General features: G+C 46.1%; 400 protein-coding genes, 12 tRNA genes, 9 rRNA genes, 1 other RNA gene and 4 riboswitches (2 of these 426 running past the window's edge). Of the genes, 237 read left to right on the top strand and 185 right to left on the bottom strand.

The features are described 5' to 3' along the window. The 3 genes from MHB54_RS14215 to MHB54_RS14205 form a co-directional block, all read left to right on the top strand. Nucleotides 1-1,036, top strand: the 3' end of a protein-coding gene (locus MHB54_RS14215; RefSeq protein ID WP_264454397.1) for a glycoside hydrolase family 52 protein. Its footprint begins 1,163 nt before the window's first position; the window shows 1,036 of its 2,199 coding nt (coding positions 1,164-2,199); its start codon lies beyond the left edge, outside the window; it ends in the stop codon at nt 1,034-1,036. 35 nt (nt 1,037-1,071) lie between these two features. Next, nucleotides 1,072-3,240, top strand: a complete 2,169-nt coding sequence (locus tag MHB54_RS14210) for an alpha-glucuronidase family glycosyl hydrolase (RefSeq protein ID WP_160788457.1) — start codon at nt 1,072-1,074, stop codon at nt 3,238-3,240. 320 nt (nt 3,241-3,560) lie between these two features. After that, the gene (locus MHB54_RS14205; protein ID WP_160788458.1) at nt 3,561-7,154 is read left to right on the top strand and encodes a family 14 glycosylhydrolase; all 3,594 of its coding nucleotides are present in this window, start codon (nt 3,561-3,563) and stop codon (nt 7,152-7,154) included. Nucleotides 7,155-7,323: 169 nt separating this feature from the next. Here MHB54_RS14205 and MHB54_RS14200 read toward each other — a convergent pair whose 3' ends face one another. From MHB54_RS14200 to MHB54_RS14165, 8 genes are all read right to left on the bottom strand, one after another. Next, complete coding sequence (locus tag MHB54_RS14200) at nt 7,324-7,437, bottom strand: putative holin-like toxin (RefSeq protein WP_010347020.1); 114 nt, start codon at nt 7,435-7,437, stop codon at nt 7,324-7,326. 163 nt (nt 7,438-7,600) lie between these two features. Next, entirely contained in the window at nt 7,601-8,338 is a 738-nt protein-coding gene (locus MHB54_RS14195) for an ABC transporter permease (RefSeq protein ID WP_071558059.1), read from the bottom strand. A gap of 28 nt (nt 8,339-8,366) precedes the next feature. After that, entirely contained in the window at nt 8,367-9,086 is a 720-nt protein-coding gene (locus tag MHB54_RS14190; RefSeq protein WP_264454396.1) for an ABC transporter permease, read from the bottom strand. Further along, the gene (locus MHB54_RS14185; protein ID WP_071558057.1) at nt 9,070-9,996 is read right to left on the bottom strand and encodes an ABC transporter ATP-binding protein; all 927 of its coding nucleotides are present in this window, start codon (nt 9,994-9,996) and stop codon (nt 9,070-9,072) included. The genes MHB54_RS14190 and MHB54_RS14185 overlap by 17 nt, the downstream gene beginning before the upstream one ends. A 174-nt stretch (nt 9,997-10,170) precedes the next feature. After that, the gene (locus MHB54_RS14180) at nt 10,171-11,199 is read right to left on the bottom strand and encodes an NADH:flavin oxidoreductase/NADH oxidase (protein ID WP_155613698.1); all 1,029 of its coding nucleotides are present in this window, start codon (nt 11,197-11,199) and stop codon (nt 10,171-10,173) included. 317 nt (nt 11,200-11,516) lie between these two features. After that, nucleotides 11,517-12,821, bottom strand: a complete 1,305-nt coding sequence (locus tag MHB54_RS14175) for an ABC transporter substrate-binding protein (RefSeq protein ID WP_028540854.1) — start codon at nt 12,819-12,821, stop codon at nt 11,517-11,519. A gap of 106 nt (nt 12,822-12,927) precedes the next feature. Beyond that, nucleotides 12,928-14,574: a response regulator transcription factor gene (locus tag MHB54_RS14170; RefSeq protein WP_264454395.1), complete on the bottom strand. Its 1,647-nt coding sequence runs from the start codon at nt 14,572-14,574 to the stop codon at nt 12,928-12,930. Further along, nucleotides 14,567-16,426, bottom strand: a complete 1,860-nt coding sequence (locus MHB54_RS14165; RefSeq protein ID WP_023990949.1) for a cache domain-containing sensor histidine kinase — start codon at nt 16,424-16,426, stop codon at nt 14,567-14,569. Before MHB54_RS14165 ends, MHB54_RS14170 begins: the two co-directional genes overlap by 8 nt. 122 nt (nt 16,427-16,548) lie before the next feature. On the opposite strand from MHB54_RS14165, the gene MHB54_RS14160 reads away from it, so the two are divergent. Beyond that, entirely contained in the window at nt 16,549-17,445 is an 897-nt protein-coding gene (locus MHB54_RS14160) for a carbohydrate ABC transporter permease (RefSeq protein ID WP_264454394.1), read from the top strand. Further along, entirely contained in the window at nt 17,445-18,275 is an 831-nt protein-coding gene (locus MHB54_RS14155; RefSeq protein ID WP_013312583.1) for a carbohydrate ABC transporter permease, read from the top strand. Before MHB54_RS14160 ends, MHB54_RS14155 begins: the two co-directional genes overlap by 1 nt. Nucleotides 18,276-18,379: 104 nt before the next feature. Here MHB54_RS14155 and MHB54_RS14150 read toward each other — a convergent pair whose 3' ends face one another. Continuing rightward, nucleotides 18,380-20,068 (bottom strand): methyl-accepting chemotaxis protein, encoded by a 1,689-nt coding sequence (locus MHB54_RS14150; protein WP_264454393.1) that lies wholly within the window; start codon nt 20,066-20,068, stop codon nt 18,380-18,382. A gap of 326 nt (nt 20,069-20,394) precedes the next feature. Here MHB54_RS14150 and MHB54_RS14145 point away from each other — a divergent pair, with 326 nt between their 5' ends. After that, on the top strand, nt 20,395-21,597 hold the full coding sequence (locus MHB54_RS14145) for a GTP-binding protein (protein ID WP_309137760.1): 1,203 nt from the start codon (nt 20,395-20,397) through the stop codon (nt 21,595-21,597). A 60-nt stretch (nt 21,598-21,657) separates the two neighbouring features. Here MHB54_RS14145 and lepB read toward each other — a convergent pair whose 3' ends face one another. Then, nucleotides 21,658-22,278: a signal peptidase I gene (gene lepB / locus MHB54_RS14140; protein ID WP_068939127.1), complete on the bottom strand. Its 621-nt coding sequence runs from the start codon at nt 22,276-22,278 to the stop codon at nt 21,658-21,660. 331 nt (nt 22,279-22,609) lie between these two features. Between lepB and MHB54_RS14135 the strand changes: the two genes are divergently transcribed. The 3 genes from MHB54_RS14135 to MHB54_RS14125 all read left to right on the top strand — a co-directional run bounded on the left by MHB54_RS14135 (nt 22,610) and on the right by MHB54_RS14125 (nt 26,784). Next, complete coding sequence (locus MHB54_RS14135) at nt 22,610-23,962, top strand: right-handed parallel beta-helix repeat-containing protein (protein ID WP_264454392.1); 1,353 nt, start codon at nt 22,610-22,612, stop codon at nt 23,960-23,962. A gap of 112 nt (nt 23,963-24,074) precedes the next feature. Then, nucleotides 24,075-25,607 (top strand): MFS transporter, encoded by a 1,533-nt coding sequence (locus MHB54_RS14130; RefSeq protein ID WP_013312587.1) that lies wholly within the window; start codon nt 24,075-24,077, stop codon nt 25,605-25,607. 49 nt (nt 25,608-25,656) lie between these two features. Continuing rightward, on the top strand, nt 25,657-26,784 hold the full coding sequence (locus MHB54_RS14125) for a glycoside hydrolase family 88/105 protein (RefSeq protein ID WP_023990952.1): 1,128 nt from the start codon (nt 25,657-25,659) through the stop codon (nt 26,782-26,784). A gap of 77 nt (nt 26,785-26,861) precedes the next feature. Here MHB54_RS14125 and MHB54_RS14120 read toward each other — a convergent pair whose 3' ends face one another. From MHB54_RS14120 to MHB54_RS14105, 4 genes are all read right to left on the bottom strand, one after another. Beyond that, the gene (locus MHB54_RS14120) at nt 26,862-27,818 is read right to left on the bottom strand and encodes a polysaccharide deacetylase family protein (protein ID WP_068939128.1); all 957 of its coding nucleotides are present in this window, start codon (nt 27,816-27,818) and stop codon (nt 26,862-26,864) included. Nucleotides 27,819-28,013: 195 nt separating this feature from the next. Continuing rightward, entirely contained in the window at nt 28,014-29,972 is a 1,959-nt protein-coding gene (locus tag MHB54_RS14115; RefSeq protein ID WP_023990954.1) for an acyltransferase family protein, read from the bottom strand. A 276-nt stretch (nt 29,973-30,248) separates the two neighbouring features. After that, nucleotides 30,249-31,598, bottom strand: a complete 1,350-nt coding sequence (locus MHB54_RS14110) for a sodium-dependent transporter (RefSeq protein ID WP_013312591.1) — start codon at nt 31,596-31,598, stop codon at nt 30,249-30,251. A gap of 162 nt (nt 31,599-31,760) precedes the next feature. Next, the gene (locus MHB54_RS14105; RefSeq protein WP_264454391.1) at nt 31,761-34,313 is read right to left on the bottom strand and encodes a DUF2339 domain-containing protein; all 2,553 of its coding nucleotides are present in this window, start codon (nt 34,311-34,313) and stop codon (nt 31,761-31,763) included. 717 nt (nt 34,314-35,030) lie between these two features. Between MHB54_RS14105 and serS (MHB54_RS14100) the strand changes: the two genes are divergently transcribed. After that, nucleotides 35,031-36,320 (top strand): serine--tRNA ligase, encoded by a 1,290-nt coding sequence (serS, locus tag MHB54_RS14100; RefSeq protein WP_264454797.1) that lies wholly within the window; start codon nt 35,031-35,033, stop codon nt 36,318-36,320. 105 nt (nt 36,321-36,425) lie between these two features. On the opposite strand, the gene hmpA is transcribed toward serS (MHB54_RS14100), so the two are convergent. Beyond that, the gene (gene hmpA / locus MHB54_RS14095; protein ID WP_264454390.1) at nt 36,426-37,655 is read right to left on the bottom strand and encodes an NO-inducible flavohemoprotein; all 1,230 of its coding nucleotides are present in this window, start codon (nt 37,653-37,655) and stop codon (nt 36,426-36,428) included. Nucleotides 37,656-38,057: 402 nt separating this feature from the next. Here hmpA and MHB54_RS14090 point away from each other — a divergent pair, with 402 nt between their 5' ends. After that, entirely contained in the window at nt 38,058-39,599 is a 1,542-nt protein-coding gene (locus tag MHB54_RS14090; protein ID WP_264454389.1) for a family 43 glycosylhydrolase, read from the top strand. Nucleotides 39,600-39,771: 172 nt separating this feature from the next. On the opposite strand, the gene MHB54_RS14085 is transcribed toward MHB54_RS14090, so the two are convergent. Continuing rightward, on the bottom strand, nt 39,772-41,721 hold the full coding sequence (locus tag MHB54_RS14085) for an oxidoreductase (protein ID WP_023990959.1): 1,950 nt from the start codon (nt 41,719-41,721) through the stop codon (nt 39,772-39,774). Between the two features lie 36 nt (nt 41,722-41,757). Further along, nucleotides 41,758-43,029: an L-lactate MFS transporter gene (locus MHB54_RS14080; protein ID WP_023990960.1), complete on the bottom strand. Its 1,272-nt coding sequence runs from the start codon at nt 43,027-43,029 to the stop codon at nt 41,758-41,760. A gap of 212 nt (nt 43,030-43,241) precedes the next feature. Here MHB54_RS14080 and MHB54_RS14075 point away from each other — a divergent pair, with 212 nt between their 5' ends. After that, nucleotides 43,242-43,778: a PadR family transcriptional regulator gene (locus MHB54_RS14075; protein ID WP_023990961.1), complete on the top strand. Its 537-nt coding sequence runs from the start codon at nt 43,242-43,244 to the stop codon at nt 43,776-43,778. A 95-nt stretch (nt 43,779-43,873) separates the two neighbouring features. On the opposite strand, the gene MHB54_RS14070 is transcribed toward MHB54_RS14075, so the two are convergent. The 5 genes from MHB54_RS14070 to MHB54_RS14050 all read right to left on the bottom strand — a co-directional run bounded on the left by MHB54_RS14070 (nt 43,874) and on the right by MHB54_RS14050 (nt 48,325). After that, nucleotides 43,874-44,584, bottom strand: coding sequence for a GntR family transcriptional regulator (locus MHB54_RS14070; RefSeq protein ID WP_023990962.1), 711 nt, complete (start codon nt 44,582-44,584; stop codon nt 43,874-43,876). A gap of 202 nt (nt 44,585-44,786) precedes the next feature. Continuing rightward, nucleotides 44,787-46,196 carry a glycoside hydrolase family 1 protein gene (locus MHB54_RS14065; protein ID WP_034095229.1) on the bottom strand — a complete coding sequence of 470 codons (1,410 nt, stop codon included), beginning with the start codon at nt 46,194-46,196 and terminating at the stop codon, nt 44,787-44,789. A gap of 73 nt (nt 46,197-46,269) precedes the next feature. Continuing rightward, nucleotides 46,270-47,598, bottom strand: coding sequence for a PTS cellobiose transporter subunit IIC (gene celB, locus MHB54_RS14060; protein ID WP_023990964.1), 1,329 nt, complete (start codon nt 47,596-47,598; stop codon nt 46,270-46,272). Nucleotides 47,599-47,682: 84 nt separating this feature from the next. Then, nucleotides 47,683-48,015, bottom strand: coding sequence for a PTS lactose/cellobiose transporter subunit IIA (locus tag MHB54_RS14055; RefSeq protein WP_013312602.1), 333 nt, complete (start codon nt 48,013-48,015; stop codon nt 47,683-47,685). After that, nucleotides 48,008-48,325 (bottom strand): PTS sugar transporter subunit IIB, encoded by a 318-nt coding sequence (locus MHB54_RS14050; RefSeq protein WP_013312603.1) that lies wholly within the window; start codon nt 48,323-48,325, stop codon nt 48,008-48,010. The genes MHB54_RS14055 and MHB54_RS14050 overlap by 8 nt, the downstream gene beginning before the upstream one ends. 510 nt (nt 48,326-48,835) lie before the next feature. Here MHB54_RS14050 and MHB54_RS14045 point away from each other — a divergent pair. Next, nucleotides 48,836-49,951: a WG repeat-containing protein gene (locus MHB54_RS14045; RefSeq protein WP_264454388.1), complete on the top strand. Its 1,116-nt coding sequence runs from the start codon at nt 48,836-48,838 to the stop codon at nt 49,949-49,951. 72 nt (nt 49,952-50,023) lie between these two features. Here MHB54_RS14045 and MHB54_RS14040 read toward each other — a convergent pair whose 3' ends face one another. From MHB54_RS14040 to MHB54_RS14025, 4 genes are all read right to left on the bottom strand, one after another. Continuing rightward, nucleotides 50,024-50,461, bottom strand: a complete 438-nt coding sequence (locus MHB54_RS14040; protein WP_023990966.1) for a hypothetical protein — start codon at nt 50,459-50,461, stop codon at nt 50,024-50,026. A 161-nt stretch (nt 50,462-50,622) separates the two neighbouring features. Beyond that, nucleotides 50,623-50,772, bottom strand: coding sequence for a hypothetical protein (locus tag MHB54_RS14035; protein ID WP_179085434.1), 150 nt, complete (start codon nt 50,770-50,772; stop codon nt 50,623-50,625). Nucleotides 50,773-50,781: 9 nt separating this feature from the next. Further along, a complete protein-coding gene (locus tag MHB54_RS14030; protein WP_264454387.1) occupies nt 50,782-51,348 on the bottom strand; it encodes a hypothetical protein in 567 nt (188 codons plus the stop codon). 13 nt (nt 51,349-51,361) lie between these two features. Further along, nucleotides 51,362-52,948, bottom strand: a complete 1,587-nt coding sequence (locus tag MHB54_RS14025; RefSeq protein ID WP_254348344.1) for a DUF4153 domain-containing protein — start codon at nt 52,946-52,948, stop codon at nt 51,362-51,364. Nucleotides 52,949-53,095: 147 nt separating this feature from the next. Between MHB54_RS14025 and MHB54_RS14020 the strand changes: the two genes are divergently transcribed. Continuing rightward, nucleotides 53,096-54,832, top strand: a complete 1,737-nt coding sequence (locus MHB54_RS14020; protein ID WP_053326412.1) for an ABC transporter substrate-binding protein — start codon at nt 53,096-53,098, stop codon at nt 54,830-54,832. Between the two features lie 212 nt (nt 54,833-55,044). Here the strand turns inward: MHB54_RS14020 and MHB54_RS14015 are convergent, their stop codons facing one another. Then, nucleotides 55,045-56,445: a helix-turn-helix domain-containing protein gene (locus MHB54_RS14015; RefSeq protein WP_302055831.1), complete on the bottom strand. Its 1,401-nt coding sequence runs from the start codon at nt 56,443-56,445 to the stop codon at nt 55,045-55,047. Between the two features lie 213 nt (nt 56,446-56,658). Between MHB54_RS14015 and MHB54_RS14010 the strand changes: the two genes are divergently transcribed. Further along, nucleotides 56,659-56,904 (top strand): DUF6953 family protein, encoded by a 246-nt coding sequence (locus tag MHB54_RS14010; RefSeq protein ID WP_013312611.1) that lies wholly within the window; start codon nt 56,659-56,661, stop codon nt 56,902-56,904. 42 nt (nt 56,905-56,946) lie between these two features. Here MHB54_RS14010 and MHB54_RS14005 read toward each other — a convergent pair whose 3' ends face one another. Next, a complete protein-coding gene (locus MHB54_RS14005; protein ID WP_264454386.1) occupies nt 56,947-57,906 on the bottom strand; it encodes a helix-turn-helix transcriptional regulator in 960 nt (319 codons plus the stop codon). 112 nt (nt 57,907-58,018) lie between these two features. On the opposite strand from MHB54_RS14005, the gene MHB54_RS14000 reads away from it, so the two are divergent. Continuing rightward, on the top strand, nt 58,019-58,966 hold the full coding sequence (locus MHB54_RS14000; protein ID WP_264454385.1) for a Gfo/Idh/MocA family protein: 948 nt from the start codon (nt 58,019-58,021) through the stop codon (nt 58,964-58,966). Between the two features lie 25 nt (nt 58,967-58,991). Here the strand turns inward: MHB54_RS14000 and MHB54_RS13995 are convergent, their stop codons facing one another. The 16 genes from MHB54_RS13995 to MHB54_RS13920 all read right to left on the bottom strand — a co-directional run bounded on the left by MHB54_RS13995 (nt 58,992) and on the right by MHB54_RS13920 (nt 76,069). Further along, the gene (locus MHB54_RS13995; RefSeq protein WP_013312613.1) at nt 58,992-60,008 is read right to left on the bottom strand and encodes an asparaginase; all 1,017 of its coding nucleotides are present in this window, start codon (nt 60,006-60,008) and stop codon (nt 58,992-58,994) included. 232 nt (nt 60,009-60,240) lie between these two features. Further along, the gene (locus tag MHB54_RS13990; RefSeq protein WP_103744489.1) at nt 60,241-61,008 is read right to left on the bottom strand and encodes an amino acid ABC transporter ATP-binding protein; all 768 of its coding nucleotides are present in this window, start codon (nt 61,006-61,008) and stop codon (nt 60,241-60,243) included. Between the two features lie 4 nt (nt 61,009-61,012). Then, nucleotides 61,013-61,729, bottom strand: coding sequence for an amino acid ABC transporter permease (locus MHB54_RS13985; RefSeq protein ID WP_023990975.1), 717 nt, complete (start codon nt 61,727-61,729; stop codon nt 61,013-61,015). 30 nt (nt 61,730-61,759) lie between these two features. Then, nucleotides 61,760-62,569 (bottom strand): transporter substrate-binding domain-containing protein, encoded by an 810-nt coding sequence (locus MHB54_RS13980; RefSeq protein WP_023990976.1) that lies wholly within the window; start codon nt 62,567-62,569, stop codon nt 61,760-61,762. 142 nt (nt 62,570-62,711) lie between these two features. Next, a complete protein-coding gene (gene nikE / locus MHB54_RS13975; protein ID WP_023990977.1) occupies nt 62,712-63,521 on the bottom strand; it encodes a nickel import ATP-binding protein NikE in 810 nt (269 codons plus the stop codon). A gap of 38 nt (nt 63,522-63,559) precedes the next feature. Further along, entirely contained in the window at nt 63,560-64,384 is an 825-nt protein-coding gene (locus MHB54_RS13970) for an ABC transporter ATP-binding protein (protein ID WP_264454384.1), read from the bottom strand. Between the two features lie 20 nt (nt 64,385-64,404). After that, a complete protein-coding gene (gene nikC, locus MHB54_RS13965) occupies nt 64,405-65,235 on the bottom strand; it encodes a nickel ABC transporter permease subunit NikC (protein WP_080682961.1) in 831 nt (276 codons plus the stop codon). Continuing rightward, nucleotides 65,235-66,179, bottom strand: a complete 945-nt coding sequence (gene nikB / locus MHB54_RS13960; RefSeq protein ID WP_068939152.1) for a nickel ABC transporter permease subunit NikB — start codon at nt 66,177-66,179, stop codon at nt 65,235-65,237. The genes nikC (MHB54_RS13965) and nikB (MHB54_RS13960) overlap by 1 nt, the downstream gene beginning before the upstream one ends. A 46-nt stretch (nt 66,180-66,225) precedes the next feature. Beyond that, nucleotides 66,226-67,851 carry a nickel ABC transporter substrate-binding protein gene (gene nikA / locus MHB54_RS13955; RefSeq protein ID WP_264454383.1) on the bottom strand — a complete coding sequence of 542 codons (1,626 nt, stop codon included), beginning with the start codon at nt 67,849-67,851 and terminating at the stop codon, nt 66,226-66,228. Nucleotides 67,852-67,993: 142 nt separating this feature from the next. After that, nucleotides 67,994-68,770 (bottom strand): ABC transporter ATP-binding protein, encoded by a 777-nt coding sequence (locus tag MHB54_RS13950; RefSeq protein WP_023990982.1) that lies wholly within the window; start codon nt 68,768-68,770, stop codon nt 67,994-67,996. After that, entirely contained in the window at nt 68,767-69,684 is a 918-nt protein-coding gene (locus tag MHB54_RS13945) for an ATP-binding cassette domain-containing protein (RefSeq protein ID WP_023990983.1), read from the bottom strand. Before MHB54_RS13945 ends, MHB54_RS13950 begins: the two co-directional genes overlap by 4 nt. Then, nucleotides 69,684-70,499: a nickel transporter permease gene (gene nikC / locus MHB54_RS13940; protein ID WP_023990984.1), complete on the bottom strand. Its 816-nt coding sequence runs from the start codon at nt 70,497-70,499 to the stop codon at nt 69,684-69,686. The genes MHB54_RS13945 and nikC (MHB54_RS13940) overlap by 1 nt, the downstream gene beginning before the upstream one ends. A gap of 14 nt (nt 70,500-70,513) precedes the next feature. After that, nucleotides 70,514-71,443, bottom strand: coding sequence for a nickel ABC transporter permease (nikB, locus tag MHB54_RS13935; protein ID WP_023990985.1), 930 nt, complete (start codon nt 71,441-71,443; stop codon nt 70,514-70,516). Nucleotides 71,444-71,458: 15 nt separating this feature from the next. Further along, entirely contained in the window at nt 71,459-73,039 is a 1,581-nt protein-coding gene (locus tag MHB54_RS13930; protein ID WP_023990986.1) for an ABC transporter substrate-binding protein, read from the bottom strand. A gap of 217 nt (nt 73,040-73,256) precedes the next feature. Continuing rightward, a riboswitch (cobalamin riboswitch) is annotated at nt 73,257-73,460 on the bottom strand. Between the two features lie 690 nt (nt 73,461-74,150). Continuing rightward, nucleotides 74,151-75,458, bottom strand: a complete 1,308-nt coding sequence (locus MHB54_RS13925; protein WP_023990988.1) for a nucleobase:cation symporter-2 family protein — start codon at nt 75,456-75,458, stop codon at nt 74,151-74,153. After that, nucleotides 75,452-76,069 carry a xanthine phosphoribosyltransferase gene (locus tag MHB54_RS13920; RefSeq protein ID WP_023990989.1) on the bottom strand — a complete coding sequence of 206 codons (618 nt, stop codon included), beginning with the start codon at nt 76,067-76,069 and terminating at the stop codon, nt 75,452-75,454. Before MHB54_RS13920 ends, MHB54_RS13925 begins: the two co-directional genes overlap by 7 nt. 158 nt (nt 76,070-76,227) lie before the next feature. After that, nucleotides 76,228-76,331, bottom strand: a riboswitch (purine riboswitch). A gap of 351 nt (nt 76,332-76,682) precedes the next feature. On the opposite strand from MHB54_RS13920, the gene rhaB reads away from it, so the two are divergent. From rhaB to MHB54_RS13895, 5 genes are all read left to right on the top strand, one after another. Next, a complete protein-coding gene (gene rhaB, locus MHB54_RS13915; RefSeq protein WP_023990990.1) occupies nt 76,683-78,164 on the top strand; it encodes a rhamnulokinase in 1,482 nt (493 codons plus the stop codon). Between the two features lie 12 nt (nt 78,165-78,176). After that, nucleotides 78,177-79,433, top strand: coding sequence for an L-rhamnose isomerase (gene rhaA / locus MHB54_RS13910; RefSeq protein ID WP_023990991.1), 1,257 nt, complete (start codon nt 78,177-78,179; stop codon nt 79,431-79,433). Between the two features lie 52 nt (nt 79,434-79,485). Beyond that, nucleotides 79,486-80,331, top strand: coding sequence for a rhamnulose-1-phosphate aldolase (gene rhaD, locus MHB54_RS13905; protein ID WP_023990992.1), 846 nt, complete (start codon nt 79,486-79,488; stop codon nt 80,329-80,331). A gap of 198 nt (nt 80,332-80,529) precedes the next feature. Next, nucleotides 80,530-81,420 carry a helix-turn-helix domain-containing protein gene (locus tag MHB54_RS13900; protein WP_023990993.1) on the top strand — a complete coding sequence of 297 codons (891 nt, stop codon included), beginning with the start codon at nt 80,530-80,532 and terminating at the stop codon, nt 81,418-81,420. 138 nt (nt 81,421-81,558) lie between these two features. Next, complete coding sequence (locus MHB54_RS13895) at nt 81,559-83,829, top strand: GDYXXLXY domain-containing protein (RefSeq protein ID WP_023990994.1); 2,271 nt, start codon at nt 81,559-81,561, stop codon at nt 83,827-83,829. 148 nt (nt 83,830-83,977) lie between these two features. On the opposite strand, the gene mmuM is transcribed toward MHB54_RS13895, so the two are convergent. Continuing rightward, entirely contained in the window at nt 83,978-84,925 is a 948-nt protein-coding gene (mmuM, locus tag MHB54_RS13890; protein WP_023990995.1) for a homocysteine S-methyltransferase, read from the bottom strand. A gap of 334 nt (nt 84,926-85,259) precedes the next feature. Between mmuM and MHB54_RS13885 the strand changes: the two genes are divergently transcribed. Then, the gene (locus tag MHB54_RS13885) at nt 85,260-86,315 is read left to right on the top strand and encodes an AEC family transporter (protein ID WP_340981675.1); all 1,056 of its coding nucleotides are present in this window, start codon (nt 85,260-85,262) and stop codon (nt 86,313-86,315) included. 17 nt (nt 86,316-86,332) lie between these two features. Next, the gene (locus MHB54_RS13880; protein ID WP_023990997.1) at nt 86,333-87,352 is read left to right on the top strand and encodes a 2-hydroxyacid dehydrogenase; all 1,020 of its coding nucleotides are present in this window, start codon (nt 86,333-86,335) and stop codon (nt 87,350-87,352) included. A 50-nt stretch (nt 87,353-87,402) separates the two neighbouring features. Here MHB54_RS13880 and MHB54_RS13875 read toward each other — a convergent pair whose 3' ends face one another. Further along, entirely contained in the window at nt 87,403-88,140 is a 738-nt protein-coding gene (locus MHB54_RS13875) for a response regulator (protein WP_023990998.1), read from the bottom strand. Continuing rightward, nucleotides 88,137-89,786 carry an ATP-binding protein gene (locus MHB54_RS13870; protein ID WP_340981674.1) on the bottom strand — a complete coding sequence of 550 codons (1,650 nt, stop codon included), beginning with the start codon at nt 89,784-89,786 and terminating at the stop codon, nt 88,137-88,139. Before MHB54_RS13870 ends, MHB54_RS13875 begins: the two co-directional genes overlap by 4 nt. A gap of 230 nt (nt 89,787-90,016) precedes the next feature. On the opposite strand from MHB54_RS13870, the gene MHB54_RS13865 reads away from it, so the two are divergent. Next, complete coding sequence (locus MHB54_RS13865) at nt 90,017-90,199, top strand: hypothetical protein (RefSeq protein ID WP_013312637.1); 183 nt, start codon at nt 90,017-90,019, stop codon at nt 90,197-90,199. Nucleotides 90,200-90,297: 98 nt separating this feature from the next. Here MHB54_RS13865 and MHB54_RS13860 read toward each other — a convergent pair whose 3' ends face one another. From MHB54_RS13860 to rlmN, 3 genes are all read right to left on the bottom strand, one after another. Beyond that, on the bottom strand, nt 90,298-91,230 hold the full coding sequence (locus MHB54_RS13860; protein ID WP_340981673.1) for a dihydroorotate dehydrogenase: 933 nt from the start codon (nt 91,228-91,230) through the stop codon (nt 90,298-90,300). Continuing rightward, nucleotides 91,211-91,912: a dihydroorotate dehydrogenase electron transfer subunit gene (locus MHB54_RS13855; RefSeq protein ID WP_023991002.1), complete on the bottom strand. Its 702-nt coding sequence runs from the start codon at nt 91,910-91,912 to the stop codon at nt 91,211-91,213. Before MHB54_RS13855 ends, MHB54_RS13860 begins: the two co-directional genes overlap by 20 nt. Nucleotides 91,913-92,051: 139 nt before the next feature. Then, nucleotides 92,052-93,149: a 23S rRNA (adenine(2503)-C(2))-methyltransferase RlmN gene (gene rlmN / locus MHB54_RS13850; RefSeq protein ID WP_023991003.1), complete on the bottom strand. Its 1,098-nt coding sequence runs from the start codon at nt 93,147-93,149 to the stop codon at nt 92,052-92,054. A 316-nt stretch (nt 93,150-93,465) separates the two neighbouring features. Between rlmN and MHB54_RS13845 the strand changes: the two genes are divergently transcribed. Next, entirely contained in the window at nt 93,466-94,335 is an 870-nt protein-coding gene (locus MHB54_RS13845) for an AraC family transcriptional regulator (RefSeq protein WP_340981672.1), read from the top strand. 90 nt (nt 94,336-94,425) lie between these two features. On the opposite strand, the gene MHB54_RS13840 is transcribed toward MHB54_RS13845, so the two are convergent. Next, complete coding sequence (locus MHB54_RS13840) at nt 94,426-95,331, bottom strand: LysR family transcriptional regulator (protein WP_340981671.1); 906 nt, start codon at nt 95,329-95,331, stop codon at nt 94,426-94,428. Between the two features lie 157 nt (nt 95,332-95,488). Here MHB54_RS13840 and MHB54_RS13835 point away from each other — a divergent pair, with 157 nt between their 5' ends. Then, on the top strand, nt 95,489-96,229 hold the full coding sequence (locus MHB54_RS13835; protein ID WP_340981669.1) for an SDR family NAD(P)-dependent oxidoreductase: 741 nt from the start codon (nt 95,489-95,491) through the stop codon (nt 96,227-96,229). A gap of 89 nt (nt 96,230-96,318) precedes the next feature. Here MHB54_RS13835 and MHB54_RS13830 read toward each other — a convergent pair whose 3' ends face one another. Then, nucleotides 96,319-96,807 carry a hypothetical protein gene (locus MHB54_RS13830; protein ID WP_340981668.1) on the bottom strand — a complete coding sequence of 163 codons (489 nt, stop codon included), beginning with the start codon at nt 96,805-96,807 and terminating at the stop codon, nt 96,319-96,321. Nucleotides 96,808-96,967: 160 nt separating this feature from the next. Next, nucleotides 96,968-97,318: a winged helix-turn-helix transcriptional regulator gene (locus MHB54_RS13825; protein WP_340981667.1), complete on the bottom strand. Its 351-nt coding sequence runs from the start codon at nt 97,316-97,318 to the stop codon at nt 96,968-96,970. A gap of 160 nt (nt 97,319-97,478) precedes the next feature. On the opposite strand from MHB54_RS13825, the gene MHB54_RS13820 reads away from it, so the two are divergent. Beyond that, nucleotides 97,479-98,030: an NAD(P)H-dependent oxidoreductase gene (locus MHB54_RS13820; RefSeq protein ID WP_340981666.1), complete on the top strand. Its 552-nt coding sequence runs from the start codon at nt 97,479-97,481 to the stop codon at nt 98,028-98,030. Nucleotides 98,031-98,062: 32 nt separating this feature from the next. Continuing rightward, on the top strand, nt 98,063-98,773 hold the full coding sequence (locus MHB54_RS13815; RefSeq protein WP_023991009.1) for an SDR family oxidoreductase: 711 nt from the start codon (nt 98,063-98,065) through the stop codon (nt 98,771-98,773). A 114-nt stretch (nt 98,774-98,887) separates the two neighbouring features. On the opposite strand, the gene MHB54_RS13810 is transcribed toward MHB54_RS13815, so the two are convergent. After that, nucleotides 98,888-99,616, bottom strand: coding sequence for a YheC/YheD family protein (locus tag MHB54_RS13810; protein ID WP_023991010.1), 729 nt, complete (start codon nt 99,614-99,616; stop codon nt 98,888-98,890). A gap of 281 nt (nt 99,617-99,897) precedes the next feature. Here MHB54_RS13810 and MHB54_RS13805 point away from each other — a divergent pair, with 281 nt between their 5' ends. From MHB54_RS13805 to MHB54_RS13790, 4 genes are all read left to right on the top strand, one after another. Beyond that, nucleotides 99,898-100,443 carry a glutathione peroxidase gene (locus MHB54_RS13805; protein ID WP_340981665.1) on the top strand — a complete coding sequence of 182 codons (546 nt, stop codon included), beginning with the start codon at nt 99,898-99,900 and terminating at the stop codon, nt 100,441-100,443. A 132-nt stretch (nt 100,444-100,575) separates the two neighbouring features. Next, nucleotides 100,576-101,154: a TetR/AcrR family transcriptional regulator gene (locus MHB54_RS13800; protein ID WP_028540896.1), complete on the top strand. Its 579-nt coding sequence runs from the start codon at nt 100,576-100,578 to the stop codon at nt 101,152-101,154. Between the two features lie 30 nt (nt 101,155-101,184). Continuing rightward, complete coding sequence (locus MHB54_RS13795; RefSeq protein WP_103744506.1) at nt 101,185-101,925, top strand: SDR family oxidoreductase; 741 nt, start codon at nt 101,185-101,187, stop codon at nt 101,923-101,925. Nucleotides 101,926-101,961: 36 nt separating this feature from the next. Beyond that, nucleotides 101,962-102,498 carry a Crp/Fnr family transcriptional regulator gene (locus tag MHB54_RS13790; RefSeq protein WP_076156685.1) on the top strand — a complete coding sequence of 179 codons (537 nt, stop codon included), beginning with the start codon at nt 101,962-101,964 and terminating at the stop codon, nt 102,496-102,498. Here MHB54_RS13790 and MHB54_RS13785 read toward each other — a convergent pair. The 8 genes from MHB54_RS13785 to MHB54_RS13750 all read right to left on the bottom strand — a co-directional run bounded on the left by MHB54_RS13785 (nt 102,431) and on the right by MHB54_RS13750 (nt 109,284). Beyond that, the gene (locus MHB54_RS13785) at nt 102,431-102,952 is read right to left on the bottom strand and encodes a DinB family protein (RefSeq protein WP_023991015.1); all 522 of its coding nucleotides are present in this window, start codon (nt 102,950-102,952) and stop codon (nt 102,431-102,433) included. The genes MHB54_RS13790 and MHB54_RS13785 overlap by 68 nt on opposite strands. A 67-nt stretch (nt 102,953-103,019) precedes the next feature. After that, a complete protein-coding gene (locus tag MHB54_RS13780; protein WP_340981664.1) occupies nt 103,020-103,964 on the bottom strand; it encodes a helix-turn-helix transcriptional regulator in 945 nt (314 codons plus the stop codon). 110 nt (nt 103,965-104,074) lie between these two features. Beyond that, nucleotides 104,075-104,431, bottom strand: coding sequence for a nucleotide excision repair endonuclease (locus MHB54_RS13775; RefSeq protein ID WP_023991017.1), 357 nt, complete (start codon nt 104,429-104,431; stop codon nt 104,075-104,077). Between the two features lie 156 nt (nt 104,432-104,587). After that, nucleotides 104,588-105,328 carry a YheC/YheD family protein gene (locus MHB54_RS13770; RefSeq protein ID WP_160788318.1) on the bottom strand — a complete coding sequence of 247 codons (741 nt, stop codon included), beginning with the start codon at nt 105,326-105,328 and terminating at the stop codon, nt 104,588-104,590. A gap of 16 nt (nt 105,329-105,344) precedes the next feature. Continuing rightward, complete coding sequence (locus tag MHB54_RS13765; protein WP_068939194.1) at nt 105,345-106,457, bottom strand: 2-aminoethylphosphonate aminotransferase; 1,113 nt, start codon at nt 106,455-106,457, stop codon at nt 105,345-105,347. Beyond that, complete coding sequence (gene aepY, locus MHB54_RS13760; RefSeq protein ID WP_340981663.1) at nt 106,454-107,614, bottom strand: phosphonopyruvate decarboxylase; 1,161 nt, start codon at nt 107,612-107,614, stop codon at nt 106,454-106,456. Before aepY ends, MHB54_RS13765 begins: the two co-directional genes overlap by 4 nt. Then, nucleotides 107,614-108,513 carry a phosphoenolpyruvate mutase gene (gene aepX / locus MHB54_RS13755; protein ID WP_023991021.1) on the bottom strand — a complete coding sequence of 300 codons (900 nt, stop codon included), beginning with the start codon at nt 108,511-108,513 and terminating at the stop codon, nt 107,614-107,616. Before aepX ends, aepY begins: the two co-directional genes overlap by 1 nt. A 42-nt stretch (nt 108,514-108,555) precedes the next feature. Further along, the gene (locus MHB54_RS13750) at nt 108,556-109,284 is read right to left on the bottom strand and encodes a YheC/YheD family protein (protein WP_053326440.1); all 729 of its coding nucleotides are present in this window, start codon (nt 109,282-109,284) and stop codon (nt 108,556-108,558) included. 295 nt (nt 109,285-109,579) lie between these two features. Here MHB54_RS13750 and MHB54_RS13745 point away from each other — a divergent pair, with 295 nt between their 5' ends. Continuing rightward, the gene (locus MHB54_RS13745) at nt 109,580-110,779 is read left to right on the top strand and encodes a glycosyl hydrolase family 28-related protein (protein WP_053326441.1); all 1,200 of its coding nucleotides are present in this window, start codon (nt 109,580-109,582) and stop codon (nt 110,777-110,779) included. Nucleotides 110,780-110,897: 118 nt separating this feature from the next. Continuing rightward, nucleotides 110,898-111,521 (top strand): acetate uptake transporter, encoded by a 624-nt coding sequence (locus MHB54_RS13740; protein ID WP_053326442.1) that lies wholly within the window; start codon nt 110,898-110,900, stop codon nt 111,519-111,521. Nucleotides 111,522-111,606: 85 nt separating this feature from the next. On the opposite strand, the gene MHB54_RS13735 is transcribed toward MHB54_RS13740, so the two are convergent. After that, nucleotides 111,607-112,593 carry an aldo/keto reductase gene (locus MHB54_RS13735; RefSeq protein ID WP_340981662.1) on the bottom strand — a complete coding sequence of 329 codons (987 nt, stop codon included), beginning with the start codon at nt 112,591-112,593 and terminating at the stop codon, nt 111,607-111,609. Nucleotides 112,594-112,833: 240 nt separating this feature from the next. Between MHB54_RS13735 and MHB54_RS13730 the strand changes: the two genes are divergently transcribed. Next, complete coding sequence (locus MHB54_RS13730; RefSeq protein ID WP_023991026.1) at nt 112,834-113,541, top strand: phosphodiester glycosidase family protein; 708 nt, start codon at nt 112,834-112,836, stop codon at nt 113,539-113,541. A 53-nt stretch (nt 113,542-113,594) separates the two neighbouring features. Here MHB54_RS13730 and MHB54_RS13725 read toward each other — a convergent pair whose 3' ends face one another. After that, the gene (locus MHB54_RS13725) at nt 113,595-114,086 is read right to left on the bottom strand and encodes a hypothetical protein (RefSeq protein WP_023991027.1); all 492 of its coding nucleotides are present in this window, start codon (nt 114,084-114,086) and stop codon (nt 113,595-113,597) included. Nucleotides 114,087-114,202: 116 nt separating this feature from the next. On the opposite strand from MHB54_RS13725, the gene MHB54_RS13720 reads away from it, so the two are divergent. Beyond that, nucleotides 114,203-115,387: an RCC1 domain-containing protein gene (locus tag MHB54_RS13720; RefSeq protein ID WP_076264587.1), complete on the top strand. Its 1,185-nt coding sequence runs from the start codon at nt 114,203-114,205 to the stop codon at nt 115,385-115,387. A 204-nt stretch (nt 115,388-115,591) separates the two neighbouring features. Here the strand turns inward: MHB54_RS13720 and MHB54_RS13715 are convergent, their stop codons facing one another. Beyond that, a complete protein-coding gene (locus MHB54_RS13715) occupies nt 115,592-116,221 on the bottom strand; it encodes a YfbR-like 5'-deoxynucleotidase (protein WP_023991029.1) in 630 nt (209 codons plus the stop codon). A gap of 187 nt (nt 116,222-116,408) precedes the next feature. Between MHB54_RS13715 and MHB54_RS13710 the strand changes: the two genes are divergently transcribed. The 5 genes from MHB54_RS13710 to MHB54_RS13690 all read left to right on the top strand — a co-directional run bounded on the left by MHB54_RS13710 (nt 116,409) and on the right by MHB54_RS13690 (nt 121,479). Next, nucleotides 116,409-117,104: a response regulator transcription factor gene (locus MHB54_RS13710; protein ID WP_023991030.1), complete on the top strand. Its 696-nt coding sequence runs from the start codon at nt 116,409-116,411 to the stop codon at nt 117,102-117,104. Then, nucleotides 117,097-118,101, top strand: coding sequence for a sensor histidine kinase (locus MHB54_RS13705; RefSeq protein WP_028540912.1), 1,005 nt, complete (start codon nt 117,097-117,099; stop codon nt 118,099-118,101). The genes MHB54_RS13710 and MHB54_RS13705 overlap by 8 nt, the downstream gene beginning before the upstream one ends. Before the next feature lie 102 nt (nt 118,102-118,203). After that, the gene (locus MHB54_RS13700) at nt 118,204-118,965 is read left to right on the top strand and encodes an ABC transporter ATP-binding protein (RefSeq protein ID WP_053326448.1); all 762 of its coding nucleotides are present in this window, start codon (nt 118,204-118,206) and stop codon (nt 118,963-118,965) included. Then, on the top strand, nt 118,955-120,895 hold the full coding sequence (locus MHB54_RS13695) for an ABC transporter permease (protein WP_254348327.1): 1,941 nt from the start codon (nt 118,955-118,957) through the stop codon (nt 120,893-120,895). Before MHB54_RS13700 ends, MHB54_RS13695 begins: the two co-directional genes overlap by 11 nt. A gap of 188 nt (nt 120,896-121,083) precedes the next feature. Continuing rightward, nucleotides 121,084-121,479 carry a hypothetical protein gene (locus MHB54_RS13690; RefSeq protein WP_068939207.1) on the top strand — a complete coding sequence of 132 codons (396 nt, stop codon included), beginning with the start codon at nt 121,084-121,086 and terminating at the stop codon, nt 121,477-121,479. A gap of 80 nt (nt 121,480-121,559) precedes the next feature. Here MHB54_RS13690 and MHB54_RS13685 read toward each other — a convergent pair whose 3' ends face one another. Together MHB54_RS13685 and MHB54_RS13680 are read right to left on the bottom strand one after the other, a co-directional pair. Then, nucleotides 121,560-122,534: an aldo/keto reductase family protein gene (locus MHB54_RS13685; protein ID WP_340981661.1), complete on the bottom strand. Its 975-nt coding sequence runs from the start codon at nt 122,532-122,534 to the stop codon at nt 121,560-121,562. 162 nt (nt 122,535-122,696) lie between these two features. Then, nucleotides 122,697-123,659, bottom strand: a complete 963-nt coding sequence (locus tag MHB54_RS13680; RefSeq protein ID WP_023991036.1) for a radical SAM protein — start codon at nt 123,657-123,659, stop codon at nt 122,697-122,699. A gap of 232 nt (nt 123,660-123,891) precedes the next feature. On the opposite strand from MHB54_RS13680, the gene MHB54_RS13675 reads away from it, so the two are divergent. From MHB54_RS13675 to MHB54_RS13655, 5 genes are all read left to right on the top strand, one after another. Continuing rightward, complete coding sequence (locus MHB54_RS13675; protein ID WP_076295181.1) at nt 123,892-124,338, top strand: MarR family winged helix-turn-helix transcriptional regulator; 447 nt, start codon at nt 123,892-123,894, stop codon at nt 124,336-124,338. A 67-nt stretch (nt 124,339-124,405) separates the two neighbouring features. Next, nucleotides 124,406-125,221 (top strand): NAD(P)H-binding protein, encoded by an 816-nt coding sequence (locus MHB54_RS13670; protein ID WP_076295180.1) that lies wholly within the window; start codon nt 124,406-124,408, stop codon nt 125,219-125,221. A gap of 123 nt (nt 125,222-125,344) precedes the next feature. Continuing rightward, entirely contained in the window at nt 125,345-125,821 is a 477-nt protein-coding gene (locus MHB54_RS13665; protein WP_023991039.1) for a DsrE/DsrF/DrsH-like family protein, read from the top strand. A 134-nt stretch (nt 125,822-125,955) separates the two neighbouring features. Beyond that, on the top strand, nt 125,956-127,464 hold the full coding sequence (locus MHB54_RS13660) for an aminotransferase class V-fold PLP-dependent enzyme (protein ID WP_340981659.1): 1,509 nt from the start codon (nt 125,956-125,958) through the stop codon (nt 127,462-127,464). A gap of 80 nt (nt 127,465-127,544) precedes the next feature. Further along, the gene (locus MHB54_RS13655; RefSeq protein WP_028540920.1) at nt 127,545-128,054 is read left to right on the top strand and encodes a DUF1036 domain-containing protein; all 510 of its coding nucleotides are present in this window, start codon (nt 127,545-127,547) and stop codon (nt 128,052-128,054) included. Between the two features lie 103 nt (nt 128,055-128,157). On the opposite strand, the gene MHB54_RS13650 is transcribed toward MHB54_RS13655, so the two are convergent. Beyond that, nucleotides 128,158-129,210, bottom strand: coding sequence for an LLM class flavin-dependent oxidoreductase (locus MHB54_RS13650; protein WP_340981658.1), 1,053 nt, complete (start codon nt 129,208-129,210; stop codon nt 128,158-128,160). Nucleotides 129,211-129,461: 251 nt separating this feature from the next. On the opposite strand from MHB54_RS13650, the gene MHB54_RS13645 reads away from it, so the two are divergent. Continuing rightward, nucleotides 129,462-130,217: an AIM24 family protein gene (locus MHB54_RS13645; protein ID WP_340981657.1), complete on the top strand. Its 756-nt coding sequence runs from the start codon at nt 129,462-129,464 to the stop codon at nt 130,215-130,217. Between the two features lie 40 nt (nt 130,218-130,257). On the opposite strand, the gene MHB54_RS13640 is transcribed toward MHB54_RS13645, so the two are convergent. Beyond that, nucleotides 130,258-130,596: a zinc ribbon domain-containing protein YjdM gene (locus MHB54_RS13640; RefSeq protein ID WP_013312677.1), complete on the bottom strand. Its 339-nt coding sequence runs from the start codon at nt 130,594-130,596 to the stop codon at nt 130,258-130,260. 261 nt (nt 130,597-130,857) lie between these two features. Further along, complete coding sequence (locus tag MHB54_RS13635) at nt 130,858-131,724, bottom strand: SDR family oxidoreductase (protein WP_023991044.1); 867 nt, start codon at nt 131,722-131,724, stop codon at nt 130,858-130,860. A gap of 137 nt (nt 131,725-131,861) precedes the next feature. Between MHB54_RS13635 and MHB54_RS13630 the strand changes: the two genes are divergently transcribed. Continuing rightward, the gene (locus MHB54_RS13630) at nt 131,862-132,752 is read left to right on the top strand and encodes a diacylglycerol/lipid kinase family protein (protein WP_075155097.1); all 891 of its coding nucleotides are present in this window, start codon (nt 131,862-131,864) and stop codon (nt 132,750-132,752) included. Between the two features lie 18 nt (nt 132,753-132,770). On the opposite strand, the gene MHB54_RS13625 is transcribed toward MHB54_RS13630, so the two are convergent. After that, a complete protein-coding gene (locus MHB54_RS13625; RefSeq protein WP_023991046.1) occupies nt 132,771-133,313 on the bottom strand; it encodes a hypothetical protein in 543 nt (180 codons plus the stop codon). 95 nt (nt 133,314-133,408) lie between these two features. On the opposite strand from MHB54_RS13625, the gene MHB54_RS13620 reads away from it, so the two are divergent. Both MHB54_RS13620 and MHB54_RS13615 read left to right on the top strand, forming a co-directional pair. Next, nucleotides 133,409-134,323 carry a phosphatidate cytidylyltransferase gene (locus MHB54_RS13620; protein WP_025719205.1) on the top strand — a complete coding sequence of 305 codons (915 nt, stop codon included), beginning with the start codon at nt 133,409-133,411 and terminating at the stop codon, nt 134,321-134,323. A 38-nt stretch (nt 134,324-134,361) separates the two neighbouring features. Next, nucleotides 134,362-134,529 (top strand): EamA family transporter, encoded by a 168-nt coding sequence (locus MHB54_RS13615; RefSeq protein WP_305954070.1) that lies wholly within the window; start codon nt 134,362-134,364, stop codon nt 134,527-134,529. An 88-nt stretch (nt 134,530-134,617) separates the two neighbouring features. Here MHB54_RS13615 and MHB54_RS13610 read toward each other — a convergent pair whose 3' ends face one another. Beyond that, nucleotides 134,618-136,597 carry a PTS fructose transporter subunit IIABC gene (locus MHB54_RS13610; protein WP_076264591.1) on the bottom strand — a complete coding sequence of 660 codons (1,980 nt, stop codon included), beginning with the start codon at nt 136,595-136,597 and terminating at the stop codon, nt 134,618-134,620. A 165-nt stretch (nt 136,598-136,762) separates the two neighbouring features. Then, nucleotides 136,763-138,715 carry a BglG family transcription antiterminator gene (locus MHB54_RS13605; RefSeq protein WP_340981656.1) on the bottom strand — a complete coding sequence of 651 codons (1,953 nt, stop codon included), beginning with the start codon at nt 138,713-138,715 and terminating at the stop codon, nt 136,763-136,765. Nucleotides 138,716-138,865: 150 nt separating this feature from the next. Here MHB54_RS13605 and MHB54_RS13600 point away from each other — a divergent pair, with 150 nt between their 5' ends. The 5 genes from MHB54_RS13600 (at nt 138,866) to MHB54_RS13580 (ending at nt 143,783) form a co-directional block, all read left to right on the top strand. Continuing rightward, the gene (locus MHB54_RS13600; RefSeq protein ID WP_023991050.1) at nt 138,866-139,594 is read left to right on the top strand and encodes an SDR family oxidoreductase; all 729 of its coding nucleotides are present in this window, start codon (nt 138,866-138,868) and stop codon (nt 139,592-139,594) included. Next, nucleotides 139,588-140,058 carry a MerR family transcriptional regulator gene (locus tag MHB54_RS13595; RefSeq protein ID WP_023991051.1) on the top strand — a complete coding sequence of 157 codons (471 nt, stop codon included), beginning with the start codon at nt 139,588-139,590 and terminating at the stop codon, nt 140,056-140,058. Before MHB54_RS13600 ends, MHB54_RS13595 begins: the two co-directional genes overlap by 7 nt. 90 nt (nt 140,059-140,148) lie before the next feature. After that, nucleotides 140,149-141,021, top strand: a complete 873-nt coding sequence (locus tag MHB54_RS13590; RefSeq protein WP_160788339.1) for a GNAT family N-acetyltransferase — start codon at nt 140,149-140,151, stop codon at nt 141,019-141,021. 313 nt (nt 141,022-141,334) lie between these two features. Next, nucleotides 141,335-142,456 (top strand): RDD family protein, encoded by a 1,122-nt coding sequence (locus MHB54_RS13585; RefSeq protein ID WP_160788340.1) that lies wholly within the window; start codon nt 141,335-141,337, stop codon nt 142,454-142,456. Nucleotides 142,457-142,742: 286 nt separating this feature from the next. After that, nucleotides 142,743-143,783: a CdaR family transcriptional regulator gene (locus MHB54_RS13580; RefSeq protein WP_023991054.1), complete on the top strand. Its 1,041-nt coding sequence runs from the start codon at nt 142,743-142,745 to the stop codon at nt 143,781-143,783. 173 nt (nt 143,784-143,956) lie between these two features. Here MHB54_RS13580 and MHB54_RS13575 read toward each other — a convergent pair whose 3' ends face one another. Further along, nucleotides 143,957-145,102 carry a glycerate kinase family protein gene (locus MHB54_RS13575; RefSeq protein WP_076295176.1) on the bottom strand — a complete coding sequence of 382 codons (1,146 nt, stop codon included), beginning with the start codon at nt 145,100-145,102 and terminating at the stop codon, nt 143,957-143,959. Nucleotides 145,103-145,123: 21 nt separating this feature from the next. Continuing rightward, complete coding sequence (locus tag MHB54_RS13570; RefSeq protein ID WP_028540931.1) at nt 145,124-146,419, bottom strand: GntP family permease; 1,296 nt, start codon at nt 146,417-146,419, stop codon at nt 145,124-145,126. Between the two features lie 317 nt (nt 146,420-146,736). Here MHB54_RS13570 and MHB54_RS13565 point away from each other — a divergent pair, with 317 nt between their 5' ends. The 4 genes from MHB54_RS13565 to gnd all read left to right on the top strand — a co-directional run bounded on the left by MHB54_RS13565 (nt 146,737) and on the right by gnd (nt 151,884). Continuing rightward, entirely contained in the window at nt 146,737-147,468 is a 732-nt protein-coding gene (locus MHB54_RS13565; protein ID WP_340981655.1) for a GntR family transcriptional regulator, read from the top strand. Next, entirely contained in the window at nt 147,461-148,999 is a 1,539-nt protein-coding gene (gene gntK / locus MHB54_RS13560; protein ID WP_209940692.1) for a gluconokinase, read from the top strand. Before MHB54_RS13565 ends, gntK begins: the two co-directional genes overlap by 8 nt. Nucleotides 149,000-149,026: 27 nt before the next feature. Further along, complete coding sequence (locus tag MHB54_RS13555) at nt 149,027-150,373, top strand: GntP family permease (protein WP_023991059.1); 1,347 nt, start codon at nt 149,027-149,029, stop codon at nt 150,371-150,373. A 107-nt stretch (nt 150,374-150,480) separates the two neighbouring features. Next, nucleotides 150,481-151,884 carry a decarboxylating NADP(+)-dependent phosphogluconate dehydrogenase gene (gnd, locus tag MHB54_RS13550; protein WP_340981653.1) on the top strand — a complete coding sequence of 468 codons (1,404 nt, stop codon included), beginning with the start codon at nt 150,481-150,483 and terminating at the stop codon, nt 151,882-151,884. Between the two features lie 168 nt (nt 151,885-152,052). On the opposite strand, the gene MHB54_RS13545 is transcribed toward gnd, so the two are convergent. From MHB54_RS13545 to MHB54_RS13520, 6 genes are all read right to left on the bottom strand, one after another. Next, on the bottom strand, nt 152,053-152,940 hold the full coding sequence (locus MHB54_RS13545) for a class I SAM-dependent methyltransferase (RefSeq protein WP_053326461.1): 888 nt from the start codon (nt 152,938-152,940) through the stop codon (nt 152,053-152,055). Between the two features lie 245 nt (nt 152,941-153,185). Beyond that, nucleotides 153,186-153,557 (bottom strand): DMT family transporter, encoded by a 372-nt coding sequence (locus tag MHB54_RS13540; protein ID WP_023991062.1) that lies wholly within the window; start codon nt 153,555-153,557, stop codon nt 153,186-153,188. After that, a complete protein-coding gene (locus MHB54_RS13535) occupies nt 153,557-154,108 on the bottom strand; it encodes a TetR/AcrR family transcriptional regulator (protein ID WP_023991063.1) in 552 nt (183 codons plus the stop codon). Before MHB54_RS13535 ends, MHB54_RS13540 begins: the two co-directional genes overlap by 1 nt. Nucleotides 154,109-154,348: 240 nt before the next feature. Further along, the gene (locus tag MHB54_RS13530; RefSeq protein WP_023991064.1) at nt 154,349-155,305 is read right to left on the bottom strand and encodes an endo-1,4-beta-xylanase; all 957 of its coding nucleotides are present in this window, start codon (nt 155,303-155,305) and stop codon (nt 154,349-154,351) included. A gap of 323 nt (nt 155,306-155,628) precedes the next feature. Further along, a complete protein-coding gene (locus MHB54_RS13525) occupies nt 155,629-156,567 on the bottom strand; it encodes an alpha/beta hydrolase (protein WP_023991065.1) in 939 nt (312 codons plus the stop codon). Nucleotides 156,568-156,591: 24 nt separating this feature from the next. Further along, a complete protein-coding gene (locus MHB54_RS13520) occupies nt 156,592-157,653 on the bottom strand; it encodes an LLM class flavin-dependent oxidoreductase (RefSeq protein WP_023991066.1) in 1,062 nt (353 codons plus the stop codon). A gap of 317 nt (nt 157,654-157,970) precedes the next feature. Between MHB54_RS13520 and MHB54_RS13515 the strand changes: the two genes are divergently transcribed. From MHB54_RS13515 to MHB54_RS13505, 3 genes are all read left to right on the top strand, one after another. After that, nucleotides 157,971-158,552 carry a TetR/AcrR family transcriptional regulator gene (locus MHB54_RS13515; protein ID WP_028540939.1) on the top strand — a complete coding sequence of 194 codons (582 nt, stop codon included), beginning with the start codon at nt 157,971-157,973 and terminating at the stop codon, nt 158,550-158,552. A 226-nt stretch (nt 158,553-158,778) separates the two neighbouring features. Continuing rightward, nucleotides 158,779-159,225 (top strand): GNAT family N-acetyltransferase, encoded by a 447-nt coding sequence (locus MHB54_RS13510; RefSeq protein WP_076264598.1) that lies wholly within the window; start codon nt 158,779-158,781, stop codon nt 159,223-159,225. 402 nt (nt 159,226-159,627) lie between these two features. Further along, nucleotides 159,628-161,073 carry a DEAD/DEAH box helicase gene (locus tag MHB54_RS13505; protein WP_023991069.1) on the top strand — a complete coding sequence of 482 codons (1,446 nt, stop codon included), beginning with the start codon at nt 159,628-159,630 and terminating at the stop codon, nt 161,071-161,073. A gap of 63 nt (nt 161,074-161,136) precedes the next feature. On the opposite strand, the gene MHB54_RS13500 is transcribed toward MHB54_RS13505, so the two are convergent. Next, the gene (locus MHB54_RS13500; RefSeq protein WP_023991070.1) at nt 161,137-161,649 is read right to left on the bottom strand and encodes a HEAT repeat domain-containing protein; all 513 of its coding nucleotides are present in this window, start codon (nt 161,647-161,649) and stop codon (nt 161,137-161,139) included. Nucleotides 161,650-161,902: 253 nt separating this feature from the next. Between MHB54_RS13500 and MHB54_RS13495 the strand changes: the two genes are divergently transcribed. Together MHB54_RS13495 and MHB54_RS13490 are read left to right on the top strand one after the other, a co-directional pair. Beyond that, on the top strand, nt 161,903-162,493 hold the full coding sequence (locus MHB54_RS13495; protein WP_023991071.1) for an RNA polymerase sigma factor: 591 nt from the start codon (nt 161,903-161,905) through the stop codon (nt 162,491-162,493). Beyond that, entirely contained in the window at nt 162,454-163,521 is a 1,068-nt protein-coding gene (locus MHB54_RS13490; RefSeq protein ID WP_023991072.1) for a DUF4367 domain-containing protein, read from the top strand. The genes MHB54_RS13495 and MHB54_RS13490 overlap by 40 nt, the downstream gene beginning before the upstream one ends. Before the next feature lie 92 nt (nt 163,522-163,613). Here the strand turns inward: MHB54_RS13490 and MHB54_RS13485 are convergent, their stop codons facing one another. Further along, complete coding sequence (locus MHB54_RS13485; RefSeq protein WP_023991073.1) at nt 163,614-164,189, bottom strand: histidine phosphatase family protein; 576 nt, start codon at nt 164,187-164,189, stop codon at nt 163,614-163,616. A gap of 189 nt (nt 164,190-164,378) precedes the next feature. Between MHB54_RS13485 and MHB54_RS13480 the strand changes: the two genes are divergently transcribed. Further along, a complete protein-coding gene (locus tag MHB54_RS13480) occupies nt 164,379-165,563 on the top strand; it encodes a MerR family transcriptional regulator (RefSeq protein WP_023991074.1) in 1,185 nt (394 codons plus the stop codon). A 1-nt stretch (nt 165,564) separates the two neighbouring features. Beyond that, a complete protein-coding gene (nudK, locus tag MHB54_RS13475) occupies nt 165,565-166,527 on the top strand; it encodes a GDP-mannose pyrophosphatase NudK (protein ID WP_023991075.1) in 963 nt (320 codons plus the stop codon). Nucleotides 166,528-166,596: 69 nt separating this feature from the next. On the opposite strand, the gene MHB54_RS13470 is transcribed toward nudK, so the two are convergent. Beyond that, a complete protein-coding gene (locus MHB54_RS13470) occupies nt 166,597-167,520 on the bottom strand; it encodes an AraC family transcriptional regulator (RefSeq protein ID WP_023991076.1) in 924 nt (307 codons plus the stop codon). Nucleotides 167,521-167,711: 191 nt separating this feature from the next. Here MHB54_RS13470 and MHB54_RS13465 point away from each other — a divergent pair, with 191 nt between their 5' ends. Further along, a complete protein-coding gene (locus MHB54_RS13465) occupies nt 167,712-168,452 on the top strand; it encodes an SDR family oxidoreductase (RefSeq protein ID WP_023991077.1) in 741 nt (246 codons plus the stop codon). Nucleotides 168,453-168,462: 10 nt separating this feature from the next. On the opposite strand, the gene MHB54_RS13460 is transcribed toward MHB54_RS13465, so the two are convergent. From MHB54_RS13460 to MHB54_RS13435, 6 genes are all read right to left on the bottom strand, one after another. After that, complete coding sequence (locus tag MHB54_RS13460) at nt 168,463-168,603, bottom strand: hypothetical protein (protein ID WP_233903811.1); 141 nt, start codon at nt 168,601-168,603, stop codon at nt 168,463-168,465. Between the two features lie 272 nt (nt 168,604-168,875). Continuing rightward, nucleotides 168,876-170,375 carry a malate:quinone oxidoreductase gene (locus tag MHB54_RS13455; protein WP_076156738.1) on the bottom strand — a complete coding sequence of 500 codons (1,500 nt, stop codon included), beginning with the start codon at nt 170,373-170,375 and terminating at the stop codon, nt 168,876-168,878. Between the two features lie 416 nt (nt 170,376-170,791). After that, nucleotides 170,792-171,655 (bottom strand): hypothetical protein, encoded by an 864-nt coding sequence (locus MHB54_RS13450; protein WP_264454356.1) that lies wholly within the window; start codon nt 171,653-171,655, stop codon nt 170,792-170,794. A 171-nt stretch (nt 171,656-171,826) separates the two neighbouring features. After that, nucleotides 171,827-173,251, bottom strand: a complete 1,425-nt coding sequence (gene araA, locus MHB54_RS13445; RefSeq protein WP_023991081.1) for an L-arabinose isomerase — start codon at nt 173,249-173,251, stop codon at nt 171,827-171,829. 34 nt (nt 173,252-173,285) lie between these two features. Continuing rightward, the gene (locus tag MHB54_RS13440) at nt 173,286-173,981 is read right to left on the bottom strand and encodes an L-ribulose-5-phosphate 4-epimerase (RefSeq protein WP_068939259.1); all 696 of its coding nucleotides are present in this window, start codon (nt 173,979-173,981) and stop codon (nt 173,286-173,288) included. A 1-nt stretch (nt 173,982) separates the two neighbouring features. After that, nucleotides 173,983-175,596 (bottom strand): xylulokinase, encoded by a 1,614-nt coding sequence (locus MHB54_RS13435; RefSeq protein WP_264454353.1) that lies wholly within the window; start codon nt 175,594-175,596, stop codon nt 173,983-173,985. Nucleotides 175,597-175,886: 290 nt separating this feature from the next. Between MHB54_RS13435 and MHB54_RS13430 the strand changes: the two genes are divergently transcribed. From MHB54_RS13430 to MHB54_RS13420, 3 genes are all read left to right on the top strand, one after another. Continuing rightward, nucleotides 175,887-176,975, top strand: a complete 1,089-nt coding sequence (locus tag MHB54_RS13430; protein ID WP_023991084.1) for a GntR family transcriptional regulator — start codon at nt 175,887-175,889, stop codon at nt 176,973-176,975. A gap of 120 nt (nt 176,976-177,095) precedes the next feature. Further along, on the top strand, nt 177,096-177,983 hold the full coding sequence (locus MHB54_RS13425; RefSeq protein ID WP_264454352.1) for a LysR family transcriptional regulator: 888 nt from the start codon (nt 177,096-177,098) through the stop codon (nt 177,981-177,983). A gap of 91 nt (nt 177,984-178,074) precedes the next feature. Continuing rightward, nucleotides 178,075-179,016, top strand: a complete 942-nt coding sequence (locus tag MHB54_RS13420) for an NAD(P)H-binding protein (protein ID WP_264454347.1) — start codon at nt 178,075-178,077, stop codon at nt 179,014-179,016. A gap of 77 nt (nt 179,017-179,093) precedes the next feature. On the opposite strand, the gene MHB54_RS13415 is transcribed toward MHB54_RS13420, so the two are convergent. Continuing rightward, nucleotides 179,094-179,555 (bottom strand): hypothetical protein, encoded by a 462-nt coding sequence (locus MHB54_RS13415; protein WP_023991087.1) that lies wholly within the window; start codon nt 179,553-179,555, stop codon nt 179,094-179,096. A 179-nt stretch (nt 179,556-179,734) separates the two neighbouring features. Next, complete coding sequence (locus tag MHB54_RS13410; protein ID WP_068939266.1) at nt 179,735-181,441, bottom strand: CocE/NonD family hydrolase; 1,707 nt, start codon at nt 181,439-181,441, stop codon at nt 179,735-179,737. Between the two features lie 368 nt (nt 181,442-181,809). Between MHB54_RS13410 and MHB54_RS13405 the strand changes: the two genes are divergently transcribed. Then, nucleotides 181,810-182,487 (top strand): TetR/AcrR family transcriptional regulator, encoded by a 678-nt coding sequence (locus MHB54_RS13405; protein ID WP_068939268.1) that lies wholly within the window; start codon nt 181,810-181,812, stop codon nt 182,485-182,487. A gap of 77 nt (nt 182,488-182,564) precedes the next feature. On the opposite strand, the gene MHB54_RS13400 is transcribed toward MHB54_RS13405, so the two are convergent. The 6 genes from MHB54_RS13400 to MHB54_RS13375 form a co-directional block, all read right to left on the bottom strand. Next, complete coding sequence (locus tag MHB54_RS13400; protein ID WP_023991091.1) at nt 182,565-183,101, bottom strand: YceI family protein; 537 nt, start codon at nt 183,099-183,101, stop codon at nt 182,565-182,567. A gap of 257 nt (nt 183,102-183,358) precedes the next feature. Then, nucleotides 183,359-183,961 carry a class I SAM-dependent methyltransferase gene (locus tag MHB54_RS13395; protein ID WP_023991092.1) on the bottom strand — a complete coding sequence of 201 codons (603 nt, stop codon included), beginning with the start codon at nt 183,959-183,961 and terminating at the stop codon, nt 183,359-183,361. Nucleotides 183,962-184,125: 164 nt separating this feature from the next. Next, nucleotides 184,126-185,460, bottom strand: a complete 1,335-nt coding sequence (locus MHB54_RS13390) for an SMI1/KNR4 family protein (RefSeq protein ID WP_023991093.1) — start codon at nt 185,458-185,460, stop codon at nt 184,126-184,128. Nucleotides 185,461-185,799: 339 nt separating this feature from the next. Further along, on the bottom strand, nt 185,800-186,327 hold the full coding sequence (locus MHB54_RS13385; RefSeq protein ID WP_023991094.1) for a hypothetical protein: 528 nt from the start codon (nt 186,325-186,327) through the stop codon (nt 185,800-185,802). A gap of 141 nt (nt 186,328-186,468) precedes the next feature. Next, the gene (locus tag MHB54_RS13380; RefSeq protein WP_028540953.1) at nt 186,469-187,029 is read right to left on the bottom strand and encodes a DUF4303 domain-containing protein; all 561 of its coding nucleotides are present in this window, start codon (nt 187,027-187,029) and stop codon (nt 186,469-186,471) included. Nucleotides 187,030-187,134: 105 nt separating this feature from the next. Then, nucleotides 187,135-189,099 carry an elongation factor G gene (locus tag MHB54_RS13375; protein WP_028540954.1) on the bottom strand — a complete coding sequence of 655 codons (1,965 nt, stop codon included), beginning with the start codon at nt 189,097-189,099 and terminating at the stop codon, nt 187,135-187,137. 246 nt (nt 189,100-189,345) lie between these two features. Here MHB54_RS13375 and MHB54_RS13370 point away from each other — a divergent pair, with 246 nt between their 5' ends. The 4 genes from MHB54_RS13370 (at nt 189,346) to MHB54_RS13355 (ending at nt 193,940) form a co-directional block, all read left to right on the top strand. After that, nucleotides 189,346-190,977 (top strand): DUF2075 domain-containing protein, encoded by a 1,632-nt coding sequence (locus MHB54_RS13370; protein ID WP_340981650.1) that lies wholly within the window; start codon nt 189,346-189,348, stop codon nt 190,975-190,977. A gap of 536 nt (nt 190,978-191,513) precedes the next feature. After that, nucleotides 191,514-192,053: an ATP-binding protein gene (locus tag MHB54_RS13365; RefSeq protein WP_340981649.1), complete on the top strand. Its 540-nt coding sequence runs from the start codon at nt 191,514-191,516 to the stop codon at nt 192,051-192,053. After that, on the top strand, nt 192,050-193,549 hold the full coding sequence (locus MHB54_RS13360) for a PIN domain-containing protein (RefSeq protein WP_340981647.1): 1,500 nt from the start codon (nt 192,050-192,052) through the stop codon (nt 193,547-193,549). Before MHB54_RS13365 ends, MHB54_RS13360 begins: the two co-directional genes overlap by 4 nt. After that, nucleotides 193,527-193,940 (top strand): hypothetical protein, encoded by a 414-nt coding sequence (locus MHB54_RS13355; protein WP_340981646.1) that lies wholly within the window; start codon nt 193,527-193,529, stop codon nt 193,938-193,940. Before MHB54_RS13360 ends, MHB54_RS13355 begins: the two co-directional genes overlap by 23 nt. A 44-nt stretch (nt 193,941-193,984) precedes the next feature. Here the strand turns inward: MHB54_RS13355 and MHB54_RS13350 are convergent, their stop codons facing one another. Together MHB54_RS13350 and MHB54_RS13345 are read right to left on the bottom strand one after the other, a co-directional pair. Further along, nucleotides 193,985-194,521: a GNAT family N-acetyltransferase gene (locus MHB54_RS13350; protein ID WP_340981645.1), complete on the bottom strand. Its 537-nt coding sequence runs from the start codon at nt 194,519-194,521 to the stop codon at nt 193,985-193,987. A gap of 24 nt (nt 194,522-194,545) precedes the next feature. Beyond that, nucleotides 194,546-195,529 (bottom strand): hypothetical protein, encoded by a 984-nt coding sequence (locus tag MHB54_RS13345; protein WP_340981644.1) that lies wholly within the window; start codon nt 195,527-195,529, stop codon nt 194,546-194,548. 969 nt (nt 195,530-196,498) lie between these two features. On the opposite strand from MHB54_RS13345, the gene MHB54_RS13340 reads away from it, so the two are divergent. Next, nucleotides 196,499-197,125, top strand: a complete 627-nt coding sequence (locus MHB54_RS13340) for a DarT ssDNA thymidine ADP-ribosyltransferase family protein (protein ID WP_340981643.1) — start codon at nt 196,499-196,501, stop codon at nt 197,123-197,125. A gap of 1 nt (nt 197,126) precedes the next feature. Then, the gene (locus MHB54_RS13335) at nt 197,127-197,834 is read left to right on the top strand and encodes a DarT1-associated NADAR antitoxin family protein (RefSeq protein WP_340981642.1); all 708 of its coding nucleotides are present in this window, start codon (nt 197,127-197,129) and stop codon (nt 197,832-197,834) included. Between the two features lie 566 nt (nt 197,835-198,400). Here MHB54_RS13335 and rlmH read toward each other — a convergent pair. Further along, complete coding sequence (rlmH, locus tag MHB54_RS13330; protein ID WP_013312768.1) at nt 198,401-198,880, bottom strand: 23S rRNA (pseudouridine(1915)-N(3))-methyltransferase RlmH; 480 nt, start codon at nt 198,878-198,880, stop codon at nt 198,401-198,403. Nucleotides 198,881-199,041: 161 nt separating this feature from the next. Further along, a complete protein-coding gene (locus MHB54_RS13325; protein WP_340981641.1) occupies nt 199,042-199,893 on the bottom strand; it encodes a DNA-binding protein in 852 nt (283 codons plus the stop codon). A 165-nt stretch (nt 199,894-200,058) separates the two neighbouring features. Between MHB54_RS13325 and MHB54_RS13320 the strand changes: the two genes are divergently transcribed. After that, nucleotides 200,059-200,406 carry a helix-turn-helix domain-containing protein gene (locus MHB54_RS13320; RefSeq protein WP_023991113.1) on the top strand — a complete coding sequence of 116 codons (348 nt, stop codon included), beginning with the start codon at nt 200,059-200,061 and terminating at the stop codon, nt 200,404-200,406. Nucleotides 200,407-200,465: 59 nt separating this feature from the next. Further along, on the top strand, nt 200,466-200,810 hold the full coding sequence (locus MHB54_RS13315; protein ID WP_340981639.1) for a helix-turn-helix domain-containing protein: 345 nt from the start codon (nt 200,466-200,468) through the stop codon (nt 200,808-200,810). 82 nt (nt 200,811-200,892) lie between these two features. On the opposite strand, the gene MHB54_RS13310 is transcribed toward MHB54_RS13315, so the two are convergent. The 4 genes from MHB54_RS13310 to MHB54_RS13295 all read right to left on the bottom strand — a co-directional run bounded on the left by MHB54_RS13310 (nt 200,893) and on the right by MHB54_RS13295 (nt 203,505). Next, nucleotides 200,893-201,381, bottom strand: a complete 489-nt coding sequence (locus tag MHB54_RS13310; protein WP_023991115.1) for a DinB family protein — start codon at nt 201,379-201,381, stop codon at nt 200,893-200,895. A 28-nt stretch (nt 201,382-201,409) separates the two neighbouring features. Next, nucleotides 201,410-202,345, bottom strand: a complete 936-nt coding sequence (locus MHB54_RS13305) for an AraC family transcriptional regulator (protein WP_023991116.1) — start codon at nt 202,343-202,345, stop codon at nt 201,410-201,412. 122 nt (nt 202,346-202,467) lie between these two features. Beyond that, nucleotides 202,468-202,635 (bottom strand): CxxH/CxxC protein, encoded by a 168-nt coding sequence (locus tag MHB54_RS13300; protein WP_007433184.1) that lies wholly within the window; start codon nt 202,633-202,635, stop codon nt 202,468-202,470. A gap of 105 nt (nt 202,636-202,740) precedes the next feature. After that, a complete protein-coding gene (locus tag MHB54_RS13295) occupies nt 202,741-203,505 on the bottom strand; it encodes a class I SAM-dependent methyltransferase (protein WP_034095132.1) in 765 nt (254 codons plus the stop codon). A gap of 233 nt (nt 203,506-203,738) precedes the next feature. On the opposite strand from MHB54_RS13295, the gene MHB54_RS13290 reads away from it, so the two are divergent. Continuing rightward, complete coding sequence (locus MHB54_RS13290) at nt 203,739-205,460, top strand: cellulase family glycosylhydrolase (RefSeq protein WP_340981637.1); 1,722 nt, start codon at nt 203,739-203,741, stop codon at nt 205,458-205,460. An 87-nt stretch (nt 205,461-205,547) separates the two neighbouring features. Here the strand turns inward: MHB54_RS13290 and MHB54_RS13285 are convergent, their stop codons facing one another. Then, the gene (locus MHB54_RS13285; RefSeq protein ID WP_076264614.1) at nt 205,548-206,783 is read right to left on the bottom strand and encodes a S1C family serine protease; all 1,236 of its coding nucleotides are present in this window, start codon (nt 206,781-206,783) and stop codon (nt 205,548-205,550) included. Nucleotides 206,784-207,286: 503 nt separating this feature from the next. Here MHB54_RS13285 and MHB54_RS13280 point away from each other — a divergent pair. Beyond that, a complete protein-coding gene (locus MHB54_RS13280) occupies nt 207,287-207,493 on the top strand; it encodes a hypothetical protein (RefSeq protein WP_028540967.1) in 207 nt (68 codons plus the stop codon). Here MHB54_RS13280 and MHB54_RS13275 read toward each other — a convergent pair. From MHB54_RS13275 to rpsF, 32 genes are all read right to left on the bottom strand, one after another. Further along, nucleotides 207,462-208,268, bottom strand: coding sequence for an MBL fold metallo-hydrolase (locus MHB54_RS13275; RefSeq protein WP_025723163.1), 807 nt, complete (start codon nt 208,266-208,268; stop codon nt 207,462-207,464). The genes MHB54_RS13280 and MHB54_RS13275 overlap by 32 nt on opposite strands. Before the next feature lie 6 nt (nt 208,269-208,274). Beyond that, on the bottom strand, nt 208,275-209,039 hold the full coding sequence (gene yycI, locus MHB54_RS13270; protein WP_076295147.1) for a two-component system regulatory protein YycI: 765 nt from the start codon (nt 209,037-209,039) through the stop codon (nt 208,275-208,277). 18 nt (nt 209,040-209,057) lie between these two features. Continuing rightward, nucleotides 209,058-210,398, bottom strand: a complete 1,341-nt coding sequence (locus tag MHB54_RS13265; protein ID WP_340981633.1) for a YycH family regulatory protein — start codon at nt 210,396-210,398, stop codon at nt 209,058-209,060. After that, nucleotides 210,395-212,149, bottom strand: coding sequence for a cell wall metabolism sensor histidine kinase WalK (gene walK, locus MHB54_RS13260; RefSeq protein WP_371263083.1), 1,755 nt, complete (start codon nt 212,147-212,149; stop codon nt 210,395-210,397). Before walK ends, MHB54_RS13265 begins: the two co-directional genes overlap by 4 nt. A 71-nt stretch (nt 212,150-212,220) precedes the next feature. Beyond that, nucleotides 212,221-212,952 carry a response regulator YycF gene (gene yycF / locus MHB54_RS13255; RefSeq protein ID WP_025723159.1) on the bottom strand — a complete coding sequence of 244 codons (732 nt, stop codon included), beginning with the start codon at nt 212,950-212,952 and terminating at the stop codon, nt 212,221-212,223. A gap of 232 nt (nt 212,953-213,184) precedes the next feature. Continuing rightward, nucleotides 213,185-214,708, bottom strand: a complete 1,524-nt coding sequence (locus MHB54_RS13250; protein ID WP_023991125.1) for a M23 family metallopeptidase — start codon at nt 214,706-214,708, stop codon at nt 213,185-213,187. A 323-nt stretch (nt 214,709-215,031) separates the two neighbouring features. Further along, nucleotides 215,032-215,688 (bottom strand): hypothetical protein, encoded by a 657-nt coding sequence (locus MHB54_RS13245; protein WP_340981631.1) that lies wholly within the window; start codon nt 215,686-215,688, stop codon nt 215,032-215,034. A 147-nt stretch (nt 215,689-215,835) separates the two neighbouring features. Further along, nucleotides 215,836-216,552, bottom strand: coding sequence for a GntR family transcriptional regulator (locus MHB54_RS13240; protein ID WP_023991127.1), 717 nt, complete (start codon nt 216,550-216,552; stop codon nt 215,836-215,838). 27 nt (nt 216,553-216,579) lie between these two features. Further along, complete coding sequence (locus tag MHB54_RS13235; protein ID WP_264454331.1) at nt 216,580-217,587, bottom strand: CehA/McbA family metallohydrolase; 1,008 nt, start codon at nt 217,585-217,587, stop codon at nt 216,580-216,582. Further along, on the bottom strand, nt 217,580-218,047 hold the full coding sequence (locus tag MHB54_RS13230) for a hypothetical protein (protein ID WP_023991129.1): 468 nt from the start codon (nt 218,045-218,047) through the stop codon (nt 217,580-217,582). The genes MHB54_RS13235 and MHB54_RS13230 overlap by 8 nt, the downstream gene beginning before the upstream one ends. Next, nucleotides 218,044-219,558: a hypothetical protein gene (locus tag MHB54_RS13225; RefSeq protein ID WP_264454330.1), complete on the bottom strand. Its 1,515-nt coding sequence runs from the start codon at nt 219,556-219,558 to the stop codon at nt 218,044-218,046. Before MHB54_RS13225 ends, MHB54_RS13230 begins: the two co-directional genes overlap by 4 nt. 31 nt (nt 219,559-219,589) lie before the next feature. Further along, nucleotides 219,590-220,432 (bottom strand): ABC transporter permease, encoded by an 843-nt coding sequence (locus tag MHB54_RS13220; protein ID WP_069080191.1) that lies wholly within the window; start codon nt 220,430-220,432, stop codon nt 219,590-219,592. A 2-nt stretch (nt 220,433-220,434) separates the two neighbouring features. Then, nucleotides 220,435-221,604, bottom strand: a complete 1,170-nt coding sequence (locus tag MHB54_RS13215; RefSeq protein WP_025723151.1) for an extracellular solute-binding protein — start codon at nt 221,602-221,604, stop codon at nt 220,435-220,437. Between the two features lie 98 nt (nt 221,605-221,702). Next, nucleotides 221,703-222,734: an ABC transporter ATP-binding protein gene (locus MHB54_RS13210; RefSeq protein ID WP_034095133.1), complete on the bottom strand. Its 1,032-nt coding sequence runs from the start codon at nt 222,732-222,734 to the stop codon at nt 221,703-221,705. A gap of 53 nt (nt 222,735-222,787) precedes the next feature. Beyond that, entirely contained in the window at nt 222,788-223,612 is an 825-nt protein-coding gene (locus MHB54_RS13205) for an ABC transporter permease (RefSeq protein ID WP_023991134.1), read from the bottom strand. A gap of 204 nt (nt 223,613-223,816) precedes the next feature. Further along, nucleotides 223,817-225,103 carry an adenylosuccinate synthase gene (locus MHB54_RS13200; protein WP_025723148.1) on the bottom strand — a complete coding sequence of 429 codons (1,287 nt, stop codon included), beginning with the start codon at nt 225,101-225,103 and terminating at the stop codon, nt 223,817-223,819. A gap of 377 nt (nt 225,104-225,480) precedes the next feature. After that, nucleotides 225,481-226,839, bottom strand: coding sequence for a replicative DNA helicase (gene dnaB / locus MHB54_RS13195; protein WP_023991136.1), 1,359 nt, complete (start codon nt 226,837-226,839; stop codon nt 225,481-225,483). Nucleotides 226,840-226,841: 2 nt separating this feature from the next. Then, complete coding sequence (rplI, locus tag MHB54_RS13190) at nt 226,842-227,285, bottom strand: 50S ribosomal protein L9 (protein WP_023991137.1); 444 nt, start codon at nt 227,283-227,285, stop codon at nt 226,842-226,844. After that, nucleotides 227,282-229,270, bottom strand: coding sequence for a DHH family phosphoesterase (locus tag MHB54_RS13185; RefSeq protein WP_023991138.1), 1,989 nt, complete (start codon nt 229,268-229,270; stop codon nt 227,282-227,284). The genes rplI and MHB54_RS13185 overlap by 4 nt, the downstream gene beginning before the upstream one ends. Nucleotides 229,271-229,281: 11 nt before the next feature. Next, nucleotides 229,282-230,199 (bottom strand): DUF2232 domain-containing protein, encoded by a 918-nt coding sequence (locus MHB54_RS13180; protein WP_023991139.1) that lies wholly within the window; start codon nt 230,197-230,199, stop codon nt 229,282-229,284. 5 nt (nt 230,200-230,204) lie between these two features. Continuing rightward, nucleotides 230,205-230,507 (bottom strand): MazG-like family protein, encoded by a 303-nt coding sequence (locus MHB54_RS13175; protein WP_013312791.1) that lies wholly within the window; start codon nt 230,505-230,507, stop codon nt 230,205-230,207. 121 nt (nt 230,508-230,628) lie between these two features. Next, nucleotides 230,629-231,057 carry a CBS domain-containing protein gene (locus MHB54_RS13170; protein WP_013312792.1) on the bottom strand — a complete coding sequence of 143 codons (429 nt, stop codon included), beginning with the start codon at nt 231,055-231,057 and terminating at the stop codon, nt 230,629-230,631. Nucleotides 231,058-231,102: 45 nt separating this feature from the next. Continuing rightward, nucleotides 231,103-232,161, bottom strand: a complete 1,059-nt coding sequence (locus tag MHB54_RS13165; RefSeq protein ID WP_023991140.1) for an LCP family protein — start codon at nt 232,159-232,161, stop codon at nt 231,103-231,105. Nucleotides 232,162-232,397: 236 nt separating this feature from the next. Further along, nucleotides 232,398-233,339, bottom strand: a complete 942-nt coding sequence (locus MHB54_RS13160; protein ID WP_023991141.1) for a D-alanyl-D-alanine carboxypeptidase family protein — start codon at nt 233,337-233,339, stop codon at nt 232,398-232,400. 158 nt (nt 233,340-233,497) lie between these two features. Then, the gene (locus tag MHB54_RS13155) at nt 233,498-234,463 is read right to left on the bottom strand and encodes an ABC transporter ATP-binding protein (RefSeq protein ID WP_013312795.1); all 966 of its coding nucleotides are present in this window, start codon (nt 234,461-234,463) and stop codon (nt 233,498-233,500) included. Beyond that, nucleotides 234,460-235,443, bottom strand: coding sequence for an ABC transporter ATP-binding protein (locus tag MHB54_RS13150; RefSeq protein WP_264454327.1), 984 nt, complete (start codon nt 235,441-235,443; stop codon nt 234,460-234,462). Before MHB54_RS13150 ends, MHB54_RS13155 begins: the two co-directional genes overlap by 4 nt. A gap of 13 nt (nt 235,444-235,456) precedes the next feature. After that, the gene (gene opp4C / locus MHB54_RS13145) at nt 235,457-236,380 is read right to left on the bottom strand and encodes an oligopeptide ABC transporter permease (RefSeq protein ID WP_013312797.1); all 924 of its coding nucleotides are present in this window, start codon (nt 236,378-236,380) and stop codon (nt 235,457-235,459) included. Between the two features lie 11 nt (nt 236,381-236,391). Next, nucleotides 236,392-237,354, bottom strand: a complete 963-nt coding sequence (locus MHB54_RS13140; protein ID WP_023991143.1) for an ABC transporter permease — start codon at nt 237,352-237,354, stop codon at nt 236,392-236,394. Between the two features lie 68 nt (nt 237,355-237,422). Beyond that, on the bottom strand, nt 237,423-239,162 hold the full coding sequence (locus tag MHB54_RS13135; protein ID WP_023991144.1) for an ABC transporter substrate-binding protein: 1,740 nt from the start codon (nt 239,160-239,162) through the stop codon (nt 237,423-237,425). 525 nt (nt 239,163-239,687) lie between these two features. Further along, nucleotides 239,688-239,960, bottom strand: a complete 273-nt coding sequence (gene rpsR / locus MHB54_RS13130) for a 30S ribosomal protein S18 (RefSeq protein ID WP_013312800.1) — start codon at nt 239,958-239,960, stop codon at nt 239,688-239,690. A gap of 21 nt (nt 239,961-239,981) precedes the next feature. Then, nucleotides 239,982-240,473 (bottom strand): single-stranded DNA-binding protein, encoded by a 492-nt coding sequence (gene ssb / locus MHB54_RS13125; RefSeq protein WP_013312801.1) that lies wholly within the window; start codon nt 240,471-240,473, stop codon nt 239,982-239,984. A 49-nt stretch (nt 240,474-240,522) separates the two neighbouring features. Further along, nucleotides 240,523-240,807, bottom strand: a complete 285-nt coding sequence (gene rpsF, locus MHB54_RS13120) for a 30S ribosomal protein S6 (RefSeq protein WP_013312802.1) — start codon at nt 240,805-240,807, stop codon at nt 240,523-240,525. A 318-nt stretch (nt 240,808-241,125) separates the two neighbouring features. Between rpsF and MHB54_RS13115 the strand changes: the two genes are divergently transcribed. Both MHB54_RS13115 and MHB54_RS13110 read left to right on the top strand, forming a co-directional pair. Continuing rightward, nucleotides 241,126-241,320: a YjzC family protein gene (locus tag MHB54_RS13115; protein ID WP_013312803.1), complete on the top strand. Its 195-nt coding sequence runs from the start codon at nt 241,126-241,128 to the stop codon at nt 241,318-241,320. Nucleotides 241,321-241,686: 366 nt separating this feature from the next. Next, nucleotides 241,687-242,004 carry a hypothetical protein gene (locus tag MHB54_RS13110; protein WP_013312804.1) on the top strand — a complete coding sequence of 106 codons (318 nt, stop codon included), beginning with the start codon at nt 241,687-241,689 and terminating at the stop codon, nt 242,002-242,004. Between the two features lie 81 nt (nt 242,005-242,085). Here the strand turns inward: MHB54_RS13110 and MHB54_RS13105 are convergent, their stop codons facing one another. Next, nucleotides 242,086-242,451 carry a hypothetical protein gene (locus MHB54_RS13105; RefSeq protein WP_264454326.1) on the bottom strand — a complete coding sequence of 122 codons (366 nt, stop codon included), beginning with the start codon at nt 242,449-242,451 and terminating at the stop codon, nt 242,086-242,088. Between the two features lie 265 nt (nt 242,452-242,716). Here MHB54_RS13105 and MHB54_RS13100 point away from each other — a divergent pair, with 265 nt between their 5' ends. After that, the gene (locus tag MHB54_RS13100; protein WP_028540982.1) at nt 242,717-242,977 is read left to right on the top strand and encodes a hypothetical protein; all 261 of its coding nucleotides are present in this window, start codon (nt 242,717-242,719) and stop codon (nt 242,975-242,977) included. 185 nt (nt 242,978-243,162) lie between these two features. On the opposite strand, the gene MHB54_RS13095 is transcribed toward MHB54_RS13100, so the two are convergent. The 3 genes from MHB54_RS13095 to MHB54_RS13085 form a co-directional block, all read right to left on the bottom strand. Next, nucleotides 243,163-243,253, bottom strand: a tRNA-Ser gene (locus MHB54_RS13095). A gap of 95 nt (nt 243,254-243,348) precedes the next feature. Next, on the bottom strand, nt 243,349-243,555 hold the full coding sequence (locus MHB54_RS13090) for a DUF951 domain-containing protein (RefSeq protein ID WP_043882418.1): 207 nt from the start codon (nt 243,553-243,555) through the stop codon (nt 243,349-243,351). Next, complete coding sequence (locus MHB54_RS13085; protein WP_264454325.1) at nt 243,545-244,495, bottom strand: mechanosensitive ion channel family protein; 951 nt, start codon at nt 244,493-244,495, stop codon at nt 243,545-243,547. Before MHB54_RS13085 ends, MHB54_RS13090 begins: the two co-directional genes overlap by 11 nt. Nucleotides 244,496-244,746: 251 nt before the next feature. On the opposite strand from MHB54_RS13085, the gene yyaC reads away from it, so the two are divergent. Further along, a complete protein-coding gene (yyaC, locus tag MHB54_RS13080; RefSeq protein ID WP_023991150.1) occupies nt 244,747-245,352 on the top strand; it encodes a spore protease YyaC in 606 nt (201 codons plus the stop codon). On the opposite strand, the gene MHB54_RS13075 is transcribed toward yyaC, so the two are convergent. The 11 genes from MHB54_RS13075 to rpmH form a co-directional block, all read right to left on the bottom strand. Beyond that, nucleotides 245,306-245,827 (bottom strand): DUF4446 family protein, encoded by a 522-nt coding sequence (locus MHB54_RS13075; RefSeq protein ID WP_023991151.1) that lies wholly within the window; start codon nt 245,825-245,827, stop codon nt 245,306-245,308. The genes yyaC and MHB54_RS13075 overlap by 47 nt on opposite strands. A gap of 198 nt (nt 245,828-246,025) precedes the next feature. After that, nucleotides 246,026-246,868, bottom strand: coding sequence for a ParB/RepB/Spo0J family partition protein (locus MHB54_RS13070; RefSeq protein WP_013312809.1), 843 nt, complete (start codon nt 246,866-246,868; stop codon nt 246,026-246,028). Beyond that, nucleotides 246,861-247,622 carry a ParA family protein gene (locus MHB54_RS13065; RefSeq protein WP_023991152.1) on the bottom strand — a complete coding sequence of 254 codons (762 nt, stop codon included), beginning with the start codon at nt 247,620-247,622 and terminating at the stop codon, nt 246,861-246,863. The genes MHB54_RS13070 and MHB54_RS13065 overlap by 8 nt, the downstream gene beginning before the upstream one ends. A gap of 186 nt (nt 247,623-247,808) precedes the next feature. Then, nucleotides 247,809-248,627, bottom strand: coding sequence for a nucleoid occlusion protein (noc, locus tag MHB54_RS13060; RefSeq protein ID WP_013312811.1), 819 nt, complete (start codon nt 248,625-248,627; stop codon nt 247,809-247,811). Between the two features lie 431 nt (nt 248,628-249,058). Next, nucleotides 249,059-249,781 carry a 16S rRNA (guanine(527)-N(7))-methyltransferase RsmG gene (gene rsmG / locus MHB54_RS13055; protein ID WP_023991153.1) on the bottom strand — a complete coding sequence of 241 codons (723 nt, stop codon included), beginning with the start codon at nt 249,779-249,781 and terminating at the stop codon, nt 249,059-249,061. Further along, nucleotides 249,781-251,670 (bottom strand): tRNA uridine-5-carboxymethylaminomethyl(34) synthesis enzyme MnmG, encoded by a 1,890-nt coding sequence (mnmG, locus tag MHB54_RS13050; RefSeq protein WP_028540984.1) that lies wholly within the window; start codon nt 251,668-251,670, stop codon nt 249,781-249,783. Before mnmG ends, rsmG begins: the two co-directional genes overlap by 1 nt. Nucleotides 251,671-251,765: 95 nt before the next feature. Further along, on the bottom strand, nt 251,766-253,142 hold the full coding sequence (gene mnmE / locus MHB54_RS13045) for a tRNA uridine-5-carboxymethylaminomethyl(34) synthesis GTPase MnmE (protein ID WP_013312814.1): 1,377 nt from the start codon (nt 253,140-253,142) through the stop codon (nt 251,766-251,768). A 128-nt stretch (nt 253,143-253,270) separates the two neighbouring features. Further along, a complete protein-coding gene (jag, locus tag MHB54_RS13040; protein WP_028540985.1) occupies nt 253,271-254,032 on the bottom strand; it encodes an RNA-binding cell elongation regulator Jag/EloR in 762 nt (253 codons plus the stop codon). Then, the gene (locus tag MHB54_RS13035) at nt 254,029-254,895 is read right to left on the bottom strand and encodes a YidC/Oxa1 family membrane protein insertase (protein ID WP_264454323.1); all 867 of its coding nucleotides are present in this window, start codon (nt 254,893-254,895) and stop codon (nt 254,029-254,031) included. Before MHB54_RS13035 ends, jag begins: the two co-directional genes overlap by 4 nt. Nucleotides 254,896-254,966: 71 nt before the next feature. Continuing rightward, complete coding sequence (rnpA, locus tag MHB54_RS13030) at nt 254,967-255,317, bottom strand: ribonuclease P protein component (protein ID WP_013312817.1); 351 nt, start codon at nt 255,315-255,317, stop codon at nt 254,967-254,969. A gap of 264 nt (nt 255,318-255,581) precedes the next feature. After that, nucleotides 255,582-255,716, bottom strand: a complete 135-nt coding sequence (rpmH, locus tag MHB54_RS13025) for a 50S ribosomal protein L34 (protein ID WP_007433250.1) — start codon at nt 255,714-255,716, stop codon at nt 255,582-255,584. 1,072 nt (nt 255,717-256,788) lie between these two features. Here rpmH and dnaA point away from each other — a divergent pair. The 6 genes from dnaA (at nt 256,789) to gyrB (ending at nt 263,109) form a co-directional block, all read left to right on the top strand. Then, nucleotides 256,789-258,135, top strand: coding sequence for a chromosomal replication initiator protein DnaA (gene dnaA, locus MHB54_RS13020; protein ID WP_023986414.1), 1,347 nt, complete (start codon nt 256,789-256,791; stop codon nt 258,133-258,135). Nucleotides 258,136-258,321: 186 nt separating this feature from the next. Next, on the top strand, nt 258,322-259,464 hold the full coding sequence (gene dnaN / locus MHB54_RS13015) for a DNA polymerase III subunit beta (RefSeq protein ID WP_023986415.1): 1,143 nt from the start codon (nt 258,322-258,324) through the stop codon (nt 259,462-259,464). Between the two features lie 47 nt (nt 259,465-259,511). After that, the gene (gene yaaA / locus MHB54_RS13010) at nt 259,512-259,730 is read left to right on the top strand and encodes a S4 domain-containing protein YaaA (protein ID WP_023986416.1); all 219 of its coding nucleotides are present in this window, start codon (nt 259,512-259,514) and stop codon (nt 259,728-259,730) included. A gap of 54 nt (nt 259,731-259,784) precedes the next feature. Next, nucleotides 259,785-260,900 (top strand): DNA replication/repair protein RecF, encoded by a 1,116-nt coding sequence (gene recF, locus MHB54_RS13005; RefSeq protein WP_013308098.1) that lies wholly within the window; start codon nt 259,785-259,787, stop codon nt 260,898-260,900. Nucleotides 260,901-260,916: 16 nt separating this feature from the next. Further along, nucleotides 260,917-261,168, top strand: coding sequence for an extracellular matrix regulator RemB (remB, locus tag MHB54_RS13000; protein ID WP_007433255.1), 252 nt, complete (start codon nt 260,917-260,919; stop codon nt 261,166-261,168). A gap of 30 nt (nt 261,169-261,198) precedes the next feature. After that, complete coding sequence (gene gyrB / locus MHB54_RS12995; protein ID WP_013308100.1) at nt 261,199-263,109, top strand: DNA topoisomerase (ATP-hydrolyzing) subunit B; 1,911 nt, start codon at nt 261,199-261,201, stop codon at nt 263,107-263,109. A 141-nt stretch (nt 263,110-263,250) separates the two neighbouring features. Here the strand turns inward: gyrB and MHB54_RS12990 are convergent, their stop codons facing one another. Continuing rightward, the gene (locus MHB54_RS12990) at nt 263,251-264,078 is read right to left on the bottom strand and encodes a YheC/YheD family protein (RefSeq protein WP_025720769.1); all 828 of its coding nucleotides are present in this window, start codon (nt 264,076-264,078) and stop codon (nt 263,251-263,253) included. A gap of 466 nt (nt 264,079-264,544) precedes the next feature. On the opposite strand from MHB54_RS12990, the gene gyrA reads away from it, so the two are divergent. From gyrA to MHB54_RS12960, 6 genes are all read left to right on the top strand, one after another. Continuing rightward, nucleotides 264,545-267,109, top strand: a complete 2,565-nt coding sequence (gene gyrA, locus MHB54_RS12985; protein ID WP_264454322.1) for a DNA gyrase subunit A — start codon at nt 264,545-264,547, stop codon at nt 267,107-267,109. A gap of 215 nt (nt 267,110-267,324) precedes the next feature. Next, nucleotides 267,325-268,413 carry an HD-GYP domain-containing protein gene (locus MHB54_RS12980; protein WP_028540988.1) on the top strand — a complete coding sequence of 363 codons (1,089 nt, stop codon included), beginning with the start codon at nt 267,325-267,327 and terminating at the stop codon, nt 268,411-268,413. 318 nt (nt 268,414-268,731) lie between these two features. After that, nucleotides 268,732-270,287, top strand: a 16S ribosomal RNA gene (locus MHB54_RS12975). 353 nt (nt 270,288-270,640) lie between these two features. Continuing rightward, nucleotides 270,641-273,566: ribosomal RNA gene (locus MHB54_RS12970) — 23S ribosomal RNA — on the top strand. A 150-nt stretch (nt 273,567-273,716) separates the two neighbouring features. Then, nucleotides 273,717-273,833, top strand: a 5S ribosomal RNA gene (gene rrf, locus MHB54_RS12965). The 16S, 23S and 5S rRNA genes sit together here, the layout of an rRNA operon. Before the next feature lie 233 nt (nt 273,834-274,066). After that, a complete protein-coding gene (locus MHB54_RS12960) occupies nt 274,067-274,486 on the top strand; it encodes a hypothetical protein (protein ID WP_013308104.1) in 420 nt (139 codons plus the stop codon). 373 nt (nt 274,487-274,859) lie between these two features. Here the strand turns inward: MHB54_RS12960 and MHB54_RS12955 are convergent, their stop codons facing one another. Beyond that, nucleotides 274,860-275,387, bottom strand: coding sequence for a hypothetical protein (locus MHB54_RS12955; RefSeq protein WP_023986421.1), 528 nt, complete (start codon nt 275,385-275,387; stop codon nt 274,860-274,862). A gap of 400 nt (nt 275,388-275,787) precedes the next feature. Between MHB54_RS12955 and MHB54_RS12950 the strand changes: the two genes are divergently transcribed. From MHB54_RS12950 to rsmI, 10 genes are all read left to right on the top strand, one after another. Next, nucleotides 275,788-275,973 carry a sigma factor G inhibitor Gin gene (locus MHB54_RS12950; protein ID WP_023986422.1) on the top strand — a complete coding sequence of 62 codons (186 nt, stop codon included), beginning with the start codon at nt 275,788-275,790 and terminating at the stop codon, nt 275,971-275,973. Nucleotides 275,974-276,117: 144 nt separating this feature from the next. Then, complete coding sequence (locus MHB54_RS12945; protein ID WP_264454321.1) at nt 276,118-277,701, top strand: aminotransferase class I/II-fold pyridoxal phosphate-dependent enzyme; 1,584 nt, start codon at nt 276,118-276,120, stop codon at nt 277,699-277,701. A 103-nt stretch (nt 277,702-277,804) separates the two neighbouring features. After that, nucleotides 277,805-278,452 carry a dTMP kinase gene (tmk, locus tag MHB54_RS12940; RefSeq protein ID WP_013308107.1) on the top strand — a complete coding sequence of 216 codons (648 nt, stop codon included), beginning with the start codon at nt 277,805-277,807 and terminating at the stop codon, nt 278,450-278,452. Nucleotides 278,453-278,526: 74 nt separating this feature from the next. Further along, a complete protein-coding gene (locus tag MHB54_RS12935; RefSeq protein ID WP_007427998.1) occupies nt 278,527-278,856 on the top strand; it encodes a cyclic-di-AMP receptor in 330 nt (109 codons plus the stop codon). A gap of 197 nt (nt 278,857-279,053) precedes the next feature. Further along, on the top strand, nt 279,054-279,497 hold the full coding sequence (locus MHB54_RS12930; protein ID WP_013308108.1) for a YaaR family protein: 444 nt from the start codon (nt 279,054-279,056) through the stop codon (nt 279,495-279,497). A gap of 247 nt (nt 279,498-279,744) precedes the next feature. After that, complete coding sequence (holB, locus tag MHB54_RS12925) at nt 279,745-280,740, top strand: DNA polymerase III subunit delta' (RefSeq protein ID WP_023986424.1); 996 nt, start codon at nt 279,745-279,747, stop codon at nt 280,738-280,740. Between the two features lie 138 nt (nt 280,741-280,878). Then, the gene (locus MHB54_RS12920) at nt 280,879-281,679 is read left to right on the top strand and encodes a PSP1 domain-containing protein (RefSeq protein WP_013308110.1); all 801 of its coding nucleotides are present in this window, start codon (nt 280,879-280,881) and stop codon (nt 281,677-281,679) included. Nucleotides 281,680-281,706: 27 nt separating this feature from the next. Further along, a complete protein-coding gene (yabA, locus tag MHB54_RS12915; RefSeq protein WP_025722558.1) occupies nt 281,707-282,081 on the top strand; it encodes a DNA replication initiation control protein YabA in 375 nt (124 codons plus the stop codon). Nucleotides 282,082-282,171: 90 nt separating this feature from the next. Then, on the top strand, nt 282,172-282,927 hold the full coding sequence (locus MHB54_RS12910) for a tRNA1(Val) (adenine(37)-N6)-methyltransferase (RefSeq protein ID WP_023986426.1): 756 nt from the start codon (nt 282,172-282,174) through the stop codon (nt 282,925-282,927). Continuing rightward, nucleotides 282,924-283,805 (top strand): 16S rRNA (cytidine(1402)-2'-O)-methyltransferase, encoded by an 882-nt coding sequence (gene rsmI / locus MHB54_RS12905; RefSeq protein ID WP_209940727.1) that lies wholly within the window; start codon nt 282,924-282,926, stop codon nt 283,803-283,805. The genes MHB54_RS12910 and rsmI overlap by 4 nt, the downstream gene beginning before the upstream one ends. Before the next feature lie 124 nt (nt 283,806-283,929). Here the strand turns inward: rsmI and MHB54_RS12900 are convergent, their stop codons facing one another. Then, a complete protein-coding gene (locus MHB54_RS12900) occupies nt 283,930-284,184 on the bottom strand; it encodes an AbrB/MazE/SpoVT family DNA-binding domain-containing protein (RefSeq protein ID WP_007428005.1) in 255 nt (84 codons plus the stop codon). A gap of 331 nt (nt 284,185-284,515) precedes the next feature. On the opposite strand from MHB54_RS12900, the gene MHB54_RS12895 reads away from it, so the two are divergent. The 13 genes from MHB54_RS12895 (at nt 284,516) to MHB54_RS12835 (ending at nt 297,104) form a co-directional block, all read left to right on the top strand. After that, complete coding sequence (locus MHB54_RS12895; RefSeq protein WP_023986428.1) at nt 284,516-285,799, top strand: HD domain-containing protein; 1,284 nt, start codon at nt 284,516-284,518, stop codon at nt 285,797-285,799. Between the two features lie 42 nt (nt 285,800-285,841). Further along, nucleotides 285,842-286,612, top strand: a complete 771-nt coding sequence (locus MHB54_RS12890) for a TatD family hydrolase (RefSeq protein ID WP_068938706.1) — start codon at nt 285,842-285,844, stop codon at nt 286,610-286,612. Between the two features lie 201 nt (nt 286,613-286,813). Then, nucleotides 286,814-287,096: riboswitch (cyclic di-AMP (ydaO/yuaA leader) on the top strand. Nucleotides 287,097-287,367: 271 nt separating this feature from the next. Beyond that, complete coding sequence (locus MHB54_RS12885) at nt 287,368-288,516, top strand: 3D domain-containing protein (RefSeq protein WP_068938705.1); 1,149 nt, start codon at nt 287,368-287,370, stop codon at nt 288,514-288,516. Between the two features lie 146 nt (nt 288,517-288,662). After that, nucleotides 288,663-289,208, top strand: a complete 546-nt coding sequence (rnmV, locus tag MHB54_RS12880; protein WP_013308117.1) for a ribonuclease M5 — start codon at nt 288,663-288,665, stop codon at nt 289,206-289,208. A 7-nt stretch (nt 289,209-289,215) separates the two neighbouring features. Then, complete coding sequence (rsmA, locus tag MHB54_RS12875; protein ID WP_023986431.1) at nt 289,216-290,100, top strand: 16S rRNA (adenine(1518)-N(6)/adenine(1519)-N(6))-dimethyltransferase RsmA; 885 nt, start codon at nt 289,216-289,218, stop codon at nt 290,098-290,100. Nucleotides 290,101-290,155: 55 nt separating this feature from the next. Continuing rightward, nucleotides 290,156-291,052 carry a sporulation peptidase YabG gene (yabG, locus tag MHB54_RS12870; RefSeq protein WP_023986432.1) on the top strand — a complete coding sequence of 299 codons (897 nt, stop codon included), beginning with the start codon at nt 290,156-290,158 and terminating at the stop codon, nt 291,050-291,052. 201 nt (nt 291,053-291,253) lie between these two features. Further along, nucleotides 291,254-291,535 (top strand): biofilm formation stimulator Veg, encoded by a 282-nt coding sequence (veg, locus tag MHB54_RS12865; RefSeq protein ID WP_013308120.1) that lies wholly within the window; start codon nt 291,254-291,256, stop codon nt 291,533-291,535. Between the two features lie 162 nt (nt 291,536-291,697). Beyond that, on the top strand, nt 291,698-291,877 hold the full coding sequence (locus MHB54_RS12860; RefSeq protein ID WP_007428013.1) for a small, acid-soluble spore protein, alpha/beta type: 180 nt from the start codon (nt 291,698-291,700) through the stop codon (nt 291,875-291,877). A gap of 144 nt (nt 291,878-292,021) precedes the next feature. Continuing rightward, nucleotides 292,022-292,876, top strand: a complete 855-nt coding sequence (ispE, locus tag MHB54_RS12855) for a 4-(cytidine 5'-diphospho)-2-C-methyl-D-erythritol kinase (protein WP_013308121.1) — start codon at nt 292,022-292,024, stop codon at nt 292,874-292,876. A gap of 181 nt (nt 292,877-293,057) precedes the next feature. Continuing rightward, complete coding sequence (purR, locus tag MHB54_RS12850) at nt 293,058-293,885, top strand: pur operon repressor (RefSeq protein WP_013308122.1); 828 nt, start codon at nt 293,058-293,060, stop codon at nt 293,883-293,885. Between the two features lie 175 nt (nt 293,886-294,060). Further along, entirely contained in the window at nt 294,061-294,348 is a 288-nt protein-coding gene (spoVG, locus tag MHB54_RS12845) for a septation regulator SpoVG (protein ID WP_007428016.1), read from the top strand. A gap of 345 nt (nt 294,349-294,693) precedes the next feature. Beyond that, nucleotides 294,694-296,091, top strand: coding sequence for a bifunctional UDP-N-acetylglucosamine diphosphorylase/glucosamine-1-phosphate N-acetyltransferase GlmU (gene glmU, locus MHB54_RS12840; RefSeq protein WP_080658680.1), 1,398 nt, complete (start codon nt 294,694-294,696; stop codon nt 296,089-296,091). Nucleotides 296,092-296,150: 59 nt separating this feature from the next. Then, nucleotides 296,151-297,104 (top strand): ribose-phosphate diphosphokinase, encoded by a 954-nt coding sequence (locus tag MHB54_RS12835; protein ID WP_013308125.1) that lies wholly within the window; start codon nt 296,151-296,153, stop codon nt 297,102-297,104. A 68-nt stretch (nt 297,105-297,172) separates the two neighbouring features. On the opposite strand, the gene MHB54_RS12830 is transcribed toward MHB54_RS12835, so the two are convergent. Continuing rightward, nucleotides 297,173-297,373, bottom strand: a complete 201-nt coding sequence (locus tag MHB54_RS12830; protein WP_023986434.1) for a hypothetical protein — start codon at nt 297,371-297,373, stop codon at nt 297,173-297,175. 74 nt (nt 297,374-297,447) lie between these two features. On the opposite strand from MHB54_RS12830, the gene pth reads away from it, so the two are divergent. The 45 genes from pth to MHB54_RS12605 all read left to right on the top strand — a co-directional run bounded on the left by pth (nt 297,448) and on the right by MHB54_RS12605 (nt 368,451). Continuing rightward, nucleotides 297,448-298,008 carry an aminoacyl-tRNA hydrolase gene (gene pth / locus MHB54_RS12825; protein ID WP_023986435.1) on the top strand — a complete coding sequence of 187 codons (561 nt, stop codon included), beginning with the start codon at nt 297,448-297,450 and terminating at the stop codon, nt 298,006-298,008. Between the two features lie 86 nt (nt 298,009-298,094). Next, entirely contained in the window at nt 298,095-298,325 is a 231-nt protein-coding gene (locus MHB54_RS12820; protein ID WP_013308128.1) for an anti-sigma-F factor Fin family protein, read from the top strand. A gap of 134 nt (nt 298,326-298,459) precedes the next feature. Continuing rightward, nucleotides 298,460-301,987 (top strand): transcription-repair coupling factor, encoded by a 3,528-nt coding sequence (mfd, locus tag MHB54_RS12815; protein WP_071559541.1) that lies wholly within the window; start codon nt 298,460-298,462, stop codon nt 301,985-301,987. Continuing rightward, a complete protein-coding gene (locus tag MHB54_RS12810) occupies nt 301,971-303,089 on the top strand; it encodes a peptidylprolyl isomerase (RefSeq protein WP_023986437.1) in 1,119 nt (372 codons plus the stop codon). Before mfd ends, MHB54_RS12810 begins: the two co-directional genes overlap by 17 nt. A gap of 167 nt (nt 303,090-303,256) precedes the next feature. After that, nucleotides 303,257-303,799 (top strand): stage V sporulation protein T, encoded by a 543-nt coding sequence (spoVT, locus tag MHB54_RS12805; protein WP_023986438.1) that lies wholly within the window; start codon nt 303,257-303,259, stop codon nt 303,797-303,799. A gap of 141 nt (nt 303,800-303,940) precedes the next feature. After that, nucleotides 303,941-305,599, top strand: coding sequence for a putative polysaccharide biosynthesis protein (locus tag MHB54_RS12800; RefSeq protein WP_068938702.1), 1,659 nt, complete (start codon nt 303,941-303,943; stop codon nt 305,597-305,599). A gap of 159 nt (nt 305,600-305,758) precedes the next feature. Beyond that, the gene (gene mazG / locus MHB54_RS12795; protein WP_160788581.1) at nt 305,759-307,258 is read left to right on the top strand and encodes a nucleoside triphosphate pyrophosphohydrolase; all 1,500 of its coding nucleotides are present in this window, start codon (nt 305,759-305,761) and stop codon (nt 307,256-307,258) included. Between the two features lie 333 nt (nt 307,259-307,591). Beyond that, nucleotides 307,592-307,864 (top strand): HU family DNA-binding protein, encoded by a 273-nt coding sequence (locus MHB54_RS12790; protein ID WP_007428028.1) that lies wholly within the window; start codon nt 307,592-307,594, stop codon nt 307,862-307,864. Continuing rightward, complete coding sequence (locus MHB54_RS12785; RefSeq protein ID WP_016818913.1) at nt 307,864-308,142, top strand: RNA-binding S4 domain-containing protein; 279 nt, start codon at nt 307,864-307,866, stop codon at nt 308,140-308,142. The genes MHB54_RS12790 and MHB54_RS12785 overlap by 1 nt, the downstream gene beginning before the upstream one ends. Before the next feature lie 179 nt (nt 308,143-308,321). Continuing rightward, nucleotides 308,322-308,606: a sporulation protein YabP gene (gene yabP, locus MHB54_RS12780; protein ID WP_013368685.1), complete on the top strand. Its 285-nt coding sequence runs from the start codon at nt 308,322-308,324 to the stop codon at nt 308,604-308,606. Then, nucleotides 308,603-309,181 carry a spore cortex biosynthesis protein YabQ gene (gene yabQ / locus MHB54_RS12775; RefSeq protein ID WP_023986441.1) on the top strand — a complete coding sequence of 193 codons (579 nt, stop codon included), beginning with the start codon at nt 308,603-308,605 and terminating at the stop codon, nt 309,179-309,181. The genes yabP and yabQ overlap by 4 nt, the downstream gene beginning before the upstream one ends. 4 nt (nt 309,182-309,185) lie before the next feature. Then, on the top strand, nt 309,186-309,515 hold the full coding sequence (locus MHB54_RS12770) for an FtsB family cell division protein (RefSeq protein ID WP_013308137.1): 330 nt from the start codon (nt 309,186-309,188) through the stop codon (nt 309,513-309,515). Between the two features lie 123 nt (nt 309,516-309,638). Beyond that, complete coding sequence (locus tag MHB54_RS12765) at nt 309,639-310,163, top strand: S1 domain-containing RNA-binding protein (protein WP_014279051.1); 525 nt, start codon at nt 309,639-309,641, stop codon at nt 310,161-310,163. A 6-nt stretch (nt 310,164-310,169) separates the two neighbouring features. Next, a complete protein-coding gene (locus MHB54_RS12760; protein WP_023986442.1) occupies nt 310,170-310,376 on the top strand; it encodes a hypothetical protein in 207 nt (68 codons plus the stop codon). 292 nt (nt 310,377-310,668) lie between these two features. Then, entirely contained in the window at nt 310,669-313,176 is a 2,508-nt protein-coding gene (gene spoIIE / locus MHB54_RS12755; protein WP_023986443.1) for a stage II sporulation protein E, read from the top strand. A gap of 126 nt (nt 313,177-313,302) precedes the next feature. Next, entirely contained in the window at nt 313,303-314,052 is a 750-nt protein-coding gene (locus MHB54_RS12750) for a VWA domain-containing protein (RefSeq protein WP_023986444.1), read from the top strand. Then, entirely contained in the window at nt 314,036-314,974 is a 939-nt protein-coding gene (locus MHB54_RS12745) for a protein kinase domain-containing protein (protein ID WP_023986445.1), read from the top strand. The genes MHB54_RS12750 and MHB54_RS12745 overlap by 17 nt, the downstream gene beginning before the upstream one ends. Nucleotides 314,975-315,040: 66 nt before the next feature. Continuing rightward, nucleotides 315,041-316,489 (top strand): tRNA lysidine(34) synthetase TilS, encoded by a 1,449-nt coding sequence (tilS, locus tag MHB54_RS12740; RefSeq protein WP_068938700.1) that lies wholly within the window; start codon nt 315,041-315,043, stop codon nt 316,487-316,489. Nucleotides 316,490-316,536: 47 nt separating this feature from the next. Then, complete coding sequence (hpt, locus tag MHB54_RS12735; protein WP_023986447.1) at nt 316,537-317,076, top strand: hypoxanthine phosphoribosyltransferase; 540 nt, start codon at nt 316,537-316,539, stop codon at nt 317,074-317,076. 97 nt (nt 317,077-317,173) lie between these two features. After that, nucleotides 317,174-319,213 (top strand): ATP-dependent zinc metalloprotease FtsH, encoded by a 2,040-nt coding sequence (gene ftsH, locus MHB54_RS12730; protein WP_028542511.1) that lies wholly within the window; start codon nt 317,174-317,176, stop codon nt 319,211-319,213. Between the two features lie 277 nt (nt 319,214-319,490). Further along, a complete protein-coding gene (gene nadB / locus MHB54_RS12725) occupies nt 319,491-321,104 on the top strand; it encodes an L-aspartate oxidase (RefSeq protein WP_264454318.1) in 1,614 nt (537 codons plus the stop codon). After that, nucleotides 321,094-321,984, top strand: a complete 891-nt coding sequence (nadC, locus tag MHB54_RS12720; RefSeq protein WP_264454317.1) for a carboxylating nicotinate-nucleotide diphosphorylase — start codon at nt 321,094-321,096, stop codon at nt 321,982-321,984. The genes nadB and nadC overlap by 11 nt, the downstream gene beginning before the upstream one ends. Nucleotides 321,985-321,990: 6 nt before the next feature. Then, entirely contained in the window at nt 321,991-322,758 is a 768-nt protein-coding gene (locus MHB54_RS12715) for a type III pantothenate kinase (protein ID WP_023986451.1), read from the top strand. Nucleotides 322,759-322,976: 218 nt separating this feature from the next. After that, entirely contained in the window at nt 322,977-323,861 is an 885-nt protein-coding gene (gene hslO, locus MHB54_RS12710; protein ID WP_028542509.1) for an Hsp33 family molecular chaperone HslO, read from the top strand. A 20-nt stretch (nt 323,862-323,881) separates the two neighbouring features. Continuing rightward, on the top strand, nt 323,882-324,826 hold the full coding sequence (locus MHB54_RS12705) for a peptidyl-prolyl cis-trans isomerase (RefSeq protein WP_023986453.1): 945 nt from the start codon (nt 323,882-323,884) through the stop codon (nt 324,824-324,826). 239 nt (nt 324,827-325,065) lie between these two features. After that, a complete protein-coding gene (gene cysK, locus MHB54_RS12700) occupies nt 325,066-326,004 on the top strand; it encodes a cysteine synthase A (protein WP_340981626.1) in 939 nt (312 codons plus the stop codon). A 126-nt stretch (nt 326,005-326,130) separates the two neighbouring features. Then, nucleotides 326,131-327,753, top strand: a complete 1,623-nt coding sequence (locus MHB54_RS12695) for an anthranilate synthase component I family protein (protein WP_264454315.1) — start codon at nt 326,131-326,133, stop codon at nt 327,751-327,753. A gap of 5 nt (nt 327,754-327,758) precedes the next feature. Continuing rightward, entirely contained in the window at nt 327,759-328,334 is a 576-nt protein-coding gene (pabA, locus tag MHB54_RS12690) for an aminodeoxychorismate/anthranilate synthase component II (RefSeq protein ID WP_013308153.1), read from the top strand. A 3-nt stretch (nt 328,335-328,337) separates the two neighbouring features. Then, nucleotides 328,338-329,234 carry an aminotransferase class IV gene (locus tag MHB54_RS12685; RefSeq protein ID WP_023986455.1) on the top strand — a complete coding sequence of 299 codons (897 nt, stop codon included), beginning with the start codon at nt 328,338-328,340 and terminating at the stop codon, nt 329,232-329,234. Next, a complete protein-coding gene (gene folP, locus MHB54_RS12680; protein WP_023986456.1) occupies nt 329,231-330,097 on the top strand; it encodes a dihydropteroate synthase in 867 nt (288 codons plus the stop codon). Before MHB54_RS12685 ends, folP begins: the two co-directional genes overlap by 4 nt. A 457-nt stretch (nt 330,098-330,554) precedes the next feature. Beyond that, nucleotides 330,555-330,917 (top strand): dihydroneopterin aldolase, encoded by a 363-nt coding sequence (folB, locus tag MHB54_RS12675; RefSeq protein ID WP_023986457.1) that lies wholly within the window; start codon nt 330,555-330,557, stop codon nt 330,915-330,917. A gap of 9 nt (nt 330,918-330,926) precedes the next feature. After that, nucleotides 330,927-331,475, top strand: coding sequence for a 2-amino-4-hydroxy-6-hydroxymethyldihydropteridine diphosphokinase (gene folK / locus MHB54_RS12670; protein ID WP_023986458.1), 549 nt, complete (start codon nt 330,927-330,929; stop codon nt 331,473-331,475). Then, a complete protein-coding gene (locus MHB54_RS12665; RefSeq protein WP_175405216.1) occupies nt 331,427-331,627 on the top strand; it encodes a helix-turn-helix domain-containing protein in 201 nt (66 codons plus the stop codon). Before folK ends, MHB54_RS12665 begins: the two co-directional genes overlap by 49 nt. A 45-nt stretch (nt 331,628-331,672) precedes the next feature. Further along, nucleotides 331,673-332,701: a tRNA dihydrouridine synthase DusB gene (dusB, locus tag MHB54_RS12660; protein WP_023986459.1), complete on the top strand. Its 1,029-nt coding sequence runs from the start codon at nt 331,673-331,675 to the stop codon at nt 332,699-332,701. 214 nt (nt 332,702-332,915) lie between these two features. After that, complete coding sequence (gene greA, locus MHB54_RS12655; protein ID WP_013308160.1) at nt 332,916-333,392, top strand: transcription elongation factor GreA; 477 nt, start codon at nt 332,916-332,918, stop codon at nt 333,390-333,392. 110 nt (nt 333,393-333,502) lie between these two features. Beyond that, the gene (gene lysS / locus MHB54_RS12650) at nt 333,503-335,023 is read left to right on the top strand and encodes a lysine--tRNA ligase (protein WP_023986460.1); all 1,521 of its coding nucleotides are present in this window, start codon (nt 333,503-333,505) and stop codon (nt 335,021-335,023) included. 90 nt (nt 335,024-335,113) lie between these two features. Beyond that, on the top strand, nt 335,114-336,451 hold the full coding sequence (locus MHB54_RS12645; RefSeq protein ID WP_023986461.1) for a TrkH family potassium uptake protein: 1,338 nt from the start codon (nt 335,114-335,116) through the stop codon (nt 336,449-336,451). A 293-nt stretch (nt 336,452-336,744) separates the two neighbouring features. Then, nucleotides 336,745-337,278: a hypothetical protein gene (locus MHB54_RS12640; RefSeq protein ID WP_023986462.1), complete on the top strand. Its 534-nt coding sequence runs from the start codon at nt 336,745-336,747 to the stop codon at nt 337,276-337,278. 467 nt (nt 337,279-337,745) lie between these two features. Further along, nucleotides 337,746-338,516 (top strand): enoyl-ACP reductase FabI, encoded by a 771-nt coding sequence (fabI, locus tag MHB54_RS12635; protein WP_013308164.1) that lies wholly within the window; start codon nt 337,746-337,748, stop codon nt 338,514-338,516. Nucleotides 338,517-338,528: 12 nt separating this feature from the next. Beyond that, entirely contained in the window at nt 338,529-339,989 is a 1,461-nt protein-coding gene (locus tag MHB54_RS12630; protein WP_340981623.1) for a class I adenylate-forming enzyme family protein, read from the top strand. Nucleotides 339,990-340,033: 44 nt separating this feature from the next. After that, a complete protein-coding gene (locus MHB54_RS12625; protein WP_075153521.1) occupies nt 340,034-341,257 on the top strand; it encodes an aldehyde dehydrogenase family protein in 1,224 nt (407 codons plus the stop codon). Then, nucleotides 341,254-342,954: a thiamine pyrophosphate-binding protein gene (locus tag MHB54_RS12620; protein WP_340981622.1), complete on the top strand. Its 1,701-nt coding sequence runs from the start codon at nt 341,254-341,256 to the stop codon at nt 342,952-342,954. Before MHB54_RS12625 ends, MHB54_RS12620 begins: the two co-directional genes overlap by 4 nt. Nucleotides 342,955-342,977: 23 nt before the next feature. Further along, nucleotides 342,978-344,219 (top strand): beta-ketoacyl-ACP synthase II, encoded by a 1,242-nt coding sequence (gene fabF, locus MHB54_RS12615; RefSeq protein ID WP_068938691.1) that lies wholly within the window; start codon nt 342,978-342,980, stop codon nt 344,217-344,219. Nucleotides 344,220-344,223: 4 nt separating this feature from the next. Next, on the top strand, nt 344,224-344,631 hold the full coding sequence (locus tag MHB54_RS12610) for a 3-hydroxyacyl-ACP dehydratase FabZ family protein (RefSeq protein ID WP_025721676.1): 408 nt from the start codon (nt 344,224-344,226) through the stop codon (nt 344,629-344,631). Between the two features lie 93 nt (nt 344,632-344,724). Next, nucleotides 344,725-368,451, top strand: coding sequence for a non-ribosomal peptide synthase/polyketide synthase (locus MHB54_RS12605; RefSeq protein WP_340981620.1), 23,727 nt, complete (start codon nt 344,725-344,727; stop codon nt 368,449-368,451). Between the two features lie 108 nt (nt 368,452-368,559). On the opposite strand, the gene MHB54_RS12600 is transcribed toward MHB54_RS12605, so the two are convergent. Next, on the bottom strand, nt 368,560-369,594 hold the full coding sequence (locus tag MHB54_RS12600) for an alpha/beta hydrolase (RefSeq protein WP_071559521.1): 1,035 nt from the start codon (nt 369,592-369,594) through the stop codon (nt 368,560-368,562). Between the two features lie 609 nt (nt 369,595-370,203). Between MHB54_RS12600 and MHB54_RS12595 the strand changes: the two genes are divergently transcribed. From MHB54_RS12595 to MHB54_RS12535, 13 genes are all read left to right on the top strand, one after another. Next, nucleotides 370,204-371,759: ribosomal RNA gene (locus MHB54_RS12595) — 16S ribosomal RNA — on the top strand. Between the two features lie 362 nt (nt 371,760-372,121). Further along, nucleotides 372,122-375,047, top strand: a 23S ribosomal RNA gene (locus tag MHB54_RS12590). A gap of 151 nt (nt 375,048-375,198) precedes the next feature. Next, a 5S ribosomal RNA gene (rrf, locus tag MHB54_RS12585) occupies nt 375,199-375,315 on the top strand. 346 nt (nt 375,316-375,661) lie between these two features. After that, nucleotides 375,662-377,119, top strand: a complete 1,458-nt coding sequence (gene guaB / locus MHB54_RS12580) for an IMP dehydrogenase (protein ID WP_013308172.1) — start codon at nt 375,662-375,664, stop codon at nt 377,117-377,119. A gap of 328 nt (nt 377,120-377,447) precedes the next feature. Then, nucleotides 377,448-378,836 (top strand): D-alanyl-D-alanine carboxypeptidase family protein, encoded by a 1,389-nt coding sequence (locus tag MHB54_RS12575; RefSeq protein WP_264454311.1) that lies wholly within the window; start codon nt 377,448-377,450, stop codon nt 378,834-378,836. A gap of 131 nt (nt 378,837-378,967) precedes the next feature. Beyond that, nucleotides 378,968-379,849: a pyridoxal 5'-phosphate synthase lyase subunit PdxS gene (gene pdxS / locus MHB54_RS12570; protein ID WP_025720037.1), complete on the top strand. Its 882-nt coding sequence runs from the start codon at nt 378,968-378,970 to the stop codon at nt 379,847-379,849. A gap of 16 nt (nt 379,850-379,865) precedes the next feature. Beyond that, complete coding sequence (gene pdxT, locus MHB54_RS12565) at nt 379,866-380,432, top strand: pyridoxal 5'-phosphate synthase glutaminase subunit PdxT (RefSeq protein WP_053324339.1); 567 nt, start codon at nt 379,866-379,868, stop codon at nt 380,430-380,432. A 36-nt stretch (nt 380,433-380,468) separates the two neighbouring features. Beyond that, nucleotides 380,469-381,752, top strand: a complete 1,284-nt coding sequence (serS, locus tag MHB54_RS12560) for a serine--tRNA ligase (protein ID WP_025720034.1) — start codon at nt 380,469-380,471, stop codon at nt 381,750-381,752. An 88-nt stretch (nt 381,753-381,840) separates the two neighbouring features. Next, nucleotides 381,841-381,929, top strand: a tRNA-Ser gene (locus MHB54_RS12555). Between the two features lie 144 nt (nt 381,930-382,073). Further along, nucleotides 382,074-382,415: a hypothetical protein gene (locus MHB54_RS12550; RefSeq protein ID WP_013308177.1), complete on the top strand. Its 342-nt coding sequence runs from the start codon at nt 382,074-382,076 to the stop codon at nt 382,413-382,415. Nucleotides 382,416-382,443: 28 nt separating this feature from the next. Next, nucleotides 382,444-382,614, top strand: a complete 171-nt coding sequence (locus MHB54_RS12545) for a hypothetical protein (protein ID WP_007428073.1) — start codon at nt 382,444-382,446, stop codon at nt 382,612-382,614. Nucleotides 382,615-382,685: 71 nt separating this feature from the next. After that, on the top strand, nt 382,686-382,841 hold the full coding sequence (locus tag MHB54_RS12540; protein WP_025720032.1) for a small acid-soluble spore protein P: 156 nt from the start codon (nt 382,686-382,688) through the stop codon (nt 382,839-382,841). A gap of 198 nt (nt 382,842-383,039) precedes the next feature. Continuing rightward, nucleotides 383,040-384,116 carry a hypothetical protein gene (locus MHB54_RS12535; RefSeq protein WP_264454310.1) on the top strand — a complete coding sequence of 359 codons (1,077 nt, stop codon included), beginning with the start codon at nt 383,040-383,042 and terminating at the stop codon, nt 384,114-384,116. A gap of 115 nt (nt 384,117-384,231) precedes the next feature. Here the strand turns inward: MHB54_RS12535 and MHB54_RS12530 are convergent, their stop codons facing one another. Then, entirely contained in the window at nt 384,232-384,798 is a 567-nt protein-coding gene (locus tag MHB54_RS12530; protein ID WP_053324342.1) for a GNAT family N-acetyltransferase, read from the bottom strand. A gap of 60 nt (nt 384,799-384,858) precedes the next feature. After that, on the bottom strand, nt 384,859-385,359 hold the full coding sequence (tadA, locus tag MHB54_RS12525; protein WP_028542604.1) for a tRNA adenosine(34) deaminase TadA: 501 nt from the start codon (nt 385,357-385,359) through the stop codon (nt 384,859-384,861). 328 nt (nt 385,360-385,687) lie between these two features. Between tadA and MHB54_RS12520 the strand changes: the two genes are divergently transcribed. Further along, the gene (locus tag MHB54_RS12520) at nt 385,688-387,964 is read left to right on the top strand and encodes a PAS domain S-box protein (protein ID WP_028542603.1); all 2,277 of its coding nucleotides are present in this window, start codon (nt 385,688-385,690) and stop codon (nt 387,962-387,964) included. A gap of 51 nt (nt 387,965-388,015) precedes the next feature. After that, nucleotides 388,016-388,717 carry a 23S rRNA pseudouridine(2604) synthase RluF gene (gene rluF, locus MHB54_RS12515; RefSeq protein ID WP_028542602.1) on the top strand — a complete coding sequence of 234 codons (702 nt, stop codon included), beginning with the start codon at nt 388,016-388,018 and terminating at the stop codon, nt 388,715-388,717. A 135-nt stretch (nt 388,718-388,852) separates the two neighbouring features. Here rluF and motB read toward each other — a convergent pair whose 3' ends face one another. Next, the gene (gene motB / locus MHB54_RS12510; protein ID WP_025723781.1) at nt 388,853-389,680 is read right to left on the bottom strand and encodes a flagellar motor protein MotB; all 828 of its coding nucleotides are present in this window, start codon (nt 389,678-389,680) and stop codon (nt 388,853-388,855) included. Next, nucleotides 389,673-390,467: a flagellar motor stator protein MotA gene (motA, locus tag MHB54_RS12505; protein ID WP_028542601.1), complete on the bottom strand. Its 795-nt coding sequence runs from the start codon at nt 390,465-390,467 to the stop codon at nt 389,673-389,675. Before motA ends, motB begins: the two co-directional genes overlap by 8 nt. 187 nt (nt 390,468-390,654) lie before the next feature. Between motA and MHB54_RS12500 the strand changes: the two genes are divergently transcribed. Continuing rightward, nucleotides 390,655-390,948, top strand: coding sequence for a hypothetical protein (locus tag MHB54_RS12500; protein WP_028542600.1), 294 nt, complete (start codon nt 390,655-390,657; stop codon nt 390,946-390,948). 117 nt (nt 390,949-391,065) lie between these two features. After that, nucleotides 391,066-391,365, top strand: coding sequence for a 4a-hydroxytetrahydrobiopterin dehydratase (locus MHB54_RS12495; RefSeq protein ID WP_007428083.1), 300 nt, complete (start codon nt 391,066-391,068; stop codon nt 391,363-391,365). A gap of 78 nt (nt 391,366-391,443) precedes the next feature. On the opposite strand, the gene MHB54_RS12490 is transcribed toward MHB54_RS12495, so the two are convergent. From MHB54_RS12490 to MHB54_RS12475, 4 genes are all read right to left on the bottom strand, one after another. Further along, nucleotides 391,444-391,950, bottom strand: coding sequence for a GNAT family N-acetyltransferase (locus tag MHB54_RS12490; protein ID WP_028542599.1), 507 nt, complete (start codon nt 391,948-391,950; stop codon nt 391,444-391,446). Nucleotides 391,951-392,253: 303 nt separating this feature from the next. Then, a complete protein-coding gene (locus tag MHB54_RS12485) occupies nt 392,254-392,754 on the bottom strand; it encodes a C40 family peptidase (protein ID WP_025723776.1) in 501 nt (166 codons plus the stop codon). A gap of 5 nt (nt 392,755-392,759) precedes the next feature. Continuing rightward, nucleotides 392,760-392,897, bottom strand: a riboswitch (cyclic di-AMP (ydaO/yuaA leader). A 276-nt stretch (nt 392,898-393,173) separates the two neighbouring features. Next, nucleotides 393,174-394,001 (bottom strand): hypothetical protein, encoded by an 828-nt coding sequence (locus MHB54_RS12480; RefSeq protein WP_028542598.1) that lies wholly within the window; start codon nt 393,999-394,001, stop codon nt 393,174-393,176. Between the two features lie 11 nt (nt 394,002-394,012). Further along, entirely contained in the window at nt 394,013-396,025 is a 2,013-nt protein-coding gene (locus tag MHB54_RS12475) for a M1 family metallopeptidase (RefSeq protein ID WP_071559516.1), read from the bottom strand. Nucleotides 396,026-396,149: 124 nt separating this feature from the next. Between MHB54_RS12475 and MHB54_RS12470 the strand changes: the two genes are divergently transcribed. Both MHB54_RS12470 and MHB54_RS12465 read left to right on the top strand, forming a co-directional pair. Further along, nucleotides 396,150-396,656: a YwhD family protein gene (locus tag MHB54_RS12470; RefSeq protein WP_028542596.1), complete on the top strand. Its 507-nt coding sequence runs from the start codon at nt 396,150-396,152 to the stop codon at nt 396,654-396,656. 170 nt (nt 396,657-396,826) lie between these two features. Then, entirely contained in the window at nt 396,827-397,378 is a 552-nt protein-coding gene (locus MHB54_RS12465; RefSeq protein ID WP_028542595.1) for an NAD(P)H-dependent oxidoreductase, read from the top strand. 9 nt (nt 397,379-397,387) lie between these two features. On the opposite strand, the gene MHB54_RS12460 is transcribed toward MHB54_RS12465, so the two are convergent. Beyond that, on the bottom strand, nt 397,388-397,747 hold the full coding sequence (locus MHB54_RS12460; protein ID WP_025723772.1) for a winged helix-turn-helix transcriptional regulator: 360 nt from the start codon (nt 397,745-397,747) through the stop codon (nt 397,388-397,390). A 304-nt stretch (nt 397,748-398,051) separates the two neighbouring features. Between MHB54_RS12460 and MHB54_RS12455 the strand changes: the two genes are divergently transcribed. Further along, on the top strand, nt 398,052-398,558 hold the full coding sequence (locus tag MHB54_RS12455; RefSeq protein ID WP_025723771.1) for a PTS sugar transporter subunit IIA: 507 nt from the start codon (nt 398,052-398,054) through the stop codon (nt 398,556-398,558). Between the two features lie 99 nt (nt 398,559-398,657). On the opposite strand, the gene MHB54_RS12450 is transcribed toward MHB54_RS12455, so the two are convergent. Continuing rightward, nucleotides 398,658-399,407, bottom strand: coding sequence for an MBL fold metallo-hydrolase (locus MHB54_RS12450; RefSeq protein ID WP_264454309.1), 750 nt, complete (start codon nt 399,405-399,407; stop codon nt 398,658-398,660). A 142-nt stretch (nt 399,408-399,549) separates the two neighbouring features. Here MHB54_RS12450 and MHB54_RS12445 point away from each other — a divergent pair, with 142 nt between their 5' ends. After that, complete coding sequence (locus MHB54_RS12445; protein WP_028542593.1) at nt 399,550-400,095, top strand: histidine phosphatase family protein; 546 nt, start codon at nt 399,550-399,552, stop codon at nt 400,093-400,095. 61 nt (nt 400,096-400,156) lie between these two features. Then, nucleotides 400,157-400,507, top strand: a complete 351-nt coding sequence (locus MHB54_RS12440) for a YunG family protein (RefSeq protein WP_028542592.1) — start codon at nt 400,157-400,159, stop codon at nt 400,505-400,507. A gap of 315 nt (nt 400,508-400,822) precedes the next feature. On the opposite strand, the gene MHB54_RS12435 is transcribed toward MHB54_RS12440, so the two are convergent. Next, nucleotides 400,823-401,635, bottom strand: coding sequence for a pentapeptide repeat-containing protein (locus MHB54_RS12435; protein WP_053324349.1), 813 nt, complete (start codon nt 401,633-401,635; stop codon nt 400,823-400,825). A 118-nt stretch (nt 401,636-401,753) separates the two neighbouring features. Beyond that, nucleotides 401,754-402,146, bottom strand: coding sequence for a VOC family protein (locus tag MHB54_RS12430; RefSeq protein WP_160788742.1), 393 nt, complete (start codon nt 402,144-402,146; stop codon nt 401,754-401,756). Nucleotides 402,147-402,265: 119 nt separating this feature from the next. Here MHB54_RS12430 and MHB54_RS12425 point away from each other — a divergent pair, with 119 nt between their 5' ends. Next, nucleotides 402,266-403,315, top strand: coding sequence for a hypothetical protein (locus tag MHB54_RS12425; RefSeq protein ID WP_264454307.1), 1,050 nt, complete (start codon nt 402,266-402,268; stop codon nt 403,313-403,315). A 135-nt stretch (nt 403,316-403,450) separates the two neighbouring features. Then, the gene (locus tag MHB54_RS12420) at nt 403,451-403,915 is read left to right on the top strand and encodes a hypothetical protein (protein ID WP_028542587.1); all 465 of its coding nucleotides are present in this window, start codon (nt 403,451-403,453) and stop codon (nt 403,913-403,915) included. A 146-nt stretch (nt 403,916-404,061) separates the two neighbouring features. Here MHB54_RS12420 and MHB54_RS12415 read toward each other — a convergent pair whose 3' ends face one another. Then, a complete protein-coding gene (locus MHB54_RS12415) occupies nt 404,062-406,119 on the bottom strand; it encodes a transglycosylase domain-containing protein (protein ID WP_264454795.1) in 2,058 nt (685 codons plus the stop codon). Between the two features lie 282 nt (nt 406,120-406,401). Between MHB54_RS12415 and speE the strand changes: the two genes are divergently transcribed. Next, complete coding sequence (gene speE / locus MHB54_RS12410; RefSeq protein WP_053324352.1) at nt 406,402-407,229, top strand: polyamine aminopropyltransferase; 828 nt, start codon at nt 406,402-406,404, stop codon at nt 407,227-407,229. A 269-nt stretch (nt 407,230-407,498) separates the two neighbouring features. After that, a complete protein-coding gene (locus MHB54_RS12405) occupies nt 407,499-408,791 on the top strand; it encodes an MFS transporter (RefSeq protein WP_053324353.1) in 1,293 nt (430 codons plus the stop codon). Nucleotides 408,792-409,005: 214 nt separating this feature from the next. Here MHB54_RS12405 and MHB54_RS12400 read toward each other — a convergent pair whose 3' ends face one another. The 4 genes from MHB54_RS12400 to MHB54_RS12385 form a co-directional block, all read right to left on the bottom strand. Then, nucleotides 409,006-409,587 carry an LOG family protein gene (locus MHB54_RS12400; protein WP_076265412.1) on the bottom strand — a complete coding sequence of 194 codons (582 nt, stop codon included), beginning with the start codon at nt 409,585-409,587 and terminating at the stop codon, nt 409,006-409,008. Between the two features lie 13 nt (nt 409,588-409,600). Further along, a complete protein-coding gene (locus tag MHB54_RS12395; RefSeq protein ID WP_076295925.1) occupies nt 409,601-409,915 on the bottom strand; it encodes a MazG nucleotide pyrophosphohydrolase domain-containing protein in 315 nt (104 codons plus the stop codon). Between the two features lie 209 nt (nt 409,916-410,124). Then, nucleotides 410,125-411,864, bottom strand: coding sequence for an ABC transporter ATP-binding protein (locus MHB54_RS12390; RefSeq protein ID WP_264454306.1), 1,740 nt, complete (start codon nt 411,862-411,864; stop codon nt 410,125-410,127). Continuing rightward, nucleotides 411,861-413,615, bottom strand: a complete 1,755-nt coding sequence (locus MHB54_RS12385; RefSeq protein WP_254349276.1) for an ABC transporter ATP-binding protein — start codon at nt 413,613-413,615, stop codon at nt 411,861-411,863. The genes MHB54_RS12390 and MHB54_RS12385 overlap by 4 nt, the downstream gene beginning before the upstream one ends. Nucleotides 413,616-413,768: 153 nt before the next feature. Between MHB54_RS12385 and MHB54_RS12380 the strand changes: the two genes are divergently transcribed. The 3 genes from MHB54_RS12380 (at nt 413,769) to argS (ending at nt 416,868) form a co-directional block, all read left to right on the top strand. Continuing rightward, on the top strand, nt 413,769-414,659 hold the full coding sequence (locus MHB54_RS12380; protein WP_053324358.1) for a LysR family transcriptional regulator: 891 nt from the start codon (nt 413,769-413,771) through the stop codon (nt 414,657-414,659). 92 nt (nt 414,660-414,751) lie between these two features. Beyond that, nucleotides 414,752-415,186, top strand: a complete 435-nt coding sequence (locus MHB54_RS12375) for a DUF1934 domain-containing protein (protein WP_013308207.1) — start codon at nt 414,752-414,754, stop codon at nt 415,184-415,186. Between the two features lie 2 nt (nt 415,187-415,188). Next, complete coding sequence (argS, locus tag MHB54_RS12370) at nt 415,189-416,868, top strand: arginine--tRNA ligase (RefSeq protein ID WP_028542578.1); 1,680 nt, start codon at nt 415,189-415,191, stop codon at nt 416,866-416,868. Nucleotides 416,869-416,980: 112 nt separating this feature from the next. Here argS and MHB54_RS12365 read toward each other — a convergent pair whose 3' ends face one another. Both MHB54_RS12365 and MHB54_RS12360 read right to left on the bottom strand, forming a co-directional pair. Continuing rightward, on the bottom strand, nt 416,981-417,841 hold the full coding sequence (locus MHB54_RS12365; RefSeq protein WP_264454305.1) for a hypothetical protein: 861 nt from the start codon (nt 417,839-417,841) through the stop codon (nt 416,981-416,983). A 126-nt stretch (nt 417,842-417,967) separates the two neighbouring features. Then, a complete protein-coding gene (locus MHB54_RS12360; RefSeq protein WP_075153535.1) occupies nt 417,968-418,861 on the bottom strand; it encodes a LysR family transcriptional regulator in 894 nt (297 codons plus the stop codon). A 202-nt stretch (nt 418,862-419,063) separates the two neighbouring features. On the opposite strand from MHB54_RS12360, the gene MHB54_RS12355 reads away from it, so the two are divergent. Genes MHB54_RS12355 through MHB54_RS12340 form a run of 4 tightly spaced genes read left to right on the top strand, consistent with a single transcriptional unit; the run spans nt 419,064 to nt 424,210 of the window. Continuing rightward, the gene (locus tag MHB54_RS12355) at nt 419,064-420,062 is read left to right on the top strand and encodes an ABC transporter ATP-binding protein (protein WP_069080580.1); all 999 of its coding nucleotides are present in this window, start codon (nt 419,064-419,066) and stop codon (nt 420,060-420,062) included. A 20-nt stretch (nt 420,063-420,082) separates the two neighbouring features. After that, nucleotides 420,083-421,153, top strand: a complete 1,071-nt coding sequence (locus tag MHB54_RS12350; protein ID WP_068939380.1) for an ABC transporter substrate-binding protein — start codon at nt 420,083-420,085, stop codon at nt 421,151-421,153. 4 nt (nt 421,154-421,157) lie between these two features. Next, nucleotides 421,158-422,828, top strand: a complete 1,671-nt coding sequence (locus MHB54_RS12345; protein ID WP_028542573.1) for an ABC transporter permease — start codon at nt 421,158-421,160, stop codon at nt 422,826-422,828. After that, entirely contained in the window at nt 422,825-424,210 is a 1,386-nt protein-coding gene (locus tag MHB54_RS12340; protein WP_076265416.1) for an MBL fold metallo-hydrolase, read from the top strand. The genes MHB54_RS12345 and MHB54_RS12340 overlap by 4 nt, the downstream gene beginning before the upstream one ends. Nucleotides 424,211-424,224: 14 nt before the next feature. Here the strand turns inward: MHB54_RS12340 and MHB54_RS12335 are convergent, their stop codons facing one another. Further along, nucleotides 424,225-425,385: a S8 family peptidase gene (locus MHB54_RS12335; protein WP_053324366.1), complete on the bottom strand. Its 1,161-nt coding sequence runs from the start codon at nt 425,383-425,385 to the stop codon at nt 424,225-424,227. Between the two features lie 404 nt (nt 425,386-425,789). On the opposite strand from MHB54_RS12335, the gene rpoE reads away from it, so the two are divergent. From rpoE to MHB54_RS12170, 33 genes are all read left to right on the top strand, one after another. Then, on the top strand, nt 425,790-426,341 hold the full coding sequence (rpoE, locus tag MHB54_RS12330) for a DNA-directed RNA polymerase subunit delta (protein WP_013308216.1): 552 nt from the start codon (nt 425,790-425,792) through the stop codon (nt 426,339-426,341). A 402-nt stretch (nt 426,342-426,743) separates the two neighbouring features. Further along, nucleotides 426,744-428,345 carry a CTP synthase gene (locus MHB54_RS12325; RefSeq protein ID WP_028542570.1) on the top strand — a complete coding sequence of 534 codons (1,602 nt, stop codon included), beginning with the start codon at nt 426,744-426,746 and terminating at the stop codon, nt 428,343-428,345. 213 nt (nt 428,346-428,558) lie between these two features. Continuing rightward, a complete protein-coding gene (locus tag MHB54_RS12320) occupies nt 428,559-428,927 on the top strand; it encodes a response regulator (RefSeq protein WP_013308218.1) in 369 nt (122 codons plus the stop codon). A gap of 247 nt (nt 428,928-429,174) precedes the next feature. After that, nucleotides 429,175-430,029, top strand: a complete 855-nt coding sequence (gene fba / locus MHB54_RS12315; RefSeq protein ID WP_013308219.1) for a class II fructose-1,6-bisphosphate aldolase — start codon at nt 429,175-429,177, stop codon at nt 430,027-430,029. A 240-nt stretch (nt 430,030-430,269) separates the two neighbouring features. Further along, entirely contained in the window at nt 430,270-431,523 is a 1,254-nt protein-coding gene (locus tag MHB54_RS12310; protein WP_013308220.1) for a UDP-N-acetylglucosamine 1-carboxyvinyltransferase, read from the top strand. A gap of 259 nt (nt 431,524-431,782) precedes the next feature. Beyond that, the gene (rho, locus tag MHB54_RS12305) at nt 431,783-433,120 is read left to right on the top strand and encodes a transcription termination factor Rho (RefSeq protein ID WP_069080583.1); all 1,338 of its coding nucleotides are present in this window, start codon (nt 431,783-431,785) and stop codon (nt 433,118-433,120) included. A 95-nt stretch (nt 433,121-433,215) separates the two neighbouring features. Continuing rightward, nucleotides 433,216-434,487: a radical SAM protein gene (locus MHB54_RS12300; RefSeq protein ID WP_061831800.1), complete on the top strand. Its 1,272-nt coding sequence runs from the start codon at nt 433,216-433,218 to the stop codon at nt 434,485-434,487. A gap of 156 nt (nt 434,488-434,643) precedes the next feature. Next, nucleotides 434,644-434,841, top strand: a complete 198-nt coding sequence (gene rpmE / locus MHB54_RS12295; RefSeq protein WP_025719104.1) for a 50S ribosomal protein L31 — start codon at nt 434,644-434,646, stop codon at nt 434,839-434,841. 110 nt (nt 434,842-434,951) lie between these two features. Continuing rightward, nucleotides 434,952-435,218: signal recognition particle sRNA large type (gene ffs, locus MHB54_RS12290), an RNA gene on the top strand. Nucleotides 435,219-435,376: 158 nt separating this feature from the next. After that, complete coding sequence (dnaX, locus tag MHB54_RS12285; protein ID WP_028542567.1) at nt 435,377-437,128, top strand: DNA polymerase III subunit gamma/tau; 1,752 nt, start codon at nt 435,377-435,379, stop codon at nt 437,126-437,128. A gap of 43 nt (nt 437,129-437,171) precedes the next feature. After that, entirely contained in the window at nt 437,172-437,483 is a 312-nt protein-coding gene (locus MHB54_RS12280) for a YbaB/EbfC family nucleoid-associated protein (protein ID WP_013308226.1), read from the top strand. 27 nt (nt 437,484-437,510) lie between these two features. Beyond that, the gene (gene recR, locus MHB54_RS12275) at nt 437,511-438,110 is read left to right on the top strand and encodes a recombination mediator RecR (protein WP_013308227.1); all 600 of its coding nucleotides are present in this window, start codon (nt 437,511-437,513) and stop codon (nt 438,108-438,110) included. 214 nt (nt 438,111-438,324) lie between these two features. Next, a complete protein-coding gene (locus tag MHB54_RS12270; RefSeq protein WP_025676300.1) occupies nt 438,325-438,636 on the top strand; it encodes a DUF2508 family protein in 312 nt (103 codons plus the stop codon). Beyond that, the gene (locus MHB54_RS12265) at nt 438,633-438,908 is read left to right on the top strand and encodes a pro-sigmaK processing inhibitor BofA family protein (protein WP_025719099.1); all 276 of its coding nucleotides are present in this window, start codon (nt 438,633-438,635) and stop codon (nt 438,906-438,908) included. Before MHB54_RS12270 ends, MHB54_RS12265 begins: the two co-directional genes overlap by 4 nt. Nucleotides 438,909-439,268: 360 nt before the next feature. Beyond that, nucleotides 439,269-440,824: ribosomal RNA gene (locus MHB54_RS12260) — 16S ribosomal RNA — on the top strand. Nucleotides 440,825-440,942: 118 nt separating this feature from the next. Further along, a 5S ribosomal RNA gene (gene rrf, locus MHB54_RS12255) occupies nt 440,943-441,059 on the top strand. Nucleotides 441,060-441,097: 38 nt separating this feature from the next. Next, nucleotides 441,098-441,174, top strand: a tRNA-Ile gene (locus MHB54_RS12250). A 21-nt stretch (nt 441,175-441,195) separates the two neighbouring features. Continuing rightward, nucleotides 441,196-441,271 (top strand) — tRNA-Ala (locus MHB54_RS12245). A gap of 189 nt (nt 441,272-441,460) precedes the next feature. Then, nucleotides 441,461-444,386, top strand: a 23S ribosomal RNA gene (locus tag MHB54_RS12240). A gap of 128 nt (nt 444,387-444,514) precedes the next feature. Then, a tRNA-Ser gene (locus MHB54_RS12235) sits at nt 444,515-444,606 on the top strand. 31 nt (nt 444,607-444,637) lie between these two features. Next, nucleotides 444,638-444,714 (top strand) — tRNA-Met (locus MHB54_RS12230). A 10-nt stretch (nt 444,715-444,724) separates the two neighbouring features. After that, nucleotides 444,725-444,800, top strand: a tRNA-Val gene (locus tag MHB54_RS12225). Between the two features lie 4 nt (nt 444,801-444,804). Next, a tRNA-Thr gene (locus MHB54_RS12220) sits at nt 444,805-444,880 on the top strand. A gap of 23 nt (nt 444,881-444,903) precedes the next feature. Further along, nucleotides 444,904-444,980 (top strand) — tRNA-Asp (locus MHB54_RS12215). 78 nt (nt 444,981-445,058) lie between these two features. After that, nucleotides 445,059-445,131 (top strand) — tRNA-Phe (locus MHB54_RS12210). Between the two features lie 9 nt (nt 445,132-445,140). Further along, nucleotides 445,141-445,226: transfer RNA gene (locus MHB54_RS12205), tRNA-Tyr, on the top strand. Between the two features lie 7 nt (nt 445,227-445,233). After that, nucleotides 445,234-445,306: transfer RNA gene (locus MHB54_RS12200), tRNA-Lys, on the top strand. Nucleotides 445,307-445,465: 159 nt separating this feature from the next. Then, on the top strand, nt 445,466-446,608 hold the full coding sequence (locus MHB54_RS12195; protein WP_023986464.1) for a PucR family transcriptional regulator: 1,143 nt from the start codon (nt 445,466-445,468) through the stop codon (nt 446,606-446,608). A gap of 103 nt (nt 446,609-446,711) precedes the next feature. Continuing rightward, complete coding sequence (locus tag MHB54_RS12190; RefSeq protein WP_023986465.1) at nt 446,712-447,836, top strand: ABC transporter ATP-binding protein; 1,125 nt, start codon at nt 446,712-446,714, stop codon at nt 447,834-447,836. 349 nt (nt 447,837-448,185) lie between these two features. After that, nucleotides 448,186-449,124, top strand: a complete 939-nt coding sequence (gene hprK / locus MHB54_RS12185) for an HPr(Ser) kinase/phosphatase (RefSeq protein WP_013308232.1) — start codon at nt 448,186-448,188, stop codon at nt 449,122-449,124. 43 nt (nt 449,125-449,167) lie between these two features. Continuing rightward, nucleotides 449,168-450,223, top strand: coding sequence for a prolipoprotein diacylglyceryl transferase (lgt, locus tag MHB54_RS12180; protein WP_023986466.1), 1,056 nt, complete (start codon nt 449,168-449,170; stop codon nt 450,221-450,223). Then, the gene (gene ppaX, locus MHB54_RS12175; protein ID WP_023986467.1) at nt 450,220-450,873 is read left to right on the top strand and encodes a pyrophosphatase PpaX; all 654 of its coding nucleotides are present in this window, start codon (nt 450,220-450,222) and stop codon (nt 450,871-450,873) included. The genes lgt and ppaX overlap by 4 nt, the downstream gene beginning before the upstream one ends. Further along, nucleotides 450,870-451,367: an acyltransferase gene (locus MHB54_RS12170; protein ID WP_023986468.1), complete on the top strand. Its 498-nt coding sequence runs from the start codon at nt 450,870-450,872 to the stop codon at nt 451,365-451,367. The genes ppaX and MHB54_RS12170 overlap by 4 nt, the downstream gene beginning before the upstream one ends. 233 nt (nt 451,368-451,600) lie before the next feature. On the opposite strand, the gene MHB54_RS12165 is transcribed toward MHB54_RS12170, so the two are convergent. The 6 genes from MHB54_RS12165 to MHB54_RS12140 all read right to left on the bottom strand — a co-directional run bounded on the left by MHB54_RS12165 (nt 451,601) and on the right by MHB54_RS12140 (nt 455,979). Beyond that, nucleotides 451,601-452,017, bottom strand: coding sequence for a hypothetical protein (locus MHB54_RS12165; RefSeq protein ID WP_023986469.1), 417 nt, complete (start codon nt 452,015-452,017; stop codon nt 451,601-451,603). Next, nucleotides 452,001-452,519, bottom strand: a complete 519-nt coding sequence (locus tag MHB54_RS12160; protein ID WP_023986470.1) for a MauE/DoxX family redox-associated membrane protein — start codon at nt 452,517-452,519, stop codon at nt 452,001-452,003. Before MHB54_RS12160 ends, MHB54_RS12165 begins: the two co-directional genes overlap by 17 nt. 40 nt (nt 452,520-452,559) lie before the next feature. Further along, nucleotides 452,560-452,949, bottom strand: coding sequence for a DUF6941 family protein (locus MHB54_RS12155; RefSeq protein WP_023986471.1), 390 nt, complete (start codon nt 452,947-452,949; stop codon nt 452,560-452,562). 286 nt (nt 452,950-453,235) lie between these two features. Next, on the bottom strand, nt 453,236-453,670 hold the full coding sequence (locus MHB54_RS12150) for a TlpA family protein disulfide reductase (RefSeq protein WP_023986472.1): 435 nt from the start codon (nt 453,668-453,670) through the stop codon (nt 453,236-453,238). Nucleotides 453,671-453,694: 24 nt separating this feature from the next. Beyond that, complete coding sequence (locus MHB54_RS12145; RefSeq protein WP_264454792.1) at nt 453,695-455,320, bottom strand: ATP-binding cassette domain-containing protein; 1,626 nt, start codon at nt 455,318-455,320, stop codon at nt 453,695-453,697. 140 nt (nt 455,321-455,460) lie between these two features. After that, a complete protein-coding gene (locus MHB54_RS12140; protein ID WP_160788559.1) occupies nt 455,461-455,979 on the bottom strand; it encodes a hypothetical protein in 519 nt (172 codons plus the stop codon). Nucleotides 455,980-456,511: 532 nt separating this feature from the next. Between MHB54_RS12140 and MHB54_RS12135 the strand changes: the two genes are divergently transcribed. The 6 genes from MHB54_RS12135 to hisA form a co-directional block, all read left to right on the top strand. Next, nucleotides 456,512-457,717 carry an ATP phosphoribosyltransferase regulatory subunit gene (locus MHB54_RS12135; RefSeq protein WP_023986474.1) on the top strand — a complete coding sequence of 402 codons (1,206 nt, stop codon included), beginning with the start codon at nt 456,512-456,514 and terminating at the stop codon, nt 457,715-457,717. Further along, the gene (hisG, locus tag MHB54_RS12130) at nt 457,714-458,358 is read left to right on the top strand and encodes an ATP phosphoribosyltransferase (protein WP_023986475.1); all 645 of its coding nucleotides are present in this window, start codon (nt 457,714-457,716) and stop codon (nt 458,356-458,358) included. The genes MHB54_RS12135 and hisG overlap by 4 nt, the downstream gene beginning before the upstream one ends. 68 nt (nt 458,359-458,426) lie before the next feature. After that, nucleotides 458,427-459,740: a histidinol dehydrogenase gene (gene hisD / locus MHB54_RS12125; protein ID WP_264454304.1), complete on the top strand. Its 1,314-nt coding sequence runs from the start codon at nt 458,427-458,429 to the stop codon at nt 459,738-459,740. Next, nucleotides 459,724-460,332, top strand: a complete 609-nt coding sequence (gene hisB, locus MHB54_RS12120; RefSeq protein WP_013308245.1) for an imidazoleglycerol-phosphate dehydratase HisB — start codon at nt 459,724-459,726, stop codon at nt 460,330-460,332. Before hisD ends, hisB begins: the two co-directional genes overlap by 17 nt. Nucleotides 460,333-460,335: 3 nt before the next feature. After that, entirely contained in the window at nt 460,336-460,965 is a 630-nt protein-coding gene (hisH, locus tag MHB54_RS12115; RefSeq protein ID WP_023986477.1) for an imidazole glycerol phosphate synthase subunit HisH, read from the top strand. Between the two features lie 95 nt (nt 460,966-461,060). Next, nucleotides 461,061-461,373: the beginning of a 1-(5-phosphoribosyl)-5-[(5-phosphoribosylamino)methylideneamino]imidazole-4-carboxamide isomerase gene (hisA, locus tag MHB54_RS12110; protein WP_264454303.1), read on the top strand. Its footprint extends 419 nt past the window's final position; 313 of the gene's 732 nt are visible here — the first part of the coding sequence; its start codon is at nt 461,061-461,063; its stop codon lies off the right edge, out of view.

The following is a 461,373-nucleotide window of genomic DNA, read 5'->3' as shown; positions in this document are numbered from 1 at the left end:
ACGCTTTCCGGGAGAGGAACAGACCTATACCGGTGGTATCACGTTTACGCATGATATGGGCGTGGCAAACGTGTTCTCCCGGCAGGGGTACTCCTGTTATGAGCTGGCTGGGATTGACGACTGCTTCTCTTACATGAGCCATGAGGAACTGGTGAACTGGCTTTGCTGCGCCACGGTATATATCGAGCAGACACAGGATCAGTCATTTACAACACGTATGCTGCCTGTCTTGTGTGACTGTTTCGAAAGCATGCTGCGGCGGGATCACCCCGACCCGGCACAACGAAACGGCTTGATGGGCTTGGACAGCTCTAGAACCCGGGGAGGCGCGGAAATTACGACCTACGACAGTCTGGACGTATCTCTGGGTCAGTCCCGCAACAACATTTATTTAGGCAGCAAATGCTGGGCGGTATATGTTGCACTGGAAAAGATATTTGCCTCAAAAGGGCTTAACTCCCTCTCACAGGAGGCTGGCTTACAGGCGGACAAATGCGCAGCAGCGATTACAGCACATATGACAGACAAGGGCTATATTCCTGCAGTTATTAAGGAGGGCAATGACTCGCAGATTATTCCTGCCATTGAGGGGCTGATCTTCCCTTACTTTACAGGGTGTGAGGCTGCGCTTAAGCCTGATGGACGGTTCGGTGGATATATCCAAGCACTGCGGCGTCATTTGGAAACTGTACTGGTACCGGGAGTTTGTCTATTTGAAGACGGAGGCTGGAAGCTGTCCTCGACCAGTAACAACTCCTGGCTGAGCAAAATCTATCTGTCACAGTTTATTGCCCGCGAGTTGCTGGAGCTGCCTTGGGAAGAAGCTGGGCAGGCCGCAGACGCTGCCCATGCCTCATGGCTCCTTCACCCTGATGAATCCTATTGGTGCTGGAGCGATCAGATACTCTCCGGTATTGCTCACGGCAGTAAATATTATCCGCGCGGAGTTACCGCTATTTTGTGGCTGTATGAAGGCAAGGGCAACCGTCTGACTCTCCCTCAGCATATGAGTCAGGATCAGGAACAGCATGTCTGATGATCATCTTCACCTGCCCAAAAGGAGGTTCCAATATGAGCAAGCTGATGGATATGCCAAAAGAGAGCGGCTATGCGGCTTGGCTGCATTACAGCCGCAATAGTAAGGTAGAAAAGCTGCCCGCTTGGTGCAGGGTCATCGTGGTCCATGGGACAGATGAAGTGCTTCAATCGGCTGCGAGTGAGCTTCAGCACGGATTGACCTCCATGTTTGGACAGCAGCCGAAGATCAGCGCCGTTCCTGTGAATACGCCATTCATTGCGCTGGGTACGTTCCCAGAGCATCCTTTGGTCGCAGAACGATTCAGCGCAAAAGAACAGGCAGAAGTGAGCGCAGAAGGCTACCGAATTCGCGGGATAGAGATGCCAGATCCGGCATATTCAGCTTCGCACGGTAACGATGATATCAAGGGACAGTACGTTACAATCGCGGGGCAGACCTCCAAAGGCGTATTGTACGGAGTCTTTCATCTGCTGCGCTACCTGCAGGGAGGACTAGACGGGAAGTTGAAGCCCACCACCGAATCAGTGCACGTCCCCATTCTAGACCAATTATCCAACCCTGCTAATCCCATCCGCATGATCAATCACTGGGATAACATGGATGGTAGTATTGAACGCGGGTATGCGGGTGGCTCTATTTTCTACGATAATAATGCCTTTACTACAAATATGGAGCGCCTGCGAGACTATGCCCGTCTACTCGCTTCTGTAGGCATTCAAGCACTATCCATTAACAACGTGAATGTCCATCAGGTAGAGACCGAGCTGATTACAGATAAATTCCTACCGGATGTGGCTAAAGTAGCTGCGGTATTTCGCGCCTATGGTATACAGATCTACTTGAGCATTAACTATGCCAGTCCTATTCAGCTCGGTGGGTTAACCACCGCCGATCCCTTGGAACCAGCTGTAGCTGAATGGTGGCAGACCAAAGCCCAGGAAGTTTACGCCGTCGTTCCTGATCTGGGTGGTTTTGTGGTCAAAGCCGATTCCGAAAATCGGCCCGGACCGTTCAGCTACGGGCGCCATCACGCCGATGGAGCCAATATGCTGGCAGATGCGTTGCAGCCCTATGGCGGACGTGTGATTTGGCGCTGCTTTGTCTACAACTGCAAGCAGGACTGGCGCGATCGCAAGACGGATCGGGCCCGCGCAGCCTTTGACCATTTTAAACCGCTGGATGGGCTGTTTCGGGAAAATGTCATTTTACAGATCAAAAATGGTCCCATGGATTTTCAGGTGCGGGAGCCTGTCTCCCCCCTGTTCGGTGCGCTGGAATCCACTCAGGTACTGCTTGAATTTCAAATTGCGCAAGAGTACACCGGGCAACAGAAACATCTATGTTACCTTGTTCCCCAATGGAAGGAAGTATTGGATTTTGACACCTACGCCCAAGGTAAAGGCTCCACCATCAAGCGTATCGTGAGTGGCGCTCTGCGTTCTCCCAAGCATACCAACTATGGCATAGTCGCTGTATCCAATATTGGTGCAGACACCAATTGGACCGGACATTTGCTCGCTCAGTCCAATCTTTATGGCTATGGTCGGCTGGCATGGGACCCGGAGCTGTCCGCAGACGAAATCGCTGATGAGTGGGTTCGGCTGACGTTTGGCAGACAAGGGAATAGCGACGGCGGCACAGATTTAATTTCTACCCTTAAGCAGATGCTGCTCGATTCATGGAATGTCTACGAATCCTACACCGCCCCTCTCGGGGTCGGCTGGATGGTCAGTCCCGATCACCACTATGGGCCGGATGTAGACGGGTACGAATATTCCATGTGGGGCACCTACCATTTTGCTGATTGCTGGGGGATCGGGGTAGATCGCACGACCGCAACCGGAACGGGCTATGCAGGACAATATTTTTCTCCCAATACTGATATCTACGAATCTACGGACACCTGCCCGGATGAGCTGCTCTTATTCTTTCACCATGTTCCTTATACACACTTGCTCCACTCCGGCCAAACCGTCATACAGCACATTTATGATACCCATTTTGAAGGTGCAGAACGTGCGGCCCATCTCCGAGACACATGGGTTAGTCTACGAGGGCAACTGAATGCTGCCATGTATGAACAGGTGTTGGAGCGGCTGGAGCATCAGGCAGAGCATGCCAAAGAATGGCGGGATCGGATCAATACGTATTTCTACCGTAAAAGCGGCATTGCCGACCAGAAGGATCGTCCTATTTATTAAGTAAGCAACTATTAAACAAGCTGCCTCGGCAATACTTTCATACAGACTGGAACAAGGCTTTTATACGCTTAGGTTCACTTTCTCCTATACTGGCATTGGCTCGCACATCACTAAAAGGCATGCGTCTTACTCAGACCTATGCCTTATTTTTTTTGTCTGGAAACTTTTAAGCACACGGTTGCTTACGTAAAATGTCATATTTGTCCACCCTGAGTGTGCAATAAATTCTTCTTTTTATGCAACCGCTTGCTTTATACTATTTTTGTAGACGTTTACAAAATGTTGTCGAATTAGACTATGCTTTGGGGAGGATGATCGGTTTGACCTTGTATCGAAGTCTATGGAAAAAAGGGTGCCTGATGCTATTAAGCATTGTGCTATCTCTGACCGCCTTTATTGGCTCACCCTCCAATACGGCAAGCGCAGCGGTTGCTGATGATTTTCAGGCTTCTGTCATGGGGCCGCTGGCGAAAATCAGTGACTGGGGTGCATTCAAAAAGCAACTGCAAACGCTGAAAAGTAACGGTGTGTATGCCATTACCACCGACGTCTGGTGGGGCCATGTGGAGAGCGCAGGAGATAACCAGTTCGATTGGAGCTACTACAAGACCTATGCAGATGCCGTAAAAGAAGTGGGATTGAAGTGGGTTCCTATTATCTCTACGCATAAGTGTGGGGGAAATGTGGGGGATGATTGCAACATCCCGCTACCAAACTGGCTGTCTAGCAAGGGCAGTGCAGATGAAATGCAGTTCAAGGACGAAAGCGGTTTTGCCAATAACGAAGCCCTCTCTCCATTATGGAGCGGGACTGGTAAACAATATGACGAGCTGTATGCCTCATTTGCTCAAACCTTTGCTAGCTACAAAAGCATCATTCCCAAAATTTATTTAAGCGGTGGGCCCTCTGGAGAATTGCGATATCCTTCATACTATCCGGCAGCGGGATGGAGTTATCCTGCACGGGGCAAATTCCAAGCCTACACTGAAACAGCCAAAAATGCGTTCCGCACGGCCATGAATGAAAAGTATGGATCAATGGACAAGATTAATGCAGCCTGGGGTACCAAGCTGAGCAGCCTTGGCCAAATCAATCCGCCGACTGACGGGGACGGATTTTACACGAACGGCGGGTATACTTCCACGTATGGGAAGGATTTTCTGTCGTGGTACCAAAGCGTGCTTGAGAAGCATCTGGGCGTCATCGGAGCTGCTGCACACAAAAACTTCGATTCCGTGTTCGGTGTCCGTATCGGAGCCAAGATTTCCGGTCTGCACTGGCAGATGAACAATCCTGCCATGCCTCACAGCACAGAGCAAGCAGGTGGATATTATGATTACAACCGTCTCATCGAGAAGTTCAAAGATGCGGATCTGGATTTGACCTTTACTGCTCTGGAGATGAACGACAGTGGTACAGCACCGAATTATTCCTTGCCGTCCACATTAGTAGATACTGTCTCCTCGATCGCTAATGCCAAGGGTGTTCGCCTAAATGGTGAGAATGCACTCCCGACTGGCGGTAGCGGCTTTCAAAAAATCGAAGAAAAAATCACAAAGTTCGGTTATCACGGCTTTACACTTTTACGCCTCAACAATCTCGTCAACAACGACGGCTCACCAACCGGTGAGATGAGTGGATTCAAACAGTATATTGTAAACAAGGCCAAGCCCGGCGATAACGGTGGCGGTACAGGCAACAAAGTAACTATATACTACAAAAAAGGCTTCAACTCACCTTACATTCACTACCGTCCGGCTGGGGGAAGCTGGACTGCTGCGCCTGGTGTGAAAATGCAGGATGCCGAGATTAGCGGCTATGCCAAAATTACCGTCGATATCGGGTCTGCCTCCCAATTGGAAGCTGCTTTTAATGACGGTAATAACAACTGGGACAGCAACAACACCAAAAACTACTCCTTCAGCACGGGCACTTCTACTTACACGCCCGGTAACAGCGGCAATGCGGGAACGATCACATCAGGCGCTCCATCGGGCACGGTTCCCGGGGATGGCGGCGGTACAACTAACAAGGTAACGGTATACTACAAAAAAGGCTTTAACTCGCCTTACATTCACTACCGCCCGGCTGGCGGAAACTGGACTGCCGTACCCGGTGTGAAAATGCAGGATGCCGAGATTAGCGGCTATGCTAAAATTACCGTCGATATCGGGTCTGCCTCCCAACTGGAAGCCGCTTTTAATGACGGCAATAACAGCTGGGACAGCAATAACACGAAGAACTACCTTTTCAGCGCAGGAACTTCTACCTACACGCCCGGCTCTAACGGAGCCGCAGGAACTATCCGAACGGGGGCACCTTCGGGGAGCATCCTCAGCGTAGGGACTTCCACCTACACAACCAACCTTAACGAAGTTGCAGGACCTATCCAAACAGTGGAACTTTCGGGTGCATCCTTAAACGTAGGCACTTCTACGTACGTACCCAACCCTAACGGAGTTGAAGTAACTATTCAAACGGGGGCGCCTTCGGGCGCCTTCACTCCTATAGATCTGGGTACCCTCTCCAAGCCCACTCCCCTCAACACAGACTGGAGCAAACAGAGCATTTATTTTATCATGACAGACCGATTTAGCAACGGAGATCCATCCAACGATAATTACGGTGGCTTCAATTCCAACAACAACGATCAGCGCAAGTGGCATGGTGGCGATTTTCAAGGGATTATTAACCAACTCGACTACATTAAAAATATGGGGTTTACCGCCATCTGGATTACTCCGGTAACGATGCAAAAGAGCGAATACGCTTACCACGGCTATCATACGTATGATTTTTATGCGGTAGACGGGCATCTTGGTACCATGGACAAGTTCAAAGAGCTGGTTGGTAAGGCACACGACAAAAATATCGCTGTGATGCTGGACGTAGTTCCCAATCACACTGGCGATTTTCAACCTGGGAACGGCATCGCCAAGGCTCCTTTTGACAAAGCGGACTGGTATCATCACAATGGCGACATCACAGGAGCAGACTACAACTCAAACAATCAGTGGAAAATCGAAAACGGTGACGTTGCCGGATTGGACGACCTGAATCAGGACAACCCAGATACAGCGAATGAACTCAAAAACTGGATCAAATGGCTGCTGAACGAGTCGGGGGTCGACGGACTGCGGGTGGACACTGTGAAGCATGTACCCAAAGGGTTTTTGAAGGATTTTGACCAGGCCGCCAATACCTTCACTCTCGGTGAAATTTACAGTGGCGATCCTGCTTATGTGGGTGATTACACCCGGTATCTCGATGCCGCACTGGATTTTCCGATGTATTATACAATCAAGGATGTGTTTGGACACGATCAATCTATGAGGAAAATCAAGGAACGCTACTCAGATGATCGTCACTATCGCGATGCCCAGACCAACGGCGTATTTATCGACAATCATGATGTAAAACGTTTCCTGAATGACGCCTCTGGCAAGCCGGGTGCTAACTATGACAAATGGCCTCAGCTCAAGGCCGCCTTGGGCTTTACTTTGACCTCACGCGGGATTCCTATCATCTATCAAGGCACCGAGCAAGGCTTTAGTGGCGGAGATGATCCTGCCAACCGGGAAAACGTTGTGTTTAACGCCAATCATGATCTGTATCAGTACATCGCTAAGCTGAACCGTGTGCGCAACAGCCACCCTGCCCTGCAAAACGGGAGCCAAAAGGAAAAGTGGGTAGACGACTCCTTTTACAGCTTCCAGCGCTCTAAAAATGGAGACGAGGCCATCGTACTTATCAACAACTCCTGGAGCAGTCAAACCCGCACGATTGGCAACTTCGACAATCTGTCCAACGGCACTCGCCTGACCAACCAATTAAGCAACGACTCCATTCAGATTAACAACGGTTCGATCACCGTGACCCTCGCTCCAAAGGAAGTTAAAGTTTTCACCAAATGAGTTACATCGATTATTCAATTGTGCTAAAATAAATGATAGAAGGATATACTAAAAAAGAGCAAGGATGCTGGTAACATCCCTACTCTTGGCAACAGCCGCTTTGAAGAGCGGTCGGCTGAACAGGGCTAGCTCTATTAGAAATAGACCGTTTTCCCTTGTCCAGGGCGGTCTATTTCTTTTTGTTTTGGTTCAACGCAATAACAATCGTAACGATTAATCCGATCAACGCTACTAATAGCGTGCCGAACATCATCATTAATGTCAGAGCATCCTTAACCTCCACAGGCATCACCTCCCTTCCGGGAGACTTAGCCGACCGCCCACCTAAGCCATTCTGTTGTTACTGGAATTATAGCACGTAAATCCGTCCTTTAGCGACAACATTTTACAGCTTCATTCAACCAACCTTATGCGGACTACCATCCTTGTTTTTCTGCTTGCACATTCTACTTTTTCTCTATATGAGTATAACTTCTCAACGCCAAAAAAAGACCCAGCACAAAAATGAAGCAAATACTGATGATCCCTCCAGGAACATACGTGAATGTCCTGCCCATTTGTCCATGGGGAGAAAACAATAACGGCACTGTCCATGGATAAAAGGTATTCCCCGGTGTATTAACCAAAACAAAATTTAAGCACATAACCGTACACATCCCAATAATGGCGGGTACAAATTTTTTCCAACGAATAGTGAAGAACGTGATGATCGGGATGAGCATAGCGTGCATAAGAATCATTTTAGCAAATACCCCAAGCTGATACATAACGATTTCAAAGGTTAGCGGTCTGATTGTAATAAACGTACCCAATACTGTAGATAGCACAAATGCCATCAGTAGGCTAACAGCGATGTACATATAAATAACGAGTAGTTTGCTGAAGTAAATACGAGTCCGGCGAATCGGGTTTGTAAACAGTGCAATATGGGTCTTCTCCTGATACTCTCTTGCATAGATATAGCAGGTCAAAATATAGTAGCTCATATAACCGGTCAGAAAATTAATAAGAATAACAACACTCATAAAGTAGTCATTCCAACCATCACGATCTATGGAATACTTGGAACTACCCGCGTAACTATAAAATTCTAAAACAATGGTTAATACTAAAATCATTACACTCAACCAAAGAATTTTAGTTCCTTTCAGCTTCAAGCACTCTGCTTTAAACAGGTCAAGCATAGTAACCCTCCTCTCAAAAACTCTCCATTTAGTCTTTTCTTTGATATGTCCATATGGATAAAAACAATCCAAGAAGAAAGGTCACGGATAAGCTGAACCATGCTATTGAAACATTGGTAGGTATAATCGCATTTCTTTCATTAGGAGATAAGAGATAGGGCACAATCCAAGGGTACCATTCACTTTTGTATATAAAATTCAAAAATATTGCAGTACAAACTACGAGTACAACCACCATGATGCTCTTCCAGCGTATAGCAAAAAAAGAGGCGATTGGGATTAACATCGCATGCATCACACACATTTTAGCAAACACTTGGATTTGGTATACCCAGATAGCCATCGTTAAAGGTCGCTCTGTAATGGACATGCCTAATAAGGTAGACAAAAACAGAACGAGAAATAAGGATACAATAATAAATCCATAAATAATGATCAATTTACTAAAATAAAATTTAACCCTGGTGACAGGCGTGGTAAACATAAATAGATGCGTGTTTTCCTGATACTCTCTTGCAAAAATATGACCGGTTAATATGTAGTAACTGATAAATCCGGCTGCAACATTGACGAAGAGAACTATGCCCTCGAAATAGTAGGTCCAACCCCGTTTATCAATTGAATATCTGTAAAAAATAGCGCTCGTCGCAAATTCCAACAGCACAACAGCCAGCAATATAATATAGCTCAACAAGAAGGCTTTAGAACTTTTAAGTTTAATGAGTTCTGCTCTAATCACGTCGCACATCCTCTCCCGAAATGAGAGTCAGAAAGTACTCCTCTAGTGTCTGCTTTGAGGTGTGTATCTCATAGACTGAAAACTGATGATCTATTAACTGTCTATTTAAGGTGGCTGTATTTTCAATCGGACTATGAATTCTTAGTTGTTGTGGGGATATCACCTGAGATTGAAGCTGCTTCATGTGCTCTTGCAGAAATGTTTGTACTGCTTCTGCATCGTCTACCTTTACATCTGTGTATTGCTCAAAACCTTCCTCCAACCGACTCAAACGATCTTCCGCTAACAGTTTTCCATTATGTATAATCCCGATGTGTGTAGCTAACTGCTGAATTTCGCTCAAGATATGACTGGAAATAAGAATCGTTTTTCCTTCTTCCTCGCACAACCGCTTCAATAGCTGACGAATTTCCTTAATTCCAGATGGGTCCAGTCCGTTCGTCGGCTCATCTAATATAAGCAACTCAGGGTCATGAACAAGCGCCCTTGCAATCCCTAATCTTTGCTTCATTCCTAGGGAAAAATTCTTAAACTTTTTTTTGCCGGTATGCTCTAATCCCACAGTCGTTAATGTACGTTCAATTCTTCCATTGTCCTGTACCCCCATGTACATACAGCAAATTCTTAGATTGTCGCGTGCGCTCAAATTTTCGTATAAACCAGGCGTTTCGATAATTGTACCTATTTTCGAGAAAATAGAAGGATAGTTTTTCTCCAGCCGCTCGCCAAATAAAAAAACCTCCCCACTTGTAGGCTCAATTAGCCTCATTAGCATGCGGATAGTGGTTGTCTTACCAGCTCCATTTTCACCGAGGAAACCGTAGATACTGCCACGCTCCACATGTAAGGATATGTCGTCTACGGCTACAGCCCCCCCAAACTGTTTGCGGAGCTTTTTCGTTTCAATAATATAATCCACTTTCAAACCTCCTAATCACTAAATAATACAAGTATACAAAATATAACCACTATTACGTGTAAGATTGCTTACACTGTACCATCTGTCCATAAAACAAAACAGGCACCTGACGAAGCGTACGCTTCGTTGCAGGTGCCTTGTTTATATATAAACAACGTGGGGATTACTTAGGCCTCAGTAGCCACGTTGATATTGTTCAGGTATGGAAGGCTTCTCGCCGCGTAGCGTCACTGCTGCATGAATCGCCCAATATGGATCGCGCAGCAATCCGCGTCCCACAGCGACCAGATCGGCATCCTCGTTGCCGATAACGGACTGCGCCAAGGCTGGGTCATCCAGTGCGCCGACAGCGATCACCGGGATGTTCAGTGCCTCGCGGATTTGGCGTGCGAACGGCACTTGATAGCCCGGATAGTTGCCCGGCTTCCTGGTGCCTGCAGGTCCTTCCCCGCCCGTGCTAACATGGATCACGTCTACGCCTGCAGCCTGATATGCACGGCTCAGCTCAATGGCATGATCCACATCGTACCCACCATCTACGTATTCCACTGCGCTGATGCGTAAGATTAACGGCATACCCGCAGGCATTTGCTTGCGTACAGCCTGAATAACCTCAACACCGAAACGGGATAGCTCCTGACCATACACGTCATCTCGCTTGTTCGTAACTGGCGAATGGAATTGGTGAATCAAGTAACCATGTGCCCCGTGAAGTTCAATCGTATCCACGCCCGCTTGAACCGCACGCCGGGCAGCGTCTGCGAATTTTTGCACCATGCCACGGACTTCCTCCGTGGTAAGCGCGCGTGGCTGTTTATAATTCGCATCCGGGTATGCAATGGCCGAAGGAGCAACTGGCTCAGCTGCATCCTCAGCTTTACGGCCCGCGTGAGCAATCTGGATGCCTACCTTGGACCCGTGCGCATGAATGCCGTCAACCAGCTTCTTATAAGCTGGGACATGCTCGTCTGACCAAAGACCCAGATCATAATCTGTAATCCGTCCATCTGGTTCCACGTCTGTCATTTCTATAATAATCAGGCCCGTACCTCCAATAGCCCGACTCAGGTAATGAACATGATGCCAATCATTCGGAATCCCGTCCTTGGCTGTCACCGAGTATTGGCACATCGGGGGCATCACCACACGATTCTTTAATTCCAAATCTTTCAGTGTATACGGTGTAAACAACGAATTCGTCAAAACGTTCATCTCCTTTTTACCTTTACCACATCAATGAAAATGCGTTCCAAATTACACGGTCTATTATAAACATGATCGGCATAGTCCAAACGGAATAAAGAGATTCCCTCCAAGGGGGATCTCTCACATTTGCAACTTGCAGTCATTATGTATGTCGTATGTTGTAGATATATTGCACACAACCTATTATCCACAACTCAATAACTTTTTGCAAGTAAATATTTAAATATTATTAAATATTTTTTTGTCTACGCACTCTCGGCCTCCTAGCTATAACACAAAAAGACGCCCTTACGGACGCCTCTGCGGAACCAATCTTATTGTGCTGAACCTAATTGCACCCATGCCTTCTCAATCTCTGCAACCGCCTGATCCTTATTCATGTTACCGCTGATATATGCTTGCATCAGCTCGCCAAATTTTTGGTGGAACGTATCCAGCGAGTAGTTAACAGACAGATCACCGGACTTCGACGTTTTCAAAATGCTTTCCATTTCCTTAGGCATTTCCAGATCAGGAAGCGGTGCATCCTTAATTGGAGGAATCACCTTCGCTACCTGGGAGAACCAGTTCTTGCCGTATTCCGAAGTGTACAGCCAGTTGAAAAATTCAATCGTTTCCTTCGATACTTCGGAATCCTTGTTGATACGCAGCGCCTGATCTGCACCGGTAATGATGACCGATTGATCAGCTTTGTCACTCACCGGATATCCCATGATGCCAATTTTAAGATCAGGATTAATTTTCTTGATTGCTTCCTCATCCCACGCACCTTTACCCGTCATAAACGCAGCTTTTCCGGATGCAAAATCACTTACTTCCGCATTGCTGTCCCGTTCCAGCGGCTTATCTGTGCCATGTTTCACCGTCAAATCAATGAAGTTAAAGAAGTTGTTGTACAGCACTGGGTAGTCCTTGATTTTTGCTTTGCCTGCGATAAAATCGCTAACGAGTTGCTTCGGTTCCACGCCCGCATCCTGCGCAGCAGCATCTACATAGTGTTGGAAGATATGCTTCCATACCCACCACTCTTTATATGCATTGGCAAATGGAGTAATGCCCTTCGCCTCTAGCTTGGTGACCGCATCCTGCATTTCTGCAATCGTCTTCGGCGGGGAGGTTACCCCAGCCTTGGTAAGCAAATCCTTATTGTAAATCAGCGTAAACAGGTTCCCCTTCACCGGGAATCCTAGCACTTTACCGTCACTGGAACTCATATTCGCTCGAACAGCATCCGTCATGGCTGCTGCCAGTGGCTCATTGGTCAGATCGGCGCTATAATCCGCATACGTGTCGATGTCGCCTCCTGCCGTCGTTTGGAATACATCCGGTGTACTACCTGAGGCAATTTTCGACTTCAGAATCGTGTTGTAGTCTGCCTGCATGATCTCCAGATTAATCTTCACGTTAGGTTTGACCTTCTTATACTCCTCGATATACGCGTTAAAAGCATCGGTATACTCCGGTGAGGCTGTGAACATATTTATTGTAACCGTTTTCAAATCTTCTTTGCCGCCAGCACTTTCTTTCGACGCATCCGTACCGCCGCTGCTTCCACATCCGCTCAACAAACCGACCGTCAAAAGCAAACTGCCGGATAACGCCATCATCTTCTTTAACATGGATACTCCCCCATTTGTTTGTGATCAACGTCCATGCGCTCATTCTAAAAAATATACTCCAATTTAAAAAGGCAGATTAGTGAAGCGTTAAGGGTAAAAAAGTGGTTTATTGCAGGCTTACGCGATACTCAGACGGTGACACCTGATAATAATTACGAAAAGCCTTACTGAAATAATTTTTATCTTTGTAGCCAAGCATATCCGAGATTTCCTGTATTTTCAGGCTAGAATCACCCAGTAGCTCCTTCGCCTTGTCCATTCTAACCTTCTGCACATATTCGTGAATACCGTAACCAAACTGCTGCTTGAACAGCTTCATCAGGTATTCCCGACTCAAAAAATAGGTTTCGGCAAAAAACGAAATTTTGATATCCTCAAAATAATAACGATCGATGTGCCTTTTGATGTCCGTTATGTCAAAGGGCTGGTTCCCCGCTTGAGCATGTTGGACCCCAGCAATGTAAAGCTCCAGCATTCGATTCAATCTCTGACCGTAGTGGACAAAGCTCGTAAAATCAGCAGACAAATCGCTTTCCCCCACTTGCTCCAGATCTTCCAAAGCTCCATCTTGATTCAACGCTGACGTAGACGCACCCAACTCAATCGCAGCTTCTCTCAGTAAAAAATGGAACTCCTTCATCATTCGATCCGCATCCTGTAAACGGAAAATAGGGCCTGATGCCAATTGTTTCAGCAGATCGCCCAGCAGTACCTTTGCCCGGTTTGCCTGACCTGTCTGAGCATCCTTTTGGATCGACAACAGTCGCTCCGTCCATGACATTTCCTCTAACGTACCCATTTGCCGTGGCACTGTATGAAGAATGGATTCCCCTTCCAGCTTTAACACATCCGTGCTGTGAATGAGCGTCTTGGCATCCATATAAGCAGACGCTAGCTCCAATACATCTGTGCAGAGCTTACCCAATCCGGCAACTACCACCATGCTGAACAGCCCATGCAGGTTGGCCACCGCCTTCTGTGTCACTTGTGCCAATAGTAAGGCCATATGTTCTTCTTGTCCTGGGGCCAGGGTACAGATCGAAACGACCTCACGCTCCCGTCGCGGATGGGAGAAGCTAAAACAACTCAACCGTTCATCTGACGTCTGAGCTAACACATTGGTCACGGCAAAATCCATCAGATCGGCATCGCCATGAAAACGCGTCCTGCGAATCTCATCCCTGTTCAGCAGCCGCAGCACGATCACCCCAAAGCGATTCCCCTTCTGATCCGCTCCGATCAATGGGAGCAACGCCGTATTGGCCTGCCTTTTAAAGCTACCGTCCAAAATGGACAAATATAGCTTCTCTTTCAGCTTCGGCAGTGACATATTCAGCGTAATGTTCTGGCTAATGAACTTGTTTTTGCTTTGCTCTCGACTTTCCAGAATGTCCACTGCTTTGCGCAGTGCCTGGTTCAGATCCTGACGATTGATAGGTTTGAGCAGATAGTCCACCACCCGGGATTGTATCGCCTGCCGTGTAAATTCAAAGTCGTTGTAGCCGCTAATGACAATCGTCAGCAGATGGGGATATGCCTTTTCGATCGCGCGAAGAAATTCGATACCGTTCAGCTCAGGCATTTTCATATCGACCATCACCACATCTATATGGTGCTGACCCAACAGCTCCAGTCCCAACCTTCCATTCGTCGCCTCATAAATATGTTCGATGCCCAGACGGTCCCAGTCCCCGATAATACGAATGGCTTCGCGCAACGGCTCTTCATCGTCAATAATCAATACGTTATACATGACTACTTCCTCCCCGGGGAATTTGCATTCTCATTTCCGTTCCCGTTTCATCCGTAAGTATGAATAATCCTGCCTGATCTCCGTACAAAAGCTTCAGCCGTGTGTTCAGATTTTTCAAACCAATATGCTCGCTCTCCCGTTCTTCCCATTTTTCATGGAATGAATCCAGCACCATTCTCAGCTTGTCCTCTGAAATTCCAGGTCCGTTGTCCCTGACTGCAATTGTGGCATTTGTAGAACTCGATTCGGCTGAAATGACGATCAGAATATCGCTTGATACTTTTTCCAACGCATGCTTGATAGCGTTTTCCACCAACGTCTGCACAGATAATCTCGGGATCGGCAACTCCATCAGCGTTTCCTCCCATACCACTTCGACCCGCAGTCTCGCGCCGAACCTTGCTTTTTGCAGACCTATATACCGTTCAATGTGCTTGAGCTCTTCGCGGGCAACTACGATATCCTTGCCGTTGATGGAATACCGCAACGTTTGGGCCAATGCATCCACCATATCCGCCATGTCGAACATCTCCCGCTTTAATGCCTGTGTGGATATGGCTTGCAGGGCATTGTACAGAAAATGAGGATTAATTTCAGCCTCCAACGCCTTGAGTATGGCATTCTTTTCGACCAGCTTCATGCGATAGCGCTCATTAATAAGTTCTTCGGTTCTTTGGACCATTTCGTTAAAATGCAGCGACAAATATGCAATCTCGTCATGTCCCTTCACAGGAGCTGTTGCTCCAAAATCTCCGGTGCTAAACCGCTTCATCTGGGTGGACAGCTTATGTAAAGGTCGGGTAATGGCGTTCGAGGTCAGTGTCACTAATATAATAGACACACCTAAAAATAAAGCCCCGATGGCATAGCTCCAATTCCGTGTTGTCGTAGCTGCTTCATAAATCTGGCGGTATGGGATGGGCTTGATGAGCTGCCACCCATCTTTTTCACCAGCATCATAGACGACCAAATACTCCTGATTGCCACTGCTATCTGACCACGTTACTCGCCCGCTTCCTCCCTTGCCGATCTGTGCCAACACTCCGGAATCACGCATCCGCTCATATAGCGGAAAGCTATTCACATAAAAGGGAACCCCTTTAGGGCTCATTAGCATCAATTGGTCCCCTTTGCCCAGTGGGATGTTCTGCATGATTTCATCCACGGCGCTCGTATTGTAATAAAAGGACAGCACCGCCTGCGGGTGACGGGATGCAATCGACCTCAGCACTCGATGGTATGCCATAAAGCTGGCTTGTGGCGCCACATAGCCCATATCAGAACGGGACCCTACAAAGGATTGAAATGATTCGTTCGTGGTACTAGCCATCGCCTCTTTATACCAAGGAAGCTTGGGAATATCCGTGTTTATTCCTTTGCGCACCGTAATGTTGTACGTCTCCCTGGTAACCACATAGTATTGATGTCGGTCCGCCACGTACAGATAGATCGCTTCCAGATCATTACGTGAATAAAACATGCTGCGCAAGTAATCTTCAATGACCATTCGCGAAGCATAGTCCCGGTTCTCATTGGCAATCGCGTTCATGATATCGTTATAACGTAGCTGTGGAAGAGCCAACTGCTGCATTCCCTCCAAGTAATCCTCCAAATTCTGATTGACCAGCAGCAGATTATTGGTCGTGCTGGCGATGCTATGGTTAACCGACTCCTTTTCAATCATCTGATAGGAAATAATTGTGAGTGAGCCCACCACCAGAATAATCACCGAGGTAAAAAGAAGAATGAGCTTGTTCACTAATTTTTGCGTGATCCTCCTCCACATGGAGCGAAGAATCGTTCCTACGCGCTCTGACATCATGATAACCGCCCCTTTTGAAAGCGTACACATTTTTACCCTCAACTGTTTTCTTAAATCCATTGGTCCGGCCCTAGGGGCTATCCTATACTTTCATTATATCTTAAACAGCTTGGAGCGAAAGAGCGGAAAATGTTGAGAAAAAGAGGTGCGTTATGCTGAAAAAAAGGGGAACCTGGGGCGACAAGGGTAGTAAACTGGAATTCGGTTTATTCACACTGCCCGTAATCTTGTGCATTACGATTGCATTTTATATTCCGTTTTTGATGACGATACGCTATTCCCTGACCAAGTGGAACGGCATATCCAAACATCCGAAATTTGTAGGTTTGGATAACTTCAAGCAAACCCTGCTTGGGGACGCCAATTTTGCACATGCAGCCTGGTTTACCGTCAAGTATGCCATCCTGTACATTGTATTGGTGAATGTGCTGGCCATTTTGCTGGCGCTCGTTCTCGATATGAAGCTGAAAAGCTCGGCTTGGCTGCGGGCGGCCTTCTTTATCCCGTATATCCTCAGTCTCGTGATTGTCGGCTTTATATGGAAATTCATCTTCATGCAAGGCTTTGAGTCACTGGGACACAGTACAGGCTGGGGTATCTTCCAGCTGAGCTGGCTGGGTGAGGAAGGGCTCGCGTTTGTTTCCATTTTGGCGGTATCAATCTGGCAATCCATTGGCTTTTACATGGTCATTTATATTGCAGGCTTACAATCTGTGCCAGAGGATCTAAAAGAAGCTGCCATTGTTGATGGCGCGGGGCCGATTCGGAGATTTTTCAGTATTATTCTACCGATGCTCGCACCTTCCATTACGATCTCAGTCTTCATGGCACTGACCAACTCGATCAAAGTGTTTGACGTCATTTTATCTCTGACCGGCGGTGGGCCGGGAGGTACAACATACAGCATTGCGTATGATATCTACCGGGACACGTTCCAGAACAATCTGTATGGCTACGGAACAGCCAAAGCATTGATTTTATTCGTTGCAGTCCTGATCATTACGATTATTCAATTGTCTATTTTCAAACGCAGGGAGGTTGAAGCCTGATGCAACGCAGCCGTACGGGACGTATTTTGCTAGAAGCGGGCATGATTGTATTATCACTGTTATTTTTGTACCCGCTGTTTCTCGCCATTAACAATTCGTTCAAAAGCTTCGCTGAGGTCATGACCGACGTCATTGCGCTGCCCAAGCAGCTTTCGCTGGATAATTACGTATATGTATGGAAATTCATCGACTATCCACGCCTATTTCTCAATAACACCATTATTACCGTCGTCGGCCTGGCAGGTATCGTGCTGATATCTTCCATCGCGGCCTACAAGCTGGCAAGAACCAAAAGCAAATGGAGCTCCGTGATTTACATGCTGTGCATTATGCCGATGCTGATCCCGTTTCAGTCCATCATGCTCACTGTCTTGCGACTGGCGAAAGACTTAAATCTGGCAGACAGCACTTGGGGACTTGGCTTGCTGTATTGGGGCTTCGGCGCACCGCTGGCAGTGTTTATCTATCACGGCTTCGTGAAAGGTATTCCGGCTGAGATCGACGAAAGCGCTAAAATCGATGGGGCCTCGGGCTTCCGGCTTTTCTTTTCCGTGATTTTTCCCTTGCTGAAATCAGTCACCGCCACCATTGTCATTATCGACGTGATGTGGATTTGGAACGATTTTCTGCTTCCGCTTCTCATGGTTAACGGCTCACCTAGCACCAAAACGCTGACGCTGGCCGCCTACACCTTCGTTGGACAGTATACGTCAGACTGGCAATATGCCATGACCGCGATGGTAATGGCTGTGCTTCCTTCCATTATCGTATTTATTTTTCTGCAAAAATACATTGTTAAAGGCGTCGTCGCTGGAGCCGTCAAAGGCTGAGTCAAGTATTCGAAGCCAGATGCAAAAAAAAGAGGACTTGCGTGTTGTTCGCGCAAGTCCTCTTGTCTTCGTGATATCCATCATGGGCTTCTGTACAGTATTCATTAAGCCTTAAACTGGCCTAGCGCTTTTAGCATCTCTTCCATAGCAAGCTGTAGGTCAGCAGAGCAGGTATTTAGACGGTTAATCTCTTCCATCTGGTCAGAGGCTGCAACCGATACTTCCTGTGAGCCGCCGCTCGTCCTGCGGGCGATGAAAATAATTTCAGTAGCAGAAGCGGTAACTTCCTGCACACCTGCCGACATTTGTTCTGCGGTTGCTGCCATGCTTTCGATCCGTTCCGCAATGTGAGTGCTTCTTTCTACGATATGTTCGAAGCTGTCATGTGTCTTGTTCATCATCCGCAGCCCGCTGTCCACATGCGTTACCACATGTCCAATCGCTTCCGCCGAGCGCTGTACATCTCCATCAATGTTTTGGATGAGCTGCGCCACTTGGCGGGAGGCTATTCCCGATTGATCTGCTAGCTTCCGCACCTCGGATGCTACAACCTCGAATCCTCGTCCCTGCTCACCTGCGCGAGCAGCTTCAATAGAGGCATTCAGCGCCAGCAGTCCCGTCTGTTCAGATATTTCCTGAATAACCTGCATGATTCCGGTGATTTCACCCGATTGACGGTGTAGCGCTTGAATCAGAGCATCCGTATGCTGGATGGACGAATGCAGCTCCCCCATCTGTTCCACCGTGAGGCGCGCCGTTTCCGCTCCTGCCTCCGCCTGTTGCTTGGAGTAGATAGCAGCTTCCGCAATCTCAGAAGCATTTTCCGCGACATTCTGAATGACCTGAGCCATCTCTTCCATCGCCGTCTGATTTTCCAACACGCTTCGGGTCTGCGCTTCGGCTCCGTCTGCAACCTGCCGGATGGTGTCTGCAATCCTATTGGCCTGCCTGGTCGATGCTTCAGCAATGACAGCAAGCCGCCCCGTTGAATCGGCTACCGCTCCACAAGCATGCATGCCCTCGGAAATCAAAATGCTCAAATTTTCTCGCATTTCATTATAGTTGACACTCAGCCGCCCAAGCTCATCTCCACTCCGGTCAAGCAGGACAGAAGTAAAATCCCCCTGACCTGCCTTGGCGAGCGCTTGGCCTACACGGCTCAGTCTGCGGTTTACCCTGCTCATGTACCAGAGAATCACGGTTAGCGATATCGCAATAGCAATCACAATCACAATCATAAACTGGCGGATAAACCCGCTAATGATCCCGTCAATGATCGATTGCGATGCACCTACATACAGAATGCCAATCACAGCACCGTCTGCACTGCGAATGGGTGTGTACGCAGCTTGATACGGTTTTCCAACTACTACCGCTTGACCATAATAGGGCTGACCCTGCTTTAAGACAACGGTAGCCACCTTCTCCGATACTTTCGTGCCTACAGCGCGTTTGCCCTCCAGCATGACATTCGTCGCTACCCGTTGCTCCCCTTGAAAGAAAGTCACTGTATCGCCTGTTGCCTCGCCAATTTCATCGACGATTTCCTCATTATTGTTAATCCGTTGGCTCCCCTTATATAATTGCCCGTCCTTGATCTGCCATGCCCCGCTATACTTGTAGTCCACTAGGCGGGTTGCCATATTCAAGTCATTTTTAGCCTTTTCGGTAGCAAAAGCCTCAATACCCTCCTGCATTCGGCTAGTAGCCACATAAGCGATCACGACAGACAACACTATCAAAATGCCGATCACCATACCACTAATTTTTGTGCCTATTCCTATTGTCCGCATGTATTGGATACGTCCTCTCTAATCTGACGCCATGCCGTCACAACTCTATACAACTTAGGCTGAATCTGTTCCATCATGGATACTTATTTTATCGTACAAATTACCTAAAATTTTAATTATTTATCGATTTGAAAATTAATACAGTTCTTATCAGGTGACCTTACCTTCCTTGACAATTCCTCTTAATAATGATTTACTAATTTTACTATTCGTAATTATTACGATTAAAGTAGAATAAAGAAAGCACGTCTGCTTTCCTATCTCGCATGATACCACTACAGCACATTCGACATTTCATGATACTTTCGAAGGGAAGAGTGATTACGTTGGCAAACGCTATGGAATTGGAAAAGAAAATACCGGTCACGGTACTAAGCGGGTACCTCGGCTCCGGCAAAACCACACTGCTGAACCATGTGCTGAATAACCGGGAAGGCTTGCGGGTAGCCGTCATTGTCAATGATATGAGTGAGGTAAACATTGATGCTGATCTCGTTCGTGACGGTGGAGGATTATCTCGTGTGGATGAGAAGCTGGTGGAAATGTCCAACGGTTGCATCTGCTGCACCTTGCGGGAAGATTTATTAAAAGAGGTAGAACGACTGGCACTCGACAAAAGGTTTGACTATATCCTTATCGAGTCCACGGGTATAGGTGAGCCCATTCCGGTAGCCCAGACCTTCAGTTATGTAGATGAGGAAAATGGAATTGATTTGACCAAGCTGACCCGACTGGATACTATGGTCACCGTCGTGAATGCACCGGAATTTTGGAAAGACTTCTACTCTAGGGACTCCCTCAGGGATCGCGGACAGGAAGTGGCAGAAGAGGATGCACGCGGCATCGTTGATCTGCTCATAGAACAGGTGGAATTTTGTGATGTGCTGATCATTAACAAATGCGATCTGGTATCCCCAGAGGAGCTGGAACGATTGGAAAAAGCGTTACGCGGCATTCAACCAAACGCCAAAATCATCCGTTCCGAGTACGGTAAGGTGGACCCAAAAGAGATTTTGAACACGCATCGCTTCGATTTTGAAACAGCTAGTCAGGCGGCAGGCTGGATACAGGAAATGAACAAAGAAGAGCACGTACCGGAGACAGAAGAATATGGCATTGCTTCGTTTGTGTACAAGCGCAAAATCCCATTTCATCCCGAACGTTTGTTGAAATGGCTGGCTCAATGGCCTGCTGAGGTTGTACGTTCCAAGGGATTGGTGTGGCTCGCCACGCAGAACCGCACTGCTTTTACATTCAGTCAGGCGGGTAGCTCCAAACAATTCGCACGCGCAGGACTGTGGGTATCTGCTTTGACTGAAGAAGAACGCCAATACTATCTTGGCGAAGATTTCGAAAAGACACCTGACTGGGACGAAAAGTATGGTGACCGGGTGACCAAACTCGTATTTATTGGTATCGATATGAACCGGGAAGAAATCGAGCGCACTCTGGATGAGACACTGCTGACCCCTGAAGAAATGGAGCAGGATTGGCGCAAGCTGCCTGACCCGTTTACGAAAAAAATATAATGAGGTTATAAAATAAAAGCGCCTTAAGTGAGGAATCCCCCCCTCTTAGGCGCTCTTATATTATTTATGCTTAACCCATTGTGAGCTATCCACCGGCCAAAAAATCACATCCGCACGGCCAACGATATCTTTAATAGAAACAAAACCAATAGCACGACTATCCCTACTATTATTGCGGTGGTCGCCCATCACAAAAATATAACCCTCAGGTACCTTGGAATCGGTTATGGTCCCATTTGGAAAATCAACATTGTTATATAGTTCTCCCTTGGCGTGCGCATCCTGAATAGCTCCCTGAATGTATGACTCCTCTACTTTCTTACCGTTCACATAAAGATGATCTCCTTGATACTGAATCGTATCTCCAGCCACTCCAATAACACGCTTAATAAAGTCTTTTTGTTCCTTTCTCACATGGAATACAACAACCTCACTCGGCTTAGGATCACGAAAATCGTAAATCACCTTGTTCACGACCACTCGTTCATCTGTCTTGAAATTCGGTTCCATGGACGCTCCCTCAACAATAAATGGCGCAAATAATAGCCAACGTATAATGAACACGAGCACAATGGCTACAATAATGGCCTTAAGCCAATCGATCATCTCATTTTTCACTCGTGGCTGCTTTTCCTGCAATTGTTCGACAGTTGAATCCGTCAAATGATTTCCACTCTCCATGCACTAAACCCACCCTTTCTCACAGTTTTCATTCCTATTATATGTATAATGTTTAAGTATAATCAAATTTTCCCAGTCTGGCAAAATTGCATTTTTAGTTGAAACAAAAGTGTGAACTTTTTTTCACAATATCAAAAAAACAGTAAAAAACTGTTGATGCAAACGTTAACATATATTACACTGTGCATATACTTCTTAGAGCGTTTTGGACTAATGGTAGATCAATCTGTCCCCCCAGGAGGTGTCCTGTTTTTAGTGGAAAGACAGCATGAGTCACTTTTATAGATGCTATCTTCTTTTAAAATATGAGCTCAAATAAGGAGGAAATTACATGTTTAAACGAAATGATCGTCCAAAAACCGGCTTTAACGCTCTAAGACTCGGTGTTTCTTTTGTTTTCGCTTCTTCTTGTCTTATTGGAACCGCTTACGCAGATACGTCATCCAACGACATCCCTTCTTCTGCACTCACAGAAGAGGTAGTTAGTACAACCGACGCAACAGCTGTCTCCGCAACGTTAGCGGCAGGAGATTTGTATGTGTCGCCAAATGGTAACGTGTCCAATCCGGGTACAATATCCAGTCCTACCACGCTCGAAGCAGCACTTACACAAATTGCTCCTGGTAAAACTATTTATCTGCGCGGTGGTAACTACACTTACTCCTCAACGATTACAATTCAGCGTGAAAACAGCGGCAATAACGGCTCACTCAAAGGGTTGGTCGCTTACGGTAGTGAAAAGCCGGTACTTGATTTCTCTGCTCAAGCCTTTGGTTCAGCCAATCGTGGACTTCAGCTTAACGGAGACTTTTGGCTAGTAAAGGGCCTTGAAGTAAAGGGTGCCGGAGATAATGGTATCTATATCGGCGGCAGCAATAACCGAATCGAAAACGTGGAAACCCACCACAACCGGGATACTGGACTCCAGCTTGGACGTTACTCGCCTAACGCTTCCACTAGTGAGTGGCCTTCGAACAATTTGATTTTGAATTCTTACTCTCACGATAACGCTGATCCCGATAATGGTGAGGATGCCGATGGCTTCGCGGCTAAATTAACTGTAGGATCAGGCAATGTGTTTGATAACTGCTTGGCTGCGTACAACGTAGACGATGGCTGGGATTTGTATAGCAAAACCGAAACGGGTCCCATCGGCGAAGTAACCATTTTGAACAGTGTGGCCCACCACAACGGGCAGACCTCAGATGGAACGTCTACCGCGAACAGCGACGGCAACGGATTTAAGCTGGGTGGAGACAAAATCAAAGTCAACCATATTGTGAAAAACAGCATTGCTTTCCAGAACAAAAAACACGGCTTCACCTACAATAGCAACCCCGGCAGCATTACGTTGACCAATAATACTTCGTGGGACAATGGACAAAGTAATTTTGCTTTTGACAAGGGTGATCACGTGTTCATAAACAATCTTTCCTTTGAGGGAAGCGCCAGTGACAAAACAAGCGGTACAGATCAAGACAACTCTAGCGTTTGGTGGAAAAACAAAAAATCGACAAATGCCAAAGGTCTGGTAGTCAGTGCAGACGACTTTGTTAGTCTCACGCCTTCTATCACTCGAAGTGCAGACGGTTCCATCCAGCTAGGTGATTTCCTTAAGCTGGCCAAAGGAAGCGATCTGATCGGCTCGGGTACTCCGAGCGGAAAAAATATAGGGGCACGTTAAAAGCCCCGCCTAATCAGGACGCCCTGGCCCATCTACCAACTCAGACAATTTTGCATAATATAGCGACCGGTGATTGTCCTCATAACCAGACAAAATATGAGGTGAACAGATCATGGAACGAAGAATCACATTGAAACATACACTCGCCTATGGAAGCGGTAACATGCTGGGAAGTGGCGCACTTGCTATTAGCGGTGCATGGTTAATGTACTTTTATACAACCTTTTGCGGACTGTCTCCCGTTCAGGCCGCGGCCATTTTCTCTGTTGCCAGCATCATAGATGCAGTCAGCAATCCGATCATGGGCTTTATCAGCGATAACTTTCACCGGACCCGCTTGGGCCGTAAATTTGGCAGACGACGCTTTTTCATCATGATGGGTATCCCGCTGATGCTCGTGTATCCGATGCTTTGGGTAGATGGGTTGGGCTTCTGGTATTACCTGAGTACGTACGTACTGTTTGAACTGGTGTATACCTCTGTCATGGTGCCGTATGAAGCACTAGCGTCAGAGATGACCCGAGATTTCGGCGCACGCTCCAGATTGACCGGATGGAAGGCCATGTTTGGCAAAATCGCCAATTTTGCGGCTGCTTTTATCCCTGGTCGCTTTATTGCCGAGTATGGCAAAGACTCTCCATTGCCTTTCTTTTATACCGGTCTCGTTTTTGCAGCTATTCTGCTGATTGCGATGGCATTCTTGTATAAAAACTCCTGGGAACGTCCAAGTGAGGAACTGCAAAAGGAACTGGAAGGTGAAGCTCCGCTTTCCTTTATAGATTCGATGAAAAAGTTGTTTGTCGACATTTCCTCTACCTTCCGAGTCAAGACGTTCCGTCATCATCTTGGGATGTACCTAGGCGGCTTTTCAGCTGAGTGGCTGTTTACTTCTGCTTTTACGTACTTTATTGTCTTCTCCTTGTTCCAAAGCTCGGAGATGGTATCCAATTTGAACAGCTTTAACTCTGTCATTCAATTGATTTCTACCTATTTCTTCATCCAATTCTGTGTGCGTAAAGGGTTCCGTATGCCTTTTATCGCCGCACTCGTTGTCGTTTGCTTTAGCGTAGCAGGTTATGGCCTGCTCTATATAACGGGAGCCTCGAATACGATGGTATGGCTATATGTCATCACACTGTTCATGGGACTTGGTACAGGGGGCGTCTACTACATCCCTTGGAATCAATACACGTTCCTTGCCGATGTGGATGAAGCGTTGACTGGCCGTCGCCGGGAAGGTATTTATGCAGGTATGATGACTTTTGCCGGAAAAATGGTGCGGGCCGTTGTCGTCTTCATTCTTGGCTGGGTATTACAGCATTTTGGCTTTGTATCCGGGGCTGATAGTCAGCCAGTCGCTGCTCAGCACGCCATCTTTTATGTACTCGTGGTCGGTACCATCGTTCTCGCGATCATCGGTATGATTGCTTCTGTCGTGATGAAGCTGGATATTGACAGCCACAAGAAGCTGATCGCCGAAATTGATCGTCTTAAAAATGGCGGCTCCATGAAATCAGCCAAACCGGAAGCACGAAAGGTATTCGAGGAACTGACAGGTTTCCATTACGATCGGTGCTGGGGCAACAATAATGTGGGCTTTAAGAACAAACCTGTTGACCCTAAAACACACACTCCGTCTATGTAATAACAATAACAAATACAGATTAAACATTTACTAAAGAGGTGACTGTATCATGGCAAATCCAACATCACAACCAACAACCAGTCCTACAAAAACAGATTCTTGGGCAGTACGTATGAGCGATTCCGTTCTACAACGGAGTCCAGAATTTTACGAAAAATGGGAATATGACCACGGCGTCATTTACAGAGGTCTGGAATGGGTTGGCGAACTGACAGGCGATCCCAAGTATATGGAATATATAAAGAAACATATGGATCATTTTGTTGACGAAAATGGCGTTATTCAGCGCTATAAAGTAGATGAGTACAATATTGACCATGTGAATAACGGTAAACTGCTCTTCTCTCTGTATCGTGCTACAGGAGATGAACGATATAAAAAGGCAGCCTACCAATTACGCAGTCAGCTGGAAAAACACCCGCGCACAAGCGAGGGCGCATTCTGGCATAAACAAATTTATCCATATCAAATTTGGCTCGACGGCTTGTACATGGGTGCCCCGTTCTACGCTGAATTTATCCGTGAATTCGGAGATCCGTCAGAGTTTGACGATGTGACCCTGCAATTCAAGCTCTGCTACGAACATACACGTGATCCTAAAACAGGCCTGCTCTACCATGCCTGGGATGAGAAAGGTGAGCAGCATTGGTGCAACCCGGAAACAGGCTGCTCCAAAAATTTTTGGGGACGCTCTATGGGTTGGTTCGTTATGGCACTCGTTGACGTGCTGGACTATATTCCAGAGGATCATGCAGACCGTCCCGTCCTGATTGATATGCTGACGGAAACACTGGAAGCCCTGCTGAAAGTGCGTGATAAAGAAAGTGGAGTCTTTTATCAAGTGCTCAACCTGGGCCATGTGAAAGGCAACTATCTGGAAGCCTCTGCTTCCTGCATGATTCTCTATGCTATTGCCAAGGGCGTTCGCAAAGGCTATCTGCCAGAGCAATATCGTCAAGAGGCAGAAATTATCCGTAAGGGAATTATCGATGAATTTATCACGATTACTGAAGAAGGACTCGTGAATCTGAACAAAACGGTGCAAGTAAGCGGTTTGGGTGGTAAAGATCGTCGGGATGGCACCTTCGCTTACTATATCAGCGAGCCGATTATAACCAACGATCCCAAAGGTATCGGAGCTTTCATTCAGGCGATGGGTGAAGCAGAACGCATCTAAACACGCGAAGTATAAACCTTAATTGCAAAAAGGACGGTGGCCATCAGCCCCGTCCTTTTCTTACATATAAACATATCCTACTTCATAACCTTAAACTCATATCCCTGTTTCTTTAGGAATTCTATAATTTGAGGCAACGCTTTTGCGGTTTCTTCTTTACCATAGGTGTCATGCATGAGTATGATTGCTTTTTCACGACCTTTGACTGACCTTATAAACTGGTTGATTAGTGCCGGTGCCTTCTTGGATTTCCCCTCTGCATCCTTCGTTAATACATTCCAATCTACCTGATGATAGTCCTTTTGATGTAAAACTTTATCCAAAGCAGCCATCCCCTGTGGATCTCTGCTATTCCATGTCATGTGGCCCCCCGGAAACCGGATCATTCTTGTGGTGAACTCTGGCCCCAGAATACTTTTTAACACCTTATTGTTCCTCTCAATATCCTGCATAACATGGTCCGTGCTTACCCGCTTGTTAGGATATAAATACTTATAATTATGAGAGTACGTGTGGTTTCCTATCGCATGACCTTCTTTAACAATTCTTTTGATAATGTTCCTGGTATGTTCATTTTCATCGGCTTCTTTTCCTACGATAAAAAAGGTTGCCTTGACCTTCTGTTTTTTCAGAATGTCTAATATTTTAGGTGTTACCGTCACGGATGGACCATCATCAAAGGATAAGTAGGCCACTTTTTTACCATCGGCTCCATCGGGCATCTGCCCTAGCATTTGCTGTTTTAAATATTTTTCGACAAAGGCACCATCTTCTACTTCGGGGTCGCTTTTTGGAGAGACTGCTTTACCATTTGCCCCCGCATTTACTTTACCTTTTGATGAGTCCTTGGATACGGAATCTGTTTTTTTAGCAAGCTCCTGTGTTGGCGCATGTGTTTTGTTATCTGAGACCTTTATCGCAATGAAAGTAATACAGCCTGCCACAAATAATATAATAGCAAGTAAAATTAGTCTTTTTCTGTTCCTCTTCAAGCGGTGTTCTCTTGTCCTACTATGTGAATAGCCCTTTTCCATTAGCTTATGTACCTCCCACTAAAATAAGAAAAACCACCGGATCAGGGTTGATGTACACGCCTTAGAATGGCCATGGGAAAAACCCTTAGGTTTAGCCGATGAAAATTTAGGGATGCACTTCAACCAGAGGACAACCTACTCCCGGTGGCTTTCTTGTCTTGCATTTGCATAATTTATGAGTATCATTGCAGTTTATTACGATTGCTTCGTTAAGGCCTGAGCCAACAAGGACGCATAAGCTTTAGCACCACTAGGTTTTAAATGTACTCCGTCATGCTCGAAATATGAATTTTTACCAGAGCTAGCTGCATACCAGTCAATCATTGTAATTCGCGGGTCCTGCAACGCTGCTTCGGCAAGATGCTTGTTCACAATACTCTCCCACGGCCGAGGCACACGGGTATTCACGAGTATAATATGCTTCGTATCCTTCAGACTGGCCAGCAAATTCGCTAACTGATCCTTGGTGAAAGCGCCGTTCGTGCCCAGCTCAATAATAACTGTCTTACCCAGCTGTCCGTTCTGTCTTAGCTGCTCCAGTACGGCAGGCGCCTCCGCCATCTGACGGCCGATCCGTCCATCTACAACAGCTCCCGGGAAGGAATCCTGAATGTACGACTGTACATCCAACATGACAGAGTCTCCAATGGCGGTCACACTCGACCCATCACCTGTAATAGGCGTAGCTTTTTTGGGTTTGTCCGAAGGTTCCGACGGTTTCGTAACATCGTCCGTAGTACCAGCCTGGACCGCCGTGTTTTTAGGCGTCTGGGCTTGAGACGGGACTGGGATCTGCACCTTGCTGCCCTCGGACCCTTGCAGCTTGATGGCTTTGGGCTCCTTGGAAGCCACGGATACCGTTCCGTGAAGCGGCGGCATCGCCTTTGCCTTTGCGACTGGCTTCTCATCACTTGATGCTGCCTGAATCGTTGCGTCAGGAGACGCCACGTACAGGTGGACGGTACCCACGAGAATACCTGCAAAAAGCACAGCCGCTGTAGTTGTAGGCATCCATCTCCACCGCGCCTGTCTACGAACCGCTGAACGGATTTCTGTGATCCAGTGGCGGAATCCTCCACGGCGAATCGGCTCCTCGATATATTTAAATGAGAGAGACGCCAGCAATACGGTAGCTAGCAATTGTAAAATGATACGCATCACATGCACGCCATCGGTATCTACTTGAGGCGTCGTTAGCGTAATAACCGGAACATGCCACAGATACAGTCCATAGGAACGGGCTCCAATCCAGCGTAGCGGCTTGATTCCAAGGAGACGACCAAGGTGGCTTACCGGATGTGCCAACGCTGCGACCACAATAGCAGTGACCAAAGCTATGCCCAGCAGGCCGCCCCGGTACAGAGATGGGTCATATTCATTCGAGGCCCACGCCCAGTGACAAAGCAGCAGCAAGCTTATTGCACCGATGCTGTCCAGAAGCATACGCGCCTTAGGAGAAGCTTGCTCTTTCAGTTTGCCGCTTGGCCATACCAAGGCCAGCGCCGCACCGATCAGCAGAGCAAATCCGCGCGTATCCGTGCCATAATACACCCGGCTCGGGTCGCTTCCTGGTACGTAAATCACTGCCATCAGGAGTGCAGATATTAACGCCAGACAAGTCACCCAGCCTGCGAGCACAATACGCTTGGGCATGAATTTTAGCCCAAGCGCCAGCAGTAAAGGCCATAAGATATAAAACTGCTCCTCCACCGCCAGCGACCACAGATGCCCGAGCGGAGAAGGTGGGCCGAAACTTTCAAAATACGAAACCTGATGGAAGATAAACCACCAATTGCTCATATACACCAATGCGGCAGGTACATCTCCGCGCAAGGCCGTTAGCCGTGACGGATCGAAAAGCAACGAGCACAGGACAATGACAGCCACAACCGTCAACATGGCAGGCAGCAACCTTCTGGCACGACGCAACCAGAAATCTTTCATTTTAAAACTATGATATGTATCCCACTGACTCACCAAAATATCTGTAATCAGATACCCCGACAAAGTAAAAAACACGCCTACACCCAACAAACCACCCGGCAACCAATCCGGATTCAGATGATACACAATGACTGCGATGACCGCCAGCGCTCTTAATCCATCCAAACCTGGCATATAACGACGTTGTGACGGCAATTGCTTAGACTTCATTTCAGCCGCCGTCCTTCTTGCAAATTCAAGCTCCCTGTCTGTTTCAATGCTCTTCTGCCCTTTCCCTCTCCTGCACATCGTCTGTGCGATGCCCTGTAGCCTTTTCATTCATTATATAAAACTTCATAATCGTAATGATTTCAATGAAGTTAAAATTAATGACAATGTTTTTATTATATCATTCCTTTCCACAGTTAGGTAACCACTGATAGATATACAAAAAAAGGCATCTCTTCCCTTAGGAAGAAAATGCCTTTTTATTAGTATTCTATGCTCTTAAAATTTGATGATACCTGAGGTATGAAGGAAGACCAACAACATCAGGATCGGTGCAACATACCGAAGACCGAATAACCATACGTTGAACCAGAAGGGTTTGATGTTCGCATGCTCAGCCGCAGTCTTCCAGTAATAACCTGTGAATATAACAATCAACAAACCGCCTAACGGTAAGAAGATGTTGGAAGCGGTGAAGTCTACGAAATCAAAGAATGATTTATCCCCCACTTTTAATTCCGGCACCAGGCCCATGGACAATGCAGAAGGGACGCCCAGCATCAAGCACAGGACCGATACGACGATGACAGAGCGAACCCGGCTCCAACGCATACGCTCCATGACATAGGCTACTGGAACTTCCAGCAAGGATACCATAGAACCTAATGCAGCAACCGCCAGCAGTACAAAGAACAAACCGCCGAAGAATGCACCAAAAGGCATTGCCGAGAAAGCAGCCGGTAAAGCAATGAAAACCAGAGATGGTCCTTGAGCTGGGTTAATTCCGAAGGAGAAGGTTGTAGGGAAAATAATCATACCTGCGATAAACGCATAGATTAAATCTCCGCCACCAACTGCCAGCATGGCTCCACCCAGCGATTGACGGCGATCCACGTACGCACCGTACGTGATCATAATTCCCATCCCCAGTGAGAGTGAGAAGAAGGCATGTCCCAAAGCAACCAATGCAGACTCTATACTTAGCTTAGAGAAGTCGGGATTCAGAAAGAAGGATACGCCCGCACCAGAGCCTGGCAGCATAAGAGCGTTAATCATCAACACGAGCAACAGGATGACCTTGGCAGGAATCAAAATTTTATTGAACTTTTCAATCCCGTTTGATACCCCAAGAGTAACCACGACTGCTGTAAATGCAAAAACAACTAACAGCCAAACCAACGGCGCATACCCGGAGGAAAAAGAAGCGAACTGTCCAGCAAAATCATTATTTGAAAACAGATTTCCGCTAAATGCCTCTACGGCATAATGCAGTGTCCAGCCTCCTACAATGGCATAGAACGATAAGATAACAAAAGGCACGATAACAAACATAATGCTCATCTTGCCCCAAATCGGGTGACCGCCTACTTTTACCATTGCAGAAGCAGCACTTCCTCGACCTGCACGACCAAGCGCAAGCTCTGCTAAAAGTACAGGCAAACCAACAAGCAACAGGCAGACAATAAACAATAAGAAAAATGCAGCTCCGCCATATTGTCCTGTAATATACGGAAATTTCCATATGTTACCTAGTCCTGCCGCACTCCCGATCGCCGCCAATATGAATCCAGCAGACGAGAAGCGTTCATTTTTATCAGACAGGCTATTCTGCCCCTTGCTCAAATTCATTATATCCCCCTCATTCTCTCTACTTACGCATAAACATGAGCATGCGTACATAAATAATTTTTACTCATTATAGCGTAAGTAGGATGTAAGGTCATGCATAATTTTTCACTATTACCGGATTTATTTTCATAATGTTCCGTATCTACAAAATACAACAGAAAACTACATATTTTCTTCAACATCCTTCTTTATTATGGTCTCTCCCATGCGATTAGATACTTTTTGATAAATATACGAAATCGCCAACAGTACAACACCAAAAGAGAAGTAGGCTACAATCGTGCTCCCCGTCGTTAACAGGTGCAGATCATACAACAGCAGCTTACCTGTCGACAGCAAGGTCAAGCCCAATCCAAATCTGCGAATGTAGACCACTCGCTTGAGGAAGCCGTATACAATATACAAAATGGCCAGCAGCAAATACACCAGACTGAACACAAGACCAGCATCCCCCAGGCGGAACTGAACTCCGAGAAAGGCGGTTATGATACCCAGCAAATATACACCCATAATGACCGGATACAACTCATTGCTTCTATAATGTCGGGTCATCAGTGCGTTCAGAAAATCCCTGCTGCTGAAGAATACCAGCACATTAAAGGCTGCGAGTACCACTAACGCCACATAATCAGCAGCCGTATTTTGTGCATAATTTTCATGCAAGGTTGGAACCGTTACGGTGATCACCAGTGCCAGCGCGTAGCCTATGACGTACAACGCCAAGCTGTAGTATTTAATCACCCGATCATACAGCAACCTCACCTTAGGCAGGAAATAAGCCAACACCAGCGATACGCAGGTGTACAACAACACTTTGTACAAGGTGTAATGGACAAACCCGTCGGATACAACGATGTTATACCAATGCCCGGCTTCATACAAAAGGTAGAAATACACGTTCACCAAAGCTACATATTTAAATCCTTGCATGATATGCATTTCGTACAAACGATTGTTTTTGAAAGCATTCGGACGGCTAAATTCACTCGCATAGAAGACGGTAACGATTAACATTCCCAGTGTAATGAGCGTATATTTGAGTCCAAAATAGTCTGTTTCAAATCCTGACAACAGATATATAGGGAAATCGACGAAAAAGAATGCGCCCAGACACAGTAATAAAATGCCCCAGCCAGCTCGTTCCAATTCCTTCAACCGGTAACGGTGCCCATATAATGTAAGAAGAACCGCTTCGATCAACCAGCCCATGGATAACCATCTAACTCCAAACTGGAACGGCACCATAAGGATGGCAAAGGTCAACGAAGTCGCATAAAATAATATTTTGGTTTGTTTCTCCTCTGGAATATATCGACGGACCCCTTGTCCCAGACCCCCGTACACCAAGCAAAAGACGAGAGCCAGCAAGCCTTTATAATCATCCAGGCCTGCATCGCCGAACAGAGAATACAGAACGGAACAGCTCACGACTGTATTCAGAGCCAAAAGGGAGAAATCCAGCCATGACAGTTTTGATTTTAAACGGAACGGCACCCACAGCGTCATCCCGAGGTACATCGCAAATGTAATGACTGCATACAGCATGCTCGCTACGGCACTTTCCGATAACCACGCCAGCACAATCATCAAGGGCGTATTAAGTAAAAAGCTGATATATTGCACGACGACCCACCGTTTGCGGAAGGATACAAGCAGAATCAGCAAATTTAACAGGAACAAATAGCCCATGGCGATATACACGGCGTTCCCTTCCAGTCCGTTCGCTGCCATATAGGAAAAGAGCGGGAGATATCCCCCTACTAAACCAAAAGAGCATATCGTTCGGGATTCATACCTTAATGACAGTAGCACAGCGGTCACCGTAACGAGTACGGATAAGCCTATGCCTGTATACATTCCTATGATTTCTAACAAAAAGTAGCTGTAAAAAATCGATCCGTACAACACAGAAATACCGCCGCCCAAAATACCGAGCGCAAAGGTCTGCTTCTGCTTGCGGTACAGCCACTCCCCGCCGCCCAGCATCAACGCTCCTAGCAGAAAGAAGGCCACGCCCTTCATATTTCCTGTAAACCAGTTCGAGTATGAGTATTTAAAAGCGGCTCCCACACCCAATATAATGAGCAAAATCCCCAGCTTGTTGATCCAGTTCAAGCCTAGCTTCATTTCAAACTGATTTTGCTTCATGCGCTTCTGCATCGTTTCCTCGCTGATCTCTTCTTCTCCGAACTGCTGGAACTCGCTTGCCGTCTGCTGAAGCAATTGGCGCTCGGCCTCCTGAAACCGCTCGCGTTGTTCCATGATCCGGTCACGAATCTCCTCTGAGAACAGTCGTAATCTGGCGACGATCTCGTCCTGATCTTCTTTAAGCTCATGCGTAGTCTGCTGAATAAGCTGGTCCACCCGGTTTTTAGCCCCATATTCAAAGGATGTCAGCCGATTTTTCCCTTCTGCGGTTCTGGAAGCAAAATAGGTCTCCAGCTTTTCACGCGAAATGCGGATCATATTCGCCTTTTCACTCAGCATTTGCTCCGTCAGCGCAGTGCGCAGCTTTCCATTTTCCTGCTCAATATGTCGTACTCGCTCTTCCAAGTGAATGCAGCGAGCCTGATAATCCTCGAACTTTTTTCGCAGAACCTCATTCTCCAGAATGATATCTGAGGCTTCATAGTCCGCGATTAATGTTTGATACTCCTTGAGCAGCTTGTTCTGTTCTTGGCGGATCGTATGTAAACGATCTTTAAAATCCTCCATGTTCTCCTCCATCGCTGTCCATTTTGGTAATCATTACATTTTACATGAAATTAAAAAGGCATTATAGAGACTATAGCCCATTTTGGACGTTAAATTGGGGCTTTTACTTAAATATTCTTCCAGTTTCATGATCGCAGATGAAGTAGAATGGATATACATATGAAATAAAGCCTACCTTTCCCCTTCGCAAACATGAAATCCAAATTGAAAGGAGATATACATGTATTCAATAAGTGGCACTATAGCTTTGATAGCAAGCATGTCTATGTTTTGGCTTTTATACGATTTGAGAGTCAGCCATTCTGTAGGCTATAATGATGCCTTTTACTTATTTCCACTTATTTTAATTACGCTGTGTATTTATTTTTATTGGAAAGATCACGATGAAAAAAGGAATTAATTCAATGTGCAGACTCATGCCCTTGATTACCCTGCCAAAAATCCGTATACTTACAAAAAAGCAAACGATATTATGCCTATGAAGAGCATCCAACTCGGAGGCGTTTACGCCAAGGACCATACGTTAGCGTAGGATATGGCGATATGTACCTAAGTAAACCGGACCCGCCCGTTACAGCGGAGCAAAGTGGATTGGAGAGTTATGACATCTGTCATGCTGTCTGGTCAATTTGGGTGGCACCGCGAGATCAAAGCGCTCCTCGTCCCATGTGGATGAGGGCGCTTTTTGTATTTTTATCTGAAAAGGAGTGCGGTGTCATGTTGGATATCAAATGGATCAGAGAGCATCAAGAGCAAGTTCAGACGGCAGCAGACGGCAAAGGAATACAGGTATCGGTCGCGGAGCTGTTGACCCTGGATGATCAGAGAAAACAGCTACTTCAGGAAGTGGAACAGCTTCGACAGAAGCGTAATCAGTGTAGTCAGGATATTGGCGCGCTAATCCATGCCGGCCAGAGTGAACAGGCAGAAGGGGCGAAGCGGCAGGTTAAAGAAATTAACGGACGGCTAGATCTTCTGGAAACCCCGCAACAGGAAGTAGAGGAACAGTTTCAACAGCTCTTGCTTCTGATGCCTAATATCGTATCGCCAGATACACCACGGGGGAGATCGGATGAGGATAATGTGGAACTGGAGCGGGTCGGGTCGGTTCCGAACTTCGAATTTGAACCAAAGGATCATATGGCGCTCGGTGAGCTTCACAAGCTTATCGACGTCCCTCGGGGTGTCAAAACAGCTGGTACCCGTAATTATTATCTGACGGGAGCAGGGGTTGCATTGCATCGGGCTGTGCAGCAGCTTGCGGTCGATCTGCTGACTGAACGTGGATTCCAGTTGCTGGATGTTCCGCTGATGGTACGTGCAGAGGCGATGCGCAGCACTGGTTTTTTCCCGCTCGGACTGGATCAGACGTACCGCATCTCAGGAGAGGATCAGTGGCTTGTAGGCACTTCGGAAGTGCCGCTGGTCTCGTATTACAGCGGTGAGATCGTGGATGTTACGGACCCGATTCGGCTGGCAGCCGTGTCCGTATGCTTCCGCAATGAGGTTGGCTCGGCCGGAAGGGATGTGCACGGACTGTATCGTGTGCACCAGTTTGCCAAGGTTGAGCAGGTCGTCATCTGCGAAGCCAGCCTGGACGCTTCGGAACAGATGTTTCAGGAAATTACGCGCAATGCGGAAGACCTGCTTCAACTGCTGGAGCTGCCCTACCGTAAGATAGCTGTCTGTACAGGCGACATGGCGCAAAAAACCTACAAGCAGGTGGACATTGAGACATGGATGCCCAGCCGCCAGGCTTACGGCGAGACACATTCGTCGTCCCAGCTGCTTGATTTCCAGGCGCGCCGTTCCAACATCCGGTACCGCAATGCGGACGGCAAGCTGAAATATTGTTACACGCTCAACAACACAGCGGTTGCTTCGCCCCGGATTCTGATCCCGTTGCTGGAGCATCACCAGCAAGAGGACGGTTCGATCCGTATTCCGGAGGCTTTGCGCCCATATATGCCGCGAGGTATGGAATTTTTGCGTACTCCCTTGTTATGAAAACAGGAGTGCACTTTGAAAAGTAGTACCCAATGAGCAGGATTTCCCATTGTAATCATCGCAAAAAAAGACGAAGGACAAATATCCTTCGTCTTTTTTGATGTCTTATTGTGCTTCTGCTTCCCATGCGCTGGCAGGGCCAAAGAATTCATAGTGGATATCCGAAGCAGGGATATTCCACTCCTTCAACAGGCCGTATACCGATTGCATGAATCCCTCAGGGCCGCAAAAGTAATAATGTGCGTTACGTTCCGGTATCACGGATTGCAACCAGTCCAGATCCAAACGGCCTTCCTTGTGAAAAGCCTGTGCCAGCCGATCCTGCTCCGTTGGTCTGCTGTAACACCAGCGAACTGCAGCCTGTGCATGTATGGCGACCAGCTTTTCCACCTCATTGCGCAGAGCATGGTTATCTCCGTTGACTGCTGCATGGACAAAGGTGATAGGCCGATGCGGAGCAGATTTCACCAAGGAAGCCAGCATACTAACCATCGGGGTTAGTCCGACCCCTCCGCTGATCAGCACGACAGATCTACGATCTGTCCGATCCAGCGTAAAATCACCCGCCGGTGCAGATACCTGAAGCACATCGCCCTCTTGCACCTGCTCATGCAGATACACGGATACTTTACCTGCCGGACGGGACTCTACAGCATCCTCTCGCTTTACAGATATTCGGTAGTGAGGTTGGCCCGGTGCATCCGAAAGACTGTATTGACGAATGTGGGTATTATGTTCTCCCGGGATTTCCATCTTTAAGCTGATATATTGTCCGGGCTCGAATTCAGGCAACACCTGTCCATCCTGCGGCACCAGATAAAAGGACGTAATTTGGTCGCTTTCTTTAACCTTTTTCTGCACAACAAAGCTCTTAAAGTCTGACCAGCCTCCCTGCTGCTGTCCAGCCTCCTTGTACATTTCAGCTTCCACGTCTATAAATACATTAGCGATCACACCATAGGCCTCGGCCCATGCGGCAATGATCTCGTCTGTAGCCGCATCTCCCAGTACGTCCTTGATCGCAGCGAGCAGATATTTTCCGACGATAGGATAATGCTCGGGCTTAATTCCCAAACTGCGATGCTTATGTGCAATCTGGCGTACCACCGGAAGAATTTCCTCCAGACGGTCAATGTGCTGTGCAGCCGCGTATACAGCATTGGCCAGCGCTCCCTGTTGACGTCCTTGCTTCTGATTCGCGTGATTGAATATATTGAGAAGCTCGGGATGGGCCTCAAACATCATCTGGTAAAAACGCTTGGTGATTGTAGTTCCGTGTACCTCCAAAACAGGTACAGTCGATTTGATCGTTGCAATGGTTTGCTCACTTAGCATCTTTGTATCCCTCTTCTCTCCAAAATAAGATAACAAAGGGTATTTCAATATATGTCCCATTTGTAACCCTCAATTTAAAGCAAGTATACCCACATAAAGTAACCGTTTATGTGATTCCAGTCACTTTAAATTTAAAATAATGTGAACGTGTCAATGACAAAACGCACAATTACAAACGCTTCCCACATAACTGACGAGCTTTCCCCAAAGTTTCAAATATCTATATACCTATTTTGTATGCAGTGATCAGATTTGTCCTTTCTCGTAACAACAGTTTCACCATGCTAAAGACTTCAATTTATTCCACTTGTAAACGCTTCCAATTAGGGTAAAATCGAAAATGAGGTGCCGGACAAGCCATTCCGACCCATCCTATCCGTGTTAAAGGAGGCAGATGATATCGTGAAGTGGATCAACAGCAGCAAATGGTTAGCCGCATGGATTTGTATCCTATTCGCAGTGGCCAGTGCGGGTCTTCAACCCGATACAGCACACGCCAATACAACAGGCGTTACGCAAGCAACCTACGGGACCGAGGTGAACCAAGCGCTGAATGGTTTGGACGTCGCCAATGCTGAACTATCCCTGAGCGCAACAGCAAGCACAGCCATTACGAACGGAGCGGATTGGAAAGACACCGCAGGTAACCCGATTCAGGCGAACAGCGGTAATATTCTAAAAGTAGGTTCTACTTATTATTGGTACGGCGAGCACGCCGAAAACTGGAAATTTGAAAAAGTGAACGTATATACCTCAACCGATTTGAAAAATTGGTCCTTCCGCAGCAGTATTCTCACCAAAGATTCCGCCCCTGAGCTGAATTCGAGCAAAATCGAGCGTCCCAAAGTTATCTACAACAAAACCACCGGAAAATATGTACTATGGGCGCACTATGAAAATGGCACGGACTACTCACTAGGTCGTGTAGCCGTCGCTACCAGCGATACACCCGACGGAAATTTTGCCTACCAAGGCAGCTTCCGCCCACTGAATTACGAGTCTCGTGATATGACGGTGTTCACGGATACGGACGGTAGCGGCTACCTTATTACAGCTTCCCGTAAAAATGGCGGCGCCAATGATACGATGGCGATCTTCAAGCTGACAGCCGATTATACAGGTGTGCAGGCGTTCGTTGGCTGGATTTTTGAAAATGGCTATCGCGAAGCTCCTACTGTTGTGAAAAAGAACAATATCTACTACCTGTTCACCTCTCAGGCATCTGGCTGGTATCCGAATCAGGGCGCTTACGCAACCGCCAGTTCCATGACTGGAAGCTGGTCTGCTCTGTCGCCCTTCGGTGATCCAGCGGCTTACGGCTCGCAAATCCATTCCATCGCCACGGTTACGGGTAGCGCAGGAACCAGCTACATCTATATGGGCGACCGCTGGAATCCGCTCAATCTGAGCGACCACAAATTCATCTGGTTGCCACTAACTCTGAATGACTCCAACAAAACAGCAACCCTGAACTGGTACAGTAGCTGGGATCTGGATGCTGCGACAGGCACAGTAATCCTGCCGTCCCTTGTGAATCACGCACAGGGCAAAACAGCGACTGCTAGCTCAGCCGCATCCAGTTCTCCAGCTTCACTGGCGAACGACGGCAACGCCCAAACCTCGTGGAAGGCTGCTTCTGCATCCTGGCCCGCTTGGTGGCAGGTCGATTTAGGCAGTACCAAGACCATCAGCGAAGTGGAAATTTCATGGTTTATGTACAAAGGATCTGAAGCGTATTACAAATATAAAATTGAATACAGCACGGATGGAGTTAACTACTTCACGATTGATCGCACAGGTAATACCACGTATGGTTTTACCAGTGACAAAGTCAATTTTCAAGCTCGCTACGTGCGAATTAACCTTGTAAATGCAGTGCTTTTCAATAATCCGAACAACTGGTATACCCCGACGGTGCATGAAGTAAGATTGCTTGGCAATTAACTTTCACACTTGGGATATTGCCTTAATCCTTAAAAAAATATCGCACAGCTCTTGCGCAATGTTGTACCCATTTGCAGGAGCTGTGCAATTTGTGTTGAACCGCTATGTTCGAGTACCTCTCTTAGACTCCTGAAGTGTCCCATGCCGGGCAATGATGGTGAGTCGCAGATAATCAGATATCAAGCGCTGCATGATATCCTTGATATATTGCAGTCGTGATAGTAGATGCCTTAACGCAATCTCCGATTTGTGCAACATAAGGTGCACAATCAATTAACTCATCTACTACGTTTCTTCTTGGACGTTGTCCAAGCGCACAAATGACTGAAGTACCTGGAACAAAATGTTCTTCACCATTTTGATCAGCGCAAGCAACACCTTCTTGTGTAACACTCAGCCCTTTAAATCCTAAATGAACCTGAATGTTATTCTTTTCGATTTCTTTTAGCATAATCGGACGATGTCTAATATTAGCATCCGGAGCCAGCTCCGTTCTCATCTCTACCAGATGAACCGTCTTACCTTCCTGGGCAAGGTGAATTGCTGCTTCACAGCCTGCCAGACCGCCTCCCAATACGACTACGCTATCGCTGACCCTATCCTTCTCCAGATAGTAGTTATTAACAATGACTACGTTATCACCATTCAATCCAGGAATTGGAGGAACAATTGCTGCGGAACCAGCTGCGATAATTAACGCATCAGCATTTTCTTTCTCTGCATACTCTTTAGTAACAGGTGTATTCAAACGGATCTCAACGCCAGCGTCTTTAGCCAGCTTTCCGAGAGTAACACCTAATTCATACATCTCATATTTAAAAGGAATCGCCTGCTCTCCCCTCAAAATACCGCCTATCTCGTCAGCCTTCTCACATAGAATAACTTTATGTCCGCGTTTGGCTGCAGTAAGAGCTGCATAAAGCCCGCCTGGGCCTCCACCGGCTACTAAAACCTTGCGTGGATTAGGGGAAGGGTAAATTTCTGTTCCATCCATCTCACGACCAATTAATGGGTTAACTGTACAGCGTCTTGTGGATGTTTCTGCACGTTCTGCCATACAGGTGAAGCATCTCAGACATTTAATAATGTCCTCGTCGCGGTTGCTCATCACCTTTCTTGGAAGCTCTGGATCAGCAAGCAGTGCGCGAGCCATTTCAACAACATCCGCCTGACCGCTGGCAATGATTTCTTCCATTTGTGCCGGGTCATTTAATCCGCCGACCGTTGCAACCGGAACACTTACATGCTTCTTAATCTCTGCTGCAAGATAAACATTACTTCCATGAGGCAAGAACATCGAAGGGTGTGTGATACCAAATCCTGTCTGATAGGTTCCTGCAGATACATGAAGCAAGTCGACTCTTGATTCGATTAATTTAGCAATTTCTATACCTTCTGTCAGACCATAGCCGCCTTCAAATAACTCTGAGCCACTCATTCTAAACTCGATTGGGAAGCCAGAACCCACAGCTTTACGAACACAGTCAAGAACCTCCTGTGCAAAACGCACCCTGTTTTCCAAAGATCCGCCATACTTGTCTGTTCTGCGGTTGAAATAAGGAGAAAAAAACTGATTAATTAACCATCCATGTCCGCCATGAACCATAATCATTTCGTAACCTGCTCTCTTGGCCAGTCCAGCACATCTACCATAAGCTGCTACAATGTCAGCAATTAGTTCTTGCGTAAGTTCCTTTACTTCTCTGCCGTCTGGACGTACTCCTGGACTGGGTCCCCACTGAGCAAGTCCTTGTTTCTTATTTTTGTCAGTCAGATAAGTTCCTGCATACTGTCCAGAATGAGACAATTCCACACTGGCAATTGCCCCGTGACGGCGAATAGCGTCTGCAGTATAGGTAAAACTAGCAAGAGAATCTACTGTCCCCAGATCCAGATGGTACATATGGGAAGCTTCCGTCTCAGGATGAACCACGACTTCGCTGACCGTAACTGACGCAGCACCGCCTTTTGCTCTTAATTCATAAAAAGCTGTAGATTTCGGTCCAATAGTGCAGTCAGCTGTAATATCTGTACCTCCCATAGGAGAGCCAAACATTCTATTTCTGAAAGTCACATTTCCAATTGTAATTGGTTTACATAGATTGGGATATTTTCTTTGCATGATCTCATGCTCCTTATCTGTATTTATTGCTATGGGTTAATTGATAGCTTTCTGATTCATATCCACAGCCATCTTCTGATTTTTTCGGGTAGTGAACTTATATACAAATGTTAGAACAAGTCCGGTTATGCCAAGTACGGCCGCAATGACAAAGGCTCTCTGATAGCTACTGTCTGTGCTGTAAACATGACTCATAATCGATGGGCCAAAGTATCCTGCTGTTGCAAATCCAATAAACATAATTCCATAATTCACACTATTATTTCTCACACCAAACTGATCGGCAGTAAATCCAGGAAATACCCCCATCAGTGCACCAAAACATAAACCAATAACTGAAATACCAATATAGAATGTCAACACACTACCTTCGCCTGAAAAATAAAGCAATGTGAGTCCTATGACCGAAAAGACAGAAGAAAAAGCCAGGGTATTGATTCGACCGATTTTGTCCGAAATATAGCCTGCAACGATTCGTCCGCCCGTGTTAAACAATGCCAATACGGAAACAACTGTCGTAGCGGCTGCCGCAGACATACCAATCATTTTCTGAGCTATAGGAGAAGCTTGTGATGTACACATGAGTCCGGCAAAAGCACCACACATTAATAACAAGATCATGATATAAAACAGAGGGCTTGAGAGCATGCCTTTCCAGTCTTTGTCGTTCTGAATAGAACGGCCAACATTTACAGTCTTGGGTGTCCATCCTGCAGGAACAAAGTCAGATGGACATTTCTCAATGAAGAAAGAAGCAGCACATACAATAATAAGAAATGCTATACCGATGATAATGAATGCTGATGTCACACCAGACCTACTGATTAAACTATTGGCAATAGGAGGTATAATAACTGAGCTTATTCCATAAGCAGCCGTTGTTATACCGCCAACTAATCCTCTTTTGTCAGGGAAAAACTTAATAGAGTTGCTAATTGTGCATCCGTAAACCATTCCCGTTCCTAGGCCGAGTACGATACCGTAAGCCAATACCAGGTAACCTACAGATGTTGCAAATCCTGATAAAATCATACCGCCTCCAAATAGCAAGCCCCCTACAAAGATCACTTTCTTGGGCCCGAATCGATCATTAATCCAGCCACCTGAAATCATCGTGATAGGACCTACCGAATTTGTAATCGTAAATGCAATAGCCAAATTCCCCGGTGTTAAACTAAGTCCTGTGACGCTGCTCAAATATTCTGCCATTGGGGCAGAAAATACACTCCACGCGTAAATTGATCCAATACACAGATTAATAAAACAGCTTGCAATCAGAATAATCCATCTCTTTTTTGTAAGTTCCACTGAGATCTTCTTCTCCCTCGTCGTTGTATTGTGAAATCATTCACATATTTCGAAATAATATTAACACGCGCTTTGAAATATATCAACAGGAACATGTATGTAGTTATATGTTTTATTAAATATGTTTTCAATAATATATCAATCTTATTGTGGACTCGCTAAATATGTTATACTTAACCAATAAACGACGAAAATGTTAGGAAGATTGCCTTATGAGAACTTTAAAATATGCCATTCTGGGCTTGTTAAATAAAGAACCTATGACTGGTTATGATATAGGTAAAGAATTCAGTAAAGATTTAGGCGAATTTTGGACTGCAAAGCATAGTCAGATCTATCCAGAATTAAAAAAACTGCTTAATGAGGGACTTATCGTCTACGAGATCCAAATTAGCGGAGAAATTTTAGAAAAAAAATTGTATTCGATTACGGAGAATGGCAAAGAAGATTTTTTACAATGGCTAAAAAAAGCAGAGCCTATTGAACCCACTCCCAAAGATGTGTTTAAGCTGAGAATGTATTTTTCTAATCATCTGGATATAACAACCCGATTATATTTGTTGGAACATCAGCTGCTTCAACATCAAGATAGGCTGGAACATTTACGCAAAAATAAAGAACGTTATGAAACTATTCCTCCTCTTGATAGTGATAATTTTGGCGATTATCTTGTATTAGATGGTGCTATTTTACGCGAAACTATAACCATACAATGGATAGAAAGTTTTATTGCTTATTGTAAAAAATAAAGCATCTCATTTTCCCTTAAACTTATTGTAAACACAAAAAAGCACAAGGATTCGAGAATATGTAGCTCGAACCCTTATGCTTATTTTTTTACTAATCAACGCATTCGATTCACTGTGGTAAACACAAATTTATCGTACCGATGCCGCGAGAACGAGTATTCAAATGGTATACCTGTATCCAGATAACCCACCTGCTCAATTTCCAAGATTGGATCATCCGCTGCGCAGTCCAAATGCTCACGATCCAGTTCCGTTGACTTGGATGCCCGGATGGTACGGTGTGAACCGACAATATTAAGTCCCAGCTCCTCCTTAATATGTTTGTACACCGAGCCGTACAGCACCTCCTCTGTAATACCGCTGATCAGCTTCGTGGGCATGTATGTGCGCTCGATAACGTAGGGCTCACCCTCCACGACACGCAGACGGATCACATGATATACAGGAGAATTGGCATCAATAAATAGATGGGTCGCTACCTCTTCGGATGGAAATTGAACGTCAAAGGCGACGATTTTATTTTTGATCTCTTTCCCGCGCAGTACGTTGGTTAACCCCAGCATTTCATTTACGACAACGTTAACAGGGCCATTGTGAACTGATTTGACGATAAAGGTTCCGTGTCCTCTTTTACGATTCAGCAACCCATCCATCACCAATGTGTCCAATGCCCGCTTAATCGTCATCCGACTTACACGAAACTCTTTTGCCAGTGAGATCTCATCGGGAATCGGATCATCACTGCTATAGGTCTTATTCATAATCCGCTCTTTGACCTCTTGTGCAATCCGCTCGTATTTGTTCATCTGTCTACCACCTGTACTAAAAATTGTTTTATGTCAGCATTTTACCAAAACATCGGTAGCGCTGGTTCCTTTTGTTCTGCAGGCGGGACGTTAAGGTATTACGGTATAAGTAAGTATACCGAACATTATACTTTCTCACCAGCGGCGTACAGCACAGTTCTTTGACGATGATGAAGAAAAAAAGGCGGTCCAGAGGACCACCTTAGAATCCGTTATTCTCGATCACCTGTTTGAACCAGTGCCCACTCTGTTTAACGGATCTCTTGCCACCGTCCTGAAGATCGACAGACACAAAACCATAGCGATTCTTATAAGCATTCGTCCAGGACCAATTGTCCATAAACGTCCATAAGTGATAGCCCTTCACATTGGAGCCTTCTGAGATCGCTCGTTGGACCCATTTGAGATGCTCACGGATAAAATCAATGCGATAGTCATCGCGGATCATGCCCTGTTCATCTCTGAACTTTTCTTCACCTTGAACGCCCATTCCGTTTTCCGAAATGAAGCATTCAATGTTGCCATAATTTTCTCTGACATTGGTCAGAATGTCGTAAATGCCTTTCTCATAAATCTCCCAGCCCCGCATTTCATTCATCTTGCGACCAGGCATGACGTAATAATCGAAGAATCGTTCCGGCACAAAAGGCGCATCCGGGTTCGGCAGACTTTCGCGAGCCTTGACTCTGCGTGGCTGATAATAGTTAATCCCCAGCAGGTCCACAGTGCCCTGGCGTATGATCTCCCGATCTCCGTCTTCCATGCTTGGTACATATCCCTCTTGGCGTAACAGCTCCACGAGCAAAGGATTGAATTCTCCCGTCACAGATGGGTCTAAAAAGGAACGATTAAAGAACGCATCGCATATTTCAGCAGCCTGCACGTCTGCCGGGTGCTGACTACGCGGATAAGTTGGCGTCAGGTTCAAAATAATTCCGATTTTGCCCTTATAACCGCCTTCTCTGTAAGCCTTAATGGCACTGGCGCTCGATAACAGGGTATGATATCCCACCTGTACGGCTTTACCGAAATCCACTTCATTCGGATAGTGGAAATCGTACAGATAGCCGCCTTCCACCGGGACAATCGGCTCGTTATGTGTAAACCATTTGGCTACACGATCCCCGAATAGCTCAAAGCAAGTGTTAGCATAATCCACGTAAGCCTCGACCGTCTCCCGGTTCACCCAGCCTCCACTTTCCTGTAAAGCCATCGGCAAATCAAAATGATACAAGTTCACAAACGGCTCAATACCCGCCTGATGCAACTCTTCAATGACGGCATTATAGAATTGAACCGCCTGCTGGTTTAATGCACCTTTCCCTGCCGGAAACAGACGCGACCAGGAAATAGAGAACCGGAAAGAGTTGTGACCAAGCTCTTTCATGAGTGCAATATCTTCTTTGTAACGGGTATAGAAACGGGACGTTTCGCCAGGTCCAACCTCGTCATAAAAACGGTTCGGCTCCTGCTCAAACCAATAATCCCAAATGTTCGGTCCTTTGCCGTCCCCCTCCACGGTTCCTTCTGTCTGGGTAGCCGAGGCCGATGAGCCCCACCAGAAGTCGGATGGAAAACGGTATTGAATGGTTTGCTGCTCTGTATCTTTCATTTCGGTATGATTCACAGCTCTACTCCTCTCTCTTTTGCAATGAATAAGCTGCTAATCTAGCAGCTTATCCACATTACATTCCAACAGTTTGATCCTTACCAGCAATGGCTGCTTGGCTAAGCTCCTCTTCCTGCTCTTTACGAACGTTCATCCGGTCAATAATTTTCAGGAACGGGAACCAGATGACAAAGACGACAGCCATATTAAACAACTGCAGCACGCCACCCATCAGGGAGCCCGTAGCCATCATTCCACTAAAGAACAACGGCATCGTCCAAGGAACCTGTATTCCGTTTGGCGGCGGCACAATCCCGGTGGTCATGGCAAAGTAAGTAATCAGCGTAACGATCATTGGAGAAATAACCCATGGAACAAAAATAAGCGGATTCATCACAATCGGCAGACCGAATATGACGGGTTCGTTGACATTAAACAGACCCGGTCCAAGGGCCAGCTTACTGACCTGCTTCAATTGCTTACTCTTCAGGAAGATCAGAATCGAAAGCACGACAGCCAGTGTCATACCTGTACCACCGATACCTACGGTGTAAATATCCACAAACTGCTTGGTGATGATATGCGGCAGTTCTGCTCCTTTGGAGTACGCTTCATAGTTTTCAAGTGCCAGCGTATTCCAGATTGGGTCCATAACCGAGTTAATAATAATTTGACCATGCAGCCCAAAGAACCATAAAAGCTGAACAAAGAAAATAGCAATCAATGTAGGTATAATGCCACTGCCCAAATGCACCAGAGGTGCCTGTACAGCATGATAAATCAGATCATGCAGGTTATTATGAAGGGTCAGTGTAACTACAACATTAATGATCAAAAATATGCCCAATGTAATACATGCCGGAAGCAAAGCGGCAAATGATTTGGCAACTGCCGGCGGAACGCCTGGAGGCATTTTAATGACAAAATTTCGTTGCGTCACCTTTCGGTATATCTCTGCCGCAATAAAAGCGACGATCATACCAAGGAACATGCCTTTGGCACCAATCCGATCAACCGGAATGACACCAGCAATCGTGGCACCGCTTTCTTGTGTCAACACAAACGGGGTGAGCATCAAGAAACTAGCCAACGCAATCATGCCGCCAAATATGGGCTCGACCTTATAACTTCGAGATAGGTAATACCCAATCCCGACGATTACAAATAAGGTCATGATATTCAGTGTGGCATTAGGCGCAATGTTCAGCAGACTGCTAAAAGTCGCATAATTGCCGTCGCCCATCCACCCTTTTAGAAACGGCAGATTGATAATAACGACGATAATGGAGCCAAAAACCGTTAATGGAAATGACAGCATAAATGCATCACGCAGTACAGTAAGATAGCGGTTGTTGTTCAGTTTACCGGCAATAGGTATCAGTATCCGGCTTAATTTTTCAAACAAAGCCTATTCCTCCCCGCGAAGTGACTTGCATCAATAGGGTTGCAAGCTTTTCATGTCCCAAATTTCTCAAACTTACATGTTCCGTTATAAATTTCTGGATTTGAACAGTTCCAGCAATTCTAGAACCAGATCCTTCATGGTAACCGTGGACATCAGATGATCCTCGGCATGCATTAGAAGGAGCGAGAAAGGAGTTTGGGTACCTCCCGCTTCCTTCTTAACCATTTGAAAATGGATATCATGCGCAGCACGTAAATCCTGCTTGGCTTGTTTGAGCAGTTCGTCCGCACCTTCTACATTCTCATTTCGATATTCGGTCAGCGCCTGAATTACTTTACTGCGAGCGCTTCCACTATGAAGAATAAGTTGGAAACTAATTTGCTCTTCCGTCAGTTCAGCTATATTGACTTTATCCATTTTTGCGTTCCACCAGCTTCACTGCTTGCTCATAGGCTTTCTTACCGTCAACCATCCCGTATGCCATCATGTCAATCACTTCTACATGAATACCATATTGGGCTGCTTCCTTTTCCAGCTGTCCTTTAAGAAAACTCATTTGCGGGCCAATCAATACTGCGTCAGCCTTAGCCATATCTTCTGCCGCCTGATCTTGACCTACTGCCCAAATTTCAGCCTCGTCTCCAATGGACTTAGCATAATCCTGCATCTTAGTAACCAGCAAACTTGTAGACATACCTGAGCTGCACGCCAGCAAAATTTTCTTCATGATTGTTCCTTCCCTTCAAGGTCTGATTGGATGTTAAGTACTAGAAAACGTTTACAGCGTAATTATAAATCCAGTCTTTTGATTTGTCTATACATTTAATTTATATGTATAGACTTTTTTTAAAATGACACTGTTTCTTCACTTTTTTTCTTGAAAATGAACGTGATCTCTTATCTTTAATCTCTCAATAGTAATCGATTTTCACTATAAGAGGTTCTGCCAAATGATATGTTATTCGATTCTGTAAAATGCTAACATGAGCTTACGGAGTAACTTGATAGCCCCTCCGTAGCCAAAGAATAGCTGGGGTGAGAAGAGATGAGTAGAGATGAGAATAGCAAGTGTCATACTTGGAAGCAGGGCTTTTTCATGTGCTGAAAATTAGAAAAATTTAGAATATCAAGAAACATTCCTACATTTTTATCGTCTATATTATGGAAGACCTTACGTATGAGGGTAAGATTTTTCGAAGCCTGAAGTTAAAAAGTCAACTCACAAAGGAGCTTATGCATGTTAAAAAAGTTAGGATTAGCTGCATTGATTCTGGTTACTAGCCTCTCCGTTATTGGAACAGGCTGGGCCGCATCCAGCACAACAACCATTGAAGTTTCTAAAACTGCTCTGGATTACAACGTTGCTCGCCCGCTGAGCGATGGTGCTTTTCATGATGGCTTATTAGCCGCTGAAACATCTGCTGGAAACCTCGTGTATTACAATTCCAAAGGAGAGAAAGCTTTCTCACTTCCCGCCGAGCTTAAACCCATTGGTGATTTTCATGAGCAGCGAGCCGTAGTCAAAAATACAAAAACCAATCTCTATGGATACATTAACACCAAAGGGGCACTGGTCATCCCTTGCCAATATACCGAAGCCAATTTCTTTTCTGAAGGAAAAGCAAAGGTAACCATAGCAGACACCAAAGAAAATGCAATTATAGATCGAACGGGAAAAATCCTTTCTCATTTTAAAGAAAATGGGGATTCAGAATATATATTTACGGACGGTCTGGCTCTTGCCTACGCCCCCAACACTGGTAAGATCGGTTTTGTGAATGCCTCTGGTCAACTAGCGATTCCTTATAAATATAAATACAGTCGTGGTTTCTCGGATGGCTTGGCTATTGTTCAGAATAGCAAAGGGCTATACGGGTACATCAATACAGCAGGGAAAGAAGTCATTCCTCCTCAATATAAATCCGGTGGAGACTTCTCGGAAGGATTGGCTCCAGTCCAAAATGCCAAGGGAAAATGGGGATTCATCAATAAACTGGGAAAAGTCGCGATTCCCTTTAAATTTACGGATGCCCAGGATTTTAGTGAAGGCTTGGCGAGTGTGAAAAATGCAAAAAACGAAGTCGGATTTATTGATAAAAACGGAACGCTAGTCATTAAATATCAACAAAAATATGATGTTACTACTCCGTTCAAAGAAGGCCTTGCTTTAGTCGGTAAACAAACACAATCATCCGTCTCAGACGGCAAATTCGGTTACATCAATCGTCAGGGACAACTGCTGACTAAACTTGAGTACAGAGTGGAATCCTCCTCCTTCTCCAATGGCTATGCTGTTGCTTTTATCAAGCCAGGCAAAGCGTTCATTGTATCTAAACATTCTGTTTCGAAATAAAAAAACGACCCTGGAGGCAGATCGAATGGATCTGCTTCCAGGGTCATTAGATTGCCGATATCTCGAATCCAATTAGTCGTGTGTGTAGAATTTCACTCCAGGCAAATCTGCTGCCACCCACGAGTAGTTAATAGTGTTACTGTTATAATTTTTTGTCCCCGCCTGAGCAACCTGTACCTCTTTCAAAATCGTAATCGATGAACCCTTCGGTCTGACAACGACTACATGACCATGACCATCCGCTTTTTTGATACCGATGGTAGGATACCCTAGATTTGCTCTTTTTTGAGCATCCTGAAAGGTTACAGAGTCCCAGCCCGGCGCCTTTTTATTCAGTAAAGCATCAGCCATTTGATTGGCTAAGCCACTTGGCAGGGAAGCCGACATCGCAGACATCACATCTTGTGCAAAAATATTACACTTCGTTCCACCTACTGGCGAATACTTTTTGTTCGTTTCTACCTTAAAACCGTCAATTACAGACGCGTAAGTACTTGCACTTCTAGCCATTGAAATTCCCCCTGAATATAAGCTGTAGAGGAAATGACGGAGTCGCTTGAACATCTGAATGGCTCCACATTCATTGATGTTGGCCTCAATTCCCTCTCAACTATTAGGGTGAATTCCGGCTTACTTTAACAACGTAATACTACAAAAAATTAACTTCATTCTCACAACTGAAGGCTTTCTTCACTGATTACGGTTGGAACGATAAGCTCAGGAGGAGTCGTAGGCTTAGCTTGTGTTAAATAGTCTGCTGCCCCCATCATCAGAGCGATGCCGATAAATAGCACGACCCAATTACGATTCTTTTTCATCATCTGTACCTCTCATTCTTCACTGCGCCCGTTCAGCCACTTGAACCAATGGAGCAGATGACTGAATCGGTATTCATGCTGCAAAGCATACGTCCATACTTCAGGCTCTTCACCAGGCTCCTTCCAGACGAGCATGGAAAAGTGACCCTCTTCCTCGCTCGCAACCGACAGCAGCGAAAGACGATCATCCCCGAATCGGTATGGAGCCGATTCCACCCAGTAATTCCGCATATCGCTGATCCAGCTGCGGAACTGCTCTGTACCTGCGATCCGCAGCACTTCATCTGGTAGGAGCAGATGCTCGTCGATGTCCTTCCAATCCCCCGCATATCGGTACCGCGCTGCCAACATTGGACTGAGCGGTCGGGTTTTGCCGGGGGCCAACGTAGGCATATAGGCGACGGGAACGACCGGACCAATACTCTGGATAGCATAAGACTGGCATTCCTCCTCACTCATTCCGTAGGACATAGCCTCCGCGAGAAAATGGTTTCGTCTTACCCCAAACTGATGCTGATACTGTGACATTTCATCCTGTAGCTCCAATACCATACCCTGTACCGTTTCTGTTCCGATCATTCCCAAACACCTCTCATTCCAAAATATAGTCGTGCAATTCCCGTTGCGCTCGATACTTTGCCCAATTGAATTCAGGCCAAGCCGATTCTTCTCTCGTCATGCTCGTCAAACGGGCTTGTAAAAACTCATCTAGTGATCCATGTTCCTTACGACTAAAGTCAATCAGCAGCGGAATCGCGTCTGCCGATAGCTCACTCAAATATTCCTTATCTATCACCGATGTCGTACGATACCGTTCGAGATTATTTTCAGCAATCCGTATATCAATGCCCACATAGTTCACGACGACATAGGCGACCAGAGCGAGTACAATATAATATTTCGCCAACGGCAGTTGACGGAAATGAATGCGCACAGCTGCAATAAGCAGTAGCAAGCCCAGAAAAATCATAAACGCGTGTACCAAATAGCGGGTGTACGTATAGCCGTATGCTTCTTCGTACATAACCAGCCGGGTATATCCCGAGTACAGCATCACACCCGAACAACCCACGAGTATGTACAGCAGGCCGCTGTTCATTTTTTGCACTATACCTGAGCCAAATTCAGTCCACTTCAATACACTGATCATCAGCACAAAGTTGATACCTGTTACCATAACCAGCTCCCCGAATCCTCTTCTCGCATATTCAGCATACGAGGTTCCTTCGGGCAGAGCACCTTCCCATGCACCAAACAGATATCCGAACTGCAACACAACGAACACAACATACACCAAATTCATGACAATCAGCACCGTAGCGGTAATTACAGGATCAAACTTGATCGCGACCGGCTCGTGGTAAGGCACCGTTGGTCGGTCAATCATCACTGAAGAATGACCATCGTACTCGGTGGTTGGACCATTCGTGCGCTCATTTAACCCGTGCCATGATTGAGTCTCTCTTTGCGTATTACGCGGAGCAGGCTGTACAAATCCCCACAAGTAGCAGAAGAAACAGAAGGTGAAAAAGCAGGTCCAGATCAGCCGCAGCATGCCACTCCCAAAGGACAGTGTGCCGATCCAATCGGGTATACCAGATAACAGCTTTTCGAACATCCCATCTGCCGAAGCCAGCAAAGATATGATGATGAACAGTAGCGGCAAGGCAATAAGCAAACCGATTATCACTTTGCCCAATACACGCTTACGCTCATCCTTCACATTCCGAAGGGCTACTGTCTTAACCATCCGAAACGGGGTCACGATATGACGAAAGTTTTGATAAAACCAATGGCTTAACGCCTGACCAATAATACCGGGTTCCGACCAGCCATGCCTTTTCTCCCCAAACAGCAGCACCATATGTACGCTAATCAGAGCAGATATCGCCAGCGCATTTAACACATATAGGACCGGATTATTGAACAGCGCATATGTCAATGCCAGCATGAAAATGATCACAAACAGTAAACGCCCTATCCATGATCCTAACTGGAAACGATCTCGATTAAAGGCATACATATAGGCGTAAAACACAATAACAAAAATTGGCATAGACACGCCCAGCCCATGTCCGTAAAACAGATATTGATGAACCAGCGCCAACACAATTGCGCCAGCAAAGGCGGACAGAAACGACGTTTTCGGCAAAGACGTTCCATTCATCTTGTCATGCATGGTAAATACCTCCACAAATATGCTTTATAACCCTTATTGTAGATGATAAAATAAGAAGATAAAGAGAAATTAATTCAAACAAAATTTCCTATTTTATAAAAGTGGCTACGCTTTTAATCAAATATAGGGGAAACGGAGCAACCTTGAATGAAACTCCATGCCCAATTTTTACGGCTTCACTCACACGCAGCTGACGACAAGGACGAAAACCATACCATAGAGACGACGCTGGATGAGCTGGCGGCTATTTTTGACTGTACTCACCGCAACGCCTTGATGATCATTCAGAAAATGGAGCAGCACGACTGGATACAATGGACTCCCCGCCGAGGCAGAGGCCGCCGCTCCAGTCTGCGCTTCCTCATTCAGCCGGAAGACATTGCCGTGCAATCCATGATGCAAGCCATAGACCGCCATGATATCAAACGCGCGCTGGATGAGATCCGAGTTCATTCACGCTCCTCCACCATGCAGGAGCATTTGCAAGGCTGGCTGCTAAATTATTTTGGGCATCACGCGGAGGTGCGCAGTGATCAGCAGCAGATCGACACGCTGCGTCTGCCTATTCGCCAGCAACTCTATACGCTGGACCCGTTGTACTTGAACTGGCTCGCCGAGTCCTTCGTATCTAGCCACGTCTTTGATGGCCTGGCCCGCCGGGCGAACGAAAGCGGTGAGATTTTGCCGGGATTGGCGCACGCTTGGGAGGTGGACGCCACTCGTACACAGTGGACCTTTTTCCTACGTAAAGAAGTGCTGTTTCATAACGGAAAAATACTGACCGCTGAAGACGTCGTCTATACCTTTGAGCGACTGAGTCGGGCGCCGGGAAGGCGACTTTATCATTTTATCGTCCGGCAAATTCAGCACGTCCAGGCGTTGAGCCCGACGATGGTACGCTTCGTACTAAAAGAGCCGAACGAGCTATTTCTATCCTTCCTGTGTACCAGCCGGGCTGCGATTGTGCCGCGTGAGCTTAATCAGGTGGGTGAGGCCGCCTTTGGCATCCGCCCTATCGGTACAGGGGCATTCAAAGTCACGGAAATGAACGAAAGCCTGTGTACACTGGAGGCTTTCGCACCTTATTTTCAAGGCCGGGCTCATCTGGACCGAGTGGAAATTGTCCAACTCCCGTGGGCGACTAAGCTGGAATCGTCGGATACGGAAGACACCGCTTCTTCTTTTCACATTATCCATAATCCCGTATCAGCGGGAGATACGGATACCGCATGGAGCCAGATTCACTCGGCGGCTTCGGTACGCAAATTTATCACATGTAATACACACAAGGATGGACCGTTGCGCAACCCAGAAATACGTGCCCGCATTGTAGCATGTCTGGATCATCGCTCCCTTCCTCCAGCAGTGGATTCATCTAACGATTCTTATGAACCACTGGCGGCACTACAAATTGCTACCATTCCCGAGTATAAAGCGGACGCAGACCGGGTTGCGGCTCAGCTCGAATCCTGTGGGTATACCTGTAACATCGTGGCCGCATCTATGAATGAATTCAAAAGCTCATCTATCCGTATGGAGTCAGACTTAATCATCTTTTCTCTCTTTCGTGACCGTGATGAGCAATTACGCCTGTTTGACTTGTATCTCAATGTATCTGGGCATGTGGAGCCTCATAGCCGTGTGGATATCGAAAGACTGCTGCGTGAAATTGCACGGGAGGCCGATCATACTGTTAGGGCGCAGCAATTTGAACATATCGAAACTCGGCTCATGGATGAGCACCAGCTGCATATTTTATATGAAAAGCCCGTTCAGACGGCCTATCTTCCTTCTGTGCGCGGTGTATCTTTTAACAGTCAGGGCTGGGTGGATCTGCGTCATGTCTGGTTTCCGCCTGCTCAACTTCCAACTCCCCACTCTTGACGGCAAAAGTGCTCCTTCAAATGCACTTCCACATCAAAAAAAGGTATCCTCTTCTTCATAAGAGGATACCTTTTGGGTTACGACAATCTAGACCTTTTCAGGTAGATGTATCAAGGGATGAAAAAGCCCATCCCCCCAGCCCATGACTGTGGATGTCGCTAGGATCTTCCATAGGGGGGGGAACGGGTGAAAAATTCAATAGGACAAAAACATTAAATGCGAGCAGAGAAAAAACGATCTTTTTTATCATGGATGTACTCTACCTCTCCAAGTAAGTTTTTATATTCCTCTTTGTCCTCAGAAGTGGCAGTATGCCGAAACTTTTCAAATAATCCTACACATTTGATTGTGACAGGATTACCATTCAGCACGACGGAATAGGAAAGGCTCTCGAGCAGGAATTTCATACCTTTGGAATAACGATGTTTGTTGAGATCATAACAAGCCATCTCTGCCAAAAATCGTGCATAGAGATCTGCTGACATTTGCTCCGTATAGGTCCCTACCTTGACATGCTGATCTGAAAATGCCTCAATTTGTTTTTCAAAGCGCTGCAGTACATGATCTACATTAAAATCATAACGGTTGGCCGCTACCATAATTTTATGTAGCCCCACCAGAATTTCACCTTCGTTTTTTTCCAAATAATCTACATACTGTGGAATCACATCCAGGCTGCCGGACATCAATTGATATAAATACCCGTTGGCCTCAGCCCAGTTGCTACAAAGGGCCTTCAAACGCTGAGCTTCTTCCGTATCCTCTTGCACCCAGCTCAAATCAGAGTATAGGGATACAAATTCCAGCGCTTTTTGGTAATCCCCGCGCTCATCCCACACCCCGGCGCGCAGCACATAAGAGTATACAATATACATAAACAAAGGACCCTTAGGTTCCTTGCCACGCTCCGATCTTCTGGTATTTCCGTATTTTTGCTCGTATTGTACCTTGGCTTTTTGAGCCATTTTTTCAGCAAACCATTCTACTTTATCCCAACGCCGCAAGGAGGCATAGGTATTGGCCAAGTCTCTTAAGGCATCCAGTTGGTCTGCTTCACCCAGTCGGTCCACAAAGCTTTCGAAATGTGTGGCTGCCCATAAGTTTTCGTCCTGGTCATCGCCAACGGCAATCGTAAATAAACGGTATTGGCAGAGCGCCAGACGCTCTGAATGTTGGTACTTTTCACTTTCCGAAACATTTTTATAAATAATTGCCGCAGCCTCGAACTTACCTTCACTGAATAATTCTTCTGCTGTCTCAAACAAAGCTGGGGCGTATATGAGATAGTCCATCATAAACTCCACGACTTGCTTAATACAATCCAGTTTGTTCAGCTCTGCACAGCGATGCAAAAAGGGGCGAACCCGTCGCCAATTCGGTGCCGTATTCCGTATAAATTCATCAATGTATAACTCATAGAGGCTCCCTTCTTCAAGCCCCATGCCTTCACCAATCCGATCCAACAGCAGCATCGCAATCGGACGATTACCGTTAATAATGGCACTGATCGTTCCTGCATTAATACCTGTGTTCTCCCCAAACTTACTAATCGTAATTCCTTCTCGTCTGATGTACTGCTCCAGCTCTGCGCGAATTGTGGTTGTTTCCTTCAAATCAGGCACCCCCAGGGATTACTTGCATGATTACAATACAAAAAAAGAAAATTCCCGTGAATATTCCCTTAATTATACAAAAGAAAGCCCACTTAGCCAACCGCTCAAGTAAATTTATATCAGAAAATTCAATAATTCTCCGAATTGCCGTATACTACGGGGAGGTGAGCCGAACAGCTACACCCAATCGGTACGCAGGAAAGGATACGACAAATGGACAACACCCCTACAACAGAACAAGAGATTGCACAATGGATGGTCGCGCAGATCCGTGAAGTGGGCACCCTGAAACAAGAAGATGCAATTGCATATGTACGCTCTGAGTATGGAGAGCAGTATGTGTTTATAAGCGAGCATGGTCATGTATCTCTGGAAAAAGAAATCAAAAAAGCATTCCGCAAGCTTCATGGTGGTAGAATTGCCTGGGATCGTGACGGATTTCTCTGGGCCTGGACTTAACAAGCAAAAGCATCTGCCCTAGGCAGGTGTTTTTTTAATCATTTATCCATATATCCTCTGGAGTCGGTTAATTTCTTCCTTCACAAACTGTCGGAGTGCTACAGGCTCCACAACTTCAACCCTACCGATCCAATCCATAGCATCGCGACAAGCCGCTTCATAACTATACATGTTGACCGTTAGAATGAAATGACTGCCTTCCTGTACAGACTGGATGATTTCCATTCTTTTCGCTATAATTCCCGCTTGCTTCTTATTCGTTCGGATCAGAACGGGATAGTATTCTTTCTCTGTACAAAGCTGCTTAAACGCGGTTTCTTGCCTCATCCAATGATGTTCCAGCGAAAAATCCACCGGAACCTCAAACACTTCCGCAGACGGCTGAACCTCCTTGATTCGCTCACACTTAAAGGTCCGAATCTCCTGCCCAACTTCACAGAAGGCAATGAGATACCAATCTCCTTTTTTCACCACAAGTCCATAGGGATGCACATGACGGGAAGAACAGATTCCGTCAGCCTTCTCATATTGAATGGTTATTTTATGGGACCCCCACACTGCAGCTCTCACGGCCTCAAGACAAGGAATGGCTATACGTTCCGTCCACCACGGCGTATCATCAAAATAAAACCGCGCTTTGGCTTTCTTAATATCGGACTGATACGGGTCTGGCATCGTCTGTTCCAGTTTGAGCAGAGCATTCTTTAACTTCAAACCCGATTCGGTGGGCCCGCCTGTATAAATGCCCATCCCTGTTAAATACAACTGAATGACATCCCCGCCATTCAACTGTTTCAGGTTCGCCGTATAACCCTCCATTAAATAAATTCCGCCCTTCGGTCCGGATGCGGTAACAATCGGAACGCCGGCTTCAGCCAGGAGGTCGATATCCCTGTAAATGGAGCGTACAGAGGTTTCCAGTGCCAACGCCAATTCCTTGGCCTTCATTCTCCCTCTAGATTCGATACATAATAAAATCGCGATTAAACGATGCAGTCTCACAATCATACCTCCACAATAGATGGTTAACCCGAATTGAAAAGATGATGCAAAGATTGTTGACACCCTGTTGGCAGCAATAGGTGTGTATCATAGAAGTAAAGGGGTGTAATGGATGATGAATATTGGAATATTGGGGACGGGATTCGGCGCATATCATGCCTCATTGTTAAACAACCATCCCAAGGTAAACAGAATCATGGTATTTGGAAGGAACGAAACCAAGCTGCAAAAGCTGAAAGAGGAGCTAAACGTAGAAGTCACACAAAATATAGAGGATATTCTGCTGGATCCAGACGTGGATATCGTCGATCTATGCCTGCCCTCCCACCTGCATAGGTCATATGCTGTGGATGCGCTAAAGCACGGTAAGCATGTATTTTGTGAAACACCCGTTTGCTTTAATCTCGAAGACGCTCTTCTTATGCAACAAGCTGCGGAGCAATATGGCAAAAAGATTCTGGTCAACCAGTTCATTAAGTTTGATCCCGCCTATACCTATCTGTATGAGGCATACCGCCAACAGAAGTACGGAAAGCTTATCTCCTTATCTTTGAAAAGAGAAACGCCTCCTCTGTGGGGGGATCTTGGACTAAGCTCCATCCCTACTCAGTTCATGATTCATGAACTGGATTTACTGACCTGGCTATTAGGCCCCTGTGATCCATTTACAGTCTGGGGTACAGAAGTTACCCATCCTGAACAAGCACAGGTTCGTGCTTACTTTCAGCATCGGGATACATTCACAGAAGTCATCGCCTCATCCCACATGCCGGGAAGCTACCCCTTCACAGTGGCCTATGAAGCTTATTTCGAAAAGGCCAAGCTGGTATTTCATGAAAGCGACGAAAACGATCTTATACCTACCGCATTATATGAGTATACCGCATCAGGACAGCAAAAAATCAACCTCGAATCTGCCAATCCATACGAAAAAAGTTTGGATCATGCACTTGAATGCTTTGGTGGACATTCGGAAAGCCTGATTCCACTGGAATCGGCTGTACAAGCGCTGAAAGTGGCTATTGAGATTAAAAGCAGACTGGGGCAAGGCCAGCGTTAACCCGGTATCTACGGAAATCAGCTTCCTATAAGGAAGCTGTATCCGCAGGCAGGGAAACTTCGTCTGCGTAGTTCGTTGCCATAATCTTGGCTACCCCGGCCGGATCGGTCGTCTGCCCCAACGCCCACATCATTTTCGTCACCAGCGCTTCCGTTGTCATGTCATACCCCGGAATAACCCCCTTCTCCAGTACCTTTTGCCCCACTTCGTAAATCGTCAAATCCCCGCCCTCATAAGGACATTGAGTAGTCACGACAATACTCATACCGTCCTTCATCAGTTCCTCGATTTTACTGATCAGGCTTCTTTCTTTAAAAGGGACGCCACCCATACCAAAGCCCTCAATGACGATACCTTTATAGCCCAAGCCCTGAATGGCATCGAAAATCGCCGGATTCGTACCCGGAATCAGCCTGAGCAGAAATACTTCGGAAGCATACCCGTCGTTGTATGGATGACGAACGGTACTGCGATTTGCAAATACGCCCTCCGTATAGACCACCTTACCGTTCTCCACGAGGCCAATGTACGGATAGTTAATACTCTCAAAGGCGTTATAGCTGCGTGTTCTGATTTTCGAGCTACGGCTACCATTGATAATTTTGCCGTTAAACACGACAAAAACCCCAGCCACCTCGCCACATGCGGTCAGGAATGAGTCAATTACATTTTTTTTGGAATCGCTGTGCTCCGCCAAAATGGAAACCTGTGAACCTGTCACAACGACGGGTTTGTCTACGGTTCCCAGCATGAAACTCAAGGCTGAAGCCGTATAAGCCATCGTATCCGTACCGTGTGCAATGACAATGCCGTCGTACTGATCGAGCGAACGATGTACCATCCGGGCGATGGAAGCCCAATCCTCTGGTTGTGTATTTGTGCTATCAATGCTCATCAGATTATGGGCATCAATCTCGCAAATCTCCTTCAGCTCCGGAATTTCCGCCAAAATATTTTCAGCCGATTGGGTCGGTGTCAGGCCGTTTTCCTGATAAGAGGAAGAAATGGTCCCTCCGGTATTAATGAACAAAACCTTTTTCATATGCCAATGTTCCTTCCCGATTACATCTTCACTGTATTGTTCTTAGAATTTATCATGAATAAGTGTGATAAGCTACTTTGCAATGGAAAAGAATTTGGGATAAGAGGCGCCAAAAAAGCACGACAAACAAGCGCGGGCTTTCCTTCCTCCTGCGACTTGTCTAACGTGCTTTTTACTATAAGTGCAATAAGTCTACAACGTTGTACATACCTATAACCCATCCACGTACTTTTTATGGGGATACAGGCTGCTCCTGTGGCGCTCTCTGTACCAACGCTTTGCCCAGAAACTGCCGTGTCCGTTCTTCCTTCGGATTGGTGAAAAACTGCTCCACGGGTCCCTGCTCCACGATCACACCATGCTCCATCAGCACAACCCGATCCGCTACATCTCTCGCAAAACCAAGCTCATGCGTGACAATAATCATCGTATTGCCTTCACTCGCCACCTTTTGGATCACGGACAGCACTTCATCCACCAGTTCAGGATCAAGTGAGGATGTCGGTTCATCAAACAACAACACCTGCGGATTTAGTGCCAAAGCACGGGCAATCGCAACTCGCTGCTGCTGTCCACCCGAAAGCTGGGCAGGATAATAGGTCATACGATCCTTTAACCCGACCTTTTCCAAAATGCCTTCACTGATCTCCCTCGCCTGCTTACGATCCAGCTTTTTCACACTGGTCAGACCAATCATCACATTGTGGAGTGCATTCAAATTTTTAAACAATTGATATTGCTGAAATACCATTGCCGTTGCCATCCGTAGTCCGAGAATGTCCTTTTTTCCCGCCTTGGCGGCATCGACCTTTACACCGTTAATTTCAATGACTCCGCTGTTTGGCTGTTCCAAAAAATTAATGCTGCGCAGCAGCGTGGACTTCCCCGATCCGCTTGGGCCCAGGATGACTACAACTTCTCCCTTGCCTACCGTCAGGTCTATGCCCTTCAACACATGATGCTGCCCAAAATGCTTATGAATTTGATGAAGTTGAATCATGCTCTTACTCACTTCTTTCGTAAATTCGAATACGCTTCTCCAGCACGACAAGCCCGCGCTCAATAATAATGCACACCAACCAGTAAATCAGAGACACCGCAACATATACCTCAAAAAAAGCCAACGCCCGCGCGCCCATAATTTTAGCCTGTCCCATCATATCGACGACACCGATCATAAAAATAAAAGACGTATCCTTCACCGTACTGATCAGCGTGTTTCCCAAATTGGGCAAAGCCACCGTCAACGCCTGCGGCAATACAATTTTGAGCATAATTTGTGTTTGGCTCATGCCGATGGAATTAGCTGCCTCAAATTGTCCCCGGTCGACTGAATGAATCGCCGCCCGGAACGTCTCCGACAGATAACCCCCGAGATTTAGTGAAAATGACAACAATGCGAAAACCTCGGGTGGAATCACGTAGATATTTAATTGCTGTAAGAAACCGTATTCGCTCTGAAAATAATATAAAAACTTGGGTATTCCATAATATACGAGAAACAGCTGCACAATGAGCGGTGTTCCCCGGATGTAGGAGACATACAGCGTAGACAGTTGCGCCAAGACAGGCACCTTGTATATCCGAATTAACGCCGTTGCCAACCCGATAATCGTACCCAGCAGCATGGACAAAAATGCAATCCATAGCGTAACGGGTAGATACTCAACGATCCGGGGAAGGCTTTTCAGCATATAATCAAGGTCAAACAGCTTTTCCATAGGAACCTCACTTTACCCTTTACATTGTTGTTACTGCGGGATATATTCCCCACCTGTCCATTGTTCAGACAATTTTTTCAGTGTTCCGTCCGTTTTCAACTCTTTAATAATCGGGTCGATTTTAGCTTTCAGCTCTTCGCCCTGCTTATCCTTTTTGAACACCAGATTGATATCATCCGTTTGCACAGGATCACCTATCGCTTCGACCTGCAAACCTTCCTTCTTGATCGTAGCAGCCGTCATGACTGGATCATTCACATAAGCGTCCACCCGGCCATTTTGTACGTCTTGAAGGTTATCGGACGAAGTGCCTGTATCATTGTATTTCAAAATAATTTTATTCCCATTCTTCGCATTATATTGTTCCAGCAATTGTGTGTAGGAATCGCCTACTGATGCGGCTACCTTCTTGCCTTCCAAATCCTTGAGAGAGTGTATATCCGTTCTGCCTTTTTTCACAACAATGACGGATTGTGCCTGAAAGTAGGATTCATCCGAGAACAAATATTTTTGCTCGCGCTCAGGATTTTTGGCGATTTCATCTGCTACGACCTGAATCTTGTTCGATTCCAGCGCCATGAAAATTCCGTCCCAGCCAGAAGGTACAAACTCAAACTTGTAGCCGTCCAGCTTCTTGTCGATCTCCTTGACTACTTCCACATCGTACCCGGTCAGCTCGTTTTTTTCATTCGTAAAAGCAAACGGAGGGTAGTCATTTTGTGTGCCGACATAGATTACCTTATCCCCCGATGCCGCATCCTTCGAGGAACATCCACTCAAGGCACCCGTTAATAACACAAGAGATAGGCCAATCGCTGCCACCAAAGCAGATTTCTTCATATATGACATCCCCTTTTTAATATCCAAGTAATTTACTATGATTTTATATTATAACGGGTTATTCAAATAATACAACAAGTAAATTTCATTTCGATTATTTATCCATATGTTGCACAAAAAAAGGACCCTTGCGGGTCCACTGTTATCCATGAAGCGGAAAACGCTCTGCTGGATGTTCCGGCAAAATGGACGAGATCAACCGTCGTACAGCCGGATGAGCAGATTCAAAAATCTGATCCTTCTCATCACAGCGCTCAATCAATCTTCCCTGCTCCATCACAGCAATGCCATCACAGATGGCATATGCCGCCCGAATATCATGCGTGATGAACAGATATGACAATCCAAACGAAGATTTCAGTTCTCCCAGCAGGGATAAAATATGCATCTGGTGAACCATATCGAGGCTGCTGACGGACTCATCCAGCACGATCAGCTTTGGTTTGAGCGCAATCGCCCGTGCAATGTTGATCCGCTGTAATTGTCCGCCGCTGAATTGATGCGGATATTTAATCCGATCTTCCGGCTTGAGGCCGACCCGTTCCAGCAGGCTTTCGACCGTTCTTTTTTGTTCCTGCACCGATAACCGTTCGTAATTGTCCAATGGCTCACCAATAATCTGCCCGGCGGTCATTCGGGGATTTACAGCAGAGTAGCAGTCCTGAAATACGACCTGCATATCCCGTCGCAGTCCCCTGCGGACTTGGGGGCTCGCATTATAAATGTCCTGTCCCTGGAACAGCACCTGACCCTCCTGCGGCTTCTCCAGCCCCAGAATAACCTTGCCCAGCGTGCTTTTACCGGCTCCGCTGGTACCAAGTAAGCCTAGGCAAAACCCACTTTCTATAGTAAGCGAAACGTTAGCCAACACAGGGGGACGTGGTTCAGAGCGGCCCAGCCATTTGCGCCTTCCATAGCTATGAGTTACTTTCTTCACTTGTAGCATGCGCATTCGCTCCCCTTTTGAAAGTGTAATTGTCGAACAGGTGACTAACCGCCTACCTGATTTATGCCCCGAATGGACAACTTGGGTCTGATATGCAGCAGCATTTTCGTATATTCATCCTGCGGGTGATCGAACAACTGATGGACCTCAGCCTGCTCAACAATACGGCCCTGCTGCATGACAGCCACTTCATCCGCCAATTGGGAAATGACGCCCAGATCATGCGAGATCAGCAAAATGGACGTATTGTATTCCGTACGCAAGCGATCCAGCTCTCTTAGCACCTGTAACTGATTGACCACATCGAGCGCCGTCGTTGGTTCATCCGCAATAACTACTGCTGGCCGCAGGCACATGGAAATGGCGATCATGACCCGTTGCAGCATCCCGCCGCTCAACTGAAACGAATACCGCTTCATCAGCTTGGCTGGATCGGGCAGATTCATATTTTCCAGAGCCGTTATGGCAAGTTCACGGGCCTGTCGTTTGGTTAATCCGGTGTGCGTGCGGACCGTTTCCATAAACTGAGCTCCGATCGTATACACTGGCGTAAAAGCGCTCATCGGGTTTTGCATAATAAACGCGATTTCCTTACCTCGAATTCGCCGCATCTCCTCGGCCGCCATTCCGTTCAGCTCGCGCCCGTTCAGACGGACACTACCTTCCACGTCCATCGTCTGGCGATCCAGCAGTTGGAGCAACGCTTTACAAGTCACTGTTTTGCCGCTTCCACTCTCGCCGACAAGACCCAGTACCTGTCCCTTTTTCAGCTCAAAATGAGTTGGCTCCAGCAGAGATACCGCCCCGGCACCGGTTTTGAGCTTCACCTGTAAGCCGCTGACCTCCAGCACCTTCTCCCTGTCGTCCATCGTTGTAACTCACTCCCGTTTTACTGACGTTTGGCAATTCCGTATCGGTCGGACAGCGCCTCCCCCAATATATTGAAGGCCATCACCACCACCAGAATCATAACCCCCGGATAGATCATTAATTCCGGATGACTGCGAATGTATCCCGTTCCCTCATGAATCATCGCTCCCCATTCGGGAGTCGGCGGCTGAATGCCTAGACCAAGGAACGACAACGCGGAAATATCCATGATCGCCCAGCCCATTTCCAGCGTACCAATGACCACAATCGGCCGCAGCACATTCGGAATAATATGCCGCCGGATAATGGCCCCTGAGGAGGACCCGCTAATCCTTGCAGCAGCTATAAAATTCCGTTCTTTCAGACTGACGACCATATTGCGGCACATTCTGGCATAATACACCCACTGCACCATCATTAAGGCAAGCAGCACCTGCATGAGGCCCGGCCCAAAAATACCGACAATGCCCAGCACAAGCACCAAATTCGGAAACGCCATAATACCTTCGCAAAACCGCATCAACACACTATCGACCCAGCCGCCCACATAACCTGCTAGCGACCCGACCACAACGCCGATGCTAAGCGAGGACAGGAAAATTAATGTCGCAAAACCGAGGGAAATCCGCGCTCCATACAGCAACCGGGATAAATTGCACCGACCCAAATGATCGGTCCCCAGCCAGTATTCTTTCGAAGGTCCCTCCAGCTTGTGCAGTAAATTGACTTTAACCGGATCATGGGGAGCCAGCCAAGGAGCTAGCGCCATAATGATAAAAAGAGCAGCCAGTACGACAGAGCAGACCACGATTACCTTTTGACCTTTGAACATTGTACGCAACCTTATCATCACTGCTCTGCTCGTCCCTTCGATGAAATTCGGGGGTCCATATACAAATGCACCAGATCAACGAGCAAATTGCATACGATGAACAGGCATGCCGCCAAAAACACATAGCATTGTATGACGGGAATATCCCGGTTAAAAATCGCTTCCACAAAATAACGGCCAAACCCGGGCCATGAAAACACCTGCTCCACAATAATTGTTCCGGTCAGAAGCTTGCCCAGATTCATACCCATACTTGTAATCAGTGGAGCAATGGCAATTTTCAGTACATGCTTGAGCATGATCACCCGCTCACGAATCCCTCTAGTTCTGGCATACTGCACATACGTTTCCTGAAGCTGCTCCAACACACTGGAACGCAGCAGGCGCGTATATAAAGCAATCAGAACCAGCGACAGGGTCACCGTGGGCAACACCAGATGCTGCCACGTTCCTCGCCCCTCTACAGGGAGCCAATCCAATCGGACAGAGAAAAAGAAGATTAACAAATATCCCAGCCAAAACTGGGGTATAGATGCGCCAAAATATGAAATTCCTCGACTAAGCATGTCGATCCAGCCATTTTTACGCATCGCCGCCAGCACGCCCAGTGGAATACTCACCACAATAGATAGCACCATACTGCTCACAGCCAATTCAAAAGTGGCGGGCAGCCGAACCTTGACCTCATCCCACACCGGCTTGTTGGTCAGATACGAAGTACCAAAGTCCAATTGACTGATTCTTTGAAGTGTATGCATATACTGCGTCAGCAAAGGCTGATCCAGCCCGAACTCATGTCTTTTCTGCTCCAGAATCTCTGGAGTAGGATAAATATGAGCAGCCGTCAAATAGGCCTCGGCCGGATCAACTGGTGAAATATGAATCAGTGCAAAGGTAACGAGGGTGGCAAAGAGAACAATAGGAATGACCGCTACCATTCGCTTCCCGATATAGCTGATCATGAGTTGTCCTCCTATCCTGTAAACTACCGTTACCTATCGGCTTCAGCTACTTTCCGATTTCAATTCCCTCAAACGGATTTTCATCCCGATTAGCCGGGAATACAAAGTTTGTAATCTTTTTCTGGTACACTGCCGTTTTCTTAATATAAGAAATAGGCACAATGGCAGATTGCTCCTGAAGCGTCTTCAGAATCGAAGCATACAGCTCTTGACGCTTGGTTTCAACTGTCGATGAGAGCGCTTCGTGTACTTGCTGATCCAGATCTTTCTTCATCGGGAGGGCACTCAGCACCTCGGAAATTCCGAAGCTCTTCTTGGCAATGACATTAATAAAGGAATGCGGATCATAAGGCGCACCATAGTTGTACCAGAAGTACAGATCAAACTGGTTGGATCTAAGGCGCTTAATTTGAACCGTCAGCTCCAGTCCGGTCAGGTTCACTTTGACACCCAATTCTCCCCATTCAGCCTGAATGGTTTCAGCCATCGCCTTTTGGATCGGATCAGTCTTATCAAAAATCAGCTCAAAATCCAGCTGTTGTCCGTCTTTTTCCCGTACTGTACCGCCTGCGGGCAGCTTCCAGCCAGCCTCATCCAGCAACGATTTGGATTTTTCCACATCATAGCCAACAGGCTGTAAGTTTACATTCGTATACGGATAGTTTTTGGATAAAACCGTATCCGCTGTTTCCTCCAGCCCCGAGGTTACACCTTCCACCATTGCCTGCTTGTTAAAGCCATGCTGGAGTGCCAGACGTACCCGAAGGTCTGCCAGCTTGGGATTGGATGAGTTGAGTAACAGGCTTCTTGTACCTACAGGCTCGGACAGCGTGGTAACATACTGATTCGTGTCGCGAAGCTGTTTGAAAGCATCCAGACTAATGACACCCTCTCCATAAATCAGATCCAGGTCGCCTTTTTCAAAGGCCATTACACGGGTTTCGCCATCGGGAATGATTTTTACCGTAATTTTATCCACCTTCGGTGCAGTACCCCAATAGTTCGGATTACGCTTAAAGGTTGCATATTCATCTTGCTTGTATTCATCCAGCATCCAAGGTCCTGTACCTACAGGTTTCTTGATTCCTTTGGACGTATCTCCATCATCCGGGAACCCCGCTTCACCCAGAAAACGGAACGGGCGAACGACAGACAAATCCTGAAGCACTGGGTAGTATGGCTCTTTGAGCGTCATTCGGAAGGTGCTGTCATCTACAGCTTCAGTTTTGTCGAGAACGCCTACTATACCAAGCCAGCTGTGCGTTTTCTCATTTTTCATAATAGCGTCAAAGTTCTTTTTGACAATGGTCGCATTAAATAGCGTTCCATCCGAAAATTTCACACCTTTGCGCAGCTTAAACGTATATATTTTGCCGTCCTTGGAAATAGTCCAGGATTCAGCCAAAGCAGGCTCCAGCTTGCCTTCTTGCTTGTAGCTGACTAACGGCTCATAGACCATGGATTGTGCAAAAAGTTGGGAAGGATTGTATACGTGAGGATTCATCGTACCAATGTCACGCGGCCACGATAGCGTGATCGACTTTTCATTGGCAGCTCCGTCAGTAGAGGTGGATGCAGGGGTGTTTTCCTGCTTCGCGCAGCCCAAAACAACGGATAATAAGAGGAGCGCCACCAACATAAGGGTGGCAGTCTTGCGGTGTCGAACGGACATCAATGTATTTCCCCTTTTCTATATATGTGATAATGATTATCATAATCATATTTAGAATAGGTACCACGTTCTATTTTGTCAACAATATTCGACAAGCAATCCTCTTATTTATTTTAAATTTGTATAATATTAAATTTATGGCTTAATTCTCCAACGCTTGAAACAGAGTACGCGTGTACTCATGCTGTAACAAGTCTTCATCCCATTCCTTAAAGATTTCCACGATCTCCCCCTGAACCATGACGGCAACTCGATCACAAAACTGGCGAGTAGATTGGAGATCGTGAGTGATGAATAGGTAGGACAACTGACGTTCCATCTGCATTCTTTTGAGCATGTCCAGTACAGAAGACTGCGTTGTCGTATCCAGATTGGCGATCGATTCATCGAACAAGATAATATCCGGCTCCACCGCCAACGCTCGGGCAATACATACCCGCTGTTTTTGCCCGCCACTCAGCTGTGCTGGGTATTTTTCCAGACTGTCAGCCTCCAATCCTACCGATTCCAATAGGGACAGACAAATATCCAGCGCCTGCGCTTTTCGCTCAGGAAAATAGTTGTGGATCGGCTCCATTAAAATATCTCGAATGGTCATATGAGGATGCAATGAGGAGGACGAATCCTGTGCAACCAACTGGATTCGCTTGTACAGCTGAACGTCCTTCATCTTTTCGAAGTGTATAGGCTGATGATCCAGCCAAATCTCCCCTGAGGTCAACGACTCCAACCCTAGAATACATTGTGCCAGCGTGCTTTTGCCACTTCCACTTTCCCCCACCAGTCCAAGACATTCACCCTGTCGTAACTCCAGACTCACCTTCTTCACGGCCCGCTCGCTATCTTGCGTGCTGAACCAGCCTTTTCTCCGTTTGCGGACAGGGTATGCTTTGGTCACATTCTTCAATTCCAGCATCACTGGTGCATCCTTCCTTCCGGGCTCATCTCCAACACTCGATCTGCTATGCGGCTCATACCTTGGCGATCATGTGAAATCAACAATATGGTGAGATCAAAGTCTTCTCTCAATTGTTGCAACAATGCCAAAACCTTGTCGCGGTTGATAACATCCAACGCCGTAGTAGGCTCGTCGGCAATAAAGAGGCTCGGACCTGAGCTTAACATTGCAGCCAGCAGCACCCTTTGACACATGCCTCCGCTTAGTTCAAAAGGATATGACGACAAAATATGCTCAGGATCTGCAAACCCAACCTTGCGGAGCAGAGAGCGCAAATAGGCCTCCCGCACTGGAGTAGCGCCTCCTCTGGCTATCTCCGTGGCACGACTCAGCATCTGCCGCATCCGTGACAGCACGCCCAGTGGGTGGACTTGCTTCGGTGCAGTGTGGGATGGGGCTGCATCAGCGTGCCCCGGCTCCATCTGGTCGTGCGGCATCCAACGCCGCCCGTACAGTCTAAGCGTATCCATCAGCTGGGCGCGGACAGTCCGGATCGGATTCAACCCGCTCAGCGATTGTTGAATGAGCAGGGCAATATCCTCTCGGCGCAGCCTTTGCCAGCGCCGTTCCTGGAACGGGAGAATGTCTTCCCCGTTATAGTAGATACGCCCTTGCGTAACACCGATACCTGGCTCCAGCATGCCTGCGATTGCGTGTGCGGTCAGACTCTTGCCGCATCCGCTCGGTCCGGTCAGGGCCACAATCTCCCCTGAATATATGGAAAAGCTCACATCCCGCAGCAGTGGTTTGCTCCCACTTCCGCTTGCTCCTACGCCTGTGCGGCAGATTTCCAAATGTTCCACGTGTAACAACGGTTTTCGCCCTGCCACTTGTTCTATCGTATCCTTGCCCCCAAGGGCTATTTGATCTCCCACTATTTGGCCGCCCCCTTTTCCGAAAAGCGGTCGCCCAAAAGCTGGCAGGCAAGTACGAATAGCATAATCGCCAAGCCCGGGAAAATCATGACATGCGGAGCCACCTGAAAATATGAGGTTGCATCATGCAGCATCACGCCCCACTCTGGCTTGGGCGGCTGTACACCCAGTCCAAGAAAGGATAGCCCCGCGATCATCAGCACCACGCGTCCGATATCCCATACCGCATAAACCAACAACTGCGGCAACGTTTGTGGCAATACATAACGTCTCAGTATACGTACGTGTGAATTGCCGGATAAACGGGCATACCGAACGTAGTCCTCCTGACAGGCTTTTTGAACCAGACTACGGATATACCGGACATAGCCCGCCCACCGTACCGCAATAATCGCAAGGGTCATGTTAACAAAACCCGGGCCCAAAATGCCCACAATTGCCACCGTTAAAATAATATCAGGAAAAGCCAATACGCCATCGATTCCCCGCATGATCAGCTGATCTACACGTCCACGCACATAACCAATGAGCAACCCTATAGGCAGACTAAAGCACAGCGTAGCTACAGTAATTGCACATGCGATTAGCACGCTCGTCCGTATCCCGTAAATTAGCCGTGACAGCACATCCCGACCCAGATGATCCGTACCGAAAGGATATTTCCGACTGGGTGGTGCCAGACGGTTCAAAAGATCCACTTGAAGAGGATCATGAGGAGCGACCCATGGAGCCAATAACCCAAGCAGCACGATCAGACCAAAAAGTACGCCTCCTGCCAGCAAGCTCCCTTGAAAGGAAAGCCGTATCTTTTTCATTTTCAGCTTCCCCCTTAACGCAAACGTAGCCTCGGATCTATCGCCGTCTGGACCAAATCCACCAAACACTGAACACCTACTATTAAAAATACGGCAAAAATAACATACCCCTGAATCACCGGATAATCTCGCTGGGTAATCGCATCTATAAAATACTTACCTAACCCCGGCCATGAAAAAATGGTCTCGACGATGACATTACCTGCCAGCATAAATGATAGATTTGTACCTAGCAGTGTAATCATAGGCAGAACCGCATGCTTAAATATCTCAAAAAACAGGATATGCATACGTGAAAAGCCTCGAGCCTTCGCTGCTTTCACAAAATTCCGGTCACCCAGCTCCAGCATTTGAGCGCGCAGTACACGGGCTTGCACCGCTCCCAAACCTGCGCCAAGAGTCAGCGCTGGGAGCACTAGATGTGTCCAGTCCTCCCTTCCCATGGATGGGAGCCAGCCCAAGCGAACGGAGAATAGATAGATCAACAGAAAACCAAGCCAAAAAGAGGGAATCGACGATCCCAGCAGGGCAAACAGCCTGCCCAGACGATCCAGTGGGCCGCTGATTTTTAGCGAGGCAGCCAGTCCCAGCCCCAGCGTAAGCACCGTCATGACGGCAAAGCCCGCAGCAGCTAGCTCCACAGTAGCAGGCAGTCTGTTCCATAGTTCGGCTAGCACGGATTCCTTGGATACATACGAGGTGCCCCAATGCCCCGTGAACACATCTCGCAGCCAGTTCACATATTGAATATGAAGCGGCTCGTTTAAGCCCAGTTCCTGCCGTAGCGTCGTCAACGCCTCCTCAGAGGCAGGGACATTATGCGCGGTGAGCAAAATAGTAGCAGGGTCACCAGGAGCGAGCCGCATCAGTACAAAAGTCAGCGTGGATACAACGAATACAATGATGAGCAGCTGCGCCACACGTTCCAGTATAAAACGAATCATAGGATACGCAGCTCGTTATTCCGTAATATCAGATTGCGCTGTAATGTAGTAATACTCGATCGGATGGGGTGTAAAACCCTCCACCCCTTTTTTCACACCAAACACATTATCAGGATGCACAATGAACGACTGTGGCAAATCCGCATTGATGATATCCAGCGCTTGTAGTGTCACAGCATTACGCTGCGCTGTATCCTTCGCCAGCTTCAAGCTGTTAAGAATACTCTCTAGCGGTTTGGAACTATACCGGCTTACATTGGCTTCGCTTTTCGAAGAATAAAACATGTCCATAAAATATTGCGGCTCTCCTGTATGAGCAGTAAGCATGCTGTACATTGCAAAATCCCAATCGTTTTTGGTCAACGCCTCGTCGATATTTTCCACCTTGCGAATCTTGACCTGGATTCCCTCTTTCAGCAATTGGCTTTGGATGACCTCAGCCATAACGGAGAGCTCTGGACGCTGAGGGAAAGTCAGCAGTGTAACCTCGAACGGCTTGCCTTGCTTAGTCCATGTCCCTTGGGCGTCTTTCTGCCACCCATCCTTCGTCAACAGCTGCTCTGCCGTTCCGTTCAGCGCTTTACGCTCAACTTTACCGAAGGGAAGAATGCTCGGGAACGGACTGCTTGCTTCCGTACCGAAGCCCCTCATGACGGCGCTCACAATCGATGCGCGTGGAATCAGGCTGTCCACCACCTTACGGTTCGCCGCATCCTTGAATACTGGCGATTCCATATTGTACACGATCATATGGGTGCGCAAGGAGGGAGCCGACAGCACTTGTAGCTTGTCGTTCTTTTTCAGTACCTCTGCGTTATCAACCGGAATATCCGTCGCCACGTCCACCTCGCCGGATTGCAGCGCCATCAGGCGCGAATTCCCATCCGTAATGAACTTCATCGTCGCTTCAGCCAGTCGTGCCTTCTCGCCCCAATATCCGTCATAACGCTCTACGACCAACGATTGGTCTTTGTTGAACGCTTTGATTTTAAAGGCGCCTGTCATCGCTGGGTAGCTCTGCTCATCTTTCATCGATGCCACATCCAGTACAATCGTCGATGGATCAGCTAGATTGGACACCAGCGCCGCGTTCGGCTGGTTTGTCGTGATTTTCAAAGCCAGCGGGCCGCTTACATCAATGGACTTCACATTCAGTAAATCCTTCGCCAGATGGCTTTTCTCGATAGAGCGCAGCAAAGACGCTTTTACACCTGCTGCATCCATACTCTTTCCATCATGAAAAGTGACTTTATCCTGCAAGCTGAACGTCCAAACTGTAGGACTATCCTGCTTCCACTCCTTTGCCAGCCAAGCCACAGGCTCCAGCTTTTCATTCAAACGTACCAGTGTCTCACCTGCACCGGATCGCATCACATCCCAGCTATTATCTCCGTGCGGGTCAACGCCTGACGGTTTCCATGTATACGCCATTATCAGCTTTTTACCTGTCGCTGTTTGTTGTGCTGACGCGTTTTCACCCTTGCCGGAGCTATCCGACGTCTTATTGCTGGTACATCCCGAAAGAGCCATAACTGCCAGAAATAGCATCACCCCTGTACATATCAACCATGAACGCCTGCTACGATTGCTAATCATTCAAAGAATCCCCCTCTATCTTGTAAAATCATATAAACCTAACGCAAAACGCGAAAAAAGCATTCCGGACCACTTGATCAGCAGTCAGAAATGCTTTCATTATAAAATGTCAAAACTCACCTCGAAGCCAACTCCAAAAACATAGAAGGGATCAGATCGGTTTCAGACATTCCGTATGCAGCACGCCTAACCACCTCCCCAGCATCCCGTGGGTCTGACAGTGATGTCAAAACAGGCAGGTCTCCTGACTCCAGGCGCATCTTTCAGGCCTTCCCGGTTCTTCACAGTTCCAGTGGCTGTTCTGAAAGCTCCAGCAGTATCCTGCTGATGCCTGTATACAGTGGCGGGTCCGTGTCGGAATCTACCGAACTTCCCTTTTAAGTGAACACGCTCAACAACCATCTACATGGTCTCAACAAAACCTCGTACATAGAGTCGTCCGGCTCACACCTGTTTTCTTCCTTTATTTCTTTCCATTACGATCTTATTTTGTTGTCACAGGCTTGTCAATAAATGCTGCACAATAATTTAAATTTGAACGATGTAGCGAGAATGAAGGTGATGTCTATTCATTGCGTGCACGAAATGAACGTGCTAAAATTAGGTATATAGATAATCATCGTGTCCGTATACTAAAAAGAGTCTTCGCCGCGCCAACGGCAAAGACTCTTAGGACTTGAAAGGCTGTGGATCACCACCACGGCGCGCTGCACAACTAAATGTTAATGCAAACGAAACCCACCGTTAGGCGCCTAACCTAATTACGCGGTGGGTTTTCGCTTGTTCCGAAATTTCCGACGTAGCCAGCGATAAAGTTTACGAATACTAAACACCAGGCTTAGTAAAGTAACCATCCAACGCAACACATCGTAGCACGACACAAGGTTGACCATCGGCTTCACCCCCTTTCGGGAAGCTACACCGTGGTCCGAAAACATCCACCACTATTCAAAATCCATAAGGTAAATTATACCACGGCCTCGCCCACTACTCTAGCAAATTCCTCTAGTAAATAAATCAACTTAAGAGTTAACTTTAGCGCCACTGCACAGTCGGACAGGGTCAATATCTATATGTCCCCAGACGGCAAGGGTTTATTTATTCCTAATCATCAAACCTTCTGTGGAACCTCCTGAACCGTCACGCTTTTGACCGATTCGCCCTGTTTTCTTGTCAAAACGATGTTCAAGACAATCGCTGTAATCGAACCCGAAACGATGCCATTTTGCAACAGCATTTTAGCAAAGCTCGGCAGCTGGTCGAACATTTGCGGCAGAACGGCAGAGCCTAGGCCCACGGCAATGCTGCATGCTGCGATCAGCAGATTGCTTTCTTTCCGTAGATCCACTTCTGACAAAATAGACATGCCTGATGCAGCGACCGAGCCGAACATGACGATCATCGCCCCGCCCAGCACAGCGTTAGGAATCACTGTCGTTAAGGCAGCCAGCTTAGGAAGCAAACCAAGAACAACCATGATACCGCCCGCAGCAAAAATAACGTTCCGCGATTTGACGCGTGTGAGTGAAATCAGACCAACATTTTGCGAGAAAGCTGTATAAGGAAACGCGTTAAAAATACCCCCAAGCATAATCGCAAGTCCTTCGGAACGCAGACCATTGACGATCTGCTTCTGCTCCACCTTCTGATCAATTGCTTTGCCTACTGCCAAATAAACGCCTGTAGACTCAACCATACTGACAATATTGACGATAATCATCGTACAAACTGCCATAATGCTAAACTCAGGCTTACCAAAATAAAACGGCTGTGCAACACTCACCCATGAAGCCTCCGCCACGGGAGCAAAATGCACCATTCCCATTCCATAAGCAACCACTGTGCCCACGAACAACCCAATAAGCACGGAAATCGAGCGCAAAAAGCCTTTTGCCAACCGATTCACAAGCAGAATAACCAGTAGTGTGACTAAGGCCAACAGTAAATTACGTGGCTGTCCAAAGTCCGAACTGCCCTGACCCCCTGCTACATTGTTCATCGCCACCGGAATAAGGGATAGACCGATAATCGTAACGACCGAACCTGTAACCACCGTCGGGAAAAAGCGTAGCAGCTTGCCATACAACGGTGCTGCTAACACCACAAATATACCAGACAAAATAATGGCACCATACGCTGTCGCTAAATTTGAGGTCGAAGCAATCGCGATGATGGGCCCTACTGCCGTAAACGTACAGCCTAAAATGACAGGCAGTCTACTACCGAAAAAGCGTGTGCCCATAATCTGTAATAACGTAGCAATCCCGCAAGTGAACAGATCGGCAGCCACCAAATAAGCCATCTGGGCTGGCGTCAGGTGCAATGCTCCCCCTACAATTAGAGGTACAGCAATTGCTCCAGCGTACATCGCCATGACATGCTGGAAGCCCAGCGCGAATAACTTTTGTTTACTTAACATCCCACATTCTCCTTAACGGGAGGAATCACCACGCCAGCTTCCTCTATAAAATGAACCTCGCCTGGTGCCATGGAAGCGATACGCGCAAGAGAACGTACGGCAATGCCTCTCTGCTCCAACAGTCCACGACCTTCCTGGAAGCTCTTCTCAATCACACAGCCAACCCCGGCCAGCTCCGCTCCTGCTTCCTTCACAATATCCGTAAGTCCAACCAATGCTGCGCCAGTAGCCAAAAAATCATCTACGATTAGCACATGGTCGCTGGCATCGAGATATTTTTGGGAAATACTCACCTGATAGGTTTCCTGCCGAGTGAATGAATGAACCTCGGCGAAGTATACCTGCTCATTCAGCGTGATTGCTTTCTTTTTCTTCGCATAAATGAACGGGACCCCCAAGGCAATAGCAGTAGCCATAGCAAATTGAATACCACTAGCTTCAATTGTAAGCACCTTGGTGATCGGAGCACTGCCGAAAAGGCGTGCAAACTCCTTACCAATCTCCAATGCTAATGCTGTATCTACCTGATGATTCAAAAATGAATCTACCTTTAGTACGGTATCAGATAAAATTTGTCCCTCTTGACGAATACGTTCCTCCAAAGCTTTCATTATGCGAGTATCGCTCCTTCTGTACTTTAAAATAGTATAAAACCTGCCAAAACCAAAAAAAGGACAGGCTCCCTTGAGTTGTTTCTCAAGTGAAGCCTGTCCTTGGGGTTGTAATCCCTGACGGATTGGCGCACAAATAAATGCCCGCATTCATCCAAAGCCGATGCGCTATCACTCATAGTCGGACGATTACAGTGGTCATCCGGTAGAAACTTCTGGGCCATATCCCCAATATTATACGAGTCATATGAAATTGATATCTTGTATACTACACCCTCTGGCGGGCGGTTTCAAGACTATTTTTCATACAGACAGCGGCATTTGGAGAACCTTCCACAATTGGAATATCGTAAATCAAGCCGACCTTTGTTCAAGGTATATATATTGTAAGGACTTTGCATAATCCTGATTGTAGAAAACAGATAAAAAACAAAAATACATGCAAAACAACATTTAATTTTAATTATAATTTTAGAAAACAAAAATAAAACCACAAATTATACTTCCGTTTATGTTGACTACAAAGAAAAACGGAAGTAGTATGGAGTTAGTTAAGAAAGCAAAAGGCAGACTTTCAGGCTGCCAGTATTTTATCCATGCAAGGAGATTGGGTATGAATAATTATCTTGCTGTTGATATTGGAGCTTCAAGCGGAAGGCTCGTAAGTGCAACTCTGCAAGGTGACCAGCTACACTTGCAAGAGCTTCACCGTTTCAACAACTCCTTTACCGAAAAAAACGGACACGATTACTGGAATATCGACGAACTATTGAATGAGATTATTCAGGGCTTGCAAAAAGCTAAACAGACGGGGATTCACTCCTGTACGCTCGGCATTGATACATGGGCTGTAGATTACGTGCTGCTTGATCAGAAAGGAAACCGCATTCATGAGGTATACGCTTACCGGGATGCACGTACCCTCCATGCGCCCGACAGGCTGCACCAGATCATCAGTCGAGAGGCTGTGTATGAGAAAACAGGCATTCAGGAACTAAACTTTAATACCCTGTATCAACTGTTTGTCCATGATCGGGAACAGCTTGCCCAGGCGGATAAAATATTGATGGTCCCCGATTATCTGTACTATCGCCTGACAGGCATCATGATCAATGAAATGACGAATGCGTCCACGATGCAGCTTCTCAACGTGAACACACGAGAGTTTGATGAAGACCTGCTGTCCCTGCTCCAACTGCGACGCAATCAGTTTTCAGAGCTTGCCGAGCCTGGACGGGTTCTGGGTTCTCTTTTGCCGGAGCTTGTTCAAAAATACGATCTTCCGGACTGTCAGATCATTCTTGCGCCTACTCACGATACTGCATCGGCTGTTGCAGGTGTTCCGTCACAGCGGGAAGAATCTTGGGCCTATATTAGCAGCGGAACGTGGTCACTACTGGGAATGGAACGTTCCAAAGCCTTGAATACCAAGGCAGCCATGCAGGCGAACTACACGAATGAGTGGGGTGCTTACGGTACGTACCGTTTTCTGAAAAATATTATGGGATTGTGGATGATTCAGGAGGTTAGGAGAGAGGGCGGTTCCGCACATAGCTTTGCTGAATTGGCCGAACTGGCTTCAGCAGAGACACCGTTTGTCAGTCTCGTCCTCTGTAACCAGTCATCCTTCTTAAACCCGGATAGTATGACCCTTGAAATCCAGCGATTCTGTGAAGAAACAGGCCAGCCCATCCCCAAGACGCCGGGTTCACTCGCCCGCTGTATTTTCGACAGTCTGGCCTTAAGCTACCGCGATGCCTTACACGAACTGCAACGTTTAACAGACGAAACGATTACCAGATTGTACATTGTCGGCGGAGGCGCTAACAACGAGTTACTATGTCAGCTAACAGCCGATCTCTTGGGAATTGAGGTTCAGGCAGGTCCTTCCGAATCTACGGCCATCGGCAATATTGTCGTGCAATTAATCAGCTCTGGTGCTCTTGAAGATCTCCAAGCTGCTGGCCGAACCATCGCCCGCTCCTTTCCGACTCGGCTATATGAGCCGAAATCGGTGGAAGGCTTGCAAGAACTCCTGGATCGCTGGGAGCGCCTCAAGATACAAGCAACATCCTCTATTCAGATATCTCAATAAAGGAGTAAAGCCATGAATGAAGCTATTGAAGCCAGTTATAACGAAGCGAAAAAGCTGTATGCCCGCCACGGTATTCAAGTTGACGACATTTTACGGAAGCTTTCACAAATCAAAATATCACTGCACTGCTGGCAGGGAGATGATGTTCAGGGATTTCTGTTCAAAGACAAACAGCTTAGCGGGGGGATTGCCGTAACGGGCAGCTACCCGGGCAGAGCAGGCACGCCGCATGAGTTGCGTCAGGATTTAGAAAAAGCTCTATCGCTTATTCCGGGTAAACACAAGGTCAATTTGCACGCAATCTATGCGGACACCACTGAACAAGTGGATCTGGATCAACTGGAGCCACGCCATTTTCAGAACTGGGTAGACTGGGCCAAACAGCAAGGGCTCGGGCTTGATTTTAATCCAACTTTGTTCTCTCATCCCAAAGCGGAAGACGGCTTCACACTGAGTCACAAGGATTCGGAAATCCGCGATTTCTGGATCACACACTGCAAAAAATCACGCAGGATTGCAGAGCATTTTGGCAAAGAACTCGGTCAGCCCTGTGTCACAAACCACTGGATGCCGGATGGCTATAAAGATACTCCGGTTGATCGGTTGGCTCCAAGAGAACGTCTGCGTGATGCGCTGGACGAAATTTTCAGCGAGGAAATCAGTGAGGAATACAACATCGATGCGGTTGAAAGCAAGCTGTTCGGCATCGGCTCAGAAAGCTATGTCGTGGGCTCACATGAATTCTATATGGGTTACGCCCTGACACGCGGTAAATCTATCTGTCTCGACGCTGGTCACTTCCATCCAACCGAAGTCATTTCGAACAAACTGTCCTCTGTGCTGATGTTCACCGATCAATTATTGCTCCATGTCAGCAGACCGGTTCGTTGGGACAGTGATCATGTCGTGACGATGGACGACGAATTGCTGGACATTGCCCGTGAGCTGGTTCGCGGTGAATTGCTTTCCCGAACCCATATCGGTCTTGATTTCTTTGATGGAAGTATCAATCATGTAGCAGCATGGGTCATCGGAACACGCAACACGATCAAAGCGCTACTTCGCGCTATGCTCGAACCGATTGAAGCATTAAAGCAGGCGGAAGAGGAACAGGATTTCACCACTCGTCTTGCTCTGGTCGAAGAGTTTAAATCGTATCCGTTTGGTGCCATATGGGATTACTATTGCGCTCAAAACGGCGTTCCTGTTCGTGAGGAATGGTTGGCCGAAGTAAAAAACTATGAACAACAGGTACTGCTGAAACGGTAACTACTGCACTGATAATGCTTATATTCATATCATACAAAGGGAGAGATTATCCATGACTACTGTGCTGGAGAATCAAAAAGAACGCAAATCGGGACTGGATATCCCATTTGTTCGCGAGATGGCGGAAATTACACAAAACATGTGGAAATTCGGCTGGGATGAACGCAATGGAGGTAATGTAAGCTATATTCTGGATGAAGCTGAGGTTGCAAAATATATAGATATTCATCAGGTCATTCGGACGATTAAACCTGCTTTTCCGGTGAATGAACTGGCTGGTAAATATTTTATCGTCACCGGATCAGGAAAATATTTCAAAAACGTAATTGCCGATCCGGAAGCCAATTTAGGAGTTCTTCGTGTCTCGCAGGATGGCGAGCAATTGGAAGTCTTGTGGGGCCTCAAACACGGGGCGGTGCCTACCAGTGAGTTACCATCCCATTTTATGGGCCACATTGAGCGCTTGAAGGTCGATCCTAACCATCGTGTTGTGATTCATAATCATGCCACCCATGTTATTGCCATGACCTTCATTCATAGTCTGGACGAAAACCAATTCACCAAAACGCTGTGGGAAATGTGTACCGAATGTATTGTCGTCTTTCCAGACGGTATCGGTGTAATCCCTTGGATGGTACCGGGCTCCAGCGAAATCGGCCGCGAAACGGCTAAAAAAATGAAGGATCATCACGCTGTATTATGGCCTCATCATGGCATTTTCGGAACGGGCAGCTCCATTGATGAAGCGTTTGGCCTGATTGAAACGATTGAAAAGGCAGCGCAAATTTATATGCTCATTGCACACCATGATATTCAGCAACGGATTACAGATCAGGAATTGGCCGATCTGGCCAAAGCCTTCAACGTTACTCCAAAAGAAGGCATCCTGAACGTATAAATGTAGGCTAATCTTCATCTCATAATACAGAACTTAAAAGGCTCCATGGCTCGTCTCAAATCGACCATGGAGCCTTTGGCATACCTAGTTTTAATTATATAACCCTTAATTCCAATGAATTAACTTGTAATTACGCTTCCCTTTATATACAATAAAATCAAAATTCCCTTATCTCCACCAAAGGAGAGGTGACAAGTTATGAAAAGAACAAAAAATGAAGATCACTTCGACATCGTGGAAGACCATTATTTCACAGCTACCGAACTGGAAAAATCCAGCGCCATTTGGCCAGTCAGACTGGGTATGGATATTTCGAAAACAAGCTGCCATGTCGGTCCCAAGGCTGTTCCTTATTTTTATTTGATTTTTGTACTTGAAGGTCAGGCTGAGTTTATTTATAAGCAGCAGAAGTACCGTGTCCAAAAGTCTGATTTATTCTGTTTTTTTCCGCATCTTGCCCATGAATATTACACCGATCAGGAGCACCCGTTGCAAAAGGTATGGATTGCCTTTGAGGGACCTAAATCCCTCGCGCTACTGGAGCGGATCGGAATTAATCCCTCTACGCCATTTATGGCTAACGCAGTGAGCGAGGAAATCCTTGAGCTTATCTCCAACCTGTTTTCCATCGTAAACGACAACAGACAGGGTAGCGATCTGGCCCGCTTGATTACACTGCATCAGATCTTCGAGGAGTTATCCCGCAACACATCTGACGTACTGCGCAACTTTGTATGCTCTGATTATTGGCTCCAGCAGGGGAAAGATTACATTGAAATGCATTATTGTGACCGTGTTACGATTGAGCAAATTGCCGAGCATGTAGGTGTGGATCGTGCGCATTTTTCACGTAAGTTCCATTCCACCTTCCTCATCTCTCCCGCCAAGTATTTGCAAAACCTCAAGATTAACGAAGCCAAAAGATTACTGGAGCAGACAACTTACAATTTGTCGATCATAGCCCAGTCCATCGGCTATACCGATATGTCCACCTTTTCCAAGGCATTTAAGAAAACAGCAGGGATTCCACCGCGTGAGTATCGCTTCCGACATCAGTCCCGGCAAGAGATTCGTACCGTCAACGCTTAGTCGGAATCCAGTAACGTTAAAGAGAGCCGCCGTATACGGTGGCTCTCTTTTTATGACCTGATCCTAATTTCCACTTGGTTCTGAGCCCTTTCAACGCTATAATAGGCTTCAAACCAACAGGAAAGGTACGTGAAATCCATGCTGCGATTCAATGCGATACGTACGGGCTATCTGCTGGGCATCTCACTGATACTGGCCGCAATTATTTATTTTTTCGCCTCCAATTGGGGCGGACTGGATCGGACATCCAAGATTGTACTTGCTGCTGCGCTTATTGTTCTGTTCTATGGCTTGTCTTTTGTATTTGCACGGATACGTGCTGTTCCCGGCCAACAAGCTTTTCTGTCTAATATGTTTTTGGTGGCTGGCTGTATAGCCTTTGGCGTTTCCGTGGCATTGCTCGGTCAAATTTACAATTCCCATGCGGACAGCTACGGATTGTTTTTCATTTGGTCGGTGCCGGCTCTGCTACTTAGCTGGATTACTCGCTACAATCCCTTTTATATGCTGTCTTATGTACTGATTCAACTTGGTTTGTGGCTTTATTTTTACCCTACGATGCAAAGTGTGCCTTATAGCGAACTTCGATCATTGTCGATTGCCGGAGTGTTCGCACTGGTCAATCTGGTGTTGTTTCTATTGGCGTTCCTTCATCGTATACGCTCTGCTCCACTACAATATATGAGCTTTACTGTTTTTCATATAGCCATGTTAGCGATGACCAACTCTTTTGCATTTGATGGGTATGGGCTGGTCATGAATATACCGTATATCGCTGTGATTGCTTTAGGATTTTATATATTTATCAAGGTGCGACTGAATAAAACGCTACTGACCTTGAATGCATTGGCGCTCTCAGCGTTTGCTGTCTTTAAATTTATAGAGCTGGCAGAGGCGTACTCCTCATCTCTGTTTTTTGTGTTTGGTTTGATTTTTGTGGCGCTGCTGCTGACGGGTAACGTGTGGTTTTTCCGTTATTTGAATCGTTTGGGAAAAACACCGCCGGAAGCAGGGATAACGGACATTAGTACATCAAAGACTGAGACGACCGTTCCCGAGGAACATGGCAGTGAATGGATCAGCAAAACCGTATCCCGTGTAATCAAAGTGGTTGGAGTGCTGATCGGTAGTATCTCTCTCATCGGATTGATTATGATTAGCACGAATGTAAACCACACCGAATATGTACTGTTGGTTGTGTCGTTGCTGCTTATGATTTTGATGATTGTCATACCGGAATCGAAGCTGGATTCGGTAATACGTTATACACTGCTGACCATCAGCTATATAACAGGCTTGGCGGCCATTCTATGGTCAGATCAGTCGCTGCTTTCGGTATTATTTCTGATCGTTTCCATCGCTGGATGGTTTCGCTCCAAGGGGAAAAGGCAGTTGTTTTTTGCCTACACCTTTGTAAACCTGAATCTGGCGACCATTTTATTTCAGCAGTATCAGGAGTGGGATGGTTGGAACTGGACCTATAAGTTCATCATCTTCTCTCTTTTCATCGTCAATGCCGTGTTATATGGGGTAAGTTACTTTATATTCAAGACGGAGTTAAAAGAACATCTGCGGAATAGCTCATTATTTTTCAGCTTGTTGTTCCTGTTTTGGGCGACGTTTTTCGAGGATGTCATTCCACACTCTTATATGTTCATTAACATTTTTTATTTTGTTATCGTTACCGGGATGGTCTTTGCCTTTGCCCGTCTGAAACAAAAATCGGAGACCCTCATGAGCGTTGTCTTCTGGTTTATTTTTATCGGCTTCAAATACTATGATTTATTGTGGACGCTACTGTATAAGTCTTTTACGTTGGCGCTTCTAGGGGTCATTGCACTCGGCTTGACCTGGTGGGCGGATCGGCGAATGGCCCATAGCGGCAAAGCAGCATTTGATGCCGACCACCGCAGCTTTAGCTTCATGCGCTTAAGCCCGTTACTCATCGCTATTGTCATCGTGCTACAGCTGGGGATCATCGGCTATCAGACGGCGAGAAGTGAAACCCTGCTCGCCACAGGGGCTTCCATTAAGCTCAAACTGGCTCCTATAGACCCGCGCTCCCTGCTGCAAGGCGATTATGTGGCACTGAATTACGACATATCTACCCCGCCTTCCAAGACCCCTCTTCAGGAGGAGGAATGGAGCCGAGGCAAGGTCAAAGTCGTTCTCACACCAGATAGCCAAGGAGTATACGTCGCGGATCGCCTATATCAAGATGGTGAAAAACTTGCCAGTCATGAGGTCGTTCTAAATGGACAATGGTATGGTTCTCGTATTCTGTACGGTATTGAGAATTATTTCATCCCTGAGGGAACCGGACGTACTGTAGAACAGAACGCACATTTTGCCCATATTCGGGTGAGCCGCAATGGGGACGCGCTGCTGGAACGTTTGGCAGAAAGCTGACCGGATCGGCGCAGGTAGTTAACAAAGCAGGCTGAACCAAGCTGCTCCATTGCTGGAGCACAACTTGGTTCAGCCTGCTTGTTCTTTTTCGGGCCATCGAGTTACCTCTTATAGATAACTTTTATCCCTACGCTACGCTTATCCTCGTTTATACATCTCTCGTCCATGATGCTATTTCCTCAATATCCAGCGGCTGAGTCCGGCAACAGCCGCCAATCAGACGAGCTCCCGCTTCATACCATTGGCGGGCACTTTGTCCAAATGTCTCTGTACAAGTGCTGCCGTGCCATGTCTTGCTGACCGGGTCATATTCCTCCCCCAGATTGGGATATACCACCACAGGCTTATCCGTGTGACTGCGTATTTCGTGAATAAGCGATGGAACGAAATTCGGCAAAGTGCAATTGATTCCTACAGCGGCCACTTGCTCATGCCCATTCAGCCACTCAGCACATGCAGCGGCAGACTCACCGTTGCTGATATGCTGCCCATCCTTTGCGCTAAAGCTGATCCAGGCATACGTGCCTGGGAATTCCTTCAGCAATCGGGCGATGGCCTTGGCTTCAACCAGACAGGGTATCGTTTCACAAGCTAAAATATCTGCACCCGCCTCAATCAGAGCTTTCATACGCGGCCTGTGGAACTCCACTAGCTGTTCCTCGCTCAGCTTGTAATCGCCGCGATACTCTGACCCATCTGCCAAAAACGCCCCGTAAGGGCCAACAGAGGCCGCGACTAGCGGCTTGGGACGATGCCGCTGACTAGCAGTAGCCGTCACGTCAGCCCAAAACTCATCGCGTGCCTGCACAGCAATCCGCACCGATGATTGAATCAGTTCCAGCGCCTCATTTTCGCTTAGGCCCCGTTTAACATAGCCTTCAACGGTAGCCTGATAGCTCGCAGTAATCGCACAGTCTGCCCCAGCTTCAAAATAATCTCTATGTACACGCTTGATCGACTCCGGATGCTCATGGAGGATTTTAGCTGACCATAAGCTATCGTTCAGATCATGTCCATGACGCTCCAGCTCGGTCGCCATGGCGCCGTCCAGCACGATCAGCTGAAATTCGTCCAGTATATGTTGTATCGGGTTCATGTGACCCCTCCTGCTCGTCTTTTCTATTTAACCCACTAATCAAGTAGGGTTTAATGATTTACATTATAGCACGGAAGTTGATGAGCACTCACAAAGCCAAGAAATAATCATTCCGTGAAGACGTCCCCTCTCGTTTCATTTGCCATCTGATGTAACGTATAAATTTTTTAAATTAGTTTCATAAGTTAAATTAATTAGATATTGTTCTTTTTTTCACAAAGTCATTTTACTATAAAAGTGCAAACCAACACTTTGGCCAAAAGATCAGGGAATTGCATCGTCACATTCTGCATCGTCATTTATGTGAAAAAAGGTACAAGAGAGGGTTTTATCTATGTCTTTACTAGAAATGATTACAGCGACCTTAACAGATAACAAAATTCTCAGTTCTATCGCTTCCACCGTTTTTATTATCCTTCTTGGTTTCTTTTGCCGGAAGAAGGGGATTTTTAACGCAGCAGTAGGAAAGATGTTATCCAAGGTTGTTCTAACCGTGGCTCTACCAGCACTAGCCTTTAATTCTTTCATGCAGGATATTAATCCTACAATGTTAAAACAAGGAATAAATGTTTTAATATGGGGAATTCTAATTTATATTATTCTCATCTTTATTTCTAAACCGTTCTTCCTGAGCTACAACAAGGATAAACAGGATGTTTTGCGGGTGTTAACCATTTTCGGTTCTACTACTTTCTTCGGAATTCCAATTGTCGGAGCCATTTACGGTCCTACCGGAGTGATGTACAGTTCCATTTTTAACATAGGGTACCGCATTTTCTTATACTCCTATGGCTATATCAAAATGAGCGGCTTGAAAATGGAGCTTAAAAATCTCAAAACCATGTTTTTGAATCCCATCGTTATCGCCACGTTCCTAGGCTTGTTTGTTTGGTTGTTTCAAGGTTATTTGCCACAGATGAGTGTAGCTACAGAGGATGGGGCCATTCAGCAGTTCGCCTTTCTAAGAATTGATCAAACCGCTGTCTGGCTGTTCAAGCCCATGACCTACCTAGCTGGACTAGCTTCTCCATTAGCCTGGTTATCGATTGGCTCGACATTGGGGGAGATCAGCTTCAAGTCGGCAGCTACTGATAAGACCTCTTGGTATTACAGCATAGTTAAGGTTTGGCTTGTTCCTATTGTTAACATCGTCTTGCTGGCTTTGTTGACTGTATCTCATATTCTGTCAGTCGATTCTGTCGCTTTAGCTACTATTGTCATCATGATGGCTACTCCTACAGCTACCGTAGCCGCAGCCTATGCCATCAGTTTTGATAAGGAAGCCATATTAACTTCTAATGCATCGCTTCTATCTACTATCACTTCTGTCGTCATGATTCCAGTGTGGATCATTACGCTCAATGTCATTGATAAAATTGGAATTTTCTAAATCAGGGGGAAAACAACATGTTAAAAATCATTTGCTATGGTGTCCGTTCTTATGAGAAACCCTATTTCCAGGATCTCAATAAATATGACTTCCAACTAACGCTAGTAGAAGAGTTGTTAACCACCAGCAATGCAGAATTGGCACAGCATCACGATGCCGTTTTGCTAAGAGGAAACTGTGCTGCCAATCGGGAAAATATCACAAAATTCAATGAATACGGCATTCAATATGTTTTCACCAGAACAGTCGGAATCAACCACATTGATTTGGATGCCTGCAGCGAATTCGGAATGAAGGTGGCACGCGTGCCATCCTACTCTCCGAATGCCATCGCCGAGCTCTCCCTAACTTTAGCAATGATGCTGTTCCGACACACCGCTTATATGACTACCAAAAGCTCGTTCAAAAATTTTATTGTGGATGAGCATACATTCAGCAAAGAGATCCATAACTGTAAAGTTGGGATTATCGGGGTTGGTCGCATTGGTCTGACGGAGGCCAAATTGTTTAAAGGATTGGGAGCCTCTGTTATTGGTTATGATGTGTACCAATCAGATGCGGCCAAGGAAGTCATTCCATTCACAACCTTGGATGAATTACTGGCAGAGAGTGATGTCGTTAGTGTGCACGTTCCTTATCTGCCGGGACAGAACGACAAAATGATTAACGCCAGCTTTTTAGCAAAAATGAAAAAGGGATCTATTCTCATCAATACATCACGTGGAGAATTACAAGATAACCAAGCCATTTTGGACGCTTTGCTCAGTAACCATCTGGAGGGCTTCGCTACGGATGTCTTCCCTAAAGAAGATGAATTATTCTTTAGAGCATTTGAACCATGGCAAATGCTCCCGGACCCAACGATCCAGAAGCTTGTGGAGCTGTATCCAAGAGTTTTGGTAACGCCTCATGCTGGCTCGAATACCGTTACGGCGTTATCCAACATGATTGAAACTAGCTACGACAACTTCCATGATATCGTTACAACTCATTCTTCGGATAACCTAGTCCCACTTCCTGTTCTCTCTATGAAATAATTAGGAAGCTCGGTACTCTTGTTGAACAAAAAAGAACCGCTATTTCCAGATTACATCGGAAATGGCGGTTCTTTTATATCAGGATTCAACTGATAGAGCATTAGCGGCCTGCCAACCTTGTGGTATTCTATCGATTCAACCAGAAAGCCATCGTCCACCAGGAACTGAATATATTTTTTTACCGTGATACGGGACAAGTCCACTTCTCTGGCTAACGTTTCAACCGAGAATGGTCCGTCCAGCTCTTGAATATTCTTCAGTATCGTGGTCATGGTTAGTTTGGACAAATTTTTAGATAGGTTTTTCGGTAGATTATGCGATGGATGTTCAACAGGTTTTTTCTTTTCCACACCCGCATGCTCTTCTTTATTAAAATAATGGTCAATAACAGCTTGATTAATTCCGTTCCCTTCCTCCATCACCGTGGCCAGACGCTGAATTTTCTCAACAGCCAGTCTAAAGCGTTCGAATGTAAAGGGCTTAATTAAATAGTCTGCAACACCATAAAAAACAGCTTCCTTCACCGTCTGAATATCTTTTGCAGCCGTAATTAAAATAACTGAAGCATGATACTGATGCTCCTGCATATGTGATAATAAAGTTAATCCGCTTTTTCCAGGTAAATAAACGTCCAGTAATACCAGATCCGGTGACCATTTTTGAAGGCAGTCCTGTGCTTTCTTGACGGTATCTGCCTTACATACAACGTCCAAATTGTCCATGCGCTCGATAAACTGTTGATTGAGCTCAGCAACCATCGGATCATCCTCAACAATTAGAACTTTCATTCATTTGTCACCTCCAATGTACAGGGCAACTCTACATATATACTTGTTCCGAGACCCGGTTGGCTATCAAGCTCAATGATTCCTTGATGATTTTCCACCATGGTTTTAACCAGATTCAAGCCGTAGCCTCTGTCTTCTCCTTTGGTTGAAAAGCCATGCTCGAATATCCTTTTTTGCATCTCAAAATCAATCCCCATACCATTATCTTTCACTTTCAAAATGAATACATTTCCCTCACACTCATAATTCAATTTCAGCTCAATTTTGCCGGGTTCTTTTTTTTGTAAGATGGAATCTATGGCGTTGTCAAAAAAATTACCCAGGATGTGTATGACATCATGAACGATATCCTGCATCTCCACATTAGAGACATCCGAGCTTTCTGCAAGAAGAACCGAAATATTCTGTTCGCGTGCTTCGTTGATTTTACCCATAATAAAACCTGCTAATGCCGGAACTTTAATTCTCTCAGTCAAAAAGCCTACCTCATCTTGATACCGGTGATTTAGCTGCTGAATATATTGACTGACCTCCGCATATTTCCTCATTTCAATCAGCCCGGATATTACGTGCATTTTGTTCATAAATTCATGGGTCTGTCCGCGAAGGGAGTTAATATAATATTTTGTACCACTTAACTGGTTGCTGAGATGGATCATCTCGGATTGGTCGCGCAGCGTTGCAACTGCCCCAAAAAACTCATTTTCAATATATATAGGGGTTACTGTCGCAATGACTTCTATACCATTCACATAAAATGAGCGATCCTTGATTTTCTTTTTATCATCAAACACTCTCTTGAAGAGCACGTTATAAAAGTTGGTATCTAGCTGCTCGCCAATCGGGGCTTTCATCTCTTGGTTTGCCAGTTGATACTTGGCCTGAGCTTCTTTGTTCATGAGCATAATTTTCTTGTCAGCCGAAATGGCTATAATTCCTTCAGCGACCTCATTTTCAATAATTTCTTTTTCGCGCAATCGTGTCGCTATCTCTTGCGGCTCAAGCCCAAATAAAATCGTTTTGATTTTCTGAGCCAGAATGATCGCCCCCAGAACTCCACTAAAGAGCCCTAGCATCAGTCCTCCAAAAATGGTATACTGCGCCTGCATCAAATCATGATTTAGGGTTCTCATGGTCAGCCCTACACATACAATGCCAATGACCTCATGCTGTTGATTAAATATCGGCGTAAAATATCGGTAACCTTTGCCCAAAATACCTATATTCTCAGAAAAATGTCCCTGACCGGATAGCGCTCTTCTGGCATCATTCAAATCAGAGAACGGTTTGCCAACCATCGCGGCATTCGGATGAGATAGCCGAATTAAATCGTGGTTCAAAATGACAACAAAATCCACATTAACGTTATGCATGACTCCAAGCGAGTAGTCTTGGATCTGCTTCACAGGAACTCCCTGCTCAACATTACGAATAACATCGTTGTCACTGGCAACCATCTTGGCAATACCCGAAAGTTTTTCCTTCGTATTATCAAAATGCTTGTTAATCACGAAATTACGAATGAGAAGCAAGGATATAATTAAGGAAATAATGATAACTAAAACAACCAAAATAATAATCATGAATTGTAGCGAAACTTTGAATTGTCGTCTCGGTTTCGACTTACTTTTTAACCGCAACCCCATCACCTAGCTTTTTTGTTAAGCTCTCCATTAGGAATAAGAGCCTATCTCTCTGACCCTATATTCCCTTGATATTCGACATCGTTTGACAATTTCCTTCTTATTCTGCAAGCTCTGCGCGCTCCACCGACAACCAAACGTATCCTTTTATCTGAAATAAAACGATATGCTGAATAAGGAAAGATCAATTCTCCATAATAAGGACGTATACCTAATGAAATGGAGGATATCGGATGATTGACAATCTCGAAAGCAATTACAACTGCGCTAATGCAGGACAAGACCTTCATCAGCTCAAGCAGGAACTCGCTGCGCTTCAGGAACAAGGTGCAAACGACCAGGCGTCCGAGGAAGCCATTCATCGGCTAGAAAATCAAATTTCGTTCATCTTGAACAAGTGCGATATTAACCACTAGTTGAAGCTTGGCTATTTCAGTAAAATAAATAAAACCGACTTGTCTTTTAAAGACAAGCCGGTTCTATATGAATTAGTGTATGCAAAAAGGTTCCAAATTCACAAAATTCCCCGTATCTCATCCAATGACTGCACCTTTTCCCGCTGCATCCATTGTTCAAGGCCATGTACCAGCTCAGCCCCTGCATGTAAATGAACAAAATTGTACGTTCCCACCTGAATGGCAGCGGCCCCTGCCATGGTGAATTCAATAATATCCTCCACCGAGCTAATCCCGCCCATCCCGATCACCGGAATCGACACCGCCTGTGCCACCTGGTGAACCATGCGCAAGGCAATCGGTTTAATTGCCGGGCCGGAAAGACCAGCATACGTGTTGGCGAAGACACTGCGACGCCGGCATATATCTATTTTCATTGCAGAAAATGTATTGATCAGCGAAACTCCGTCTGCGCCTTCTTCCTCGCACATAACGGCCATCTGTGTGATGTTCTCTGCGTTTGGAGACAGCTTGACGACCAACGGAAGCGCCGTCACATTGCGTACCTGACGCACAACCTCCCGCGCTACCTCCGTCTGGATACCAAATTGCATTCCACCCTGCTTCACATTGGGACATGAAATGTTCAATTCCAGCATATCAACGCCTCTGCGGTTCATCGTGCGACGCTTTTGTGCGTTTTCCGTAATCATCGCTACGGCCTGAACGTATTCCTCCAGATTGGAGCCGCCCACGTTGGCAATAACAGCCGTGTTCCAGCGTGTCATGTCATCCAGCTCATCCTTCAAAAAGGCGGCAACACCCGGATTCTCCAGCCCCACACTATTGAGCATGCCCGATGCTGTCTCATGTATTCGTGATCCCGTATTACCAGCCTTCGGATGCAGGGTCAGTCCCTTGCCGACGATACCACCCAATAATTCAGGAGAATAAAATTCCGCATACTCACGTCCGAATCCAAACGTACCGGAAGCCATGATGATCGGGTTCTTGAACGGTACACCCGCAATATTACACGCCATGGAGATCATCGAACTCCACCTCCTCCACCGGGAATACAGGCCCTTCTTTACATACCCTACGATTGCCTCCACGGGTACGCATCGTACAGCCCAAACATGCGCCAATACCACAGGCCATGTGTCTTTCAGTTGAAATATATAAACGGGATGACGTATCCACCGTTTTCATGGCGAGTGCTTGCAACATCGGAGTTGGCCCGCAGGAGAACATATTTGCATAGAGCGTCGGATCGACCTGTTCGACGATGCTTCCCCCTACCTTGACCTGCACAGATGCCGCCACAGCTTCGAACGCTTCAACCCCGAAGGCTTGCTGTGCAAACCCCAAATAAACGTGCGCATGCGGGTAATACTTTGCAGCCAACAGCAACGGAGCTGTACCCATGCCACCGCCGATCAAAGCCAAACTACCCTCTACCTGCGGAAATCCGTTTCCGAAAGGTCCTTCTAAATGAATCTCCTGACCAGGCTGTAATTGGGAAAACAAATTTGTCCCCTCTCCAACAACCCGGTACAAAAAGGAAATACTCTCTTCCCCGATATCATAAATGCTGATGGGTCTGGGCAGCAGTGGGTAACCTGTCCCGCTGCGCAGCATGTAAAACTGCCCCATGTTCCCTTTAAACTTTCCCTCTATTTTCATCACATAAATGCCCGGAACGAGCGCCACATTCGAAATTACGTTAGCCATATAACCCCTCCACTAACCACTCACTATAACGTAAAAGCAGCAACTATTACGTGACTATTTTCACATTTTCGGGTAACGTTTCGCCCTGCGGCTCGTGATATAAAAAAGCGTACTCCTGTTAGAGAGTACGCTTGTGTATTTAACTAATGGCTTCGCGCTCCGCATTGCGGCTACCCTTGGCATCCTTGCGGATTTGCTTGCTGCGTAGCTGCCCGCAGGCCGCGTCAATATCGACTCCATGCTCCAGCCGAACACTACAGCTAATGCCTTGTTTTTTCAGAACATCATAGAAGCCAGTAATCGACTCCGACTCACTCCGCTGGTATTGGCTATGCTCATCCACCGGATTGTACGGAATCAGGTTTACATTGGCCAGATTACGGCGATGGCCCACCAGCTCAGCCAGTTCGAGCGCGTGCTCCTTACCGTCATTAACATCCTTCAGCAAGATGTACTCCAGCGTAATCCGACGATTTGTTTTGTCCAAATAATAATCAATCGCCTGCATGAGTTTCTCAATCGGAATCGCCCGGTTGATCTTCATAATGCGAGTACGAATCTCATTATTCGGAGCGTGGAGGGAGATCGCCAAATTGACATGCAGGTCGGAATCTGCAAATTCAATGATTTTATCAGCCAGTCCACTTGTGGAAACGGTAATATGCCGTGGCCCAATCGCTAGCCCTTTGTGATCCTTAATGACCCGAATGAAATCGGACAGGTTCACGAAGTTATCAAACGGTTCGCCAATTCCCATCACAACAACGTGACTGACCTGGTCGCCCGGTCGTTCCTGATCCAGATACAGCTGGACCTTCATAATTTGCTCTACAATTTCACCGCTGGACAGGTCACGGCTCTTCTTCAACAATCCGCTCGCACAGAAGCTGCACCCAATGTTACATCCTACCTGCGTAGTCACACATACAGATAAACCAAACTTATGCCGCATCAATACTGTCTCAATCAAATTACCATCCTGAAGCCGGAACAAGAACTTGACCGTCCCGTCTGCTGACTGTTGCTTCACGTGTTCTTCAAGTGTTTCAATGGAAAAATGCTCGGCCAACAGGCGAGTACAATCCTCATGAACCTCTGCCATCGCTGCAAAATCAGTAACCCGCTTCCGGTACAATGCGTCCCATACCTGCAATGCCCGGGATTTCTTATGTCCATGCTCGATGAGCCATGCTGTCAATTGATCTAGCGTTAATCCATAAATGGATTCTTTTTTCATGTTCGATCCTCTTTTCAAAACATTCAAATTCGTCTTCCTCTATATGAAACTAAGCACGCACCATTTGTCTCAACCATCATTGCATCATAGCATGTTTAAGCAATCTGCGCTATTTAAACGCCTCTTCCATTGTCCCAAATTTTAATTATGAACACAAGGGGGCAGGCACATGGTTTCTCCAAAATTTTAGCGCGAAATTATATCTTGAAACAAAGTACAAGCCACATTAAACTAGGCGACAGAACCTGTTCAACAAGAGCACGCAAAGACAGGATTACAGATACTCCTAATGATATGATTACAACTAAGGAAGGTGATGCGGTTGGAATGGTTGCTTCGGATCAAGAACGCACTGGATCTGATGGAAGAGAGAATGCAGCAGCCACTCCATATCGATGAAATTGCAAAGGCAGCCTACTCGTCTCCTTTCCATTTTCAGCGTATGTTTCATATGCTAACCGGCGTTACGGTTGCAGAATATGTGCGCAAACGTCGATTGACCTTGGCTGCTCAGGAATTGAGTCTTTCTTCCGCCAAGGTGCTGGATGTAGCGTTCAAATACGGATATGATTCCCCCGAATCTTTTTCTAAAGCGTTCCGAAGGGTACACGGTATTTCGCCCTCTGAGGCCAGAAGCCCTGGGGTAAACCTGAAAGCCTTTCCACGTATCACCTTCCATCTATCGTTGAAGGGAGATCAGGAAATGGATTACAAAATTATAGAGAAGGCGGCCTTTACGGTCATTGGCAAGTCCATTCAAGTCACCACTAAGAACGGCGATAATCTTCGAGAAATCCCAAAATTCTGGAACGAACTGAATGCGGATGGTACATCGGATCAGATTCATGCCTTGGGAACAGGCGACGACATCCTCGGTATTTGTTTGGATTTCAAGCATGGGGAAGAGAAATTCACGTACCTGATTGCCGCAGAAGGCAGCGAAGACGTAGCGACCGCGAATGGGCTGGAAGCCAGAACCATTCCAGCTTCAACCTGGGCAGTATTTACATCCATCGGCCCTATGCCTCACTCGATCCAAAAGGTATGGCAAAGAATTTTTCAGGAATGGTTCCCTGCCAGTAATTATGAGCATTCAGGCGGCCCGGAACTGGAAGTGTATACTATGGGCGATTCACATGCTGAAGACTACCGAAGTGAAGTTTGGATTCCGATTAAGAAAAAGTAAACAACGAACCGACTGCCTATTGCAGTCGGTTTTATACCGTACTGTATTTACATCAGAAGGTGACAGAAAACACAATTCCCTGCATACTCGCTACTCTAGCTTAATGCTCCCAGGCAACTCCCCAAGCTCCTGCTTCAACACAGAGTATAGGCTTGAACCTGCCGGCTTTAGCGGATAGTCTGTTGCTTTGCAAAGAAGGCCGAAGGTCATATCGATCAGGCTGCCGCTTAATTCCCTCACCGCTGTTCCTGCTGGGGCAGAACTGACCAGAATTTGTGGCACAAGTGCAATACCTAAATCGCTTTCCACATAAAATTTCAGAGCCGTCATGCTGCCAATTTCCATCGTGTTTAATATGGTTATTCCATATTCCTTCATGACCATTTCAAGTTTGCGACGATATGGACAGGTGGCCGACGTAATAAGCAACCGCTGCCCCTGTAAATCCTCCGGCCCAATCTTTTCTTTTTGCGCAAGCGGGTGATTTTCAGGCATCAAAACTACAAATCTCTCCCTAAATAAAGGTTCAAAATATAGCTCTGTGCCCAAATCCGGTGCGGAGCACAGCGCTAAATCAATATCCCCCTTGAGAACACGCTCGCTTAGAGTAGGGGTATTCCCAAACTCAACAGAAACCCGAATGTTCGGATAATGGGTTAAGAATCGTTTTAAAATTTCTGGTAGTCGGTAACTGGCAGTCGGTTCGGTCACTCCTATACGAAGGTCGCCTGCGGTTCCTCTTTGCAGATTGTCCATATTTTCCTGCAATTGCTCCATATCCTTTACAATATGTAGACTTTGCTCGTAAAACATCCTGCCCGCTTCAGTTAACTTTATTTTCTTGCCCCGTTCGATCAGTTGAATTCCCATATCGGACTCCAGCTTCTGTATTTGCATCGTCACGGTAGATTGTGCATAATTCAACTCTTCCGCTGCACGAATAAAACTCCCGTAATTCACAATCATTTGAAATGTTTTGAGTGTTTTAATGTCCATTCTCAAACTCCTATATGCACAATTAATTCAATTTTATTGAATTGTAAATTCAGTTAATTCAATTATACAGAACACAATACATCTTCTACAATGATACATATCAGATCATATTATTTTTCAGACGCAAAATGAACTGGATGGGAAGGAGCGAATATATATGGATTTACATCAAAAAGTAGCACTGGTTACAGGTGGAGGTACAGGAATTGGGAGAGCCGTATGTATGGCCTTGGCAGATCGAAAAGCTACGGTAGTCGTAAACTATTCCCGCTCTAAAAACGATGCTGAGGAAACTGTACGTATGATCCTTGAAAAGGGCGGACGTGCTATCGCATTACAGGCAGATGTTTCCCGAGATCAGGAAGTTCGAACTATGGTTGATCAGATTGTCCAGCAATTCGGTACGATTGATATACTCGTGAATAACGCTAGCATTACACATCACATTCCTATGGATGATCTGGAGGCAGCCACGGAAGAGGTATGGGATGATCTATTTGATGTAAATGTAAAAGGCATGTTTTACTGCGCCAGAGCCGTAGCTCCTTTTATGAAGCGTAGTAAACAAGGAGCTATCGTCAATCTGGGAAGTATAGCAGGGCAAACAGGGCTAGGTTCCTCTCTTCCCTATGCGGTATCCAAAGCGGCCGTCCACGGGCTGACCAAATCTTTAGCACGAGCACTGGCACCGGATATTCGCGTCAATTGCATCGTGCCGGGAGCCGTAGCGACAAGATGGTGGGCAGGCAGGGAAGAACAAATGAAGCAACTGTTTCCTCATTTGCTCCTACAGCGCATTTCTACGCCCGAGGATATTGCTAGCATGATCTGCTCTGCTTTGGAACAGGAAGCCATGACAGGCCAGACTATTACGGTGGACAGCGGACAAACGCTGTAAAAATACTGGGATTTCTGCGTAAAAACAAGCCGCCTTCTCAGACAGAAGGCGGATTTTGAGCTATCGTATACCGTCGTTGACTACGTTTTTTAGCTTAGAGATACCGCAATTCGTGTATCTTTCACGAATTTAACAAATAAGTACCGAACAAGCGGCCCTACAATTAAGAGCTGCAGAGGGAAAGCAAAAATAAAATTCTTACAAACTAAAAACAAGTAATTTTTAAATAATGAGTCTCCCGAAAGACCATTAAAAAAGTAAGCTGTCCCCAATCCATAAAGTGACATACAGAGAACCATTCCAATGACCATACAGCATGAGAGGGACAGAATCACAAATACCTTTTTAGATTTGTCGTATGGTAATGAGAAGGCTATTTTCTTTGCTAGTGGACCGACAATAAATAATTCCAATACGAAAGCAATGATAAAACATAAAATAAATTGCAGAAACATTACTTTTAGAGATATTGTGCCAATCAAGTCATTTGTATATAGATTATAAAATGTCATGAATACGACCATCCCCAAGCACATCATTAAACCAAAATAAAAATCTTCTTTCTTCGTTGTTGGCAATTCCATCATCCCTTCTGTGTACCTTGGTAATTATATAAATAGTCAAAACCTCCACATAAGTGAACTTTCTGTGAACTTTATAGTAAGCGCTTCCTTTTTTGTATATAAGAAATAGGCATCGTTCATCTCAACGATACCTTGGAATACTGCGTCATGTCCCTCAATGATCTGCTTTTAAATCTAAGCCAAATCTCTTCAGCTCAATAAAAATACCTTCCAGTCGCTTCCCTTTTTCCGTTAACGAATATTCAACACGCGGGGGAACCTCGGCATATACCTTTCTTTCTAATAGGCCGTTATCTTCAAGTTCCTTCAGGCGTAGGGAAAGCGTTTTGGGGCTAATCCCCTTCATGGATTTTTGAAGTTGGCTGAATCTCAGTGTTCCTTCGATAAGAAGGTCGCGGATGATTAAAAAAGTCCATTTCGTTCCGATCAAGTCAAGTGTTTGGGCAATAGGACACGGCTTGCCTGGTATTCCTTTGGTCAATTCAATAGGTTCTTGGGCGTGCATAGGAACTCCTCCAAAAATATCTGTTAAACCCAATGGTATCACAATAGTTCCATTTAGGAAACTATATGAATTAAATATCACTACTTCCCTAAATAAACTTACTACATATACAATATCGGTGTAGCAAGTCATGTTTTCTCTAATACGAGGAGGTGAAGAGATGAAAAATATACTAATCATTAACGGTCATCAAAAATATGATTCGTCTGAAGGGAAATTGAACCGAACATTGATGGACAATATGGTGCGTCTCTTAAGTGAAGAGAACAAAATCAAAACAACGTCTGTTCAAAATGGCTATACCCTCAGCGAAGAACAAGAAAAATTTTTATGGGCGGATGTAGTCATTTACCAAACCCCTATCTATTGGTTCAGCGTTCCTGGATTATTAAAGACTTATATGGATGAAGTCTATGCTTACGGTGTATTCTTCACGGGTGCTCATGAATATGGTAGCGGAGGTTTATTAACCGACAAGAAATATATGTTCTCCACGACTTGGAACGCTCCAGAAAAAGCTTTTAATGATCCAAATCAATTTTTAAATGGCGCTAGTCTAGAAGCCGCACTCAGGCATTTGCATTCTGCACATACATTTCTCGGCATGGAGCCTTTGAAAAGCTTTGCGTGCTACGATGTTATTAAAAATCCAAATATACCTAAATTTATTACTGATCTTGATATACATCTACAAGCCGTATTACATGATTAACAAATCCAGAGGAACACTAGGAGGGAATCCATTTGCAAAACCAAAAGATTGTCATTATTGGTGGAAGCTCAGGTATTGGTTTAGAAACAGCTAAGCAAGTCATTTCGCTTGGAGCGGAAGTGGTAATCGCCAGCCGCTCGGAGGATAAATTGCACAAGGCCAAAGAAATGCTGGGCCCTCGTGCTGCAATACATGTGCTGGACACGTCAGATGAGCAGCAGGTAAAATCCTTCTTCGGAAAAGTCGGCCCCTATGATCATCTTATCGTTAGCGCGGCAGAAACCTCAGGTGGGTCATTCCTTCAGTTGGAGACGGATCAAGCCCGCAAGCTATTCGAAAACAAATTTTGGGGCCAGTATTATGCAGCTAAATACGGAGCTTCCCAACTTTCAACCGAGGGTTCCATTACCTTATTTTCAGGAGTGGTGGCATACAAGCCGATGATTGGCTCCTCTGCGCTCGGTGCTGTGAATGCAGCGGTTTCGAATCTTGGTCAAACCTTGGCGTTAGAGCTTGCTCCCATCCGCGTGAATGTCGTCTCACCCGGCATTATTGATACACCTTCACGCAGCAAAATGCCTGAAAATACGCGCAATCAATTCTATGATACGATCGCGCATAAGCTTCCTGTGAAGCGAGTTGGACTTGCCGAGGATGTTGCACGAGGTGTAATTTATTTGATTCAAAATCAGTTTGTGACCGGAACAGTCCTTCATGTGGATGGCGGACACATTTTAACATAAAAGCTTCGTCTTAAATCCGTCAGTCATTTAACAAAAAAAACGAAGAACGCTCCCGCATCTTTGCTTGGGCGTTCTCCTCTTTTCTTATCAATGAATGATTTCACAAACTTTATCCTAGTGATGAATACGACGTTTGTTTCTCAAAATGTTGCGAATCATCTTGTGATTGGGGAGCTGCCTGAACAACATATGTCCGGGATGCGGATTGGCCTCGATAATCCAGATTTGACCGCTCTTTTCAATAGCAAGATCGATGCCCAGCTCGCGAACCGGATGATTTGTATCTATCGTGTCGGCAATGATTCTAGAAAGCTCGGTGATCTGGTCCAGAATCTCTTTCATTTTTGTTCTGTCATTTTTAAAGACCCTTAAAAGCACTTTGGACAACGGCGCCGCATGTCCTCCCTTCCGATAGTTGGTAACGACTTTTCGAGGTGCAGCGACACGGCCGGTTATTCCTGAAATGACCCATTCCGATTCCGGCTTCTGCATATACACTCTGGCATCAAAAATGGAACCTTTGTACTTGGCTAACTTAAGTCCTTGCTGTACCAAATAACGGCGATGAGGTCTCCGATAGGTTCTAACTGCTCTTCTTACGGCGTGGGATCTAACGACTCTGCGACTGGAGCCACAACGAATCTCATATTTCCTCCCCAGCTTTTTCGCACGTATGATGCCAGTTCCTCCACTCCCATAATTAGGCTTGATGAAGACTGTGCGATAGGTATCCAGCATCCGTAAAGTCCTTGCATTACTGATCCAGCGGGTTTCGGGCAAGTGAGAACGTAAAATGGGATGTTGTCGCATTTCCTTGTATTGAATCATCTTTCCAATGGGCACGAATATCCCTCGATTCTGTTGGGTTTTTGCACACATTACATGAATATGCAACTATATTCTATCTTGGTAACGGCGAATGCCACAGTTTGCTATGAAAGAGGCAAATCTCCTACTTTCTTTAAGGCGAGTCTTCTTTGATTTCAAGAGAGAAATGAACAATGTGGTCTTTGCATGATGAAGTTATTGCAAATACCTATAAAGTTGATTCCAATAATATATTAGACCAATAATAATTCTGGATATATGATGTATTAAAAAATAACGTGAGGAGGAACGTTAATATGTCTATTTATGATTTTCAGACAACCTCAATTAACGGGAAACCGATTGAATTCTCAGACTACAGAGGAAAGGTTCTCCTCATTGTAAACACAGCCAGCAAGTGTAGCTTCTCCAGTCAATTCGCTGATCTGCAGAGGCTCTACGAAAGACGGAGGGAACAAGGTTTTGAAATCCTTGCGTTTCCTTGTAACCAATTCAATGAAAAAGAGCCGGGTAGCCATTCGGAGGTTCAGGGAATCTGTCAAATGAACCATGGAGTAACCTTCCCGCTATTTGAGAAGACGGATGTAAGAGGCTTATCTCCTCATCCTTTATTTCAATATCTGACCCAACAGGCACCGTTTCAAGGCTTCGATACCCAGACCAAAGACGGTCAATGGATGGAGGATTTCCTGCGGGATAAGTATCCAGAAATATACGCTGGCGACGGTATCAAGTGGAACTTTTCTAAATTCTTGGTCGATCGCGATGGCCATGTAAAAGGAAGGTTTGAAGTAACAACCGAGCCCTGTGCCATTGATCCTGTCATCGAATCGCTATTGTAATTTTTCCGTTCACTTCTTTGGATTCTTTAAAAAAAGAGTATCAAATGACAAAAATGAATATTTGTCATTTGATACTCTTTGTGTTATCCTGACTTCAAGGAGGTGACTCACACGGCACTTGACCGTGTCCCTATGGAAAAATCCTCAGATGTGCTAACCAAGGAACAGATTCTCATCGCTACAGAAGACACCCTTAGACGTTTTGGTGTAGCCAAAACCTCCGTGACCGATGTTGCCAAAGTACTGGGAGTAAGTCATGGCACCATTTACCGACACTTTAAAAGTAAGGCCGAGCTTCTTGAAGGCGTGACCGAAAAATGGCTGAATGAAAAGATTATCGGCCCGTTAACGGAGGTCTGTCAGAATTCATTTATACTGGGAACGCCACATTTAAAACGATATATACAGACCTTGGTCGAACTTAAGCAGCATTATGCCCGCGATGACGAGGAAATGTTTGAGATGTATACGAGGGTCACCGAGCAAGCCGCTGATTTAATCGACCTGCATATCACACACATTGTGGACCAGCTCGCTGATATCATTGCACGCGGGGACATCACATCGGATCAGCCAGCCCAACTGGCGCGTACCCTTTTCTATGCCACAGCCCGTTTTCATCATCCCGCTCATGCTTACGAATGGAAGAGTCCCGTGATTAATCAGGAGTTTTCGGATGTGTGGATGCTTTTAGAAAAAGGAATCACTTAAAATAGATATGGAAAGAAGGAAAAAACACATATGAAGCATTTGGACGGAAAAACAGCAATTATCACCGGGTCCTCCAGAGGGATTGGACGTGCCATTGCCGAGCAACTGGCTGATCTGGGCGCTAATGTAGTCATCAATTATGCCAGCAGTCCGGACAAAGCCCAAGAAGTCGTGAAGAGCATTCTTCAAAAGGGCGGCAGAGCCATAGCACTTCACGCTGATCTGGGCAAAATGAGTGATATTGAAGCATTATTTACAAATACGATTGCTGAATTCGGTAAAGTGGATATTCTGGTTAACAACGCTGGGCTGATGATTACCCAACCTCTGGCTGAGGTAACCGAAGCAGATTTTGACAAACAATTCGCACTCAATGTAAAGGGCACTTTCTTTGCATGTCAGCAAGCCATGAAATATATGGAGAACTACGGAAGAATCGTGAACCTGTCTACATCCGTGATCGGACAAATGTTCCCAGCCTATAGCGTATATGCAGGTACCAAGGGCGCAGTGGAGCAATTTACCCGTCAGCTAGCCAAAGAGTTCGGAAGCAAGCAAATTACGATCAACGCTGTGGCTCCCGGTCCTGTGAACACCGAGCTTTTCCAAGCAGGAAAAACCGAGCAGCAAATCGAAGGCATGAAAAAAATGAATGCTATGGGGCGGCTCGGCGAACCGGAAGATATCGCTGATGTGATTGAGTTTCTGGTCAGCGCCAAATCACAGTGGGTTACCGGGCAAACGATCCGCGTCAATGGCGGGTTCATCTAAAAGCTGGAATACATGGAATGGAGGCTGTTTACGTTCATGATATTACACAAAGGCGAGACCTTATTTCGACAAGGAGAATCCGGCCCTTTATATCACTTAAAGAGCGGCTTGTTAAAAATTGTCCGAGTCCATGAAGACGGCTCGCAAATTTTAGTTAATGTGATTGTGCCCGATGAAATCATCCCGCACCACTCCCTGATCAGCCCCAATCCTTATTATGGTACAGCGGTGGCGTTGGTAACCTCTGAGGTTGAGGTTTTGTCGCAAAAAGAATGGTATCAGGCGCTGGAGCAAGATCCGGCTCAATGTCGGGCTATCGCTTTGCAGCTACAGGACAAGTTGCGCATGATGCAGCAACGAATTGACCAACTCACCGAGGTATCACCTGCCGAGAAGCTGCGGAAGCTCCAACGCTGGTTCCACTCCTACATCGCACCCGCCACGTTAACGGACGTGCTGACGCAGGAGGAAATCGGCCAGTTTATTGGGCTGCGTCGGGAGACGATTAATCGGCTATTGCGTGCTTCAAGCGCTCCTTCTGCAAAAGATGATGACGATAATGCATCTCAATGAGCTCAAACCACTCTCCAGCATTCAACGCACCAAAACTGGGATGAGAGACGGTGAACAGCGTTGTTGATTTCCCAACGGTCGGCTCAATCTCTCTCATCTTGCGGATCACGACGTTTAATCCCTCCACAATTTCTTCTTTGCTAGTGGGTTGTTGGGGAGTGTACTGAGGGGATGGTGGAACTTGGATACGCATTGGCGGAAAGCTCCCCAGATTAAAAATGGCTGTGCCTGCCTCCGTTTTAACTCCTGTCTCCCCATTAGGCTGTAGACAAAGATCAATGTTCTTAAGATGCATATACAGTGCAGAGTTCACCAAATGAAGATACATTTGTCCAAGCGACCATTGACCCTCCTGAGGTGTGTATTGCAGTTCCTCCAAGCTAAAGCTGTCCAATTCAAGAAGATAGTGTTGTGCCGTTTCTTCGAAACGCTGCAATGTTTCAGTTGTATTCATATATTAATAATTGCCCCTCTCTATCAAAGTAGCTTTACTATACAAAAATGCTACTGACAGCATTATGTCAGTAGCATTTCAACATTTTTTCCACTTCCACACGTATCCGCTCCCTGAGCGACTCAGGCTCCAGCACAACCATATCCGCGCCCCATCCAAGTATCCATTGCAGTAGTTCCTCTGGCTGTCTGACGCGGAAGAGTACATGCAATCCATCTGCACGCTCCTCTATGGCCTCCATATAAAAGTTGTTCGCTTCCTTCACCTTATCTGCGATATCTGAACGTGCTAATATGCGAACAGTTACATGACGGTCATCGGTTTGCTTGTAATCCTGCAAATGAAAATCGACAGGCAACTGAAACCTGTCCTCCAGCACGATAAGCTTGTCCATACGTGACAGACGGAAATGGCGAAGCTGCTGTCGCAATTCGCATTGCCCAATTAACACCCAAGAACCACGGAGCAGTACAAGACCATAAGGAGCGACCACACGCACACTTTGACGATTCCCGTCAGCCTCTGGCATTCTTTTGGAGTAGCCAAACTGTACTTTCCGTTTTTCCAATACAGCGAGACGCAGCGTTTCCAAACAGGTTTTCTCGCTATGGTTTGCCCCTTCACCCACCGCGAGCAATCTGATGGTCGTACGCACCCGGGAGACTTCCCTGCGAACGCTCTCCGGTAATATGGCTTCAATCTTCCTGCGGGAGGTTTGCGCCTTGATACCGTAGTCTGTATCAAATTTTTGTTCGACAAAATTCGTTCCGATTAGCAACGCCACAGCCTCTTCTGCGGTAAAGCTCAGGGGGGGCAGAAAGTACCCCTCCATCAAGGAATATCCAATGCCCGGTGCTCCTATAATCGGTACGCCCGATTCACTTAGAGCCTGAATATCCCGATAGATGGTCCTCACACTCGTTTCGAATATGGCTGCCAAATCCTCGGCTCGTAAAATATCCTTACGCTGCAACTCTAGCAAGATCGCTAGCAAACGATCTGTTTTATTCATACCACGGCCCCTCTCTGGAAGGATCTAAAATGCAGAAATACAAAAAAGCAATAAGGGCAGTACAGTCACTGCGACTTATTGCTCTTTTTTTTCATACGGAAGTTACTTCATTATTTAAAAAACACTTTTTCGACGTTATATTTAGCCTTTTGTGAATTGATGATGTAGGTTTCATAGATTTCTCGCTCTACAGCATCTTCCACAATACAAACCTCAATAATCGCTACTTCGTTCCGCTTGTCCTTGATCGGCGATACCGTATCTTCAAAATGCTTTTTGATTCTTTGTCTCAGCTTTCTTGCTTTACCAACGAACAACAATTCCTCCTGTGTATTGTAGAACATAAAGATACCAGCCTTATCTCTAGGGATCAGGTGAAAGTCGGTAAATCCGTAAATATGGCTGAGCTCAGGGTTAACCTGTTTGGTAATTGTGATATCCGGAGTTGGAATTGTTATATTAATCACTATGTCACTTCCTCATTCTATATAGGTGTAAATATTATCACAAATCCCGTGGTAACACCATTTAATAATCCTTGTCCCATGACTAAAACTCCCGACTTAGAAACCGTATGAGAAAAAGGTGACTCTGATGAATACAGAGCCACCTTTTCATTTATGTTATCCATTTTTGTAATCCGTAATGCGGTAATACATCGTTTTATCCTTCAACTTACGGAAATGGGACCTTGCCGGATAAAGATTAGCCTCAATAATCCCGATACGTCCTTTCCGGTCTATTCCAATGTCCAGTCCATATATACGATGTCCCGGAAAAAAATTACTTAATCTCTTCGCGGAACGGATGGAAACACGATTAATATGGGACTCTAGGGCACTGGCAGACAGGTGCCGAACAGAAGATTGTTTTATGCCGGATTTAAAACTGAGTAAAGTTCCCTTACTCCGTGTATTGTTGGAAACAATATAACCTTTGCCTGCAACTTTGATAACCTTCCCTGTGACTACCCATACAGGTGAGCCGGTTCTCCGTTGAATGATGACTCTCATATCAAAAGGGCGTTTGTTGATGGTCGGACGGGTAATTCTGCGTTGAACCATATAACTGGCGTTCCCGATTTTTCTTCTAATATAATGATACGTATTGGTTCTACCCCTTACTAAAACTCTTTTATTCTCGTAATGTACGATGTACTTATGGTTTCCTAACCAGGAGACCTGGAAGATCCCCCGTCCACGACTCCCCCACACCGGTTTCACAATAACATGCACGTACTTGGAGAGAAGTTTCGAGAAATTATACCTATCCAGGAGCCTCGTTTCGGGGACATAAGACCTCAGAGACGCATACCTTCTCAATAACAAATATTTGTACCACTTATCTTTTGCTCCTGATGCCATGGGGACTCCACCTTTCTCATCCGCATTTTATGCTACTGAGATAGCCTTCAAGCAATTCCAAAAATAACTCCATTTCCTTATACGTAATATCACCTATATTGGCAATCCGGAACGTATTTAGCTTCTCTAGCTTGCCGGGATAAATCATCATGCCTTTGCTATAAAAATAATCATGCATAGATTGAAAATCATAACCTGCACAATGAGGCTCAAGAATGGAAGTAATGATCTTGGAATGATGCTCTTCGGGAATGATATAGGTTAGGCCTAACCGGGCTAACCCGTTAATTAAGGTTTTCCAGGATGTCGCGTACCTTTCGTACCTTTTATCCACCCCTTCTTGCTTTAATTCCTCAATCGCTTGTCTAAGCGCATATAAGGTTTGGACTGGGGGAGTAAACCGCATCTGCCCATGTTCCACAAAGTAGTTATATTGAGCATACAAATTCAAATAATAGCTTCTTGGTTTCTGGCCTTTCAAATTCTCCAATTTGCTTTTTTCGGCGATCACAAACGAAACCCCGGCCATTCCCTGTAAGTTTTTGTTGGAGCTTGCCGCCAGGTAGGCAATGTTCATTTCCTTCAATTGAATTGGAACGGCCGCAAATGAGCTCATGGCATCCACGATCATGTCGATTTGATATCTTTTGCACAATTCTCCGATATCCTTCACCTTGTTAAGCAGGCCAGTTGTCGTCTCATGATGTACGACGGCCAGATGGGAGACAGTGCGTTCGGAAGATTGGATAAACCTTTCTAATTCAGCCAAATCAATCGCATCATCGGGGGGACTTTTGAATTCAAGATAATCTACCCCATAAACCTTCGCTATCTCGCACATCCGTTTTCCATAGGCCCCATTGCTGACAATGATTACTGCATCGTGATTCGGGACCGAACTGATGATGGATTCCACCGCTGCAGTACCTGATCCGCCAAACAATACGGTCGCATAATCATCCGGGTCAGCAACCAACCGGGTCAGTTCTGTAGAAATGTACTCCATGATTTGGCCAAACTCGGCTTCACGAGGACAAATATCCGGAACCACCTGTGAACATTTCACACTTTCTGTAGTCGTTGCCGGCCCAGGGGTTAGCAAAATGTTTTTCTTGACGACAGAACTCATGAACCGCCCACTTCCTTGCCCTTCAAAGGATAGTTATGAATAAAACGCTGCAGACGTTCTTTTACTTCGTGAGGCTTCATATGCGGACGAGCAAGCTGATCCTTAGAATCTTTGGATATTTTCAGACACAAAAACGTAAGTTCTCTATTCATTTTCCATTCTTGTAAAAAGACTTTTAGTTCCTCGAGACTGTGAACAAGAATCGACTTTGTATACCCACAGGAAGCAGCAATATCTATAAAATCAATATTATGCGATACCGTACTTTGCCCGCCTGTTGATTCATGGGCATTATTATCTAGCATGATATGAATCATATTGGCCGTATGGTAGTACCCGTTGGTTGCCAGGCTCCCCATACGCATCAACAGAGATCCGTCTCCGTCAATCACGACAATATTTTTGCTTGGTTGGCTCAGAGCTAACCCCAGTCCAAAAGAACCGATGCACCCCATAGAACCTACCATGTACAGGTTGTTATCTGCATCTTCAATTTCATATAGTTCGCGCCCAGTTTTACCAGTTGTTGCGAGCTGGACGGTATGGCTGTCTTTCATGGAGTTAATCGCACATAATGCTTCATAGCGCGTAGGCATTTGATGATTCGCACGACCATGCTGCCGGATCTGATTTAAATGGATGGAGGTTTGCTGTTTTTTCAATGGCTCTTTGTCGAACGTGCCTTTTTTAACGACAAAAAAGAACGGGCGATTCCGGGCAATTTGCTCATTAGCCTGGATCAATTGATTTTTTACCTCCTCTAAATCCTTGGAGAGATACTGCCATTCCACATCCATCAAATCCAGCATTTGCGTTGTAATCTGGCCCATCAGTTCATGCTGAGGCTCGTCAGGTATCCCCGGTTCTCCGCGCAGACTGACAAATCCAAGCAGAGGAATACGAAAAGGGTAAGTAAGGGAGGTCAATGGCGAAACAGCGTTGGTCAGCCCCGAATTTTGCATAAGGACTACCGATTTCTTCCCCCCTATATAAGCTCCGGATGCAATGGCGACCGCATCCCCTTCGTTAGCCGCTGCAACATAATCGCATTCGTTTATGGCATAATTGATCAAGCTTTTCAAGAAGGAGCATGGAACACCGCTGAAAAAGGTAAATCCTAATTTTTTCAGCTCTTCTCCTAACAATTTCGTGTCCATTATACGCGCTCACCCGAATCCGGTTCTGACGATGGAAGATATTTCTTTTCCGCAGCTTGCAGCTCTTCGACCCCTTGAAGCCGGAATACTTCTTCGAGGGTTGCGACTTCCTTTTCGACATGAACAAGGCTTTCATCCCGATAAATTCGGCCAGATAATTGTTTCATGGCTTGAATGGACGCTCTCAAATTATGGTTTGCCCAAATCACAAGGCTAATCCCCATCTCCTGAAACCTGATGGTTGGAGTCGTATAGTATTTGGTAGGCACGATCACTACTGGCAATCTTCCAGCCCATTCTTTCATGAACGCTTCAATCTCTGCGGCATCCGATCTTTTGCTGTGTATAAATACGGCATCGGCTCCTGCCTTTCGATATGCCTCCGCCCGCTGCAGCGCCACTTTAAGCCCACTCCCGGTAATAAATGCCTCTACTCTGGCCACCACCGTAAAATCCGTGTCCGTCTGCGTATCTTTCATCGCTTTAATTTTCCCGGAAAACTCTTCGATATCAGCCAAAGTCTGCTCTTGACCGTTAATGAAAGAATTCGTTTTGGGGAACCGCTTATCTTCGATACATACCCCCGCAATATGGCGCTGCTCCAGTTTCTTCACCAAGCGCCTTGCATTGTTGAAGTTGCCGTACCCCGTATCTCCGTCCAACAAAATCGGGATAGAGGTAGCGTCACTCATGAATTCCAAAACATCCAAAACCTGCGTCCAGGAGGCCTCATTGTTGTCCCTTACTCCCATCGCTGCAGAGATGGATAACCCGCTGGCCCAAATTCCTTTAAATCCTGCCTCCTCCACAATTTTGGCTGACAGACCATTATGAGCCTCCATGATAAACTCTGGTTTTTGTGAATTGACCAAGTCTCTAAGTTGCTTTGTTTTTTTCATTGAAACTTTCTCCTTCTCCCCTAAAAATAACGTGCATGGAATCTACTTTCGAATAAGACTCTTGTTTCTCATGATGGTGTTGATCATAGTAGGATCGGGAAATTGAGTAAATAGCATATGTCCTGGGTGTGAATTGGCCTCGATAATCCAAATATGACCTTTTTTATCTATGGCAATATCAACCCCCAATTCGCGAACCGGATGCCGTTCATTGATCTTTTTGGCAATAATGACGGATAGTTTGGAGATTCTACGAAAATAGGCATCTGCTTTCGCGCGGTTGTGCTTAAAAAGGCTGAATAGCACTCGATGCAAGGATACTGCATGCCCTCCTTTAAGATAATTGGTAACATACTTATGAGGTGCCGCGACACGGGCAGCCACCCCGGAAATAACCCATTTCCCCCTTGGCTTCTGTAAATATATCCTGGTGTCAAAAATCGACCCGTGGTACTTAGCCAACCGAAGTCCTTTCTGTACCAAATACCGATGTCTGGATTTCCTGTATGACTTAATTGCTTTTAAGACAAAACGAGATCCAACAAACTTTCGACTTGAACCGCTACGAACCTCATATCCTTTTTTCAATCTCTTGACCCGGATGATCCCGCTGCCACCACTCCCGTGATTGGGTTTTATGAAGACCGATGAATAAGTATTCAGCATCCGCGAGGTCCTTGAATCCGTAAACCAGTGGGTTTCAGGTAAATGCGAACGCAAAACGGGATGTTGCAACATTTCTTTATGCTTTTTCATTTTTCCAATAGGCACTAGTCATCCCTCTTATCTTTTTGGGTTTTTGCGCATACAGTATGCATATGCATCCAGATCCCCTTCTGCGTGGGCCGCTACCTCTGCTAGAAACCAAGATTTATGTCACAAAAAGGCATGTCCCAGCTGTTATAAATAGGCCCCCCTTGGAGACACCCTTTCGGACAGACTCGGGGTTCGGACCACAGAAAATAGGCTGTCACACACTGTACTTGAAATAAAACCCATTTTGACCGAAAATATAAAGGGTAATTATGTAATTAATTCAACTATTTTGTTAGGAGGAATATGTATCATGTCAAATATCTTTAATCGGAAGGTCAGGTTTAGCTTCTTACTCGTAGCCATCATTGCGTTCGTTATTCAAAATTCTACAGGAGACATTCATGTAGCCCGAGCTGCGGACAATGTAATTAATGCCAAGGATTTTGGCGTTAAAGCCAACTCGAATTCCTCACAGTCAAAGGAAATTCAGAATGCATTAAAGTATTTCTACGACCGAGGAATGGAGGGAACCGTCTATTTTCCAAAAGGAACATACTTGGTTGACGAATCTATTCGTTTATATGCCGGGGTTAGCCTGAACGGTGACGGAATGGGAAAAACGATTTTCAAAAAGACAGGGTCTAAAAGCCAATACGTCGTTGGCGATCCGATTCTACGAAACAATTCTGACCGACTAGACGTGAAGTTATCTAATCTCACCATTGATGCAGACCGTGCCAACCGTGAAGCCCGTGGCGAAAGTCAGGTAGGCGGTATTATTATGGAAATGGCCGTCTCTCACTTCACGCTGGATCACGTGGAAATTTGCGATACAACGATCGGAGCCCTTCTTCGCAGAACGAGAGATTCAGAGATTACCAACAGCCGCTTTGACCGAAATAATGGACATGCTATTGCCACTGGACACGAGAGCTTTCCGGCAGGCGAGTTCCGCAACGTCAAAATTACGAATAACCAGATTACCAATTCGGGCGGCGGCAGTGGAATCAATTTATCACGCGCAACCTACACGACAGTCACTGGGAACCAAATTATTAACAAGACCCATCAATCTGATGGATACGCAGGCATTCGCATCCCTAATAATGGCGCCAACAATACTGTAAACAATAATGTGATTGAAAATTACCCGCGCGGGATCTTTGTCTTGACTGGAGCAACAGGTAACAATGTATACGGAAATACTGTAAAAAATGCATCCCTGCAAGGTCTTTTGGTCCAATCGGATGGCAATACGTTTACCGACAACGAATTTATTCAAACCAATTCCTCACTTACTCCAGAGGCAGTCATTCGCCTTGCTGACGCAAACAACAACAAAGTTATTGGTAACGAGATGACCACATACTCCGGGTTCTCCAATATAGGAATACGGGTCACCGATTCCAACTCCAATGAAATTAAGGACAACATCACAGATACTAGAGGCAAATCAGTCAGTATTGAAGGCGGGCGTAATAACGTCAATACAGGCAACCGCAATCGGTAGAAATTTTATGAATTACCTACTATGCGAGTACGTCGGTTTCCGTTACAATATGTCAGTGTGATTCTGGCATCGGCAGATTGACGCGTACTTGAACATTATTGGAGGCTTCTATTTTTTCATGCAAAACGAATCTCATTCTAACGTAAAAATCATAACGGCCGATCCGAGTGCGATCGGCCTGTTTGGCTTGGCTATTGTAACGCTTGTGGCTTCATCCCAAAAGCTTGGTCTCACCGAAGGCTTAAGCTTCATCATCCCTTGGGCTATATTTCTCGGTGCTTTTGCGCAGCTGTTTGCCTCCATTCAGGATGCAAAACATAACAATACCTTCGGCATGACGGCATTTGGTGCTTACGCCTTCTTCTGGTTAGCCGTAGCTAGTAGCTGGATGATTAAAATGGGCGTATTCGGCCCTGAGCTGGCGTCTGCTGTAGACGGCAAGCAGCTCGGCTTTGCCTTTGCGGGCTATCTCATCTTTACGCTCTTTATGACCATTGGAGCGATGGAGACGCATAAGGTTCTATTCTTTATTTTTGTGTTGATTGATTTTCTGTTCCTCGGTCTTAGCTTCGATGCATTCGGCGTTGCACCAGAGATATTCCATACCATCGCCGCTTATGCTGAAATGGGCATTGGTCTACTCTCACTGTACGGTACAGGAGCTGCCGTTCTAAATGCTCATTTTGGCCGTACATTCCTGCCCGTTGGACGTCCTTTCGGCATTTTCAAGCCACGTCCTTAACTGTATATGTAAACCCACAAAGCCGCCTTTCGCGCCGATCCGCGTAAAGGACGGCTTTTGTTTTGGGATTAATATGCTATCTTAATTATTCAGCTTGCCAATTCGGCATCCGCTCTGCCGGATAACGAAGGCCTGCTGCCATTCCTTTTGGAATGATTGCGTTAATAGCTTCCATTTCCTGTGTGGTTAAAACAACATCGATGGAACCTGCATTTTCCTCTAAATACGTAACCCGCTTGGTTCCTGGAATCGGTACAATTCCCTCTTGCGCAAGCAGCCATGCCAACGCCAGTTGAGAAGGTTTGACCCCTTTTTGGGCGGCAAGGTCCTTAACATGCTGCACGAGGTCCAGATTTTTCTGGAAATTCTCAGGTTGGAAACGTGGCACCGAGCGACGGAAATCATCTTCTGCAAAATCATCAAACTTCTGAATTTGCCCGCTCAAAAATCCGCGTCCAAGTGGACTGTAGGCCACAAATTCGATACCCAACTTCTTACACGTCGGTATAACTTCATCTTCCGCTTCCCGGCTCCATAAGGAGTATTCCGTTTGCAGCGCTGTAATCGGATGTACCTTGTGAGCGCGTCGAATGAGCCCAGGAGAAGCTTCGGACAGCCCCAAATAGCGGACTTTTCCCGCCTGAACCAAGTCACTCATCGCGCCAATCGTTTCCTCGATAGGTACATTCGGATCGACACGGTGCTGGTAGTACAAATCAATCACATCTACACCCAGTCTTTGCAGGCTGCGATCACATGCCTCTTTTACATATTCAGGACGGCCACTTACACCCATAAATGCGCCATCTTCCCCACGCATAATGGAAAATTTAGTAGCCAATACGACTTCGTCACGGTGGCTCCGCAGGACTTGGCTAATCAGTTTTTCATTTTTCCCCACACCGTAGACATCAGCAGTATCCCAGAAGTTTATCCCTAGCTCCAGCGCACGATGAAGAGTTTTGATCGACTCCTGATCATTCAACTCACCGTAATATTCGGACATACCCATGCAGCCCAGACCCAGTGCAGATACTTGAAGGTCGCTGTTACCCAGTTGTTTCTTTTTCAATTTTTATCACTCCTAAATTATCAGAATAGTCATCGCATTTCCTAATCACTACGTCACATTCCGTATGTTACTACTTAAAGTTAACTTGAAGTCAAGCATTGTCTTGTATATGCTATTTCAAAATTTTTTAGAAAAATTTGATTTCCGGGTTGTAAGAGGCAGCTGTAAATTTCCTATATATATGAGAAACGAATTATCGCGCGAGATTCGGTTTCAAAATAATCCAATTGGAGGTTTAACATGCCAGCAAACTACTCTTACACCAAAACGTCCGATGGTTTCCATGTTATCATCACGCCAGCTTCGAATATTCAAAATAAAAATATTCGAAGCCGGATCACACAGCAAACCGATTACGGGATTAATGGGGGCTTCTTTAACCCAATCAGCACAACAAAGGCGCCGACCGAGTGTTTGTCTATCGCGGTCACACCTAATAATACCCATGATACTAAGGCGAATGCCAAAGGGAATAGCCGTGGTACAGCATTTGTATACACGGAGAGCAACAAAACGAAAATAGGGATTACCCGTGCTTCAAGTGTGACGGATCTCAAAAAACAAATGGGGACTTCGATTACGTATAAGTCTATTATTAGCGGCGGTAGCCTGTCGCTGAAGAAAGAGGAAGAAGCATGGCTTGAGGATTTAAAAGATATTGAAAAATTTGATTTGAACGGAACGTTGCGATACACCGATTCCACCGGGCGAACTGGCCTGGGCTTCAAGGTCGTAAATAATGTTTGGCAGGTCTACCTGGTTGTTCATGAAAATGCGACACTGAAACAACTTCGCAATTATTTTATTAAACAGGATTGCTTTGAAGCCATTCTTCTTGATGGTGGAGGCTCGTCCGGTATTCAAGTTAAGAACTCTGCAGGCACTATGGTTAAGTATGAGCAAACACGTTATATCTACAACATGGTAAAACTCATTAATATCACCTAAGCCTTATGATATAACGTGCTTGTATAGGAGTAAGGAGGCCTTACCGGCCTCCTCTATAAATCATCCAGCACAACGATTTCCAATGCCAGGAAAACAGGTGTTACAGGGTACAGATAAGAAACTTCAATCGGTTGCCCCGCTTGTAATTGTGCTGGATTGATTATTTGCCTCCGCTGACCATCCATCTGCTTATAAATATGTGTATCTGGGACAGATATATAGACCGCTTGGATAGGTTTTTCCGTTGGATCATCACTTTGGGGTAGTTCTTTAGCAAATTGAACAGGCTGTTCAAATCGGATCAAATAGTTCATGGTAGGGGCTGCTAAGGGTTGTTCTACTTCTTTTTCAATTCTTTCAATACTTTCGATTTTGGCACGCCCTGTGTATACCGTTGTGCTTTCCAGACGGTCTAAGTCAAAAATAGATTGAGCCACCGCTCCATTAGATTCGTTAACCGGCGTAGCCGATTCTGTTGTAGAACATGCAGGCAGTAATGCTGCCGCAAGCAAGACAAGGACAAGGGCAGAAACTCTATTTTTCATAAGTGATCCTCCCTAATCTGGTTTATAGAATATGTTCACTATTAAGACGCGGACAGGAACAATTTGGTTGCTTTAGTCTGTATTTATCCATTACATTTTGAAAGGTGTGCAATTATATGTTAAAAAAACTCAGTTTGGTAGCTCTCGCTGCATCAACACTTTTAGTAGGAAGCTCTATTACGGCAAGCGCTGATTCTACTGTAAATTACGATCATTTGCTCTCGGCAGGGACCACTAACGCTTTCCTGGCCATGGAAGATGGATCTTCATTTTATGCAACGGGAAGTAACAGTGATGGCAAGCTCGGCGTAGGCGCTGGCGGAGGGAATAATAAAACAAGCCCAATGCAAGCAGATGTATCCGACATCGCAATGATTGATGCTGGTGATTTGCATTCAACTTTGCTCAAAAAAGACGGAACCATCTGGTCTTGGGGGTTTGCAAGTTACGGCGAACTAGGGACAGGGAATAAGAGGGACACGGCAAGAGTACCTGTTAAAAACAAATATATTGATAATGTTAAGGAAGTGAGAGCAGGAGGTCAATTTACGCTTGCGCTCAAAAATGACGGCACAGTGTGGGCTTATGGAGAAAACAACTTTGGACAGCTGGGGATTGGCACAAAAGGAGTTTCCGCCTTTTCCGTTAAGCCTGTTCAGGTACAAGGTTTAGAAGATATTGTATCCATTGATGCTGGTGACAGTTTTGGCGCAGCCCTGGACAAAAATAATCAGCTATGGGTATGGGGACGTGGTTATGACGGCGCACTGGGGCAGGATGACAAAGAAAACCAGCTTACCCCTGTTCAATATCGAATTGATGATATCAAAACTTTTACTGCCGGAGCTGACCGCATTTATGTACTAACGAACAGCGGAGAAGTATATGCTTCCGGGAGTAACACTTCTGGAAAGCTTGGGGATGGAACCTCTACTTTTAGAAGATCACCCGTATTGATCAATGTTTCCAATGTAAGTAGACTGAAAGCAGGCAAAACTCAAACTTTTGCACTTAAAAATGATGGAACTCTTTGGGGCTGGGGAACCAATAATGAGGGACAGGTAGGTGACGGGACCGATGTATTTTCTGTTAAAGTCCCATCCCAAGTTGTAGATGACACAAACACGCCACTAACCGATGTAGTAGCATTCAGTGCAGCAGGAACCCACTCCCATGCTTTGACAGCCGATGGGACGGTCTGGTCCTGGGGATATAACAAAAACGGCGAACTGGGAATCGGCAACACCAAGGAACAATATGCTGCCACGAAAACGAATTTCCCAAATCCTTTTTCGGAATAACTAATATTCTTATACCTTAATAAATTGTTTAAGGAATACGCTTAGCCCTCCGTTTTTCCAACCCCAAAAAAGCAATAAGGGCAGTTCAATCAACTGCCCTTATTGCTCTTTATTTTCATATAGAAGCTACTTTATTACAAATAAAACTATTATTATGTATGAACAGAAGCGCTTCAGTAGCTTCTGGACGGTAGGGAAATTCATTTACAGAGCTAAGGCTTCTTCCGTAATCTTTTTGATATCAATGGATGAAGGCGTTTCTTCCTTGACCATATCGGGCAGGATATTTTCCAAAAAATAATCAACGCAATGTAATTGAATATTCTTGATTTTCACAAGTGCATTACGGTACATGACTATAAATTCTTTTTCAGTATTTCCCCGCTGTAGTTCGGCAAATGCTTCGTACACCTGATCCATCTTGTCAGCAACTTCAAGGATCAAACCTTCTACTGAATTATCTTTGCCTTCACGTAACTGTTTGCGAAAAATAGCTTTAAAATCCTCGGGAATATTCTCTTCAATAAAATACTCAATCATACCTTCTTCGACCTGCTGGATTAATAATCGTAGTTCCTTAGAGGAATGCTTAACAGGCGTTTTGATGTCCCCAATAAAAATTTCCCCGTAATCGTGACTGCTCGTAATCTCGTATAGCTTTTTCCAGTCAATACTGACACCATTTCTCTCTTCAATATCAGCCAGCGTTTTAGCGTATTGTACTACTTTCCAAGAATGTGCCGATACGCTGTGTTCCTCGAATTTAAACTTACCCGGACAACGGATGATTCTTTCCAGCTCATTTAGCGACCGAAAATACGTGTGAATTCCCATCATTGCATCCATCCTTTAACATATATGAGATAGTCAATATAAACCCCACTATAAACCTCAACTATTAACAGCAGATTATCGCAGTATCAAGTTGAATCCACACATGTAGCACATATACAATTTTTGCTATACACTTTATAAAAGGGGAGTTGCAAAATCCTAAAAAAAGGTTAAAGTGGTGAAATCGTTGTTCAAAATCCTACTAATTGAAGATGATGAAACTTTGTTCCATGAAATGAAGGATCGGTTAACTCAATGGAACTATGATGTGTATGGCATCCAGGATTTTAATAAAGTCATTCAGGAATTCACAACGATAAAGCCTGACCTGGTCGTGATAGATATTCAATTGCCGAAATTTGATGGGTTTCATTGGTGTCGAATGATTCGATCCCACTCTAACGTGCCCATTCTTTTCTTATCATCACGGGATCATCCTACGGATATGGTGATGTCGATGCAGCTTGGCGCGGATGATTTTATCCAAAAACCGTTTCATTTTGATGTACTCATTGCAAAATTACAGGCGACACTCCGCCGCGTATATAATTACAATACAGAGCCTGTCTCCCTGAAAACATGGCGTGGAGCGACGGTCGATTATGAAAAAAACGTAGTAGCCAATGAGGCTGGCTCCATCGAATTAACCAAGAACGAAATTTTTATTTTGAAGCTGCTGATTGAACAAAAAAATAAAATTGTCGCACGAGAGGAATTAATTAAAAGCCTCTGGGATGATGAACGTTTTGTCAGCGACAATACCCTGACCGTCAACTTGAACCGCCTGCGTAAAAAATTAGACGAGCTGGATTTGGGCCGTTTCATTGAAACGAAAGTCGGGCAAGGCTACATGGCTACAGAAGAGGCACCTTCCTATGATTAAAAAATATCTTATAGAGAGGCGAAGCTGGATTCTACTGTTTGTATGCCAGCAATTCCTGATCCTGTTCATTGCTTATGTGGATGCAGCAATTCCGTTAATGCCCATCCTTTATATCGTCTTCTTATCCATGATGATTTTCTTGGTTTTTTTAATCATTCGCTATCCCAAGGAAACCAAATTCTATACCACACTAGAAGAATGGGAGAGCCCTCTTGAACTAACGGGTATAGGCGAACCGGAGAGTCCGTTTGAGCAAATCATTGAACAAAAAATCACTGACCAGACCGTACGGTTACAACAGATCATCTCGCAAAATCAATTGACACTTGAACATGAAAAAGATGAATTATTATCCTGGATTCATGAGGTAAAAACACCTTTGACCACCATGCATTTGATGATTGAGCGGTTGGACGATAAGCCCCTAAAAGCTCAGTTAACCTATGAATGGCTACGAATCCACTTACTGCTGGATCAGCAGCTCCATCACAAACGCATATCCTTTATTGAAAATGATCTGTATGTCGAGCAAGTGAATTTAAAATCTCTGGTTTTTAATGAAATCAAAGCATTACAGTCATGGTGCATCCAAAAAGGGATCGGTTTTGACATCCAATTGGAGCACATGGAAGTGCTGAGTGATGCCAAATGGCTGGCTTTTATCATCAGACAGCTCTTAACCAATGCCATCAAATATAGCGATGCCAGTGATATTATCATTCACAGCTATGAACAAAGGGATCGAATACAGCTTGAGGTCCAAGACTTTGGGCGCGGTATTGATCCGAAGGATATACCCCGTATTTTCGAGAAAGGTTTTACCTCCACAACCCAACATTCTGATCATACTTCAACGGGCATGGGGTTATATTTAACGAAAAAGGCAGCACAGTCCTTGCTCATACATATAGATGTGCACTCCAAACCGAACGTGGGTACAACCTTCACTTTAATTTTTCCCAAACGAAATGATTTTGTGAGCATGGTGAGCATGTGACAGAGATGTCACATGCTTTTATGTATTGTTCGCCCAATCAAAGGAAAAACATCGGCTCTATTTTTATAATAAGGCTACAAGAACAATAAGGAGTGCATCGAAGTGAATATTTTAGAAGCCCATAAAATTCATAAAAGCTACGGTAATAAGTTAAATATGCAGGAGGTTTTGAAGGGAATAGATATCGTCATTGAAGAAGGGGAATTTGTCAGTATTATGGGAGCCTCCGGTTCAGGTAAAACCACACTGCTGAATGTTCTTTCCTCCATTGATAAAGTGAGCCAAGGCTCCATTAAAATCAATGATATCGAAATGACGAAAATGAAAGAAAAGCAACTGGCTGAATTTCGCAAAAAGCATTTAGGCTTTATTTTTCAAGAGTACAATCTGCTGGATACGCTAACCGTGAAGGAGAATATTCTCTTACCCTTATCCATCACCAAAACGCCTAAAAAAGAAGCCAACCAAAAATTTCAGGAAGTAGCTACAGAACTGGGAATTTATGAGCTCAAGGACAAATACCCCAATGAAATCTCGGGTGGACAGAAGCAGCGTACATCTGCGGCCAGAGCGTTTATTCATGAGCCCAGTATTATTTTTGCCGATGAACCTACGGGTGCGCTGGATTCCAAGTCGGCTTCCGATTTATTAAATAAGCTGGGCCAGTTGAATCAAAAACGCAAGGCAACCATTATTATGGTCACGCATGATCCTGTCGCTGCCAGCCATTGCAGTCGGGTCATTTTTATTAAAGATGGGCAAATGTATACCCAGCTTCACAAAGGCGAGCAGGAAAGACAAAGCTTTTTCCAGGATATCATGAAAACCCAAGGTGTCTTAGGCGGGGTCCAATATGAACATTAATCTGCTCATTCTAAAAAATTTGAAGAAAAACCTGAAAAATTATTACCTTTATGTTTTTGCTCTCATTTTCAGTGTTGCGCTCTATTTCGCTTTTGTCACATTACAATACGATCCCTCCATGGACGAAGTGAAGGGTTCTGTTAAAGGTGCAGCTTCCATACGTGCAGCATCCGTTTTACTGGTCGCCATTGTCTGCATCTTCCTTTTGTATGCTAATAATATCTTTATAAAAAGACGCAGCAAAGAAATTGGCCTATTTCAATTGATCGGAATGACTAAAAATAAAATTTTTCGCATCCTGAGTGCTGAAAACTTAATTCTATACTTCAGTTCACTATTCATCGGAATTGGGGTTGGATTTTCCTTTTCCAAATTAGTGATCATGATTTTATTTAAGACGACGGGCGTCGAAGCCATTGCCACTCTATATTTCTCTAACCAAGCATTGACTCAAACACTCATCGTTTTTGGTATCATCTACCTGTTGATCATGCTCATGAATTATTCCTTTATCAAAAGACAAAGTATTTTGTCTTTGTTCAGAGTAACCTCAACTACCGAGGGGAAAATCAAGAAAATATCTATCTATGAGATGATCATCGGGATCATTGGAGTTTCATTCATCGCTTTAGGATACTATGTTTCTTCCAAATTATTTGGCGGAGACTTTACATCCATGAATGAGTTATTTATCGCTATGGTGTTTATTTTGGGCTCTGTCATCATCGGAACACTCCTTTTTTATAAAGGATCTATCCGCTTTATTTCCAATATCATCAGAAAAAGTAAAGGCGGCTATTTGAACATTAATGAGGTGCTATCTCTCTCATCCATTATGTTCCGCATGAAATCCAATGCTTTGTTGTTGACCATTATTACAACAGTATCAGCACTTGCCATCGGTTTACTTTCCTTAAGCTATATCGCCTATTATTCTGCGGATCAAGCAGCTGAGGACAATGTGCCTTCCCATTTTGCAATGACGAATGTACTGGATGCGGAGAAATTCAAAACGTTACTTCAGGAGCATGACATAAAGTATCGTGAAAAGAAAATTGAAGTTATTCAAGTCAGCGTGAACACAGCGCAAATTATGGACACTCCTCTGGAAGGGTTAAATATCGGTGCGAATTCCATGACGTTGCCTGTCATAAGCGATCAATCTGTGAAGGGTACGGATGTATCTCCAGGCCAAACGATTTTAACAGGCTATAATGATTTGTTACAGAAATTTATGTCCTTGAAAAACTCAGGTCCATTGGATTTGAAGGGAAATAAGGAAGTCATACACCAACAATATGTGGGTCTAAAAAAGGAGTACGTGATTCCCTACTATTTTACAGCCGGTGGATTACCCACTGTCATTGTAGACGAAACTATCTTTGAGCGGCTAAAGAAAGATGCAAATCCTGAGATTCAAAAGAAGTCATCCTTATATATTGGAATTGATATGATAAATGCAGAACAGATCAAAGAAGCCGATCGTCTCTTTGCAGCTGCGAATTTTAATGATCAACAAACATCACGCCTTGAAATGAGCAGCAATCAGAAGCGGAACATGGGAGTGATCATGTTTGTAGTTGGCTTTTTAGGACTGACCTTTCTCATTACATCAGGCTGCATCCTTTATTTTAAGCAAATGGATGAGAGTGAAGACGAAAAAGCCAATTACACCGTGTTAAGAAAGTTAGGGTTCACTCAAAGTGACCTGCTTAGGGGCATTAAAATAAAACAACTCTTTAACTTCGGCATTCCACTAGTAATTGGCCTTTCACATAGCTATTTCGCCGTTCAATCTGGCTGGTTCTTGTTTGGAACTGAAATTTGGATGCCTATGATCATCGTTATGGTGCTGTACACCGCCTTATATTCCATTTTCGGGATACTATCCATCCTGTATTATAAAAAGGTCATTAAATCAGCATTGTAATCGGCAAAAAGCAAAAAAAAGCCCCAGGCGAAAGCGCTGGGGCTTTTCCAAATATTTGAGCATTTTCGTTCCTATGTGTACAATAAAATAACTATCATCGTAACCCCAAAGGGGGAGAGCTTATTTTATTATTAATCATCAATGGCATCGGCATCGTAGCCAATATCATACTCGGTTCCTCTGTAGGCGTGGCTATTATCGTAGGAATCGTCTTTTTCCTGATTGGCTTGCCTGAGTTTAAAAGATCGCCGAAACTCACGAAAAAGGCTAAAAAAGATATCACTTATATTATGTCAACCCTATTAACTCTCCTTATATTCGTAGTTATTGTTTCTTGGAACCTCCATACTTCAGGTGACCTGTTTCTTGAAGGTCCGCTAACACCACAAATGAAGTTTCACTGGGGACAAAAGGTGTTGCTGCTAGGTCTACTGGAGGGCTTATGGGCTGTCATCAGCCTAAAATGGCTGTTGCCTATCTTTTTTGATCCGCTGGATCTCAGTAAGAAGCAAATCCTTGTTTTAGTAAGCGGGATTGTATTTAGTGTGGTTTCAGGTATTTATGCCCTGCTTGAAGCAAGTTAAAAAGTCTCGCTCTTCTCTGTTAAGGACAGGAAGAGCGAGACTTTTTTATTAATGGTTCCCCTCTACAGAAGCTAGAATGCTTAACGCAAAGGTTCAAACCCCTCTGCTTGCTTGAGAATCCGCTCAATTTCCGCGCATGTCTCCGGTTGCAGCGTCACTTCGACTGCTTTTACATTTTCTTCGATTTGTGCCGGTTTAGTGGCCCCAATGAGTGCAGCGCTGATACCCGGTTCTCTCAGAATCCAGGCAAGCGCGAGCTGTGACAGGGTAATACCCAAATCCTTCGCCAGCTTATCCAGCTCCTGGACACAGTTTAGAACGGTATCGTTCATGTAACTGCTGATGACATTATTGACAGATGCATCAGCCCCGCGGCTGCCCGTCGGTAAAGGTTGTCCAGGCTTGTATTTACCCGTGAGGATACCTTGAGCCAGAGGCGAAAATACAATTTGGCCGATACCTACCTGCCCGGATACGGGAAGTACCTCATGTTCGATATAACGTTCGAACATATTATAGATTGGCTGATTGGCAATCAGCGGGCGCAAATTCAGCCTTTTTCCAATCCCATAGGCATCCGTGAGCTGGGTAGCACTCCATTCACTGACAGCAGCGTACAGAATCTTTCCCTGAGCCTGAAGGTCATCAAGCGCTCGCAGCGTCTCTTCCAAAGGAGTACCCGAATCATAACGATGACAGAAGTACATGTCGATATAATCCGTGCCAAGACGCTTCAGACTCGCTTCACATTGCTCCATAATGTGCTTGCGTGACAGTCCCCTGTCATTGGGACCAGAATCCATAGGGAAGTAAACCTTGGTAGATAACACATAGCTCTCTCTTCGATAAGGCTTCAAGGCAGCTCCCATAGCCTTCTCGCCTTCTCCCCGGTTATACGCGTTCGCGGTATCAAAGAAATTAATCCCGAGTTCAAAGGCTTTGGCAATACAGGTATGAGCTGCTTCCTGCTCGGCAGCTGTACCGTACGTTAACCAGCTACCCAGACCGATTTCACTAATTTTAAGACCACTGTTGCCTACATTTCTATATTTCATATCTACTCCTTCTTTCATAAGAAGATCATATTTTTATATTTTAACATGTAAACCCTTTCATTAAAATCATTGATAAAGGACTCATGGAGTTATATGAAGGATATCTACCACCCTGACTGTTAGGGTGGTAGATGCTTATAGCCTCACAATCTCAAATCATATTTACTTGCTTCCTACAGGAAAAAGCGCATCATATGCGGGACAAGGCAGTTTGTCGAGAAACTCCTGAAGCTGCTTCGGTTTATTTTTGTAAATATCCTTTAAGGATGTTCCATTATAAATATTGCCGATGACCACAGGATGGCATAGCTCACAGATCAGGATGTCCCCGTTCCCGTGAAGATGGAGCTGTTTTTTACCGTCAACACAGTTGGAAAAATAAACACCAGGTTGTTCCTTGAAGCCCAGCGCTTCTGCAAAACGATCCATGCAGGTAAAATACAACACAGTATCATCTTTCTTATGTGCAATCAGGTCATGAACGGAACGGACGAGCGCTTCCTTGGTGGAAATAGCATTCCAGTTCGTATGATCCATCACAATGCTGTTTTGGATTTCATGGATGCGCACACCGAGTTCATATACCTTTTCGCTAATCGCTGGCATGTTGTTCTGCGTCTCCGCAAACAGCAACGTCTCCAGCACCGTTTCCAGCTTGGCTTCGGTACATAATCGGATATTTTGAACGATTTTCTCATACATGCGAGGATGAACATGATAATAGGTTGCATATTTATCGGCATCCGTGAAGTTGAAAGAGATATGAATGTTGGAAAGTCCTGCATCACGTAGTTTCTCAATTCGTTCAGGGCTGAGCAAGCTGGCATTGGTATTGAGCTGGGTAGCGATGCCCTTGCTTGAGCAGTGAGCCACAATGTACAGACAATCCTCATACTTCAAGGTCACTTCTCCCCCGGACAGTCGCACACGTTTTAACGTTGGAATGTCATCAATAATATCAATGACCTCTTTGCTGCTAATGCATTGCCCATCGTTCCGCTGATACGCGCAGCAGTAATCACACTTGAAGTTGCAATTAGAGGTGACCCCGACTTCCAGTCCCTCCAGCTCGTAGATGCCCGGCTTTTCCAGTTCAAGTGCTTTATATTTGTTGTCTATACTCACTTTCTCATGATCCTCCCGATCTCAGGCTTATGTCTTGAATTCCCTTGAGATTATACAGAATAGGAGTGGTTTGTAGATATGACATTGGTAACGGTGGGTGCAAACAGATACAACAGCGGTAGCGACCTTGAAATTCGCTTATCAGCGCTGAAAAATTAATTTGACAAGTACTACCTAACTTTAGTAAATTCATATTAGTTAAGCCCTTAACTACATTTATGGTGGTGATCGTTTGAAAGACCTACAGGATTACGTACTTGATTTGCCGCTGCATTCTCTGGTTTTCTTTTCACTGGTGGAAACGACAGCCGGATTAGTTGATGTCTCAGAAAAATACTGGCATTCGAAGGGAACCAATGGAGCCAGAATTCGAATTCTGGTTGAAATCATGAAGGAAGGAGGTACAATTCTCCCATCTGTGCTCGCCCAAAGGATCGGTGTCACCAAATCAAATATTAGCCTGCTGCTCACCCCGCTCGAAAACGAAGGATTCATTCGCCGGGAAGGCCATCCCATGGACGGCAGAAAATCGGTAATTTCTATAACAAGCGAAGGGCAAAGCCTTCTGCTGCGTAATTTACCCGAAAACCGGCAGAGGATTGCGGAAAAAATGCAGGTGTTGAATGATCAGGAATTGAAGCAGCTCCTTTCCCTGCTCAACAAATTAAAGAGGACGTAACGGCTTTTCTACTCAATTGGTTAAGCCCTAAACTAAAATCCCATTTGTATAAAAAGGATGATATTCCATGTCGATCGTTATTACTGGAGCCAATGGTCAATTGGGGAGCCTAATCATACAACAGCTCCTTCAAAAAGTCTCACCTCATGAAATTACCGCTTGTGTTCGCCACCTTGAAACCGGAAAACACTATGAGGCACAGGGAATTACAGTACGATTAGGTGACTACGATCAACCCGATTCGCTTGAGCAAGCATTCGCGGGTGCTTCCCAACTGTTGTTGATTTCAAGTTCACATCCCGACGATACGATTCGTATTCGTCAACATACTCATATCATAGAAGTAGCTAAAAAATGTAAAGTAGAACACATTTTATACACCAGCTTTGCCTTTTCTGAAGCCAGCTCTATCCCCCTCTCCAATCTGCATTTGGCTACAGAACACGCCATTTGTACCACCGGAATTCCTTACACTTTTCTACGGAATGCATTATATACTGATTTTGTCAAAACTCTTGACCTGAACGCCGCCATAGCGAAGGGCGCACTCGATATTTACCCTGGAGAGTGGAAATTTAACACCGTCACGCGTTGGGATCTTGCCAGAGGGATCGCAGCAGTGCTATCCGATCCAGACCGCCATAAGAACAAGAAATATGAATTTGTCTCCTCCAGTCCCTGGACCTTTTCAGATTTGACAGCAGCTTTGACCGAGCTTACAGGCAGATCCATCTCCCTCCGTCATGACCCCCAAATCAAAAATTGGATATTTGGGTTTTTGGGCAAAATAGATACGCGCTCCACGTCGGATGAATTGGAACAGTTGATCGGTGGTCCGCTCACTTCACTGAAAGAAAGCATCCGGCCCTTTATCTCCACATGAAAAACAACGCTAAAAATTCTTGCCAACACCCACTCCATAAATTGTGAGCGATATGTGAACTGGGCATACTTCTCATTCCCAAATCCATACTGAATATATCTGTTGGTAATGGAGGCGGGAATTGTGGATAAAAGGATGAATCTGCTTATGTTCAGCGGCGATTATGATAAGGCAATGGCTGGACTGATTCTGGCAAATACAGCGCGGGAATTGGACGTGGACGTGACGATGTTTTTTGCGTTCTGGGGACTATTTCTGGTTCGTGATCCTGACAAGATGACGTTTGAGGACAAGACGATTTATGAAAAAATCATGGGCTGGATGACTCCAAAAGGACCCGAAGAGTTGCCATTATCCAAAATGAATTTTAGCGGCCTTGGCAAGCTGATGCTGACGGAAATGATCGAAGATAACGAAGCCCCGAAGCTCATTCATTTCTTAAAAGGAGCACGGAAGAAAAATGTGAAATTTTATGCCTGTAAGCTATCGGTCGATATTATGGGCTTTAAACCGGAAGAATTTATACCTGAACTGGAAATTATCGAGGCCAAAACGTATTTAAAAGATGCGCTCGAATCCGATATGCAGTTGTTTATATAAGATAGACTTGCGCCTTATCCGGCTGTTGGATGAGGCTTTTATTGTGACTAAATGATGACACTCGCCTATTTTTTTTAACCTATTCGGGCCTACCTACGTACCCTAAGAAGACAGAACGACTTGGGAGGCGCCGTATGCTCATGGCTCGAATTGGAAGCAGTAATTGTAGGTATCAGCCTTCTAACGAGGCTTATTTCCAAAGGTATCGTGAAAGTACAATCGGATATCACCAGACCTTTGAATCTCCATATGGGCAAAAAAAGCTGATTTATGCGGATTGGGCAGCCAGCGGCCGTCTGTATGGACCCATCGAGTCGAAAATAGCTAATGAATTAGGCCCTTTTGTGGCGAACACGCATACGGAGTCTAATTTGACAGGAACTCTGATGACCCAAGCCTATGAAGAAGCGAAACAAATCATTAAAAGCCACGTTCATGCCAATGAACATGATATCATCCTGTTTGCCGGGTCCGGTATGACAGGTGCAGTGAATAAGCTTCAGCGACTGCTAGGATTGAAAATACATGAAAAATTAAAGCCCCTCTACCCCATCGCCGAAAAAGAACGTCCCGTTATTTTCGTTACACACATGGAGCACCACTCCAATCATATTTCCTGGGCAGAAACCATTGGAGACGTTGTGTGTCTTCCTCCAGGTCCTGGCGGGATGGTCGATCCAACTCATCTCGAACGACTGCTACTTCAATTTAGGCATCGCCCTATCAAAATCGGCGCCTTTACCGCCTGCTCCAATGTTACAGGGTTCGAAGTGCCGATTTACCAGCTAGCCCGCAAAATGCACGAACATGGCGGCGTTTGTTTCGTTGATTTTTCGGCAAGCGCACCTTATACCGAGATCAACATGCACCGCACGGATCCCCTTGAGAAACTGGACGGGATTGTATTTTCACCCCACAAATTTCTTGGGGGTCCCGGTACAAGCGGCGTTTTAATTATGGATTCGAGGCTGTGCCTCAATTGTGCTCCAGATCAGCCAGGAGGGGGCACAGTTAGCTGGACCAATCCTTGGGGTGGATACGAGTATAAAGAGAATACTGAAGCCCGTGAGGATGGAGGGACGCCTGCCTTTCTACAGGCCGTTCGAACGGCGCTCTGCATTCGGCTGAAGGAACAAATGGGACAGAAGCGCCTGTTGGAGCGCAAAAAGGAACTGACATCTCTATTACTAAAGAGCTTGAGTGCCATACCAGACCTACACATTTTAGGAAGAAGTAGCCAAGAACGAATGGGAATCGTTTCTTTCGTTGTCGGCCATATTCACTATAACCTAATTGTAAAACTATTGAATGATCGGTTTGGCATCCAGGTCCGGGGCGGCTGCTCTTGTGCAGGCCCCTACGGACATTATTTGCTGGGCATCGACCAGCAAACATCTAAACAAATGACAGACCTGATCCATGCGGGAGACTTATCTCGAAAACCGGGCTGGGTGCGTCTGTCGCTCCATCCCATGATGACGAATCAGGAGGTCTCCTATATCGCCTCTTCCATACGAGCAATCGTGGAAAACATCACGACCTGGCAAAAAGATTATATCTATCAACCAGATACGAATGAATGGCGATCTATGAATGAACATCACAAAATAGACATCAGCAAATGGTTTAATTTTAGCGATTAAGAGACTCCTGTCCGTTCCCTTCTTTCAAAATTCTCATAGGATACACTGTAAATTACTATATGAGGAAAGAAGTGACGACAATGGGGCTCAATTTTCGCAACAGTACTAGTGCAGCTATCTTTGTAGTCTTTGCCTACCCGGACTTCAGCTGTACTCCTGTTAACTACTCTAAAGCAGGCTGGTACCGTGTTAACCCCGGACAGACTATTCAGGTTTGGAGCGGCTTCGCAGGAGGTAATACGTTCTTTTATTACGCTGAAGATGATTTTGGACGCGAATGGCGGGGTTCATATTTCACTCAAGTTCCTGAAAATGCCTTCAATTGGTGCTGGGATACAGGCTGTACCACTTGTAGAAGCGTGGGACTGCGGAGAATCGCAGTTAGTCCGTTCGTCTTGGACTACACCATCAACTTTGTAACGAGCAGCAGTCAAAGAAAACCTGCATCATCCACACTCCGCATGACATTGCCTTCCAAAGCAACCCAAGAGAAACCTATTTTGCGCAGAGTTCCTGCAACACCTAAGAGACTAAAACAAGGCAAAACTTTATTGCAAAAACGTATTGCGCATAAAAAACGGACCAAATAAAAAATGATCTGATCAGCTCGCATATAGTTTTTTTAGAACCCAAAAAAGGAGCGACCTCCCCCCATGGCCTGCTCCTTTCTCTTTTATCTATGAGGCAACCCACTTATTTACTCTCGGATTCCCACTTGGATATCTCTTCACGAACCCGTGGTGCTACCTCTGTTCCCAATAGCTCAATAGCTCTCATGACATCATCATGCGGCATCGTACCGACGGGCACGTGCAACAGAAAACGTGTAATGTCTACCTGTTTACGCAGATGAATGATTTTCTTGGCAACCGTATCGGGATCGCCTACATACAACGCTCCTTCAAAGCTGCGTGCGGCATCGAAGCTGGAACGAGTGTAAGGGCCCCAACCACGTTCACGCCCAAGCACATTCATGCTCTGCTGAGTGGAAGGGAAGAACTTATCCGCTGCCAGCTCAGTCATCTCTGCGATAAAACCATGCGAGTGTGATGCAACCGGAAGCAGCGATGCATCATGACCAGCATGCCTAGCGGCTTTTTTATACAGTTCCACCACCGGGGCAAACTGTACAGGGCTACCCCCAATAATCGCCAGAACCAGCGGCAACCCGAGCAAGCCTGCACGAACCACAGATTCCTGATTGCCCCCACTCCCAATCCATACGGGCAAAGGATTTTGAACTGGACGCGGATACACACCCAAATTGTTGATTGCCGGCCGATGCCCGCCTTTCCAGGTAACTTTCTCGGATTCTCGGATTTTCAATAACAGCTCCAGCTTTTCATCGAATAATTCATCGTAGTTATCCAAATCATACCCAAATAACGGAAACGATTCGATAAAAGAACCTCGGCCTGCCATAATCTCAGCTCGTCCATTCGAAATACCGTCCAGTGTAGCAAAATCTTGAAACACACGTACGGGATCATCCGATGAAAGCACCGTAACTGCACTGGTTAACCGAATTCGTTGGGTCTGTGCTGCTGCAGCAGCGAGGATAACAGCCGGAGCAGATGCCGCATAATCTTTACGATGATGCTCCCCCACGCCGTACACATCCAGCCCTACCTGATCTGCAAGCACAATCTCCTCGACCACTTCACGTATACGTTGTGCGTGACTGATAACCTCACCCGTTTGGGTATCCGGCGTTGTTTCTACAAACGTGCTTATACCTATCTCCACTTGTTCTACCCCCTATTTTCATGCCCTATTCTCATACGACTGCTTTCGAAGCCAATCATTTTAAAAACCGATATCTTTATATTGAACCTTTTTCACATCTTTTTCAAGCTCTCCTTTTTTGAGTCTGAAAACCAGCCAAGGGAAGTGTCCAGATTCGCCGCAGGAAAAGAAGTCTCTTTGTCGAATATTTTATGGAATAAAGAACATCCCCATCCCCACAACATGAATACAACAAGGAGGCACATACATTTATGGCTTTTATCATTAACAATTTAAAGGATAACAGCAATGTTGCCATCACTGACCAATTAGGTGGATTTACGGTACTAGAATACATAACAGATTTGAGTTCCACCTCGGTGGAGGCTGCGAAAAACAATTACTATATGAGCAAAAGTAATATGCGCCGCAAACAGCTCATGATCGAAATCAACAATAGCGAGATTATGATGAAAGCGGGAGCTATGCAATATACTGTGGGTAGCATGGAAATGACTACTGGTGTAAAAGGCGTTGGAGGCTTAATGCGAAACTTGGTGTCCGGTGCTGTAACGGGAACAGGTGCCATTAAACCACACTATAGAGGCACGGGTACCATTATGCTGGAGCCTACTTACCAATATATTTGGCTTATTGATGTCGACAATGATGATATTGCCATCGAAGACGGCTTGTTTTTGGCTTGTGACACGACGCTGGACATTTCCGTCGTTGCACGTAGTAATCTTTCCTCTGCTGCACTGGGTGGAGAAGGGTTATTTAATTTAAGCGCCCGCGGAAAAGGAGTTCTGGCACTTCAAGCTCCAATCCCTTCTGAGGAAGCGGTCGTTATAGAATTGCAAAATGATGTGCTGAAGGTGGATGGTAACTTTGCCCTCATGTGGTCCAATACCTTACAGTTCACCGTCGAAAAATCCGGGAAAACCAAAATGGGCTCGGCTGCTTCCGGCGAAGGGCTGGTAAATGTGTACAGGGGAACGGGAACCGTATGGTTAGCACCATTGTAAATAAAAAAGGAGAAGCCCTCGGCTTCTCCTTTCTTACATTTTAATTCTTTTTTACAAACTCCGATTTTAGCTTCATTGCTCCAAAACCATCAATTTTGCAGTCAATATCGTGATCGCCATCTACCAGACGGATGTTTTTTACTTTGGTGCCGATTTTCAAGACGGATGAGCTTCCCTTCACTTTAAGGTCTTTAATGACAGTTACAGAGTCACCATCCTGCAGGATGTTACCATTCGCATCTTTAACAACCTTTACGTCTTCACTGCTTGCTTCTGACTCGGTAGACCACTCATGAGCGCATTCCGGGCAAATGAAAAGACTGCGATCCTCATAAGTGTATTCTGAATTACATTCAGGACAATTTGGTAAATTAGACATGGTATTATGTACTCCATTCATTTTCAAATTCTACTGCTATGCTAAGCTTCCTTGATAGACCAAGCTTGCTCCAAGTCTTCCTTGGAGTTCCCTACAAGTATATTGGATAATCCGTCACGATTCCACTCATTGATGAAACTAATCTGAGTATTGTTGTACCTTATATGTAAGCGTTCTGTCTACTGAAAATGCCGAGAGGTAAACATGTAACTAAAAAGGACGCTGTCTTCCTAGGCAGCATCCTTTTTTACGGCACGTTTATTATGCTTGGGTTTGCTTGATCAGTTCACTAATTCCTTGACTAAGCGGCGTAAGGGGGCGTTTCAACAGCTTCTCGAAGTCGTTGCTTACGACATCCAAGGCTCCTTCACGAATTGCTTGTTGAATACCGACCACAATAGGGATGGCACCTTCCGGGACTCCCGCACCGAGCATAACCTCGGCATACGTAGCATCATCCACCTGCTGTACAGGAACGTCTTTGCCCAGAACCTCAGCAAGTACCGCTGCAAACTCTTCTTGGGTAATCGGCTTACCGGAGAGCTCATATATTGTATTCTCATGCCCTTCGCCAGACAAAACGGTTGCAGCTGCTTGCGCATAATCTGCGCGGGTAGCCCAACCTACTTTACCGGACCCTGCCGAGGTTAGCCAAGGAGCCCCCGCGAGTACGGATTGGATCGTGCCTGCCTCATTCTCCAGATACCAATTATTACGCAGGAAGGAGTAAGGAATACCTGACTCTCGAATGAACTCCTCCGTGATACGATGTACGGGCGCAAGGAATAGAGTGCTGTCAGCGGCATTGGCAGCGCTAGTATAAACGATGAAGCCTACTCCAGCACGCACAGCAGCATCAACAGCCGCTTTATGCTGACGGATTCTAGTATCATTATCCCCGTCTGCGGATATAATCAGCAGTCGATCTACTCCAGCAAACGCCTGATCCAGCGTCTCCGGTTTATCAAAATCGCCATGACGAACGTCAACACCACGAGACCGTAAGTTCTCTGCTTTTTCTGGATTTCTTACGCTAACAATAAGATCGTTTGCGGAGACAGATGTAAGCAACGTATCTACCACGATGGAACCCAGTTGCCCCGTTGCTCCTGTTAATGCAATTTTCATATGAAATCCTCCATTCAAATTGTATTCACTTTTATATAGTAACTAAAAATATAACACATGTCTAATCTAGAGTCTAAAGGTCTGCTTTTCGGGTAAGAGTTGGTAACCAGACTTTCCCCAGAGAAAGGAACATGTATATGAAGAAAGCTATGATTATTGTAAATCCCTCTTCCGGCAAAGAGGAATCCCTCCAACATGTCAGAAGCGTAGAAGAAATTCTACGTGATCAAGGATACGTTGTTACGGTTAAAGAGACGGCAAAGGAACTGGACGCCACTCGTTTTTGCGTCAATGCGTGTGAGGAAGCTTGTGACCTAGTCGTTTCCATCGGCGGGGATGGCACACTTCACGAAACAATCAACGGTTTCATTGATCAAGACCATCGTCCAAGACTGGGTGTCATTCCCCTGGGGACAGTCAATGATTTTGCCCGTGCCTTGCAAATTCCGCTAAGTCCCGAGCTGGCGATCCGTACACTGACTTCTACCCGCGTGAAAAACGTAGATATGGGTCTCTTAAACGGCCGGATGTTTGCCAATGTGGTTGCCACAGGTTCGCTTGCTGAATCGCTATCAGCTGTATCATCAGACGATAAATCCATGTTTGGCACGTTTGCCTACTTCAAAGAAGGCATGAAAGAGCTTATCAGCCATCCTGCCCACTCACTTATCGTCCGCTATGATGACAATATCTGGGAAGGAAAATCCCCGCTCTTTTTGGCTACTTTGACCAATTCAGTTGGCGGATTCGAGAAACTGGCGCCCGATGCGGCTGTTGACGATGGTCTGCTTCACTGCTTTATTTTCAAAAACCTCAATATATTGAACACCGTGACGGCCAGCATATCCTTGTTTTTAGGCAACCTGAAGGATCATAGTGATATCGTTTATTTTACCGCAAAGCATGTAAGTGTCAGCTCTGCAGAACCGGTCAGTACGAATGTAGATGGTGAGGAAGGGCCGTCTTTGCCTATCGAGCTTGGTATTTTACCGCGTCATATTGAGGTAATTGTGCCGGAAGAGGTTTAAGTAATGCGGTGCTGATCCTCAAGCTTGAGGATCATACTCGCTCAATTTCCCCTCGTAGATCAAATGGAATCGATCACTTTGACGAAAATCGTCTGGCGTAACAAGAGCGGGCAACTTGTTCCATATTTTTATGCCGGATCGCTGTAAAATTTCCGCAACGAATTGCGAACAAAAATAAGAATTGCTGAACTCAACTGGTTCTTTGAGTGCAATACCAATCAAACCCAGTAAGTTATACATATATTTTTGACGACTTCGGATAAATACATGTAAAACTCGCTTCATTTTTTCAACTTCACGGTCGGTTACTTGAAGCTCGTAGATAACACATGTTGTATTCGGAAATCTGCTGTATGTACCTGTCTTAATATCCTCTTTCACGAAACCACCATCCAGAGGGTTATTAGGGGTCTTTCTCCCGAAGCTGTATAACTCCGAAAGTTCCCGGTTGAAGGAAATGGAGGCGTGATTGTATGGCGCTCTCGTATAGCTTTTAATGACTCTCGTAAGAAACGTTCCCGTATTCGTAAGCAAGATAAAGACGGATTGATCTGCTACCATTTACGAAATTTCCCCTTATCAAGTTTGAATTATTCCTTCATAATAACATAGGAACCTTAATGGAATCCTATTTCGCGATAAGTTGGTGAGTGGTAATGGACAGTTCGCTATTAACGTTAATCCTTATTTTCGCAGCCTTATTGGTCATCCATCTGATTTATATAGTGGTAGTCAAAACACAGCCAGACAAAGACTATGCAGCTATTGGGCTTCGCATCAAGACATGGTGGGGTATGTTCTTTATCTTTTGCTTGGCAACTCTTTTCAATCCGATCGTCTCACTGCTTTCCTTGATGGCACTCACCTTTTTTGCGCTAAAAGAATACTTTTCCATGATTAGATCCAGAAAAGCTGATCGCAGATTGTTTCTATGGGCGTACTTAGCGATTCCCGTACAATTTTATTGGATTTATATCGGGTGGTACGGAATGTTTATTGTCTTTATCCCTATCTATGTATTCTTACTGCTACCGCTCCCGCGATTGATCAACAAAGGAACGGTTGGTTTTTTGCGCAGTGTCAGTTCGACCCAATGGGGGCTCATGCTGATGGTTTTCGGGTTGAGTCATCTGGCCTATTTTCAGTTTGCTACGCCGCAATACGGAGCAAAACTTGTACTTTTTCTAGTGGTACTGACGCAGCTCAATGATGTCGTACACTATCTAGCATCACTCTATTTCGGAAAGCGGAAAATCGTCCCGACATCCAATCCCAATATAACTTGGGAAGGCTTTGCATTCGCTTTTCCCGTAACCATAGCGGCTTCCTATCTTATCTATCCCTATCTGACGCCGTTTGACCTGAAATTTGGAATTATTTTCGGCATGCTGATCAGCTTGAGCGGTTTCTTCGGTAGCTTAACGGTTTCCGTGCTGAAGCGGGATTTATTAATCGGCGATGATGACAAGTTCGATGCTTTGAAAAAAAGCTATTTAAGTCGGGTGGATAGCTTGACCTACACCTCGCCCGTCTTTTTTCACGTGATCCGTTATTTTTTTGACTTTATGTAGCGATTACATGGCTCAAACCTAGATGATCATGGAACACAATATCTTGTTGTGAAAAAAGCAGCCTATCCTCACGGGGTTGTATTCCCGTCAGTACACTGTTGCTGTCCTATATCATCCTCCGTGAATCCTTCTCATTGGCTCATCTGGCTGGTGCAGGCTTTGTATTTCTCGGCATCATACTTATATCACGCGGTGAACGCCGCTGACTTACGCAAAGACCTTCTCAAGAAAAGAGGCTCCCGGCTGAAACTTCGGGAGCCTCTTTTTTTTGATTCAAGTTCTTATCGCTTGGAATTAATGCACCTGATCCAGCAATTGATATGCTTCTTCCTTCGTTTTAACCGCCAGGAGCGCTTCTCTGAAATGATCATCCATCAGCTTACGCGATAACATCTGCAGTACTTTCAGATGCGCATTTTCCTTGCTGTTGCGCGGTACGGCAATCATGAAGATCAGTTTTGCTTCACTTCCGTCTGCACTATTCCAGTCAACACCGCCCTGCTTGATGCCGAAGACCACGCTTGGTTTCAGGACAGCTTCCGATTTGCCATGAGGAATGGCAATATTCATTCCGATGCCTGTGGAGCCTTCTTCCTCTCTGGCTAATATCGCCTGTTTGAAATCACTGGCAGAGCTTACGGCTCCATTTCTCTCAAGTGCTCCGATCATTTCATCAACCACAGCATCTCGTGTCGTTCCTTCCAGATCCAAATTAATCATATCCATCGTTACAATATCCGTCAGTTTCTCAATGTGAATGGCTTGTGGAGAAACGGCTGGCCCATTATTTGTAACAGTTGTTGAAGCAGATGACTCCGTAGCGGCCGTTGTAGTAATCGCAGATTGTCCAGCTTCCCCAGCAGCATCTGGAGTTACAGTTGCTGCAATATCTTTTTTCAGCAAGCTCACCAGGACAACCGATACAGCTACGCCGACAATAACGGCGATAAAGAACATAAGCACATGATCTACTGCACCAAGTACAGCTACAATCGGTCCACCGTGAGCTACCTTGTCACCTACATTCCCCAACATCGCAATGACTGAACCGACCATGGATCCTACCATGATACTAGGAATAACACGCAGTGGATCTTGCGCCGCGAATGGAATTGCACCTTCGGTAATACCGAACAACCCCATTGTGAATGTTGCCTTCCCAGCCTCGCGTTCCGCAGGTGCAAATTTACGTTTGTTGATCATCGCTGCAAGTCCCATCCCAATCGGTGGAATACAAATCGCAACGGCGATTGGCCCCATAATTTCATAATTCCCTTCGCCGATCATGGCCGAACCGAATAAGAAAGCAACTTTGTTCACAGGGCCGCCCATATCGAAGGAGATCATCGCACCTAGAATCAATGCCAGTAGAATTGAGCTTGTACCTTGCATACCTGCAAGCCAACCTGTTAAAGCTTCAAACAATTGTGCGACTGGAGCACCGATTACAAAGACAAAGATTAATCCAACAATTAATGATGCCAATACAGGGATAATAATTATAGGCATGATCGGCTGTAATGCTCGGCCAACTTTGATTTTCCGAATCCCAAGTGCAACATAACCGGCCAGGAACCCGGCGATAATGCCGCCGATAAATCCAGCCCCCGCCTCACTTCCATAAAAGCTGCCGTTCGCAGCAATGAATCCGCCAATCATACCCGGTGCAAGCCCCGGTCTATCTGCAATACTCATCGCGATAAATCCGGCGAGGATCGGTATCATAAAGGTAAACGAAGCCGAACCGATATCCTGAACCGTCTTCCAGAATGAACCGTCCGGTATAACCAGACCGCCTGGTGTCTTCTCACCGCCAATCGTCAACGCAATGGCAATGAGCAATCCCCCAATGACGATGAAGGGTACCATATAGGATACACCGTTCATCAAGTGGCGGTAGATGGGATTTTGTTTCGGTTTGTTCTCCTGTGAGCTACCTTCGGCAGAACGTGACTCTGCTTGGTACACAGGTACATTACCCTTCATCACCCGCTGGATCAATTCTTCTGGACGGCGAATGCCATCCTGTACGCCAACGACCAGCAGTTTCTTACCGACGAAGCGGTCTTTAACCACCGTTTTATCCGCTGCAATAATAATGCCATCTGCCTCACGGATCTCCTGCTCGGTCAGTTGATTTTCGACTCCAATGGAGCCTTGTGTCTCGACCTTCATCTCGACGCCCAGCTTTGCTGCTGCCTTTTGCAGATTCTCAGCTGCCATATACGTATGTGCAATTCCGTTAGGACATGAGGTAATCGCCAATATCTTCATAGTCATTCCCCTTCTCTCTGTTGTTTCCGCTTACATTGATAGTATAAACGCCTATCTTGCTGTTATCGGACAAACTTTTTACCGGAACTTTCGGAAAAACGGAATTATACCGGCAAAAAACAGGACTTATCTATAAGTCCTGTTCCAGAGCACAGCTTTTTTAGTTTATCCCTTCATTCTCCCTAATAATCTCATCGCATCGGTCTCCTTAGATAAGGCATGAACCAAAGCAGGCTGCTCACTGATCAGGGACAATTCCTTAAATAACTGGCGCATTTCTTCCCGCCCATCCTGTTTGACCGCAAGCAAGAACACAAGCTCTACTTTCTCGGTTCCCCAGGTAAGCGGCTGCTTCAAGGTAGCGATTACAATGGAGGACTGCCTTATCCACTCAGAACCGCCATGCGGGATGGCTATGCCTCCCCCAATCGTCGTGGCCGACATTTTTTCTCGCGCCAGTACGCTGTCCACATAACCAGGCTCCACATATCCTTTGTCCTCCAGTATTTGCGCCAGCTTGGAGATCAATTGTTCCGGATGCTGCACTTCCTGCTGGGGAAAGACCAAAAAAGGTGTTGTATATTTAAAAAATACCGATTCTTCTGCTGCCCTATGTTCCGGCTCATCCAGTCGTCGGATCACTTGCTCCAGTCGACGTTCGTCCTTGACATCCAGCAAGGGAGAGACGAGAATGTGCGGAATGTTCATCTCTGGGAGATCTACAGTGGTAATGACGAGATCCACCTCCTGGGCTGCCAGATAGTCCTGGACTTCTGCTTTGGAAAGGGTTGTCTCCACATGTACAGCCGGAAATTTACGTTCCACCTTGGTGCGTAGCAGTTGGGACATACCGATGCCCATGTGACACACGATGATGGCTCTCTGGGGATGACTCTCTTTCTGGTGCAATCGCTCCACAGAAGCCTGAAAATGCAGCGTTAAATACGCCGCTTCCTCCTCGGGGAAGGATAGCCGGATCCATTTCCCCACCTCTTCCAGTGTAATAATAACTCGGTCGAACATGTAGGGGTACATCTTCTTGATCTCGGCCAGCATAGGATTGGACACGGTCAACCCATATTGAAGACGGTTCAGGGTCGTATATAAATGGACATTCAACCCTTTCAGTAACATCTTGTCCTTGGAAAAGGCAATCATATTCAGCTCGGACATCCGCCGAACTAACTGCTCAATCAACTCAGGCAAAAGCGGGTGACTATCTGCCAGCTCACCTTGTTTTCCTGTTCTTCCCTCCTGCTGGTAACGGAACTTCCCACTAAGCAGGTGCAGAGTTAAATACGCCGTCTCTTCCTTGGAAAAAGGCACAGCAAACAACTTTTGCAACTGCTGCAAAAAAGACGTAGCCCATGTAAATTCGCGTCTCTCCTGCAAAAAGGCAATGTCCTGCTTGGAGAGCGAAATGGGTTGTCCCATCTTGGTTCGTTTGACCATTAAGAGAATATGCAGCATTAGAGCTTCGAAAGCTTCGTCAGTAAAGCTGAGCTCATGGCGTTTTTGAAATGCTTTTAATTCATGATTTATGGTTGTAATCTCGTGCGATTCAAACTGTTTGCGCATCATCTGTCCTGTTAACTCAGGACTGTCAATCAGCTGGTTCATCCGCGCCAAAGCGATGCGCTTATTTTTCTCAGAGCCTTGAATGGTCAATCCAACGCGCTGCTTGGTAATCAAGGCCAGATCAAAGCTGTGCAGCCAGCCATCGATCTTCTCCATATCTCTACGAATCACCGTCTTGTTCACATAATACTGTGAAGCTAGATCCTGGATGGTCACAGGCTTGGCATTCATCAAGAGCCGATAGGCGAGATGCAGCACCCTTTCCTCATCCGACTCATGTTGGGCTGTACTCTCGTCCGCATACAGTCGATGGAACAATTCATTCTGATCCGCTTCACCCATCTCCAGATAAATGCCGCGTCCCGGCCTTCTCACCAGATTGGCATCAGAATGCTTGACGATATAATCTTCAATTACTTTCAGATCGTTGCGGATCGTCTTTTCAGAGCAGTCGGTCAGATCCGCCAGATCCTGCGCTAACCACAACAGGTCCGGTTCAGTTAACAACATGCGTAAAATTTCCATTTGCCTTTTATTCATTCCATTCTCCCATCTTCCAAAATAAAGAATGTCCAGGGCATTTCGAGCTATATTTTTGCTGGTTTTGTGTTGACTTTAAGTATACTCCAAGTAGTACATTTAAAGCATGGTGGCCGCCAAATTCAAGAATAATGAAAAGAGGAATCGCTCATGACTATTGGGAAAACAGCTCTTATTACTGGGGCCAACAAAGGCATCGGGTATGAAACAGCCAGACAATTGGGGGGGATGGGTATTACAATCCTGATTGGCTCACGGAATGAGCAGAGCGGCCGGGAAGCGGTGGCTAAGTTGGCTAATGAGGGAGTAGAAGCCCGATTGATTTTGTTAGACGTGACGAATCAAAGTACGATTGATTCCGCAGTCCAACAGATCAAACAAGAATTCGGTTCCCTTGATGTACTAATCAACAATGCCGGCATATCTTTAGGAGGAGCCACTCCTCCAAGTCAGTTCTCTTTGAACGATTTAAGAGAAACGTATGAAACGAACTTTTTCGGTTTGGTCGCCGTGACGCAAGCCATGCTACCTTTATTGCAAGAATCTCCTTGTGGTAGAATCGTTAACTTGTCGAGTGGCCTTGGTTCGTTAACCTATAATGGCGATCCTGAGCATGAGCATGCACAATTTAATTTGCTTGCCTACAATAGCAGCAAGGCAGCGGTTAATATGTTCACCGTCACCCTTGCCAAAGAATTCAAAGACTCACCTCTCAAAATTAATTCGGCTGACCCTGGCTTTACCGCCACTGACTTAAATGGCTTTACAGGACCGGGTTCGGTACAACAAGCTGCTGCTGTCGTTGTTCGTTTAGCCACTTTAAATAATGACGGGCCGTCAGGAGGGTTTTTCGACTCGAATGGAGAAGTGCCTTGGTAATCGTTACAATTAAGGAGTGGGATACTTTGCAGGAAATTCCGGAGACCATAACCTCTATTAGTCAAGCTGCAGAACTAACAGGTTTAACAGAAGATACTATACGCTATTATGAGCGAATTGGCTTGCTGCCTTATGCAGAACGAAAGGCTAACGGACACAGGTTCTACAGTAGAGATCAGATTCTGGGGATTATCTTTTTAACCCGATTAAAAGCTACTGGAATGACTATAGAGGAAATGAAGCATTATCGAGAACTTTCGATGCAAGGCAACAGCACCATTCCGATCAGACACTCCTTACTTGAGAAACATAATCAGAAGATTCAACAAGAAATTTCCAGACTGATGGAAACCCAAAAAATTATTGAATATAAGCTCAACCATTATCGTGACCTCTCTACCAATCCTGATCTTAGCGACACGAATTGCAACCCTACAACACCCAGCACCAATCCCCTTTTTTAAGGGGTTTTTTTATTTTCAGCGGGAGATTGATGGAGCTCCCTTAATTCCCTATAATCCAAATATAGTATGAATTTCTAGGGGGGAATAACGGTGATCACCTATATGAGATGCAATGACGTCAGCATGGAACACATTTTTCAAGCATTTTCGCTTGGGTTCTCAGATTATTCCATTCGCCTGACCATGGATCAGGACGATTTCGTAGCACGGTTTTTTGGTCCAGAGGGGAATACACGGAATCACTCTTTCCTTGCCATGGATGAGAATCAACCGATCGGCTTAATTCTCGGCGGTGTCCGACAGTTCGACGGGTACAAGACGATGCGTTGCGGTACGCTATGCGTCGCTCCGGCTTACCGTGGTCAGGGGATTAGCAACAAGTTGCTGGAATTACATAAACAAACAGCCATCTCCGCGGACTGCCAGCAGCTATGGCTCGAAGTCATCAAGGATAATCATCGGGCCGTCAAATTATATGAAAAGCAAGGCTATCAGCCACGCTATACGCTGAAATACTACAACGGCACTCTGCCCTCCGCCCCACCCGCTGCCCTCTCATCTTCGTATATTCTTAAGGAAGTTACATTTGATGACGTCGCAGCTTTTCGTAAGACCCTCACCGACTGCCACATCCATTGGCAAAGTGACACGCCTTATTACGCCACCAGTACACAAGAAGCTTTTCTCGGCATCTACGAAGTGAATCAAACGTGTCTTGGCATGGTGAGCATGAGTGCTCAGGGTAAAATCAACTTTCTTTGGGTCGATCCTAAGCACCGCAACCAAGGATTAGGACGCGCCCTCCTTCATAGAGCAGCAGAGATCCAAAAGATTGAGAAGGTGTACATTTGTCTGTCCGACAATGACTCTCTTGAAGGCTTTATCCAAAAAATAGGTCTCTCGAAAGACCCCATTGAGCAATATGAAATGTGTATGCCACTGAATCCAAGCTCCCCCGCTTGATCCACCTATACCTATCATTTCTGAGAACGATTGATATACTCTGATTTGACCAATGCGCACATGTAAAGATCATCATATTTCCCGGACGTAAATTCATATTGGGAGAGGAGCCCTTCTTGCCGAAAGCCCGCTTTTTCAAGCAAACGCAAGGATTGTGCCTTCTCTGGCTCTACTAGCGCCTGAATGCGGTTCAATGAGAGGAAGGGATATTTATAATAATTTCTTTGTTTATAGAATGTTTTCCTAAACATGGATTATAAAATGACCGTTAATATAAGGAGTGTGTTTTAATTATTAAGAAGAGGTGTATTTTTTGGACGAACAGCACATATCACACATTCCGCAGGAAACTTCAAGACAGACGTACATTCGGCATGGTCAAAATTATGGGGTAGATCCAAACAGGATGGCGGCGTTATCAAAAACATACGGGAATTCTACTCTGTTTAGACGGTGGGGAGCAACGGTTTTTGATTGCATATTTTTTGTAATCGGGTATATTTGTTTTTTTATTTCTGTTATTCAAATAACGGACAGATGGTTTTTACCTTTAGCGATTGCATCCCGTTGTATTCTGCTTATTGCTTTCTTCAGCTATTATTTGCTTTTGGAGGGTTACACAGGCTATACGCTGGGTAAGTTCGTCTTTCGTATTAAGGTGGTTAACGGGGAAGGAAGGCCTCCCGGTTTTCTTAAATCACTCATTCGTACGCTGCTCAGGCTAATAGACACCAATCCATTGCTAATGGGTGGGATACCTGCTGGTATCAGTGTGTTAGTAACTGCATCAAGACAACGAATTGGTGATTTAGCTGCAGGTACATATGTTGTAAAGGTACGGGATTTAGAGCCCATTAGCAAAAAGACAATGAAACGTTCGCTCTTTATATTTTTTACCGCAATGGTGATCTTGGGAGCCTCGTTTGTAAATGCTATTTTTATACTTGCAGACAGTTACGTACCTCCTGAAGTTCCGGTGAGCAAGAAAGAGCAAAGCTATGTAAGTAAAGATGGACGGTTTCAAATCACGGCCCCGCTGGACTGGTCAACAGACCCGGACCGTGAAGGAAAAGCAGAGATTGCAATATTCAATCCGTACATTCAAAAGTCCGTTGCGGTAGTATCCAATTCGAAAAAGGAATTGGGCAATGTAACTCTCCAGCACTACACAAAGAAAATTCAATACAACATGACCAAAGAGTTTAATCTCTCTACTGTAGGACCTTCATCTAACACAACGATTCATGGATATCCTGCCATTGAGTTTACGATTAAAGGACAAAAAGATGTGAACCATTATGTCACCCATGTGGCGATTATTGAGACTGAAAATGATTATTATCAGGTGCTCGGATATACGCCCGCATCTAAATATAGTCGTTTTAAGAAAGAGCTACATGATATTATCTACAGCTTCCGCGAGGTCCGTCATTAGACAGCGTGGCTGGCAATAAAAAGGATAGACAAAAAGCAGGTGCTCCTATGAGCCCTGTTTTTTTGCGTACAACTATACTCTAGATTACACTCAATACAAAAATATATAACATCGTTTAATGGATTATCATAATACGCTGCAATTTCACACCTATGATAAAATTGACTGACATGCTCGGCGACCTGCCTTATCATATTGTTCAGATGCACAATAAATTGGAAACCCTTTCACAAAGGTAGTACATTAAAACACACTATATCACTATAGATAAAGGAGGAATCCTGATTTGTTTCAGCTCTCCGAAAAACAAGCCCAAGACATCGTAGACAAAATGATGAAGGATATTCCATACAATATCAATATTATGAATGAACGAGGCATCATCATTGGCAGCGGCGAGAGTGAACGAATCGGAACCATTCACCAAGGAGCTGTTCAGGCGCTCGAAACTGGGAAAATGGTTGAAGTGTGGCAGGACGGCCACTATGAGAAAAAGGGAACCAATGAACCGATTGTCATTCATCATGAGTTAGTTGGTGTCATTGGTATTTCAGGCAATCCCGATGAAGTACGTCCTTTTTGCAATATTGTTAAAACTACGGTGTCTCTCCTGATTGAACAGCGGATCTCCTTGGAGCATCTGGCCCACGAAGCCAACCGCAAAAAATCTGTGCTGGAAATGCTGTTAAATCATCAGGGAGCCTACACGCAAAAAATAAAAAAAGAAGCAGCCCAATATCACATTGATTTGCTTCTAAAAACTTCGGCTGTATATGTAAAGTACCTGCCTACTGATCCAGCTCATTTAGCCGAGTTGTCCAATATATTTATGCAGCATCCATCCTTTCGTATGGAGGAAGACTGCTATCTCATCCTAATACAAAATCAGGAACCGACAGACAAACTGCTAGAGCCACTTGTGCGCAGCCATCCCGATGTGCTGATTACGGTCAGCAGACAAGAGCACAACATAGCGGATGTTTATATGCAAGCCAAGTCAGCTATGAATGTTTTACTGGCTTTGCGCCCGCCTGTGCAAAAAATTTCTTTTGCGGAAGTCGAATTTCTGGTCAAATTGAGTCAAACGAACCTGACGAATACGATCTATCTGGTTAGCAAGCTGGAAGATACCGTGGATTTGCTGGATACGCTGCGAAGCTTTATTAACCATAACGGCAGTGTCTCCTTTACCGCAGATGAATTAAATATTCACCGAAATACGTTGCAATACCGCCTGAAGCGCATTCATACCTTAACCGGTAAAGATCCCCGGAATCTCCTTCAGCTTTTTGAGCTTACGCACGGCTTATTGGCACTGTATCAATGAACTGCTGTATCACGCCAGGCCATGCGCCAGTAATACCATATTTCCGCTCGCCGTCACTCCCAAATTTCTTAGTCAATCCTGCTTTGGCTAAGTTCGGGATTACAGGCGAGCGCTCGTATTATATCGTATTTGTATGATGCCGTTTTATATTTATAACCCGCTTCTCCATCTGTTCATTTCTCGCTCAATTGAAGTACTCTTGCGATATTCTCGCACGTACGCTCTACGTTTTGCGGCCCTTCGGCCAGCAGCTTACCGAGCTCCGAGGCCCCCGGCACGATGCCAAACACCGCATCGATCCCTTCCTTGTACAACGTGTCGATCCCTTCCCCGATATAACCTGCGACCGCAATGACCTTTTTACCAGACTGTTTTGCCGCCTGGGCTACTCCATAAGGAGTTTTACCGAATTTGGTCTGAAAATCAATACCGCCTTCCCCCGTCAAAACGATATCGGCAGTGGCGAGCTTTTGTTTTAAACCGGTGTATTCAATCACAATTTCAATGCCTTTTTGCAGCGCCGCCTGAGTGAAAATTAATAAGCCCGCACCCAATCCACCTGCTGCGCCTGCGCCTGGGAGATCGCGCACATCCTTGCCCAGCTGCTGCTTCACCACATCGGCGTAATGAGCAAGATTGGCATCCAATTGCTGCACCATTTCCGGGGTTGCCCCTTTTTGTGGCCCGAATACTTGGGATGCCCCATGCTCACCGCACAGCGGATTTGTCACATCACAGGCTACAATTAGTTGTACCTGCTGCAAGCGGTCATCCAGTGATGAAATATCAACACTGGCCAGCTCGCCCAGACTACCGCCGCCGCGCGGAAGAGTATTGCCTTTTGTATCCAGAAATCTGGCGCCCAGCGCTTCCGCCATTCCTGTACCGCCATCATTCGTCGCGCTTCCACCAATGCCGATGATAATTTTTCGAATTCCCTGGTTCAGACATTCACGGATTAACTCCCCTGTTCCGTAGGTTGTTGTCTTTAACGGGTTTTTGTTATCCTTGTTCACCAAATGGATTCCACTGGCGGATGCCATCTCGATTGCCGCTGTGGTGCCGTCTCCCAGCAGGCCGTATGCAGCAGTTACAGGTTCTCCAAGCGGTCCTGTCACCTCGATATAACGAATCTGTCCGCCTGTCGCATCCACCAGTGACTGCACCGTTCCTTCACCGCCGTCCGCCATCGGTACGTGGACATAATTCGCCGCCGGATAGACCTTGCGCAGTCCTTTCTCCATCGCGATACACACTTCTTTAGCCGTCATGCTTTCTTTAAAAGAATCTGGTGCCAGCACAAATGTTTTCTCTCTCATCTTCTCACCCCATCGTGAATATTAAAGTAAAAATCCATACATGATTGTCGCTACAATTGCCATCGTTCCACCCACAATAGCTTCGTAAGGGATCAAGCCCATCCGTTGTTTAATGCTCATTTTCATGCTGTCTGCCGTGACGTGAAAATAGTTGCCCTGCGGCAAGGAATCAATGACTGTAGCTCCTGTATGCACCATCACAGCTGCAGCGAGTGGGGCCGTTCCCATGTTCAGAATAGCTTCCCCAAACGAGCCTGTTGCCAAAATAACGCCCGTCGAGGTGGACGCCGTAGCAGCTGCCATCAGAATGCCTGCAAGCGGTGCCAAAAATGTACCGGAAACTCCCGAAGCTTCAATCAGGCCAACCACCTGAGCAGACAAGTTGGAGGCAGAGATCAGACCCGCAATCCCGCCCGCACCGATCAAAATCAGCACAGTCGCCGTCATTTTATTTAAACCGGAGGCCGAATACTTCAAGATATTGCGCCCTTGTCCCATGGCCAGCATACCCACAATCCCAGCAATCGGCAAAATGTACATCGCATCCACCTTGAAATTCGAAAGTGCTTCAATACCAGAGATGGAACCAATCGGGTTAATCATCAGCAAAATAACAGCTACCAGCGGGGCTACAATCGCCCGTCCCAACGCCGGGTATTTCGATGTATCGACATCACTGTCCATGATATCCTGGTCGGACACCTTCACACCTTTGGTTTTCAACATAGATGCCACCAAAACAGTCATGATTAAACCGCATATCGCAGGAACCACACCCGCCAACATCACGTGGCTTAAATCCAGATTAAATCCGCGCGCCGCTGCAATCGTATTAGGATTGGGAGAGATGATGTTCCCCGCTTTTCCGCCTCCAGACAAAGCCAACAGGAGCGCCAGCTTAGAAATCCCCATTTTGTTACCGACCGACAATGCAATAGGTGCCACAATCAACACGGCAACGGGAATAAATACACCTACCGCCGTAATAATCATCGTCGCCAAGGCTAGTGCGAGTATCGCTTTACTGCCGCCGAACTTCTTTACAATAGCCTGCGCAATCGTCTCCGCTGCCCCGGATTCCATCATTACACCTGCCAATACACCTGCGGCAAGCACACGAATGACCGTCCCCATCACACTTTGCGTACCGCTTATTAACACGCTGATCGTCTGCTCCAGATTGGCTCCGCCCAATAAAGCGCCTACAATAGCTCCCAAAAATAAAGCGTAAACCGGATTCAGCTTTCTTAATATCAGAATAATTGCAATAGCCAGCCCTGCCAGAGCTCCTATCCAACTGATCGTCAATCCTTCCATCTGTCTAACCCCCCGGGTAATTTTTGATTACGCTTTCATTATATCGATTGCCGCACGTTAAAAATATTGAAGAACAGACGAAATTGATTGTGCATTTGAACAAAAAATCGGAACTTCAATTGGAACCTATAGATGAAATCAGTATTGAGTCTAGCATTATATATGAGAAGATCCAAACAGGATCTATGTCTTAATATGCAATTTTCATTTTATGTATCGAGGCGTTACAAAACAAATTTAATGTATACGCTTGCAAATTTAAAATTTCAGATTATAATACCTGTATACAAGTATACTTGATTAATTGAGAAGGTGAAATGATGGTCGAATCAGAATTCCTATATCCCTCCAAATGGCTTTTAAAAGCCTCTGCTGGTGATCGCGTAACATCCGAGCTTAGAATGCGCATTATTTCTGGCGGGATTGAAAGCGGTACCATATTATCCGAAAATAAACTAGCTGCTGATTTCACTGTAAGTCGCTCACCCATTCGTGAAGCGTTAAAAATACTGGCATCCGAAAATATAATTCGATTAGAAAGAATGGGAGCCGTTGTTATTGGCCTATCAGAAAAAGAAATAGAAGAAATTTATGATGTCCGTCTGCTCATAGAATCCTTCGTATTTGAGCGTCTTGTAAAGATGGATACTAATGATTTGGCGAAGGAACTTAGTAAAATACTCGAAATGATGAAAGTCGCCGTTAAATATAGTGATGCTGATGAGTTTTCATATCAAGATGTCTTGTTCCATGAAACGATTATTCGTGTAGTCAATCATTCGCATATTCTGATGATCTGGAATAATTTAAAGCCTGTTATGGAAAGTCTCATTCTTTTGTCGATGCGTATGCGTTTCACTGAAAAGTATGAAGATTTTACACGGATTATAAACAATCACGAACTTTATATTGAAGCAATCAAAGTAAAAGATAGAGACCTCATGATCAAGTCTTTACATGAAAACTTTGATGATGTTCAAGGTAAAGTAGAAGACCTGTGGATGTCACAACAAATGCTATCTAAAGGAGTCGTGCAACAAAATGACTAACTATATGTTAGGTGTAGATATCGGAACCACAAGTACGAAAGCCGTTCTATTTAGCGAAAAAGGCGAAGTCATCCAACAAGAGAATATTGGATACCCGCTTTATACCCCGGATATAGCGACAGCTGAACAAAACCCAGAAGAGATTTTTCAGGCTGTTCTGCAAGCCACTTCAAATATAATGAAACATCACTCACAAAAAAAGCTATCGTTTGTTTCATTTAGCAGTGCCATGCATAGTGTCATTGCGATGGATGAAAATGACCGCCCACTGACGCCTTGTATTACATGGGCAGATAATCGCAGTGAAGCGTGGGCACATAAAATAAAAGATGAGCTGAATGGCCATGAAGTCTATAAACGAACAGGAACACCCATTCACCCCATGTCACCATTAACAAAAATAGCTTGGATTGTGAATGACCTTCCTGAAACCGCTGTCAAGGTTAAAAAGTATATCGGAATTAAAGAATATATTTTTAAAAAGTTCTTTGATCAATATGTAGTGGATTATTCCCTAGCTTCTGCCATGGGCATGATGAATCTAGAAAAATTAGATTGGGATGAAGAAGCATTAAAAATTGCTGGTATAACCCCTTCTCAATTATCTGAGCTCGTGCCAACAACCAGAATATTTACCAACTGTGATTCGGATTTAGCAAAAAAGATGGGGATCGATCCACAAACATCGTTTGTCATTGGAGCTAGCGATGGAGTCCTTTCTAATCTAGGTGTAAATGCGATACGAAAAGGCGAAGTTGCCGTCACAATCGGGACAAGCGGTGCCATTCGAACCATTATAGACAAGCCTCAGACAGACGAAAAGGGAAGAATATTTTGTTATGCCTTAACAGAAAAGCACTGGGTTATTGGGGGGCCGGTGAACAATGGCGGGATGGTCCTTCGCTGGATCCGTGACGAACTTGCCTCATCAGAAGTAGAAACAGCGAAAAGACTAGGAATTGATCCATATGATGTACTAACCAAGATTGCTGAACGTGTAAGACCAGGATCTGACGGATTGTTATTCCATCCGTACCTCGCTGGTGAACGTGCGCCATTATGGAACCCAGACGTACGTGGCTCATTCTTCGGTTTAACGATGTCACATAAGAAAGAACATATGATTCGCGCAGCCCTAGAAGGAGTCATTTACAATCTGTACACCGTATTTTTAGCATTAACCGAATGTATGGACAGTCCTGTGACCCGAATCCAAGCTACTGGAGGCTTCGCAAGGTCAGCTGTTTGGCGGCAAATGATGTCCGATATATTCGCATCTGAAGTCGTCGTTCCAGAAAGCTACGAAAGTTCTTGTCTAGGAGCTTGTATTTTAGGCTTGTATGCCACTGGACAAATCCAGTCCTTTGAAGTCGTTTCTGAAATGGTTGGCAGTACCAACAAACATACACCAAAAGAAGAAGCGACCAAGGAATATAGGAAATTGCTGCCGATTTTCATTAATCTATCCAGAGTATTAGAAGACGATTATACACGGATTTCCAATTATCAAAGAAGCTTAATTAAACACTAAAAAGATAAAAAGCAGGGGGTAATTACAATGCCATTAGTTATCGTAGCGATTGGAATTTTAGCATTATTAGTTTTAATAATGGGCTTCAAATTGAACACCTTTATTTCATTAATCATTGTATCGTTCGGCGTCGCTTTAGCACTTGGAATGCCATTAGAGGAAATTGTCAAAACCATCGAAGCCGGATTAGGCGGAACCCTTGGTCACTTAGCGTTAATCTTTGGACTTGGAGCGATGTTAGGTAAGTTGATCGCTGATTCTGGCGGTGCTCAACGAATTGCCATGACCCTCGTAGACAAATTTGGTGAAAAAAATATCCAATGGGCAGTCGTAGCTGCTTCATTCATTATCGGTGTGGCGTTATTTTTTGAAGTAGGATTAGTATTGTTAATTCCAATCATATTTGCCATTTCAAAAGAATTAAAGGTTTCTATCTTATATCTTGGTATTCCGATGGTTGCAGCTTTATCCGTAACACATGGCTTCTTACCTCCACATCCAGGGCCAACAGTTATTGCTGGTGAATATGGCGCGAACCTTGGTGAGGTTTTACTTTACGGTTTCATTATTGCCATTCCAACTGTTATTTTAGCTGGACCCGTGTTTACTAAGCTTGCCAAAAAACTCGTACCTGCATCATTTACGAAAACCGGTAATATTGCCTCTTTAGGTGAACAAAAAGTATTTAAATCCGAGGAAACTCCGGGATTTGGTATCAGTGTATTTACTGCAATGCTTCCTGTTATTTTAATGTCTATTGCTACGGTTATTACTTTGCTTCAAAAAACAATGGGATTTGAAGATAGCAGTTTACTAGCAGCGATCCGTTTTATTGGTGATGCATCAACTTCCATGTTAATTTCCTTACTGGTAGCTGTCTACACCATGGGAATAGCACGGAAAATTCCAATCAAAAATGTAATGGCATCTTGTACAACGGCTATTACTCATATTGGGATGATGCTCTTAATCATTGGGGGTGGCGGCGCCTTCAAACAAGTACTGATTAATGGCGGCGTAGGTGACTATGTGGCTGAATTATTCAATGGAACTACATTATCACCCATCTTGCTTGCCTGGATCATCGCTGCAATATTACGTATTTCCTTAGGTTCTGCAACTGTTGCAGCTTTAACAACCGCTGGTTTAGTTATTCCGATGTTAGGACAATCCGACGTTAATCTTGCTTTAGTTGTGCTTGCAACGGGAGCGGGTAGTTTAATAGCTTCACATGTTAACGATGCTGGTTTCTGGATGTTTAAAGAATATTTTGGTTTAAGTATGAAAGAAACATTTGCAACATGGACATTGCTTGAGACCATTATTTCTGTAGCTGGATTAGGATTTATTTTAGTACTAAGTTTATTCGTATAAACCATGATTCCCGGGCGGTAGATCCCCCACTTATTTTCCTTAGAATTTTCTAAGCCTATAAGTGAGGATCTACGGCCTATTCATTTCAAATAAAAGGAGCAGAAAAAATGTCCAACACAATTGGTGTCATTGGTTTAGGGGTAATGGGCCGTAATATCGCCTTAAACATGGCTGGTAAGGGTGAGCAAGTCGCTGTCTATAACTATACGAGGGATTTAACGGATGATCTTGTTAAAAAAAGTGAAGGTCACTCTATCCATCCCTACTACGAAATTCAAGATTTTGTTTACTCCTTAAAAACTCCAAGAAAAATCTTCCTTATGGTAACAGCGGGCAAACCGGTCGATTCGGTAATAGGTACATTAGTACCCTTCCTTGAAGCAGGCGATGTGATTATGGACGGTGGTAACTCCCATTACAAAGATACGGAACGTAGATATGATGAATTGAAGTCAAAAGGAATCGGTTATTTAGGAATCGGTATTTCCGGCGGCGAAGTCGGGGCTTTAAATGGACCTTCGATCATGCCTGGTGGAGATAAAAACGTATATGAAAAAGCAGCTCCTATTCTAACAAAAATAGCAGCCCAAGTGGACGCAGACCCTTGCTGTGTTTATATGGGTCCAAAAGGGTCCGGTCACTTTGTAAAAATGGTACATAACGGAATCGAGTATGCAGATATGCAATTAATCGCAGAAACCTATACATTTTTAAGAAAAAGGTTACGTTTATCTGTGAATGAAATTGCTGATATCTTTGAAATATGGAATCAAGGGGAGCTAAAAAGTTATTTAATCCAAATCACAGCAGAGATTTTACGGAAAAAGGATGATGTAACAGGCTTACCACTAATCGATGTGATTCTTGATAAAACAGGGCAAAAGGGCACTGGTAAATGGACAAGCATTCAAGCAATTGACAATGGGATCCCATCATCCATTATTACAGAGTCATTGTTTGCCCGTTACATCTCCTCTTTAAAAGAAGAACGAGTTTATGCAGAAAATATTCTAACAGGACCAGGGATTGATCAGCGAAGTTTAAATAAAGATTTGTGGATTGAGTACATTAGACAAGCTTTTTATATGGGTAAGATTTGTGCCTACGCGCAAGGATTTATACAATATAAAATGACTTCTGAACTTTACGGATGGAATTTACCTTTAAAGGATATTGCCCTTATTTTCCGTGGTGGTTGCATCATTCGTGCTGAATTCTTAAACGTAATAAGCGAAACATATCAAGAACAGCCGAATTTGGCTAATCTATTAATCGCCCCGTATTTTGCTGAAAAAGTTAAAGAGTATCAAAAAGGATTACGAAAAATTGTCTGTGAGGGTATTAATTCTGGCACTTCGTTTCCATGTTTAAGTGCTTCACTTACTTATTACGATAGTTACCGGACAGGCATTTCGAATGCTAACCTTTTGCAAGCACAAAGGGATTATTTTGGTGCCCATACTTATGAACGAAGTGATCTAGCAGGATTCTTTCACACAAACTGGCAGTGATCCATAGCCGTAGTAAATCTCCAGAGCCCTAATGAAGTGGTTCTTCCCTTCATTAGGGCTCTTATTTTGAATACATTTTCCCCACAATGCTCTTGTGTCTATATTATGTAACAGACGTTGAGATTCTGAAGGGCAAGGGGAATAAATAGAAGCTACATGACAAAACGATTAATACATGTGCTGATTCTTTATACGGACCAGAACTTTACCAAAGCGTCCTCCTTGCTGAACAGGGATTCTCTTCCCTACGTACGTCTCTCTTAAATAGGCTTCTGCTTTCTGTAGCGACTGTTCATCTGTTGGCATCCCGAAGAATGAGAACCAGCCTAATGTATGTTTTACCGCCTCGTCCACCGACATCATTACCGTTTGGGTTTCACGAGTAATCAGGGTTTGAAAAGAGTAGCCATATATATTTAATAGTTGGATGATATATGCCATATCTGACGTTTGTACTAGGTCCTCTTTTATTCCGACTACAGGGCGCAATTCCTGAATCAGACTATGCTCCTTAGGCCCAGCACTCGTACTGATGTAACAAAACTGGCTGGCACAGGCGAGCGCCTTCTCTACCATTTCCCAACCGAAAATGGCTGGACACATGGATGCAAACACCAGATCAAATTTGTTTTGCCATCCGTTCGTCTCAATAGATAACTCCTCAAATTGTTCCCGTACGATTTTAATGTTTTCCTTTATCGATGGCTTAATACTCTCTTCCATTAAGGCTGTCAACGGTCCTGAGGGCTCAACGGCAGTAACATTTGCCCCTTCCTCTGCAAAAGGAATACTGAAGACACCCGAGGCAGCACCAATATCTAGGATAGAGGAGTCTTTAATGGTAACTCCCTGTGTCCTTAGCCATCCCATAATTCTGGCTGTTCTTTTTATTCCCTCTTCATTAAATGCCTGCTTGTGGAAGCTTCTTGCCCTTGCCATATCATCAAACGAATGAGCCGGTACCGTTCCCGCTCTAAGCATTCGATTTACACCAGCTTCCGGATCGTTTATCCAAGCAGCCTTCCATACTTCGGGATCAAATAAAGACTGGGTCATTAATTAGACTTCCCTTCTACTAATTAGATTTTAAAGTCTACTAATATCTACACCTTGCTTCCGTATGGTGGTAAATATGAAACACCCTACAATCGACATTATAGACTTATTATATCTGCAATTCAATCAAAAAAATTTAAATGACTAAAAATTCATACCCTCACGCCGTGCGGCACAAGAACTTTCTCGACGAATGCCCTTATGCCTTCAAGCGTGTTTATATCCTCGGTCCGAAAATCTTTATCTCATTTTTGAACGATTGAACCCGTTGCTTCTGTTGTAGCTTTTGCCTCACCATGTCCTGCACCAAATAGGTTCAGTACCACCACGCCAATAACAATTAAAGCAATACCTGCGATACTTCCTGTATTGATTTTTTCTTTCCAAATCAATACTGAAATAAGCGTTGTAGCAACAGCCCCTACACCTGACCAGATGGCATAAGTCATATTTAAAGGAAGCGTCTTAAGGGATAGAGAGATAAAGAAGAAAGAGATCACAAACGCAACAATTGTGAATAGAGTCGGATACAATCTGGTAAAACCTTCTGAAGCTTTAAGCATTGAAGTTCCAATAAGTTCACCAACAATAGAGATTGCCAAGAAAAGATAAGCCATTATTCATTCTCCTTTATATATGTCTTCAATTCTTCCATCATTTTTTGCCTCATTTCCTCATTAGGAGGAGCAAGCCCAAACATTTCGGCAAACCACAAGCCGTCTATAGCTAATCGGACTATCGTGGAACGAACGGGATCCAATTCGTCGTTTTCAATTTTGTTTTGGATATTCTCATACTCGTCCTGAAGTAACTTTAGCATTTGAGGGTTCGTAAACTGTGCTGCTGAAAGAGCGGTATACAGGTCACTTGCATTCCGATCGCCAGAAAATGATGTATTCATATAAGCGCGAGTCCATCTTCCTTTGGAATGCATATCGTTTTCTGCTCTCTCATTAAATTCGGAGACAAAGCTGGTCGATAGTTGCTCAACCATTCCCAAAACCAATTCATCCTTATTCGGAAAATGGTAAAGCAATCCTCCTTTACTTATTCCCGCTTTCTTAGCCACCGCTTCTAACGTTAACTTCTCTACTCCTTCTTCGTGCACAATCATGGAGGCCGCTTTAAGAATTAATTCTCTTTTTAATGTTTTTTTAGTTGTATTCATATTGATCACCCCTCTTTACTATACCGTCCAGACGGTTTTATTTCAAGTGGGTTAAAGTTATGGATTGGGTATGTAAGCCTAATTGAGTTGGATTAGGTTTTGATACGTTAGGTTTAAGCTAAATAAAAAGAAGCCTTGGGCGTATAACATTTCAGCCAAGACTTCGTCAAATAAACATCTACCCAGCCCAGACATTTGGAAAAATTTCGCATCTGTTGGGTTTTAAGTGCCACCTATAGTTTAACTCTGCACATATTGTCTCAGCCATTGGAGCGCGGGGCGTTCCGTGCCGTTCGAGTTCAGCAGATGTGTATTCGATATCCAGGTTTGCCCCTGAATGTATCCCCAGAGCGTAACTCCCTTCACCGCGGAATGCTTCCATAATACCGGAAATTTCTCCTTGTATCTGGCAAGCTGGGTGTTGTCGTCGCCAGTTATATCCAGTTCCGACACATAGATTGGCAATCCTGTTGCCGCCAGTTTGTTCAGTACAGTGTTCATCGTGTTAACTGAAACAGTGTCCATGCTAAACTGGTGGCATTGAATACCAATTCCGTCAATCAGGCCTCTGCTCTTGAGCTGATTAATAATATTGACATATTGGTCGGTTAACGAGGGATCGTTGATAATTCCATATTCATTAATCATCAGCTTGGCATTCGGGAAAGCTTGTCTGGCCTGTTGGAATGACCATATGACCCAATCCCATCCGGTCGATCCGTCACCTCCTATGGCATTGCGGAAGGATGGCTTCTGATGCAGGGGCTCATTCACCACATCTACAAACTCCGCATTCGGATAGCGTTGACCTGCTGCTTTAATCCACTGGGTCACTTCCGCCTTCTGATCAGCAGCCGACAGTCCGCTAATCCAACCTGGCTCCTGAGCACCCCATACCAATGTATGGAACTTGAACGGGAAGCCATTGTTACGGGCATAATTGTAGGCGGTATCCGCCTGCGACCAGTTCATGTTGTTACGACTGCCTTCAACCGACCCCCATTTGGTCGAATTCTCTGGCGTCACCTGGTTCCAGTACGTTCCGAAACTTGCAGGGACACTTCCAGCAATGATATTCCCGAGGAATTTGCCACCGTTCGCCATACTGGCACTAGCCGGGTTTATCAGAACTGATGATAACAACACACCCGCCAACGCCAAGCTGCTTACCAACTTGCCCACTTTAAATTTCGACATACAATCTCCTCCTCATACGTATAGTTTTTTAATATCCTCGCCTCTAAATAAATCGCTTACATTTCCAATTATAAGAATGAAAGGTTATTATCCGCTACATGTAAAAGTAAAGATTTTACCCGAAAAACTTTACATCATTGCGGGGCGACTGAACACCTGATGCTCCTTTAACACATCGTTTCGGTTAAAATCTAGCCTCGTATCAAACGACAAAAAAGATTACTGCAAAAAGTGATATGCTCCCCTTACAGTAGCAAGTTTTATTATTTAACCTGTCTACTTTTTTGGAAGCATATCACTTTGGAGACTGCCCATTTAATAGTTTAAGAATTAAGGGCTCGTGCAATTGCATCTACATAACTTTGGCTAGCACGTTGGCTTACTTCTGCTTGCGGAACCATCCCCTCAAAGTTGTGGAATGTGCCGGGATACAGATGGAATTCGACGTCCACCCCCGCTCGGGCAAGGCGTGCTACATATTCGATCGTTTCATCTCGGAACAGATCGAGCTGGCCTATGCACGTATAGGTCGGCGGTAGCCCAGCCAAGCATTTCGCTCTCGACGGCACAGCGTATGGCGACACCTCGGTGTCTTCAGTGCGATCCCCCAAGTACATGTTCCAGGCCGCCAAGTTGTTCTTCCGGTTCCATGGTGCGTTATCGGCCGTAATCTCATGACTTGACGCCGTAATACTACGGTCATCGATCATCGGATACAGCGGCATTTGGAAGATGAGGGCTGGCCCGCCTTTGTCACGAGCCATTAAAGCAAGTGCTGCGGTTAGACCGCCGCCCCCACTTGCTCCGGCAATTGCGACTCGATCTAAGTCGATGCCCAGCAGCTCAGCTTCGTCGGTCATCCACATCAAAGCGGCATAACAGTCATCGATGGCAGCTGGGTAGGGATGCTCGGGAGCAAGTCGGTAATCGACCGATACGACGACGCATTTAGCCGCCTGCACGAAGCGTTCGCACAAAGCATCGTCCATATCAGGATGCCCCATCACATAGCCTCCCCCGTGAATCCACAGCATGGCCGGAAGCCTAACGTCAGTTCGCTGGGCAGGTTCGTAGATTTTGACTAATATCTCGCCTGCTACGCTCGGAATCATCCGGCTTGTCGTGCGTACGTGCTCCGACTGCTCAATGGGAGAACTCGACAAATAGCTTCTGCTCAGTTCTAAATTTTCTTCCAGTTGAAATCCAGGAAATTGTGCAATTACCGACCTAAATTCTGGGTACAAACGATTTTCAAAATCCATGTGAATCACTCCTATATTTGGTTTTTATAATCTTTTCTCCGTCTCCGCTTCCCACTGGGCTATTTCCTTCCGAACTCGGGGTGCTACCTCTGTTCCCAGCAGCTCAATGGCTTTCATCACCTCGGCATGCGGCATTGTACTTAACGGAACATACAGCATAAAGCGTGTAACACCTACATGTTTGCGAAGGTGAATGATCTTCTGGGCAACAGTCTCAGGATCGCCAACATACAGCGCACCTTCAAAGCTGCGCGCGGCATCGTAGCTAGAACGATCATAATGCGCCCAGCCCCGCTCCCTGCCTAATCTATTCATACCTGCCATCGTAGAAGGGAAATATGTATCTGCAGCTCGTTCATTATTCTCTCCAACAAATCCTATCGAGTGCGATCCAACCTTAAGCTGCGATTCGTCATGACCAGCGTGCGCTGCTGCCTTCTTATAAAGCTGTACAAGCGGTGCAAAATTCATCGGATTTCCACCAATGATCGCCAACATCAAGGGCAGTCCTAACAGACCTGCACGGATAGCAGAATCTTGCCTGCCCCCGCTGCCAACCCATATCGGTAAAGGATTCTGAACCGGCCGTGGATACACACCCAAATTGTTAATCGCTGGCCGATGTCCGCCTTTCCAGGTTACTTTTTCGGACTCCCGTATTTTAAGGAGCAATTCCAGATGTTGTTCAAACAGCTCATCATAGTCTTCCAAGTCATAGCCAAACAGTGGAAAAGATTCAATAAAGGAACCTCGGCCCGCCATAATCTCCGCACGTCCATTCGAAATACCATCCAGCGTAGCAAAATCCTGAAAAACGCGAACGGGATCAGCTGAAGAAAGCACTGTGACTGCACTGGTCAGCCGAATCCGTTTCGTCTGCGCTGCAGCCGCTGACAGCACAATTGCTGGTGAAGATGCCGAATAATCCTGCCGATGATGCTCACCTACCCCAAACACATCAAGTCCCACTTGATCAGCAAGGATAATTTCCTCAACAACTTCGCGCAATCTCTGTGCGTGACTTATCACTTCACCTGTCTGGACGTCAGGCTTTGTTTCTACAAACGAAGTAATACCTATCTCCATGGTCCATCTCTCCTATTCTAATAGCTTTCTTTGTATGCAATTAAATACCGATAAAATATCATACCGATCGGTAATATATTTTTCCCAGTAAATATAACTCATTAAAAAGAATACTGTCAATAAATATAGTAAAAATACTTTGTTTTATCCTCATACTGATATCTCCTTGGTGCGATAAACCAATCTGCATTTGACAATATAACGGGCTAATTATAAGATAATAACATACTAATTGGTACGCAAATAAAAAACCCTGACAATTATAATCAGAGTTATTGAGTTAAGAATAAAATTACGAGCAATGAGAGGTATTGATTATGGGACGAATCCGCGAATTTGACGAAGATAAAGTATTAGATGCAGCAATGCAAATATTTTGGGAGAAGGGATATGAAGCTACCTCGCTGAGTGATTTAACTTCCAGAATGGAAATTCAACGACCTAGTATATACTCCACTTTTGGAGGCAAAAAAGAATTGTTCGAAGCTGCGCTGCGCAAATACATGATGTCCCGTGCTTCTCTGATCCGAGCCAAGCTTCAAAGCAAACCATCTGTAAAAGAAGCATTTCGAGCTTTTTTTGAAGGTGTGGTAGATGAGGAATATACAGAAAACCCTAGAAAAGGATGCTTTTGCATCAATACAATGGTTGAACTTGCACCTCATGATGAGAAATTTGAAATTCTTACAAGGGAACATCAAATGTACCTATCGGTTATATTTCAAGAAACCATTGAACGAGGTATACAATCAGGTGAGCTTGAGATCGGGCTCAATGCGAAGGCTGTATCACAGGCGCTAGTCGTATCGTTAATTGGACTGACCGTAATGATAAAATCTCGTCCAGAACGATCATTTATTAATAACACGATAGAGGTGACACTTACACTTCTTAAGTAATTCGGAGTAAATTCAATTTTAACGAATGGGTGTATTCTCGATGCACATGTCCCTCAGCGCAACAAAGACTGCCGGATACATTTCCTCGGCAGCCTTTGTTGCGCTCATATTACATACTTCTTCGCATTTGCATGAGTTCAAAAGATTCTTTCACTGATCTTAATTTTGCATATATATACTTTACGATGTATATTAATTCAAAACTAATGAAAAGGGAGTACATCTAATGTCATTTTTAATAAGAAACGCTAAGCCTGATGATTTAAACAATTTAACCGAGTTAATGTATGAATACATCGTTGGTTTTTATCAAAACCCTAGGCCACCTATCGAAAAAATTCATAATTTGATTCAAACCCTTTTTGAGCAGCAAAACGGTATACAATTTGTGGCGGAACAAAATGGAGAATTAATCGGCTTTGCTACATTATTCTTTACCTTTAGCACGATGAAAGCAGACAAAATCACCGTTATGAACGACCTATTTGTATTGGAACCATTTAGAGATACAGAAGTAGAATCACAGCTTTTTTTAGAATGTCAAAAGTACTCACAAAATTATGGATATGCTCATATGACCTGGATAACTTCTACTGAGAATAAACGCGCTCAAATTTTCTTTAAAGAAATGGATGCTGTCCAAGGGAGAGATTGGGTTCACTTTTCATCGTAACAATACTTTTGATACGGTTTTCCGCGCTAACGGCAGTTCAAAGGGCACCTAATTGGTGCCCTTTATGCGTAACACATGTTTTCACGCATGCGGATATGGAAATGCCGATACAATTGAAGATAAGTAATTCTCCATGAAATTGTTCAACGTAGATCCATATGGGGTAAAGTTTGTTGGTCGTTAAATTGCGAAATAGCTCAGTCGACCAACACATCAGATACCATACACGAGAAAATGGACGAGCCCTTCGTTAAACGCTCCAAGGATACGATTAGACAAACAGTAACATGGATATGTATTAGAGTAAGCCTGGATATAGAGTATACTAGATGAGTATAAGTTCGATACACGATGACATTATATATGTATTGGTATTCAAATACAGCGCAGAAGAGGTTGAAAATGAGTCAGAAGCATTTTACAGATTACGCATTAAGTGAAGAAATTGTAAGAGCGCTCAATAGCTTGGGCTATGAGACGCCAACAGAGATTCAAACGGAAGTTATTCCTGTTGCGCTTGAGAAGAAGGATCTTGTCGCCAAATCGCAAACAGGTAGCGGCAAAACAGCAGCATATGGTATTCCAATTTGTGAGCTAGTAGATTGGAATGAGAATAAGCCCCAAGCTTTAATCCTGACGCCAACCCGTGAACTCGCGTTACAGGTCACCGAAGACATCACGAATATTGGACGCTTTAAGCGGATAAAAGCAACACCCCTTTATGGAAAACATCCTTTTCATATCCAAAAAGCTGAGTTAAAACAAAGAACGCATGTGGCTGTAGGTACGCCAGGACGTGTACTGGACCATATCGAACGAGGCACGCTATCGTTAGATCGGATTGCCTACCTCGTGATTGATGAAGCTGACGAGATGCTGAATATGGGCTTTATCGAGCAAGTCCAGTCGATTATTCAAGCGCTGCCTAGTGACCGGGTTACCATGTTATTCTCCGCTACCTTCCCTGAGGATGTAGCCACACTGTCACGTAAATATATGAAAGATCCTGTTAGAATTGAGATTAAAGCGACTGGTATAACGACCGCCACAATTGATCACTCTCTTATTCAGGTGAAGGAGTCAGACAAGCTGGCACTACTGCAAGATCTGCTCATTGTTGAGAATCCTGACAGCTGCATTATTTTCTGTCGTACGCAGGAGAATGTAGATACATTATTCAGAGCATTGGCTGATCTCGAATATCCATGTGATCGCATTCATGGTGGCATGGAGCAAGACGAGCGATTTGAGGTAATGAATGCATTCAGAAGGGGTCAATTCCGTTACTTGATTGCGACAGATGTTGCCGCCAGAGGGATTGATATCACGAATATCACCCATGTCATTAACTACGATATTCCCCTTGAAAAGGAAAGCTATGTTCACCGTACAGGACGTACGGGACGTGCTGGCAAAACGGGGAAAGCCATTTCCCTCATCACTCCTAAGGATGGCAGAAGATTAGCTGATATTGAAGCATATATTGGATTCGCGATTCCGCAGGTAAAGGCCCCCTCAGAAGAGGCTGTTGATCTCCGTAGAGAAGATTTTGAGCAGAAACTGCATGTAAAAACCGCACTCAAAAAAGATAAGCGCGAGCAATTAAACCAACAGATTATGAAGCTGAATTTTAACGGCGGTAAGAAGAAAAAACTTAGAGCTGTCGACTTCGTGGGGACCATCGCTAAGCTTGACGGAGTCACCGCAGATGATATCGGGATCATTACGATTCTGGATTATGCGACAGATGTTGAGATTCTGAATGGTAAAGGTCCACTGGTGCTTGAGATTATGAAGAATACGACCGTAAAGGGTAAGCTGTTAAAGGTACGCAAAGGGAATAAGTAGAAGATACGCTGCATTAAAGAGGGTGAGGCAATCCCGCCCAGCATAGCCGATGGCTATCGTTAGCTATACGGGCGGGACTGCCGAGTTTACCTCTTGATCATTTAATTCATCTTTCCATTTTTTCTGCAATGCAATTAATGCCCTTCTTCTGACATATTCGTGCTCATCATTCGAGAGCTTAGACAAAAGACTATTTACTTCATCCCTCATTCCTTTTACTTCACCTAATCCATAGGCTATTTGCCATCTGGCTTCGTAATCAGAGTATGTAATTGCACTGTAGGCTAAAGACAAAAATATTTTGGGTTGTACAATTAACAACTGCAATACATTCTCAACTTCATTATCCCTTGCCAGTGTATATAAGATCAGTTCATAAACTTCTGTCTGCCATTCAGCTAATGAAGTATGTTCTAACACTCCCTCAACAGCATTATAAAGCTTATCCCAATAAAGATAATTCGTTTCCCATTCTCCATGTTTTTCAGCTATGCTAGCTCCCCATTGTTTGAATGTTATGACTTGCTCTTGAAGAGTGCGGAATAAAGCATTTTCTCTATTATCATAAAACCCCATTTTCCATCTCCTTTTTTCTTTACAATCTATTTTCACTTTTTTGATAGGTATATTTCATCATTCTATTTATTTCCACAATAAAAATTCAAGCTCTATGAAATCAACAACGTTGGTGATAATTGTTCTGCTTTATCGTATTCTCTTAGAGAGTTGATTAATACTTAAAAAATTTTAGAAAAGGTGTCCCTTTCGGTCCTCTTCATTTGTTATACAGACATAGTTTTCTTTTTAATCAGAGGGGGTGCCTAAATCTTTGAATGAGGAAATCGAATATAGAATTAAACGGGTCCAAGCTGGCGAGATCCAGGATTACGCCTACATTGTAAAGGAGTATCAGCGTCAGATTTTTGTGTACTGCTGGCGGATATTAGGCAGTGAGCAGGAAGCGGAAGAGGCCGTACAGGATATTTTCGTTAGTGCTTTCGAGAAAATTAGTATGTACAGGCCCACAGTGGGCTTCTCCTCCTGGCTGTATAAAATGGCTTATCATCACTGCCTAAACCTGATTCGCAGGAAGAAACTACAGCGCAAATTTAAAATGACCCTGTTCACCTCAACTAACATGACTTCAGACAGTGCTGCGCAGGTTATGGAACGTCAGCTTTTCAGTGAACCGCTGAGCCGGGCATTGGACCAACTGAATGCAGAGGAGCGAAACCTGTTGGTGTTGCGCATTTTTGAAGAAAAATCGTTTGGAGAAATCGGGGAAATTATGAACAAAAGCGAGGAAGCGATCAAGAAAAAATACGGCAGAACAAAAACAAAGCTCAAAAAAATGATGGAGCCCATAGAGGAGGACCCAAAATGCGTGAATTACAAGACAGAACTCAGGAACAAGGCCTGAAATACACCGATCTAAAAGACAGAGGCTTAAAAAACATGGACATGCTGACAGAACCAGAGAGTGTCCTAAAAATCCAAGCTTTTGACGTCTCTGATAAAGTGATGGAACAGGTCTACCAAAAGGCGAAATCCAAAAAGGGACTCATTGTAAAAATGCGTCTTCAGCCGCGCATCACCGCTCCTATCATGATCTTGCTTTTTGTATTGAGCGCCTCTGTGACTGGATACGCCGCTTCGCAATATCTGGAATTCCGTAACAGTAAAGGCGATGTCGTATTAAATACCGCCAAAACACCAGCCGAAACGGACGCTTCCAAAACGTATACAACCACCTACACACAGTGGAACGAAGAGGTGACAGACCGTCTACAGCCTGGAGAGTATGCCGCCTATTACGTTAAGGACGATTCTATGAATCAACAAAATTCGTCTAATCCCGTCCTGTTTGCCTACAAACCGACTGAACTTTCTAGCTTCAGCAGTCTGCAGGATGAAATCAAGCGGACAGAAGCTCCGCTGTTGCATAGTCCCACTCATCTGCCGAATGGCTACCGGTTTGATTTCGGATACGTCTACCCAGTCGCTGCATATCCTGGGATGATGAACAAAGAGGAATATCGGGCTTTAACGGATAAACTGACGCAACAGGCTAAAGCTGCACCGAAAGGTGAAAATCTGTTTATTCAAAAGCTGAGCTGGGACAAGTCAGACTTCACCCTCGCCCGGTATGCGAGAGGAAATGACTATGTAAATATCGCCGTCACCAAATACGCTCCCGAAGTCACAAAGACGACCGTGATGCAAAATGAACAGGATTCGGCTGAGGAACTGATGATTAAAGGAACCAAGGCCTATTACATCAGAGCAAGCGAAACAAGCAAGCCCTTGGAGGTAGGAAAAAATCGACTGGGATGGCTCGATGAAAAAAGACGGTTACACTACAACATATCTGATAACCAGGACAGCCCGCTGAGCAAAGAAGACCTGGTAAAAATAGCTGAAGATTTGCTTAACGGTTCACCGCAATAGCTATAAAAGAAAAATTTTGAAGAGAGACCATCCCTTTTTTAAGGGTGGTCTCTCTTTGAAGAATAGTCCTTATACCTTTTCCTCACAAACTATTACGGCATGTTCCACAATCTTTTTACCTCAACTAATTCCTGATCATTGAATTCCATTCTGTATACGTCTGGTTTGGATGTGTGTAGTAAAAAATTCAAATCATACTGCTTGTCATAATACTCCATCATTAAAGTCATTACAGCTCCATGAGTGCCTAATGCGACTTTCTGTCCTCGGTAGATTTTTAGCAATTCCTTTAAGACTGTTATACTTCGGTTCTGACAAACTGCATTAGACTCTCCTCCCGTTAAAGCAAAGTTGGGATCAGAAAATGACTTATCTAACAAAGGGAATAATTCATCATCGGGGATTCGGTTATCTTCACTAGAAAAAATTCTTTCTTTAAGATCCTCGAATATTAAAACTTCTTGTCCTGAGCATTGAGCTAATTCTTGAATGGTTAGGATTGCCCGTTGATATGGACTTGAAACGAAAACCTCGATCCCCTCTCCTCTCAATAATTCAGTTATTTGAAAAGCATCTGACTTGCCTTTATCAGTCAAACCTCTTGTTCTTTCATTTCCTTCCGTCTTCGGTGATTCGCCATGTCTCACCATGTAAATGAAAGTTTTCATAGTAGCCTCCATGAAGAGCTGATGAATTTTTATTACATGATATTCGTGACTAACTACCAAGTTACCTTTTGCTAGGGTGGTTTTCTCTTGTTTCTTATTGCATAAATTTTTCTTGAAGGTGACGTTACGTCATTTGCTATACTGACTGAGAACGACATGCTAGAGCAATCAATTGGATGTGAGCAATGGATGGACAAAGAGAACTATCTGACGACAGGACAGCTTGCCAAACGTACAGGGATAACGGTCAGGACATTGCGATATTACGACCAAATTGGACTTCTGAGTCCAGGAGGTCATCGCACTGGATCCATAAGACTGTACAACATGAAAGATATGGAAAGACTACAGCGAATTCAGATGTTGAAGTATCTAGGGTTATCGCTTCAAACAATAATGGACATTTTAGATGCAGAGTCGCCATCCAACGGAGAGATCAGACACTCGTTGCAAGCACAACTCGATGTTTTACAAAAGAAAATTGCTCATACAGAGCACGTAGTACATGCAATACGAGATGCTATGGAAATGTCGGCTTATGGCTCCGATTGGAACCATTTGGCGGATGTTATTCAAACCGTGCAGAGTGAGCAAAATTGGGGGGAGCAATATCGGACGGCGAACCGCCTGCAAACGCGGATACATCTTTACGACAAGTACAGTACGAATCCCCAAGGCTGGCATCGTTGGATCTTTGAACAACTGGAGGTGCAACCGGGAGCCCACATTCTCGAGTTGGGCTGCGGCGACGGGACCTTTTGGATAAGAAACGCCGAACGAATTCCAAGCAGCTGGCGTATCACGCTTACCGATATGTCAAGCGGGATGGTGGAAGAAGCACGTTGTCGCTTGGGAAGCAACAATCCGCAGTTTAAGTTTTTATCTGTTGACGCGCAACAGATCCCATTCCATGAAGAGCAATTCGATATGGTTATCGCTAACAACATGCTGTACCACGTGCCGGACATCCCTAGAGCAATCCGCGAGATGCACCGTATCTTAAAGCAAGGAGGTATAGTATGCACCTCTACAATGAGCACTCAACACCTACAAGAGGTCGAACACTTGGCGGTTTCGTTCGATCCTGAGCTTCATGTGTTGGATCATGCTATTAAACGGTTCCACCTGGATAACGGAGGGGACTTGCTGTCTTCTTGCTTTTCCGATCTTCGGTTGCTTCGATACGAGGACTGTCTGTTGGTCGACGAAGCGGAACCCCTGATCGAATATATAATCTCGACTCCGATGAACGCAAGAGAGCGACTTGTCGGAGCGGCTATTGACAAGTTTCGAGACCACGTCAATCGGCTTCTGCAGCAGAACGGAACTCTCGAAATGACTAAAGAGAACGGAATCTTTCTAGGGAGGAAATGAGATGAAGTCACAACAGTATCACCCAAGAGTACGGATTGTAAAAGAGGAGCTTCTATCGGATAACTGGTACATCTTAAATAAGGTCACATTCGAGTTCGAAAAAAATAATGGACAATGGGAGACACAATCCCGTGAAGTGTACGATCGCGGCAACGGCGCAACGATCCTGCTCTATAATCAGCACAAACAAACCGTTGTACTGACCAGACAGTTCCGGATGCCTACTTATAGGAACGGCAATGAAACTGGGATGCTTATCGAAACCTGTGCAGGACTACTCGATAAAGAAACACCGGAAGAAGGTATTCTTCGGGAGACGGAGGAGGAGACGGGATACCGTATCGACCGTGTGCAGAAAGTTGGCGAGGCCTATATGTCACCGGGCTCCGTAACCGAAATCCTGCACTTCTATGTAGCCGAGTATAGTGAAGATATGACAACGGGTGACGGTGGTGGCCTTGAGGAGGAGCAGGAAAACATTGAAGTAATGGAACTTCCGTTTGCTCAAGTGCTAAACATGGTCGAAAGCGGCGAGATTCGTGACGCCAAGACAATAATGCTGCTCCAATACGCTCAGATCAAGGGTCTCTTAAAAGTGAAATCGAAACCCCTTCATATCCTTATCGCAGGCCCGTATCGATCTGGAACGAATGATGATCATGTATTAATTGAGAAGAACGTCAACTACATGAATGAAATTGCTCTTCAAGTTTACGAGGCTGGTCATATGCCGGTGCTGGGGGAGTGGTATGCTTTGCCCCTTATCGCGACAGCTGGTTCCACTGCTTTGGGAGACGAGACTTTTAACAGAATCTTTCATCCGTCTTCCATTCGCCTGCTTGATTGCTGTAACGCCGTGCTTCGAGTTGGAGGACCCTCTCAGGGTGCCGATGAAATGGTAAGGGTGGCGAAAGAGAAAGGATTGTTGATTTACGAACGGCTCGACGAACTTCCGTTGGTGTGATATATCCTCTTTGACCAGACCAAAGACAACTTGCTCTGGGCCTCCTCCACGGATCACCCGAAGAATCTCTCAATCAACTGAGACACTAAGGGAATTGCGCAAATGTTTAACATCACTCATCGGTGGACGCCCAAACATGCGTCCATATTCCCGGCTGAACTGCGAAGGGCTCTCATAGCCAACGCGAAAGCCTGCATTGGCGGCTTCCACTCCCTCCGAGAGCAGCAAGCGGCGTGCAGTCTGCAGTCGAATGGTCTTCTGATACTGCAGAGGACTTATAGCCGTTACCTTTTTAAAATGCTTGTGTAAGGAAGAGGCGCTCATGTTTACTTCCTTCGCCAATTCTTCGATCACAAGAGGCTTAGAGTAATCGCGGGTTATCAGATGGATCGCTTTGGAGATGCTATGTGCATAGCTGCCAACTACGGCAAATTGCCTGATTAAAGCTCCCTGCTCACCTTGTAATACACGATAAAGGATCTCGTGCGTGATAAGCGGCGCAAGAAACTGAATATCCGCAGGCGTATCCGAAAGTCTGACAAGCCGAAGCAGCGCATCAAGCAGCAGAGGGTCAAATTGGCTCACCAGTATGCCGCGTCCAGTCTTTACGTTACATTGAGGAGGACTCTTCTTGATAATATCCAAAATGACGTCTGGACTAATGGATAATTGAAGACTTAGATAAGGGAGCTCTGACGAGGCCTGAGTTATTTTACCAGTTACGGGAAGCTGAACTGATGTGACCATGTAAGTTGTTGGATCGTACACATAGTTTTCTCCAGCCAGCATTGCTGTCTTTGAGCCTTGTGCAACCACGTACAGGGAGGGCATATGGACCGTATGATTTAGCTCCGACACATCGCTTGCACGTCTGAAATAAAGTCCTGGCACAGACGAGACAAACGTACCATCCGAAGACGCATGTTGATGAATTAAATGAATCAGTTCTTGTAGATTCGTAGAAATATCAGAGGGGGGAGGAGACGAAATCATTCATGCTTCACCGTCCTTTCCGTTGAACGCTAATATTGATGTGCTAATTATATGCACGCCGAATAGGATTAGGCAAGAATTGGACTTGATCGGTCTACCTGTCTCAATCGAATTCTACTTAAAATTTACTTGCAAGGCCAACAAAGGGCCTAAGGCAAATAGATTAGAGGAAGAGGGATTGGGCTATGCATTTGGAAGGAAGAATAGAGAACAAAGTCGTCGTGATTACAGGTGCAAGCAGCGGAATTGGAGAAGCAACAGCACTGTTGCTTGCCGAGCGTGGGGCAAAAGTCGTGCTTGGAGCGCGCGGAGCGGATCGCCTTGAAGCGCTGGCGACACGCATTTCAAATGGAGGTGGCGAAGCTGTTTATGCACGCACTGACGTGAGACGGCGCGAGGATCTGTGCAACCTCGTTAATTTGGCTTGCGAACGGTACGGGAAGCTGGATGTTCTCGTCAGCAACGCTGGCGTTATGCCCATTTCCCCTCTCGAAGATCTGTGTGTCGAGGACTGGGAGGACATGATTGACGTCAACATTAAAGGCGTTTTGTACGGTATAGCCGCAGCGTTGCCTATCTTTCATAAGCAGGGTTCCGGACACTTCGTGAACATCGCTTCTGTAGCAGGACATAAGACTGTGCCGAACCAGTCGGTCTACTCCGGTACGAAGTTCGCTGTGCGCGCCATCTCAGAAGGGTTGCGCCAGGAGGCTGGTGACAAGCTGCGCGTGACCATCATTTCGCCTGGTATTGTGCAGACGAATTTCACGGAGGGTATGACCAATCCCGCATTGAGAGATCAACTCGCTGCCATCCGGGATAAACTAGCCATGACACCGGACGCGGTAGCCCGCGCAATTGGATTCGCAATTGAACAACCGGATGATATTGATGTGAACGAAATCGTGATCCGCCCAACCGCACAAATGTAACATAAGTGCTTTACCCTGGAAGCTGATCATCCATGTAATAGAATCTGCCCGTTGGACCATCCTCCGGCAGGGTCGCCAGTCGGACCGCCATTTTCGCTACATCCTCCACCGACAGCTCTGTCTTTTCTCCGCCCATCTGCGTTTTAACCAAGCCGGGGTAGCAATCCGCTGCACCAGTTTATTGGACAACTGGAACTGAATAGAGCCTATAGCGGTCTACATAATTACTGTGATCACTGTAGCAGACACCGTAAAATGCAGAAGGATTGCAAAATTTTGTATTGTTAAGCAAGCATTTTAGCGGTGGGGAATTCCTTCCCACCGCTTGGTGTTGTTATTTATTCAACTTTAAAATATATCGTAAGATTACTGCACATTTTATTAAAGAGTAGTGGGATGATCCAGTTACCAGCCATGCAAAAATTAACGATGAAGCGGTTCTTTTTCGCCCAGACCCAGCACCTCCGTTGTGGAATCGTAAATTTCTTGGTAAAGCTCTGGGTTTTCCGCTAGTGACACCCCATAAGAAGGAATCATCTCTTTTATTTTTGGTTCCCATTCTTCCATATGTTGTGGGAAGCATTTTTCCAATACTTCCAGCATAACGTGAACAGCAGTAGAAGCACCCGGAGAAGCGCCGAGCAGGGCAGCTACCGAACCATCAGCGGCACTAACCACTTCCGTACCAAATTGAAGTGTTCCTTTTCCACCCTCCGTATCTTTGATCACCTGCACACGTTGGCCTGCTACCACCATCCCCCAGTCCTCGATTTTGGCGTTCGGAATAAACTCGCGTAATTCTTCCAGACGCTTTTCATTCGATAACATCACTTGCTGGATCAGATATTTGGTCAATGCCATCTCTTTTGCGCCTGCGGCCAACATCGTAATGAGATTATTGGGTTTTACAGAACCGATCAAATCCAAATTTGAGCCCGTTTTCAAGAACTTCGGTGAGAAGCCGGCAAACGGTCCAAATAGCAGTGCTTTTTGGTTACCGATATATCTTGTATCCAGATGCGGAACAGACATGGGAGGAGCACCAACCTTAGCTTTACCATATACTTTTGCATGATGCTGGGCGACAACCTTAGGATTGTTACATACCATAAATAGTCCACTTACCGGGAATCCCCCGATATATTTGGACTCAGGAATACCAGTTCGTTGTAGCAAAGGTAGACTTCCACCGCCACCACCGATAAAGACAAATTTGGCATTATGGTATTCGATTTTACCGTTGTCCAGATTATGGACTTTGACTTTCCACGAGCCGTCGCTCGCACGTTTAATATCCTTTACACTATGTTTGTAATTGATCTCGACGTTTTTACTTTTTAAATGCTCAAACAACATGCGTGTTAAAGCACCAAAGTTGACATCTGTTCCAGAGTCGATTTTGGTTGCCGCGATTGGTTCATTCAATGTACGGCCTTCCATAATCAACGGAATCCATTCCTTCAGCTTTTCAGGGTCGTCGGAAAATTCCATGCCTTGAAACAGAGAAATAGTTGAAAGCGCTTTAAACCTTTTTTTCAAAAAAGATACATTTTTCTCTCCTGTTACCAAACTCATATGAGGTATTGGTTTGATAAAGTCCTGTGGATTACGAATCAAATTGCTGTTTACAAGAAAAGACCAAAACTGTCTTGAAAGCTGAAACTGCTCATTAATGTCTACAGCTTTACGAATATCTATAGATCCATCAGCTTTCTCGGATGTATAGTTCAGTTCGCACAGTGCAGCATGGCCTGTACCTGCATTATTCCATTCGTTAGAGCTTTCTTCTCCCGCGTTTGCGAGTTTCTCAAACACTTGAATTTCCCACTCCGGTGCTAACTCTTTCAGCAATGATCCCAGAGTCGCGCTCATGACTCCGGCACCGATTAAGATAATGTCTGTTTTTTTCTGAATGCTATTCATAAAAACCTTCCTTATCTCTTATATTTGCAAAAAAGAGCAGGCCCTCCTGCTTAGATGATACAAGAAGCAAGGCTCCACTCAGGAACATATCTTTTCTGTCTCTATTATAACTAAAATATAATCTTTTAAAAATTATATTGTCTATTATCTGATAATTATAAATCATTTCTGCTAAAAAGTGAGAATTTTCTTTGCAGAAATAATAAGAATTGATCTCAACACGCTGTATTATTTGAGCTTCACTTACTAGCAATAATAACAGACACCAAAAAAGCGTTTAGAAGCAAATGATTTAGAGTACAGATTTCCAATGATCGAATCAACAGTCCATGTATATGAATAATTCGGTAAAATATGTCTTTACGGGATAGGCCCTTTCTAATTGCACTAACGTTTTCTGGAATGAGCTTCACGGTTTATAAATGCTTCATCATAATATTCAAAACGGTCTGTTGTTGATTCTCCCAAGCATAATCGGAGTTATCCATAATAAATGATTGAAAAGGGAGTTGCTCAATGATTTGCAATTCTAGCTCACGTCGATGTTCAAGGAACTGAATATATCCTTCGTACCCGTGCAAACCCTTCCTCTTTCCATAATCTTGCTCCGTATGGTACCAAATCGCGAAATCTAACCATTCTTGAGATCTCGTTGTTTTAACTCGCTCAATCGTCTCACGCACATTTGGTTGCTTCAAATAGAACAAAATTGGATTTAACTCCTGAATTTGCTCCGCAATCTGTAATACATGCTGAATAAAACGGTCTTCTCCAGCATCATGCCGGGCGAGTAATGCACACCCTGGGTTCTGTAAAAAACAGCATTCGAGTATCATCAACTTTTCTTTTTCTCGCTGATCTTTAACAAAAGACTTCCAACGTTGAATCATCAACTCGCAATACCTTTCTACGGGTACTCCATCGTAGATTTCATAACGCCGGATTTCCTCATACAAACTAGAGGGAATTTCATTTTGGGCTGATTGCTGCGCAAGCGCATAGGCGATTAAAGCGTCGTTGCCATTCAAAGATATAAACGGATCAATGTAATGAAACGCCTCGGAATAGATTGATCGAAGCTGATCAAGTTCTTCGTTTGGCATACATGCAACCGATTCATAATCAGCGGGATGTCGTAAGTCCCCTTCTAAAAATAGTTCGGATTCTATTTGATGTGTGTTTAACATGTCATGTATGTACCTAGATAATGTGGATTTGCCAGAGCCAGGTATACCTTCAACGATAACCAATTTCGTTTTCATAGCTGGTAAACTCGCCATAGTATCACATCCTTATGAATTAAATGATTACCTTAAGGAGAATCCTATTGTCTCGTTATAATGCCAGATAGCTTAGGAACCTTCCCATATCTATACATCCTTAGAAAACCAATAAAAAGCATTGGGTCCTGAGGACTGACCCAATGCTTTTAGTAGATGACTATCTTCTAGTTACTTAATAATCACGTATTCCAGGTTAACCAGTTTTGCATAAGTAACAATTTGGTCTGTGGTTAGATTCAAGGAAACCACGGTATGGTGACCACCGCCGTTCTCAATCCATGCTTTAACCCCATCTTGGAAGTTTGGCTTCACGTTCCACAGTACACGGGCCACTGGAAGATTTGGAGCAGGAACTGTCGGTTCAAATGCAGTAACCTCATTGATCAGCAGTTTATAATGCGTGCCAAAGTCAGCCATGGAAACAACTACACCGTCTCCTGCCTTGCCGTCAAACACCAGACGGGCTGGATCTTCACGATCGCCGATACCTAACGGTGAAACGATGATTTTAGGCTTGTTGCTTGCCAACGTTGGGTCAACTTCAAGCATATGGGATTGAAGGATCGATTCCTGACCAGCCGCCAATTCATAGGTGTAGTCTTCCATAAAGCCAGTGGATTGGTTATGGCTCATTACTTTAAGCAGGCGATCGAGCGCTGCCGTCTTCCAGTCCCCTTCACCGGCGAAGCCGTATCCTTGTGCCATCAAACGTTGAACGGCAAGACCAGGAAGCTGTTTCATACCATAGAGGTCTTCGAAGTTCGTAGTGAAGGCAGTATAGCCGCCATTATCCAGGAACCGTTTAAGGGCAATTTCATAGCTTGCTTGCACTCTTACGCTGGCTTCCCAAGCTTCCTTGCTGTAAGTACCATAATCAAATTCATAGAGTTCGGAGTATTCTGCAAACAAAGCATCAATCTCTTCTTCTTTCACAGCATTGACGTACTGAACAAGGTCGCCAATTCCGAAGTAGTCAACGGTCCATCCAAATTGAATTTGAGCTTCGACCTTATCGCCTTCCGTAACGCCAACGTTACGCATGTTGTCACCAAAGCGGGCAACTTTGATATTGAAGCTTTCGTTATAAGCAACCGCTACATCCATCCACTCTGCGATTTGCTTCTGCACTTCCGCACGTTCCCAGTACCCTACGACCACTTTATTCTGTTTCTTCAGACGGGCATTGATGAATCCATATTCACGGTCACCATGAGCTGCCTGATTGAGGTTCATGAAGTCCATGTCAATCGTAGCCCAAGGAATACTTTCATTGAACTGTGTAGCAAGATGAAGCAGCGGCTTTTGCAGCAATTTAGTACCACGAATCCACATTTTTGCAGGTGAGAAGGTATGCATCCACGTGATGACACCGGCAACCTCGTCGCGATAGTTGACTTCTTTCATAAGGCTAGTAATTTTGTCTGCACTAACCGCCAGATCCTGCAATACAAGCGGATAAGGCAGAACGCCACTCTTATTTAAGGCATCGGTCATTTCTTGTGCGTGTGCTTTGACTTCTGCTAATGCTTCTTCTCCATACAGATGTTGTGAACCTACGACAAACCAGAACTGTTTTGTACCTACTGTTGACATCATTCATCCTCTTTTCATAATTTTTTAGTTTATATTACTTTTGCCCGTAGTACGCGTCTTTCCCATGTTTGCGTAAATAGTGTTTATCTAGAATGCGTTGCGGCAATTCTTCAGCAAAATGATTCAATTCTCGTGCGAATAAATTCATTTTCGAAACTTCTTCCAACACGACGCTATTCATGACTGCCGATTTTGCATCTTTCCCCCAAGTGAAGGGAGCATGACCCTTAAGCAGAACACCCGGCACTGCTAAAATATCCAGCCCGCGCTGCTCAAAAGTTTCGATGATGACACGGCCAGTTTCCGCTTCGTAACCACGATCAATCTCCTCTTGTGTCAAGAAACGGGCACAAGGAACAGAACCATAGAAGGTGTCTGCATGAGTAGTCCCCATTACAGGTACATCCAAGCCTGCTTGAGCCCAAATGGTCGCCCAAGTTGAATGCGTGTGTACAATACCGCCGATCTCTGCATAATGCTTATAAAGCACGGCGTGAGTCGGTGTATCTGATGAAGGTCTCATTTCTCCTTCAACAACATTGCCATCAAAATCAACAACCACCATATCGCTAGGTTTCATCGTGTCATAACTAACACCACTAGGTTTGATAACGAATAAGCGGCTCTCACGATCAACAGCGCTTACGTTACCCCAGGTGTATTTCACGAGTCCATGTTTAGGCAAATCCAGATTGGCTTGATATACTTCTTCTTTCAGTTGCTCTAACACGTCAATCCCTCCAGTTTTCCACTAGATTATCTACAGCAGCCTGTTCAATCGCTAGACCTTGTGTATAGCGTTCCATGAATGCTTCGAATCCCTTAACGTCGGAACTGTCAGGAGAAATTTCTTGCCCCTCAGCATCTCTAAATACTTTTTGGTCGAGGAAGTCTTCCAGACTTTCTTGTTGAGCCTTGTTCATCATGTAAGAAGCCAGAATAGCAATACCCCACGCCCCGCCTTCTCCAGCTGTTGACATCACTGATACCGGGACATTCATGGCAGCCGCAACGATTTTTTGTCCGACGATAGGGGTTTTAAATAAACCACCGTGAGCCAGTATGCTATCAATTGCTACATTTTCTTTCTTTGTCAAAATATCCATTCCGATTTTCAAAGCAGCAAACGCAGTGAAAAGATGAGTCCGCATGAAATTGGGCAAATTGAAACGGCTCTCAGGGGAGCGGACAAACAATGGCCGGCCTTTCTCTATTCCGGTGATATTCTCCCCTGACAAATAGCCATAGCTGAGTAAACCGCCGCCATCTGGATCTGCTTCCAAAGCCTTGTTCAGCAACACACTGAATAATTGGTTTGGATCGGCCTTTTGCCCCATTGCCTCATAGAACTCACGGAACAATCCCAGCCAAGCATTGAGATCACTTGAACAGTTGTTGGCATGAACCATTCCGACCGGATTACCATTCGGTGTAGTCACCAGATCAATTTCCGGATATACCGCTGAAAGATCCTTCTCTAATACAAGCATGGCAAAAACCGAGGTTCCCACAGAGACGTTGCCAGTCCGTTTCCTCACACTATTCGTAGCGACCATCCCTGTTCCCGCATCACCTTCTGGAGGACAAAGCGGAATACCTGGTTGTAAATCTTCGGATTTATCTAAGATTTTGGCTCCCGCGGCGGTTAGTACACCTGCCTGCTCGCCTGAAATATAAACTTTAGGGAGAATTCCTTCTAACTTCCAATCGTAACCTTTGGCTGCAATGAGTTCATCAAACTGCTTAACCATCGATTCGTTATAATCATGTGTAGTCTCATCAATTGGGAATATGCCCGAAGCATCTCCGATGCCAATGGCCTTATTGCCAGTCAGCAGCCAGTGAATATATCCAGCTAACGTCGTCATAAAATCAATATGAGGGACATGTTGCTCTTCGTTCAATATAGCTTGATACAGGTGAGCAATACTCCATCGCTCAGGGATGTTGAATTGGAATTTATCAGTTAACACTTTTGCCGCAACACCGGTTGTCGCATTCCGCCAAGTTCGGAACGGAACAAGCAACTCACCTTTGCTGTCAAAAGCCATATATCCGTGCATCATTGCAGAGAATCCTATAGAACCAACGGTACGAAGAGTGATTCCATATTTTCGCTCAACTTCTTGCTTCATTTCACTATAAGCCTCTTGTAGACCCGTAATAATACTCTCTAAGTTGTACGTCCAATATCCGTCTACCAAGAGATTTTCCCACTCATAGCTTCCAGATGCGATTGTTTCAAAATGATGATCAATCAGCACTGCCTTGATACGTGTGGATCCAAATTCGATACCAAGTGAGGTTTCTCCCTTAGTAATCGCTTGTTTAATGTCTTGATCCATGCTCACGTGACTCCTCTCTCTGAACAACTGTTATAATCGCAATAATTGAAAGAAGGCGCTTTCTTTAATTTACAACCTTAGTATATTTTTTGTTCGTACATTTGTCAACACGAATACATAGTTATACCTACAAATATTCTTACGAATTGAATGTTTCTCTATTTTTCCTTTAGTATTACTGCATGTTGGGCAATGGATTATAATAAGTTCATAATTATGCTAAAATATGTACATACAAATATTATGGATAGGTAAATTGGTATTAGGACAACCAGGAAAGAAGGAATAAAGTGAAACCAAAGTATCAGGTCATCCTTGAGGATATAAAAAGCAACATTCTATCAGGAGCATACAGCGTAGGAGAACAAATTCCAACAGAATCGGCTTTGCAGGATATGTATAAAGTTAGTCGCCAGACGGTACGAAAGGCAATTTTAGAACTATCCAACGAGGGCTTTTTAAGAAGTGAAAAAGGATCTGGCACCTATGTCAGCAACCAATTCCGATCAAAAACCGGCGGGAATTCCAGTAATAAAACCATCGGAGTCATCACGACCTATATTTCCGATTACATCTTCCCTTCTATTATTCGCGGGATTGAAGCTAGATTGAATGAAGATAATTATTCATTGCTATTAGCTAGTACAAATAATGATGTCGCACAGGAAAAGAAAGCTTTGGAGATGATGTTGTCCTTTGGTGTGGATGGCTTGATCATTGAGCCTACAAAGAGCAATCTATATAATCCCAATATCTCTTACTATTTGACGTTCAAGGAGCAGGATGTTCCGTTCATCATGATTAATGCTTATTATGAAGAGTTGGAAGTTCCCTTCTTTTGTCTCGATGATGTACAATCCAGCTATCTGGCAACAAAAGAATTGATTGCTAACGGACACACACACATTGGTATCATTGCCAAAATGGATGATTTACAAGGAAAGCATCGAATGAAGGGCTATATCAAAGCGCTTGGAGAAGCCAAATTACGGTTTCACCCAGAGCAAGTGCTCTCATTCTATACAGAGACGAAGCAGGACCTGTCCGCCAACTTAAAAAAATTCCTTACCGAACAAAGAGACGGGTTAACCGCAATTGTCTGCTATAACGACGAGGTAGGATTAGAAGTTGTACATGTATGCAGACAACTTGGTATATCTGTTCCCGAAGACATATCCATTATTGGTCAAGATAATTCCTATATTTCCAAGAATGCAAACATCAAACTCACGACATTAACACACCCACAGGAACAAATGGGACGTGATGCCGCCGATTGGGTTATTAAGAAACTGCAAGGGAAGAAGGATCTACGCAACCACACCTATTATCAGCCCGTGTTGATTGAAGGGGAGACGGTAAAGAAGAAACTGAAGTAGATGGTGCTCACATTACCTCCAATTATGAACCGCCAGTTTGCCATTAACATTAGGGTATGCTGGCTTGAATTTATGGCGGGAACATAAGTTATAATAAATTTCATACAATTGGAGGTAAACATGAATCTAAAAAGGATAAAATATTTTATAGATCTCGTTGAATGTAGAAACTTCACAGAAACAGCAAAGAAGAATTTTGTATCGCAAACTACGATTAGCCAACAAATGGCCTCACTTGAGAATGAGTTCAACATTCAGTTAATTGATAGAAAACAAATTCCGATTGAGCCCACCAAAGCGGGATGGCTGTTTTATGCAGAGGCCGTCGTGCTCTGGAAGCAATATAATCATATGAAAACAAGCATGGAAAATTTTCAAAAATATAATACCCAGCTATTGAGTATCGAATATGCTACAATCACAGATATCCAAAGCTTATTAAAATTTATCCCTTCATTTAAAGAAAATCATCCAAAGATTAAACTTGAATTAAATAAAGTATTGCTAAAGGATATCGCTGAGTATCTGCAAAAAGGAATACATGACGTGGCCGTTGCCTTTGACTCAGAGTTTAAAGGGAAAGAAGAAATCCTAACCCATACATTATATAGCGGACGATACTGCGCGGCCGTAAGTAAACAACATCCCCTCTTCAGTTTTGAGTCCATCTCAAAGGAAGAATTATATAAGTATCCGCTTGTCATGCTGAATCCAATGGTTATTGGAGACTCCTATTATTTAATGATTCAACATGCCATGGAAGATGGTTACCAGCCCAACATCCTTAGAACCGCAGACGATGTCGAAACAAAGCTGTTTTATATCATCACAGAGAATTTAATTGGCTTTTTCCCAGATAACTATGATCTTGCTGACCTGAAAGAAGAGGTCCGACTCATTCCCATACAAGGTTCACACCATACTTTTAAAATCGAAATAGGCTACTTGAAAAATAATTCTAATCCAGCATTATACTCATTCCTGCAACAAATACAAAATTCGTTTTAGCAATAGCCCATAAGTTTTTTGTATTATACTTTGTTATTTTTTTCACATAATATATAAGTATAGTTCATTTCAGCAAGGAGTGACGACAAACATGGGTAAGTTATTATTAACGGGTGTGGATGGCAATCTGGGCAGACAAGCGGCTGAATTTTTATTGAAATTAGTAGAAAAAGACCAAATTATTTTTTGTGCATATGATCCGGCATCTTTACAAGGGTATGCAGAACAAGGTATTGAAACGCATGTGACCAATTTCAATACAATAGACGGTCTTGCAGAAGCTTTTGCTAATGCAGATAAACTTGCTTTAATCTCCATGCCTTTTGTGGGGGTAAAACGCCAAAATGCACACAAAAACGTGATCGATGCGGCGAAAGAAGCTGGAGTAACACAAATCATCTATACTTCATTGGTTAACGCGGCGGATGAATCCAATCCAAGTGTTGAAAAACTGGACCATGTCTATACAGAAGATTATATCAAAAGTGTCGGGTTAGATTATATTTTCCTGCGTAATTCGCAATATGCGGAAGCTATGGTTACCAATTACTTCACCTATGTGAAGTCTGACGGCGTGTTGAAAAACAACCAGGGTGACGGCAAGATGGCCTATATCTCACGGAAAGATTGTGCAAAAGCTGTCGCTTATGCATTAGCAGCAAGCAATTATCATGAGGCGATATTAAATATAAATGGTCCTGAATTAATAACAATGTCCGACTTTATCGAGATTGGAAATGAAGTAACGGGTCATCATATTACCTACAAGCAGATCACGGATGAAGAAAACTACGCCATATTTGATGCCATGGGTGTTCCCAGAACAACAGATGGCAAATTTGCAGAGGACTCCGAAGCCCCCTTCTCTTCTGAAGGTATGGTTACCTTTGGACAAGCTATTCGCTTAGGAAAAATGGATATATTTACGGACGACTTCAAGAAGCTGACGGGCCAAGATCCCGTAACAGTGAAATATATGTTTGAACATGCGAATGAGTACCAAGTGGGTGAACGACACTCCAAAGATAATTAATTCAAGTCATGATCATGTTTGCGGAGAGATCGGAAGCTGATTTGCATCCGATTTCTCCAATTGCGCTTTTGCCTACTTTAGTATTCTCCTTTAATTACAAAAAACGAACCCCGAATTGTTCCAGCTAGTTTTGACTTCTGCCTAGCAAACTTAAACTTCCCTTCTAGCTCCTTTGGTACCTCCATCCCCTCAGAAAGCTTAAACCCAACGGCCCGCTTCTTAGTGTCATCAACCGTATACATGACGTTGACCTCAAGACCATCCTCATAAAAGACATAAGCAAATTTAATATTTTCCACTTGAAAACGTGACGTTTCTAAAGGTTTGGCCGCAAACTCAATATCACGCTCTTTCAGAATTCGGTTCACATAATCTAGGGTCTCCTGACTTTCACTAGCTGACACAACCGTAAATTCATGCTTGTATTTGTTCATAAAGTAACGGGCTTCATTAGCACGCAAACCAGCAAGCGCTTCTACTACAGGTGAAGACTCTAAACCAACCGTAGACACATTATTAAAATCAACGATATAGGGCATTTCCATCTCTCCTTCTATCTCATTATTCCCCAAAAAACTTGCCGCTATTTATGTTACGGTTCTGGCGCTCACAACTTACTGGTACACATAAATCGTCACCGATCCAAAGGAATATTCTCTCCAACTTCCTTCTGTCTGAGGGAACATGGGCGTTGGGAAGCATGTCAACTTGAACTCAGTTAGGGTATAATCGGCAGCAACAAATAAGAATCAAATTCATCCCCTGTATATAGGGTAATGTCTGCATCCCATACCCTGTCATCCCCCGTCTGAGTCAGCAGTGCGCAGCCACTTTGATTCTGACTTCCAATTTCCAGGAGCAATCGGTTCCCTTTAGCTACAACAATTGCACTATCCCATATCTCAATATCCAAGCAATAGACTTCTCCTGGAACCAGCTTTTGAAACTCATCGAAGGTGTAATAAGGCTTATACTCCGTAGATAATTCATCATCAGTTTTACGTAAGGAAGCGCGCAGCCAGCCCTGGCTAATTGGGAACTTCTCTGTTAGTGCTCCTGAGTTAACGACCTCATTGCCTAGTGAGTCAATATTTCGCAAAGATACGAAAATGTCCATATCATCTGTAGTTGACGATGCCCACAAACGGAGTTTGATAGGCCCGAGAATTTCTGTTTCGTTATCAAACGGATCGGTTTCAAATAGAACACGCTTTGAATTGTTTTCCTCTCTCGAGAATTCTTTCACCATAAAAGGCTTCGCCCAGTGCTTTGACTCGCACTCCTTATCGCCTTCATAGCAAAGCTGGGCCTTGGCTTGCGGAGGCTCTTGCGAAAGCAAATTCGAGCTTGCATCAAGGTAAAAGCGGGTCCATTGGGTGCGCTTAAGCGGATACTCGTTCTCGTAGCGCCATGTGTAGTTATTGCCTCCGCGAGGAATGGCAAGCTTCACTTTCGGTTCTCTCATTATGCCAGTATCGATTCCTTTAAGCCAATAATCCAGAAATTTTTTCTGCAGTTCTCGACCCTGAGCGGTGTAAAATGCACCAACATGGCTCCCGATATGTACTTCAAGCCACTTGTGCTCTGATACCGCATTCTGAAAACCCAGAAAATTTCCACGGGTATGCATTCCGGCGCTAAACCAGTTGCTTGCGGATAATAAAGGCACCTCTACTTTACTCAAATCAGAAAATCGATTCGTCCACGATTGATCACGTAATGGATTGTTTTTTACCATCTCCGGGAAATCAGTGCGATTGGCTTGCAATTGTTCTTCCGAGAATTTTCCATCGGGATTGTATTGATGCGCCAAAACTCCGTTCTTCCACCAGAATGAAAGAAAACCGTTCGCCTGGATTCCGCCCGGATAACAGAATTCCGCATAATAATCTACTGTACCTTCCCAAGGTATGATACAAGCTAAATGAGGAGGTTGTTCGGATGCCACAGCCCATTGACTCATAGCCAAATAGGAGATGCCCAGCAGTCCTATCTTTCCATTGCTCCATGGTTGCGTTCCAGCCCATTCGATTGCATCATAATAATCTTTCTTCAAAGAATTTGATAATATATCCAGCTTTCCTGGAGAATTACCGATACCACGTTCATCTACTCGCAAGACAATATAACCTTGCGGCACCCAAAATTCAGGATTTGGTGTTTCCCAACTAATTAAGGGCCCTTTATCCTGCGAGTGTGTATATTCTATTGCGATTGTTGGATTAGCAGGAGCAAATTGAGAGAAATGAAGATCCTTTCCATACGGACACATCGTCATGATTACTGGAAAACTCCCATCCACATTAGGCTGATAAAGATTTGCGGCGAGATAATTCCCGTCTCTCATAGGAATCTGTACTTCTTTCCAAGTAAGTTCATAAAAGTGATTACTTCTTTCGTTAATGTCGATAGGTAATGGATTCATAGCTTGCCTCCATTTGATAGTTTTTCTTCAAACCAGTCAATCAATAAGCAGCGTGCTTCTGTATCCTGTTCAATCGCATTGTGAACTTTAGGTCTCTTTCTGATTTCTTGCAAGGGGTTCACTCCCTTCAATAATTATTCAGAAAAGTTTTAGTACACGTGTACTAAAATCAGTATATTCCTGCAAATACAGCAACTCAACTCTGGTCTTTATTGGGAATGGCACTCTTGGCTGAGGATTTTCGCAAATTATCTCTCGAATTCTTCCGTATTCTTAATCAAGCTACTTATTTCGGCTTGAAGGAACAATTTATGATATAATGCTTTTGATTTCAAGTGCATAGCACAAACGCTCTAAAGGAGATAGAAATGGATATTAATTTAAGGGATAAGATCCTTGAGACTTCAATTGAATTATTTAATAAAAAAGGATATGCATATGTAACATTGAGGGATATTTCCGATGCGTTAAATATAAGTCCTGGTAATTTGACATACTATTTCAAAAAAAAACATGATCTTATGATTGGTGTTATGGCAATGCAGTATGAAGAATACCAAAACTTAAATTTCTCAGCGGAGGTTTCTATCGAAGGGCTGAATCAGCAGTTTTTAATTCTTAATGCATTCCGTAAAAAATATTTCTTTTATTTCTCCAGTTTTACAGAATTGCCTAAGTTGTATCCGGAGATAGCTAAAATGCAAATTAAGGTTGTTAATGATTTCTATACGCTTTTTACCAACATATTTAAGGGGTTTGTTAATAAAGGAATTATGAAAGAAGAATTATATGCTGGGCAATATGAAGATTTGTCTATTTCTTTACTATCGATAAATATGTATGGTACACAGGAAATAATTCTTCTCCAAAAATTTCTTCCAAATCCAAAAAACATCTTGTCCATCCTATGGAGCCTTATACTGCCTCATCTAACCAAAGAAGGAATGGCCATGTATTGTCGGATAACGCAGGTTGATAAAACTATCCCCCCCAAGCTATGCTACAAGCCAGATCAATCGGATGGAAGCTTGGAAGGCTCAACATGAGGCCGCCAAGGCATCTACTTGTAGTGGCAAGTTTTTGAATAAGGACCATCCCGATAAAAGGATGGCCTTTAGGACCGCTAATCTACTATTTTAATTGCCTCGATATAAAGTTCGATTCTCACTTCATTCCCGACAACAATCCCGCCTTTTTCCAGATGCGAGTTGAATGTCAAGCCAAATTCATTGCGTTCGATACTGGCTGTTGAATGAAATCCTACACGTTCCCGGCCACGAGGGTCTTTATTTAGTCCTTCAAAAACGGTATGAAAAGTGATGGGTTTTGTTACTCCATGCAAAGTTAGATTGCCCGTAAGCTCATATTGCCTTTCGCCAGCAAGGACGCAGCTGGTGCTTTGAAACGTAATGGTTGGATACTTGGCTGCATGAAGGAAGTCGTCGCTCTTCAGGTGTTCATCTCGTTGCGATTGGCGAGTTGTGATACTATTTGCGTCTATGGAAGCTTGAATACCCATGGTTGTTAAATCATTGGGGTCAAAATTCAAGCTCGCTTGGAAATGCTCGAATACTCCTTTGATTCTATTAATCATTAAATGCGTTACCGAAAACTCAACGGAGCTGTGGTCCGCATCCACTTCCCAATTGATATTGCTCATAAATAAATTCCACCTCTATGATAAGATTTGAGAAAGGTCGCCCTATCTCCAAAACACTGCGCTATTCGCATGCTCCTAATATACAAAAACGCTACTGACAACGGGATGTCAGTAGCGTTTTAGCATTTTTTCGGCTTCCTCGTAAATCCGATTTCGGACTGTACAAGAAGCATGGGGCTGTCTCATAAGGGGCGGCCTTTTATTTCGTTGTATTTTAGAATCCCGACTATAACGAGAGCTGATTTCTGCCTAAAAGTTTATTTTCGAGAATCAAGAATAAACATAGATGCATCTTGTCCCATGAATATTTTACTTCCATTATAAAAAGTTTTGGATTGAATATCTCTATACCCTATTTTAGTCATAATGTCAGCCAGCTCTTCTTGATTAAATCCGTTATGAACTAAATCTGAAACTACTTTTTCATTTTTATTAAAGTCTACAATTAGTAAATGTCCTCCTTCATTTAGAACATCCAATAATCTGGATAAAACGAATTCAACATCATGAATATGGAGCAGAACCTGAGCCATAAAAATATAGTCAGCATGAAGATCCGATAGACCTTCCTTTTCAAAATCAAAGCATATTGTATCTGCATTATGAATATGAAGATCAGTAATTTTTTGTTTTATTTGATTAATCATGTTTTGTGAAGTATCCAGAAAAAGCATAGAATTAAAATCGTTTAACAAGTTCATTCCGACAAGACCCGTTCCACACCCAAAATCAATAGCATTCTTACTATTAGCGTCAACTACATATTCACGAATGGCATCAGATGATGCCTTTGCAATTTGAATTCTTTCCGAAGTGTCATATATATTCGCTATCATTTCAAACTTATCCGTATTTCCCATAATTACCTCCCCAATCCGCCTTAATAAAATCCTGAATACAACAATATAGAATGATATTCTATCAAGCATTAGCATTTAGTCCACATTCTTATTCATGCTTATGGAAAACAAAACCTCTGTATGAATGGAGGAGACAACCTTGGGGTGGTTCATGTACACCTTCTTCACGATTCGTCTTTGTCGAAATAATCATCTGGCAAATGCAGTTCTCGCAAACAACCGATAAATTTTTCTCTGAAATTCGGATTGCTTTTATATTGCGGCCATACCGCCTTATAGTAAGGCAGCAACTTCTCATGTGGGATAATGCCCCAGTATAAAATTAAGTTATTCAGAACCTGCGGGCCGCCCCCCATCAACATCTGTTCAATAATCTGCCAGCTTCCCAGCTTGTTTTCGCAACTGCGCGCGGCATAGATGGCAGTGGTTTGCATTTTCGGGTCAGCGTGACACAAGAAAGGCGCAAAGTTCTGGAGAGTAATCGCACCGTAATCCTCCAAGATATACCCTGCATAACGCAACGTTTCCGGGTCGTGAATCCTGTCAAGCCTTTGCAAGATCACTGGAATAAACTCTGTTAAATTCACAGTTTTACTGGAAGCATGCAGAATCTGTAAAGCTTGCAGAAAATCCTCATGTTTATCCGATTGCAACAGCTCCAGAAGATATTTCCTACCCGTGTCAAAAGAAGTTTTGCAGATGAGCCAAATGGCTGTGGTCCGATTTTTTGGGCTTTGCTCCGCAATATTTTTCAAAAAAGCAAGGGTTGGCTGAGAGACTTTCTTAAACTTGAACATTCCATCAAGCGCTTTGGCTTGGATTTCTTCGTTTGGAGCGCTCTGATAAATCTGGATCAGCGCATTCTCATCACCCGGCATTCGACTACCAAACCACCCGATATCATAATCCAGAATAATTTCATCCAGCCAGCGCTCGTACCAGTCCAGAAAGCTGTCTTCATAGACAAAGAAAAAAGGATGATCGGGATGAAAATCGGAGGTGTACACAATTCTCCCCCTGTATTTCCCTTCAAGTACAAGATACATGTCGTATTCGCAGCCTTGGGTGCCTATGCACAACATGCCGCCCAGCACCTTATTACAGGCTTCGTCGTATTCCTCATCGGGAATGTCCTCATCCTTGGTCAGGGGCTCAATCAGATGGTTCCATTCCTCTTTCGTCATCCCGGGATGCAGAACGGATTTGGCAAGGAGTGCCTGGCGCTCGGTATAGGAAGCTGCCTTTTCAATTGAATAGATTCCATAGTAGGGGCCAGCGCCACCGTTGCCGATTTTCGTTAAAAATTGCGCGTAAGGCTCAGGAAGTGTGACCTGATTGTGGGCTTGCCAGTCCGCCAGCTCTTTTGCTGTAAGCTTCTCTTTAACCCTATATTGATGTGAGGATGCTCCAAACACCGAGAAATCGGCGTCTTTGCGCATGGCTTGACTCAGTTTGTTTTTTATCCGATCTAGTTGCGTTTCTTTCTTCCCAAACCACATATTTGAACCCTCCTGTTGACCATAGCCAGGTTTCCTTTGTTTGCTTATCCAGCAATTTTATTATTTTTTCTATGGGTCGTACCTCTTTAAAATGATATGTATCTTTAATTAATCTTTCATTGTAGCTTCTCTTAAGGTCCCCTGGACCACCTTAGATTACCATACAAAAAATGCATATGAAAGGAATCCATATGGGGCCAACACGAATTTGTTAGGATACGGAAACTTGGCAAATTTAATGACAAAGAACGTGATCATTTTTATTCTTGTTAGAAAGTGATGGTGTGGGCTAGCCCCCTTTGACCACTCAATGGGGGCTTAAAGTTCACAGGGACACGATTATTCGTTATCCGGCGTGGCCGGACTGGCCGGGGGCATCAAGCCTTTAACGGCGCCGAGAAACGGGCGAATGGATTTGATCATACCGTAGCCCATCTTCACGACCGGGACAAACTTCTGGATCATGCCGAACAGCCGCAGGCCGCCGCCGAGCATACCGCCAAGCCCTCCTGCGCCCGCAGTGGAGCCGCCCAGGCCGCCTAACAGCGAGCCCATCATCGGCAGGAATGCCGACACCTTGGCGTCCGGCTTGCGGGAGCGCGAACGGCCAGACGGCTTGCGCGCGCCGCCTTTCCGGTTGCCGAGACGGACGCCCGGAGCATGCGCACCAGCTCTGCGTTTGAGAGATCGGGAGTCTTGCTTCCCGGAAGAAGCGCGTGGGGGGACTCCGGCGCTGGCAAGTACCAACCCGCCGTAATTAACGTCGGTGATGTAGCCGACGTAAATCTCTCCGCTGTGCAGGGTGACACAGACCGGACGGCCCTGAAACTTCTTAGCCCGTGCACGCATCTCTTTCGATTGTGCCATGGAAGTTCACCTCGCTCACTGATTATAATTCAGTTTACGCCAGGGGCGGGCTGCCTGCTTGTGCGAATGGGACATACGCACGCCAAAAACCGCTTGATGATTAGGCATTTTACAACTCTCCCTCAAGAAACGCGAATGCCCTTACTCCGCCGCTTCTGCCAGCCATGCTTGCATAGCCGGAGACTCCACCCGATTCAAACGTAGGGCGATTTCCGTATTGATCTCATCCGGCGGCATAACCTCGACAAGGACACATACAGCCTCTCGCGGTTGATTCAAGGCAAACACGCCTTCATCATCGAGCGTTTTCATCGCCAGCTCCATTGCCTTCAGCCTCGAATCAAACTCACGATTCCTTTCGTCAGCCTCAAGCTCCGCAATAGAAGGACGCTCCATAAACAATTGTTTAACCTCATCGAAGTTTTCATCCCTGAAACAACAATAGGGTGAATCGGCATAGGACCATTTAATGAGTTCCGCAATCGTTGATCCCGGCGTGTCGCTTTCGTCTCCTTGCCTGACCGCTTCCCTCTCCAAGGCCTCCCATGACCAGGCGGAGATGCTTGGCGCATGTCCCTCTCCAGAAGTGAATAGCGTGCAGTAATAGTAACGTTCACCATTTTCAAAAAGAGTGCGAAAGGACGTCCTAGCCACATCAGCAATTTCTGCCGCCAGCGCCTGTATTTCATGCGTCGGTTCCATGACAATCGCCCCTTAGCCCTATAAAATATATATCTTATTTCCATTATAAAAATTGTTCGTCCTAAATCTACCTACTTTTCGCCTGAATCCTGGAAATGTGTGCGATTAAGGTTCTAATTCAAGGTGCATCTTGGCTTCCGCCTCATCCCATGGCACCGAGTAACCCGCCCCTTTGGCGCAAAAGATAGAGGAGGATGTATACAGTGGGTCTGCCTCTTTGCGGTAGCCCATCCGCTCTATGACTTCCTCCGTATTATGGCAGCGGTCGTAGCCGCTGAACACGCAGCGGATACTGCCTCGTCCATGCGTAAAGGATGCAAATTCGGTACTGTAGTTCATGAAAGTCGACACGGGCACCCTGCCCGTGACCACCGCTTGCGTTCCGGTTGTTTGCGGTGGATTAAAAATACCCGAAGCACGCTGAATATCGGACAGCACCCTACCCATTTCATCGATAGCGACCTTGATTTTGAAATCGTAATAGGGCTCCAGCAGCACGTTGTCGGCCTTCTCCAGACCCTGCCGTAGTGCTCGAAAGGCAGCCTCACGAAAATCGCCACCATGGGTATGTTCTTTATGCGCGCGGCCCCTCAGCAGCGTAATGTTTACGTCGGTGACTGGCATGCCGGTCAGCAGTCCGTGATGCTCCCGTTCATAGAGATGATTCCGAATCAGATTCTGATAGCTGACATTCAGATCATCAGCATGACATCTGCTATCGAACAGGATGCCGTTGCCCCTTTCTCCCGGTTCAATCAGCAAATGCACTTCCGCATAATGCCTGAGCGGTTCGAAGTGGCCGTACCCTTTCACAGCCGATTGAATCGTTTCCTTATACAAGATTTCTGGTTGTCCAAAAGAGATAGCAAAGCCAAACCGCTCTCTAACAAGCTGCTCCAGCACTTCCAGTTGAATCAATCCCATGACGCGGATAGAAATCTCCTGCAATTTCTCATCCCAAACGACGTTCAGAGACGGCTCCTCCGCCTCCAGCGTGCGAAAAGCACCGAGCACCTTCTGTACGTGTATCGAATTATCGAATAATACCTTCGATTGTAACGTCGGCTCCGAATCGTAAGCTAACTTGTCCGATATTGACCCCAGGCCTTGTCCGGCCCCGGCGGCGGACAAGCCGGCAACCGCAAACAAATCGCCAGCTTCCACTTGTTCCACCGGCTGCGATTTAAGGCCGTTAAACAAGAAGAGCCGCGTAACTTTTTCGTCATATTGAACTCCGCCGCTCTCGTAACTAAGCTGTTCTCTCACCTTCAGCCGACCACCCAGCGCCTTAATGAACGTGAGTCTCGCTCCGCCTGCATCGTGCCGAATTTTATAAACCCGCCCCTGGAACGAAGCATTCTCGTCATAAGTGGTTGTCGTCAGCAGATGCAGCTGATTCAGAAATTCAATGACGCCTGTATCCTGAAGCGCAGAGCCGTAAGCACAGGGGAAGAGAAGACCCGCCGCTATCATCCTCTGCAAGGCCTCCTGCCAGAAGCCGGAATCCTCCCTCCCCTCCAGGAATGCTTCCAGCAAGGCTTCGTCCCGCTCTGCCATGGCCTCCCGCAGCGGCTCGCCGACTATGCCGTCAGTGAAGCTCTGTGTAATGCAGCATACTTCCCCCGTCAACTGCTGACGGATATCCGCCTCGGTTCTGCCTGCATCCGCACCGATCCGATCCGTCTTGTTGATAAAGAAGAACGTCGGAATCCGATGCTTGCGCAGCAGCTGCCACACCGTCTCCGTATGGCCCTGGACACCTTCAACTGCGCTTACAATCAGGATGGCATAATCAATGACCTGAATCGCACGCTCCATCTCCGGGGAGAAATCGACGTGTCCGGGCGTGTCTATTAAATAATAGCTGTCTCCTTTATATTCTATTAACGCCTGATCTGCGAACACCGTAATACCCCTTGCCCGCTCGATGTCGTGGCTGTCTAGAAACGCATCCTGATGATCCACCCGCCCCCGCGACCGGATACTGTTCGTATGGTACAGCAGCTGTTCCGCAAAAGTTGTCTTACCTGCATCCACATGGGCGAACAGGCCAATCGTTAGTCGCTTCATAGAATCCCACTTTCAACGCTTCTTGTTGATACTGCTCATTTTATTAAAGCATAGAAATCGGGAGAGTGGGTAGGAGTTGGCTTTGAGAGAGGGTGTTTTTCCAAAAATTGTGTAGATAAACTTAGGATCATTTTCGCTGCCACGCATGCCCCTTAACTATTTAAGAGCTGCACATCTTACAGAGCATTTAATTGTAGTATACTGAAGTAGTCTTTACTAATTTCCTAGATTCTACAGGTGGCTAACATGACTAATAAACTTATTTTTAAAAAAATAGGCTTTTCTTCACATGACGCACAACAAATAGAGGAAGATTTGCTAACCAACCATCCCATTATCTACATTCTTTATAATCAGCACTCGCTCCAGGCTTATGTTGGCGAAACGGTTCAATTTAAACGGCGCTTAAAAAAGCATTTGGGTAATCCCCAGCGCAAGGGCCTTAAGCAAACCATACTTATTGGACATAAGCGATTCCACCAGTCTGCGACCTATAATATTGAGACTAATTTAATTAACTATTTGATCGCAGAAAATCGATACAGGCTTCAGAATGTCAGCCAGACGGTAAAAAGTGAGGTGCACAATTACTATCGAAAGCATTACTACAATGAAGGTGTTTTTAAAGAAATATGGGAAAAACTCAGAGACGAAGAAATTGTAAAAGAACCACTTGAAAAATTAAAGAATAAGGATACCTATAAGCTCTCGCCCTTTAAAGAATTATCCGATCAGCAGTTTGAGATTAAGAATCAAATCCTTAATTTCTGCAAGAAAAATATTCAAAAAACGGAGTCGCAAGTATTAATTATTGAAGGTGAAGCAGGAACCGGAAAAAGTGTGCTAATAAGTTCTCTGTTCAATACTATTCAGGACTATGCCAATGACAGTGACTCTATTCTGTACGGTACAAATAATTACTTATTAGTGAACCATAGCGAGATGCTAAAGACTTATCATAGTCTAGCTAAAAGCCTTCCCAATATTAAAAAGAACAAAGTTATGAAGCCCACAACATTCATTAATGATCAAAAAATAACGTCAGCTAATATTGTCTTAGTAGACGAAGCCCATTTGCTTTTAACTAAGGAAGATCGATATAACAACTTCAAAGGAAATAATCATCTCGAGGAAATTATTAAGAAAAGCAAAGTAACGATTGTCATTTTTGACCCGAAGCAGGTTCTAAGAATCAAAAGCTACTGGAACAAAAAAATGTTAGAAGAAATTACTGAAAAGTATCATCCTAAAACCTTTCGTTTACAAGATCAGTTCCGAATGAATGCCGATCCTGAGTTTGTTAACTGGATTGACAGCTTTGTATCGAAGGAGCTGATTAACATGCCACAGGTAAGTCAAAATACATATGACTTGCAGATTTTCAGCAATGCTCTTGAAATGAAGAAAGCGATTGAGGACAAGAACAAAAAGTTTGGCTTGTCCCGAATAGTTGCGACCTTTGATTATGAACACAAAAAGGACGGACAGATATACTACGTTGAGACAGACGGATTGAAAATGCCTTGGAATATTCCAGTTAGCGGCACGACCTGGGCGGAGAAAGAGGATACGATTCATGAAGTAGGTTCTATCTATACCATCCAAGGCTTTGATTTAAATTATGTAGGTGTCATACTAGGTCCTTCAGTCGGGTATGATGAACATACGGACCAAATCCTTATTGATACAACTAAATATAAGGATGTCGGCGCCTTTAACTCACGAAGTGATCTCTCTGCACAGGAAATACAACAAGCTAAACAAGATATCATTTTAAATTCAATTAACGTGCTGATGAAGCGCGGTATCCGTGGACTCTATATTTACGCTACAGACCCTAAACTAAGAAATAAGCTATTGTCTTTGGTTAATAGTTAAGGAGCCGATGCACCAAGCATAAGCGGTGGTCTCATGAAAGGCCGCCGCTTATACTATTGCCTCGGTTGATTATTTCAAACATATTTAAATACCTCATCTGCTGACTTAAATTCCGCCCTACTTATGAGTCGGTTCACCGTGCTGCCTGTAACGGCAAATTTTAAAGCCGTCCTTTTACTTTTTTTCTCGCTACATTACCATTAGCTGAATCCTTTGAGGCAATGACACAACAAGATATTTATCTTCACACTTAAAAGGCTACAAGAGGATTAACTATCAGTTGAATAGGGCGAAACTATCACGTTATTGAGTTTGACATAAACAATGATATGTTGTAGTTAGCTACTGCTGATATGTGCGATAATGAGAAACGTATTAGGTCAGGTGATAAATAAGATTAGTCAAGAAAATGATATTACGCAGAAGCAATTAGTGTCTTTCGTTTTTGCGTTTGTAAGTGAATTAAAAAACCCAGAATCAATCTAATTATGTTATGATTTGGTTGTACAATAAGCTTTACTAAGGAGATGCCCTTCTTGAAAAAATTAATTTTCATAGGTGGTATTCATGGTGTGGGAAAAACCACCATTTGTAATGAAATTGTTAGTACATACAGCTTAGACTTTTACTCTGCAAGTGAAATCATATCAAATGTAAAAAGAGAACAATTTTCTTCAAGCAAGCTTATCCCTGATATCGAGGATAACCAATATTATCTCATTGAGGGTATTAAAAACACTAAATCTGTTCACCAATATTCACTTCTTGATGGTCATTTTTGTTTAATAAATGACAAAAGAATGGTATCAAAGATCCCTGAGTTTGTATTCGATGAAATACATCCTGTTGCTCTTATCATTGTAGTAGATGAGATTAGCACAATCTTAAAACGACTAGAAAAACGTGATAGTAACAAGTATGACCCCTTATTTCTAGAGAAATTCCAGTATGAAGAATTAGAATATTCAAAATTTTTAGCAAATAGGTTGAATATTCCTTTACAGATTTATAATCAGGCTATTGATTCGAAGAATTTACTTCATGAATTTATAACCAATTTGGGAGTGGGAAAATGAGAGTTCTCCTTGATACAAACATTGTCATCCATCGTGAAACAAGTAACGTTCAAAAAAATGATATAGGAATACTTTTTAGATGGCTTGACAAGCTAAAGTATACGAAATGTATTCACCCTTTAACAGTGGGAGAAATCAAAAAGCATAAAGATGATAAAGTTGTAAACTCTATGATGATTAAGCTAGATAGTTATCATGTCCTGAAAACGGAGGCTCCTTGGAATGCCAGCATTGGAGAAATATCAAAAAAATACGACAAGAATCCAAACGATAAAAATGATACAAAGTTACTAAATGAATTATTATCTGGACGTGTCGACTTCCTTATAACTGAGGATAGAAAAATCGCTTTAAAATCTGTTGATCTTGGCATTTCTGACAAGCTTTTTACGATTGACTCCTTTTTAGAAAAAGTAACTAATGAGAATCCTGATCTAATTAATTATAAAATCCTTTCAGTAACAAAAGAATTTATAGGTAATATAAATATTAACGACAGCTTTTTTGATACTTTAAAAGAGGACTATCCGGGGTTTGAAAAGTGGTTCAACAAAAAGTCTGACGAGATGGCATATATTTGTTTAATGGATGGGAAAATCACTGCTTTTCTATACTTAAAGATAGAAGGAGAAGAGGAGAACTATACCAGCATTTCCCCACCTTTCTCTAAAAAGAAAAGATTGAAGATTGGAACGTTTAAAGTGATTCTTAACGGTTACAGGCTCGGGGAGCGTTTCCTTAAAATAATTTTCGATAATGCATTGAGGTTTCGAGTAGATGAAATATACGTCACAATTTTTGATAAAAGAATGGAGCAAATAAGACTCATCAATTTGCTTAAAGATTTCGGCTTCAATAGTCATGGAACAAATAATGGAACAGAGTTGGTTTATAACCGTGATTTCCAAAAAGCATTCGATGACCTCAACCCCAAATATACGTTTCCATATATAAATGCCAATAGAGAGATTTTCATCACTCCTGTATATCCCGAATACCATACAAATTTATTCCCTGATTCTATTCTAAGAACAGAATCACCTACTGATTATATTGAGAATGAGCCATATCGAAATGCAATAAGCAAAACATTTATATCTAGATCAATAGAAAAAAATCTAAACCCTGGTGATATTATTGTTTTTTATCGGACTGGTGGCTATTATAAGAGTGTTGTCACAACAATAGGTATCGTTGAAAATGTTATCACAGGTATTTCAGACCCTCACCAGTTCATATCCTTGTGTAAAAAGAGGAGTGTTTTTAACGATAAGGAACTTTGGGAGTTCTGGAATTACAAAAAGAGTAAGCCTTTCATTGTGAATTTCTTATACGCTTACTCTTTTCCAAAAAGAATTAACATGAAAAGACTTATAGAACTAGGGGTTATACAAAACGTTCATTCTGCACCTAGGGGATTCATTAAAATATCCTACCAGAACTTTAAAGACATCATTAGGGAGGCACAAATTGATGAACGTATTATTATCAATTAAACCAGAGTTTATTAAAATGATTTCTTCTGGAAAGAAGAAATATGAATTTAGGAAGACCATCTTTAGACGGACAGATATCAGAAAAGTTATAGTATATGCAACAGCTCCCGTCAGTCGTGTGGTCGGCGAATTTGAAATTGAATCTATTCTATTTGATGAAGTGCATTCTTTATGGGAAGAAACAAAATCGTACGCCGGAATAGATAAGAACTATTTTTTTAAGTATTTCACTGAAAAAGAGAAAGGATACGCCATTAAAATAAAAAATTACGAAGAGTATTCTAGGTCGAGGAAGTTGGACGATGTTTATCATTCAGTACCACCACAGTCATTTGCTTACATTGATGAAACCAAGACAGAAGGCAAGTTGAAAATCCAAGCTTCATTGTAATCATTAGTGCCTCATTTACTTTTAAAGTAGATGGGGCCTGCCATTTATTTCTCTACTAAAAATCCATTGTATACATACTCTATGGAATCTTGTTTATAATAATCCTTTAATACCTGTGTTTCTATAAAATTATAGTTACTGATATGGTTATCAAACATCTCTTTTCTAAAATGAGATATAGTTATTATTGGTTTTCTTGTTTTTAGAAATTCAAAGCATTTCTCAAATAGTTCTGAGCCAATACCTTGATTACGAAAATCCTCATGAATTCTAATTGTACAAATTTTTTTCTCGCGTTTTGTTTTTTTGAGAATTGCCAATCCAGATAATAAGGCTTGGGGATGTCCCTCAATTTCCGATAAAACTATAATTATCTCTCTCTTCCCATCTTTCAACTCTACTTCTGGGATTACTACATTATAAAACCAGTTTTCGAAATCAGGATAGCTTTCTGTCAAGTCTCTCAGATAATTATATAATTTATCCTTGGCTCTCTCACCAACTTCGTTAATCATAAAGTGTCTTAATACTTCGGGTTCAATTTCCGATACTTTATAAAAAGTATGCTGTATAATTTCCATATAAACAGGCCCCTCCCCCACTACCTATAAACCAATTATTGAGCTTAACCAGTTGCCTACAACCCCACCTAGAGCCCCTAGGAAAACCACTCCTAACATATACATCAACAAGATCATTCTTGTTCCTTTTTGATATTGAAATCTAGTCAAATCTGTAAAATCTTCAACATACTCAGACACCTTCAACTTATTTGTTTCTGAATCAATACTTTTTTTCGCTTTACTTTTTATATGATAGGCAATAATATTCTGATTCGTTCCTTCGATATAACTTTTCCAAAGATCACTTTCCAGCATTCTGCTATTTATTTCTTTTCCATGATGAATAATCAGGTCATCTGCATTTTTCAAAATCAAATAATGGACGGCTAATATTTGAAATTTACTTCCTTTATTAAACTTTTCTCTTAATTCTTCACTGCAACTTCGAATGTCATTCAATCTAAAATCTATTACTTCAGTATTTGTAAATTGATTACTAAAGAAACTAACCCCCCTAATTTTATCATTAATTAAATGTACTGCTTCTTTGTTGACTTCTAATCGTATTCTAAAATAATATCTTAATATTTTCATTGGAATGATAGTATTTATCTTTAGCTCTATCATAGTACCGGGCGTTTTATTATCTCTTTTAAATTCACTCACTTCAACCTGATTGTTTATTTCCAAAGAATAAATGAAGAATTCGGGCTTTCCTTCTATTCCGTTAACTAATAATTTTTTTGGCTCTCCATCAGTCGTAGTGAAGTTCTCATTAAAAATGGCGCTAGCTAATCTGTTATTTGATATTATACTTCCTAAGTCCTTTACCTGTTCTTTTTCTATAGGAAATGGCGCATATAAATAGATACTTTCTATATCTACAATATCCTCAATAAGCAAACCAAAATCAAAATAATACTTTTTTTTATTTTCACCTTTTTCCCAAAGATTCACATGAACAGTTGCCTCTTTGTTTAAGCTCTCGTCATTTTTTGTCGAGTACCACAAAGCGAAGCTTCTCATTTATCTTCTTTCCCCTTTTGTTAAGACAGATATTTTGGGATGAGTACCTCTTGAATCTATGTAATATTCTTCTAAACTTATATTATTATACTGGTCTGATAAAGTAAACTGAATGTCACCTTCTCTGCTTCCTGCAATAACTGCCTGGGAAATTTCTGCTTATAGGCGATTATGGGAATTAAACATTCACACTCGAATATATTTTAAAACCACTATTCCAAAGAAAGCCTGACTTCTATCTTTTCTATGATTTAACCTTACAATTACCCTGCAAGTTAGCCAATCATTATACACTAAAAAACTTGCACAAACCTATTTATCCATTTCTTCACATATCGTGGACCTGAGGTCCATATGATTTAAATATAGACTACTGTGAGCTTTTTTAGAGAATTAAGTTTTAGATTTCTTCTCTATCATTTTATAATCTTCAAAAAAACATTATATAGTAGAACAAAAACTGAAACAGTACAGAAAGCGGAGAATGTTCAGTACCGACTAATTTCCCAAGGAACGGGAAGTTAACTATCGAGTAAATCGTGGTAATATTCCTTGATTAAGAACGTGTATATTGTGGAATCCTGGATACTGGCGATCCGAGAAATGGACTTGTTCCAGAGCATCTATCGCTGTAGCTGAAAACGGGGACTTCGTGATTTGCAATGTGATCGCCGCTCGTCATTCATTCAACGATCAACGGGGAAAGACTCCTTGGAGGAAATGACTAAAGGATAAATTTGCTGCAGCAACTCTGCAAAGGATTACGAAAATAGAGGCCTATCTTGCATGATGCAAATACAGGCTCCCACGATCTTTTCTTTAATAAACGTGCCGCTACTTATGATACGGTTCCCCGTATCTATTTAAAGGTAATGTTCTATTTCTTGGTGGTCCAGTATATGGTAGCCATAGTGCCTATACGCTATACTATTAGGTATCATGTACTACAGATATTTGGGGGGATCATCTATGAGACAAGCTATAAAGGATCTTGGAATTGATTACTTAGTTCACTTCACACAAGCCGATAATTTGTCGAGTATCTTCAAAAGTGGTATTTTACCAGTATCTCTACAACGTTCAAGAAATATACCAGCAAAGAGAAATGATCTATTCAGGATGGACTTCTGCGAAGGAGCGACAAGCACATCCATTCACTTTCCAAACTATAGACTATTCTATAAATTTCGAATGAACGATAGATCAGTCGATTGGGTTGTATTAGCCCTGTCGACTGATCTACTACATGAGAAACAATGTGCATTTTGTACAGATAACGCCGCTAACTCTAACATATCCCAACAAGCATTAAGGGACCGTATGGGTCCAGATGCTCTTCAAAGAATGTTTGATGACGTTCCTGGTAAACCGCCGAGAACTGTTCTCGGTACACCAGATTCTTCTCCAACTAACCCACAAGCTGAGGTACTTGTATTTGGGGAAATTGAACCTCGATACATCGGAGCAATAATATTTGAGAATAATACGACTTTAGAAAAATACCGTCACCTTCTTCCAGAAAACCTTCAGGTTGAAGTTCTGGATGGATTCTTTGCCCCAAGGAAAGACTATGCCCACTGGCGAAGGGAGGAATAACATGGCGACAAGGCCAGTTTTCATCTCAGTTCTGAGTAATCCTAATTACGTAGATATTGACGATATTGAGTTCGAATGGTTTCCTGGTTTCTCAGTAAAACAAAAACAGCGTTCAATCGCTTCACTTCACGAAAGCTTCAAGCATAAATATTCATCCCTAAATATTTTAGAAATATCGAGCAAATCAGAGAACGAATTAGGCGTTGCTTTAAGTGCCTTTAATCTAACAATTGAAACAAAAAATAATAAGTCCTTTAGTGTGGAAACTGCATTTCAATCCAGTAAAGTGTTTGAACATGGTGGTCCATACATTGACTTGTTTGGACGTACTTCAAGAGAAGCCAAAAAGGACCCCCGATTAAAAACAAGCGGTAAACTGATCCGATTTCAGTATTTTAACCGTGCATGGCCTCTGGAGCCTAAAACATTATTTTATGACTGGTTATACATTAATGCACTTTCGCTTAATACAGATCTCAGTAAACTGATTCTTGAATACGACGCATTTTCTGACATTGAGTTTAACCCAGAGAAGTCTATAAACTGTCAGGCCAGATCCGCCGCATTGTATATCTCTTTACACCGTAAAGGCCTCCTAAACCACGTCTTAGAATCAACAGATAATTATATTAATACTTTGGTTACTACTAAGGAAATATCCAGTCGGGAAATGCCAGCTCCACCAGAACAATTAGACCTCTTTAGTTAGTGCTTACGGAGTAAGCTAATTTGCTCAAAAGACTTTACATCGAGGGGCGGGCATGATAGGCTAACTTGCCATTGCGAAACCCTTTCGGTTTCGCCCTTTCGCATGAAATCATGCCTGTAGAGGCTCCATGTCAAGTCGGCTATACAATAACATGAGATATGAAACGTCAAGATCTTGCAGAAAAAAAGGCTTGGAGTTTTCCCCTTGCCTTTTATCTGAAATGAAATGTACTACTGAGTAAGCCTGTATTCTTTTCACTGTTAAACATGTGCTAAACAGCACGCCTGATTCCTAATTGAATGTACTTAGACTTGTACTAAACAGCATAACTTGAGGACTTCATTATCCTATCAAATGAGTTAGGTCCGTTGGAATTTCGGCAGTTGCTCCAAACAACAGTTCTAGAAATTGAAGCAACAAAAAACAAACTTCAGTCTGTACACTTTTCATTTATTGTACATTTGCCTGAAGATGATTAGGACCCCAAAGGCCCCGGTCTTTTACATAACCTCGTAAGTTCCAATTCATATGTCCTTCGGGCTTTATCTTTTAACAAAAACCATTACCTATTTATGATACGGTTCCCCTCGATTAATCTTCACCGCTCGGTAAATCTGCTCCACCAGCACCAATCGCATCAGCTGGTGTGGCAAAGTCATTCTTCCGAAGCTCAGCTTTTGCTGGGCGCGGCGGAGGACTTCGTCAGAGAGACCGTGGCTACCGCCAATGACGAAGACAACATGGCTTGTACCGTAGGTGCCGAGCTTGTCCAATTCCTCTGCGAGTTCTTCCGAGCTCCACAGTTTGCCGTCGATGGCGAGTACAATCACATGTGCTTCACTTTTCACATGAGCAAGAATGCGCTCTCCTTCCCGCTCCTTAACCTGTCGTACTTCCGCTTCGCTCAGTGTGTCAGGAGCCTTTTCATCGGCTACTTCGATCATTTGGAACTTGATGTATGGCCCTAGCCGTTTAGCATATTCCTGAATACCCATGACCAAATACTTCTCTTTTAACTTGCCCACACCTATAAGCTGAATAAACAAATTCCATACCCCTATCTATGTCGAATGATAATGTAAAATTGTATTTACGATCCCTAACATGAAAAGATACCTTTAACATAGTTATTTTAGCACCTGCAACGTCTCTTACCTATCTATTTCCTCTCCACTACGAGCCTATTCCCTGTTCAGATTATAGCGGATTATTCATTTACGCTCTCTACAATGAAATGCCTATCCATTTCATATTCATCAACACACTGCATCAACATCTTTCGATATTGGCTGATTTGTTCCGCTGTCGCTGACTCACGCAGTGATTCAAACAATGCTGTACATTTCTTAAATTGACCATCATTGCCCGACTGATCGGCTAGTTGCATCGCCCGCACAGTAAGCCCCACTGCATCCTGTAATCTGCCACACTTCCGATAGTACAAAGCCAAATGATAGCAGTAGCTATAATAGTAGGATACGTTCTCTGCGTCTTCATAACTTTCGAATTCATCAATCTGCTCTGCAAACGTATGTAAAATATCTGCCACATCCAAATGGTACATAATCGCTGCCTGTAATATGGTATTCAGCCCCGGTAATATTTCCTCTAGATTAGCCTGCAAAAAGGCTACGTATTCCTCGATCAGCTCTATATTTCCAGACAAAATATCTACTGCATATAAATTAGTTTTGGCTAAAAACCTGAATTCCTCCACAACCTGATTGTCTTCTTCCTTTAAATCCTCCATCCACCCCAGCTCAGCATACTTATAGATGCACTCCCTTGCCTGCTCATATGCACCCTGGTTCTGGTGAGCCATTCCACACATCAGGTGACTGAATCCAAAATAATATACCAACGGACGTTCTAAATTGACATGCGGGATGGATAATTTCATTGCTTTATGATACTGACGTTCTTCATAGATACGCTGGACACATTGGTACAAAATATCCGCCGTCTCCATCACCTTTTTCCAATTTTCAAAAGCCACAGCCATCTCTAACATTTCAACAATGATGTCCGGTTTAAGTGATTTCAGGATAGAAGTTCTCAAGAGTAGCCCCTCCTTGTATTTCCACTCATAACCAATTGTATAGAAAGTGAAAAAGGAGGTCAATATAAATAATACTTAAAAGTACAGTTTTATATGTATTTATTTTGTATAAGATGGTCTGTAACGATATTCTCTCCTCTTCTAACCTTAAGTGGAGGTGATTACATGAGTTTACCAGAAAGTGTCGGAAACCGAATACGAGAACTGAGAAAAGCTAAAGGATGGACACAGGAACAACTGGCAGAAGCCGCAGGACTTCATTACAGTTATATTGGTGGAGTAGAACGTGGAGATCGTAATATTTCATTGGAGACGTTGGAAAAAATAATTCTAGCATTAAACGTTCCAGCCTTTGAACTTTTTCAATTCGATGAAAATACGGATCGAAAACAGATCATAAATGAACTTATGTTACTCATAAATTCAAGAGAAACAACAGAGCTCGAAATTCTTACTACTATAACAAAAAATATTGTTGCTTTAGTTGAGTTACAACAAAAAAGAATTGAATAATTCTTTTCTACCTGACTTTTACACTTCATCTTCCATAAGCTTGTTATGAGGTGGTTAGTATGACAGAATTACGCAAGCAAATGGGTACAAGAATCCGGGCTATTCGAAATGCAAAGGGACTTACACAGCAAAAACTGGCTGACATCGCAAGCTTGGACTATAGATATATTGGTGCATTAGAAAGAGGCGAAAGAAACTTTTCTATTGATACCTTGGAGAAAGTGTTAACCGCCTTAAACGTGTCTATCAGTGAATTGATGTTTTCCAAAGAACATATGACTGAAGACGAAACTATTCGGCAAGAGGCAATAGATGAGTTTGTTGCGTTGACCAGCAGATTGAATGAAGAACAAATCAGCATCCTCAGACGCGTTAGTAAAGAAGTCTCACGCGCGTTCAAGTAAGTCATGCCATCCTATAAAGGCCTTAAATAAAACCAAAAAAGAGCACCGCACAGGTGCCCTCCAAACGTTTTATAAAAGATACTCAAGCATACAACATAAAAAAGCTCACTTCATGTCCCAGTTGCTTCAGATAATTATAAATCTGCGAGCGGTGATGGAACACATGGGTCACGGTCTCAATCTGCCATTGAACCTGCAAATGTCCATGCTCCATATAGAAAGCTTTCGTCGAACGATTCAGATAATCTTCCTCGCTAAGCGAAAGAATGTAAGCCTTATAAGCTTCAAAATTCTGTCTGAAAGTCGCAGCCAAGCGCTCGGGATCTTCCACCCTGGACAGACTGTTTTCAATGCTTCCCACTTCACCCTCAGACTTCTCCTGCATTATCGCAAGATCCGAAGCAGGAATAAGCACAAAGTGATGCACTAACTCCAGCAGCGAGCGAAAATTGTCTTGCGGGCGAAAGCACCAATCCTCTGGGCGTATTTTACGGATCAAGGCTTCCCCTGTCCGTACTCCTGTCTCCAGCTCATTCAGCAAATGATCGCGAACTTGCAGCGTTCCACTCATATTCACATCTCTCCTTTGCCATTCTTATTCATATTTTGAGTATAGCCGAAGCCTCTGGGCGTGTATTGTAAAAATCGGACAACTTCCGTAAATCCTTAGCCGCAGTATGCGGAGAATCTCCATAAAACCTGCGGAAATCGCGGATTAAATGCGCCTGGTCGAAAAAGCTGTGCTTCAATGCCAGCTCCGTCCAATCCAGACCCCCGCCGCTTTGGATACTGTGCAGAACGCTCTGGAAGCGGACGACTTCACTGAACTTTTTGGGGCTGATTCCGATCCACTGCCCAAACTTGCGGTTAAGCTGTCTTTCACTGATCGCCTCACACTCCGCAAGCTCCTTAACCCCCACACTCCCGCCGCTCACAAAGATGCGATGCAGCAAGTTTTTCATCAGGTCACAATCGCTTATCCTACGGCGCAGCAGAAGCTGGTTAAGATACTCATCCATTATGCGCACCCGTTCATTGAAATTCTGCGCTTCCATAATGCGCTCACCTATGACGGCGATGCTTTCGGGCCAGAGATCTTCCAAGCGATAATTACCACCTGTAAACAAATGAGTCGGCATACCGTGAAAATAATGTGCCCCACCGGGAAAAAATCGCACCGCAAAAATGCGTGTCTCGGACCCTGCTTGTCTGGCAGACACAAACGGTTGCGTAAATGTCCCACAGTACGAGAGTTCCTGACGCTTACTCACCGGGTCGTATTCAAATAGAATATCCGTACAGCCGTCAGGTAATACCCGCTCCATGGTTTCTTCATGCGGCAAGCTTAACAAAGCGGTGTCTTCGCACGAAGCTGCTAGATTCTCTTCTACCACCCTATTAGCCGGACCGGACTCCCAATAACAGGCCACGTAAGCTTTCAGCGCAGCAGACGGCTTTTGTTCGATATAATACGTGGAGAGATCACTTCCATTGACTTGAAGCGGACGAAATAGTGAATGCAGCAAAGGGTCCATCCATCGTTCACTCCTGTCTCAGCACGTGATGGGAATAAATATAGCTCTATGTATGGGGTATTTTTGCAAAAATTCTGGTATACAAAAAGGACGTTTCTGCCCGAAACGCCCGTGCTTGTTTTTTAGACGACCAAAAACTCTGCTTTGTTCTCACATTCCTTGCACTTCACTGGAGGGTCCCAATCCGAAAATTTCGTTTCCTTAAGATCGACGACATCCGGTGCATCCTCGTATTCATCGACGAACATATCAATTGCCAGTTCCACATGCTCTTTACATACCACGTACATTCCAGTTGCATCCCTTTCCGTTTGAAGCTCTTCCTGTTGTAGGTGTGTCAAAACTGCCTACTTTTGTTCTACCACACTTGACGGGGAAAGGAAAGGGCTTGCTTTTTACCCCAAACGTCTGGTTGTAAAAATAAGAAAATTAGTGACATTCAAGTCCTCGTGAAAATGAGGATATTTCTCCAACATTTCGGCAGACGGCTTGGGTTCGATCATCCCTTCCAACAGCAAACCCGCCTCAATAATGGTCTGTACATAGCTGCTCAGCGTACGGTGAAAGTACAAAAACTTTTCTTCCTGATCATAAGGGATCGCTTGCTCCAATGGGCCTTCGTTGAAATATTGATCCACTTTCCAATATAGTTTTTTCCCTGTCTCATCCTTCACCCAACCACTCTGTGGCGTCTGGAAGCACGGATGCAGAATAGAAAAAATAAAGCGGCCTCCTGGAACTAATAATCGCTGCATTTCGGCAATCGCCTGCTCATAATGAGCCAAGTCCTGTATGACCATATTGGACACGATCAGATCAAAGCTCTGGTCCCCGAACATCTCCAGCTTTTCCAGATTGCCGTGGTGATATGTAATTCCCAACGCTGACGGCGTCCGCTCTTTGGCTAGCCTCAGCATCTCTGTCGAGTAATCGACAGCCTCTACCAACGCACCCACCCTGGCCATTTTACGGCTTAAATAGCCTTCGCCACAGCCGGCATCCAGCACTTTTTTGCCCCCGAGAGGTCCCATACAGGCTTGCAATGCCGGGTTTAGCAGTACTTCGCGAGATCGATCTCCTTCCTCCGTGTACTTGGCAGTAAAGTTTCCTGCATGCATATCCCAGCGTCGAATGGCCTCTTCCGTGTCCCACTTATTCATATTCATCTCCTTCTTTCTTTTGTATTTACAAATCCGGTGCTATACTACAATCCACGTAGGGTCATAGATTCTACACTCATTTCTGTATTTTTTCAATAATAACGCTTACAAAATTAAAATATCTAATTAACACATGATTTTTACATGAATTATACAGGTATTCCATATTCAAATAGTATGGTAGTGTTTTATTGGAAAGCGCTTTCAAAAATAACTTTGTAAAGGGGCCTGTTATGTTAAAACGAAGACCCGTTTCATTGCTGTCGTTGACGCTTGCCATTACCCTGTTGTTATCTACGTTCGCATCCGTTGCCGCTGCTGCCGAATCTGACGGACAAGCACCACAAGCTGCGGCTGCGAGCAGCATGCAATCGTATGTGGAAGCCATGCAGCCTGGATGGAATTTAGGAAATTCTCTGGATGCTGTGGGGGCGGATGAAACAGCCTGGGGCAATCCGCGCATTACCCAGGCGTTGATCCAGCAAATTGCTGCCCAAGGGTACAAAAGCATACGCATCCCGGTCACCTGGGATAAGCACATTGGAGCAGCACCGAACTATACCGTTGAGTCTGCCTACATGAACCGTGTGGAAGAGGTTGTTCGCTGGGCACTGGATGCTAATCTGTACGTCATGATTAATGTCCATCATGATTCATGGACGTGGGTAAGCAGTATGGAGCCCAAACATGATGAGGTGCTGGCTCGCTATAACGCATTATGGACACAAATTGCCCCACGCTTTAAAGACCAGCCTAACAAGCTGATGTTCGAAAGTATTAACGAACCCCGTTTCTCCGAAGGAGGGACTACGGATGAAACGAAAATGAATCAGATGCTCCAAGAACTGAATGTATCCTTCCATAAAATTGTCCGCGCCTCTGGTGGTAAAAATGCCACTCGTCCCCTTGTTCTGCCTGGCTTGGACACCGCACCTGCTCAGGCCAAAATCAACGAGCTGTACAACACGATAACCAAGCTGAATGATCCCAATCTGATTGCCACCGTCCACTATTATGGTTATTGGCCTTTCAGTGTAAATATTGCGGGCCATACTACTTTTGATAAAGATACTAAAAACGATATCATCCAAACCTTTGATAACGTCTATAACACCTTTGTAGCCAAAGGTATTCCGGTTATTGTAGGTGAATTCGGTCTACTCGGCTTCGATAAACATACAGGCGTTATTGAACAAGGCGAAAAGCTGAAATTCTTCGAGCATTTAACCTATTACATGAAAGAGAAGAAAATAACAGGTATGCTCTGGGATAACGGCCAGCATTTTAACCGTACAACGTACAAATGGTCTGATCCTGAGCTCTTTAATGTTATTAAAGCCAGTCTAAAAGGGCGTTCCTCCAATGCAGACCGTGATCTCATTCACTTGAAGAAAGGCACCTCTGCTCAGGACACCAAGGTCACCTTAAACCTGAATGGCAATCAGCTGAAAACACTCAGTGTGGGCAGTAAGCAACTAACACAGGGCACCGACTATACGCTGAGCGGAGATACATTAACCTTAAAAGCCAGCTTGCTCACCAGCCTGACCACTTCCGGTAAATATGGGGAGAATGCCGTCATTACCGCTAAGTTTAACAAGGGGGCAGACTGGAATTTCAAAGTAGTCGTGTATGATACCCCAAAATTAAGTGCTGTCGAAGGGACTACACAAACCTTTACCATTCCAACGGAATTCCGCGGTAGCCAGCTCGCCACGATGGAAGCCGTTTATACCAATGGTGGCAATGCCGGTCCACAGGATTGGACGCCTTATAAAGAGTTTGGCAATACTTTTGCCCCTGCCTATGATGCCAATGGCATCAAGCTGCTGCCTGAATTTTTTAATAGTGTAAAAGATGGTGAAGTCACGCTGAAGTTCCATTTTTGGAGCGGCGATGTGGTGACATACAAAATCACCAAGAGCGGAACCCGTGTAACGGGAACGACATCCTAATCAAAGGCTCAGCAGAAGATCGAAAAAAGGCGTTCCCGGAAATGAGCCGGTGAACGCCTTTTTTTATAGTTAAGCCTATAAGTTACCTTAGCCTTCCGGCTTATCTGTTAATTTTAACATCACCGTTTCTTCCTTGCCTGCCCGGTAAAAAGTAACTTTCAGCTCATCGCCAATCTTCTTGTTATCGTACAAGTAGCGACGCAAATCAAGCGTAGAGTTAATCGGTTCGCTATCAAACGCTGTAATGACATCGTTCAGCTTCAAGCCAGCTTCCTTGGCAGGACCGTGGGCTTCCAGAACGACTGCTCCATTCTTCACGCTGTCCGGCAGCTTGAGCTCCTTGCGCTGAGTTTCATCCAGCGGTGCATATTCATTATTGAGATCGACCGTGTATACCCCCAGATAAGGGCGGGTGATCTTGCCGTCCTCAACCAGTTCATCCACCGTTTTCATCACCTCATTGGCGGGAATGGCAAAACCAAGTCCCTCAACACCTGTATCAGCGATTTTCATCGTATTGATGCCAATCACACGTCCGTCCAGATCGACCAGCGCGCCGCCGCTGTTTCCCTCATTAATCGCCGCATCGGTCTGGATGACATGCTGCTCCCAGTCATATACGCCATCCTGATTAATGGAAATCGGAATGATGCGATTCGTATAACTCACAATACCGGAGGTAAGCGTGTCTCCCAAGCCAAGCGGGTTGCCAATAGCAATGACCGTTTCACCCAGACGAAGTTTACTGGAGTCGCCGATATCCGCTACCGTGCTAATGCCTTTATCGTCAACTGCCAGTACAGCGATATCACTAATGCGATCCTTGCCGATCAGCTTTGCCTCTTTTCTGACGCCGTCTACCGTTACAATATCCAGATCATCTGATCCTTCGACCACATGGTTATTTGTCATAATGAAGGCTTTGCCTGAACTCACTCGGAAAATGACACCCGATCCAAGCGCGGATTGTTCCGTGCTTTTACCATCTTCCTCTTTCAGATTCACGATGCTGACGACGGCTGGGCGCACCTTGGCTGCCGCCTGCACAATCCGATCATACGGATCACCCGCTGCTTGCCGCAAGGGATAGTGACTGGCTCCCGTTACCGCCGTAGTGGAGGGCAGGCCTGTAATAAAGCTGAACAGAAGCACAGCAACCACTGCACTGACTGCACCGCTAATGACAGCAGCTTGCACCGGACTTACTCCACGCTTCCTGTGTGGCCAACGTCCACGTCCTCCACGGCGCGCCTTAAATGCCATTTTTTTAGCCGCACGTGTGGATACCTTTGTTGAATAAAAATCGTCCTCAAACAAGCCCATGCTAATCCTCTCCCCTTCGTTGTCATGCACCGACACTCACTAAAAAATTAGGGCTATTCGGGCTTGCGCCAACCTATGCTACAGAGAACCTGCTCCGTTGAACATCTCAAATGGATTGAATATCCCTTATCATCGGAATCCAGCAACCAATCGTTCCGGCCTACTTATTAATCACCACAAATGGTGCCTTCCTAAGCAACCGAATCTCATAAATTAGCATACACGCCGAATCTGACCCCGAATAGAGGAAAAAAGAGGAATGATTTCCAAACCAATGGACTACAATAGTAACAAGTCTTCTATTCTATTACAAAATGATCGTCTCATAGAGACGTTCTGGCCTGTTCCCGTCCGCTTAAAGCTGCCTATACTTTCGATGAGAGCCTTCCTTCAGAAAGCTTTCCGTTGTTAGCTTTATTGTATCACAGCACCCAACAAAACCACAGGCAGAACCAAGCTCATTGCACGCCATTTCTAAAATATTTTTACAGGAGGAATATATGATGAATTCACATCGTTCGGCTATGGATGAAGTTCACATGGCTGCCAAGCTTGCGGATTTGAAAGACGAGCATTACCGCAATACACTGGCGCTAAGTACATTGATTGAACTACTGGTGGACAAAGGCGTAGTGACCCGTGAAGAGGTAGAACGCAAAGCCGCCGAGCTGGACAGCTTTATGGCTCACTTACCTTATCCCAAGGTGTAGGACGATCATAGTACGTATCGCACAATCGAAATTCACTGTCCTTGTAAAAACAGCCGCGGTCTTCCATCGCCCCACGTACAGTCAACTTCGCAAGTTCCATCATATTGTGGTCGCGGCTCAAATGTGCCAAATACGTTCGCTTCGTACGTCCTGTCAATAGCTCGCTAAGAATCGCGCCCGCCATCTCATTGGATAAATGACCGATATCACTGAGAATACGGCGCTTGATGTTCCACGGATAACGACCCATACGCAGCATTTCCACATCATGATTAGACTCCAGCACCAATACATCCGCGTCTGATATCGCCTGTTTCACTTTGTCGCTGACATAGCCAAGATCGGTCGCTACACTGAGCTTCTCTGCCCCATCATAAAAGCTATATCCTACAGGCTCAGCCGCATCATGGGATATGCCAAAAGACTCCACGCGTAATGACTCAAATTCCCGCGTTGCGCCTGTCTCCAATATTCTGCGGTTATCCTCTGCAATTTGCCCAACAGCATTGCTGATGGCAAACCATGTCTTCTCGTTAGCATATATAGGTAAATTATATTTACGCGCCATGGCGCCTAGTCCTTTAACATGATCGGAATGCTCATGCGTGACCAAAATACCATCCAACTCTTCTCCGCTCAGATCGCGTTCTTTCAGCAATTCGTCAATACGCTTCGCGCTGAGACCTGCGTCGATGAGCAATGTCGTGTCTTCGTTCCGCACAACGGTAGCGTTGCCGGTCGAACCGCTCGACAGCACGGTAAATGAAATCCCCATATCTGTTCAAGACCCTTCTGTATGTTCTGTCTTTGGACTAATGACATCTCCGTTCATCTGCACATAATACACACCTTTCCCGTTGTCCAGCATAAACCGCCACACGGGGGCAGCCACCTGGCTATCGGAGTTAAAGGTCTGTCCGTAATAACCGAGCCGGATATCCTTCACAATCGAGTCGCGCGGCAAATAACCGTCAATCAGCCTTGCCAGTGCTTTGGACGCAGGCAGCATTTTCTTTGCCTCATCCGAAGGCTGGAGATCGACCTTAATTTTGCGATACCCTGTAATTTTCTGATTGCTGTAAAACAGAGCCAGCTTCACATTAAATAGCGGCCACTTGCCCTGTACCAACGGATGGAGCACAAAAGCATCTGCTTGTCCGGATGCCAACTCCTCCTGAACATCCAGCGGATCATACTGGAAGTTATCGATATCCTTGATTTGTGGCTCCAATGCCTCAACTAACGCGTCATGGGTGAATACCAGTTTGCTGTCCACCGGCTTCACCAGCTGCACACGATCATCCTTTTCTCCACTATGAACGTATGTGTAAGAAAGTTTAGGCAGCTGCGGGGTATCCCCGGGAATCGGAGCCAGCACCTGAATGCTTTTCTCTTCCATTAAACGCTGCGTATTTTCATCCAATGAAGTAAAATCCAAATTCGGCCCTACCGTTTCCTGCGCGTCATGCCACAGTTGATAACTCAATACCACATTGAGCAGCAAAAATGTACAGATCAGTACGTTTTTGGCGCGGCTCCAATCCATTCCCGTTCCCCCTTCCTGTCACCTCTTTGTCTCCCGGTCTGGCTGTGTTTGTGTTGTATTCGATGCTGTCGTTACAGGGACAGCATGAATCTCAGCAACAGAACCGTCACTGAGCGTAACGCGCCACTCAGGAGAAAGCTTCAATCCATCATTAATCAGCTCCGGCTGATATACAGGAGTCAGTTCTCTAATCGTCTTCCCTTTGCCTACAGTCTCCAGTTGCTTTTTCAAGGGCTCGCCGCCCGGCAGCATAACCTTCTTTGAGGATTGTTCTCCTCCCTTGAGATACAGCAACGAACGTTCATAGACAGAAGCCGTTTCCTGCTGGATTTGCAGCGAAATCGTACCAAAGCGGAACGATGGTGTGTCCAGCACTGGATAAGCACCATAATACTGCTGAAACATCACAGTTGTACGATTTTCATCACTGCTCTTCAATTTCAGCTGATACGAAGCATCCCAACCACCATGCTGATTTACAAAATCAACCGCGGCCAGCACATCCCTAATCGGACTGCTTCCACCCGCCCCCGGCGCACTGGGATCGGTATAGCTCATCCATCGTTGCTCCTGCTTGATTTGCAGACTACGCTTGCTGTCCGTATAAATTTGGGAGCCGTCCTTTTCCTGAATATTGCGCGTAATCCCCGGATCGAAAAACAAATTCCGCTGCATTTGCTCCGTCGTAAACAACCCGGCATACACCACAGGCTGTGTAGTTTCCAGGTCATTCACGGGAATGTAGTACTGATTATCCACCAGCTCGTACAACGGGGCATTTTTACCGAAATTCACATGCTGCCGGATGTCCTCTACCGTCATATCGAACTGGTTCGCCTCATACACCACATCGCCTCTGGCACTGAAAAAGAGCGCGTGCGGCTTGGCATTCTTTTCATCTATATAGATCCAGATGCGGTTAATCGTCTCTCCCTGAAACACCGAATCCGGCGTCAGACGCATGACCCGCTCCAGTAATGAAACCGGGACCCCGCCTGAAAAAGATAATTCGATGCCTTCATTTTCGCTGCGAATCCGCGCCCAGTCTGCCGATTGAATACTTCGACGTTGAAAGTTGTTAAAGCTTCGGCTTTCCAGCCGTGTATAAATTAAATCGTAAAAAGTAACACCCGGATAAAAAACGGTATGCTTCTTCTCACCTTGGTGAATGAGCATTTTATCAGGAAACACGAGGTTCTCAATCTTTTTCTCCTGTCCCATGCTTTCGGTTTTGACATAGTTCGTTTCTGAAGTGAGTACAGAATCACTGCCCGGAAGGCGGTAAATCAAAAAATAAGTCTGTATCAGGCTGGAAGCAACCAGCAAAATAAGCGTCCAGGACTTCAAACGTTCCTTCACTGTGCTTCCCTCCCTTCACTCGACATGGGTAGCGTAAAGGTCGTACAGGTTCCCTGACCATATTCCGACTCCAGAAAAATCTGGCCCCCATGCGCCTTTACAATTTCCCGGGCAATCGAAAGTCCCAACCCCGTGCCGCCCATATTGCGCGATCTCGCCTTGTCTACACGATAAAACCGTTCAAAAATCCGGTCCAGATCTTTTTTGGGAATACCAATCCCGGTGTCCTGTACCGAAATGGATAGCATCCCCTCACTATTGCGGCGAGCTTCAATCCGAATACTCCCGCCATCTGGCGTATATTTCAGCGCATTGGACATCAGGTTGTCCAACACCTGCTCAATTTGGTCCCGGTCGATCACGACCTTACCGATTCCCTGCTCTACGAACATCCCTGAGCGAATGTGCTTTTGCTTCATTTGAAAAGAAAACCGATCTGCGACCTCGTCCAGCATCTCCATCACATCTGCAGGCTGCATCCGCAAAGGTGCCTCATTGGAATCGAGCCGTGACAGATGCAGCAAATCCGTAACCAACCGGATCATACGCTCTGTCTCGTTGCGGATCACGCCCACGAAACGCTCCGCGAGCTGCGGTTCAGCCATCGCGCCGTCATCCAGCGCCTCAGCATAGCTGCGGATGGTCGTCAACGGAGTGCGCAGCTCATGTGATACATTCGCTACGAATTCCCGCCGTGTCGTCTCCATCTCCTCCTGCTCCGTCACGTCTTGGAGTACGGCAATCGTTCCCGTAATGCCAAATTCCCGCCGATGAATCGGCGTGAATGTCACACGGATAACAATGGGTTCATCCTGACCGGCTGGCTCCAGCTGCAAGAGCGTGGAGGCCGAAGAGCCGCTATACAGGGCCTCGGTTTCCTCCGGGTCGATCCCCAGCAGTACCGCGATATGCCTTCCAGTCATTTCGTTCTCGTTTACGCCCAGCATGGCGCTGGCCCGACGGTTGACTAGAATGACCCGGCCATTGTCATCAGTAGCGACCACACCGTCGCTCATATTGGTCAAGATGGAGGAGAGCTTCTCCTTCTCCTCTTCATTTTGGGACAGCGCCTCACGCAGACGGCCTGTCATATAGTTAAAGGCCACGCTGAGCCTGCCGATCTCGTCATCACCAAATACAGGCATCTGCTGGTCGAATTTGCCCTCGGCAACCTCCGTTGCATGACGTGTCATCACCTTAATCGGGTGCGTAATCGTGTGGGCCAATACCACGCCCAGCACAGCCGTCAACGCGAGCGCAATGAGCATACCTGAGAGAAACACATTGTTAATGCGTTTCATCGTATCGTAGAGCTCGGTCATCGAAGCGGCGATGTACACCGCGCCGACAATCTTGCCTTGGCTGATAACAGGCTTGGCGACGACCTTCTTGCGGATATTATCCTCGTCCACCATGTATTCCTCGTTATCACGGATACCTTGGAGTGCGCGGCTGACCACTGTCTGCGTGTTTTTGCGTCCGACATAATCGGCGTGTGAACCCTGAGAAGTAATTAACACTTTACCGCTGGCATCCAGCACCTGAATTTCCGCGCCGCTGAAATCAAACAAATTATTCACGCGTGCACGCAGGCTTTCCACGCTGTCTTCTTCCATTTTGCCGTCACTGCCACTCAGATCCTGCTCCGCCAGCACGGACAGCATCTCCGCCCGTGCTTGCAAATCCTGCGTAAAATTACTCGTAAGAGAGTTCTTCATCGAGCTGACAAAGTAGACCCCAATCAGCTGCATGGCCACCAAGATAAGCAGCACATAGATAATAATCAGCTTTGCATGAATGGTACGAAAGAAAGACAGCCATCTCATGCCCGCAGGCCACCTTTGCCCCCGCTCACGATATATCCAAGGCCACGGCGTGTCAGGATGGTCTCCGGCTTGCTCGGGTTCTCCTCAATCTTCTCGCGCAACCTCCGAATGGTCACATCCACTGTCCGCACATCCCCGTAGTATTCGAAGCCCCACACCGCCTGGAGTAAATGCTCCCGCGTCATGACTTTTCCGGCATTCTTCGCCATGTAGTGCAATAGCTCATACTCACGGTGCGTCAGGTCAAGCGGTGTTCCGTTTTTGTAAGCTGTATACATATCCGTATCAAAAAAGAGGTCGCCCACGCGCAGCCCCTGCTTATCCTCCTGCGGTCGGCTTTCCGACGCGCCTGCCCCGCCGCGTTGCTGTCTGCGCATCTGTGCCTTCACCCGTGCCAGCAATTCCCGTGTGCTGAACGGTTTTGTCACATAATCGTCCGCGCCCAACTCCAGCCCCAGCACTTTGTCGATTTCGCCGTCCTTGGCGGTCAACATAATAATCGGCGTCTGGAGCTGATGCCCACGTACCTCGCGGCATACATCCATGCCGTCCATGCCCGGCAGCATCAGATCCAGCAGAATCAGGTCAGGCTGCTGCTTGACCGCGATATCCACCGCGCTGATTCCATCGAAGGCGCAAATCACCTGGTAGCCCTCTTTTTCCAAATTAAATTTTAAAATATCAGCGATTGGCTGTTCATCATCCACTACCAGAATCGTTCCCTGCATATAGCGTTCACCTCTCTTCACGGATCATAATTTATAATTAACTTACGTTTGTCAGTACCTATAAGATGTTTATTCTATTCTATCATACCCGTGAGCCATTCCATTACTTCTCTAGACCCTTTTCTTTACGCAGAAAAAAACCATGCCTGCACCTAATGTTAAGCATGCAGAAAAACATGGCCTTTCCCTTTGATTCTCATAAATCATGTAACTCTCGATATAAACATCCAATCTATCTTAAATACGTCATTGGATTGCGTGGCGTATTATCTTTACGAATTTCAAAATGCAGATGCGTTCCGGTCGAGCGTCCTGTGTTCCCCATGACCCCAATCGATTCGCCTTGCTGAACCACCTGTCCTACATGAACGCCAATGCTGCTCAAATGCCCGTACACGGTTTGGTAGCCGTTGCCATGATCAATCATAATGACATTGCCGTATCCATTCTGCTGACCTGCAAATGATACCACGCCTTCATCTGATGCGTGAATATCAGCACTACCGACCAAGTCCACACCCTCATGCATACGTCCCCAACGTGCGCCAAAGCTACTCGACATCGATGCGCCGGACACCGGCCAAGCGAACTGTCCTGAGCCTTCTCCCACGACCTTCGTCCCTCTAAGAACCACCTCAGTAACAGACGGCTGCAGCACCTTTTGACCGAGCCATTCCTCTTGCACGACCTCGCCGTTCTCCTTGGTCAAACGATAGTCCATCTCTTTAAGACCTGCTTGTCCCGGTCTGACTACTTTGGTAACTCCTGCCTTCAGTTCATCGCTCTGGCGAATCTCAACCTCAGGCTCGATGGCAATCTGTTCGACGACCTTCTCTACTGTTCGCACCGTAACCGGAGCCTTCGGAGCAGTAAGCTTCAATTCGTCCCCAATTTGCAAATACAGCTCACGCGAGCCAGGGTTGTTCTGCTTAATCTCCCAAGCGGTCATATTAAATTTAGTTGCAATCGACGACAAAGAATCGCCTTCTTGCACTGTATACGTGATAGGAGCCTCACGCCCCTCAGTCAACACTTTGACTGCTTCTGCCTCCGTCAGCACCTTGTTCGGGTCTGCTTTCACAGGCTCGTACGCGATTTTCTCACGGATACCGGCAGACTCCAGCCATGCTTTAGGGGTTTTAGTACTAGCACTCGCATGGCTGCTGCCCACGGATGTTTTGCGAACCAGCCCCTTGATGCCTGTAGATGTACCCTCACCCACAGGTGTGTACTTCTTCTGTACTTGTTTTAAAGCCGCTTGTGCAGTCGCTTTGTCCTTTACAATGCCAACCGTCTGACCGTTGACCTTCACTTCTACCCCTTTGGCATACGCTGTCAGCATACCGTCCAGCTTCTTCAGCGTGGCCGCGCTGTCGATATCCGCTTTATATGCCTTCTCAATGCCTGTCGTTACCGCGCTCGTATTGAGCACCATATCGACGCCGGGATACTTGTCCTTATATTGTTTGCTCTTCGTTGCGTACAGCTGTTTAAGTTGTTGCTCATTCAAGATATTCCCGACCTCGACGCCTTTTACATACACTTTATAATAAGGAACTGTGTTAGCCCCGACATACTGATTACTCGCAAAAATAAGACTGCCTGCAATCACCACACCGCCTGCCGTCCAGCTCAACCACTTTCTCCGACCGCTCCACCACTTTGCTATTTTCCCCGCTTCCACAGCAGGCTTGTCTGCAACGTTTGAGTCTGCATTCCTGCTGTCTGGTGAATCCTGCTCCCTCAAAACCTTCATGACTCTCTCCTTTTCAGCATATCTTATCTCTATATAAATGCGTTCGTTATTGGTCTTTCACACTATGAATCTAGCCTGTATTCACAAGCATCTATGATATTAGTCGCTATCTACCATTGCATAGTTGCGTAAAAGGTTTCAAAAATTTAACCTTTTCACAACACTGTTTACTTTAACATAGCCTTTACAAAGAATTCAACTACACTCCAGTTCCTTCCTGACACGCAAAAAAATCCGCGCATGGCGCGGATTCTACAGTCCTATTTTGAGCATAAACATTTTCCATGAATTCATCGTTTATTATTCAAGATTTTGCAAAATACTCATTTAAGCAAATCCATCAGCTTGTTATATTCCTCTTTGGTCAAATACTTCGCAAGCACCTGCTGAATATCCTGAAGCTCCTGCTCGGTGAGACCGCCTTCCATCGCAGCTGATATTTTCTGCATCTCCTCCGGCGGTAGCTTATTCATCAGAATCGCAAAAATTTCCTGCTTCTGTGCAGCCGGTAAGTTGTTCTTCTTCTCCGTCAAATGGTCGGGCGTAATCACTAAATCATGGCCTTCAATACTCGTTCCGGGTGTAGCTGTACCTTCTGCCTGCTTCCGTGACTCGTTGCCAGTTGTTCCAGCCGACGTGGCCCCCTCCTGAGATACCTTGCCACTGGCTACGCCACCAGCCTCACTCCCGCTTTCTTCTAAGCCCTGTCCCATGACAGGCAACGCATCATCAGGCGGTGTTACACTTCCCGAGCCACTTCCTGTCGTCTTGTTCTTCCCCGTGTCTGTGCTTTGGTCAGTACCAGCGCTGCCTTTTAGCCAACCCAATCCCCATATGGGCTGATGATCAAGCTGAATGTTAAACTGCCGTAGCAGCGATTGAACATAAGCATTAACGACTACACCTGTCACTGCCAGCGTTAGTGCGCTAACCAACACCACCGTCATTCCTTTTTTGAGCAGCCATCCAAGCCACCTCATATCCCGTTACCTCCTTATACGCATCCTGCCATGTGTGTATCATCATGAAGTGCATATAGATCAGTATTGACGAGATATGACGATTTTTAACCCATGGAATATGTAAAACTAGCACAATTCAATAGAAGATGCCACATTCTGATTGAATCAGCGCGTACGACGCACCCAGAAACGGAAAATGTCACTGCGGACATAATCCAGAGAATACAGCACCTGCCTGTTCATTTCATCATAGTGAAGCTGCTTCAATAGTAATACCGTAGCCTGCGGATGCTTCAGCAGACGTGTCATATGTGCGTCGTCATAGTTGGGAACGGTAAGCTCGGAATACGCTCCGACGATTCGCACCCCCGCCTTGAACTCAAGACTCTGAAAAAGCGAGCCTGAAAAAGAGTCACCTTCCAGAATGGGTCCGGCTAATTTCTCTGGCATCCAGTTTATAGAGTGGGCTACAGCCTCTCCGTTGGCAGTGCGTGTACGCTCTAGAGCAATCATGGGCTCATTCTCGGAAAGTCTCATCTGTTCGGCAATATCAGGAGGACAGACCGAAATTCTCTGAATGGATTCCAGCTGCTCGTCTTCCCGTAACCCTGCCGAACGAATCATGTCCCCGATGCTGTACAGGCGGTCCAGCGAGCTTGGAATACTCGGCAGCGGGCAAGTAGCAAACGTGCCACTCCCGTGTTTTACAAGCAGCTTACCTTCCGATTCCAGTTGGCGGATAGCTCCCCGTAGCGTCGTACGTGAGACACGAAACGATTGGGAAAGTGCAGTTTCCGACGGCAGCCGATCCCCCGGACCCATTTGATTAACCTTCATATATTCTTCTATAAGCTGCTTTATGTTCTCTTGTTTTGTTGACACCGTCCGAAGCCCAGCCTTTCTATTGTGTTAAGCCATATAAATCGGATTCGTAAAAGCAATCATCATCACGCAGTCTTCCATGCAGCCGTAAAGCTCGGCTCTTATCCAGCCCTTTCCTAGCGGATCTTGCAATGACAGCGTATATTCTCCTGTTTGAGCAGGGATCTGAATCTCGGAGCATATTCCATGACTACTTGTCAGCAGAAGACGAAGATTCTGAGGCTTGAGGTTATAATGGGATGCTCTTGCTTCCACATCCAATTGAACCGTCACCGATAGTGAATCCTCTACAGTCAGCTCTATACATTCGCCGATGTGATAACGATTTTCTTTGCCCTTAATCTGTGCCCACATCGTCAGTAACGGTCCCATCGTAACTGACACTGAACCGTGGCGAATCGCCTCAACTGCCCGGCCTGCTAAACCTTCTCGCTCTTCTGCTTCATCATGAACACCCAAATACGTAACAGCCGGAAGCGCATCATCTGGTTTAGATACATGCCAGTCCCGACCGCTTACCGCAGTGATGCGATACCCCTGATTCAACAAATCGGTCCACATGGCAAACGCCCGCTGGCTATCTCGCTTAATAGATGGCATAAGCGTTGACCAGACCTCTATATAATCCACCTCATGCCAATCCTGAATCGTGTATTCCCAAAAGCACCCCGTACAGATCGGACTTCCAATCCTGAACGGATGGGCAATCCCTGCAATGCCTCCCTGCTCATGCACCTGCCGAATCCCCTCATGGATGTCATCTGGTCCCAGCACACGCCAGTCGATAAAGCGGTCAACCCCAAGCGTCAGCATGTGCCCGTAAAAGGTCGTCCACTCCATCCCTGAAATGATCGGGAGACCGAACTGCCGCTGAACCCGTTCCTGATCCGCAAGTGCCGATTGCGTGTTGTGATCCGTCATAGCGATACATTCAAGCCCGAGATTGGCTGCACTTTGGGCCAGCTCCTCCAGTGTTTGCTTGCCGTCGCTGTGAAGCGTATGGGTGTGAAGCTCAGCCGGAATCCATTTAAGCATATGCTGCTTCCTCCCCCAATACATGAATTTGGTAGGCAAGCGTCTCGGTCACAACGGCATGCAGACTGACCGTAATCCGCCACATGCCTGGCGGATGATCTCCTGCAAGGAATCCCGGGGAAGCCGCAGACGAACCGAGCCAATGCTCCTGCTGCATCTCGGGACGGTGCGCATTTCCGCGGTGACGGAGAGGATCATCGACAGACAGCGTTAATAAATTTTGCAGCGGTATATACTTCTTCCATAGATCGGATGAATGCCCCGGCTCTTCGTATCCGTATTTGCTCATGCTCTCCTCAATGATTTCTCGTGCTTGCTCTTGATCCTCCAATAACTTGGGCGTGTAAGAGAAGTGAATACGGATCGTTTCAGTCGGCTGTGGAATATGAAAAGAGTACGTAATATGGCTCTGGGTGCAGGTTCTGTCGACCGTTCCTTCCACATACAGTAGTCTGCTCATGACTCCCCATCCTGGCTAGACGGTTCATCCACAACATGTTTCACCATATCATTCACAGTATGTTCTTCATCACCCGACATGTCTTTGTCTGCCGCCCACAAAACACCCACGGGTTGAAGCCGCGTCAGCTCAATCACCCGGTCTGTACGAATACCTGGAAACTGCGGGAGATTATCTTCGTTTAACGTAAAAGCACACAGTCCGACCACTTCCATGCTGTCCGCACCGCCTTCCAGCAATACGGCTCTGATTTCAGCTATATCCTCAAGCACAGCTTCTCCAGACAGCTTGACCGTGGTAGAAAAATGTGACTCTGCACCCTCATAAGCGGCTCTAAATTCCCCGAGTCTCAGATCATAATGGCACGATGAATACCACTGCTCCGAGCCGTGAAGGCGAAGCTGGACATCGACACAGGCATCCTCCTCACGCCGATTGAAGCCAGGTCTGGACGCTGGAACCGATTCTCTGCCTGAATCCCGCAAGGGGCGTTTGGAAGTCTGTATAAACACATAGCTACGCTGGTGTGCAAGTGTAATGGAAGACGCTTGTGATGGCATTTCCAGCTCCTGCTGACGTTCCATCTCCCACCCAGTGACCTGATAGGCAAAAGGAAAACGACTCATGACCGCCTCACGTGGCTCTTCCTCTGGTTTCCAATGGAAAGCAGGCGGCAGCATAAAACGATAGTCCGATGAAATGTCATCCTTAAAGTTTCCGTTGGTTGTTGCGGATTGGAGAACAGGATGCCCGCCCAGATCATAATTCCCATTAAACGCAGTCGTATTATGATGTGCCCCCTGGAAAACAGCTTCCAGAACATTGTCCTCTGCATCTAGCTCTACGCGGTACATCCATTCGATATCGGTGGTTCTTCCCCATTTGCTCATAAGCAGCGGCGCGGGCGTTCCCTCATCTTCATGGCTGAACATCATCTGGTATTCGATGACCGTCTTCCCCTCGTTCACTTCTATGGAATAGAACAAAACAAGCGGTGTATCCGTAAAGCGATTCTCATAGGGATGTGACAGATTACGGCCATATAAAAGCGGGGTATGGCGATAAATCAGCGATCTTGGAGAGGAATCAGCCACGCAGCGCAGTTCAACCCCGTCGATCCATGCTCGAGATACAAGCGGAGCCGATTCCAGTTCGCGGAATTCGGCATAGACCTCATAATCGCCTTCTTTTAGATATCCCAACAAACGGGTGTACACTCCCTGACTGCTACCATAGTACAAAATGACATCTTGATTATAGGCTTCATTCAGGTAGAGACGTACGAAGGCAGATTCTCGATCTGTCGCAGCCCAGTCACTGTCCGATCTGGCGAACAGATCAAGCTCCGCGTATCCGTCTTCTGGCATGGAGAACCTAAACCGAAATCCGTTTCCCGGACTGAGCTCAACCTCCGCCTTGTGTAAGGCAATCCGATAACCGCAATCCAGCAGATCCTTTTCCCACGCTCGCCCACTAAACCCGGTAATTTGCACCTCTGCTTGGCTGTTCATCCCTGTAACCTCCTTAGTGTATAACGGCGGTCTAGCTGGCATCCGTATCCTTCACCATTGTCCGAATATAAAAGTAGCCCATAAAAGAACACAGTAGAAACATAAACACTGCCATTGCACTGGCCGTATGCGTCTCCTGATAGCTGGAAAACACCTGCTGCATCGCAACACCCAGCACTTGTGGTGAGTTGGCACCGATCAGGAAGGGAGCCGTAAAGCTGCCCATGATTCCCATAAAAATGAAGGTCACCGCAACCCACATCGTTTTGTAGGAAAGGGGTAAAATAAAGCGCCCAAACAGCTGCATCGTGCTGGCTCCGGCATCTCTGGCACTTTCGACGACAGCGTTTGGAATGCTGGCAAGTGCCGAGCTGAGCAGCATGGTTGCGAACGGAATGTTGAACCACAAATTAGCCAGCACCAGCCCTTTGTAGTCATAAATAATCCTCGGAATCGTCTCAATGCCAAGCGGCAGCAAAAGACGTGCAGCCCAACCGTGATTACCATACATAGTAATGATCGCATACGTTGCAATTACACCGGGAACAAACATCGGAATAAAATACAACCGACCTATCCACTTCACGACAACCCCTTTACCGAATCTCAGATAAACCGCCAAAGCATAGCTGATGACCAGAGTAAGGGCCGTCGAGACTAACGTGACATTAATGGTATACATGATATTTCTACGCATGGCAGGTTCCGTGAACAGCCGAATATAGTTGGCCAGACCGTAGCCCGTTCCATATTGATCAATCAAGCTTTCCTTTACGGCATAGAGAATCGGAATAATAACGACGACCAGCAAAATGAGAAAAGACGGGATGACCAGGGCAAGCCCCAGCATCCCCCTTTTAGACAATGAACTCATGATCAGCCGCCCGCTACTTCACTTTGCCAGCGTTTGTAGATTTCCTGCTGAAGCTCTCCGCTATTAAAGCTGCGGTATCCAGAAGATACACTGTTGAATTTCTCTTGCAGCTCCGTTGGCATCAGATTCCACTTAATCCCCGGATAGCCGTACATTTTATTAATAACCACCGTTTGCGCTTCAGGCGTCAGTATATAATTCAAGAATTCCTGAGTTGCTTCTTTTTTGGAGGAAAGCGAAGGAACCATCAGATAAGAGGGTCCACCTGTAAAAGCAGGGTCGATCTGTGTCAGCTTCACCGTGTCTGGAAGCAGCCCTTTAGCCAGTTGTTCGAGCGCCATATCAGACCAGGCTGGAACCATGTCTACCTCTCCACTTGCCAAAATATCAAGCGTACCTTGGTTTTTCTTAGGATAGACTCCTTTTTGGTACATTGAAGGGCCCAGTTCCTTGAGCAGTGAGAAGCCTTGATCCCATTTCTTCATATTTGCCGGATCATCACTGTTCATCGCCTCTGGCGGAAGGAAATTATAGATAACCGTGTTCACAAACGAGCTGCCTGATCCACCTGTGGACGGATCATTATAGGCAAACTTGCCCGGATGCTGGCGAATCCACGTGTACAGCTCGTCGGCTGTTTTCGGAGGTGTCGCTACTTTTGCACTGTTATAGGCAAGGACAACCGAAGAGGCACGGTATGGAATGGCCTGATTGTTGACTTGCTTGAGATATGTTTCATCAACATTCTTCAAATTTGGAACCTTGGCAGCATCCACCGTTTCCCACAGTTTCTCGCCTACCCCTTTGGTGATGTCATCCAGACTGCCTTCGTACAGGTCGATATCTGTATCGGTTTGTCCGCTTTTCTTGGCTGCGATCAGACGATCCAGTGTAGATGCGCCTCCGGTCCCTGCTGGCAAATACACCAGTTTGACCTTAACGTGATCATTTTTAGCTTCAAAGTCCTTGATTAACGTTTCCCACAGCTCTTTGACGTTCAGGGACCCTCCAGTGTACAAGGAAATTTCCGTCGTTCCCGTAGCCGCTCCCGCTTTTGTAGACTTGGCTTCCCCAGTAGCCGTGGCGGCATTACCGCCGTTTCCACAGCCAGCCAACAACGATAAACTAAGTACCCCTGCCAAAACCAGACCCATATTCTTTTTCCCAAACACGTTGTTGCCTCCTTTAGATAGTTGCACAAGTTCGCAGCATCACCAGATGATGCGTTCGTGATGGACATTGATGCGATATAGAGGTTGATCGTGAATCTTCACTGTGCTGATGGAAAAGTAACAATTTTACTGAAGCTGAAGCTGATGTGCTCTCCACTGCGCAGCTCGGCCGCTCGTTCACGCGGCACAAACATTTTCAGATGATGGGTACCGCTATCCAGCGAAACTTCCGCATAATGCCCGAGAATCATCACTTGTCTGATCGTTCCGGCTAGAGAACCATTTTCTTCCGTCGTCAGAACAATATCCTCTGGTCTTACACCAACCATGGATTCACCTGTGTATTCATGCTCTTGTGCAAACGGTATTCCGCTCACAGAGACACTGCGACCTGTGCTCACCCCCTTTAATAAATTAATACGGCCAATAAAACCCGCTACAAAAAGTGACTGTGGCTTGTCATAAATCTCCTGCGGTGAAGAGAGCTGCTCAATTCGGCCCGCATTCATAACGACGATTCGGTCAGAAATAGACAGCGCCTCCTCCTGATCATGGGTGACGAACACCATCGTCATCCCTGTCTGGGTCTGGATATCGCGCAGCTCCTCTCTCATCTCCATGCGCAATTTGGCATCAAGCGCGGAAAAAGGCTCGTCCAGCAGCAATACATCAGGCTTTAGCAGCAAAGCCCGAGCGAGTGCTACCCGCTGCTGCTGACCGCCCGAGAGCTGTCCCGGCGTTTTACGCTCTGCGCTCTCTAGCCGAACCAGCGCTAGCGCTTCCTTCACCTGACGGTCAATTTCTGTCTTCTTCACCTTTCGAATCTTCAACCCGAAAGCCAGGTTGTCATACACGGTCATATGCGGCCACAAATTATAACTTTGGAACACCATAGCCGTCGGACGCTTTTCGGGCGGCAGCTTGAGTACGCTTTTACCCTGAATCTGAATGTCGCCACTGTCCGGGTCCAAAAAGCCGCCAATGGAGCGAAGCACGGTTGTTTTACCACAGCCGGAAGGTCCCAGCAGTGTCACCAGCTCTCCCTTCATCACGTCAAGTGAAATGCCTTTGACTCCGTCTCCTGTCTTGAAGCGCTTGGTTAACTCTTGAATGGATAATTGAATGGGCATTAGCTTAGGCTCCTTTTTCAGGATTTTGCAAACTCCTCTTTTGACCAATTACGTTATTTCACCTGAAATCCGCCTGCCAGTACATCCGCACTTACAAAACGCTTGGCTGCCAATAGCAGAATGATCGTTGGCAGGGTAAGAATGACAGAGAAAACAGCGCCCGTTGTGCTCGGATAATCAGCAATGATGGAATACATGATGACTGGCATTGTTTTATAGTCCGGTGTTCCGACAAGGAGTGTCCCCTGTGCTTCATCTAGTGAAGCAAGAAAGGTAAAGATGGAGGCGACCACAATGCCGGGCAGCGCCATAGGAAAGGTGATTTTCCAAAACACCCGAAATGGTCCGGCTCCGGCATCCCGCGCTGACTCCTCCTGTGCACGATGTACGCTGCGGAAGGCCGAGGAAGGAATCCAGGTCATATACATGAGCGTGTTTACCATATGGATAAGCACAATGCCTGCAAAGGTGTTCATCAACCCGAATTGGTAGAATAGTACGGCAATGGACACATACAAACCCATTTTCGGAAAAGCATGCGTAAGCAGGAATGAGAAAAGAAACCACTTACTGAGCGGGAAAGAAATTCGTGCAAAGGCATAAGCAGCAGGAATACATACGATAATGGAGCAGACCGTAACGGTAATCGCAATCAAGAAGGATAGGGAAATCGAGCTGAGTACATCATCCTGGGTAAGTACAAACTTCCACCATTCCAGTGACAAGCTCTGCGGGAGCGGTGCAGGATATTGCCATTTTCCCGAAACCGCCAAAAGGAGAAGGTTGGTCAGAGGTCCCAGGAAAAAAATGACGAAAATGACAAGCACGATGAATTCCACAATTTTGCGTGTGCCGAGTGAGCGAAGATACCAGTTCATAATTCATCCCTCTCAAGACGTCTAGACGTCCGAATCTCTTTTCTATTTGGATTATAGAGAGGGTTTGTTATCACAAATCGACAAGGAAGATAAGATTATGTAAAGGGGGAGGAACCATTTAACACTTCACAGAATAAAAAAAAGAGAGAGGCTGCTAACAGCCTCTCTCCTTGAACATGTATCAATAGCTATATCATTCTTGTCCTACAAATAAATCGGAAGCACCTGATTTGTTTGATCGCGATTACGCCCAACCGAGAAAATAGCAATTGGGATACCTGTCAGATCAGACACGCGTTGTACGTAATTGCGTGTAGTCTCAGGCAGTTCCTCCAGCGTTTTCACGCCAGTGATGTCTTCGCTCCAACCTGGCATTTCTTCATATACCGCTTCGCATTCCGCTAGCATTTTCAGGCTAGCCGGATAATGCGTAATCACCTCGCCGCGGTACTTGTAACCTGTGCAAATTTTCACCGTTTTCAGGCCAGTCAATACGTCCAGCGAGTTCAGGGAAAGACCCGTTAACCCACTGACACGACGGGCATGACGCACAACGACGCTGTCAAACCAGCCAACACGACGAGCACGACCTGTAACCGTACCGTACTCATGACCTGTTTCACGAATGTAATCGCCGACTTCATCGTTCAGCTCAGTTGGGAAGGGTCCATCACCTACACGAGTTGTGTACGATTTAGCTACACCGATGACTTGTTGAATCTTGGACGGTCCCACACCGGAACCAATACATACGCCGCCAGCCGACGGGTTGGAGGACGTAACGTACGGATACGTACCTTGGTCGATATCGAGCATAACGCCTTGCGCACCCTCGAACAGTACCTTTTGATTTGCGTCAATCGCATCATTCAACACGACAGACGTATCTCCTACATAAGGACGGATAAATTCAGCATACTCCAGATACTGTTTCAGTATTTCTTCTACGTCCAATGGCTCGCCGCCGTATACTTGTTCAATCACTTGATTTTTTTCTTTCGTTTGGTGGCGTAGCTTCTTTTCGAATTCCTCTGCATCCAGCAAATCAGCAATACGAATACCGTTACGTGCAGCTTTATCCATATAAGCAGGGCCGATCCCTTTACGGGTAGTACCAATTTTGTTAGGACCTTTGCGGTCTTCTTCCAGCACATCCAGCGTCATATGGTACGGCATAATCACATGTGCACGGTCACTAATGACCAGATTTTTTGTGGAAAAGCCATTATCATGAATGTAAGTAATTTCTTCAATAAGAGCGGCTGGATTTACTACCATGCCGTTGCCAATAACACACTTTTTATCTTCATAAAAAACGCCGGATGGAATCAGGCTCAGCTTGTACTTTTTACCGTCAATGAGAATCGTATGACCAGCATTGTTTCCGCCTTGGTAACGGGCTACCACTTCAGCGCTTTCCGCCAGATAGTCCGTGATTTTACCTTTGCCTTCGTCTCCCCATTGTGTTCCCACAACGACTACAGTTGACATGTTTCATTCCTCCGTGGAGTGCCCACAGACACTCTGATTTTGAGCTGACACACTACGCATATCCGACTTCAACCGCCTGAGCGAGCAGATATGGAGCGTTCTCGGACAGCAGGAAAAAACGTCCGTCGCAGACATTCCGTAGGTTCGGAAAGCCCCGGGCGTAATGTTCTCCCCACTGCGTTGAAGCAGCACTATAAGTGTAACAGCACCATTTTTTAAAGTCAAATAAAAAGCGAACATTATATTACATGAAAATAGTATTGTTCGTAATTGAGAGTTTCATTCCTTATATGAAAATACGTGAACCCTATAAAAAAGGACCCTTTCGAGATCGCGAAATCCGCGTCGAAAGAGCCTTTTCTTATGATACTAATATGTTATCCGGCGAACGCATCCGAATGGGCACGCTCGTAATTAGCGAATTTATTATAATTTTTGAGAAAGACCAATTCTACCGTACCGACCGGGCCGTTACGCTGCTTGGCAATGATAATCTCAATAATATTCTTCTTTTCTGTTTCCTGATTATAGTAATCATCCCGGTACAGAAACGCCACGATATCAGCATCCTGCTCGATAGAACCCGATTCCCGCAAGTCACTCATCATCGGCCGCTTGTCTTGACGCTGCTCCACACCCCGACTCAGCTGGGAGAGGGCAATTACAGGCACTTCAAGCTCACGGGCGATTTGCTTCAATGTCCGTGAAATTTCGGATACCTCCTGTTGCCGGTTCTCGCCTGCTTTGCCTCGTCCGTGAATAAGCTGCAAGTAGTCGATTACGATCATACCCAGTCCCTTTTCCGTCTTGAGACGGCGGCATTTGGCACGGATATCAGCCACAGTGATGCCGGGCGTATCATCGATATAGATTTCCGCCTCTGACAAGGCTGCAATGCCCATCGTCAGCTTCGCCCAATCGTCGTCGCCTTTAAATTCACCTGTCCGCATGACGTTCGCGTCCAGATTGGCCTCGGCGCAAATCATCCGCTGCACGAGCTGAGCGGCCGACATCTCCAGACTGAAGATGGCTACTGTCTCTTTTGCCCGAACTGCAACGTTTTGCGCAATATTCAGAGCGAACGCTGTTTTACCTACGGATGGACGGGCGGCCACAATGATCAAGTCATTGCGCTGGAAACCCGCCGTCATCTTGTCCAAATCAACAAACCCAGACGGAATCCCGGTCGTATTGCCCTTGTTCTGATGCAGCAATTCAACGCGGTCAAACACTTCCATCACGACATCGCGGATGGCAATAAAGCCACTACCTGAGCGCCCGTTGGATATCTCCATAATCTTGCGCTCAGCATCGCTCAGCATACCAGCGACATCCTCGCCACTGCTATAGCCTTCGCTCACAATCTGTGTAGCTGCACGAATCAAGCGACGAAGCATCGCTTTTTCTTCAATGATCTGGGCATAGTAATCCACGTTAGCCGCTGTTGGCACCCCGTGAGCCAGCTTCGCCAGATAACTGACACCGCCGATATCCTCTAGCTGTCCCTTGTCCTGAATTTTCGAGGTCAGCGTAACCAAGTCAATCGGCTGTCCGGATTCACCCAGCTCAATCATTGCTTCGTAAATCATCTGATGAGCCTTATCATAAAAGTCCTCGGTCTGCACCCGCTCCATTGCGGTAATCAGTGCTTCAGACTGGAGCAAAATAGACCCGATAACCGCCTGTTCAGCCTCCAGATTTTGCGGAGGAATCCGATCAAAAAATTCGCCGCCCATAATTATTCTTCAGTCACCTGTACTTTCAGCGTAGCTTTGACCTCAGGATGAAGCTTAACGGTCATTTGAGTCACGCCCAACGTACGAATCGGTTCTTCCAGCTCAATTTTGCGTTTGTCCAGCTTGATGCCAGTTTTAGCTACTGCCTCCGCGATTTGCTTGCTTGTAATCGCGCCGAACAGCCGTCCACCTTCACCAGCCTTCGCCTTGAGCTGAATCGTTGTCTCTTCCAGCTTTTTGCCGAGCGCTTGAGCCTCTTCCTTTTCCTCTTGCTTGCGCTTTTCCTCAGCAGCATTCTGATTTTCCAGCGTCTTCATATTTCCTTCTGTCGCTGGACGGGCAACACCACGCGGCAACAGGAAATTCGCTGCATAACCGTCCGACACTTCCTTAATTTGCCCCTTCTTGCCTTGGCCCTTCATATCTTTAATGAATATCACTTTCATTCAAATAACCCCTCTTCCCCATCAATTTCGGCCAGCACGTCGACCACTCTGCGCTTAGCTTCCTCCAGCGGGCAATCCAGCTGAACCGCCGCATTCGTCAGATGTCCTCCGCCGCCTAGCCGTTCCATGACGACCTGTACGTTCATGCGTCCGAGTGAACGGGCGCTGATCCCCACCAGGCCGTCAGGACGTTCACTGACCACAAAGGAGGCCAGTACATCCGTCATATTGAGTAATGAATCCGCCACCTGAGCAATCAGGAGCTGCGGTATTTTCTGTCCGGGCTCAGTTACCGCAATTGCGATATGCCCATATATCATTTTAGCATGCTTAATAATTTCCGCCTTAGCAATATATTCATCCAGGTCCTCTTTTAACATGCGCTGGATCATTACTGTATCTGCCCCACTACGCCGTAAAAAGCCGGCTGCCTCGAATGTACGCGAGCCTGTATGCAGGGAAAAATGCTTGGTATCCACCGTAATCCCCGCCAGCAGTGATGTTGCCTCCAGCGGTGTCAGTTGGACCTTCTCATGGATATATTGCAGCAGCTCGGTCACCAGCTCACAGGCCGATGACGCATATGGCTCCAAGTAGATCAGAACCGAATCGTTAATAAATTCCTCGCCCCGACGATGATGGTCGACAACCACCACCCGGCTGGCCGTTTGCACCAGACGCGGCTCAATCGTCATTGAGGCCTTATGCGTGTCCACCACGACCAGCAGACTGTGCTCAGTCATCAGCTGGAGCGACTGCTCTGGCGTCATGAGCGCTTGCGATAACTTCTCATCCTTGTTTACCTGCTCCATCATTCGGTCGATAGACGGATTGGATTTATCCAGTACGATATGTGCCTCTACATTGTAAAGTGCCGCAGCCTTCCACACACCGATGGCCGCTCCCAATGCATCCATGTCCGGTATTTTGTGTCCCATGATCAGGACGCGGTCGCTCTCCTGCATCAGGTCACGCAGCGCATGTGCAATGACTCGGGCACGCACCCTGGTACGCTTCTCGACAGCATTGGACTTGCCTCCATAAAAGGACAGGCGCTGTCCCGCCTTCACTGCTGCCTGATCGCCCCCACGTCCAAGCGCCATATCTAGACTGGATTGGGCCAGCTCGCCTAGCTCCTTGATGCTCTCTGCACCGAAGGACAAGCCAATACTCAGTGTCATTGGTACTTTTAAATCCGCCGTCATTTCCCTTACGGTATCCAGAATGACGAATCGACTTTGCTCCAGCTCCTGAAGCGCTTTATGATTTAGCATAATGAGATAACGCTCAGAAGATAATCGACGCAAATAAATATTGTACTGATTAGCCCAAGATGTAATCTCGCTTGACACCTTTGCAATAAGCGCGGTGCGTTGCTGATCGTCCATTCCCTGAGCAGCCTCGTCCATATTATCGAGCATGACGATACCGAGCGCCAACCGCTCGTTTTCATACTGCTTGCGTAGCACCGCCAACTCCGTTACTTCATACAAATATATCAGACGCTCATCGGGCACGATCAGAAACTGATAATGACGCTCATCATGCTGTAGCTCCACCTTCAGCTCACGAGCAGGCTCCTTTGTTTCCTTCTTGGTGCTTAGAGCACCTGCGAGTTGAGGAAACAAATCTTGAAGAGACTCACCAATCAGCGATTGCTCCTCGAACATCTCCCCGGCAAACCGATTGTGCCATTCTACCGTTCGATTTTCACTGTATAAAATGATGCCGAACGGCAATGTACTAATCGCTTCCCCTTCCACCCGCTTGATCCGGAAGGAAAGACCGCTGATATATTGATTCAGTTCCCGACGAAAATCCAATTCCGTCTTCAGCATCAGTCCGCCGAGCAAGAATGACAGCAGCAGTCCTATCACACCCAGTTCCCAGTTGTACATGGAAATACATATGACAAGCACCAGCAGCAGTAAAAACGCCCAGACCGTCTGATAGCCGTGCCAGCGTTTTTGTAGAAATTTAGGCATGACTGTTCACCCTATTTCTTTGATCTTGTAATAGCTTCACGCAGCGGAAAGGCCAAATCAATAATACCTATAATGCGGAGCGGCTGGAACACCAGAACGACGAGCGACAGCAGCAACGCAATCACCGGGCTCATTTTACGGCTATGCGTCCAAAAGTATACAAAACCAATCGTCTGGATAATAAAACATGCATGAATCAGCGGTAGCATACTAATGGAAACCATTTGAATCCAGCTGCTATCGGAAGACCCTGCTATCCATTCAATTACAATTGCCAGCAGATAATACCAGATCAGCGCGCGCGGTAGCCTCCACTCGCGAGCAGGCTTCATTTTGCGTACCGGTACATCGAGACTGCTCAATGCCGGACGTGCCAAAGCATGCGTAATCACCGCCAATATGAACGAGGTCATGATCAGCACATACGGAATTTTTCCAATCAGCATTGTACCGAGTTTCTGCGTATCCTCCGCTGTCCAATTCATGTTCGAAAACATCGGATTAGCACTCAAAACCTGCTGTACTATACTTGCCGATATCGCGGCCTGATCACGAAGGTACTGCGAAAGATCAAACCCAAAAGAATACGTAGCGATAAACAGAACAACCAACAACTCGGCTAAAATAATGCCCATTCCGGTCATCAACGCCTGAAAAGCAGGTCCTCCCTTTTTATAAATCCGTCCCATCATTATTGAAGGAATCAGAAAATAAATCGCAGGGAGCAGCGAATACACATCGAGTAGCGCTATAATTAACAGCACCGGTATGACGTGGACCAGAAATCCTTTGAAAGGCAGCGATGAAAACAATACAGCGCCAGGCACAATCAGCAAAAATACGGTAATGATTCTTAATGGTGTCAATAGAGTCAGCAGCAGAAGCAAATAAATGACGCTCCATGCTACAGTTGCCAAGCGGAATTTCAACGTTTTCACCTCTTACGCATATGTTCTTCCAGTGCGGAAATGTCCTGATACCAATCCTCCAGCTGGTGTCCTTCTTTTCTGTGCTTTCTTAGCTTGTCGATGAGTAGATCATCCAATTCACGGTAAGACACTCCAAGGCGCCTCCCCAAAATATAACTGCTCATCACCAAACTCGCCAAACAATCACCAATGCGGGCTGTACTGCCTTCCCACATCGCCTTAAACAGACGGGAGACTTGGTCAAGCACCTCTGTTTTAAGCCATTCAATAACCTTGGCTCGTTTAACTACATCCATTTCTTTAGGCATATGATGAAGAGTCACACCCCTCTGAAAAAGCTTTATTCTCCATTATAGCATATCCTATTCTGAAAATAACTGTTACCCCATAAGGTAAATCGTTATTTTCGGACCAGCTTTGCTGCTTATTTTAGCTTGAAGTATTAAGCGATTCCCTGGACACAAATTTTTCACAATACTCAATAATCTGGCTGCGACGTACAATGCCAATAAACCGTTCCATATCATCTACGACGGGCACAAAATTCTGTACCTTCGCCAAATTAATTAAATCCTCCATGTTCGCGTCAATGGATACGGGCTTCATCGTAACCCGCAACGGAACGTCCTTAAGCATAAACTTAGAAGCGTTTTCAAAGGTGATTTTCCCCTCGGACTCTTTCATATGCCACAACAGATCACCTTCTGTAACTGTACCTGTATATCTACCTTCTTTATCCAAAATAGGAACCGCTGTAAAACGGTGATATTCCATCCGTTCCAACGTTTGCCGTAAAGTAGCATCCGCCGTTACACAAGCAACTTCCTGTTTGGGAAGCAAGAAAAAAGCGATGTTCATGAGAAACGAATCCCCCTCAAAATCAAATATAAATCAATTGATTATTCACTGAATGTCCTGCTTGTCGGGAAGCCTCAGCGTCTGCGGGGTTGTATCGGAATCTAGCCAGTTCGCAATCATAAGTCTGGCATATTCAAGTTCCTGTTCATTAGCCCGGTCATAATACAGGCCCTTCTTCTTGAACCCTTCCCCCGTAATCGTAAAACTTGAAATTTGTGGATTCCCCTGCGAAATAGCCTGCTTGCCAAGCCCAGTAATAAAAGTAGGTTCCATATCGGTTTTGAAATTGGCTCCCATAATATCGAGCAGCTCCGGGATTTTGGTAATTCCGTTGATATTCAGCAGCTTATCGGCCATAGCGTTCAAGAAAATTTGCTGCCGTTTTGTACGGTTGAAGTCGCTATCTTCCCGATATCTAACATAATACATGGCTTCCTCACCATTATAAAGCGGCTTGCCCGCCTCAATACGGAACTTGATATGCAGCGGATTCTTATTCTCAATGGGCTTGTCGATGGGAAGCACAACTCCACCCACTGCGTTCACCGCCTCCTGAATACCCTGGAAATTAATCGTAGCATAATAATCGGCCTTATGCTCCATCAACTTCTCTACTGTAGCCATGGACATATCTGCGCCTCCGAACGCATAAGCATGCCCCAACTTATCAAAATCATCCTCGCCATCGCGATTCGGATCATGTCCGACAATCTGTACGTACGTATCCCTTGGAATGGAAATCAAAAGCACACGCGATTCTGCGGGCCGTACTACTGCATACATAACCGTATCCGAACGACCACGCGCCTTTTCATTTGGCCTTTCATCTGTACCCAGTAACAGCACCGAAAAGGGCTCCTTACGGTAAGCTACTGTCTCTTGCTGCTGCTGTTCACCGGATTGTCGCGGCTGATAGGATTTCTCCAGCTTGCTCTCCAACGTCGGTGATACAAACCAATCAAAAGCCACCAGTGTCAGCTGTTTGCGGAATAGGTAGCCTCCCACTGCAATCAAAAATAAAACAATACATGAAATATATAGAGCGGTAAACCTCTTTTTCTTTTTGGGCTTTCCACTGGTCCTTCTCTTATGTCTTCTCTCCATAACAGGTACCTTCCTTCTTTCCGTCACAAATCCCATCTCTTCATTAAACCGAATTGGTCCCACATGAAGCGAAAACTTCCCCTCAAAGCATAAAAGGTCTGCTACCCTGTTGTCAAAAGTATCATGGCGTGGTCAGCTTCTCAAATTCATGCCAAAAAAGGCTTCGACCTCACGGTCAAAGCCCCAATTCATGTTTATATTCGTATCCTATGTAGCTTTCAAAATCATTTTCCCCCTTAATGCGGGGCCAGTTTCACCAAATTTTGCAGTCGCACCGGGAAAGAAGTCGACAGGGCAAAACCATAATCGAACAACCTCCGTGTCTGCTCAAAACGCTCCTCCTTGCTCGGTGCACCCAGCACCACAGCAACTAGCCGTCTTCCATGCTGCTCAGCTGTACCCGTGAAGCAGTATCCAGCATCGCTTGTGTATCCTGCTTTCAGTCCGTCCGTTCCCGCGTAAGAGTACGGTCCAGCCAAGGAAGGCAGCATCCAGTTCGTATTACTAATATAGATGCCTTTATCCTTCAACTCCATCTGCGTACGGCTGGACGTTCTCAAAATCTCCGGGTGTGACGTAATCAAATAGGAGGCCAACTTCGCCGTGTCGCTTGCTGTCATTTTCGTTTCTCCCCGAATATCCTCAGGGTGATTCGGCCCCAATTCACTCTGCCCTGCTCCAGAGGCATTGCTGAAGCGACTATCGGATGACAACCCGATTTGGGCAGCTTTTCCATTCATACGCTTCACAAAAGCTGATTCATTCCCTGCTGAACGCTCCGCTAACGCGACAGCGGCATCATTCGCTGAATACACAACCATACTCTGGAACAATTCGGATACGGTCATCCTTTCACCATACCGGAGGGACAAATTCACACCGCCCACCGTACTCGCGTAACGGCTAATTCGCACTTCATCATTCCAGCCTAACCGTCCGGCCCGAATATCCTCCAGCACCAATAGCTCAGTCATGAGCTTGGACATATTTGCGGAAGGCATAGGCGTATCGCCGTTCACATCCATCAGTAATTCCCCAGTATGCATGTCCATCAGCACCGCAGCCTCTGCATCCACATTCGGCTTTCCGATCAACAGGCGGGGTCCAAGCGTAATAAAAATCAATATAATAAGTACCGGGACGACAATAGCCCAACGTAACCAATGTTTTTTCATCATCGTAATAACCTCCATACTTTATTAGACGATGAAAAATCCATTTTGTCTGCAATTTTTCGAAAAAAAGATACAATTTTTTTACCTTTTGTATTCCACGCCAAAATATCCGTCAATTCTGCTTTCAGGATGACGGATATTTTGCTTCCTAATTATATATTTTAGGCAAAGTGACAGGCTACAAAATGCTGATCGCCCGCATCGCGGTATACCGGAATCTCTGTTTTACAACGTGCTTCTGCCATAGGACAACGTGTATGAAACTTGCATCCTGAAGGCGGATTGGCCGGAGATGGGATGTCTCCTTTCAACACAATCCGTTGTCTCTTGATCGTGGGATCGGGAATCGGTACTGCCGATAGCAGCGCCTTTGTGTACGGATGAAGCGGATTACTGAACAGTTCCTCCTTGGAGGAAAGCTCTACCATTGAACCCAGATACATCACACCAATCCGGCTACACAGATGCTCGACTACACTTAGATCATGCGAGATGAACAGATAGGTCAATTGGCGTTCCTGCTGCAAATCACTTAACAAGTTAATAATCTGGGCCTGAATAGACACATCTAGAGCAGATACCGGCTCATCAGCCACAATAAAATCAGGATTCAAAATCAAAGCCCTTGCAATCCCGATCCGCTGACGCTGGCCGCCAGAGAACTCATGCGGATACCGATCATAATGATACGAGGATAGCCCACAAATATTCAGCGTTTCATTGACCTTCTTCCGCAGCTCACTACGATCAATCAACCCGTGATCCAGCAACGCCTCACCAATGGCTTCACCGACCTTAATTCTCGGATTCAGTGAGCTAAAAGGGTCCTGAAAGACGATTTGCAACTTCGGACGAAGCGCACGAATCTGCTCTTTGTTTAACGCGTGCAAGTCTTCACCTTTGTATCGTACCGATCCCTCTGTCTTATCCATCAATCTAAGAATCGTGCGTCCAATCGTACTTTTGCCACAACCCGATTCTCCTACCAGACCGAAGGATTCACCCTTATGAATGTTAAAGGATACATCATCGACTGCTTTCACATGTCCGACAGTACGCTGAAAAATCCCGCCTGTGATCGGGAAATACTTTTTCAGCCCTTCCACTTGAATCAAAGGCTCGCTCATATCCGTTGCCCTCCTTCTTTCTCATATAGCCAGCAGGCAACCTTATGACCATTCTCCTTTTCATTCAAAGGAGGAGCCTGATCCTTGCAAATTTGCATACAGTGGGAGCACCGATCATGGAAATGACAATTTTCTTCCAGCTCAATTGGGTTTGGAACCTGTCCTGGGATGGAATACAGTCGATCCATTTTCTGATTAATGACGGGCTTCGCCTTTAATAAGCCTTGAGTATATGGATGCTGCGGATTTTTAAACAGCTCAATGACAGGCGCCTCTTCAATGACGTTTCCAGCATACATAACGACCACATAATCAGCCATTTCTGCCACGACACCCAAGTCGTGCGTAATGAGCATAATGGACGTTTTAAGCTTATCCTTCAAATCCCGCATTAAATCCAGAATCTGTGCCTGAATCGTAACATCCAGTGCCGTTGTTGGTTCATCCGCAATCAATAACTTCGGATTACAGCTTAATGCGATGGCAATCATGATCCGCTGGCGCATACCGCCACTCAATTCATGAGGATAGGAATGAAATATTTCCTCTGAACGTGAAATCCCCACCAAATTAATCAGCTCAATTGCCCGAGCATGTGCTTCTTTTTTACTCATTAATGTATGCATCAGCAATGGCTCCGTGATCTGTTCCCCAATCGTAAGCACGGGATTCAGAGAAGACATCGGCTCCTGAAAAATAATCGAGATGTCATTGCCGCGAATCTGCTGCATTTGACCTTTATTGAGTTTTAGGAGGTCTTTGCCCTCAAACCAGATTTGTCCGTCTGAGGTGTGGGGAGAATCAATCAACCGCATCATCGTCATCGCAGTTACACTCTTACCGCAACCAGATTCTCCTACCACACAGAGCGTTTCACCCTCACGAATTTTAAAACTGACGTCATTGACCGCTTTGACAGTTCCGTTAGAGGTATGAAAGTGGGTTTTCAGGTTACGAAATTCAATCAAAGCATTTTCCATAAACGTTCGTCTCCTACTTCTTCATTTTAGGGTCCAGCGCATCACGCAAACCGTCGCCAATCAGGTTAATCGCTACAACTGTAATTAGAATACACATTCCCGGTGGGACCCATATCCAAGGCCGTTTGCGGAAGTCAATTAGGTTATTTGCAGCCGATATCATGTTCCCCCACGAAGGTGTGGGCGGCACAACGCCGATTCCCAGGTAACTGAGCGCAGATTCTGTAATAATCGCACCCGCCACTCCAAGCGTAGCCGTAACAATAATGGTAGGAATCGTGTTCGGCAGCAAATGTCGGAATATTTTGCGGCGGTCTCTCAAGCCTAGCGCTTCCGTCGCCTGCATGAACTCCTGTTCACGCAGCGTAAGAATCTGCCCCCTGACCAGACGAGACAAGCTAGTCCAGCTCAAGACCCCGATAATGAGCATCAGAAAATAAATGCGATTCGACGGATCGACCTTCAAATCCGACAGAACAGCACCTAAAATAATAAGCAGCGGTAATGTAGGGAGTGCCATGAAAATATCGGCAATCCGCATAATAACCGTATCCACGCCTTTACGATAAAACCCTGCCAGCGCACCCAACGTCGCTCCAATCATGACCGAAATAAACGTGGCGACCAGTCCCACCGTCAAGGAAATACGGCCGGCCAGCATTGTACGCAGCAAAATATCTCTACCAAACTTATCTGTACCAAGCCAGTACTTAGCATTAGGCGATAAATTTTTGTCAGCTAGCTTGTAATCATCTAAATGATAAGGTGAAATCATCGGTCCAAAACTACAAATGATAACCATCAGAATTAATATAACGAGACCAGCCAAAGCCAGACGGTTTTGGTTAAAACGGCGAACGGCGATTCTCCATGGAGACGCTTCAGGACGGATCGCCGCCTTTTGATTCGTTTCAATCGTGACTGTTTCTGCGGACAATAGTATCCCTCCTACTTCAAGCGAATTCTTGGATCTGCCATGCCATACAATACATCAGAGAGCAAATTACCAATAAGCGTAAGTAACGCTAAGAAAATCGTGAAGCCCAACATAAACGGATAATCCCGCATACTAATCGACTCCAGATAGACCTGACCCACACCCGGCCACACAAATACTTTCTCCAGAATCATCGCCCCACCAAATAAGGCCGGAAGCTCGAAGCCAAGTAGTGTGATGGCTGGAATCAGTGCATTGCGCAGTGCGTGCTTGAAAATAACCGTACGTTCCTTCAAACCTTTGGCGCGTGCGGTACGAATATAATCCTGACGAATGACCTCCAACATGCCTGTACGGAAATACCGGGTCAGACTTCCTGTGCTCAGCATCGTAAGTACGAGTGTCGGCAGGAACATATGCTTGAGAACATCCACCATATAAGCCCACGAGCCTGGCTCCATCCCTGCTGTGGTCATGCCCCCAACCGGGAGAATTCCCCACTCCAGGGCAAATATTTTGATGACCAATAGACCAATAAAAAATGAAGGCAGCGACATACATAAGAAAATGAATAATGTGACAAACTTATCGAATAACGAATATTGGAACTTGGCTGAAAATACTCCTGCAATAACCGCAATCAACCAGCTAAAAATAAGACTAAAAAAAGCGATAATAAATGAGTTCCATACATAATTGCCAATGACCTTCGTTACCGGCTGCTTATGCTGTAATGAATCCCCCATATTCCCCTTTAACATATTACCGGCCCATATAAAATAGCGTTGGTATTCCGGTTTATCCAGCCCGTAGATATGTCGTAGCTGCTGCGCCTTTTCGGCCGTCATATTCGGGTTCTGCTTGGCTGTAATATAATCACCCGGCACCATGGCTGAAATCGCAAATACGATAATGGATATGCCAATAAGTGTGGGGATGAGTTGCAGCAGTCTTCGAATAATGTACTGCTTCATATTCATTCCTCCAGACGAATAAAGTGATATGCTCAGCTCGTGAGAGCTGAGCATACGATTGGCAACCCTTATTGAGCGATCTGAGCGTTATGCAGGGTGAACTCAAAATCTTTGTATGGCGTAATTTCCAAGCCGGATACACGTCCATTAACTGGCCACATATCTCTGCGTTGGTACATAAAAATAGTTGGTAGATCCTTATTCAGCTCTTGATAGAGCTGTTTGTAAATCAATTTGCGTTTCTCTTGATCCAGCTCATGCTTACCAGCAAGCGTTAGTTCATCGACCTTCTTATTGGAATAGCCGATATCATTTTGTGCACCATTCGTAATAAAAGTCGTTGTATCCGGGTCTGGAGTTAAGCCCCAAGCCGCGAAGAACATATCAAACTTGCCTGTGTCCTTTTTATCCATAATGGCGTTAAAATCTAAAGTTTCGGAAGTCAGCTTGATGCCTAGCTCCTTATAGTTATTGGACATGATCGGTAGCAAGGCCTCTACTACTGGATTATCAGCAGTCGCAGAGAAGTTAATGGTCAGCTTTTCTCCATCCTTTTCGCGAATTCCGTCAGCACCAACCTTCCAGCCTGCCTCATCCAGCAAAGCCTTCGCCTTAGCTGTATCAAATTCATATTTGTTGATACCTTCATCCGTATAAGACCAAGATTCTGTAGATTGTGGAATGTTAATAACATTCGCATATGGACCATACACGCCCTGCACAATCTCCTTACGGTTTAAGCCAATCGTTAGAGCCTGACGTACTTTAGGGTCCTTAAATTTCTTTTCCTTATGATTAAACGCAATATATCCATAGCCGTTTGTCGGCATAATATTCACGTCCAAGAAGCCCAACGCCTTTAATTCCTCTACATTGTCTTCAGTAACTGTGATGTTGTCCATGTCCGTTTCACCTGTTTGCAGCATAGACAGGTTTGTTTCTTCTGTTGTTGTTTTGAAAATAACTGACTTCACTTTTGGTGCGCCTTTGAAGTAGTTTGGATTCGCATCAAATACGACTTGTTGACCCGGGGAGAAGCTCTTCAGTACATACTGACCAGAGCCGATTGGCTTATTATTAAGCGCCTTGATGCTGTCCAGGTTACCCTTTTTGAATCCTTTTCCATAATAAGCTTCTGGCATGAAGTATTGCTCACCCAGAAAATCCTTTGTATACGCTGTTGCTTCTGTAACGGTTACCTCTACTGTGTTATCATCAATGACTTTGATACCAGAGATATCATTCGCCTTGCCATCGTGATACTCTTTACCGCCTTTAATCTTAAAAGATAATACATCTGTTTCTCCGTCATAATTTGGATCATGCAGTACCTTGAGGACAAAAGCATAATCCTTCACTGTTACTGGGGTACCGTCACTATACTTCACGCCTGGTTTCAGATGGAATGTATATTTTAGACCATCCGGCGATACATCTACCTTGTCAGCCAAACTATTTTCATATGTACCATCCGCCTTCACCTGTAAGAAGGAATCAAATACTGTTCTGACTACATATAAATCGTAAGTCGTTTGCCAGAATAGCGGGTTAAATACCCCTTTAGGTGATGTCATACCTACTACAATGTTATCTTTCCGATTAGTCGCCCCCGGAGGATTTTGCGTCAGATCAGTCGCTTTAATAACGCCCTCCGTAACGGGTGCAGTTCCTTCATTTCCCTCTGTTTTATTATCCGCATTGCCTTGCTGTGGCTGTGCCTCATTAGCACCCCCGCTACATCCTGCAAACAGAACACCAACGATCGTAAGCACCATAAGCAAAGAAACCCATTTCTTCGTCTGCATCATCCTGTTAATCCCCCTTAGTCGGTTCTTTATTTAACAGCCTGTCTCATTCCTGCGGTGATTCGTTAAAGCTTGAGGTTTGAAAATGAAGTTTGCACATCCTCCTCACTGTCTTAATAGCGTAAACACGTGTTTTAGACCTCTGGTCAATTTCGTGCGCTAACAACCATTACATTTTTATTAAGGTTTATCTTAAGTGTAAAATAATATCACGTCAATATCTTTTTTTATGTAATATAAAAATGCAAAATATCTATTTATGTAAAGTTTATGAATTTTACTTGTGGAAAATGACAAAAAAACAGGATTCCATGTAATATAAAATAACATTTCAGAAGGCCGAAATGTTTACTCTGGCGAGTTGGGGAGCTTGCAATTTCACAAGCCATTAAAAGGTATACTATGGTTTATGGGTAAACATGGATTGTATTATTAGTAAGTTACAATAGATGGCACTTGTTGTCAATATAAAAAATCACGAAAAAAGACGCTCCCGGGATCGGGAACGTCTCTTTTTTCCACCCACTACTATTCAGTAGTGTAAGGAAGCAATGCGATTTGACGGGAACGTTTAACAGCGATTGTCAACATACGTTGATATTTCGCACTTGTTCCAGTCACACGACGAGGAAGAATTTTTCCACGTTCGCTGATGAATTTTTTAAGCAGGTCTGTATCTTTATAGTCAATGTGAGTAATTTTGTTCACAGTGAAGAAACATACTTTACGACGTTTGTTGCGACCACCACGACGAGCTGGTCTTTTGTTATCGTCTCCGCCTTCTCTTTGTCTGAAGCCCATTCTTTGTCAGTCCTTTCCCAATTAAAATGGTAAATCATCATCCGAAATATCGATCGGTTTTCCGTCATCGGAAAAAGGATCCTGATTGTTTCGCGAGTTATTATTCCCGCGTCCACTATTGCTGTTACCGCCTCCGAAAGGAGACTCCTCACGCGCAGCTCCACCGCTATTGCCGCCACCGTTACCGCCATCGCGGTTAGATTCCAAGAAACGCACATTATCAGCTACAATTTCAGTCACGTATACACGTTTTCCTTCATTGTTCTCATAATTACGCACCTGAACACGGCCTTCAACAGCCGTTAAACGACCTTTGCGAAGATAGTTAGCGCATGTTTCAGCAAGCTGACGCCAGGTTACGATCGGCAAGAAATCCGCTTCCCGTTCGCCGCCTTGACTCGTAAACGGACGGTCTACAGCCAGGGTGAACTGGGTTACTGCTACACCAGACGGTGTATAGCGCAGCTCTGGATCTTTGGTCAAACGACCGATCAGAATGACACGGTTCAACAATCCAATCCCCTCCTTTGAGCGTTGTTCATTACATAATCACGTACAATAATTAAGCTACGTCGTTCGTAATGAGATAACGAATTACTTCGTCAGAAATTTTCATGATACGCTCAAGCTCAGTAACAACAGCAGGTTCTGCTGTGAAGTTTACCAGAACGAAAGAACCATCACGGAATTTCTTGATCTCATACGCAAGACGGCGTTTAGTTACATCGTGACTCGTAATTTCGCCACCGCCGTTAGAGATGATACCTTGGAATTTATCGACTGTCGCTTGAACAGCTTCTTGTTCAATGTCAGGACGAATAATATACATCGCTTCATATTTGCGCATTCTTTACACCTCCTTATGGACATAAGGCCCTCAATCTCAGTTGAGAGCAAGGAACGAGCCTAAGCTCGCACTAAAACAGTTTACCAAATCCAACAACTGAATGCAACCTACAAATTCAATACACAAGCCTAAAACGGCTAAAAACACTGCATATCATTAGCTTTATACAATTTTATAGAACATCAAAAATTTCGCATATATAAAGGAAATCATTTGATTCACTCACTATCTGTATACACGGTTTCGCATGTTTCTGTTCAAGACAGCGCACAATAACCGTTGCAGTCCAAATTCATTTATCTAAGGAGGCACAATCGCATGGGTGAAAAGACTGAGTTCGAACCAGGAGATAAGGTCCCAAACGACGGCGTATACATGGAGGTCGGAGAAAAGAGCTTCCATACTGAAATCCAAAACCCGCAGCAAGTAACGCTGGAAAGAGGCGATTCTTTTCCGGAGACCGCCAACCATAATCGCAAATGGAAGAAAAAAACGAAAGCTCGTGTCCACTAATGTATATTTCGTCGGAATCCTGGCCATATTATGATTAGGCGATACAACAGAGAGGTGTGGTTCCGTTGGACGACGTAGCCGGACAAACTGTTAGGAGATCCATTCCGGGCATTAGAAGCGTTAGGTTTGTGTAAAAGGACACTGTCTTTTCAACACGGTATTGCTGGTCAGTACACCGAGTTTCATGATGTGATTGGACAGATCGTATCCTGTTAAAAATGTATCGCCTACGATGGAGGACCTTTGTGGTCCTCCTTTGTTGCATTATCGGACTTTTTGCATATCCTGGTAAAATGCAGATTAATTCAGCTCCTTCTGCTAGAATATATCCAAGTACAAAGACCTACTATCTACGGAGGTTTAAAGATGAGCTATTCTCGAATATTAAAGTGGATATCAGGTATATTCGAATTGGTGCTTGCCGTACCGATTGTGGGGGGAGCTATTGTCATGGGGACCGGCTACTCGGCTCTGGGATTTATGCTTGTCCTGCATGCAGTAACACTTATCCTGTCGTTACGCAATCAGGAGGCGATCTACGGCTCTGTATGGGGAGTACTCACTTCTTTGCTGGCCTGGATACCCTTTGTAGGCTGGGCTCTCCATTTGATTGCAGCGATCCTTCTGATGATCTCTGGCTCAAAAAAAACAAAACGCTATCATTACCCGCCTAACCAGCTATAACAAAAGAGTGCTCCTACCGGCAATGTTTCTCTGCTGTCAGGAGCATTTTTTGCTGTAATGATATCTCTCAGAAGGAACAAACTAACCCTTGTCTTTTACAAGGTCGAGCTGTATGTCTCCCCTTTCTCGCAGACACAGCAATTCATCGAACAGGAAAGTAAGTCCGCTTTTGTCTCTCCAGTTTCTGATGATGTCCGATACTACCTCCATCAAATCACGCCGAATCCCCTCTGCCAGTTGTAATCCTGCACTGTCACCATCAATGAACAAATGTGTGTGTGCCAGCTGCTCCAACTTGCGTACCTGACGCAGACATAGCACACCATTGTCCAGATAGAAGAAGTAGCATCCTTTATATAGAACCCCTTCGAATATCTCATACATATGCGGCAAATCATACGGCCCGTATACCATCGAAGCCCATTCCAATCCCAACGATTTACTCATACATCGTTTCCCCTTTCCTAATGAAAATAAAGTTATCCTTCTTTCCAAGTAATATGGAGCAAAAGTATGTAAACCTAAAACCAATAAAACTTAATAAGTACTACTTTATTAGTAATATAATATAAAAAATAGTACTACTCGGTGAGTAGTATGTCAATAGGATATACGAAAAAAGTTTTACGATATAGGTAGTGTAGGATATAATACAAATAACTAATTTAGTAATTTTGTAACCCACAATATTTCCTTAAGGAGGCTCATTAACGTGAGTCAAATTCATTTTAAATTGAGTGAAACACTAGAAATGATTGGAACTACACGTAACAAGATCGCGGTGGAATCGAAAACAAGACCTGCTACAATTCTTGATTTAGCAAGTGGCGATACAAAAACCATTAAGCTGGAAACCTTGGTTAATATCTTAAATGCGATAAACGAAATCGCCCGTAGCCACGGCTTGGAACAAACATTTGGTATTGAAGATATCATTCAGTACGTCCCTCAAAGCACAGAAAATACGCGCTAATCCACTTTGGGATAGCGCGTACTTTTTTTAATAATATGATTCTTACCTTCCAAAAGGCATAAATCCCTTCTAAGTTCTTTACTTCGTGGACACGTTAGCCGCATATATACCTTCAAAATATCTCCCACAAACAAAAAATCCCCTACGTCACAGACGTAAGAGATTGGTTTATTAAATGAAGTTAGTGGCGGAAAGAGTGGGAGTCGAACCCACGCACGCCTTGCGACGCCTAACTGATTTCGAGTCAGCCCCCTTAGACCTCTTGGGTACCTTTCCGCAGCAAGGATAATTATATCATCATTGCAACTGTGACGCAAGCTGATTCTGGTTCATCGCCATTCATCTTTCTTGGCTCATTTCGCTTCCGTGTTTTACTCGTCGGCGTTGGCCTTTGATCGCAGCACTTTCTTCATATTCTTTTCGAACTTGGCACGCGGAATCAGCACACTATGCTGGCAACCGACACATTTGATTCGAATATCCATCCCCATGCGGATAATTTCCATTTCATTCGTTCCACACGGATGAGGCTTCTTCATCTGTACAATGTCCCCTAGTTCAAATGACTTACGCTCCACCCTTCTCTCCCCCTTTTCTTCCTTGTTCATCTTCTTTTTCTAGGGTTATCGCTGTCTCCAAGGCTGCCTGACGATGTTCCTCATCCTCTAGGGCCTTCTTGATGTTATTCTGAATATCACGCTCTACCACGGCCCCTGTATTTGGCATACATTCTGCCACAACACGCACAATATACTCTGAGGTAGTCATGGACTGAACCCCTAACACATCTGGTATATTAAGTATCTGTACATTGGACTCCTCAATGCCTTCGATTGCCTGTTTTACCAAACCAACTGCTTCCTCCAGACTACGCTCGGCCTTCATTGGCACATCCACTACCGCCAACGCGTTGGACATGGAGAAGTTTGTTACCGTTGTAATTGAGCCGTTCGGTAAAATGTACACCTCACCTTTCCAGCTCACCAGTCTGGTTGTGCGCAGCCCGATCATTTCCACCGTACCCTTGAAAGTACCTGTCTGAATGACGTCTCCTACGGCAAATTGATCTTCAAAAATAATGAAGAATCCAGTAATTACATCCTTAACCAGGCTCTGTGCCCCAAAACCAACGGCCAATCCAAGCACTCCAGCTCCAGCAATCAGAGGACCAAGATTAATGCCCATTTGCGAAAGCACCAGCATAATCAAGATGAAATTGAATACAATATTGGTTACATTTTTTAGCAATTCCCCAACGGTCGTTAACCGCCTTGTATTCAATCGGAATCTGCCGTTATCTCCCTTTTGTTGCATTGACTTATCTATAATTTTATTAATAACTCGAATAAAGATACGTGTAATAATGAAAATAATTGCGATTTTCAAAATCACAAACAAAAAGGTCGACCACATCTCACCATCTGTAATGAATTTCCATACGACATCCTTCAAGTGAATAGCACCCTTCACTACCTCTTCTGTGCCTGAATCGCCCTCCAGCCAATGCATAAAGGTCATCCTGTACTCCTCCTTAAAAAAGGGAACTACTCTTCCTGCTTCCCGAATTCTATTTCCTACTATATAAGCTTATCTACTGACTTCAAACATATGGCTATGAATAATCTACTTCCTTCGAGTATAAAAGCACAAGTTTATCCATATACTAGCTACTATCTTGAGAATAAATGTTACCCGCAGGCTAATTGTTATTCTCCAAGGTACAGCGAGCGCAACCTTCACACTCCATTACAGAGCGAAAGGAAGATTCCATGACTCATCCATCTGACTTCATTCCGGAGCAAGAACCCCTAAGCTTAAAAATATCACACACAGACCCCGGGATCCAATCAGCCATCATCCATCGTCTGCTGTTCCATCTGCATCAGGCGCCGAGTCTGCAAAATATCGTCATTATTTGCATCGGCACCGACCGTTCTACTGGAGATTGCCTGGGTCCGCTCGTAGGTACGCATTTATCACGCTACAAAAGCCCTCTGTTTAACCTATACGGTACATTAGAGGAGCCTGTACATGCTATGAACCTGCAAACGACGCTGAATGGCATACAAGCCCGATATGAACAGCCTTATATCATTGGTATAGATGCATGTCTTGGACAAACCTCCAGCGTTGGATGCATTCAGGTTTCAGATGGTCCTCTCAAGCCTGGAGCAGGTGTAAATAAAGAATTACCGCCGGTCGGCGATATCCATTTAACTGGTATCGTTAACGTCGGCGGCTTCATGGAATACTTCGTGCTGCAAAATACGAGACTAAATTTGGTAATGAAATTATCAGATATCATTGCTGGCAGCCTATACTCCGCAATTAAGGAGTGGCATTACCGTTCTGTCCTGCTTGCTGCGCAAGAGTAACGGCTTCTTTTTCTTCAGGTGATAAGGAATAGGTGGATTGTCCCGCTTCTAGTGGCTTGGCATACACATATGAGCCATCTCGGTTATAAATGCCGGTTAATACCATACCATCCTGATTGTCGTCTACAATAGCCAGGGAAAAGCTTAAATCGCTTCCTCTCTCACCAAAGGCATTATAGCGTTTGATACCTATATGTCCCTTCAAGCCAGCCAGTTTACTACGTAATGATTTCATACTTGCACGATGGGTTTCCTGCTCATCCTCAATCGTATCCATCTGTACCTTCAAATCAATCAGCAGCGTTTCCAAATTCTCGACACCGCTGCCTGCCATCATGGTTTCATACTTTCGCCGCATCTTCTTCAGCTTTGCACCCTGCACGATAATAACAATCAACAGGATGAGCAAAATAAGCACGATCCCTGCAACGATTCCGGCAAGCTGTTCCATGATTAGTCCATTCAATTCAGCCATATGCTTGCTTCTACTCCTCTACCTCAAAAATCATGTTACTGCATACTTATATTTTATACGTTTGAGAACAGCGAAACAAATACCACAAGGCTATTAGTTTATCCATCAAAACCATTCTAATTCCTGCAATTCCAGACAAAGCAAAGACATATCTCACTTTCCATTTTGCTCAAGGAGACATGTCCATATTTCAACAAACTACTGTAATAGCTCCAGTAATCTTTCCAAATCCTGCTGGCTGTAATAATTCAATTCAATTTTGCCTTTATCCTTATTGTGCTTGATCTTTACAGTTGTTTTAAAGCGTTCACGCAGGGACTCTTCCATATGGTCAATATAGGGGTCCTTTTTTCGTACCTTTGTTTTGGCTTTCGCCTCACCAGGCTTATGATCCAACTGCTGTACAGCTTCCTCCAGTTCGCGAACACTCCACTGCTGTTCAATACATTGCTGTGCTAACTGTTTCACCATGTCTGGATCTTTGAGCCCAACAATAGCTCTAGCATGTCCCATAGACAATGTTCCACGTGAAACATGATCTTTAACTTCTTCAGGCAATGCGAGCAAGCGAAGGAAATTGGCAATATGAGAACGTGATTTTCCCACTTTCATGGACAACTCTTCCTGAGTTAAAGAAAACTGATCCATTAATCCCTGATAAGCTACTGCCACTTCCATTGCATTCAAATTCTCACGCTGTAAATTCTCAATCAGGGCAATCTCCATCACCTGCTGATCCGTAAAATTGCGAACAACTACAGGTATAGTCGGATTCCCACAAAATTGAGAAGCCCGAAAACGTCTTTCCCCGGCTATGATTTCATATCCTCGCAATACACTACGTGCAATAATGGGTTGGATAACACCGTGCTGACGAATGGATTCGGCTAATTCCTTAATGGACTCTTCATCAAACGTTTTTCGAGGCTGGTACGGATTCGCACGCAACTGGCTGAGCGGAATGTCAACAACCTTATCCTCTTCATTGACTGTAAGGGAGGGAATGAGTGCATCAAGTCCTTTTCCCAACCGTTTACTCATAAGATACCACTTCCTTTGCCAACTCAATATATACCTCTGCCCCACGGGAACGGGGATCATACGTAATAATGGACTGGCCATGTGATGGTGCTTCGCTGAGTCTCACATTGCGTGGAATAATCGTCTGATAAACCTTGCTTTGAAAATACTTTTTCACTTCTTCAATCACCTGAATACCCAAGTTCGTGCGAGCATCAAACATGGTTAACAGCACACCTTCAATTTGCAATGAGGTGTTCAGATGTTTTTGCACTAATCGCACGGTATTCAACAATTGACTTAATCCTTCCAATGCGTAATATTCACACTGGATTGGAATAATGACTGAATCGGAAGCCGTCAATGAATTGAGCGTCAAAATACCCAGCGATGGCGGGCAATCAATTAATATATAATCATAATTATGCTTAACGAGTTGAAGCGATCTTTTTAATCTCAATTCACGAGAAATGGTCGGTACCAGTTCAATTTCCGCGCCAGCTAACTGAATGGTTGCCGGAATAATATCTAATCCTTCAACCTGTGTACTGACAATAGCTTCGCTAGGATCAACCTCGTTAATGAGTACATCATAAATGCAATTTGCCACATCCGCCTTATTGATACCCACACCGCTGGTTGTATTACCTTGCGGGTCGATATCCACGAGCAATACCCTTTTGCCGAGGGAAGCAAGTCCGGCGCCCAAATTAACGGAAGTAGTTGTTTTGCCTACTCCGCCCTTTTGATTGGCTACGGCTATTATTTTTGACACTTCATTCACCTCATAATTTAATCGGAATCCTGCTACACTCCATGATTGCAAAATGCTCTATGGAGACGTTACTTAGTCCTTAACTTACGGATAACGGCAATTTCAGAATAGAATTGAGTATGCTGCGGTTTTATTCGGCGTTAGACAGAAAAAGCGGCAATTGCTGCCGCCTGTACGCTTCATCCCTTACTTACGTTTGGGAATTTGAATGACAATCTCATAGTGATCCTCATGATCAGATTCCTTGGTTTTGATATCCAAGCCTGAGCCAGACACCATATCAATGGATTGACGTATCGTATTCAGCGCAAGCCGGACATCCTTGGTAAAGGAAATCCGCTTCGATTTCTTATTGGTGGATACTTGTTTATAAAAGGCAACTCGTGCCTCTGTCTGCTTCACATTGAGTTCTTTGGCAATGACTTCATCTAAAACCTTGTACTGTAGTTCTTCGGTCTCTAATGACAATAATGCACGAGCATGACGCTCGGACACCTTCCGTTCCATTAGAGCCTCTTTCACTCTCTCCGGCAGATGAAGCAGCCGTATCTTGTTAGCAATAGTGGATTGGCTTTTACCAAGTCGTTGAGCGAGGCTTTCCTGGGTGAGCTGATGTAGATCAATCAGCTTTTGGTAAGCTACAGCCTCTTCAATCGCAGTTAACCCTTCCCGTTGAAGATTCTCAATCAACGCGATGGATGCAGCTTGTGAATCATTAAACTCACGAACAATGGCTGGAATAGTTTCCATACCCAGCTTGGTGACAGCTCTCCAACGACGTTCCCCTGCTATAATCTCATATTGTCCATTACGGAAACGAACGACAATCGGTTGAATTACACCATGCGTCTTAATGGTCTGGCATAGCTCATCAATCTTCTCGTCGTCAAATATGGTACGGGGCTGATAAGGACTGCTGACAATATCCCGAACTGGAATTTGTTTTATTTCGTCCCCAGTAGATCGCTCCGTCAAACCAAATAGCTTGGAAAATTGTTCTTTCATTCCGTATAATACCACCTAATTTCATAATAGCACCATACTAACAGCGCTTCGTGAAAAACAGTTCCTTACGCGGATCGTAGACCCTTTTATATGAAACAGCGCCGTAAGCGGGTACACTCCACGTACTCCCCTGACATTTGTTGTCCCACTCCCCTATATGTATATCTGAATTCATGGGTACAGGAGCAGTCAACTTACATTAAAACGATTATCTCTATTCTATCACTTTTCCAGCCATAATCCTATCGTCTCTACCAGCTTTTCGGAAGGATAAGAGAATAAATTATGCATCCTCTTTGATAACTATCAGCCATCCTCCTCCCCAAATGTAAACAAGAACGTATGTTAGCAAAGAGTCTTTTATGTAAAGAGTCTATCAGCCATAAAAAAAGTGAATGTTTCACGTGAAACATTCACTTTCTTTCAAACATTTACACTAACGGCGTCTTCAAAGGAGTACCCGGCTTACGTGGATATTTTCGTGGTGTCGCCGCTCTTTTTTCAATAATAATCATATGTCTAGCTGCATCTTCAACAGGTAGCTGGAAGGCCTGAACATGTTTGATTTTTCCCTTTAGCTCTTTCAAGCTGTAGGAAGCTTCCTTGATTTCCTCTGTAGGATCACTGCCCTTCATCGCGGCAAAGTATCCTCCTTCACGGACAAACGGCAAACAAAATTCATTCAATACTGCGAGACGAGCAACCGCTCTGGCTGTCACTAGATCATAACTATCGCGGTATCCTGGTTTACGCCCCAATTCCTCTGCCCTGCTATGAATCAGTTCAACATTTTCCAGACCCAACTGTTCTACCACATGTGCCAAGAATTGTATACGTTTATTCAACGAGTCTACAATAGTCAACTGAATCTGCGGAAAGCATATTTTCAAAGGAATGCCCGGAAAACCTGCACCTGATCCAATATCAGCTAGGCTTTCCACGTCTTTTAACGGTACATAAAAGGCCAGGGAAAGAGAATCATAAAAATGCTTGGTGTACACTGCATCACGCTCAGTAATACCCGTCAGGTTCATTTTTTCATTCCACTCAACCAGCACACGGTAATATGTTTCAAACTGCTCTAACTGACTGTCATTAATCACAATACTATGCTCTGCCAGCCGCTGCTTAAATTGCTGTTGTATCGCGTCCATTATGATCCCCTTGCTGCCGTTACGCGGTTATAATGCTCCAGATAAACCAGCAAAATGGAAATATCCGCAGGAGTTACACCCGAAATACGGGATGCTTGGCCAATTGACATCGGACGGATCTTTTCAAGTTTCTGCTTGGCTTCAATGGCCAGTCCTTGAACTTCACTGTATACAATATCCTCTGGGAGCTTCTTCTTCTCCATCTTTTGCAGACGCTCAACATGCATCAATTGCTTTTCAATGTAGCCCGCATACTTAATTTGGATTTCCACCTGCTCCTGTTCTTCCTCAGTTAGAGCTATAGGTGAAGGTGAGATTTGTGCTACTTGCGCATAACTGATCTCTGGTCGACGCAGCACCGTTAACAAATTACTGCCATCCTGTATTGGTGCAGATCCGCCTTGCTCCAGCATCTCATTTATATCAACCGGACGAACCTTCGCCAAGCGTAAACGTTCAATCTCTTGCTCTACCTTTTGCTTTTTATCCAAAAAGCGCTCGTATCGTTCATCCGTAATTAGGCCAATATCATGCCCGATCGGAGTCAATCGCAGGTCGGCGTTATCATGACGCAACAACAGACGATATTCTGCACGTGACGTCAGCAAGCGATACGGCTCATTCGTACCCTTCGTCACGAGATCGTCAATCAGAACCCCAATATAGCCTTGCGAACGGTCCAATACGACAGGCTCTTTGCCCTGCACCTTGCGAGCTGCGTTAATACCTGCCATAATCCCTTGACCTGCAGCTTCTTCGTAACCGGAGGTACCGTTAATCTGACCTGCTGTGAACAAGCCCGGGACTTTCTTCGTTTCCAAAGTAGGCCATAACTGCGTAGGTACCATTGCATCATACTCAATAGCATAGCCATTGCGCATCATCTCTACCTTTTCCATCCCCGGAATCGAACGAAGCACAGCTAATTGCACATCCTCTGGCAAGCTGGTCGACAAGCCCTGAACATAGTATTCAGATGTGTTTTTACCTTCAGGCTCCAAAAAGATTTGGTGCTTAGGCTTATCACTGAAACGTACCACCTTATCTTCAATAGATGGGCAATAACGTGGTCCCGTTCCTTCAATCAGACCAGAGAACATGGGTGCACGGTGCAAATTATCATTAATAATCTGATGCGTTTCTATTGAAGTATATGTCAGCCAGCAAGGAAGCTGTTCATTATCCGATGACTTCGTTTCATAGGAAAAGAACTTCGGTTGATCATCACCCGGTTGTATTTCCGTTTTGCTAAAATCAATCGTGTCCTTATGCACACGTGGCGGCGTTCCTGTCTTAAATCGAACTAGATCAAAACCCAGCTCTCTCAAATGCTCAGACAATCTCAACGAAGGCTGTTGATTATTTGGACCACTCTCGTACATCAGCTCGCCCATAATGATTTTTCCGCGCAGATAAGTGCCTGTGGTCAGGACAACTGCTTTACTTCGATACTCTGTGCCCGTCTTCGTAATTACACCTACGCAATGACCGTCTTCCATAATCAGCTCTTCAACCATACCTTGGCGTAAGGTCAGATTCGGTTCCTTTTCCATCGTTTCCTTCATCGTATGCTGATAAGAGAACTTGTCTGCTTGTGCACGCAATGCATGAACCGCGGGACCTTTACCAGTATTCAACATTCTCATTTGGATAAACGTCTTATCGATATTCCGACCCATTTCGCCGCCCAGTGCATCAATTTCTCGCACCACATGCCCTTTTGCAGGACCGCCAATAGACGGGTTGCAGGGCATGAAAGCGACCATATCCAGGTTAATTGTGATCATCAACGTGCGACAGCCCATCCGTGCTGCTGCCAAGGCTGATTCTACGCCCGCATGGCCCGCGCCTACGACAATTACGTCATAGTCGCCTCCTTGGTAACCCATACCTTTCTTACCTCCTTATACATTCCGGTCTTCACGCCGAATATGCTCTTGTATATATAACGATAGTAGGCTTATATCAGCCATGCTTGAAAGTTCTATTTGCCCAGACAAAATTGTGAAAATATTTGATCTATTAGCGCATCATGCGCAGTATCGCCTACAATCTCACCCAAATGCTCCCATGCCAGCCTTACATCAATCTGGATCATGTCGATCGGAACAAATTGATCAGCGGCTTCATAGGCATCTACCAGCGATTGCCGCGCCTTCTTCAACAAAGCAATATGCCGTACGTTGCTGACATATGTCATATCCGCTGATTCCAGCTTGCCGCTAAAGAATAAATTCGATATAGCCTGCTCCAGTCGGTCCGCTCCCTCATTTTCCTTCACAGACATCGGTACGATAAGCTCTTCCGGAACATAACGCAGCAACAAATCCCGGTCTACTTGGGCCGGTAAGTCCATTTTATTCATAATGACAATCGCTTGTCTACCGCGGATTTGTTCCATTAATGCCATTTCATCCTCATGCAGTGGTTCGTTGGCGTTAATGACGATGAGCAGCAGATCCGCTTCACTAACCGCCGTTCTCGAACGTTCTACTCCGATCCGCTCCACTACGTCCATCGTTTCACGAATCCCAGCTGTATCCAGCAGCTTGAGCGGAATACTATTAATCGTCACATATTCCTCAATAACGTCACGGGTTGTGCCCGGAATATCGGTCACAATTGCCCGCTCGCCCTGAGCCAATGTGTTCAGCAGTGATGATTTTCCCACATTTGGTCTTCCAACAATCGCTGTGGTCAGCCCTTCACGCAAGATCTTTCCCTGCTCCGCCGTATGCAGCAGCCGATCAATTTCCGTCATGACCTGACTGCTTTTATCCTTGATTAAGTCAGATGTAAAAGATTCAACATCATGCTCAGGATAATCAATGTTCACTTCAATATGAGCAAGTGTCTCCACCAAAACATGACGCAAGCGACGAATATTCTGGGACAGTTGTCCATCCACCTGCTTCAAAGCCACCGAAAAAGCTTTATCTGATTTGGAGCGAATCAAGTCAATAACGCCCTCCGCCTGACTCAGGTCAATACGACCATTCAAAAAAGCACGTTTCGTAAATTCACCTGGCTCAGCCAGACGTATATTTTGCAGCAATAGTAAATCCATCACCCGTTTGACGGCTACGACCCCGCCATGAGTGCTGATTTCTACGACATCTTCTGTCGTAAAAGAGCGTGGAGCCCGCATCACTGTAACTAAAACTTCCTCCACCTTTTCCTGGCTTTGAGGATCTATTATATGTCCATAATGTACCGTGTGAGTTGGAGCCTTGCTTAGAGGCGTTTTACTACGGAACAAAGCCTCCACTTCCGTGACCGCTTCTGGACCGCTGATCCGTACAACCGCAATGCCGCCCTCGCCGACAGCCGTTGCAATGGCAGCTATAGTATCGCTCAGCATAAAGTTTCTACCTCCTATCATGTAGAAACGACATTGCCGTCCTTCATCAAGGACGGCAGCCGTTTCAGCGAGAAATATAAGAAAAAAAGCAATGGCTTCTGCATCTTGCAGAGAGCCATTGCGTCGGATTATTTTTTAGCAATGACGACGCGCCGATTGGGCTCGTCCCCCTTGCTGTATGTTCTAACCAGCGCATGCTGTTGGAGCTTGGCGTGAATCAGCTTCCGCTCCTGTGACGGCATTGGCTCCAGTACCACTTCCTTGCCATAACGAATAGCCTGGTTTGCCAACCGATCTGCCAAATCCTCCAGCGTTTTTTGCCGACGTGCACGAAATTGCTCGGCATCCAGCACAATTCGGATGAATTTGTCAGAATGACGGTTGGCAACGATATTCGTCAGGTACTGTAATGCATCCAATGTCTGTCCTCTGCGGCCGATCAACATACCGAGTGACGGACCGGAGATATCCAGTGTACTTTCATCCTTGCGGTGGCGGACATCAACTTTAACGTCCAATCCCATTCCTGCTGCTGTTTCACGGATGAAACGCACCGCCTCTTCATAAGGATCTATATGTCCCGAGGGTGCTCCCATGTTCATCTGTGCTTCCTGTGCAACAGGCCCAGTTTCTTCTGATAAAGCCTGTCCCACGCTAGAAGGTGCTTGAGCCGATACATGAGGTTCAGCCGCGTGTGTGGTTTCAGGAGACGGCTCAGAGAGCAGCGTAAGCTCCACCTTCGCCTTCTTGACCCCGAGCCACCCCAGGAATCCTTTTGACGGCTGTTCCAACACGCTTACGGTTACCCGTTCACGGCTTACTCCCAGCTGGGAGAGTCCTTGTCTTACAGCATCTTCAACGGTTTTTCCTGATGTCACGACTTTGGTCATCTCGACTTTTTAGCCCCCTTCGTGTTTTTGCCACTTTTTTTCTTACTATTGGAGAAACCTGTTTTCGCGAGACTGGCTGTTTTCACATTCGCCAGTGCTGCTTCTTTATCCTTATTCCGATAAAGGAAATAGTTTTGAATGATCGTGTAAATATTACTGTAGAACCAGTACAACGGCAAAGCGGATGGGAAGTTGTACGACATGAAAAGAATCAGCACTGGATAGACGTACAGCAAAAATTGCATTGGTCCCTGCTGCGGCGTCGGATTCATTTTCATCATCATCCAGGTTTGGACAAAAGTCGTAATCGCTGCCAAAATCGGCAGGATAAACAAGTGATCCGGTTTACCTAACTGGAGCCACAAGAAGTCATGATCCCGCAATGCCGAGTTATAATAAATGGCATTATAAAGCGCGATGAAAATTGGCATCTGTACTACCAAAGGAAGACAGCCAGCCATCGGGTTGACCTTATTTTCCTGGAACAACTTCATCGTCTCTTGCTGGACTTTTTCAGGCGTATCCTTGTACTTCGCTTGAATTTCTTTTAATTGCGGCTGAATGGCCTGCATAGCTTTGGAACTACGTACTTGCTTGAGTGTAAGCGGCAAAATAATGGTTCGCACGATAATCACCAGAATCAGTACGGCCAGGCCATACTCTCCAGAGAACCATTGGGCAAATGTATCTAACGCATACGAAAACCAGTAAACGACATATCTTTGCCAAAACGATCCATTGGCCAAGTCTGCCGTCGTGTAAGAATTGTGGGCCGTCTGAGCACATCCGGACAGCACAGCAACAAGTGCCAATAAGGCAATCAGGAGGAACCATTTTCCTCGTTGAGTCTTCAAACGCGACACTTCATAACCCCTTTCTTAACCAATCCATTCCAACGTAAATCATACCATATCCTGTAGGACAAAGATACTGACTATCGGCGTGAAGACTTGAGCAGCGAGGCTTTGCGTAGAACGTGCAGCACGCTTTTCTCCAGCTCTTGATACGACATTGTAACCGCACCCTTACGAACGATAAAAATCAGGTCAATCTGCTCCACCAATTCATGCTCATGATGGCGCACAATTTCCTTAACGATTCTGCGCATCCGGTTGCGAACTACTGCGTTGCCGATCTTCTTGCTGGCCGAAATTCCGACGCGGAACTGCTCTACCTCTCTGCGGCGGAACCAGTACACCACAAACTGATGGTTGGCAAAAGATTTGCCATGGCGGTATACGCGCCCAAAGTCCGCCCGGTTTCGTAGACGCAATTTTTTTTGCACGGCGCTTCTCCTTGCTCATCTCTTTTACACATGTCGGTAAGCTAACCTTTACCTTTTATATAGTAAGAAGTATGGACAACATTCCAACATGGTAATCTCGCTTATTTTATATCCGTTTTCAAAAGCTTCATCTAATATAGGACAGGATGCTGGACTTCTCCCTCTTCTTTCACTACATTTTTTACAACAATAAAAGAAGGAATCCGATCCCTGAATACCTCAATTATGAAAAAAAAGACCACCGTAGTGGTCTTTATGCACGCATTACGCACTCAATACTTTTCTACCTTTTTGGCGACGAGCTGCCAAAACTTTACGGCCATTCTTCGTGCTCATTCTTTTACGGAAGCCGTGAACTTTTTTACGTTTGCTGACATTCGGTCTGAAAGTCGGTCTCATTGTGCTGCACCTCCTTACAAGGAATACGTTTTATATGGAATATACCTAACGTAGCAATCTCCACAAAAAACACCTTTGTACATTTAACCACAAATAGCGGCCAAAGTCAATGTACTTGTGAATCCTCTCCCTCTTTTTCGCATTCAGGAAGCCTCCTCCCCTTCCTCCCGCTCACTCACTTCACTCTTTTATCCCCTTACTTCATAAAACTTCTTTCACCTCTCCCTCCATCATCAGCATTCTATTTGTAGTTTTCGCTCCTCCAAAAACGGTTTTTTACATTTATTCATTCTGTAACTTGAATCCATCCTATTTTCAGATCGACGTTATCAGGTTCGTTCAAAAATAATGTCGGAAACGTTACCGGAAATTTTCAACAGAAAAATAAGCCTCTGTGACCAAAAGGCAACGGCTGTTATACACAGATCCACAAAAAGAACTGAATTGTGATTTAAATGGTCATAACCTGTGCATAACATTTTAGAGTAAAAAAGAGTTATTGTCGAAAACTGAACAAATTATAAACAATATCTTGTGTTGTGAATAAAAATTGTACACAACAGATTGAATTTGTGGATAAATAACCACCAGTCATTGAAATACAAGGCTTCTTTTGCTATGATGATATTACTTTTGAATGTGAATATGTTGTTTTACCCTCCATATTATCAACACCCTGTGGATAAAGTTGTGAACAAGTTCAATTTATCCATCTTTTTATTTTTGTGCGGATTCGGGATTCTGGGGATATATTCTACATTTTTCATTTGATTTCGACATATTGCAGTCCCGTTTTGGCCTGCGGGATCAAGAGAACGGATCGTGCCGCACATTCCCTCCTGAGAAATATCGCCTTTCTTCTGCTGATCAGCAGCGGAATTTCCATTAGCTATTTTTCAGGGTCATTTTGTGCTGCGTTCTCTCACCACACTGCCGCATGATTTAGGCGGCGGTATGTCTTTTTATGGCCTTCAACAACATTTTTGGGATTTAGGCGTTTTGCCGAAGCGCCGAGAGCAGCTCTCTGCAGCCTAATTCGGTAAAATGTCAGGATTTAAAAGGAGTGACGTCTGTGGACAGCCATACCTCTGAACTATGGCAGCAAATTCTATCCATCATACAAACCAAGCTGAGTAAGCCGAGTTACGACACTTGGTTTAAGGCTACCAAGGCAGCGAAACTAAATGACCACTCCATTGTGATTTCTGCACCGACAACTTTTGCCGTGGAATGGCTTGAAAGCCGCTATACCAAGCTAGTCGGAGCAACGGTTTATGAAATTTTGGGCAAACAACTAGAGGTCAAGTTCGTTATTGAAGAGAACAAGCCCGCCGAGGTCGACCTTCAGCAACAACCTCAGCAGCAGCCGGTCGTTCATGAAGAAGCTGTGTCCCATATGCTGAATCCCAAATATACATTCGATACATTCGTCATCGGATCGGGGAACCGTTTTGCCCATGCGGCATCGCTGGCCGTCGCCGAGGCGCCGGCAAAAGCTTACAATCCGCTGTTTTTATACGGTGGTGTGGGGCTGGGGAAAACGCATCTGATGCACGCTATCGGACACTATATTTTGGAGCACAATCCGACCAGCAAGGTCGTTTATTTATCGTCGGAGAAGTTTACGAATGAATTCATTAATGCCATCCGGGACAACCGCGGGGAAAGTTTCCGGAATAAATATCGCAACATTGATATTTTGCTCATTGATGATATTCAATTCATTGCGGGCAAGGAATCGACGCAGGAGGAATTTTTCCACACGTTCAACGCCCTTCATGAGGAACGCAAGCAGATTATAATCTCAAGCGATCGGCCGCCTAAAGAAATTCCAACGCTGGAAGAACGGCTGCGCTCTCGCTTTGAGTGGGGACTTATTACGGATATTCAACCGCCGGATCTGGAGACGAGAATTGCTATTCTTCGGAAAAAGGCGCGGGCGGAGAACCTGGATATTCCTAATGAGGCCATGATGTATATCGCTAATCAAATTGATACAAACATCCGTGAGCTGGAAGGGGCGCTTATTCGCGTTGTCGCTTATTCCTCCTTAACCAATCAGGATGTCACAAGTCATCTCGCGGCTGAGGCGTTGAAAGATATTATCCCGTCCAGTCGTCCAAAAATGATCACGATTCAGGATATACAGCATCAAGTCGGGGAATTTTACAATCTACGGCTGGAGGATTTTAAAGCGCGTAAGCGGACGAAGGCTGTAGCTTTTCCACGACAGATTGCCATGTACCTGTCTCGTGAGCTAACCGACTATTCTTTGCCAAAAATCGGCGAAGCCTTCGGTGGGCGTGATCATACGACTGTCATTCATGCGCACGAAAAAATCTCCAAATCCATTCAAGTGGATCAGGATCTGTTTAAAGTTATCAACAGCCTAATAGAAAAAATCAAAAATCCAACCTGAATAAGTTCAGAGCCTATACACAATTTATACACATGTGGATAGGCTTGATTTTATTAGGGTTACAGTGACTTATCCACATATTCAGTGCGCCTATTACTATTACTAATATATTTTAAAGATATACATCACCTAAATAAGGCCCGCGTCAACGCGTGCTTGAAGGATTAAAACCCGTAGGAGGAACTTATGAAGATCAGCATTCTGAAAAACGTTTTGAACGAGGCTATACAACATGTATCCAAAGCGATATCAAGTCGGACTACGATTCCAATTCTGAGTGGTATTAAGCTGGATGTGAATCACCAGGGAGTAACGCTGACCGCCAGCGATACAGACATCTCCATTCAATCCTTTATTCCGATGGAGGATGGTGACCAAACTGTTGTTCAGGTCGAACAACCCGGCAGTGTTGTGCTGCCTGCCAAATTCTTTGTCGAAATTATCAAAAAGTTGCCGTCGCAGGAGATCCATATGGAGGTAAAAGACCAATTTCAAACCTTTATCTCGTCTGGCGCAACTGAAATTCAGATTGTTGGCTTGGACCCTGAAGAATTCCCGGTGCTTCCCAACATTGAAGAAAATCAAGTCATCTCTGTACCAGGAGATTTACTTAAAAATATGATTAAACAGACGGTATTCTCCATCTCCACCCACGAAACGACACCGATTTTAACTGGCGTGTTGTGGAATCTGGCTGAGGGTGAATTGAAGTTTGTGGCAACGGACCGCCACCGCCTTGCCACCCGTAGCGCTCATTTGGAGACGTCTGAAGGCTTGCGTTTTAGCAATGTTGTCATTGCGGGCAAAACGCTGAATGAGCTGAGCAGAATTATTCCAGATCAAAATATGCTTGTGGATATCGTAGTAGCGGACAATCAGGTATTATTCAAAGTAGATCGGGTGCTATTTTATTCCCGCATCTTGGACGGCACCTATCCTGATACTTCTAGAATTATTCCGACCTCCTACAAAACAGAACTGATTGTGGATACAAAAAGTTTAAGTGAGTCAATTGACCGTGCTTATTTGCTGTCCCGTGAGGAAAAAACGAATATTGTAAAAATGCAGTCGCTGGAAAATGGCGGTTTGGAGATTTCCTCTAGTTCCTCTGAGCTTGGCAAAGTGCGTGAGGAAGTAACTGTGTCCAAATTTGAGGGAGAGCCGCTCAAAATTTCGTTCAACTCTAAATACATGCTCGACGTGCTGAAGGTGATTGACAGCGAGCAGCTGACGATTGCTTTTACCGGCATTATGAGCCCCATTATTTTAAAACCGGCTGATTCCAGCAATGCGCTGTATATCATCCTGCCATATCGCACAACCAACTGACGTTTAGCGTTAACCCACCCGAGGACAAGCGAAAGGATGAACAAGCCTTGAAACAGATATCTATACAAACCGAATACATTAAGCTCGATCAATTTTTAAAATTAGCCGATTGTGTATCCACAGGAGGCATGGCTAAAGCCCTGCTGCAAGAGGGACAAGTCCGTGTGAATGGTGAACCGGAAGAACGTCGTGGAAGAAAACTGTACCCGGGTGATACCGTAGAAGTAGAGGACAACGGAAGTTTCGAAGTTACAGCAGGAGCATGATCGCCTGGGTGGCAAGGACTCCTTTTAGGTACGGAGTAACAAGGGGGACCCTATGTGTTTGTGAACAACATTGTTTTGCAGCAGTACCGGAACTATGAACAGCTGGAGCTGAATGAATTTGGGCCCGTTAATTTGCTGATCGGACAAAATGCGCAGGGCAAAACGAATCTGGTAGAGGCAATTTTTGTACTGGCTTTAACCAAAAGTCATCGAACGTCCCGCGACAAGGAGTTAATCTCTTTCGGGGCTACTTCCACTCACCTAGCTGCGGATGTGGATAAAAAATACGGGAAAATCAGACTGGATCTCGCGTTATCCACACAAGGCAAAAAAGCAAAGATCAACGGACTGGAGCAGCGCAAACTGAGCGATTTTATCGGTTCGTTAAATGTGGTCATGTTTGCACCTGAGGATCTGGAAATTGTGAAAGGAACACCGGGGGTTCGCCGCCGGTTTCTTGACATGGAAATCGGACAGGTTGCGCCAGGATATCTGTATCATTTGCAGCAATATCAGAAAGTATTGGTTCAGCGAAACAACCTGCTCAAGCAAGCTTGGGGTAAGGATATGGCGTCAGTGCAGCTGATGCTGGAGGTATGGAATGAGCAACTTGTTGAGCATGGTGTTAAAATTGTTAAAAAGCGGAAACAATTTATAACAAAGCTACAAAAGTGGGCTCAGGCCATTCATGAAGGGATCGCAGGTGGGACAGAAGAGTTAAAATTAACCTATGTTCCCTCCTTCAGTGAGCCAGAGGAAGAAGATGAAGCTGTCTTATTGGAGCGATTTATGATAAAGTTATCCCAAATGAGGGAACAGGAAATCCGCCGTGGCATGACTTTGGCGGGACCCCATCGTGACGATTTGGCCTTTGCCATTAACGGCAGAGAAGTGCATACGTATGGCTCTCAGGGGCAGCAGCGGACGACGGCCCTGTCCTTGAAGTTGGCCGAAATAGAGTTAATTCATGAGGAAATTGGTGAATATCCTGTCTTGCTGCTGGATGATGTTTTGTCCGAGCTGGACCCCTATCGTCAGACCCAGCTGATCGAGACTTTCCAAAGCAAGGTACAGACCTTTATCACGGCAACCGGGGTTGAGACTTTGAACGCAGAACGACTCAAGGATGCCAATATTTATCACGTCCACGACGGGCATGTGGAACACTAAGGAGTGAGTGACCGCTATGTATATTCATCTGGGTGGAGAAAAAATCATCCGCTCGTCAGAGCTTGTGGCTATTTTCGATATCTCGATTGAAAAATCCTCTAAAATCTCCAAGCAATATGTGAACCACGCCCAACAGCAAAAGCATGTCGAGATGATTGGCGAAGAGGAAGCCAAGTCCATCGTAGTGACTCAGAATACGGTGTATTATTCCCCCATCTCCTCAACAACACTCAAAAAGCGGGCAAACCAGTTTGTTGCCAATGCTTAACCATAGAATCTATAGAAGTAGGTGAAAGGCATGTCTATGAATCAACCGTCTTATGATGCGGGCGAGATTCAGGTCCTCGAGGGCCTGGAAGCGGTTCGGAAACGTCCCGGGATGTATATTGGCTCCACGAGCGCCAAAGGTCTCCATCATCTGGTCTGGGAAGTTGTGGACAACAGCATTGACGAAGCGCTGGCGGGTTATTGTGACAGCATTCAAGTTGTGGTTCACGAAGATAACAGCGTTACCGTTACAGATAACGGACGCGGTATTCCGGTAAGCGAACACGCCAAAATGAAAAAATCTGCGCTGGAAGTCGTTATGACTGTACTTCACGCAGGTGGTAAATTCGGAGGCGGAGGGTACAAGGTATCCGGTGGTCTGCACGGGGTTGGTGTATCGGTAGTGAACGCTCTCTCCAGCAAAATGATTGTTCATGTTAAACGGGACGGACATCTGTATGAGCAGGAATATCACCGTGGTGCTCCGCAGTATGATGTCAGAGTCATCGGTGATACAGACGAGACGGGTACCCAAACGACCTTCTATCCGGACGATCAAATCTTTACAGAAACGACTGTGTACGATTATGATACGCTCCAAACGCGGATTCGTGAGTTGGCTTTCCTGAACAAAGGCATTGCAATCAGCTTGACTGATGAACGGACGGGCGCCAGCGATACATTCCATTACGAGGGCGGAATCAGTGAATATGTACAATTCTTGAATCAAAAAAGAGAAGCGTTACATGAACAGCCGATTTATGTCGAAGGCTCGCGTGATATGATTCAAGTCGAGGTTGCTTTGCAATATAACGACAGCTATACCGAGAATATTTATTCTTTTGCTAACAACATCAATACCCATGAGGGCGGAACTCACGAATCAGGCTTCAAGAGTGCATTAACCCGGATTATTAACGATTATGCACGTAAAAATGGCTTGATTAAGGACAACAATGCCAACTTGACTGGTGATGATGTGCGTGAAGGATTGACGGCGATTATCTCCGTCAAAATTCCAGAACCACAGTTTGAGGGTCAGACCAAGACAAAGCTGGGGAACAGTGAGGTGCGAGGGATTGTCGAATCCCTATTCGCAGAGAAACTCCAGGAATTCCTAGAGGAAAATCCGTCTGTTTCCCGCCGTGTGGTTGATAAATCATTACAAGCAGCACGTGCCCGGGAAGCAGCGCGTAAAGCGCGTGAGCTTACACGTCGTAAAAGCGCGCTGGAAATCAGTTCGCTCCCAGGCAAGCTGGCAGATTGCTCCTCTAAGGATGCTTCGATTAGTGAACTGTACATCGTCGAAGGTGACTCAGCGGGGGGTTCGGCCAAGCAGGGTCGTGATCGTCACTTTCAAGCTATTTTGCCGATTCGCGGTAAAATCCTGAATGTCGAAAAGGCACGCTTGGACCGTATTTTGTCCAGTGATGAAATCCGGTCGATGGTAACAGCAATGGGCACAGGGATCGGAGACGACTTTGACATCGCCAAAGCCCGTTATCACAAGGTCATTATCATGACAGATGCGGATGTCGATGGTGCCCATATTCGTACGTTGTTGCTGACGTTCTTCTATCGGTACATGCGTAAAATCATTGATGCAGGCTATATTTATATTGCTCAGCCACCACTATTCAAAGTAGAGCGTAACAAAGTTGTACGTTATGCGAACTCCGAGGCGGAACGTGATGAGATCATCAGGGAATTTGGAGAAAACGCGAAGTACAATGTACAGCGCTATAAAGGTTTGGGTGAGATGAATGCGACCCAACTTTGGGAAACTACGATGGACCCTGAGAGTCGTACCATGCTTCAGGTAACTGTCAGTGACGCGATGCTGGCTGATACACTGTTCAATACCTTGATGGGTGATAATGTAGAACCTCGTCGTGACTTTATCCAAGAACATGCGAAGTACGTGAAAAATCTCGATTTTTAATGTGTGATGTTCTTTCCTAGTGGCTGTATTACGTGCTCATTAGGTAGTATTTTGTAGGAGTTCACAAGGGGCGCCCAAAGGGGCGTCCCTTTTCTTGTCATTAACCAGCCCGGGTGTATTTGAATATTTAATCTCATTGTTTTAGGCTTTTTTCTTAGAGCGTACGGCTTTACCCGTGGATGGAGAGTACCGTCCGTAGCCTACTGCATATCTGAATATTTTATGATAGAGGCTTTTGTTTGGAAGGGAAGAGAACACCTTGATTGCTGGTCTCGTGTTAACCTCCAGAATCCACGGATAATTTTGCTGATCCAGTCCCACATCTAATCCTATTTCCCTTAAACGTGGGTATCTTTTTTGCAACTGCCAGGCTACCCGTTCGCCCATTTTTGATAATTTTTGCTCCAGTCGTACAGATTCCTTTACATCCATGTATGGAGCGACCAGCTCATTGAAAAAGCGCGTTGTCCCACCGCTGTGATGATTGGTGACGACTTTGTCAGGAGCAGCTACGCGTCCTACAATAAGCGTTGTTTCCCATTGGTGTCTTAAGTTCATCTGGGTTAATACCCTCAGATCGAAAGGGCGTGCTTCATGCTGAAGAAGTGGAATTCCACGCTGGATCAGATATGGACGTTTTCGTATGCGGGAAGAAACCACTCTATGCAGATCTTCTAGACTTTCGAAGGTGAAGGTATCTACTTCATAGCGAAGCACATACCAAGTTCTCTCTTCGATGATTCCTTCTTCTGTCGGCGGAAGCGGTTCTGTCAGCCTCTCTGCCCGCATAACCCCTTTTCCATAAGTACCGTTATCAGGCTTAATATAGACAGTACCATACACGGCCAACATTTCGTTCAAGTGATCAAACGTGTACAACCGTGTTTCCGGTACATAAGCGGCCAATGTCGGATTGGGGAGAATGGCATTTGTTTTGGTCCACTTACTGGATACTCGCTGAATAGACAAGTAATCTCATCCCTTTCTTTTCGAAATATGAGTCATGTACTTGGAATCCGCAACACTTTGACAAAACAAGGGAAACTAAAGGACAAGTGCGTAAAACAATGATATAATAGAGAAATACGGCGTTTTTCGGAATTTTGCTAAGTGAACCCTGACCGTATACGTATTGTATGTGGAAAAGGCCCTTAGGGTGGGGGCTAATCCCCAGCTCTGGGGAATTTGTTATAATCAGGGCTTGTGAGTTGTACAAGAGAATAGCGATCTGCTACAGGCAGAGAGAGAATGACGAGGGATTTACGCTGTAAAGAGGACAGATGTGTTTAATTGTGCTCTTTTTGTGAAAGTAATATAATTATACAGATGAGGATTTCAGCCAAAATCCTGCGCAGAGAGCGGAGTGTATAGGCAGTATCTTGTTAGGCTTTTCACATAGAGAGCATTGTATTGAAGGATAAGAAGGAGGACCAGCATGGCGGATCAAAATAACTCGCAAATCATCAATAGGGATATCGGAGTGGAAATGCGCGAATCCTTTATGGATTATGCCATGAGTATTATTGTTAGCCGTGCCTTGCCTGATGTGCGGGACGGACTGAAGCCGGTACACCGTCGTATTTTGTACGCGATGTCCGAGCTGGGCATGTCGCCAGATAAGCCTTACAAAAAATCGGCAAGAATCGTCGGCGAAGTTATCGGTAAATATCACCCTCATGGTGATACGGCTGTATATGATACGATGGTGCGGATGGCGCAGGATTTTTCTTTGCGTTATATGTTGGTGGATGGACACGGTAACTTTGGCTCCGTGGATGGAGATATGGCGGCTGCGATGCGTTACACCGAAGCACGGTTGTCCAAGATTGCCATGGAAATGCTACGTGATTTGAACAAAGAGACCGTTGATTTTATGCCGAACTACGATGGTGAAGAGAGCGAGCCCGTCGTATTACCTGCACGTTATCCTAACTTGCTGGTGAATGGTGTCGGCGGAATTGCAGTCGGAATGGCTACCAATATTCCTCCGCATAACTTGGGAGAGGTTATCGATGGTGTACAAGCATTGATCGAAAACCCCGACATTACGCCGATGGAACTTATGGATTATATTCAAGGGCCCGATTTCCCGACAGCAGGTTATATTTTAGGACGCTCTGGTATCCGTCAGGCGTACCAGACTGGCCGCGGATCTGTGACCATGCGTGCGAAGACCACCATAGAAGAGATTGGCAATAAAGCACGGATTATCGTGCATGAGTTGCCTTACCAAGTGAATAAGGCTCGTCTGGTTGAGAAAATTGCCGAATTAGTACGTGACAAACGTATTGAAGGCATTACGGATCTTCGGGATGAATCGGACCGTACAGGTATGCGTGTCGTTATCGAGTTGCGTAGGGACGTGAACCCGAACGTCGTTCTGAATAATTTGTTTAAACATACGGCTATGCAGTCGAATTTCGGTATTAATATGCTTGCCATTGTAAACAACGAACCGAAGATTTTGAACCTGAAGGATGTCTTGTATCATTATCTCAAACATCAGGTCGAGGTTATTCGTCGCCGGACAGAATTTGATCTGAAAAAAGCCGAAGCCAGAGCACACATTCTGGAAGGCTTGCGCATTGCCCTTGACCATCTGGACGAAGTTATTGCTTTGATTCGTTCTTCCCAAACTGCAGAAGCAGCTCGTGAAGGACTGATTGAGCGTTTCTCGCTCACTCTTGAGCAGTCTCAGGCTATTCTCGATATGCGTCTGCAACGCTTAACCGGTTTGGAACGTGAGAAGATCGAGAACGAATATAACGAGCTAATACAAAAGATTGCGGAATACCGTGAGATTTTGGCGAACGAGCATCTGGTACTCAACATCATTAGCGAAGAGCTGAATGAACTTAAGGAACGCTTCGCTGATGACCGTCGCACTGAAATTACAGTGGGTGAAGAGAGTATTCTGGATGAGGATCTCATTCCGCGTGAAGATGTTATTATTACTGTAACCCATACGGGATATATCAAACGCCTTCCTGTTACTACCTATCGCAGTCAAAAACGCGGTGGTCGTGGTGTAGTGGGTATGGATACCAAAGATGAGGATTTCGTAGAGCATCTGTTCATTACGAATTCACATCATCATTTGTTATTCTTTACCGACAAGGGCAAGGTATATCGGATTAAGGCCTATGAGATTCCTGACCTTAGCCGGACAGCCCGGGGAACACCGATTATTAACCTGATTCAGATTGAACAGGGTGAGTCGATCAATGCGGTAATTCCAATCGAGGAATTTGTGGAGGATAGCTATCTATTCTTTGCGACCCAGCATGGAATCATAAAGAAGACACCACTTGACGACTATGCAAATATCCGCAAAGGTGGCTTGATTGCCATTAACTTGCGTGAAGATGACTCCCTGATCGAAGTGAAGCTGACGGACGGACAACAGGAAATGATTATTGGTACAGCACAAGGCATGTCTATCCGTTTCCCTGAAAGTGATGTACGGTCTATGGGCCGTAGCGCTACAGGGGTTAAAGGGATCAACCTTGATGAGAGTGATGCTGTAATTGGTATGGACATCGTAGATACCAGCCTGGATATCCTGATTGTAACGGCCAAAGGTTATGGCAAGCGTACCCCTGTTGTGGATTATCGTATCCAAAGCCGTGGAGGTAAGGGGATCAAGACGATTAATGTTACGGATAAAAATGGTCCGGTTGTCGGTCTCAAGGTTGTAAAAACCGAAGAGGATCTGATGATCATTACAGCTAGTGGCACCTTGATTCGGACTAGCATGGGGGAAATCTCCACGATGGGTCGGAATACACAAGGGGTAAGGCTGATTAATATTCGCGATGATGATTCGGTTGCAACTGTTTGTCGAGCGAACAAGAATGAGGAGCAGGATGAACTGCTTGAAGAATTATTAGAGGGTGGGGAAGCTGGAGAGGGCTCATCTCTATCATTTGTTGAACCAACTCTCGAAACGAATACAGAAGGTGCGGAAGGTAACGACCCAGAATCTTCTGAGGGCGAATAAGAGCCTGAATATGGAAACAACAGTAGTTATTAAATTTCAGATGGAACAGACTCTCTGACTATTTGGTCGGGGAGTCTTTTTCTTTTTCTGGCTAACGAATTCAGACAAGTATGCTTTAAATGGCATAAAATGAATGTACAGGATCATTCCCAAGTAATATAATGACATCATAACTGGCAGCTGGAGCAGCTGTTGTGAGAACAGAGAGGTTGACCATGACAACTGTACCCGTATCCGAATTAAAAGCAGGACTTAGATTGCAAAGCGATGTATTTACAGAAATGGGCAGCTTGCTGCTACCGAAAGGGCGCATTCTGCTACCGCGTGACTTGGAGATTTTACAGGCGTTCCTGATCCAGCAAGTTGAGGTAGGGACGGATGATCTTACAAAATCCAGTAGCGAGTCTACGACTGTTCGATCTGGAACATCTGAATCGCAAGGACCTTCGTTAGATGGACGAGATGAATCTGAACAATTTCAGGATGAGTATGACAAAATGGTGATGCTCGTTAAGAATGCATTTCAATCGGTGCTCGTCTCTAATTTATCTATATATGAACTGCGAGGACAATTGGAGTCCTTACTGGTGCACATTCAGCGCTATAATGTAATGACCTATACTCCGCCCGCCATGATCGAAGTGGACTATATTTTTCACAACGCCGTGCTAACCTCCCTTACTTCCTATTCCATTGCACAATGGATCGGATTACCTCAAAAGGATTGGATGCAAGTGGCTTTTGCTGGATTGCTTCATGACATAGGGAACGCTAAAATGGACCCGGTCATTCTGTATAAGCCCTCCAAACTAACGTGGGAAGAGCAAGAAGAAATACGTCGCCATACATCACTAGGATACCAGTTGCTTAAAAATGTGAAAGCTATTAACGAAGGTGTGCGTTTGGCAGCTCTTCAGCATCATGAGAAAGTGGACGGTACTGGATATCCACTGCGTCTTAAAGGGGAACAAATCCACATCTACGCTAAAATCGTTGGAGTGGCTGATGTATTCCATGCTATGACTCTAGAGAAAACATACCGACCTGCCCAATCACCGTATCTGGTTCTAGAGCAAATCAAGTCAGAATCATTTGGAAAGCTGGACCCAAGTGTCGTACAAGTTTTTATTCATAAGTTAACCCAATTCAATAATGGAACCAAGGTGCGCCTCAATGATAACCGTACAGGGGAAATTATTTTCGCTGATCGAGATCATCCGACTCGGCCGTTGATTCAAGTAGATGGGGAAATCATTAACTTAATGCTGCAAAGAGAGCTTTATATCGAGTGTATTGTTACTTAACTAAGTATTTTTAAAATAACAGTTGCACAATATAAAGAAAGTATGATATATTATTTCTTGTCGCTTCAAGTGTTATCAAGAAGAGCGAAAAACACTTTTGAAAAAAGTGTTGACATAACTCTAGAAAATATGATACACTATAAAAGTTGCTGAGGGGTTGAAAGAAACGCCGATGCGGACATTGAATGTTTGATCTTTGAAAACTGAACAACGAGTGAGTAAAACGATTTTGTTCGCAAAATCAAACAAGAGATATTTTATCTCGTCAGTTTCAAAATGAGCTCATCGCTCTTTCTATAAACCAACTTCGGTTGGTCTTTAATGGAGAGTTTGATCCTGGCTCAGGACGAACGCTGGCGGCGTGCCTAATACATGCAAGTCGAGCGGGGTTGATTAGAAGCTTGCTTCTAATCAACCTAGCGGCGGACGGGTGAGTAACACGTAGGCAACCTGCCCACAAGACAGGGATAACTACCGGAAACGGTAGCTAATACCCGATACATCCTTTTCCTGCATGGGAGAAGGAGGAAAGACGGAGCAATCTGTCACTTGTGGATGGGCCTGCGGCGCATTAGCTAGTTGGTGGGGTAAAGGCCTACCAAGGCGACGATGCGTAGCCGACCTGAGAGGGTGATCGGCCACACTGGGACTGAGACACGGCCCAGACTCCTACGGGAGGCAGCAGTAGGGAATCTTCCGCAATGGGCGAAAGCCTGACGGAGCAACGCCGCGTGAGTGATGAAGGTTTTCGGATCGTAAAGCTCTGTTGCCAGGGAAGAACGTCTTGTAGAGTAACTGCTACAAGAGTGACGGTACCTGAGAAGAAAGCCCCGGCTAACTACGTGCCAGCAGCCGCGGTAATACGTAGGGGGCAAGCGTTGTCCGGAATTATTGGGCGTAAAGCGCGCGCAGGCGGCTCTTTAAGTCTGGTGTTTAATCCCGAGGCTCAACTTCGGGTCGCACTGGAAACTGGGGAGCTTGAGTGCAGAAGAGGAGAGTGGAATTCCACGTGTAGCGGTGAAATGCGTAGATATGTGGAGGAACACCAGTGGCGAAGGCGACTCTCTGGGCTGTAACTGACGCTGAGGCGCGAAAGCGTGGGGAGCAAACAGGATTAGATACCCTGGTAGTCCACGCCGTAAACGATGAATGCTAGGTGTTAGGGGTTTCGATACCCTTGGTGCCGAAGTTAACACATTAAGCATTCCGCCTGGGGAGTACGGTCGCAAGACTGAAACTCAAAGGAATTGACGGGGACCCGCACAAGCAGTGGAGTATGTGGTTTAATTCGAAGCAACGCGAAGAACCTTACCAGGTCTTGACATCCCTCTGACCGGTCTAGAGATAGGCCTTTCCTTCGGGACAGAGGAGACAGGTGGTGCATGGTTGTCGTCAGCTCGTGTCGTGAGATGTTGGGTTAAGTCCCGCAACGAGCGCAACCCTTATGCTTAGTTGCCAGCAGGTCAAGCTGGGCACTCTAAGCAGACTGCCGGTGACAAACCGGAGGAAGGTGGGGATGACGTCAAATCATCATGCCCCTTATGACCTGGGCTACACACGTACTACAATGGCCGGTACAACGGGAAGCGAAATCGCGAGGTGGAGCCAATCCTAGAAAAGCCGGTCTCAGTTCGGATTGTAGGCTGCAACTCGCCTACATGAAGTCGGAATTGCTAGTAATCGCGGATCAGCATGCCGCGGTGAATACGTTCCCGGGTCTTGTACACACCGCCCGTCACACCACGAGAGTTTACAACACCCGAAGTCGGTGGGGTAACCCGCAAGGGAGCCAGCCGCCGAAGGTGGGGTAGATGATTGGGGTGAAGTCGTAACAAGGTAGCCGTATCGGAAGGTGCGGCTGGATCACCTCCTTTCTATGGAGAATCGTTTCCTGCAACGGAAACATTCAAATATGAAGCGTAAGCTTCAAAACTCAGGTTTAGGCCTGTTACTCACTCGTTGCTCAGTTTTGAGAGCTCAAACTCTCAAGCTTCGACGAATGTTTCATTCACACATCTGTGTGGAACCGAAATATTCATCGGGTTTCGCTTCAATGAAGCGAATTGCACCTTGAAAACTGGATACCGAAACGAAATTGCGTTTTAGAATATTCCTTTAAGCTGATCTTGTGTAAACAAGTGAAATAAAGGTAGCTGCCTTGAATTTTATTCACACATTTGTGTTGAACCGAAATTCAAAGCAAATCGTATTTACCATGTAAATACTAGGTTAAGCTACAAAGAGCACACGGAGGATGCCTAGGCGCCAGGAGCCGACGAAGGACGTGGCGAACAACGATAAAGCCTCGGGGAGCTGTAAGCAAGCTTTGATCCGGGGATGTCCGAATGGGGAAACCCGGCTGTCTTCATCGACAGTCACTTTCTGCTGAATACATAGGCAGAATAGAGGCAGACCAGGGGAACTGAAACATCTAAGTACCCTGAGGAAGAGAAAACAATAGTGATTCCGTCAGTAGCGGCGAGCGAACGCGGATTAGCCCAAACCAAGGAGCTTGCTCCTTGGGGTTGTGGGACGTCTCACATGGAGTTACAAAGGAACCGGTTAGATGAAGAGGTCTGGAAAGGCCCGCCAGAGAAGGTAAAAGCCCTGTAGTTCAAAACTTGTTCTCTCCGAGACGGATCCCGAGTAGTGCGGGGCACGTGAAACCCCGTATGAATCCGGCAGGACCATCTGCCAAGGCTAAATACTCCCTGGCGACCGATAGTGAAGCAGTACCGTGAGGGAAAGGTGAAAAGCACCCCGGAAGGGGAGTGAAATAGATCCTGAAACCGTGTGCTTACAAGAAGTCAGAGCCCGATCTATGGGTGATGGCGTGCCTTTTGTAGAATGAACCGGCGAGTTACGTTCCCGTGCAAGGTTAAGGTGAAGAGCTGAAGCCGCAGCGAAAGCGAGTCTGAATAGGGCGAATGAGTACGTGGACGTAGACCCGAAACCGGGTGATCTACCCCTGTCCAGGGTGAAGGTGCGGTAACACGCACTGGAGGCCCGAACCCACGCATGTTGAAAAATGCGGGGATGAGGTGGGGGTAGCGGAGAAATTCCAATCGAACCCGGAGATAGCTGGTTCTCCCCGAAATAGCTTTAGGGCTAGCCTCGGAAAAAAGAATCGTGGAGGTAGAGCACTGATTGGGTGCGGGGCCCGCAAGGGTTACCAAGCTCAGTCAAACTCCGAATGCCATAGATTTAGTTCCGGGAGTCAGACAGTGAGTGCTAAGATCCATTGTCGAAAGGGAAACAGCCCAGACCATCAGCTAAGGTCCCCAAGTGTGTGTTAAGTGGGAAAGGATGTGGAGTTGCACAGACAACCAGGATGTTGGCTTAGAAGCAGCCACCATTGAAAGAGTGCGTAATAGCTCACTGGTCGAGTGACTCTGCGCCGAAAATGTAACGGGGCTAAACACACCACCGAAGCTATGGCTTGATGCTTGCATCAGGGGTAGGGGAGCGTTGAATGCGGGTTGAAGGTGTACCGTAAGGAGCGCTGGACTGCATTCAAGTGAGAATGCCGGTATGAGTAACGAAAAGATCTGTGAGAATCAGATCCGCCGAAAGCCTAAGGGTTCCTGAGGAAGGTTCGTCCGCTCAGGGTAAGTCGGGACCTAAGGCGAGGCCGATAGGCGTAGTCGAAGGACAACAGGTCGAAATTCCTGTACCACCGTAATCCGTTATGAGCAATGGGGTGACGCAGTAGGGTAGTGACGCGGACTGATGGATGTCCGTCTAAGCAGTGAGGCTGGTGTGTAGGCAAATCCGCACATCGTTAAGGCTGGGCTGTGATGGGGAGCGAAAATTATAGTAGCGAAGGTCATGATCTCAGACTGCCAAGAAAAGCCTCTAGCCAGGAGAAGGTGCCCGTACCGCAAACCGACACAGGTAGGCGAGAAGAGAATTCTAAGGCGCGCGGAAGAACTCTCGTTAAGGAACTCGGCAAAATGACCCCGTAACTTCGGGAGAAGGGGTGCCTCGGTAGGGTGAATAGCCCGAGGGGGCCGCAGTGAAAAGGCCCAAGCGACTGTTTAGCAAAAACACAGGTCTGTGCGAAGCCGCAAGGCGAAGTATACGGGCTGACGCCTGCCCGGTGCTGGAAGGTTAAGGGGAGTGGTAAGCCTTCGGGCGAAGCTATGAACCGAAGCCCCAGTAAACGGCGGCCGTAACTATAACGGTCCTAAGGTAGCGAAATTCCTTGTCAGGTAAATTCTGACCCGCACGAATGGCGTAACGACTTGGGCGCTGTCTCAACGAGAGATCCGGTGAAATTTTAATACCTGTGAAGATGCAGGTTACCCGCGACAAGACGGAAAGACCCCATGGAGCTTTACTGCAGCTTGATATTGAATTTGGGTACGATCTGTACAGGATAGGTGGGAGCCGTTGAATCTTGAGCGCCAGCTTGAGAGGAGGCATCCTTGGGATACCACCCTGATCGTATCTAGGTTCTAACTTGGTACCGTGATCCGGTGCGAGGACAGTGTCAGGTGGGCAGTTTGACTGGGGCGGTCGCCTCCTAAAGAGTAACGGAGGCGCCCCAAGGTTCCCTCAGAATGGTTGGAAATCATTCGAAGAGTGCAAAGGCAGAAGGGAGCTTGACTGCGAGACCTACAAGTCGAGCAGGGACGAAAGTCGGGCTTAGTGATCCGGTGGTACCGCATGGAAGGGCCATCGCTCAACGGATAAAAGCTACCCTGGGGATAACAGGCTTATCTCCCCCAAGAGTCCACATCGACGGGGAGGTTTGGCACCTCGATGTCGGCTCATCGCATCCTGGGGCTGAAGTAGGTCCCAAGGGTTGGGCTGTTCGCCCATTAAAGCGGTACGCGAGCTGGGTTCAGAACGTCGTGAGACAGTTCGGTCCCTATCTGTCGTGGGCGTAGGAAATTTGAGAGGAGCTGTCCTTAGTACGAGAGGACCGGGATGGACGTACCGCTGGTGTACCAGTTGTTCCGCCAGGAGCACCGCTGGGTAGCTATGTACGGAAGGGATAAGCGCTGAAAGCATCTAAGCGTGAAGCCCCCCTCAAGATGAGATTTCCCAATTAGTAAGACCCCTTGAAGACGACGAGGTAGATAGGTTGGGGGTGGAAGTGCAGTAATGCATGGAGCTGACCAATACTAATCGGTCGAGGGCTTATCCTAAGAATAAAACGCAATGAGTTTCGGATCCAGTTTTCAGGGTGTAACCTTGAAGGTGTGTAGAAATACATACATACAAGCGCGTGGCTATTCATTCACACAAAAGTGATGAACCGAATAACCACACGGTAGAATTTGCACAGCAAATTCATGTTTGGTGGCGATAGCGGAGGGGTTCCACACGTACCCATCCCGAACACGACCGTTAAGCCCTCCAGCGCCGATGGTACTTGGACCGCAGGGTCCTGGGAGAGTAGGACGTCGCCAAGCAACAAGTAAAGAGGACCATGATCTCATTGAGATTATGGTTCTTTTTTGCATATACGTATACTTTAGAAATATCCTTACAAAAGGAAGGTAACATTTTTGTTACGGAATGTAAGAGTAAACCCTGTATAATATAGGTATTGAATCCCATACACACACGCTGCATTATTGCAGAATTATGCAAACTCCATCATAGGATTTTGTATAGTCAATCAGGCTGGTAAGGAGGGAAGATCATGCGGCGAAATAAATGGCTTGCTCTATTGGTGCTATTCAGTGTCGCTGTCGCGATTCTTACCGGGTGCGTGGAGGAGGAGCCTTCTTGGACATCGTTTGAGGGTGCTGCCAATGAGAAGACGTTTCCGGTTCCCAAAGAAGCTAGTAAAACCGATCGGGCCAGCAGTAATTCGGACATGGACTATGTTCGCTATGCACTGCCAGCATTGAAGGAAAGTGATAGTCTACCTGCCCCTTATCTAGAGGAGATTGCAGCTTGGGGCTGGACTGAGGAACCGAATTTATCCACCTCGAATCAGAAGGTGTTTCAGAAAAATAAACACATGGTGCATTTATCTGTGCATGATGGTTCTTTTACTGTATTGGTTCCAAAAGACAGAAAGGCTGTTGTGAAGAGCAAAAGCGTGGATCTTAATTAGGGACACGGTTTTCAACCGAGTAAGCAGCATAGGATTTATTGTAGATCATATTTTTAGTAAACTCATAGCGTATTGTATGCTGTGTATAATGATGAATGAAGAGATCGGATATGGGGAAGCACTCAGAACTGCAGTTGAGTAGGGGGTGGCTTCCTTTTATATATTTGCATGTTGATCAAATGCTCTACATGAATAACGAGGATAATGATGAGGAAAAGTTTACTTGATAAGCGAATATAACGATTACAGTTGTTAAGTCACAAAAAAAGGAGTAACCGGTTGAGGTTGCTCCTTTTTTATTGCTTCGGTCTATATGGGTGTAGGTTAGTTCAGACCTGAATTTTCTATCTGTACGGATAATGAGTGGTTAGATTTACTGTTGATAATATGAGGCATCTTCATCGGTAAACTTCAACATGCCGTCTTTTCTCTCGCCTGTAAGCCGACTGAGGATGTATAGACGCGGTGCAATAAGCCATAGATGCCAGAAGAGTAAGGATACAGTAAAGGCTGGTGGAGACCAGAGAATGAATACGGCTGATAAGCAGATACCGATCCAGAGGGTATGTATGTGCACACGACGAAAGATGCTATAGCCTATATACTGGTCTGTCATATAGCCTAGCCAAGGTAATTTACGATGGAATGCCCAGCGTTTGCGGAAGGATGTTCCGCCACCGATGTATAGGACAGATCGTGAGATTACGAAGTGTACCCATAAGGTTAGGAAAAAGGCAAGAGCAAACAAAAACACGCTAGTCCAGGAAAAGGCAAGAAGCAGAAAGAGAAGCATAATAATAGGTAATGTGATGTGACTCCATATTAGTTGACGCGGTATACTGATTTTTTTAATGAGCTTGTAGTGATAGTAGGTAGCTTTGGTTCCGGTTTCCTCTGTCATGCGAACAGTCCTTTCATTAATCTACTGCATCACAAGTGGCTTCCCGTCCACAGCCGGAAAAAGGGACGGTACTTCGCTCATGCCGCTTTAAATAAGCATTTAATCGTTTTTGTAGAAATACAGAATGATCAACATCCAGTGTTAGCTAGCCTACTCTATAATTACTGGAAAAGCTATCACTGATGAAGTGTTCAAGGGCTCCGATGAAAGGGTATCCATACATAAGAGCTTTTCTTATTATATCGGCATAGACGGCTGTTTTTTAAACATACGGGGTACAAACACCATAATGGCCCAGAAGGAATATATATAGAGTATATCGTCGAACTGGGCTATGAAAAGGTTTAAAATAGTAGAAAGTGCCCCATACTAATAGTAAAAGAAACAAGGTGGGATGGATATGCATGATCAAGGCGGCCACCGCTGCATTATATGCGGGCAGCACAAGCATGAAGGCATTTTTATCGTTTCCGAGTTTATCTGTGATACGTGTGAAGCTGAAATGGTGCACACGGATGCAACTGATGCCAAATATCATTTTTTTATTGATCAACTAAAGCAAATCTGGGTACAGAAAAATGCATAATATCCTTTGCTAATTAGTCTTTGAAGGATTGGCATTCCAAGGTCTGTCGATACGGGCCTTTTTTTCTGTGAGTAAAAGTAGGATTCCGCTTGATTTTACGATAAAATAAGGTAGATATAAAGCTTTGTTTGGAAGGATTGCAGAATGATGGGGAAAAAGGCGGTACATGCACCATTAATGGAAGCTCTAATACGTTACCGGACTCAGGGCAATGCTTCTTTCCATGTACCCGGTCATAAAAATGGACAAGTATATGAGCATGAAAATATTGCGTCTCTGTTGCAAGAAGTGATGTCTATTGATGCGACAGAAATTTCTGGACTGGATGATTTGCATCACCCAGAAGATGTGATTCGTGAAGGGCAGGGACTGGCTGCAAAGTGCTTTGGTGCTGAAGAGAGCTTTTGGCTAATTGGAGGAAGCACGGTCGGTAATTTGGCTATGATTTTAACTGTATGTACGGAGCCGGGAGATCTACTGCTGGTACAGAGGAATGTGCACAAATCTGTCCTGAACGGTCTCATGCTGTCAGGGGCTAACGCGGTATTCCTGGATCCGGAAATAGATACACTAAGCGGACTGGCGGTTGCCCCAACGACGGATACAATAAAGGCAGCACTGAAGGCCTATCCTTCGGCTAAAGGGGTGTTACTTACACTACCTAATTACTATGGGATGGGGCATGACCTGACGGCAACGGCTAAGGCTTGTCATGCAGCCCATGTGCCGCTATTGGTAGATGAGGCACACGGTGCCCATTATGGGCTGCATCCTCGTTTGCCAGCCTCTGCGCTATCCTGCGGGGCTGATGTAGTCGTCCAGTCGACACATAAAATGCTTCCAGCCATGACCATGGGGGCCATGTTACATGTGCAGGGAGAGAGAATCCATCGGGAACTGCTTCGTCAGCGGTTGGCGATGGTGCAGAGCTCTAGCCCTTCTTATCCGTTAATGGCTTCACTGGATTTGGCAAGATGGTATATAGAGGCGTATGGAGCGGATGCTTTTACAGTGGGCTTAGCGGCGGCAGATGCTTTTAGAAAGGGGCTGGAGCAGCTCCCACGCTTTCGCTTGCTAGGACCTACACAGCAGGAACTAGAGGGGAAAGACGCTCACAGGGGAATCTCTGAGGTCCTAGAAAGGGATGAGGAGGGAATAAGCGGATATTCAACCCAGGATCCTTTTAAATTGGTGCTGTATGATACATGGGGGATACTGGATGGGTTTGGACTCAAGCATGAGTTGGAGACTTATGGATGTACTCCAGAGATGAGCGACGAAAAACATGTTGTTTTATTGTTTACGTTAGGCTCTACGCCTAAGGATGCGAGTCACCTGTTGCAGGCTCTTGTGCATATAGATAATGATATAAGATTTAAGGAGACGGCTGGTGAACCGGGGGTAACGGAAAAAGAGCTGCAAAGACTCGAATTAGATTTTTCCACGTGGAACAATGATAGAATGAAGGGATACTCTAGTCCGGTGCCGTTTGGGCTTCGACCGATTAGCCCGGATCAGATAGAGAACGTGTCTGTAGACGATTCCGCTGGCAGGGTAGTGGCTGAAATGATTATCCCGTATCCTCCAGGTATTCCGCTGTTATATACAGGAGAAACAATCACAGAAGCGATTGCACTGCGGATGAGTCGTCTACGTGAGCTGGGAGCCAAGTGGCATGGGATATCAGATGAAAGTATGCTTACAATTCGGGTATTCCGTTTACAATAAAGATTAGATACTAGAGACTTAACAAATACAGAAGACTGAATAAAAGAAGCATACGTAGCCTGTGGGTGACTTTTATTTTTCAGGCAGGAAAGCAGGGAATAACATGAATCGCAAAGGCATTTTTATCACACTGGAGGGGGGAGACGGCTCCGGTAAAACAACTATGATTCAACGGCTGGCGAAGTTTATGGAGGAAGAAGGCTATCCAGTCATCACGACGAGGGAGCCGGGTGGCATCGAAATTTCCGAAAAGATTCGCTCTATCATTTTGGACCCTGCTCATACCAGTATGGATGCTCGAACAGAGGCACTTTTATACGCGGCGGCGCGGCGTCAGCATTTGGTGGAGAAGGTAAAGCCGGCTATTGAACAGGGAGCTATCGTATTATGTGATCGTTTTGTGGATAGTAGCTTGGTCTATCAAGGATTTGCAAGAGGGATCGGAATTGAAGAGGTAGCTTCAATTAATCGCTTCGCGGTTGATGATTGGGAGCCGGATGCCACATTTTATCTGGATATTGAGCCCGAATTGGGATTGGCAAGAATTAATGCGTCACGAGGAGCAGAAATGGACCGCCTCGACATGGAGAGTATATCGTTTCACCATAAGGTGCGAGAGGCATATTTGGAGTTGGCTCGCAAATTTCCGGAGCGAATTACAATTGTTGATGCATCTCCGGCGCCAGAGCAGGTGGAGCAAGTATTGAAGGATTTGCTGAAAAAGCGGTTTGTTCAGAATTTTAGCATATAATTGTCGAAGGATATACGGTAAAATTGAGCTAGGGACAAGGTTGTCTCTAATATGACTTGAAGGAGGAATACAGGATGAAGCTGATTATTGCGATTGTACAGGATAAGGACAGTAATAGATTATCCAGCGGACTGGTGAAAGCTAATTTCCGTGCTACCAAATTGGCGAGCACAGGAGGATTTCTGCGTGCAGGTAATACGACATTTATGATCGGTGTTGATGACAATCAGGTGGACTCATTAATGAACGTCATTCGCAGCAGTTGCAAGGTTCGTGAACAGCTGGTCACACCCGTTACCCCTATGAGCGGGACGACGGATTCCTATTTACCGTTACCTGTTGAAGTGCAGGTGGGTGGAGCGACGGTATTCGTGATGCCTGTAGACCGTTTCGAGCATTTCTGAATCTACACAATAGGGCCTATTCTGCCGATATGATAGGGGAATCGCCTGTATCTTCTCACATGATGGGAGTGAGGGCAGATCCACTAAAACGGCAGCGCTACAGCGTAGTCCCCGGAAAGCCGAAGAAACCCCGAGTTCTAGTTTGAACTGTTCATGAAGGGGGAAAGTGGAAGCATCCGGGGAGAAAGCAGGTTTATATGAAAATAAATCCGGGCTATCGCCCTTTACAAAGTACATTGTCTACAAATGAAATGAGTGCAAAGCCAATTCAGCCCAAGAGCTTCTCCGACGTTATGCAGCAAAATGGGGAGCAGGCTTCGCAGGAGGAATTGAATCGGCGCTTTAAGGAAATACAAATGCAGGGAGATCGTCTTGCACGTTCAATGACGATTCGTGAGTTGAAGGCTTATAAGATGCTGGTTAAACGGTTTTTGGAAGATACAGTTCGGCGAGGCGTGTCCATGAAGGACACAAAGGGTTGGGATCGCCGGGGACGCAGCAAACGTTATAAGCTGATTGATGAAGTGGATGAGCTGTTGCTCAAAATGGCGGATGAGCTGCTTGAAACTGAACAAGGCAAGATTGAGCTTTTGCAAGGGGTCGGTGAGATCAGAGGATTGCTGATTAATCTCTCATTTTAATGCAGACTTATGTTATAAATGAATACAGACGGGCTGTTGCCACGAAGAAATAATCTGCTTGCTGATCATGCTGGCAGATTATTTTTGACTATGTATATGTGGGCAGACGTGATACGGAAATAGCAGCAGTTGCCCCGAAAAACGAGGATTTGAAGTTGGAATCATGAAAATAGCAACAAAGTTTGCCCGGAAGAACAACGGTTTGCTGAGGGATCACAGTTGTTTTCAGTGGAGAAAGTGAGGAAATATGTCTTTTCAACATATAATGGGCCAGGATGTAGCCAAAAAAATGCTGCAAAGTGCACTACGGAATCATACGGTCAACCATGCCTATGTTTTTAGCGGGCCGCCGGGAAGCGGGCAGATGAACATGGCGCAGATCTTTGCTAAGGCTTTATTTTGTGAGCGACAGACGGATGATGCATGTGGGGAGTGCTTGTCGTGCCGTAAGGTAGAGCACGGGAATCATCCAGATTTGCACATTGTAGAGCCGGATGGAGCTACGATTAAAATTGATCAGATTCGCGGGCTTCAACGTATATTTTCTTACAAATCTGAAAGCTCCAATCCGAAGGTATATATTATTCGACAGGCGGATACCATGACAGTGCAAGCTGCTAATAGCCTACTTAAATTTTTGGAGGAGCCCCAGATTCCAGTGGTCGGTATACTCATTTCTGAAAATGGACAGGCGTTGCTACCTACGATTCAATCACGGACGCAGCAGGTTCCTTTCCACGCTTTACAGCCAGAAGTGATGATGCAGGCGTTAATTGGGGAAGGCTATACGGCAGGGCTTGTCCGGTCGGTCGTTCATATTGCTTCAGGACTGGAATCATGTAGAGAAATTCTCCAGCAGAATTGGTTTGCAGAAATTAGAAACGTAGTGTTACAATTAGTGAAGGAGTCCATGAGTCGGGGGAGTTCGTCTATTATTCTGGCTCAACAGAAGATTTTTAAAACTGGACTTTCTGAACACCTGGATATTCTGTTTCATCTGTTTCATTTGTGGTTTAAGGATATGCTTCATTTCCGTTACGGAAGGCACGAAAGCATTGTTTTCATAGATCATTTGGAGTCCGTCTCCAAATTGGCAATCACCCGCAGCACGGAACAATGGGTCTCTTATATGGATTTGGCCGCGAATTGCAGGAAGAAGCTCCGTTTTCACGTCAACGGGCAATTATGCGTGGAGCAGCTTCTGATTGGGTTGTCCGATACAAGCGGTTCTATCACCGGCTAACAGGAAGGCGCGCTTGTTCCACTCTGCACAATCCGCGACGCCAGGTTCCCGGTTTGTGCGACAGTGAGACTTCAATTGCGGCCATTCGTACAATGTCGGCTTCAAATGAGGTTTAGTGGCATACAAGGGGGTTAATTTTTGTATAGTGTAGTGGGTGTCCGTTTCAAGAAGGCGGGCAAGACTTATTATTTTGATCCGCTGGACCTTCCAGTGGAGAAAGAAAACTGCGTCATTGTAGAGACCGCGCGCGGTATTGAATATGGCAAGGTTGTAGTGGGCAAAAAAGAGGTAAATGATTCGGATGTTGTCCTGCCCTTAAAAAAAGTCATTCGTATTGCTGGGGATGATGATGCTCTTGTTGTAGAAGAGAATAAATTGGCGGCCAAGGATGCATTCGGCACGTGTTTAAATAAAATTAAAGACCATGGCCTTAAAATGAAGCTGGTAGATGTAGAATTTACATTTGACCGCAATAAGATCATTTTTTATTTTACGGCAGAGGGTCGGGTGGATTTTCGAGAGCTTGTAAAGGACTTGGCCAGTATTTTTCGTACACGGATCGAGCTGCGGCAGATCGGCGTACGGGATGAGGCTAAAATGCTTGGCGGAATCGGACCTTGTGGACGTATTCTGTGTTGCTCCTCATGGCTGGGGGATTTTGAGCCGGTATCTATTAAGATGGCGAAGGATCAGAGTTTGTCGCTGAATCCGACGAAGATTTCCGGGTTGTGCGGGAGATTGATGTGCTGCCTCAAGTTTGAACATGATAACTACGAAAGCATGCGAGAAGAGCTACCTCAGGTGGGTAAGATGGTTATCACCTCTTTGGGAGAAGGTAAAGTCGTAGGTGTGAATGCAGGTCATCGCACGGTGCATGTTCAACTGTTTGAGATCAGTAAGGTCAAGGAACTTCCAATGGACGATGTAGTCGTCAAGTAAACCATTAGGTTGCTTCGGGGTGGAAACTTGGATAAATTAAATGTTTTTGCGCGTATTCACGAAATGGAAACCCAAATGGGACAGTTGCATAGCGATCTGGGTGAATTGAAACTGGCAGTAAAAGAGCTGCTGGAGGAAAATCAACGACTAACGATTGAAAACGAACAGGTGCGCAAGATGCTCAAACGTGAAACCTCTGGAGAAGAAAAGACGGCAAACAAGCCGAAGCTTCCTCCTCCGATCGTCATTAAGGATGAAGGGCAAACGGGTGAGGTCGTGGGTGAAGGCTACGACAATCTAGCAAGGCTGTATCATGAAGGATTTCATATATGCAACGTGTATTACGGACATTTGCGAACGGAAGGCGATTGCCTCTTCTGTCTGTCATTTTTGAATAAATAAAAACAAGCCGTAGGAGTAAGATGCCTACGGCTTTTTTGTAAGGAAGTATGAGTGAAAAGCGATTTTGGTTATAAAAGATGGGAGAGCACTATGGACGAAAATGAAAAGAAGTCTGAACGAATTGATGATTTACTTTCACATAATTTGCGCATTATCCAAAGTGATGAAGTATTCAGCTTCTCGATGGACGCGGTCTTGCTGGCACGTTTTGCCGGTATTCCGCAGCGTGGAAAGATTCTGGATCTGTGTACTGGCAATGGGGTTGTCCCGTTGTTGCTAACGACACGAACAAAAGCGTCTATTGAAGGAATTGAGATTCAACCACGCTTGGCAGATATGGCTAGACGTAGTGTCAGCTTGAATGGATTAGAAGCAGCAATTCAGATTCGGGAAGGGGACCTACGTGAGCTGGTTCACATCACGGGACATGGTGTTTATGATGCGATTACCGTGAATCCCCCCTATATGCCGCTAAATGGTAGCGATATCAAGCTGAATCCTCACCAGGCAATTGCCCGTCATGAAGTGAACTGTACACTGGAAGAAGTCATTCAGGCATCCACCCGGCTTGTCCGTAATGGGGGCAAAGTATCCATGGTTCATCGCCCGCAGCGATTGGGTGAGATTATAACCTTGATGCGTAATCATAGTTTGGAACCCAAACGAATACGTTTTGTTCACCCACGAGTTCATATGGAAGCCAATATGGTACTGGTTGAAGCATTACGTGACGGCAAACCGGAGGTTCGTCTGTTGCCTCCGCTCATTGTATATCAGGAAAATGGGAATTATACTCAGGAAATAAGAGATATCTATGGAGAAGTAAGCAAGGGGGATTCTGTGTGAAAGCAGCTGTACAAAAAAGCTTTAGTAACAGCGAAGAAGAACGGGGAAAGTTGTATCTTGTTGCAACACCCATTGGGAATCTGGACGATATGACCTTTAGGGCGATTAACACCTTAAAATCATGTAGTATTATTGCTGCCGAAGATACGCGGCAGACACGCAAACTGCTCACCCATTTCGAAATTACACCGGATATGCTCTTCAGTTATCATGAACATAATAAGGCTGCCAGTGGGCCTGAACTGATACGTTATATAATAGAAGGAAAAAATTTGGCACTGGTTAGTGATGCAGGTCTACCGGCCATTTCTGACCCTGGTTCGGATCTGGTCAAGCTGGCACTGGAAGCGGAAATTAGCGTCATTCCTATCCCAGGAGCAAATGCAGCACTATCGGCTTTAATTGCTTCAGGACTGGATACAGAAAGGTTCACCTTCGCTGGCTTTCCACCACGGGAGAAAAAGGACCTAGAGAAGCTGTTGCTATCGTTTCAGGTATCTCACGGCACAATTATTTTTTATGAATCGCCTCATCGCATTGTGAAGACATTGATGGTGTTGAAGGAAACATTAGGTTCACGCAAAGTGGTGCTTGCGCGTGAGCTAACCAAGCTGCATGAGGAATGGGTGCGAGGAACCGTGGAGCAATGCCTTGCTAAACTAGAGGAGAATCCACCAATTGGTGAATATTGCCTGGTGGTTGAAGGAAAAGACGAAGAGGAAGAGGAACAGGAACGTCAGGCGTGGTGGCAGTCCTTATCTTTGGAGTCCCACGTCGCACATTACGAGGCAGAGGGACTTACACGCAAGGATGCAATGAAGCGTACAGCCACAGATCGTTCAATCTCCAAGAGAGATGTTTACAACGCACTCTTATGAATATCTGTCTGAACAAAAAAGGGCCTTCCAACGGTTGGGTTCAAACCGTGGAAGGCAACAAGGAGTATATATGAAAAAGGTTAGAATTAACAATATCTGATAAGTCTATTATATACTAAAATTCTCAGTTTGTCACAGGTGTTGGGATTTCAGAAATGCAATCTTGGCAAACAATTTTCCCTTTGAAGTAAATTACGTTCTCAGCATTGCCGCAGAAGATACAAGCAGGCTCGTATTTTTTAAGCATGATGCGTTCGCCATCAACATAAATTTCCAAAGCGTCTTTCTCTCCGATTCCCAGGGTACGACGCAATTCGATTGGAATAACAACACGTCCGAGCTCGTCAACTTTTCTTACAATACCAGTGGATTTCATCATAATAAATCAGGCTCCTCTCGCCGTTTAAAATAATATAAGTGTCATGATTCGACAAAATTTTCTCTTTTCTGATATTTACTATACCAACGATTCCCAAAACAGTCAACCTTAAAAATGTAGTAACAGTCTGATTATGCAAAAGTATTTAGATTAAAGACCTTTATTCATGTGTATTGCCTTATCTTATTGATGATTTATTCAGTTTGTCGATTTGGAAATGTCGAAAAACTATAATTCGACATATTACGACAAAGAATGTCGAATGAGGGAAAACATTTAGGATTTTATTGTATTTTAATCCATTATTCCGAATATTAAAGGAGCTGATATCTTGCACCAGCCACTCAGTGAAGAAAAAGTTTTTAAAGACCCGGTACATAATTATATCCATGTTCAGGATACTGTGATATGGCGGCTGATCAACACGCCGGAGTTCCAACGTTTACGGCGCATACGGCAGTTAGGCACATCGTATCTTACGTTTCATGGAGCGGAGCATAGCCGTTTTTCACATTCATTGGGCGTATATGAGATTACGAGACGTATTATTTCTCAATTTGAACGTGGAGATTTCCCAGATTGGCCGAAGGAGGAAAGGCTGGTTGCTCTATGTGCAGCTTTATTGCATGATGTGGGGCATGGCCCATTTTCTCATTCAATTGAGGAAGCCTTTCATATGAACCATGAGGATTGGACATGCCGCATTGTACTGGGAGACACGAAGATCAACGCTGTGCTACGGCAAGTCGACGACAAGCTTCCACAAAAGGTGGCTGCGGTTATAGCCAAAACGTATGATAAGCCAATCGTTGTCAACTTGGTAACCAGTCCGCTAGATGCTGACCGTATGGATTATTTGTTGCGGGATGCTCATTCGACAGGTGTCAACTACGGCACAATTGATTTGGATCGTATTTTACGACTGCTACGTCCTCATAATGGGAGAATTGTTGTGAAGGAATCAGGCATGCATGCAGTAGAAGATTATTTAATGTCACGCTACCAGATGTATTGGCAAATTTATTTTCATCCTGTAACACGCAGCTCGGAAATCCTTTTACGTAAAATTTTCAAGCGAGCAAAGGAATTGTTTAAAAACGGATATGAGTTTGGTTTTCTGCTGGACCCGCTGCCGGATCTGTTGAAAGGAGAGCTTACAGTAGAGCAATATCTGATGCTCGACGAGTCATTAATCCAGACCGTATTTAGCCAGTGGAAACGAGAAAAGGACGAAATTTTAAGCGATTTGAGCAGCCGTTTTATGGACCGTAGATTGTATAAATATGTAGAGATTGAAAATATGGATACAGATACCATTGACAGTATTAGAGAAGCTTTGAAAGAGGCTGGTTTGCACCCTGAATATGATTTTGAAATTGATTTTCCGACAGATCTTCCTTATGATGTGTTTCGGCAGGGTGGCTCGACGGACAACCAGATTTTACTGCTTGGACGTCAGGGCGAGGTGAGTGAAATATCCGAAGTTTCGGAAATTGTGCGCTCAATAAGTGGTATTCACCGAGGAAAATATCATATGTATTTTCCCCAGAATAAATTGAACGCGGTAAAAGACAGGCTTCCTGCCGAAATAAGGAATTATTTTGTCAAAGAATAGACAACTATATAGAAATGTAAGTAAAAAAAGGAGATGTAAACCTTGGATTTATTCGACACTCATACTCACTTGGATGCGCCACAATTTGACGAAGATCGTGAAGAAGTTATAGCACGTGCTGTCGAATCAGGAGTAACACGGATGATCAATATCGGATTTAATCGTGAGACCATTCCATCCACCATGAAATTGGCCGAGACGTATGATTTTATTTATGCGGCAGTTGGATGGCACCCTCAGGATGCTATTACAATGCAGGAGGGCGATTTAGAATGGATTGCATCGTTATGCAGTCATAAGAAGGTTGTAGCCATCGGAGAGATCGGTCTGGATTATTATTGGGATACATCACCGAAGGATGTTCAGCATCGGGTGTTTCGAAATCAAATTGGTCTGGCTCGTGAGCTCAAAATGCCCATTGTTATTCATAACCGGGATGCACATGAAGATATTGTTAGGATATTGCGCGAGGAAAAAGCGAGTGAGATTGGAGGAGTCATGCACTCCTTTTCGGGTAGCTGGGAGACAGCCAAAATGGTGCTGGATATGGGATTTCACCTTTCCTTTGGTGGTCCAATAACGTTCAAAAATGCCAAGCAGCCAAAAGAGGTGCTCGCACAGGTGCCGCTGGACCGTCTGCTCATTGAAACTGATGCTCCCTATCTGACGCCTCATCCGTTTCGTGGGAAGCGAAATGAGTCTGCACATGTGAGACTGGTAGCAGAGGCTGCAGCCCAAATCAAAGGGATTACAGTGGAGGAATTAGTGTCAATAACGACCCAAAATGCCCTGGAACGATTTGACATTCAATGAAAAAGTGAAGAAATCGATCAAAATAAAGAGATAGACGAAGCTAATCATGAATTTGTTGCAGGAAACTCGAGAATATTACAATATTTTAACCGAATATTTTAAAAAATGTACTTGAAACCTGCTTTACAACATGCATAGAAACAGGATATCATCTTTTCAGTGAATTGTTGTTTGAATGTAAACATCAACAAGTCATTTCATGAACCAGTCTCGCTGAGTCCCTTTTACAGGGAACGGGGGAACCGATATGGCTTACAGTACGTCCGGCATATGTGCAAGAAGGGAACGTCTCTTCCGCCAGCCGGCTCGACCGAAATTCTTTCCCCGAATGGGATTGAATAGGTGGAGGAGCCGTATTTCGATTTCTTTCTGGGTCTTCGGGGTGAATGTGAAGGCGACCGCCATGAGCGGTTGACCCAAGCTAGGGCGACTCTCTACGTCCGAACCCGACAGCTAACCCCGTAAGCGTAACAAGAGAGAAGCCATCTCGTGCATGAGTTTTCCCGCATATTCACACATGCCGGAAGCCACGAAAGAGCTCTCTAGTCTCTTTCTCTGGCTTTTTTTGTTGTGAATAAAAGAAAATCTGTCATCATACTGTGGTTAAACAGGGGAGGACAGCATGCCGCGAAGACGGGTACATGGTGCAGGACAGTCGCAGTTTGGGCTTGTCTTGTAGAAAATCTGTTATAGTCACGTCAAATCTCAACTATGTCTTACTCCAGACGGCGGGCTATGTAAGGAGGACGGAGGAAATGGGCATTTTCCAAAAAAAGGATACCCATGAGTCACGCTCATCCAGCATGTCTTACGTATTGCGTTGGAAGCAAGAGAATGTGCGCCAGGCTGCTTTGGTTGCTATTTTTCTAATCGCGCTAACGATTATGATTTCAATTCTGATGTACACGCAATCTAAAAAACAAGTCTTTTTTGTCATCGATGGCAAGGCGTCTGCGGTAGAAACCCGGGAATCCAAGCTTCAAGATTTGCTGAGCGAGCATTCCATTTCACTTCAGCCGCATGATACAGTTTCCATGCCGCTAAATGGAGCAATACAGGATGGCGATCGCGTAGTCATTAAACGTGCCAATCAAGTCAGAGTATCTTCAGGCAATGAGACGAAAAAGCTGTACACAACAGAAAATACAGTAGAAGGTGCCATTCGTACCTCGGGCTATAAATTATCATCAACGGATAAAGTTTATCCTGCGTTGGATGCCTCTGTTTCGTCTAACATGGACATAAAAATCGTCCGTGTGAAGAAACAGCAGGTCGAACAGAAAAAACAGGTGCCTTATCAGGTCATCAAAACGGCCGATCCGAGTCTTTATAAAGGCGATAATCGGGTCATTCAAAGCGGCAAATCGGGTGTGGTCGTCCAGCACGTTCAAAAGGTATATCATGATGGAAAGTTGGTATCCAAACAGCTGGTTAACAAGGAAGTTGCACAGAACCGTGTGGATAAAGTCATTGCAGTAGGAACGAAGAAAAAACCGGTCGTTCTGGCTGCTTCCGTCGGTCCCAATGATGCCGTTAAGGCAACGACGGTTAGTTCGGGCAGTGCTGTCCGTAAAGCAGGCGTCAATTTTAAATATAGCAAAGTTTTACAAAATGTCTCCATGACGGCGTATTCCTCACAGGAGCCAGGTATCGGTACACGTACTGCATCCGGCGCACGTGTCACGGAAGGACGCACCATCGCGGTCGATCCGAGTGTAATTCCAATCGGCTGGTGGGTGTATATCGAAGGGGTGGGCTTCCGCCGTGCGGAGGATACCGGTGGCGCGATTAAAGGCCACAAAATCGATGTGTATTATGAGAGTTTGAGCCGAGCCAACCAATTTGGTCGTAAGCACGGTAAAACCGTTTATGTTATCGGACCGATAAAGCCTGAAATCAACTAAAACAGGTTGTGTATGTTGAGGGCAATGCGATAGTATTAACAACATAGTTATGCCATGCTAAGAAGAGGATATCCTCTTCTTATTTTGTTTTCAAAAGCAGGGAAAGATAAATATAGCTTGCTGTGTAGCAGTGGAGGGAAACGCAAATGATCAAGGAAGTGATCGTGGTAGAGGGCCGGGATGATACGGTGGCCATTCGCCGCGCTGTTGAAGCGGATACGATAGAAACTGGCGGCTCAGCCATTAATAAAATGACGCTGCGTAAAATTGCATTGGCGCAGGAGCGGCGGGGGGTCATCATTTTAACCGATCCCGATCATGCAGGGGAGCGCATCCGTAAGATTATCGCTTCCAAGGTACCCGGCTGCAAGCAGGCCTTTATACCCGAGGCAGAAGCGACGCGCAAAGGAGATATTGGCGTGGAGAATGCCTCACCGGAAGCGATCAGACACGCTCTTGCACGGGTCCATACGACAGTGGAAGGCGCCGACCCGCTGATTGAGTGGGCGGACCTGATTGATGCTGGACTCATCACCCACCCCAATGCTGCTGCACGCCGTATGGCCTTAGGGAATGTGCTGGGTATTGGTTATTGTAACGGAAAGCAGCTACATAAACGGCTCTCTGTATTTCAGATCAGCCGCGAGGAATTTGCCGGGGCGCTGGCACAAATTGAAAGTGAAGGATTGTGATATCCGTATGACAGGGATTCAAGATATAGCAACACCGCGGCGTACGAAGGACATTATTCAACGGCACGGTTTTTCGTTCAAAAAGAGTTTGGGACAAAATTTCCTGATTGATCAAAATATTCTCAATAAGATTGTAAATGCTGCCGGATTGGATGAGACGAAGGGCGCACTTGAGATCGGTCCTGGGATTGGTGCTTTGACCGAGAAGCTGGCCCAATCAGCCAAGGCAGTTACCGCTGTCGAGATTGACCAGCGGCTACTGCCAATTCTCGAAGAAGTGTTGGCCCCTTACGAGCATGTGAAGGTACGTCATGGAGATGTGTTGAAGCTGGATTTGCGCGAGGTGTTCGCAACCGATTTTGCAGACGTGAGCAAAGTAAGTGTCGTGGCTAATCTGCCGTACTACGTTACTACACCGATTCTGATGAGGCTGCTGGAGGACAAGCTCCCTTTGGAGAATATCGTCGTTATGATCCAAAAAGAAGTGGCTGAGCGTATGGCTGCGTCTCCTGGAACGAAGGATTACGGCAGCCTGAGCATTGCGGTGCAATATTACAGCGAACCTGAATTAGTCTGTATTGTGCCGAATACAGTATTTATTCCCCAGCCGAATGTGGAGTCTGCAGTCATCCGGTTGCGTGTACGGGAAGCCCCTCCAGTGGAAGTGGTGGATGAGAAGCATTTTTTTGAAGTGGTTCATGCTGCTTTTGCCCAGCGTCGTAAAACCATTTCCAATAACCTAAAAAGCCGTTTCTTCACCAAAGAGAACAGGGACACGCTGGAGCCGTTGTTGCAACAAGCTGGTATTGAACCCTCCCGTCGAGGAGAAACGCTAAGTATTGAGGAATTTGCGCGTCTCAGCGCTGTGCTGTTGGAGGCAGGTATATCCTAAGCTGGAACCAAACTGTGCATTCACCCATACGATATAGGAGGGGTGATACAGTGTGATGAGTTTAGGAGACTTGGTCGTTCGGAAATCGTACGGCGGAGATGTCACGTTTCGTGTTGAGGACATCCAGCGGGATAAAGCGATCATTAAGGGAATAGAATTTCGGCTGCTGGCCGATTCCCCAGTGAACGATCTGGTCAGAGTGCCTGCAGACCAGATTAGCGGTAAGACTCAGCAGGCCCATATTAAGGCTGGTGAGTCTCTTAATCTGTTGCAACGGGCACGCCAGCAGCAAGCTGCTCGTAGTCAGGCAGCTCTGGTTGGGGACTGGAGTGATCCGGTCGAGTCAACGTATTTTGAAATGCCGGGAAAGGTTCTTCATCTGGATGGAGATCCCGGCTATTTGAAAAAATGTCTCAGTTTATATGAACAGCTCCGTGTTCCTGCAGAGGGACATCACGTTCACGAATCGGCAATGGCGGACACGTTGTACCGACTGCTTCCCCGTATCCGTCCGGATATCGTAGTCATTACCGGACATGACGGTGTGCTGAAGCAGCCACAGCCTTACGATTTGTACAGCTTGAAAAGTTATAAAAATTCGCAAAATTTTGTGGCGGCGATTCAGGTAGCAAGACAATATGAACGTCATCTGGATTCGCTGACGATTGTAGCGGGGGCGTGCCAGTCCCATTTTGAGGCGCTGCTACGTGCGGGAGCGAACTTCGCCAGCTCACCAGGGCGTATCCTGATTCACGCGCTGGACCCCGTTTACGTGGCTGCCAAGGCGGCCTTTACTTCGATCCGTGATACGGTCAACATGGGGGACCTGTTTCACCAGACAATCAGTGGCAGTCGCGGAGTGGGTGGAATTGAAACTAGGGGAAGCTATCGCATCGGCCTGCCGAAGCTTGAAAATTTGTCTACGCTTAAAGTAACGCCTTCCGCAATCTAGGATTCAAATGTGCCAATAGGATTAATCTGAACAAAAAGCCTCTGCTTTCAGAGGCTTTTTGTCATTTTTTATATAAATTATTCCTGTTCGCAAAAAATTAAATTGACAACTTATTTTTCGTGTTGTTATAATATTTAGCTTGATTTGACAATCCCTCTAAAATTCGTTATAATGGACAAGGAAAGAGGTGGTCGTTAGGCAATGGCTAAAAATACGCTGTTGGAAATCAAACGCAGTCTCGACGCACATGTAGGGCAAAAAATTTTGCTGCGGGCTAACGGCGGACGCCGTAAGACCGTCGAACGAACTGGTGTCTTGGAAGAAACGTACCCTTCTGTTTTTATCGTCAAGCTGGATCAGGAGCAACAGACGTTTAAACGTGTCTCCTACAGCTATGCTGACATTCTTACCGAGTCGGTGGAAGTCAGCGTATATGATCCCGACTCCCATACAAGTGTAGTCGAATATTTTGAAACACCTTAATTAATTTCGTGATTTATACCAGCTTTCCAGGTTTAACGACGGCTTCGTCATTTCAAATGACGGGGCCGTTTTGTATATACAGAGCAGGATGAAGCATGACATCTCTGCACATACTAAGCCGGGAATGATCTTCCTTATTCCATTGCCGAAGGAGGCGTATGTATGAGCCGAAGAAGACGGAGTGTCATGTCGGAGGAGCTAAAGTACGAGCTGGCCAAAGATCTTGGATTTTACGACACGGTCAAGGAAGAAGGCTGGGGAGGCATTAAAGCCAAGGATGCGGGCAATATGGTCAAGCGGGCTATCCAACTTGCCGAGCAGGCAGCTTCCCGCAAATCGTAGCCATCGGTGGTGCTGATGAAAAGCGGGGATATCCGGGATTAGACCGGGTCATCTCCGCTTTTTTGAACCTCATGACTTGACACGCTGAGTCTGATATAATATGTTAAGCTGTCTTGAGGGAAAAGTTGAAGGTGGGTGAACGCCTTGAAAATATATGAAAAAGCACCGGCGAAAATCAATTTAATGCTTGATGTTCTACGTAAGCGGGACGATGGTTATCACGAGGTCGAAATGATTATGACCATGGTCGATCTGTCTGACCGATTGACGATGTCTGAGTTACCGCGTGATACCATTATTATTTCAAGTCAAGCCGGGTACATACCATTGGATGAAAAGAACTTGGCTTTTCAGGCTGCGCGTCTGATCAAAGAACGTTATAACGTGTCTACGGGCGTCCACATCCATCTGGATAAGCATATCCCGGTGGCGGCAGGGTTGGCGGGTGGAAGTAGTGATGCTGCCGCAGCGCTGCGTGGACTGAACAAGCTATGGAAGCTTGGCATCTCGGATGCAGAATTAAGGGTGCTGGGTGCTGAGCTGGGATCAGATGTACCTTTCTGTATTACAGGGGGTACAGCTTTAGCGAGCGGACGCGGAGAACTGCTCAAGCCACTTCCGAATCCGCCACAATGCTGGGTGATCCTTGCGAAGCCGCCGATTAATGTGTCGACGGCTGAAGTGTATGGTCGTGTCAAAGCAGACCAGATTACGCACCACCCGTCTGCCCGCCAGATGGAGCATGCGATCCGTAACGCCTCTTTTACCGATGTATGCAACGCGCTGGGGAATGTACTGGAGGATGTAACACTAAAGCTGTATCCAGAGGTAGAGCATCTTAAAAGCTCCATGATCCGCTTAGGAGCAGATGGTGTGCTGATGTCAGGTAGTGGACCTACAGTGTTCGGACTGGTATCGAAGGAAGCCAAAGTGCCACGGATTTACAACGGACTAAGAGGGTTTTGTAAAGATGTGTATGCAGTACGACTTTTGACCTGATTTTAGATATTTTTTTCTTATTATAGTGGTAATTGTTGTACAAATACGTACGAAGATGATATATTTACTATTAAATATTCGGATTTTACTATATCACTTACATTCCGCCAGCAACCGGCCAGTCCGCCGGTGCTTTACTGTACAAAGCGGGCGGCAGGAGAATAGATCGCGAGGAATTGTTGTGAAAAAACTTAAAAGAAGCTCACGATTGGTGGAAATGACGCAATTTTTGTTGTCACGGCCGCATACGCTGGTGCCTCTTACTCATTTTGCGGATCGCTACGGGGCAGCTAAGTCGTCCATAAGCGAGGATCTGGCCATCATCAAGGAAGTATTTGAGGATGAGGGCACTGGCGAGCTTCTGACTCTGGCGGGAGCGGCAGGGGGCGTCAAACTGATCCCAAGGCTTTCCAAGCAGCATGCGCTTGCGTTTGCGAACGACCTGTGTGCGCAACTGGAGCAGCCTGACCGCATATTACCGGGAGGATACCTGTATTTGTCCGATTTGCTGGGCCAACCTGCGATGATGAACGAAGCTGGTAAAATATTCGCGACCGCTTTTGCCAATCGTCAGATTGATGTGGTTATGACGGTGGAGACCAAGGGTATTCCACTTGCCTATGCAACCGGAGCACAGCTGAATTTGCCAGTCGTTCTCGTACGGCGTGATCATCAGGTGACAGAAGGTTCGGCTGTAAGTATTAATTATGTTTCAGGATCACAAAAGAGCCTGCATACGATGTCTTTATCCAGACGTGCGATGCGTGAGAAATCGCGTGTGCTCATCGTAGATGATTTTATGAAGGCCGGTGGCACCATTCAGGGGATGGTCGATTTGTTGGCTGAGTTTGATGCTGAGGTGGCCGGTGTAGGTGTGCTGGTAGAATCAGGCGAGGTGGAGAACGAAGAGCGCCTGCTGCACGATTATATTTCACTGGCGAATCTGACCGCAGTCGATTCTCGAAGCAAGCAAATTACAGTCAAGCTGGGCAATTATTTTGATGAGTGAACAGGGCAGTAAATTGTCACAATCCATCATAAAATACCTAAATATGTCGAAAAGAAATCTTTTCAAAAAAATTACCTGAATTTAGGATACGAATTGCCGAAAAAAAGAAGGATTTCGAACTGCTGTGTGGAATGTATACACCAAGTCCTATTTGGAAAAAGGTGGTGAAACACACATGCAGATTACGGATGTTAGACTCCGCCGAGTGAACTCAGAAGGAAGAATGAAGGCGATTGCATCCATTACGATTGATAATGAGTTTGTTGTTCATGACATCCGAGTTATCGACGGTAATAACGGGATGTTCGTAGCTATGCCAAGCAAACGAACTCCAGACGGAGAGTTTCGCGATATCGCTCACCCGATATCTTCAGGAACCCGTGAGAAGATCCAAGCTGCTGTATTGACTGAGTACGAACGTGCAGCTGTGGATGAAGAAGTTGCTATTGAAGAAGGCGCTTAATTCGCCTAAAGCAGGATTGGGGTACAAAAGAAAAAGAGAGCCACTAACTGTGGCTCTCTTTTCTTTTTGTCTGGAATGAGATATATTCTTTAGTGAGTTAACAGTCAGTTTTAAGGCAACTTGGAGCCATCCGGGCTGCCGAAGCGGCTTTTTCATAAGACAGGGACTAGGCAGCGATGCGTCCCGGGGATGAATGTCCAGCACAAGCTGGCCTGAAAAAATAGCCATTAACCAAAGGTTCGCCGTTATTTTTCAGGAGGATTGTGAAAAGTTAAGCAAAATCTGATCTGGGAATTAACGTTTTAGCCAAGGGGTAACTGTTATTTTCAGGATAGGAGGTTGGACTTGTTGGAAAGGTTGGCAGTCATTCTTGCCGCAGGGCAGGGAAAACGTATGAAATCCAAATTATATAAAGTTCTGCATCCGGTGTGCGGAAAACCGATGGTCGGGCATGTGCTCGACACGGTTCGTGAAATCGGTGTGTCCCGAAGTGTAGTCGTCGTGGGTCATGGAGCAGAGGCGGTACAGTCTTATTTGGGACCGTCGGCAGAATATGCGCTTCAGGCAGAGCAGTTGGGAACGGGCCATGCTGTCAAGCAAGCCAAGGACTTGCTCGGTCAGGAAAAAGGTACAACCATTGTCATTTGTGGGGATACTCCTTTGATCACAGCGGAAACGCTAGAGGGCTTGGTGCAACTGCACGAGAGCCGTGGGGCGGCTGCGACGATTCTGACCGCTGAGTTGGACGACCCGAAAGGATATGGACGAGTTATCCGTGATGCTTCCGGGGCCGTGCTCAAGATCGTGGAACAGAAAGATTGTTCACCTGAGGAAGATGCTGTCCGGGAGATCAATACGGGAACGTACTGCTTTGACAATGCCAAGCTGTTTGCAGCGCTGGACAAGGTAACGAACACCAATGCACAGCAGGAATATTATCTGACAGATGTCATTGGTATTTTGCATGGTGAAGGTGAGCAGGTTGAGGCGTATTTGACAGATGATGTGTCTGAATCCATCGGTGTTAACGACAGAGTCGCTTTGTCGGTAGCTGAGGGCTATATGCGTGAGCGCATCGTCCGCAAGCATATGCTGAATGGTGTCACTGTCATTGATCCGTCTTCTACCTATATCGGGAGCGAGGTTGTTATTGGTTCCGATACGGTACTGTACCCGAACACATGGCTGCATGGTCAAACACAAATCGGAGAAGATTGTGTGATTGGTCCGCAGGCTGAGATTCAGAATACGATTATCCATTCAGGCGCAACGGTAAAACATTCGGTGTTGAACGAAGCGGAAGTGGGAAGCAGTACCTCTGTGGGGCCGTTTGCTTATCTGCGTCCAGGCGCGAAGCTTGGCGAACATGTGAAAATTGGTGATTTTGTTGAGGTGAAAAATGCGACCATTGGAGATCATTCCAAGGTGTCTCATTTGAGCTATGTCGGTGATGCCAAGGTGGGTACAAACGTAAATATTGGCTGCGGGGCAATAACGGTCAATTATGATGGATATAATAAATCTATTACAGAAATTGAAGACGATGCCTTTATTGGCAGCAACGTGAATCTGATCGCCCCGATTAAGATTGGAAAAGGTGCTTATGTTGTAGCAGGCTCCACTGTAACACATGCTGTCCCTGATAACGATCTGGCCATTGCCAGACCACGTCAAGAGAACAAAGCCGGATATGCGGACAAAATCCGCGCACGTGCCAAAGCGAAGAAGAAAAGATCGGAATGACCTTAATCAGCAAGCTGTTGAATCTGTAATGAATGAACCAGCACGGAGGGTTTCTATTAATGACTTATTGCGATTCCAAACTCAAAATATTTACTTGTAACTCCAATCCGAAGTTAGCCCACCAGATTGCGGACTACATCGGCATCCCAATGGGGGAATCCCATACCACATCGTTTAGTGACGGTGAAATCCAGGTTAAGCTGTCGGAAAGCGTACGCGGCTGCCATGTGTATATTGTGCAGTCAACTTGTCTGCCGGTTAACGACAACTTGATGGAGTTATTGGTTATGATTGATGCACTTAAACGCGCTTCTGCCAAAAGTATCAATGTCGTTATGCCATATTACGGTTACGCTCGTCAGGATCGTAAAGCTCGTTCACGCGATCCGATTACAGCGAAACTTGTCGCTAACTTGATTGAAAAGGCGGGGGCTCACCGCGTAATCAGTATGGATTTGCATGCGATGCAGATTCAGGGATTCTTTGATATTCCAGTGGATCATATGCTGGGAGCGCCAATTTTGGCCCAATATTTCCGTTCCAAGCAAATTGAGAACCCGATTGTCGTCTCACCCGATCATGGCGGGGTTGTTCGTGCGCGTAAGCTGGCGGACTTCCTGAGTGCGCCGCTCGCTATTATTGATAAGCGTCGTCCAGAGCCAAATGTCAGTGAAGTGATGAATATCATCGGGAACATTGAGGGTAAAACGGCTATTTTAATTGATGATATCATTGATACAGCCGGAACGATTGTATTAGGTGCAAATGCGCTTAAAGAAGGCGGCGTAAAAGATGTGTATGCATGTTGTACACATGCTGTGCTTTCTGGTCCTGCTATGGAAAGACTGGAGAATTCGCCATTAAAAGAGGTGGTTGTGACGGATACGATCCCGATCGTTCACCCGAATCCGACAAGCAAGCTGAAGGTATTGTCTGTGGCTCCATTAATGGGAGAAGCTATCATCCGTGTGCATGAAGAATTGTCGATCAGCAAACTGTTTGAAATCGAATAAGCGCTGGCTCATTAAAAAAGGGGTTGCCTTTTCCATATGGAAAAGGTAACCCCTATCAGCATGTCAGGCTAAAAGCCTGGGCGAGATATGAATGTGAAGCGTTGACGATTGTATAGTGTGTCCTCTATTTCGACGAAATGCTCATTAAAACGCGCAACGATGCCAATCTGAATATGTACATTCCCGTCATATATCTGGACAGGAACGGAATGTTTTAAATGATATAGAAAATGGCTGTCATATAAGAGGATATCACCTTGATTGAGCATACCGGCACGCACCTTCCTATTCAATACAACTATTTTACCAAAAAATACAGACTGCGAAAGAGGGTGTCAAGGTTATGAAGTGGATTGTAGGATTGGGCAACCCCGGTCCCCAATACGAGAAAACGAGACATAATGTCGGATTTATGGCATTGGATGCTCTTGCCTCGCGTCATAACATCCAGATTAACCAAAGCAAATGCAAGGCGTTGATTGGAGAAGGCCACATTGGTGGCGTAAAAACCGTACTGATTAAGCCAATGACCTATATGAATCTATCAGGCGAGTCTCTACGTGCTTATATGGACTACTATAAGGCCGATATGGAAGATCTGGTTGTCGTGTACGATGATCTGGATACTGAAGTCGGTAAAATAAGATTGCGTTATCAAGGTAGCGCAGGCGGTCATAACGGCATTAAATCGATCATTCAGCATACCGGCACGCAGTCCTTCAATCGGATACGTATGGGCATTTCCCGCCCGGAACCTGGACATGCTATTGTCGATTATGTTCTGGGTACCTTTCCCAAGAAGGAAAAAGAATTACTGGCCGGAATGATCGAGGACACGTGCAACGCCTTAGAGCATAGCTTGAGTCATCCGTTTGAACGGACGATGGCTGAATTCAACAAGTAAGTTCAGACGCAGGCAGACGGGCTTAAATGGAAGATTGTTGGACATACTGAAAGGTATAGAAAACTTTCAGGAGGCATATACATTACATGATTGTTAATTATGTATGCAGACATTGTCGAACTTTCTTGGGACGAATTGATTCCGCGGCAATAACCGAAGAAAGGTTGGGCTTCCATTCCTTGACCCCTGCCGAACGTAGAGATATAATAGCGTATAATTCGGGTGGTGAAGTGACCGTCAAAGTCATTTGCGAGCATTGCAGTCAGGCATTGGAGAATAATCCTGAGCTGAGTCTGCTCGTTAATCCGCTCCAATAACAGGTATTCAACTGGTAGGATGTACCAGCTTGAGAGGTGAAGCGGCAATTCCGCTTATGGAGCCTTGGCAGCATTGCTGAGGCTTCTTTTTCGGTTTACATGTAACTATTTATAAGCATAAAGGGGTGCCTTTTTTGTTACAAGCACTTATTCAGGCTTTTACGAAGGATGCTGATTATGCATCCATTGCAGCAGGTATATCATCAGGAATGAAGGAACAACTGATATCAGGTTTATCAGGCTCTTCCCGACAGGTACTGATGGCCGCGCTTGCCGAAGATACCGGACGACCGTTAATGGTCATGACGCACAATATGTTTGCCGCTCAAAAAATAGCAGATGACTTACAGGAAGCGCTTTCTCCTGATCAGGTTTTATTGTATCCTGCTAATGAGCTGGTAGCTGCTGAAGCAGCAATATCCAGTCCAGAGACATTGTCCCAACGAATTGATGTATTGATACGCTGCGCCCAGGGTTTTCGTGGGATTGTTGTCGTGCCGTTTTCTGGTGTCCGACGTTTACTGCCAATTCCGGAAACATGGCGTGAGGCTCGTATTGAGCTGAAAGAAGGCGAAACGATTCAGCTGGAAGCGTTTTTGCTACATATGGTCGAGATGGGATACCAGCGTGTAGAGCGTGTGGAATCACGTGGAGAGATGAGCGTACGCGGAGGAATTATTGATTTTTATCCAATGACAACCCGTTGGGGCTATCGTGTGGAGCTGTTTGACGATGAAATTGATTCGATCCGTAAGTTTGATCCGCAAGATCAGCGTTCGGTGGAGAAGGTTCAGGACGTTACCGTAACACCGTGTAAGGAAGTTATTGCGAATAACCAGCGTATGGACCAGGCGGCGGATGCCGCTGCTATTTTGTTGGAGGAGCAGCTGGGCAAAATGACGGATCGTCAAGCTAAGCAGCATCTGAAAGAAGAGATCCATCGTGAAATTGAGTTGCTGCGAGAGCATGTGTATTTTGACGAAATCTATAAATATATCTCCCTGCTGTATCCTGAACGTAAAACCCTAGCAGACTATATGCCGGAAGATACGATTCTGATTATTGATGAACCGGCACGTATGCTGGAAACAGCCAAGCAACTGGAACGAGATGAGTCAGAATGGAATCTGCATTTGCTTCAAAACGGTAAAACGTTACCGCAGCTAGAACTGTCAGATGACGCGGACAATCTGCTGTACAACCGGAGATTTCAGACGTTGTTCCTGTCGATTTTCCTCCGTCAGGTTCCTCATACCCAGCCACAAAATATTTTGAACTTCATCTGCCGAGGCATGCAGGATTTTCATGGCCAAATGAATGTGCTCAAGGCGGAGATGGATCGTTGGCGCAAAGCCGGCACACAGGTTATGATGCTGGCGAGTGGAGATGAACGTCTAGATCGGATGCGCCGAGTGCTTGAAGATTATGGTATTGATGAGCCTACGATGGCTATCGGCAATCTGCAAAGCGGTTTTGAAATGCCGTCTATTCATCTGGCAGTCATTACCGAGGGTGAAATGTTTTCCCAGAAGCAGCGGAAAGCTCGTAAGCAGGGTCGGCATGTGGACAATGCAGAACGGATTAAGAGCTATAGCGAGCTGAAGGTGGGCGACTATGTCGTACACCAAAATCACGGGATCGGGAAGTACATGGGAATCGGCACGCTGGAGGTTGGCGGTATCCATAAGGATTACATGCATGTTCTCTATGCGGGTGGAGATAAGCTGTCTGTGCCGATTGAACAAATTGATCTGATTCAGAAATATGTCGGCTCAGAGGACAAGGAACCCAAGATTTATAAACTGGGTGGTAATGAGTGGACACGGGTTAAAAGTAAGGTGCGCAGCTCGGTTCAGGATATTGCGGATGACTTAATCAAGCTATATGCAGAACGACAGTCGGCACCAGGGTTTGCTTTTGAAAAGGATTCGCCGGAGCAACAAGAGTTTGAGGACATGTTCCCCTATGATGAGACACGTGACCAGATTCGGGCCATTGAAGAGATTAAGAAGGACATGGAGCAGAGTCGCCCGATGGATCGTTTGCTATGCGGTGATGTAGGTTACGGCAAAACTGAAGTTGCTATTCGTGCTGCTTTTAAGTCTGCTATTGAAGGTAAACAAGTAGCGGTGCTGGTACCGACGACAATTTTGGCACAACAACACTATGAGACGTTCCGTGAACGTTTTTCAGGGTATCCGTTCAATATTCAGGTATTGAGCCGTTTCCGCTCGCGCAAAGAGCAGAATGAGACGATTAAAGGGGTCCGGCAAGGCACGGTCGATATTGTCATTGGTACCCATCGTCTGTTGTCGCAGGATCTGGTGTTTAAGGACTTGGGAATGCTGATTGTCGATGAAGAACAGCGATTTGGCGTAACCCACAAGGAAAAGCTGAAGAAGCTGAAAACGAACGTAGATGTGCTGACGTTAACGGCAACACCTATTCCGCGTACGTTGCATATGTCCATGCTGGGTGTACGTGACTTGTCAGTCATTGAGACGCCACCGGAAAACCGTTTTCCAGTGCAAACCTATGTGGTTGAGCACAGCCAGACTCTAGTTCGTGAGGCCATTGAACGCGAGATGGCACGCGGAGGGCAGGTGTACTATCTGTATAATCGCGTGCAGGGCATTCAGGAGATGGCTGCAGAGATCAATGCGCTCGTACCGGAGGCCAAGGTGGGCGTGGGTCACGGACAGATGTCCGAAACCGAACTGGAGAAAACTATTTTGGATTTCCTGGATGGCGAATATGATGTGCTGGTCAGCACCAGCATTATCGAAACCGGCGTGGATATTCCAAATGTGAATACACTCATTGTGCATGATGCCGATAAAATGGGGCTATCTCAGCTTTATCAGCTGCGTGGGCGTGTAGGTCGTTCGAATCGGATTGCCTATGCTTATTTCACGTACCAGCGGGATAAGGTGCTCACGGAAGTGGCGGAGAAGCGCCTTCAGTCGATTAAAGAATTTACAGAGTTGGGCTCTGGGTTCAAGATTGCAATGCGCGATTTGTCCATCCGCGGAGCGGGTAACTTGCTTGGCGCTGAACAGCATGGATTCATCGCATCCGTCGGTTTTGATCTTTACTCGCAGATGCTGGCTGAGGAAATTAATAAACGTAAAGTCAGCGTACTTGGAGAAGAGGATCAGTCCAATCGGAATTGGAGTACGTCGATTGATTTAGGCGTCGATGCTTACCTGCCGGGAGACTATATTTATGACAGCATCCAGAAGATTGAGATTTATAAAAAGGTTGCAGCGGTCAGCACCTTTGACGAGGCTTCTGAACTGGAAGATGAACTGGTCGACCGATTTGGCGATCTGCCAGAGGCTGTGCTTCATTTGCTAGCCGTGGCTCGTCTCAAGGTATATGGACGCATGTATGGCATCGAGTCCATAGTGCAACGGGATGAAAATATAGTGTTGAAATTCCATGAAGGGCGCCAGCAGGCGGTACAGACTGCTAAACTTGCCGAGATTGGCAATCGCTTTGAAAGACGTGTACAATTTGAACAGGGCACTTCTATGAGCGCACGCATAAAGGGCAAAGGTCTAAATGATCCACAGTTGCTAGAACTGCTGGAACAATTTTTGAGTGCATTGAAAGAAGCATTCACATTGAAGGAGGAACTGCAAAATGCCACAACTAAATAAAAGGAAACCTTGGAGAATGCTCTCCTTGGGAATGGCAGCGCTGCTAGCTATATCCGTGCTGGCAGCATGTACGAAGCAAGCGGATGAGAACAAGGTCAAGGATGAACCGAAGGACAACAGCAAGGTTGTCGTGACCTATAAGGGTGGAACCATTACCGAAAATGAGTTCAACCAAGAAATCAGCATGATGAAATTCCTTTACCCGGAATATGAGGCTGCGTTAGCTTCGGATCAGGTACGGGAGCAAATTGTAAAGCAGGAAGTGGTGTACAAGCTTCTGGCGGCCAAAGCGGACGACAAAGCCAAGGAGCAGGGTGCCAAAGAAGGGAACGAACAGCTGGAGCAGTATAAAAAGTCAGTCGGAGAAGATAAGTTCAAGACATTTCTGAGTGATAAAAAACTGACCGAACAAGGTGTGAAAGATTACTTCACGCGTGTAATGACGGTAATCAACAGCGAAACCAACAAAGTAACAGATGATCAGCTAAAACAGGAATTTGAGAAAAATAAAGATCAATTCACAACAGCAACCGTGCGTCATGTATTGATTAACTTCGAAGATCCTAAAACGAAGAAACAGCGCAAAAAAGAGGATACCCTCAAGCTGGCTAAAGAAGTGAAGGCGAAGCTGGACGGAGGAGCGGATTTTGCGACGATTGCCAAGAAGTATTCAGAAGACCCAGGTTCTGCGTCTAACGGAGGCCTGTATGAGAATGCATCCGTAGCGCAATGGGTACCTGCATTTAAAGAGGCCGCTGAGACTCAGCCGATTAACAAAATCGGTGAGCCAGTGGAAACGGAATACGGATATCACGTGATCAAAGTGGAGTCCCGCAATGAGCCAACGTTTGATAAATTGAAAGACAACGAAAAGGCTGCCCTGAAAAATAAATTGGCCGGGGAAAGTATCCAAAACTTTACCGAAAATGATTTGACGAAGCTTGATTTGAAAATCAATCTGCCGAAGGTACCAGCTACGCAAGAGAAAAGCGGTGCAACTTCCGGTGCTGGTAGCACAACTACACCGGGCGCAGCAACAAACGGTACGGGCGATACCAATGCAGGAACAGCCAAAGATGGAGCTACAAACGAAGGTAAATAACTGAACATGCATAAGGAATTGGGAACAGATGAATACTATGGTCAGATATCACCATAAACACCATGACCGTGACGTTCTTCGTGACCGCTTCTGGGGGAGTGGAAGCGTCTTTCGATACCGTCAGTAGTTTACTAAATTCTTCTTGAGAAAGTGGGGCAACATGTGAAATGAAAGCTACTGGTATAGTTCGCCGTATTGATGACCTTGGGCGGGTAGTTATTCCAAAGGAAATTCGCCGCACCTTGAGAATTCGTGAAGGAGATCCGCTTGAGATTTTTGTGGATCGTGACGGAGAAGTCATTTTGAAAAAGTATTCACCTATTGGTGAACTTGGTGATTTCGCCAAAGAATATGCTGAGTCCCTGTTTGAAAGCACGGGCCATATTACAATGATTACCGATCGGGACACCATTATTACGGTGGCTGGAGGCTCTAAAAAAGAGTTTCTGGACAAGCCAATCGGTAGCATTATCGAAGGTAGTATGGATAATCGCAAAACTGTGCTGGAGACAGCCAGCGGCTCCTATGAGCTAACGCGAGACCACGAAGAAACACTCTCGTCCTTTGTGGCGGCTCCCATTGTTTCCGGTGGTGATCCCATTGGTTCCGTTGTATTGTTGAACAAGGACGAAAATGTAAAAATGTCCGAAATGGAGATCAAAATGGCTGAAACAGCCGCTGGCTTCCTGGGCAAACAAATGGAACAGTAACATCCCGTTTCACCCCTGTATGACGTACAGAATGGCGAAAGCCGTCCTGCGTTGTACAGGGTTTTTTTTCTTTCCGGGAGAAGAGGCGGTATAATAGGACTCGTGAAAGATGCATATTTCAGGTGGGAGTGGAGACGGAGAATGCAGGAAAATCGCGCCGCTTCGCGGCTACTACGAGGTGCTGTCATTTTGACACTGGCAGCAGTAGCGAGCAAGCTGATCGGCACAGTGCAAAAAATCCCGCTGCAGAATATCGGCGGCGACGGCGTGTTTGGCATTTATAATACGGTTTATCCTTTTTATACGCTGTTCATTACCATTGCAGCTGCTGGATTTCCGGCTGCAATATCCAAATTTGTAGCTGAGTTTGAGGCAGTGGGAAACCGGGCAGCGGGGCAACGTGTTGCTCGGCTATCTTCGCTTGTCTTGGGTGTCTTTGGATTGATCTTGGGCGTGCTGATGTATACGTGCGCGCCGCTCATTGGTCAATGGATCGACAATGCTCACGTTATTCCGTCGGTGAGGGCGGCGGCGTTTGCCTTTTTGTTCGTACCGGTTATGGCGGGATTGAGAGGATATTTTCAAGGTTTGCAAAATATGCTTCCGACTGCTATCTCCCAAGTGACGGAGCAGGCGATACGGGTAAGCGTGATGATTATGCTGTTGCTGCTCATGCTGTCGCAAGGAGCGGGGGCGGATATGATTGCCGCCGGAGCAGTGTTTGGTTCAGCAGCAGGTGGAGCAGCGGGATTGGTCGTCATGTTGCTATATTGGCGAAATCACAGGAAGAGGCTTAGAAGGCAAGGGACGGTCATGGCGACAGTGCAAGCACAAACTGGAGAGCTACACCCGGCGGAAAGCAACGGTGCCTTGCTAAAGGCGCTGCTGCGTTATGCCTTGCCTGTTTGCCTTGGAGCGCTAGCCGTTCCGTTAATTAGCCTGGTAGACACTTTTACCGTACCTCGCTTGTTAAAGCAGGAGGGTTTGGACGATACTGCGGTTATGGTGGCCTTTGGCGTGTATAACCGAGGTCTGCCGCTGGTACAGCTAGTCATGATGTTTGCTACCACACTGTCGGCATTATTCATTCCATCGCTGGCTGAGGCGCGGGTGACCGGCGGTACGGAGCTGGCACGTCGCCAGTGCGAGCAATCGCTGCGCTGGTTTTGGTTGCTGGGACTAGCCGCTGCGACAGGCCTGATCGTGCTGGCTGTGCCCGTCAATGTGATGCTGTATGCGGACGACACCGGCAGCGAGGTCATGCGCTGGATGGCGCTAACCGCCGTAGGCGGTACGCTCAGCATCATCTCGGCTGCGCTGCTGCAAGGGCTTGGCGCGGTTCGCGCGCCGGCTCTGGCGATGCTCGCGGCCGCAGTAGCCAAGGCGCTGCTAAACTGGCTGCTCGTGCCGCAGCTAGGCACGGCTGGAGCCGCCATTGCGGGGGCTGTCGCCTATCTGCTGGCGGCGGTGATCAACATCGTGCTGCTGGCTCGCTTGGTAGGCCTGCGTGGGAGCTGGTCCGCCAGCGTGCTCAAGCCGGCGGCACTGCTTATCGCCCTGGCTGGTGCGGCCGGGGCGGCGATGTGGGGCACCAGCGCTGTGCTGGGTGCCTTGGGATGGGCTGCCGGAGGTCGCGCCACGGCAGCCGCGGAGAGCCTGCTGGGCGTAGCAGCAGGCGCCGTTGTGTTCGTGATCGGCCTCGCACGCTTGAGGCTGATCACGGAAGCCGAGCTTGTGGCGGTGCCCAAGCTCGGACGCCCGCTGGCAGCCGTGCTGCGCAGGCTGCGTGTACTGGCTTAGCCCAGGCATAGGGCTTAGGGCGCGAAAGTGGCACAGCCATTTTATGAGCCTATACAACTTTGTGGTATAGTAAGTCCCAAAGCAAAGGAAGCGGAAGCGGGGGTAGGCCGTATATTTTTTCGAGCATGAACCTTGTTTCTGCGAAACGGAGGATTGGATATGAGCGTAACATTAACGGTCGTAGGTTTGGGCTCGGGAGATCCGGATCAGCTTACGATAGGGATATTGAACAAAATGCGGGGCGCTTCAGCGCTGTATCTGCGGACCAAGGAGCATCCTGCGGTTCAAGTGCTGAATGAGTTTGAAGTGGCTTTTGAGTCGTTTGACAAGGTATATGAGACAAAGGAGTCCTTTCCAGAGGTATACGAGGAAATTACCAGCCAATTAATTACGACGGCTGCTAAGGCGGCAGACGGAAGCGAAATCGTCTATGCGGTTCCCGGTCACCCGATGGTGGCAGAAGCAGCGGTGCAGTTGCTTAAGGAGCGTTGTCCTGCGCAAGGGATTGAACTGAACATTCTGGGTGGCGAAAGTTTCCTGGATGAAGCTTTTGTGCGTCTTGGTTTTGATCCGATCGAGGGTTTCCAACTGTTGGACGCAGGTACACTGGATGCCAGCTGGCTCCAGCCTCAGTTGCATACGCTGATCGGACAGGTGTATGACACCTTCACGGCTTCTGATGTGAAGCTGTGCCTGATGGAGCGGTATCCTGACGATTATGAGGTGTACGTCGGTCACGCTCTTGGGGTGGAAGGCGAGGAAGCGGTGCACAAGGTGCCGCTGTACGAGCTAGATCGAGTAGAGGGCTACGGGAACCTATCCTTGGTATACATACCTCGCAGTGAAGATGAGGCGCTGAAACGGCGTTCTTTTGACCGTTTACACGAGATTGTCGATATTTTACGCAGTCCGGAAGGCTGTCCATGGGATCGTGAACAGACACATCAGTCGATCCGCAAAAATCTGATCGAAGAAACGTATGAAGTCATTGAAACGATAGATGAGGACGACCCTGAGCATATGAAGGAAGAGCTGGGCGATCTGTTGTTGCAAATTTTGCTGCATGCCCAAATGGAAGAGGAAGTTGGAACCTTCAATGTGTATGATGTTATCCAGGGGCTGAATGATAAGCTTATTTTCCGTCATCCACATGTATTTGGTGACAATCAAGCGAATGATGCGGAAGAAGCGCTGCAAAACTGGGAGCAGATGAAGGCTGAGGAAAAACGGCTTAAAGGCACGACGGCAGCAGACCCTTCCGTACTGGATGGGGTTCCACGTGATCTGCCTGCTCTTATGAAATCGTACAAGCTCCAGAAGAAAGCAGCTAAAGTAGGCTTTAACTGGGATAGCATTGAGGGCGTATTCGATAAATTGGACGAAGAAGTGGCTGAGCTGAAGGAAGCGGTTCGTGAAGGGCATGCCGTGGAAGCCCAGTTGCTGGAGTTAGGCGATGTATTATTTGTTGCAGTGAATGCAGCCCGGTTCATGGGAGTAGATCCGGAAGAGGCATTGTCCGCCACCAATCGCAAATTTGTCGACCGTTTCCAGTATATTGAGCAGAAATTACGCGAGCAGGGACGCCGTCCCGAAGACAGCAGCGTAGATGAAATGGAGACTTACTGGCAGGAAGCGAAAAAGCTCCTTGGCAAAGCGTGATTCCACATATTCGCTTTTGGCTGCACAGAACAGTAAAATGAGACATATGCAGGGTTGAAAGAAGGCCCAGTTTGTGAAGACTTGCCAATGGGCAGAGTTTTGTAGTAGGATGTTGGCTTAACTGGGGTCGAATAAAAAAACGCCTGTCATTGCAGGATTTTTACGGACAAGCCAGAATAACTTGTAGTAATTCTGAAAATAACTGTAGCTTATAGTTAAGCGTGTTACAGTGACATTCAGGAGGGCTTCGGCCACAGTTGGACCTCGCGTCTGCTCCATAAATGGACATGCAGCGTGATGATTATTTTTTGACATTTGGGAGGCTTTTATCTTATGAACAAGACAGATCTGATCAACAATATTTCCAGCAAAAGCGGTTTGAGCAAACGTGACGTTGAAGCTGTATTGAATGGCGTTCTTGGTGAAATTACAGATGCACTTGCTAGCGGTGACAAAGTGCAACTGATCGGCTTTGGTACTTTCGAAACACGCAAGCGTTCCAGCCGTACAGGCCGCAATCCACAAACCGGTAACACGATTGAAATTCCAGAATCGACCGTTCCTGCTTTTAAAGCCGGTAATAAGCTTAAAGAAGCCGTTAACTAATGCGTCTTGATAAATTCTTGAAAGTCTCGCGGCTGATTAAGCGGCGTACGGTAGCCAAGGACGTCTCCGAACAAGGGAGAGTGCTGGTGAACGGACGCGAAGCCAAGCCGAGCAGTGCGGTCAAAGTAGGCGATGAAATTACCGTCCAGTTTGGCCAGAAGCTGGTGACCGTGCGAGTGGAACGGCTCGCCGACACTACACGCAAGGACGAGGCTGCAAGTATGTACACTTTGGTAAAGGAAGAGCCTATTGCCAGGGACAATGGTTTGAACTGGTAAGCAGACATCTGATTTTCTCACAACTGTACATGAAAGCATTCCTTCATTATTTTATGAAGGAGTGCTTTTTTTTCTTTAGATGACGAGGTTTCGTCCATCATATGCTGATTAACAGCAAAAGCGGTTCTAAATCATACGGCCCCCTTCATAAGCTAAGAACAGAAGGAGGGGTACATGCCATGATTGAACAAGGGAAGTCCAAGCACCATGATCTGCGCATGCAAAGCCGCAAGCAACTCGATATTTCAGGCGTCAGCAATGTGGAGAGCTTTGACAGTGAAGAATTTTTGCTTCAGACCGAGCTGGGCCATCTCACCATTCGCGGACAACATTTACATATCAAAAACCTCAGTCTAGAAGAGGGGCTGTTGTCCATTGAAGGTTTGATTACTTCCCTCGTCTACCTGGAGCCCGGGGCCCCGGCCAAAAACGGAAAAAGCCTATTCGGCAAGCTCTTCAAATGAACCCTTACACACAATGGCTGACATTGACATGGATGCTGTTGTCGGGCATAGCCATGGGAGTGGTGTTTGACAGCTACCGGGTGCTGTCCATCCGCTTTCATTTTGCCCGCTGGAGCGTTCATATGTTGGACGTGCTGTACTGGGTGGCCTCGGCTTTGTTTATTTTCCGTGTGCTATACGCGAGTAATCGCGGTGAGCTGCGGTTTTATGTCTTTTTAGGACTACTTTTGGGGGTTTGGCTCTATTTTTGGGCCTTTAGTGTTACAACCCAACGTTTTGTGGTAATGTTATTAGAGATAGTTCGCAGACTGACGTTGATCGTGAACAGCATACTGCGCATCCTGATTGTTCTTCCGGTGTTAGCGCTGTATCGGCTGTTACGCAAGCTGGTCGGATGGACATGGACACTTATTGTGTTCCTGGGAAGGATGCTGATATACATCCTGATGCCGGTTTGGAAGCCGATCCTATGGCTGATCGGTCCGCTTAAAGCGCGCTGGAAGACTCCAGAGTTGCTCGTAAAGCTGGGTATCAGACTGAAAAACACAGCGAAAAGATGGTTTGGAAGGAGGTAGTATCATGCGTAATTCGTCTGTAGATCGCCATTCATCTTCTACGTCCAAGTCCAACGCGGGCGGGCGCAGGCGAATCATGATTTGGTTGCTATCGCTTGCCGCCTTTGGTAGTTGGGCAATTTTTACCTTTTTTTCTCAAGGCATGATTATGGCCGATCGAAGTGAACAGCTCACCCAGAAGGAAAAGCAGAAGCAAGCTGCTACACAAACGGAACAACAGCTTCAAACCGAAGTGAATCGTCTCAAGGACCCTGAGTACATTGGCGAGATTGCCAGAAGCAAGTACGGTCTTTACAAACCGGAAGAGACGCCAATCATCGGAGATCAGAAATAGGAACATTATCGGGCCAATGCTTAGTTGACCTTGGTTCCGCCATTTTGTATAATCAAATCACCACAGCGGGATTTTTTTGCAAAAAAATCGGTTGTATATTTTAAGGGAGGATCATTTTATTCTATGGCAATTGAAGTGGGCACCAAGTTAGAGGGCAAAGTGACAGGCATCACGCATTTTGGAGCATTTGTGGATTTGTCTGGAGGTGTCACGGGTCTCGTTCACATCTCGGAAATCGCCGATAACTATGTTAAGGATGTTAACGACCACCTGAAGATTAATGATGTTGTGACGGTGAAAGTCATTAATGTTGACAAAGATGGCAAAATCGGACTTTCCATTAAGCAAACGATTGACAAGCCGGCAAGTGAAGCCCGTCCCCCAAGAGCTCCAAGACCGGAGCGTACAGGAGGACCAGGCGGAGGCGACCGTTTCGGCGGTGGAGGTTCAGGTCCAAGTCAAGGACGCGGTGGTGGTGGCGGTGGTTTCAACCGCGATCGTGGAGGCCGTTCTTTCAAGCCTGCACCGGGTAAACCTTCATTTGAGGATAAAATGTCACGCTTCCTGAAAGATAGTGAGGAACGCATTTCGTCGCTGAAAAAGAACACCGAAGGTAAACGCGGAGGACGCGGCGCGAAGCGTGTTTAATTCACTTTGACAACCGTATCAATCATACACGGAAAACCGTACAGTCGAGAGACTGCTACGGTTTTTTTGCGTTCTACCGACAACAGATGCGATAAGCAGCGGCTGTCGGCGCTGAATCCAGTGGTTAGTCGTACGGGCATTTATGAGATTCGCAATTTTGGCGAAGAAGATAAGAGCTACGATGCTGGAAAGTGGATGTTTTTTTTGTCGTGAGGACATAATCGTCCGACAAACTCCAACGGTTTTCCGTCTATCTTCTGTGCGAATCGCTAGTTTGGACATCAGGATGAACGACATCGAGAGGTTATGTAAGGAGTAGCGGGACGTTTCTTTCATCGGCTTCCATACGGGCGTAGCTTGATGTTCAGAGTGATGCTCTGTCCTTTCGCGCAGAACGTTTTTTTGTCGGAAATTTCTTGGAATAAGACGTGAGGTTCTGACAAACTTTCTCAATCGTTCTGGTTTAAGATGGGAACATCAAATTGATGAATGGGGTGCCTGACGCATGATGGAGAAATGGAACGTGGTACATTTTCCGGGGTTAAAATCTAGAAAGTCCAAATCCAAAGAGCGTACGGAAGGTTGGTCTTCCAGACTCAAGAAACGGCTGGATTCACATAAAGTGGTGCAATGGGTAACGGCGCAAAGATGGATGCTGCTATTGTCAGCTATGGGAGTTCTACTGGGACGCGCCACTATTTTGGACGAGCTTTCTCCGTTTGCCCTCGCTTATTTTGCGGTCATAACGTTTCTTCGGCGTGATCTGATGCTGCCTGTAGCTGTATCCGTTGTGTTAGGCAGCCTGTTAGCTCCTTACCCATCGTTATTTATGATTGGTGGTGAGTTACTGGTATTTTATCTCCTGTATCGCGGGCTACGAACCTTCGACCGTCTGGAATTATCCTATGCCCCGCTTATGGTTTTCTTGTCTGTGTTTATGGTCAATTTATTTAACGCCGTGATGGCTCCAACTTTCACATGGTATGAACTTATCATTGTGGGAACGGATGCGGTTCTCAGCTTTATGCTTACGCTGGTGTTCACGCAGGCCATACCGTTGTTTACGTACCGCAAGAAGACAAGCCAGCTCAAGAATGAGGAAATTTTATGTCTTATTATTTTATTAGCCTCTGTGATGACGGGAGCAGTAGGATGGACTGTTCATTCATTGTCTGTCGATCATGTACTGTCGCGATATTTGGTCTTGGTGTTTGCTTTGGTGGGAGGTGCTTCGCTGGGTGCATCGGTCGGTGTAATTACTGGCTTAATTTTAAGCTTGGCCAATATGTCTGCAATTGTGCAGATGAGTTTACTCGCTTTTGCAGGTTTGCTGGCAGGAATGCTGCGTGAAGGAAAAAAAGGTGCTGTTGCGCTTGGGATGCTGCTAGGCTCCTCAATCCTGACAATCTATTTGGACGGGACCGGAGACGTGCTGACGTCAACCTGGGAGAGCTGTGCGGCAATTCTATTATTCTTAATGACCCCAAAAAGTTTCTTTAAAGCGGTTTCTACCTATGTTCCCGGTACGCAGGACCACGCCAAATCTCAGCATGAGTATGCCAAAAGGGTCCGCGACCTCACCGCAGAGCGGGTAACGAAGTTTTCTCGTGTATTCAGTCAGCTATCCCGCAGCTTTCATCAGATATCTGCGAGTGAGAGCACGAAGTCGGATGGTGAAATCGAACACTTTATGAATGCGGTGGCGGAAGGGACATGTGCCTCCTGCTTCAAGTGTGAGCAGTGCTGGGACGGCAAGTTTATGCAAACTCATCAGTATATGACGGAAATGATGAGCGCCATTGAGGATAACCCGGATTTGGAACCAGAGCAGATACCGCCGCAATGGAGCAAGGCATGTGCTAAAACGGGCGCTGTCCTGCAAGTGATGAAGCAGCAGTATAGCCTCTACCAACATAATATGCAGTGGAAGCGCCAAGTATACGATAGTCGTCAGCTTGTTGCTGACCAGCTATCGGGTGTATCACAAATCATGGAGGATTTAGCGCGAGAAATTCAGCGGGAAGGGCAGACCATGCATCGGCAGGAGGAGCAAATACGGGAGGCTCTTGATAGACTGGGCTTGTCCATTCAATCCATTGAGATCATTAACCTGGATGCAGGTCAGGTAGAAATTGAGATTGTCCATGCCTATACAAGGGGATTTGATGAATGTCGGAAAATCATTGCTCCACTTCTGTCGGACATACTGGACGAGCATATAGCTGTGATGCGCGAAACGGAGGCAGATCGCCGCCAAGGCTTGGCTACAGTCATGTTCGGCTCTGCTAAAACGTATGAGATTGCTACAGGAGTAGCTAGTGCCGCCAAAGGAGGCGATTTTTTCTCAGGAGACAGCTACAGCATGATGGAGCTAGGGAACGGGACTTTTGCAGTCTCTTTAAGCGATGGTATGGGGAACGGAGAGCGCGCGCAGCAAGAGAGCAGTGCAGCACTTAACATTTTGGAGGAATTACTGCAGTCGGGTATGGACGAAAAATTGGCGATCAAGTCGGTTAACTCTGTCCTGATGCTGCGATCACCTGAGGAAATGTATGCTACGGTCGATATGGCGCTGATTGATCAGTACACGGCCCAGACAACCTTTATGAAGATTGGGTCTACGCCGAGTTTTATTAAAAGAGGGGAGGAGGTCATTCCCGTATCTGCCAGCAACTTGCCGATTGGCATTATACAGGATATTGAAATTGATCTGGTATCACTGCAGCTCCAGCCGGGTGATATTCTCATTATGATTACAGACGGTATATACGACTCACCGGGTTATGCGGTTAATAAGGAAATATGGATGAAACGCATGATTCAGGAAATTGAAAGCGAAGATCCACAGCAGTTGGCCGACTGCTTACTAGAAAGGGTTATTCGATATCAACAAAATCAAATCTATGATGATATGACAGTAGTCGTTAGTAAAATAGATCACTTCCGCCCAGAATGGGCAACTCTCCATGTACCTGGCATGAGGTGGTTGGAACGTCCACGGACGGTGAGCTAATCCGACATTGCCCGGGAAATTCCTTATTCGTTTTTAAAAATCCGCATCCTTCGTTTGAATCGTTCCGGATTAGGCAAAGATAGAATCTATCGGGATAGATTAAGAGGAAGCGGAGGTCAAAAAACGATGAAGCAAATTTTGATCATTACAGACGGATGCTCGAATGTAGGTGTTAGTCCAGTCATGGCGGCTGCCCAAGCTTTACGAGAAGGTATTACAGTGAACGTCGCCGGAGTCATAGATTATGGAACTATTGGCGAGCTTGGCAGCGCGGAGATTCAAGAAATTGCTAAAGCAGGGGGAGGGTTTAGCCAAATCGTTGGGACGAAGCAGTTGGCTCAGACCATGCAGATGATGACGCGCAAAACGGTGGTTCAAACCATTCAGCAGGCGGTTAATAGAGAGTTAACGCACATTCTGGGTGAGGGTGGCGCCAAACATATCGGTGAACTTCCTCCGGCAAAACGAGCCCAAGTGGTTGAGGTAATGGATGAGCTGACAGAAACAAGCACCCTGGAGATTGCTTTGCTCATTGATGCAAGTGCGAGCATGAAGCCCAAGCTGCCTGCTGTAGAGGACAGCATTCGTGATTTGCTGCTCAGTTTACAGTCCAGAAGCGGACACAGCCGTATATCTGTATTTCATTTTCCGGGCGGAAAAATGGGAGAAGACGCAGTCATGGATATCGGTTGGACCTCTGAGCTTAACCAGATCAAATCGATATTTGGACGCTTGCGGATGAAAGGGGCAACACCGACAGGTCCTGCCATTTTACAAGTGATTGATTATTACCGATATGTTACACTAGGAGAACAGAAAGATCTGGAAGAATCCTATGGCAAAGGAGAAGGGATGCTCGGTGACTACGTCGTCTGATCCCGTTCTTGCACCCGGAACGGTCATCAAGGGCAAGTGGAAGCGGAGCAGCTATGTCATCCAGCGCTTGCTGGGCCGGGGAGCGAACGGAACTGTATATTTGGTAAAAGAAGCACAGGCCGATCGGCAATTTGCTCTGAAAATGGGGAAGAACACGCTTGATCTGCAATCAGAGATTAATGTGCTAACCACATTGCAGTCTCAGGGGACTCAGGCCGCCCTTCAGCGAAATGGAAATCCTTCCTTTTTGTTTGAGGTGGATGATGTAGTGTTACGCAGCGGAGAAATCCCCTTTTATGTTATGCGATATGTTAAGGGTGATCCGCTTCATCGTTTTGTGGCAGCCAAAGGGCCGGAATGGTATGGTGTGGCTGGAACCGGTATACTGAATCGTCTGGCGGATCTCCATCAGGCAGGATGGGTGTTTGGCGACCTGAAGCCGCAGAATATTTTGGTCAATGCCTATGGAGAGGCTGAATTAATTGACTACGGTGGGGTGTCTCTTGCTGGTCGGAGTGTTAAACAATTTACAGAATGGTATGACAGGGGATTCTGGAATGCTGGCAGCCGAAATGCCGATTCCCAGTATGACCTGTTTGCCTTCGCTCTTCTAACGATTCATATATTGGAGAGCGAATCGTTAAAGGCGGCTGCGAGCAGGCTGCCACAGTTGCGTAATACGGCAGAATTGACGGTCATCATTCGCCGCAGCCGTGTATTACGCCCCTATGCCGAATGGCTACTGGGTGCAGTGCGTGGAGAATATTCCGATACTCGTGCAGCGGCCCGATCTTGGTCACGTTTGGCTTCCGCACATGTCAGGCAATCGTCGGTCAAAAGAGGGAACCCACGCTGGCTGGGATATGCTTTCACGGTATCGCTTTTGCTGCTTGCCGGAGCGCTCTGGATTGCGTTAAGGTAGCAGCATGACTTACATAAGATAACAGATGATCATCATTTTTACGGTCGGGAGAAAAGAGGGTCGTGAATGGGAACAACAAAACCGACCGGTGTTGTACAGGAAGTGCTCGCCTTGGCGCGAGATCATTCACTGTGGAGCCCCGGAGACCGCATTGTGGTTGCTGTATCCGGTGGGCCGGATTCGGTGGCCCTTTTGCACATTTTACATGAAATATCCGTTATACATATGCCTTTACAACTCGTCTGCGCTCACGTTCATCATGGCTTCAGACCAGAGGAATCGGATGCGGAGGCTGAAGAGGTACGCAATATTGCCCGAAAGCTTGAACTTCCATTTGAAATGACTCGGGTGGATGTACCCGCTTATATGAAGGAGAGCGGGAAGGGACCACAGGAAGCAGCTCGCGAGCTGCGCTACAGCTTTTTACATGATATGGCTACAAAGTGGGAAGCACAGCATATTGCAATGGCCCACCACGGCGACGATCAAGCCGAAACGGTTCTCTTGCACTTGCTGCGTGGTAGCGGCCCAGCAGGTTTGGCGGGTATGCGTTTGGCGCGCAGGGAAAAAAATGTGCAACTCATTCGCCCGCTGCTACGTATGTACAAGGCTGACCTGATTGAGTTTTGTAACTTTTATGGTCTTTCCTATGTGATAGACAGCACTAATTTATCATCCAAATACCGTCGTAACGCCATTCGCATGGATGTGCTTCCTTTTTTGGGGCAATATAATGAGCGACTGACACCGTCCCTAAACCGGCTGGCCGAAACGATGGCTGACGAAAATGACTTTATGGAGGCATCCACACTGTCGGCATACGAGAAAATGGTGCGCTTGGATAATGGCAGGTACATGTTTCCCATCGCTTCATACCGTAAGCTATCCGTTGCTTTACAACGGAGGTTGATTAAACTAATATTAAATTATCTGCCTTCGGACAGTGAAAATTTTGATTTTCGTAAAATTGAGACCGTTCGACTAAGACTTCTCCAAGAGGCATCGTCTACATGGAGTTTGGATTTGGGAGGCGGTGCGGTTGGAGTCCGCGAATATGACCAGGCGGTTTTGTTTGACCGTACGCAAGTCGTTATGGGCGAATGGTGCTATGGACTAAGTGTATTGCCTATTTCCGGTGAGCTAGAGTTGCCTGAGGCAGGTGGTATACTTCGGTGGCGAAGGGCTTCCTATTCGGATGCGGACCATCCGGTGAATAAGGAGGAAGCGTGGTTCGACGCAGATCAATTGAGTCTGCCTTTGACTGTACGCTCGCGATTACCTGGAGATACCATGTATGTAATGGGATTAAACGGAAGAAAAAAGGTTAAAGATATTTTTATTGATGAAAAAATACCTCCTTCAATGCGTTCCGTTATTCCCATCGTCTGCGACCACTCTGGGGCTATTCTCTGGATTCCGGGCGTACGACGTTCTGTACATGCCGCGGTGCAAAAGCACACGTCTTCGGTTATATATATGTCATGGCAAAGACGAGAGAGTCCGGGGCACCGGTAATTGCGCAGGAACGGCTTTCATAGTATAAACTTAGGAGGTTTACACCGTTGCAGAATGATATTCAGGAAATATTGATCAGCGAAGAAGAAATTCAGAGTAAAATTAAGGAATTGGGTGCACAGCTCAGCGTAAAATATGAAGGGAAAAATCCATTGGTGATTTGCGTGCTGAAAGGTGCGTTTATCTTTATGGCTGATTTGGTTAAATCCATTACAGTGCCGTTGGAGCTTGATTTCATGGCTGTATCAAGTTATGGAGCATCCACAAAATCCTCAGGTATCATCAAAATCATTAAAGATTTGGACGCATCTGTGGAAGGACGCGACGTTCTGATTGTCGAAGATATTATCGACAGCGGCCTGACGCTGACGCATTTGATTGAATTGCTTAAAAACCGTAATGCCAATTCGGTATGTGTCGTAACCTTGTTCGACAAGCCTGCACGCCGGACAGTTAATCTTGAAGCAGATTATACTGGATTTACGCTTCCAGATGCGTTTGTTGTCGGCTACGGTCTGGACTATGCCGAGCACTACCGGAACCTCCCATACATAGGGATTTTAAAGCCGGAAATCTACACCAGCTAATCTCAGCCTCCAGTCCTAGGACTAAATAAGGCCCTTTGTTGAGAAGGACTTACAGGCTATGGTAAAATAACTTAAGTGTCTCGAGAGGAGGTAGGGGATGAATCGGTTCATCCGGAATTCTGGTTTTTATTTGATTCTTTTTTTAGTTGTGGTGGGTATCGTTCAGTTTGTTAGCAACAGTAACGAAGCCTCCGATCTCCCTAGATATGACCAATTACGGCAAGAGGTTAAAGCTAATAACATCTCTAAAGTAACGGTCCAATTTGACGGTTACGCCTATCTTGTAACCGGTGCATATAAGAAGCAGCCGGCTAATGCTAAATCGACCAATTTTTCCGTATATGTTCCACCAACGGATCAAGCACTAAGTGAACTGGTGAATGCCAGCGAAACGAACGGGTTTGAATACGTGCAGAAGAAAATGGAAGGCGAAAGCATTTGGCTGACGTTTTTGACTTCTATTATTCCTTTGGTGATCATGTTCCTGTTGTTCTTCTTCCTGTTTAATCAGGCACAGGGCGGTGGCGGCAAAGTTATGAACTTCGGCAAGAGCAAAGCCCGTCTGTATAACGAAGAGAAGAAGAAGGTTACGTTCGAGGACGTGGCAGGGGCTGACGAAGAGAAGCAGGAGCTTGTCGAAGTCGTAGAATTCTTGAAGGACCCACGCAAGTTTGCAGCTGTGGGCGCTCGTATTCCAAAAGGTGTTCTGTTAGTGGGCCCTCCAGGTACGGGTAAAACACTCTTGGCGAGAGCTGTTGCAGGCGAGGCCGGAGTACCGTTTTTCAGCATCTCGGGTTCTGATTTTGTAGAAATGTTTGTCGGGGTCGGTGCTTCCCGTGTTCGTGATTTGTTCGAGAACGCGAAGAAGAACGCACCTTGTATCATTTTCATTGATGAGATTGATGCCGTTGGACGTCAACGTGGCGCCGGATTGGGTGGCGGACATGATGAACGTGAGCAGACGCTCAACCAATTGCTCGTAGAGATGGATGGATTCGGCGCAAACGAAGGTATCATCATCGTAGCCGCTACAAACCGTCCGGATATTTTGGACCCGGCGTTGCTTCGTCCAGGACGTTTTGACCGTCAAATTACGGTTGACCGTCCAGATGTTAAAGGCCGTGAAGCAGTTTTGTATGTACATGCTCGCAACAAGCCATTAACGAAGGATGTTAAATTGGACGTAATTGCGAAACGTACAACAGGCTTTACAGGCGCTGATCTGGAAAATCTGTTGAACGAAGCTGCCTTGTTGGCGGCTCGTCGTAACCGCAGAGATATTTCGATGCGAGAAGTAGATGAAGCCATCGACCGTGTTATCGTAGGTACAGAAAAACGCAGCCGCGTAATCAGTGACCGCGAGAAACGAATTGTTGCTTATCATGAAGCAGGCCATACGATTATTGGTTTCTTCTTGGAAAATGCCGACATGGTTCACAAGGTAACGATTATTCCACGTGGACGTGCAGGCGGATATGTCATCATGCTTCCGAAGGAAGACCGCATGCTGACTACCAAGCAGGAATTGCTGGACAAAATCACTGGATTGTTGGGTGGACGCGTATCCGAGGAACTGTTCATTGGTGAGATCGGAACGGGAGCCTATAGCGACTTCCAGCAAGCGACAAGCATTGCACGCAGCATGATCGTAGAATATGGTATGAGTGAGAAGCTTGGTCCAATGCAGTTCGGTACTTCACAAGGCCAAGTATTCCTTGGACGCGATATCGGTCATGAGCAGAACTACAGTGATCAGATCGCTTATCAGATTGACCAGGAGATGAATCGCTTCATCACTGAATCTTATGAGCGTGCTAGAGAACTCCTGACCAAGTATTCCAAAGAGGTTCATTTGATTGCTCAAACCTTGCTGGTAGAAGAAACCTTGGAACTTGAACAAATCAAACGTTTGATCGAGACAGGTTCTTTGGATGGTGGCACGACTGAGGGAGAAGGAACACCGGAAAATGGTGAGCCTGTGATCGACAACATTGGAGACGTCCGTGTACGTATTCAAGGTAAGGATGACGAGCCTAAGAATACAACGGATCAACCGAATGATATCCCTAATCTGCAAAAGCCAGAGGATGATAACAATTCGGGCAACTCCGGTGGTACTCCACCGACAACAACCTAATCATCCGATGGATAGTTGAATAAGCGTATATGTAAGCTCCGGGGAACCAGGTATTATGGGTTTTCCGGAGCTTTTTAAATGGAAGATTATTGCTAACGTGATTTGACAGACACCGGAACGTTGTGTACATTTATTGTTAAATAAACGGCTGTCGTCTTCTTAGCTTATAAAAGCCAACAGCCGCTGCAATCGACTTTCTATCATTTTGAACATATACGTGAGCGCATACTGTAGAACCTATGGTGTGCGCTATTCTTCTGTGAAATCAGGTGAAGGCATGATTCCAAGATATCTAGTTGATTTTGATGTAGCGGAATTGACCCAATTGGAGGCCGACGTGTTAATTATCGGCTCGGGCATTGCGGGCTTATATACGGCGATTAAGGCTGCGGAGAATCGGAAAGTGTTGCTGATTACCAAGAAGACTTTGATGGAAAGCAACACGCGTTATGCTCAAGGCGGCATCGCTGCTGTCACATCGGACGAGGATACACCAGCTTATCATATGGAAGATACCCTGATTGCTGGTGCAGGTCTGTGTGAATCTGAGGCGGTCAGTACGCTTGTCCATGAAGGTCCAGTTGGCATTCAGGAGTTAATACGTTTGGGAACGGCTTTTGATCGTGTGGATGGTGAACTAGCGTTGACACGGGAAGGAGCGCATAGTCATCGGCGTATTTTGCATGCAAATGGAGATGCTACGGGTTATGAAATTGTTCGTGCGTTGTCAAAGCAGGTTGCTGCCCATCCCGGTATCGAAGTGTGGGAAGAGTGCATGGTAATTGATCTGCTGACGGAGCATGGTGAGTGTATTGGGGCCCTCGTCCAAAAGCCAGGTGGGGAAAGGTCGTATATAACCGCTAATGCAACGATTTTGTGCTCAGGAGGTAGCGGGCAATTATACCGTTATACGACCAATCCGGATATTGCAACCGGGGATGGTATCGCTATGGCATATCGTGCTGGGGCGATTGTACGGGATATGGAATTCATACAGTTTCATCCTACGGCGTTGTGCCATCCGGGCGCTCCAAGGTTTCTAATTTCCGAAGCCGTACGGGGAGAAGGAGCCGTGTTACGCAATATTCACGGAGAACGCTTCATGGACAAGTATGATTCCCGGCAGGAGCTTGCACCCAGAGACATCGTAGCTCGTGCTATCATTCATGAGATGGAACGCACCCAAGCTGCGTTTGTATACCTGGATATTACACACGAGCCGCCAGAGCGGGTGAAGCAACGTTTTCCAACAATTTATCGGACATGTCTGTCATTTGGTTTGGATATGACGACAGACTGGATCCCCATTGCGCCTGCTGCCCATTATATGATGGGTGGTGTCCAGACCAATTTACACGGGGAAAGCTCCATTGCGCGTTTGTTCGCCTGCGGGGAGACCTCTTCTACAGGAGTTCACGGAGCTAATCGTCTGGCGAGCAATTCGTTATCTGAAGCTATTGTATTTGCCAGCAGGATTATTGAGCGACTGCATTCATTGCCACCGCTGGTCGGCCATACATTGATATCTTATAGCGATAACCGTACAGAGTTCCCGGCTTCATCCGTCACGGAGCAGCGGCATAAGCTGCAAGAAGCAATGGTTCGTTATGCTGGAGTTCGTCGGCACGGCGAGGGGCTGCAAGCAGCATTAGACGAGATGCAAGGGCAAATGCCTATTTTTGAGGCTGTGATCGCTAGCCGGGAAGAGATCGAATTTGCCAATTTGCTCACCTGTGCTTTATTAGTAACAGATGGTGCGCTGCTGCGTGAGGAGAGCCGGGGAGCGCATTATCGCGAGGATTTTCCTGAGACAGATGATAGCGTCTGGCGAAAGCATGTTCAGCAGAGACGTGAGCAAGGGATAACGGAGGAGTACGTTCATGACATCTAACAGCGAGCTTTATGGAGAGTTTAGTGGATATCAGGAAGAACTGAAAGCACAAATTCGCAGCTGGCTGCGAGAAGATACGGGCTCTGGCGATGTGACCACGCGCTGGACGATTGAGCAGGGCCACCAATCCAAGGCTGTCATTCATGCCAAGGAGAGCGGCGTGGTTGCCGGTTTACCCGTGGCTGCCCTTGTATTTCAGGTAGTGGACCCTTCCTTGTCGTTCACTCCGCTGGTGACGGATGGACAGTGGATTGAAAAGGGAAGCGTTTTGGCGGAAGTGACGGGTAGTACCCATGCGATTTTGACTGGAGAACGACTGGCGTTAAATTTGCTCCAACGGATGTCTGGCATTGCCACGCGGACTCGGGCTTTTATAGATCAATTGCATGGTTTGTCCACTCGCTTGGTGGATACACGTAAAACAACACCGGGACATCGACTGCTGGAGAAGTATGCTGTGCGTGTAGGCGGTGGCTCGAATCATCGCTTTGGCCTGTACGATGCTGTTATGATTAAGGATAATCATATTAAGGGCGCAGGTGGGATTGAACAAGCTGTGAGTCGAGCGCGCGCTAATATACCGCATACGATGACGATTGAAGTAGAGACGGAAAACATGAAACAAGTTCAGGAAGCCCTGGAAGCTGGGGCGGATATCATTATGCTGGATAACATGTCTGCCCCAGATATGAAGGAAGCCGTTCGGTTCATTCGGGAACGGGCACCACATGTCAAAACAGAAGCCTCGGGCAATGTATCGCTGGATACAGTGCGTGAGATGGCTGAGAGTGGCGTAGATGTGATCTCTGTAGGCAGGCTGACATACTCTTTTCATAACCTGGATATCAGCCTTGACCTTAACGCAAAGAAAGATAGGTGACACCCATTGATTCTTGTAGTGGATGTAGGTAATACCAATATTGTTCTGGGGATATACGAAGGGCGGGAGCTGTTGCACCATTACCGGATCAGTACCTCCAGACAGGCAACCGCAGATGAATACGGCGTACTCATACATAATCTTTTTAGTATGGGTGGCGTATTAAAGGATGACATCCAGGGAGTTATTATTTCCTCTGTCGTTCCGCCGTTGGTCCGTGTATTAGAAGAAATGTGCGATAAATACATAGGCAAAACGCCTTTAATCGTCGGACCGGGAATCAAGACCGGTCTTAACCTGCGTTATGAGAATCCGCGTGAAGTAGGTGCGGATCGGATCGTGAACGCTGTTGCGGCTGTCGAACGGTTCGGCGGGCCGCTGGTTGTGGTGGATTTTGGGACAGCGACGACGTTTGATTGTATTGACGATAAGGGAAACTACTTGGGCGGTGTAATTGTGCCGGGTATCGGGATTTCGACGGAGGCACTGTATCAACGGGCTTCCAAGCTACCCCGCATCGAGTTGGAGAAACCCAAAAAGGTTATTGGTCGTAATACGGTTCATGCCATGCAAGCTGGGATTATCTTCGGTTATGCTGGGCAAGTGGATGGCATTGTGCGGCGCATTAAGGAAGAAATGCAGGCGGAGCCTACAGTTATTGCTACCGGAGGTCTTGCAGAGCTAATCGCATCAGAGGCGGAGAGCATTCAGAAAGTGTTGCCGATGTTGACGCTCGAAGGATTGCGCATCATTTACCAACGTAACGCCGAATAAAAAAGTGGGTATAAGCTGCCGCTGAGTCCAACCGAATGATTTTATCGGTTTGGATTAGCGGCGTTTTTCGTCTATACTGAAATATGTTACGTTTTTGAACAATTCGCGTGATCTGTCGATGCAGGTTGTTTATATAATAGGAAATTATGCTTCAATGATGAGCAATACTAACGAAAATAAGCAGCATAGCTGTCCTGGTGAATAGGGAGGATATCAATATGGAAAATAAGCAGGATCGACTTATTCGTGGCACAGCCATGGATGGGAGGGTTAGAGCTTTTGCTGTTCGGACAACTCAATTGGTAGAGGAATTGCGGAGAAGACACGATACGTATCCAACGGCTACCGCTGCTTTGGGGCGAACCCTCACAGCAGGTGCTATTATGGGTTCTATGCTAAAAGGAAAAGAGCGATTGACCATTCAAGTTAAAGGTGATGGACCGATTGGGCAAATCGTCGTTGATGCCAATGCTGTAGGGGAAGTGCGAGGTTATGTTACTGAACCGCATGTGCATTTGCCAAGCAATAGTATGGGCAAACTGGATGTAGCGGGTGCCGTAGGTACAGAGGGGTTCATTCATATCATCAAGGATTTGGGGTTAAAAGAACCGTATCGCGGCAGTACTCCGATTATTTCCGGTGAACTGGGTGAGGATTTTACCTATTATTTTGCCAAATCGGAACAGACCCCGTCAGCGGTGGGCTTGGGTGTGCTGGTAGATACGGATAACACGGTTATTGTGGCCGGTGGATTTATTATTCAGTTGCTTCCAGGCTTGAATGATGATGAGATTACTGCGATCGAAAATGCAGTCAGCTCCATTCCACCCGTTACTGCTTTGCTGGATCAAGGGTTGGAACTTGATGAAATGCTGCGCTGGATGCTGCCGGACGTTCGGATTCTCGATGAATTGGATATCCATTTTCAATGTGAGTGTTCACGTGAGCGCGTGGAAAAAACATTGATCAGTTTGGGAGAAAGCGAATTAGAGCAGCTAATTGAGGAAGAAGGACAGGCTGAGGTCGTATGTCACTTTTGTAATGAGGCTTATCAGTTTAATAAGGATGAATTGCAAAATCTGTTAGATCAAGCCAAATCCTAACCGGATGGGCGGTGCAAGCGATGACTACACGGGAAAAAGGATTATGGACAGCTGTCATTATTCTGACCGTTAGCGTCGCCGCCTTGGGTGGTCTTATCATGCTTCGGGGGCTGTCAAAGCCGGGTGATGTAAGCAAGGATGACGGCGATCATACTGTGGCGGAGATGGGTCAGGAAGGCATATCGGAGGAACAGTGGGTAGCGGAACTGAAAAAGCGATATGGAACCAATACGCTGTTGCAAATGTTGAATCGTAAAGCCGTGCAGGCTGAAACCAAGCGTCTCGGTATCAAGATCACCCAAGAGGATTTACAGCAGGTGCTGGAGCAGGATAGTAAAGGGTATGACTCAGATCATGCCTACTTTGATGAAATGCAGCGACAGTTTGGCTTAGATCCGGTTGACTTGCGGAATGAAGCGGAATACCGGATTGGTTTGGAGAAAATAGCCACGCAGGGTATTCAAGTTCAGGAAGCTGAGATTGACGAGTATTGGGAACAGCACCCTGAGGAATTTGCCGTCGGTAAGCAGATCCAATTGGCAGCTCTTTATGTGGATAATGCGGAGGAAGCAGAAGCGTTGCTAGATCGGGTCAAGCAGGGGGAGAGCTTCGATGTGCTGATTCAAGAGTACTCAGGTAAGCCTTTTGGCAAGGATAGCAGCGGGCATTTGGGATGGGTGGATGAATATGATCCATTGCAACCGGAGGCGATCATGAAGGCGGCGAGAGAGCTAAGCTCCGGGGATGTTGCAGGTCCGATCTCTGTTAACGATGGCTATGCTGTCATTTATGTACAGGATGTCCGGTTGAAGAATTCTCCGGATAAGCAGCAGATCCGGCAGCAAATTCGCCGATCTCTTGCGCTTGCACAGGCCGCTCCTTTGGAAGAGGTCGAGAAGAGTCTACGTGATAAATATGGAGCGCGTATTTTATCTGGAAAAGATGCATCCTCCGCTGCTCTGTAACGTAGTGAAAGAATATTGGTTTGAAGGAAGCACGATGCTGATAACGCGTGTTGACAGCATCGCGGCTTACTCACTCGTATTGACATTGGAATTGAAGATTGTTATGATTAGCGTATAAAACCCACTATTTTTATCGGAAATTAAATGAACGGTACAAAATTAAAGTGATTGACTAAGAATGATCTACAAAATGATTTCGCAATTTTTAATACATCATCTACAGTCAGGGAGGAATTATCATGGCTAAAGTTGTTAATAACATCACCGAACTTATCGGGGAAACTCCCCTCGTTCGGCTCAACCGGATCGTACCGGAAGATAGCGCCGAAATTTATTTGAAACTGGAATATCAGAACCCAGGCTCCAGTGTAAAAGATCGTATTGCGATTAGCATGGTAGAAGAAGCTGAACGTGAAGGTCTGCTTAAGCCAGGCGGTACGATTATTGAAGCAACTAGCGGTAACACAGGAATCGGCTTGGCTATGGTTGCTGCTGCGAAGGGCTATGAGGCGGTGATCGTTATGCCAGAAACGATGAGCATAGAGCGTCGTAATTTGTTGCGTGCTTATGGAGCCGAACTTGTGCTAACACCAGGATCAGAAGGCATGAACGGGTCCGTTAAGAAAATGGAAGAATTGCTGAGTGAAAATCCGGAATATTTTGCTGCTGAGCAGTTCAAGAACAAAGCTAATATCAAAATTCACCGTGAAACGACCGGTCCTGAGATTGTGGAAGCCATTCGTTCCATTGGCGGAACTCTGGACGCTTTTATAGCTGGAATAGGTACTGGCGGAACCATTTCTGGTGCCGGAGAAGTGCTTAAGAAAGAATTCCCTGATATTAAAGTTGTGGCTGTAGAGCCTGCCTCTTCCCCACTGTTAGCAGGCGGTAAGCCAGGACCCCACAAAATTCAAGGACTTGGTGCCAACTTTATTCCTGAAATTTTAAACTGCGATATCTATGATGAAATTATTCATGTAGAAAACGATGAAGCTTTCGAGGTAGCACGTAGAGTGGCCAAGGAAGAGGGCATTTTGTCCGGTATTTCATCTGGCGCAGCTGTTCATGCGGCTTTGAAACTTGCTAAGCAATTGGGCAAGGGTAAACGGATCGTTGTCATTGTTCCAAGTAATGGAGAACGTTACCTGAGCACACCACTATACAATTTCGAGCTGTAATTATGTCGTAATTGTGTATACTATACGTAAGGATTCCCTCATTTCCCTGTTGCAGGGGGGTGGGGGTTTCTTTTTAAGGAGAGAATATAGACTTATTGAAAAGTAGGGAAGGGGAAGCACACACGGATGAAATCGACAGCTAGAGTGACGGAGGCGCAGTGGCAGGTTTGGCAGGAGGAAGGCTGGAGCATACTTCCCTATATTGCTGAGTACCCATTACCCGTGGGGGGGCTACCGTCATCGTGGCGGAAGGCTTGGGAGGATTCGTCGCCATATGCCTTTTTGCTGGAGAGCGCTAAAGGTGGGAGGTACACCTATCTGGCCTTAAATCCGGTTGCTATATTGGAGGGCAAGGGAGAACATGCAGTTTGGACTGATTTGCAAAGCGGGAAACATGGAGATATGCATGGTCAACCTTTGAAAGTCATGAGCAACTGGATCTCTCCTTACCGTGCGCCGCGTGTACCTGGCATGCCTTTTTTCTCTGGAGGATTTGCGGGTTATCTTGGCTACGATGTAGCTCGCTCGTTGGAGCGTTTGCCATCTCAAGCTGCAGACGATACGGACATACCTGATTATGTATGGATGAGGGTGGATGAGCTATGGATTTACGATCACGAAAAATCCTCCATATATTGTGCTGTTCATATGCCCGCTCCTGCGCATTCCGATAAAGTCAGCAGTGATACCGATTTGACCAATCGCGTTATGCTGGATGGGCCGAATACTATACTTTGCGAGCATTACGCGGAAGCTGCCCAACGTGCAGAACGTATGCTGACTCAGTGGAATAACATCATAAATGCAGGAGAGATTGATTCTGCGTACCCTCGTCGTTGTGCTAGGCTCGCCGAAGAAGGGTTAGAGGCTGCTCATCTTGAATCTGAAGGCTGGACAGCGGCATTCAACCAACAAGATTTTGAACAAGCCGTGAAACGTGTGCAGGAATACATTGCCCAAGGGGATGTATTCCAGGTCAACTTATCGATTCGTCAGCAACGTGCGCTTACAGCCCTCCCTGAAAATATATATGAATGGCTTCGTCTGCTGAATCCTTCCCCTTATATGGGTATGCTGCGTACGCCAGATTTACGGATCGTTAGTGGCTCGCCGGAATTGTTGGTGAAGCTGGAGGATGGACGTGTGAGCGCCCGACCAATTGCAGGTACGAGAAGAAGAGGGCTAACACCGGATGAAGATGCCGCTATGGCAGCAGAGCTTCTATCAAGCGAAAAAGAACGCGCCGAGCATATTATGCTCGTCGATCTGGAGCGTAACGATATCGGACGGATTGCCGAATACGGATCGGTGCATGTGCCTGAACTGCTGACGGTCGAATACTATTCGCACGTTATGCACCTGGTTTCTCAGGTTGAAGGAAAATTAGCCTCGGGTCGTACAGCTATAGATGTAATTGCTGCTACCTTTCCAGGCGGAACCATTACCGGGGCACCCAAGGTGCGCACCATGGAAATTATTGAAGAATTAGAGCCCGTTCGTCGGGGGCCTTATACAGGGTCCCTTGGATGGATTGACTATAACGGCAATATGGAATTAAATATTATAATAAGAACACTAGCTGTTAAAGGCAGCACTGCCTATTTACAGACAGGTGCGGGGATCGTCATTGATTCAGACCCGTACAGGGAATATCGGGAATGTCGGAACAAGGCTAGAGCTGTCATGAAGGCGGTACAATGTGGTGAAGAAGAAGCCGCTTTGAGCAGAAGCGGTATCACAGGAGGGTGAGTCGTATGATTTTGGTGATTGATAATTATGATTCGTTTACGTACAATCTTGTTCAATATTTAGGTGAACTTGGCGAAGAAGTAACCGTAAAACGGAACGATGAGATTGATGTGAAAGGCATAGAAGAGCTGGCACCAGAGCATATTTTGATCTCGCCGGGTCCATGCACGCCGAATGAGGCAGGGATATCACTGGATGTGATCAGCCATTTTAAAGGTCGCATTCCGATTTTTGGCGTTTGCCTCGGCCACCAGGCCATCGGACAGGCTTTTGGCGGTAAGGTTATCCGGGCTGAACGACTCATGCACGGTAAAACATCACCGATTCTTCATCACAATACGTCAGTATTTGAAGGCTTGCCTTCTCCGTTCACAGCAACCCGGTATCACTCATTGCTGGTGGAGCGCGAGAGTCTGCCTGAGTGTCTAGAGATTACCGCGGAAACCGCAGAAGGTGAAATTATGGGTTTGCGGCATAAAGAATTTGCCGTAGAAGGAGTTCAGTTCCATCCAGAATCCATTATTACGGATTATGGGCATCAACTGTTACGCAATTTCCTAAAACGCAAGGTAGGCGTCTGATTCATGAAATATATCGGAGTCAACGGCGTCCTCACGGAAGCCGCAAAAGCCGTGATTCACGTAAGTGATCACGGCTTTTTATACGGAATGGGCTTGTTTGAAACATTCCGCACCTACAAGGGTGTCCCATTCTTGCTGGATCGGCATCTACATCGACTGCAGGAAGGTTGCCGAATGCTCGGCATTCCTTTTCAACCGGATGAGGAGCAACTTACGAGACACATCCAACATCTGATGGTGGCGAATGGATTGGATGAAGCTTATATCCGTTACACCGTATCAGCTGGCGAAGAGGTGCTAGGATTGCCGACGGGGGACTATACGCGTCCTAATCATATTCTGTTCGCTAAACCGTTGCCCTCTACCAATACACAAACCGGGCAATCCACTTCCCCATCGGCGCTTCAGTTGTTGCGAACCCCCAGAAACACTCCAGAGGGTGAGGTTCGCTTAAAGTCGCTCCATTATATGAATAATATTCTTGCAAAGCGGGAACTTCAGCAGTATGCCGAGGCTGTCCGTTATAAGGCTGAAGGAATGATGCTTACGGCGGATGGTTTTCTGGCAGAAGGAATGGTCAGCAATCTGTTCTTTGTGCGGAACAATACGTTGTATACCCCTGACTTGTCTACAGGGATTCTGCCAGGCATTACGCGTGAGTTCATTTTGGAGCTGGCGCATCTGCGAGACATTCCTTGTGAGCAAGGCCTGTACCGCTGGGACGAGCTGAAACAGGCTGATGAAATTTTTATGACCAACTCTATACAAGAAATACGGCCCGTGGATTTGTTGTTGGAGCCGGGAGGAGCAACGAACCATTTATCGGTTCCCTTGACACAGCCCAGGTCCATAACAGCTTTGCTGTTGCACGATTATAGACAGAAAGCAGGGATCAAGTGAACATACCGACCCTTTATCAACGTAGTTACCGAATGGGGGATGCCGAGCTTACGCTCGGACATTCCACACAGATCATGGGTATACTGAATGTGACCCCGGATTCATTTTCCGATGGAGGATTACATTATAGTCCCGAGATTGCTGTTTTACATGCATTGAAGCTGGTGGAAGATGGAGCGGATATCATTGACATTGGTGGGGAGTCTACTCGCCCGGGTCATGATCCAGTAGGTGTGGAAGAGGAGCTGGCTCGGGTCATTCCGGTCGTTCAGGCTATCCATCGTATCGCACCGCACATTCCGTTATCTGTAGATACTTACAAAGCCGAGGTAGCCAGGCAGGCACTTGAGGCTGGCGCACATATCATTAATGATGTGTGGGGGTTTAAGGCAGACCCCGATATGGCACGTGTAGCTTCGGAATTCGATTGCCCGGTCATTTTGATGCATAATCGTCATGACCGTAACTATAGTGATTTGGTTTCTGATATGCTGTCCGATTTAAAAGAAAGTATCCGATTAGCGCTGGATGCGGGGGTACGTGAGGAACAGATCATTTTAGACCCAGGTATCGGTTTTGCCAAGGATTACGATGAAAATATTCATGCCATGACTTCTCTCGATACATTGAGTCAGCTGGGCTTTCCGCTGTTATTGGCTACGTCGCGCAAAAGGTTTATTCGTACAGCACTGGATTTGCCTGTGAATGATGTGGTGGAGGGCACGGCGGCTACCGTTGCCTTTGGCATTGCTCAAGGGTGCCAGATTGTGCGTGTACACGATGTGGCGCAAATCAAGCGCACCGTACGTATGTGTGATGCGATGGTGTACGGGTCTAAAAATGCACTGAGTTATGGTGGTTAAAAGACGCTTCATGAATGATTTGATCCTGCGATCGCTGTTGCAACGGGATTCTTTTGAATTGGTAAACATATGACTGTTAGAATCCCGTTGCAAAGGCGAGCGCTTCGCTTCTCCGGATTCAAATCCTTCATTCCGCTACAACGCGCCATAAAGTCACTGTTTTTTTAGGGAGTTATTTATTGTGTAAGGTGAACAGAAGAATAGATCAAGTAGAACGAGAACGGAGTAGGCGGAATGGTGCTGTACAAGCAAAGCGGTCGCTTTAAAAGCTTTCCGTAGGAAAGCTCGCTTCGGAAGCATCACTTCCCCGAATTTCTACCTTTATTATAGGTTTTATTCAAGAAATCTGGGGCAGTGGCGATGGGGAGCACCATCCGACTGCGCAGTGGCACGATACGAAACTTTTAAGTTGAGCTTATTGAGAAAATCTAATAAAAAACAGGGGGGGATACCCACGATGGATAAAATGGTTTTGCATCGTATGGAGTATTACGGATATCATGGCGTTTTTCCAGAGGAGCGCAAGCTGGGACAACGTTTCTATATTGATTTGGAACTGGAGCTTGATCTGCGTGAAGCGGGTGAGCAGGATGCTTTGGACAAAACGGTTAATTACGCCGAGGTTCATTACACCGTTAAAGATATTGTAGAAAAGGAATCTTACCAATTGATTGAAGCTTTGGGCGAACGTATTGCATCTTCCCTACTGGACACTTATACTAGTGTCAATGCACTGACTGTCAAAGTCACAAAGCCGCATCCGCCGTTTGATATTCATTTTCAAGGCGTGACGGTTGAGCTTTATCGCGCAAGAAAGTAGGAACGATACATGAATGCACATTCGACCTCTGAGGCATCAGAGGCTTATATTGCTTTAGGGGCTAATTTGGGGGAGCGCGAGCATACCCTGTATGAAGCCATTACGGCGCTGGACGAACATCCGGGTATACGGGTGCTTCGGTGCTCCAGCCTGTACGAAACAGAGCCTGTTGGGTATCTGGATCAACCTTCTTTTTTGAACATGACGGTAGCCGTATCTACAACACTTGCTCCAGAGGAGCTTCTGGTATATATGCTGGAGGTGGAGAGTCGTCTGGGGAGAGTAAGACACATTCCTAATGGGCCACGAACCATTGATCTGGATTTGTTATGGATGGAAGCGGCGCAACTGGCTACACCGGATTTGGAGCTTCCTCACCCTCGTATGTTGGAGCGTGCTTTTGTGCTGGTTCCTTTGGCTGATATCGTTCCGAACCAAGATCCGTCCGGTCTGTACAGTATCGTGCATACTGCATTGAATTCTGTGGATGGAAAGGACGGCATACAGCTTTGGAAAACATGCAGCTGGCGCAACGACTCCGCGCCTTTCGGAAGCTAAAAGGGTTCACACAGCAGGAGTTGGCAGAACGTACTGGTATATCTTTGACTGTATTAGGTGCTGTGGAGCGAGGCAATCGTAGAGTAGACCCAGACATGCTGAACATCATCGCCCAAACGCTAGAAATTGAAGTCCGGGAACTGACGGAATGACGATAAGTATACGATATAAAAGAAGGAATAAAGGGGTGAACAGATATGTTGAAAATCGGCGATATTGAAATGAAAAACCAAGTCGTCTTGGCACCCATGGCAGGCGTGTGCAATCCTGCTTTTCGCTTGATCGCCAAGGAGTTCGGTACAGGCTTGGTATGTGCAGAGATGGTTAGTGATAAGGCCATCATTCACGGCAACAAGCGTACACGTGAGATGCTGTTTGTAGATGAGCGCGAGAAGCCGCTTAGCTTGCAAATTTTTGGAGGCGACCGCGAATCTTTGGTGGAAGCAGCGAAGGTGGTAGATCAGGAAACGAATGCAGATATTATTGATATCAATATGGGCTGCCCGGTTCCCAAAGTGACCAAATGTGATGCAGGTGCTCGTTGGCTGCTCGATCCAAACAAGATTTATGAAATGGTATCGGCGGTAGTGGAATCGGTAAGCAAGCCGGTTACCGTGAAAATGCGTATTGGTTGGGATAGCGAGCATATTTATGCCGTAGAGAACGCTCGCGCTGTTGAACGTGCCGGAGGTCAGGCCGTTAGCGTACATGGCCGTACACGGGAGCAACTGTATACGGGACATGCGAATTGGGATATTATAAAAGAAGTTAAAGAAGCAGTTTCCATTCCTGTAATTGGAAACGGTGATGTGGCATCACCGGAAGATGCCCGCCGCATGCTGGATCTGACCAATTGTGATGGCGTTATGATCGGACGCGGTGCTCTGGGGAATCCGTGGATGCTCTACCGTACGATTGAGTACTTGCAATCAGGTGAGCTGTTGCCCGATCCTTCACCGGAAGAAAAAATCCGCATTGCCATTCTGCATATGGATCGTCTGGTTGCATTGAAGGGTGAAGCGGTAGCTGTCCGTGAAATGCGCAAGCATCTGGCTTGGTACCTCAAGGGGTTTAAAGGTTCTGCACGTATTAAGGATGTCATTATGGAAGAAACAAAGCGCGACGATATGGTACGTATTTTGGATCAATTTGTATCTCAATTGCACATGGTAGAAAACGATGAGCCTTCTACAAGTGCTGCTTCTCCTGCTGCTGTTGCGCAATAAGGAAGCTGTTCCGGCCTGCGCACGCGATTGACTTTTCCAATTGCTTGCCCTATAATCGTTCAGTATAAAATCTTGATGTATGCTACAAATTGTGTGCAGCTCTCAAGACAACAGCAGGAAATGTTCTCATTCCCTCAGAGTGGCATATTATGTTTTGAAAGCGTGCATTCCGATGCACTTTTAAACTTTTCCCATGACAGGAGAATCGGTTAAGATGAGCGATAAAGAAGTCATTCTGACACAGGAAGGTCTTAGAAAGCTCGAAGATGAGCTTGAGAACTTAAAGTCTGTCAAACGCCGCGAAGTGGCTGAACGGATTAAGGTAGCCATCGGGTACGGAGATATTAGTGAAAACTCCGAATATGAGGATGCGAAGAATGAGCAGGCCTTTATTGAAGGCCGTGTAATTACGTTGGAAAAGATGCTACGCAATGCCCGCATTATCAATAGTGATGAAATTGACACCGATGTTGTGGGAGTAGGTGCAACTGTGACCGTTGAAGATTTGGAATTCGGAGATATTACAGAGTATGCTATCGTAGGTTCCGCCGAATCCGACCCGCTACAGAATAAGATTTCGAATGAAAGTCCGGTTGGCAAGGCAATTCTCGGTAAGAAAAAGGGAACTGTTGTGGATGTCACCGTTCCAGCAGGCGTTATTCAATATAAAATCGTGGATATCAAGAAATAAGACACGGACTTTGGAATTTAATGTAAAAGCTTCCTTGTGGAAGCTTTTTTTCTCTACACCCGGACGGACCCCGGCCCGTCTATTCATATTGAAGGAGCTGATTTAGCACCATGTCGGATGAAACTACTAACCAGGAAACACAAGAAAATCGCGAGGAATTAAGTGAACTATTACAAATTCGTCGTGCCAAATTGGACGAGCTTCGCGCATTGGGCATTGATCCTTTTGGACGCAAATACATACGCACGGCTGAAGCGGGCGTACTACTGAGCAAGTATGACAGTTTGACTAAGGAAGAACTGGAAGAAAAGAATATTGAAGTTAGCATAGCAGGCCGTATTATGGCTAAACGTGTTATGGGAAAAGCCAGCTTTGCTCATATACAGGATCTTAGCGGACGTATTCAAATTTATGTTCGTCAAGACACGGTACCTGAATCCAAATATAAAGCATTTGGTATTTTGGATCTGGGTGATATTGTTGGTGTTAAGGGTGTGCTCTTCAAGACCAAAACGGGCGAAACGACAATCAAAGTGCTGGATATTGAGGTCTTGTCCAAATCCTTGTATCCATTACCAGAGAAATATCATGGCCTGAAGGATGTTGAATTGCGTTACCGTCAGCGGTATGTCGATTTGGTTATGAACCCTGAAGTACAAAAAACGTTCATTACACGGTCCCGTATTATTCAATCCATGCGTCGTTATCTCGATTCGCTCGGCTATTTGGAAGTTGAAACCCCAACATTACATTCCATTGCTGGCGGGGCGGCGGCGAAGCCATTTGTTACGCACCATAATGCATTGGACATGCAGCTTTATATGCGTATTGCTATTGAACTCCATTTGAAACGACTAATTGTCGGCGGAATGGAGAAAGTATATGAGATCGGTCGTGTTTACCGTAATGAAGGTATTTCGACCCGCCATAACCCTGAGTTTACGATGATTGAGCTGTATGAAGCGTATGCTGATTATAAAGATATCATGCAATTGACGGAAAACATGGTTGCACATATTGCGCAGGAAGTACTGGGCACACAGCATATTCAATATCAAGGCCAGGAAGTGGATCTGACGCCGCAATGGCGCAGAGTCTCCATGGTTGATGCTGTTAAAGAAGTAACAGGCGTAGACTTTAGCGTGCAGATGAGTAATGAAGAAGCTCATCGCCTTGCGAAAGAGCATAAAGTTTCGGTTGAACCGCATATGACATTTGGCCATATCCTGAATGCATTCTTTGAGCAGTTCGTAGAGGAAACGCTTATTCAACCTACCTTTATTACTGGACATCCGGTTGAAATTTCGCCGTTGGCCAAGAAAAACGAACAAGATCCGCGGTTTACGGATCGCTTCGAGCTGTTCGTGGTTGCTCGTGAGCATGCGAATGCGTTCACTGAGCTGAATGATCCAATCGACCAGCGCCAACGTTTTGAAGCACAATTGCTGGAACGTGAGCACGGTAACGACGAGGCGCATGAAATGGATGATGACTTTATCCGCGCCTTGGAATACGGGATGCCACCAACAGGTGGACTGGGCATCGGCATCGATCGTTTGGTTATGTTGCTGACAGATGCGCCTTCCATTCGCGATGTGCTGCTTTTCCCGCATATGCGTAACCAACAGTAGAATAACATAACATTATGAATATAGAGGATCAGCCGGGCTTCCCGTGTCTTGTTCCTCTTTTTCATAAGAACGGATGGAGAGAATACTCTAATGAAACGCAGCGTCAAGCTTAGTCGGTTCGCATCGCCTCCTTTTATATTGGTCATCGGATATTTATTGATTATTGCATTGGGTACTTTGCTACTGATGCTTCCTGTTGCCAATCATAGTGGTCATGCTCCGCATTGGATTGATTCGCTTTTTACGTCCGTCTCAGCCGCTTGCGTCACAGGACTGGTCGTTGTTGACGTCGATTCAACGTATACGATGTTTGGCGAAACCGTCATTTTGGTGCTGATGCAGCTAGGCGGGCTGGGGTTTATGACCTTAGCGACCTTGTTTGCGCTGTTGTTGGGGCGGCGATTATCGTTAAAGGATCGGTTGCTGCTTAAGGAGGCTATTAATGCCGATAGCATGGAAGGGATCGTGCGTATTATTCGCAAGGTGCTGATCTTTTCCTTTACCATTGAGGCGATAGCTGCCGTCGTCTTAGCTTTGCGGTGGATGCGAGAGATGCCTGTCGGACAAGCGATATATTATGGAATATTCCATTCCGTATCCCTCTTTAATAACGGGGGATTCGATCTGTTCGGGACTAGCTTCCAACAGTACGCTGGAGATTTTGTTTTCAATATGATTGCATCTGTGCTCGTTATATCAGGAGGCTTGGGTTTCCTTGTACTTAGCGATCTGTTCGATTTTCGCCGTACCCGAAGACTGTCTCTACACTCCAAAATGGTGCTTAGCGTGTCGGGAGTGCTCATTGTGGTTGGTGCGCTGGTTTTATTTGTTTTTGAGTTTACCAATGCACGAACCTTGGGTGCGCTGAACTGGGAAGGCAAAGTATATGGAGCTGTCTTTCAATCGGTCTCCACGAGATCATCAGGTACGAGCACAGTCGATATCAGCGGGTTAAGGCAGGCAAGTCAGTTTTTTATTATGTTGCTGATGATTATCGGTGCTTCTCCAGGCTCCACGGGAGGAGGAATTAAAACGACTACGTTTCTGCTTATGGTAGGTGCGCTAATCGCCGTCATGCGAGGACAGAAGGAAATTGTGTTTTTCCGTCATAGGGTCCCCAAAGATATCATGATGCGGGCGCTGACCATTATTGTACTGGCCCTATTTATATTCTCGATTGTGGTTATACTGCTCTTAATGACAGAGGATGCGCCATTTCTCTCCCTTGCATTTGAGGCTGCTTCCGCAATCGGAACGGTAGGGTTGTCTGTAGGAGTGACGCCAGGATTGTCTGACGCAGGCAAGCTGATTATTTGTGTGACTATGTTTATTGGTCGGATTGGTCCTCTTACGATTGCCTATGCCATTCGTCCACGCTCGACCAAGACATTGTACCGTCGTCCCGAAGGTCATATTGTAATTGGATAGTGTATCTGTAAAAAAAGATGTACCCGTGCTGATTAGCATAGGTACATCTTTTTTCATTTCAGATCATCATAATTCTTTATGGGTAGCATATCATGTAAAATGCCCATTTTGAGAACAAGACGAAATGGGCTGAACAGATACTGATTTTCGCAGAAAAAACGGCTATTTGTTTCCTTTTATGTAATTATAGACAAAATACTAGGAATATTATGTATAATATTGTATGATAGTGGGCATGAAAGGGGGATAGTTGAGGTGAATACCAATTTCTAATTTGAAAGGAATCATCTATTATGTATTTATTTATTATTAGTGCTGAAGTTTTATTTTGGGTTTTTGTTGTTGCAGGCTTGATCGCAAGGTATATGTTTGGCTTGAAGAAATTAGGCGGTCTTCTTTTACTATTTACCCCCATTATTGATATCCTGTTACTGATTGCGGTGTTCATCACGGTGAAAAGTGGCATGGAGATTACGACTGCTACTGGCTTGGCGGCCTGTTATTTTGGTATTACAGTAGCATTTGGTCATAGGTTAATTAAGTGGGCGGATGTACGGTTCTCCCATTGGTTTGGTAAGGGACCCAAGCCTGAACGTAAGTATGGTGCTGCTCATGCAAAAGAGGAACGGATAGGTTGGTTGCTTCACCTTTTGGGTTGGGCTATAGGTAATGCTTTGTTGCTCGCCATCATTATGTATGTTGATGATCCGCAGCGTACGGTGTCTTTGGAGGGCATTATGCAAACATGGGCGATCGTTCTGGCAATCGACTTTGTTGTCTCCTTTAGCTATACTTTAGCTCCCAAAAAACAAAAGCGTAGTCTATAGAGGTTAAGGCTTTACACTTAGATTAGATAAAATCTGGCTGGTCACTCAGGATGTTCAAATCGGAAGACTCATTGTTGGTGAAAATGAAGTGGTTACTTCCGGTAGTGGGGTGAGTCTGTCGTCGGAATGTAAATATTTACAAAAATATGAGGATTTTATGTTTAACTCACTTTGACAGTCACCTTATTTTTGCCTCGCTATCTTTTTTCACACACATGTATCCCTTTCGATTTGAACACAGACCAACAGAAGCAACACAACTATTTTTTGTGAGATGACAGACAGCATGCAAGATGTGTTACACAAATTTTAAAATAAATTTTGTGATTTGCCTAAAACGTCGCCTATCCAAGTTTGGCAATTAACGCGATAATATTCCAGGAAAGATTACATATGTCTATAAATGTAGACATACGCAGTTAAGTTGTTATTTTGTTTAAAAATGTAAAAAAAGAAAGGTGGTTTCTGTGGCAGTACTACTGAGCGGTAAGAACATTTTGATTATGGGCGTGGCTAATAACAGGAGTATTGCCTGGGGGACAGCTCAATCTTTAGCTGCTGAAGGAGCACAGCTCATTTTTACTTACGAAAATGAGAGGGTTGCAGAGCGGGTACTAAAGCTCGTTGAAACCATTCCAGGAGCACTGGTCTGTCCTTGTAATGTTCAAAGCAATGAAGAGCTTGATGCATTGGCGGATTTTCTAAAAGAAAAAGTAGGCGTATTACATGGTTATTTTCACAGTGTCGCCTATGCTAAGGCTGAGGATTTGGATGGCTTGTTCGTTGACACTTCTCGTGAGGGATTCGCCGTTGCACAAGAAATCAGTGCCTATTCTCTGGCTGCTGTCTCCCGTCGAGTATACCCACTGATGACAGAGGGTGGAAGTATCGTCACCATGACGTATATTGGCGCAGAACGAGCGATCAAAAATTACAACGTTATGGGTGTGGCGAAGGCTTCACTGGAAGCCAGCATGCGCTATCTGTCGAATGATCTGGGCACATATGGCATTCGCGTAAATGCGATTTCCGCTGGTCCGATACGGACCTTGGCTGCCTATGGCATTAAAGATTTTAACACAATGCTCAAACATATTGAAGAAACTACGCCCCTACGCAAGACGGTTGATACGTCGGAAGTCGGAGATACGGCGTTATTCCTATTTTCCCATTTATCGAGAGGCATTACGGGTGAAGTTATCCATGTAGATGCTGGATACCATATTACGGGGATGTAAGGAGGGAACGTTGTGCTTATTACGCATACGGATTGCCGTATTATCTCACCTGAAGGAATTATGACTAGGGAGCGTCTGGAACGAGACGTTACGATCTTCTCCCGGATGTTGACGCTCAGAGGAATTCCCGAAGACGGTAGAGTGATTCTGAAAGCGGCCAATTCCTATTGGTTTGTTGTGTCTCTGTTTTCCCTGTGCAATATCGCTGTTTCGGTGACTGTGGTGGACGAGCAGACTGTGCTCGATGAGGTGGCTCAAATCTATGATGAAGCGGGTGCCTGTTGCATCCTTACGGATTCCGATTTAGAACTTCCTCATGCTCTCGTTATTCTGATTCAAGATCTGATTCAAGAAGAAGCAGTACACCCGGATTGGGTGGGAGAGCCAAAGCTTGAAGCCCTCGACTTTAACAAGTGGTGCGAGAGGCCAGATGCGCTCATTCTGTATTCTTCAGGTACGACGGGAAAACCCAAGGGAATCGTGAAAGCTGGTTCAGCTTTTATGGAGAATATCAGGCATTCCATACACGCCATGAACTACCTACCGTCTGACCATATGCTCCCCGTTGTGCCGTTCTCTCATTTTTATGGAATCTCACTTATCTTCTCCTGGTGGTTAACCTCATGTTCTCTCATCATCTGCAATCCAAAAAACCTCTGGAGCGTCATTGCAAGTATTACGAAAGACCGGGCGACGGTCGTAGACGCTAACCCCTCTGCTTTTTACACCTTGTTGCGTATGCTAAACCGAAAACCCGAACAACTGGAAATGGTCAAGGAAGCTCCGGTACGCATGTGGTGCGTAGGCGGTTCCCCACTTACCCAAGACCTTGAAGAGAAATTTAACAACATATTTGGACAGCCCCTCCTGAATGGTTACGGCCTTTCTGAACTGGGCAACGTTACACTGGGGACGCTAGAATGTCCGAAGGGTTGTGGTCTACCATTACCTGGTGTGGAGCTGAAAATACTAGATTCTACAGGCAACCAGCAGGCGGACGGTATCGTAGGCGAAGTGTGGATACATAGTGCTGGACGCATGGAAGGTTACTTGAATCGTCCAGACTTGACGCAATCGGTTCTACAGGACGGCTGGTTCAAGACGGGGGATCTGGGCTATCTGGATGACGGAATGCTGTATGTCATTGGTCGCAGCGGTAAGACGGTCAACCGGATGGGCTATATGGTATCTCCTGTCTATATTGAGGATCGGATTGGTTCGCTAGGTTACCGATCCTGCGTGATCACCTTGGAGGATGAGGCTAAAGGGACATTGCTTGTTGCATTCATCGAAGGCGAATCCTCGCAAGCCTTGTCTGTACTCCGTAAAGAAATAAATCGTGTACTTCCTTCATACATGTTTCCCGATCTTTTGCTTCCGCTCGACCACTTTCCTTTAAATCGCAATGGAAAAGTGGATCGTCTGGAGATGGAGCGTATTGCCCTGGAGAAAGTTGCTTCTCGCAAAGTATAGCAAAATATTTACCAAAACCGCATATAGGAAAGGGAGAATGTGCCATGAGTATAAATCCAGAATTGGCAGAAAACACACTGTTTTTGGAAAGGCATGAATCTATTCTGAAGTGCCTCAATTATTTGATTGAAAATCGGCAGGAAGTGATGGATATTCTCACGCAATTTTCATCCTATCGGGCCGCCAATGCAGAAATTGACTCCACGATCCTCACACTTCAAGGTGCTCTGCAAGAAGTGCAGACCTATCAGCCAAGCTGGCAACGATCTATGGCTGTATTCATGCCTTCCAACGTCATTTTGTACTCCTATGCATTATACCTCTTGATTCCGTCCCTGTACGTTGAAAATATAGACTTTCGCCCTTCTTCTCACGTAAACGAGTACGTCAACATGCTGCATGAAAAGCTTCAGGCTGTACACGGATTACCCATCTATATTCGTAAGGTCAGTCAAAGGGTTTTTATGGAAAATTCGGTTATGCCAGCTGATATTGTGGTGTTCACCGGGAGCTATGTCAATGCGGAGAAGATCAAAAAACAAATCCGAAAAGACCAACTCTACATCTTCTATGGACAAGGGATCAATCCTTTCGTCATCGGACCCGATGCTGATCTGGAACTGGCGGTTACCGATGTAATCCGAATGAGACTGTTCAACTCAGGACAGGACTGCCTGGGACCCGACATCATTCTGGTACATCAAGATGTGACAGAGAGCTTCAAAAACCTGCTGATTATGCGGCTTGACCAACTTGTGTTTGGAGCCAACGATGATCCGAACGCAAACTATTCCCCTATTTTCTATAAAGATGCGCTGAACTCGGTTTCTGAATATTTTAATACGAACGATAAGTTTATTATTTACGGCGGTGGCATTGATTTCCGTACGAAAAAGATGGAGCCAACGGTTGTATATAGCGAGCTAGATCAGGATTTGGAGATTATTGAGTATTTTTCACCGGTCTTCAACGTGGTTAGCTACCGAGACGACGAGCAGCTGATCAAGCGTATTTCCTCCAGTTATTTCAGTGAACGAGCAATGGGTTGCAGCTTATACGGGTCTAGTCACCTGGCGGACGTTCTGCGGAAGAAGCACACGCTGACCATTAATCAGACGCTTGAGGATGTGGATCAAGGCAATAAGCCTTTTGGTGGCTATGGCACGATGTCGAACTATATTTTTTACGATTTCAAGCTCATTTCGAAGCCGATCTTGATTTCAGAAATTGTCGCAGAATATTTGTCGGAAAAGAGGAGTTTGGTATGACTGCGAGTTTATTCCCTTGGGATGCCATCATTGGCTACTTAAAATCGGCTGGGGTTCAGCATCTCTTTGGATTACCAAGTGATGATCTCAAAATCGTATCGTCACTCCCCTCATCCGGTATGGATTTTATTCTGTGCAAAGATCAACGTAATGCTGTGTTCATGGCAGCAGGTTATGCGCTCACCACCAACCAGATGTCCGTATGCGTTGTGGGGAAAGGCCCTGCGCTCAGTAATACACTTACAGGGCTACTGGAGGCCAAGAACCTGGGCGCTCCGCTCCTGCTTTTGGCGCTTGGCACTGGCGGAGACAAGCTGGGTACCCGATCCTTTCAGGAAGCCGATCAAATCTCACTCGTGAAGCCGCTCGTAAAATGGGCTTATCGTGTCGAGCATGTGGATCGGCTTGTATGGGCGATGGAGCGGGCTGCCTTTTTGGCTATCAATGGAGCACCGGGTCCCGTCTATATCGAACTCCCTGAAAACCTGATGGACCAGCCTGTGCCAACAGGGCTTCAGTTTACCCCACCAGAAAAGCTGTCGTGCTCTCCGTCTCGTCGGGAGTTGGATGCATCGTGGGAAATTATTGAGAACGCCCGCAGACCACTCATTCTAGTCGGAGGCGGCATGAAGTCAGGTACAGGTGATGTGATTGAGCGGTTCGCTAACCAACATGGAGCGGCCTTGTTCGCAACCGCCTCGGGACGGGGTGTAGTTGATGAAGACCACGAACTCTTCTGTGGTGTTGCAGGACTCTATACAGATCTCAGTCTAAGACAAATCTGGAAGGAATCTGATGTGGTAATCACACTGGGCAGTCGATTGGAAGAAACGGCTACTTTTGAGTGGGATATTTTGCTACAGGATACACCTTTGATTCAAGTCAATGTAAATCTGGAGGATTTTGCACACGAGTACAAGGGTATCAAGGTGCTCGGTGATGGATATGCAGCGGTGGAGCAGTGGCTTGAACGGCGCGGGCAGGAGCCTGATGGAGTGTGGCTTGAAACGATTAGGAGCTGTAAACAGGAGGCTTTTTCTCACAGGGCTATTTATCTGGAAGAGCTGAAAAAGACCCCTGGATTCCACGTTCCTGAGCTGTTGGACATGATTCAGACGGAGTTCCCTGAAAATCTGGTGCTTCTTCAAGAGAATGGATTGCAGGATATGTGGTCCTATTTTTATCCATATTTTCGCTTTGCCCACGGTTCTCTTTCGATTGTTCCTAGTGATCAAACGAGTCTTGGATTCGGTGCGGCGGCTGCTCTGGGAGCAAGCGTGGCGACACAACGTCCAGTAGTGGCACTTGTAGGTGACGGTGCGTTCAATCTCTTCTGTTCGGATTTTATGACGGCGGTGGAGTATCAAATACCGTTAATCTATATCGTACTCAATAATGGTGGCTATGGTTGGTTGCAGAATCAGATGAATTATAAACAACTCACAGGGCAGTCCCTCCCGTTTGTTTCTGAGGCGGCCAAGACAGGAATTCAAATTCCTCAGTATGAGTTTGTGGAAAGCCTTGCAATTCGGAGTAAGGGAGAGGCACGGGAACAGCTTCAGCTTGCTTGGCAAAAGTATCAGGAGAACAAGCTTGTGGTCGTCGAGGTATATGCTGATCTTGCGGATGTGCATGAAAAAATCAGTCATGTGTATGGCGACTTTCCTCTCTACGAGCAACAGGCTTCCAAGAATTAATTTCAACGAAGGACGTGGATACAGTGAGAAGACGTGTTGTAGTGACTGGACAGGGAGTCGTAACGCCGGTCGGGCTTAATCTTACGGATTTCTGGAATTCACTGTTGGAAGGAAAAAGCGGAATCGGACCTGTCACTGCTTTCGATACAGCGGACATTCCGACAAAGATCGGTGCACAGGTTACGGGCTTTGACCCATTGCAATATATGAGCAAGAAGGAAGCTAATAAAGTCGCACAGTTCACTCAGTTTGCTTTGGCGGCTGCCCGGCAGGCAGTGGAGCAATCAAAATTAGTGATTGATGAGCGGAATGCAAGTCGCGTGGGGGTTATTGTCGGCTCTGGAGCAGGCGGCCTCGACGTTATAGAGGAGAACTATGGGAAATTAACAAAGCTTGGTCCCAAAAGAGTTTCTCCTTATTTTGTTTCCTCGATGATGATTAATTCAGCACCTGGTGAAATCTCCATTGCTATTGGAGCCAAGGGGCCTTCTTTTGCTGTGGTTACGGCTTGTGCCACAGGAAGTAATGCCATTGGTGAGGCATTACGTACGATCCAGTACGGCACGGCTGATGTTGTGGTTGCCGGTGGAGCAGAAGCCAATTTTAGTCAGCTTGATCTGGCATCTTTTGCGAATATCCATGCTCTCTCCAGACGTAATGAAGAGCCGCAGAAGGCTAGTCGTCCGTTTGATGTGGATCGCGATGGATTCGTCATCGGTGGAGGAGCAGGAGTTTTGGTGCTGGAGGAGTTGGAGTATGCTTTGAACCGCGGAGCCACCATTCTGGCCGAAGTTGTGGGTTACGGATGCACAACTGATGCGTATCATATCACGGCTCCAGATCCCTCTGGCTCCGGCCCGGCAGAAGCGATCAACATCGCACTGCAGGATGGCGGCTTGACACCGCAGGAAATCGACTATGTCAATGCCCACGGTACGAGTACGCCATTTAATGACCGTATGGAGATTAACGCTATTCAAAAAGTATTCGGGGAGCATGCCCCCCAATTGGCGATATCGTCTATTAAATCCATGACTGGCCATTTAATGGGCGGTGCAGGGGCAGTCGAATTAATTGCGACTGTGCAGAGTATGATTCACAGCAAAGTACCACCGACACTCAATTGCGACAATCCTGAAGCTCCTGAATTGAATTTTGTGCCGCATGTATATCAGGAACGCGAGGTCCGCGCGGCGATTAGCAATTCATTTGGTTTCGGAGGGCACAACGTCTGCCTTGCTGTTCGCAAGTGGGAAGGGGAATAAGCCTGTGAGCGAAGAGCTAATCCATATCCCGGATGTGCTTCCGCACCGGTACCCATTTCTTCTGTTGGATGGCGTGACCGGGTACGAAACGTCGCAATGGGCGAAGGGATACAAGCTTGTCACCTGGAGTGAGTGGTTCATTACTGACACTAACCCATACATGCCTCCTATGTTGATTGTGGAGTCGCTTGCACAATTAGCGGCATTCGCTGCGATTGATAAAAAAGGCATTTCATACCTGACTAACCTCAATGGAATTCGATTCCACAGCTTGGCCAAGCCTGGGGACCGAATTGATCTCTATTTTGAAGTGATCAAGCGTCGGCGGGGCTATATTCTTGGTAGCGGTCGGGCTTCCGTGGGCGATCGATTGGTGGTTGAGGCGGAAGAAATTGTTTCACTGGATCAATGACAGGGTGGAAGCGTACGTTAAACTGTCCTTTTGTCCTCCTGACTGCCAGGTGCAGCGGGAGGATATTCACATCATGGAATAGGAGTGAATGAGATGAATGACATGCAGTTATATGATTTAACAAATGCGCAGAAGCGTATATGGTATACCGAATTACTCTACCCAGATACGTCAGTGTCACAGCTTTCCGGTACAGCTAAGATGAAGGGGCACATCAATATTGCTGCCTTTATGCAGTCCATTAATTTGATTATCAAACAGTATGATGCGTTCCGCATCCGTATTACTTCGGTGGATGGAGTGCCTCAGCAGTACGTCGTTCCTTATGAAGAGAGACAGCTGGAGTGCCTGGATCTTAGCCACTATGAAAGTGTATCTGAGGTGGAAGCCTTACTTGAGCAACACAAAAGCAAACCTTTGCCCCTGCTGGATTCTGAGCTCTTCCAGTTTTTAATTGTGAAGATTAGCGAGGAAGAGTATTGGATTAATATCAAGATGCACCATATTATTTCTGACGGAATATCAATGGTGGTCTATGGCAATCAGCTGACAGCATTTTACATGGAGTTAATTCAAGGAAATGAACCGAAGCTGGGCGACGATTGCTCGTATATTCAATATATTGCTGATGAGAATGCATACGAACTTTCTGACAGATACCAAAAGGATAAGGCTTACTGGCTGGATAAATTTTCTGATTTGCCTGAGCTTACGGGTTGGAAGTCATATAATCCGTTATCTTTAAGCACCCACGCCGTTCGGGAGCATTTTACCGTACCAGAAGTGCTATATCACGAGCTGCAAGCATTTTGCCAACAGAACAGGATTTCTTTGTTCCAGTTCTTCATGGGTGCGATGTATATCTACATACACAAAATGACGAATCAGCCGGATGTGGTGATTGGCACTTCGTTCGCTAACCGGGGGAACAAAAAAGAGAAGCAAAAGATAGGTATGTTTGTCAGCACCGCTGCTGCCAGAACATACGTCAAAAAGGATATGGATGTGTTGAGCTTCCTGCAGGATGTAGCCAGAGATCAGATGTCAGTCCTGCGGCATCAGAAGTATCCGTACAATCAGTTAATTCAGGATCTTAGAGAAATGCATGGTAACAAGGATATTCAGCGGCTTTTTGGCGTTTCAATGGAATATCGTCTTATCAATTGGGTTGATTTGGATGATGTGCGCATTTTGACGGATTATGATTTCTGCGGGGACGAAGTGAACGATTTCGTGCTTCATATCGTGGAGATCCTGGATGAAGGCGAACTGGTACTGGATGTCGATTATCGGACGGAGCTGTTTGAACGCAGTGAAGTTAAGGACATGGTTTCCCAGTTGCTTACGATCGCCGAGCAGATCATTCATTCACCTCAGCTTTCTATCGCAGAGGTAAACTTATTGGGTGAACCAGAAGAGCAATCCATTTTGGCTCTTTCGGAAGGCGCTGCAGTCGATTATCCACGTGAGAAGACCATCCATGGCTTATTCGAGGAACAAGCCGAGCGCACGCCAGATCACGTAGCCGTTCAGATGGACGAACAGAGCATTACATACCTAGCTCTAAACGAGCAGGCTAACCAGCTTGCGAGATATTTGCGCTCCGAGGGAGTAGTTGCAGATACGCTCGTAGGGATTATGGCTGACCGTTCCTTGGAGATGGTCATTGGGATGTTGGCCATTTTGAAAGCAGGTGGTGCCTATGTACCGATTGACCCCGATTATCCCGAGGAACGTATCCATTATATGCTGGAGGATTCAGGGGTCCGTCTGTTGCTCACCCAAAGTCATCTATGGGAGAGCACCACTTTTGACGGAAAGCTTGTGAGTTTGGACGAAGCTACAACGTATACAGGAGATGCTTCCAATCTGGAGAGTATTTCGGGACCAAGCCATCTAGCCTATGTTATCTACACGTCGGGTACGACCGGCAAGCCAAAGGGCACGCTGATTGAACACAAAAATGTAGTTCGACTGCTCTTTAACGATAAAAATCTATTTGATTTCAGCTCTCAGGATACGTGGACGCTATTCCATTCGTTCTGCTTCGATTTCTCCGTTTGGGAGATGTACGGAGCGCTTCTTTACGGAGGGAAATTGGTGATTGTTCCATCTCTCACAGCCAAGAGCCCAGCAGCTTTCCTGGAGTTGTTGAAAGACAACCAAGTCACCATTTTAAATCAGACGCCGACGTATTTTTATCAGGTGCTACAGGAAGAGTTAACGCACTCTTCGACAGAGCTTGGCCTTAGAAAAATCATTTTTGGTGGAGAGGCCTTAAGTCCATCTCTTCTGAGAAACTGGCGGGTCAAGTATCCTGATGTGCAGCTGATTAATATGTACGGAATTACGGAAACAACAGTCCATGTCACCTACAAGGAAATCACGGAACATGAGATTGAAGCGGGGAAAAGCAATATTGGCAGAACGATCCCCACACTTAGCGCTTATATTCTCGATGAGCAAAGACGGCTGCAGCCTGTTGGGGTTCCGGGAGAGCTATACATTGCAGGGGACGGTCTTGCCCGTGGGTATTTGAATCGGCCGGATTTGACGTCTGAGAAATTCGTTGAGCATCCGTATCGGGCGGGAGAGCGGCTGTACCGAACTGGGGATCTTGCTCGTTGGTTGCCTGATGGCAATATTGAATATTTGGGACGGATCGACCATCAGGTCAAAATTCGCGGCTACCGAATTGAGCTTGGCGAGGTAGAAGCCCAAATTCTCAAGGCTCCGAACGTACGAGAAACGATTGTCCTCGCACGGGATGACGAACAGGGCCAAAAATTGCTGTGCGCCTACTATGTAGCCTCCAGTGATCTTTCGCCGGGGGAATTGCGGTCTCAGCTGGCAGCGGAACTCCCCGCTTACATGATTCCTTCTTATTTTGTCCGGCTGGAGCAAATGCCGCTTACGCCAAATGGCAAACTGGATCGCCGTGCGTTGCCGGCTCCTGAAAGCAGCGTACAATCCGGCGAGGCTTATTTGGCTCCGAGAACTGCTGTGGAAGCTCAGATGGTACTCATCTGGCAAGATATCTTGGGAGTTGCCCGCGTCGGTGTCAGAGATAATTTCTTTGAAATTGGCGGTCACTCTTTGCGGGCAACAGTGCTCGTTTCACGGATTCACAAAGAATTGGGATGTAGCATTTCGCTGCGTGAGGTGTTTCAGTCACCTACGGTCGAATCCTTGGCGCAACTTGTGAAAAAACACATTCCGACCCTGTACGAATCCATCCCGCGGGCAGCGGAAAGCGAAGCTTACCCAGTGTCCTCAGCGCAAAAGCGGTTATACGTGCTGAGACAGATGGACGGGGGAGAGCTTAGCTACAATATGCCAGGGGTCTTCACAGTGGATGGACCATTGGATCGCACGCGGCTGGAGTCCGCGTTCCAGGCACTAATCCAGCGTCATGAATCCCTGAGAACCGGCTTTTATATGCAGGATGGAGAGCTTGTTCAGCGTGTGCATAGGAATGTGCCGTTCGCGTTGAACTACACAGAGGCTTCGGTGGAGGAGACGGATACGCTCATTCACAGCTTTATTCGTGCCTTTGATCTGAGCCAGGCTCCATTACTGCGTGTTAGCTTGGTGAAGCTCCAGGAGGAGCGTCATCTGTTGCTGTTTGATATGCATCACATCATTTCAGATGGGGTTTCTATTCAAATATTGATACAGGAACTTACTCATTTGTATCAAGGAGAACAGCTACCAGAGCTGCACATCCAGTACAAGGATTATGCCGTATGGCAACGGGAACAGTCAGAGAACCAATGGCAAGATCTTGAGAAATATTGGCTGCAATCCTTTGAAGGAGAGTTGCCGGTATTGGATTTGCCTACAGACTTCCAACGACCTTCAGTTCGGAGCTTCGAGGGTAGCCGAATTGATTTTACATTGGATGAGTCTGGAAATAAGGCGATACAAGAGCTTGCATCCCGTACAGGTACTACACTGTATATGGTATTGCTGGCCGCTTATTCGGTACTACTGCACAAATATACAGGACAAGAGGACATCGTCGTAGGTTCTCCAGTGGCAGGAAGACCGCAGGCTGAGCTTGAGGGCATCATCGGAATGTTTGTCAACACACTGGCCTTGCGCAGCTACCCGGCAGGAGATAAAACCTTTCAGGATTATCTTCTGGAAATCAAGGAAACGGCGCTCAAGGCGTTTGAGCATCAGGATTACCCTTTTGAAAAATTGGTCGAAAAGCTGGGCGTAGGACGTGATGTCAGCCGCAATCCGCTCTTTGACACCTTATTGGTATTACAAAATACCGAGCAGGAAGAGCAGGATATGGACGGAGTGCACTTTACTCCTTACTTGATGGACACCGTCACAGCCAAGTTTGACCTGTCCCTCAATGTAGAGGAGAAGGGATCAAAATTAGCCTTTGGCCTCGAGTATAGTACGGCTTTATATCGGCGTGAAAGTGTAGAGCGACTTGCAACGCACTTGCTCCGGGTTCTGCATGCAGTCTCGGCCAATCCTCAGTTGCAACTGGCCGAGATTGAAATGATCACACCGGAGGAGAAAGTACAAATCGTTGAAGTATTTAACGCGACATCGGCTCCTTATCCAAGGGACAAGACCATTCATGAGCTGTTCGCAGAACAAGTCAAGCGTACACCAGAGCAGACGGCGCTTGTATTCGGCGATGTCCAGCTAACGTACCTTGAATTGCAAGACAAGGCGAGCCGACTGGCCCAAACACTGCGTCGTTTGGGAACGTTGAGGGAGCAGCCTGTGGCCGTAATGGGCGGACGAAGCATCGAGATGGTCATTGGTATGCTCGCGGTGCTTCAGGCAGGTGGAGCCTATGTGCCGATTGATCCTGATTACCCGGAAGATCGGGTACGTTATATGCTTGATGATTCCGACGCCAAGCTATTATTGGTGCAAAAGGGCGAGCTTATAAGTGTAGACTACGGTATACCGATTGTCGATCTTAGCAGTGAAGAGGCTTATGCTGCTGAGCCTGCCCAGCCGGAGACGGCTCAGGGATCGCAGGGGCTTGCTTATGTCATCTATACATCGGGTACGACGGGGAGACCGAAGGGCGTTATGGTTGAACACCGGAACGTGGTCCGTCTGGTCAAAGAGACCAATTATGTGGAGCTGAATGAATCCACACGAATTTTGCAAACAGGAGCCGTAGCCTTTGATGCTTCTACATTTGAGATATGGGGAGCGTTGCTTAACGGTGGGCAGCTCTATTTTGTAGAGAATGACGACATTCTGATTGCTGATAGTCTCAAAGCGGCTATTGCCAAGTACGGGATTACAACATTGTGGCTTACGTCACCCCTTTTCAATCAGCTTTCCCTGCAGGATGAGTACCTGTTCAGAGGGCTAAAAGCATTGTTAGTCGGCGGTGACGTACTGTCTCTATCTCATATGAATCGTGTAATCGAGGCTAATCCTGATCTTGTCCCTATCAATTGCTATGGTCCGACAGAGAATACGACCTTCTCCACCACCTACAAGATTCCAGATCGTGCCGAAGGGGGTGTGCCGATTGGTCGCCCAATTAGTAATTCGACCGCTTATGTGGTCAATGGATCGCTGCAATTACAGCCTATTGGTGCTTGGGGTGAACTCATTGTCGGCGGTGAAGGTGTAGCGCGCGGATATCTCAATCGTCCTGATCTCACAGCAGAGAAATTTGTTCCTAGTCCTGTGAAGGACGGAGAACCCTGCTACCGAACTGGGGATTTAGTACGCTGGCTTCCAGATGGTAATTTGGAGTTTAAAGGAAGAATTGATGAGCAGGTCAAAATACGTGGTTACCGCATCGAACTCCCTGAAATCGAGGCCCAACTGGCCAAGGTGGAGTCGGTAATCGACGCCGTAGTGGTCGTTCGCGCGGATGAGCTTGGAGAGAAGCAGCTTTGCGCTTATTATGTGGCGGATCGTACGCTCACGGCGGGCGAAGTACGTCTTTCCCTATCGCAGGTACTTCCGGGCTATATGATTCCATCCTACTTTATCCAGATGGACCGTATGCCATTAACGTCAAACGGAAAAGTGGACCGCAGGTCTCTGCCGGCTCCTCAAGTAGGCGCGCATACAGGACGGAAGTATACAGCTCCTCGTACACCGGCTGAGGAAGCTTTGGCATCTGTCTGGCAAGGGGTGCTGGGTGCCGAACAGGTGGGTATCCATGATAATTTCTTTGAATTGGGTGGAGACTCCATAAAAGCTATTCAGGTGTCGTCACGGTTACTGCAGGCCGGCTATCGGTTAGAGATGAAGCAGCTGTTCAAATCGCCAACCATTGCCGAGCTAGGCGCTGAAATACAAACGGCTGTGCATATGGCTGAACAGGGAGTTGTGCGTGGAACGACTCGCTTGACTCCAGTCCAACAGTGGTTCTTTGGACGGAAGCAGGCAGAGCCTCATCACTTCAATCAAGCGGTTATGCTGTATCGTGAACAGGGATTTGAGGAAAAGGCCTTGCATCAGGTGCTAAGAAAACTCGCTGAGCATCATGACGCCCTTCGCATGGTTTTCCGTCAGACAGAGCATGGCTACGAAGCTTGGAATCGTGATCTTGAAGAAGGAGAGCTTTATAGCCTGTTCACCGCTGATTTACGGAATGAATCCGATCCGGCTGCAGCCATTACATCGCTGTCGGATAACATTCAGCGCAGTATCAATCTGGCAGAAGGTCCGCTGCTGAAGTTAGGACTTTTCCATTGTCAGGATGGAGACCATCTTCTGATCGTGATCCACCATTTGGTGGTGGACGGAGTATCCTGGCGGATTTTGTTCGAGGATATTGCAGCAGGCTATGAGCAGGTGATTCAAGGACAAGCGCTGACATTCCCGCAGAAGACGGATTCCTTCCGTGACTGGGGAGACGCCCTTGCTCGTTATTCGGAAGGTCCTGAAATGGAGACTCATCGGGCGTATTGGAGGGAGCTGGAGAATCAGCCACTCGAACAGTTGCCGAAGGATGAGGCTGTGGAAAGCCTTCTTTTACAGGATAGCAAAGTAATAACAGCACAATGGACTATAGAAGAAACCGACCAATTGTTGAGAAAAGCCCATCGTGCTTATCAAACAGAGACGAATGATCTGCTATTGACTGCTCTGGGCATGGCGGTATCCAAATGGTCTGGCATCGGAAAGGTTGCTGTGAATCTGGAAGGACACGGTCGTGAGCCGATTATACCGAATATCGACATCACCCGTACCGTCGGCTGGTTTACAAGTCAATACCCGGTGATTTTAGACTTGGGGGATGACCCAGAAGTGGCCTCCTTGATCAAGTCTGTGAAAGAAGGGCTGCGCCGAATTCCGAACAAAGGTATTGGCTACGGGTTGCTTAAAACGATGGCAAGTCAGTTGGATGAAGACAGCTTCAGCTTGCAGCCTGAGATTTCTTTTAACTATTTGGGGCAATTTGATCAGGATTTGCAAGGCAGCTCGTTGCAGATTTCTCCTTATCCGACCGGAAGCGCCCAAAGCTTGTTGGAGGAACCAGCCTATACGCTAGATATCAATGGCATGGTGACGGACGGAGCCCTGACTCTGACGATTACTTATAACGGAAAACAGTATAAGTTATCTACGATGGAACAGCTCGCTGGATATATTGAAGAAAGCCTGCGAGAGCTTCTCCAGCATTGCGTAACCCAAGAAAAAACCGTATTGACACCAAGCGACGTGCTTGCGAAGGGTCTAAGCATTGCCGATCTGGAGGAGCTTTCTAAGCAGACCAGCCACATAGGCGATATTGAGAATGTATATAGTCTGACGCCGATGCAGAAGGGCATGCTGTTCCATGATATGTTTGAGCCGCATACAGGTGCTTATTTTGAGCAGGCTGCCTTTGACTTTAAGGGTAGCTTTGATCCGACTGCATTCGGACACAGTCTGGATGCCGTGGTGGAGCGTCATGCCATCCTGCGCACGAACTTTTACAGCGGATGGGGCAGCGAGCCTTTGCAGGTTGTATTTCGACACAGAGGCGCTAAATTGGTGTACGAAGACCTGCGTGAGATGAATGCATCGCAGCGCGAAGCTTACCTGAAGACATTTGGTGCTAAGGACAAAGCACAGGGCTTCAACCTAGCTGAAGACGAGCTTCTCCGTGTATCCATTTTACAAACAGATGAAGAGAGCTTCCGCCTCTTATGGAGCTTTCACCACATCGTCATGGATGGCTGGTGTGTTCCGTTAATTACGCAGGAGGTATTTGAACACTATTTTGCCCTCCTGGAAGGAAGAGAGCCGCAGCTGGCAGAGGTCCATCCGTACAGTCGATATATCGAATGGCTGGAACAGCAGGATGAAGCAGTTGCGTCCAACTATTGGAGCCGATATCTGGCCGGTTACGAGCAGCAGACGCTTTTACCTCAAGTCGGTGGAGCAAGTAAGGGAGAAGGCTATGTAGCAGAAAAGCTGAATTATCCTCTCAGCAGGGAATTGACTGAGCGCCTTGAAAAGGTGGCCAGGGATGCTCATGTCACGATGAATATATTGCTGCAGTCCCTCTGGGGCATTGCGCTTCAACGCTACAACGGTAGCCGGGATGTCGTGTACGGAAGTGTAGTATCAGGCCGACCAGCAGAAATTCCGGGCATTGACCGGATGATCGGTTTGTTCATCAATACGATTCCCGTTCGTGTGAAGACAGAGGAGAATCTCCCCTTCACCGTTCTGATGAAGCAGCAGCAGGAACAATATATGGCTTCTCATATGTATGACACCTACCCGTTGTTTGAGATTCAGGCTCAGACGGATCAGAAGCAGGATCTAATCTCCCATATTATGGTGTTTGAGAACTATCCTGTGGAGGAGGAGGTAGAGCGTCTGGGTGGTGGCGAGGCTGCCTTTGAGATTGAGGAAGCGGAGCTTCTTGAGCAAACGAATTATGATTTTAATTTAATTGTCCTCCCTGGCGAAGAGATGAGATTGCTGTTCCAGTACAATGCACTTGTTTATGACCAAGTGACAATTGGGCAAATCAAGGGCCATCTGGTTCACCTTATGGAACAAATTGTAGAGAACCCTGCTATTTCCGTGGATGCACTAGAATTAGTCACGCCGCAGGAGAGAGAACAGATTCTGAACGTATGGGGAAATACAAAAGGCATTTACGAGCACTGTAACACGTTCCACGGGCTATTGGAGGAACAGGCGGGACGAACGCCGGATGCGACTGCCATTTGGTTCGAGGACGAGAGTCTGACCTATGCCGAGCTTAATGCAAAAGCCAATGGACTGGCGAGAAGGCTCCGTACTCAGGGAATCAAGACGGGAGATCTGGTGGGACTGATTGCTGAACGGTCGCTCGAAATGATCGTTGGGATCTACGGCATTATGAAAGCCGGGGGTGCCTATGTTCCAATCGACCCAGAGTATCCGAAAGAACGAATCAGTTATATGCTTGAAGATTCCGGAGCGAAGCTGATCCTTACACAGGCCCATCTCTTGGAACATCTCGGATGTACGGAAAATGTTTTGCTGCTGGATGAATCATCGACCTATGATGCCGACACCTCGAATTTGGAGGATACTGCTGGCCCGGATGATCTGGCTTACGTGATCTATACTTCAGGTACGACCGGTCAGCCTAAGGGCGTATTAGTCGAGCATCGGGGACTACCAAATCTTTCAAACGTATATGGGGCACACTTCGAAGTTACACCGCAGGATCGGATCGTTCAGTTTGCAAGCCTGTCGTTTGATGCATCGGTTTCGGAAATTTTAACGGCGCTGAGCCATGGGGGTGTTCTGTGCATCCCTTCTACAGAAGATATTTTAGATCATGCCCTGTTCGAGCAGTTCATGAACGATAAGGGGATTACGGTAGCGACTTTGCCACCCGCTTACGCTATCCACCTTGATCCAGAGCGTTTGCCAACACTGCGGTGCCTGCTAACCGCTGGATCGGCCGCATCGGTCGAGTTGATCGAAGAGTGGAGGAAGCATGTACGTTACTCTAATGGCTATGGCCCAACGGAGGACTCCGTATGCACCACAATCTGGTCTGTCCCGGACAGTGAGGAAGCAACGGATATTGTATCTATTGGACGACCTATTGCTAACCATAGTGTGTACATCTTGGATGACCATTTTAGATTGCAACCTGTCGGTGTAGCTGGAGAGCTATGCATTTCGAGTATCGGATTAGCACGGGGATATCATAACCGGCCTGAGTTAATGGATGAGAAGTTCGTGGACAATCCGTTTGCTCCAGGAGAGCGTATGTATCGGACGGGTGACCTGGTTCGCTGGTTACCGAATGGAACCATCGAGTACTTAGGCCGAATAGATCATCAAGTCAAAATCCGCGGCTACCGTATCGAGCTAGGCGAGGTAGAAGCACAAATGCTCAGAGTGCCGTCCGTTCAGGAAGTCGTAGCCATGGCTGTAGAGGGCGATGACGGCTACAAAGATCTAGTCGCTTATTTCGTAGCTGCTCAGAAACTTGAGGTATCCGAGCTTCGGGCCGTCCTGTCGGAGATATTACCTGGATATATGATCCCTTCCCGCTTCATACAACTGGAGGATATGCCTCTGACGTCGAACGGAAAAATCGATCGAAAAGCGCTGCAGGGCGAGCGTGGATGGGCAGCGGCTTCATCTGAGGCTCCAAGGACACCTGTGGAAATTCAATTAGCCGAAATCTGGCAAGAGGTGCTGGGTGTAGAGAGCGCGGGAGTGAAGGATAATTTCTTCCATTTTGGAGGTCATTCACTGCGTGCAGCCCTGCTAGTCTCACGAATTCGCAAGGAAATGAATCGCGAGATTAGTCTGAGAGCAGTGTTCGAGTCTCCTACTATTGAAGGATTGGCTCGTGCCATTGAGGGCTATACACCGCTGGATTTCGAAGAAATTCCTACAGCGGGAGCGAGAGAGCATTATCCATTGTCCTCGGCCCAAAAACGACTGTTTATTCTAAGTCAGCTGGAAGGTGGAGAGCTGAGCTACAATATGCCGGGTATCCTTACCGTTGAGGGAGCTTTGGATCGGGAACGGCTAGAGCAGGCATTCCGTCGTCTAATTCATCGTCATGGTTCGCTGCGTACTCGTTTTGTGACCGTGAACGGTGAACCTGTACAGCAGCTCCTGACGGATGTTCCGTTTACTGTGGAATATGCGGAGTTGAGCGAGGAAGAGGCAGGAGCTACCCTTCAGCAGTTTGTCCGTCCTTTTGATTTAGGTGTAGCTCCATTGCTGCGGGTCGGCCTTATTCGAATTGCACATGAGCGCCATTTACTATTGTTTGACATGCATCATATTGTCTCAGATGGGGTTTCTATGAATATTCTCATAGAAGAGTTTCTCCGCTTCTACCAAGAGGAGGACGTATTCCCTGAACTACAGATCCAGTACACAGACTATGCTGTATGGCAGCAAGAGCAGCTCGGAAGCGAGCGTCTTAAGGCCCAGGAAGCTTACTGGCTGGATGCTTTCCGCGGAAGCTTGCCAGTGCTGGATTTGCCAGGGGATGAAGTTCGTCCTGCGGTGCGAAGCTTTGCGGGCGATCGAATCGACTTCCAAATTGATTCTTCTCTGAGTGCTTCACTTCAGGAGCTGGCTACCCGAACGGGTTCCACTCTGTTCATGGTACTGCTGGCAGCCTATACAGCGCTCTTGCACAAGTACACAGGTCAGGAAGATGTCATTGTCGGTTCACCTGTGGCAGGAAGATCCCATGCGACACTCGAAGGTCTCATCGGTATGTTCGTCGGCACAGTGGCACTTCGTACTTATCCAGAAGGAGAAAAGCCTTTCGAGGCTTATCTGCAGGAAGTGAAGGAAACAGCGCTGCGGGCCTATGAAAACCAGGATTACCCGTTCGAGGAGCTGGTAGAAAAGCTGGAGCTTCAGCGTGATTTGAGCCGTAACCCGCTATTTGATACCATGTTTGTCCTGCAAAATATCGAGCAGGGAGAACAAGAAATAGAAGGATTGCGCTTCACTCCTTACGATAATGTACATCCGGCTGCCAAGTTCGATCTCACGCTGACCGTGAGTGAAGCAGACGGGGTATTGAACTGCACGCTTGAGTACGCGACTGCGATCTACAAACAAGAGACTGCCCAGCGGATGGCAGGCCACTTTGTACAGCTTATTCGGGAAGCCGTCTCCAATCCGGGAATGCCGTTGTCATCCCTTGATATCGTGACACCTCAGGAAAAATCAAGGCTGATGAAAGCGCCGGACGAAGCCAAGGCAGATTATCCTCGTGACAAGACGATCCATGCGCTGTTCGAGGAACAGGCTGCACGTACTCCGAATGCAGTGGCAGTCGTATGTGAAAATACAGCCCTGTCCTACAGCGAGCTGAACGAGCGGGCCAATGGACTTGCCAGAATGCTAAGGGAACGTGGTTTGCAACCAGACGGTTTGGCTGGAATTATGGCGGATCGTTCCCTTGAAATGGTGGTCGGGATTTTAGCCATCTTGAAGGCAGGCGGAGCCTATGTCCCTGTAGACCCTGAATATCCAGAGGACCGCATTCGCTTTATGCTTGAGGATTCGGGAGCCAAGCTACTGCTGACACAAGCGCATCTGGAGCAACGTGTCTCCTTCGCTGGGGACATCGTAAGTCTGGATAAAACGGCTTCCTATAAGGAAGATGTCTCAAACCTGCAGCCTGCAGCCGGACCGGAGCATCTTGCCTACGTCATCTACACATCGGGCACGACAGGCAAGCCAAAGGGAACGCTGATCGAGCATAAAAATGTAGTTCGCTTGCTCTTTAATGATAAAAATATGTTTGATTTTGGTCCTCAGGATACGTGGACACTGTTCCATTCATTCTGTTTTGACTTCTCTGTATGGGAAATGTACGGAGCATTGCTGAACGGAGGACGGTTGGTCATCGTTCCATCGCTTACCGCGAAGAGTCCAGATCGTTTCTTGCAATTGCTTAAGGATCAGAAGGTCACCGTTTTGAACCAGACACCGACGTACTTCTATCAGTTGCTACAGGAAGAGCTTGGTCATCAGGCGGCAGAACTGAGCCTCCGTATGATTATCTTCGGTGGGGAGGCATTAGCCCCGGCCCTGCTCAAGGAATGGAGAACGAAGTATCCGCAAGTACAACTCATTAACATGTACGGCATTACCGAAACGACCGTGCATGTAACCTACAAGGAAATTACAGAGTTGGAAATTGAACAGGGTCGCAGCAATATCGGCACCACGATTCCGACACTGCGGGCGTACATTTTGGATGAACAACGCCGTCCACAGCCGATTGGCATTCCAGGTGAACTTTATGTGGCGGGCGTAGGTCTGGCGCGAGGCTATCTGAACCGACCGGAATTGACGGAAGAGAAGTTTGTCGCTCATCCGTTTGAAGCGGGCGAGCGCATGTACCGCTCGGGTGACTTGGCACGCTGGTTGCCGGATGGAAGCATGGAGTATTTGGGACGGATTGACCATCAGGTAAAAATCCGTGGTTACCGTATTGAGCTGGGCGAAGTGGAAGCGAAGCTGCTCCATGCTCCGTCTGTAAGGGAGGCCGTTGTGCTCGCCCGGGAGGATGGAAGTGGACAAAAAGTGCTTGTCGGCTATTTCACTGCCGATCAGATGCTGACGGTAGGCGAGTTGAGAAAAGCCTTGGCTGCCGAACTGCCGACTTATATGATTCCATCTTACTTTATGCAATTGGAACAGATGCCTTTGACACCCAATGGCAAGCTGGATCGCAAAGCGCTTCCGGCTCCAGAGGCCAATGTGCAGACTGGGGCGGTTTATGAAGCGCCGAGAAACGCAGCTGAGGAAGCTTTGGCTTCCGTATGGCAAGGTGTGCTGGGAGCGCAGCAGGTCGGCATCCATGATCATTTCTTCGATCTGGGTGGTGACTCCATCAAGGCGATTCAAGTGTCCTCGAGATTGTTCCAAGCTGGATATAAATTAGAGATGAAGGATCTCTTTAAATATCCGACAATTGCCGAGCTAAGCCCGTATCTTCAGGCAGCTGGACGTATAGCGGAACAGGGCGAAATTAAAGGTGCAGCAGAGTTAATGCCAATTCAGCGTTGGTTCTTTGAACGCCATACAGCGGAGCCGCACCATTATAATCATGCCGTCATGCTCTATCGGAAAGACGGCTTTGATGAGGCTGCACTCCGGTTGACAATGGACCAAATTGCGATCCATCATGACGCGCTGCGCATGGTTTTCCGGCCTACAGAAGCTGGATACGCAGCTTGGAATCGGGGAACGGACGAAGGCGAGCTCTACACATTGGACATTGCCGATATGCGGCAGGCGGAAGACCAGACAGCTGCGGTTCAGGCCCAAGCCGATGCCATTCAGGCAAGCTTTGACTTGGAAGGTGGCCCACTGTTCAAGCTAGGCCTGTTCCATTGTGACGATGGCGATCATTTGTTGATTGTCATTCATCACCTCTTGGTTGACGGCGTATCCTGGCGCATCCTGTTTGAGGACATTGCAGCGGGGTACGAGCAGGCATGGAATGGACAAGCAATCGTCCTTCCACAAAAGACCGATTCGTATCTTGTATGGTCTGAGCAAGCGACGAAGTATGCAGCAGGGCCTGCTCTGGACAAGGAGCGTGCATACTGGCAGCTGATTGAGGAGGCGATTTTGGCCCCACTGCCGAAGGATGAGGATCAGAAGCCGGGCACCATTCGGGATACTGAATCGGTTACGGTAACGTGGTCTGCGCAGGAAACTGACCTGCTGTTGCGACAAGCGAACCGGGCGTATCATACGGAGACGAATGACTTGCTCTTGACTGCTCTGGGGGCAGCCATTCAGCGCTGGACAGGCATGGAGCAGATTTTGGTCAATCTTGAAGGACATGGACGGGAAATGATCGTACCAGACCTGGATATTACCCGTACCGTGGGTTGGTTCACAACCCAGTATCCAGTTCTGCTGAACCTGCAAGGCAGACAGGAAGTATCTGCGCGAATCAAGCGCATCAAGGAGAATTTGCGAGAGGTTCCGCATAAAGGAATCGGCTACGGTCTTCTGAAGTATATGGCACTGGAGAAAAGTGTTGGATTCGGCGTGGAGCCGGAAATTTCCTTCAATTATCTTGGGCAGTTTGATCAGGATTTGGAGGGTAATGCCCTTAGCCTATCCACACATTCAGTTGGTAAAGCGCTCAGCGATCTCACACCACAGCAATATGCTCTGGATGTGAATGGCATGATTGCCGAAGGCCAGCTATCACTGACGATTACGTACAGCAGCAGGCAGTATCGTAAGGAGACGGTGAGTCATTTTGCTGAATTATTACAGTCAAGCCTTAGTGAGGTCATCCGTCATTGTGTAGCTCAGGAGCGTACACAGCTTACACCAAGTGATGTTCTGTTCCAAGGATTAACATTGGAGCAGCTTGATCGACTCACGGCGCAGACGGCTCATATCGGAGAGATTGAGGATGTGTACAAGCTGACGCCAATGCAGAAGGGAATGCTGTTTCACAGCCTGCTGGAGCCGGACTCCTCTTCATACTTTGAACAGGCAACGTTTGAGCTGCGTGGTAGCTTCGATGTAGATACCTTCTTCGAGAGCTTCCAGGCTTTGGTGCAACGACATGCCATACTACGTACCGGCTTTTACAACAACATTGCTGATGTACCGCTGCAAGTTGTCTTTAAGCAACGGTTAATCCCTCTGCACTACGTAGATTTGCGCGACGCATCTATGCAGGAACAAGAAGCCCGAATCAAGGCTTATATTGCTGATGATATGGTTAAGGGGTTCAGCTTGTCAGAAGATCCGCTGATGCGAGTGACTGTCTTGCAGAAGGATCAAAGCTGTCTTGTATTGTGGAGCTTCCACCATATTGTCATGGATGGCTGGTGTATCCCGATCATTACACAGGAGCTGTTCGATTATTATTCTGCCAAGAAACAGCAAATACAGCCTGTCCTGCCGCCAGCTCAGCCCTATAGTCGTTATATCGAGTGGCTTGATGCACAGGATGATCAAGAAGCTTCAACGTATTGGAGCCAATATCTCGAAGATTATGACGGGAATACTGTATTGCCGGAAGGTAAAACGAAATCTCAAGCCAAAGAGGCGGGCTATGTTCTAAAAGAGCATGTTCTCCATCTGGGTGTATCTTTGACAGGTAAAATGGATGTTGTCGCGAAGCGCAATCACGTGACCGTCAACACACTCATGCAGACAGCTTGGGGACTGATTCTTCAACGTTATAATGCCAGCTCGGATGTCGTTTTCGGCGGCGTTGTGTCGGGTAGACCCGCTGAGATTGCAGGGATCGAAAATATGGTGGGTCTGTTCATTAATACAGTACCTATCCGTGTACAGTCATCCAAAGACGAAGCCTTTGTCGAAGTGATGAAACGTACACAGGCACAGTCATTGGCTGGTCGTGCCTACGACACCTATCCACTGTATGAGATTCAGGGGAAAACAACCCAAAAGCAGGACCTGATTTCTCATATTATGATCTTTGAAAATTACCCGCTCGACGAACAGGTGGAGCAATCGGGTAATCAAACGGAGGACAATCTCGAAGTTGCCAACTTCACCATGTTTGAACAAACCAACTATGACTTTAACCTGGTTGTAATTCCAGGCGAAGACATCAAGGTCTGCATTCGCTATAATGCTTCGGTTTACGAGCAAGAAAGCATTGCACGAATCGGAGGACACTTGTTGCAGATGCTCGACCAGGTGGCTGCTCGTCCGCAGGCGACGATACAGGAACTGGAGATTGTAACATCTGAGGAACGGATGAACCTGCTTGACTGGGGCGGCAAGGCCCATACCTATCCAAGTGATCAGGGGCTGCACACCTTGTTTGAGGAACAGGTGGTCCGTACGCCGGATAAGATTGCGGCAGTAAACGGCGACATCCAGATCACGTATCGGGAGCTGAACGAGCAGGCGAACAGACTAGCTTCCACCTTGATAGACCAAGGACTACGGAGTGAACAAGTGGTAGGTCTGTTGGCAGATCGGTCTGTAGAGCTGCTTGTCGCCATCATGGGTGTACTCAAAGCGGGTGGAGCCTATGTACCTATTGATCCTGAATATCCGCAGGAGCGGATTCAGTATATTCTGAAGGATTCTGGCGCTGAAATTCTGCTCACACAGAGCCACCTGACTAAGTTGGCCTCTTTTGAGGGAACGGTTATGGAATTGGATTCCCCGCACATCTACGGAACCGAGGTGGATAATCCCAATATTCCTGTTGGAGGAAACGATCTGGTGTACTTAATCTATACCTCGGGTACAACCGGAAATCCGAAGGGAACCATGATTAACCACAAAGGGATCGTGAACTACATCTGGTGGGCCAATAAGGTCTATTGTGCTGGGAAACCAACGGATTTCCCGTTGTATTCATCCATTTCGTTTGACTTGACGATGACATCAATGTTTACTCCGTTAATAAACGGAGGAATAGTGCGGATTTATGATGGTATAGATAAAGCGGAGGTTGTTCAGCATATTTTGCGCGAAAATGCGGTCGATATTCTCAAGCTGACGCCAACGCATCTCAGTCTGATAAAAGACATGACCATTCCAGCGGAAAGTCGTATTCAGCAACTCATTGTGGGCGGAGAAAATCTGACCACACATTTGTCCAAAACGATTACCGACCTCTTTGGTGGCAACATCAAAATCTACAATGAATACGGTCCGACCGAAACCGTCGTCGGCTGCATGATTCACCTGTACGATCCTGCGAAGGATACACGGGAATCCGTACCGATTGGGTTGCCGTCCGACAACATATTCATCCATATTCTGGATGATCAGCTTCGTCTCGTACCGTTAGGCGTGGAGGGCGAAATGTACATCGCCGGGGACGGGGTAGCCCGTGGATATCTGAACCGTCCTGAGCTTACCGCAGATAAATTCATTAGAAATCCGTTCGCTTCGGAAGGAAATATGTATCGCACTGGGGATTTGGCTCGTCGCCTTCCTAATGGAGACATTGAGTACATTGGACGCATTGACCATCAAGTTAAAATACGGGGCTATCGTATTGAGCTTGGTGAGATTGAGGCCAAGCTGCTGGACATTCCACTTGTCGAGGAAGCTCTCGTTGTTGCGTGGGCAGATGCTCATGGGCAGAAATCGCTGTGTGCTTACTTCGTAGCTGATCGCGAAATGTCTGTCAGCGAGCTGAGAGACGAACTGTCTGCCGGACTGCCTGCATATATGATTCCGTCTTACTTCGTCCAACTGGACGTGATGCCTCTGACACCGAATGGCAAGCTGGATCGCAAGGCACTGCCTGAACCGAACTCGGGTATAAAGGCGGGAGCAGACTTTACCGCTCCGCGGACGGATGTGGAGAACATTTTGGCTTCAATCTGGCAAGGTGTACTCGGCGTGCCGCTTGTCGGCATACATGATAATTTCTTTGAGCTTGGAGGTGACTCGATCAAATCCATTCAAGTATCCTCAAGGCTTCTCCAAGCAGGCTATAAGCTTGAAATGAAGGATTTGTTCGGTTATCCGACAATTGCAGAGTTGGCGCAGCGCGTTAGTGTGGTCAGCCGAATTGCGGATCAAAGCGAGGTACACGGAGCGGTAAGACTGGGACCTGCTCAGCACAGATTCTTCGATGAACAGTCAATGGATCTGCATCACTTTAATCAGTCGGTCATGTTGTACCGACGGGATGGCTTCAATACCGATGCGCTCGCCGAGGTTGTTCGGAAAATTGCAGAGCATCATGATGCTTTACGACTGGTGTTCCGCCAAGGAGAACAGGGATTGGAGGCCTGGAACCGGAGCATGGGTGAGGGTGAGCTCTATAGCCTCCAGATCCACGACCTGCGGGATGAGACAGACCCGGCTTCAGCAATAGAAGCGGGTGCGGAAGCCATTCAGCGCAGCATCTCTCTGGAGGATGGACCTCTCTTTAGACTGGGTCTGTTCCGCTGTGCGGAAGGCGAACATCTGTTGATCGTTATTCATCATCTGGCTGTGGATGGCGTATCCTGGCGTATTCTCTTTGAGGACCTGCAGGAAGGCTACGAGCAGGCAGTACGTGGAGAAGCGGTCAAGCTTCCACAGAAGACGGATTCGTACCGTGCATGGGTTGAGGGAATCACACAATTTGCAAACAGCCCGGCGGCTGAACAAGAACTCAGCTATTGGGCAGAGGTAGAGGGAGATGGCTTTGCCCCTCTTCCAAAAGACAAGGTAGACGGCGCTCTTCTCATCAAAGACAGTGAGGCTGTCACGGTTAGATGGTCACCAGAAGAGACAGAGCAGTTCCTGAAAGAAGCGAACCGCACTTACAATACGGAGGTCAACGATCTGCTCCTGACGGCTCTGGGTATGGCTGTTCACGAGTGGATGGGAATCGAACGTGTAGGCATCCTTCTGGAGGGACATGGGCGGGAGCCTGTTGTGCCGGAACTGGATATTACTCGTACAATAGGCTGGTTTACAAGTCAATACCCTGTCGCCCTTGAGATGGGAGGGGAATTGGAGATCGGCGCCAGAATCAAGCACGTCAAGGAAGGGTTGCGTCGTATCCCGAACAAAGGTGTCGGATATGGTATTTTGAAATATTTAAGCAACGGTTCCGATGTCTCCTCCTTCTCGGCTGAACCGGAGATTACCTTCAACTACTTGGGACAGTTCGACCAGGATCTTGCAGGAGGGACGATGGAAGTATCGCCTTACTCAGTAGGACCTGAGGTCAGTGAGCAGATGGTGCAGCATCAGGCATTGAACATTAATGGACTGATTGCCGAAGGACAGCTTCAACTTTCGGTTAGCTATAACCGTCATCAGTTCCACGGGGAGTCTGTGGCTAAGTTTGTTGGCATTCTGAAGAACCGTCTCAGCGAAGTCATTGGACATTGCGTAAGTAAGGAAAGAACAGAACTTACACCAAGCGATGTACTCCTCAAAGATATCAGCTTGGAAAAAATCGAGGAGTTAGAAGAGCAGACACGACATATCGGTAGTATTGAAAATATGTATAAACTGACGCCGATGCAAAAAGGAATGTTGTTCCACAGCTTGCTGGAGCCTCATTCGGAAGTCTACTTTGAGCAGGCCAAGTTTGAAATTCAGGGAGCATTCTATCCTGAGGATTTCAAACGCAGCTTAAAATATCTGATGAAACGGCATGCCATATTGAGAACCAATTTCCATGCCGGGTGGGGCGATTTCCCTATTCAGATTGTGTTCAAAGAAAGAGCATGTGACTTCGTATACGAGGATCTGCACGAGCTGGAAGCCGATGAAATTCAAGCGCGTCTTGCAGCTTATACTGCTCAGGACAAAGCAAGAGGCTTTAATCTTGCTGAAGAAGCATTGCTGCGTGTTGCTATTCTACGTACAGCAGAAGAGGCTTACCATTTGCTGTGGAGCTCTCATCACATCATTTTGGATGGCTGGTGTATGCCGCTTGTGCTCCAGGAAGTGTTTGAGACGTATGGGGTTCTGCGTGAGCAAAGGGAACCTGAGCTTCCTGCAGCTGTATCGTACAGCCAGTATATTCAATGGTTGGAGAAGCAAGGCGAGGAAGAGGCATCCTCTTACTGGAGAGGGTACCTGGAAGGCTACGAGCAGCAGACGAAGCTGCCACAAGCCATCACACAGCCATCGGCAAAAGCAGAAGCCTACGTGTCGGAGAAGCTGGTATTCACGTTGGATGCGGAACTGACCGATCGCCTGGAACAGGTGGCCAAGCAGCATCAGGTGACGATGAATACGCTGATGCAAGCAGCCTGGGGAATCGTGTTGCAGCGTTACAATAGAAGCCAGGATATCGTCTTCGGAAGTGTGGTATCGGGAAGACCTGCCGAGATTCCGGGTATCGAAAGCATGATCGGTCTCTTCATTAATACAGTTCCGGTTCGGGTACAGGCCGAGGGAAGCGATTCGTTCTCCCATGTGATGAAAAGACAGCAGGAATTATATTTGGCAGGACATGCTTATGATTCCTATCCGCTCTATGAGATTCAAGCACAGAGCGAACAAAAGCAAGATTTGATTTCTCATATTATGGTGTTCGAAAATTACCCAGTAGAAGAGCATTTGGAAGAGAAAATTGCCAGTGAAGAGGCTGAATACAAAATTACGGATGTTCAGATGTTTGAACAGACGAATTATGATTTTAACCTCATTGTGCTGCCGGGTCGTAATCTGGAGTTCTTGTACCGTTACAATGCCCGCGTCTATGATCGGGAGAGCGTGGAACGAATTCAAGGACACTTGACGAGAATTCTGACAAGCGTTGCTGTTCAACCTGCTATCCGTATTGATGAGCTGGAGCTGATCACGCCAGAAGAGAAATCGCAGATTATAGAGGTGTGGGGCGATACAGCAGCTCCTTATCCGCGTGAGCAGACCCTTCACGGTATATTTGAGGAAAAAGCAGCACTCACACCGGATTGTACAGCACTTATTTACGGTGAAACGGAGCTTACCTATGGAGAACTTCATCAGCAGGCGAACCGCCTTGCACGTACGCTGCGTGCCCAAGGGGTCAGACCGGACCAACCAGTCGGCATCATGGTCGAGCGTTCGCTTGAGATGATCATTGGCATTCATGCCATTCTAAAAGCTGGCGGGGCCTATGTACCGATTGATCCGGAGTTCCCAGAAGATCGTATTCGCCACATGCTGGAGGATTCGGGAGCGAAGCTTCTGCTGACGAAGAACCATCTCAAAGATCGTTTTCCGTTCACTGGCACGATCCTGGCACTTGATGATCCGCAGGCGTATCATGCGGATAGCTCGAATCTGGAGCCAATTGCGGGGCCGGAGCATCTGGCGTATATCATTTACACGTCAGGTTCAACCGGCAAGCCGAAAGGGGTAATGATTGAACATCGCGCTGCCGTCCATACGCTGAGTCAGTTGGAAGCTGAATATCCGATGTTGGCAGGCGACCGTTTCCTGCTCAAAACGACATTTACCTTTGACTTCTCCGTGCCGGAGCTGTTCTGCTGGTTCTTTGGAGAGGGGACTCTCGTGATCCTGCCACAAGGCGTGGACAAAGACCCGATGGCACTGCTAGGGGCCGTGGATACGAACCGTATCACGCATCTCAATTTGGTGCCGTCGATGCTCAGTGTGCTCGTTCAATACTTGAAAGAAAGCGGCACCCAAGGATTCCTTACGCTGAAATATCTGTTTGCCTGCGGCGAGACGCTGCCTGCCAAACTTGTGGAAGAGTATTATAAAGTATCTCCTTACGCAGTACTGGAAAACATCTACGGTCCTACGGAAGCAGCCGTATATGCGACTCGGTATACAACGAGCCTTGAGACTGCGGCTCTAACGCATGTGCCAATCGGCAAACCGTACGCTAACGTCCAAGTATGGATGATGGACAGCGCTTCTCAGGTATCACCTGTGGGGGTACCGGGAGAACTCTGCATTGCGGGCGAAGGGGTAGCGCGGGGGTATTTCAACCAGCCGGACCTGACGGCAGAGAAGTTCATTCCTCACCCGTACAAACCGGGAGCACGGATTTACCGAACGGGCGATTTAGCCCGATGGCTGCCGGACGGGAATATTGAGTATTTGGGACGGATCGATCACCAGGTAAAAATCCGGGGTTACCGCATTGAGCTGGGAGAAGTGGAAGCACAAATTTTGAAAGTGCCATCTGTGCAGGAAGCGGTTGTTCTTGCACTGGCTGATTCTACTGGAAGTACTCAGCTTTGTGCATACTTTGTGGCCGAAGAGGGGCTTACAGCGGGCGTACTACGCGAGGCACTGGCCAGCGAGCTGCCAAGCTACATGATTCCGACTGCTTTCGTACAGTTGGCACAAATGCCGCTGAATCCGAATGGCAAATTGGATCGCAAAGCGCTACCGGCACCGGAAACACTTCTGCGGAGCACAGCGGAGTATATCGCGCCGCGTACGCAGACAGAAGTAGAGCTCGCTCAGATTTGGTCCGAGGTGCTCGGCGTACAGGAAATCGGGATCAGGGATCATTTCTTTGAACTTGGGGGCCATTCCCTGAAAGTATTGGGCTTGATCCAAAGGATCTCGTCCGGTATGGGCGTCCAGCTCCCACTCCAAGTCGTGTTTAATCTGCCGACTGTGGAAGAAATGGCGCATGAAATTTCCAAGCTGCAGGCAACAACTGCTGCTAATGAAGAGGAAATGGAAATTATCCGCTTCCCAGGGAAAGGAACGCTCAAAGTGTTTTGCTTCCCTCCACGGGTGGGCCACTCTCTGGGATACTATGAGATGGCCAAGGAGCTGGAAGGGCTTTGCGAGGTGTACGGGATGGAATTTATCGGCGATCGTTTCCAGGGTCAAGATATGCTGGATCGATACATCGATGCCATCGTGGATATTCAAGCAGAGGGTCCGTATATATTCCTGGGATACTCACTTGGAGGAAACCTCGCCTTCGAGGTAGCTAAAGCCATGGAAAGCCGAGGTCACCATGTTAGCGACCTTATTATGGTAGATGCTATGAGAAAGATGTCCAAGGATGAATCGACACCGGAGGAGCTTGAAGAGATTGTCGAGATGGTACTGGACAGCATTAGGGACCAGTACAAAGCGTTCCTTGCCGATCCAGTGGACAGGGAGCGAGTCATGGACAAAATGTTGGTTTACTCCGTCTACCGCGATGAGCTTATTAACTCAGGTGAAGTTCATGCGAATATCCATGCTCTAATTGCAGAGGATGATAGTATTGGTCCGGATACATCATTAGATAAATTGTTATGGCAACAGGCGACACTTGGTCAATACAAAGAATACGAAGTCATCGGAACGCATGATGTGCTGCTTGATTCCGGTTTTATTGGGGAAAATGCTAAAGTACTGAGACAGATACTTGGCAAGGTCACAGAGGCCTCATCTAAAAACAAGCCCATTTTGTCCTAAGCTCAATCAAGCATAATAAGTGTTAGGCAGCAAAGACGCCCGAATTCCTTTATATAGAAGGAACTCGGGCGTCTTTTATTTTTTTATGCTGTTTAACATATAAAGTCCCTAATCATCTGTGTATGCTTTAGACATGGTTGACTGAAAGTGTCTTGTGTCGGTGATGAGTTCACGGATGACTTGGATGACAAGCTCCGGTTGATCATGGATGATCATATGCTCGCTCTTCTTGGCAACAATAAATTTGCTGTTTGTAGAGATGTTAAGCATCTCGCGCTGTCCCATTTGCCAGCTTTGTTCGATCTGATCATTTCCGCGTTTACTAATACCGAACTGAGTCAAATCTTGTTGAATGCCCCGGGCAATTACACGTACAGGGAGATTACCCAGATGCTGTCCCCGTATGGCATCTTCGGTAGTGCTTGCTAGATCACCCTCCTCCGCAACAGATCGAAAGTATTTAGAGGAAGCGACAATATTCACAAAAGATTTTCTATCTTGATATTCGACCCGACCCGTTAGCATTAAATTGGGGAACAGGCGAAAAGCCCCTGACTTTTCTAGGAGAATGGATATTAACGGGGAGGGATTGACTTTAGGCCGTTCCTTGGCATAGATCTCATTTGTCCGGCGAGCGTCATTTTCAGGCCTGGCATCCACCAGAACCAATCCTGCCACTTCGTCTTTGTATGTCTGCGCGTACAGTCTTGAGTACATCCCTCCAAGGGAATGGCCTACCAGAATATAAGGAGCTTGGATGTCTGCGTTTTTTAAGGCGACATGAAGCTCTCGAACGATGTTTTCCCCGGTTCGTGGAGTAGCAGCCTCCTCGCTCCAGGCATAGCCTGCCCGGTCATAGGATACAACAGTGGCGAATGATGACAGTTTTTCGGGAATATCTCTCCATGACAGGCTACTTTCCCCGCTCCCTGATTCAAGCAATATTGTTGGAGAGCCGTTACCGAGTTTACGAATATGGAGTCGATAACCCCCGGCATCGACCAATTCCCCCGGAGGTGGGTATTGTGATTTATCCTTTTTGGATGCAATCCACTCATACACAAATCCTGAGATCACGAAAAGCAGTAAGCAAGAGATGATAAGAAACACAATTCTCGTCCATGTTCGCCTTCGTTGCTTCATTAGTAAATCTACTCCTCTATACAGTTATAATTAATCATTACCTAAAGTTGCGTGAAACAAAGCTGCTATCGCATGGTTTGTTGCTAGCTCCTTATCTTTTTTACCCATCCTTTCTTTGTCAAATCATCAATATTAAAGAAAAAGCAGAATATGCACTTGAGTTGTAATGAGCAACACGCGTATTCGAGATCATTGAATGGATCTCACGTCGTTCTTGGATGCAGATAACTAAGTCCATTTAGCAAAAGTACAGAGTACACAGGATGTCATTACAACAATAATGATAGTAAAAACAATTTATTAAAAAACGGTTGCATTTAAATATGCGGAGTGGTATACTCTAATTCCGGCCAAGAAATACAATATTGCGAACGAGTGTTACAAAAAAAGATTTAAAAAAGTGCTTGCAAAGTTGGTTCGGAGATGATATGATATAAGAGTTGATGAAGTGATAAACTGAATCGACCAAAAAAGAATGTTTGATCTTTGAAAACTGAACAACGAGTGAGTAAAACGATTTTGTTCGCAAAATCAAACAAGAGATATTTTTATCTCGTCAGTTTCAAAATGAGCTTATCGCTCTTTCTATAAACCAGCTTCGGTTGGTCTTTAATGGAGAGTTTGATCCTGGCTCAGGACGAACGCTGGCGGCGTGCCTAATACATGCAAGTCGAGCGGGGTTGTTTAGAAGCTTGCTTCTAAACAACCTAGCGGCGGACGGGTGAGTAACACGTAGGCAACCTGCCCACAAGACAGGGATAACTACCGGAAACGGTAGCTAATACCCGATACATCCTTTTCCTGCATGGGAGAAGGAGGAAAGACGGAGCAATCTGTCACTTGTGGATGGGCCTGCGGCGCATTAGCTAGTTGGTGGGGTAAAGGCCTACCAAGGCGACGATGCGTAGCCGACCTGAGAGGGTGATCGGCCACACTGGGACTGAGACACGGCCCAGACTCCTACGGGAGGCAGCAGTAGGGAATCTTCCGCAATGGGCGAAAGCCTGACGGAGCAACGCCGCGTGAGTGATGAAGGTTTTCGGATCGTAAAGCTCTGTTGCCAGGGAAGAACGTCTTGTAGAGTAACTGCTACAAGAGTGACGGTACCTGAGAAGAAAGCCCCGGCTAACTACGTGCCAGCAGCCGCGGTAATACGTAGGGGGCAAGCGTTGTCCGGAATTATTGGGCGTAAAGCGCGCGCAGGCGGCTCTTTAAGTCTGGTGTTTAATCCCGAGGCTCAACTTCGGGTCGCACTGGAAACTGGGGAGCTTGAGTGCAGAAGAGGAGAGTGGAATTCCACGTGTAGCGGTGAAATGCGTAGATATGTGGAGGAACACCAGTGGCGAAGGCGACTCTCTGGGCTGTAACTGACGCTGAGGCGCGAAAGCGTGGGGAGCAAACAGGATTAGATACCCTGGTAGTCCACGCCGTAAACGATGAATGCTAGGTGTTAGGGGTTTCGATACCCTTGGTGCCGAAGTTAACACATTAAGCATTCCGCCTGGGGAGTACGGTCGCAAGACTGAAACTCAAAGGAATTGACGGGGACCCGCACAAGCAGTGGAGTATGTGGTTTAATTCGAAGCAACGCGAAGAACCTTACCAGGTCTTGACATCCCTCTGACCGGTCTAGAGATAGGCCTTTCCTTCGGGACAGAGGAGACAGGTGGTGCATGGTTGTCGTCAGCTCGTGTCGTGAGATGTTGGGTTAAGTCCCGCAACGAGCGCAACCCTTATGCTTAGTTGCCAGCAGGTCAAGCTGGGCACTCTAAGCAGACTGCCGGTGACAAACCGGAGGAAGGTGGGGATGACGTCAAATCATCATGCCCCTTATGACCTGGGCTACACACGTACTACAATGGCCGGTACAACGGGAAGCGAAATCGCGAGGTGGAGCCAATCCTAGAAAAGCCGGTCTCAGTTCGGATTGTAGGCTGCAACTCGCCTACATGAAGTCGGAATTGCTAGTAATCGCGGATCAGCATGCCGCGGTGAATACGTTCCCGGGTCTTGTACACACCGCCCGTCACACCACGAGAGTTTACAACACCCGAAGTCGGTGGGGTAACCCGCAAGGGAGCCAGCCGCCGAAGGTGGGGTAGATGATTGGGGTGAAGTCGTAACAAGGTAGCCGTATCGGAAGGTGCGGCTGGATCACCTCCTTTCTATGGAGAATCGTTTCCTGCAACGGAAACATTCAAATATGAAGCGTAAGCTTCAAAACTCAGGTTTAGGCCTGTTACTCACTCGTTGCTCAGTTTTGAGAGCTCAAACTCTCAAGCTTCGACGAATGTTTCATTCACACATCTGTGTGGAACCGAAATATTCATCGGGTTTCGCTTCAATGAAGCGAATTGCACCTTGAAAACTGGATACCGAAACGAAATTGCGTTTTAGAATATTCCTTTAAGCTGATCTTGTGTAAACAAGTGAAATAAAGGTAGCAGGTAAGGAAAGATCTTTTGCCTTTGGCAAAAATCATTCTTTATCGAACATCGACATTTTCTTTCTTTGAAAGAAAAGTCTAGGTTAAGCTACAAAGAGCACACGGAGGATGCCTAGGCGCCAGGAGCCGACGAAGGACGTGGCGAACAACGATAAGGCCTCGGGGAGCTGTAAGCAAGCTTTGATCCGGGGATGTCCGAATGGGGAAACCCGGCTGTCTTCATCGACAGTCACTTTCTGCTGAATACATAGGCAGAATAGAGGCAGACCAGGGGAACTGAAACATCTAAGTACCCTGAGGAAGAGAAAACAATAGTGATTCCGTCAGTAGCGGCGAGCGAACGCGGATTAGCCCAAACCAAGGAGCTTGCTCCTTGGGGTTGTGGGACGTCTCACATGGAGTTACAAAGGAACCGGTTAGATGAAGAGGTCTGGAAAGGCCCGCCAGAGAAGGTAAAAGCCCTGTAGTTCAAAACTTGTTCTCTCCGAGACGGATCCCGAGTAGTGCGGGGCACGTGAAACCCCGTATGAATCCGGCAGGACCATCTGCCAAGGCTAAATACTCCCTGGCGACCGATAGTGAAGCAGTACCGTGAGGGAAAGGTGAAAAGCACCCCGGAAGGGGAGTGAAATAGATCCTGAAACCGTGTGCTTACAAGAAGTCAGAGCCCGATCTATGGGTGATGGCGTGCCTTTTGTAGAATGAACCGGCGAGTTACGTTCCCGTGCAAGGTTAAGGTGAAGAGCTGAAGCCGCAGCGAAAGCGAGTCTGAATAGGGCGAATGAGTACGTGGACGTAGACCCGAAACCGGGTGATCTACCCCTGTCCAGGGTGAAGGTGCGGTAACACGCACTGGAGGCCCGAACCCACGCATGTTGAAAAATGCGGGGATGAGGTGGGGGTAGCGGAGAAATTCCAATCGAACCCGGAGATAGCTGGTTCTCCCCGAAATAGCTTTAGGGCTAGCCTCGGAAAAAAGAATCGTGGAGGTAGAGCACTGATTGGGTGCGGGGCCCGCAAGGGTTACCAAGCTCAGTCAAACTCCGAATGCCATAGATTTAGTTCCGGGAGTCAGACAGTGAGTGCTAAGATCCATTGTCGAAAGGGAAACAGCCCAGACCATCAGCTAAGGTCCCCAAGTGTGTGTTAAGTGGGAAAGGATGTGGAGTTGCACAGACAACCAGGATGTTGGCTTAGAAGCAGCCACCATTGAAAGAGTGCGTAATAGCTCACTGGTCGAGTGACTCTGCGCCGAAAATGTAACGGGGCTAAACACACCACCGAAGCTATGGCTTGATGCTTGCATCAGGGGTAGGGGAGCGTTGAATGCGGGTTGAAGGTGTACCGTAAGGAGCGCTGGACTGCATTCAAGTGAGAATGCCGGTATGAGTAACGAAAAGATCTGTGAGAATCAGATCCGCCGAAAGCCTAAGGGTTCCTGAGGAAGGTTCGTCCGCTCAGGGTAAGTCGGGACCTAAGGCGAGGCCGATAGGCGTAGTCGAAGGACAACAGGTCGAAATTCCTGTACCACCGTAATCCGTTATGAGCAATGGGGTGACGCAGTAGGGTAGTGACGCGGACTGATGGATGTCCGTCTAAGCAGTGAGGCTGGTGTGTAGGCAAATCCGCACATCGTTAAGGCTGGGCTGTGATGGGGAGCGAAAATTATAGTAGCGAAGGTCATGATCTCAGACTGCCAAGAAAAGCCTCTAGCCAGGAGAAGGTGCCCGTACCGCAAACCGACACAGGTAGGCGAGAAGAGAATTCTAAGGCGCGCGGAAGAACTCTCGTTAAGGAACTCGGCAAAATGACCCCGTAACTTCGGGAGAAGGGGTGCCTCGGTAGGGTGAATAGCCCGAGGGGGCCGCAGTGAAAAGGCCCAAGCGACTGTTTAGCAAAAACACAGGTCTGTGCGAAGCCGCAAGGCGAAGTATACGGGCTGACGCCTGCCCGGTGCTGGAAGGTTAAGGGGAGTGGTAAGCCTTCGGGCGAAGCTATGAACCGAAGCCCCAGTAAACGGCGGCCGTAACTATAACGGTCCTAAGGTAGCGAAATTCCTTGTCAGGTAAATTCTGACCCGCACGAATGGCGTAACGACTTGGGCGCTGTCTCAACGAGAGATCCGGTGAAATTTTAATACCTGTGAAGATGCAGGTTACCCGCGACAAGACGGAAAGACCCCATGGAGCTTTACTGCAGCTTGATATTGAATTTGGGTACGATCTGTACAGGATAGGTGGGAGCCGTTGAATCTTGAGCGCCAGCTTGAGAGGAGGCATCCTTGGGATACCACCCTGATCGTATCTAGGTTCTAACTTGGTACCGTGATCCGGTGCGAGGACAGTGTCAGGTGGGCAGTTTGACTGGGGCGGTCGCCTCCTAAAGAGTAACGGAGGCGCCCCAAGGTTCCCTCAGAATGGTTGGAAATCATTCGAAGAGTGCAAAGGCAGAAGGGAGCTTGACTGCGAGACCTACAAGTCGAGCAGGGACGAAAGTCGGGCTTAGTGATCCGGTGGTACCGCATGGAAGGGCCATCGCTCAACGGATAAAAGCTACCCTGGGGATAACAGGCTTATCTCCCCCAAGAGTCCACATCGACGGGGAGGTTTGGCACCTCGATGTCGGCTCATCGCATCCTGGGGCTGAAGTAGGTCCCAAGGGTTGGGCTGTTCGCCCATTAAAGCGGTACGCGAGCTGGGTTCAGAACGTCGTGAGACAGTTCGGTCCCTATCTGTCGTGGGCGTAGGAAATTTGAGAGGAGCTGTCCTTAGTACGAGAGGACCGGGATGGACGTACCGCTGGTGTACCAGTTGTTCCGCCAGGAGCACCGCTGGGTAGCTATGTACGGAAGGGATAAGCGCTGAAAGCATCTAAGCGTGAAGCCCCCCTCAAGATGAGATTTCCCAATTAGTAAGACCCCTTGAAGACGACGAGGTAGATAGGTTGGGGGTGGAAGTGCAGTAATGCATGGAGCTGACCAATACTAATCGGTCGAGGGCTTATCCTAAAAATAAAACGCAATGAGTTTCGGATCCAGTTTTCAGGGTGTAACCTTGAAAGTATGTACAAGTGACATACAATAAGCGCATGGCTATTCATTCACACGATAAGTGATGAACCGAATAACCATACGGTAGAATTTACGATGTGAATTCATGTTTGGTGGCGATAGCGGAGGGGTTCCACACGTACCCATCCCGAACACGACCGTTAAGCCCTCCAGCGCCGATGGTACTTGGACCGCAGGGTCCTGGGAGAGTAGGACGTCGCCAAGCAACAAGTAAAGAGGACCATGATCTCATTGAGATTATGGTCCTCTTTGGTATATTGCGGTACAAACCACTTATATAATTGCTTCTATGCTGCGCATTCAAAGAGGAGATATGCTCTTGTAAATAGTTATTACCTTTGGAAACGCTTATTTTTAAAGGTTGTCCTTCGTAGGAGTACAGTTGTTTGTACAGGGAAATACTAAAGGTTAGGGCTATTGATGAAGGCTTGACACCCCTATACCGCTTTGCTAAGATTGCAATAATATATTTTCAGAGAGCCTTGATTTGTCCATGTCGGACAGACAACAAGACCAATACAGACTAAACAATTTGAAGGAGGATCATCTTGGTGTGGGAAGATAAATTCGGTAAGGAAGGCCTTACCTTTGACGATGTTTTGCTGGTACCTCGCAAGTCGGTGGTTCTGCCCAAAGAAGTAAGCGTGGCGACTCGTTTGAGTGATAACGTAAAGCTGAATATTCCTTTGATGAGTGCTGGTATGGATACTGTTACTGAGGCAGTGTTGGCAATCGCGATGGCTCGTGAGGGCGGTATCGGTATTATTCATAAAAATATGTCGATTGAACAGCAAGCGGTAGAGGTGGATCGGGTTAAACGTTCGGAGAGCGGTGTTATCACCAATCCATTCTCATTGACTCCGGATCATTTGGTATCCGATGCTGAAGCAGTTATGGGTAAATACCGTATTTCTGGTGTACCTGTTGTAAACGAAGAAAACAAACTGGTGGGTATTATTACTAACCGCGATCTTCGCTTTATTCACGATTTTAACCTTAAAATCAGTGAAGTCATGACGAAGGAAGAACTGGTAACTGCACCTGTAGGTACGACTTTACAGGAAGCGGAAGTCATTTTGCAAAAGCATAAAATTGAAAAGCTCCCTTTGGTCGATGATGAAAATTATCTCAAAGGCCTTATCACCATTAAAGATATTGAGAAAGCTATTCAATTTCCGAACGCAGCGAAAGATGCACAAGGCCGTCTTCTGGTCGGTGCGGCTGTCGGCATTTCCAAAGATACATTTGATCGGACTGAAGCACTTGTAAAAGCTGGTGTGGATATGATTGTTGTGGACTCTGCTCACGGGCATCATATTAACATTATTGAAGCAGTCCGCAAGCTGCGTGAAGCTTATCCTGATCTGACGATTGTAGCAGGTAATGTAGCTACTGGTGACGGAACGCGCGAATTGATTGAAGCTGGAGCATCGGTCGTAAAAGTCGGTATTGGTCCAGGCTCCATCTGTACAACACGCGTAATCGCAGGGATTGGTGTTCCACAAGTAACAGCAATTTATGATTGTGCAACAGTAGCACGTGAATATAATATTCCGATTATTGCAGACGGCGGTATTAAATACTCCGGTGAAATTACAAAGGCTATTGCGGCAGGAGCTTCTGCGGTAATGTTGGGAAGTCTTTTTGCAGGTACGGAAGAAAGCCCAGGCGAATCTGAAATTTATCAAGGACGCCGCTTCAAAGTATATCGTGGCATGGGATCTATGGCTGCGATGAAGCAAGGTAGTAAAGATCGTTATTTCCAAGATGACGACAAGAAATTGGTACCGGAAGGCATAGAAGGACGCGTTGCTTATAAAGGACCACTTTCCGACACTGTTCATCAGCTGTTGGGCGGTCTTCGTTCTGGTATGGGTTATTGCGGTACAGCTAATATTGAGGAGCTTCGTAACGATACAAGCTTTATCCGTATTACAGGTGCTGGTCTGCGTGAGAGTCATCCGCATGATGTGCAAATTACGAAAGAAGCACCAAACTACTCTCTATAAAGTTCGGCTGTAGTAGACTTGACGACAGGCAGAGCGTATTTCGCTCTGCCTGTCTTTTTTTAGAGATACCCCTGTGATAGAATAGACAAGTGTCCGCCTTTATGACGAAATTAGTGATGAATTAGGGCACGTAGGTCTTTTGGACGATTCCTACCAGTGAAGAAGATTCGAGCAGGAAATGCTCATGACAGGATACAACTAAGAAAACGAAATAAAACTGGATTTTATAACGTTAAAACATTAACTACATTGGCCAAGTAGAGGCTGTAACCACCGTCTCGTTATACATAGCGGATCGGGTTGAGGTACGAGAGGAGTTTGTATTCATTTGAAAGCGAACAATTTAAAGCAAAATACAAAACGCAGCATGATTAAAAAGAGTGTGACTGCAGTCATGGTGCTTAATATGATGTATATGTCGGCATTGCCTGTTGTAGGCAATTTCGATTCTAGCGTGGCTACTTTTGCAGCTGGAGCGGCAACACAGGCAACCAATATTACGGGGACAGGTTCTATTAACCCCCCTAGTCTGGCACTACGTTCTGCCATTTTGATCGAGCCTTCCACGGGGCAAGTATTGCTGTCTATGAATCCAGATGAGCCACTTCCACCAGCAAGTATGACTAAAATGATGACAGAGTACATCGTGGCTGAACAGGTTAAGCAAGGTAAACTCAAGTGGACGGATAAGGTTACGGTTAACGAGAATGCTTCTAAGAGCATTGGATCACGTATTTTTTTGGCTCAAGGGGATCAACATACGGTAGAAGAGCTTTATATTGCAATGGCGGTAGGTTCTGCTAATGATGCAACAGTAGCCCTTGCTGAACGCGTATCCGGAACTGAGCAGGACTTTGTAAAACTAATGAATGAAACAGCTCAGAAAATGGGCATGAAAAATACGTATTTTATCAACTCGACTGGTTTGGACCGTGGTGATATGCCGAAAGGCTTCCAGCCGGATACAGACCGGGAAACTGTGATGACAGCGAGAGATGCAGCTACTCTGGCTGGTTACATCATTAAAGATCATCCGGATTACACACGATTCACGACAATTCAATCTTACAAATTCCGTCCTACTGACAAGGCGCCGATTATTAACTATAACTGGATGCTAGAAGCAAACAAAAATATTACTAACTTTAGAAAGTTTGCTTACCCAGGTTTAGACGGGATGAAAACAGGCCATACGGCTAATGCTGGCAACTGTTTTACAGGAACCGCTGAACGCAACGGAGTGCGTCTCATCAGTGTAGTTATGGGAGCTGATTCAGATGCACACCGTTTTACAGAGACAGCTAAAGTACTGAACTATGGTTTTGATAATTTTGAAGTGAAGCAGGTTATTGCTCCAAAGACGGTGGTTAAGGGTGTTGAGAATGTGCCAGTGACCAAAGGTACGGAAACCGAAGTACCGATCGTCACCAAGGATGCAGTAAGCTTTATTGTACCTAAGGGTGCGAGCAATCCTAAGGTAACCTTTACAACGAACATTACACCAGCAAGCTCTCTGGTGGCACCTTTGAAGCAAGGGGCCAAAGTCGGAACAATTACGTACACTTACAAGACAGACGGTGTGGATAAAGGGCAGACGAAAACCGTAGATCTGGTTACTACGACGGCAGTAGAAGAGGGCGGCTGGTTCCGAATGCTTTTCCGGGCAATCGGTGATTTCTTCGGAGATCTGTTCCAAGGAATTAAGAACCTCTTCTAAAAAAGCAAAGCTAAGCGACCTATCTTGTTTTTCATTACTTATTTTGCAGCTTGAAATGATTGTGTATTTGGCATTCGTGCGGTAAAATATTAAGTTAGAATCTAAACGTAACCCTTACAGGAGGCAACGATATGGAAACGGGAACTTCGCGTGTAAAAAGAGGTATGGCAGAGATGCAAAAAGGCGGCGTAATCATGGATGTCATGAACGCTGAGCAGGCTAAAATTGCAGAGGCAGCAGGAGCTACAGCTGTAATGGCTCTTGAACGGGTGCCTTCGGATATCCGTGCAGCTGGTGGGGTCGCTCGTATGGCTGACCCAACGATTGTGGAAGAAGTTATGAAGGTTGTTTCTATTCCTGTTATGGCTAAGGCTCGCATCGGTCACTTTGTAGAGGCAAAGGTACTGGAATCTCTCGGTGTTGACTATCTCGATGAGAGCGAAGTGCTGACACCTGCGGATGAAGTTTTCCATATTGATAAGCGGGAGTTCACCGTTCCATTTGTTTGCGGAGCCAAGGATCTGGGAGAAGCGCTGCGTCGTATTGGTGAGGGTGCATCTATGATCCGTACGAAGGGCGAACCGGGAACTGGGAATATTGTTGAGGCCGTTCGGCATATGCGTTTTATCAATGGTCAAATTCGCAAGGTGCAAAACTTGTCGAAGGACGAGCTGTATGCAGAAGCGAAAAACCTCGGAGTTGCTTATGAACTGCTGTTGGAAGTGCATGAGCTTGGCAAGCTGCCTGTGGTCAACTTTGCAGCGGGTGGTGTAGCGACACCTGCCGATGCCGCGTTAATGATGCATTTAGGCGCTGATGGCGTCTTTGTAGGTTCTGGTATTTTCAAATCGGATAGCCCTGAGAAGTTTGCACGTGCAATCGTGGAAGCGACCACTCATTATACGGATTACAAGCTAATCGCAGAAGTCTCCAAGAATTTGGGAACTCCTATGAAAGGCATTGAAATTTCCAAACTGGCACCGCATGAGCGCATGCAGGATCGTGGTTGGTAAGAAAGAAGGGACCGGCATGAAAATAGGTGTATTGTCGCTGCAAGGCGCTGTAGCTGAACATATACGAAGCGTTGAACGTGCGGGTGCGGAAGGTATAGCGGTGAAGAAGATCGAACAGCTCGATGAGCTGTCCGGTCTTATCATTCCCGGTGGTGAAAGTACCACTATCGGTAAGCTAATGCGCAAGTATAATTTTATAGAGGCTGTACGTCAGTTTTCCAATCAAGGCAAGCCTGTATTTGGTACTTGCGCGGGATTGATTGTACTGGCTAAAACGATTCAAGGACAGGAAGAAGCACATTTGGGACTCATGGATATTACAGTATCGCGTAATGCATTTGGTCGCCAAAGAGAAAGCTTTGAAACAGACTTGAACATTAAAGGGATTGAGGAACCGGTTCGTGCTGTATTTATACGCGCGCCATTAATACAGTCTGTTGGAACGGGAGTAGATGTGCTGTCTGAGTATAACGGCGAGATCGTGGCAGCCCGTCAGGGTCATTTGCTGGCTTCATCCTTCCATCCGGAGTTAACAGACGATTACCGGTTACATCAGTATTTTGTGGATATGGTCCGCGAATAGGGGAAAGTCAGGTTTGTAGTGTAGGAGGGATTACCTGTGTTAGATATAAAGATTTTACGTAATGAGCTTGGTCGGGTTGAGAAAGCTTTGCAGAACAGGGGGAAATCTCTGGATCTGATTAATGGTTTTACAGATCTGGATGTAAGCCGTCGTGAGTTACTTCAAGAAAGCGAAGGACTCAAAAATCGTCGGAACGTGGTATCCGGTGAAGTAGCCAAATTGAAGAAGAATAAGGAAAATGCGGATGATCTGATTGCAGAAATGCGTCAAGTCTCCGATCGTATTAAAGAATTAGATGAGCAAGTACGCGAACTGGAAGTACAGATCGACGAACTGGTGATGTCTATTCCGAATATTCCTAATGAAACAGTACCTGTAGGTGCATCGGAAGAGGATAATGTAGAAATCCGTCGCTGGTCGGAGCCACGCGAGTTTTCTTTTACACCTAAAGCGCATTGGGAATTGGCTCAGGATCTAGATATTCTTGATTTTGAGGCAGCAGCCAAGGTAACGGGTTCTCGTTTTACGTTCTACAAAGGACTGGGAGCAAGATTAGAGCGTGCGCTGATTAACTTTATGATGGATCTGCACAGCAGTGAGCATGGTTATGAAGAAATGCTTCCTCCATACATCGTAAATCGGGACAGCTTGTACGGAACGGGTCAACTTCCGAAGTTTGAAGAAGATTTGTTCAAGCTGCGTGATACTGAGTATTATCTCATTCCTACGGCTGAAGTTCCGGTAACGAACTACCATCGTGAAGAGATTATGAATGCGGAGCAGCTTCCGAAATATTATGTGGCATACAGCTCTTGCTTTCGCTCAGAGGCAGGATCAGCAGGACGTGATACACGTGGCCTGATCCGTCAGCATCAGTTCAATAAGGTAGAGATGCTTAAGCTGGTTCACCCGGATACCTCCTATGAGGAATTGGAGAAAATGACGAATAATGCTGAGCGTGTTTTACAGCTGCTCGGACTTCCATATCGTGTGCTGGCACTTTGCACTGGAGATATGGGTTTTACGTCTGCCAAAACTTACGATCTGGAAGTATGGTTGCCTGAGAGTGGCATGTACCGCGAGATTTCTTCTTGTTCAAACACAGAAGACTTCCAAGCGCGTCGTGCAAACATCCGTTTCCGTCCAGATTCGAAGGCAAAGCCTGAATTTGTACATACGCTGAACGGTTCAGGATTGGCTGTAGGGCGGACTGTGGCTGCTATTTTGGAGAACTATCAGCAAGAGGATGGAAGCATCGTGATCCCAGAAGTCCTGCGTTCATACATGCGAGGCATAGAGGTTATTGCTCCTAAGCAGTAAGTGTTGCATTCTTAGAAATCCTGTGGTAAAATAATTTTGTTGCGCCTGAGTATGTTAAAAGGGAAGCAGCTTTATCCATTTACCACCTGGAGAGGTACCGAAGCGGTCATAACGGGGCGGTCTTGAAAACCGTTAGAGTGCAAGCTCACATGGGTTCGAATCCCATCCTCTCCGCCATATTTTAAATAAACCAAGTCATTCAAATACGATAGCTGATACAGTGGCCTTTATAAGCTAATGATCAGGAATTGTGGAGAATGGCTTTTTTGTTGTATAAAAAGCTCGTTTTTTTCACACGTTATCAGATGTGGAGGTGCTGGCATGAATCGAGAAATGACAGTAGACCAGCAAAAGCTGGTAGAGGCCTGGCAGGAACAACTGCCGATTCTTTTGAATTCAGGGGACAAATCACAGGTACAGGCAGATGAAGCCAATAACCGGGCTATACGAATCCACATCGAGGTTGAAGGCCGACAAATGTACTCCTTTGATTTTGCATGTACTTATGTAGACTCCCGGGAAGTACAGGTTAGCTTAGTCGATGTAGAGCGGGACGGACAGTCTGTGGATGAACGAACAGATATCATTCAGCAGTTAGTGTCCGATTATACTCGGCATATTCACCAATGTGCCCAAACATTACAGTCGTTGACGCATTCGTAGGTCATGAAGGAATGAGGAGGAAGGCTACATGACAAAAGCCAAAAACGGACTGGATAAAAACCTGTCTAACATTGTTGATGATTTGGAGCAACGTCCAGTTAATAGTCATCAGGCACAGCAAGTGCAGCAGGATCGTAATGATCGCCGTCATCAGGATTCACTAAATCACGATAAAACGGAAGATCTACACCATCTATAGTCCTATTTTAATGGTAATAAACGGATTCGTTGATGTACCAAAAATATAGACTGAGAATGGAGGATGCATAAATGAGCAAGCCTAAAGCCATTCCTGTTCCCGAAGCACAGGATTCTGGTGGAAGTAACGAAAAGCGTGAGCGTAGTCATCAGCAGGAGCCGTTATCCGGTTCCAAGAAGGTGAAACAGCGGAATCACGTGGATCACCATAATAGAGAAGGCTCATAAGCAGGCAGACCTTTCTCCTAAAATATATTGCATAGTGTAAGACACCCTGGTTAGAGAGCCAGGGTGTCTTTGTGCTTATTGTAAGAAAATTTTCCAATAAGTGTTTCGCCGTTTGAGAATATGAGTTAAAATAGAGGGTGTGTATTTTTTTGTTAGCATAAATAAAGGGGTTAAATACGAGAGGAGAGAATCTACACAATGAGTAAAAAGTTATCCGTCTTGGTACTCACTATGGTGTTGCTTATGACGGTAGCCCTGGTAGGTTGTAGCAAGAAGTTAGAACCGAAGGAAGCTGTTACGACCGGTACAGCTAATGCAATGAAATTGAATTCTTATGAATCCAAAAGTCAATTCACGATTAAGGAACTGACCATTACATCCGCTTCTGTTCCAAGTGAGCAAAGTGCAATGGTAACTAGCATGCTGAAAAATGCTGATATTACGTTGGATGGTGTATACCAAAAAGAACCTTTCCAATCTGAAATGACGCTCGGTATTCATTTGAAGGGTGATCTTTCCACCAGCTTCACGATTCCAATGGTAATGACTAAAGATAAACTGTACGTTAAAATTCCTAATATTCCATTTTACCCGCTTCCACAGGATGTTGTAGGTAAATTCCTGATCATTGATCCACAAGAACTGGCTAAACAATCAGGACAAGAATTTAACCCTGCAGCCATGGATCAGGAAAAATCGCAGAAATTTGCGAATGAAGTGATTGCTGCTATTATGAACGAGTATGATCAAGCTACGTACTTCTTTGATATTGATCCTAAAGACGCTAAATTGCCACAAGGCGTTGAAGCTAAACAAGTAGTTCAGTTCAAAATAACGAACGACAATGTGAAGCAAGCGACCAATACATTTATCACTAAGGCGCTTCCTAAAGTCCTTGATGTGATGTCTAAAGATGAATATGCTGGCATGCTTCAAGTGAAGAAGGAAGAGCTGGCTGAAGCGAAGAAAGAACTGCAATCCAACACCAGCGAAGTTAGCAAAAAGCTGGATGAGTTGAAAAACTACTTGACAGTGAAACAGTTTGATATTAACACAGCTTTGAACAAGGATGACATTCCTGTGTATCAAGACCTGAATGCGAATGTAGAGATGAATGATCCGGCTACAAAAGACAATGTAAAATTGTCCGTAACAGGCTACACGCAATACAGCAAAATCAATGCTAAAGCAGCATTTAAAGTGGGTATTCCAACAGGTGATCAAGTCCTGACTATGGAACAACTGCAACAAAAAATGCAAACTGTTGCTCCTTAATTATGGGATGACATGATTGCAAAACATCATTTTTTTCGTATATGATGTAAGAAAACCGCTCGGCATAAGCCGGGCGGTTTTTTGTTTACTGTTAATGTTGTCCCTGTGCAGTCATTTAGCTCTGCCACACGTCATCCTCAGCCAAAAGTCCAAACATCTGGTGATCCTGCCATGCACCCTGAATCTGTATAAGCTTGCGAGCAATGCCTTCTGGCTGGAAGCCGCATTTTTTTAATACACGTTGTGAGGGATCATTATGCAAAAGGGTACCCGCTTGGAGACGATGTAGAGATAAGGCACGAAAGGCATATTGTATGATCAACTTTAAGGCAGCGGTCATATGCCCTTTACCCTGTTCATGATGATCCATCATGTAGCCGATATCAGCGAATTGTCCAACTCCACGTACTAGATTGGAAATAGAGATATAACCGATGAGCCGTTCTTCCTTTAAGAGAAAGATACCGAACACGTAACCTCGATCCTCTTCGGCTTGCCGCAATTTCTGACGGATGTAATCCTGCTGTTTCTCTAATGTGAAAAATGAATCCTCGTAAAGCGGCTCATAAGGCGCATGGGAATCCCTATTTCGGTGCCTAAGGGCGAGAAGGGCTTCGCTATCCGCCAAGCTAAATGGCCGTAAAAAGATACCTTGAGGCGTATTATACAAGCTCATAGGCATGAGGTGATCTCCTTCCATGGGGAATTAGCAATGAGATGAAGTGTTTTGGAATTTTCCCCCTCAGGATGAAGATAGGGGAGGAGACAATTTGGCGGCCGCTCTTTTTTGCCGGAGATGCCGAAAAAAGCTCGTTAGCAACGAGGCACATTCCTCCTGAAGTACACCACTGGTTACCTCTGTGCAATGATTGAACCGAGGCTCCTGTAATAAATTCATCAGCGTGCCTGCGCAGCCTGCCTTGGGATCTGTAGTTCCGTATATCAAATGGGGAACCCGTGATTGAACAATGGCTCCGGCGCACATTGGACACGGCTCCAGAGTGACATACAGCCTACAATCCAGCAGGCGCCAAGCGCCTAAGTGCTCACTGGCCTGACGAATGGCAACCATCTCTGCATGTGCGGTTGGGTCAGCATCCGTCTCGCGCAAATTGTAACCGCGGCCGATGATTTCATTATCTTTTACGATGACAGCTCCGATGGGGACTTCACCTAACGTTTCTGCCTTATACGCTTCCTGAATGGCTTCTTTCATCCAATAGGCGTGATCCATAGTGGTCACTGGGAAAATGCTCCTTTCAAACGCGGAATTATCCAACGAACAAATATTCCGTTGTTAACATGATGTGAATAAAATTGTGGATAACAAGGCACTTGTCCACAGGTTTATCCACAGTTTATAATAAAATCTGTGTATTTGTGGACTACCTGTGGATGATTATCTTCTTATATTGTAGGCAAACGCCCGTCTATTGACAATACTGTACACAAGGTGTGTATTTATGTATATCCGGTAAATGTAAATGCTGGTATCAGAGGCGCTATTACGGTATCATTGAGTTAGCAATTGCCAGTAATCGCCAGCATACGGCAAGAGGTGAGAAATCAGTGTGTCGATAAAAATCAGAATAACGATCATTTTGTCGGGGTCCGTCTTGTTTATCCTGTTGTTAAACATCGCACTCAATTATTACACGACCCACGAAAATCTAAGAAGTGACAGTGAAACTAAAATGGTTCTGACCGCTAAAATTATCGGAGGAGCTATCGAACAAACCCAACATAGCTGGGAGGCCGTTGACAAACAGCTCGGATATAATCTGTGGCTTTCTGCCACGTTGGCTGCCAATCAGCTCGATCCTGACATCCGAAATATTCAGCAGGAACAGCTTCAACAGATAGCCACACTCCACAGGGATATTAATATTTCTTTGATGATTCGAGACGGGCAGGGGTATAAGGTTGTCAAATCCTCCGATCCTAAAGAAGTAACGCCATCCGATCCATTGACCGGGCATTGGAAAAATGCAGTTGACCAATTATATGAGCATGGACAGGCTGCAATGGCGCAAGGTCAGAAACTGGATCATTTTTGGACCGGATCATTTGACTACACGGGTTCAGACTCCTCACATATTAATAAATGGGGATTTTATTATGACCAAAAACGTAACTACTTAATTCGAATTTCCTTTCAGGATACTTCAGTACAAAATTTCATAACCATCCTGAGTCCCGATGAGATCGTAAAGCAAACCCAACAAGTGGATTATCGCATCATGGAGATTACAGGAATTAACCCTGCAACCTTTGGTGGCGCTACGATGGACAAGAACGGGAACGACTGGAAATACTATTACATGTACAACAAACCGATCCAATTCGGCACGTATCAACTAACGAGAGTGCAGGAGGATCGTTTGGCCGTGTCCAGGGCTATCATCTCGGGGGAGAGTATTGTACAAGACTGCTATATTAAAGGCGAACGGGTTCTCGTCAGTTACATACCTTTTTATCCGGCTAACCGTGATGCCTATGTTATCCGTATTGTTATGAATTATGATACGATCACTTCTGTTATTTCCAAGCAATTGATTAGTTTAATTGCCATTTCAATTGTCCTTTTAGAGGTTGTGATCATTGGAAGCTATGTGCTTGCCAGTCTGTTTGTCCGTCCAATTCAGTCGATTCTGGGCAAAGTGAACGAGATGGCTGATGGTCATTTTGATACACGGCTAGAAATCAAGGGTGGTCATGAGCTTGCACAGTTGGGTGAGCGCATCAATGCGATGGCCTACAATTTGGGGGTGTATACGAGAAGACTCGAACAAATGTATGAAGAGAACCGTTCTGTAAAGGAGCATCTGGAATCGGTTATTAATCAGACAGCAGATGCGATTCATGTGACTGATGAAGAGGATCGTGTCGTTCGGGTCAATCATGCCTTCGAAGCTTTGTACGGCTGGACCAAGAAAGAGTTGGTTGGTCGTAAGCTGGAGTTTGTACCTCCGCAGCAACAGGAGGAGTATGAATTTCAGAAGAAGAGTCTGCTTCAGGGAGAGAGCATCGTATCAAGTGAGTCCCTTAGAATGCGTAAGGATGGAAGTACGGTAGAGATTAGTATGAGCACGTCTCCTATTCTGGATGAAGAAGGCCAGATTTTGGGGTTTATCTGCGTGTCGCGTGATATCACGGGTCGCAACCGGATGGAGGAGCTGTTGCGCAGATCAGAGAAACTGACAACCGTCGGACAACTAGCGGCAGGTGTAGCGCATGAGATTCGTAATCCGCTAACCACGCTACGTGGCTTTCTCCAACTACAGCAGCAAAATCAAGTGTTGAATATGAAACACAACGATATTATGATGTCTGAGCTGGATCGCATTAATTTGATCGTAAGCGAGTTTTTAATTCTGGCGAAGCCACAGGCGGTGCATTTTCAGAAAAAAGATGTTCGCTATATTGTGAGCGATGTGATTTCTTTACTAGATAGTCAGGCGCATCTGCTGGGCATTGTATTCAATCTTCAGGTCACGGACGAGCCTGCCCTGGTATACGCCGAAGAAAATCAGTTAAAACAGGTATTCATTAATTTACTTAAAAATAGCATGGAGGCTATGAGTAAAGGTGGTATCATCACGATTCATTTGTTCTTGGAGGGAGAAAGCGTTAAAATCTTCATACGGGACCAGGGAACGGGTATTCCTGCAGAAATGCTGTCCAAGCTAGGAGAACCTTTTTTCACAAACAAAGAAACAGGGACAGGACTAGGACTTATGGTCAGCCAGCGTATTATACAGAGTCATAAAGGCACACTGGATATTGAAAGCACAGAGGGAGAGGGAACGACAGCCCTGGTGCAGCTTCCGATTGCCAAGCCGGAGTAACGGGCAGGGGCGCAGGAGGAAGTGTGTTAGTAGAAATGGAGGGTACACAGGTTGCGCATTAACAAGTTTATCAGCGAAACCGGTTTTTGCTCGCGCCGGGAGGCGGACAAGCTGGTAGAGAGCGGCAGCGTGACGATTAACGGCGAAGTGGCCGTGCTGGGTAGTCAAGCGGAGGAAGGCGATGATGTTCGCGTGAACGGCAAGCCGCTGCGCGAGAAGTCCGATCACGTCTATATTGCATTGAACAAGCCGGTGGGCATTACAAGTACAACGGAGAGCCACATTAGAGGCAATGTTGTTGATTTTGTGGGGCACCCGCAGCGGATATTCCCGATTGGACGCCTGGATAAGGATTCGGAAGGTCTCATTTTACTTACCAATGATGGAGACATTGTGAATAAGATTTTACGGGCAGAAGGCAAGCATGAGAAAGAATATATCGTAACAGTGGATCGCCCTGTCATACCATCTTTTGTGCAGGGCATGTCCAGTGGTGTGAAAATACTCGGTCAGCGGACGCTACCTTGTGAGGTGACGCGTGTATCTGAGTATGTATTCCGTATTATCCTGACTGAAGGGAAAAATCGTCAGATCCGGCGTATGTGTGCTGCCTTCGGTTATGAAGTAAAAAAACTGCAACGGCTGCGAATCATGAATATTCGGTTGGGGTCCCTTCAGAAAGGTGCCTGGCGTGATCTGACAGAGGCTGAGAAGCAGGAGCTTGGCCAGATGCTCGATTATACGCTTAGCTAATGCCAGAGGGGCTTTGTATAGCCTACAGCGTATGATCCTCTTATCAGATAAGGCCAGAGTACAGGAAGCATAAACAAAGAGGCACCAGCTGCATAAAAATGCGGCGGTGCCTTTGTTCATATAACATATGCATAATCAACCTTCACTCGAGCTTGAGGTAGGACTGATGACTTGTGTCCCGTTCTGATATTTGCGGAGAACAGATATTTCAACACGACGGTTTTTGGAGCGTCCTTGACCATCTTGATTGCTTGCCAATGGACGATACTCGCCATAACCGATGGATACAAACTTGGTTGGATCGAGATCTGGATTGAGCAACAAGATACGCAAGAAATTCAGAGAGCGCTTGGCGCTCAAATCAAAGTTGGACGGGAACTGGCTGTTGGAGATCGGTACATTATCCGTGTGACCCGATACGATAACATCATAGCCAGGGAACTGCTGAAGCATACTAGAAATAGACTTGGCCAGCTTTCTTGCTTCCGGCTTTACTTCGGCCTGCCCGGATGAAAACAAGGCATTATCACTAATGGTGATCATCAGCTGTGATTGGTTCAGCTTGGTATTCAGCAACGGGGTCAGGCCGTTATTTTGAATGTATTGATCCATTTGTTTTTTAAGTTTTTTTAAATCTTCTTCTTCCCGCTGGGCCAACTGTTTTTGCAGTTCAGAGGTAGAAGTAGCCTTCGATTTTAAGGGTTGTGATACTTGTTCTTTATTTTTGCCCATATCCATGGATTGTGACGACGGATTCGCGGCCGAGTGATCCAGCACGCCAGTGCCGCCACTAAAAGCTGCACTCAGGGATTGAGCCATAGTTTCAAATTTTTTGGCGTCGAGCGAGCTCATACCGAATAAGACAATGAAAAGAGCCAACAGAAGGGTCATTAAGTCGGAATATGGCAACAGCCAGCTTTCGTCAGCATGCTCTTCATGCGGTTCATGTCTCTTTTTACTCACTGGAATCGCCATCCTTCTGGGTCAACGTAGCCCGTTCGGTCGGAGTCAGGAAGATCGTCAGTTTCTGACTGATGGCAATCGTCGATATCCCCGATTGAATGGAAAGCAGACCTTCGACCATCATTAATTTAAGCTCTACTTCTTTTTTGGATAACCGTTTGAGCTTGTTGGACATCGGATGCCACAGGACATAACCTGTAAAAATACCGAGCAACGTCGCAATGAAGGCTGCTGCAATGGCATGAGAAAGCTTTTCCATGTCACTAAGGTCGGCCAGAGCGGCGATCAGACCTACAACCGCACCGAGTACCCCGAGCGTTGGAGCGTACATACCAGCTTGAGAGAAGATCAGCGCGCCAGAGCGATGTCGGTCCTCGGTAGCATTGATATCCTCCATCAGAACGTCCCGTACGAATTCCTGATCATTTCCGTCAATAATCATTCGCATGCCGCCACGCATAAAGGGATCGTCGATTTCCTCTACCTTAGATTCCAAGGCGAGCAGACCTTCACGACGGGTAATGGATGCCCACTCGGTAAACGTACCGATGAGCTCTTTGCGGTCTAACAGTTTTTGTTCGGTGAAAATAACCTTGAACAGCTTCGGAATCCGTTTGATTTCTGCCATCGGGAAGGCCATAAATATACTCGCTGCCGTTCCGACGAAAATAATCATGTAAGCAGCGGGATTATTGACCAGATTGACGACCGGAGCGCCTTTTAAGATCATCCCGACGACCAGTGACATAATCCCGAGCACAAGTCCGATAATGGTTGAAATTTGCATGATACACCTCATCCATGAGAATAGATTTTGAATCCTTTCATGCCGCCGGGGTCGTCCTTGCCCCAAGCGCGTCATTACAAGACGGATTATAGTATTTATCGACAAAACTCTCTTTTTTGTTAAGTGCGAATTTCCGGTATAATAAGGTGATTATGTATTGAATGGCGGAACCATTGGAGGAAATGGCATGGGAGTAAAGCATGGGCGTGAGTATGAACAAATTTTGAACGATTTGACAGAGGCTGTGGGACGCATCCCAGACAGCTATGAATTTTTTGAGATGGAAGCAGAAGATTGGGACAGGCTGGACCCGGCGGGACGCCAGGAAGTCAATGAAGCTTTGGCAGAAGACTTATTTTATGCACTGGGTACAGAGCCCATAATCACTGTAGGCAGTGGCGTTGTGATCTATGAGCCGGAGCAGCATCGTATCTATGTACTCATTGGAGACGAGGAGCTGACGTCAGTCCCTTTGATTTGAGGTCCGTCTTATGGATTTATCAACGGGGCCGTGGTAATATGTACACCAATATATCGTAGTTTTGGCCGTATTTAAGCGGTCGAAAGGCTTCCGTATAAACGGGGAGGAGTTCGTAACATGCCTTTTACACAAGAAGAGATTGAAGCACATCTGGAGAAACTGGAGGGCTGGGAACTGGAGGAAGGACGTTGGATCGTTCGGAAATATAATTTTTCCAGTTTTATGAAAGGGATTGCATTCGTGGATGAAGTTGCCGCTATATCTGAAGCATTCAATCATCATCCATTTATTACGATTGATTACAAGACCGTGACTCTGCGTTTGACCTCTTGGGACGACGGCGGTATTATGGCCGTGGATATTAAGGAAGCCCAACAATATAATGAAGCTTTTGAAAAAATGCGCAGCAGTCATTGAGCTTGTAATGATCTGTCGTATGATGATAAAAGCGCCTTCGCTATACAACATCGCGGTTGTATGCCGAAGGCGCTTTTATCATAGAACCTGGGTTTGGTGTTCGGGACGATATACCATACAAAAAAACGGTTTTTTGCCATCGGGAGTCTGGCGTTCATAGGTATCTGTAAGCTCAAATCCAGCCGCCTTGTAAGCCCGGATAGCGCGCCCATTCCAAGTGAGTACCTCTAGATCAATTTCATTCTTCGGGTTGCGTCGTTGTGCTTCCTCTGCAATGGCACGGACAAAATCAGCGCCTTTGCCATGTCCGCATCTTTCAGGATGCATTCCAAGACCTAGCCGGGTCACACCGATCATAGGAAAATATTGAGCAAATCCCGTCAGCTTATTCTCTTCATCCAGTACGGCAACATATTGCTCTTGGCGAAGCGTGGGACTTCCAAATTCGACTTCAAGCGCCTTCATTTGTTCCCAGGGGAGCCAACCGTATATATTATAAGGTGGATCATAGCGCCACTCACAGATTGCAGCCGCTTGATGCTCGTCCATCGGTACGATCCGATAGTTGGATATTGAGGCCGGCATGTGTTCCATCCTCCTTTTACAGGTACTTCAATCATTAACAACAGATTGTAGACAAGTTGCAGGGGAATGGCAAGCGTGTTTATTTCATACTCAAGTCGGGTATACATTCAATAAGAAGGATTTACTGCTCATATGCTCCCCCAGCGCTGACGGTAAAACCGACGATGTTCGCTAAAATTGAAACCTTTTGAGGCTTCAGTTCGTCAGTAATGATAATAATTGCTGATGTTGTGGACATAAAAAACCGCAATTCGATTCCGGCCAGAATCAAATTGCGGCTAGGGTTAGCTTGCTGTGCGTTAGTTATTCTACGTTGTCGTCATCAGGAATTTCTGAAGCTACAGAATGGTAAGCGTCTGTGCTCATAATTCTTTTTGCACCGACATAGCGGTTAGCGTAATAATTTTCGTTCAGTGAGCTAACTACTACACCACGTGAAGTCGAGGAGTGGGCAAATTTCCCTTCACCTACGAAGATACCTACATGGGAAATGCCTCTTCCTGTGGTGTTGAAGAACACCAGGTCTCCAGGTCTCATTTCGTCGCGGGATACAGAAGATCCCATTTTGAATTGTGATCCGGATTGATGCGGAAGTTTAATTCCCAGTTTGTTGAATACATACATTGTGAAGCCGGAGCAATCGAATCCCTCGAGTGTAGTGCCTCCGCTTCTGTAGCTCGTTCCTTTGGCATCTTGAATGACCTGGTCCATCTTAGAGTCTGCATATGCACTGCCGCCACCGAATGTAAAAGATGTAAAGGCAATGGCAAGACCCATAGCTGCGATCGTTAGCTTCTTCTTCAAAAAAAATATACCCCTTCCAATGCCTGCGAGGTTAGCTTAAGGATTCGGTAGAAGGTTCCCCTATGACCACTCTGTTGCGAGATCAATTCACCCAAACTGGTTCCCCCGCTTCCTAGGTGCCAGGAATTAGGCTTAACTTAAGATGTGCACCTTGGAGAGCAGTATTCACAATAACGTTATTTTTGAGATAAAGGTTACAATAAAGATTACAAAGTTGTTACTATCAGTTCACTGCGATTATTGTAACAAAGACGGCTGGCTTTGGCAAATGTTTCATTGCAAAAAGTTACAAAAAAAATCTGCTCCTAATGTCCAAGGAACAGATGTTGTTAACAGTATTCAGTTATGTGTCGTTTGCGCGGATATGAATCAAGATTTTTCGACAGACGGAAATGAAGTAAAAAACATAAAGGCAGGGCTTAACTTCTACTGGAGATATCGGTATGCCATAGTCTGTACTGCGAACTGATATGCCACAGCCTGACCAGACTAGTAACAAAATGATACGATTGCTGGAGAATGAGCGCCAGCATGCCAGTCCAAATCATCGCCACGGTGCCAAATAGACCGAAGACCAGCAGCACACAAGCACCAAGCAAAAGAGATATACCGACAGCTGGAAGGAGCTGGCGAAAGAAGGCGAGCAGGGACGATAGTATGGCGTGACCACCGACAGTCCCCAGTTGCATATACAGGATGCACTGCCGAATGAACCATCCGTATGCCATCCATCCCATGACATAGGGCAACAAATGCAGCAGATAAGAGGAAGATTGAAGTGCTCCTGCTACAATAGGGTAGAGTCTCGGTACTACCCAAATGGCGGGAAGCAGCAGCAGTCCCAACTCGATGATGTAATACAACAGCGACGACATGCCATGGCGTTTCATACCCTTGAAAAAGGACAGGCTTTGCGGTTCAGTCGCATCGGTATGCAGGCTTTGATATATTCCGGCTCTAATGAAGGGAGTGATCAGTATGCGTAGTACAGTCGCCCCTAGTAGTATCCACAAATACACATGTACTTCCCGGCTGTCCATCAGAGCAATCTGGCTCTCCATCCAAAACAAGGTCTGTCCCAGCTCGTTTTGACCCTGATCAGGATAACGGAGCAGTAGCGGGATAACGGCAGACTGCACCAGCCGATAGAGAAACACCCCCCACAGTAGTCGATACAGAAATAAAATGATAACGATATAGAATCGTATGCGCACCAGCGCCCAGCCCTCTTTTATAACAGTCCGCATCTATAGACACCTCACCATGACAGACTTCCAAGCAGTGTTTCTAACAGCTTGGTTACACTTACATTCCAACGGGTTTGTTGCTTTTCGTCCAATTCGGCTTTTAGGCTATTGTTAATGTGCTTGTTCTCCAGTGCAATGGTATATAGAGGATCAAGGGTTACATAGGAAACGGGAGAAGTACTTTTGATCCGAAAAGTTGTGCTTTTGCCCGCGCCGTCCCAAGCCTTGAATATCGTGGTACCATCCTTGAAGGTAAATTGGACAGGGATCTTGGGATAATCCGCCCCTTTTTTGCTGACCGTCACGACTGCTTCATATCCATTCTCCAGCTTTTGGTTCGTGATATGATCCACCGAAAAGTCCGCCATCTGGCCGTCATATACATACTGTTCAAAATAGTGGCTCCATGAGCGTCCGGTGGCTCTCTCCACGATACGTTGAAAATCCTGGGAGGATGGATGCTTGAATCGGTACGTCTGGACGTAGGTCCGCATAATCCGATCCATTTTTTTCATACCCACCTGACGTTCAATGCCCCGTAGTACCAGCTTGCCTCGAGAGTAGGCGTTTTGCGCGTACTCAGCAGCCGAGCCGTACTTCCATGACTCGCGGTTTAGCGGCTGTGGGGAGGCTATCTGTCCCGATTGTAATGGCAAGTTGGGGGTAAGCCCATATTCTTGCTCCATAAGCCGCTCCTCTGCATAGGAGGTGAAGCCTTCATCCAGCCACGGCTCCTCAAATTCGTTATTGGCTACCATTCCGTAGAAATATTGATGTCCAATCTCATGAACTAATGTTCGTTCCAGACTATAGCCAGGATTTAGATTACCCGCAGCAGCGGCTGTGATGAGTGTCGGATACTCCATACCGCCGGCTCCATTGCCTGATTTGGGTGGAACCACGATGGATAGGGTGGAATATGGATAAGGCCCGTACCATTTGCTGTAGTACGAAAGAGCGGCCTTCGCTGCGCTCATATAGCGCCCTTTGAGCTCCTTGTGCGACGGGTCAAGGTAGAGCTTGATTTTGACACCAGGGACTTCAGCAGAAGAAAAGGGTTCTTCTACGGTTACAAAGTTGGGTGAAGCGGACCAGGCAAAATCGTGTACATCATCGGCATAAAATTGATATATTTTTTGGCCGTTCTGTCGGACGGCACCACGGGTGGGAAATCCGGTCGCTGCTACGATATGAGTTTCAGGCACCCGAATCCGTACGCTGTAAATTCCAAAATCGGCATAAAACTCGGAGTTACCATGATACTGGTGGAGGTTCCAGCCCTCTTCGGCGCGTCCACGTTGCCCTGCAGTCTCGTAGACGCTGAGCTTCGGGAACCACTGTCCTGCCATTACAAAATCATCTGTCGCACCCATACGAGCGAAGATGGCGGGCAGTTTTACCTCAAACTTCATATATAATGTGATTTCTTCGCCACCTCGTACCGGCTTGGGTAGACGCACCTTCATGAGCGAACGGTCGCCTGCGTTACCGTCATCTGGCTGCACATATTGGATGCGGTGCATGAGAGATAAACCGTCTTCTGTTTTTAGTTCAGTCAGCGTCATGGAGCCAAAGCCGTCTTTGGGCATGGTGTCTCCGCGCAGCTTTCCACCGGATTCCTTCATAAAGGTGGTTTCCATGGAAGAGAAGGCATTCGGGTATAGATGAAGATACAGATCATTCACGGTTTTCTTGCCCGGATGCCTCCAGGTCAGTGTCTCAGTGCCTCGCAAAACCTGTCCTTTTTCCAGAGACACATCAATGTGGTACTCTACCACCCGTTTGCTGAGGATTTCTGTAGCGGGCTGTGGAGGGTTCTTGGGCAGGTCAGGCAGGATGTTTGCCCCTAGAGGCATGCCCATATTTGGGGCAAGCGCAGACTCAGACAGGGAGCCGTATAGTGGTTGGCCTATGGACTGCGGGTCTGATTGCGATTGGGGCTGCCAGGCAAACCATAACGTCCCTGCGAGGAGACCGAGGGCTAGTGTAGACAATAAAACGATTTTAGTGCGTGCTGGGGTCATACAATGGATACCTCCCGTTGACAAGCATCTACAGCATGTATATGTTTGCTTTCAGGAGATTATTAGTTAAAATATTTATAGTGTAGAATGAGTGTGAAGACGGAAAATGGAGGTCTAGTGACGCATGAGTGAAAATCAGCCGGACGGCAAAAAACAGATTGCACTGAACATTGTCAGTGGCAAGAGTAAACATAAGGGTTTCGGCGCAGGCTCAATCGACCTGAACAGCATGTCTCCGGTCATCATTGACCGAGGAGAGGCAAAAATTGATATCGGTGCCATGCATGCCAAAAGTAAAGTAGAACGTGGTATCAAGTTCTCTACGAATAAAGAGGATGTACCGAACGGACGCCAGGTATGGCTCGTATGGGTAGCCGTGGATCGTACGCCCGAAGGACGTATGTACGGCGGCGCCACCGCCTGCGAGATGCTGATTGACGACGAAGCCAAACGCGGCTGGAAAATCCTCGCCGATCACGTCAACCGTATGGATTACGCGCTCAAGCGTCGTTTCATGCTGGATGATCTCGGCAGCGAAGATAGAGCAGCGCTTAAAAGCCTGCTAATTTCGCATAACGAGGAATGGTGGGACGCTTCGCCTGAGGAATTGAAGCAGGCGCTGGAAGGATAGGCCCAGCGTTAACGCAGTAAAAAAAGCAGCCACTTCTGTGGGCTGCTTTTTTTATTTATCTGAGTTGACACTAACCTTTTAGTAAGTAGTTGTCCTGAAAGTGCATACTTACATATTTGTAGCGCTCACTTTATACTCAAAAATAAATAATACTTAAGGAGGACAATTCTTTGAAAACTCTTGTTATCGTTACACATCCAAGCATCGAGGCATCTGTCATAAATAGGCGATGGGTAGAAGAACTCAAAAAATATCCAGAAAAGTATACTATCCACGAATTGCATAAGGTTTACCCTGACGGGAACATTGATGTGGAAAAAGAGCAGCACTTCATTGAATCACATAGCAATCTCATTTTACAGTTCCCAGTTTATTGGTTTAACAGTCCGCCTCTCCTTAAAAAATGGCTTGACGATGTTTTTGTTTATGGCTGGGCTCATGGTTCAAATGGAGGTGACAAATTAAAGAATCGTAAGGTTGCTTTAGCAGTATCTGCCGGAAGTAAAAAAGAAGATTATAGTGAAGAAGGAAGATATCGCCATACACTTGAGCAGCTATTATCTCCTTTTGAAACAACCTTCCTATATTGCAATGCAGATTATCGTTCGTTCTTTGCGTTTTATGGTACAGAAAAAGAGTCTGGCGAAAATGAGATTGGTACGTCCGAAAGCGAATTGGAGAAAAGCGCACGAGATTATTTGAATTTTATTGACAGCCTGTAATAGGAATGTCTATTGCTGTCCGTCCTCCAGAGCTGGCAAACCATTTTCCTCTCCCCACTCGCACATCATATTTAATAATGGAATGAGAGAAAGGCCACGTTTAGATAGTGAATATTCAACTTTTGGAGGGATCTGGGGAAATTCCTTGCGTATGATAAGGCCATCTGCCTCTAGCTCTTTTAACATGATGCTTAGTGTTTTGAAGGAAATGGTACCGATACTTCGCTTCAGCTCGTTATGTCGCATAACCTTATTTTCAAAAAGCCAATATATAATGATCATTTTATATTTACCGCTTATTAAGGACAACGTATATCCAAAGCCAGTGTCTTTTAGGACCACGCCAGACGGAACACAGGGTTCACTCATAAATTACACTCTCCTTTAGGTAAGTATATAATATGAATGTGCATACTTTACAACTGATCATTATGCAATTTTAGTGAAAGGATGTAAAGTATGCTCGCTATAAAATGTTTCTGTATCTTTAAACGGAGTGATTCTAGAAACGGAGAGGAGCATCTTGACATCCTGGAAAGGCATTCACTATAATTCAGATAGAAATCGCTTCCACTCCTTTTTTTATTCATTTTGTGGAACCGGTTCCTTGAAAGATGTAGTTAAGTCCTATTCACTGTTTATGAATGTAATCTCTAAATAAGGTGGCATCGTTATGTTTAAATGGTTGAAAAAGAAGGCGGCTCCTCGTATTGAAGAATTCGACATGGTAGCACCAATCAAAGGAAAAGTGGTTTCCCTTGAAGAGGTTCCAGATCCTGCGTTCTCTACGAAGGCTATGGGGGAAGGCATCGCTATTCATCCGACTGAAGGTAAAGTGACTGCTCCTTTTACGGGTAAAGTCGTCCACGTGATGGAGAAAAGTAAGCATGCTCTGATCATTGAGCATGAATCTGGTGTACAAATTTTGATACATGTCGGGATTAATACAGTTTCCCTCAAAGGACAAGGGTTTAACCCTCACGTTCAAACAGGAGATAACATTAAAGCAGGGCAATTACTGATGGAGTTTGATCTAGACGCGATTCAACAGGGGGGATTGCCTGTAATTACTCCGGTAATCGTTCCAGACGGGCAAGAGATGATCAGCCATGTGGAAATCTTGGAAGGAACATCTGCCTCTTCAGAAGTACCCGTATTAAGAGTCCACTTAAAAGCCTAGTTCTCATTCAGAAAAGACTAACCAGGAATTCCTGGTTAGTCTTTTCTTTAGATGATTATCTGATCGGTCAAGGATCGGGTATGACCATGTAATCAAAAGCTAGGATTCACATATTTCAGATATCCGCTGATTACAATTGCCTTCGTACAGCCCTCCATGAAAGCAGATCACTTTTTTAATATCATAAGGCAGCAGGTTTTTAAGAGATTCTTTGGCCATATTGAAATCACAGCAGTATTGCGGGTCTGGAGCCAATAATTTGCTGCTTACTACGCGTAGGGCATCTCCTGCAATCAGGGTTTGACTGGATTTATGATAGAAACTTAGGTGTCCTGGTGTATGACCAGCAGTATCTATAACTACGATCCCCCCACAGAAGGACAATTCCTCTCCGGCAACGATGGTGGAGTTTACAATAGCCTTTGGGGGATTTTCAAGTGTACGCCGGAATGCATGTCTCCATTCTACCGGAACGGATTCGGGCATGGAGCTTACAGCTTGATCTATTGCTTCTGGAGTCAGCTTTATAAGCTGTTTTTCTCCTTGTATATAAGGCCTTTCGATAGAACTGGCTAATACTTGAACTGGGGATGAGGAAGCCCGGATTATATCTGTTAAACTGCCGATATGATCAAGATCCTGGTGTGTTATTAATATGGAGGTAAGTTTATGGATTGCTAATCCGGTGTCTAGAATAGCCTCATGTAAAAGTGAGAGTTGCCCGGGGTAAGTCGTATCGACTAAAATCATGTTATCTTCGTCCCACATTAAAGTGGGGTGAATACTCTCTATACTTCCCATGATGTTAGCAGAAACCTGGAGTATGTGTATTCCCTTGTCTAATTGCATCGAATCCCTCCCATAAGAGTTGATGTAATACAAAGGAATCGTATCATGAAATCCAAATATGTAAACCAATATTATAACATAAAAATAATTATTTGTAAATATGCAGAATTTTAAATTTGTGTGACAGTTAAGGAGTGATGACGTGAAGAAAATTTATTTTGTCAGACATGCCCAAGCAACCGGACAGGAACCAGATGCCCGACTCACCGATGAAGGTACCCGGCAAGCTGAGCAGTTGGCTGATTTTATGGAGAATGTAGGTGTGGAATATATTGTGTCCAGTCCATGGAAACGGGCCGTGCGAACCATTCAGCCCTTGGCTGAGCGTAGACAGTTGCAGGTATATACTGATCTACGTCTTCAGGAACGTGTATTAAGCGGTGAGCATCTGGATCATTGGCTGGACGTGCTGGAGCAGACGTATTTGGACGAGGACTTGAAGCTGGAGGGAGGAGAATCATCTCGTGAAGCAGCAGATCGAGGAATCCAGCTTGTCCAGGAGCTTATAGAGCGGGCGGAAAAAACGGTTATCATTGTAACTCATGGAGCTTTACTATCTCTTCTCATTCGACATTACGATCCGCAGTTTGGTTTTGAGGAGTGGAAAAAACTTTCGAATCCAGACATATATTTGCTAGAACTGAAAGAAGCAGAAGCCAAGATTCATAGAGTGTGGAATACGGGTTGAAATAAATAAAGCACGTTCACCATAAGTGCAGAATGGAATCGAAGAGGGAGGCGCATGTTGAATGCAAACCGTTTTTTTAGAATTAGAAAAGGCGTTGTTTCAAGCTTGGTCTTTGGAGTCTAGCTCTAAATGGATAGCAAATAATCCTGCGGCTGGACAATGTGGTGTCACAGCGCTTGTCGTTCAGGACAGGCTTGGCGGCGATATTTTGAGGACATGGCTGGATAGTGGTTGGCACTATTACAACCGCATTGGTGAGGACATTATAGATTTTACGAGGTCGCAATTTTCAATCCCTCCACAGTATCAGGATGTATACTCCAACCGGGAGGAGGCTTTTTCGGACACCAATGCAGAGCAGTATACAGCTTTAAGTCGGAGATTAAAGGAATTTCTGAACGAAGAAGAATAAGGGGATTTAAATCTGGATGCAGTCATAAAGACGTGATTTTTGAACCTGATCCAATGGAAGGTACTTTTTGTTGCCAAATATACGTTAAAGAGCTGAGTAATCAGTAAAATTTTTGAAGATAAAAGCTGTATTTACGTTATAAAATGAGCTATACTGAGGTAAGAATAGTAAAGGAGTCGTGCGCTAACACGACTCCAGTATACAACCACTGCTTAAAGAGCAGTCGGCAGTAGGGTCCAACAATAGACCGTTACCTTTGTGGGGGGCGGTCTATTTCTTTTTCATGTAGGTAAGCAATGTTTCTTTAGAAAAAAACTAATGCAGCCAATGGCCGGGAATGCTTAGAGAGGGGGGCAGTTTGGTTTTACAATTGCCCTTAGCCGAATTTAATTGCGCTTGTGTAAGGAAAATACTTCCTTCCAGATTAGCTCCACTTAAATCAGCGTCTCTAAAATCCGCACCGATAAGGTCGGTCATTCTCATATCGGCTTCTCGGAGGTCAGCAGCAATAAGTAAAACTCCTCTCAAATTGGCACCCCTAAGATTGGCGCCTCTCAAATTTGCCCCGATAAGGTCTCTACTCCTGATTTTTTTATTATATTTATTGCGCTCTAAGTTTTTCTTACCTTTTTCTCGTACTAACTCACTTGTTTGTAAAAGTAAATCATTGACTAACGCCCTATGGGTTGGTACATGAAGATTTATGAGGGATTTTGGATCTTGATCCGTAAGCTGCTCGGTTTTCGCCATAGCTTTTTGTAAGTCTGTATAGATGGGGTGAGTTTCTTTTAAGTTAAGGGCTTCATTTAGGTAATAAAGCATTTCATGAAGCTGTTGCATGATGGGAAATATACTGAACATTTCCTCAGCTATTGCGGGGTCGTCTCGCCAGCTTTTTCCGTTGTATGTAACTTGGGAAATTTTTTGACCTGCTCCAAAGCAATCATATACCGTACAGCCTCGCAAGCCGTTGTTTCTTAGATTCTTATGAATATCACAACGATAATCCGCATTTAGGTTTTGACAAGGAGTTCCTCCATCCTTATTAAAAGCAAAATCAGCTGATTTTGCATAAGGCAAGGCTACACAGCATAAACCAAAACATTGTTCACAATTTGCACTATACAATAAACACACATCCTTTTACTGGCACCTATTAAATATAATATTACCAAAAAAAGATGGAGCATGGTCTATTGTTTTTTCATAGACTTCTAGAGTCTGCTGGATCGTTTAGAGAAGAAATTTAGTCTTTTGCCAGGTTCAATTGCCATGAGACTCCGTATTTATCTTCAACCCACCCAAATTGTTGGCTTACGGGAGAGGCTTCAAGGGGCATTAGAACTCGGCCTTCCTGAGATAGCTGGTCAAACACGCTATGGATTTCTTCTTCCGAATCACAAGTGACGAATAGCGATAGAGCTGGGGTAAAAGGGTGTTTGTTGTGATGATTTTGGTCAATAGCCATAAAAGTCTGCCCTTTGAGGTTGAATACGGCATGTAACACGGTCCCATCTTCCTGATGAAAAATGCTCATAATACCAGACGGCTTAAATACAGAGGTATAATATTGCATGGCTTCTTCTGCTTGACCTGAGAACATGAAAAATGTTGTAATTTTTGGACTGGAATCTTGCATGAGATCAACTCCCTAGACTGGATCGTAGATGATAACATCTTTCCTCTTTTTTAATAGAAATATTCAACAGTGGAGAAGTGCTTTATGAAGACGTACACAGGTGAAAGGAGAGAAATAGGATGATGGACGCGACAGCAAGACTTATTGATATGTTCGGCTCAGGCAAGAAGCTGGACGCCAGCATCATTTCCGCCTATACGGATGTGGTAGCCCGATATGGGACCATGGAGGATGCGTGGGAGTTATACAGGCTTTTTGTAGAAGATCCCCATCATTATATCCGGGGGTTACTCCTCCAGCCGATCATGAGATGCGGGGATGTTACTTTGGCGCAGGATATGTACGAGCGTTACGTTCAAAATCGGGCATCCCCAGAACATATACCTGACGGTGTGCTGTATGTGCTAGGTTATTTGGGTTATGTGGAGGCTGCTGCTGATCTTGTCGCTTTGGTGAATGGGCCATATGGAGTTGCGTCTGTGGATGCCTGTTTGGGACTGGTACATCTTCCATGCGAACCGTATCGTGAACAACTGGCGGCTGAATTGGAAAAAGTGTTGGATCAGAATTTGTTTAATGAATTATTACCTCTGTTAAGCTTTAAATGCACTACTGAAGATATGATTCCGCGATTGGTACATTGGGGAGAGCAACATGCTTCCGTAGACTGTAATGCAGGAATTATTGCTGGAATAGCATTGTTTGGAGAAGGGCAGAAGGATACGATTCGCTCTATCCTGTGGAATCCGTTTTGGGAGGCTCATGGAACGGCTACAGGCAGTTGTGTGTGGTCTTATTTTGCTATGCAGCATGTAGGGCTAACCTTTAGGGAGCTCGTTCAGGATATAAAAAGCTACGATGCATCCAAAGAAGATGTACAGGCATTGGAATACCGTTTGGACGTGCTATATGAGATGTTGGAACTCAAGCTAAGCTATACAGCCCGACCGATCCGGTTCGCTCGCAGCAATGAGGAATCATTTGGTCAGCTATATAGCGATTTGTTTAGCTGGTCTAACGAACATCACGATGACTCTATTATAGGCTGGATGAATGAACAGTTGGGGGTTGAGCACCGACTGCTGGAACGGTATTATGAGCTAAGGAAACGAGTCGAGATTAAAATGGTGCATGAAATTGAGCTGGAGCATGTTCAGAAAGGGAGTTAATCGTAACAGGAAATAAGAATTTTTGATGTAAAAGGACGAAATAGCGGAGTTTGGCGGCGATATGGGGATTCGCCCAGTCCGCGGGCTGATGTCCCGCATAGGATACATCAGCCTAGAACACAAGGAGTGAAACACATGTCTTTACTGCCACAAGTTCCTTTCGGAACGCAACCGGGTACTCCGGGTCCATTCACGCCGTCAGGTCCTTCGATTCCACAATTTCCTGATATGCAGGATTCCTTCCCATCTCCGATAGGTCCGCCACCAGGCCCAGGGCCATTTTCGCCACAGCCGTTCTCACCGCCGCCGCAGGGGCCATTCGGTCCGCAAGGTGGGCAGCAAACTCAAGCACCAACTTCCCCACCACCGCAATTTACGCCACCGAAGCCGCTGGTTTCGGCGTATGCGGTTGACCCTGGAGCCATTTTCGGTTGTTTGTTCCGCAACACGTTTGTATGGCTGACGAACGGGGAGCGTTTCTGGATGTACCCTGTCTTTGTAGGCAGGACATCCGTAGCGGGTTTCCGGTGGAGTGGTCGTTTTTGGTTTTATTATGGTGTAGACACTAACCGTATTGAGTCGTTTAGCTGTTATTGGTAATAGCGTAGCTTTAGGGAAGAGCGGGGCTTAACGGGATGATGGCTGATGGCACTGGCAAGAGAGGTAAATAGGTAAATGAGGTAAGTGAAGCGAAAATAAAAAGACTGAGAGAGCGCTCATCGCGTTCTCCCAGTCTTTTTTTGCTATTAATCCATCCACCAACGCTTAAAATTGCCCCACCACGATTTCTTTTCGGCTTGTCGCTCCGCTTGGTCAGTTGGCGTTGCTGCCGGTGGGTTATTTTGCCCCGACAGCGTCTCCTTTGGCTCCGTGCCGCTGACGAATACCTCCAGCCGCTTGTCCGGGCTGTCCGGTGCAGCCAGCTTGCCGCTGGCCGGATCAATATAAGCGCTGACTACGCCGTCAGGGATAGGGAAGATTTTGGGCGGCACATTCTCCAGCGCTTTCTCCGTATATTGCGCAAAAATCGGAGCCGCCCGTCGGGCATCCTGTGTGCTGATGGCCTTGCCCTTGTCGTAGCCGACCCAGACAGCGGTGGACAGCTCGGGGGTAAAGCCGACCATCCACGCATCGGTGTTGGTCGTGCCGCTCTTGCCGGCGACCGGGCGCTTGATCAGCTTCGCGACCCGGTTGCCGGTGCCGCCTTCTTCAAACACGCCTTCCATGAGGCGTGTGAGGACGTAGGCGGAGGCGGGCTTCACCACCTGCACGGGCGCGGCTTGGGGCGCTTCGTACAGCGACCGCCCGGCCGCATCGGTGATGCGCAGCACTGCCACCGGAGCCACCTTTTGCCCGCCGCTGCCGATGACCGAGAAGGCCGAGGCCATCTCGAACGGGCTGACGGGCGACACGCCCAGCGCCAGCGAAGGTACGGGCTTGAGCTCGCTTGTAATGCCCATTTTGCTGGCGAGGTCCATGACCTTATCCGTTCCCACCTTCAAAATGGTGCTAACGGCATAGATATTATCGGACGCCGCAATTGCGCGCCGAAGATCTATTTCGCCCAAATATTTATCTCCAAAATTTTTGGGCTTATAGGTCTTGCGGTTGTTATCGTAGTGGAACAATGTCGGTCGGCTTTCGAACTTGGACGTACTCGTCAATTCGCCGGAATCCAGCGCGCTCAGATACATAATCGGCTTGAAAGCGGAGCCTGGCTGCCGGGTTGTGGCCAGCGCATGATTATATTGATTCCCGACATAGTTCGTTCCACCGACCATGGCCTTGACATGTCCGTTGCGCGGGTCCATGGAGATTAACGCGGTTTCCAGTCCGTTGCTGCTCTTCATGCCCTCGTTTACAGCCGCCTCGGCTGCTTGCTGCATGTGCATGTCCAGCGTGGTATAAATGCTCAGGCCACCATGCTCAAGCACCCCTTCGCTAATCCCAAGCTGATGAGTCGCCAGTTGGCGGATGTAATCGCGGAACCAGGGAGCGGCTTCCACTGTCCGGCGCTGGCTCTCGGGCCGCAGGGCCAGCATTTCCTCATAGGCCTTGGTGGCTTCGGCCGGAGTAATTTTGCCGGTGAGCGCCATGGAGTCCAGTACAATTTTCTGCCGATCCTTTGCATTTTTCATATGATTATACGGTGAATAGTAGGTCGGTCCTTTCGGAATACCTGCTAACAGGGCGCTTTCGGCCAAATCCAGATCCTTTGCGGATTTACCGAAATACATTTGCGAAGCCGCTTCAATGCCATAGGCGCCGTGACCATAGTAAATTTCGTTCAAATACATTTGCAGCAGCTCATTTTTGGTGTACTTCATTTCAAGCTGTGCGGTATAGATGGCCTCCTTGGCCTTGCGCGTCCACGTTTTCTCATGAGATAAGTACAGATTGCGTGCAAGCTGCTGAGTCAGCGTGCTGGCCCCTTGCGACATATCCCAGCGGGTCAGATTAACGATTACCGCCCGGCCCAGACCTTTGAAATCAAAGCCAAAATGATCGTAAAACTTCCGATCTTCCACAGCCAGGGTAGCTGCAATCAAATCGGGTGAAATGTGATCAAGCTGGACCGGAATGGATTCTTTGCCTCCAGCAGAGAAAGTGGCGATGACTTGTCCCTGACTATCTAGCAGACGTGAATTCCGATCCGTATCCGCGAGCGGAAGGCTGGTCGTGTACAAATAGGCGAGCAGGATGCAGGCGGCGATGACCGTCAGAATAGTGAGAGACATCAGTCCTTGAAAGCATCGAAGCCAAAGCGGTTTACGCTTGGGGGATTGCCCGGTCGTATCGGTCATCATGCCACCTCCTTCCATAGTTGATGTTCTCAGTATAGTCAATCCGAAAGCGTCTATTCATCAGATACACACACGTGTCTATTTTAAACAAGATTAAATCTCCAAATTGCTTTTGCAGTCCATTCAGGTATCACTTATAATGCAAAAAGTGTGAAATTCCAATGCGTTTGGTACAATAAATATAGCAAACTCGGCGTTTGCGTGTTGCTGATATAAGGAAAGTCAACGTTTATGCTACCGGATTGCCGGACACATACTTTGATCAGAAAGAAGGTTGGAATGATGGACTTGTGGTTTACGGAGAAGCAGACTCCCTCTTTCGGCATTACAGCAAAAATCAAACAAACCTACGTCTCTGAGAAAACAGATTTTCAGGATCTGGCTATGATCGAGACTGAGGAATTCGGCAATATGCTTGTTCTGGATGGCATGGTGATGACAACCGTTAAGGATGAATTTGTGTATCACGAAATGGTAGCACATCCGGCCTTGAATACACATCCGAATCCGAAAAAAGTTTTGGTTGTGGGCGGTGGCGATGGCGGCGTTATTCGTGAGGTTATCAAGCACCCTGAAGTGGAGAAGGCTGTATTGGTTGAGATCGACGGTAAGGTGATTGAATATTCCAAAAAATATTTGCCTGAAATCGCAGGAAAGCTGGACGAGCCTAATGTAGAAGTGCTGGTCAATGACGGATACATGCACATTATTGAACACAAAAATGAATACGACGTCATTATGGTCGATTCGACGGAGCCGGTAGGTCCGGCAGCCCCGCTGTTTGAGCGCGGGTTTTACCAAGGTATTTTTGAAGCGTTGAAGGAAGACGGCATTTTCGTTGCGCAAACGGATAATCCTTGGTTCAAGGCAGACCTGATTCAGAAGGTCAACAAAGATGTGAAGGAAATTTTCCCGATTGTGCGTGTGTATGGTGCGAACATTCCGACCTATCCGAGCGGTCTTTGGACATTCACGTTGGGTAGTAAGAAGTATGATCCGCTCGAAGTAGACGAGACCCGAATTCCAGAGATGGACACCCGATATTACAGTCCGCGTCTACACAAAGCGGCGTTTGTATTACCTAAATTTGTGGAAGATTTAACGAAGTAAACATTTTAAGAAGCGCCTTAGTGGTCTTTATTGCCTGTTTTTGGGTGAGAAAGAGCGCTATAGGCGCTTTTTTGTGTTGGATAAGATTTGGAAAAGGCTATGAAAGCATACTGGACACCGGATTTCCTTTTAAGATAAAAGAAGGAAATTTAAGGGTGTGCGTAGAATATACAAAAAACCAGACAATTAACAGATTTGTAATATCAACAAGGGAGGTTTGGTTATGGAAATACATAAATTGGCGATGTACCAAAGAGGGGGAAACTTTTTTGATCAGACGCTCTTTTTATTACCTGTGGGGGTCTCAGACGATCTCCAACGTAGCAGATATCATCTACATGTTGAGTGTAGTGGTATTGGTGTTCAGTTCAAGTAATTCCTTAATGACGACTATTTTAATCCCGTTGTTCCGATTGTCTGCCCAAGTGCTTAGTGGGCTCGTTGCACCGATCGTCCTCGGCCGATTTCGGCTGACGCGCGTGTTGCTATTTTCCCAGTTTGGGCAGTTTGTCATCTTTACGCTGCTGCTGCTTTATTTGTGGATCGTACCGGAGCAGAGGTCGTTTCTATTTATTTTTGTGATGGTGTTTGGTATGTCTTTTCTGGATGGCTGGACGAATCCTGCGCGTAATGCGCTTGTACCCCGTTTGGCTACGGGTGAAGGACTGATGCGGGCCAACGGCATGGTAGCGGTCAGTGATCAGGTGGTCAGGTGTGCAGGCTGGGCGTTGAGCGGAATTATTGTGGCTTGGCTGGGTTCCCTGAATACGCTTGTGATCGCATCCGGTTGTTATCTCGTAGCTGTAACTGTCACGTCCTTCGTCCGCGATCCACTGGATCAGAAGGAATTAAGTCTTGAAGCTTCGGATTCCTCAACAAATCTAGTAGAACCTGCAAAGGGAAAGGAAAAAGGCTCCCATTGGAAAGAGCTTGGGGAAGGCTGGAAAATCATTTGGCACAACCGTCGTATTCGTTCTCTGATGATCGTCGATAGTGTGGATAGTATTGGGGGTGTCTCCTGGCTCGGCGTATTTATTTTGGCGTACGTCAGTCAAGTGCTGCATCGGGATGCAAGCTGGTGGGGCTTTATGAATGCGTCCTTTTTCTCGGGCACGATCTTGGGTGGATTGATTGTCGTTGGCTTGGTCAAGCGATTGCAAAAGAACAGCTTTTTGTACATGCTCGGAGCGTTACTGGTGTATGTACTGATTACAATTGTATTTGCGCTGAATACAATCCCCGTTGCTGCACTTATTCTTTTTGCTGTATCAGGCTTACCTGTTCAAATGGCTGGTATCATTCGCCGTACCTTGCTGCAAACCAGTGCACCGGCAGCCCAGCTGCCCAAAGTGATGGCGGGAATTGATGTGCTTACAAATCTCGCTTTCGGCCTGTCCTTGTTATTCATGGGCTGGTATGCAGACCGTTTTGGTATGGTGCAGGTGTATTTGTTGGCTGCGATTATGACGACCATTGCTATCTTGATCGGCTGGTTGTATCGCAGGGATTTTCAGGAAAGTGAGCAAATGGACCATCCAACCGCTACGGGCGCTGGGATTTAAAATTGGGGTTCTCGTTAGGCGTGACATCATTCATTGGATGACTACATAATTAAATGCAGTTGTAAAAGTGAACGTGACGATTGGGGAGAATAAAAGCCTGCAATTCTCCTCAATTTTACAGGAACACCACTGGAATAACGTTGACGGTGGTGTTCCTTTTATAACTATTAAATTAATTGGTATATCTGTTGAGCAGTATGTGCCATTCCTAATATCAGGTCCGTTTGCTCGAGAGGTATGTTTTGACGGCAGGAGGAGTGTAATTTGTAAATTGCCGTAGGATTCCTTGCGGAGTAGTATCCGTAATTACCATCGCACGATATTTTTCCTGCATAAATTGTTCCTCAGCCATACGATCAAACAAGGAAATAAGAGGATCGTAATAATGGTTAATGTTTAAAAGACCGCATGGCTTTTCATGCAAGCCTAATTGCGCCCATGTGAAGATTTCAAAGTATTCTTCCATTGTACCTGGGCCACCTGGTAAAACAATGAATCCGTCCGCAATCTCTGCCATTTTAGATTTTCGTTCGTGCATGGAATCAACAATGATTAATTCGCTCAGGCCATTATGTGCAATTTCACGGCTTTGCAAAAAGTGAGGGAGCACACCGATGACGCAACCTCCTGCATGAAGTGCCGCGTCAGCCACTGCACCCATTAAACCAACACTTGCTCCTCCATAAACCAGGCTTATTTCCTGTTCGGCAAGTGCCTTGCCCAGAGCAACAGCATGCTCTCGATAAATCTCAGACGCTCCATTACTGGAACCGCAAAAAACAGCAATGCTTTTCATATGAGATTCTCCTTTATGTATATCTTTTTGCAAGTTTTTGCTGGTGTGTTCGAAATATATCCTCCAAGGTGATGTCATACTTGTTGGCGATCACGATGAGATTACCCAGTACGTCTCCAAGTTCTTCAGTTAAATGGTCCTTGTTCTCCTCGAATGAACCATCGATCTCATCAGGCCGGTCTCTGCCGATCTCCAGGGCGCGAATAGCTCTCGCAACCTCCCCGGTTTCCTCTGCCAGGAAACCAATTCGGACGAAGATATCCAAATCCGACCAGTGTCTCTCCTGATAATATTGCTTGACCCACTTTTGAAATTCATTAATATCCATATTCAGCCTCCCAACTGAAACCCATGCATAGGTGTTGGCTATACACAAACCATAAGGTATAGATGAAACAGAAACGTTTGTTCGTGTTTTATTATATAATATAAGAGGCGAATTTATCAAAGAAAAATTAAAAAGCCGTTTGCTTAAAAAGCAACCGACTTTTTAAAAGAACGTTGACCTTAATGATGCGACCGTATCCGGTCAGTCTTTTAAGCCGTAGTGAACTGGCTGTTATAGAGCGAGGCATAATGGCCGCCGCTGGCAAGCAGTCCCTCATGGGTACCGCTTTCGACGACATCGCCGTTTTTCATGTATAAAATCAAATCCGCTTCGCGGATGGTCGATAGTCTGTGGGCGATCACAAAGCTGGTGCGTCCGGCAATCATTTTCATAAATGCTTTTTGGATACGCGCTTCTGTCAGGGTGTCTATGCTGCTGGTCGCTTCATCCAGGATCAGCATAGGTGGATCGACCAGGATCACCCTCGCGATGGTAAGCAGCTGTTTTTGGCCTTGCGACAGGCTATCGCCCGATCCGCTGATGACCGTATCATAGCCATGAGGCAGTCGTTTGATGAAACTATGCGCATTGGCAGCTGTTGCAGCCGCGATGACTTCTTCGTCTGTAGCCTCCGGCTTCCCGTAAGCGATATTGTCCCGAATGGTCCCGCTGAACAGCCAAGTATCTTGAAGTACCATACCAAAGTTAGTCCGCAGGCTGTCCCGGCTCATGTCGTTGATATTCACCCCGTCGATGGATATCGAGCCACTGTCCACATCGTAAAACCGCATGAGCAGATTGACGAGTGTGGTTTTACCAGCTCCGGTCTGCCCGACAATGGCCACACGAGTGCCTGGCTTAACCTCCAAACTAAAGTTCGTAATGAGCGTACGTTCAGGATTATAGGAGAATTTGACATGATCAAAAAGAATCGTGCCTTTGCTGCGCTCCAGCTGTACGGCGTTCGATTTTTCCGGCTGCTCTGGCGGTGAGTCCAAAATAGCAAATATGCGCTGAGCAGAAGCCGTAGCTGCCTGGAACTGGGTCAGCACACCCGTAATTTCATTAAAGGGCTTGGCGAACAAGTTGGTATAAATCAGAAAGCTCGACAATCCGCCTACTGAGATCCCACCCAAAATGATGGAGATACAGCCAATCATGGCGGTGACTGAAAAAGTCATGTTGTTCACCAATCGGGTGGAGGGGTTGGACAATGATCCGTAAAACTGCGATTTCACCCCGGCTTGATACAATTGCTCGTTTCTGGCGGAAAATTCCTCAAGCGAGCGGTTTTCATAATGAAAAGCGGTAACTACCCGTTGTCCGCCGATCATTTCTTCGACGTAACCGTTCAGGCTTCCTAAAATTTTGGCCTGTTCGCGGAACATACGCTGCGACCTTGTAGTAATGAACCGTGCCACGCCATATGTGATCGGGGCAGACACCAATACGACCAACGTCATGATCGGACTGATATACAGCATGAGTACAATGGAGCCTATAATCGTAATAATCCCGGTAATCAATGTGGAAAAGCCTTGCAGCAATCCATCTGACACAGCATCCATATCGTTAACAAAACGGCTAATGCTGTCTCCTTGCGGAAGAGTGTCATGAAAGCTTAACGGAAGGATATTAAAATGATCAAATAACTCCCGCCGCATATCATTTACAGTCTGAAAAGCAATCCGGTTCGTCAAATACGTGAGCAGCCAGCTAAATAGACTGCCTACAACATATACAATGCCTAATCCAGCTAGAATCTGCGCAATACCTTTAAAATCCACTGCTCCCTTATCCACCATGTGGTCGATAGCTTGACCAATCATGTAGGGTCCGATCAGACTGGCAAGCACGCTGAGAAACGCACTGACGATGACCAAAAATGTTGTTTTTTTATATCGACCCACATAGGTTAACAATCTGCTCCAGGTTTCCTTGCCACTCATTGGTCTACCTCCTGCGTTGAGAGCTGGGAATGATTAATTTCCTGATACACATCTGAGCTGCTCATCAACTGTTCATGTGTGCCGATACCGACAATCCGCCCCTCATCAAACACAATTATTTTATCAGCATGCTGTACGCTGCTTACTCGTTGCGAGACCAGCAGGACGGTCATGCTGGTGCTATTTTCCCGTAGCGATTTACGGAGGGCGGCATCAGTAGCAAAATCAAGTGCGCTTGAGGAGTCATCCAAAATGAGAATTTGCGGATTGCCGACAATAGCTCTGGCAATGGTAAGTCGCTGCTTTTGTCCTCCCGACAGATTAAGCCCCCCTCGGGTGATCGGAGCATCGAATTTCTCCGGCAAGTTGGAAATGAACTCATCTGCTTGCGCGATTGCTGCGGCTTGAGCGACTTCCTCATCGGTGGCGTGTTCATGCCCCCAACGGATATTATCCGCTATAGTTCCAGTGAACAGCAGCGCCTTCTGAGGAACAATACCGATTTTCTGCCGCAATTGCTCAAGCTTATACTGCCGTACGTCAATGCCATCAACCTCTATACGACCTTCTACTACATCATAGAAGCGGGGAATGAGATTCACAAAGGTGGATTTCCCCGAACCTGTTCCTCCGATGATGCCGACCGTTTCACCGGGATAGATGTTTACCACTACATCGCTAAGCGCCAGTTGCCCTGTCGTATTGTATCCAAAGGAAACATGATCAAAAGAGATGGCTGGTACAGCGCCATGCTCAGTTGTTCCCTCCCTGTCTATAGGTGTAGAAGTAGCAGCAGTGTCGGAAATCGAAGCTTGCGTGTCTAGGACCTCCTGAATCCGTGCTGCTGAAGTGGCAGCCTTGGTGAACAAAATAATTAAATTGGTCACCACAATCAGAGCCAGTAAAATTTGCGTAATGTAATTAATAAAGGCAATAATCTCCCCTTGTGTAAGAGATCCATATTGGATATGGATGCCGCCGATCCACAGGATTGCAATAATAGCTCCGTTCACCACCAGCAAGGTGGCAGGGCTTAGCAAAGCAGAAATACGTCCGACACGAATAGCGGTCTGAGTCAGGTCATCTGAAGCAGTGTTGAATTTAACTCGTTCAGCTCCTCTTTTGGCAAATGCGCGTATGACCCGTACGCCTGTAAGATTTTCGCTTAGCACCAGGGCGATTTTATCCAATTTTTTCTGATACCGACGATACAGTGGTGAAGCCTTCGTAATGACCACATATAGGATCAAAGCCAGAACTGGTGTAGCCGCCAACAGCACCAAAGCCAGGCGGAAATCCAGAATCATTGACATGATAATAGCCCCGATACAAATAAAAGGGGCACGAATGACCAGACGAATCAGCATCGCTACAGCCGTTTGCAGTTGATTGACATCATTCGTAATCCGGTTGATGAGCGAGGGCGTACCAAACTTATCGAGATCAGCATAAGAAAACGATGAGATATGCTTAAACATCGTGTTACGCAGTGTAGTTCCGAATCCTTGAGAGGCACGGGCTGCATAAAACTGACACACTAATGAACTGCCAAAGCCCAGTATAGTCATGAGTAACATCAAAAGACCCATCTGCCAAACATAATGGGTGTCTCCTTTACCTACGCCATGATTGATCATTAAAGCAACCATAGTAGGTAGCAATAGTTCCAAGATGGCCTCAATCAATTTAAACAGAGGCCCAAGAAACGTTTCCTTTTTATAAGGTTTCAAAAAAACAGCAAATTTCAGCAAATAAACCATCACCTAACCTAAATAATGTATATAGCCTCATGCCGCAATAGCATAACTGAATTTGATTATGGCACATCCCCAACCATATGAATAATATTTAATATATATTAGAGGTATAGGTTTTACATATATCAGTACCGGAGGTCCATAAGGATGGAATTGAGACATCTCAAGTATTTTTTGGCGATCGCAGAGGCCGGACAGATTACAGCGGCAGCCAAAAAGCTGCAAATCGCGCAGCCTCCTTTAAGTCAGCAGCTCATGCAGCTAGAGGAAGAGCTTGGTGTAAAGCTCGTGCATCGAGGCTCACGAAGTATCCAGTTGACGGAGGCCGGCATCATTTTACAGAACAGGGCCAAGCAGATATTGGAGCTGACAGATGCCACCACGAGAGAAATAAACGATTTTGCCTTGGGGATGAAGGGGACGCTCACCATTGGAACGGTCTCCTCTTCCGGCGCAGCCCTGATGAAAGACAGGCTTTCCGAATTTCATAAAACCTATGCGGGTGTAAAATTCGAAATTCATGAGGGAAATACCTTCATGATTCTTGATCTTTTGAACAAAGGAATTGTAGAGGTCGGTATCGTCAGAACCCCTTTTAATACCACCGATTTAGGGTGCAGGTATGCGTCCTCCGAGCCGATGATAGCAGTGATGACAGAAGAACATGACTGGGACCCCGAACAGAAGACCATCCCGTTGTCTGATTTGAAAAACAGGCCGCTCATCGTATATCGCCGCTTTGAACAATTGATCCACGATACCTGTATGAAGCATGGCTTTGAGCCAAATTTCTTTTGCAAAAACGATGATGCCCGCACCACGCTTCACTGGGCTAATGAAGGACTGGGGATCGGTATGATTTCGCGGTCTGCGTTGTCACTCGGAAGCAATAACCAGTTAATCATTAAGGAAATTATGTGTGAAGAATTGCATACGCGTGTGGCAGCTGTCTGGCTGAAGGATAAATACATGTCTTCTCTAGCCTCTCGATTCATTGAAAGTTTTAGCCAAGCATCCGATGAAGCTGACTTAAGGTAGCTAAATTTTTTGGATGAAAGCATCTTTTTGTAAAAACTCATTTGAATTGCAATCGGGAACTGGATATAGTAGTACAGTAGGATAGCAATAGAATGGAGTTTGAATACATGCCACATAATGCAAAGGTCCGAATCCGTCTTCATAGTCATCATGACGGAGAAGATGTGGTACAGGAACTTCCCGGAGAAGCGATCGTGCGTGGGAAGCATCTATATATAAGGTACGATGAGCCGCAAGAAAGTCCTGAGGGCGGTACGACACGGAACACAGTCAAAATCGGACCGGATGAGCTAAAGCTGATTCGTCACGGTGAGGTACAATCAGAGCAGTCGTTTGCGCTGGGACGCAGGTTGCCTGGATTTTACCGCTCGCCTTATTTAAACCTGAACATGTCTGCGCATACGCAGAAGCTCGATATTCGGATGGATGGATTCACCGGACATGTGAGCTGGACCTATGATCTGTACGTATTTGAGGATTTCTCGGGGCATTTTGCCATCAGTTTGCATATACAGGAGGAGCAATAATCATGACAAGCAATCCACTGGAACTTATTAATCAAAAGGTGACCTCAGCAATTGAGGCGGCGGTGCTGGCTACCGGAATCGTGAGCCGCGAAGAGCTGCCGACCATTACGCTGGAGGTACCGAAGGACAAGTCACACGGTGATTTGGCCACCAACGCCGCGATGCAGCTCACTCGCATTGCGAAGAAGAACCCACGGCAAATTGCTGAAGATTTGATCGCGAATATGGATTTAGCTTCTGCTTCTATTGAAAGTGCGGAAATCGCTGGACCGGGCTTTATTAACTTCCGCCTGAACAAGAGCTACCTTTATGCTGTTATTGGACAGGTGCAGGAGCAGGGGGCAGATTACGGGCGTATACAGGAAGGTGCGGGCAAAAAGGTGCAAATCGAGTTTGTCAGCGCCAATCCGACGGGTAGCCTTCACTTAGGTCATGCACGTGGTGCAGCCGTAGGGGATGCTCTTTGCAACGTGCTTGATTTTGCTGGATACAAAGTAACTCGTGAATACTACATTAATGATGCGGGTAACCAGATTTACAACATGAGCCGTTCTATTGAAGCGCGTTATTTGCAGGAGCTGGGACAGCCTGCGGAGATGCCCGAGGATGGTTACCATGGTGAGGATATCATCGGGTTTGCCAAGGAACTGGTGGCCGAAAAGGGAGATTCTCTGTTGTCTATGGAACCGGGAGATCGCGCTGCTTATTTCCGTGACTACGGTCTGGAAAAGGAACTGAACAAGATCAAGCGCGATCTGGAACTGTTCCGTGTACCTTTTGACTCCTGGTTTAGCGAAACGTCGTTGTATGAAAACGGTGAAGTGCTTAAAGCGCTGAATGAGCTGCGTGACCGTGAGGAGATCTACGAGAAGGACGGAGCTACATGGCTGAATACGACCAAGTACGGCGACGATAAAGACCGCGTCTTGATCAAAAATGACGGTACATACACGTACCTGACCCCGGATATTGCTTACCATCGCGATAAATATGCTCGTGGGTATGACACGATCATCAACATTTGGGGAGCGGATCACCACGGCTACATTCCACGGATGAAGGCAGCAATGGAAGCACTGGGCAATGACCCGGATAAGCTTAAAGTGCTGATTGCCCAAATGGTCAGCTTGTTCCAAAATGGGGAAAAAGTAAAAATGTCCAAACGTACCGGCAAGGCCGTGACGATGGAAGATCTGATGGAAGAAGTGGGTGTAGACGCGATCCGTTACTTCTTCACTATGCGCAGCATGGATTCGCACCTGGATTTTGACATGGATTTGGCGATTTCTACCTCCAATGAGAATCCAGTATTCTACGTGCAATATGCGCACGCACGTGCATGCAGCGTATATCGTCAAGCCGAAGAGCAAGGTATTGCTGTGCTGCCGTTGGCAGAAGTTGACTTGTCCAAGCTGACGGCTGAGCATGAATACGATCTGTTACGCAAAATCGGCGAGCTGCCGGAAGAAGTATCGGTGGCGGCTGCAAACTTTGCACCACACCGTATGATTCGCTATGTCTACGAGCTGGCTTCATTGTTCCACAGCTACTACAAGGCAGAGCGCGTCATCACAGAGGATGCCGCTCAAACGCAGGCACGCTTGGCGTTGTTTGGTGCGGTGCGCACTACCATTGCCAACGTACTGAAGCTGGTGGGCGTGTCTGCACCGGAACGTATGTAAGCAAGCAACTTTAACATCATGACCTTGTAGTCATATAAATAATAATAAAAGGAACCGTTCGTATCACCCTCAACAGGGTGGCGCCTCGGTTCCTTTTTTATGTTGGATTAGCTTAGTAGCGTTCCAGTACCAAATTCGTTTTCAGGGAATCCGCGGGAACCAGCCATCCTTTGGATTGCAGCAGGTTCATCAGCTTGGTGCGGTTGCTGGCGGCAACACTGTAATCCGGGGTTTTGAAGGAGATTTCGATAATATTTTCTATACCTGATCCGTTTGCGCTGCGAATAGGCCATACTTCAACGTCGGCATCCAATCCCTGAAAGCTACCCTCGTATTTACTGACCTGTACAGGACCGCGTACTCTGGAGTTTGCCAAGGTTTGTTTACCCCAATTGCTGTTTTTCCAGTTTTGCAGCTTGCCCGGAAGATTATCCTGCAATTGCTTTAATGCTTGATCTGGGGAAGGCAGAGCCAATCCTTTGGAGGCGTTTGTTTTCTTATCATTGGAAAAGCTTAGTGTTTGCTTGCTGTATCCCCAATCCACCTCAGCCTCATAATTATCATCAGATGCGCTGAACCCTTCTTTATTCGCTTGGGTGAGCGCAGCGTCGATATTTTCGTTTGTGACCGTATAGCGCTTTTTGTAGGTTAATTCATAATTCTTTTTGTCCTCTTTTTTGCGAAATCTCACGTTCCAGCCCTCGTCATTCAATTGCAATGAATTTGTATCAAAATACTCGACGCTCAATCGTTGTGCATCTTCGCTAATTTGAAACTCGTTCACGATGCCACTTTTTAATGAGCCATCCGCATTGAGGACCTGAGCCGTATCCAGTAGCAGCTTCACCTCATAGCTTGGTGTGGCATTGGCGGCAGCTTGTACCGGCTCTGCTCCTTTCCATCCTGTTACGAGCAGCACTGCACTTAGAGTTACTACCGACATCAATTTGGTGATACGAAGGCCTGTTTTCATTTCATCCTCTCCTGTTCGTCCGAATAGGTTACACGCTACACTTTACGGGTGTATTGTCAGTCGTATGTCAAAGCAAGAGGGTACTCCGGTTAAAAAATTACATAATTTCTATATGACAGGTAAGATTTAATCTTGGTTCCATGAACAATATTCGGTGAATCTGTGAATGAGCGCCGAGCGATGGCGGTCTTTGTTGCTGACCATATAGATGTACCGCTCAACAGACTGCCCCGGAATAGGTCTTACAACCAGTAAGCCCCGCTCAACCTCTGACTGAACGGCAATGCGAGAGACAAAGGAGATGTGTTCTCCCAGCATAACCGCCTGTTTGATGGCTTCCAGTGAATCCAGCTCCAGATAGGAAGGAAGTCGCCGACTCCCACGCTCCAGCCATTTGTCGGTCACGTGGCGTGTGCTGGATTCCTTGCCATGTAATACGAAGGAGGAAGAAGCGATAAGCTCGGGTGTCAAATCGGTTTCGTTGGCGAGCGGATGAGTGGGTGAGCAGATGAGCATCAATTCATCTTCGCCCAAGGATTCGGAGAGTAGCGTTGGGGATTGAAACGGCTCTGCCGAAATGATGCCAAGGTCAATTTCGTGGCGAGCGAGCATGTCCTTGATCACGGGCGCTGTTTTCACGGACAAGGCGATGTGAATGCCCGGATGCTCACGGGCAAAGCGGTGCAGCACAGCAGGAAGCAGGTAGGTAGCGGGTACATAGCTTGCGCCAATACGTATACTTCCCCGCTGGAGCGTATCGAATTCGCGGACGACTCGCTCAGCTTCAGCAGCCAGTGCATTAATTTTAGTGGCATAGTGCAGCAGCGCATTTCCAGCATCCGTCAGGATGATTTTGCCCATACGTGTGTCAAACAGCTTTACTCCGAATTCACGCTCCAGATTTTTCATATGAAAAGTAACGGTGGGTTGCTTTAGGCCAAGAAGCTCGGCGACCGTGGTAATTTTATGGTGCTTATTCAGCAGCTCTACAATATGTAACTTTAGAAGACTTAAGTTCACTTAGAATGCCTCGCTTTCAGGTTAATCGAACAATCATGCCTACTTCTTTGGGGAGCAGCATCAATCCCCTCTATATAGATTAAATCTATGAGTGTTAACACAATTCATTGAAATAATTAATTTTGTTTTAACTTTCCAATAATACAGGTGGCGAATTCAAGTTTTACACTGGGGTCAGTCAGAAGAACAGGCAGGTAATGCGATGAATCAGGATCTATATATTCACGGATTAAGTAAAACCTTCAGCCAAATAACAGCGCTGCATGAGACGAATCTGGTAGTACGACGGGGCAAATTCACAACACTGCTCGGACCGTCCGGCTGTGGGAAAACAACGCTCTTGCGCTTGATTGCTGGTCTGGAGATACCGGATACTGGCACAATCACGATGGGAGAGGAAATTCTTTTTTCGGCAGAACGCAAAAAGGATATTCCCGCCCATCTCCGCCACTTTGGCATGGTCTTTCAGGATTTCGCGTTGTGGCCGCATATGACGGTGTTTGAAAATGTGGCCTTCGGCCTGCGTGCGGGCAAGCGTGGGAAAGGGTTCGCCAGCGCTCGAGACAAGGAACTGCGGACAGTGGTGCTGGAGGCGCTCGACATGGTCAGATTGTCAGGGATGGAGGATCGGTATCCTCATCAGCTGTCCGGTGGTCAGCAGCAGCGGGTTGCCTTTGCAAGAGCGGTTGCTATCCGGCCTCGACTTGTTTTGTTCGACGAGCCGCTCAGTGCGCTGGATGCGGTGCTACGGGAGGAGATGCGCATTGAGATGCTATCGCTTGTGCGCGATCTGGGGCTGACCGCCCTATATGTCACCCATGATCAGATCGAGGCTATGTCAATGTCTGATGAAGTAGTTGTTATGAAAAGTGGACATATTTTGCAGACCGGAACACCAGAGGTGATCTACGGTTGCCCGGCTCATCCAGAGGTGGCGAGGTTTATTGGCAAATCCAACTGGCTGGGGTCGGAACGGGCACTATTTCGTCCTGAACATGTCCGTTGGGAACAGGAGCAAGCGGATCAGCATGCTTTTACAGTAGAGATCCTGCATGTCAGCTATGTCGGCGATCGTTATGAAATTCGTATACTAGCCGAGAACGGCGAACAATGGACTGCATATCATTCCATCCGCTTGCCCATAGGTCAACAAATGCACATTTGGGTATCACCGCAACACATCCACCAACTTGAAGCATAGGGAAAAGGGGTAAATATAAGATGATGAATAGGCATGTTTTTCGTACAGGATGGAAAAAAGGGACGATGCTCGCATTAACATTGACTTTTGGACTCGCTGTGGCGGGTTGCGGAACAGCAACGCCATCCAAGGATGGGGCGCCAGCTAATGGATCAGCAGGACAAGCGGAGGCAGCATCCACCGATCAGAAGCTGGTGGTCTACAGCGCAGGCCCGGATGGACTGGCGAAAAAGCTGGTAGCAGGGTATGAGGCGCAGAGCGGAGTTAAGGTAGAGTTGTTCCAGGGAACGACAGGAAAAATTTTGGCCCGCATGGAAGCCGAGAAGACGAATCCGGTAGCGGACGTGGTTGTGCTGGCATCGCTTCCGTCTGTACAAGGCTTGAAAAAGGAAGGAATTACGCTGCCTTACCCGGATGCCAAGAACGCAGACAAGCTAAATCCAGACTGGTCCGATAAGGAGGGCAACTACTTCAGTACTAGTGCTTCTGCTCTGGGCATTGCGTATAACACGAAGCTGGTGAAAACACCACCAACTTCATGGGCTGATTTGGCGAAGCCTGAGTACAAGGATCAGGTTAATATTCCCGATCCATCCCTGTCCGGCTCAGCGTTGGATTTTATGACAGGCTATCTGAGCGCCAAGGGCGATGGAGGCTGGACGTTGTTCGAGCAGTACAAGGCTAACGGCGTTGCTATGGCTGGTGCCAATCAGGAAGCGCTGGACCCCGTGATTACCGGAGCTAAAGGTATAGTCGTCGCTGCGGTTGATTACATGACCTACAAGGCAAAAGCCAAAGGCGAGCCGATTGACATCGTCTATCCGACAGAGGGAACAGTCATCAGCCCACGTCCTGCCGCAATTCTCAAGTCAACGCAGCATGAGCAGAATGCGAAGGCATTCATTGACTATCTGTTGTCGGATGAGGCACAGAAACTAGTAGCTGATGCCTCTTTACTCCCAGGCCGCACGGATATCAAAGCCGACAAGCGTGCCAACCTGGACGAGATTCCATTGTTGAAAACCAATTGGGAGTGGATGGGTGAGCACGGATCAGACGTGACGGAGAAGTTCACGCAAATGTTCAAGTAAGCCGATGGGAGGCTTATCCGTTAAACACATCAGAGCGTGGTGTCTGACGCTGGCTCTGATCGCGCTTCTTTTCCTGATTGTGATGCCGTTGCTGCAAATCTTTATCCAAAGTGTGTATGTTGATGAAAAATTTCAATGGGATGCGCCTTTTCGAACGTTAGCTGCTTCACCATTTGCGGGAGTGCTATTCAGCTCGATTTGGCTAGGCATCTGTGTGATTGCAGGAACGACGGTACTTGCGCTTCCGCTAGCATGGATCATGTCCAACACTCGTCTTGCACACTGGCGCTGGTTGGATGTCGTGTTGCTGATTCCGTTTATGACCCCGCCCTATATCGGTTCCATGGGCTGGATTCTGTTCATGCAAAAAAACGGATATCTGGAGCAGTTGTTCCCGGACCTGCATTTCTTAACGCCGTCCTTCTTCAGCCTTGGTGGCATGGTGATGATCATGAGCCTGCATCTGTTTCCATTCCTGTACCTGCTGCTGCGCGGGGCGCTGGTGAGGATTGGCGGGAGCCTGGAAGAGGCGGGTGCCGTAATGGGCGGCGGCTTTCTGTACAGATTCCGTCGAATCATTTTACCGCTGCTGCTTTCAGCTTACGGAATGGGCGCGTTGCTCATTTTCGTTAAAACGATTGCCGAGTTTGGCACCCCTGCTACCTTTGGGCGACGTATCGGGTATGAGGTCATGACTTCGGAAATTCACAAATATATTTCCAGCTGGCCCATAGATTTTGGCAAAGCGACGTCAATGGCCTCGGTGCTGTTAACCGCCTGCCTGCTCATGTGGTATGCGCAATCGGTGATCAACCGAAAGTTTACGTACAGGCTGGTAGGTGGTAAAGGTTCGCGTCCGTCCCGTCTTCGTATATCCGGCTGGACTACGGGGCTGAGTGTTGCATACATTCTATTGTTGCTCATTGCGTCCATTGGCATTCCTTATTTTTCAATTCTTTCAGCCTCGACGATGAAGCTGAGGGGAATTGGGCTCGCCTGGGATAATTTGACGCTCGACTCTTACAAGGAACTGCTGTCTTGGGGATCAGAGAGCATGGAGGCGCTCCTGAACAGCGTATTTCTCTCTTTGGGCGCTTCGACGCTTGCTGTGGTGCTGGGCACTTGGTTTGCGCTTGTCATTGGCGGCTCACGCACAAGAATCCAACGGACGGTTGATGCATTTAGCTTGCTTCCGAATACGGTGCCGGGAATTGTTATGGTGGTCGGCCTGATTTTGTGGTGGAACTCACCATGGATGCCGATCCCTTTGTATAACACATACGGCATGGTCATTCTGACGTATGTTATCTTGTTTGTTCCTTATACGGTGCAGTATGTCAAAAGCGCCTTTACGCAGGTGGACACTGGTCTTTTTCAGGCGGGACAGGTATTTGGCGGGCGACCGTCTTACATATTCCGCCGGATTGTGCTGCCGCTGATTGTACCGGGAATGCTCGCTGGTTGGATGATGACATTTACCATTGCTTCACGCGAGCTGGTAGGATCGTTGCTGATTTTGCCGCCATCCGTTCAGACGTCTGCAACCTACATATTTGCACAATTTGAGCAGGGACAGGTGTCACTTGGGATGGCGATGGCCGTCATATCGGTCGGAATGACCACACTGCTGCTGATCTTAATGGAAAGCTTAAACTCGCAAAGAAAGTGGAAATGATCATGACCAAGCTTAGGATTTGGGGAGGAGCGGGCGAACATGGCCGCTCCTGCTATGTTTTTGAAGGAACGCAGCATCGCGTCATGCTGGATTGTGGCGTGAAGAAGGAAGGAACCGGACAATATCCGATTTTTCCGCCGCAAAAGGCGGAGGGACTGACCACTGTATTGCTGTCTCATGCACATGAGGATCATTCCATGGCGCTCCCCTTACTGTACAAGTATGGATACCAGGGGGAGGTCTGGACGACCAAGGCCACCGCTGAGCAGCTAGGCTCCTATTTTCGCTCCTGGCATACTTATGTTGAATCGAGAGGAGCCGAATTGCCATACGACGTACAGGATATCCAATCCATTGCTTATCGCTATCTAGAAGATGAAGCGCCAGCAGGAGAATGGCTTGAGGCTTGTCCGGGTGTGAGAATCATGTGGGGACGCAGTGGACATTTGGCTGGTGCAGTGTGGTATGCGGTAGAAATGGAAGGGAAGCGGTTGTTTTTTTCTGGAGATTACAGCCGCGAATCTGAGCTTCTTGCTGCCGATGCGCCAGACTTGGGTGTTGGGGAGGGGTTGCATGACCTGCCTGAATGGAAGTCAGAGCCCAATCTAGCGGACATATCCATTATGGACAATGCCTATGGCATGGATATAGACCCGCAGCCTGTTAAGCTGGAGCGGCTGAGGGTCGAGATGGAGCGGATATTATTGTCTGGTGGTCATGTGTTGTTGCCGGTGCCTGTCTTTGGCAGAGGGCAGGACTTGATCGTATGGGCTAGCGAGCAATTCCCTGCACAGGCAATGATTGTAGAGCACGATATATGGCAGGGATTGAAACAGTTAAACCGCTGGAAAGAATGGCTGCGTCCAGAAGCTCCAGCGCGAATAAAACATGTGCTAAACAGTGACAGGGTCTTCGTGCCTCGTGATGCTTCTGAACGAGTGAGTCTGCTGGAACAGAACCCAACGGCTATTATCATAACAAGAGACGGCATGATGGATTCCCCACAGGCGCGCTGGTACTATCAGTTTCTATCGGATAACCGCAACATGGGGGAGGGTGAAGATAGCGGAGAAAGCATTAGCAACAGTGTTATATTGACCGGGCATGCTCCACATGGTTCTTTTGGCAAACATCTGTTGGAACGTGCAGATCAAAATGACAGCTGTGTAGCTCGGCATTTGATTTACAAGGTGCATCAGGGATTATCAGATGTGCGGCAAATGCTGAAGGAGCTGCCTAGCAAACAGGTTGTACTCGTTCATGCGCCAAAGCTGCAGACTGACCTGGTACGAGATGAGTTGATAAGAGCAGGAAATCGTGGGTGTGAAAGTCCTGCCAGAAAAGTTCATTCTTTGGAGCCGGGCGCTACACTAGAGGTTTAGCATCACATCATCATTTACTTCGTGCCCTCCTGCATCAATCGGAAGGCATCGACTTCGCCAAGTTTGGTGGAGATAGAGCTGCGTCCAGCGCTTTTACGCAGGCGTAGCGGTGTGGCGGTACGCTTAAGCAGCGCTTTGATTTCTCCAGGCTCCAGTTCCGGTCTCAGTGAAAGGAGAAGTGCGATGCTTCCGGTCACATGGGAAGTAGCCATAGAGGTACCGCTCATTTCGTGATGCTTGCCATGGATCCAGGAGGAGGTGATCTTTTCGCCCGGTGCGTATACATCTACAAATTGCCCTCGGTTGCTGAAAGGTGCGATGCGTCTGTATTTGTCAGTAGCCCCCACTGAAATCGTCTGGGAATAGCGGGCTGGATAGTCAATACTTCGGCGCTTGCCCTCATTTCCCGAGGACGCTACAATCACGATGCCGTTATGATATGCTTTATTCACCATATCAAGTAGTGCCTTGCTGCGCGACTTCATACCAAAGCTCATATTGATGATATCGACACGATTTAATACACACCAGTCGATACCAAGAATGATATCGGAGACGTAGGCAGCTCCATTATGATCAAATGCTTTTACGGGATGAATTAAAGCCCGTGGTGCTACGCCGACCATACCTTCGTCATAGTTGGACGCCGCGATAGTTCCAGCAATATGAGTACCATGGCCGTTATCGTCATAGGGTAGCATGGTTCGGTTAAGCAAATTAATACCTCTGGCGAGAGAATGACGAAGATCAGGATGTTGAAAATCCGCTCCTGTGTCAATCACACCGATTCTGACCCGATTCCCTGTCGAGGAAGGCCAAGCCTTGTATGCACGTACCTGTTTGACTCCCCATGGCATGGAAAGGTTCTTTTCTGCTTTTGGTATATGAGCAGTTTCAGCGTGGACCTTCATGCGGGTATCTTCTTCAACGGTAACACCGTTGTGATATTTGCCTAGCCTGTCTCCCCCTGAAAGCGGAGCGATTAAAGCGCGGATTAGTCGGGCCGGTTGTACTTGCCGTAATCCCGCAAGCTCGGGTTTCAGCTTCCTGAGATAGGACAGGCATTCCCGGTATTGGTGAGGCTTATCGAACGTGATGATCTGTTTGTTCCGTCCACTGCCGGACGGCTCCGAAATACCCTCATGCAAACGCTGCAAAAAATCCGGATAGTCCATTTGAGACGGTCCCCCTCCGATGAGCCATGCTGAGGTATTGTATGAGCAAGCGTCAGCTGCGGCATGGGAAACCTGCCCCTTTTTTATGGAAATAGGCCTGCTTGTCGTGTCAAAGTGGCCGTGGACACATACGATACATGGAGGGCATAAGCTCTTGTGCAACAACTTTGGGGGGTTCTCCCGGAGCGGGTACAGTCGAAGACGGGGGGGACCCCGTCTTTTTATGTGTGCCGTCTTGTTTAGAGGGATATTACTGGAAATTATGACGATACCCATCTTTAACTTGCAATTTGCTTCCAAATAGGTTTTACTTAGTTTTGATAATGGATATGTTAGTATTGCATGTATCGTGTATGCTCTGAAACATGTTCTTGTGAATTACGTGTGAGAGGAAGTGTCCCTAGGTGAGTACCCCACTCAACTTGAAGATTGACCCGGAGAAAGTCCACGAGACTCCAATGGTGGACTTGGCATTTATGGTATTGAAAGCAGCCAATACTCCGTATTATTACCGTGACCTGATGAAGGAAGTCGCCAAATTGCGTGGCTTTTCCGACGAAGAAATTAATGACGTTATTGCTCAGCTATATACTGAAATCAACATTGACGGGCGTTTTGCCTGTGTCGGTACGAATCTGTGGGGCTTGAAACGTTGGTATCCGGTAGATAAATCCGAAGATGCCCTGACAGGCGCCAAGCGTCCTCGCATTATTAACGACGAAGACGATGACGATGAAGATGACTATCATGAGGAAGAAGAAACATACAACTCTGATGACGACTTCGATGCAGATAGCGAAGACGAGGATGGCGAAGATGAGCTGTTCGACGGAGAAGAAGATGATGATGATAGTGATGAAGACGTGGTTATAGACGATGAAGACCTCAGTGATGAGGAAGATTCAGAAGATGAAAATGACGATGAGTCGACGGAAGACGACGATTCGCTTCGTTAGGAACAGGCTGTAAGGGGAGATGCGTTCTCCCCTTTTTCATGACCGTTTTCTTGAAAACCTCTTCTGATTTAAAGCTTTCAGGTAGATTCTCTCCAATCTGGTTCAATGGACAAATTAACACAGATAACTTCCTTGACAGCGGATTGGACACGGGGTAAACTATTGCTTGGGCTTATGATTGATTCACTTATATGTTTGCTTTTTGTATAAAAGTGCCCCGTACTACGGGAGTGCTTTTTTGTTTTTTATAGGGGTGTTTTCACTCATGAAAGAGGGCTAAGGGCGGCGGACATGGAAAATGATTCCGCTGCCTTCTTCATGGATGATAATCCGTGCAAACGGGTTACGATAACATCATAATGTCGCCTGAATTTTGCATCTTATCTAGGAGGGTTTTGAACAGTGACAAAGTATATTTTTGTGACAGGCGGGGTTGTGTCTTCCTTGGGCAAAGGGATTACGGCAGCTTCACTGGGGAGGCTTTTGAAGAACAGGGGACTGAAGGTAACGATTCAAAAATTTGATCCTTACCTGAATGTCGATCCGGGTACGATGAGTCCTTACCAGCACGGTGAAGTGTTTGTAACGGATGATGGTGCGGAAACGGACCTTGACTTGGGACACTATGAGCGCTTTATTGATATTAATCTGTCCAAGAACAGCAATGTCACAACAGGCAAGGTATATTCCAGCGTAATCAGCAAAGAACGTCGCGGAGAATATTTAGGCGGTACGGTGCAGGTTATCCCTCATATTACGAACGAAATCAAGGAGCGCGTGTACCGTGCAGGCCGTGAAGCAGGTTCGGACGTAATTATTACAGAAATCGGCGGTACTGTGGGCGATATTGAAAGCTTGCCATTTTTGGAAGCTATTCGTCAGCTCAAAAGCGAAGTTGGGCGCGAGAATGTAATGTACATTCACGTAACGCTCATTCCTTATATTAAAGCTGCTGGTGAGGTTAAAACCAAACCAACTCAGCACAGTGTAAAAGAATTGCGCAGTATCGGTATCCAACCGAATGTCATTGTTTGCCGTACAGAGCATGAACTGTCCTCCGATATGAAGGCAAAAATTGCATTATTCTGCGATATTGATGCGAATGCAGTGGTAGAATGCCGCGATGCTTCAACCCTCTACGAGGTTCCGTTGAACCTGCGTGAAGAAGGCTTGGATGAAATCGTAGTTAACCACCTCAAGCTGACAACACCTGCACCAGATATGACCGAATGGGAAGGGTTAGTTGATCGAATCAGCAAGCTGGATAAAACGGTTGAGATTGCTATTGTTGGTAAATATGTTGCATTACATGATGCGTATTTAAGTGTGGTTGAATCACTTTCCCACGCTGGATTTGATGCGAATGCAGACGTAAAAATCCGTTGGGTGAACGCTGAAGAAGTGACGGACGAGAACGTAGCTGACATGCTGGGCGGCATTGGCGGCATTCTCGTACCGGGTGGCTTCGGCGATCGCGGAATTGAAGGCAAAATCAGTACCATTCGTTATGCACGGGAGCAAAAAATTCCGTTCTTCGGCATTTGTCTGGGTATGCAGGTATCTGTCATTGAGGTTGCCCGTTCCCTGGCTGGTCTCGAAGGAGCTAACAGCTCGGAAATTAACCCAGCTACGGATTATCCTGTCATTGACTTGCTTCCTGACCAAAAAGACATCGAAGATTTGGGCGGTACGATGCGTCTTGGTTTGTATCCATGCAAACTGGCGGAAGGTTCCCTGGCTTCGGCTTGCTACAACGACGAGCTGGTGTACGAAAGACACCGTCATCGGTACGAATTCAATAACGAATATCGTGAAGTTATTGAAAAAGCAGGTCTTCGTATTTCCGGTACTTCACCAGATGGACGCTTGGTGGAAATTGTGGAGCTCCCAGAGCATCCGTGGTTCCTGGCGGTACAATTCCACCCAGAATTTACTTCCCGTCCGAATCGTCCGCAGCCTTTGTTCCGTGAATTTGTAAAGGCAGCATTGCAGCTTCAAGGTTAATGTTTGGGCTTGTAAGACCTCCTCAGGGAGGTCTTTTTTTATCCCATGCTTCCTGATTATGAAAGAATATTCCACAATTATGTATAAGAGCAGGATTTTCTTTTTGCAGGAGCGAATATAGTTTTAAGTATGGGACGGATATTGTACGTCATCGGACGCTGTTATGGCAATAGCTGCATGATCCTCGTTTTAAGATCTTAGGAGGTTAAAACATTGGAAAAGAAGAAAGTATTAATCGTCGATGACCAGAATGGAATACGGATTTTATTGATGGAAGTGTTCGGAAGTGAGGGTTATGAGACCTTTCAGGCGGCGAACGGAAAAATTGCACTTGAAATTGTTGAGAAGGAACCACCTGATCTGGTTCTGCTCGATATGAAAATTCCAGGTATGGACGGACTCGAAATTCTGAAGCATCTAAAAACCATGAATCCTGATATCAAGGTTATTATGATGACAGCATATGGAGAACTGGACATGATTAAAGAGGCGACGGAGCTAGGTGCGCTAATGCATTTTACCAAGCCCTTTGATATTGACGAAATGCGGATCGCTGTGAACAAACAACTCAGAGGTGATTAGGTGAGTCACTATGGTTGAGAACTCTGTTAACACAACAGGGTTTTTTGTTTGTGATTATGGGAAATACTGAAAGTAAATCCTCTCCTTATACAATTCTATGGAAAAACGGCGTCCTGGGCGTGATTTTTGTATGTGTTGATATGCAAAAGCTTGTTTAGTATTTAACATGGGTTGTGGTATAATAAGCCCGTATGTGATGTCGGCTAAAATATAGACAAACCCAAACACCTTTAGGAGGACTGTAACCATGCCATTGGTATCTATGAAAGACATGTTGAACAAAGCACTCGAAGGAAAATATGCAGTAGGTCAATACAACATTAATAACCTGGAGTGGACTCAAGCTATTTTGGGCGCTGCTGAAGAAGAAAAATCCCCAGTAATCTTGGGTGTTTCTGAAGGCGCAGCACGTCACATGGGCGGATTCTACACTGTTGTTAAAATGGTAGAAGGTCTTATTCATGACATGAAAATCACCGTTCCAGTTGCGATCCATTTGGACCACGGTTCCAGCTTTGAAAAATGTAAAGAAGCTATCGACGCTGGTTTCACATCCGTTATGATTGACGATTCCCACAGCCCGATCGACACAAACATTGCTACAACCAAAAAAGTGGTAGAATATGCTCATTCCAAAGGCGTTTCCGTTGAAGCTGAAGTTGGAATGGTTGGCGGTCAAGAGGATGATGTTGTCGGCGACGTAATGTACGCTAAGTTGGACGACTGTCTGCGTATCGTTAACGAAACAGGTATCGATACACTGGCACCTGCACTGGGTTCCGTACACGGACCTTACAAAGGTGAGCCAAACCTCGGATTCAAAGAAATGGAAGAGATCTGCAATGCAATCAAACTTCCACTCGTTCTGCACGGTGGTACTGGTATCCCAACACATGACATTAAAAAAGCAATCTCCCTGGGAACTTCCAAAATCAATGTAAACACTGAGAACCAAATCGTATTTGCGAAAGTGGTTCGTGAAGTGCTTGCTGAGAAACCGGATGCTTATGACCCACGTACATTCATCGCTCCAGGTCGTGAAGCGATTAAACAAACCGTTATCGGTAAAATTCGTGAGTTCGGTTCCAACAACAAAGCGTAATAATGAATTAAACTGGTCGTGCGTCTGCACAGGCTAGATGTATTTCTTAGTTGTAGCTGTAGTTCTGCTGCACAAAATATTTAAATCTGTACAGTTGAATAGTTTGGTATGGAAAGCACACCGCTTAGCCGGTGTCTTTCCATTTTCACCACTAAAAAAGTTAAAAGTTTATGATTTGAGATTATTGTTTGAGATTATTGTTTGACCGACTGCAAAACACGTAGGGGGACCCTCAAGCTTATGGAAAAATTGATGATCACCGGTGGACGGCCGCTTCAAGGTACAGTTTCCATCAGCGGTGCCAAAAACAGTGCCATCGCCTTGATTCCCGCAGCCATTCTGGCAGAGTCGGAAGTCATTTTGGACAATTTGCCACTGTTGAGTGATGTGGCGGTGTATTCCGAAATACTGGAGGAACTTGGTGCAACGGTTACCTGGGAAGGTAGCCAGATGAAAATAGATCCTTCCTCTATTAAATCCATTCCTATGCCGAATGGGCCTGTTAAGAAATTACGAGCCTCTTATTATATGATGGGAGCCATGCTGGGCAGATTCAAGGAAGCGATCATCGGTTTGCCAGGAGGGTGCAATTTCGAACCCCGGCCCATTGATCAGCATATTAAAGGTTTTGAAGCGCTGGGTGCCACGGTTACGAACGAGCACGGTGCTATTCATTTGCACGCCAAAGAACTGCGCGGAACCAAAATTTATTTGGATGTTAGCAGCGTAGGCGCTACCATTAATATTATGCTGGCGGCAGCACGTGCCAAAGGCGCCACAATTATTGAAAATGCGGCTAAAGAGCCTGAGATTATAGATGTAGCAACCCTTTTAAACTCCATGGGGGCCATTATTAAAGGCGCCGGTACGGAAACGATTCGAATTGAAGGTGTGTCGGAGCTGCATGGTTGCCGTCATTCGATCATACCTGACCGTATACAAGCGGGCACATATATGATTGCCGCTGCGGCAACCCGTGGAAATGTATTGATTGACAACGTAATCCCCAAACATATGGAGGCTCTCACTGCAAAAATGCAGGAAATGGGCATCGGCATCGAGGAATATGATGAAAGTATTCGCGTACTGGGTGCACCTTCCTATGAACATGTTGACGTTAAAGCCTTGATATACCCCGGATTCGCCACAGATTTACAATCTCCCATGACCAGCTTGCTTACCCAAGCACAGGGTGTCAGTGTATTGAGCGATTTTGTGTACAGCAATCGTTTTAAGCACGTCCCTGAGCTGGTGCGAATGGGGGCTAAAATTCGCGTAGAGGGTCGGTCCGCCATTATAGAGGGTGGTCAACTGAATGCAGCTAAAGTAAAAGCAGCAGATCTGCGCGCCGGAGCGGCCCTTGTCATTGCTGGACTTACAGTAAGCGAAGGCGTAACCGAGGTGACGGGTGTCGAGTACATTGACCGTGGTTATGATCACCTTGTCTCCAACCTGCGTCTTTTGGGCGCGGATGTATGGAGGCAGACTGAATAATTAAACCATGCAGTTTTTTCGAACTCCCGGAACGAAAGCAATAGAACGGGCAACACCTATGCAGCCGCTGCTTGATAAATGATTGTGGTTCATACCTAACAATCTTTTATCGGAAAACCGGAATAATTCGGTATAATCCAGGCAGATGGCTGCATAACTTTATTTGTTTTGGTTAAAATTATGTTAATGGTGTTTATGATATCATTGTCTATCATTTAGATGTATGAATGGACTTAATAATTGAATAGGTGGTTATTATATGGATCTGCAAATTTCCGATCTGGAAGAAATGAAGCTGACCGACCTGTACAAGCTGGCCAAGCAATACCAGATCCCGTACTACGGAACGCTCAAAAAGAAAGAATTAATTTTCGCCATCCTGCGCGCACAAGCTGAGAAGAGCGGATTGATGTTTATGCAGGGGGTTCTGGAAATCCTTCCCGAAGGTTACGGCTTTCTGAGGCCGATCAATTATCTCCCGAGTACCGAAGATATTTACATCTCTGCTTCACAAATCCGCAAGTTTGACTTGAGGACAGGCGATCTTGTTTCCGGTAAATGCCGAACGCCAAAAGAGAATGAACGATATTTTGGATTGCTTCAAGTTAACGCCGTCAATGGAAGAAGTCCTGAGCAAGCTGCTGAGCGGCTACATTTTCCTGCACTGACTCCACTGTATCCGCAAACCAAATTAGTCCTTGAAACTTCCCCCAACCATTTGTCTACGAGAATTATGGATGTACTGGCCCCTGTCGGACTTGGACAGCGCGGACTCATTGTAGCACCTCCCAAAGCTGGGAAGACGCTTCTCCTCAAAGAAATTGCCAATAGCATTTCTACCAACAATCCCGAGATCGAGCTTTTTGTCTTGTTGATTGATGAACGCCCCGAAGAAGTGACCGACATGCAGCGTTCTGTTAAAGGTGAAGTTGTGGCCTCTACATTTGACGAACTTCCTGAAAATCACATCAAAGTGGCAGAACTCGTGTTGGAGCGTGCGCTGCGTCTCGTAGAACATAAAAAGGATGTTGTCATCCTGTTGGATAGCATCACACGTTTGGCTCGTGCGTACAATCTCGTTATCCCTCCTTCTGGTCGTACTTTGAGCGGGGGTATTGATCCGGCGGCATTTCACCGTCCAAAGCGCTTTTTTGGTGCGGCTCGGAATGTGGAGGAAGGCGGTAGCTTGACGATTCTTGCTACAGCGCTGATTGATACAGGATCACGCATGGACGATATCATCTATGAGGAGTTTAAAGGTACAGGCAACATGGAGCTGCATTTGGACCGCAAGCTGGCAGAACGTCGTATCTTTCCTGCGATTGATATTCGTCGTTCCGGCACACGCCGTGAGGAAGTGTTGTTGAATAAGGAAGAATTGGATACCATCTGGGCCATTCGTAAAAATATGACGGAAAGCCATGATTTTGTGGAAGGCTTCCTCAAAAAGCTGCGTAATAGCAAAACTAATGCTGAGTTTTTGGCTTCGTTTGATTTGACGGCACCTTCTTCCAGTGGCTCGCAAAGCAGTTCTGGTGGGCAACAACGGAGAACGGCGCGTTCTACCACAGCGTCAGTCCCGGCCACAACCAACTAAAACCCATCATGTATTTTATCTGTTCCGTAAGTACACAGTCGTTACCATTCATTTTGTTAATGGCGCAGGCTTAACGGAGCGAAAGGAGCTCCATAATGTATTTGGTGTATGCCGACGAAAAAGGCAATGTATATGATCATGCTTCTTTGTATGGGCTTGCCCGTAGTGCAGACATGATTGTTGAAATCATGGAGGATGAGCTTATTCCGTTACCGGAAGGAGCTACATTGGTAAGCCTACCCAGCACTCGCCCGGTCGGTATGAACCCTGAAACAGGGGAAATGGTTTCTCTTCCCGGAGATATGCAAGCAGTAGGGGCTTTATTGCCGCAAGGTTTTACACGCTTGTGCCTGCCGGGATATGTGAAGACCGATAAGGAGTACAAACTTCCCTTGTTCGGTTATTCGGCTGTAGTCTGGAAAGACGGGGCATTTTATGTAACGGCAGAGCAGAGTGACAGTCCATCCAAGTGGAATCCGGAAAACTGTGACCGTCATCAAGTTAAATTGGGTGTGCAGCGGATGACGGAGCAATATCCCGAAAATCGGCTGTACCAACATTTGTCTAACTGTGCGCTGGGCTACGAATGTCTTACTTCCTCGAACACATTCCTGAATCGCTGGGAAGGAGGAGTTCCGGTATCTTATTCTTGTAATGCGGGTTGCTTTGGGTGTATATCTGAACAGCCGGATGACAGTGGTTTCGTATCTCCGCAGACAAGAATGAACTTCCGTCCTCGCGTCGAAGAAATTGTAGAAGTTATGCTGGAACATTTGAAGACACCGGAGTCCATCATCAGTTTTGGCCAAGGGTGCGAAGGTGAGCCTTCCACACAAGCCAAACTGATTATTGATTCGATCAAAGAGGTGCGTTCCATTACCGATATGGGATACATCAATATCAATACGAATGCGGGATTGAGCGATCATATCCGGGGAATCGTGGATGCGGGTCTTGATCTGATGCGCGTTAGTACCATTAGTGCACTGGACGATCACTACAATGCGTATTACAAGCCGCGCGGTTACACGTTGGCTAATGTGGAAAAATCACTTCGTTATGCTTCCGAACAGGGAGTATATACGTCGATTAACTATTTAATTTTTCCGGGTGTAACTGACCGAGAGGAAGAAATTGAGGCAATGATTGAATTTGCCAAACGTACTAAGCTCAAGCTGATTCAAATGCGTAACTTGAATATCGATCCTGAAAGCTATCTGGAGTTGATTCCACCTGCTCAAGGTGAGATTCTTGGTATGAAGCAAATGCTTGAGATTTATCGTGAGGAGCTGCCTGATGTAGTCATCGGTTCTTACACTCATGTACCGCCACAAGGGCTGGCACGTCCCAAATTTGCCAAGGCCTAAAATGGTCGATGTAACTTGAAACACACCTATTTTATGCCATCTTTGAATGCAGAAAAGAGTTGTTGAAACGCTCATATTCAAGTGCTATAATGTGAACATGTGTTCATACAACTCTGGACTGATAGGACGTTCAGGGCGGAAAGAGGTGAAAGTTCAATGCAACAAGCTATTCAACCAAATTTTAACGTAACTAATGTCACTTGTGCTTGCGGAAATTCGTTTGAAACTGGTTCTGTGAAAGGATCTCTGCGTGTGGAGATTTGCTCCGCCTGCCACCCATTCTTCACAGGCAAGCAGAAATTTATTGATGCTGGTGGACGCGTGGATCGTTTCAAAAAGAAATACGGTATCTAATGGATTACCGCAGGTTATAAAGTTATTAGAGCCTTCTGCAACTGCAGAGGGCTCTTTTTGTAATAATGTGTATTTGCTTTTTATGCGGCCTTAAGATATACTTATTTTCACCGTGCTAGATGGGGAGGTAGCGGTGCCCTGTAACTCGCAATCCGCTATAGCGAGGTTGAATTCCTGTTAGAGGTGTTGTTGATGTGAGGCTGGTCCCTGCGCACAATGTTGACGGCTGGGTCCTCCGCAATGAGTACTTGTGAACCTGGTCAGGTCCGGAAGGAAGCAGCCATAAGCAGGTCCACTCTTGTGCCGGAGGGTTGCCTAGCCCGAGTTGTTGTTCAGGATTGCCGCTCGGATCACAACGATCAATAACAGGTGCACGGTATATATTGGTAATTAGAACATCTTGGCAATCATTGCGAAGATGTTTTTTTGTGTTTTATAAATTGGAAGGTGTCTGGTTTAGATTCGGACGGGAGTATAGTATAATGAAGTGACCATGAATGGTCATGAAAGTGAATGGGAAAGAGGGTAACGCGCATTGGAACATATAGCGTTGTACCGTGCTTGGCGGCCGCAGGCTTTCAAGGACATGGTAGGACAACAGCATATTATCCAGACATTGCAGAATGCCATCCGCGAAAATCGCACGTCCCATGCCTACCTGTTCAGCGGTCCACGAGGAACAGGTAAGACGAGTGCGGCCAAAATTTTGGCCAAGGCAATCAACTGTGAGCATGGACCTGCGCCGGAACCTTGCAACGAATGCGAAGCCTGTAAACGGATCACGGCCGGAGCGGTCATGGATGTACAGGAGATTGATGCAGCCTCTAACCGGGGCGTTGAAGAGATTCGTGATTTGCGCGATAAAGTCAAATATGCGCCCACAGAAGTGCGGCACAAGGTTTATATCATTGATGAAGTGCACATGCTGACGACGGAAGCGTTCAATGCGCTGCTCAAGACGCTGGAAGAGCCGCCGCCACACGTGATGTTCATATTGGCTACGACTGAACCACATCGGATTCCGGCAACAATTATTTCACGTTGCCAGCGGTTTGACTTCCGGCGGGTATCGCTGGAAGAACAGACAGAGCGGCTTGACCTGATATGTCAACAGGAGAACATACAGGCTGATTCGGATGCACTGCAGTACATTGCGCGTCTTTCAGATGGTGGGATGCGAGATGCGGTTAGCGTTTTAGATCAGATATCCTCGTTTACAGATGGTCGGGTTACTTATCAGCAGGTGCTGGATATGACGGGAGGTATTGCGTCCGAGCAATTCGGTAAGCTTGCCTTGGCATTGCTGAAAGAAGATGTGGGCACGGTGCTCCAAATGATCGAGAACTTTATGCAGGAAGGTAAAAGTGCGGATAAGTGCATGGAGAATCTTCTGTACTATTTCCGAGATCTGCTAATGATCAAGATGGTGCCTCAGGCGACCAAAATGACGGAGCGAGTGCTGGATCCAGAGCGATTTAAGGAAGTGGCAGATGCTTTTACCAAGGAGCAACTCTTTGCGATGATTGACACCCTTAATCGTTATCAGAGCGAGATGAAATATGCCGTACAGCCACAAACCTTGTTTGAGGTAGCTCTATTGAAGCTGTGCAGTATTCCGGGGGAAGCAGGAACTGTTGCTCAGCCGACCGCACAACGCTCTGGCGCTGCAGCTGATCAGGAAGATGTGGTAATGTTGAAGCGTCAGCTTGCTGAGCTGGAAAAGAAACTGGAGCGCGCGCTGCAAGGTGGATTGGGCGCTGGAGCGGGACAGGAAGCATCGTCGGGTGGTCGTCAGGCTTCCGGGGGGCGTGCCCCTGCTCCGCGGATTTCAGCGCCAGCCAAGCTTCCTTCTCAGTTGGATCGCTATATCGCTGAGAAGTCGAGCGAAGCATTCGCAGCAGCAGGACGTAAGTGGAGCCAGATTTTGCAAGGGGTAAAAGAGGCAAAAGTTACGGTTCATGCTTGGTTTATGGATGGTGAGCCAGTTTCTGTGTTAGAGGACAGTGTGCTGGTTGCATTTAAGAACAATATTCATCGTGAAACTACCGAAAAGCCTGCCAATAAGCAGGTCATCGAGAAGGTATTGCATGAGCAGTTGGGTCATCCTTATCGTTTAGTAACGATGATGCAAAAGGATTGGAATGCTGCGATTGAAGGAGTTTCCGACCAGCCTGCCGAAGAATTGCAACTGGAGCCGGAGCATGATGCGCCGGGAAAGTCCAAGGAGCCCTGGATTGATGAAGCTATTCAACTTTTCGGGGAAGACCTAGTAGTCATTAAAGATTGAATCAAGTTTCTAGATGTATACTTCATTAAAGGAGATGATTGAAATGAACAATATGAACCAAATGATGAAGCAAGTGAAAAAAATGCAGGAACAAATGCTGAAAGCCCAAGAGGAGCTTGGCGGAAAAGTAATCGAAGGAACTTCTGGCGGCGGTGTTGTGACGGTGGAGGTAAATGGACATAAAAAAGTGTTGTCCATCACGATCAAACCGGAAGCTGTAGATCCTGATGATGTAGAAATGCTGCAAGATCTTGTGCTGACTGCTGTCAATGATGCTTTGTCCAAAGCAGATGAACTGGCTAATGATGATATGGGTAAATTTACAGGCGGCATGAAAATTCCGGGCTTGTTCTAGTCTGCTGCATAAAGGAGAAACACGCTATTGTATTATCCGGAGCCGATTGCAAAGCTAATTGATGCTTTTACGCGCCTGCCGGGAGTAGGGCCGAAGACGGCTGCCCGGTTGGCTTTTCACGTACTGAAAATGAAGGAAGATGATGTGATTGACTTTGCCAAAGCGCTGGTCAATGTAAAACGCAATCTTCACTTCTGTTCAGTCTGCGGCAACATTACGGACACAGATCCTTGTCGGATCTGTCAGGATAAGACGAGGGATACCTCCGTCATTTGTGTTGTTCAGGATTCCAAGGATTTGGTGGCTATGGAGCGTACCAAAGAGTTTAATGGTTTCTACCATGTGCTTCATGGGGCGATATCTCCTATGGAGGGAATTGGTCCTGAGGATATCAAACTCAAGGAATTGCTGAACAGACTCAGTGATGAACGCGTCAAGGAGCTGATTTTAGCTACGAACCCGAACATTGAAGGAGAGGCCACGGCCATGTACATTTCTCGGCTAGTGCGTCCTTTTGAAATCAAGGTTACTCGTATTGCTCATGGATTGCCAGTGGGTGGAGATTTGGAGTATGCCGACGAGGTTACCCTGTCCAAAGCGTTGGAAGGCCGTAGAGAGCTCAATTAATAGGTGTATTTATACGTTATAAATAGGGAGTCTGAAATGTCCTTTGGGCATTCTCGACTTACTTGGGGGAGCCGCTACGGCTCCTTTTTTATTTGCCGTGATAGATGGCAGTATAGATCGTTCCTGGTTCTAAGTTTGTCCTTAGTTCAATAAGTATGAATAAGGTAGTCTTGCAGACTGTGCACATAATTCAGCTTGTGAGGAGGATGAACGGATGTGGGAACGGATGAAACAAAATTTCCGTCGTCAGGAGAATGGCAAATCAGAAGCGGAGTATCGGCAGGAGTTGTTTGCCCAGATTCGGGCTTCGCATGCGGAATGGCTAAGAGCGCATCGTTTATTTCATGAAGCTACGGGTAAAGATGAGATCGACTACGCTATATTTGTTCTAGAAGCTGCAGAACGTAAATATCAGATACATTTAAAAAGCGCGAAACAGCAAGGCCTGCATCGTTTCCATCTGCCTGCAGATGAACCTGGGTATGCCAATGATACGGATCGTGTTCACAAGCGGAGAGCTGAATGAAAGGGGCGGTCTGGCTTGTTCTGATTGCCTGTGTCGGGATGCTACTATTTCTAATCTTAAAAAAACGTTTGGGTATCGGCTGGCTTGTAGTATTCGGGGCGCATATGGGCCTGGCAGCCATCGCATTGTATGTTATCAATTATTCAGGGTGGATTACGCAGGTGTACATCCCGATCAATCCAGTGACAATGGGGGCGGTAACGATATTAGGTTTACCTGGGATTGTCCTTTTACTGGGATTGAAAATAGTATTATTCGGACAGGCCATATGAAAACTTAAATGTTATTGTTTCTATTTTTAAAATATAGTTGACGGCGAATTCAAAAATGTGATACATTAATTCTCGGCCCTTAAAGCCCGGGAATTTTTTGTGAGAACAACATTTGAATGAAATTAAAAAATAATTTTAAAAAAGTGTTGACTTAAATCCTGAATGTGTGTTATATTAATCAAGTCGCCGCTGAGATGCGGTGGTGAAACAAAGTAAGACATAATGCAGGTTTGATCTTTGAAAACTGAACAACGAGTGAGTAAAACGATTTTGTTCGCAAAATCAAACAAGAGATATTTTTATCTCGTCAGTTTCAAAATGAGCTTATCGCTCTTTCTATAAACCAGCTTCGGTTGGTCTTTAATGGAGAGTTTGATCCTGGCTCAGGACGAACGCTGGCGGCGTGCCTAATACATGCAAGTCGAGCGGGGTTGATTAGAAGCTTGCTTCTAATCAACCTAGCGGCGGACGGGTGAGTAACACGTAGGCAACCTGCCCACAAGACAGGGATAACTACCGGAAACGGTAGCTAATACCCGATACATCCTTTTCCTGCATGGGAGAAGGAGGAAAGACGGAGCAATCTGTCACTTGTGGATGGGCCTGCGGCGCATTAGCTAGTTGGTGGGGTAAAGGCCTACCAAGGCGACGATGCGTAGCCGACCTGAGAGGGTGATCGGCCACACTGGGACTGAGACACGGCCCAGACTCCTACGGGAGGCAGCAGTAGGGAATCTTCCGCAATGGGCGAAAGCCTGACGGAGCAACGCCGCGTGAGTGATGAAGGTTTTCGGATCGTAAAGCTCTGTTGCCAGGGAAGAACGTCTTGTAGAGTAACTGCTACAAGAGTGACGGTACCTGAGAAGAAAGCCCCGGCTAACTACGTGCCAGCAGCCGCGGTAATACGTAGGGGGCAAGCGTTGTCCGGAATTATTGGGCGTAAAGCGCGCGCAGGCGGCTCTTTAAGTCTGGTGTTTAATCCCGAGGCTCAACTTCGGGTCGCACTGGAAACTGGGGAGCTTGAGTGCAGAAGAGGAGAGTGGAATTCCACGTGTAGCGGTGAAATGCGTAGATATGTGGAGGAACACCAGTGGCGAAGGCGACTCTCTGGGCTGTAACTGACGCTGAGGCGCGAAAGCGTGGGGAGCAAACAGGATTAGATACCCTGGTAGTCCACGCCGTAAACGATGAATGCTAGGTGTTAGGGGTTTCGATACCCTTGGTGCCGAAGTTAACACATTAAGCATTCCGCCTGGGGAGTACGGTCGCAAGACTGAAACTCAAAGGAATTGACGGGGACCCGCACAAGCAGTGGAGTATGTGGTTTAATTCGAAGCAACGCGAAGAACCTTACCAGGTCTTGACATCCCTCTGACCGGTCTAGAGATAGGCCTTTCCTTCGGGACAGAGGAGACAGGTGGTGCATGGTTGTCGTCAGCTCGTGTCGTGAGATGTTGGGTTAAGTCCCGCAACGAGCGCAACCCTTATGCTTAGTTGCCAGCAGGTCAAGCTGGGCACTCTAAGCAGACTGCCGGTGACAAACCGGAGGAAGGTGGGGATGACGTCAAATCATCATGCCCCTTATGACCTGGGCTACACACGTACTACAATGGCCGGTACAACGGGAAGCGAAATCGCGAGGTGGAGCCAATCCTAGAAAAGCCGGTCTCAGTTCGGATTGTAGGCTGCAACTCGCCTACATGAAGTCGGAATTGCTAGTAATCGCGGATCAGCATGCCGCGGTGAATACGTTCCCGGGTCTTGTACACACCGCCCGTCACACCACGAGAGTTTACAACACCCGAAGTCGGTGGGGTAACCCGCAAGGGAGCCAGCCGCCGAAGGTGGGGTAGATGATTGGGGTGAAGTCGTAACAAGGTAGCCGTATCGGAAGGTGCGGCTGGATCACCTCCTTTCTATGGAGAATCGTTTCCTGCAATGGAAACATTCAAATATGAAGCATAAGCTTCAAAACTCAGGTTTAGGCCTGTTACTCACTCGTTGCTCAGTTTTGAGAGCTCAAACTCTCGAACGTTTGGTGGCGATAGCGGAGGGGTTCCACACGTACCCATCCCGAACACGACCGTTAAGCCCTCCAGCGCCGATGGTACTTGGACCGCAGGGTCCTGGGAGAGTAGGACGTCGCCAAGCGCAACCACTAAAGAAGAACTTCTTTGGTGGTTTATTATGGGCCCTTAGCTCAGCTGGTTAGAGCGCACCCCTGATAAGGGTGAGGTCGGTGGTTCGAGTCCACTAGGGCCCACCATATAACTTTATATTTACTTTTGGGGCCATAGCTCAGCTGGGAGAGCGCCTGCCTTGCAAGCAGGAGGTCAGCGGTTCGATCCCGCTTGGCTCCACCAAAAAGATTTATTATCATTGCACCTTGAAAACTGGATACCGAAACGAAATTGCGTTTTAGAATATTCCTTTAAGCTGATCTTGTGTAAACAAGTGAAATAAAGGTAGCAGGTAAGGAAAGATCTTTTGCCTTTGGCAAAAATCATTCTTTATCGAACATCGACATTTTCTTTCTTTGAAAGAAAAGTCTAGGTTAAGCTACAAAGAGCACACGGAGGATGCCTAGGCGCCAGGAGCCGACGAAGGACGTGGCGAACAACGATAAGGCCTCGGGGAGCTGTAAGCAAGCTTTGATCCGGGGATGTCCGAATGGGGAAACCCGGCTGTCTTCATCGACAGTCACTTTCTGCTGAATACATAGGCAGAATAGAGGCAGACCAGGGGAACTGAAACATCTAAGTACCCTGAGGAAGAGAAAACAATAGTGATTCCGTCAGTAGCGGCGAGCGAACGCGGATTAGCCCAAACCAAGGAGCTTGCTCCTTGGGGTTGTGGGACGTCTCACATGGAGTTACAAAGGAACCGGTTAGATGAAGAGGTCTGGAAAGGCCCGCCAGAGAAGGTAAAAGCCCTGTAGTTCAAAACTTGTTCTCTCCGAGACGGATCCCGAGTAGTGCGGGGCACGTGAAACCCCGTATGAATCCGGCAGGACCATCTGCCAAGGCTAAATACTCCCTGGCGACCGATAGTGAAGCAGTACCGTGAGGGAAAGGTGAAAAGCACCCCGGAAGGGGAGTGAAATAGATCCTGAAACCGTGTGCTTACAAGAAGTCAGAGCCCGATCTATGGGTGATGGCGTGCCTTTTGTAGAATGAACCGGCGAGTTACGTTCCCGTGCAAGGTTAAGGTGAAGAGCTGAAGCCGCAGCGAAAGCGAGTCTGAATAGGGCGAATGAGTACGTGGACGTAGACCCGAAACCGGGTGATCTACCCCTGTCCAGGGTGAAGGTGCGGTAACACGCACTGGAGGCCCGAACCCACGCATGTTGAAAAATGCGGGGATGAGGTGGGGGTAGCGGAGAAATTCCAATCGAACCCGGAGATAGCTGGTTCTCCCCGAAATAGCTTTAGGGCTAGCCTCGGAAAAAAGAATCGTGGAGGTAGAGCACTGATTGGGTGCGGGGCCCGCAAGGGTTACCAAGCTCAGTCAAACTCCGAATGCCATAGATTTAGTTCCGGGAGTCAGACAGTGAGTGCTAAGATCCATTGTCGAAAGGGAAACAGCCCAGACCATCAGCTAAGGTCCCCAAGTGTGTGTTAAGTGGGAAAGGATGTGGAGTTGCACAGACAACCAGGATGTTGGCTTAGAAGCAGCCACCATTGAAAGAGTGCGTAATAGCTCACTGGTCGAGTGACTCTGCGCCGAAAATGTAACGGGGCTAAACACACCACCGAAGCTATGGCTTGATGCTTGCATCAGGGGTAGGGGAGCGTTGAATGCGGGTTGAAGGTGTACCGTAAGGAGCGCTGGACTGCATTCAAGTGAGAATGCCGGTATGAGTAACGAAAAGATCTGTGAGAATCAGATCCGCCGAAAGCCTAAGGGTTCCTGAGGAAGGTTCGTCCGCTCAGGGTAAGTCGGGACCTAAGGCGAGGCCGATAGGCGTAGTCGAAGGACAACAGGTCGAAATTCCTGTACCACCGTAATCCGTTATGAGCAATGGGGTGACGCAGTAGGGTAGTGACGCGGACTGATGGATGTCCGTCTAAGCAGTGAGGCTGGTGTGTAGGCAAATCCGCACATCGTTAAGGCTGGGCTGTGATGGGGAGCGAAAATTATAGTAGCGAAGGTCATGATCTCAGACTGCCAAGAAAAGCCTCTAGCCAGGAGAAGGTGCCCGTACCGCAAACCGACACAGGTAGGCGAGAAGAGAATTCTAAGGCGCGCGGAAGAACTCTCGTTAAGGAACTCGGCAAAATGACCCCGTAACTTCGGGAGAAGGGGTGCCTCGGTAGGGTGAATAGCCCGAGGGGGCCGCAGTGAAAAGGCCCAAGCGACTGTTTAGCAAAAACACAGGTCTGTGCGAAGCCGCAAGGCGAAGTATACGGGCTGACGCCTGCCCGGTGCTGGAAGGTTAAGGGGAGTGGTAAGCCTTCGGGCGAAGCTATGAACCGAAGCCCCAGTAAACGGCGGCCGTAACTATAACGGTCCTAAGGTAGCGAAATTCCTTGTCAGGTAAATTCTGACCCGCACGAATGGCGTAACGACTTGGGCGCTGTCTCAACGAGAGATCCGGTGAAATTTTAATACCTGTGAAGATGCAGGTTACCCGCGACAAGACGGAAAGACCCCATGGAGCTTTACTGCAGCTTGATATTGAATTTGGGTACGATCTGTACAGGATAGGTGGGAGCCGTTGAATCTTGAGCGCCAGCTTGAGAGGAGGCATCCTTGGGATACCACCCTGATCGTATCTAGGTTCTAACTTGGTACCGTGATCCGGTGCGAGGACAGTGTCAGGTGGGCAGTTTGACTGGGGCGGTCGCCTCCTAAAGAGTAACGGAGGCGCCCCAAGGTTCCCTCAGAATGGTTGGAAATCATTCGAAGAGTGCAAAGGCAGAAGGGAGCTTGACTGCGAGACCTACAAGTCGAGCAGGGACGAAAGTCGGGCTTAGTGATCCGGTGGTACCGCATGGAAGGGCCATCGCTCAACGGATAAAAGCTACCCTGGGGATAACAGGCTTATCTCCCCCAAGAGTCCACATCGACGGGGAGGTTTGGCACCTCGATGTCGGCTCATCGCATCCTGGGGCTGAAGTAGGTCCCAAGGGTTGGGCTGTTCGCCCATTAAAGCGGTACGCGAGCTGGGTTCAGAACGTCGTGAGACAGTTCGGTCCCTATCTGTCGTGGGCGTAGGAAATTTGAGAGGAGCTGTCCTTAGTACGAGAGGACCGGGATGGACGTACCGCTGGTGTACCAGTTGTTCCGCCAGGAGCACCGCTGGGTAGCTATGTACGGAAGGGATAAGCGCTGAAAGCATCTAAGCGTGAAGCCCCCCTCAAGATGAGATTTCCCAATTAGTAAGACCCCTTGAAGACGACGAGGTAGATAGGTTGGGGGTGGAAGTGCAGTAATGCATGGAGCTGACCAATACTAATCGGTCGAGGGCTTATCCTAAATAAAACGCAAATGAGTTTCGGATCCAGTTTTCAGGGTGTAACCTTGAAATTGCGCTTGATATTCCAAATCACTTTGTTGATTTAAAGAATAACTTGCGGAATTTTGCTAAGCGAGTCCATTTATATGGAGAGATACCCAAGTGGCTATAAGGGGACCCTCTGCTAAGGGGTTAGACTGCGAAAGTGGTGCGAGGGTTCGAATCCCTCTCTCTCCGCCATTTAGGACAAGCTAGCGAAATATTATGTTATGGCGGTGTAGCTCAGCTGGCTAGAGCGTACGGTTCATACCCGTGAGGTCGGGGGTTCGATCCCCTCCGCCGCTACCATACATACCCAGGAGGCTTAGCTCAGCTGGGAGAGCATCTGCCTTACAAGCAGAGGGTCGGGGGTTCGATCCCCTCAGCCTCCACCATTGTGCCGGTGTAGCTCAACTGGTAGAGCAACTGACTTGTAATCAGTAGGTTGGGGGTTCAAGTCCTCTCGCCGGCACCATTTTTGAATTTTGAAAAATCTAGGGAACTGTGGTGTAGAGGCCTAACATGCCTGCCTGTCACGCAGGAGATCGCGGGTTCGAATCCCGTCAGTTCCGCCATTTTTCAATTCAATAGTTTTTCCGTACTAAAGTGGGAAGGGGTATCCCTCCGCACTTTATTTTTTTGTTAATGGGTATGGCTCGGTAGCTCAGTCGGTAGAGCAGAGGACTGAAAATCCTCGTGTCGGCGGTTCGATTCCGTCCCGAGCCACCTTTATATGGAGGATTAGCGAAGTGGCCAAACGCATCAGACTGTAAATCTGCTCCCTTACGGGTTCGGTGGTTCGAATCCATCATCCTCCACCAGTTTTACGAGCCATTAGCTCAGTTGGTAGAGCACCTGACTTTTAATCAGGGTGTCGAAGGTTCGAGTCCTTCATGGCTCATCAGAAGTCATCAACTATAGGTTGATGGCTTTTTTTGTATTGTTTTAAGTTATGTTTTTATATAGCTTTTTTATTTTACGGTATCGACAGGTTATAATGAGTTCATTATGTTCGCTCAGTGCTTATTCTATATTCTAAAAAAAGTGAAGTGGTGATCGCGTGACTCTGGATACAGAATGGATTCAGCAACAGCTTCAGAATATTATTCAAGCGCCTTTTACCATAGTGCCTTGGTGCCCGGAAATGATGGCAGAAGGAGAGACAGCCGATTCAGTTATTCCGGATAGATCGTTTGTCCGTGACAACAAGTTATATTTTCCGTTTCGTGCGTCGGCAGGTGAACTGGCTGCCTTTGTGGTAGAGGCCAGATATTTGACGGATCGAGAACGGAAACTGGTAGAAGCGCTATTGGGGAACATGGAGCAGGTCTGGCAGAACGGTCCACAATTGTCGGACAACCCGATTTATAGCGAGGAAGAGCGGATGAATCGTTTTGGACAATGGCTCATACAGCAGGCTGCCAATTTAAACAGGGAAGAAGAGGTTCCTGATGAATTGCAGCTTCGTGATTCGCTATCAGCGTGTATGGTTCCGATTTTACTGAATGGCGAGGGAACACAGGAGGGGGCTATTACTTATACGCAGCTTCATCGATTGTTCGCGAGCTATTTTGGAGGGGATGTGTTACTTACTCCATTGGACGAACAGTCTTGGCTGATTATGGCTAAAAAGGAGCTTTTATTAGGAGCTGACGATGAACGGGATAAAGACACTGAGTCCAGGGATGCAGATTTTACGGAATCGCTGGAGGAGGTTCTTACGGCTTTTAGCTTGGGCCTATATGAGCTTATTGCGAATGAGTGGGTGGGTGTATTCCATTTGGCGGTTTCTAAGCCTTCGATCCCTTTGCAAAGTCTTCCCCAAGAGTTGAATTTATTATGGGAGACGATACATCTGGGCAAGATTTTTCATGTAACAGAGCACATCCACTTTTCATGGGAGCTTCATTTAGAAAGGCTGTTAAACCGCATTCCCAAGGAACAACGCGTACTATTTTTAGAGCAGGTAATGAAATCATCTGTCATACTGGAAGACTCAGAAACGATGGCTACATTAGATATCTTTTTTCAATTGGATTGTAATGTGAGTGAGACAGCTAAGCGTCTGTATGTGCATCGAAATACGTTGATTTACCGTTTGGACAAGATCAAACAGGAGACCGGATTGGACGTGCGGACGTTTAATGATGCAGTTTTGGTCAAGCTCTATCTCCTATTGTACAAAGTGACAAAAAGAAAATAGCATTTTTGTGCAGTTTGCGAATAGCCACGCTACGTGTACTAGGGTAAGATACAAGTAAGAAATGTATTCGATTTCATAACTTGATCTTAGGGAGGCAAAAGCTATGGCTGGTGTACGTTTAGAGCATATTTTCAAAAAATATCCGGGTGCAGATAAAGCTACGGTTGTTGATGTCAATTTGGACATTCAAGATAAAGAGTTTCTCGTATTGGTTGGTCCTTCCGGTTGTGGTAAATCTACTACGCTCCGTATGATCGCTGGTCTGGAGGAAATTTCAGACGGTAAATTGTACATTGGAGATCGTGTTGTGAACGACGTGGCTCCAAAGGACCGCGATATCGCGATGGTATTCCAATCCTATGCCTTGTATCCGCATATGAATGTATACCAAAACATGGCTTTTGGTCTGAAGCTCCGTAAGGTGAAGAAAGAAGAAATTGACAAACGTGTACGTGAAGCGGCTAAAATCCTTGATATTGAGCATCTGCTGGATCGCAAGCCGAAAGCGTTATCAGGTGGTCAGCGTCAGCGTGTTGCCTTGGGACGTGCGATTGTGCGTGACCCGCAAGTGTTCTTGATGGATGAGCCACTGTCCAACTTGGATGCCAAGCTGCGTGGTCAGATGCGTGCGGAAATCACGAAGCTGGCTAAGCGTCTGGAGACGACTGTTATCTACGTAACCCATGACCAGGTCGAAGCCATGACGATGGGTGACCGGATTGTCGTTATGAAGGATGGTATTATCCAACAAGCTGCATCCCCAGATGAACTGTATAACCGTCCAGTGAATCTGTTCGTAGCTGGTTTTATCGGCTCTCCTACGATGAACTTTATCACAGGTAAGCTGGTTGAAAAAGAAGGTGCATTGCACTTTAATGCGCCAGGTCTGGATCTGTTCGTACCAGAAGGTAAGGGACAGATTTTAAAAGCGAAGGGCTATATCGGCAAAGATGTGATCTTGGGTATCCGTCCTGAGGATATTCATGAAGAGCCTGTATTCTTGGAGGCTTCCCCGAATACGATCTTTACATCCACTGTGGATGTAACAGAAAATCTCGGTCATGAAATGCTGTTGTACCTGAGCGGTGCCGGAAATGATACGATTATTGCCCGTGTAGACGGACGCTCCAATACTCGTGATGGTGTCAAAGCGAAGTTGGCTGTTGATATGAACAAGGTTCATATTTTTGATAAGGAATCGGAATTGAGTATTCTGGTTGGCGAATAAAATTTGCCTCTGGAAGAGAGTCGCAGTTTTCCCCAAGCGGAGAACTGCGACTCTTTTTGTATATCGCATACGGCTACTAGCTTCGGCATTGCATTCATTGGAAAATTCCGATACGATGGGTACAATGGTACAGGTCTAGATGCAGGCAAGGTTCGTTGGCAAGGGTCCTAGATGGGATCAATCCAGCTGTCGGAATAGAGTTAGCCTGGAACCATAGTGTTAAATCAAATGGAGTGTGGATTGATGCAGTGCAGCATAGACTGGCGTTGGGCTGTATGGTTAATAGGGTAAAGCTACATAAATCAAATGACGTATAGAATCCGGTGTTGCAGATGAAGGGGAGAATACAATGGCTAAACAGGTAAAGGTATCCGAGCTTGTACAGCAGTTTCAAATGGAAGTTATTTCTGGTGAAAAAGGTCTGCGAAGACTGATCACAGTGGATGATTTGAATCGCCCAGGTCTGGAGATGGCCGGGTATTTTGAATATCATACACAGGAGCGGGTACAGCTTCTGGGAAGGTCTGAGTTGGCTTTTCTGGGGATGCTGCCTCCTGAGGAGCGACGGGATCGGATGGAGCGTCTGTGTACAGAGCTGACTCCATGTATTATCATCACACGTGGTCTGGAGGTACCGGCTGAGTTAGTGGAGGCGAGCGCAGAGCGAGATATTCCTGTACTGCGTACTAATATGGCGACGACGATTTTATCAAGCCGCATCACAGGCTTTCTCGAAAGAAAGCTGGCTCCTACGGCGACCATTCATGGTGTACTGTGTGACGTGTATGGCGTGGGAATGCTTATCACAGGAAGTAGCGGAATTGGTAAAAGTGAAACGGCACTGGAACTTGTTAAACGTGGACATCGCTTGGTAGCAGATGATGCGGTAGAAATTCGGCAAACGTCCGATTTTCAGCTGCATGGTACAGCACCTGAGCTGATACGTCACCTGTTGGAAATTCGTGGCGTGGGCATTATTAATGTGATGACGCTGTTTGGGGCCGGTGCAGTTCGTAATAACAAGCGGATTACATTGGTTGTTCGTCTGGAGGCATGGCAGCAGGACAAGCAGTATGACCGTCTTGGTCTCGATGAGGAAACGACACGCATTATTGATACAGATGTTCCACTGGTTACAATCCCAGTTCGTCCGGGCCGAAACTTGGCTGTTATTATCGAGGTGGCGGCGATGAACTATCGTTTGAAACAAATGGGCGTTAATGCAGCCCTGCAATTTACAAACAAGCTGACTGCTACGATTTCTGAAGATATGGAAGAGATGGATTAAGGTTTGTTCGTTTGCAAGGAAGAACGAGGAGTGAGAGAAACATATGTCAACGGCAACATTACTGCTGAATCCGATCGCTTTTTCAATCGGGGCAATCAAGGTCCACTGGTATGGGCTTATTTTGGGGCTGGCGGCGCTTGTGGGTTTATATCTCGCCATCCGTGAAGGAAAAAGATTCGGTATTCCGCAGGACTTTTTTATGGATATGCTGCTTCTGGGTGTTCCATCAGCTATTATTGGAGCGCGTATTTATTATGTAGCCTTCAAATGGGAAGACTACCGAGATAATCTATGGGATGTTTTCAAAATTTGGAACGGCGGTATTGCGATATACGGTGCCTTGATCGGGGCCATTATATGTGCGGTCATTTATTTCCGGTATAAAGGGTATAACTTCTGGCGTATCGCTGATATTTGTGCACCAGGCCTACTGATCGGTCAAGCGATTGGACGCTGGGGTAATTTTGTCAATCAGGAAGCCTACGGTGGACCGACGGAAGAAACATTTTTGCGAAATCAGCTCCATCTGCCGGATTTCATTGTGAATCAGATGAACGTTAACGGGGTGTTCCATCACCCTACATTTTTATATGAATCACTGTGGAGTATTGTCGGTGTGATTTTGCTGCTCGTCATTCGTCGTATGAAATTTGTACGTGCAGGCGAAATGTTTGCGTTTTACTTCATTTGGTACTCGATTGGCCGCTTTTTCATCGAGCGTGTACGGACGGATAGTTTGGCTTTTCAGGGACCAGATTGGCTGGCTTCCTTTGTGAATGCTTTGTGGTCTCCTATGGTGTGGTTAGGGTTTGAACCAGGGCATCTGGACCCGAGTTACGGTAATGTACGGATCTCGCAATTGCTGCCTATTTTCATTGTGGTAGCCGCCGTGATTTTCATTTTGGTTCGTCGCCGGAAGGGCACATCTGTTGCTCGGTATAGCGATCCGATTATCTCCAGCAAAGCGGGGATTGATCAGGTACCTGACGTGACGCCAGAACAGGTATCCCGTCCAGGACAGGGCGCGGTTCCTCCAACAGCTACGACGGATAAGCTACCTAAGGAAGACACGGACGAGGACAAGAAGGAGCATCTATGATAAATACGATTTTGTTTGATTTAGACGGCACCATCATGGATACGAATGAGTTGATTATCAGCACATTTCTACACATTTTGAATCATCCGGATGCTGATCCGCTGACGCGGGAGCATATTATTCCTCATATGGGTGGAACGCTGGACGATCAACTCCGTACTTTTTCGGGATTAACGGATGTATCTGGGTTAGTTAAGGACTATCGTGCTTATAATCAGATTCATCATGATCAAATGGTGAAGCCATTTCCATATGTCATTGAGGTTATTCAGGAGTTGCGTGCGCGAGGAATTAAGCTGGGGGTTGTGACAACCAAAATACGACCATCCACGTTACGTGTACTTAACCTGTTCAATCTGACCTCCTCTATGGACTATATTGTGACGGTAGACGATGTGGAGCATCCAAAGCCACACGCTGAGCCAGTGCTCAAGGCATTGGCAGGTTTGAATGCTGAAGCAGAGCATACATTGATGGTCGGAGACAGTTCTTTTGATATTTTGTCAGCTCAGGCAGCAGGTGTGAAATCGGCTGGTGTAGCTTGGTCGCTCAAGGGTGAGGAAACTCTGCGCGGATATGGGCCAGACTACATGTTGCATGATATGCGGGATTTGCTGAATCTGGAGCTTCAAGGTGTCAATGTATCGTGAGAAAGGTGAACCGCTATCCTGTAGAAGGTCCCAATGCGTTGTGGCAGATTTATCGGACGGTGAGCCGCTGGAAAGGCATTAAGAACTTTATTTTTATACAGATTGCCCGGTATTGTCCTGTGCTTTCTCTGAAAAACGTCATTTACCGCAGAATGCTGGGGATGAAGGTGGGGCAACATGCGGCCTTCGGCCTGATGGTGATGGTAGATGTTTTTTTTCCGGAGCATATTACGATAGGGAACAATTCGGTCATTGGATATAACACGACGATACTGGCTCACGAATACCTCATACAGGAGTATCGTATTGGTAAAGTGGTGATTGGGGATCATGTGTTGATCGGCGCCAACACAACCATTTTGCCGGGTGTGACCATCGGTGACGGAGCTATCGTAGCGGCCGGAGCCGTCGTGCATAAAGACGTGCCCGCAGGTGCATTTGTGGGTGGCAATCCGTTACGTGATTTAAGACGCTCTGGTGTGAATGAGCAGTAAATAGCACAATAGAAAGGCCCCTTATGTATTAAGGGGTCTTTCTTGCATTGTTTTTCTTTAAAAATAGAGCAACTATGTTTAGGATATAGATCCTTAATTAAGTTTTGTAGCTCATTAGATGATAAGACAATCTACGAAGTTTACCCATTATTTTGAATTAGCATTCACCTTTTACTTAAAAGGAGCTTTGAGCATAATCAAGAGAAGGGGAATTAATAGAAGTAATTATCTACTCAATGATTCTGTAAGTATTGATGCGCAATATACTCTGTTGCTTCATTGATAATATTATACTTAGTGCCACAAAATTTAATCACTCTAGTCTCATCTGCTAAATGTGGAATGGATGTGCTTGGGATTAGTAAATGGGAAGTCCACTTTTTTTGCTTACTAAGAAATAACCATTTTGGAGCATCGTATACAATCACCAGTTTATTCTTGGAAACGTGATCAATCAGTTCACATAAAGCTTTATGCATAGAAGAATGGTAGGAGAGGCAGATTACAACTCCTGAGTTTTGGGAAGATTGCTGCTTAACGATGTCAAGGATGCTTTGCAGATGCTGATTCTCTTTCTTTTTTTGATTCCATAGGAATATTCCAAGCAGTACAAATAATAGCAGATTCAGACCGCTAAACCATAGAATCATAATGTTCCCTCTTCTCGTTGAACTTCATTCGTGCCAGTTCCATCACAAACCCTATGCTGACTATCAGAAGAATTAGGTTTGTCGCGAGAAATATATTGGTACTTCTCGTAACCAAAAGATCCACAAGTAAAATCAGAATAATAGCGATGTTCCGCATAATTGGGGTACGGTTCAGCCATTTCATCTCTCCGAAGCACGCACATGTCGTGACACCCGTTCGCATTCTTTTACGTATTGTAAACACGCTGAAAAAAAGCATGAGGAGAATACATGCCCATTCTTTGAACCCATCCAGTATGCCAGCCGCAAAAGAAATAAACAATACGCACTCAGCAGCAAGAACCGCATAAACAGCGAGTTGAACAAGTCCCATGGAACGGACCACTTGATAAGAATAAATTTCGTATTTGAACCCTTCTATTTCTCCAATTTTTGCATAAAAAGATGTGAAAAAAAGAACGGCAATGATCATATCACAAATTAAGGCGATGGTTTCTGACATATAGATGCTCCTTTAAGAAAAGTCACCTTTATTTTTAGAATTATGAAGCCTCAGCCAGCCTAATCATTAATGGATACCATGTCACTTCCTCTTCATCAATAAAACACTTGATTCGAATGTTGCCGGATTGCACGATTACAAGAGACAACTCCAGTTGGGCATCCACACCAGGAATCATATCCAAGTCTCGGTAATTACGTAATACCAGACGGCTTGTCGTACCGATTATTTTCTCCTGTTCATCGTAGATGCGAAGTTGCATATCGAGTGATTCTCTTGACGGAAAATCTGAAATTTTAACGAGAACATACAACTTCACCACAAAAGGGAGTACCGGAATGTGAACATGATTGAGGATCGTCCCAAGTGTGTGGATTTTCGCTTGTTTATCGTTCTGAATGTGATCGCAAATGATTATTTGAGCAATCATTATTTCACCTCCTGGGATAAAAGAAAGAAGGGATGTTATCCCTTCTTTCTAAAGAAGTAACTGTTAGCAACAACCAATAAGATCGTAGTAGCAAGGTGCAGAAACGCCATTTGAACACGTAACTTGGAAGCTTTGAACCATTGTTTTATTAGTACTTGTTCCGTTATAATAGCACGGTTCAATGCGACAAGATGGACTATCGAGCGCCACTTTACTTATCAAGCTTGCTCCAGGTGCACAATTACAAAAAGACATAGTTTTCACCTCCTTTCGTAGAGGGACATATTTATACGTTGAGAATAAGTTGAGAAGCACCGACAACGTCATAAGCTACACCTTTACAAATAACTTTATTCCAGTGTGTGACGAGTATAAATGGCATCTGGGTGATATCAAACCAATTTTCCATTTCACTCTGATCCATATGAAAAACAGGAAAGTCCCATTTGAAATAATCAATCATATCACGATGATCATCGTCATCTCCAGTGGAGAAGAGCATCAATTGATAATCGCGATGTTTCTGCTGGATTTGTGATAAATGCGGCAACAAATCAATACAGAATGAGCAGTACATGGATATAAATACCATGATTTGAGGCTTATCTAATATATCAAGTTGATATAACTCCCCGGTATAAGCCTTTACTTTCTGAGAAGGAAGCAGTGATCCTACAGGCAATCCCACATCTTCTTTCTTCCTATTCGCACTTGTACTCATCTTGTTTACCTCCATAATAATTATTCACTCATACCATTCCCTCTGTTGTTCCCACATCATTTGGTATGCTCCAGTTCCGATAATCAATTCCTGATGAGTTCCCTCTTCAACAATTTCGCCATCCTGCATTACGATGATGTGATCAGCCTGTCTGGCTATACCAATTCGATGTGAAATAAGCAGGACCGTCTTATCATAACAGTGGGTAAGAATCTGATTCATAAGGTTCACCTCACTCGTGGGATCAAGGGCTGAGGTAGGCTCATCCAGTACAATTACTTCAGCTTTATCTCGAATAAAAATTCGAGATAAAGCAAGTTTTTGCCATTGACCACCTGACAAATTGATTGATGTATCGTCCAAGTCACCCAATTTTGTATGAATGCCTTTAGGAAACTCGGTCAACAATTCCATATTCTCCAAAATATGTTCAATACGCTCTGAATTATGGAACTCTTCTATATTACCAACAGCTACATTTTCCCGCACATCCGTTGTATACTTAATGAAATCTTGGAATATAGCGCTCATTTTCTGCCACATATCTTCTCTGTTGATTTGCTCTATACCCAAGTCATCTATAAAAACGGTATGGGGAGGCACTCTGTAAAGACCTAACAGTACTTTAATGAGTGTAGACTTACCTGATCCGTTGGCCCCGACAATAGCAATCTTTTTCCCTTTTGGAATGCATAATGAAATGTGAGATAAAGCCGGCTTCTCCCGATTTGGATAATAAAAGGTAAGATCACTCACCTTGATTTGTTTATGAAATGAAAACGGGGTTAAACCTGCTTCTTGGGTAGATATGTTCTGTCTTTCAACTAGCTCTTTGTTGTTTTCTAGCTGCTCAATATGGTTTGCGCTTTCCATTAAGTTGGAGAGTCCTTGAAACAAAGCAGCAATATTATTTTCTGTCATGGATAGGGCCATTGTAATAGTCACATAATCGCCTATGGTTAAATGTCGATTGGCGATTAGTACAGCAATGATGATTAGAATGACAGCGTAATTTAAAGTCGATATTAATTGCCCAACACGGTACCTATTTATGTTCAGCTTCTCTAGTTTTAGCTCCAGCGTATTCACTTTTTTCTTAGCTGCTTCCCAACTTTTCATGAAATGGTTGGCAAGCTTGTTTAACATCAGTTCTTTTTGATGTTGAGTTTCTGTTAACAGATAAAAGTAATAGAAGTGCTCTCGCGTTTTTTTTTGTATTTCCTGATTCAGGTCTACTCTGTGCCGAACGGCACTTAGTTCATATACTCCTCTAATGATTCCTATGATGACAGCCATTAGGCCTAATAATATATAAGAAGAAGATAATAAATAAAATCCTAAAATAGAAGTGACGATCTGCTGTGTTAGTTGAATTGTCCCTAAATATGAATTGTAATATTGAGCGCTGGCATAGCTCCAATACAAAAACTCAGATTTAAACTTGGGATGTTCCTTATCAAGTAATTCAGTCTGGGCAACAATATGAATTAAATCAGCTTGTGATCTTTGAGCAAAGTTAATACTTAATTGGAGGTTTTTATATCTTAAAAAAGTGTCCAATATTAACTTGAAAATTTGTAATCCCGCAATTACCATAATCGTTTGAATAACAATTCTAATGCTTTGGCTTTGAAATTGATTCACCAACATTCCTGTCAAATAAATATTGATATTAGATTGGATCGAATTAAATATATATACAGCTAAGGATAATATGACAATAGTTTTGTTGAAATGAAATACTTTGATGAAAGAAATTTTGGAGTATTTTAAAGTTTTGAATAAGTGATTCATTTCGGCTCGTTGTTACGTGCATATACGGTCAATAAAGAATAAGCTACCTGCTGCATTTCCGTATCCGTACCAATGACTCCAGCACCTGTAACTTGTCCGATTTTATTTAACGCTAGAGCATATGGTACAGAGTTCACCAGCGTCTGAGGTTTCAATCTGCTCAAATCACATGGGTACAAGTGAGCTTTACCAAGAAACGATTTAGTATGTTCAGCAAATTGTTCTTCTGAGGTTTCATAGAAGATCCCATAATCAAACTGCGGAAACTCTTCTATGAAATCTTCCATCACTTCCATATGGCAAGCGCTACAGTATGAGCTCATAAAGAACAAAATAGAGCCTGAGCAAACTTGTTTAATCCAATCCAAAGATATAGAGGTTGCCTTGCTGAATAAGATTAGTTCTGTAGGAAAATAACCTCCAAGTGTATAAACCGAGGATACCCCTTTTAAGAACCTGCGATGATCACGTTCTTTCTCATCTATTGATTGGTCAACTTCATTAACTGTCCTCACTTTGCAACAGCTCCTATATTGGTTTTTATGTTCCTATTTAACAACCGGCATCAAAATTTGTCAAATAAAACAAAAACATTATTAATTTTGTTTTTTTATATAATCTTTTTAGTTTATATTACTAATTATCACTTTTTTCTGAAAATAATATCTTTTATTGAAATAATATATGTAAAAATGATTTTTAAATTCTCTAAACTAAAAACAATTTTAAAAATGATATATTATATTGTCGATAGAATAGGGCTTAAGGCACGCTTTAATAATTTCTAAATTATGAAATAAATTGTTTATACTATGTGGAAGAATTGAAAAATCAAACATTTTACAAAATAAATTAATTATTTCCAAAGCTATAGGTAAAATATCTAGTTACTCTGATGGAATAAGATTTGTGGTGTATAGACTTGTAAAAAAGGGCTGCGCTGTTCGGTTGACGTTCACAAGTAGGGCATGATAATATATCGAATATACTTTAGTTTGTTAGCACTTTACCATGATAAAGATATTGTGAAATCATGAGGTGATAGAGATGTCTAAGCCAAAAGGATTTGAGATCCCTGTAGGGGTTCGAGATTATCTTCCGCGTGCAGTGTCGAAGCTGCGGGCCATTGAACTGAATGTACTCGAATGCATGGAGCGTTGGGGTTACCGCCAGATTATGACGCCTACGATGGAATACTACGATACGGTGGGAGTGGCTAGTTCTACTTCCGATCGGAAGCTGTTTAAATTGCTCAATAACCGGGGAACCACGTTGGTGCTGCGATCGGATATGACCGCTCCGATTGCACGGGTGGTATCTTCGTTGCTAAAGGAAGAGGAAGTACCACTCCGACTTTCCTATCACGCAAATGTATTTCGGGCGATTGAGGAAGAAGCAGGAAGAGAAGCGGAGTTTTTTCAGACGGGTGTGGAGCTGGTGGGTGATGATTCGCCTGAGGCTGATGCAGAAGTTGTAGCATTGGCAATTGCATCATTACAGGCAGCAGGGGTGACCTCTTTTAAAATTGCCATGGGGCATGTGGGATTCCTGAACGGCTTATTTGAGGAAATCATTCCCGGCCGTCAGGCTGAACAACAAGCGCTAAAGGAACTGTTGCTGAGTCGTGATGTAGTGGGCTACCGAACAGCGATTGAAGCTTTGGGCTTGGCTCCCGAACATCGGGATAAGCTGGAAGCTATTCTTCGGTTGCGCGGTGGAAAAGAAATTTGTGACCAGGCTACCCGTCTTAGTGTGGAGCAGCAGACGATTCGATCCATTGCACATTTGTGCGAGGTGTGGGAAGTACTGGAGGCTTACGGCGTATCTGAGCATGTGTTAATCGACCTTACCATGATCGGAGATTTTTCATATTATACAGGAATGACTTTTGAGGGCTATGCGGCGGAGATTGGGTTCCCGGTATGCAACGGAGGTCGCTATGACAATCTGCTTCAGCAGTTTGGTCGATCCGTACCTGCAACGGGATTTGCATTGAAGACAAACCGCATCGTCGATGGTGTGGATGGTATCCAAATGGAGACGAAGCTTCCTGTACTTATCCGTTATGACGAACAGGGACGCCAAGAGGCGTTATCCGCAGCGGCACAGCTACGCGCAATAGGCCTTACGGTAGTGACAGGGCTCACGGGCGGAACGGAAGATCGACGTCGTGAACAGCATGGCCTGTACGCAGAGGTATACAGCTATACAGCCGAAGGAAGACAGCCAGTACAAAGGAGAGAATTGCCATGACGGAAACGTTGAAGGTAGCCATGCCAAAGGGACGGATTTATAAGCAGGCTTCCGAGCTGTTTCGCCAAGCGGGGGTTCCGATTCCACTGGATGTGGACGAAACGCGTAAACTGGTCATTCCACTGCCTGAGCTAGGCATGGAATTTATTATGGCGAAGCCCGTCGATGTTCCTACGTACGTAGAGTATGGGGCGGCGGACATCGGCATCGTGGGCAAGGATGTTTTGCTGGAAGAAAACAAGGATGTGTATGAACTGCTGGATCTCGGGATTGCTCGTTGCCGGATGTCGGTGATTGCTTTACCAGATTGGCAGCCAGGTATTCGTCAGCGGGTCGCTACAAAATATCCGAACGTGGCTTCCCAGTATTTTCGGGAGCAAGGTCAACAGGTGGAGGTTATTAAGCTGAATGGCTCCATTGAACTGGCGCCGTTAATTGGTCTGGCAGACCGTATTGTTGATATGGTGGAAACGGGGCAAACCTTGCGGGAGAACGGATTAGTCGAGCAGATCAGCATACTGGATATTACCAGTCGTCTGATTGCCAATCGGGTCAGCTACCGGATGAAAAACGGCCCGATTCAGGCGTTGTGTGACCGATTGCATCAGGTGATTCCAAATGCGGTGGCACCCCGTGAATAAATGAACTAAAGGAATAAGCCAATGGTTACAGGGCATTCTGCAAGCTGCAAGTAAGGGGGAATGGACAAATGAAGATCGTATCAGCCCGTGATTTCAGCCTCCAACGGGAGGTGGATTACGGCACACCTGAGCAAAATGAGGCTGTGCGTACCATTATTCATTCGGTACGCCAAGAGGGGGATGAGGCTGTCCTGCGGTATACGCAATCGTTTGATGGTGTATCGCTGGTAGCAGAGCAACTTCGTGTGACGGAGGAAGAATTGAAGGCGGCATATGACAAGGTAGAGCCTTCTTTTTTACAGGCGATTCGAGAGGCGGCGGATAATATCCGTGCTTTTCACATGAAGCAAAAACGTAATTCGTGGATGGATTTACAGCCGGATGGTAGCTTGCTCGGCCAAATTATCCGACCGTTGAAACGTGTAGGCGTGTATGTTCCGGGTGGTAAAGCAGCCTATCCATCCTCGGTGCTGATGAATGTCATTCCCGCTCAGGTGGCTGGTGTACCGGAGATTGTCATGGTGACACCCCCGGCGACAGGCGGCAAGGCAGGGATAGATCCATATACACTGGTAGCTGCGGCAGAGGCTGGTGTAACGGAAATATATAGGGTTGGCGGAGCGCAGGCGATTGCCTCTCTCGCTTACGGAACACATAGCATTGAACCAGTCGATAAAATTTGCGGTCCCGGCAACATTTATGTAGCACTAGCGAAGCGCGAGGTGTACGGCGCGGTGGATATCGACAGTATAGCGGGACCAAGTGAAATTGTCGTGTTGGCTGACGACACGGCGAATGCCTCTTATGTAGCGGCTGACCTGCTTTCACAGGCGGAACATGACGAAATGGCCTCAGCCATACTGGTTACGCCCTCGCAACGCTTGGCCAAAGAAGTATCAGCTGAAGTACAGCGCCAATTGGCAGAGCTGCCGCGTAGAGATATTGCTGCTGCATCGGTGGAGGCATACGGGGCTATCATTGTCGTCGACACTTTGGAAGAGGGTATCCATATTGTAAACCAACTGGCGCCAGAACATTTGGAAATTATGACAGAGCAGCCGATGGAGCATGTGGGTCTGATCGAAAACGCGGGAGCTATTTTCCTGGGAGCGTACAGCTCGGAGCCGGTAGGCGATTATTTTGCTGGACCTAACCACATTATCCCGACGAATGGAACGGCGCGGTTTTCTTCGCCAGTGGATATTGATGATTTTATCAAGAAGTCGAGTATGATCTATTACAGCAAGGAAGCACTGCTGCGCAATGGAGAGACGATTATGCAGCTTGCCCGCCATGAAGGACTGGAAGGTCACGCACGGGCGATACAAGTTCGATTGGACAATGAAAAGAAGGCGGTGGATGGCGATGGGGAACGAAAATAACGTAACAGGACGTACAGGCAGCGTCAGCAGGAAGACGAACGAAACGGATATTCAGCTATCTTTTGCAGTAGACGGCACAGGGCAAGCTGAGATTGAAACGGATGTTCCTTTTCTGAATCACATGCTGGATTTGTTCACCAAGCACGGACAATTTGATCTTAATGTACAGGCCAGAGGGGATGTTGATATCGACGATCATCATACCGTGGAGGACATTGGTATTTGTTTGGGGCAAACCTTGCTGGAAGCGTTGGGTGATAAAAAAGGAATTAAGCGCTATGCCAGCGTCTTTGTACCGATGGATGAGGCGCTCGCGCAAGTTGTCATTGATCTGAGTAACCGACCCCATTTTGAGTATCGTGCGGAGTATCCATCACAGCAGGTAGGGAGCTTTTCGACAGAGCTGGTGCATGAATTTCTGTGGAAATTTGCGTTGGAGGCTCGCATGACGCTACACGTCATCGTTCACTACGGGCAAAATACCCACCATATGATTGAGGCGGTGTTCAAGGCACTGGGACGTGCACTGGATGAAGCGACCTCCATTGATCCGCGAGTGACGGGAGTGCCTTCAACGAAGGGAGTGCTGTAGTCCATGTCCATTGCCATTGTGGATTACGGCAGAGGCAATCTGCATAGTGTGAGCAAGGCGGTTGAGCGTCTTGGCTATGAGGCTGTAGTAACGGGAGATGCCCAAGTGATTCGTTCCTCCAGCGGTGTGATTTTGCCGGGTGTAGGGGCATTCGGGGACGCTATGGAGCATTTGCGTTCCAGCGGATTGGATCGGGTGATTCAGGAGGTTGCAAGCGCTGGACAACCACTGCTCGGTGTTTGTCTAGGAATGCAACTGTTGTTCACTCGTGGTGAAGAATACGGCAGTCACGAAGGGCTTAATATTTTACCAGGCGAGGTTATTCGGTTTGCTCCTGATCTGGGGGTTAAAGTGCCGCATATGGGCTGGAATCGTCTGCGTATGACTCAGCCGGATCACCCGTTGCTACAGGGCTTGGAGGAAGGACATGTGTATTTTGTGCATTCCTATCATGCGAAGCCGGAGGTCGAAAGTGACCTGCTGGCGGTGACCGACTACGGTGGGCCCGTAACGGCTATCGTGGGCAGAGGCCATGTATATGGCATGCAGTTCCACCCAGAGAAAAGCGGGGAAATGGGGATGCAACTGCTTCGTCAGTTTTTGGAACTAGCGGAAGCGGAAAAGCGAGCGTAACGATTCGTGAGTTTGCAGTTGGAGGTACGCCAACTTTGGTCGTTAATTGATGTAAAGGCATATAGATGTTGAATAGCTCACAAGGGGGTCATACTTTGTTCACGATATACCCGGCGATTGATATTCGCGATGGCAAATGTGTACGACTGGTACAAGGAGATTATAGCCAGGAGACGATATACAACGAAAACCCGGTGGAGGTTGCCCAAGAATGGGAGCGTTTGGGCGGCTCCTACATTCACTTGGTTGATTTGGACGGTGCTAAAGCAGGTCAACCGGTGAACGATGAGCTCATTGGGCGCATCGCTTCTGCGGTGCAAGTGCCTGTACAAGTGGGTGGCGGCTTGCGTACACGAGAACATGTGGAGCGGCTGTTGTCGCTGGGCGTGAGCCGTGTGATCTTGGGTA

The organism is Paenibacillus sp. FSL M7-0802, assembly GCF_038004945.1.
GTDB classification, from domain to species: Bacteria; Bacillota; Bacilli; order Paenibacillales; family Paenibacillaceae; genus Paenibacillus; species Paenibacillus polymyxa_B.
Note: the sequence above shows the minus strand (reverse complement) of the source record. Positions and strands in the feature narration are given on the sequence as shown.

Bases quoted from the DNA above. Each gene is read 5' to 3' on its own strand.
- MHB54_RS14030 (WP_264454387.1), bottom strand. From the start codon at position 51,348: ATGATCGGAACAGAAACGGTACAGGGTATGGTATTGGAGCTACAGGAT.
- MHB54_RS12535 (WP_264454310.1), top strand. From the start codon at position 383,040: ATGAGTAAAAAGTTATCCGTCTTGGTACTCACTATGGTGTTGCTTATG.
- MHB54_RS13075 (WP_023991151.1), bottom strand. From the start codon at position 245,827: ATGGCTGAATTGAATGGACTAATCATGGAACAGCTTGCCGGAATCGTT.
- MHB54_RS12155 (WP_023986471.1), bottom strand. From the start codon at position 452,949: ATGATTGCTCAAATAATCATTTGCGATCACATTCAGAACGATAAACAA.
- MHB54_RS13410 (WP_068939266.1), bottom strand. From the start codon at position 181,441: ATGAATCCATTACCTATCGACATTAACGAAAGAAGTAATCACTTTTAT.
- MHB54_RS13490 (WP_023991072.1), top strand. From the start codon at position 162,454: ATGCGTGAATTACAAGACAGAACTCAGGAACAAGGCCTGAAATACACC.
- MHB54_RS13105 (WP_264454326.1), bottom strand. From the start codon at position 242,451: ATGAGTAAATCGTTGGGATTGGAATGGGCTTCGATGGTATACGGGCCG.
- cysK (WP_340981626.1), top strand. From the start codon at position 325,066: ATGGCTAAAGTTGTTAATAACATCACCGAACTTATCGGGGAAACTCCC.
- rpsR (WP_013312800.1), bottom strand. From the start codon at position 239,960: ATGGGCTTCAGACAAAGAGAAGGCGGAGACGATAACAAAAGACCAGCT.
- MHB54_RS13480 (WP_023991074.1), top strand. From the start codon at position 164,379: ATGGACAAAGAGAACTATCTGACGACAGGACAGCTTGCCAAACGTACA.
- MHB54_RS14050 (WP_013312603.1), bottom strand. From the start codon at position 48,325: ATGAAGAAAATTTTGCTGGCGTGCAGCTCAGGTATGTCTACAAGTTTG.
- MHB54_RS13840 (WP_340981671.1), bottom strand. From the start codon at position 95,331: ATGGACATTAAAACACTCAAAACATTTCAAATGATTGTGAATTACGGG.
- MHB54_RS12345 (WP_028542573.1), top strand. From the start codon at position 421,158: ATGGGAGGCTTATCCGTTAAACACATCAGAGCGTGGTGTCTGACGCTG.
- MHB54_RS13985 (WP_023990975.1), bottom strand. From the start codon at position 61,729: ATGGAAAAGCTGTTTGACCTTGATTATATGCTGAAAAGCCTTCCCCGG.
- spoVG (WP_007428016.1), top strand. From the start codon at position 294,061: ATGCAGATTACGGATGTTAGACTCCGCCGAGTGAACTCAGAAGGAAGA.
- MHB54_RS13350 (WP_340981645.1), bottom strand. From the start codon at position 194,521: ATGGAAATTATACAGCATACTTTTTATAAAGTATCGGAAATTGAACCC.
- MHB54_RS13245 (WP_340981631.1), bottom strand. From the start codon at position 215,688: ATGAGGTGGCTTGGATGGCTGCTCAAAAAAGGAATGACGGTGGTGTTG.
- MHB54_RS14075 (WP_023990961.1), top strand. From the start codon at position 43,242: ATGAGAACTTTAAAATATGCCATTCTGGGCTTGTTAAATAAAGAACCT.
- MHB54_RS13600 (WP_023991050.1), top strand. From the start codon at position 138,866: ATGACTATTGGGAAAACAGCTCTTATTACTGGGGCCAACAAAGGCATC.
- MHB54_RS14010 (WP_013312611.1), top strand. From the start codon at position 56,659: ATGGACAACACCCCTACAACAGAACAAGAGATTGCACAATGGATGGTC.
- MHB54_RS12190 (WP_023986465.1), top strand. From the start codon at position 446,712: ATGGCTGGTGTACGTTTAGAGCATATTTTCAAAAAATATCCGGGTGCA.
- MHB54_RS12830 (WP_023986434.1), bottom strand. From the start codon at position 297,373: ATGCTCAATCAAGGTGATATCCTCTTATATGACAGCCATTTTCTATAT.
- pdxT (WP_053324339.1), top strand. From the start codon at position 379,866: ATGAAAATAGGTGTATTGTCGCTGCAAGGCGCTGTAGCTGAACATATA.
- rhaA (WP_023990991.1), top strand. From the start codon at position 78,177: ATGAATGAAGCTATTGAAGCCAGTTATAACGAAGCGAAAAAGCTGTAT.
- MHB54_RS12530 (WP_053324342.1), bottom strand. From the start codon at position 384,798: ATGCCTATGAGCTTGTATAATACGCCTCAAGGTATCTTTTTACGGCCA.
- lysS (WP_023986460.1), top strand. From the start codon at position 333,503: ATGTCGGATGAAACTACTAACCAGGAAACACAAGAAAATCGCGAGGAA.
- MHB54_RS12935 (WP_007427998.1), top strand. From the start codon at position 278,527: ATGAAGCTGATTATTGCGATTGTACAGGATAAGGACAGTAATAGATTA.
- araA (WP_023991081.1), bottom strand. From the start codon at position 173,251: ATGTCAACAGTAGGTACAAAACAGTTCTGGTTTGTCGTAGGTTCACAA.
- MHB54_RS13435 (WP_264454353.1), bottom strand. From the start codon at position 175,596: ATGGATCAAGACATTAAACAAGCGATTACTAAGGGAGAAACCTCACTT.
- MHB54_RS13895 (WP_023990994.1), top strand. From the start codon at position 81,559: ATGCTGCGATTCAATGCGATACGTACGGGCTATCTGCTGGGCATCTCA.
- MHB54_RS13875 (WP_023990998.1), bottom strand. From the start codon at position 88,140: ATGAAAGTTCTAATTGTTGAGGATGATCCGATGGTTGCTGAGCTCAAT.
- MHB54_RS12440 (WP_028542592.1), top strand. From the start codon at position 400,157: ATGCAAACCGTTTTTTTAGAATTAGAAAAGGCGTTGTTTCAAGCTTGG.
- MHB54_RS12790 (WP_007428028.1), top strand. From the start codon at position 307,592: ATGAACAAGACAGATCTGATCAACAATATTTCCAGCAAAAGCGGTTTG.
- nadC (WP_264454317.1), top strand. From the start codon at position 321,094: ATGACATCTAACAGCGAGCTTTATGGAGAGTTTAGTGGATATCAGGAA.
- MHB54_RS13610 (WP_076264591.1), bottom strand. From the start codon at position 136,597: ATGAAGATATTGGCGATTACCTCATGTCCTAACGGAATTGCACATACG.
- greA (WP_013308160.1), top strand. From the start codon at position 332,916: ATGAGCGATAAAGAAGTCATTCTGACACAGGAAGGTCTTAGAAAGCTC.
- yycF (WP_025723159.1), bottom strand. From the start codon at position 212,952: ATGCAGGGAACGATTCTGGTAGTGGATGATGAACAGCCAATCGCTGAT.
- MHB54_RS13315 (WP_340981639.1), top strand. From the start codon at position 200,466: ATGACAGAATTACGCAAGCAAATGGGTACAAGAATCCGGGCTATTCGA.
- MHB54_RS13345 (WP_340981644.1), bottom strand. From the start codon at position 195,529: ATGAGAAGCTTCGCTTTGTGGTACTCGACAAAAAATGACGAGAGCTTA.
- MHB54_RS12835 (WP_013308125.1), top strand. From the start codon at position 296,151: ATGACTTATTGCGATTCCAAACTCAAAATATTTACTTGTAACTCCAAT.
- MHB54_RS12350 (WP_068939380.1), top strand. From the start codon at position 420,083: ATGATGAATAGGCATGTTTTTCGTACAGGATGGAAAAAAGGGACGATG.
- nadB (WP_264454318.1), top strand. From the start codon at position 319,491: ATGATTCCAAGATATCTAGTTGATTTTGATGTAGCGGAATTGACCCAA.
- MHB54_RS14085 (WP_023990959.1), bottom strand. From the start codon at position 41,721: ATGCAAAGAAAATATCCCAATCTATGTAAACCAATTACAATTGGAAAT.
- yabP (WP_013368685.1), top strand. From the start codon at position 308,322: ATGATTGAACAAGGGAAGTCCAAGCACCATGATCTGCGCATGCAAAGC.
- MHB54_RS12455 (WP_025723771.1), top strand. From the start codon at position 398,052: ATGTTTAAATGGTTGAAAAAGAAGGCGGCTCCTCGTATTGAAGAATTC.
- MHB54_RS13780 (WP_340981664.1), bottom strand. From the start codon at position 103,964: ATGAATAAAACAGATCGTTTGCTAGCGATCTTGCTAGAGTTGCAGCGT.
- MHB54_RS13990 (WP_103744489.1), bottom strand. From the start codon at position 61,008: ATGATTCAACTTCATCAAATTCATAAGCATTTTGGGCAGCATCATGTG.
- MHB54_RS13230 (WP_023991129.1), bottom strand. From the start codon at position 218,047: ATGAGCAGACTACTGTATGTGGAAGGAACGGTCGACAGAACCTGCACC.
- MHB54_RS13340 (WP_340981643.1), top strand. From the start codon at position 196,499: ATGAGACAAGCTATAAAGGATCTTGGAATTGATTACTTAGTTCACTTC.
- MHB54_RS12160 (WP_023986470.1), bottom strand. From the start codon at position 452,519: ATGTCAGAAACCATCGCCTTAATTTGTGATATGATCATTGCCGTTCTT.
- MHB54_RS13795 (WP_103744506.1), top strand. From the start codon at position 101,185: ATGAAGCATTTGGACGGAAAAACAGCAATTATCACCGGGTCCTCCAGA.
- MHB54_RS13200 (WP_025723148.1), bottom strand. From the start codon at position 225,103: ATGTCAACTGTAGTCGTTGTGGGAACACAATGGGGAGACGAAGGCAAA.
- mazG (WP_160788581.1), top strand. From the start codon at position 305,759: ATGAGCGTAACATTAACGGTCGTAGGTTTGGGCTCGGGAGATCCGGAT.
- MHB54_RS13575 (WP_076295176.1), bottom strand. From the start codon at position 145,102: ATGAGAGAGAAAACATTTGTGCTGGCACCAGATTCTTTTAAAGAAAGC.
- MHB54_RS13400 (WP_023991091.1), bottom strand. From the start codon at position 183,101: ATGAGCAATATCAATTGGGAAGTGGATGCGGACCACAGCTCCGTTGAG.
- MHB54_RS13375 (WP_028540954.1), bottom strand. From the start codon at position 189,099: ATGAAGCGACTAACGATTGGCCTGTTCGCCCATGTGGATGCAGGTAAG.
- MHB54_RS13705 (WP_028540912.1), top strand. From the start codon at position 117,097: ATGATTAAAAAATATCTTATAGAGAGGCGAAGCTGGATTCTACTGTTT.
- MHB54_RS12695 (WP_264454315.1), top strand. From the start codon at position 326,131: ATGAAATCGACAGCTAGAGTGACGGAGGCGCAGTGGCAGGTTTGGCAG.
- MHB54_RS13635 (WP_023991044.1), bottom strand. From the start codon at position 131,724: ATGAAAATTGCATTAACAGGAGCAACGGGGCAACTGGGTTCCATCGTG.
- rnmV (WP_013308117.1), top strand. From the start codon at position 288,663: ATGATCAAGGAAGTGATCGTGGTAGAGGGCCGGGATGATACGGTGGCC.
- MHB54_RS12955 (WP_023986421.1), bottom strand. From the start codon at position 275,387: ATGACAGAGGAAACCGGAACCAAAGCTACCTACTATCACTACAAGCTC.
- MHB54_RS12145 (WP_264454792.1), bottom strand. From the start codon at position 455,320: ATGTTGGTGAATCAATTTCAAAGCCAAAGCATTAGAATTGTTATTCAA.
- MHB54_RS13515 (WP_028540939.1), top strand. From the start codon at position 157,971: ATGGGACGAATCCGCGAATTTGACGAAGATAAAGTATTAGATGCAGCA.
- spoVT (WP_023986438.1), top strand. From the start codon at position 303,257: ATGAAAGCTACTGGTATAGTTCGCCGTATTGATGACCTTGGGCGGGTA.
- MHB54_RS12550 (WP_013308177.1), top strand. From the start codon at position 382,074: ATGAATCGAGAAATGACAGTAGACCAGCAAAAGCTGGTAGAGGCCTGG.
- MHB54_RS13805 (WP_340981665.1), top strand. From the start codon at position 99,898: ATGTCTATTTATGATTTTCAGACAACCTCAATTAACGGGAAACCGATT.
- MHB54_RS12930 (WP_013308108.1), top strand. From the start codon at position 279,054: ATGAAAATAAATCCGGGCTATCGCCCTTTACAAAGTACATTGTCTACA.
- MHB54_RS13385 (WP_023991094.1), bottom strand. From the start codon at position 186,327: ATGGCACAATCGAAAGAGATGCGTGCACGGGCTAAGAAGTTTCAGGGC.
- MHB54_RS14040 (WP_023990966.1), bottom strand. From the start codon at position 50,461: ATGGCTAGAAGTGCAAGTACTTACGCGTCTGTAATTGACGGTTTTAAG.
- MHB54_RS12400 (WP_076265412.1), bottom strand. From the start codon at position 409,587: ATGAAAAGCATTGCTGTTTTTTGCGGTTCCAGTAATGGAGCGTCTGAG.
- rsmG (WP_023991153.1), bottom strand. From the start codon at position 249,781: ATGGACGCGATACAACAGCAATTTAAGCAGCGGCTGGCAGAGCATAGT.
- MHB54_RS14165 (WP_023990949.1), bottom strand. From the start codon at position 16,426: ATGTGTACGCTTTCAAAAGGGGCGGTTATCATGATGTCAGAGCGCGTA.
- MHB54_RS12460 (WP_025723772.1), bottom strand. From the start codon at position 397,747: ATGAGTGAACCCTGTGTTCCGTCTGGCGTGGTCCTAAAAGACACTGGC.
- MHB54_RS14020 (WP_053326412.1), top strand. From the start codon at position 53,096: ATGAAACTCCATGCCCAATTTTTACGGCTTCACTCACACGCAGCTGAC.
- MHB54_RS12605 (WP_340981620.1), top strand. From the start codon at position 344,725: ATGAATGACATGCAGTTATATGATTTAACAAATGCGCAGAAGCGTATA.
- MHB54_RS13505 (WP_023991069.1), top strand. From the start codon at position 159,628: ATGAGTCAGAAGCATTTTACAGATTACGCATTAAGTGAAGAAATTGTA.
- MHB54_RS12270 (WP_025676300.1), top strand. From the start codon at position 438,325: ATGTGGGAACGGATGAAACAAAATTTCCGTCGTCAGGAGAATGGCAAA.
- MHB54_RS12820 (WP_013308128.1), top strand. From the start codon at position 298,095: ATGATTGTTAATTATGTATGCAGACATTGTCGAACTTTCTTGGGACGA.
- walK (WP_371263083.1), bottom strand. From the start codon at position 212,149: ATGCAGCTGATTGGGGTCTACTTTGTCAGCTCGATGAAGAACTCTCTT.
- MHB54_RS12135 (WP_023986474.1), top strand. From the start codon at position 456,512: ATGTCTAAGCCAAAAGGATTTGAGATCCCTGTAGGGGTTCGAGATTAT.
- tilS (WP_068938700.1), top strand. From the start codon at position 315,041: ATGGGAACAACAAAACCGACCGGTGTTGTACAGGAAGTGCTCGCCTTG.
- veg (WP_013308120.1), top strand. From the start codon at position 291,254: ATGGCTAAAAATACGCTGTTGGAAATCAAACGCAGTCTCGACGCACAT.
- MHB54_RS13235 (WP_264454331.1), bottom strand. From the start codon at position 217,587: ATGCTTAAATGGATTCCGGCTGAGCTTCACACCCATACGCTTCACAGC.
- MHB54_RS14120 (WP_068939128.1), bottom strand. From the start codon at position 27,818: ATGGAAAAGGGCTATTCACATAGTAGGACAAGAGAACACCGCTTGAAG.
- MHB54_RS13175 (WP_013312791.1), bottom strand. From the start codon at position 230,507: ATGCCTAAAGAAATGGATGTAGTTAAACGAGCCAAGGTTATTGAATGG.
- MHB54_RS12495 (WP_007428083.1), top strand. From the start codon at position 391,066: ATGCCTTTTACACAAGAAGAGATTGAAGCACATCTGGAGAAACTGGAG.
- nikA (WP_264454383.1), bottom strand. From the start codon at position 67,851: ATGTCCGTTCGACACCGCAAGACTGCCACCCTTATGTTGGTGGCGCTC.
- MHB54_RS12425 (WP_264454307.1), top strand. From the start codon at position 402,266: ATGATGGACGCGACAGCAAGACTTATTGATATGTTCGGCTCAGGCAAG.
- MHB54_RS13395 (WP_023991092.1), bottom strand. From the start codon at position 183,961: ATGGGAAATACGGATAAGTTTGAAATGATAGCGAATATATATGACACT.
- MHB54_RS13980 (WP_023990976.1), bottom strand. From the start codon at position 62,569: ATGAAGAAATCTGCTTTGGTGGCAGCGATTGGCCTATCTCTTGTGTTA.
- MHB54_RS13655 (WP_028540920.1), top strand. From the start codon at position 127,545: ATGGGGCTCAATTTTCGCAACAGTACTAGTGCAGCTATCTTTGTAGTC.
- nikC (WP_023990984.1), bottom strand. From the start codon at position 70,499: ATGAAAAAGATACGGCTTTCCTTTCAAGGGAGCTTGCTGGCAGGAGGC.
- spoIIE (WP_023986443.1), top strand. From the start codon at position 310,669: ATGATGGAGAAATGGAACGTGGTACATTTTCCGGGGTTAAAATCTAGA.
- MHB54_RS14195 (WP_071558059.1), bottom strand. From the start codon at position 8,338: ATGCTTGACCTGTTTAAAGCAGAGTGCTTGAAGCTGAAAGGAACTAAA.
- MHB54_RS13885 (WP_340981675.1), top strand. From the start codon at position 85,260: ATGTCTTTACTAGAAATGATTACAGCGACCTTAACAGATAACAAAATT.
- MHB54_RS13380 (WP_028540953.1), bottom strand. From the start codon at position 187,029: ATGGAACCGACGCATGAAATACAGGCGCTGGCGGCAGAAATTGCTGAT.
- noc (WP_013312811.1), bottom strand. From the start codon at position 248,627: ATGAAAGAACAATTTTCCAAGCTATTTGGTTTGACGGAGCGATCTACT.
- MHB54_RS13790 (WP_076156685.1), top strand. From the start codon at position 101,962: ATGATATTACACAAAGGCGAGACCTTATTTCGACAAGGAGAATCCGGC.
- rpmH (WP_007433250.1), bottom strand. From the start codon at position 255,716: ATGAGACCGACTTTCAGACCGAATGTCAGCAAACGTAAAAAAGTTCAC.
- MHB54_RS13605 (WP_340981656.1), bottom strand. From the start codon at position 138,715: ATGAATAAAAGGCAAATGGAAATTTTACGCATGTTGTTAACTGAACCG.
- MHB54_RS12280 (WP_013308226.1), top strand. From the start codon at position 437,172: ATGAACAATATGAACCAAATGATGAAGCAAGTGAAAAAAATGCAGGAA.
- MHB54_RS13715 (WP_023991029.1), bottom strand. From the start codon at position 116,221: ATGGGAATTCACACGTATTTTCGGTCGCTAAATGAGCTGGAAAGAATC.
- MHB54_RS13335 (WP_340981642.1), top strand. From the start codon at position 197,127: ATGGCGACAAGGCCAGTTTTCATCTCAGTTCTGAGTAATCCTAATTAC.
- gyrA (WP_264454322.1), top strand. From the start codon at position 264,545: ATGGCGGATCAAAATAACTCGCAAATCATCAATAGGGATATCGGAGTG.
- MHB54_RS13485 (WP_023991073.1), bottom strand. From the start codon at position 164,189: ATGAAAACTTTCATTTACATGGTGAGACATGGCGAATCACCGAAGACG.
- MHB54_RS12620 (WP_340981622.1), top strand. From the start codon at position 341,254: ATGACTGCGAGTTTATTCCCTTGGGATGCCATCATTGGCTACTTAAAA.
- MHB54_RS12490 (WP_028542599.1), bottom strand. From the start codon at position 391,950: ATGCCGGCCTCAATATCCAACTATCGGATCGTACCGATGGACGAGCAT.
- MHB54_RS14105 (WP_264454391.1), bottom strand. From the start codon at position 34,313: ATGGAGGATTTTAAAGATCGTTTACATACGATCCGCCAAGAACAGAAC.
- MHB54_RS13500 (WP_023991070.1), bottom strand. From the start codon at position 161,649: ATGGGGTTTTATGATAATAGAGAAAATGCTTTATTCCGCACTCTTCAA.
- MHB54_RS13865 (WP_013312637.1), top strand. From the start codon at position 90,017: ATGATTGACAATCTCGAAAGCAATTACAACTGCGCTAATGCAGGACAA.
- hisH (WP_023986477.1), top strand. From the start codon at position 460,336: ATGTCCATTGCCATTGTGGATTACGGCAGAGGCAATCTGCATAGTGTG.
- hisD (WP_264454304.1), top strand. From the start codon at position 458,427: ATGAAGATCGTATCAGCCCGTGATTTCAGCCTCCAACGGGAGGTGGAT.
- pabA (WP_013308153.1), top strand. From the start codon at position 327,759: ATGATTTTGGTGATTGATAATTATGATTCGTTTACGTACAATCTTGTT.
- rsmA (WP_023986431.1), top strand. From the start codon at position 289,216: ATGACAGGGATTCAAGATATAGCAACACCGCGGCGTACGAAGGACATT.
- MHB54_RS13525 (WP_023991065.1), bottom strand. From the start codon at position 156,567: ATGGATTTTGAAAATCGTTTGTACCCAGAATTTAGGTCGGTAATTGCA.
- MHB54_RS13150 (WP_264454327.1), bottom strand. From the start codon at position 235,443: ATGGAAAATGCTTTGATTGAATTTCGTAACCTGAAAACCCACTTTCAT.
- jag (WP_028540985.1), bottom strand. From the start codon at position 254,032: ATGACCAAAGTCGTGACATCAGGAAAAACCGTTGAAGATGCTGTAAGA.
- rpmE (WP_025719104.1), top strand. From the start codon at position 434,644: ATGCAACAAGCTATTCAACCAAATTTTAACGTAACTAATGTCACTTGT.
- MHB54_RS12150 (WP_023986472.1), bottom strand. From the start codon at position 453,670: ATGAGTACAAGTGCGAATAGGAAGAAAGAAGATGTGGGATTGCCTGTA.
- MHB54_RS12625 (WP_075153521.1), top strand. From the start codon at position 340,034: ATGAGTATAAATCCAGAATTGGCAGAAAACACACTGTTTTTGGAAAGG.
- MHB54_RS12960 (WP_013308104.1), top strand. From the start codon at position 274,067: ATGCGGCGAAATAAATGGCTTGCTCTATTGGTGCTATTCAGTGTCGCT.
- MHB54_RS12340 (WP_076265416.1), top strand. From the start codon at position 422,825: ATGATCATGACCAAGCTTAGGATTTGGGGAGGAGCGGGCGAACATGGC.
- MHB54_RS13185 (WP_023991138.1), bottom strand. From the start codon at position 229,270: ATGCCTAAATTTCTACAAAAACGCTGGCACGGCTATCAGACGGTCTGG.
- MHB54_RS12430 (WP_160788742.1), bottom strand. From the start codon at position 402,146: ATGCAAGATTCCAGTCCAAAAATTACAACATTTTTCATGTTCTCAGGT.
- MHB54_RS13420 (WP_264454347.1), top strand. From the start codon at position 178,075: ATGGGTAAGTTATTATTAACGGGTGTGGATGGCAATCTGGGCAGACAA.
- MHB54_RS13745 (WP_053326441.1), top strand. From the start codon at position 109,580: ATGTCAAATATCTTTAATCGGAAGGTCAGGTTTAGCTTCTTACTCGTA.
- MHB54_RS13730 (WP_023991026.1), top strand. From the start codon at position 112,834: ATGCCAGCAAACTACTCTTACACCAAAACGTCCGATGGTTTCCATGTT.
- folB (WP_023986457.1), top strand. From the start codon at position 330,555: ATGGATAAAATGGTTTTGCATCGTATGGAGTATTACGGATATCATGGC.
- MHB54_RS12390 (WP_264454306.1), bottom strand. From the start codon at position 411,864: ATGAGTGGCAAGGAAACCTGGAGCAGATTGTTAACCTATGTGGGTCGA.
- MHB54_RS14125 (WP_023990952.1), top strand. From the start codon at position 25,657: ATGGCAAATCCAACATCACAACCAACAACCAGTCCTACAAAAACAGAT.
- rho (WP_069080583.1), top strand. From the start codon at position 431,783: ATGGATCTGCAAATTTCCGATCTGGAAGAAATGAAGCTGACCGACCTG.
- gntK (WP_209940692.1), top strand. From the start codon at position 147,461: ATGACTAACTATATGTTAGGTGTAGATATCGGAACCACAAGTACGAAA.
- MHB54_RS14155 (WP_013312583.1), top strand. From the start codon at position 17,445: ATGCAACGCAGCCGTACGGGACGTATTTTGCTAGAAGCGGGCATGATT.
- MHB54_RS13570 (WP_028540931.1), bottom strand. From the start codon at position 146,419: ATGGAAGGATTGACGATCAGTTGGATAGGAGCTCTGGCAGGGCTGGCT.
- rlmN (WP_023991003.1), bottom strand. From the start codon at position 93,149: ATGAAAAAAGAATCCATTTATGGATTAACGCTAGATCAATTGACAGCA.
- MHB54_RS13540 (WP_023991062.1), bottom strand. From the start codon at position 153,557: ATGGCTTATCTTTTCTTGGCAATCTCTATTGTTGGTGAACTTATTGGA.
- MHB54_RS14160 (WP_264454394.1), top strand. From the start codon at position 16,549: ATGCTGAAAAAAAGGGGAACCTGGGGCGACAAGGGTAGTAAACTGGAA.
- MHB54_RS14115 (WP_023990954.1), bottom strand. From the start codon at position 29,972: ATGAAGTCTAAGCAATTGCCGTCACAACGTCGTTATATGCCAGGTTTG.
- MHB54_RS12950 (WP_023986422.1), top strand. From the start codon at position 275,788: ATGCATGATCAAGGCGGCCACCGCTGCATTATATGCGGGCAGCACAAG.
- motA (WP_028542601.1), bottom strand. From the start codon at position 390,467: ATGCAAATTTCAACCATTATCGGACTTGTGCTCGGGATTATGTCACTG.
- aepY (WP_340981663.1), bottom strand. From the start codon at position 107,614: ATGGACACGAAATTGTTAGGAGAAGAGCTGAAAAAATTAGGATTTACC.
- MHB54_RS13800 (WP_028540896.1), top strand. From the start codon at position 100,576: ATGGAAAAATCCTCAGATGTGCTAACCAAGGAACAGATTCTCATCGCT.
- rplI (WP_023991137.1), bottom strand. From the start codon at position 227,285: ATGAAAGTGATATTCATTAAAGATATGAAGGGCCAAGGCAAGAAGGGG.
- MHB54_RS13620 (WP_025719205.1), top strand. From the start codon at position 133,409: ATGGACAGTTCGCTATTAACGTTAATCCTTATTTTCGCAGCCTTATTG.
- MHB54_RS12300 (WP_061831800.1), top strand. From the start codon at position 433,216: ATGTATTTGGTGTATGCCGACGAAAAAGGCAATGTATATGATCATGCT.
- MHB54_RS12640 (WP_023986462.1), top strand. From the start codon at position 336,745: ATGTATTTATTTATTATTAGTGCTGAAGTTTTATTTTGGGTTTTTGTT.
- hisG (WP_023986475.1), top strand. From the start codon at position 457,714: ATGACGGAAACGTTGAAGGTAGCCATGCCAAAGGGACGGATTTATAAG.
- MHB54_RS13900 (WP_023990993.1), top strand. From the start codon at position 80,530: ATGAAAAGAACAAAAAATGAAGATCACTTCGACATCGTGGAAGACCAT.
- MHB54_RS13765 (WP_068939194.1), bottom strand. From the start codon at position 106,457: ATGAGTTCTGTCGTCAAGAAAAACATTTTGCTAACCCCTGGGCCGGCA.
- nikB (WP_068939152.1), bottom strand. From the start codon at position 66,179: ATGATCAGCTATATCGGGAAGCGAATGGTAGCGGTCATTCCTATTGTT.
- MHB54_RS13455 (WP_076156738.1), bottom strand. From the start codon at position 170,375: ATGAATAGCATTCAGAAAAAAACAGACATTATCTTAATCGGTGCCGGA.
- remB (WP_007433255.1), top strand. From the start codon at position 260,917: ATGTATATTCATCTGGGTGGAGAAAAAATCATCCGCTCGTCAGAGCTT.
- fba (WP_013308219.1), top strand. From the start codon at position 429,175: ATGCCATTGGTATCTATGAAAGACATGTTGAACAAAGCACTCGAAGGA.
- MHB54_RS12770 (WP_013308137.1), top strand. From the start codon at position 309,186: ATGCGTAATTCGTCTGTAGATCGCCATTCATCTTCTACGTCCAAGTCC.
- pdxS (WP_025720037.1), top strand. From the start codon at position 378,968: ATGGAAACGGGAACTTCGCGTGTAAAAAGAGGTATGGCAGAGATGCAA.
- MHB54_RS13835 (WP_340981669.1), top strand. From the start codon at position 95,489: ATGGATTTACATCAAAAAGTAGCACTGGTTACAGGTGGAGGTACAGGA.
- MHB54_RS13860 (WP_340981673.1), bottom strand. From the start codon at position 91,230: ATGATCTCCATGGCGTGTAATATTGCGGGTGTACCGTTCAAGAACCCG.
- MHB54_RS13405 (WP_068939268.1), top strand. From the start codon at position 181,810: ATGGATATTAATTTAAGGGATAAGATCCTTGAGACTTCAATTGAATTA.
- hmpA (WP_264454390.1), bottom strand. From the start codon at position 37,655: ATGCTAAGTGAGCAAACCATTGCAACGATCAAATCGACTGTACCTGTT.
- MHB54_RS13205 (WP_023991134.1), bottom strand. From the start codon at position 223,612: ATGAACTGGTATCTTCGCTCACTCGGCACACGCAAAATTGTGGAATTC.
- MHB54_RS13450 (WP_264454356.1), bottom strand. From the start codon at position 171,655: ATGGCGAGTTTACCAGCTATGAAAACGAAATTGGTTATCGTTGAAGGT.
- MHB54_RS13970 (WP_264454384.1), bottom strand. From the start codon at position 64,384: ATGGACGACAGGGAGAAGGTGCTGGAGGTCAGCGGCTTACAGGTGAAG.
- holB (WP_023986424.1), top strand. From the start codon at position 279,745: ATGTCTTTTCAACATATAATGGGCCAGGATGTAGCCAAAAAAATGCTG.
- MHB54_RS12645 (WP_023986461.1), top strand. From the start codon at position 335,114: ATGAAACGCAGCGTCAAGCTTAGTCGGTTCGCATCGCCTCCTTTTATA.
- nudK (WP_023991075.1), top strand. From the start codon at position 165,565: ATGAAGTCACAACAGTATCACCCAAGAGTACGGATTGTAAAAGAGGAG.
- MHB54_RS13290 (WP_340981637.1), top strand. From the start codon at position 203,739: ATGTTAAAACGAAGACCCGTTTCATTGCTGTCGTTGACGCTTGCCATT.
- MHB54_RS12860 (WP_007428013.1), top strand. From the start codon at position 291,698: ATGAGCCGAAGAAGACGGAGTGTCATGTCGGAGGAGCTAAAGTACGAG.
- MHB54_RS12800 (WP_068938702.1), top strand. From the start codon at position 303,941: ATGCAGGAAAATCGCGCCGCTTCGCGGCTACTACGAGGTGCTGTCATT.
- mmuM (WP_023990995.1), bottom strand. From the start codon at position 84,925: ATGAACCCGATACAACATATACTGGACGAATTTCAGCTGATCGTGCTG.
- rpsF (WP_013312802.1), bottom strand. From the start codon at position 240,807: ATGCGCAAATATGAAGCGATGTATATTATTCGTCCTGACATTGAACAA.
- MHB54_RS13085 (WP_264454325.1), bottom strand. From the start codon at position 244,495: ATGACCTTTATGCATTGGCTGGAGGGCGATTCAGGCACAGAAGAGGTA.
- MHB54_RS12310 (WP_013308220.1), top strand. From the start codon at position 430,270: ATGGAAAAATTGATGATCACCGGTGGACGGCCGCTTCAAGGTACAGTT.
- MHB54_RS13695 (WP_254348327.1), top strand. From the start codon at position 118,955: ATGAACATTAATCTGCTCATTCTAAAAAATTTGAAGAAAAACCTGAAA.
- MHB54_RS13645 (WP_340981657.1), top strand. From the start codon at position 129,462: ATGGCTTTTATCATTAACAATTTAAAGGATAACAGCAATGTTGCCATC.
- MHB54_RS13165 (WP_023991140.1), bottom strand. From the start codon at position 232,161: ATGGAGAGAAGACATAAGAGAAGGACCAGTGGAAAGCCCAAAAAGAAA.
- MHB54_RS14190 (WP_264454396.1), bottom strand. From the start codon at position 9,086: ATGTGCGACGTGATTAGAGCAGAACTCATTAAACTTAAAAGTTCTAAA.
- pth (WP_023986435.1), top strand. From the start codon at position 297,448: ATGAAGTGGATTGTAGGATTGGGCAACCCCGGTCCCCAATACGAGAAA.
- hslO (WP_028542509.1), top strand. From the start codon at position 322,977: ATGGAAAATAAGCAGGATCGACTTATTCGTGGCACAGCCATGGATGGG.
- MHB54_RS13110 (WP_013312804.1), top strand. From the start codon at position 241,687: ATGAGCTATTCTCGAATATTAAAGTGGATATCAGGTATATTCGAATTG.
- MHB54_RS13210 (WP_034095133.1), bottom strand. From the start codon at position 222,734: ATGCCCATTCAATTATCCATTCAAGAGTTAACCAAGCGCTTCAAGACA.
- nikB (WP_023990985.1), bottom strand. From the start codon at position 71,443: ATGATTCGTTTTATACTGGAACGTGTGGCGCAGCTGCTCATCATTGTA.
- MHB54_RS13670 (WP_076295180.1), top strand. From the start codon at position 124,406: ATGTCGATCGTTATTACTGGAGCCAATGGTCAATTGGGGAGCCTAATC.
- MHB54_RS13565 (WP_340981655.1), top strand. From the start codon at position 146,737: ATGATGGTCGAATCAGAATTCCTATATCCCTCCAAATGGCTTTTAAAA.
- MHB54_RS13305 (WP_023991116.1), bottom strand. From the start codon at position 202,345: ATGGACCCTTTGCTGCATTCACTATTTCGTCCGCTTCAAGTCAATGGA.
- nikC (WP_080682961.1), bottom strand. From the start codon at position 65,235: ATGATAAGGTTGCGTACAATGTTCAAAGGTCAAAAGGTAATCGTGGTC.
- MHB54_RS13660 (WP_340981659.1), top strand. From the start codon at position 125,956: ATGCTCATGGCTCGAATTGGAAGCAGTAATTGTAGGTATCAGCCTTCT.
- MHB54_RS13070 (WP_013312809.1), bottom strand. From the start codon at position 246,868: ATGAGTAAACGGTTGGGAAAAGGACTTGATGCACTCATTCCCTCCCTT.
- MHB54_RS13300 (WP_007433184.1), bottom strand. From the start codon at position 202,635: ATGTACGTGGTATGTAAAGAGCATGTGGAACTGGCAATTGATATGTTC.
- MHB54_RS14000 (WP_264454385.1), top strand. From the start codon at position 58,019: ATGATGAATATTGGAATATTGGGGACGGGATTCGGCGCATATCATGCC.
- MHB54_RS12450 (WP_264454309.1), bottom strand. From the start codon at position 399,407: ATGCAATTAGACAAGGGAATACACATACTCCAGGTTTCTGCTAACATC.
- MHB54_RS13545 (WP_053326461.1), bottom strand. From the start codon at position 152,940: ATGACCCAGTCTTTATTTGATCCCGAAGTATGGAAGGCTGCTTGGATA.
- MHB54_RS13280 (WP_028540967.1), top strand. From the start codon at position 207,287: ATGAATTCACATCGTTCGGCTATGGATGAAGTTCACATGGCTGCCAAG.
- MHB54_RS12705 (WP_023986453.1), top strand. From the start codon at position 323,882: ATGACTACACGGGAAAAAGGATTATGGACAGCTGTCATTATTCTGACC.
- MHB54_RS12945 (WP_264454321.1), top strand. From the start codon at position 276,118: ATGATGGGGAAAAAGGCGGTACATGCACCATTAATGGAAGCTCTAATA.
- MHB54_RS13770 (WP_160788318.1), bottom strand. From the start codon at position 105,328: ATGGCATCAGGAGCAAAAGATAAGTGGTACAAATATTTGTTATTGAGA.
- MHB54_RS13820 (WP_340981666.1), top strand. From the start codon at position 97,479: ATGAAAAATATACTAATCATTAACGGTCATCAAAAATATGATTCGTCT.
- MHB54_RS13845 (WP_340981672.1), top strand. From the start codon at position 93,466: ATGCGGTTGGAATGGTTGCTTCGGATCAAGAACGCACTGGATCTGATG.
- MHB54_RS13320 (WP_023991113.1), top strand. From the start codon at position 200,059: ATGAGTTTACCAGAAAGTGTCGGAAACCGAATACGAGAACTGAGAAAA.
- MHB54_RS13725 (WP_023991027.1), bottom strand. From the start codon at position 114,086: ATGAAAAATAGAGTTTCTGCCCTTGTCCTTGTCTTGCTTGCGGCAGCA.
- MHB54_RS12910 (WP_023986426.1), top strand. From the start codon at position 282,172: ATGGACGAAAATGAAAAGAAGTCTGAACGAATTGATGATTTACTTTCA.
- folK (WP_023986458.1), top strand. From the start codon at position 330,927: ATGAATGCACATTCGACCTCTGAGGCATCAGAGGCTTATATTGCTTTA.
- MHB54_RS12545 (WP_007428073.1), top strand. From the start codon at position 382,444: ATGACAAAAGCCAAAAACGGACTGGATAAAAACCTGTCTAACATTGTT.
- MHB54_RS12785 (WP_016818913.1), top strand. From the start codon at position 307,864: ATGCGTCTTGATAAATTCTTGAAAGTCTCGCGGCTGATTAAGCGGCGT.
- MHB54_RS13825 (WP_340981667.1), bottom strand. From the start codon at position 97,318: ATGCACGCCCAAGAACCTATTGAATTGACCAAAGGAATACCAGGCAAG.
- MHB54_RS13870 (WP_340981674.1), bottom strand. From the start codon at position 89,786: ATGGGGTTGCGGTTAAAAAGTAAGTCGAAACCGAGACGACAATTCAAA.
- MHB54_RS13355 (WP_340981646.1), top strand. From the start codon at position 193,527: ATGAACGTATTATTATCAATTAAACCAGAGTTTATTAAAATGATTTCT.
- MHB54_RS13930 (WP_023990986.1), bottom strand. From the start codon at position 73,039: ATGATTAGCAATCGTAGCAGGCGTTCATGGTTGATATGTACAGGGGTG.
- MHB54_RS12885 (WP_068938705.1), top strand. From the start codon at position 287,368: ATGGGCATTTTCCAAAAAAAGGATACCCATGAGTCACGCTCATCCAGC.
- MHB54_RS14045 (WP_264454388.1), top strand. From the start codon at position 48,836: ATGTTAAAAAAGTTAGGATTAGCTGCATTGATTCTGGTTACTAGCCTC.
- MHB54_RS13470 (WP_023991076.1), bottom strand. From the start codon at position 167,520: ATGATTTCGTCTCCTCCCCCCTCTGATATTTCTACGAATCTACAAGAA.
- yabG (WP_023986432.1), top strand. From the start codon at position 290,156: ATGAGTTTAGGAGACTTGGTCGTTCGGAAATCGTACGGCGGAGATGTC.
- MHB54_RS14170 (WP_264454395.1), bottom strand. From the start codon at position 14,574: ATGTATAACGTATTGATTATTGACGATGAAGAGCCGTTGCGCGAAGCC.
- MHB54_RS12265 (WP_025719099.1), top strand. From the start codon at position 438,633: ATGAAAGGGGCGGTCTGGCTTGTTCTGATTGCCTGTGTCGGGATGCTA.
- MHB54_RS12980 (WP_028540988.1), top strand. From the start codon at position 267,325: ATGACAACTGTACCCGTATCCGAATTAAAAGCAGGACTTAGATTGCAA.
- yabQ (WP_023986441.1), top strand. From the start codon at position 308,603: ATGAACCCTTACACACAATGGCTGACATTGACATGGATGCTGTTGTCG.
- MHB54_RS12375 (WP_013308207.1), top strand. From the start codon at position 414,752: ATGGAGTTTGAATACATGCCACATAATGCAAAGGTCCGAATCCGTCTT.
- yycI (WP_076295147.1), bottom strand. From the start codon at position 209,039: ATGGATTGGAGCCGCGCCAAAAACGTACTGATCTGTACATTTTTGCTG.
- MHB54_RS12415 (WP_264454795.1), bottom strand. From the start codon at position 406,119: ATGACCGATACGACCGGGCAATCCCCCAAGCGTAAACCGCTTTGGCTT.
- MHB54_RS12395 (WP_076295925.1), bottom strand. From the start codon at position 409,915: ATGGATATTAATGAATTTCAAAAGTGGGTCAAGCAATATTATCAGGAG.
- MHB54_RS13920 (WP_023990989.1), bottom strand. From the start codon at position 76,069: ATGAAAGCTTTGGAGGAACGTATTCGTCAAGAGGGACAAATTTTATCT.
- aepX (WP_023991021.1), bottom strand. From the start codon at position 108,513: ATGAAAAAAACAAAGCAACTTAGAGACTTGGTCAATTCACAAAAACCA.
- MHB54_RS14110 (WP_013312591.1), bottom strand. From the start codon at position 31,598: ATGAATTTGAGCAAGGGGCAGAATAGCCTGTCTGATAAAAATGAACGC.
- lgt (WP_023986466.1), top strand. From the start codon at position 449,168: ATGTCAACGGCAACATTACTGCTGAATCCGATCGCTTTTTCAATCGGG.
- MHB54_RS13160 (WP_023991141.1), bottom strand. From the start codon at position 233,339: ATGATGAAAAAACATTGGTTACGTTGGGCTATTGTCGTCCCGGTACTT.
- MHB54_RS13995 (WP_013312613.1), bottom strand. From the start codon at position 60,008: ATGAAAAAGGTTTTGTTCATTAATACCGGAGGGACCATTTCTTCCTCT.
- ppaX (WP_023986467.1), top strand. From the start codon at position 450,220: ATGATAAATACGATTTTGTTTGATTTAGACGGCACCATCATGGATACG.
- MHB54_RS13535 (WP_023991063.1), bottom strand. From the start codon at position 154,108: ATGAATACAACTAAAAAAACATTAAAAAGAGAATTAATTCTTAAAGCG.
- MHB54_RS12470 (WP_028542596.1), top strand. From the start codon at position 396,150: ATGAGTGAAAATCAGCCGGACGGCAAAAAACAGATTGCACTGAACATT.
- argS (WP_028542578.1), top strand. From the start codon at position 415,189: ATGACAAGCAATCCACTGGAACTTATTAATCAAAAGGTGACCTCAGCA.
- MHB54_RS13785 (WP_023991015.1), bottom strand. From the start codon at position 102,952: ATGAATACAACTGAAACATTGCAGCGTTTCGAAGAAACGGCACAACAC.
- MHB54_RS13285 (WP_076264614.1), bottom strand. From the start codon at position 206,783: ATGGGCTTGTTTGAGGACGATTTTTATTCAACAAAGGTATCCACACGT.
- MHB54_RS14055 (WP_013312602.1), bottom strand. From the start codon at position 48,015: ATGGATAAAGTCAATATAGCTGAACTGACGGAAGAGCAAATTAGTTTC.
- MHB54_RS13220 (WP_069080191.1), bottom strand. From the start codon at position 220,432: ATGAGTTCATTGTCTAAAAGGGGGATGCTGGGGCTTGCCCTGGTCATC.
- MHB54_RS13685 (WP_340981661.1), bottom strand. From the start codon at position 122,534: ATGAAATATAGAAATGTAGGCAACAGTGGTCTTAAAATTAGTGAAATC.
- MHB54_RS13520 (WP_023991066.1), bottom strand. From the start codon at position 157,653: ATGGAGATAGGTATTACTTCGTTTGTAGAAACAAAGCCTGACGTCCAG.
- rhaB (WP_023990990.1), top strand. From the start codon at position 76,683: ATGAATAATTATCTTGCTGTTGATATTGGAGCTTCAAGCGGAAGGCTC.
- MHB54_RS13510 (WP_076264598.1), top strand. From the start codon at position 158,779: ATGTCATTTTTAATAAGAAACGCTAAGCCTGATGATTTAAACAATTTA.
- MHB54_RS13310 (WP_023991115.1), bottom strand. From the start codon at position 201,381: ATGAGTGGAACGCTGCAAGTTCGCGATCATTTGCTGAATGAGCTGGAG.
- dusB (WP_023986459.1), top strand. From the start codon at position 331,673: ATGTTGAAAATCGGCGATATTGAAATGAAAAACCAAGTCGTCTTGGCA.
- tmk (WP_013308107.1), top strand. From the start codon at position 277,805: ATGAATCGCAAAGGCATTTTTATCACACTGGAGGGGGGAGACGGCTCC.
- yyaC (WP_023991150.1), top strand. From the start codon at position 244,747: ATGACTCATCCATCTGACTTCATTCCGGAGCAAGAACCCCTAAGCTTA.
- MHB54_RS13880 (WP_023990997.1), top strand. From the start codon at position 86,333: ATGTTAAAAATCATTTGCTATGGTGTCCGTTCTTATGAGAAACCCTAT.
- MHB54_RS12480 (WP_028542598.1), bottom strand. From the start codon at position 394,001: ATGCGGACTGTTATAAAAGAGGGCTGGGCGCTGGTGCGCATACGATTC.
- gyrB (WP_013308100.1), top strand. From the start codon at position 261,199: ATGTCTATGAATCAACCGTCTTATGATGCGGGCGAGATTCAGGTCCTC.
- MHB54_RS12685 (WP_023986455.1), top strand. From the start codon at position 328,338: ATGAAATATATCGGAGTCAACGGCGTCCTCACGGAAGCCGCAAAAGCC.
- MHB54_RS12500 (WP_028542600.1), top strand. From the start codon at position 390,655: ATGGGAGTAAAGCATGGGCGTGAGTATGAACAAATTTTGAACGATTTG.
- speE (WP_053324352.1), top strand. From the start codon at position 406,402: ATGGACTTGTGGTTTACGGAGAAGCAGACTCCCTCTTTCGGCATTACA.
- MHB54_RS13640 (WP_013312677.1), bottom strand. From the start codon at position 130,596: ATGTCTAATTTACCAAATTGTCCTGAATGTAATTCAGAATACACTTAT.
- MHB54_RS13115 (WP_013312803.1), top strand. From the start codon at position 241,126: ATGGGTGAAAAGACTGAGTTCGAACCAGGAGATAAGGTCCCAAACGAC.
- MHB54_RS13720 (WP_076264587.1), top strand. From the start codon at position 114,203: ATGTTAAAAAAACTCAGTTTGGTAGCTCTCGCTGCATCAACACTTTTA.
- hisB (WP_013308245.1), top strand. From the start codon at position 459,724: ATGGGGAACGAAAATAACGTAACAGGACGTACAGGCAGCGTCAGCAGG.
- MHB54_RS14150 (WP_264454393.1), bottom strand. From the start codon at position 20,068: ATGCGGACAATAGGAATAGGCACAAAAATTAGTGGTATGGTGATCGGC.
- MHB54_RS12475 (WP_071559516.1), bottom strand. From the start codon at position 396,025: ATGACCCCAGCACGCACTAAAATCGTTTTATTGTCTACACTAGCCCTC.
- MHB54_RS12900 (WP_007428005.1), bottom strand. From the start codon at position 284,184: ATGATGAAATCCACTGGTATTGTAAGAAAAGTTGACGAGCTCGGACGT.
- MHB54_RS13295 (WP_034095132.1), bottom strand. From the start codon at position 203,505: ATGAATAAGTGGGACACGGAAGAGGCCATTCGACGCTGGGATATGCAT.
- gnd (WP_340981653.1), top strand. From the start codon at position 150,481: ATGTCCAACACAATTGGTGTCATTGGTTTAGGGGTAATGGGCCGTAAT.
- MHB54_RS13140 (WP_023991143.1), bottom strand. From the start codon at position 237,354: ATGAAGCAGTACATTATTCGAAGACTGCTGCAACTCATCCCCACACTT.
- MHB54_RS12355 (WP_069080580.1), top strand. From the start codon at position 419,064: ATGAATCAGGATCTATATATTCACGGATTAAGTAAAACCTTCAGCCAA.
- MHB54_RS12600 (WP_071559521.1), bottom strand. From the start codon at position 369,594: ATGAAGCAACGAAGGCGAACATGGACGAGAATTGTGTTTCTTATCATC.
- MHB54_RS13225 (WP_264454330.1), bottom strand. From the start codon at position 219,558: ATGAACAGCCAAGCAGAGGTGCAAATTACCGGGTTTAGTGGGCGAGCG.
- MHB54_RS13155 (WP_013312795.1), bottom strand. From the start codon at position 234,463: ATGAGCGAGCCTTTGATTCAAGTGGAAGGGCTGAAAAAGTATTTCCCG.
- MHB54_RS12750 (WP_023986444.1), top strand. From the start codon at position 313,303: ATGAAGCAAATTTTGATCATTACAGACGGATGCTCGAATGTAGGTGTT.
- MHB54_RS12540 (WP_025720032.1), top strand. From the start codon at position 382,686: ATGAGCAAGCCTAAAGCCATTCCTGTTCCCGAAGCACAGGATTCTGGT.
- nikE (WP_023990977.1), bottom strand. From the start codon at position 63,521: ATGCGCATGCTACAAGTGAAGAAAGTAACTCATAGCTATGGAAGGCGC.
- MHB54_RS13625 (WP_023991046.1), bottom strand. From the start codon at position 133,313: ATGGTAGCAGATCAATCCGTCTTTATCTTGCTTACGAATACGGGAACG.
- MHB54_RS13630 (WP_075155097.1), top strand. From the start codon at position 131,862: ATGAAGAAAGCTATGATTATTGTAAATCCCTCTTCCGGCAAAGAGGAA.
- MHB54_RS12380 (WP_053324358.1), top strand. From the start codon at position 413,769: ATGGAATTGAGACATCTCAAGTATTTTTTGGCGATCGCAGAGGCCGGA.
- mnmG (WP_028540984.1), bottom strand. From the start codon at position 251,670: ATGGGTTACCAAGGAGGCGACTATGACGTAATTGTCGTAGGCGCGGGC.
- MHB54_RS13135 (WP_023991144.1), bottom strand. From the start codon at position 239,162: ATGATGCAGACGAAGAAATGGGTTTCTTTGCTTATGGTGCTTACGATC.
- MHB54_RS13370 (WP_340981650.1), top strand. From the start codon at position 189,346: ATGACTAATAAACTTATTTTTAAAAAAATAGGCTTTTCTTCACATGAC.
- MHB54_RS12365 (WP_264454305.1), bottom strand. From the start codon at position 417,841: ATGAAAACAGGCCTTCGTATCACCAAATTGATGTCGGTAGTAACTCTA.
- MHB54_RS12165 (WP_023986469.1), bottom strand. From the start codon at position 452,017: ATGATTCTATGGTTTAGCGGTCTGAATCTGCTATTATTTGTACTGCTT.
- MHB54_RS14035 (WP_179085434.1), bottom strand. From the start codon at position 50,772: ATGATGAAAAAGAATCGTAATTGGGTCGTGCTATTTATCGGCATCGCT.
- MHB54_RS12335 (WP_053324366.1), bottom strand. From the start codon at position 425,385: ATGGACTATCCGGATTTTTTGCAGCGTTTGCATGAGGGTATTTCGGAG.
- MHB54_RS13555 (WP_023991059.1), top strand. From the start codon at position 149,027: ATGCCATTAGTTATCGTAGCGATTGGAATTTTAGCATTATTAGTTTTA.
- MHB54_RS13425 (WP_264454352.1), top strand. From the start codon at position 177,096: ATGAATCTAAAAAGGATAAAATATTTTATAGATCTCGTTGAATGTAGA.
- MHB54_RS12765 (WP_014279051.1), top strand. From the start codon at position 309,639: ATGGCAATTGAAGTGGGCACCAAGTTAGAGGGCAAAGTGACAGGCATC.
- MHB54_RS13855 (WP_023991002.1), bottom strand. From the start codon at position 91,912: ATGGCTAACGTAATTTCGAATGTGGCGCTCGTTCCGGGCATTTATGTG.
- MHB54_RS13275 (WP_025723163.1), bottom strand. From the start codon at position 208,268: ATGGGGATTTCATTTACCGTGCTGTCGAGCGGTTCGACCGGCAACGCT.
- MHB54_RS12810 (WP_023986437.1), top strand. From the start codon at position 301,971: ATGCCACAACTAAATAAAAGGAAACCTTGGAGAATGCTCTCCTTGGGA.
- MHB54_RS13360 (WP_340981647.1), top strand. From the start codon at position 192,050: ATGAGAGTTCTCCTTGATACAAACATTGTCATCCATCGTGAAACAAGT.
- dnaN (WP_023986415.1), top strand. From the start codon at position 258,322: ATGAAGATCAGCATTCTGAAAAACGTTTTGAACGAGGCTATACAACAT.
- MHB54_RS14065 (WP_034095229.1), bottom strand. From the start codon at position 46,196: ATGAAAGATACAGAGCAGCAAACCATTCAATACCGTTTTCCATCCGAC.
- hprK (WP_013308232.1), top strand. From the start codon at position 448,186: ATGGCTAAACAGGTAAAGGTATCCGAGCTTGTACAGCAGTTTCAAATG.
- serS (WP_264454797.1), top strand. From the start codon at position 35,031: ATGTTGGATATCAAATGGATCAGAGAGCATCAAGAGCAAGTTCAGACG.
- MHB54_RS14070 (WP_023990962.1), bottom strand. From the start codon at position 44,584: ATGAACAAATACGAGCGGATTGCACAAGAGGTCAAAGAGCGGATTATG.
- MHB54_RS13530 (WP_023991064.1), bottom strand. From the start codon at position 155,305: ATGTCGAAATTTAAAGTGGGCAAGTTGGTAAGCAGCTTGGCGTTGGCG.
- MHB54_RS14130 (WP_013312587.1), top strand. From the start codon at position 24,075: ATGGAACGAAGAATCACATTGAAACATACACTCGCCTATGGAAGCGGT.
- MHB54_RS13170 (WP_013312792.1), bottom strand. From the start codon at position 231,057: ATGAACATCGCTTTTTTCTTGCTTCCCAAACAGGAAGTTGCTTGTGTA.
- MHB54_RS13250 (WP_023991125.1), bottom strand. From the start codon at position 214,708: ATGAAGGTTTTGAGGGAGCAGGATTCACCAGACAGCAGGAATGCAGAC.
- MHB54_RS14210 (WP_160788457.1), top strand. From the start codon at position 1,072: ATGAGCAAGCTGATGGATATGCCAAAAGAGAGCGGCTATGCGGCTTGG.
- MHB54_RS12420 (WP_028542587.1), top strand. From the start codon at position 403,451: ATGTCTTTACTGCCACAAGTTCCTTTCGGAACGCAACCGGGTACTCCG.
- lepB (WP_068939127.1), bottom strand. From the start codon at position 22,278: ATGGAGAGTGGAAATCATTTGACGGATTCAACTGTCGAACAATTGCAG.
- MHB54_RS14135 (WP_264454392.1), top strand. From the start codon at position 22,610: ATGTTTAAACGAAATGATCGTCCAAAAACCGGCTTTAACGCTCTAAGA.
- MHB54_RS14025 (WP_254348344.1), bottom strand. From the start codon at position 52,948: ATGCATGACAAGATGAATGGAACGTCTTTGCCGAAAACGTCGTTTCTG.
- mnmE (WP_013312814.1), bottom strand. From the start codon at position 253,142: ATGCTGAGCGATACTATAGCTGCCATTGCAACGGCTGTCGGCGAGGGC.
- MHB54_RS13740 (WP_053326442.1), top strand. From the start codon at position 110,898: ATGCAAAACGAATCTCATTCTAACGTAAAAATCATAACGGCCGATCCG.
- MHB54_RS13925 (WP_023990988.1), bottom strand. From the start codon at position 75,458: ATGTTAAGTAAACAAAAGTTATTCGCGCTGGGCTTCCAGCATGTCATG.
- rhaD (WP_023990992.1), top strand. From the start codon at position 79,486: ATGACTACTGTGCTGGAGAATCAAAAAGAACGCAAATCGGGACTGGAT.
- MHB54_RS13390 (WP_023991093.1), bottom strand. From the start codon at position 185,460: ATGTGGTTTGGGAAGAAAGAAACGCAACTAGATCGGATAAAAAACAAA.
- MHB54_RS13415 (WP_023991087.1), bottom strand. From the start codon at position 179,555: ATGCCCTATATCGTTGATTTTAATAATGTGTCTACGGTTGGTTTAGAG.
- ftsH (WP_028542511.1), top strand. From the start codon at position 317,174: ATGAATCGGTTCATCCGGAATTCTGGTTTTTATTTGATTCTTTTTTTA.
- dnaB (WP_023991136.1), bottom strand. From the start codon at position 226,839: ATGGGCGGCGAATTTTTTGATCGGATTCCTCCGCAAAATCTGGAGGCT.
- MHB54_RS14175 (WP_028540854.1), bottom strand. From the start codon at position 12,821: ATGTTAAAGAAGATGATGGCGTTATCCGGCAGTTTGCTTTTGACGGTC.